At 49.5% G+C, this 461373-nt stretch carries 361 protein-coding genes, 7 tRNA genes and 2 pseudogenes (2 of these 370 running past the window's edge); 180 read left to right on the top strand and 190 right to left on the bottom strand.

Annotation, left to right across the window (positions count from 1 at the left end; translation table 11 throughout):
• Window positions 1-461, top strand: the 3' portion of a protein-coding gene (lgt, locus tag AC4BAN_RS03305) for a prolipoprotein diacylglyceryl transferase (protein WP_490562935.1). 400 nt of this gene lie to the left of the window's left edge; the window shows 461 of its 861 coding nt (coding positions 401-861); the start codon falls outside the window, past its left edge; it ends in the stop codon at window positions 459-461.
• A gap of 61 nt (window positions 462-522) precedes the next feature.
• Here lgt and AC4BAN_RS03300 read toward each other — a convergent pair whose 3' ends face one another.
• Window positions 523-1371, bottom strand: coding sequence for a hypothetical protein (locus AC4BAN_RS03300; RefSeq protein WP_490562934.1), 849 nt, complete (start codon window positions 1369-1371; stop codon window positions 523-525).
• A gap of 135 nt (window positions 1372-1506) precedes the next feature.
• Here AC4BAN_RS03300 and AC4BAN_RS03295 point away from each other — a divergent pair, with 135 nt between their 5' ends.
• The gene (locus AC4BAN_RS03295) at window positions 1507-1902 is read left to right on the top strand and encodes a VOC family protein (protein WP_490562933.1); all 396 of its coding nucleotides are present in this window, start codon (window positions 1507-1509) and stop codon (window positions 1900-1902) included.
• 98 nt (window positions 1903-2000) lie between these two features.
• Here AC4BAN_RS03295 and AC4BAN_RS03290 read toward each other — a convergent pair whose 3' ends face one another.
• Window positions 2001-2648 carry an alpha/beta hydrolase gene (locus AC4BAN_RS03290; protein ID WP_490562932.1) on the bottom strand — a complete coding sequence of 216 codons (648 nt, stop codon included), beginning with the start codon at window positions 2646-2648 and terminating at the stop codon, window positions 2001-2003.
• A 36-nt stretch (window positions 2649-2684) separates the two neighbouring features.
• Entirely contained in the window at window positions 2685-3167 is a 483-nt protein-coding gene (gene cdd / locus AC4BAN_RS03285; protein WP_490562931.1) for a cytidine deaminase, read from the bottom strand.
• 127 nt (window positions 3168-3294) lie between these two features.
• Here cdd and AC4BAN_RS03280 point away from each other — a divergent pair, with 127 nt between their 5' ends.
• Window positions 3295-4638: a saccharopine dehydrogenase family protein gene (locus AC4BAN_RS03280; protein ID WP_490562930.1), complete on the top strand. Its 1344-nt coding sequence runs from the start codon at window positions 3295-3297 to the stop codon at window positions 4636-4638.
• Between the two features lie 93 nt (window positions 4639-4731).
• On the opposite strand, the gene AC4BAN_RS03275 is transcribed toward AC4BAN_RS03280, so the two are convergent.
• The 5 genes from AC4BAN_RS03275 to aroQ form a co-directional block, all read right to left on the bottom strand.
• The gene (locus AC4BAN_RS03275; protein ID WP_490562929.1) at window positions 4732-5445 is read right to left on the bottom strand and encodes a tRNA1(Val) (adenine(37)-N6)-methyltransferase; all 714 of its coding nucleotides are present in this window, start codon (window positions 5443-5445) and stop codon (window positions 4732-4734) included.
• A gap of 8 nt (window positions 5446-5453) precedes the next feature.
• Entirely contained in the window at window positions 5454-5921 is a 468-nt protein-coding gene (rnhA, locus tag AC4BAN_RS03270; protein ID WP_490562928.1) for a ribonuclease HI, read from the bottom strand.
• 55 nt (window positions 5922-5976) lie between these two features.
• Window positions 5977-6537 carry a MarC family protein gene (locus AC4BAN_RS03265; RefSeq protein ID WP_490562927.1) on the bottom strand — a complete coding sequence of 187 codons (561 nt, stop codon included), beginning with the start codon at window positions 6535-6537 and terminating at the stop codon, window positions 5977-5979.
• A 76-nt stretch (window positions 6538-6613) separates the two neighbouring features.
• Window positions 6614-7675 carry an aminotransferase class V-fold PLP-dependent enzyme gene (locus AC4BAN_RS03260; RefSeq protein WP_490562926.1) on the bottom strand — a complete coding sequence of 354 codons (1062 nt, stop codon included), beginning with the start codon at window positions 7673-7675 and terminating at the stop codon, window positions 6614-6616.
• A gap of 91 nt (window positions 7676-7766) precedes the next feature.
• A complete protein-coding gene (gene aroQ / locus AC4BAN_RS03255; protein WP_490562925.1) occupies window positions 7767-8213 on the bottom strand; it encodes a type II 3-dehydroquinate dehydratase in 447 nt (148 codons plus the stop codon).
• A 163-nt stretch (window positions 8214-8376) separates the two neighbouring features.
• On the opposite strand from aroQ, the gene xerD reads away from it, so the two are divergent.
• Window positions 8377-9276: a site-specific tyrosine recombinase XerD gene (xerD, locus tag AC4BAN_RS03250; protein ID WP_490562924.1), complete on the top strand. Its 900-nt coding sequence runs from the start codon at window positions 8377-8379 to the stop codon at window positions 9274-9276.
• A 176-nt stretch (window positions 9277-9452) separates the two neighbouring features.
• Here the strand turns inward: xerD and AC4BAN_RS03245 are convergent, their stop codons facing one another.
• Together AC4BAN_RS03245 and AC4BAN_RS03240 are read right to left on the bottom strand one after the other, a co-directional pair.
• A complete protein-coding gene (locus AC4BAN_RS03245; protein ID WP_490562923.1) occupies window positions 9453-10595 on the bottom strand; it encodes a DEAD/DEAH box helicase in 1143 nt (380 codons plus the stop codon).
• A gap of 63 nt (window positions 10596-10658) precedes the next feature.
• Window positions 10659-10880 carry a cold-shock protein gene (locus tag AC4BAN_RS03240; protein WP_490562922.1) on the bottom strand — a complete coding sequence of 74 codons (222 nt, stop codon included), beginning with the start codon at window positions 10878-10880 and terminating at the stop codon, window positions 10659-10661.
• 223 nt (window positions 10881-11103) lie between these two features.
• Between AC4BAN_RS03240 and AC4BAN_RS03235 the strand changes: the two genes are divergently transcribed.
• The 3 genes from AC4BAN_RS03235 to lolA1 all read left to right on the top strand — a co-directional run bounded on the left by AC4BAN_RS03235 (window position 11104) and on the right by lolA1 (window position 15477).
• Complete coding sequence (locus AC4BAN_RS03235) at window positions 11104-12135, top strand: quinone-dependent dihydroorotate dehydrogenase (RefSeq protein WP_490562921.1); 1032 nt, start codon at window positions 11104-11106, stop codon at window positions 12133-12135.
• Window positions 12136-12211: 76 nt separating this feature from the next.
• Window positions 12212-14806, top strand: coding sequence for an FtsK/SpoIIIE family DNA translocase (locus tag AC4BAN_RS03230; RefSeq protein ID WP_490562920.1), 2595 nt, complete (start codon window positions 12212-12214; stop codon window positions 14804-14806).
• A 26-nt stretch (window positions 14807-14832) separates the two neighbouring features.
• On the top strand, window positions 14833-15477 hold the full coding sequence (gene lolA1, locus AC4BAN_RS03225) for an outer membrane lipoprotein periplasmic chaperone LolA1 (RefSeq protein ID WP_490562919.1): 645 nt from the start codon (window positions 14833-14835) through the stop codon (window positions 15475-15477).
• Between the two features lie 72 nt (window positions 15478-15549).
• Here lolA1 and AC4BAN_RS03220 read toward each other — a convergent pair whose 3' ends face one another.
• Complete coding sequence (locus tag AC4BAN_RS03220) at window positions 15550-16182, bottom strand: hypothetical protein (RefSeq protein ID WP_490562918.1); 633 nt, start codon at window positions 16180-16182, stop codon at window positions 15550-15552.
• Window positions 16183-16309: 127 nt separating this feature from the next.
• Here AC4BAN_RS03220 and pyrF point away from each other — a divergent pair, with 127 nt between their 5' ends.
• From pyrF to AC4BAN_RS03180, 8 genes and pseudogenes are all read left to right on the top strand, one after another.
• A complete protein-coding gene (pyrF, locus tag AC4BAN_RS03215) occupies window positions 16310-17131 on the top strand; it encodes an orotidine-5'-phosphate decarboxylase (protein ID WP_490562917.1) in 822 nt (273 codons plus the stop codon).
• 37 nt (window positions 17132-17168) lie between these two features.
• Window positions 17169-18098 (top strand): ketopantoate reductase family protein, encoded by a 930-nt coding sequence (locus AC4BAN_RS03210; RefSeq protein WP_490562916.1) that lies wholly within the window; start codon window positions 17169-17171, stop codon window positions 18096-18098.
• A 52-nt stretch (window positions 18099-18150) separates the two neighbouring features.
• Window positions 18151-18615 carry a YehS family protein gene (locus tag AC4BAN_RS03205; protein ID WP_490562915.1) on the top strand — a complete coding sequence of 155 codons (465 nt, stop codon included), beginning with the start codon at window positions 18151-18153 and terminating at the stop codon, window positions 18613-18615.
• Window positions 18616-18660: 45 nt separating this feature from the next.
• Window positions 18661-19949 (top strand): annotated as a pseudogene (locus tag AC4BAN_RS03200) (DUF2851 family protein).
• Entirely contained in the window at window positions 19946-21232 is a 1287-nt protein-coding gene (locus tag AC4BAN_RS03195; protein WP_490562914.1) for a hypothetical protein, read from the top strand. The pseudogene AC4BAN_RS03200 and the gene AC4BAN_RS03195 overlap by 4 nt, the downstream one beginning before the upstream one ends.
• Before the next feature lie 57 nt (window positions 21233-21289).
• A complete protein-coding gene (locus AC4BAN_RS03190) occupies window positions 21290-21925 on the top strand; it encodes a NeuD/PglB/VioB family sugar acetyltransferase (RefSeq protein WP_490562913.1) in 636 nt (211 codons plus the stop codon).
• Between the two features lie 199 nt (window positions 21926-22124).
• Window positions 22125-23093, top strand: coding sequence for an oxygen-dependent tRNA uridine(34) hydroxylase TrhO (gene trhO, locus AC4BAN_RS03185; RefSeq protein WP_490562912.1), 969 nt, complete (start codon window positions 22125-22127; stop codon window positions 23091-23093).
• A 167-nt stretch (window positions 23094-23260) separates the two neighbouring features.
• Entirely contained in the window at window positions 23261-24118 is an 858-nt protein-coding gene (locus tag AC4BAN_RS03180; RefSeq protein ID WP_490562911.1) for a nucleoside phosphorylase, read from the top strand.
• An 89-nt stretch (window positions 24119-24207) separates the two neighbouring features.
• Here the strand turns inward: AC4BAN_RS03180 and AC4BAN_RS03175 are convergent, their stop codons facing one another.
• Together AC4BAN_RS03175 and AC4BAN_RS03170 are read right to left on the bottom strand one after the other, a co-directional pair.
• Window positions 24208-24510 (bottom strand): hypothetical protein, encoded by a 303-nt coding sequence (locus tag AC4BAN_RS03175; protein ID WP_490562910.1) that lies wholly within the window; start codon window positions 24508-24510, stop codon window positions 24208-24210.
• A 111-nt stretch (window positions 24511-24621) separates the two neighbouring features.
• Window positions 24622-25632: an acyl-CoA reductase gene (locus AC4BAN_RS03170; RefSeq protein ID WP_490562909.1), complete on the bottom strand. Its 1011-nt coding sequence runs from the start codon at window positions 25630-25632 to the stop codon at window positions 24622-24624.
• A gap of 111 nt (window positions 25633-25743) precedes the next feature.
• Here AC4BAN_RS03170 and AC4BAN_RS03165 point away from each other — a divergent pair, with 111 nt between their 5' ends.
• Window positions 25744-26094, top strand: a complete 351-nt coding sequence (locus AC4BAN_RS03165) for a 4Fe-4S binding protein (protein ID WP_490562908.1) — start codon at window positions 25744-25746, stop codon at window positions 26092-26094.
• Window positions 26095-26372: 278 nt separating this feature from the next.
• Window positions 26373-29003 (top strand): valine--tRNA ligase, encoded by a 2631-nt coding sequence (locus tag AC4BAN_RS03160; protein ID WP_490562907.1) that lies wholly within the window; start codon window positions 26373-26375, stop codon window positions 29001-29003.
• A 96-nt stretch (window positions 29004-29099) separates the two neighbouring features.
• On the opposite strand, the gene AC4BAN_RS03155 is transcribed toward AC4BAN_RS03160, so the two are convergent.
• The 4 genes from AC4BAN_RS03155 to AC4BAN_RS03140 form a co-directional block, all read right to left on the bottom strand.
• A complete protein-coding gene (locus AC4BAN_RS03155) occupies window positions 29100-29720 on the bottom strand; it encodes a hypothetical protein (RefSeq protein WP_490562906.1) in 621 nt (206 codons plus the stop codon).
• A gap of 51 nt (window positions 29721-29771) precedes the next feature.
• Window positions 29772-30284: a hypothetical protein gene (locus AC4BAN_RS03150; RefSeq protein WP_490562905.1), complete on the bottom strand. Its 513-nt coding sequence runs from the start codon at window positions 30282-30284 to the stop codon at window positions 29772-29774.
• Between the two features lie 227 nt (window positions 30285-30511).
• Window positions 30512-31852 carry a dihydrolipoamide acetyltransferase family protein gene (locus AC4BAN_RS03145; RefSeq protein ID WP_490562904.1) on the bottom strand — a complete coding sequence of 447 codons (1341 nt, stop codon included), beginning with the start codon at window positions 31850-31852 and terminating at the stop codon, window positions 30512-30514.
• Window positions 31853-32004: 152 nt separating this feature from the next.
• The gene (locus AC4BAN_RS03140) at window positions 32005-33264 is read right to left on the bottom strand and encodes a competence/damage-inducible protein A (protein WP_490562903.1); all 1260 of its coding nucleotides are present in this window, start codon (window positions 33262-33264) and stop codon (window positions 32005-32007) included.
• A 66-nt stretch (window positions 33265-33330) separates the two neighbouring features.
• Between AC4BAN_RS03140 and AC4BAN_RS03135 the strand changes: the two genes are divergently transcribed.
• Together AC4BAN_RS03135 and AC4BAN_RS03130 are read left to right on the top strand one after the other, a co-directional pair.
• On the top strand, window positions 33331-34059 hold the full coding sequence (locus tag AC4BAN_RS03135; protein WP_490562902.1) for a DUF4197 domain-containing protein: 729 nt from the start codon (window positions 33331-33333) through the stop codon (window positions 34057-34059).
• Between the two features lie 163 nt (window positions 34060-34222).
• Window positions 34223-35503, top strand: a complete 1281-nt coding sequence (locus AC4BAN_RS03130) for an erythromycin esterase family protein (protein ID WP_490562901.1) — start codon at window positions 34223-34225, stop codon at window positions 35501-35503.
• Between the two features lie 43 nt (window positions 35504-35546).
• Here AC4BAN_RS03130 and AC4BAN_RS03125 read toward each other — a convergent pair whose 3' ends face one another.
• The 7 genes from AC4BAN_RS03125 to AC4BAN_RS03095 form a co-directional block, all read right to left on the bottom strand.
• The gene (locus AC4BAN_RS03125) at window positions 35547-36518 is read right to left on the bottom strand and encodes a calcium/sodium antiporter (protein WP_490562900.1); all 972 of its coding nucleotides are present in this window, start codon (window positions 36516-36518) and stop codon (window positions 35547-35549) included.
• Between the two features lie 80 nt (window positions 36519-36598).
• Complete coding sequence (locus AC4BAN_RS03120; RefSeq protein ID WP_490562899.1) at window positions 36599-37306, bottom strand: YebC/PmpR family DNA-binding transcriptional regulator; 708 nt, start codon at window positions 37304-37306, stop codon at window positions 36599-36601.
• Between the two features lie 88 nt (window positions 37307-37394).
• Complete coding sequence (locus AC4BAN_RS03115) at window positions 37395-38027, bottom strand: ABC transporter ATP-binding protein (protein ID WP_490562898.1); 633 nt, start codon at window positions 38025-38027, stop codon at window positions 37395-37397.
• Window positions 38017-38808: an acyl-ACP--UDP-N-acetylglucosamine O-acyltransferase gene (gene lpxA / locus AC4BAN_RS03110; RefSeq protein ID WP_490562897.1), complete on the bottom strand. Its 792-nt coding sequence runs from the start codon at window positions 38806-38808 to the stop codon at window positions 38017-38019. The genes AC4BAN_RS03115 and lpxA overlap by 11 nt, the downstream gene beginning before the upstream one ends.
• Window positions 38805-40199, bottom strand: coding sequence for a bifunctional UDP-3-O-[3-hydroxymyristoyl] N-acetylglucosamine deacetylase/3-hydroxyacyl-ACP dehydratase (locus AC4BAN_RS03105; protein ID WP_490562896.1), 1395 nt, complete (start codon window positions 40197-40199; stop codon window positions 38805-38807). The genes lpxA and AC4BAN_RS03105 overlap by 4 nt, the downstream gene beginning before the upstream one ends.
• Window positions 40200-40536: 337 nt before the next feature.
• Entirely contained in the window at window positions 40537-41559 is a 1023-nt protein-coding gene (lpxD, locus tag AC4BAN_RS03100) for a UDP-3-O-(3-hydroxymyristoyl)glucosamine N-acyltransferase (RefSeq protein WP_490562895.1), read from the bottom strand.
• Window positions 41560-42618: 1059 nt separating this feature from the next.
• On the bottom strand, window positions 42619-43848 hold the full coding sequence (locus AC4BAN_RS03095) for an HD domain-containing protein (RefSeq protein WP_490562894.1): 1230 nt from the start codon (window positions 43846-43848) through the stop codon (window positions 42619-42621).
• A gap of 450 nt (window positions 43849-44298) precedes the next feature.
• Here AC4BAN_RS03095 and porX point away from each other — a divergent pair, with 450 nt between their 5' ends.
• The 36 genes from porX (at window position 44299) to AC4BAN_RS02915 (ending at window position 83677) form a co-directional block, all read left to right on the top strand.
• Window positions 44299-45861 (top strand): T9SS response regulator signal transducer PorX, encoded by a 1563-nt coding sequence (gene porX, locus AC4BAN_RS03090; RefSeq protein WP_490562893.1) that lies wholly within the window; start codon window positions 44299-44301, stop codon window positions 45859-45861.
• A complete protein-coding gene (gene tsaE, locus AC4BAN_RS03085) occupies window positions 45854-46297 on the top strand; it encodes a tRNA (adenosine(37)-N6)-threonylcarbamoyltransferase complex ATPase subunit type 1 TsaE (protein WP_490562892.1) in 444 nt (147 codons plus the stop codon). Before porX ends, tsaE begins: the two co-directional genes overlap by 8 nt.
• Before the next feature lies 1 nt (window position 46298).
• Window positions 46299-47525, top strand: a complete 1227-nt coding sequence (locus AC4BAN_RS03080) for an alanine dehydrogenase (RefSeq protein WP_490562891.1) — start codon at window positions 46299-46301, stop codon at window positions 47523-47525.
• A gap of 588 nt (window positions 47526-48113) precedes the next feature.
• Window positions 48114-48905: a polysaccharide biosynthesis/export family protein gene (locus AC4BAN_RS03075; RefSeq protein WP_490562890.1), complete on the top strand. Its 792-nt coding sequence runs from the start codon at window positions 48114-48116 to the stop codon at window positions 48903-48905.
• 26 nt (window positions 48906-48931) lie between these two features.
• The gene (locus AC4BAN_RS03070) at window positions 48932-51265 is read left to right on the top strand and encodes a GumC family protein (protein WP_490562889.1); all 2334 of its coding nucleotides are present in this window, start codon (window positions 48932-48934) and stop codon (window positions 51263-51265) included.
• A gap of 182 nt (window positions 51266-51447) precedes the next feature.
• Entirely contained in the window at window positions 51448-52752 is a 1305-nt protein-coding gene (tviB, locus tag AC4BAN_RS03065; protein WP_490562888.1) for a Vi polysaccharide biosynthesis UDP-N-acetylglucosamine C-6 dehydrogenase TviB, read from the top strand.
• Between the two features lie 82 nt (window positions 52753-52834).
• Window positions 52835-53839, top strand: coding sequence for an SDR family oxidoreductase (locus tag AC4BAN_RS03060; RefSeq protein ID WP_490562887.1), 1005 nt, complete (start codon window positions 52835-52837; stop codon window positions 53837-53839).
• 24 nt (window positions 53840-53863) lie between these two features.
• Entirely contained in the window at window positions 53864-54748 is an 885-nt protein-coding gene (rfbA, locus tag AC4BAN_RS03055; protein ID WP_490562886.1) for a glucose-1-phosphate thymidylyltransferase RfbA, read from the top strand.
• A gap of 77 nt (window positions 54749-54825) precedes the next feature.
• Window positions 54826-55191, top strand: coding sequence for an EamA family transporter (locus AC4BAN_RS03050; RefSeq protein ID WP_490562885.1), 366 nt, complete (start codon window positions 54826-54828; stop codon window positions 55189-55191).
• 65 nt (window positions 55192-55256) lie between these two features.
• Entirely contained in the window at window positions 55257-56420 is a 1164-nt protein-coding gene (locus AC4BAN_RS03045) for an ATP-grasp domain-containing protein (RefSeq protein ID WP_490562884.1), read from the top strand.
• 28 nt (window positions 56421-56448) lie between these two features.
• Window positions 56449-57081 carry an LbetaH domain-containing protein gene (locus AC4BAN_RS03040; RefSeq protein ID WP_490562883.1) on the top strand — a complete coding sequence of 211 codons (633 nt, stop codon included), beginning with the start codon at window positions 56449-56451 and terminating at the stop codon, window positions 57079-57081.
• Window positions 57081-57992: a glycosyltransferase family 2 protein gene (locus tag AC4BAN_RS03035; protein ID WP_490562882.1), complete on the top strand. Its 912-nt coding sequence runs from the start codon at window positions 57081-57083 to the stop codon at window positions 57990-57992. Before AC4BAN_RS03040 ends, AC4BAN_RS03035 begins: the two co-directional genes overlap by 1 nt.
• A complete protein-coding gene (gene rffA, locus AC4BAN_RS03030; protein ID WP_490562881.1) occupies window positions 57989-59098 on the top strand; it encodes a dTDP-4-amino-4,6-dideoxygalactose transaminase in 1110 nt (369 codons plus the stop codon). Before AC4BAN_RS03035 ends, rffA begins: the two co-directional genes overlap by 4 nt.
• Window positions 59095-60573, top strand: a complete 1479-nt coding sequence (locus AC4BAN_RS03025) for a hypothetical protein (RefSeq protein WP_490562880.1) — start codon at window positions 59095-59097, stop codon at window positions 60571-60573. The genes rffA and AC4BAN_RS03025 overlap by 4 nt, the downstream gene beginning before the upstream one ends.
• A 62-nt stretch (window positions 60574-60635) precedes the next feature.
• The gene (locus AC4BAN_RS03020) at window positions 60636-61655 is read left to right on the top strand and encodes an NAD-dependent 4,6-dehydratase LegB (RefSeq protein WP_490562879.1); all 1020 of its coding nucleotides are present in this window, start codon (window positions 60636-60638) and stop codon (window positions 61653-61655) included.
• Window positions 61656-61687: 32 nt separating this feature from the next.
• Entirely contained in the window at window positions 61688-62845 is a 1158-nt protein-coding gene (locus AC4BAN_RS03015; protein WP_490562878.1) for a LegC family aminotransferase, read from the top strand.
• Between the two features lie 2 nt (window positions 62846-62847).
• The gene (locus AC4BAN_RS03010; RefSeq protein WP_490562877.1) at window positions 62848-63477 is read left to right on the top strand and encodes an acetyltransferase; all 630 of its coding nucleotides are present in this window, start codon (window positions 62848-62850) and stop codon (window positions 63475-63477) included.
• On the top strand, window positions 63474-64499 hold the full coding sequence (gene neuB / locus AC4BAN_RS03005; protein WP_490562876.1) for an N-acetylneuraminate synthase: 1026 nt from the start codon (window positions 63474-63476) through the stop codon (window positions 64497-64499). Before AC4BAN_RS03010 ends, neuB begins: the two co-directional genes overlap by 4 nt.
• A complete protein-coding gene (gene neuC, locus AC4BAN_RS03000; protein WP_490562875.1) occupies window positions 64481-65605 on the top strand; it encodes a UDP-N-acetylglucosamine 2-epimerase in 1125 nt (374 codons plus the stop codon). The genes neuB and neuC overlap by 19 nt, the downstream gene beginning before the upstream one ends.
• A 4-nt stretch (window positions 65606-65609) precedes the next feature.
• Window positions 65610-66656 carry a nucleotidyltransferase family protein gene (locus AC4BAN_RS02995; RefSeq protein ID WP_490562874.1) on the top strand — a complete coding sequence of 349 codons (1047 nt, stop codon included), beginning with the start codon at window positions 65610-65612 and terminating at the stop codon, window positions 66654-66656.
• Window positions 66657-67373, top strand: a complete 717-nt coding sequence (locus tag AC4BAN_RS02990) for an acylneuraminate cytidylyltransferase family protein (protein ID WP_490562873.1) — start codon at window positions 66657-66659, stop codon at window positions 67371-67373.
• Complete coding sequence (locus tag AC4BAN_RS02985; protein WP_490562872.1) at window positions 67370-68287, top strand: Gfo/Idh/MocA family protein; 918 nt, start codon at window positions 67370-67372, stop codon at window positions 68285-68287. Before AC4BAN_RS02990 ends, AC4BAN_RS02985 begins: the two co-directional genes overlap by 4 nt.
• 3 nt (window positions 68288-68290) lie before the next feature.
• A complete protein-coding gene (locus AC4BAN_RS02980; RefSeq protein ID WP_490562871.1) occupies window positions 68291-69028 on the top strand; it encodes an SDR family oxidoreductase in 738 nt (245 codons plus the stop codon).
• Between the two features lie 90 nt (window positions 69029-69118).
• Entirely contained in the window at window positions 69119-70915 is a 1797-nt protein-coding gene (locus AC4BAN_RS02975) for an ABC transporter ATP-binding protein (protein WP_490562870.1), read from the top strand.
• Between the two features lie 90 nt (window positions 70916-71005).
• Window positions 71006-72451, top strand: coding sequence for a capsular polysaccharide export protein, LipB/KpsS family (locus AC4BAN_RS02970; RefSeq protein ID WP_490562869.1), 1446 nt, complete (start codon window positions 71006-71008; stop codon window positions 72449-72451).
• 80 nt (window positions 72452-72531) lie between these two features.
• Window positions 72532-73767 (top strand): glycosyltransferase, encoded by a 1236-nt coding sequence (locus AC4BAN_RS02965; protein WP_490562868.1) that lies wholly within the window; start codon window positions 72532-72534, stop codon window positions 73765-73767.
• A gap of 10 nt (window positions 73768-73777) precedes the next feature.
• The gene (locus AC4BAN_RS02960) at window positions 73778-74887 is read left to right on the top strand and encodes a glycosyltransferase (RefSeq protein WP_490562867.1); all 1110 of its coding nucleotides are present in this window, start codon (window positions 73778-73780) and stop codon (window positions 74885-74887) included.
• 59 nt (window positions 74888-74946) lie between these two features.
• Window positions 74947-76134, top strand: coding sequence for a glycosyltransferase (locus tag AC4BAN_RS02955; RefSeq protein WP_490562866.1), 1188 nt, complete (start codon window positions 74947-74949; stop codon window positions 76132-76134).
• A gap of 199 nt (window positions 76135-76333) precedes the next feature.
• Window positions 76334-77296 (top strand): GNAT family N-acetyltransferase, encoded by a 963-nt coding sequence (locus AC4BAN_RS02950; RefSeq protein WP_490562865.1) that lies wholly within the window; start codon window positions 76334-76336, stop codon window positions 77294-77296.
• A gap of 139 nt (window positions 77297-77435) precedes the next feature.
• A complete protein-coding gene (locus AC4BAN_RS02945) occupies window positions 77436-78500 on the top strand; it encodes a hypothetical protein (RefSeq protein ID WP_490562864.1) in 1065 nt (354 codons plus the stop codon).
• 1 nt (window position 78501) lies between these two features.
• Entirely contained in the window at window positions 78502-79488 is a 987-nt protein-coding gene (locus AC4BAN_RS02940) for a polysaccharide deacetylase family protein (RefSeq protein WP_490562863.1), read from the top strand.
• Window positions 79488-80642 carry a glycosyltransferase family 4 protein gene (locus AC4BAN_RS02935; RefSeq protein WP_490562862.1) on the top strand — a complete coding sequence of 385 codons (1155 nt, stop codon included), beginning with the start codon at window positions 79488-79490 and terminating at the stop codon, window positions 80640-80642. Before AC4BAN_RS02940 ends, AC4BAN_RS02935 begins: the two co-directional genes overlap by 1 nt.
• Before the next feature lie 169 nt (window positions 80643-80811).
• Entirely contained in the window at window positions 80812-81417 is a 606-nt protein-coding gene (locus tag AC4BAN_RS02930) for a sugar transferase (protein ID WP_490562861.1), read from the top strand.
• Between the two features lie 56 nt (window positions 81418-81473).
• Window positions 81474-81848, top strand: a complete 375-nt coding sequence (locus AC4BAN_RS02925; protein ID WP_490562860.1) for an endonuclease domain-containing protein — start codon at window positions 81474-81476, stop codon at window positions 81846-81848.
• Between the two features lie 68 nt (window positions 81849-81916).
• A complete protein-coding gene (locus AC4BAN_RS02920; protein WP_490562859.1) occupies window positions 81917-82531 on the top strand; it encodes an acetyltransferase in 615 nt (204 codons plus the stop codon).
• Window positions 82532-82534: 3 nt separating this feature from the next.
• Window positions 82535-83677, top strand: a complete 1143-nt coding sequence (locus AC4BAN_RS02915) for a DegT/DnrJ/EryC1/StrS family aminotransferase (protein WP_490562989.1) — start codon at window positions 82535-82537, stop codon at window positions 83675-83677.
• Window positions 83678-83962: 285 nt separating this feature from the next.
• Here AC4BAN_RS02915 and AC4BAN_RS02910 read toward each other — a convergent pair whose 3' ends face one another.
• Window positions 83963-84718: a DUF6089 family protein gene (locus AC4BAN_RS02910; protein WP_490562988.1), complete on the bottom strand. Its 756-nt coding sequence runs from the start codon at window positions 84716-84718 to the stop codon at window positions 83963-83965.
• Window positions 84719-85546: 828 nt separating this feature from the next.
• Between AC4BAN_RS02910 and AC4BAN_RS02905 the strand changes: the two genes are divergently transcribed.
• Window positions 85547-87475 (top strand): polysaccharide biosynthesis protein, encoded by a 1929-nt coding sequence (locus tag AC4BAN_RS02905; protein ID WP_490562858.1) that lies wholly within the window; start codon window positions 85547-85549, stop codon window positions 87473-87475.
• A gap of 160 nt (window positions 87476-87635) precedes the next feature.
• On the opposite strand, the gene AC4BAN_RS02900 is transcribed toward AC4BAN_RS02905, so the two are convergent.
• The 4 genes from AC4BAN_RS02900 to AC4BAN_RS02885 all read right to left on the bottom strand — a co-directional run bounded on the left by AC4BAN_RS02900 (window position 87636) and on the right by AC4BAN_RS02885 (window position 91678).
• A complete protein-coding gene (locus tag AC4BAN_RS02900; protein ID WP_490562857.1) occupies window positions 87636-88541 on the bottom strand; it encodes a flavin reductase family protein in 906 nt (301 codons plus the stop codon).
• A 292-nt stretch (window positions 88542-88833) separates the two neighbouring features.
• On the bottom strand, window positions 88834-90105 hold the full coding sequence (gene fahA, locus AC4BAN_RS02895; protein WP_490562856.1) for a fumarylacetoacetase: 1272 nt from the start codon (window positions 90103-90105) through the stop codon (window positions 88834-88836).
• A 196-nt stretch (window positions 90106-90301) separates the two neighbouring features.
• Window positions 90302-90568: a NifU family protein gene (locus AC4BAN_RS02890; protein ID WP_490562855.1), complete on the bottom strand. Its 267-nt coding sequence runs from the start codon at window positions 90566-90568 to the stop codon at window positions 90302-90304.
• A gap of 6 nt (window positions 90569-90574) precedes the next feature.
• Entirely contained in the window at window positions 90575-91678 is a 1104-nt protein-coding gene (locus AC4BAN_RS02885) for an Mrp/NBP35 family ATP-binding protein (RefSeq protein WP_490562854.1), read from the bottom strand.
• A 360-nt stretch (window positions 91679-92038) separates the two neighbouring features.
• On the opposite strand from AC4BAN_RS02885, the gene AC4BAN_RS02880 reads away from it, so the two are divergent.
• The 4 genes from AC4BAN_RS02880 to AC4BAN_RS02865 all read left to right on the top strand — a co-directional run bounded on the left by AC4BAN_RS02880 (window position 92039) and on the right by AC4BAN_RS02865 (window position 97338).
• Window positions 92039-92566 carry an O-acetyl-ADP-ribose deacetylase gene (locus tag AC4BAN_RS02880; RefSeq protein WP_490562853.1) on the top strand — a complete coding sequence of 176 codons (528 nt, stop codon included), beginning with the start codon at window positions 92039-92041 and terminating at the stop codon, window positions 92564-92566.
• Between the two features lie 101 nt (window positions 92567-92667).
• A complete protein-coding gene (gene dnaG, locus AC4BAN_RS02875; RefSeq protein WP_490562852.1) occupies window positions 92668-94584 on the top strand; it encodes a DNA primase in 1917 nt (638 codons plus the stop codon).
• Window positions 94585-95170: 586 nt separating this feature from the next.
• A complete protein-coding gene (locus AC4BAN_RS02870; protein ID WP_490562851.1) occupies window positions 95171-96418 on the top strand; it encodes a bifunctional 3,4-dihydroxy-2-butanone-4-phosphate synthase/GTP cyclohydrolase II in 1248 nt (415 codons plus the stop codon).
• Between the two features lie 215 nt (window positions 96419-96633).
• Entirely contained in the window at window positions 96634-97338 is a 705-nt protein-coding gene (locus AC4BAN_RS02865; RefSeq protein WP_490562850.1) for a hypothetical protein, read from the top strand.
• On the opposite strand, the gene AC4BAN_RS02860 is transcribed toward AC4BAN_RS02865, so the two are convergent.
• A complete protein-coding gene (locus AC4BAN_RS02860; RefSeq protein WP_490562849.1) occupies window positions 97319-98089 on the bottom strand; it encodes a DUF2705 family protein in 771 nt (256 codons plus the stop codon). The two genes, AC4BAN_RS02865 and AC4BAN_RS02860, sit on opposite strands and share 20 nt — an antisense overlap.
• Entirely contained in the window at window positions 98086-98985 is a 900-nt protein-coding gene (locus AC4BAN_RS02855; RefSeq protein ID WP_490562848.1) for an ABC transporter ATP-binding protein, read from the bottom strand. Before AC4BAN_RS02855 ends, AC4BAN_RS02860 begins: the two co-directional genes overlap by 4 nt.
• Window positions 98986-99168: 183 nt before the next feature.
• On the opposite strand from AC4BAN_RS02855, the gene AC4BAN_RS02850 reads away from it, so the two are divergent.
• Genes AC4BAN_RS02850 through AC4BAN_RS02840 form a run of 3 tightly spaced genes read left to right on the top strand, consistent with a single transcriptional unit; the run spans window position 99169 to window position 101252 of the window.
• Complete coding sequence (locus AC4BAN_RS02850; protein ID WP_490562847.1) at window positions 99169-99774, top strand: DUF3267 domain-containing protein; 606 nt, start codon at window positions 99169-99171, stop codon at window positions 99772-99774.
• A gap of 3 nt (window positions 99775-99777) precedes the next feature.
• Window positions 99778-100407: an HAD family hydrolase gene (locus AC4BAN_RS02845; protein WP_490562846.1), complete on the top strand. Its 630-nt coding sequence runs from the start codon at window positions 99778-99780 to the stop codon at window positions 100405-100407.
• A gap of 56 nt (window positions 100408-100463) precedes the next feature.
• Complete coding sequence (locus AC4BAN_RS02840) at window positions 100464-101252, top strand: PhzF family phenazine biosynthesis protein (protein WP_490562845.1); 789 nt, start codon at window positions 100464-100466, stop codon at window positions 101250-101252.
• 34 nt (window positions 101253-101286) lie between these two features.
• On the opposite strand, the gene AC4BAN_RS02835 is transcribed toward AC4BAN_RS02840, so the two are convergent.
• On the bottom strand, window positions 101287-101967 hold the full coding sequence (locus AC4BAN_RS02835; protein ID WP_490562844.1) for a TetR/AcrR family transcriptional regulator: 681 nt from the start codon (window positions 101965-101967) through the stop codon (window positions 101287-101289).
• 16 nt (window positions 101968-101983) lie between these two features.
• Complete coding sequence (locus AC4BAN_RS02830) at window positions 101984-102613, bottom strand: carbonic anhydrase family protein (RefSeq protein ID WP_490562843.1); 630 nt, start codon at window positions 102611-102613, stop codon at window positions 101984-101986.
• Between the two features lie 402 nt (window positions 102614-103015).
• Between AC4BAN_RS02830 and AC4BAN_RS02825 the strand changes: the two genes are divergently transcribed.
• Window positions 103016-103489 (top strand): Dps family protein, encoded by a 474-nt coding sequence (locus tag AC4BAN_RS02825; protein WP_490562842.1) that lies wholly within the window; start codon window positions 103016-103018, stop codon window positions 103487-103489.
• Between the two features lie 199 nt (window positions 103490-103688).
• On the opposite strand, the gene AC4BAN_RS02820 is transcribed toward AC4BAN_RS02825, so the two are convergent.
• The 3 genes from AC4BAN_RS02820 to AC4BAN_RS02810 form a co-directional block, all read right to left on the bottom strand.
• Window positions 103689-105446 carry a M14 family metallopeptidase gene (locus AC4BAN_RS02820; protein ID WP_490562841.1) on the bottom strand — a complete coding sequence of 586 codons (1758 nt, stop codon included), beginning with the start codon at window positions 105444-105446 and terminating at the stop codon, window positions 103689-103691.
• A gap of 155 nt (window positions 105447-105601) precedes the next feature.
• A complete protein-coding gene (locus tag AC4BAN_RS02815; RefSeq protein WP_490562840.1) occupies window positions 105602-106045 on the bottom strand; it encodes a DoxX family protein in 444 nt (147 codons plus the stop codon).
• Between the two features lie 40 nt (window positions 106046-106085).
• On the bottom strand, window positions 106086-106715 hold the full coding sequence (locus AC4BAN_RS02810; RefSeq protein ID WP_490562839.1) for a mechanosensitive ion channel protein MscS: 630 nt from the start codon (window positions 106713-106715) through the stop codon (window positions 106086-106088).
• A gap of 122 nt (window positions 106716-106837) precedes the next feature.
• On the opposite strand from AC4BAN_RS02810, the gene surE reads away from it, so the two are divergent.
• Window positions 106838-107614: a 5'/3'-nucleotidase SurE gene (surE, locus tag AC4BAN_RS02805; RefSeq protein WP_490562838.1), complete on the top strand. Its 777-nt coding sequence runs from the start codon at window positions 106838-106840 to the stop codon at window positions 107612-107614.
• Window positions 107615-107724: 110 nt separating this feature from the next.
• Here the strand turns inward: surE and AC4BAN_RS02800 are convergent, their stop codons facing one another.
• From AC4BAN_RS02800 to AC4BAN_RS02785, 4 genes are all read right to left on the bottom strand, one after another.
• Window positions 107725-109083, bottom strand: coding sequence for a RagB/SusD family nutrient uptake outer membrane protein (locus tag AC4BAN_RS02800; protein WP_490562837.1), 1359 nt, complete (start codon window positions 109081-109083; stop codon window positions 107725-107727).
• A gap of 18 nt (window positions 109084-109101) precedes the next feature.
• Window positions 109102-112140, bottom strand: a complete 3039-nt coding sequence (locus AC4BAN_RS02795) for a SusC/RagA family TonB-linked outer membrane protein (RefSeq protein ID WP_490562987.1) — start codon at window positions 112138-112140, stop codon at window positions 109102-109104.
• A gap of 379 nt (window positions 112141-112519) precedes the next feature.
• Window positions 112520-113110, bottom strand: a complete 591-nt coding sequence (locus AC4BAN_RS02790) for a histidine phosphatase family protein (protein WP_490562836.1) — start codon at window positions 113108-113110, stop codon at window positions 112520-112522.
• Between the two features lie 74 nt (window positions 113111-113184).
• On the bottom strand, window positions 113185-113769 hold the full coding sequence (locus AC4BAN_RS02785) for a GNAT family N-acetyltransferase (protein WP_490562835.1): 585 nt from the start codon (window positions 113767-113769) through the stop codon (window positions 113185-113187).
• 447 nt (window positions 113770-114216) lie between these two features.
• Between AC4BAN_RS02785 and AC4BAN_RS02780 the strand changes: the two genes are divergently transcribed.
• Both AC4BAN_RS02780 and AC4BAN_RS02775 read left to right on the top strand, forming a co-directional pair.
• The gene (locus AC4BAN_RS02780) at window positions 114217-115287 is read left to right on the top strand and encodes a glycosyltransferase (protein ID WP_490562834.1); all 1071 of its coding nucleotides are present in this window, start codon (window positions 114217-114219) and stop codon (window positions 115285-115287) included.
• A gap of 110 nt (window positions 115288-115397) precedes the next feature.
• The gene (locus tag AC4BAN_RS02775) at window positions 115398-115961 is read left to right on the top strand and encodes an NUDIX hydrolase (RefSeq protein ID WP_490562833.1); all 564 of its coding nucleotides are present in this window, start codon (window positions 115398-115400) and stop codon (window positions 115959-115961) included.
• Between the two features lie 418 nt (window positions 115962-116379).
• Here AC4BAN_RS02775 and hisC read toward each other — a convergent pair whose 3' ends face one another.
• Window positions 116380-118524, bottom strand: coding sequence for a histidinol-phosphate transaminase (hisC, locus tag AC4BAN_RS02770; RefSeq protein WP_490562832.1), 2145 nt, complete (start codon window positions 118522-118524; stop codon window positions 116380-116382).
• A 290-nt stretch (window positions 118525-118814) separates the two neighbouring features.
• Here hisC and AC4BAN_RS02765 point away from each other — a divergent pair, with 290 nt between their 5' ends.
• Together AC4BAN_RS02765 and AC4BAN_RS02760 are read left to right on the top strand one after the other, a co-directional pair.
• Window positions 118815-119528, top strand: a complete 714-nt coding sequence (locus AC4BAN_RS02765) for a pirin family protein (protein ID WP_490562831.1) — start codon at window positions 118815-118817, stop codon at window positions 119526-119528.
• Window positions 119529-119751: 223 nt separating this feature from the next.
• A complete protein-coding gene (locus AC4BAN_RS02760; protein ID WP_490562830.1) occupies window positions 119752-120936 on the top strand; it encodes a serine hydrolase domain-containing protein in 1185 nt (394 codons plus the stop codon).
• A gap of 139 nt (window positions 120937-121075) precedes the next feature.
• Here AC4BAN_RS02760 and AC4BAN_RS02755 read toward each other — a convergent pair whose 3' ends face one another.
• From AC4BAN_RS02755 to fabG, 6 genes are all read right to left on the bottom strand, one after another.
• Entirely contained in the window at window positions 121076-122530 is a 1455-nt protein-coding gene (locus AC4BAN_RS02755) for a hypothetical protein (protein WP_490562829.1), read from the bottom strand.
• Window positions 122531-122635: 105 nt separating this feature from the next.
• Complete coding sequence (locus tag AC4BAN_RS02750; protein ID WP_490562828.1) at window positions 122636-123271, bottom strand: GNAT family N-acetyltransferase; 636 nt, start codon at window positions 123269-123271, stop codon at window positions 122636-122638.
• 5 nt (window positions 123272-123276) lie between these two features.
• The gene (locus tag AC4BAN_RS02745) at window positions 123277-123939 is read right to left on the bottom strand and encodes a pseudouridine synthase (RefSeq protein ID WP_490562827.1); all 663 of its coding nucleotides are present in this window, start codon (window positions 123937-123939) and stop codon (window positions 123277-123279) included.
• Window positions 123940-123996: 57 nt separating this feature from the next.
• Window positions 123997-124593, bottom strand: a complete 597-nt coding sequence (locus AC4BAN_RS02740) for a GNAT family N-acetyltransferase (RefSeq protein ID WP_490562826.1) — start codon at window positions 124591-124593, stop codon at window positions 123997-123999.
• 9 nt (window positions 124594-124602) lie between these two features.
• Window positions 124603-126723, bottom strand: coding sequence for a vWA domain-containing protein (locus tag AC4BAN_RS02735; RefSeq protein WP_490562825.1), 2121 nt, complete (start codon window positions 126721-126723; stop codon window positions 124603-124605).
• 170 nt (window positions 126724-126893) lie between these two features.
• Complete coding sequence (fabG, locus tag AC4BAN_RS02730; RefSeq protein WP_490562824.1) at window positions 126894-127640, bottom strand: 3-oxoacyl-[acyl-carrier-protein] reductase; 747 nt, start codon at window positions 127638-127640, stop codon at window positions 126894-126896.
• 278 nt (window positions 127641-127918) lie between these two features.
• Between fabG and AC4BAN_RS02725 the strand changes: the two genes are divergently transcribed.
• Window positions 127919-129247 (top strand): peptidoglycan DD-metalloendopeptidase family protein, encoded by a 1329-nt coding sequence (locus tag AC4BAN_RS02725; RefSeq protein WP_490562823.1) that lies wholly within the window; start codon window positions 127919-127921, stop codon window positions 129245-129247.
• Window positions 129248-129369: 122 nt separating this feature from the next.
• Here the strand turns inward: AC4BAN_RS02725 and AC4BAN_RS02720 are convergent, their stop codons facing one another.
• Complete coding sequence (locus AC4BAN_RS02720; protein ID WP_490562822.1) at window positions 129370-129978, bottom strand: tetratricopeptide repeat protein; 609 nt, start codon at window positions 129976-129978, stop codon at window positions 129370-129372.
• Window positions 129979-130182: 204 nt separating this feature from the next.
• On the opposite strand from AC4BAN_RS02720, the gene lpdA reads away from it, so the two are divergent.
• The 9 genes from lpdA (at window position 130183) to AC4BAN_RS02675 (ending at window position 139714) form a co-directional block, all read left to right on the top strand.
• Window positions 130183-131577, top strand: a complete 1395-nt coding sequence (gene lpdA, locus AC4BAN_RS02715; RefSeq protein WP_490562821.1) for a dihydrolipoyl dehydrogenase — start codon at window positions 130183-130185, stop codon at window positions 131575-131577.
• A gap of 262 nt (window positions 131578-131839) precedes the next feature.
• A complete protein-coding gene (locus AC4BAN_RS02710; protein WP_490562820.1) occupies window positions 131840-132952 on the top strand; it encodes a fatty acid desaturase family protein in 1113 nt (370 codons plus the stop codon).
• Window positions 132953-133027: 75 nt separating this feature from the next.
• The gene (locus AC4BAN_RS02705; RefSeq protein ID WP_490562819.1) at window positions 133028-133627 is read left to right on the top strand and encodes a carboxymuconolactone decarboxylase family protein; all 600 of its coding nucleotides are present in this window, start codon (window positions 133028-133030) and stop codon (window positions 133625-133627) included.
• Window positions 133628-133641: 14 nt separating this feature from the next.
• Entirely contained in the window at window positions 133642-134505 is an 864-nt protein-coding gene (locus tag AC4BAN_RS02700; protein ID WP_490562818.1) for a hypothetical protein, read from the top strand.
• Between the two features lie 4 nt (window positions 134506-134509).
• Window positions 134510-134860 carry a response regulator gene (locus tag AC4BAN_RS02695; RefSeq protein WP_490562817.1) on the top strand — a complete coding sequence of 117 codons (351 nt, stop codon included), beginning with the start codon at window positions 134510-134512 and terminating at the stop codon, window positions 134858-134860.
• Window positions 134861-135176: 316 nt separating this feature from the next.
• Window positions 135177-136502, top strand: a complete 1326-nt coding sequence (locus AC4BAN_RS02690) for a DEAD/DEAH box helicase (protein WP_490562816.1) — start codon at window positions 135177-135179, stop codon at window positions 136500-136502.
• A 254-nt stretch (window positions 136503-136756) separates the two neighbouring features.
• A complete protein-coding gene (locus tag AC4BAN_RS02685) occupies window positions 136757-137278 on the top strand; it encodes a GNAT family N-acetyltransferase (protein ID WP_490562815.1) in 522 nt (173 codons plus the stop codon).
• A gap of 182 nt (window positions 137279-137460) precedes the next feature.
• A complete protein-coding gene (locus AC4BAN_RS02680; RefSeq protein WP_490562814.1) occupies window positions 137461-138687 on the top strand; it encodes a multidrug effflux MFS transporter in 1227 nt (408 codons plus the stop codon).
• Window positions 138688-138736: 49 nt separating this feature from the next.
• Window positions 138737-139714, top strand: coding sequence for a YpdA family putative bacillithiol disulfide reductase (locus AC4BAN_RS02675; RefSeq protein WP_490562813.1), 978 nt, complete (start codon window positions 138737-138739; stop codon window positions 139712-139714).
• Here AC4BAN_RS02675 and AC4BAN_RS02670 read toward each other — a convergent pair.
• A complete protein-coding gene (locus tag AC4BAN_RS02670; protein ID WP_490562812.1) occupies window positions 139711-140643 on the bottom strand; it encodes a DMT family transporter in 933 nt (310 codons plus the stop codon). The two genes, AC4BAN_RS02675 and AC4BAN_RS02670, sit on opposite strands and share 4 nt — an antisense overlap.
• Before the next feature lie 72 nt (window positions 140644-140715).
• Here AC4BAN_RS02670 and AC4BAN_RS02665 point away from each other — a divergent pair, with 72 nt between their 5' ends.
• From AC4BAN_RS02665 to AC4BAN_RS02650, 4 genes are all read left to right on the top strand, one after another.
• Window positions 140716-141873: an AI-2E family transporter gene (locus tag AC4BAN_RS02665; protein WP_490562811.1), complete on the top strand. Its 1158-nt coding sequence runs from the start codon at window positions 140716-140718 to the stop codon at window positions 141871-141873.
• A 117-nt stretch (window positions 141874-141990) separates the two neighbouring features.
• The gene (locus AC4BAN_RS02660) at window positions 141991-143259 is read left to right on the top strand and encodes a replication-associated recombination protein A (protein WP_490562810.1); all 1269 of its coding nucleotides are present in this window, start codon (window positions 141991-141993) and stop codon (window positions 143257-143259) included.
• Between the two features lie 265 nt (window positions 143260-143524).
• Window positions 143525-145285 carry a signal peptide peptidase SppA gene (gene sppA, locus AC4BAN_RS02655; protein WP_490562809.1) on the top strand — a complete coding sequence of 587 codons (1761 nt, stop codon included), beginning with the start codon at window positions 143525-143527 and terminating at the stop codon, window positions 145283-145285.
• Between the two features lie 371 nt (window positions 145286-145656).
• Entirely contained in the window at window positions 145657-146472 is an 816-nt protein-coding gene (locus tag AC4BAN_RS02650) for a purine-nucleoside phosphorylase (RefSeq protein WP_490562808.1), read from the top strand.
• Window positions 146473-146567: 95 nt separating this feature from the next.
• Here AC4BAN_RS02650 and AC4BAN_RS02645 read toward each other — a convergent pair whose 3' ends face one another.
• From AC4BAN_RS02645 to AC4BAN_RS02610, 8 genes are all read right to left on the bottom strand, one after another.
• A complete protein-coding gene (locus AC4BAN_RS02645) occupies window positions 146568-146996 on the bottom strand; it encodes a hypothetical protein (protein WP_490562807.1) in 429 nt (142 codons plus the stop codon).
• A gap of 32 nt (window positions 146997-147028) precedes the next feature.
• A complete protein-coding gene (locus AC4BAN_RS02640) occupies window positions 147029-147805 on the bottom strand; it encodes a hypothetical protein (protein ID WP_490562806.1) in 777 nt (258 codons plus the stop codon).
• 109 nt (window positions 147806-147914) lie between these two features.
• The gene (locus tag AC4BAN_RS02635) at window positions 147915-148724 is read right to left on the bottom strand and encodes a DUF4249 domain-containing protein (protein ID WP_490562805.1); all 810 of its coding nucleotides are present in this window, start codon (window positions 148722-148724) and stop codon (window positions 147915-147917) included.
• The gene (locus tag AC4BAN_RS02630) at window positions 148724-151006 is read right to left on the bottom strand and encodes a TonB-dependent receptor (RefSeq protein ID WP_490562804.1); all 2283 of its coding nucleotides are present in this window, start codon (window positions 151004-151006) and stop codon (window positions 148724-148726) included. The genes AC4BAN_RS02635 and AC4BAN_RS02630 overlap by 1 nt, the downstream gene beginning before the upstream one ends.
• A 438-nt stretch (window positions 151007-151444) precedes the next feature.
• The gene (locus tag AC4BAN_RS02625; protein WP_490562803.1) at window positions 151445-153316 is read right to left on the bottom strand and encodes a M61 family metallopeptidase; all 1872 of its coding nucleotides are present in this window, start codon (window positions 153314-153316) and stop codon (window positions 151445-151447) included.
• Window positions 153317-153573: 257 nt separating this feature from the next.
• On the bottom strand, window positions 153574-155970 hold the full coding sequence (locus AC4BAN_RS02620) for an ABC transporter permease (RefSeq protein ID WP_490562802.1): 2397 nt from the start codon (window positions 155968-155970) through the stop codon (window positions 153574-153576).
• On the bottom strand, window positions 155951-156652 hold the full coding sequence (locus tag AC4BAN_RS02615) for an ABC transporter ATP-binding protein (RefSeq protein ID WP_490562986.1): 702 nt from the start codon (window positions 156650-156652) through the stop codon (window positions 155951-155953). The genes AC4BAN_RS02620 and AC4BAN_RS02615 overlap by 20 nt, the downstream gene beginning before the upstream one ends.
• A gap of 77 nt (window positions 156653-156729) precedes the next feature.
• Complete coding sequence (locus tag AC4BAN_RS02610; RefSeq protein ID WP_490562801.1) at window positions 156730-157980, bottom strand: efflux RND transporter periplasmic adaptor subunit; 1251 nt, start codon at window positions 157978-157980, stop codon at window positions 156730-156732.
• 304 nt (window positions 157981-158284) lie between these two features.
• Here AC4BAN_RS02610 and AC4BAN_RS02605 point away from each other — a divergent pair, with 304 nt between their 5' ends.
• Both AC4BAN_RS02605 and AC4BAN_RS02600 read left to right on the top strand, forming a co-directional pair.
• The gene (locus AC4BAN_RS02605) at window positions 158285-159667 is read left to right on the top strand and encodes a sigma-54-dependent transcriptional regulator (RefSeq protein ID WP_490562800.1); all 1383 of its coding nucleotides are present in this window, start codon (window positions 158285-158287) and stop codon (window positions 159665-159667) included.
• Complete coding sequence (locus tag AC4BAN_RS02600) at window positions 159657-161033, top strand: sensor histidine kinase (protein ID WP_490562799.1); 1377 nt, start codon at window positions 159657-159659, stop codon at window positions 161031-161033. The genes AC4BAN_RS02605 and AC4BAN_RS02600 overlap by 11 nt, the downstream gene beginning before the upstream one ends.
• Before the next feature lie 44 nt (window positions 161034-161077).
• Here the strand turns inward: AC4BAN_RS02600 and trxA are convergent, their stop codons facing one another.
• A complete protein-coding gene (gene trxA / locus AC4BAN_RS02595; RefSeq protein ID WP_490562798.1) occupies window positions 161078-161422 on the bottom strand; it encodes a thioredoxin in 345 nt (114 codons plus the stop codon).
• 155 nt (window positions 161423-161577) lie between these two features.
• On the opposite strand from trxA, the gene AC4BAN_RS02590 reads away from it, so the two are divergent.
• Genes AC4BAN_RS02590 through AC4BAN_RS02575 form a run of 4 tightly spaced genes read left to right on the top strand, consistent with a single transcriptional unit; the run spans window position 161578 to window position 163788 of the window.
• The gene (locus tag AC4BAN_RS02590) at window positions 161578-161907 is read left to right on the top strand and encodes a hypothetical protein (RefSeq protein WP_490562797.1); all 330 of its coding nucleotides are present in this window, start codon (window positions 161578-161580) and stop codon (window positions 161905-161907) included.
• On the top strand, window positions 161907-162572 hold the full coding sequence (locus AC4BAN_RS02585) for a hypothetical protein (RefSeq protein ID WP_490562796.1): 666 nt from the start codon (window positions 161907-161909) through the stop codon (window positions 162570-162572). Before AC4BAN_RS02590 ends, AC4BAN_RS02585 begins: the two co-directional genes overlap by 1 nt.
• Complete coding sequence (locus tag AC4BAN_RS02580; protein ID WP_490562795.1) at window positions 162569-163342, top strand: sensor histidine kinase; 774 nt, start codon at window positions 162569-162571, stop codon at window positions 163340-163342. Before AC4BAN_RS02585 ends, AC4BAN_RS02580 begins: the two co-directional genes overlap by 4 nt.
• A gap of 26 nt (window positions 163343-163368) precedes the next feature.
• Window positions 163369-163788: a response regulator gene (locus AC4BAN_RS02575; RefSeq protein WP_490562794.1), complete on the top strand. Its 420-nt coding sequence runs from the start codon at window positions 163369-163371 to the stop codon at window positions 163786-163788.
• 73 nt (window positions 163789-163861) lie between these two features.
• Here the strand turns inward: AC4BAN_RS02575 and AC4BAN_RS02570 are convergent, their stop codons facing one another.
• The gene (locus tag AC4BAN_RS02570) at window positions 163862-165115 is read right to left on the bottom strand and encodes an MFS transporter (RefSeq protein WP_490562793.1); all 1254 of its coding nucleotides are present in this window, start codon (window positions 165113-165115) and stop codon (window positions 163862-163864) included.
• Window positions 165116-165243: 128 nt separating this feature from the next.
• On the opposite strand from AC4BAN_RS02570, the gene AC4BAN_RS02565 reads away from it, so the two are divergent.
• The 3 genes from AC4BAN_RS02565 (at window position 165244) to AC4BAN_RS02555 (ending at window position 167638) form a co-directional block, all read left to right on the top strand.
• Window positions 165244-165543 carry an HNH endonuclease gene (locus AC4BAN_RS02565; protein ID WP_490562792.1) on the top strand — a complete coding sequence of 100 codons (300 nt, stop codon included), beginning with the start codon at window positions 165244-165246 and terminating at the stop codon, window positions 165541-165543.
• 36 nt (window positions 165544-165579) lie between these two features.
• A complete protein-coding gene (locus tag AC4BAN_RS02560; protein WP_490562791.1) occupies window positions 165580-166647 on the top strand; it encodes a DUF6687 family protein in 1068 nt (355 codons plus the stop codon).
• Between the two features lie 136 nt (window positions 166648-166783).
• Window positions 166784-167638 (top strand): universal stress protein, encoded by an 855-nt coding sequence (locus AC4BAN_RS02555; protein WP_490562790.1) that lies wholly within the window; start codon window positions 166784-166786, stop codon window positions 167636-167638.
• Window positions 167639-167643: 5 nt separating this feature from the next.
• Here AC4BAN_RS02555 and AC4BAN_RS02550 read toward each other — a convergent pair whose 3' ends face one another.
• The 12 genes from AC4BAN_RS02550 to AC4BAN_RS02495 form a co-directional block, all read right to left on the bottom strand.
• A complete protein-coding gene (locus tag AC4BAN_RS02550) occupies window positions 167644-168066 on the bottom strand; it encodes a hypothetical protein (protein WP_490562789.1) in 423 nt (140 codons plus the stop codon).
• A gap of 38 nt (window positions 168067-168104) precedes the next feature.
• On the bottom strand, window positions 168105-168965 hold the full coding sequence (locus tag AC4BAN_RS02545; RefSeq protein WP_490562788.1) for a thermonuclease family protein: 861 nt from the start codon (window positions 168963-168965) through the stop codon (window positions 168105-168107).
• A gap of 108 nt (window positions 168966-169073) precedes the next feature.
• The gene (locus AC4BAN_RS02540) at window positions 169074-169298 is read right to left on the bottom strand and encodes a hypothetical protein (RefSeq protein ID WP_490562787.1); all 225 of its coding nucleotides are present in this window, start codon (window positions 169296-169298) and stop codon (window positions 169074-169076) included.
• Between the two features lie 128 nt (window positions 169299-169426).
• Entirely contained in the window at window positions 169427-172852 is a 3426-nt protein-coding gene (locus AC4BAN_RS02535) for an amidohydrolase family protein (protein WP_490562786.1), read from the bottom strand.
• Between the two features lie 317 nt (window positions 172853-173169).
• A complete protein-coding gene (locus tag AC4BAN_RS02530; protein ID WP_490562785.1) occupies window positions 173170-175182 on the bottom strand; it encodes a tetratricopeptide repeat-containing sensor histidine kinase in 2013 nt (670 codons plus the stop codon).
• A gap of 197 nt (window positions 175183-175379) precedes the next feature.
• The gene (locus tag AC4BAN_RS02525; protein ID WP_490562784.1) at window positions 175380-179027 is read right to left on the bottom strand and encodes an SbcC/MukB-like Walker B domain-containing protein; all 3648 of its coding nucleotides are present in this window, start codon (window positions 179025-179027) and stop codon (window positions 175380-175382) included.
• A gap of 64 nt (window positions 179028-179091) precedes the next feature.
• The gene (locus tag AC4BAN_RS02520; protein ID WP_490562783.1) at window positions 179092-179631 is read right to left on the bottom strand and encodes a hypothetical protein; all 540 of its coding nucleotides are present in this window, start codon (window positions 179629-179631) and stop codon (window positions 179092-179094) included.
• A gap of 147 nt (window positions 179632-179778) precedes the next feature.
• Entirely contained in the window at window positions 179779-181008 is a 1230-nt protein-coding gene (locus AC4BAN_RS02515) for an exonuclease SbcCD subunit D C-terminal domain-containing protein (protein WP_490562782.1), read from the bottom strand.
• Window positions 181009-181231: 223 nt separating this feature from the next.
• Window positions 181232-181609, bottom strand: coding sequence for a rhodanese-like domain-containing protein (locus AC4BAN_RS02510; RefSeq protein ID WP_490562781.1), 378 nt, complete (start codon window positions 181607-181609; stop codon window positions 181232-181234).
• A 51-nt stretch (window positions 181610-181660) separates the two neighbouring features.
• The gene (locus AC4BAN_RS02505; RefSeq protein WP_490562780.1) at window positions 181661-181966 is read right to left on the bottom strand and encodes an ArsR/SmtB family transcription factor; all 306 of its coding nucleotides are present in this window, start codon (window positions 181964-181966) and stop codon (window positions 181661-181663) included.
• A gap of 299 nt (window positions 181967-182265) precedes the next feature.
• Window positions 182266-183219 (bottom strand): YeiH family protein, encoded by a 954-nt coding sequence (locus tag AC4BAN_RS02500; protein ID WP_490562779.1) that lies wholly within the window; start codon window positions 183217-183219, stop codon window positions 182266-182268.
• A gap of 73 nt (window positions 183220-183292) precedes the next feature.
• Window positions 183293-184414 carry a BamA/TamA family outer membrane protein gene (locus AC4BAN_RS02495; protein ID WP_490562778.1) on the bottom strand — a complete coding sequence of 374 codons (1122 nt, stop codon included), beginning with the start codon at window positions 184412-184414 and terminating at the stop codon, window positions 183293-183295.
• A 305-nt stretch (window positions 184415-184719) separates the two neighbouring features.
• Between AC4BAN_RS02495 and AC4BAN_RS02490 the strand changes: the two genes are divergently transcribed.
• Both AC4BAN_RS02490 and AC4BAN_RS02485 read left to right on the top strand, forming a co-directional pair.
• On the top strand, window positions 184720-187743 hold the full coding sequence (locus AC4BAN_RS02490; protein ID WP_490562777.1) for an amidohydrolase family protein: 3024 nt from the start codon (window positions 184720-184722) through the stop codon (window positions 187741-187743).
• Between the two features lie 103 nt (window positions 187744-187846).
• The gene (locus tag AC4BAN_RS02485; RefSeq protein WP_490562776.1) at window positions 187847-189181 is read left to right on the top strand and encodes an amidohydrolase family protein; all 1335 of its coding nucleotides are present in this window, start codon (window positions 187847-187849) and stop codon (window positions 189179-189181) included.
• Between the two features lie 83 nt (window positions 189182-189264).
• Here the strand turns inward: AC4BAN_RS02485 and AC4BAN_RS02480 are convergent, their stop codons facing one another.
• On the bottom strand, window positions 189265-190296 hold the full coding sequence (locus AC4BAN_RS02480; RefSeq protein ID WP_490562775.1) for an alkaline phosphatase D family protein: 1032 nt from the start codon (window positions 190294-190296) through the stop codon (window positions 189265-189267).
• 454 nt (window positions 190297-190750) lie between these two features.
• Here AC4BAN_RS02480 and AC4BAN_RS02475 point away from each other — a divergent pair, with 454 nt between their 5' ends.
• Together AC4BAN_RS02475 and AC4BAN_RS02470 are read left to right on the top strand one after the other, a co-directional pair.
• Entirely contained in the window at window positions 190751-191641 is an 891-nt protein-coding gene (locus AC4BAN_RS02475) for a hypothetical protein (RefSeq protein ID WP_490562774.1), read from the top strand.
• A gap of 145 nt (window positions 191642-191786) precedes the next feature.
• Window positions 191787-192251, top strand: a complete 465-nt coding sequence (locus AC4BAN_RS02470) for an META domain-containing protein (RefSeq protein WP_490562773.1) — start codon at window positions 191787-191789, stop codon at window positions 192249-192251.
• A gap of 15 nt (window positions 192252-192266) precedes the next feature.
• Here the strand turns inward: AC4BAN_RS02470 and AC4BAN_RS02465 are convergent, their stop codons facing one another.
• On the bottom strand, window positions 192267-192677 hold the full coding sequence (locus tag AC4BAN_RS02465) for a hypothetical protein (protein ID WP_490562772.1): 411 nt from the start codon (window positions 192675-192677) through the stop codon (window positions 192267-192269).
• Window positions 192678-192906: 229 nt separating this feature from the next.
• Complete coding sequence (locus AC4BAN_RS02460) at window positions 192907-194544, bottom strand: M28 family metallopeptidase (RefSeq protein WP_490562771.1); 1638 nt, start codon at window positions 194542-194544, stop codon at window positions 192907-192909.
• 167 nt (window positions 194545-194711) lie between these two features.
• On the opposite strand from AC4BAN_RS02460, the gene AC4BAN_RS02455 reads away from it, so the two are divergent.
• Together AC4BAN_RS02455 and gnd are read left to right on the top strand one after the other, a co-directional pair.
• Window positions 194712-196259 carry a gluconokinase gene (locus AC4BAN_RS02455; protein WP_490562770.1) on the top strand — a complete coding sequence of 516 codons (1548 nt, stop codon included), beginning with the start codon at window positions 194712-194714 and terminating at the stop codon, window positions 196257-196259.
• Between the two features lie 74 nt (window positions 196260-196333).
• Entirely contained in the window at window positions 196334-197233 is a 900-nt protein-coding gene (gene gnd / locus AC4BAN_RS02450; RefSeq protein ID WP_490562769.1) for a phosphogluconate dehydrogenase (NAD(+)-dependent, decarboxylating), read from the top strand.
• Window positions 197234-197237: 4 nt separating this feature from the next.
• On the opposite strand, the gene AC4BAN_RS02445 is transcribed toward gnd, so the two are convergent.
• The 6 genes from AC4BAN_RS02445 to AC4BAN_RS02420 all read right to left on the bottom strand — a co-directional run bounded on the left by AC4BAN_RS02445 (window position 197238) and on the right by AC4BAN_RS02420 (window position 200518).
• Window positions 197238-197924 (bottom strand): hypothetical protein, encoded by a 687-nt coding sequence (locus AC4BAN_RS02445; protein WP_490562768.1) that lies wholly within the window; start codon window positions 197922-197924, stop codon window positions 197238-197240.
• A gap of 12 nt (window positions 197925-197936) precedes the next feature.
• A complete protein-coding gene (locus AC4BAN_RS02440; protein ID WP_490562767.1) occupies window positions 197937-198656 on the bottom strand; it encodes a hypothetical protein in 720 nt (239 codons plus the stop codon).
• A gap of 56 nt (window positions 198657-198712) precedes the next feature.
• On the bottom strand, window positions 198713-198991 hold the full coding sequence (locus AC4BAN_RS02435; RefSeq protein ID WP_490562766.1) for a GNAT family N-acetyltransferase: 279 nt from the start codon (window positions 198989-198991) through the stop codon (window positions 198713-198715).
• Window positions 198992-199159: 168 nt separating this feature from the next.
• Window positions 199160-199414, bottom strand: a complete 255-nt coding sequence (locus AC4BAN_RS02430; RefSeq protein WP_490562765.1) for a DUF3820 family protein — start codon at window positions 199412-199414, stop codon at window positions 199160-199162.
• A gap of 25 nt (window positions 199415-199439) precedes the next feature.
• Window positions 199440-199886: a GNAT family N-acetyltransferase gene (locus AC4BAN_RS02425; RefSeq protein ID WP_490562764.1), complete on the bottom strand. Its 447-nt coding sequence runs from the start codon at window positions 199884-199886 to the stop codon at window positions 199440-199442.
• Between the two features lie 146 nt (window positions 199887-200032).
• Entirely contained in the window at window positions 200033-200518 is a 486-nt protein-coding gene (locus AC4BAN_RS02420) for a DUF4168 domain-containing protein (protein WP_490562763.1), read from the bottom strand.
• 286 nt (window positions 200519-200804) lie between these two features.
• Between AC4BAN_RS02420 and bioA the strand changes: the two genes are divergently transcribed.
• The gene (gene bioA / locus AC4BAN_RS02415; protein ID WP_490562762.1) at window positions 200805-202055 is read left to right on the top strand and encodes an adenosylmethionine--8-amino-7-oxononanoate transaminase; all 1251 of its coding nucleotides are present in this window, start codon (window positions 200805-200807) and stop codon (window positions 202053-202055) included.
• A gap of 46 nt (window positions 202056-202101) precedes the next feature.
• Here bioA and AC4BAN_RS02410 read toward each other — a convergent pair whose 3' ends face one another.
• The 5 genes and pseudogenes from AC4BAN_RS02410 to AC4BAN_RS02390 all read right to left on the bottom strand — a co-directional run bounded on the left by AC4BAN_RS02410 (window position 202102) and on the right by AC4BAN_RS02390 (window position 209365).
• Window positions 202102-202494 (bottom strand): response regulator, encoded by a 393-nt coding sequence (locus tag AC4BAN_RS02410; RefSeq protein ID WP_490562761.1) that lies wholly within the window; start codon window positions 202492-202494, stop codon window positions 202102-202104.
• Between the two features lie 639 nt (window positions 202495-203133).
• Window positions 203134-203766, bottom strand: a pseudogene (locus tag AC4BAN_RS02405) (DUF8692 domain-containing protein).
• Window positions 203767-204165: 399 nt separating this feature from the next.
• Complete coding sequence (locus tag AC4BAN_RS02400; RefSeq protein WP_490562760.1) at window positions 204166-206361, bottom strand: M3 family metallopeptidase; 2196 nt, start codon at window positions 206359-206361, stop codon at window positions 204166-204168.
• Between the two features lie 497 nt (window positions 206362-206858).
• Complete coding sequence (locus AC4BAN_RS02395) at window positions 206859-208445, bottom strand: glycerol-3-phosphate dehydrogenase/oxidase (protein WP_490562759.1); 1587 nt, start codon at window positions 208443-208445, stop codon at window positions 206859-206861.
• Window positions 208446-208453: 8 nt separating this feature from the next.
• Window positions 208454-209365, bottom strand: a complete 912-nt coding sequence (locus AC4BAN_RS02390) for a YihY/virulence factor BrkB family protein (protein WP_490562758.1) — start codon at window positions 209363-209365, stop codon at window positions 208454-208456.
• 239 nt (window positions 209366-209604) lie between these two features.
• Here AC4BAN_RS02390 and AC4BAN_RS02385 point away from each other — a divergent pair, with 239 nt between their 5' ends.
• Window positions 209605-210063, top strand: coding sequence for a hypothetical protein (locus tag AC4BAN_RS02385; RefSeq protein WP_490562757.1), 459 nt, complete (start codon window positions 209605-209607; stop codon window positions 210061-210063).
• A gap of 2 nt (window positions 210064-210065) precedes the next feature.
• Here the strand turns inward: AC4BAN_RS02385 and AC4BAN_RS02380 are convergent, their stop codons facing one another.
• The 9 genes from AC4BAN_RS02380 to AC4BAN_RS02340 form a co-directional block, all read right to left on the bottom strand.
• Window positions 210066-211550, bottom strand: a complete 1485-nt coding sequence (locus tag AC4BAN_RS02380; protein ID WP_490562756.1) for a class I SAM-dependent DNA methyltransferase — start codon at window positions 211548-211550, stop codon at window positions 210066-210068.
• 31 nt (window positions 211551-211581) lie between these two features.
• A complete protein-coding gene (locus AC4BAN_RS02375) occupies window positions 211582-214830 on the bottom strand; it encodes a DEAD/DEAH box helicase (protein ID WP_490562755.1) in 3249 nt (1082 codons plus the stop codon).
• Between the two features lie 49 nt (window positions 214831-214879).
• Window positions 214880-216133: a restriction endonuclease subunit S gene (locus AC4BAN_RS02370; protein ID WP_490562754.1), complete on the bottom strand. Its 1254-nt coding sequence runs from the start codon at window positions 216131-216133 to the stop codon at window positions 214880-214882.
• Window position 216134: 1 nt separating this feature from the next.
• Window positions 216135-218948 (bottom strand): type I restriction endonuclease subunit R, encoded by a 2814-nt coding sequence (locus AC4BAN_RS02365; RefSeq protein WP_490562753.1) that lies wholly within the window; start codon window positions 218946-218948, stop codon window positions 216135-216137.
• A 265-nt stretch (window positions 218949-219213) separates the two neighbouring features.
• Window positions 219214-219297, bottom strand: a tRNA-Leu gene (locus AC4BAN_RS02360).
• Window positions 219298-219365: 68 nt separating this feature from the next.
• A complete protein-coding gene (gene hscB, locus AC4BAN_RS02355) occupies window positions 219366-219896 on the bottom strand; it encodes a Fe-S protein assembly co-chaperone HscB (RefSeq protein WP_490562752.1) in 531 nt (176 codons plus the stop codon).
• A gap of 193 nt (window positions 219897-220089) precedes the next feature.
• On the bottom strand, window positions 220090-220380 hold the full coding sequence (locus AC4BAN_RS02350; protein ID WP_490562751.1) for a putative quinol monooxygenase: 291 nt from the start codon (window positions 220378-220380) through the stop codon (window positions 220090-220092).
• A 44-nt stretch (window positions 220381-220424) separates the two neighbouring features.
• Window positions 220425-220778, bottom strand: coding sequence for a hypothetical protein (locus AC4BAN_RS02345; RefSeq protein WP_490562750.1), 354 nt, complete (start codon window positions 220776-220778; stop codon window positions 220425-220427).
• Window positions 220779-220837: 59 nt separating this feature from the next.
• On the bottom strand, window positions 220838-221614 hold the full coding sequence (locus AC4BAN_RS02340) for an SAM hydrolase/SAM-dependent halogenase family protein (RefSeq protein ID WP_490562749.1): 777 nt from the start codon (window positions 221612-221614) through the stop codon (window positions 220838-220840).
• Between the two features lie 98 nt (window positions 221615-221712).
• Between AC4BAN_RS02340 and AC4BAN_RS02335 the strand changes: the two genes are divergently transcribed.
• The 3 genes from AC4BAN_RS02335 to AC4BAN_RS02325 all read left to right on the top strand — a co-directional run bounded on the left by AC4BAN_RS02335 (window position 221713) and on the right by AC4BAN_RS02325 (window position 225417).
• Complete coding sequence (locus tag AC4BAN_RS02335; RefSeq protein ID WP_490562748.1) at window positions 221713-222750, top strand: PhoH family protein; 1038 nt, start codon at window positions 221713-221715, stop codon at window positions 222748-222750.
• Window positions 222751-222835: 85 nt separating this feature from the next.
• Complete coding sequence (locus AC4BAN_RS02330; RefSeq protein WP_490562747.1) at window positions 222836-223264, top strand: GNAT family N-acetyltransferase; 429 nt, start codon at window positions 222836-222838, stop codon at window positions 223262-223264.
• On the top strand, window positions 223264-225417 hold the full coding sequence (locus AC4BAN_RS02325; RefSeq protein ID WP_490562746.1) for a ComEC/Rec2 family competence protein: 2154 nt from the start codon (window positions 223264-223266) through the stop codon (window positions 225415-225417). The genes AC4BAN_RS02330 and AC4BAN_RS02325 overlap by 1 nt, the downstream gene beginning before the upstream one ends.
• A 72-nt stretch (window positions 225418-225489) precedes the next feature.
• Here the strand turns inward: AC4BAN_RS02325 and AC4BAN_RS02320 are convergent, their stop codons facing one another.
• Window positions 225490-225996 (bottom strand): hypothetical protein, encoded by a 507-nt coding sequence (locus tag AC4BAN_RS02320; protein WP_490562745.1) that lies wholly within the window; start codon window positions 225994-225996, stop codon window positions 225490-225492.
• Between the two features lie 459 nt (window positions 225997-226455).
• Between AC4BAN_RS02320 and thiL the strand changes: the two genes are divergently transcribed.
• A complete protein-coding gene (gene thiL, locus AC4BAN_RS02315; RefSeq protein ID WP_490562744.1) occupies window positions 226456-227481 on the top strand; it encodes a thiamine-phosphate kinase in 1026 nt (341 codons plus the stop codon).
• Between the two features lie 181 nt (window positions 227482-227662).
• Here thiL and AC4BAN_RS02310 read toward each other — a convergent pair whose 3' ends face one another.
• The gene (locus AC4BAN_RS02310) at window positions 227663-228031 is read right to left on the bottom strand and encodes a hypothetical protein (protein WP_490562743.1); all 369 of its coding nucleotides are present in this window, start codon (window positions 228029-228031) and stop codon (window positions 227663-227665) included.
• Window positions 228032-228201: 170 nt separating this feature from the next.
• A complete protein-coding gene (gene rlmD / locus AC4BAN_RS02305; protein ID WP_490562985.1) occupies window positions 228202-229554 on the bottom strand; it encodes a 23S rRNA (uracil(1939)-C(5))-methyltransferase RlmD in 1353 nt (450 codons plus the stop codon).
• Between the two features lie 467 nt (window positions 229555-230021).
• Between rlmD and AC4BAN_RS02300 the strand changes: the two genes are divergently transcribed.
• Window positions 230022-230834 carry an SDR family oxidoreductase gene (locus AC4BAN_RS02300; protein ID WP_490562742.1) on the top strand — a complete coding sequence of 271 codons (813 nt, stop codon included), beginning with the start codon at window positions 230022-230024 and terminating at the stop codon, window positions 230832-230834.
• An 85-nt stretch (window positions 230835-230919) separates the two neighbouring features.
• Here the strand turns inward: AC4BAN_RS02300 and AC4BAN_RS02295 are convergent, their stop codons facing one another.
• Both AC4BAN_RS02295 and AC4BAN_RS02290 read right to left on the bottom strand, forming a co-directional pair.
• Window positions 230920-232200, bottom strand: coding sequence for a hypothetical protein (locus tag AC4BAN_RS02295; protein WP_490562741.1), 1281 nt, complete (start codon window positions 232198-232200; stop codon window positions 230920-230922).
• Between the two features lie 185 nt (window positions 232201-232385).
• Window positions 232386-233012 (bottom strand): SH3 domain-containing protein, encoded by a 627-nt coding sequence (locus AC4BAN_RS02290; RefSeq protein WP_490562740.1) that lies wholly within the window; start codon window positions 233010-233012, stop codon window positions 232386-232388.
• A gap of 181 nt (window positions 233013-233193) precedes the next feature.
• On the opposite strand from AC4BAN_RS02290, the gene AC4BAN_RS02285 reads away from it, so the two are divergent.
• The 6 genes from AC4BAN_RS02285 (at window position 233194) to AC4BAN_RS02260 (ending at window position 236490) form a co-directional block, all read left to right on the top strand.
• Window positions 233194-233266 (top strand) — tRNA-Lys (locus AC4BAN_RS02285).
• Window positions 233267-233410: 144 nt separating this feature from the next.
• Window positions 233411-233483 (top strand) — tRNA-Lys (locus tag AC4BAN_RS02280).
• Window positions 233484-233801: 318 nt separating this feature from the next.
• Window positions 233802-235148 carry a dihydrolipoyl dehydrogenase family protein gene (locus AC4BAN_RS02275; protein ID WP_490562739.1) on the top strand — a complete coding sequence of 449 codons (1347 nt, stop codon included), beginning with the start codon at window positions 233802-233804 and terminating at the stop codon, window positions 235146-235148.
• 112 nt (window positions 235149-235260) lie between these two features.
• Window positions 235261-235644: an ArsR/SmtB family transcription factor gene (locus AC4BAN_RS02270; RefSeq protein WP_490562738.1), complete on the top strand. Its 384-nt coding sequence runs from the start codon at window positions 235261-235263 to the stop codon at window positions 235642-235644.
• Window positions 235641-236276: a mercuric transport protein MerTP gene (gene merTP / locus AC4BAN_RS02265; RefSeq protein ID WP_490562737.1), complete on the top strand. Its 636-nt coding sequence runs from the start codon at window positions 235641-235643 to the stop codon at window positions 236274-236276. The genes AC4BAN_RS02270 and merTP overlap by 4 nt, the downstream gene beginning before the upstream one ends.
• Window position 236277: 1 nt before the next feature.
• The gene (locus AC4BAN_RS02260; RefSeq protein WP_490562736.1) at window positions 236278-236490 is read left to right on the top strand and encodes a GDCCVxC domain-containing (seleno)protein; all 213 of its coding nucleotides are present in this window, start codon (window positions 236278-236280) and stop codon (window positions 236488-236490) included.
• A gap of 133 nt (window positions 236491-236623) precedes the next feature.
• On the opposite strand, the gene AC4BAN_RS02255 is transcribed toward AC4BAN_RS02260, so the two are convergent.
• Window positions 236624-237985 carry a hypothetical protein gene (locus tag AC4BAN_RS02255; RefSeq protein WP_490562735.1) on the bottom strand — a complete coding sequence of 454 codons (1362 nt, stop codon included), beginning with the start codon at window positions 237983-237985 and terminating at the stop codon, window positions 236624-236626.
• Window positions 237986-238063: 78 nt separating this feature from the next.
• Window positions 238064-238825, bottom strand: coding sequence for an ABC transporter ATP-binding protein (locus tag AC4BAN_RS02250; RefSeq protein WP_490562734.1), 762 nt, complete (start codon window positions 238823-238825; stop codon window positions 238064-238066).
• A 362-nt stretch (window positions 238826-239187) separates the two neighbouring features.
• Here AC4BAN_RS02250 and AC4BAN_RS02245 point away from each other — a divergent pair.
• A tRNA-Leu gene (locus AC4BAN_RS02245) sits at window positions 239188-239269 on the top strand.
• 106 nt (window positions 239270-239375) lie between these two features.
• Here the strand turns inward: AC4BAN_RS02245 and AC4BAN_RS02240 are convergent.
• From AC4BAN_RS02240 to AC4BAN_RS02220, 5 genes are all read right to left on the bottom strand, one after another.
• Window positions 239376-240947, bottom strand: a complete 1572-nt coding sequence (locus tag AC4BAN_RS02240) for an NFACT RNA binding domain-containing protein (protein WP_490562733.1) — start codon at window positions 240945-240947, stop codon at window positions 239376-239378.
• Between the two features lie 132 nt (window positions 240948-241079).
• Window positions 241080-241841 (bottom strand): MBL fold metallo-hydrolase, encoded by a 762-nt coding sequence (locus AC4BAN_RS02235; RefSeq protein ID WP_490562732.1) that lies wholly within the window; start codon window positions 241839-241841, stop codon window positions 241080-241082.
• On the bottom strand, window positions 241838-242113 hold the full coding sequence (locus tag AC4BAN_RS02230; RefSeq protein WP_490562731.1) for a hypothetical protein: 276 nt from the start codon (window positions 242111-242113) through the stop codon (window positions 241838-241840). Before AC4BAN_RS02230 ends, AC4BAN_RS02235 begins: the two co-directional genes overlap by 4 nt.
• Window positions 242114-242491, bottom strand: a complete 378-nt coding sequence (locus tag AC4BAN_RS02225) for a response regulator (RefSeq protein ID WP_490562730.1) — start codon at window positions 242489-242491, stop codon at window positions 242114-242116.
• Window positions 242492-242500: 9 nt separating this feature from the next.
• Window positions 242501-247732 (bottom strand): PAS domain S-box protein, encoded by a 5232-nt coding sequence (locus tag AC4BAN_RS02220; RefSeq protein WP_490562729.1) that lies wholly within the window; start codon window positions 247730-247732, stop codon window positions 242501-242503.
• A gap of 180 nt (window positions 247733-247912) precedes the next feature.
• Here AC4BAN_RS02220 and AC4BAN_RS02215 point away from each other — a divergent pair, with 180 nt between their 5' ends.
• Entirely contained in the window at window positions 247913-249001 is a 1089-nt protein-coding gene (locus AC4BAN_RS02215; protein WP_490562728.1) for a glycosyltransferase, read from the top strand.
• Window positions 248989-249921 (top strand): tRNA (adenosine(37)-N6)-dimethylallyltransferase MiaA, encoded by a 933-nt coding sequence (gene miaA, locus AC4BAN_RS02210; protein WP_490562727.1) that lies wholly within the window; start codon window positions 248989-248991, stop codon window positions 249919-249921. Before AC4BAN_RS02215 ends, miaA begins: the two co-directional genes overlap by 13 nt.
• 18 nt (window positions 249922-249939) lie before the next feature.
• On the opposite strand, the gene tamL is transcribed toward miaA, so the two are convergent.
• The 3 genes from tamL to pfkA all read right to left on the bottom strand — a co-directional run bounded on the left by tamL (window position 249940) and on the right by pfkA (window position 258549).
• Entirely contained in the window at window positions 249940-252318 is a 2379-nt protein-coding gene (gene tamL / locus AC4BAN_RS02205; RefSeq protein WP_490562726.1) for a translocation and assembly module lipoprotein TamL, read from the bottom strand.
• Between the two features lie 10 nt (window positions 252319-252328).
• Window positions 252329-257230 (bottom strand): translocation/assembly module TamB domain-containing protein, encoded by a 4902-nt coding sequence (locus AC4BAN_RS02200; protein ID WP_490562725.1) that lies wholly within the window; start codon window positions 257228-257230, stop codon window positions 252329-252331.
• A gap of 347 nt (window positions 257231-257577) precedes the next feature.
• Window positions 257578-258549 carry a 6-phosphofructokinase gene (gene pfkA, locus AC4BAN_RS02195; RefSeq protein ID WP_490562724.1) on the bottom strand — a complete coding sequence of 324 codons (972 nt, stop codon included), beginning with the start codon at window positions 258547-258549 and terminating at the stop codon, window positions 257578-257580.
• Window positions 258550-258949: 400 nt separating this feature from the next.
• On the opposite strand from pfkA, the gene AC4BAN_RS02190 reads away from it, so the two are divergent.
• Together AC4BAN_RS02190 and AC4BAN_RS02185 are read left to right on the top strand one after the other, a co-directional pair.
• Window positions 258950-259312 (top strand): tellurite resistance TerB family protein, encoded by a 363-nt coding sequence (locus AC4BAN_RS02190; protein WP_490562723.1) that lies wholly within the window; start codon window positions 258950-258952, stop codon window positions 259310-259312.
• A 3-nt stretch (window positions 259313-259315) separates the two neighbouring features.
• Window positions 259316-259645, top strand: coding sequence for a hypothetical protein (locus tag AC4BAN_RS02185; protein WP_490562722.1), 330 nt, complete (start codon window positions 259316-259318; stop codon window positions 259643-259645).
• A gap of 17 nt (window positions 259646-259662) precedes the next feature.
• Here AC4BAN_RS02185 and AC4BAN_RS02180 read toward each other — a convergent pair whose 3' ends face one another.
• From AC4BAN_RS02180 to AC4BAN_RS02170, 3 genes are all read right to left on the bottom strand, one after another.
• Window positions 259663-260295, bottom strand: coding sequence for a hypothetical protein (locus AC4BAN_RS02180; protein WP_490562721.1), 633 nt, complete (start codon window positions 260293-260295; stop codon window positions 259663-259665).
• Between the two features lie 47 nt (window positions 260296-260342).
• On the bottom strand, window positions 260343-262100 hold the full coding sequence (locus tag AC4BAN_RS02175; RefSeq protein WP_490562720.1) for an SLC13 family permease: 1758 nt from the start codon (window positions 262098-262100) through the stop codon (window positions 260343-260345).
• 219 nt (window positions 262101-262319) lie between these two features.
• Entirely contained in the window at window positions 262320-263510 is a 1191-nt protein-coding gene (locus AC4BAN_RS02170; RefSeq protein ID WP_490562984.1) for an aspartate aminotransferase family protein, read from the bottom strand.
• A 185-nt stretch (window positions 263511-263695) separates the two neighbouring features.
• Between AC4BAN_RS02170 and AC4BAN_RS02165 the strand changes: the two genes are divergently transcribed.
• Both AC4BAN_RS02165 and AC4BAN_RS02160 read left to right on the top strand, forming a co-directional pair.
• Window positions 263696-266053 carry a TonB-dependent receptor gene (locus AC4BAN_RS02165; RefSeq protein ID WP_490562719.1) on the top strand — a complete coding sequence of 786 codons (2358 nt, stop codon included), beginning with the start codon at window positions 263696-263698 and terminating at the stop codon, window positions 266051-266053.
• A gap of 24 nt (window positions 266054-266077) precedes the next feature.
• Complete coding sequence (locus tag AC4BAN_RS02160) at window positions 266078-266977, top strand: DUF4249 domain-containing protein (protein ID WP_490562718.1); 900 nt, start codon at window positions 266078-266080, stop codon at window positions 266975-266977.
• 57 nt (window positions 266978-267034) lie between these two features.
• Here AC4BAN_RS02160 and AC4BAN_RS02155 read toward each other — a convergent pair whose 3' ends face one another.
• Window positions 267035-267760: a Dph6-related ATP pyrophosphatase gene (locus AC4BAN_RS02155; RefSeq protein ID WP_490562717.1), complete on the bottom strand. Its 726-nt coding sequence runs from the start codon at window positions 267758-267760 to the stop codon at window positions 267035-267037.
• Window positions 267761-267992: 232 nt separating this feature from the next.
• Between AC4BAN_RS02155 and AC4BAN_RS02150 the strand changes: the two genes are divergently transcribed.
• Window positions 267993-268181 (top strand): hypothetical protein, encoded by a 189-nt coding sequence (locus tag AC4BAN_RS02150; RefSeq protein WP_490562716.1) that lies wholly within the window; start codon window positions 267993-267995, stop codon window positions 268179-268181.
• Between the two features lie 60 nt (window positions 268182-268241).
• Here the strand turns inward: AC4BAN_RS02150 and AC4BAN_RS02145 are convergent, their stop codons facing one another.
• Complete coding sequence (locus tag AC4BAN_RS02145) at window positions 268242-269246, bottom strand: MBL fold metallo-hydrolase (protein WP_490562715.1); 1005 nt, start codon at window positions 269244-269246, stop codon at window positions 268242-268244.
• 383 nt (window positions 269247-269629) lie between these two features.
• Here AC4BAN_RS02145 and AC4BAN_RS02140 point away from each other — a divergent pair, with 383 nt between their 5' ends.
• The 4 genes from AC4BAN_RS02140 to AC4BAN_RS02125 all read left to right on the top strand — a co-directional run bounded on the left by AC4BAN_RS02140 (window position 269630) and on the right by AC4BAN_RS02125 (window position 272939).
• Complete coding sequence (locus AC4BAN_RS02140; RefSeq protein ID WP_490562714.1) at window positions 269630-269860, top strand: hypothetical protein; 231 nt, start codon at window positions 269630-269632, stop codon at window positions 269858-269860.
• Between the two features lie 87 nt (window positions 269861-269947).
• Window positions 269948-270205, top strand: coding sequence for a hypothetical protein (locus AC4BAN_RS02135; protein WP_490562713.1), 258 nt, complete (start codon window positions 269948-269950; stop codon window positions 270203-270205).
• Window positions 270206-270282: 77 nt separating this feature from the next.
• Entirely contained in the window at window positions 270283-271002 is a 720-nt protein-coding gene (gene pepE, locus AC4BAN_RS02130; RefSeq protein WP_490562712.1) for a dipeptidase PepE, read from the top strand.
• A gap of 230 nt (window positions 271003-271232) precedes the next feature.
• On the top strand, window positions 271233-272939 hold the full coding sequence (locus AC4BAN_RS02125; RefSeq protein WP_490562711.1) for a DUF885 domain-containing protein: 1707 nt from the start codon (window positions 271233-271235) through the stop codon (window positions 272937-272939).
• A 75-nt stretch (window positions 272940-273014) separates the two neighbouring features.
• Here the strand turns inward: AC4BAN_RS02125 and AC4BAN_RS02120 are convergent, their stop codons facing one another.
• The 9 genes from AC4BAN_RS02120 to AC4BAN_RS02080 form a co-directional block, all read right to left on the bottom strand.
• The gene (locus tag AC4BAN_RS02120) at window positions 273015-273449 is read right to left on the bottom strand and encodes a hypothetical protein (protein WP_490562991.1); all 435 of its coding nucleotides are present in this window, start codon (window positions 273447-273449) and stop codon (window positions 273015-273017) included.
• A 7-nt stretch (window positions 273450-273456) separates the two neighbouring features.
• A complete protein-coding gene (locus AC4BAN_RS02115) occupies window positions 273457-273882 on the bottom strand; it encodes a hypothetical protein (RefSeq protein ID WP_490562710.1) in 426 nt (141 codons plus the stop codon).
• A gap of 43 nt (window positions 273883-273925) precedes the next feature.
• Window positions 273926-274465, bottom strand: coding sequence for an RNA polymerase sigma factor (locus AC4BAN_RS02110; protein ID WP_490562709.1), 540 nt, complete (start codon window positions 274463-274465; stop codon window positions 273926-273928).
• A gap of 88 nt (window positions 274466-274553) precedes the next feature.
• Window positions 274554-275510 (bottom strand): transketolase family protein, encoded by a 957-nt coding sequence (locus AC4BAN_RS02105; protein ID WP_490562708.1) that lies wholly within the window; start codon window positions 275508-275510, stop codon window positions 274554-274556.
• Between the two features lie 67 nt (window positions 275511-275577).
• A complete protein-coding gene (locus AC4BAN_RS02100) occupies window positions 275578-276966 on the bottom strand; it encodes a vWA domain-containing protein (protein WP_490562707.1) in 1389 nt (462 codons plus the stop codon).
• A gap of 35 nt (window positions 276967-277001) precedes the next feature.
• Complete coding sequence (locus AC4BAN_RS02095; RefSeq protein ID WP_490562706.1) at window positions 277002-277859, bottom strand: transketolase; 858 nt, start codon at window positions 277857-277859, stop codon at window positions 277002-277004.
• Between the two features lie 164 nt (window positions 277860-278023).
• Window positions 278024-278473, bottom strand: coding sequence for a thioredoxin-dependent thiol peroxidase (bcp, locus tag AC4BAN_RS02090; protein WP_490562705.1), 450 nt, complete (start codon window positions 278471-278473; stop codon window positions 278024-278026).
• 99 nt (window positions 278474-278572) lie between these two features.
• On the bottom strand, window positions 278573-280543 hold the full coding sequence (locus AC4BAN_RS02085) for a M23 family metallopeptidase (RefSeq protein ID WP_490562704.1): 1971 nt from the start codon (window positions 280541-280543) through the stop codon (window positions 278573-278575).
• Window positions 280503-281114: a fumarylacetoacetate hydrolase family protein gene (locus tag AC4BAN_RS02080; RefSeq protein WP_490562703.1), complete on the bottom strand. Its 612-nt coding sequence runs from the start codon at window positions 281112-281114 to the stop codon at window positions 280503-280505. The genes AC4BAN_RS02085 and AC4BAN_RS02080 overlap by 41 nt, the downstream gene beginning before the upstream one ends.
• A 364-nt stretch (window positions 281115-281478) precedes the next feature.
• Between AC4BAN_RS02080 and AC4BAN_RS02075 the strand changes: the two genes are divergently transcribed.
• Both AC4BAN_RS02075 and AC4BAN_RS02070 read left to right on the top strand, forming a co-directional pair.
• Entirely contained in the window at window positions 281479-282270 is a 792-nt protein-coding gene (locus AC4BAN_RS02075) for a M48 family metallopeptidase (protein ID WP_490562702.1), read from the top strand.
• 13 nt (window positions 282271-282283) lie between these two features.
• Window positions 282284-282880, top strand: coding sequence for a hypothetical protein (locus AC4BAN_RS02070; protein ID WP_490562701.1), 597 nt, complete (start codon window positions 282284-282286; stop codon window positions 282878-282880).
• A 61-nt stretch (window positions 282881-282941) separates the two neighbouring features.
• Here AC4BAN_RS02070 and AC4BAN_RS02065 read toward each other — a convergent pair whose 3' ends face one another.
• Both AC4BAN_RS02065 and AC4BAN_RS02060 read right to left on the bottom strand, forming a co-directional pair.
• On the bottom strand, window positions 282942-283748 hold the full coding sequence (locus AC4BAN_RS02065) for an exonuclease domain-containing protein (RefSeq protein WP_490562700.1): 807 nt from the start codon (window positions 283746-283748) through the stop codon (window positions 282942-282944).
• A gap of 19 nt (window positions 283749-283767) precedes the next feature.
• Window positions 283768-285147, bottom strand: a complete 1380-nt coding sequence (locus AC4BAN_RS02060) for a UDP-N-acetylmuramate--L-alanine ligase (RefSeq protein ID WP_490562699.1) — start codon at window positions 285145-285147, stop codon at window positions 283768-283770.
• A 156-nt stretch (window positions 285148-285303) separates the two neighbouring features.
• On the opposite strand from AC4BAN_RS02060, the gene dnaB reads away from it, so the two are divergent.
• Entirely contained in the window at window positions 285304-286881 is a 1578-nt protein-coding gene (gene dnaB, locus AC4BAN_RS02055) for a replicative DNA helicase (RefSeq protein WP_490562698.1), read from the top strand.
• Window positions 286882-287345: 464 nt separating this feature from the next.
• Here dnaB and AC4BAN_RS02050 read toward each other — a convergent pair whose 3' ends face one another.
• Window positions 287346-289082, bottom strand: coding sequence for a phospho-sugar mutase (locus AC4BAN_RS02050; RefSeq protein ID WP_490562697.1), 1737 nt, complete (start codon window positions 289080-289082; stop codon window positions 287346-287348).
• A 153-nt stretch (window positions 289083-289235) separates the two neighbouring features.
• A complete protein-coding gene (gene hppD / locus AC4BAN_RS02045) occupies window positions 289236-290330 on the bottom strand; it encodes a 4-hydroxyphenylpyruvate dioxygenase (protein ID WP_490562696.1) in 1095 nt (364 codons plus the stop codon).
• Between the two features lie 152 nt (window positions 290331-290482).
• Here hppD and AC4BAN_RS02040 point away from each other — a divergent pair, with 152 nt between their 5' ends.
• The 6 genes from AC4BAN_RS02040 (at window position 290483) to AC4BAN_RS02015 (ending at window position 295116) form a co-directional block, all read left to right on the top strand.
• Window positions 290483-290878, top strand: a complete 396-nt coding sequence (locus AC4BAN_RS02040; RefSeq protein WP_490562695.1) for a hypothetical protein — start codon at window positions 290483-290485, stop codon at window positions 290876-290878.
• Between the two features lie 362 nt (window positions 290879-291240).
• On the top strand, window positions 291241-292440 hold the full coding sequence (locus AC4BAN_RS02035) for an MFS transporter (RefSeq protein ID WP_490562694.1): 1200 nt from the start codon (window positions 291241-291243) through the stop codon (window positions 292438-292440).
• A 149-nt stretch (window positions 292441-292589) separates the two neighbouring features.
• Complete coding sequence (locus tag AC4BAN_RS02030; RefSeq protein WP_490562693.1) at window positions 292590-292799, top strand: alkylphosphonate utilization protein; 210 nt, start codon at window positions 292590-292592, stop codon at window positions 292797-292799.
• A gap of 142 nt (window positions 292800-292941) precedes the next feature.
• Complete coding sequence (locus AC4BAN_RS02025; RefSeq protein WP_490562692.1) at window positions 292942-293784, top strand: 1,4-dihydroxy-2-naphthoyl-CoA synthase; 843 nt, start codon at window positions 292942-292944, stop codon at window positions 293782-293784.
• Window positions 293785-293883: 99 nt separating this feature from the next.
• The gene (locus AC4BAN_RS02020) at window positions 293884-294252 is read left to right on the top strand and encodes a methylglyoxal synthase (RefSeq protein WP_490562691.1); all 369 of its coding nucleotides are present in this window, start codon (window positions 293884-293886) and stop codon (window positions 294250-294252) included.
• Between the two features lie 336 nt (window positions 294253-294588).
• Complete coding sequence (locus AC4BAN_RS02015) at window positions 294589-295116, top strand: hypothetical protein (RefSeq protein WP_490562690.1); 528 nt, start codon at window positions 294589-294591, stop codon at window positions 295114-295116.
• Window positions 295117-295196: 80 nt separating this feature from the next.
• Here AC4BAN_RS02015 and trpS read toward each other — a convergent pair whose 3' ends face one another.
• From trpS to AC4BAN_RS01980, 7 genes are all read right to left on the bottom strand, one after another.
• A complete protein-coding gene (gene trpS, locus AC4BAN_RS02010; RefSeq protein WP_490562689.1) occupies window positions 295197-296171 on the bottom strand; it encodes a tryptophan--tRNA ligase in 975 nt (324 codons plus the stop codon).
• An 83-nt stretch (window positions 296172-296254) separates the two neighbouring features.
• Window positions 296255-296734: a copper resistance protein NlpE N-terminal domain-containing protein gene (locus tag AC4BAN_RS02005; RefSeq protein ID WP_490562688.1), complete on the bottom strand. Its 480-nt coding sequence runs from the start codon at window positions 296732-296734 to the stop codon at window positions 296255-296257.
• Between the two features lie 266 nt (window positions 296735-297000).
• Window positions 297001-297927: an EamA family transporter gene (locus tag AC4BAN_RS02000; protein ID WP_490562687.1), complete on the bottom strand. Its 927-nt coding sequence runs from the start codon at window positions 297925-297927 to the stop codon at window positions 297001-297003.
• 275 nt (window positions 297928-298202) lie between these two features.
• Window positions 298203-299120, bottom strand: a complete 918-nt coding sequence (locus AC4BAN_RS01995) for a ribonuclease Z (protein ID WP_490562686.1) — start codon at window positions 299118-299120, stop codon at window positions 298203-298205.
• A gap of 15 nt (window positions 299121-299135) precedes the next feature.
• A complete protein-coding gene (locus tag AC4BAN_RS01990) occupies window positions 299136-299513 on the bottom strand; it encodes an STAS domain-containing protein (RefSeq protein WP_490562685.1) in 378 nt (125 codons plus the stop codon).
• 66 nt (window positions 299514-299579) lie between these two features.
• On the bottom strand, window positions 299580-300515 hold the full coding sequence (locus AC4BAN_RS01985; RefSeq protein WP_490562983.1) for a phosphoribosylaminoimidazolesuccinocarboxamide synthase: 936 nt from the start codon (window positions 300513-300515) through the stop codon (window positions 299580-299582).
• 193 nt (window positions 300516-300708) lie between these two features.
• On the bottom strand, window positions 300709-302172 hold the full coding sequence (locus AC4BAN_RS01980; protein WP_490562684.1) for an SDR family oxidoreductase: 1464 nt from the start codon (window positions 302170-302172) through the stop codon (window positions 300709-300711).
• A 400-nt stretch (window positions 302173-302572) separates the two neighbouring features.
• Here AC4BAN_RS01980 and AC4BAN_RS01975 point away from each other — a divergent pair, with 400 nt between their 5' ends.
• Window positions 302573-303292, top strand: a complete 720-nt coding sequence (locus AC4BAN_RS01975) for a hypothetical protein (RefSeq protein WP_490562683.1) — start codon at window positions 302573-302575, stop codon at window positions 303290-303292.
• A gap of 74 nt (window positions 303293-303366) precedes the next feature.
• Here the strand turns inward: AC4BAN_RS01975 and lysA are convergent, their stop codons facing one another.
• The 15 genes from lysA to AC4BAN_RS01900 all read right to left on the bottom strand — a co-directional run bounded on the left by lysA (window position 303367) and on the right by AC4BAN_RS01900 (window position 325004).
• A complete protein-coding gene (gene lysA, locus AC4BAN_RS01970) occupies window positions 303367-304509 on the bottom strand; it encodes a diaminopimelate decarboxylase (RefSeq protein WP_490562682.1) in 1143 nt (380 codons plus the stop codon).
• Window positions 304502-305833 (bottom strand): aspartate kinase, encoded by a 1332-nt coding sequence (locus tag AC4BAN_RS01965; RefSeq protein WP_490562681.1) that lies wholly within the window; start codon window positions 305831-305833, stop codon window positions 304502-304504. Before AC4BAN_RS01965 ends, lysA begins: the two co-directional genes overlap by 8 nt.
• A gap of 140 nt (window positions 305834-305973) precedes the next feature.
• Window positions 305974-308196 carry an Ig-like domain-containing protein gene (locus AC4BAN_RS01960; RefSeq protein WP_490562680.1) on the bottom strand — a complete coding sequence of 741 codons (2223 nt, stop codon included), beginning with the start codon at window positions 308194-308196 and terminating at the stop codon, window positions 305974-305976.
• A gap of 655 nt (window positions 308197-308851) precedes the next feature.
• A complete protein-coding gene (locus tag AC4BAN_RS01955; RefSeq protein WP_490562679.1) occupies window positions 308852-313174 on the bottom strand; it encodes a T9SS type A sorting domain-containing protein in 4323 nt (1440 codons plus the stop codon).
• 309 nt (window positions 313175-313483) lie between these two features.
• Window positions 313484-314701 carry a beta-ketoacyl synthase N-terminal-like domain-containing protein gene (locus tag AC4BAN_RS01950; RefSeq protein WP_490562678.1) on the bottom strand — a complete coding sequence of 406 codons (1218 nt, stop codon included), beginning with the start codon at window positions 314699-314701 and terminating at the stop codon, window positions 313484-313486.
• A 39-nt stretch (window positions 314702-314740) separates the two neighbouring features.
• The gene (bioD, locus tag AC4BAN_RS01945; RefSeq protein ID WP_490562677.1) at window positions 314741-315358 is read right to left on the bottom strand and encodes a dethiobiotin synthase; all 618 of its coding nucleotides are present in this window, start codon (window positions 315356-315358) and stop codon (window positions 314741-314743) included.
• A complete protein-coding gene (locus AC4BAN_RS01940; RefSeq protein WP_490562676.1) occupies window positions 315355-316488 on the bottom strand; it encodes an aminotransferase class I/II-fold pyridoxal phosphate-dependent enzyme in 1134 nt (377 codons plus the stop codon). The genes bioD and AC4BAN_RS01940 overlap by 4 nt, the downstream gene beginning before the upstream one ends.
• 9 nt (window positions 316489-316497) lie before the next feature.
• A complete protein-coding gene (gene bioB / locus AC4BAN_RS01935; protein WP_490562675.1) occupies window positions 316498-317499 on the bottom strand; it encodes a biotin synthase BioB in 1002 nt (333 codons plus the stop codon).
• Window positions 317500-317819: 320 nt separating this feature from the next.
• A complete protein-coding gene (locus AC4BAN_RS01930; RefSeq protein ID WP_490562674.1) occupies window positions 317820-318305 on the bottom strand; it encodes a GyrI-like domain-containing protein in 486 nt (161 codons plus the stop codon).
• A 158-nt stretch (window positions 318306-318463) separates the two neighbouring features.
• Window positions 318464-319780: a toxin-antitoxin system YwqK family antitoxin gene (locus tag AC4BAN_RS01925; protein WP_490562673.1), complete on the bottom strand. Its 1317-nt coding sequence runs from the start codon at window positions 319778-319780 to the stop codon at window positions 318464-318466.
• Window positions 319781-319956: 176 nt separating this feature from the next.
• Window positions 319957-321141, bottom strand: a complete 1185-nt coding sequence (locus tag AC4BAN_RS01920) for an acetyl-CoA C-acyltransferase (RefSeq protein WP_490562672.1) — start codon at window positions 321139-321141, stop codon at window positions 319957-319959.
• Window positions 321142-321449: 308 nt separating this feature from the next.
• A complete protein-coding gene (locus AC4BAN_RS01915) occupies window positions 321450-322034 on the bottom strand; it encodes a hypothetical protein (protein WP_490562671.1) in 585 nt (194 codons plus the stop codon).
• A gap of 449 nt (window positions 322035-322483) precedes the next feature.
• Window positions 322484-323029, bottom strand: a complete 546-nt coding sequence (locus AC4BAN_RS01910; RefSeq protein ID WP_490562982.1) for a heme NO-binding domain-containing protein — start codon at window positions 323027-323029, stop codon at window positions 322484-322486.
• A gap of 65 nt (window positions 323030-323094) precedes the next feature.
• Window positions 323095-324036 (bottom strand): aerotolerance protein, encoded by a 942-nt coding sequence (locus AC4BAN_RS01905; protein WP_490562670.1) that lies wholly within the window; start codon window positions 324034-324036, stop codon window positions 323095-323097.
• Window positions 324033-325004, bottom strand: coding sequence for a VWA domain-containing protein (locus AC4BAN_RS01900; protein WP_490562669.1), 972 nt, complete (start codon window positions 325002-325004; stop codon window positions 324033-324035). Before AC4BAN_RS01900 ends, AC4BAN_RS01905 begins: the two co-directional genes overlap by 4 nt.
• A gap of 299 nt (window positions 325005-325303) precedes the next feature.
• Here AC4BAN_RS01900 and AC4BAN_RS01895 point away from each other — a divergent pair.
• The 7 genes from AC4BAN_RS01895 to AC4BAN_RS01865 all read left to right on the top strand — a co-directional run bounded on the left by AC4BAN_RS01895 (window position 325304) and on the right by AC4BAN_RS01865 (window position 337164).
• A tRNA-Ser gene (locus AC4BAN_RS01895) sits at window positions 325304-325390 on the top strand.
• Window positions 325391-325499: 109 nt separating this feature from the next.
• Window positions 325500-325573, top strand: a tRNA-Pro gene (locus tag AC4BAN_RS01890).
• Window positions 325574-325640: 67 nt separating this feature from the next.
• Window positions 325641-325714 (top strand) — tRNA-Arg (locus tag AC4BAN_RS01885).
• Window positions 325715-326252: 538 nt separating this feature from the next.
• The gene (locus AC4BAN_RS01880) at window positions 326253-329087 is read left to right on the top strand and encodes an SNF2-related protein (protein ID WP_490562668.1); all 2835 of its coding nucleotides are present in this window, start codon (window positions 326253-326255) and stop codon (window positions 329085-329087) included.
• A gap of 1 nt (window position 329088) precedes the next feature.
• On the top strand, window positions 329089-332049 hold the full coding sequence (locus AC4BAN_RS01875; protein ID WP_490562667.1) for a site-specific DNA-methyltransferase: 2961 nt from the start codon (window positions 329089-329091) through the stop codon (window positions 332047-332049).
• Entirely contained in the window at window positions 332049-333917 is a 1869-nt protein-coding gene (locus AC4BAN_RS01870) for an RNA/DNA-binding domain-containing protein (RefSeq protein ID WP_490562666.1), read from the top strand. The genes AC4BAN_RS01875 and AC4BAN_RS01870 overlap by 1 nt, the downstream gene beginning before the upstream one ends.
• 10 nt (window positions 333918-333927) lie before the next feature.
• Window positions 333928-337164, top strand: coding sequence for a DEAD/DEAH box helicase family protein (locus AC4BAN_RS01865; RefSeq protein WP_490562665.1), 3237 nt, complete (start codon window positions 333928-333930; stop codon window positions 337162-337164).
• Between the two features lie 367 nt (window positions 337165-337531).
• On the opposite strand, the gene AC4BAN_RS01860 is transcribed toward AC4BAN_RS01865, so the two are convergent.
• The 7 genes from AC4BAN_RS01860 to AC4BAN_RS01830 all read right to left on the bottom strand — a co-directional run bounded on the left by AC4BAN_RS01860 (window position 337532) and on the right by AC4BAN_RS01830 (window position 345250).
• The gene (locus AC4BAN_RS01860; RefSeq protein ID WP_490562664.1) at window positions 337532-338983 is read right to left on the bottom strand and encodes a SusD/RagB family nutrient-binding outer membrane lipoprotein; all 1452 of its coding nucleotides are present in this window, start codon (window positions 338981-338983) and stop codon (window positions 337532-337534) included.
• 11 nt (window positions 338984-338994) lie between these two features.
• Window positions 338995-342213 carry a SusC/RagA family TonB-linked outer membrane protein gene (locus AC4BAN_RS01855; protein WP_490562663.1) on the bottom strand — a complete coding sequence of 1073 codons (3219 nt, stop codon included), beginning with the start codon at window positions 342211-342213 and terminating at the stop codon, window positions 338995-338997.
• A 334-nt stretch (window positions 342214-342547) separates the two neighbouring features.
• A complete protein-coding gene (locus tag AC4BAN_RS01850; RefSeq protein ID WP_490562662.1) occupies window positions 342548-342964 on the bottom strand; it encodes a c-type cytochrome in 417 nt (138 codons plus the stop codon).
• Window positions 342951-343646, bottom strand: coding sequence for an SCO family protein (locus tag AC4BAN_RS01845; protein WP_490562661.1), 696 nt, complete (start codon window positions 343644-343646; stop codon window positions 342951-342953). The genes AC4BAN_RS01850 and AC4BAN_RS01845 overlap by 14 nt, the downstream gene beginning before the upstream one ends.
• Complete coding sequence (locus tag AC4BAN_RS01840) at window positions 343603-344058, bottom strand: hypothetical protein (RefSeq protein ID WP_490562660.1); 456 nt, start codon at window positions 344056-344058, stop codon at window positions 343603-343605. Before AC4BAN_RS01840 ends, AC4BAN_RS01845 begins: the two co-directional genes overlap by 44 nt.
• 192 nt (window positions 344059-344250) lie before the next feature.
• Window positions 344251-344664, bottom strand: a complete 414-nt coding sequence (locus tag AC4BAN_RS01835; RefSeq protein WP_490562659.1) for an OsmC family protein — start codon at window positions 344662-344664, stop codon at window positions 344251-344253.
• Between the two features lie 160 nt (window positions 344665-344824).
• On the bottom strand, window positions 344825-345250 hold the full coding sequence (locus tag AC4BAN_RS01830) for a DUF2267 domain-containing protein (protein WP_490562658.1): 426 nt from the start codon (window positions 345248-345250) through the stop codon (window positions 344825-344827).
• Window positions 345251-345746: 496 nt separating this feature from the next.
• On the opposite strand from AC4BAN_RS01830, the gene gyrB reads away from it, so the two are divergent.
• Together gyrB and AC4BAN_RS01820 are read left to right on the top strand one after the other, a co-directional pair.
• Window positions 345747-347705: a DNA topoisomerase (ATP-hydrolyzing) subunit B gene (gene gyrB, locus AC4BAN_RS01825; protein WP_490562657.1), complete on the top strand. Its 1959-nt coding sequence runs from the start codon at window positions 345747-345749 to the stop codon at window positions 347703-347705.
• Window positions 347706-347855: 150 nt separating this feature from the next.
• Window positions 347856-348401, top strand: coding sequence for a lipocalin family protein (locus AC4BAN_RS01820; RefSeq protein ID WP_490562656.1), 546 nt, complete (start codon window positions 347856-347858; stop codon window positions 348399-348401).
• A 34-nt stretch (window positions 348402-348435) separates the two neighbouring features.
• Here the strand turns inward: AC4BAN_RS01820 and AC4BAN_RS01815 are convergent, their stop codons facing one another.
• On the bottom strand, window positions 348436-349377 hold the full coding sequence (locus AC4BAN_RS01815; protein ID WP_490562655.1) for a DUF5996 family protein: 942 nt from the start codon (window positions 349375-349377) through the stop codon (window positions 348436-348438).
• 281 nt (window positions 349378-349658) lie between these two features.
• On the opposite strand from AC4BAN_RS01815, the gene ppk1 reads away from it, so the two are divergent.
• Window positions 349659-351761, top strand: a complete 2103-nt coding sequence (gene ppk1 / locus AC4BAN_RS01810) for a polyphosphate kinase 1 (RefSeq protein ID WP_490562654.1) — start codon at window positions 349659-349661, stop codon at window positions 351759-351761.
• A 60-nt stretch (window positions 351762-351821) separates the two neighbouring features.
• Here the strand turns inward: ppk1 and AC4BAN_RS01805 are convergent, their stop codons facing one another.
• Entirely contained in the window at window positions 351822-352721 is a 900-nt protein-coding gene (locus AC4BAN_RS01805) for a Ppx/GppA phosphatase family protein (RefSeq protein WP_490562653.1), read from the bottom strand.
• Between the two features lie 246 nt (window positions 352722-352967).
• On the opposite strand from AC4BAN_RS01805, the gene AC4BAN_RS01800 reads away from it, so the two are divergent.
• On the top strand, window positions 352968-353792 hold the full coding sequence (locus tag AC4BAN_RS01800) for a murein L,D-transpeptidase catalytic domain family protein (protein WP_490562652.1): 825 nt from the start codon (window positions 352968-352970) through the stop codon (window positions 353790-353792).
• Here AC4BAN_RS01800 and AC4BAN_RS01795 read toward each other — a convergent pair.
• The 5 genes from AC4BAN_RS01795 to treZ all read right to left on the bottom strand — a co-directional run bounded on the left by AC4BAN_RS01795 (window position 353773) and on the right by treZ (window position 362921).
• The gene (locus AC4BAN_RS01795; RefSeq protein ID WP_490562651.1) at window positions 353773-354330 is read right to left on the bottom strand and encodes a thioredoxin family protein; all 558 of its coding nucleotides are present in this window, start codon (window positions 354328-354330) and stop codon (window positions 353773-353775) included. The two genes, AC4BAN_RS01800 and AC4BAN_RS01795, sit on opposite strands and share 20 nt — an antisense overlap.
• Window positions 354331-354438: 108 nt before the next feature.
• Window positions 354439-355953 (bottom strand): 4-alpha-glucanotransferase, encoded by a 1515-nt coding sequence (gene malQ / locus AC4BAN_RS01790; protein ID WP_490562650.1) that lies wholly within the window; start codon window positions 355951-355953, stop codon window positions 354439-354441.
• Complete coding sequence (treY, locus tag AC4BAN_RS01785) at window positions 355950-358652, bottom strand: malto-oligosyltrehalose synthase (RefSeq protein ID WP_490562649.1); 2703 nt, start codon at window positions 358650-358652, stop codon at window positions 355950-355952. The genes malQ and treY overlap by 4 nt, the downstream gene beginning before the upstream one ends.
• Complete coding sequence (locus AC4BAN_RS01780) at window positions 358649-361075, bottom strand: DUF3536 domain-containing protein (protein WP_490562648.1); 2427 nt, start codon at window positions 361073-361075, stop codon at window positions 358649-358651. Before AC4BAN_RS01780 ends, treY begins: the two co-directional genes overlap by 4 nt.
• A gap of 1 nt (window position 361076) precedes the next feature.
• Window positions 361077-362921, bottom strand: coding sequence for a malto-oligosyltrehalose trehalohydrolase (treZ, locus tag AC4BAN_RS01775; RefSeq protein ID WP_490562647.1), 1845 nt, complete (start codon window positions 362919-362921; stop codon window positions 361077-361079).
• 214 nt (window positions 362922-363135) lie between these two features.
• Here treZ and AC4BAN_RS01770 point away from each other — a divergent pair, with 214 nt between their 5' ends.
• From AC4BAN_RS01770 to glgB, 3 genes are read left to right on the top strand one after another with little or no spacing between them, the layout of a single operon-like run.
• Window positions 363136-365157 carry an alpha-1,4-glucan--maltose-1-phosphate maltosyltransferase gene (locus tag AC4BAN_RS01770; protein WP_490562646.1) on the top strand — a complete coding sequence of 674 codons (2022 nt, stop codon included), beginning with the start codon at window positions 363136-363138 and terminating at the stop codon, window positions 365155-365157.
• Window positions 365158-365180: 23 nt separating this feature from the next.
• Window positions 365181-368522 (top strand): maltose alpha-D-glucosyltransferase, encoded by a 3342-nt coding sequence (gene treS, locus AC4BAN_RS01765; protein WP_490562645.1) that lies wholly within the window; start codon window positions 365181-365183, stop codon window positions 368520-368522.
• A complete protein-coding gene (glgB, locus tag AC4BAN_RS01760; protein ID WP_490562644.1) occupies window positions 368515-370875 on the top strand; it encodes a 1,4-alpha-glucan branching protein GlgB in 2361 nt (786 codons plus the stop codon). Before treS ends, glgB begins: the two co-directional genes overlap by 8 nt.
• 105 nt (window positions 370876-370980) lie before the next feature.
• Here glgB and AC4BAN_RS01755 read toward each other — a convergent pair whose 3' ends face one another.
• Together AC4BAN_RS01755 and AC4BAN_RS01750 are read right to left on the bottom strand one after the other, a co-directional pair.
• Window positions 370981-371580, bottom strand: a complete 600-nt coding sequence (locus tag AC4BAN_RS01755; protein WP_490562643.1) for a DUF2179 domain-containing protein — start codon at window positions 371578-371580, stop codon at window positions 370981-370983.
• 48 nt (window positions 371581-371628) lie between these two features.
• Window positions 371629-372714, bottom strand: coding sequence for a mechanosensitive ion channel family protein (locus tag AC4BAN_RS01750; RefSeq protein ID WP_490562642.1), 1086 nt, complete (start codon window positions 372712-372714; stop codon window positions 371629-371631).
• A 267-nt stretch (window positions 372715-372981) separates the two neighbouring features.
• Between AC4BAN_RS01750 and AC4BAN_RS01745 the strand changes: the two genes are divergently transcribed.
• Window positions 372982-375201: a bifunctional alpha,alpha-trehalose-phosphate synthase (UDP-forming)/trehalose-phosphatase gene (locus AC4BAN_RS01745; protein ID WP_490562641.1), complete on the top strand. Its 2220-nt coding sequence runs from the start codon at window positions 372982-372984 to the stop codon at window positions 375199-375201.
• Window positions 375202-375269: 68 nt separating this feature from the next.
• Here the strand turns inward: AC4BAN_RS01745 and xseB are convergent, their stop codons facing one another.
• The 5 genes from xseB to AC4BAN_RS01720 form a co-directional block, all read right to left on the bottom strand.
• Window positions 375270-375539: an exodeoxyribonuclease VII small subunit gene (gene xseB / locus AC4BAN_RS01740; protein WP_490562640.1), complete on the bottom strand. Its 270-nt coding sequence runs from the start codon at window positions 375537-375539 to the stop codon at window positions 375270-375272.
• On the bottom strand, window positions 375532-377091 hold the full coding sequence (gene xseA / locus AC4BAN_RS01735) for an exodeoxyribonuclease VII large subunit (RefSeq protein ID WP_490562639.1): 1560 nt from the start codon (window positions 377089-377091) through the stop codon (window positions 375532-375534). The genes xseB and xseA overlap by 8 nt, the downstream gene beginning before the upstream one ends.
• Before the next feature lie 163 nt (window positions 377092-377254).
• A complete protein-coding gene (locus AC4BAN_RS01730; protein WP_490562638.1) occupies window positions 377255-378304 on the bottom strand; it encodes a CNNM domain-containing protein in 1050 nt (349 codons plus the stop codon).
• A gap of 62 nt (window positions 378305-378366) precedes the next feature.
• Window positions 378367-378762, bottom strand: a complete 396-nt coding sequence (locus AC4BAN_RS01725; RefSeq protein ID WP_490562637.1) for a hypothetical protein — start codon at window positions 378760-378762, stop codon at window positions 378367-378369.
• A gap of 73 nt (window positions 378763-378835) precedes the next feature.
• Entirely contained in the window at window positions 378836-380266 is a 1431-nt protein-coding gene (locus tag AC4BAN_RS01720; protein WP_490562636.1) for an aldehyde dehydrogenase, read from the bottom strand.
• Between the two features lie 243 nt (window positions 380267-380509).
• On the opposite strand from AC4BAN_RS01720, the gene AC4BAN_RS01715 reads away from it, so the two are divergent.
• From AC4BAN_RS01715 to AC4BAN_RS01700, 4 genes are all read left to right on the top strand, one after another.
• Complete coding sequence (locus AC4BAN_RS01715; RefSeq protein WP_490562635.1) at window positions 380510-381355, top strand: hydroxymethylglutaryl-CoA lyase; 846 nt, start codon at window positions 380510-380512, stop codon at window positions 381353-381355.
• Between the two features lie 77 nt (window positions 381356-381432).
• A complete protein-coding gene (locus AC4BAN_RS01710; RefSeq protein ID WP_490562634.1) occupies window positions 381433-382098 on the top strand; it encodes a (Fe-S)-binding protein in 666 nt (221 codons plus the stop codon).
• Window positions 382099-382880: 782 nt separating this feature from the next.
• The gene (locus AC4BAN_RS01705) at window positions 382881-383402 is read left to right on the top strand and encodes a hypothetical protein (RefSeq protein WP_490562633.1); all 522 of its coding nucleotides are present in this window, start codon (window positions 382881-382883) and stop codon (window positions 383400-383402) included.
• A 633-nt stretch (window positions 383403-384035) separates the two neighbouring features.
• The gene (locus AC4BAN_RS01700) at window positions 384036-384695 is read left to right on the top strand and encodes a response regulator (RefSeq protein WP_490562632.1); all 660 of its coding nucleotides are present in this window, start codon (window positions 384036-384038) and stop codon (window positions 384693-384695) included.
• Window positions 384696-384812: 117 nt separating this feature from the next.
• Here the strand turns inward: AC4BAN_RS01700 and AC4BAN_RS01695 are convergent, their stop codons facing one another.
• From AC4BAN_RS01695 to AC4BAN_RS01685, 3 genes are all read right to left on the bottom strand, one after another.
• Window positions 384813-386225, bottom strand: a complete 1413-nt coding sequence (locus AC4BAN_RS01695; RefSeq protein ID WP_490562631.1) for an MBL fold metallo-hydrolase — start codon at window positions 386223-386225, stop codon at window positions 384813-384815.
• Window positions 386226-386333: 108 nt separating this feature from the next.
• Complete coding sequence (locus AC4BAN_RS01690) at window positions 386334-387593, bottom strand: DUF819 family protein (RefSeq protein ID WP_490562630.1); 1260 nt, start codon at window positions 387591-387593, stop codon at window positions 386334-386336.
• Window positions 387594-387855: 262 nt separating this feature from the next.
• Window positions 387856-389940: a M13 family metallopeptidase gene (locus AC4BAN_RS01685; RefSeq protein WP_490562629.1), complete on the bottom strand. Its 2085-nt coding sequence runs from the start codon at window positions 389938-389940 to the stop codon at window positions 387856-387858.
• Window positions 389941-390153: 213 nt separating this feature from the next.
• On the opposite strand from AC4BAN_RS01685, the gene AC4BAN_RS01680 reads away from it, so the two are divergent.
• Complete coding sequence (locus AC4BAN_RS01680) at window positions 390154-393195, top strand: serine hydrolase domain-containing protein (protein WP_490562628.1); 3042 nt, start codon at window positions 390154-390156, stop codon at window positions 393193-393195.
• A 107-nt stretch (window positions 393196-393302) separates the two neighbouring features.
• On the opposite strand, the gene AC4BAN_RS01675 is transcribed toward AC4BAN_RS01680, so the two are convergent.
• The 3 genes from AC4BAN_RS01675 to AC4BAN_RS01665 form a co-directional block, all read right to left on the bottom strand.
• Entirely contained in the window at window positions 393303-395777 is a 2475-nt protein-coding gene (locus AC4BAN_RS01675; protein WP_490562627.1) for a penicillin-binding protein 1A, read from the bottom strand.
• A gap of 240 nt (window positions 395778-396017) precedes the next feature.
• A complete protein-coding gene (locus AC4BAN_RS01670; protein WP_490562626.1) occupies window positions 396018-397856 on the bottom strand; it encodes a DNA/RNA non-specific endonuclease in 1839 nt (612 codons plus the stop codon).
• Between the two features lie 215 nt (window positions 397857-398071).
• Window positions 398072-398839, bottom strand: coding sequence for a S1/P1 nuclease (locus AC4BAN_RS01665; RefSeq protein ID WP_490562625.1), 768 nt, complete (start codon window positions 398837-398839; stop codon window positions 398072-398074).
• 257 nt (window positions 398840-399096) lie between these two features.
• Here AC4BAN_RS01665 and AC4BAN_RS01660 point away from each other — a divergent pair, with 257 nt between their 5' ends.
• A complete protein-coding gene (locus AC4BAN_RS01660; protein ID WP_490562624.1) occupies window positions 399097-401220 on the top strand; it encodes a GAF domain-containing sensor histidine kinase in 2124 nt (707 codons plus the stop codon).
• Here AC4BAN_RS01660 and AC4BAN_RS01655 read toward each other — a convergent pair.
• From AC4BAN_RS01655 to AC4BAN_RS01640, 4 genes are all read right to left on the bottom strand, one after another.
• Window positions 401210-402538 carry a sensor histidine kinase gene (locus AC4BAN_RS01655; protein WP_490562623.1) on the bottom strand — a complete coding sequence of 443 codons (1329 nt, stop codon included), beginning with the start codon at window positions 402536-402538 and terminating at the stop codon, window positions 401210-401212. The two genes, AC4BAN_RS01660 and AC4BAN_RS01655, sit on opposite strands and share 11 nt — an antisense overlap.
• A gap of 1 nt (window position 402539) precedes the next feature.
• Window positions 402540-403214 carry a response regulator transcription factor gene (locus AC4BAN_RS01650; protein ID WP_490562622.1) on the bottom strand — a complete coding sequence of 225 codons (675 nt, stop codon included), beginning with the start codon at window positions 403212-403214 and terminating at the stop codon, window positions 402540-402542.
• A 15-nt stretch (window positions 403215-403229) separates the two neighbouring features.
• Window positions 403230-404201: a hypothetical protein gene (locus AC4BAN_RS01645; RefSeq protein ID WP_490562621.1), complete on the bottom strand. Its 972-nt coding sequence runs from the start codon at window positions 404199-404201 to the stop codon at window positions 403230-403232.
• A 69-nt stretch (window positions 404202-404270) separates the two neighbouring features.
• Window positions 404271-405230, bottom strand: a complete 960-nt coding sequence (locus AC4BAN_RS01640; RefSeq protein WP_490562620.1) for a hypothetical protein — start codon at window positions 405228-405230, stop codon at window positions 404271-404273.
• A 240-nt stretch (window positions 405231-405470) separates the two neighbouring features.
• On the opposite strand from AC4BAN_RS01640, the gene AC4BAN_RS01635 reads away from it, so the two are divergent.
• Window positions 405471-405833, top strand: coding sequence for a hypothetical protein (locus AC4BAN_RS01635; RefSeq protein ID WP_490562619.1), 363 nt, complete (start codon window positions 405471-405473; stop codon window positions 405831-405833).
• A gap of 138 nt (window positions 405834-405971) precedes the next feature.
• On the opposite strand, the gene AC4BAN_RS01630 is transcribed toward AC4BAN_RS01635, so the two are convergent.
• Window positions 405972-406760 (bottom strand): SDR family NAD(P)-dependent oxidoreductase, encoded by a 789-nt coding sequence (locus AC4BAN_RS01630; protein ID WP_490562618.1) that lies wholly within the window; start codon window positions 406758-406760, stop codon window positions 405972-405974.
• A 120-nt stretch (window positions 406761-406880) separates the two neighbouring features.
• Window positions 406881-407660 carry a phosphatase PAP2 family protein gene (locus AC4BAN_RS01625; protein WP_490562617.1) on the bottom strand — a complete coding sequence of 260 codons (780 nt, stop codon included), beginning with the start codon at window positions 407658-407660 and terminating at the stop codon, window positions 406881-406883.
• Window positions 407661-408034: 374 nt separating this feature from the next.
• Here AC4BAN_RS01625 and AC4BAN_RS01620 point away from each other — a divergent pair, with 374 nt between their 5' ends.
• The 10 genes from AC4BAN_RS01620 to AC4BAN_RS01575 all read left to right on the top strand — a co-directional run bounded on the left by AC4BAN_RS01620 (window position 408035) and on the right by AC4BAN_RS01575 (window position 424518).
• Window positions 408035-409690: an ArnT family glycosyltransferase gene (locus tag AC4BAN_RS01620; RefSeq protein ID WP_490562616.1), complete on the top strand. Its 1656-nt coding sequence runs from the start codon at window positions 408035-408037 to the stop codon at window positions 409688-409690.
• A 260-nt stretch (window positions 409691-409950) separates the two neighbouring features.
• Complete coding sequence (locus AC4BAN_RS01615; protein WP_490562615.1) at window positions 409951-410736, top strand: polysaccharide biosynthesis/export family protein; 786 nt, start codon at window positions 409951-409953, stop codon at window positions 410734-410736.
• Between the two features lie 10 nt (window positions 410737-410746).
• The gene (locus AC4BAN_RS01610; RefSeq protein WP_490562614.1) at window positions 410747-413167 is read left to right on the top strand and encodes a GumC family protein; all 2421 of its coding nucleotides are present in this window, start codon (window positions 410747-410749) and stop codon (window positions 413165-413167) included.
• 69 nt (window positions 413168-413236) lie between these two features.
• Entirely contained in the window at window positions 413237-414697 is a 1461-nt protein-coding gene (locus tag AC4BAN_RS01605) for a lipopolysaccharide biosynthesis protein (RefSeq protein WP_490562613.1), read from the top strand.
• Window positions 414698-414734: 37 nt separating this feature from the next.
• On the top strand, window positions 414735-415766 hold the full coding sequence (locus AC4BAN_RS01600) for a glycosyltransferase family 2 protein (RefSeq protein ID WP_490562612.1): 1032 nt from the start codon (window positions 414735-414737) through the stop codon (window positions 415764-415766).
• Between the two features lie 302 nt (window positions 415767-416068).
• Window positions 416069-416998 (top strand): glycosyltransferase family 2 protein, encoded by a 930-nt coding sequence (locus AC4BAN_RS01595; RefSeq protein ID WP_490562611.1) that lies wholly within the window; start codon window positions 416069-416071, stop codon window positions 416996-416998.
• Between the two features lie 13 nt (window positions 416999-417011).
• Window positions 417012-418163, top strand: coding sequence for a glycosyltransferase family 4 protein (locus AC4BAN_RS01590; protein WP_490562610.1), 1152 nt, complete (start codon window positions 417012-417014; stop codon window positions 418161-418163).
• A 236-nt stretch (window positions 418164-418399) separates the two neighbouring features.
• Window positions 418400-419629 carry an O-antigen ligase family protein gene (locus AC4BAN_RS01585; protein WP_490562609.1) on the top strand — a complete coding sequence of 410 codons (1230 nt, stop codon included), beginning with the start codon at window positions 418400-418402 and terminating at the stop codon, window positions 419627-419629.
• Between the two features lie 65 nt (window positions 419630-419694).
• Window positions 419695-420732 carry a glycosyltransferase gene (locus AC4BAN_RS01580; protein ID WP_490562608.1) on the top strand — a complete coding sequence of 346 codons (1038 nt, stop codon included), beginning with the start codon at window positions 419695-419697 and terminating at the stop codon, window positions 420730-420732.
• A gap of 1422 nt (window positions 420733-422154) precedes the next feature.
• Window positions 422155-424518, top strand: a complete 2364-nt coding sequence (locus AC4BAN_RS01575; protein WP_490562607.1) for a T9SS type A sorting domain-containing protein — start codon at window positions 422155-422157, stop codon at window positions 424516-424518.
• A 492-nt stretch (window positions 424519-425010) separates the two neighbouring features.
• On the opposite strand, the gene AC4BAN_RS01570 is transcribed toward AC4BAN_RS01575, so the two are convergent.
• Window positions 425011-425235 carry a hypothetical protein gene (locus AC4BAN_RS01570; protein ID WP_490562606.1) on the bottom strand — a complete coding sequence of 75 codons (225 nt, stop codon included), beginning with the start codon at window positions 425233-425235 and terminating at the stop codon, window positions 425011-425013.
• A gap of 301 nt (window positions 425236-425536) precedes the next feature.
• Here AC4BAN_RS01570 and AC4BAN_RS01565 point away from each other — a divergent pair, with 301 nt between their 5' ends.
• The 5 genes from AC4BAN_RS01565 (at window position 425537) to AC4BAN_RS01545 (ending at window position 438336) form a co-directional block, all read left to right on the top strand.
• Window positions 425537-433603 carry a malectin domain-containing carbohydrate-binding protein gene (locus AC4BAN_RS01565; RefSeq protein ID WP_490562605.1) on the top strand — a complete coding sequence of 2689 codons (8067 nt, stop codon included), beginning with the start codon at window positions 425537-425539 and terminating at the stop codon, window positions 433601-433603.
• A gap of 227 nt (window positions 433604-433830) precedes the next feature.
• The gene (locus AC4BAN_RS01560; RefSeq protein ID WP_490562604.1) at window positions 433831-434808 is read left to right on the top strand and encodes a hypothetical protein; all 978 of its coding nucleotides are present in this window, start codon (window positions 433831-433833) and stop codon (window positions 434806-434808) included.
• Window positions 434809-434946: 138 nt separating this feature from the next.
• Complete coding sequence (locus AC4BAN_RS01555; protein WP_490562603.1) at window positions 434947-436206, top strand: glycosyltransferase family 4 protein; 1260 nt, start codon at window positions 434947-434949, stop codon at window positions 436204-436206.
• Window positions 436207-436732: 526 nt separating this feature from the next.
• Complete coding sequence (locus tag AC4BAN_RS01550; RefSeq protein WP_490562602.1) at window positions 436733-437716, top strand: sugar transferase; 984 nt, start codon at window positions 436733-436735, stop codon at window positions 437714-437716.
• A gap of 134 nt (window positions 437717-437850) precedes the next feature.
• Window positions 437851-438336 carry a hypothetical protein gene (locus tag AC4BAN_RS01545; protein WP_490562601.1) on the top strand — a complete coding sequence of 162 codons (486 nt, stop codon included), beginning with the start codon at window positions 437851-437853 and terminating at the stop codon, window positions 438334-438336.
• A gap of 38 nt (window positions 438337-438374) precedes the next feature.
• Here the strand turns inward: AC4BAN_RS01545 and AC4BAN_RS01540 are convergent, their stop codons facing one another.
• From AC4BAN_RS01540 to AC4BAN_RS01530, 3 genes are read right to left on the bottom strand one after another with little or no spacing between them, the layout of a single operon-like run.
• Window positions 438375-441422: an efflux RND transporter permease subunit gene (locus AC4BAN_RS01540; RefSeq protein ID WP_490562600.1), complete on the bottom strand. Its 3048-nt coding sequence runs from the start codon at window positions 441420-441422 to the stop codon at window positions 438375-438377.
• Complete coding sequence (locus AC4BAN_RS01535; protein ID WP_490562599.1) at window positions 441419-442354, bottom strand: efflux RND transporter periplasmic adaptor subunit; 936 nt, start codon at window positions 442352-442354, stop codon at window positions 441419-441421. The genes AC4BAN_RS01540 and AC4BAN_RS01535 overlap by 4 nt, the downstream gene beginning before the upstream one ends.
• The gene (locus AC4BAN_RS01530; protein ID WP_490562598.1) at window positions 442351-443583 is read right to left on the bottom strand and encodes a TolC family protein; all 1233 of its coding nucleotides are present in this window, start codon (window positions 443581-443583) and stop codon (window positions 442351-442353) included. Before AC4BAN_RS01530 ends, AC4BAN_RS01535 begins: the two co-directional genes overlap by 4 nt.
• A gap of 538 nt (window positions 443584-444121) precedes the next feature.
• Between AC4BAN_RS01530 and AC4BAN_RS01525 the strand changes: the two genes are divergently transcribed.
• From AC4BAN_RS01525 to AC4BAN_RS01515, 3 genes are all read left to right on the top strand, one after another.
• Complete coding sequence (locus AC4BAN_RS01525) at window positions 444122-447274, top strand: transglycosylase domain-containing protein (RefSeq protein WP_490562597.1); 3153 nt, start codon at window positions 444122-444124, stop codon at window positions 447272-447274.
• Window positions 447275-447686: 412 nt separating this feature from the next.
• Entirely contained in the window at window positions 447687-448385 is a 699-nt protein-coding gene (locus tag AC4BAN_RS01520; protein ID WP_490562596.1) for a 3'-5' exonuclease, read from the top strand.
• Window positions 448382-450289 carry a DUF294 nucleotidyltransferase-like domain-containing protein gene (locus tag AC4BAN_RS01515; protein ID WP_490562595.1) on the top strand — a complete coding sequence of 636 codons (1908 nt, stop codon included), beginning with the start codon at window positions 448382-448384 and terminating at the stop codon, window positions 450287-450289. Before AC4BAN_RS01520 ends, AC4BAN_RS01515 begins: the two co-directional genes overlap by 4 nt.
• A gap of 249 nt (window positions 450290-450538) precedes the next feature.
• Here the strand turns inward: AC4BAN_RS01515 and AC4BAN_RS01510 are convergent, their stop codons facing one another.
• The 3 genes from AC4BAN_RS01510 to AC4BAN_RS01500 all read right to left on the bottom strand — a co-directional run bounded on the left by AC4BAN_RS01510 (window position 450539) and on the right by AC4BAN_RS01500 (window position 452977).
• Window positions 450539-452338, bottom strand: a complete 1800-nt coding sequence (locus AC4BAN_RS01510) for a hypothetical protein (RefSeq protein WP_490562594.1) — start codon at window positions 452336-452338, stop codon at window positions 450539-450541.
• A gap of 178 nt (window positions 452339-452516) precedes the next feature.
• Window positions 452517-452669: a hypothetical protein gene (locus tag AC4BAN_RS01505; protein ID WP_490562593.1), complete on the bottom strand. Its 153-nt coding sequence runs from the start codon at window positions 452667-452669 to the stop codon at window positions 452517-452519.
• Between the two features lie 125 nt (window positions 452670-452794).
• A complete protein-coding gene (locus tag AC4BAN_RS01500; protein ID WP_490562592.1) occupies window positions 452795-452977 on the bottom strand; it encodes a hypothetical protein in 183 nt (60 codons plus the stop codon).
• A gap of 313 nt (window positions 452978-453290) precedes the next feature.
• On the opposite strand from AC4BAN_RS01500, the gene AC4BAN_RS01495 reads away from it, so the two are divergent.
• Entirely contained in the window at window positions 453291-454031 is a 741-nt protein-coding gene (locus AC4BAN_RS01495; RefSeq protein ID WP_490562591.1) for an MbnP family protein, read from the top strand.
• Between the two features lie 43 nt (window positions 454032-454074).
• Here AC4BAN_RS01495 and AC4BAN_RS01490 read toward each other — a convergent pair whose 3' ends face one another.
• Window positions 454075-454986: an NmrA family NAD(P)-binding protein gene (locus AC4BAN_RS01490; RefSeq protein WP_490562590.1), complete on the bottom strand. Its 912-nt coding sequence runs from the start codon at window positions 454984-454986 to the stop codon at window positions 454075-454077.
• A gap of 560 nt (window positions 454987-455546) precedes the next feature.
• Here AC4BAN_RS01490 and AC4BAN_RS01485 point away from each other — a divergent pair.
• The 6 genes from AC4BAN_RS01485 to AC4BAN_RS01460 form a co-directional block, all read left to right on the top strand.
• Complete coding sequence (locus tag AC4BAN_RS01485; RefSeq protein WP_490562589.1) at window positions 455547-456146, top strand: TetR/AcrR family transcriptional regulator; 600 nt, start codon at window positions 455547-455549, stop codon at window positions 456144-456146.
• A gap of 15 nt (window positions 456147-456161) precedes the next feature.
• Window positions 456162-457448 carry a TolC family protein gene (locus AC4BAN_RS01480; protein ID WP_490562588.1) on the top strand — a complete coding sequence of 429 codons (1287 nt, stop codon included), beginning with the start codon at window positions 456162-456164 and terminating at the stop codon, window positions 457446-457448.
• A 16-nt stretch (window positions 457449-457464) separates the two neighbouring features.
• On the top strand, window positions 457465-458421 hold the full coding sequence (locus tag AC4BAN_RS01475; protein ID WP_490562587.1) for an HlyD family secretion protein: 957 nt from the start codon (window positions 457465-457467) through the stop codon (window positions 458419-458421).
• Window positions 458418-459344 (top strand): ABC transporter ATP-binding protein, encoded by a 927-nt coding sequence (locus AC4BAN_RS01470; RefSeq protein WP_490562586.1) that lies wholly within the window; start codon window positions 458418-458420, stop codon window positions 459342-459344. The genes AC4BAN_RS01475 and AC4BAN_RS01470 overlap by 4 nt, the downstream gene beginning before the upstream one ends.
• Complete coding sequence (locus tag AC4BAN_RS01465) at window positions 459344-460081, top strand: ABC transporter ATP-binding protein (protein WP_490562585.1); 738 nt, start codon at window positions 459344-459346, stop codon at window positions 460079-460081. Before AC4BAN_RS01470 ends, AC4BAN_RS01465 begins: the two co-directional genes overlap by 1 nt.
• Window positions 460082-460624: 543 nt before the next feature.
• A protein-coding gene (locus AC4BAN_RS01460; RefSeq protein WP_490562584.1) for an ABC transporter permease crosses the window boundary here: on the top strand, window positions 460625-461373 show its 5' portion. Its footprint extends 358 nt past the window's final position; the window shows 749 of its 1107 coding nt (coding positions 1-749); it begins with the start codon at window positions 460625-460627; the stop codon falls past the right edge of the window.

Here is a 461373-nt window from a genome sequence, read left to right as displayed (position 1 = left end):
CCCTGGGGGGCGCACTGATTCGCCTGGGCAACCTGATGAACTCCGAGATTATCGGGCGTGTAACCGATGTGCCCTGGGCTTTTGTGTTTGAGCGCCTGCGTGAGAATCCTCCGCTTCCAAGGCATCCCACGCAGTTGTATGAATCGTTGAGCGTGTTCTTCCTTTTTGTGCTGCTTTACTGGCTTTGGAACAAGTATAGAAGTGCGTTGCCCAAGGGTCTGCTATTCGGCATTTTCGTAACGGCGCTCTTTACCTTCCGTTTCCTGGTAGAATTCATGAAGGAGAACCAGGAGGCATTTGAGGATGAGTTAGCCTTAAACATGGGCCAGATCTTGAGCATTCCGCTTATTCTGATTGGCTTGTTCATCCTTTTTAAAGTATGGCAGCACCCAAAACCCGCTTTGCCCGGCGGCAGGCTAAAAGAACAGGACGTTCCCCGGCAGACAAAAAACAAAGTATAAAAAGAGAGGCCCTTTCCGTTAAGCAGGAATGGGCCTCTCTTTTTATACTGCTGTGTAGCGCTTACAACTGGTAACGGTACAGGTTGCCGCCTTCGCTGGTGAGCACCAGGGTGTCATTATCCTCAAAGGCAACGCCCTCTGTTTGCCCGGCGTCTTTGAGGTTTACCATGCGGTACTTCCCTTTGTAAAAGGCTTCCGGCGAAGTATAGTCGCTGAATAAATGCAGCCTGCCTTCGCTGAGCAATACCACCGTTTCACCGTCCGGGCTAATGTCTGCCCCCGTAATGAGTTCTTTTATGTTGTGGCTTCCCAGTAACCTGGCTTTGTACTGGCCGGCTTTATCGGGTAAGCGGTAAACTTTGGCCTTTTCCTTTTTTCCCCTGTCCTTAGAGATAAGGTACAGGTTGCCATCGAACCAGAAAAGGGCTTCGCTATCGAAATTACGGTCTTTTTTTGCGGGTGGGTAAGCCGTTTGGTCCTCGTAGGTAAAGCGGATCGCCTCCGCCTGCGAGGGGTCGTGCAGATTTACTTTGTAAATGGCCAATTCCCGGCGCCGGTTGTCATTGTTTCCGGTGTCCGCAATGTACACATTCCCGTCCTTGTCCATTGCCAGGTCTTCCCAATCCACGTTGGGCAGGCGCAGTTTAATGGTTTCAACCAGCTTGCCTTTTTCATCCAGTTGATACAGGTAAGGCCTGCCACCCGCATCGTTATGCGTCAGGTACTGGTGTTTGCCTTTTAAGGCGATGATGCCCGAACTCTCGCTGATCTCGTGGGGCAGGGAGGCGATTTTATGAAAGGCGGCCGAGTTATTGTCCTTAGCACCCTCAGGTTTACCGGACAGGGTATCCCGCAAAGTATAAACCATCAGGGAGATGGCAGCCACAAAAAAGGCCAGAACTTTTATCATAAGCTTCATAGTTAGTTTAATTTTGAAACAGCCGTAATCTATGATTAACGTGAAGTGGCGCCAGACGTTAACACAAGAAACTGATTAAGCCATTATTTGTCCCCTTTCAGAAAATACCTATCAAACAACTTGCCCATGCACATCACAAAAATTAAAGAGACCTGTCTGTATGTTTCGGACCTGGCCTGTACCCGGCAGTTTTACGAGGGCAAGCTGGGATTTGAGGTAATAGGGGAAGTGAAAGGGCGGCACGTGTTTTTCCGTGCGGGTGAGTCGGTGCTGCTGTGCTTTGTGGCAGAGGCATCGAAGCAGGGAGGTACCCTGCCGCCGCATTATGGCGCTGGGCATTTGCACCTGGCCTTCGAGGTTCCCAAAAGAAATTATGCAGCCTGGAAAACTAAGATCAGCCAGCTAGGTGTTGCAATTGAGCAGGAGTATGACTGGGGCAAAGGTTTCCTGTCCTTTTACTTCCGCGACCCGGACGGGCATTTGCTGGAGGTGGTCATGCCCGGGATGTGGGAGCGGGGGTAGGTCCGAAGCAACAGAAAGTCCGGACGTGAATTTATTTTACTGGAACGGAAAGGAACCGGATATAATAATTTACAGGCTAGGCGGCACAGTAGGATCAGCTACAAACGTTCATTGACCAACACCAGGGTCTGCTGCTCGATGGTGTGCTCCCCCTCAAAAGTATAAACCACAGGTTTCATGCCCATTTGGGGCATCAGATGCCTTTTGCGCTCCAAAACCTCTGGGGTGATAAACGCATCCCGGGTGCCGTATACTATGGCCACAGGCAGTGCGGCGAAGGCGGCTTGGCCTGTCGTGAAGTCAATGTCCTCCGGAAAGGCGGCGGCCCAAAGTATGAGCCTGTGAATGGCTGGGCGCGTCGCCGCTATCCAGCGGCTAACTGTTGCCCCTCCTTGCGAGAAACCCAGCACTGTTACCCGTACGTCTGTGGGAAGCTGTTTCAGTAGCTCTGCTAAGAGCAGGTTCAGGTAGGCGGCCTGGTCCTCTATTTCGGAAAGCCGGTCCTCTTTGGTCATCCAGGTAGCGCCCACACGGCCCGAAAAGCCATCCAGGTAAAACCTCGATTGTGCTTCCGGAGCAACAACAAGTGTGCGTTCGTTCTGTAAAATATCAAAATGCCGCAGGAAATACCGCGCCAGTTGGCCATAGCCGTGGCAAACGATCCAAAGGTCTTTTATACTTTCGGAGGGCGTGCCCAGCGTGTAAAAGCGGGCTTTGCGGGGTACGGTAAGGTGATGCTCGTTCATGTGTGCGGCTATGGTAACAAAAGCGCCTGAAGCCTGCTACAGATGATCGCTGTTAAACTGGAAGGGGAGCAGGTCTGCCACCGATCTAAAGCGGTAAAACTTGCCACCGGCAGCTTGCAGCAGCACCGGAATAGCCTCCTGTTGCCTATGCTCATACTCTGACATTACCTGGCGGCAGGCACCGCAGGGCATGGCAGGCAAAAAATCCGTATCCGTTCTTCTGCGGGCAGTAACGGCCAGCATTTTTATCTTTTTGTTTGGGTGGTGCGCGCTTAACGCAAACAAAGCTGTGCGCTCGGCGCAAAGCCCGGAGGGATAAGCCGCGTTTTCCTGGTTGCTGCCCTTAAACATGGAGCCGTCTTCTAAAACCAATGCGGCTCCAACTAAAAAATTAGAGTAGGGAGCGTAGGCGTCATTGGCCGCCTCCTGGGCCAGTTGCATGGCCTTGTCTTCCTGTTCGTTCAGTTCCGTAGGGTCCAGCACGTCGATGCTGATATGTATATTCAGTGTACTTGCCATTTCTTTACAGATTATTCTAAAAATTAGAAAAGGGCTATAAATTTAACCTAATATTCTGATAAAACCATAGGGATGATTTGTGTTGCCTTTCAGAATGCTTAAATTAAGGCGAAACCATACCACTCCTATGAAAAAAATCTTACTGCTTGGTGCGGGTCGCTCCGCCTCCTCGCTTATAAAATATCTTTTTGACCAGGCCACTGCTGAGGACTGGAGCATTACCATCGGCGATATTTCGGTTGCCCACCTGCAGCCGCTGGTGGCGCCCATCGCCTTTGCCAAAGTAATCACGTTTAATGTGCACGACAAGGCGCAGCGCGCCACAGAAGTTAGCAAAGCCGATCTGGTTATCTCATTGCTGCCCGCTTTGTTTCACATAGAAGTAGCCAAAGAGTGCCTGAAGCAGGAGAAGGACCTGATTACGGCCAGCTACGTGACGCCGGCATTTTTAGAGCTGCACCAGGAAGCCCAGGAGAAGAACCTCACCATCCTGATGGAATCCGGCCTCGACCCGGGCCTTGACCACATGTCAGCCATGGCCATCATCCGGCGCATTCAGGAGAAGGGTGGCAAACTGACATCCTTCAAGTCCTTTACTGGCGGGCTGGTTGCGCCCGAGTACGACAACAACCCCTGGCATTACAAGTTTACCTGGAACCCGCGCAACGTGGTGCTGGCGGGGCAGGGCACGGCCAGGTACATTAAGGATGGCGCGTACAAATACATACCATACCACCAACTCTTTAAGCGTACCGACTCGTTCAATGTGGATGGCTACGGCTATTTTGAAGGCTATGCCAACCGCGATTCCCTTAGCTACCGGGAGCCCTACGGCCTGTTGGATATCCCCACCATGCTGCGCGGCACGCTTCGCCGCCCAGGCTATTGCGAAGCCTGGAACGTGTTTGTGCAACTGGGCCTGACCGACGACAGCTATACTTTAGAGAAGTCGGAGACCTTAACCCACCGTAGCTTTTTGGAAGCCTTTCTGCCCCCGGCCATCTCTCCCGGACAAAGTATGGCGGCCCGCATCAGTGCGTACCTGGCCATTCCGGCGGATGGGGAGGTAATGCAGAAAATCAGGTGGCTTGGCCTGTTTGACGAAACCCCGATTCCGTTGGTAGGCGCCAGCCCGGCCCAGGTGCTCGAAAAGATACTGAAAGAGAAGTGGACCCTGGCACCCGCTGATAAAGACATGATCGTGATGCAACACCTGTTCGAGTATGAGCTGGATGGGGAAAAACGTCAGATCACGTCCTCGTTGGTGGTGCGGGGAGAGGATGAAGTGCAAACGGCCATGGCCAAAACAGTTGGTTTGCCAGTAGGTATACTGGCCAAACGCATGCTACAGGGCAAGGTCACGCATCGGGGTGTTGTCATTCCCATTTATCCGGAGCTGTACCAGCCAGTGCTGGAGGAACTGAAGGAATACGGGATTGATTTTGTTGAAAAGGAGGTGAAATTAGCGTGATAATTGGGGGCTGCCATGTGATATGCCCCATCCGTTACTCCAGATCCGCCGATATTAAGCAAGCGGAGTTGAAGCGGCATTTAGAAAGCAGCGTTACAGGTGCAGGTAGTACGCGCGCAGCAGGTCAGTAAAGGCTTGCGTGTAGGTTGCCCCATCCGATTCCCGAATACAGCAGGATGCCGATTGCGGCATGCTTGTCTGAAACGCGTAAGTTTGTATATGCCGGATGCATTTGCCACCCACCTTGGTAAAAACCTGGAGCGTATGATGCAGGTGGAGTTTATACTTGGAGGCCAACTGATGAAACAGCCCTGCCTCTGCCGGCGGCAACAGCAAATACAACCTGCCAACAGCAGTCAAATTATTTTGGGCGAAATGCAGTATCTCCTCAAAGAAAAGCTCCCCGGCGTGCCTGGCTGTGTTAATGGCCGCATCCGGTGATTTTAAAGAGGCTTGGAAGAAGGGCGGGTTAGCCAGGATCACATCAAAAGGCTGATGCTTTTGCGCTGCAAACTCCTGCAGGCTGCAAGCATGTAGCTGCATCCGGTTGGCCCAGGGGCTGCTCCTGAAGTTCTCCTGTGCCTGGGCCTGGGCAGCGGGGTTTACTTCTACTGCTTCCACCACAGCCTGACTTCGTTGCGCCACCATCAGCGAAAGCAGACCCGTACCCGTGCCGATGTCCAGAATCCGCTGCGCACCGGCTACCTGCACGTAGGCGCCAAACAAACAGGAGTCGGTGCATACCTTCATGGCGCACTTGTCCTGCTCTACCCGAAACTGCTTAAACTGGAAATAGGTATTGGCCATGGGTTGGCTTACTGCCCCGTGTTATACATGCCTGACTCGAACCCCTGGTCGATGTGCAGGTTGGGGGCCAGGGCACTGGCAACGGCAAGCTCGTCGCAGCGTTCGTTCTCCGGATGCCCTGCATGGCCTTTCACCCACACGAATTTCACGTTATGCTTGGCATAGATGCGCAGGAAGCGCGCCCACAGGTCAGCGTTTGCTTTGCCTTTAAAGCCCTTTTTCTGCCAGCCAAACACCCAGCGCTTCTCCACCGCATCCACCACATACTTCGAGTCGGAGTATATGGTAACCGGGATGCCGGGCTTCGAAATAGCTTCCAGCCCCGCAATAACAGCAAGCAATTCCATGCGGTTGTTGGTGGTTCGGCGAAATCCGGCGGTGAGTTCTTTCACATGCTGCTTCCAGCGAAGTATGGCCCCGTAGCCTCCCGGCCCGGGGTTCCCGCGTGAAGCACCATCCGTAAAAAGTTCGATCATATCGGTGTGAGGTGAAGGCGAGGACAGGCTCTAACACGAGTCCGCGCTCATCGGTTTAAAGGTTTGTCTTGAAAAGTTTGATGGCAATGGCTAGTAATATAATGCCAAATACCTTTCGCAATACATTGGCACCGGCCTTGCCCAGTTTCTGCTCAATCCAGGTGGAGGCCTTCAGTACCAGGTATACAAAGACCAGGTTCAGGATGATGCCGATCAACACGTTGGGCAGAGAATAGGCCGCCCGCAAGGACAGCAGCGTCGTCATGGTGCCGGCTCCCACAATAAGCGGGAAAGCGAGGGGCACAATAGACCCGCTTTTGGAATCAGGGTCGCTATGGAAAAAGTCCTTGCCCAGGATCATCTCCAACCCGATCAGGAAGATGATGATGGCACCGGCCATGGCAAAGGACTCATAATCTATTCCGAAAAGCGCAAGGATGGACTGCCCCAGAAAAAGGAAAGCGATCATGAGAACCCCGGAAACCACCGTGGCTTTTTCTGATTCTATCTTTCCTTCGCGTTTGCGCAGATCTATAATTATGGGAATGGAGCCAATAATATCGATAACGGCAAAAAGTGTAAGCGTAACAGAGGCTATCTCTTTTAAACTGAACATTAAAGTCGAATTAAAGAGTGTAAGGGTGAATTTTTGCCAAAGTTAGAGAAAATACGGCGATACGCCACAACTCCTCTCAGGCATAGTAGTGCAGGAAAAAGCGTTTAAGTTCTTCGTACTCCTCGTTTTGGATGGCCGGGAAGTTGGCGATACGGAAGGTGTTGCGCACCCAGGGGCCATACCCGTTCCCGATCCGGATGTTATGGTGGAGGGCGCGTTTCTTCACGTCCTCCACCAAACTCTCGGAGGCGCTGATAGCAACCACGGTTTTGGAGCGGACTTCCTCGTTTTCGACAAGCAGCTTAAAATCAGAGAACTGCTCAAAAAAAGTGTAGAGTTCCTGCACGCGTATGGCCAGGTCCTGCTCTATGGTTTTAATGAAAGGCCGGTCTTCCAGCACACGCTTTAGCAGGTAAATGTTGAGTACGTTGGGCGTGTGTGTGGTTTGGTAGTTGAGCATCTTCTCATACACCGGCACCAGGCTGTTGTAATGCCCGCGCTCGTTGAGCTGCTTCGCCCTGAAAACGGCACGGGGCGAGCAGGCCATAATACCCAGGCCGGCGGGCAGGCCAAAGCACTTCTGCACCGATGCGAACCAGATGTCGGCCTTGATCAGTTTCAGGTTAAGGCCGGCCATCGAAGAGGTGGCGTCTACGGCAATCAGCGTGTCGCGGAAGCGGTTGTGCAGGTTCAGGATGGTGGTGGGCGTTACCTGCGTGCCGTTGGAGGTTTCGTTCTGGGTAAAGCAGATCAACTCGGTGTCGTCACTTATCTGCAGGTCCTCCACGGGCATGGGGGTGTTCAGGTCAAAGCGGAAGCCCTCCGATTTTGGGCGGAGCTTCTGGGCATACTGAAACCATTTCTCCCCGAAGGAGCCGTTGTAAATATGGTAGCTCTTGTGCGTGGTTAAACTCTGGACCAGGATCTCCCAACATTCGGTGGCCGAAGATGTGAAGAAAATGTAATAGTCCTGGGGGATGTTGAGTTTGCGCTTGATGGAGCCCACCACCGCGCGCGACAGCTGCACGAACTGCTCGCCCCGGTGCGGTGTGCTCAGAATACCCTCGTCGTATGCGTCAATGAGGTATTTGCGCACATCAGGATAAACTTTAGACGGACCGGGGAAGAAGTTTAGCATAAAGTAAGTTAATAAAAATATAGAAGTTATACTATATTTATTCGTAAATGTTTGGCCCAGCAATAAACGGTGGGTTCTTTTTCTTTACTTTTTAAACATTGAAACCTATCTGTTTGGGTTTCAGGCGCTCAAAGTACTGCAAGGCCAGCCGGTAACTCTCCAGACCGAAGCCCACAATGCTGCCGGTACAGTAAGGGGCGATCATGCTTTTATGGCGGAAAGCCTCGCGTTTGTACACGTTGGATAGGTGCACCTCCACCACTGGCGCGTCGATGGCTTTGATCGCATCCGGGATAGCCACCGAAGTATGCGTGTAAGCGCCGGCATTCAGGACAATGCCTTTGTAGCTAAAGCCCAGCTCGTGCAGCTTATCGATAAGAACGCCCTCGGTGTTCGATTGAAAATACGTGAGTTCCAGCGCCGGGAAGGCCTCCTTCAGCTCCTCAAAGTAATCTTCGAAGGAGCGGTTGCCATACACTGCTTTTTCGCGTATGCCCAGCAGATTCAGGTTGGGGCCGTTTAAAATGAGTATTTTCATGTTAATGGGTATTGCCTGCGCTTACATTTTACAAGGTACAAAGGTAAGGATTAACTATCTTTGCTTATAAACTTAATTGAATTGTTAGCTGGTTAATTTGCGGCATTTGCTCCATGCCGGGTACTTTTTTAATCACTGCAGCTCTCACTCCAAATTCCGACCAATGAACTGGCCCATCTGCATCAAGCAATTTGAAGAATACCTGAAACTGGAGAAGTCGCTTTCAAAGCATTCTGTGGAGGCATACCACCGCGACATCTGCAAACTGACGGATTTTCTGAAGTTCAAAGGCCTGCAGGTAGAGCCAGAGCATGTTACGGCAGCCATGCTGCGCGAGTTTCTGGAGTGGGTGGCAGGGCTGGGCATGACGCCCCATTCCCAGGCGCGTACGCTGTCCGGCGTCAGGGCTTTTTATAAGTTCCTTATCATGGAGGATATGCTGCTGGTAGACCCTACCGACACGGTAGAGGCGCCTAAGTTGAGCCGTAAGCTGCCCGACACACTTGACTTTCATGAGATAGAGCAATTGCTGGCGGCCATCGACCTGTCTACCCCCGAGGGCACCCGCAACCGGGCCATGCTGGAAACGCTTTACAGCTCCGGGCTGCGCGTTTCAGAGTTGCTTGACCTGCGCATCAGCAACCTGTACGAGGACATGGGTTTCCTGAAAGTGGCGGGGAAAGGGGATAAGGAGCGGCTGGTGCCCATTGGGCGGGATGCGTTAAAGCACATTCAGCTGTACCGGGAGGGGGTGCGGTGCCACCTCAAGGTAAAGAAGGGGCACGAGGATGTTATTTTTCTGAATCGGCGCGGTGCCCGCATGTCACGTGTGATGGTGTTTACCATCGTGAAGGACGCTGCGGCAACAGCCGGCATCCAGAAAACCGTAAGCCCGCATACTTTCCGCCATTCCTTTGCCACACATTTGATAGAAGGCGGCGCCGATCTGCGCGCTGTGCAGGAAATGTTGGGCCACGAGTCGATCACCACCACCGAAATTTACACCCACCTGGACAGAGACTACCTGAAGCAGGTGATCAAGGACTATCATCCGAGGAGTTAGGTTAGCCTATAGCTTTTTACGGTGTATTAAAACTTGTGCAGGCCTGGATTTTGGTGTTCTTGCCGGCAAGATATGCACAGGGGCTGCGCGCTGTTAGGCCAGCATACAGGATACCAACTGGCGCGGTTATTTATAAGGTCTTTCATCTGCGCGCACTAGCGAAAATGCTGTTTACTTTAAGCCCCCTGCAGGTCAATTCCTTCAGTTGATTCTGTCTCCACCCGCTTACCCATTTTTTTCTGGATGATCTTGAAGTGGTGCTGGTCTTCGGGGGTGATCAGGGAGATGGCTTCGCCGGAGGCGCCGGCACGCCCGGTTCTGCCAATGCGGTGCACGTAGTCTTTTGGGGAGCGGGGCAGGTCGTAGTTGATCACGTAGGGCAGAAACTGGATGTCGATGCCCCGGGAGGCCAGGTCGGTGGCGACCAAAACAGGCAGTTTGCCATTCTTAAAACTGTTGAGTGCCTCTGTGCGGGCTCCCTGGCTTTTTTTGCTGTGCATGGAAGCCGCCTGAATGCCGTTTTTAACCAGCTTGCCCACCACATTATCGGCTGTGCGGGTAGAGGCTACAAACACGAGCACCTGTTGCATCTGCTCTTTCCTGATCAGGTACCGGAGAAAAGGGCCTTTCGTTTCCGGGCTTACGGTGAAGGCTTTCTGTGAGATCAATTCGGGTGTCATCCCCTCTTCGGCTTTTATTTCGATCCGTACCGGGTTGTGCAGCACGTTTTCCCGGATGGCATCCAGGTTGCCGAGAGTAGCAGAGAAAAGTATGTTCTGGCGTGTAGCCGGCAACAGGGCAAATATCTTGTTCATCTCCTCCTCAAAGCCCAGGTTCAGCATTTTGTCGGCCTCATCCAACACCAGCACTTCCACATCCGAAAGCTGCACCGCCTTGCCGGAGATCAGGTCCAGTAGCCGGCCAGGAGTCGCCACCAGCACGTCGGTGCCCTGCAGTTGCTTCATCTGGGGGTTGATGGAAACGCCGCCGTACACCGCCAACGTCTTTACTCTGCGGGGCAGCTGAACGCCAAAGTCCTTAAACACGTCGTTTACCTGCACGGCCAGCTCGCGGGTAGGCACCAGTACGAGCACCTTTACGCGCCTGTTCGCTGCGACGGGTTTCTGCTGTAACTGCTGCAGCAGGGGCAACACAAACCCTGCAGTTTTCCCGGAGCCGGTCTGCGCAATGCCCAGGATGTCCTTTCCTGCCAGGATAGCGGGTATCGCTTCCTGCTGCACCGGATAGGGTTGTGTATACTGCTGTGCCGCCACTGCCTGTAGCAGAGGCTCAGAAAGACCTAAAGAAGAAAAAGACATAAGCGAGATTGGGTTCAGTAGTGCCCGGAAGCAAAACAGTGGAATGAAGTATGAATCCCAAAATTAAGACTTATTCTCCTCTTCAGCCGAAGAATCTTTCGCTCTTTCCTCTGGCGGGGTATCGGTGATGTTGCCGAACTCATCCACATAAGCCGTCATCTCTGCCAGGGTGCCGCCGGTGGCATTCTCGTGGCGCTCTTGCTTGCGCTGCTCTTTTTCTTTTTTCTTCTTCTGTTTTACCTGCTGTCGCTGCTTCTTCATGAAGCTGTTCTGTGATCTTGCCATAAACTGTCTGCTAAGGTGTAATGCGCTTGCCCGACCTTCAGGTGGCGCCTGTAAGCAATACTTATTAAGCCATACTTATTTAACGTAAGTTTTCGAAGAATGTGGTTTTAAAGCAGTTGATGCCGCTTTCATGATTTGAGTGAAGATAAATCCGGCAGGCAGAAGGCACTTTATGTTTAGCTTTCTATCTTTGTAAGTAGCATAAACCAAACACCCAGCTACCGTGTATAAGAGCCTCCTTCGTCCCTTGCTGTTTCAGCTAGACCCCGAGAAAGTACATCACATGACTGCAGATGCCCTGAAAGCGGGCTATAAGCTCCCGTTCGTGAAAGGAATGAGCCGGCGCATGTTTCAGGTGCAGGACCCACGACTGGAACGGGAGCTGTTCGGCTTAAAATTCCCTAACCCCGTTGGCCTGGCTGCCGGCTTCGACAAAGATGCCCGACTGGTGGATGAGTACGGGCAAATGGGGTTTGGCTTTATCGAGGTGGGTACGCTTACCCCAAAGCCCCAGGCAGGCAACGAGAAGCCGCGCCTGTTCCGCCTGCCCCAGGATCAGGCCATCATCAACCGCATGGGGTTTAACAACCAGGGCGTGGATGCCGCCGTGAAGCGGCTGGAGAAGCGTAAAAGCAACATCATTGTGGGGGGCAACATCGGCAAGAACAAAGTTACCCCCAACGACGAAGCCACCGGCGACTACCTGTACAGCTTTAAGGCGCTGTTTGATGTAGTAGATTATTTTGTGGTGAACGTGAGCTCGCCCAACACCCCGGACTTGCGTGCTTTACAGGACAAAGAGCCCTTGCAGCGGCTGTTGCTAAACCTGCAGGAAGAGAACCAGAAGCATGCCGCTCCCAAGCCGCTGCTCCTTAAAATTGCCCCGGACCTCAACCTGAACCAACTGAACGACATCATCGAGATCGCTATGGAGGCCAGGCTAAGCGGCCTTATCGCTACCAACACCACCGTAAGCCGGGCCGGGCTACACACATCACCAGACAAGGTGGCCGCCATGGGAGCAGGCGGGTTGAGCGGCCAACCGCTGAAAGAGCATGCCACCCAGATCATCCGGCACCTGCGCACCTTTTTGCCCTCTGAAATTCGGCTGATAGGGGTGGGGGGGATCATGACGGCAGCCGATGCGATAGAAAAAATGCAGGCAGGCGCTGATCTGGTGCAGTTGTACACAGGTTTTATTTACCAAGGGCCGGCGCTGATCAGCAGCATCAACAAAAAACTGCTGGCTAAATAATTCTGAAATGCCTGTCTTTTTACAAAGCGCTTCTTCCAAAAAAATGTAAATTTGGAATCTTTAATTAGTCAAGGGTATGGCCAAGAACACTTACAGAAACGATACGCTGCATGTAGGGCGGAAGAACGAGGTGCGGGGTAAGAATGAGCCACGCAGAGCAAATGTGCCGAAGGGTGAGGGGCAAAAGGAGGCGAAAAAGAAATTCTCTTTCAAGCTGCCTGCCCTGCCAAAGCTCCGGATCGGCTTCCTGGGAGACAAACGCCTGAAACTGGCAGTAGGCTTTACCTTCCTGCTGCTTTCCTTTTGCATGACCATTGCCTTTGTATCGTACCTGTTCACGGGGAACGCCGACCAGAGCGTGGTGGCCTCGGTAAGCGGCACAGGCCTGAAGGAATCGGGGCAGGAGGCGGAAAACTGGCTGGGCCTGTTCGGTGCCTGGCTGGCGCACGTATTTATCTATGAGCTGGTGGGCATCGGCGCCTTTTTTATCATACCTGTGCTGTTTGTGGCCGGTCTGCGCATCGTTTTTCAGCGCGTTACCACCTCCATGACCTATATGCTGGGCCTTTGCAGCTTCAGCACCCTGTGGTTAAGCCTTGTGATGGGCTACATTGTGCTCACGCTGGGGGCCGTCGGGCCGCTGGGCTACCTGGGAGGCGGCATCGGGGTAGAGTCGGCTATCTGGATGAACAGCCTCATCGGGTGGGGAAGCTGGCTGGTGCTGGGCTTTTTAATGCTGGTGTTCCTGGTGGGCTTTTTTAACATCACAAGCCTGAACTGGGGCACTAAAGCAGCTGAAATTACGCCGGGTAACCTGGCTCCGGAAAAAAACCATGCTTCCTCTTTGGGCGATGTGCTGGGCGGTTCGGCCAGGGGCGTGAACCATAACGCCGACCCCACTGCCTCGCTGGAGTATGAAGAAGAAGAGGAAGACACGCCGTTTACGGACGAGGACGAAGAGATTAACCGTGCCCTGGAAATGGAGCTGAGTACCCTGGCGCCTTCAAAGGAAGCTGGCAACAAGCCTGCCTCGCCTACACTGGAACTTGATATTGAGGAAGAGGAGCTGGCGCCGGATGGCTTCGACAACACCGAAGAGCCGGAAATGGAGCTGCAGATCGAGGAAACACCGGAAGAGCTGGAGTCGCACAGCATTGCCGGCGAGAACTACGACCCCACCTTAGACCTGGCCCGTTACCAATACCCGCACATCGACTTGCTAACAGACTACGGCAGCAGCAAGATACAGGTGAGTAAGGAAGAACTGGAGGAAAACAAAGACAAGATTGTGGCCACACTGGGCCATTACAACATCGGGATTGCCAGTATCAAGGCCACCATCGGCCCCACCGTAACGCTTTACGAGATCGTGCCGGATGCCGGTGTGCGGATTTCCAAGATCAAGAACCTGGAAGATGATATTGCCCTGAGCTTAGCGGCCCTGGGTATCCGTATCATCGCCCCGATCCCGGGCAAGGGTACCATCGGTATTGAGGTGCCGAACACCAAGAAAGAGATGGTATCCATCAAATCCATCCTTTCGACTGACAAGTTTATGAAAAGCGACATGGACCTGCCAATCGCTTTCGGTAAAACCATCACCAACGAAGTGTTCATCACCGACCTGGCTAAAATGCCCCACTTGCTTATGGCGGGTGCCACGGGCCAGGGTAAGTCTGTGGGCCTGAACGCCATCCTGACCTCTTTGCTGTTCAAGCGTCATCCGTCGCAGCTCAAGTTCGTGCTCGTTGACCCCAAAAAGGTGGAACTGTCGCTGTTTAACAAGATAGAACGCCACTTTTTAGCTAAGCTGCCGGACAGCGAGGAAGCCATCATCACGGACACCAAGAAGGTGGTGAACACGCTCAACTCCCTTTGCATGGAGATGGACATGCGCTACGACCTGCTGAAAGATGCCGGTTGCCGCAACCTGAAAGAGTATAACCGCAAGTTTGTGGAGCGCAAGCTTAACCCGAACAAGGGCCACCGTTTTATGCCCTTTATCGTGTTGGTGATAGATGAGCTGGCCGATTTAATGATGACTGCCGGTAAAGAGGTAGAGACACCCATTGCGCGTCTGGCGCAGCTGGCGCGGGCCATTGGTATTCACCTGGTGGTGGCTACGCAGCGCCCTTCGGTGAACGTGATCACGGGTATTATCAAAGCCAACTTTCCGGCGCGTATCTCTTTTAAGGTAACCTCTAAAATAGACTCCCGCACCATTTTGGATGCCGGCGGAGCCGACCAGCTGATCGGGCAGGGAGACATGCTCTTCTCCATTGGTTCGGACATGGTGCGCATCCAGTGTGCCTTTGTGGATACGCCGGAAGTAGACCGCATCTGCGATTTTATCGGGAATCAGCAAGGCTACAGCGATGCCTATTTATTACCGGAGTTTGTGGGGGATGAAAGCGGCAACGAGAAGACAGACTTCGACCCGAGCTCCAAAGACCCGCTTTTTGAGGAGGCTGCCCGCATTATTGTGCAACACCAGCAAGGAAGCACCTCCTTGCTGCAGCGCCGCCTGAAGCTGGGCTACAACCGCGCAGGCCGCTTAATTGACCAGTTGGAGTCGGCGGGTGTGGTGGGCTCTTTTGAAGGAAGCAAGGCGCGGGAGGTTTTAATTCCGGATGAGTACAGTTTGGAACAGTTATTGAATACGATGGGGTAGACATACCCAACAAGTAAATTACAGATATGAAAAGATTATTCTCTTTGTTGCTTGCCCTGATGCTTTTTGTAAACCTGGCAAATGCGCAGCAAGATCCTAAGGCTGGTAAAATACTGAACGCCATGAGCCAGAAGTATAAAACCATGAAAGCCTTTAAAGCCAACTTCAGTCAGACACTCGAAAACCCGTCGGCCAAAGTAAAAGAAACCATGGAAGGCGATATTCTGGTTAGCGGCAACAAATACCGTTTGGGCGTAAGCGGCCAGGAGGTGGTAAGCGATGGCAAACTGATGTGGACCTTCCTGAAAGACGCCAACGAAGTGACCATTACCGAAACCGATGAAGAAGCCGAGAGCATGTCGCCGAGCAAGATTTTCGACATGTACAAGAAAGGTTACAAGTATGCTTACGCCGGAACCGAGACAATAGAAGGAGCCAAATACGATGTGATAGACCTGTCGCCTGAAGACCGCTCAAACCCGATCTTTAAAGTGCGCCTGTTTATCAACCAGAAAGACAAGACCTTGAAAAGCTGGCAGATGTTCCGCAACAACGGAAACCGCTATACTTATACCATCAAAAATTTCCAGGCTAACCCCACCCTGGCCTCCGATGCCTTCACGTTTAACAAGGCGAAGCACAAAGGGGTAAATGTGGTTGACCTGAGGTAACATCACCCTTTATGATGGGAAAAGGCTGCCCCGTTGGGGCAGCCTTTTTTGCTTTCAGGTGCGCAGCGCTGCTTAATAAACAGCATAATCCAGGCGGAGGTTTATGGTTTGCACATTGTCCTGCTGCACCTGCACCGGGTTTAAGCCGCCCTGCCCGTCCATGCTGTTCGCATACAATCTGCCATTCTCCAGGATAAACACAGAATAGGTGCCCGGGCCTGTTCTGGCCTGATAGAAGCCTTGCGCGTCGGTAGCCACAGTTAAAAGCGGGGCACCTTTTAGGGTGTAAAATGCACCCGAATGGCTTTCAGCCTCCTGCAGGGTGGTGTAAGGGTAGAGGATGATTTCCCGCTGCACCGGGTACTCTTTGCAGCTACTGTTCTGGTTAACGAGAGGCATGCAGTTGCCTTGTATTAAAGTAAGGGTTCCGCTGATGCCTTCTGTAATAGTTACCTTGCTCCTGTTCAGGTCGTACAACACCTCCCTATTGTTTACCCAGTTTTCGGGCTCAGTTTCGGCTTTTTTGTCGCATCCCATCAGCAGGAGTCCGGAGAGCAGGAAAGGCAGCAGGGCCAGTGGCAGCTTTGCAAAGGGTGTGCGGCTCCTGGTCAGGCAATTGACTTTCTGCAAGAAGGATATGGCAGTATTCGTGCGCTTTGAGCAGCAGGAAGGCGAGGTAAATCCGGGTTTTTGCGGTGCTATCATGAGGTGGGGCTTTCTTAGAAGACCTTCGGAAGAGCAGAAGGGTTGCAATAGTGGGCGCTAAATTGATGATTTAGTTTCGCCTATTCGTATAAGATGATACTTTTGTATAAACTATTCCTCCAGCGCCATGACCAGAGAACAGCTTTTCGAACAGATCCTGCTAAAGAGATCATACTTGTGCATTGGCCTGGACACCGATCCGAAGAAACTGCCGCAGCACCTCCTGGACACCGAAGACCCCGTGCTGGAGTTTAACCGCCAGATAATTGAGGCTACCGCCGATCTGTGCGTAGCCTATAAACCCAACATCGCTTTTTATGAGGCCCAGGGGCCCAGAGGCTGGGTGAGCCTGGAGAAAACGCTGCAATACATTCCGCAGGAGATCTTTACCATAGCAGATGCCAAGCGCGGCGACATTGGCAACACCTCTGAACTCTACGCCCGTGCCTTTTTCGAGGCCATGAATTTCGACGCCGTAACCGTGGCGCCCTACATGGGTGCGGATTCGGTGAAGCCGTTTCTGGTGCAGGGGGGCAAGTGGGTTATCTTGCTGGCCTTAACCTCTAACCCGGGCAGCCAGGATTTTCAGCTGCTGAAGCTGGCGGATGGCAGCGAGGAGTATTTGTTTGAGCAGGTATTGCGCGAGAGTTCCACGTGGGCCAGCACCGGACAAATGATGTACGTGGTGGGCGCCACACAGGCAGAAAGCATGCAGCGGGTAAGAAAACTGGTGCCCAACCACTTCCTGCTCGTGCCGGGCGTTGGTGCGCAGGGCGGAAGCCTGGAAGAGATATCCCGTTTAGGCATGAACCAGCAGTGCGGCCTCCTGGTCAACTCATCACGCGGTATCATCTATGCCTCCTCAGGGCTTGATTTTGCTGAAAAAGCCCGGGAAGCCGCCTTAGAAATTCAGCGAGAGATGGAGGTGTACCTGAAGCGCTATATGTAGACTTGAGCACGTAAAAGCAGAACCAAAACTACAGCGCATGATGAAAATAGCTATACTGGGAACCGGAGGAGTAGGCGGATATTTTGGGGGAAAGCTGGCTAAGGCTGGTTTTGATGTGACATTTCTGGCCAGGGGCGCTCATTTACAGGCCTTGCAGGAGCAGGGTCTGAAAGTAAAAAGCATACTGGGTGATTTTTTGGTTGAAAACGTGAAGGCCACAGATCGCCTGGAAGAAATAGGGAAAGTTGACCTGGTGCTGCTTGGCGTAAAGGCATGGCAGGTAAAGGAGATAGCCCCCCGCTTGCAACCGCTGTTACAGCCCGGCACCCTGATATTGCCGTTACAAAACGGCGTGCTGGCAACCGACGAACTGCTGGCGCATGTAGATCGGACCCATGTGCTGGGCGGCCTTTGCCGCATCATCAGCAAGCTGGAGGCACCCGGCATCATCAGCCACTTTGGGGTTACGCCCACCATCGTGTTCGGAGAACTTGATAACACCCCTTCTGCCCGTACCCAACAAATTAAAGCTATCTTTGACGCAGCGGGCATAGAGGCGCGCGTAGCGGAGGACATCCAGGCAGAACTCTGGAAAAAGTTTATCGCTATTTGCGTGGGCGGCCTGTTGGCTGTAACCAGAACAACCTACGGCGAGCTGCGCGAACTAAAGGAAACCCGGCAGCTGATGCTGGAGTTGTTGCAGGAGATCTTCCGGCTGTCCCAACTGGCAGGCATCAGCCTGGAGCAGGACTTTCTGGATAAAACAGTGTCCTTTATAGGTACTTTCCCTTACGAGGCTACCTCGTCGTTAACCCGCGATATATGGGCAGGTAAACCTTCGGAGCTGGATTACCAGAACGGCACCGTAGTGCGACTCAGTGAAAAGTATAAAGTGGATTCGCCTGTGAACAGGTTCGTGTACTACGCTCTTTTACCTTCGGAGCTAAAAGCCAGGAAACAGCATTAACTGCCCATCGTACGTACGGGCATACTTTATTTAGAACCTCATTTTAAAAAATATGACAAACAACGACATCCTGCGCCGCATCCGGTACACCTTCGATTTCAGTGATGCGAAAATGATTGAGCTTTTTGGCTTAGCAGACCAGCCGGTGACGCGGGCACAGGTAAGCGACTGGCTAAAGAAAGAGGACGACCCGGAGAGCAAGGAGATAGACGACGAGCACCTGGCTATATTCCTGAACGGCCTGATCATTGCTATGCGTGGCAAAAAGGAGGGTCCGCAGCCTGTGGCCGAGAAGGAGTTGAACAACAACATCGTCTTACGCAAGTTAAAGATCGCCTTGAACCTAAAGGATGAGGATATCCTGGAGATGCTGGACATGGTGGACTTGCGCATCAGTAAACACGAGCTGAGCGCTTTTTTCCGTAAGCCAAGCCAAAGCCAGTACCGCCCCTGCAAAGACCAGATCCTGCGTAATTTCCTGCATGGTATGCAGTTAAAGTACCACGATAACCTGTAAACCAGCAGATGCTAAAATTTTAGCAGCGCCCATAACCAACCTCTCGTGAAAGAAGATTTCCTGCATTACATCTGGCAGCATCAGTATTTCGACAAAACGGAACTGGCCACAACAGACGGAGAAGGGGTGCAGGTAATCCGGACAGGCTATTACAATACCGAAGCCGGACCAGACTTTAAAGAGGCACTGGTAAAGCTAGCGGAGCAAACATGGTCGGCAGCCTGGAAATCCATTTGAAAGCCTCGGACTGGCACCGGCACCAGCACCAGACAGACAGCAAGTATGATCAGGTGGTGCTGCATGTGGTATGGGAAGCGGATAAAGCCGTGTTTCGGCAGGACGGCACCCTGATTCCGGTTGTAGAGCTGAAAGGCCGCGTCGACCTGAAACTGCTGCATACCTACCAGCAGCTGCAACAATCGCGGGCCATGATTCCCTGTGCAGCCTTCTGGCCGCTGGTGCCGGACGTAACTAAGCTGAGCATGCTAGAGCGCGCCCTTATTGAGCGGATGGAGTTAAAAGGGGAGGACGTGTTACAAATATACGGCAGTTATGGAAATGACTGGGAACAAGCTGCTTACCATACTTTGTTGCGGAGCTTCGGGTTTAAAACTAACCAGCTGGCCTTTGAGCAGTTGGCAAACGCCCTGCCGCAGAAAGTGGTCAGGCAGCATGCCGCCTCGCAGTTTCAGTTGGAGGCGCTGTTGTTCGGCCAGGCAGGTTTTTTAAAGGAAACCCGTGATGCGTATGCAGAGAAACTACAAAAAGAGCATGCCTTCTTAAGCCACAAGTATAAACTCGAAGCGTTGGCCATGCAGCCGCATCAATGGAATTTTTTGCGGATGCGCCCCGGCAATTTCCCTACCATGCGCCTGGCGCAACTGGCGGCCGTGCTGCACCGGCAGTCGGCTGTATTCACCGCCCTGCTGGAAACAGAGGCGGTTAAAGTATATGAAGCGTGGTTCCGGGCACCCGTTTCTGCCTACTGGCAGCAACACTACATGTTTGGCAAACCCGCCAAAGGCACCCAGGCCGGCATGGGCAAAAGCAGTGCCCACAACCTGATCATCAACTCCTCCGTGCCGCTCCTGACGGCGTACGCCAGTTACAGCGGCAACAGGCAATACCTGGAGAAAGGGATCGCATTGCTCGAAGACCTGAAAGAGGTGAGCAACAAGTATACCCGCGCATACGAGGCGCTGGGCTGGAGAGCAACGTCAGCCGCCGATAACCAGGCGGCTTTGGGCCTGTTTAAGCTATATTGCGCACCGGTAAACTGTTTGCGCTGCGCAGTGGGGAATAAGATCATGAAGCAAAGCAAGCGACCAGTATGAGTTATGGCTTATACGTTCTGAACGTGCTGCTATTGCTTGTGCTCGTTCGGGCCCTCTGGAAGCAGTCCTGCTTAAACACTGTCAGACCTTTTGTTGCGTCGGCGCTGGCTTTTAAATTGGTTTGCGGCCTTTTGCTGGGCTTGCTTTACCACTATTACTACCAGGAAGGCGATACACTTACGTTTCAGAAAGCCTCTCTGAAGCTAAGCGACTATGCCCGGACGGATGCCCTGGGGTATGTGCGCCTTTTGTTGTTCAACGAGTTCAGCAGTGATAGTTTCCGGGCCTCTGTTCCGTTTTCGAGGCTACCAAATTTCTCCAACTCTTTCTTTTTCATCAAGCTGCTTAGCCTGCTAAACCTTCTTACCGGCAACAGCTATTACCTCAATTCCCTTTACCTGTCCCTGTTCAGTTTCTGGGGTACGGCCACGCTTGCTACCACGCTGGCGAAACTGGAGCCAAAATATAAAATGGCTGCCCTTATAGCTTTTCTATACTTCCCTTCGGTGGTATTCTGGAGTTCCGGTGTTTTAAAAGATGCCCTGATCTTTGGCAGTATGGCGTGGGTGGTAGCGATGGGGCTGGAACTGGCTGCCGGTAAAAAGCTGGGAAAAATAAACTGGCTCCTCATGCCCTTGCTGCTCTTCCTGTTCATTCGGCTAAAGTTCTTCCTGGCTTTGCTCTTGCTGCCGCTGCTGTTCATTCACCTCCTGATCCAGGTAGTGGCTCGGAACACAGCCTACCTGAACACCACAAAAACCCAGCTCCTCACCATGCTGCTGCTGGTAGGTGTGTTTGGTGCCCTGGGGGCCTGGCTGGTTTCGGTTCATAATGACGGATTCTTTTACCGGAATATGGTTTATACCTACCAGGAAATGCTAAAACTTTCGGTTGGGCAGCCGCATCTGCGTTTCGCACACCTGGAGCCCGCTATTGGCAGCGTTTTACGAAATGCCCCGGCAGCATGGCTGGGCAGTGTTTTCAGGCCTTTTATCTGGGAGGCCGCCACCCCTTTGCACATACTCATGGCGCTGGAAAACCTGGTATTGGCCATACTTTTCCTGCTCACGCTCGTGTCGCTTAGCCTCGGCAAAAAGCGCTTGCCAACACCCCGGCAGCTATTGTTCATCCTGGTCATACTTGCCTTCGGGGTGATCTTTGGCCTGACTACGCCTAACTTTGGCACCCTGAGCAGGTACCGCGTCGCTTTTCTGCCTTTCCTGGTATACCTTCTGCTGCAGAACAAGTATATGCAGCGGATCTTTGAAAAACTTAGCGCCTGAACCCTACTTTTAATCTCCCGTGCTTCTTTGTACCTTTGCGCCTTACTAAAGAGACCTATGCAAAACCCTGTCATAATATTGGGCGCCCAGAAACTGGGTACTGCCGCACTGGATATTTTTAACAGCAACAACGTAGTGGTGTACTGCTTCCTGGACGATGACCAAAAGCTTCAACAGCAGGAAGTGAATAACATTGCCGTCATGAGCAGCACCGAGGACAGCGAGTTTTTGAAACTGGCGGGCAAGAAGTGCGATGTGTTTGTGGCCGTTGAGGACTTAGCTGCCCGCAAAGGTTTGGTTAAAATGCTGAAGGAAGAGCAGAAAGTGGTGCCGGTCAATGCCATTCACCGTTTTAGTGCTGTTTCGGAGTTCGCATGGATGGGCCACGGCAACATGGTTGCTGCCGGCGCTGTTATTAACAACAACGCCAAACTCGGCAGCTACAACCTGGTGCATTCCAACGCGGTAATCGATGCCTTTGCCGAGTTGGCCGACTACGTGCAGGTAGGCGCCGGCGCGGTGATCAACTCCGAGGTAGTGATTGAGGACGGAGTCTTTATCGGCACCGGCGCTGTTATAGTTTCCGGGGTCAAAATCGGCAAGAACGCCCGTGTTGGCGCCGGTGCTGTGGTAGTGGCAGATGTGCCCGCCAAAGCAACCGTGTTCGGCAACCCGGCTGCAGCAGTAAAGTAAATTTTTGTACCCGGAAAAGTTGTGTAAAATGCACCAAAGCTATTTTCAGGTAAACGAGCAACTGGTCCTTTTGGCGTACTATTGTTAAATGTGTGGATGTGGAGATAAAATGTGCAGGCTATCCTTTTTTATCACTTAATCCTGTAAAATATTGTCTACTAATTAATTTGATTAAACACTAAGCTGAAACTTAGCCGTTATGAACAAACCCTATAACATATTACTGTACTACTGCTACGCGCAGATTGAAAACGCAGAGGATTACCGCGACACGCATCACCTGCTCTGCCTGGAGTTTAACCTGTTGGGCCGCATCATCGTGTCAGATGAGGGGCTGAACGGAACCGTGTCTGGCCTGAAGGCGGACTGCGAGAAGTACATGGCTGCCCTGAAAGCGGACCCCCGCTTTGCCAAAACCGACTTTAAGGTAGAGGATTCGGAAGCACATGCCTTTACCAAGCTGCATGTGCGCTATAAACCTGAAATTGTGCACGCCGGCTTGCAGCACATCGACCCAAACGAGCGCACCGGCATACACCTGACGCCCCTCGAGTTTAAGGCCTTAAAAGACCAGGAGGATGTGGTGGTGCTGGATGTGCGTTCAGATTATGAGCACCGTGTAGGGCGGTTTAAAAACGCCGTAACCCTCGACATCGAGAATTTCAGGGACTTTCCGGGAAAAGTGGATGAGCTGAAGGAAAAGTACAAGGACAAGAAAGTGCTGACTTACTGCACCGGGGGCATTAAATGCGAAAAGGCAAGCGCCTTTTTACTGGAGCAGGGCTTTGAGAACGTGTACCAGTTGCACGGGGGCATTATAAAATATGGCCTGGAAGCCGGAGGTGAGGATTTTGAGGGAAAGTGCTACGTGTTTGATAATCGCATTGCTGTGGATGTAAACCAGGTAAACCCTACAGTCGTTTCTGAATGCCATGTATGCGGCACCAAGAACGACAGAATGGTGAACTGCGCCAACCCGGAGTGCAACCTGCACGTGGCCATCTGCGAGAGTTGTGGTCATGCCCTGGAGGGTGCCTGCTCCGCTGCCTGTAAAGCACACCCGGAGAAACGGCCTTACGATGGCACCGGGTATTATCAAAAAGAAACAAATGGCTACAACCCCTTAAAAGGATTCAACCGCAAAAAGAAAACGGACGTACATATATAAGTATTCTCTAAAGCAAGAGGGGAGCATGACCGAATAGGCTATGCTCCCCTTTTTTGTTCTAAAAAGAATATATTAGCAATTCTAGATACAAGTTACGCCTGAAACTTATAACTTATAGGTCGATAACTTTAAAACTGTGCCTGACCCAGGCAAAATTTACTTTATACATGGCTGTAATCCCCGAATCAGAACTGATTATTAACGCAGACGGAAGCGTTTACCACCTGAACCTGTTACCAGAACACATCTCTGATACCATCATCACGGTTGGCGACCCGGACCGGGTTGCGAAGGTGAGCAAGTATTTTGATACGATAGAAGTGCAGATTGCAAAGCGCGAGTTTGTAACGCACACGGGTTACTACAAAGGCAAGCGCCTGACTGTGATCTCCACCGGCATGGGCACCGATAACATCGATATCCTGATGAATGAGCTGGACGCGCTGGTAAACATCGACTTTGTGACTCGGGAGCCGAATGAGGAGAAGATCAAGCTGAAGATTGTGCGTATCGGCACCTCCGGGTCGTTACAGGAAACGGTGCCTCTGGGCAGCCACCTGGCCTCGCACCATGCCGTTGGCCTCGACTCGCTGATGGAGTTCTACCCGCTGGAGCAGAGTGAGAACGAGTTAAGCATAACCGCAGCGCTGCAAGCGGAGCTTGGCCTCAGCTTCAGGCCCTATTGCGTGAACGGCTCGCAGGAGCTGATCGATAAAATAGCCTTCGACATGATTCCGGGCAACACGCTAACCTGCCCTGGCTTTTATGCGCCGCAAGGCCGGGTGCTTCGGGCCGGTCTTAAAAACCAGAACCTGCTCAAAACCTACCACGAGTTCAGGGTGTGCGACTTTATGCTCACGAATTTTGAGATGGAAACAGCCGGCTACTACAGTATGGGGCGCTTACTGGGCCATGACATGCTTTCGCTTAACGCCATTGTGGCCAACCGCATTACCCAAAAGTTCACCGATAATGCGGAAGAAGTGATTAACGATCTGATCGTAAAAGTATTGGACCGGATCTAACCTGCTCCCTGGTACAATTGCTAAAAAGCGGCAGCCTTTACGCAAGGGCTGCCGTTTTTTTATTAACTCATTTTTTGGTCCAAACGCTGTTAAAAGAACTCTATCCCCATTATAGAGTTGATGGGCACGGAGCAGCCGGCTTTCAGGGTCAGGTATTTTTCATCTACGGCCCATACAGTGGTATCAACCCGCTGTAGCATGCCATCTGCGGTCTGAAAAGTGATTTCGACTTTACCATGATAGCCATTCCCGAGCGTGGCGGCCCGTTTTAAGTCCCACATCCGCTTCTTTTTGGAATCGGGGTCTGTTATTACATCCTCCTTGCCAAAGCGGAAAGCTGGAATCTGTTCCTTTTCCACGAGCGGAATAAGTTGATTGGTGAGCATGTTCATGAGCGCGGCATTGTTAGCGTGGATTGCCTGGTTAACATAGAAATTGCCTGGTTAACATAGAAATACAACAATCCAGTTGCCACAAATATTACAGCCGAAGCAAATATATTTTTAGAGTTTCTGCAGGAACTCCAGCGTGTCTACGCCATCGGCATAATCCCAGGGCAACGGGCGCTGGGCCTCCCCGAACGAGATGCTTCCTTCCAGCCAGCCGTGGGCCGAAACCACACACTGTGTCTTGTCCTTAACAGCCTCCAGCTTGTGCCGCAGGTCGGGGAGCGAGGTGAATTTTTCGTAAAACAGCACGGAGATAGGAGACACCAGCTGCTCGCTTTCCTGCACCAGCATAAAGCCGTTATCGAAGTGCGGCACACGGTTTACCAGCAAAATGGATTTATTGTAATCGTAGTTGTTCTGGTATTTGTGGTGGTCCAGTATCTTCTCGCGGCTGGCGTTCGCTTCAAAGAATTTATCGAACGTATAACCTTCTGGCACAAACACCTTCGACACGTTGCGGCAACCCAGGCCAAAGTAGCGGAAAATATCCTCCCCCAGGGCCTGTAAATCATCTTGCTCCTCATGACCGGTTAAGATGCCGATGCTGCTGCGGTTCTTGCGTATAATGTGTGGCCGGTTGGCAAAATAATACTCAAAGTAGCGCGCCGTGTTATCGGAACCTGTGGCAATAATGGCGTCAGCTGTTTTAAGCAGGGGCACAAAGGCAATGCGGTTTGCAAAAGCCGGCTCAATGGCAATGAGCATATCAGCAAGCTTTTTCAGGAGCACCTCGTCGTCAGAACTCAGCTTGGCCATGAGGTTATGCCCGCTGATCAGTACCGCTAAAAAATCATGAAAACCCACCATCGGGATGTTGCCCGCCATCACGACCCCAACATTTTTAGGTGTAACCTGTTGGAGGTGATATGGGTAAAGCCACTCACGCAGGTATTGCTCATTTAAGAGGGTGCCAACGCCCTGAATGGCACAAGATACGTTCTCCTCGTTAAACCAAGGGTTACGCGAAGCCGCCAGGCGCGCCCAGGCGGCATGGTCTTCCGGGCTAAGGCGCTGCACCTGTTTTCCGAGTTCAATAAAAGCTTCTATCCTGTTCTCTAAGTTCATGGCGGTGCGTGTAACGTAAAAATTATTTGATAAGGATACTTATTGTTCCTAATTTTGTTTGTTAAACGATGTGGAATACAAAAGTATAAAAAATATACAGGAGATACGACTATGGCGATAATGATAACCGATGAGTGTATAAACTGCGGAGCCTGCGAACCAGAGTGCCCAAACACTGCCATTTACGAAGGTGGCATGGATTGGACCTGGGGAGGTGGCACCGACCTGAAAGAGGTGGAGATCGACGGCGGCGAGGTAATTCCGGGTGATGCTGCGCAAACGCCTATTTCAGATGAGTTTTACTACATCGTTTCTGATAAGTGTACCGAGTGCATGGGCTTCCATGAGGAGCCGCAGTGCGCTGCCGTTTGCCCCGTGGATTGCTGCGTGGACGACCCGGACTACCGCGAAACAGAGGAAGAACTGCTGGCAAAGAAAGACTGGTTGCACCAGGCAAGCTAAGCCTAAGCAAAGTCAATAAAAAAGCCTGTTCCGGAGCGGAACAGGCTTTTTTATTCTCAGAAACAGGGTCTTCAGCCTTATCTGGTTCTATAGAATTCTTTTGAATATTGTAACGCACGAAGCTGCTAAGAGCGTTTAATTTCGTGCAGGAAAATAGAATTCCATCTGATCCGACCCATCTGTTAATCCTGAAAATCCTGATCCTGACGACCAAAAATTAACGCAAAATCACTAATTTTACTTTTTAGCACCTTTTTGCCGAAAATAACGCCTAGAACATGTCGATTTCAACAAAATATAGTCCAAGGGAAGTAGAGAAGAAGTGGTATGAAAGCTGGATGCAGCACGGTTTCTTCCACTCCGAGCCTAATTCGAAAAAAGAACCCTATACCATCGTTATCCCGCCACCAAACGTGACGGGGGTGCTCCACATGGGGCACATGCTCAACAACACCATTCAGGATGTGCTGATTCGGCGCGCGCGCATGCAGGGCAAAGAGGCCTGCTGGGTGCCGGGCACCGACCACGCCTCCATTGCCACAGAGGCCAAGGTGGTGGCTTTGCTGAAAGAGCGCGGAGTAAACAAGAAAGACCTGACGCGTGAGGAGTTCCTGACCTATGCCTGGGAGTGGAAAGAGAAGTATGGCGGCATTATCCTGGAGCAGCTGAAAAAGCTGGGCGCCTCCTGCGACTGGGAGCGCACCCGCTTCACGATGGAAGAAGACATGAGCGCAGCCGTGATCGACGTGTTTGTGGACCTGTACCGCAAAGGTAAAATATACCGTGGCGTGCGCATGGTAAACTGGGATCCGCTGGGCGGGACCGCCCTGTCGGATGAAGAGGTGATGCCGAAGGAAACGATGGCCAAAATGTACCACCTGCAGTATGAGGTGGTTGCGGAAGGCGCGGAACCAAGCTATATTACCGTGGCCACATCCCGCCCGGAAACCATTATGGCCGATGTGGCTGTAGCCGTGAACCCGAACGATACGCGCTACACCCACCTGCACGGTAAAACCGTGCGCATTCCGCTGCTGGGCAAAGAGATCCCTGTTATTCTGGATGAGTACGTAACGATTGATTTTGGTACCGGAGCGCTTAAAGTAACCCCGGCCCACGACCTGAACGACTACGAGCTGGGGCAAAAGCACAAGCTGCCCACCATTGATATTCTGAACAATGACGGTACCTTAAACGAGCAGGCGCAGCTTTATGTGGGCCAGGATCGTTTTGCCGCACGCCGTAACATTGTAAAGGACTTGCAGGAAGCCGGCTTGCTGGTGAAGATAGAGGAGTATGCCAGCGTATTGCAGACCTCAGAGCGGACTGGTGCCGTTATCGAGCCTCGGCTGTCGATGCAGTGGTTCTGCAAGATGGATGACCTGGCCAAGCCTGCTTTAGAGGCCGTGATGAACGATGACATTCGCCTGCACCCGCCCAAATTCAAGAACATGTACCGCTCCTGGATGGAGAATATCCGCGACTGGTGTATTTCACGGCAGCTGTGGTGGGGCCAGCGTATTCCTGCTTTTTACCTGCCCGATGGCTCCTTTGTAGTGGCCGCCACCCCGGAAGAGGCACTGGCCCAGGCGCAGCAGCAAAGCGGAAACGAGCACCTGCAGGTATCGGACCTGCGCCAGGATGAGGACGTGCTGGATACGTGGTTCTCTTCGTGGCTGTGGCCCATATCGGTGTTCGATGGCTTTAAAGACCCGGATAACAAGGATATTCTGTACTATTACCCGACCAACGACCTGGTAACGGCTCCGGAGATTCTTTTCTTCTGGGTGGCCCGCATGATCATGGCCGGCTTTGAGTTCCGGAACGAGTTACCGTTCAAAAATGTATACCTGACCGGCATCGTGCGCGATGCCCAGGGCCGCAAAATGTCAAAGTCGCTGGGCAACTCCCCCGACCCGCTGGATTTGATCGAGCAGCACGGTGCCGATGGGGTGCGGGCAGGTATGCTGTTCAGTTCGCCTGCCGGCAACGACCTGCTGTACGATGAGAAACTGGTGGAGCAGGGGCGTAATTTCAGCAACAAGATATGGAATGCCTTCCGGCTGATCAAGGGCTGGGAAGTAGACGAAAGTCTGCCGTTTCCGAACGATACAGCCGTAAAATGGTTTGACTCGCGCTTTAACGAGGCCTTTTTGCAGATCGAGGACCATTTTAGCAAGTTCCGCATCTCAGATGCCCTGCTCACGGTTTACAAGCTCGTATGGGATGACTTTTGCTCCAATTACCTGGAGATGATCAAGCCAGCCTATCAGCACCCGATCGATAAGCAAACTGTAGCCACCACGGTTGAATTCCTGGAGAAGATACTCAAGGTGTTGCATCCTTTCATGCCTTTTATCACCGAAGAGATCTGGCATGAGTTAAAAGAGCGCAAAGCCAAAGAATACCTGATTGTGGCGGAATGGCCAAAGAAGGAAAAGGTTGATAAAAAGATCATCGAGCAAATGGATGCGGTGCTGCAGATCGTGGGCGCTATTCGCAACGTGCGTAACGCAAAGAACATCGCCATTTCCAAGCAGCTCGACCTGTATATCAAAATCATCAACCATTCGCAGTACGATGCTTACACAGGAATCCTACGCAAACTGGGCAACCTGAACGAGCTGCAGTACACAGCCGAGAACATCGATGGGGCCATCAGCTTTATCGTGTCCGGCGACGAGTTCTTTATTCCGATGGAAGGCAATATTGATGTGGCGGCAGAGCGGGAACGCCTGATAAAAGAACTGGAGTACACAAAAGGGTTTTTGCTGGGGGTAGATAAGAAACTCAGCAACGAACGCTTTGTAAGCGGTGCCCCTGAATCCGTTATTACCAACGAGCGCAAGAAAAAGTCTGATGCCGAGGCGAAGATCAACGCCATCGAGCAAAGCCTGGCTTCTCTGTAGGCACAGCGTTACGTAAAGTCAGAAAGGCCGCTCCCGGATAGGGAGCGGCCTTTCTGACTTTAAAGTCGTAAGCAAAGGCGCTTTTGAAGGAAAAGCCTATTTCAGATCTCCGGGGTGATGGCTGCTGAAGTCCGTCAGCAGCCTTTTTACTTTCGCTTCATATGTTGGCAACAGGTCGTTCAGGCCGTTTTTTGAGGCGGAATAGCTTATTTCTACGTGTTTTTCGCCCAGTTTATAGGCTAGCAGGCCCTGTTGCACCTCGGTGAGGTAAAAAAGCTTTTCTGGGGCTGAGGCGGTGGCAACCTGGTAGGCCCGGAAAGTGAAATCGTTGGTGATGCGGTGTTGGGAGGGTGGCCTGTCTTCGAGGTAACGCTGCGTAATAACGGAATCCAGGTGAACCACGCTCTCGATCTGCGTGATGCTGTTGATGGCGCCCTGCTCGAAACGCCACTGCTGCACCCGGTGAGGCCCCTGCTGGCTGCTGCTGTACTTTGCCTGGCTCAGGTCGAGGTTAGCCACCAGGCCAAACAACTGCAGGTCGTCGGTTATGGTTTGTACGGTAGCCGTTTGGGTGCTGTTATCGCTGATAAAGTAGCCGGTGCCTGGCCGGTTCAGCTTCTCCAGGTCTTTCCGGAGGTCCTGCTGCAGGTCCAGATGCCCCGCGGCGGCAAGTATAAAAGAGAGTAAAAAGGCAGGCAGGGTGTTCAGTAGTACCATTAGGTCGTGTGTTTAAATTCATACTGCCCTCCTCAAATCCTGTGCTAGGTTTTAAAGCGTCGAATTATCGATTACTTTCCAGGTGATGTTCCCGTTTTTCACCTCATACTTCAGGAGCAGGTAGCCCCCGTTGTGGCCATCTTCGTAATAGGCCATGGCATAGCGGTCGTTCAGTATCCGGCTTTCCCTGATCACCATGTTGCCACCTAAAACACCCTCGGCGGGTATTAGCTTGCCTTGCTTGCGGTTCAGGTCGTTCATCAGGTCGGTTTCCGGGTTCCTCAGTCCATTTTGTTTCAGCCTTTGCACATCGCTTTCACTGAGCGAGCCCAGTTCGTCCACAAATGCGGCTCCCCCCGGCGGTGTCATGGCCATGGTATCGGCAGGCAGGAGCATCCCCTGAGCAGGGTCTGAATCCTGCTCCTTATTCATTTCGCGGTCAATCTCCGCTACTTTGTTATCGGCAATGATCAGCCTGCTTTCGGCCTCGTTTTTTTTCCAGTAAAAGTATAGCGCCAGAAACAGCAAGGTGGCAATCAGGATCCAGGGTAAAATACTTCTCATAGTTTTAGATTTATACTTTATACTTTCAATAGTAAGAAAAAGATATTCGCAGAATTACACAAGCTTTCGGCAGAGCGGCTGCCAGGAACTAGTGAGCCAGTAGGGTAAGTTTACCAGCACCGTCGCGAGTAGCTAAACATAAAAGAAAGCCTGCCGCAGATGCTGCAACAGGCTTTCTTTTATGTTGAACTTATGATGATAATCTTTGAGGAGATCCGTGCTGCGTATTAGATCGTCTGGTTCACGTCGAAGTTCTCCAGGTAATCGGCCACACGGCGCACGAACATGCCACCCAGCGAGCCGTCTACCACGCGGTGGTCGTAGGAGTGCGACAGGTACATGAAGTGACGCACCCCGATCAGGTCGCCTTCCGGGGTTTCGATAACGGCAGGCTTCTTTTTGATCGCGCCTACAGCCATAATGGCCACCTGCGGCTGCATGATGATGGGCGTGCCCATCACGTTGCCAAACGAACCCACGTTCGAAACCGTGTAGGTACCGCCGGCTAAATCGTCCGGAGTCAGTTTGTTTGTGCGTCCGCGGTTGGCCAGGTCGTTCACCTTCTTGGTCAGTCCGTTCAGGTTCAGCTGGTCCGCATTCTTGATATTGGGCACAATCAGGTTGCCGCTTGGCAAGGCTACCGCCATGCCTATGTTTATGTCCTTGTGGCGGATGATAGTGCCACCGTCTACTGACACGTTGATCATCGGGTAATCTTTGATCGCCTTGGCAATGGCGTCGATGAAGATAGGGGTGAAGGTCAGGTTCTCGCCCTCGCGCTTCTTGTACTCATTCTTCCACTTGTTTCTCCAGTTCACCAGGTTGGTGACATCGGCCTCTACAAAAGAAGTTACGTGTGGGGAGATGCGCTTGCTGTCCACCATGCGGTCAGCGATCATTTTACGCATGCGGTCCATCTCGATCAGCTCCACGTTGCCGCCATAAGATGAAGCGGGTTTTACCTGCGGGGCGGCAGGTTGCGGTGCCGCCGAAGTTGGGGCGGCTGCCTGCGCTGGTGCCTGCGGAGCAGGCGCGTTGTTTGTGGCAGGGGCCTCCTGGCGACTTTCCAGGTAGGCCATGATGTCTTTCTTGGAAACGCGCCCTTCGCTACCGGTGCCGGGCACGTACTCCAGTTCCTGCATCGTAATGCCTTCTTCGCGGGCAATGTTCATCACCAGCGGGGAGTAGAAGCGGCCAGTGGCAGGCTGGTCTAGTTTTGCGGCGGCAGCACTGCCGGCAGCCGTAGTGGGTGCCGCTTGCTGTGTTGCCTCCTGTGGAGCGGCGGCAGGGGTTGTGGCAGCGGCTGGTGCCGCGCTGGTATCTTCCCCGTTCGTAGAAATGATGGCGATAGGGGCACCCACGGCCACCACGTCACCTTCGTTTACCAGGATCTCCTTCAGTACGCCACCCTGGATAGCAGGCACTTCCGTGTCCACTTTGTCGGTAGCTACTTCCAGCACCGACTCATCCTGCTCAATGGTGTCACCCACGCTCTTGAGCCATTTAAGAACGGTACCTTCCATGATACTCTCACCCATTTTGGGCATAATCATTTCTACAAGTGCCATACGTATTGTTATTCGTTTTTAAAGACGTAAGATTTTTTAGACAGCGGATACAAGACAGCTGAAAACAGCAGATCAAGGCATTGCCACCTTGTCTTTTAGCCGGATATTTACTTCTTGTGCCCTGAATTGCAGACAAAGTTAATGATTTTAGCCTATTCCTCAACCGGTAACTTCAAACTTTGGCGCACCAGGTTTAACACGGCCATGGTGGTATACTCAATGTTGAGCAGCCTGTCTTTGTTAAAGTGAAGCAATTTGGTCGTTGTCCTGTTCTGGTCGGCGTAAGCAATCCAGATCGTGCCCACCGGTTTGTCGGGCGTGCCGCCATCGGGTCCGGCAATGCCACTGGTTGCCACGCCAATGTCGGTTCCGAATTTTTGGCGCACATGCTCTGCCATTTCTTTTACTGTTGCCTCACTTACGGCGCCATGCTGCTGCAGGGTTTCAGGCTTTACGTTCAGCTCCTTAATTTTTACCGCGTTGTGGTACGCAATAACGCTGCCCTGGTAATAGGCAGAGCTTCCAGGCACGCTTGTAATTGTCTGGGCCAGGTGTCCTCCCGTGCAGCTTTCGGCCGTGGCAATGGTGAGCCCCCGGGCTTTCAGCAACTGCCCGATGGCCTCCTCCAGCTTCACTTCGCCCAGGGCAAAAATATAATCCGGAATCAGTTGTACAAGTTTATTTACCTCCTCCTGCAGCTGTCGCTCCAGCTGTGCTGCCTCCATACTTTGGCCCGTCAGGCGCAGGCGCACGCCGCCCAAATGGGGCAGATACGCCAATTTTATATGAGCGGGCAAGCTACTTTCCCATTCATCCAACTTGTCGGCAAGCATGGATTCGGGTATGCCCACTGTCTGGACCACTTTGTGGATGATTTCCGGGGTTTTGAAATGAGCCTTTAACTGCAGCAATACGGTGTCGGTCATCATCCGTTTCATCTCGAACGGTACGCCGGGCATTGATACGAATACTTTCCCATCCTGCTCAAACCACATGCCGGGCGCAGTACCCAGCACGTTGCGGATCGGGGTGCAGGCTGCGGGTAAAAAGGCCTGCTGTCGGTTCAGCTCCGTTACGCCATTACCCCTGCGTTTAAAGATCTCGGTCACGTCTGCCAGCGAGGGGGCGTGCAGGGCCAGGGTGGTGTGAAAGTAATCCGTCAGTACGGTTTTGGTCAGGTCGTCTTTGGTGGGGCCCAGGCCACCTGTCATTAAAATAATGTCTGCCCTTTTTTGGGCATCGTCTAGGGCAGCCACAATGTGTTCGGCATCATCCGAGATGGAGGTGATCTGCTTCACCCGGATACCGATCTTAGCCAGCTCCGTGCCCATCCAGGCCGAATTCGTGTCCACGATCTGGCCGTACAGGATCTCATCCCCGATGGTGATTATTTCAGCAATAACAGCTTTCATATATATTTTGGTCTGATTTATGCGTAGGTGTGTAAAACCGATTCAAGTTAAACATGTTCTAACGATATGAAAAGACTACTGTACACTTCTTTCATTGCCGTAGCCCTCGGCGCCTCCGCTTGCACTGCCACCGATATACAACGCACCGTAGATGGCGTGCTGGCGGGCACCGGAACACCCGTCACCCGCGAGGAAGTGGGAATGGGGTTGAAACAAGCCCTGGAGGTCGGCATAAAGTCAGGGGCCAGCCAGGCATCCCAGACAGACGGCTTCTATAAGAACTCCCTGATCCGCATTCCTTTTCCGAAGGATGTGCAACGGGTGGAGAACACCCTCCGGCAGATTGGCCTGGGCAACGAGGTCGATAAGTTTGTGCTGACCCTGAACCGCGGTGCCGAGGATGCGGCCAAAAGCGCGGTGCCTATTTTTGTGAGCGCGATCAAGCAAATGACCATTGCCGACGCCTGGGCCATACTGAAAGGCGACAAGGATGCGGCCACCCAATACCTGATGCGCACCACCTCGCAGCAGTTGTATCAGGCCTTCAACCCGGTTATGGTAAAATCGCTGGAGAAAACGAATGCCACCAAATATTACACCGACATCGTGAACCAGTATAACAAGATTCCGCTTACCCAGAAAGTAAACCCCGACCTGGACGATTATGCGACACAAAAAGCCATTGACGGACTTTTTATGCTGGTAGCCCAGGAGGAGGCCAATATCCGCGAAAATCCGTTTGCCCGCACAACCGAACTCCTGCGGCGTGTGTTCACGAAAGAAAACCAGTCGTAGGCTAAAAACCCAATTATTCTACAAAGCGCCTGCTTTACCCGACTGGTAAAGCAGGCGCTTTTTTATGGAACATAAACAGTTGAATAAAAGTACAATACAGCAAATATCCGTTCAGGCCTGAGCGCTGCATCAGGCAGGCACCAGCGTAACCAGCACAACCACTATGGAAAACAAACCTTTAAAGTATAGCCCGCTCAGGAAGGAGAAGGATCTGGATGTATTGATCGAGGAGATTGGCGATGCACGGGTAGTGATGCTCGGCGAAGCATCCCATGGCACATCAGAATATTATACCTGGCGCACGGCCATATCCAGGCGACTGATACAGGAGAAGGGGTTTAAGTTTATTGCCGTGGAAGGCGATTGGCCTGAGTGTTACGCCGTGAACCGTTTTATTAAAGGCTACCAGAACTCTGGCAGTAAGATAGCCGATGTTTTACAAGTGTTCAGGCGATGGCCCACCTGGATGTGGGCCAACTGGGAAGTGGCTGCGCTGGTTGAATGGATGCGCGACTACAACCACATGCAACAGGTTGATGACAAGGCCGGTTTTTATGGGTTGGATGTGTACAGTCTGTGGGAATCGCTGGAGCAGATTCTGAAGTTCCTGGAAAACAACGACGGGCAGGCAGTGGAGGCGGCAAAATCAGCCATTAACTGCTTTGAGCCCTTTAACCGCGACCCGCAGATCTACGCGCAGGCCACGGCCTTTGTGCCTACCGATTGCGAGAACGAAGTAGTGGAGATGCTGCAGCGCATACAGCAGCACCGCAGCTTTACCGATGACCCGGAGCATGATTTTAACACCAGGCAAAACGCCCTGGTAGCCGTTAACGCCGAGAAATACTACCGTGCCATGGTGCGCGGGGGCGGGGGCTCCTGGAACGTGCGCGACAGCCACATGATGGAGACACTGGACAGGTTGCTGGAACTGCACGGACCAGAGAGCAGGGCCATTGTATGGGAGCACAATACACACATCGGCGATGCCAGTTATACCGACATGGCCAAAGACGGCATGTTTAACATTGGGCAGCTGGCCCGTGAGAAGTACGGCCGCGAGCAGGTCAGGCTGGTTGGGTTTGGCGCTTACCAGGGCAGCGTAATAGCCGGAAAGGCATGGGGAGCGCCCATGCAGAAAATGGATGTACCATCGGCCGTGCATGGCAGCTGGGAAAGAATGCTGCATGAGCTCAGCAGCGATGATAAGATCATCTTTTCAAAAGACTTGCGGCAGATACCGGAACTCAATAAGATGATCGGGCACCGGGCTATCGGTGTGGTGTATGACCCAAAGTATGAGATGCACGGTAATTACGTGCCTACCCTGATCCCGGAGCGTTACGATGCATTTATTTATTTCGATGAAACAGAGGCCGTACACCCACTGCACATGAAAACCCGTGGAGCCAGGGAACCGGAGCTGTATCCCTGGAATTACTGATTTTTTAGCTTAACTATTGTTGTAAAGGCTGGTTGAGCGATGTTTACCCCCTTACCAGCAGGTAGCCAATGTAGGCAATATATACCAGCAGGAAAAAAGTGCCATTGTAGCGGTCTATCGTATTCTTCTTGCCAACCGGCATCGCCAGTATGAGCAGCGTACTGGCCAGGATCATCATCACAATGTCAGAATTGCTCACCACATCAAACGGAAGCGGGCGGATAACGGCGCTTACTCCCAATATCCAAAGCAGGTTGAAGATGTTGGAGCCCACCACATTGCCCACGGCAATATCTATGTTGCGGCGATAGGCGGCTGTGGCGGAGGTGACGAGCTCTGGCAGCGACGTTCCGATAGCAACCACGGTTAAGCCAATAAACGTTTCGCTGAAGCCCAGCGCTTTGGCCATGAACACGGCCCCGTCTACTACCCACTTGCCACCCACAAAAAGGCCGGCGGCACCCAACACAATGTAAAGCAGGGCTTTTGAGATTGGCATGAAGGCTTCGGAAGCCTCCTCCTCCTGGCTGCCAATCTCATCTTTGTTTGTTTTGGCGATGTTGTAGATGTAGGCCATGAACAGCACAAAGAAGAAAAGCAGGATAAAACCATCGGCACGGCTGATATAAAGATCCGTTTTATTGCCGAAAAGCGTGGCATTGGCCAGAAAGCCCACCAGCAGCGTGGCGATTAGCGAGAAAGGGATCTCAGACAGGATGGTGTTCCGCTTGATGGGCAGGGGGCAGATAAGCGCCGTTATGCCGAGTATAAGCAGCAGGTTGGCCACGTTACTGCCAAACACGTTGCCAATGGCCAGCTCAGACTGGCCGTTCACGCTGGAGAGGATATTGATGATCAGCTCAGGCAGCGACGTGCCAAAGGATACGATGGTAAGGCCCACCACCATATCAGAGAGGCCAAATCGTTTTGCAATTGCCGTGGAGCCTGTCACCAGTATGTCGGCCCCTTTGATCAGGAAAATAAAGCCTATTACAAACAGTATGTATAAAAGCATGTCGGGTGTGGGGTAGTGCGAAAAAAGAAGGCTGCCCAATAGTTTACTGAGCAGCCATACTTACGGGTATACTTGAAATGCTAAGCCATGTTATGGTACACAGCCTGTATGTCATCATCTTCTTCCAGCCGCTCAATTAGGTTCATCACTTCCTCCTCCTGCTCCTCGGTCAGTTCGGTGCGGGTAGTCGGGATGCGCTGTACTTCTGAGCTGATCACGTTCAGGCCCTTTTCTTCCAAACCTTTCTGCATCATACCAAAATCTGTGAACCCGGTTTCGATGATGATTTCCTCTTCGTGCTCGTAAATATCCTGGGCTCCAAAGTCAATCAGTTCCAGTTCCAGCTCTTCCAGGTCTACGCCTTCGGCTGGGATCTTAAAGATGCCTTTACGGTCGAACATAAAGTCCAGGGAACCGGTTTTGCCTAACGATCCGCCCCCTTTGGAGAAGTGCATGCGCACGTTGGCCACGGTTCGGTTCAGGTTATCTGTGGCGCACTCGGCAATCACGGCAATGCCGTGCGGGGCATACCCCTCGTACACTACCTCCTCGTAATCTCGTTCCTCTTTGGATGATGCTCTTTTTATGGCCGCCTCGATGCGGTCTTTTGGCATGTTTACGCCTTTGGCGTTTTGTATGGCCGCACGTAAACGCGAGTTTGTATCAGGGCTGGGGCCGCTTTCTTTCACGGCCATCACTATTTCTTTGCCCAGGCGGGTAAAAGCCTTCGACATTTTATCCCAGCGTTTAAACTTTCGTGCTTTCCTAAATTCAAATGCGCGTCCCATAGTCTGATTTATGTGTTACACAAAGTTAGGCAGAGTAGGCGTAAAATGGTAGTTTTTAGCAGGTGAATTGTTAACGGGCACCCAGCCACTATTTTTTGGGCAAAGTATGGAAATCTGAAATGCGGAGGTGCTGCTCGCAGAAGTCGTACTCATGCGCAATATTGGAGCCCACGATCACCAGGCGACCAGCCTTGTTTTGGTTGATGTGCTCCTGGTACCAGGCCACACCCTCCTGGTCCAGGTTGGTGGTTGGCTCGTCGAGGAGCAGGAGCGGGGTATCGGAGTAAATGGCCAGACCCAGCTTGAGGCGCTGTTTCATGCCCGACGAGAAATCCTTTACGTACTTGTCACGTGACTTCTGTAGGCCCATCCTATCCACTAATGCCGAGGCAGACAGCTGCTGGCGCAGGGCTTTGAAATGCGTATGGAAACCGAGCATCTCCAGAAGCGTGAACTCCTCTACCAGTTCCAGGTAAGGGGCTGTGAGGGAAAGCTGGCGGTAAACTTCTTCGTGGTCGACTGGCTTGCCTGCCTTGGTGTACGTGAGCGTGCCTTCGCTGTGGAGGTTATGGCCGGCCAGAATGGTCAGGAGCGTAGATTTGCCCGAGCCGTTATGTCCCAAAATAGCATAAGAGGTGCCTGACGCAAATGTGTACGTCAGGTTCCGGAAGATCCACTCGTAATTATAGCGTTTACCTAAATTGCTTAGGTTAATTTGCATCCTTCGAGAAGTAGCTTCTGATCACGCCGCGGCCGGAGTTGCGCAGGAAATTCACTACTTCGTCGCGTTCTTTGCTTGGGGGCAGCTCCATCTCTATCTTTTCAAGGGCCTGGGTATTGTTCAGGCCGCTCATGAACAGGATACGGTAAATCTGCTGGATCTCGGTTATCTGCTCGCTGGAGTACCCACGACGGCGCAAACCGATGGAGTTGATGCCGGCATAAGCAAGCGGCTCACGGCCTGCTTTTACAAAAGGGGGCACATCTTTCAGGATCAGCGACCCGCCTGAGACCATGGTATGCACGCCAACCTTTGCGAACTGGTGCACCAGGCTGGCGGCGCTGATGATGGCAAAATCGCCTACTTCTACGTGGCCGGCCATTTGCACGGAGTTGCCGATGATACAGTTATCACCCACCACACAATCGTGCGCCACGTGCGCATAGGCCATGATCAGGCAGTTGCTGCCGATCACTGTCTTCATCTTATCAATGGTGCCGCGGCTAATGGTTACGCACTCCCGCACAACGGTATTGTCCCCGATATGGGCAGTGGTTACTTCACCCGCAAATTTCAGGTCCTGGGGTACTGATGAGACAACGGCTCCCGGGAATATCTTGCAGTTCCTGCCAATGCGGGCCCCTTCCATGATCACGGCGTTCGGGCCGATCCAGGTGCCTTCCCCGATCTCCACGTTTTTATGAATACTGGCGAAAGGCTCTACAACAACGTTCTGTGCTATTTTAGCTTCTGGGTGGATGTATGCTAATGGCTGGTTCATGCTTCTTTTTTTACAATACTTGCCGACATTTCTGCTTCCATTACCAGTTGGCCGGCCACAAAAGCCTGACCGCTCATTTTAGCAATGCCACGTTTAATAGGGGCCAGCAACTCACACTTAAATATAATGGTATCTCCAGGGATCACCTTGCGCTTAAAGCGGCACTTGTCAACCCCCAGGAAATATGTCCAGTAATCTTCCGGATTCTCAACGGTGTTCAGCACCAGTATGCCGCCTGTCTGCGCCATGGCTTCGATCTGGATCACGCCTGGTAGCACGGGGTTGCCCGGGAAGTGGCCCTGAAAGAAGGGCTCGTTTATCGTTATGTTCTTAACGCCCGTTACCGTGGTTTCGTCTAAATGAATGATCTTATCGATCAGCAGGAAAGGGTAACGGTGGGGCAAGGTAGCCGCGATCTGGTTGATATCCATCAGCGGCTTCTTCTTCGGATCATAGGTAGGCACGCTTTTAATGGCCGCCTCCTGTATCAGGCGCTTCACCTTGCGGGCGAAGGCAATGTTGGCGGCATGGCCAGGGCGAGCCGCCAGTATCTGTCCTTTTAATGGCCTTCCGATCAAAGCCAGGTCACCCATCAGGTCAAGTAGCTTGTGGCGCGCCGGCTCGTTTTTAAACCTGAGTTCTGTGTTGTTCAGGATTCCCTCTGCCTGCACTTCTACTTTCGGCTTCTGCAGCAGGTCCGAGAGGTGGTTTAATTCCTCGTCCTGCACCACGCGGTCCACAATCACGATCGCATTGTCCAGGTCGCCACCCTTTATCAGGTTTTGCTTGTAAAGCGCCTCCAGTTCATGCAGAAACACGAATGTGCGGCATGGCGCGATCTCCTCTACAAACTGGTCGATGTTGGTGATGGAGGCATGCTGACTGCCCAGGATCGGGGAGTTATAATCCACCATGGCAGTCAGGCGGTAATCGTCCAGCGGGAGGCCGGCAATCTCCACGCCCCGGCTCTCGTCTTTGTAGCTGAGGCCCTTTGATATCTCAAAATAGTTGCGCAGTGCGTTTTGCTCCTCCAGGCCTACAGCCAGTAGCGGCTTTACAAACTCGATCGATGAGCCGTCCATGATCGGAGGTTCTGGTCCGTCCAGCTCGATCAGCACATTGTCTATCTGCAGGCCAACCAGGGCGGCCAGCGTATGCTCCACTGTGTTGATGCGGGCCCCGTTCTGCTCCAGGGTCGTGCCCCTGGATAAATCCACTACGTTCTCTACATCAGCGTTTACAATAGGCTGACCGGGTAAATCAATGCGCTGAAACTTGTACCCATGGTTGATAGGGGCAGGCTTAAACGTCATGTTAGATACGACACCTGTGTGTAATCCAATGCCGGATACCGTAACCGGAGCCTTAATAGTATGCTGTTTATCGTTCATGCACGTAGTGATAGTCGTGTATTAGTATATGTTATGCTTAACAGCTTCATCTATAGAAGCTGGCAGGTAATTTTCTTTAGCAAGAGTAACAGCCTTTTCAGAAGCACAGCCTGTTTTCAGCTTTCCGGATACCTGCTGGTTTACTTCACGCGCTTATACTTTCCTGCAAAATGCTATGATTCTTGCAGGCAGCACTAAAAAGGCGGATGCTGTTTGTAACAACAGCTGCGTTAAGCATCAGCAAATAAGGCTGTAAACTTTAAAGTGCAAACTTAAGACATTCTAAACGGCCTTGCCAAATTAATTTTTCGGGAAGCAGCAAAGGGCGAAAGTCCGCTTAACCCCGCTCTTTCAGCAATTCCAGTTCGCGCTGCAAATCGGGTAGCTTCCGGAAAACGGTGAGGGCGCGCAGGTTTTGTTTATAGTCGAATGCCGGGGAGCCCTGAATAATGGTGCCCTCTTTTTTAACAGACTTCGAGACACCGGACTGAGCGCCGACGGTGGTGTTATCTGCAATGGAAATATGTCCTACAATGCCCACCTGCCCAGCTATCACGCAATTGTTGCCGATCTTTGCCGAACCGGATATGCCCGACTGAGAAGCCACCACCGTGTGCTGCCCGATCTCCACATTGTGGGCGATCTGGACCAGGTTGTCAATCTTGCTGCCCTTTCGGATTAATGTAGCCCCCATGGTGGCGCAGTCGATGGTGGTGTTGGCACCGATGGAAATATCATCTTCCAGCACCACATTGCCGATCTGCGGCACCGCTTTGTACGTGCCATCTGCCTGTGGTGCCCAGCCAAAGCCATCGCTGCCCAATACCGCGCCGCTATGCAAGGTGCAATTGCTGCCTATCACGGTGTTTGTGTATAGCTTAACGCCTGCAAAAATGGTGGTGTTGTCGCCAATGGTCACGTTATCACCGATATAAACCTGCGGAAAAATGCGCACATTCTCCCCGATCTTGCAGTTTGCGCCAATGTAAGAAAATGCCCCCCGGTAATGGTTATCGCCAATCTGGCTGCCCTGCCCGATAAAGCAAGGGTCTTCGACTCCGGTTTTAGAGGCGATAAGTGCGGTTTGGTAAAATTGCAGCAGCGTGGAAAAACTGGTATAGGGGTCCTCGACACGAATTAAGGTGGCAGAAACCGGCTTTTTGAGTTCCAGGTTATGGGCTACTATAACGGCACTGGCTGCGGAAGTATAAAGAAAAGTTTCGTATTTCAGGTTGGATAAGAAAGCGAGTGCTCCTGGTTGGGCTTCCTCTATTTTGGCTAGTGTGCTGACCTTGACTGTGTTGTCTCCTTCTACCTTGCCCTGCAGCAGGTCAGCTATCTGTTGAACAGTAAATTCCATTTTGTAAAATTATAGCAAAAACTGAAAAGTGCTAGTGCTTTGCGGTTGCAAACTTAACAAAAAAGAAATTCAGCTCCATTGGGGGAGATTTTTGGGAGGAAGGAAATTAGGTGCTAGTGTTTGTGCTGTAGTGGTTTGAGGGAGGGAAAGTGGCTCTTTGCTATACTTAGTAGTTGAGCTATACTTAGTAGCTGCCTTTTATCCTCAGTCTTACTTGCCTCTTGTTTCATTTCCTGCTTTGGTGCCCTCATGGCCGGGAGGCCTCGTCCTTGAGCATCGCGCTGTGTATCTGAAGCTGCCATCGGCTGCGCCTGCTGGCTGCCCTGCGGGCACCGCAACAGCTACAAGGCGCTCAACTCAAGGACTGGGATTAGTTCGATAGCAACTGCCTTTTTTGTGATAATATGGGACAAGCATGACTCCTTTGCTTTTTCAGATCAGTCCCTGCTCTTTCAGATTTGCAATCCGAAAGAGTGACCAAACCAGCGATCTGCTCTTTTGGATTTGCAATCTGAAAGTTTGCTACTACGAGGATCTGTAATCCGATCTTTCACCTGGCCAGTAGTTGAACTGGGGCTAAAAGTTAGAATTCGGATCGGAAGTCCAGGCAATAAGTGCTCGGGTTTTGCAAAACCCGAAGAATAACCAAGCCAGTGATTTGCGTTAAGTGCTCCCGGATTACAAACTCCGAAGAGCAACTTGCGCAGCGGTCAGTTTATACTTGTGTCTTGATCGTAGCTTTAGGCAATGAGCAGAGCGGGTTAATTTGATGTCGCTGAATTCATTCTAATCCTATAAATCCTCATTTCATCATCTAAATCCTGATTCAGACAAATTAAGGTTTTAAAAAGCCCCCTCTCCTGGAAAGGGGAGGGTTGGGGAGGGGTGGATTTTCTGCTCGGGAGTTAGCTGGCTAATGGATTTACCTCACCCCAGCCCTCTCCTTAAAAGGAGAGGGAGTTTTCGTACAATTGCGTACTTTATAAGGAGAGGGGGTTTTCGTGCAATTCCGTTCTATTAAAGGAAAGGTTGATGCTTACTGAAATGCTTTATCTGGGTTTAATGCGCGGCTTCTTTCGGGTAGCACACATAATACTTTTCTACTTTATTGCTCAACGCCCTGATGTTAGGTAGATCTGACGCTTCCGCGACATCTATGACGTAACCCGATTTGGTGAGCATGTCAATGGTCTGTCCCTCGGCGTCGTAGGCGTTGTTGCCTATTTTACCAGAGATCATCAGGTATTTCAGGTCCTCTTCAGAAACGTGGAATTTTTCCTGTACCAGTTCCTGGATGCCCAAAAGCAGTTCGGTATCGATGGGTTTGCTGGAGATTACCACCTTAAAGAGCCTGCGATTCAGGATGCTGTTGGCTAACAGCGACAGGATCTGGTCTGTGTGTGAGGCCCAGAGCTTGATGCCGCCCCATATGTCGTGGTCGTCGAGGCTTACGAAGCGCTCCAGGATGCTGCTGTCCTGCTGGAAATCCTGCATGGTGTGGTCAGAGGCCAGGAAGTATTTCAGGCAGGGGCTGGCCGGTACGTCAATACCCTGCTGCAGGAGCTGGCGCGCCCGCTGCACTACCCGCAGCACCATGTTCTCGGCGCTGATCACGGTTTTGTGCAGGTATACCTGCCAGTACATCAGCCGGCGGCTCACCAAAAAGTTTTCAATACTATAGATCGCCTTCTCCTCTACCACCAGCTTATCGTTGGCCACATCCAGCATTTTAATGATGCGGTCCGCGCCGATCTTGCCCTCGTACACACCGGTGTAAAAGCTGTCGCGGTTCAGGTAATCGAGGCGGTCTACGTCGAGTTGGCTTGAAACGAGCTGGTGGAAAAACTTACGGGCGTACTTTCCGGTAAATATATCTATAGCCAGGCTCAATCTGCCGTCGAAATGTTCGTTAAGCAGGTGCATGATGTGCAGCGAGAGGTGCTCGTGGTGCACATTTTTAAAAATAGCTGTTTCGAGGGCATGCGAAAAAGGACCGTGCCCGATGTCGTGCAGCAGGATGGCAATAAGGGAGGCTTCGAATTCTTTATCAGAAATTTCGTTATTTTTACTTTTTAGCGTGTTCAAAGCCGTATTCATCAGGTGCATGGCGCCAAGTGCATGATGGAAGCGCGTATGCAAAGCCCCCGGGTATACCATCTCTGTCAGGCCCAGTTGTTTAATGCGGCGCAGGCGCTGGAAATAGGGATGATCGATGATATCGAAAATAAGCTCGGTAGGAACGGTGATGAAGCCGTAAACAGGGTCGTTGAAGATCTTTTTCTTGTTCACTAGAACCGGAATTTAGGGTTTGATGGTAGAACTGATACTTTGTTATTCCCTTGTACGTGCAAGTGGGTTACCTGGCGCGAGCGTTTTAGCTCCTAAAGAGTTCGGGATCTGCGACTTGTGACTTGCTATAAATTGGACCTGTGGTCCAGTCGAGTCGGAGACTCGACACCACTTTTAGACACAAGTCTGCAGACTTGCGCCAGTAAGGTAAATTGTTTTTCGTCCCCCTTTGAAGGGGGTAGGGGGATGACAATCGTATCAAGAGACATTATATGTTTATAATATGTTTATAATAAAGGGTTATTATACTCTTATACTGAATCTAAGAAAATTGATCAGCAAGTGTAATCATCCCCCTACCCCCTTCAAAGGGGGACTTGATCTGTAGTGTAAGTAGCCATAATAATACCTTAAAACTAGCAACTAAAATTACCAAGGAGACATAAAACTATGCAAAGATATAATATTTTGTGGGCAGATGATGAGATCGATCTTCTGAAGCCACACATACTTTTTTTAGAGGACCGCGGCTACGACATCACGCCTGTGAACAGCGGCACCGATGCTATTGAGGAGTTTAAGGAAAAAACCTTTGACCTCGTTTTCCTGGATGAGAACATGCCCGGCATTAGTGGCCTGCAAACGCTGAACGAGCTGAAAACCATTCGTCCTTCGGTGCCCGTGATCATGATCACCAAGAGCGAGGAGGAGCATATCATGGAGGAGGCCATCGGCTCAAAGATATCAGACTACCTGATCAAGCCCCTGAACCCGAACCAGATCCTGCTTTCCGTTAAAAAAACGCTGGAGAACAAGCGCCTGGTATCCGAGAAGACCAACATGAGCTACCAGCGCGATTTCAGGCAGCTGGGCATGGCTTTTGGGGAGCGTCTGAGTCAGCAGGAGTGGGCGGACATCTATAAAAAGCTGGTTTTCTGGGAATTGGAGATAGATGAGACCGAGAACAAAAGTATGGCCGACGTGATCAACATGCAGAAGGACGAGGCCAACTCTAACTTTGCCAAGTTCGTGATGGACAATTACGAAGACTGGATAAATAAGGAAAGCGATGATGCCCCGCTCATGTCGCATCAGCTGTTTAAGGAGCGCGTGTTCCCGATCATGAAGGAAACCGAGCGGCCCGTATTCTTTTTGCTGATCGATAACCTGCGCTATGACCAATGGAAGGTGCTGGAGCCGCTGATATCGGAATACTTCACCGTAGATTCGGAAGAAATGTTCTATTCCATACTTCCTACCACCACGGCTTATGCCCGTAACGCCATTTTCTCGGGCATGCTGCCCACCGAAATTGCCAAAAAGTACCCGAACATGTGGGTGTACGATGATGAGGACGAAGGCAAGAACCTGCACGAGGCCGACTTCCTGGATATCCAGTTTCAGCAGAACAAGGTAACCGACAAGCACAGCTACCACAAAATCACCAACGTGCAGGCGGGGCGCGACCTGCTGAACAAGTTCAGTAACCTGGATAACAACAAGCTGAACGTGATCGTGTATAACTTCGTGGACATGCTCTCGCATGCCCGCACCGACAGCAACATGGTGCGCGAACTGGCCCCCGACGAATCGGCTTACCGCTCCATTACCAAGTCTTGGTTCCTGCACTCGCCGCTTTACGATACGCTGAAAGCGATCGCGGATAAAAAAGGGAAGCTGATCATTACCACCGACCACGGTACCATCCGGGTAAAAAGGCCGTTTAAGATCATTGGCGACAGGAACACGAACACCAACCTACGCTATAAGCACGGTAAAAACCTGGGTTACACCGATAAAGATGTGTTTACGGTACGCAAGCCCGAGCGATTTTTCTTGCCAAAGGCCAATGTTTCCACTACGTTTGTATTCGCGATAGAGGATTACTTTTTTGCCTATCCGAACAACTATAATTACTACGTGAACTACTACAAAGATACTTTCCAGCACGGAGGGCTGTCGTTGGAGGAGATGATCATACCATTTATCACGCTTACATCTAAAAATGCTTAGCACAGGAATAGAAAGAGCACAAATTACGATGTCGTCGTTGGCTGAACTGCCGGCGGCGGCTTCTGTGCTTTTAGAGGCGGCCCGCGAACCGGTCATACTTTTTGAAGGGCCCATGGGCGCAGGCAAAACAACCCTGATCAAAGAAGTATGCCGCCAGCTTGGGGTGGCAGACAATGTGAGCAGCCCTACTTTCGCGCTGGTAAACGAATACGAGGGGGCAGACAGGAAACTAATTTACCATTTTGATTTTTATAGGATAAATACCGAGCGCGAGGCCGTGGACATTGGGGCGCTGGAATATTTCGAGTCGGGCAAGCTGTGCCTGATAGAGTGGCCCTCCATGATCCCGAATTTGCTGCCTGAGCACTATTTGCTTGTTACCCTGCAGCCCGACGCCCAAGGCGAAGCGCGCACCATGACCATAAAAGAGGTTTAGAATGGCCGAAAGAATTACGATTGATCTAGGGAAACTGGCTACCAGTCCCGCGCTTTACCCCAAAGAGTCGATGATGGCCGTGGAGGAACGCCGCCGTAGTCTTTTTATCGGGATTCCCAAAGAGTCGTCGTTCCAGGAGAACCGCATTGGCCTGACGCCGGATGCCGTAAAACAGCTCACCGACCACGGGCACCGCATCCGCATCGAGGCCGGGGCCGGTAGTCCGTCCAAGTATTCCGACAACGAGTATTCAGAAGCAGGCGCCAAGATCGTGTATTCACCGGAGGAAGTATACGAGGCCGACATCATCCTGAAAATCGCACCTCCTACCTACGACGAAGTAGAATACCTGCGGCCGGGCCAGACACTTATTTCCGCGCTCCACTTCGCCAACCTGACAGCAGATTATATCAATGCCCTGGTCCGCAAAAAGATCAACGCCTTGTCGTTTGAGCTGCTGCGCGACAAATCGGAGGCTAAGCCTGTGGTAAGGGCCATGAGCGAAATTGCAGGCAGCACCGTAATGCTGATCGCGGCAGAGTACCTAAGCAGCAGCAGCGATGGCAAAGGGGTAATATTAGGTGGGATTACAGGTGTGCCGCCCAGCAAGGTGGTTATCCTTGGGGCAGGCACTGTGGCGGAGTATGCTGCCCGGGCCGCCCTGGGCCTGGGTGCCGAGGTGAAGGTGTTCGACAATCACATCTACAAGCTCCGCAGGCTAAAACATAACATCGGCTCCCAGATCTTTACCTCCACCCTCGACAAGGCCGTGCTTTACCCGGAGATCAAGCAGGCCGACGTGGTGATCGGCGCACTGGTTTCCGACGAAGGGCAGATGCCCTGTATGGTGGAGGAGGGCGTGGTGGCCCAGATGAACCCCGGCTCCATCATCATCGACGTATGCATAGACCAGGGGGGCTGCTTTGAGACCTCCGAGACCACCTCGCACTCACGCCCTATCTACCGCAAGTACGACATCATCCATTACTGCGTGCCCAACATCGCCTCCCGCGTGCCCCGCACCGCTACCCAGGCCCTGAGCAACATCTTCATGCCGATCTTCAACGAGTTCTCGAAGTATGGCGGCGTGAATGAGGTGCTGTTCATGAACGAGCATTACCGCAGCGGGGTGTACATCTACAAAGGCAGCCTGACCAATTCGCAAATAGCCCGGAAGTTTGGCATGCGCTACAAGGAGCTGGGGCTGATGATTGCGGTGCGGAACTGATTTCTGACCTTACAGGGTCTTTATGACCTATGAGTGTCTTGAATTCTTGTAATTGCCTTTTGCTATCTATACTAGAATTCTTTCATCCTCAGTCTTACTTGCTGTTTTGTATCATTTCTGACTTTGGTGCGCTCTAGCCCGCGAGGGCTCGTCCTCGGGCATCGCGCTGTACCGTCTTCCTTTGCTCGCTTGCGCTTTGCAATGCTGCTATCGCAGCACCGGAACCCGCTAAGGCGCTCAACCAAAGGACTGGGATTAGGTTTGATAGCCACAGACTTTGCTATGGACCAGCAAGTCCCCCTTTGAAGGGGGCAGGGGGATGATTACACCTGCGAGCAAGTCCAGTTTCTGTGACTTTTAAGTCTTGGTTCCCGAACTTGTATCGGGGGACGGAGTTGTTGGGCTCGCTGCAATTTTCAGCATCTTTCCTACCTCATAACCATCACCTAACCATCACCTAACCACCTATTTTTGCCTCCCACAGTGATTTTATTGTATCCGAACCTATTGTTCAAACATTTTTTAGTAATTTTGAAAAATGTATGCAGCAGGCTGTAGCCGGCGCAGCATTTTATCACCTTGATTAACATGAAACTAAAAGCTCAATACCTGCTGGGTATTATACTTCTGCTCTCCTCCTGTGCATCTCTTAAACCAAGGGACATAGTCTACTTTAGCAATCTTCCGCAAGAGCAGTTGCTTACCGAGCAGGTTGCCGACATAGGTGAGCCAGTGATCAAAACCGGGGACTTACTGACGATAACAGTGATGAGCCTGGATCAAAAGTCGAACATGCTCTTTAACCAGGGGGTGATCATGGTAGGCGAGGGGAGTAGTATGCAGAGGCAGAGTTCTGGTGACACAAATGAAGGGTACCTGGTAGATAAAGAAGGTTTTATTGAATTTCCGGTGCTGGGCAAAATAAAACTTGCTGGTCTCACCAAGGAGCAGGCCATGCAGCAGATAAAAGCAGAGTTGAATACATATGTTGAGAATCCCATCGTGAAAGTGCGGCAGGCAAACTTTCGGTTCACAGTGCTGGGAGAAGTGAGTAGTCCTTCCATTGTTACCGTGCCTACTGATAAAGAAAGCGTTACGATACTGGAAGCAATGGGGATGGTGGGCGATATGACCATTTATGGTAAAAGGGAAAATGTGCTGGTGATACGCCATGTAGATGGAGTGAGAACGATGGCACGACTTAACCTGAATAACAGGGAGGTGTTCAGCTCGCCCTATTTTTATCTAAAGCAAAACGATGTGGTTTATGTGGAGCCGGATAAGGCGAAGATAGCCGGAACAAGCTTAATCCGTAGGAATTGGGGGTTTGTAGTTGGGTTAGTCTCCACAGCCTTTTTTGTGTATTCTCTTTTTAAATAATATTTAACTCTCAGGAGAAAGTGTACATGACAGAGTTAGATTTTCAAGGCTCCGAGTCGGAATCAATTGATATAAAAGGCATCCTGCTAAAATATCAACGGTACTGGTACCTGTTTGTGTTGGGTGTTATGTTAAGCATGGCTGGTGCATACCTGTATTTGCGCTATGCAACACCACTTTATTTTGTGAGCAGTACCTTGCTGGTGAAGGATGACCAACAGGGTGCGAATGTGCTTTTCAGCGATCTGGCTTTGCTGCAGAACAGCAAGAGCATGGAGAATGAGATAATCGTGCTCAAGTCCAGCACTCTCATGCAGCGGGTGTTAAACGAACTATCGCTTAATACGAGGTATTTTGTTGACGGTCGGGTGAAGACCATCGAGCTGTACGGTGAAAACAGACCAGTGAAGGTAATTGTCAGTAGCCTGGATTCTGCAGCGCTAGGAAAGACGATAGTCCTACATATAAAGGATGCCAATACTTTTGAGCTTGAAGAGGAAACTGCTACTGAAGTATACCAGTTTGGCACGCAAATTAAAAAACCATACGGCAGTTTTACGGTGGTAACGGTGCCCGGTGTAAACGCAACGGGCAAAACAATCAGCGTTTTATTTCAGGATATCAGGAAAAGAGCTGATTACTACAACCAAAAGCTCACAATAGCTCCCTATAATAAAAGCGCCAGTGTGCTGGTGTTGAGTTTGGTAGATCCAGTGCCTAAAAAAGCGAAGGACATCATAAACAAACTGATAGAGGTTTATATAGAAGAAGGCGTAGAAGATAAAAAGAGGCTGGCAACCAGTACTATCCAATTTATCGATGAAAGGTTGAAATTCTTGACGGAAGAATTAACAGCCGTGGAGAAGGATGTAGAACAGTACAAAAAAGAAAATGAGCTGGTAGATGTTAGCACAGCTGCGGGCCTGGCTTTATCTAATACAGAAGCCTACCGTAAGCAGCTGGCCGATTTGGCCATTCAAATAGATGTATTAGAGTCAATTGAGGGCTATCTTAATAAAGAGCCCAGACAGTATGACCTGATACCTACCAGCCTTAGTATCAGCGACCCAACCTTAGGGGGGCTTATTGCAAACTTCAACCAATTGCAGCTAGAGCGGCAGCGCTTGCTACAAACAGCGAAGCCAGAGAGTCCGCTGGTGAAAAACATTGACGAGCAGTTGGCGAACCTGCAGAATAACATATTGGAGAACTTGCGCAATGTGCGCAAAGGCCTCGCTATTTCCCGCAGTAATTTGCAGGCAAGCGCTTCTCAGTTTAGATCAAAAGTACAGCAGGCACCTACCCTGGAACGCGAAATGCAGGTGATTGGCAGGCAGCAAGGCATCAAGTCAGAGCTTTATCTGTATCTGCTACAAAAGAGAGAAGAAGCCGCCATTTCGTTGGCCGCCACAGTATCCAACTCCCGTATGATCGATCCGGCTACCATAGCAGATGGCCCTGTTGAACCAAAACCTCAGATGATTTACCTGATTGCTTTACTTGTGGGCCTGGCTGTGCCATTCGCTGGCATTACAGTAGCCGACCTGTTAAACGACAAAGTGCAGCTTGTAAAAGATGTGGAGAAAAAAACAGCCGCTCCAATATTGGGCGAACTGAACCATAGCGACACATTTGAAGCAGTTATTGTTAAGAAGGACAGTAGATCTCCTGTAGCAGAACAGTTCCGCCTGATCAGGTCTAACCTGCAATTCGCTACCATAGGTAAAGAGAATAAAGTCATATTGATAACATCAAGTATGACCGGAGAAGGAAAAACCTTCTTTAGCATCAACTTAGCAGCCAGCCTGATGCTCACCGGTAAAAAGGTGGTTATCATTGGGTTCGATCTCCGGAAGCCAAAACTCACGCAAGGCCTAAGTCTTCCGAACGAAGTGGGTATCACGAATTACCTGATCTCTGACATGGTAGGTATCGAAGATATACTACAGAAAGTACCGGAACTTCCGAATTTATACGTGATCGGTGTCGGCCCAATCCCTCCGAATCCGGGTGAATTAATGATGCTTCCTAAAATTGGGGTTTTGATTGAGCAATTAAAAGAAGTGTTCGATCATGTGGTGATTGATACTGCCCCGGTAGGCCAGGTAGCTGATGCTTTTGCTTTAGCACCTTATATTGATTCCAGCATTTACCTGGTGCGCTACAATTATACCAGTAAATCGCAGCTGGCTATCATTGATGACATATACCGTAGCAAGAAGCTGAAGCACCCGATGATCGTGCTAAACGATGCTAAGAAAGAAAATAGCTACGGCTACGGCTACGGCTACGGGTACGGCTACGGAGATGATGAAAAGCAAGGTTGGCGGAAGAGCCTAAAAAAGCGTGTGAACGCATAAAGTATATTAAACATTGCCCTGCGTCAAGTTTACAACTTGGAGTAAAAATGAGGCCAGTTTTTAACTGGCGAAAAGGATGATACAGATAAACGCCAGTTACAAACTGGTACTATAATAAGCTCCAAGTTGTAAACTTGAAGCATAAATTACGAAACAGTTTAATTCCAAAAAGTAAATACCACATGTCATTAACAGCCGAAATAAAAGACGCAAAGATTGCCGTAATCGGACTAGGCTACGTCGGCCTTCCCCTTGCCGTTGAATTTGCTAAAAAGTATAAAACCTTCGGCTTCGACATCAACGCAAAGCGAGTCAGCGAGTTAAACGAAGGGCAGGACTTTACTCTGGAAGTGGACGAGCAGAGTTTGAAGGCAGTGCTGACAAACGACTGTACCACTTCGACTGGACTGTTCTGTACCAATGAGCTTCAAAAAATACAGGAGTGTAATTTTTTTATTATAACGGTTCCAACCCCTGTAGATAAGTATAACCGACCTGACTTAACCCCACTTTATAAAGCTAGTGAAACAGTGGGCAAGGTGCTAAAAGCAGGAGATATCGTAGTTTATGAATCTACTGTATATCCTGGGGTAACAGAGGAAGAGTGTGTGCCTGTTCTTGAAAAAATATCTGGATTAAAATTTAACAAAGATTTCTTTGCAGGCTACTCACCGGAGCGTATCAACCCAGGTGATAAGGAGCATACGGTAGCAAAAATTCTTAAAATTACCTCGGGATCTACCCCAGAAGCAGCTGAGAAAGTAGATCAGCTATATAATTCTGTGATAACTGCTGGTACACATAAAGCCACAAGTATAAAAGTAGCGGAGGCAGCCAAAGTAATCGAAAATGCACAGCGGGATATCAATATTGCCTTTGTAAATGAACTGGCTAAAATATTCAATCGACTGGGTATTGATACAGATGAAGTATTACAAGCGGCTGGGACCAAATGGAACTTCCTGAATTTTAAGCCCGGGCTGGTTGGAGGACATTGTATTGGAGTAGACCCGTACTACTTGGCCCAAAAAGCACAGGAAGTAGGTTACCATCCGGAAATTATACTTGCAGGACGCCGGTTGAATGACGGAATGGGTGAGTATGTAGCACATGAGGTAGTGAAACTGATGGTAAAGAAAGAGATTCCTGTAAAAGGATCAAAAATTCTGGTTCTGGGGATAACCTTCAAAGAGAACTGTCCTGATGTACGGAACACTAAAGTAGTAGATATCCTCTACACCCTTAAAGACTACAGTACCGACATCACTATATATGATCCATGGGCAAAGCCAGCAGAAGTCAAACATGAGTATGGCTGGAGCTCTGTAACAGAACTGGATTCTGAAAATACATTTGACGCCATCATCCTGGCCGTATCTCATAATGAGTTTAAAAAACTTAACCTAAAAAGTCTCTGCAAATCAAATGCAGTAATCTACGACGTAAAAGGAGTGCTCCCTAAAATACTCTCCGACGCACGTCTTTAGAAGTAAAAGAAAAAGCTCCCCTCCTTGGTTAAGGAGGGGTAGGGGTGGTTTGACCCTTCACCACAAAAACACTAAATTAACTATGTACAACACCCCCTATCATACCGAAGACCTCAGCCAGTTTAGCTTCCTCATTACCGGAGGTGCAGGTTTTATTGGCTCAAACATTGTAGAATACATGCTCAAGTATGGTGCAAAGAAGGTAAGAGTACTAGATAACTTTTCCACTGGCTCTCATGCAAATATCGAAGAATTCAAGATGAATTCTGCTTTTGAATTGCTGGAAGGCGACATACGCGATTTGGAAACCTGTAGAAAAGCATTAGAGGGAATTGACTTTGTTTCTCACCAAGCTGCACTAGGTTCGGTGCCGCGCTCTATAAATGACCCTGTTACCAGCAATGATGTAAACATCAGTGGCTTTTTAAATATGCTAGTCGCAGCCCGAGATGCAGGTGTAAAACGCATGGTTTATGCTGCCAGTTCCAGTACCTACGGCGATCATCCTGGCTTACCTAAAGTAGAAGATCAGATAGGAAATCCTTTGTCTCCTTATGCAGTAACAAAGTATGTGAATGAGCTTTATGCAAGCGTTTTTTCAAAGACTTACGATTTTCATACTGTTGGTCTGAGATACTTTAATGTGTTTGGCCCGAAGCAAAATCCTAAAGGGCCTTATGCTGCTGTCATTCCGCTATTTATTGAGGCTGCTATTAAAGGAGAGGTTCCTTTTATCAATGGAGATGGTGAAACAAGTCGTGATTTTACTTTTGTAGAGAATGCGGTACAGGCGAATATCAGATCTTTATTAGCAATTGGAATTGATAAGCATGAGGTGTTAAATATTGCTTTTGGAGAAAGAACCAAGCTCAACCAATTGTGGGGAAAAATAATAGAAATTGCGGGGATAGATCTGGCTCCTGAATATAAGGAGGAGCGAAAAGGTGATGTACGGCATAGCTTAGCTGATATTAGTAAAGCAAGCAAATTGATAGGGTATAACCCTCAATATTCTGTTTTGGATGGCCTCGCACTGGCATTTAGATGGTATAAGGATAATTCCATGGCAATATATTTGGGTAAGTAGTTTTTTAAGCGAAAAGCGTCCATAATGAAGGGAATCATACTTGCCGGCGGTTCCGGCACCAGGCTTCACCCGCTGACGCTGGCGGTGAGCAAGCAGCTCATGCCGGTCTACGACAAGCCGATGATCTACTACCCGCTCTCCACGCTGATGCTGGCCGGCATACGCGAGATCCTCATCATCTCCACGCCCCACGACTTGCCCATGTTCGAGCGTTTGCTTGGCGACGGGAGCCAGATCGGCTGCGCGCTCAGCTACAAGATGCAGGAGGTGCCCAACGGGCTGGCGCAGGCCTTCGTGATCGGGGAGGAGTTCATCGGGGATGACAAGGTGGCCCTGATCCTTGGCGACAACATCTTCTACGGTTCGGGGATGGGAAACTTGCTGCGGGCCAACAACGAACCTGATGGTGGTGTTGTATTTGCCTACCACGTGCAAGACCCGGAGCGTTATGGTGTGGTGGAATTCGACGGGGATAGGAGAGTAGTGTCGATTGAGGAAAAGCCTAAATATCCCAGATCCAGTTATGCCGTACCAGGGCTCTACTTGTACGACAATGAGGTGGTGGAGATCGCTAAGGCCCTGGAGCCAAGCCCGAGAGGGGAATACGAGATCACGGACGTGAACCGCGAGTACTTCAGAAGGGGCAAGCTGAAAGTAGGCATCCTGGACCGTGGCACGGCCTGGCTCGACACGGGCACCATCCAGTCGCTGATGCAGGCGGCCACGTTTGTGCAGGTGATAGAGGAGCGGCAGGGGCTCAAGATCGGCTGCATTGAAGAGGTGGCTTACCGCATGGGCTATATCACAGCCGAGCAATTGCAGCGCATAGCAGAGCCTCTCAGAAAGAGCGGCTACGGCGATTACCTTATTGGACTGCTTAAGGAAACGAAAGCTAAAGTAAATTCATAGGTTCAGCTGTTATAAAACCAGATATAGCTGCAACCATAGTTGTCTTTCGACTTCTAAATAATAGAAAACACATTTTCATGAACCCTTACATTTACATTTTTGGTACTATTGTTTTCACCGTGTATGGCCAGATAATTCTTAAATGGCGACTAAACCGATTAGGCAGTTTACCTGAGACAGTAGTAAATAAACTGCTGTTTTTATCAAAAGCTCTATTTGATCCTTTTATTTTTTCAGGTTTTGCTTCAGCTTTTGTCGCCTCATTGTTTTGGATGGCAGCGATGACAAAATTTGAGATTACAAAAGCATATCCATTTATGAGTTTAGCACCTGCTCTTGTATTAGTTATAGGTGTAGTTTTTCTAAATGAGCATTTTACAGTTGGTAAAGTTGTTGGATTAGCTTTTATAATTTTAGGTACCATAATAACTGTCAAAGGTTAAACATAGGGTGCTGTAAAACCTTTAAGAAGTTTCTCTCATCATCACTCAAACTTGAACATGTTTTTATGAAACAACCATATAGAAGTCTATTGAGAGGTAAAAAATTGGCTGTCATAGGAGGAAGCTACCTGCAGTTACCTCTTATTCTAAAAGCAAAAGAACTGGATGTCTCAACCTACTGTTTTTCGTGGTTAGAAGGTGCAGTTTGTAAAAACTATTGCGACTTCTTTTTTCCAATTTCAATCTTAGAGAAAGAAGCGATTCTAAAAGAATGTATGAAAGCTGGTATAGATGGTATTATAACAATAGCGTCAGATGCTGCTGTACCTACAGTAAACTACGTTGCATCTGAAATGGGGTTAATTGGTAATCCTAGTGCTAACAGTGAACAATATGTGAACAAGTATAGAATGCGGTTAGTTTTATCAAAGGCAAACATTAGAATGCCAAAATACAAGGAAATAACCAGCAGCGCTTCGCTGTGTCATAAAGAGATAGTAAAAGATGCAGATTTTAAATTTCCGTTGATTGTTAAGCCAGTAGATAGATCTGGAAGCAGGGGAGTCTTCAAAATTGACACTTCATCTCAACTAGATCCTATGATATTGCGAGCTGCTAATGAATCTTTTAGTAAAAAAGTTATTGTAGAGGAATACATAGAAGGAAGAGAGTTCAGTGTAGAAGCAATTAGCTGGAAGGGTAAACATAAAATCCTTGCAATAACTGAGAAAGAAACCACAGGAGCACCTTTTTTTGTAGAGCTAGCTCATCACCAGCCGGCGTTTTTATCGGAGTTAGAGGTTGCTGCAATTAGTGATTTTACCCAAGACTCTTTATCTGCGCTTGAGTTTTTTAATGGTGCGTCACATACCGAAGTAAAGATTACAAATGAAGGAGATGTGTTTCTTATTGAAATTGGAGCAAGAATGGGTGGAGACTTCATAGGATCTGACTTAGTGCAACTATCTACTGGGTATGACTTCTTAGGAGGGGTAATAGAAATTGCATTGGGTCATTTTACAGAGCCTAAGATTGAGGCTCAGAGCTTCTCTGGTGTATATTTCCTATCAGAAGAAACCAAGAAAATAAATCATATTATTGAAGAATCTCACCTGTATAAGTGGGTTGTTAAGTCAGAACGAACAGATAAAAATTTGAGATCAATTACTAACAGTGCCGACAGGTCTGGTTATTTTATTTATCAGTCAGACTACAAAATTGAGTTGTAGAAAACAAATAAAGACATCTTACTTTACGATGAGAGTAGCAATCTATGGGGCAGGTGAGCTTGGCTTACAGTTATTGAATTTTTTTTTACGAGAAAGTATTGATATTGCTGGATTTTTTGATGACACGAAGAAGAAAGGTGAGCTTGTTAGTGAGGATTATGAGATAATTGGAGGGATTGATGACTTACAGCAGTTGTACTTACAAGAGGCATTTCAGTCTATAGCTTTAGCTATTGGATATAAGCATTTAGAGGAAAAGTATAAGTTGCTAAAGCAAATAAAGCACGTAAGAATTCCTACTTTTACATATATACATCCTTCAGCTATTGTTGACCCAACTGCTAAAATTGAACAGGGAGTTACTGTTTTTCCTGGATGCATTCTTGATAAAAACACAATTTTATGTTCAGGTACATTGTTAAACAATGGCTGTATTATTTCTCATGATAGTGTGGTTGGGAACTGTTCTTTTTTAGCACCTGGTGTTGTAGTGTCAGGTTTCACAAAAATAGGTGCACGGTGCTTTTTAGGTAGCGGAACGGTTGCCGTTGATAACATTTCCCTTGCAGATGATTCTATGTTCGGAGCAGGTTCTTTGATTACAAAGAGCGTGCTAGAAAGAGGTAGGTATGTAGGAGCGCCAATAAGAAAAATTAAGTAATGCTTTCTTTATCAGTTATAATTCCAGTTTATAGAGCAGTTGCTACCCTAGAGCAGTTAGTTATTTCTATTAGCGATATACAATCCATTAGAGTAAATGAAATAATCTTTGTATATGATTGTGGTAAAAGAGAGTCATGGGAAGAGATAGAGAGGCTCGTTGAAAAATACGCAAATGTAAAAGGTATTCGCCTTTCAAGAAATTTTGGACAACATAATGCAACTATTTGTGGGTTTGAATACGCTACAGGAGAATACATCGTAACTATGGATGAGGATTTACAGCACGATCCAGTTTCAATCGACAAACTCTTGGATGAACAAGTAAAAACAGGGGCAGATGTAGTTTATGGAATTTATGATGAAAGGAAACATTCAAATTTTAGAAACATTACAAGCGGAATTTTAAATAAAATGCTTGAATTAGGTATTCCTGACCTACATCGAAACTACAGTTCATTCAGACTTTTAAAATCAGGTTTGGCAAAAGAGACTTTAGGTATGAGGAACTCTTACACATTTTTAGATGGATATTTAACCTGGATAACGACTAATGTAACTTCAGTGAAAATACCTCATTCTGAAAGCCAAGCTGGCGTAAGCTCATATACCCTGATAAAGCTCATAGAACACTCAGTTAATATATTTGTTACCTTTTCTAATTTACCAATAAGGGTACTAACTTTCAGTTCGATAGCTTTTTTTCTATTTAGCTTTATGTATGGTATTTACATCATTACAAATACCATGCTTTTCGACAATTATGCAGCTGGTTTCCCTACTCTGGCTGCTTTACTCGGCTTTGGTTTTGGATTTGTGCTACTCGGACTCGGAATTGTGGGAGAATATATTCAGAAAATAAACTTAAAAACAACGAATCGTCCAAATTATTCTATAGCTAAAGTTATATGAAAATACCTTTCAATAAACCTTTTCTTACAGGTAAGGAAACAACATACATAGAGGACGCAGTAAAAACGGGCAAAATATCTGGGAATGGGAAATATACGCAGCTTTGCCACCAATTCTTTCAGGAACGCTATGGTTTTCACAAATGTCTGTTAACTACCTCTTGTACTGATGCACTAGAAATGGCTGCTATCCTTTTAGATATAGAGCCAGGTGATGAAGTGATATTGCCTTCTTACACTTTTGTAAGTACAGCAAATGCTTTTGTGCTGCGGGGTGCTAAGTTAGTTTTTGCAGATTCCAGAGCAGATCACCCGGGCATCGATGAGAGTTCTATAGAAGCTCTGATAACTGAAAAGACAAAAGCTATTGTCGTTGTACATTATGCTGGTGTTGCCTGTGACATGGATGTGGTGATGGATGTTGCTGAAAGGCACGGAGTTTTTGTAGTAGAAGATGCTGCGCAGGCCATAGATTCCTATTACAAAGGAAAGGCACTTGGTGGTATAGGTCATTTGGCAGCATTTTCCTTCCATGAAACCAAAAATATTATCAGTGGTGAGGGGGGGATGTTAGTAATAAATGATGAACGCTTCGCTAATCGCGCCGAGATCATCTGGGAAAAGGGCACTAACAGATCTGCCTTTTTCAGAGGAGAAGTGGATAAGTATGGGTGGGTAGATGTAGGATCCTCTTTCTTGCCATCGGAGGTGATTTCAGCTTTTCTATATGCACAGTTAGAAAGCCTTGATGAGATACAAGCTAAGCGAAAAATGCTCTGGGATGCATATTTTAATTTATTAGGTGATAAAGATCTTGGTGCTTATAGACTTCCTTATATACCTGATTATGCGACGAATAATGCGCATATGTTTTATTTAGTTGCTGATAATGCAGATGCACGCGATGTCTTCATTTCAAGTTTAAAAACTGCTGGCATACACTCTGTTTTTCATTATCTATCTTTGCACAGTAGCCCATTCTATGGAAGTAAGCATGATGGCAGAATATTACCAAATACTGATCGATTCACGGACTCTTTGATAAGAATGCCACTTTACCATGATCTTAGCGTAGATGAAGTTGGGCTTATTGTTGGAACGATATGAAAAGAAAATATTTAGCTTTTCTCCTTTTATTTTTAGTAATATCGGGCTTTTCTATTTTTCAGGTTTACCCTATGTGGGATGATTGGACAATCAACAGAATGCCCTATGAAGTAATTAAGAGCCAATTTATTGGAAATGGGTTACATCCCTTTGGTATAAGTCATCTCCACCTATTTGTCAATTATCTTACGCCAAATATTTTAGGAGTTAGGCTATTAAACTGGTTGCTATTTTTAGTAACAGGTTACTTATTCTATAGAATACTGAAGAATTACGACCTTCCTCAAGAATTACCTTTCTTAGCTTTTAGTTTATTTATTCTTAGTCCCTTATATTCAATAAAGACTTTTCAAATAGTCCTACCATATAATCTGTGTTTATTGCTGTTCTGTATAGCATGTAATTTATACTTAACTAATAAAAAGTTGTTGGCAGCAGTTTTCTTTTTCATTTCTTTCATAACAAATTCATTATTATTTTTCTTTTATCCTGTATTCATCTTATTAAAAAAGTTCCGGTTTAAAAAAGAGGACCTTGTATTTTTCGCCTTACCCGTTGTGTTTTTTTTCTTGAAGAGCCTTATCTCTAAACCTACTGGTTTGTATGAAACTGTTGGTTACAATAAAATAAATATTGTAGGCTTACTTATTGATGGACCAGTTAATGTATTACGAACCTTGGCATTATTCCCAAAGGTCTTAATTACCTATTGGTTGCAAAATGACTTTTGGAATTTTATTCTACTCATACCGATTTTAATTGTTTCTATTTTTTTTGTTAAATCTCTTTCACTAAAAAGCTTGAGCACTGATGTTGCAAATGGGAGTTCTAAGAATCTAAAATATTTATTCATAGCATCATTTATTCTTATATTAAGCGCAATTTATCCTTATGCGGTTGTAAATAAACTGCCAACAGGTTTGTTTTATGAGTCTCGGCATCAACTTCTATTAGGAATTGGTGTTTCTTTGTTCCTCTCTGCTGTTTATATAGTATCACGTAAGAAAAGAATCCTTCTTTCCAACGTTTTTCTAACCTGTGTAGTGGCTGCTTTTGTGTGGACAAACCTCTTATTCCAAAAGGATTTGTTGATTAATAGTCAAAACCAAATTGCTCTTTTTAAGGAACTTGCGAAGCATAAGGATAATAGAAGTAAACTTGTTTTCTTAAAGCAAAAGCAAGTTTATTCAAATGGTTTAAATAGTTGGTCTTTTTATGAGTATGGTGGATATCTGATGCATAAAAATTTATTGAGAAATAAAATTTTAGTAACACCACATACATCAGAGTTAATTGAAAAGCACGGATTCAAGCATTTGTTAAGAAGAAACTATAACATAGATCAATTTGACTCTTTAAATTATGAGATTGATACCATAACCTATGTAATAGAAAGACCACCAATTTACAAAGTACAGCTTTTGAACAAAGATTATTTAGATGAGAATAATCTATTAGTCAGTTTTTGCAAGTAAAATTTGAAAAAAGCTAATAGCCAAGTTAAAATGGATATTGGAGGATGCTTCCTCTAACATCCATGAAGTACAAAATTAATATAATGGAAATTAGAAATAAAAAAGTTTTAGTAACAGGAGCAGATGGTTTTATTGGGAGCCATTTGGTAGAACGGCTATTAGAAGAAGGATGTCAGGTAAGAGCTTTTACATATTATAATTCTTTTAATAGCTGGGGCTGGTTAGATAACTTCCCAAAAGAAAAACTTTCACAAATAGAAATTTTTTCTGGTGATATCCGGGATCCGAATGGCGTGCGTACTGCCATGAAAGGCATAGATGTGGTGTTTCACTTGGCGGCACTGATTGCTATTCCTTTCAGCTACCATTCTCCAGATAGCTACATTGATACCAATGTAAAGGGTACTTTAAATATTGTTCAGGCAGCTAAGGACTTAGGGGTAGAGAGGGTATTAGTAACATCTACTTCAGAAGTGTATGGTACAGCACAATATATTCCGATAGATGAGAAGCACCCACGTCAGCCACAATCACCTTATTCAGCTTCAAAGATCGGTGCAGACTGCATAGCAGATTCCTTTTACAGGAGTTTCAACTTGCCACTCACTATAGTGCGTCCATTTAATACGTATGGTCCTCGCCAGTCTGCCAGAGCTGTCATTCCTACTATTATCTCACAGTTACTGCAGGGTAAAACCGAAATCAAATTAGGAGATCTTACTCCCACGCGCGATTTGCTTTTTGTAAAGGACACAGCCAATGGGTTTGTTGAAATTGCTAAATCTGATAGCCTTATAGGAGAAGACTGTAACATAGCCACAGAGTCTGAAATTACAGTTGGAGATCTGGCACAAAGCCTGATCAACCAAATTAATCCTAAAGCTAAAATTATTCATGATGATGTTCGTTTAAGGCCGGTGAAGAGCGAGGTATTCCGTTTATATGGCGCTAACAGTAAAATCAAAAGCCATACAAATTGGGTGATGAATTATACCTTAGAGCAGGGGCTTGCGGAAACAATTGAGTGGTTCCGAAACAAAGAGAACTTGCGAGAATACAAGGCGGATATATACAATATCTAGAATTAAGATTAATCTATTTTAAGCACTTATTTATGGGGCAGACTACTAAGTACAGCCACATCATAGACCACATAAAATCTCTCTTCCCAAATCAGGATTTTATTCCCTTACATGAGCCCCGGTTCAGTGGTAATGAAAAGAAGTATGTAGCAGATGCCATAGACTCAACTTTTGTATCATCAGTAGGCGCCTATGTGAACCGCTTCGAAGAGATGATGCAGGATATTACAGGAGCTAAATATGCTATTGCTACTGTAAATGGCACTGCAGCATTGCATATGGCACTCATTGTTGCTGGCGTAAAGCAGGGGGATGAGGTGCTATCACAGGATCTTACTTTCATTGCTACTGCCAATGCCATCAGTTACATAGGTGCAAAGCCTGTTTTCCTGGATGTTGATAGGGAAACGCTTGGTTTAAGTGCTGAGAAACTGGTAGCATTTTTACAGGAGTTTGGTCAAAAAACAGATAGTGCGACTTTTAACAGCAAAACCGGTAACCGGATTGCTGCTTGTGTGCCGATGCATAGCTTTGGCTTACCTTGTGAAATAGATCGCATTGCTGCCATTTGCCAGGAGTGGAATATACCACTGGTTGAAGATGCAGCGGAATCTTTAGGAAGCTATTATAAAGGGAAGCATACAGGCAATTTTGGGTTGTTAGGAACTTTCAGCTTTAATGGTAATAAGACAGTAACCTGTGGGGGAGGCGGTGCAATCGTGACAAATGATGAGCGTATTGCAAAGCTAGCGAAGCACCTTACCACACAGGCTAAAACACCTCATGCCTGGGAGTTTAACCACGATTATATAGGGTACAACTACCGAATGCCGAACCTCAATGCTGCCTTAGCATGCGCACAATTGGAGCAATTAAGTGCATTTGTGGAAAATAAGCGTGAATTGGCTGAAAATTACAAAAACTTCTTTAAGGGAGTAGAAGGTATCGAATTTGTAACTGAAGGTAAGGACGCGAAAGCAAATTACTGGCTGAATGCACTTCTGCTAAAAGACAAAGCAGAACGTGATATTTTTTTAGCTGAAGTAAATAATAACGGGGTGATGACCCGTCCAGTATGGACTTTAATGCATAAGCTGCCAATGTTCCAGGACTGCTTAAGGACTGACTTAAAAGTAAGCCAGTGGGTAGAGGAGAGACTCGTTAATATACCAAGTAGCGTCAGAATATAAAGATGAATCAGTTTGCTCTATTCGGATATTCAGGTCATGCCTTTGTTATAGCAGATGCCATCAAAATGATGGGAGATGACATGATAGGATATTACGATAGAGCAGAAGCCAAAGTAAATCCATTTAATTTGGAGTACTTAGGAGACGAAAAAGATGAGATCTCATTAGCAAAAATTAAAGATTTTGGAGCAAGTTTTTTTGTATGTATTGGTGATAATTCCATAAGAAAGAAGTTGATTATGCAACTCACTGAAAAAGAATTTACCACAACTTCTGTTATTCATCCCACTTCCATTACATCTATTTTAGCTACAATAGGAGCTGGAAGTTTTGTGGCCGCTGGAGCAATTATAAATCCCTTGGCTAAGGTAGGAGTTGGTGCAATCATTAATACAGGTGCAATTGTTGAACATGAATGTCGCATAGGTGACTATGTACACATTGCCCCGGGTGCTGTGCTTGCAGGAAATGTGAAGGTAGGTGAAGGAAGTTTTGTCGGGGCAAATGCTGTTATAAAGCAGGGGGTAAGAATTGGTAAAAATACTATAGTGGGTGCAGGGGCAGTTGTTTTAAAGGATGTGCCTGATAACTTGGTATGGGCAGGAAATCCTGCCATAGATTTAAGAAAATGAACAAAACTATCATTATAGCTGAAGCAGGGGTTAATCATAACGGAGACATTACTTTAGCAAAGCAGCTTATAGATGTTGCAGCTGATGCTGGTGTTGATTATGTGAAATTTCAGACTTTTAAAGCTGACAAGCTTGTCAGCAAATCAGCTAAGCAGGCAGAGTACCAAAAAAATAATCTGGGGAATAATGGTGAAGACTCTCAGTATACCATGCTGAAGAAGCTGGAGCTTTCAGAGGACATGCATAAGGTACTGTTGGATTATGCTAATCAAAAAGGAGTCAAATTTTTATCTACTGGTTTTGATGAAGAAAGCGTTGATTTCCTAGAAAGCCTAGGTATAGAACTTTTCAAGATTCCTTCTGGAGAATTAACAAATTACCCATACCTCAAACACATTGCTCCTAAAGGAAAACCTATTGTAATCTCAACCGGGATGGCATCCTTAGGTGAGATTGAAGATGCATTGAATGTATTGAGGGAAGGAGGAGCAAAATTAAAAGATATTACTGTTCTGCACTGTAATACGGATTACCCTACAAAGTATGAGGATGTAAATTTAGGTGCTATGCTAACTATACAGCAGGCATTTAAAATAGACATTGGATACTCGGACCATACTCTAGGTATAGAGGTGCCGATAGCTGCTGTTGCACTTGGGGCGAAAGTCATTGAAAAACATTTCACACTTGATCGGAACATGCCGGGACCGGATCATAAAGCTTCTCTGGAACCGGCTGAGCTAATTGCTATGGTCTCTGCTATCAGGAATATTGAAAATGCGCTGAGTGGTGATGGACGGAAAGAACCTACTAAGTCCGAATTGATTAATAAAAGTGTTGCCCGTAAAAGTATCCATTTGAAAGATGCAATTTCTTATGGAGAGCCGATTGAAGCATCAAAATTTGAAATGAAAAGACCTGGAGATGGTATTTCTCCGATGGATTTGCCCAAAATAGTTGGACGTAAATTGAATTCTGACCTGGAGGCCGGAGTTAAGTTAGAATGGAAACATCTTCAGTAATGCGTATAGGAATTCTCACTAGTTCTCGCGCTGACTATGGCATATACAAGCCACTATTGAAGGCTCTGCAGGAAGATCCTGAATTTGAATTAAGTATCATTGCATTTGGTACTCATTTGTCTCCTTTTCACGGATATACTGTAGATAATATTGCTGCAGATGGGTATAATGTTGATTATAAAGTAAATTCTTTACTCATTAACGATGACAAGAATGCTGTGTCTACAGCATGTGCTTTGACTTCCTTAAAATTTGCTGATTTTTGGGAACAGCATTCAAATGATTTCGACCTAGTATTCTGTCTGGGTGATAGATTTGAAATGTTCGGCGCAGTTGCAGCAGGTATACCTTATCAGGTAAACTTTGCTCACTTGCATGGTGGTGAAACCACACTAGGCGCGATAGACAATGTCTATAGGCACGCAATTACTCTCGCGTCTACACTTCACTTTGTTTCTCGGGATGAATTTGCAAATAGAGTTTCTGAAATTAAGGGGAATAGTGATAACATATATGTGACAGGGGCCTTAAGCTTAGATAACCTGAAGGATATTCAGTTCCTTACTAAAGAAGAATTTAGGCAGAAGTGGCATATTAACCTGAATATTCCTACGGTTTTAGTAACTGTTCATCCAGAGACTGTAACCCCAGAATTGAACATTCAGCACCTTCGTGAAACGTTAGAAGCTTTACATTTTATAGCAAATGATTATCAGGTGGTAATAACGATGCCAAACGCAGATACAAGTGGAAACGTTTTCCGGGAAGGGTTTATAGCTCTTAAGTCCGAACTAAGAAATAAGCTTCATTTAATAGAGAATTTTGGCACGCAGAGTTATTTTACCTGCATGCTTTATTCGAAGCTATTATTGGGAAATACTTCAAGTGGTATCATTGAGGCAGCTTCATTTAATAAATATGTCTTGAATCTAGGAGATAGGCAGAAGGGGCGGGCAGCAGGAGATAATGTAATTCATGTGCCATTTGTCGCAAGTAAGATTAAAGAGGCATGGAATCAAGTAAAGCTCCGAGGAGATTATAAAGGAGTAAATCCTTATTTCAAAAATGGTGCTGCTCAAAATATAATTAATGTCATAAAGAAGTAAAACTGTGATAAACTTTAGGAAACATCTTATTCGAAGCAATTCGCCAATTAAAGCTGCTTTAGCGCGACTGGACGAACTGGCTGCTGATGCGATACTGTTTGTCGTTGATAGTGATGAAAGATTATTGGGGTCCTTAACAGATGGGGATATTCGAAGAGGATTTCTAAAGGAGCTCGCATTGGATGATGTTGTAGATAAGTTTTTACAGCCAAATCCCAAGTTTTTGCAAAAAGGGGCATATACCATGGATGAGGTTATAAGCTACCGGGCTAAAAATTTTAAAGTTATACCAGTTCTCTGCAAAGAAGGTAAAATTGTTAATATCATAAACTTCAGATTTTTAAAGTCATATCTTCCTATAGATGCTGTCCTAATGGCAGGAGGTAGGGGAGAGCGGCTACGTCCACTTACTGACAATATCCCAAAACCATTGCTCAAAATTGGTGATAAGCCAATCATTGAGCACAACGTCGATCGCTTGATCAGTTTTGGTATTGACGATTTATGGATATCTGTCAGATATTTAGGAGAACAATTGGAAGCTTACTTTGAAGATGGTAATTCGAAGAATGTAAATATTAAGTATGTCTGGGAAAATGAACCATTAGGAACCTTAGGAGCCGTAGGTAAAGTACATGATTTTCAGCATGATTATATTTTGGTTTCTAACTCTGATCTGCTTACTAACCTTGACTACGAAGATTTCTTCTTAGACTTCCAGAAGAATGACGCAGCTCTGTCGGTTGTTACCATTCCTTACACTGTAAATGTACCTTATGCTGTGCTGGAGACTGAGAATAATAGTATTAAGAGTTTTAAAGAAAAGCCTACCTATACTTATTATTCGAACGGTGGTATCTATCTTCTAAAGAAAGAAGTGCTACAGTATATCCCAAGCAATAGTTTTTATAATACCACTGACTTGATGGAGCTTTTGATCTCTGAAGGATTTAAAGTAACATCTTATCCGTTAAGAGGCTACTGGTTAGATATAGGCCAGCATGAGGACTTTAAGAAAGCGCAGGAAGATGTACATTATATTAAATTCTAGATGAAAATATTAGTTACAATTTGTGCTAGAGGGGGATCTAAGGGAATACCTGGCAAAAATATAAAAGAGTTAAATGGATTACCTCTTATTGTGTATACAATAAATGTTGCAAAAGAATTTGCTGAAAAATACGCTGCAGATATATCCCTCAGTACTGATAGTGAGTCTATTAAAGCACAAGCTGCAGAATATGGGTTAAAGACTTCTTATATTAGACCAGAAAAATTAGCTTCTGATACAGCGGGTAAGATAGATGCCATTCATGATCTCTTAAATTACGAAGAAAATAATAGAGACAAAGAGTATGATTTCATTATAGATCTTGATGTGACATCACCAATGAGAACACTTCAAGATTTGGAAGAAGCTTTATTTAAAATACAATCTCATCCTGATGCGTTAAATTTATTTTCAGTTAGTCCTGCAAATCGAAATCCATATTTCAATATGGTAGAAGAACAAGGAAATGGATATGTGCAAGTAGTTAAAAATTCAGTAGAAATTAAATCTCGGCAGTCTGCACCTCCAGTTTATGACATGAATGCTTCATTTTATATATTCAGGAAAAAGTTTTTTGAGAAGGGCTGTAGGATCAGTACTACTGACCGTTCTCTTGCTTATGTAATGAAGCATATGTGCTTCGACCTGGACCACCCTATTGATTTCACAATCATGGAGATAATGATGAGGGAAGGATTACTGGATTTTGAACTATGAAAGTCTTAATTATAGGTCTGGGGTCGATTGCTCAGAAGCATGTAAGTGCATTGCGTCAAATAAAGCCAGATGTAGAACTAATTGCACTACGCACTGGAGAAATGAAGCCGAGTTTGCAAGGTATATCAAATATTTATCATTTAAACGAAATGAGTGATGATGTTGCATTTGCCATCATTTCAAACCCAACGAGTAAGCATTTAGAAACTATAAAAGAACTTACTACTCTCAAAATTCCTTTGTTTATTGAAAAACCTCCATTAGCTACTTTAGAAGGAGCTAGCGAGGTTATTGAGTACTTAGAGAAAGAAAAGATCATTACTTATACTGCCTTCAATTTTAGGTTCCATCCTGTTTTGCAATGGATAAAGGAAAATATTAAGCATAAAAGAGTACTCGAAGTACAAGCATACTGTGGATCATATTTGCCAGCTTGGAGACCTAATGTAGATTATAGAAACGTGTACAGCTCTAAGAAAGAACTTGGGGGGGGAGTACATTTAGATTTAATTCATGAGTTAGATTACATTATCTGGCTTTTCGGTATGCCATTATCTATTTATGGTCACTCATCAAAGGTGTCTGATCTTGAGATTGATTCTCCAGACGTAGCCCATTATTGGCTTCAGTATGCATCAATGAATGCCAGTATTATTTTGAACTATTATAGGAAGGACTCTAAAAGAAGCCTGGAGGTAGTGCTTAATGATGTAACCTGGTCTGTAGATTTAATTAATTATAGGATAACTGACTCGCTTGGGAAAGTCTTGTTCGAAGCAGTTCCTGATGTGCTTAAGACATATGTTTCTCAGATGAGATATTTTATTTCTTGTTTACAGACAGGGAAAAAACCTATGAATGACTTGTCAGAGTCTATTGAGACGTTAAGGTTATGTTTAGCTGTAGAGAATTAACAGATGTTGTTGAAAGATAAAGTTATACTTGTTACTGGTGGTAGTGGTTTACTTGGTAAAGAATTTATCAAAGTTTTTAGGGAAAAAGGAGCCATTGCCTTGAATCTAGATGTTAGTGTTAGTACTGATTTTGCTCAAGAAAAGGTTTTCTGCGATGTCACAAATGATACCAGTATTTATGAAGCTATTGACTCTGTTCTGGAGAAGTATCACAAAATAGATGGGTTAGTAAATAATGCTTATCCACGAACAAAAGACTGGGGTGCACCATTTGAGGAAATAACTACAGAATCTTGGAGACAAAATATTGATTTGCAGTTGAATAGCTATTTTGTGATTACTCAGGCAGTTCTTAAACAAATGAAACAAAATAAGGCAGGGAGTATTGTAAACATTGCCTCTATTTATGGTATTGTAGGAAATGATTTTACCATTTATGAAGGAACTGCCATTAATCCTCCCGCGGCATACTCTGCCATTAAAGGTGGTTTAGTTAACTTCACCAGGTATCTTGCTTCTTTGTACGGTCAGCATGGAATAAGAGTTAACTGTGTGTCTCCAGGAGGAATATTATATCAGCAGCCTGAACCGTTTATAAGTGCATATGAAAAGAAGGTCCCAATGAGGCGAATGGGTAATCCAGATGATATTGCACCGGCAGTTTCTTTTCTTCTGTCTGATGAGGCTAAATACATAACAGGTCATAATTTAGTTGTAGATGGTGGCTGGACTGCTATATAGTTTAGATGAGTTATTTTTCTAGAGATGCAAAACATCATAAATGAGACCTCAACTAAAATAGCTATTTTTGCAGAGTGATAAAATTGTGAAGTGAATAAAATAAAAAAAATATTACGGAATAGTTTCCAAAATTTCTGGTACTTCTATTCATACTTAAAAGCTAGAATTTTTCTTGCTTTTACACTGAGTTTGTTGGTTGGCGTATTAGATGGCTTAGGATTAGCTATGTTCTTACCTTTACTGCAAATGGTAGGTAACAATGATGTTGTAGCTACGGATCAAATGGGGAATATGGCTTTCTTAGTTGAAGGTCTTCAATATATAGGACTTAAACTTGACCTTACAAGCATTCTATTAGTAATATTAGTTTTTTTCGCCCTCAAAGGGGGAATGAAGTTTTTAGAGGGGTATAATAGAGTGATTTTAGAACAAAAGTTTATTCGACAAATCCGCTTTTCAAATATAAATCTGTTATCAAATTACCGATTTGAATCTTTTGTTACTAGTGATTCTGGTAGAATTCAAAATACTTTTAGTGGCGAAGTTGAAAAGCTATTACAAGCATATAGATATTATTTTACATCCACACAATATGGAGTATTAGTAATTGTATATATCATTCTTGCTTTTTTTGCAAATCCACAATTTGCTGTATTAGTTGCAGTAGGTGGAGGTCTTACTAACTATGCATTGAAGCGGGCTTATAAGCTAACGAAAAGTTTATCTAAAGAATTGACTTTGGAAATGCATGAATTTCAAGGGCTTCTGATACAGAAAGTAGCGAATTTTAAATATCTTAAAGCTTCTGGTTTGATCTATGAATTTGGTAATAAATTAAAGAATTCAATATTATCTATTGAAAAGCATCAAAGAAGACTTGGAGTTCTTTCTATTTTTTTAATTGCTGTTAGAGAGCCAACAATAATACTCGTGGTGGTCACCGTGATCATTATCCACACTAAAATTTTCAATCAAGATTTGGGTCTTGTAATATTAAGTTTGCTGTTTCTGTACAGGTCTCTTTCTTATCTAATGTTCATGCAGAATTTTTGGAATAACTTTTTGTCTGTTTCAGGTTCCTTAGAGAATATGACTGATTTTACAAAAGAATTATCTGAAAATCAACAACATTATGGGAGCATTAAAATAGACCATTTTGAAGATTCATTATTGTTGAAAGGCTTAAATTTTTCATTTGGAACAAAACCAATTTTAGAGAATATAAACATAGAAATTAAAAGGAATGAAACATTAGCATTGGTTGGAGAAAGTGGTTCGGGTAAAACTACGTTAATGAATATCATTTGTGGATTACTACCTGCAAAAGAGGGAGGCTATTACATTGACAGAATAGAATCTAAGCAAATTGATTTTAAGTCATTTCAGAGGAAAATTGGTTACATTACACAAGAGGCAGTTATCTTCAATGATACTCTATTTAACAATGTAACTTTTTGGGGTGCTCATTCAGAGGAGAATTTAGCTCGTTATAAAGTAGCTATTGAAATGGCTGCGTTAACTGACTTTATAAAAACTTTACCTGACCATGAAAATACACTTCTTGGGAATAACGGTATAATGATAAGCGGAGGACAGAAACAAAGAATATCAATTGCAAGGGAGCTATATAAAGAAGCTGAAATATTATGCATGGATGAAGCAAGCTCTGCTCTAGATTCGGAGACTGAATGGGCCATACAAGAAAACATAGAAAAGCTTCGGGGTAAAATAACAATTATAATAATTGCACACCGTCTATCTACCGTTAAAAACGCAGATAAGATAGTTTATCTTAAGGATGGTAAAGTTGAAAATGTTGGAACATTCAATGACTTAAAATTAAAGTCAGTTGACTTTAAGAGAATGGCTGAACTGCAAGAGTTTTAATTTTATAGTTCAACAGCATATTTAATTTCCTGAACTTCCTTGTAAAAGGTATGTACCAGGGACAATGTAATAAGGAAGTAATTTAATTTCATGGATACTAAGGATAAAGTGTTAATCTTTTCTCCTTTTAATTTTTCACCAAAGTTTCTAGGGCCAAACCTTGAACTTTTGCAAAAAGAAATTGATAAAGGAAATACTGTTTACTTCTTGAGCAACAACAAGACATTTAAAACATGTGGGTTCAATCCCTATGGTTTAAAATATATGTGTGAGATATGTGTGCTCAGGCAAAGTAATATAAATAATCTTATAAGAGGGGAGTTTGAAAATTTAATACTTAAGGATGTAATCAATGAGTCAGATCGAAAGTTTGCTGAAAGAGTGCTTAATGATGTATCCTTTATAACAAACGATCTTGTAGTAGAGAACTTTGAGCTCGGACAGTCAGTTTATTCTTCTTTTATTTCAAAAACAAGGAAAAGGAATTTTGAGAATGTAGAAGATCAAGCTATACTCAAACAGTTAGCTTTCCAGTCGTTAATTATTTATAATGCTTTAAGAAGGTTTATTAAAGATAACAGTGTTAATAAACTTTTACTTTTTAATGGACGATGGGATTACTATAGGGCTGCATTTGCCGCAGCACATATAGAAAATATAAAAATTTCTGTATTTGAAAGTTTGCGAACTGGTGGCTATTATGAAGAATATGGAGATTCATTACCTCATAATATTGAGCTAAGGGAGCAACAAATAAATCAACATTGGGAGTCAGAAAAAGATAATGGGAAAAAGGAAAAAATAGCTTTTGATTTCTACTCAAGGAAAAGGCATGGAGAGGCTATTGTAGATAGATCTTATACGACTCTTCAGAAGAAAGGAAAGTTACCTAACTACTTTGATAAAGATAAAAAGCTTGTCGTACTTTATAACAGTTCTGATGATGAATTTGCAGCTATAGGCAAAGCATTTAGTAACCCTATTTTCAATGATCAGACAGAAGGAATTCTTTATATAGCTGATTTAGTTTCAAAGAGAAAGGATTACCAATTGGCTATTCGCATGCACCCTAATCTAAAGGGACTTAATAGAGACTTTTTAGATCCTATTTATGAACTTGAAAATAAATTTAATAATGTATTTATAGTACGACCTGAAGAGGATATAGATACGTATGCTCTGATGGATGCTGCATCGAAAGTCGTGACTTTTGGTAGTACTATAGGATTGGAGGCTTCATACTGGGGAAAACCGGTTATACTTGTAGGAAAAGGCTACTACTACTATTCAGATGTTGCACATGTGCCAAATTCTAAGGACTCTGTTTCAGATTTGTTGTTCAAATCACTTAAACCTAAAAATAAAGTAAACGCGGAAAAACATGCTTACTATTATATAACGGGAGGAATTGAATCTAAATACTATTCTTCGGATGTAAGAGGGAATCATACATTTAGAGGTGATGCCATAGATAGTTTTACTCTTCCTTTCAAAGTCTATTATAAAACTCTAAAGTTACTAAAAATCAAAAATTGATTACATAATAAATGCTATTGCTTTCTAACTATTAGTATAGTAGGTCTTTTAACTATGTATTACTAGTAAACTACAAAAAGTTGAAAAATAAAACGGCTTTATTTATAGTACCTAGAGCAAGTACTGCATGGCGTGGTAATGAAGCTGGTTGGATTACGACATCAGGGTGGGCATCAGCTGGAAAACAGTTATGGGGAGATGCACAAGTTGTAACGACGGATGGCGTTTTTACTCCAGAAGACTCTATGCTTTTCCCTAGAGGTACAAAGGTTTCAACCCGCCCTATTCAAAAGCTCAAATTAGTACGTAAAATCATTCCAGAGTTCGTTATTACTGCTTATAAGGATTGGAAATTAAGCAAAAGTAAACCAGTCACCTGGCCTATAGAAAGCTCCGATATATTTAATAAAGATATTCAACTTGTGTGGGAGAGGCACGACCTGTTTCCTGGCCCTGGTAGGAGATTTGCAGATAAATTAAGTGTGCCATTGGTAATTTCAGTTGAGGCTGCAGCTGTTTGGGAGGCGCGGAAGTGGGGAGTTAAGCGCCCTCTATGGGGAAACTTGCTCGAGAAATATGTAGAAGCAGCTTCATTAAAAAAAGCGGACTTAGTATCTTGTGTTTCAGAGGAGGTAAGAGATAAAGTAATACAGATGGGGGTAAGCGCTAATAAAGTGATAGTCTCACATAATAGGGTTGATTCCTCTGTATTCAACCCTGGTATAGAAGGAAGTAAAATTAAAAGAAAATACCAGCTAGAGGGTAAGAAAGTAATTGGTTGGACTGGTAGTTTTAGGAGCTTTCATGGTTTAGATACTGTTGTGTTGGCATTTAAAAAAGTAAGTGAGAAACACGATGATGCAGTCCTGATGCTGGTAGGTGATGGATTAGAGTTTGATAAAACGCAAAAGCTAGCAGAAGACTTAGGCATCCTAGGAAAAGTAATTTTTACTGGTAAAAGGCCATTTACAGAAATACCACAATATTTAGCAAATTTTCATATAGCTTTAGTTAGTGCTAATTCTTCTGAAGGGTTTCATTACTCTCCATTAAAGTTAAGAGAATACCTTGCAGTTGGTAAAGCTGTTATTGCTCCTGAGGCTGGTAATCTGCCAGTTATTTTTATAGATGAAAATGATCTGCTTTTTTATGAAGCAGGTAACGCTAATAATTTAGCTGAAAAAATGAATATGCTATTAGACAATGAGGAGCTTCATCAAAAATTAGTTTGCAATGCAATAAGTTTCTTTGAAAAAGAAGGAACATGGTTGCATGAAATGAAAATCGTTTGTGATAAGCTGAGTATCCCTTATTAAATTTTGCACATTGAAAGTCATACAACTGGTACAAAAGCCTCAACTCAGAGGCGCAGAAATGTTTGCGTCCCAACTTTCTAATCATTTGCAGAAATCAGGTGTTGATGTACATCTGATTTCTGTATTTAAAGGTGCTGCAGATTTACCCTTCAGCGGTAAAACCAGTCACTTAAAGAGACCTCTGAACAAACGCTTGTGGGATTTTAGAGCCTGGAAAGATTTCGCAGATTTGATAAAGAGCGAAAAACCGGATTTAATCCAGGTGAATGCTGGTGACACTTTAAAGTTTGCCATATTAAGCAAGCTGTTTTATAGATGGGAAATCCCTGTTGTATTTAGGAATGCTAACAAGATGGGTGATTTCATAAATACAAAACCAAAGTATTTGCTAAATCGGTTTTTTGTAAATCAAGTGAAGGCTGTTGTTTCAGTGAGTCAACTTTGTGAAGAGGACTTTATCCATACATTCAGTTTCCCGGCCTCAAGGATTAAAACAATTTCTATTGGTGTGGAGGAGCAGGAAATATCCTCCGAGCCACCAGCTGATCTGCAATCAATCTATAAAAAGTACAGAGTTCTGGTAAATATCGGAAGCCTGGTGCCTGAGAAGAATCATGAGGCACTTCTTAATATCTTTGATGCTGTAGCCCAGAATGATCCATCCGTATTCTTGATTATTATTGGCGACGGTCGGATGCGGGCAGAATTGGAGAACAAAGCTGCCGGTCTCTATTGTAAGGATCGTGTTTTATTTGCCGGCTATCGTAATGATGTGCTGCAGGTATTAAAACATGCTACCGCTTTTCTGATGCCAAGCTTAATTGAAGGATTACCAGGTGTGATATTAGAGGCAATGTATTGTCAGACGCCGGTGGTTGCTAATAATGTAGGGGGGATAAGTGAAGTGGTTAATGATACAACAGGGTGGTTAATTGAGAAGGGAGATAAAACTGGTTTCATTCATGCAGTTAATGAAGTGTTGGTTGGTGGGCAGAAAGTAGATCAGAAAGTAGCAAATGCTCATCATTTAGTTATCGGTGAATATATGAATTCACAAATTGCAGCTAGATTCAAGGAAGCATATGAGCAAGTTATTTATGGTAAATATTTTCATAGTTAATAACCCACCTCTAACCCCTCCGAGGAGGGGAGTCTCAAGGTTAATGAAAAAAATAATTCGTGTTAGAGCATAAAATTAAGGTCCTGCACCTGATCAAATCCTTAGGGAGAGGTGGCGCTGAAATGCTGTTGCCGGAAACCTTAAAAGTTCATGATCGGGAGCAATTTGACTTCCATTTTGCTTATTTCCTACCTTGGAAAGACCAGATGGTGCCTGCCATTGAAGCGCTGGGAGCTAAGGCTGTTTGCTTCAAGGCAAATAACAACCTGCAGATGTTTCAGCGAGTAGGGGAGATCAGTCGCTATGTGGAGGAACATAAAATAGATGTGATCCATAGCCACCTTCCCTGGGCCGGGGTAATTGCAAGGCTGGTAGGAAAGAAGATGGGTGTACCTATCGTCTATACCGAACACAATAAATGGGAGCGTTATAATAAGATCACGTACTGGCTGAACAAGCTCAGCTTTGGCTGGCAGGATGCTGCTGTAGCAGTGTCGGATGATGTGCAGCAGTCTATTCGAAAAAATGCCGGCGCTAATTTCAGTGAACTTGAGTTGTCTGTTGTAAAAGGGGCCATGATTGACGGGAAACGACAGAAGCCTTACTTGCTCAACATTCTCAATGGGGTGAATACGGCACATTTTGTGCGGGATGAGCAGGCGGGTCTACAAATACGGCAGGAACTAGGTATACCGGCTAACGCCCCTGTCATTGGTACGGTGTCTGTATTCCGCTTTCAGAAGCGCCTGGATGTATGGATGGAGATTGCTGCAGAGATTTTGAAAAAAATACCAGAAGCGCATTTCATTATTGTTGGAGATGGACCGCTTAAAGAAGAACTGCTGGCAAAAAGAAAGTCACTGGGCATAGAGGAGCGCTTGCACATGCCAGGCCTCAAAACAGATGTAAAGCCCTACTTCAGCGCCATGGACATTTACATGATGTCCTCGATCTTTGAAGGACTGCCAATCGCTTTACTGGAAGCCATGAGTTGTGGGTGCGCTGTGATCAGTACAAAAGCCGGCGGTGTAGAGGAGGTAGTGGAAGATGGTAAGTCTGGTTTGCTCTGTGAAGTAGATAATTATATGAAACTGACTGATTTGGGCGCGGAGTTGTTCAATGACCCCGAGCGTCTAAAAAAGATAGCCGCAGGTGCCAGAACCAGGGTTGTGCAGGATTTCAGTATAAATAAGATGGCAAGCCAACTGGAACAGTTATATTTGTTCTTGAACGAGGAAAGAGGGTAAGCCGGGCCCAACCACCCCTAACCCCTCCTTGTCTAAGGCGGGGAATCTTCTCTTACTGTAGTACTGTACTAGTTTTGAATGTTTGCCTATCGTTTACACTTGTATTAACTTAACTATTATCGAGAAAATAGCTCAGAGTAATTAAAACTCCCCGCCTTAGACAAGGAGGGGTTAGGGGTGGTTGGAATACATAAATACTATGCAAATAAGAAAAGGAACTGAAGCGGATATACCAGCTATTGTTGATTTACTGAAGTCATCTTTAGGAGAAGGGTTGATAGAGAAGTCGGAGCATTTGTGGAAGTGGAAGCATGTGGAGAATCCACACGGAGCTTCTCCTGTATTAGTTGCAGAAGATGAAGGTAAGGTGGTAGGGGTGAGGGCTTTTTTACAATGGCAGTGGCATTATAATGGAAAATTGATAAAGGCTGTTCGTGCGGTAGATACAGCTACTCATCCGGACTTTCAAGGTAAAGGCATTTTTAAAAGACTAACCTTGCAAGGGATTGAAGATGCAAAAGTAGCGGGAACAAGTATTGTGTATAATACTCCCAATCAAAGCAGCATGCCAGGATATTTGAAAATGGGATGGGTTGAGCAAGGCAGGATGCCCCTAAAGCTTAAACTTAATCCATTTGCATACAAAAGTACCGTTAAACATACTACACCTGATCAGGATTGGACTAAACTCCTGAGTTTCATGCCCCTTGTAGTTAATCCCGTATCAAAATCAAAAAGTTTACATACGATATTAACGCCAGCTTATATTTCCTGGCGTTATCAGAATAACCCTTTATTTGATTACTATTACCTGTCTGATTATAGATCCTACATTTTATTTTATAGACTTAAAGTACATTCTTTTGGTACAGAGTTACGAGTAGTAGATCTGTTTGTAAATGAGAATGCCTTTAACGAATTGTCGCGAAAGCAATTAAGGCAATCATTTAAAGAGGCATCAAAATCATCGTTCCTTGTGTCAACTTCCGGCAGCCATTTCAATTTAGCTTCCAATTTTTATCCTGAAATGGGTCTTATCCCGGTTGTGGATAAAGGGCCAATTGTTACGCTTCGAAACCTTTTGTTGCCAGAGGATGATTTTGAGACATTAGTAAAGCAACAGAACTGGGGCTATTCATTAGGGGATATGGAATTATTTTAAGCAAATGCTAGGTGCACTCATTTTACTGGTAGTATTATACCTGGTCAACCAGCCTATCCTGAGGCTCTTTAAAAAAACACATCCTTATTTGTCTATTAGTTTGATGAATAAGTTGTACTTCTTTCATGTGCTGTTCTGGTTGATATACTACCTGTATGCTACCTTTAATGCATCCGATTCAAAAGCCTATTATGAACGTACTTCCGGTGGTTATGATTCATGGTTGGGAATTTACCAGACAGGGACAAAATTCATTGATTTTGTTGCCTACCCCTTTACTCATTCCTTAGGCTTTTCATATGAAGCCTCCATGTTTTTGTTTGCCTGGTTCGGCTACGTGGGCTTCTTATACTTTTACCTGTTCTTCAAAGAGAACATCAAAATAAAATTAAAGCTATGGAATATTGAGATCATCACACTCATAATATTCCTGCCTAACATGCATTTCTGGACGGCATCTCTTGGTAAAGGCTCACTAATTTTTCTGGGTATTGGGATGTTTACTTATGCCATGCGCATACCTCAGAAAAGGATTTTAACTTTATTAGCAGGGGCCTTGATCGTGTTCAATATCAGGCCACACATGTTTCTGTTTTTAGGTCTTGGAGCTGTATTAGGTTATTTTACTGGGAAAGAAAAAGTACCCATGTATCAGAAGATACTTGTGTATGTAGCTTTTATTGGAGCAATTGCTCTTTTCTATGATCAGATACTAGCGGTTGCAAATATTAATGAGCAGGAGGTATTCAGCAGCTTTGATGAGTTTGCAACAGATCGTGCTGCAAGTTTAAGTGAGTCCGGTTCAGGAGTAGACATGAACAGTTACCCACTACCTTTAAAACTTTTTACTTTCTGGTACAGACCACTTTTTATCGATGCTCCAGGTGCATTAGGTCTTTACATTTCGTTGGAAAACTTATTTTATCTCTTTCTTACTTTTAAGCTGTGGGATAAGGATTTCTTTAAGTTCCTGAAAACTTCTACTTCATTAGTGAAGATGAGCCTGGTTATCTTTTTAACTTCCTCAATAGCCCTATCTTTTGTGATGTCTAACCTGGGAATTGCCACCAGGCAGAAAAGTATGGTCATGTACTTCCTCTTCTTTGTGATCATTTCTTTCCTGGATTTTAAAAAGCGGAAGCTACTCTTTAAGCGCCAGAAATTAATAGAGCAACAGCAAACACTAAGTATGCAGCAACAATAGCATGAAAAACATACCTGTATTTACCATTTCCCTGGACTTTGAACTATATTGGGGTATTTTTGATAAAGTCCCGCTGCATGAGAGGCGGACTTATTTTCAAAATACACGTCATGTGATTCCGGAAATGCTCAGCGTGTTTGCGAAGCAGGGTGTTCATGTAACCTGGGCTACAGTTGGAATGCTTTTTACTGAAAACTGGGAGGAATGGGAGCAGTATATACCGAACAAACAACCTGGATATTCTAATATTAATTTATCTGCTTATAAGCTGAAGGAAAGGTTCTCGGGTATAGTAGCCAATGATCCTTTCTTTTTTGCCCCGGAGTTGATAGAGCAGATTAAAAACACTCCCTACCAGGAGTTAGGAACACATACCTTCAGCCATTATTATTGCCAGGAAACCGGACAAACGATAGAGCAGTTCAGGAATGATCTGCAAGCTGCTAAAAAAATAGCGGCAAAACATGGTGCTGTTTTACGTTCACTGGTATTCCCCCGGAATCAATATAATGAATCGTATCTGAAAGTTTGTTTTGAAGAAGGTATAACAACGGTACGATCTAACCCGAAAGACTGGTTTTGGGAACAGACTGTGGTAGATAAGCTATCAAAAAAAATATTCCGTACCGGCGATGGTTATGTGCCATTGGGTAAAAGAACATCATATAAATTGTCTTCATTAGAAATGAAAGATGGGATGCCGCTTTCTTTGCCGGCGAGTCGCTTGCTAAGACCAGTGCACGCGGATAACAAATTCTTAAATGAACTGCGGTTAAGCAGAGTGTTAAAGGAAATGTCCGTTGCTGCCAAGAAGAGGGAATGTTATCACCTGTGGTGGCATCCGCACAATTTTGGAGATAATCCAGTTCAAAGTATGGCAGACCTGTCCGTTATACTCGATCATTTTAAGATACTGGAAAAAAAGCATGGTATGGTGAGTATGAGTATGGGAGAAGTTTACGAACACTTGAAGAATAGCGAGGCATAATGGCAGTTCTTTTCCGTATCACAACCGTTCCTATTTCCCTGCAAAAATTAATAACAGGCCAGTTGCCTTTTATGAAACAGAATGGTTTTGAGCCACTTATGATTTCTGCCGAAGGAGAATTGGTAGAACAGGTAGTGGTTGAGCAGGAGTGCGCCCACGTTCCTTTAGCCATGACACGCAAGATCACGCCGCTGGCTGATCTTAAAGCTTTATGGGATTTCTACAAACTTTGTAAAAAGTATCGACCAGCCATTATCCATTCGCATACTCCAAAAGCAGGTATTATTGGTATGCTAGGGGGAAAATTGGCCGGTGCCCCGGTTCGGTTACATACTGTGGCCGGTCTGCCCTTAATGGAAGCGACAGGTTCGAGAAGAAGCGTTTTAAATGCAGTTGAAAAGCTAACGTATGCCTGTGCAACTAAAGTATATCCCAATTCTACGGTGCTCAAAGAATTTATTCTGGAGAGCAGGTTCTGTAAACCGGATAAAGTGAAAGTGATCGGAAACGGTAGTAGTAACGGTATCAATACGAGTTATTTCAGCATAGATGCAGTCGATCCGGAAGCTGTGCAACAGCTAAAACACGAGCTTGGTATAAATGAAAAGGATTTCCTGTTTATTTTCATTGGCAGGATAGTTAAAGATAAAGGGATACAGGAGTTAGTAAGTGCTTTTACTGCTTTGCAAAAGCAGAACGCTTTTATAAAGCTACTGTTTGTAGGCCCTCTGGAACAGGACCTGGATCCCCTGCAGGATAGTACCTTACAGGAAATTGAGCATAATCCAGAAATACTATCCGTTGGCTACCAGAACGAGGTACGTCCTTACCTGGCAATTAGTAATGCTCTGGCCTTTCCGTCTTACCGGGAAGGTTTCCCGAATGTACCCATGCAAGCAGGTTGCTTCGATCTTCCGAGTATTGTGACGGATATCAATGGCTGTAATGAGATTGTGGTAGATGGCGAGAATGGTTTGATAATTCCTCCTAAGTCTGTGGATGCTTTACAGGAGGCTATGGAACGGTTGCTTGTAGATAAGGACTTGTATGCGCATTTAAAAGCAAATGCCCGACGGATGATTGTGGAGCGGTATGAGCAGACGCATTTTTGGGGACTGCTTTTAGAGGAGTATCGGGAGGCGTTGAAAATGTAAGAGTTCCCTCGCCCCTTGGGAGAGAGGGCTGGGGAGAGGAGAATTTTCCTAAAGTTGGCACCACAAAACCCTCCTCCCGACCTCCTCCCAAAGGGAGGAGGAGAAAAAATGCTCATTTCTTCTCGAACATATCCGTAAATTTGCTCTCGCAATAAAATAAACCAACGCGTTGTACAGGATTTTCTTCAAACGATTTATTGATTTTACCCTCAGTTTGATTGGACTCATACTGCTCTTTCCGGTATTCCTGTGCTGCACGGCTTTACTTGCTATTGCTAACCAAGGAAAGCCCTTCTTCTTTCAACAGCGTCCGGGAAAAGATGGACGAGTTTTCCGGATCATCAAGTTCAAGACGATGAATGATAGGAGGGATGCCAGTGGACATTTGTTACCTGATGCGGACCGTTTGACTACTGTTGGCAGCTTTGTAAGGAAGACCTCTTTGGATGAAATACCACAATTACTAAATGTCATAAAAGGAGATATGAGCCTGATCGGTCCGAGGCCATTGTTGGTAGAATATTTACCTTTGTACTCTCCGCTGCAGGCGAAGCGGCATGAGGTTAGACCAGGCATTACGGGTTGGGCGCAGGTGAATGGCCGTAATGCTATTTCCTGGGAGCAGAAGTTCAGTTATGATGTGTGGTACGTGGAGCATTTGAGCTTCAGGCTTGATGCGAAGATACTCTGGATGACTGTAGCCAAAGTGTTTAAGAGCGAGGGGATCTCGCAGGAGGGTAACGTGACGATGCCGAAGTTTACAGGGACGAAGTAAGAAAGTCCCCCTTTGAAGGGGGTAGGGGGATGATTACACCTGCGAAGGAAAATCTTATGGAGCAGAATAACCATTACAATAAGCGGCTAAAATCTTTCGCCAAAACCCTGAGATCAGAGTCTACAAAGGCTGAAGTCAGGCTTTGGTGTGAGTTGCTAAGCAAAGGTAAAACAGGATACACATTTCTTCGGCAACGACCAATTGATAATTATATTGCTGATTTCATGTGTCGGGAACTGAAGCTGATAATAGAAGTTGACGGTTATTCTCATAAATTTAAATCACAAGAAGACGAAGAAAGAGATAAAGTGTTAGCAGATCTGGGGTTTACTTCACTTAGGTTTTCCGATGAAGAAGTTATGAAGGGTTTACCCAATGTGCAGCGAGTAGTTGAAGCTTTTATTGCTGGCTCACTTAACTCGCAAGTGTAATCATCCCCCTACCCCCTTCCAAGGGGGACAAAAGTAAAATAAAACTACAGTATAGAAATCAAATAGACATGATCATTTACGGCGCAAGTGGACATGGAAAAGTAATTGCTGAGATTCTGGAGCGGAGTGCTGTGGAGAATATTATTTTTGTGGATGATAAGCCAATAACGAGTACTTTTCTGGATTATCCACTTTTTCATACCTCAAAGCTTCCGGAGCTGGATGAACAGCAGATGATCATAGCTGTCGGTAATAACCGAACCCGACGCACCTTGGTGAACGCACTCGATCATAAAATGGGCTTGGCCGTTCATCCTTCCGCCCAAATCAGCAAGCGCTGTAAAATGGGTGAAGGAACAGTGGTAATGGCTGGGGTAACCGTGAATTCAGACAGCACGATAGGCAAGCATGTTATTCTGAACACAAACTGCTCCATTGACCACGATTGCATACTAGCGAATTATGTGCATATCTCACCAAATGTTGCGCTTGCCGGTAATGTAAAGGTGGATGAGGGAGCTCATGTTGGTATTGGCAGTAGCGTGATACAGGGCATTCGTATTGGGAAATTTGCCACGATAGGTGCAGGGGCTGTTGTTATTGCAGATGTACCGGATTATGCCGTTGTGGTTGGGGTGCCTGGCAAAATTATAAAGTATACTAATCCATCAGATTCAGTTTAGATGATGCAAGATAAAATATGGCTTTCTTCCCCACACATGGGCGAGAACGAGTTCAAGTATGTAAAAGAGGCTTTCGACACCAACTGGATTGCGCCGCTTGGTCCGCATGTAGATGGTTTTGAGCGTGATATAGCAGGCTATTTGGGAGGCAACGTGCATGTTGCGGCACTAAGTTCAGGTACAGCAGCCTTGCACCTGGCATTGATTATGCTGGGCGTTCAGGCTGGGGATGAGGTGATTTGCCAGACCATGACTTTTTCGGCAACTGCTAACCCCATTGCCTACCAGGGAGCTACACCGATATTTGTAGACAGTGAACCCCGTACCTGGAATATGTCGCCTGCGTTTTTAGAGAAGGCTATCAAAGACAGGATCAGTAAAGGCAAAAAGCCAAAAGCGATTATCGTAGTACATCTGTATGGCATGCCAGCTGAGATGGATGAGATCATGGCAATAGCAGATAAGTATGCCATACCTGTGGTAGAAGATGCCGCGGAAGCTTTGGGTTCCTCTTACAAAGGACAGCCTTTGGGTACCTTCGGGGCTATGAGCATACTGTCGTTTAACGGAAACAAGATCATTACCACGTCTGGGGGCGGAGCTTTGGTGTCGGCTAAAGAGGACTGGATCAAGCAAGCCCGTTTCCTGGCAACACAGGCACGCGATGCAGCGCCACATTACCAGCACTCACAAATTGGCTATAACTACCGCATGAGCAATATTTGTGCGGGCATCGGCCGTGGACAAATGGAAGTGTTACCGAGCCGAGTAGAGCAGCGCAGAGCTAACTATGCATTTTATAAGCAGGCTTTCGCAGATTTTAAGGAGATTCAATTCTGCGAAGAGCCGAATGCTGATTTCTATAGTAACCGTTGGTTGAGTACAATATTGGTGCACGAAGATGAGAATAACGGCATCAGTCGTGAAGACATCAGGCTGGCTCTAGAGAAGCAAAATATCGAGTCGCGCCCTTTATGGAAACCCATGCACTTACAGCCCGTGTTTGCAGGCAGCCCTTTTTATGGGGATGGCACTAGTGAGCAGCTCTTCGAGAAAGGACTTTGCCTGCCTTCCGGCTCTAATCTTACGGAGCAGGATCTTGAAAGAGTAGTGAAAGGGATTGAGGCTGTATTGGCGGTAGATTAGGTGTGTTTTTCTCATCCTCCTTTTGGGAGGAGGTCGGGAGGAGGGTTTTTGCGGAGGCTATTAAAGGAAGGAAATTTCCAGGCATTTGCCGCCAGTTTGAGCGGAGCGGTAACTGGTGATTAGAAATAGGGCCAGTTTGTAAAGGCGGAAATATGGTTATGGAACACGCCTTTACAAACGGGCCTCATGATAAGCAATAAGTTGCGCTACGCTAAACTTGCGGCATGTTATTTTGGAATACTTACCCCTCACCCCAGCCCTCTCCCCATTGGGGCGAGGGAGCTTTTACTCATAAACAGGGCATTCTATTTTTCCTCTTCTGCCTTTTCCTCTTCTGAAACTTGGGCCTCCGTTGCCCTCTTTCCTGGCAAAACTATAGCTTAGCCCAAGTGAAGCAACATAGTAGGAGTCATTTTTGCTCGGATCCCCTGATTTGCTAAAGCCATCCAAATAATCAGTTGAGGTAATGCGATGCATAAGTTCGGCATGGGCAGAAATTCTTTCGGAGAGATGGTGCCGTAGCCCTAATCCGACCAAAACAACCGGAATGCGTGTTGGAAGCGTTTGGGGAATGTCTTCTTCAAGTCCCAAGGTATAAGGGTGAGTAGGGCCGTATTCATTTTGAGAAAAGTCTCTTTGGATATCTAAAAAAGAGTATCCTACTCCTCCCATTATATAGGGGAATAAATTAGGGCTACGGTCTTTGCTGCCCCTTCCAAGAATATCCCATACTAAAAGGCCTGATATTTCAGTAACAGGTGAGTTAAAATTAAATCCGCGTGAAAAAATAGGGTTAGGGTACTTCTTGTCATCGCCTTCTAACTTGCCTTTAGCAAAATTAGCGCGGAGGGAAAGAAAGTCGTTAAACCTGAAGCTGCCAAAGGCTCCAAAGCCCAGTTTAGCGGTTTTGCGAGAGCCAAATTTATAAGTGGTCAGGTCGCCGTGGTATACGAACGAACTAACCTGCGCGCCAATTTCGAATCGGGGAGGGAGGTCTTGCGCCGCTGCTACCAAGGTGAGCCCCAGGCAAAGGCAGATCATACATATTACCTTTTTATATAGTAATCTCATTTTATTGTGTTCAGTTTTTAAATATTTATTGTCGCTATGAATACTACCTATTCATTTGCTTTATCAAATGTTGGACCAGCTATACCTGATCAGTGGTTCTTCATTAGGTTAAGAAGTAAACTCTCTTTACATTAATCAATCTGTTTTGATATAAAGCAGAAGTTCTTTTCTATAAGTAATTTAGTGCAAAAAACTCCATCCAATAAAGGGGTTATTTATTATTTACGTATTTATAACGAAAAAAAATACGTGTCATTATACTGTCAGAAATCATCCCTATACTTAAAGAAAAGGCAAAGAGTTTGTTACACAAATGATATCAACTAAATAATATATTCAGTCCTTAAAAACTCATAGCTGGAGGCATGATAATCGACTCGTGCATGGTGTTCAACCTGATGCAGTAGCTTTTTAAATAAACATTCACATGACTAACTAAAAGAGGGGCTAAAAGTGCTGCTAACAGATTTTATTTTTCATAATAACTACATAGTTGAAAGGAGTGATTATAGAGATATATACTTACCAGCCGTTAAAACGGTTTAAAAAGCTGTTTTAAAGAAAATCGCGGTAAGTATTAGTTGTAAAGCTATATGTAACAGAATTATATTTATAATATTTGCAGATTTAATAAAAAGGCAATAACAATATTAGTATTTTTGCAGTTCTGCCGTATAGCCTACTTTACATTACATTAGAAACTTGGTTTTACGGTTTGGCATGAAGAGATTGAGCACGCGTAATTAAATACTATTTGGTTGCTGCCGTTTCTCACTTGCCTTAACCCAGACTTACTATATGAAAGTATTTTTACTGAATAAATCTTTGCCTAAATGGATCATACTGCTGATCGATCAGGTAATTACCAGTTGGTCTTTTGCGTTTGCTTTCTTTCTGATAAAGCAATTTGAATTCGCCACCATACTTCGTGGGCATTTCTTTGTTTACCTGGGCATATACTGCCTGGTGTCGCTTGTGTCTTTTTATTACATGCGCCTTCATACGGGCCTCATCCGGTATTCAAGCACCCAGGATATTTACCGTATTTTTACAGCTGTACTGATCTGTAGCCTTATTTATGGGGCTATTATGGGGCTCGGGGTTGTTCCGGCATTCAATATCAATTCGGTTAATGTATACCTGGTCCTTTTAATCAACTTCTTTATTTCGTCAGGCTTACTAATTATTCTCCGACTGGGGGCGAAGGGCCTATTCTATTTTATCAAGCGCAGCACAACCGGAAAAAAGGAAACATTCCTGATTTATGGCTCTGACAGCAATGCGATCCTGGTGAAAGATGCATTGGAAACCAGTGGCATGGGGAAGTTTATAGTCGCTGGTTTTATTGACGATAACCCGAATAAAGTTCACAAGCACATTCACCAGAAGAAAGTGTTTCATGTGGATGAACTGGAGAAACTGGAGCAAAAGTTAAAGGTGGACAAGCTGGTGGTGATGAGCGAAGACCTCAAAACTGTTTCCAGAAAGAAGACCATAGAGAAATGCGTGGAACTAGGCATTAAAGTCCTGACCGTACCTCCTACCTCTAAGTGGATGTCCGGATACCTGCAAATGAACCAGATGCAGGACCTTAAAATTGAGGACCTGCTGCAGCGTCCGCCTATTGTCATCGAAAATGAGAATCTATCGGCTGACCTGGCTGGCAAACGCGTGCTGGTGACAGGCGGAGCCGGATCGATTGGATCTGAAATAGTGCGACAGGTGCTAAGCTATGGCCCGGAAATGGTTATTATTTGTGACCAGGCAGAGACGCCTTTACATGATCTGCAGTTAGAGATAGAGGAAACATATCCGGATGCCAACCTGCAGATATGCATGGGCGATATATCTAATTTTAACAGGATGTACTCCCTGTTCAATGATTATAACCCGCAGGTAGTGTACCATGCCGCAGCCTACAAGCATGTGCCCATGATTGAGAATAATCCATCGGAGGCGATCATGACGAATATATTGGGCACAAAAAACCTGGCAGACCTGTCCCTTACGTATGATGTGGAGAAGTTTGTAATGGTGTCAACGGATAAGGCTGTAAACCCGACCAACATTATGGGAGCCTCTAAGCGGATAGCGGAGATCTATATCCAATCTTTGAACAGCATCCGATCCGGAGAACTCGATAATTTTGACGCAAAGGGCGAGCTTCCGCAGACAAAATTTATTACTACCCGCTTCGGAAATGTTTTGGGCTCTAACGGGTCAGTTATCCCGCGCTTTAGGTCGCAAATAGAAAAGGGAGGTCCGATAACGGTTACCCACCCGGATATTACCCGTTACTTTATGACCATACCAGAAGCAGTGCAGCTGGTACTGGAGGCTGGTACGATGGGCAACGGTGGAGAGATCTTTATCTTTGACATGGGCGAACCGGTTAAAATCGTAGATCTTGCTAAAAAGATGGTGCGACTAGCCGGCATGATTCCGGATGTTGACATTAAGATTATATTCACCGGCTTAAGGCCAGGAGAGAAGCTTTTTGAAGAACTGCTAAGCATAGAAGAAAAGACCATCCCAACCCATCATCATAAAATAAAGATATCCAAGGTTCGGAAGTATACTTACGATAAGGTCGTGAACGACATCAAAGAGCTGCTAACCCTGAATAAGGAAAGCACTGACTTTGCCGTTGTTCGTAAAATGAAGGTGATGGTGCCTGAATTCAGAAGTAAAAACTCGAAGTACGAGGAACTGGATGTAGCGAACTGATAGGTTAACCTCACCCCGGCCCTCTACTTTCAAGGAGAGGGACATAAATCCCTACTTACTCTCGGCCACTACTAAACAAAAGAAAAGGCGTTCCAGACCTTACAGTGTTTAAAAAACCTGTGAGTGTCTAACACAACAAATTGGATCAGGCAATTACCGGTTACACTTTCTCTCTAAGCAACAACACCTTCCAGGCTTCCAGTACCTGGTTATCTTCCAGAAGCTTTTTTCCTAGCAGTTCCAGTTCCTGGCGTAGTTTAGCAGGTGCATCTTTATACTTGTTTAAAGTATAGGCTACCAGCGGATCAGCTTTAAATGATGCTGCTTCGGCCGCCGAGGGGATAAGCTCGGTGTTACCTAGCCTGGCCAGGTTATTCCCTGTCAGGATTTGGCTGTTGCGGATGAAGGCAGGTAACTGATCTACCCCAATGCCTTTGTTCCGGACCGGTTTCGGGAGTTCGAAAATACAGTCGCCGTTGGCGCGCAGGTAATAGTCGCCACCCATCCGGGCAACCGCATCAAGTTTATATGGGCTGATCTTGCCCTGTTCGTCCAGTATACTTTCGCTCACGTGCATCATCAGCACTTCACAGATCACCAGGTTGCCTGCCCCGCCTTCCGGCCCCAAACTGATCACTTCGTTCACCTTACACTCAAAGGCTACAGGAGCTTCTAACACGCGCGGTGGCCTCACCAGCACCGATGCTTCCGGTGTGAGCCCCGACTTTACAAACTCGTTTATTCCCTGATCATACTCGGTGCTGGCCAGCGACATTTGTTCCACAATGTCATAGTTCGCAATGTTGATGACTACCTCCTTGGTTGCCTGCACATTCTCTAAGGTATGCTTGCTGGTATTGTCACGCACGCGGCGAGCAGGCGAAAATACCAGAATGGGTGGTTTGGCACTGAACACATTAAAAAAGCTGAAAGGACTCAGGTTCACGTTTCCGGCCAGATCGGTGGTGCTGGCGAAGGCGATTGGCCTTGGGGCAATGGCTCCTAAGAGCAGCGCATGCACTTCTGCGGTTTTAATGTCTTGGGGATCTATGGTTTTGAAAGGCATGGCTTTTCTGATATAAGGTTGGTACTGCTTACGCATTGTTTGGCGCTAGCGTCTACGCTTGTAACTTACAAAGGCTTGGGCCTTTGGTCCAATTAAATTATAAATTCAACTTCAGATTAAATACATAACGCAAGTTGCGATATATAAATACTTTGAAGGTGTAAACCCACCCCTGCCCCTCCGAAGAGGGGAATTACATGCACGAGAAAAATTCCCCTCCTCGGAGGGGTTAGGGGTGGGTTAATGGCAATCCGCGTTAATTAAACCAGGATGTTATCCTTACGCTATATAATTATAAAGCCGGCAATATTTTGCCTCTAACTTCCCCAAAACCTATACGGATTCCATTACGCTCACCGTAACCGCGCATGATCACCGTATCATGATCATGAACGAACTTGCGTTCTGTGCCATCTGACAGTGTGATAGGGTTAGCGCCTCTCCAGGTGAGTTCGAGCATAGAGCCGTAGGAGTCCTTGGCAGAGCCGCTGATGGTGCCGGAGGCATACATGTCGCCTACCTGCAAATTACAGCCATTGCTGCTCTGGTGCGCCAACTGCTGGGTCATGTTCCAGTACATGTGCTTGTAATTGGAGCGGCAAATGCTGGTTTCGGCGGCGTTTTCTGGCTGCAGCAGAACCTCCAGGTTAATATCGTAGTTGTGGTGGCCATGGAAATCCAGGTAGGGCAGTGGCTTGGGGTCCTGCACAGGACCCTTCACCTTAAAGGGTTCAAGGGCATCGAGCGTAACCACCCACGGTGAAACGGAAGAGCCAAAGCTTTTGGCCAAAAACGGACCGAGGGGCACGTACTCCCAGGTCTGCATGTCTCTGGCCGACCAATCGTTGAACAGTACCAGACCAAAGATATAGTCAGCAGCCTCGTCTGGGGTGATGCTGTGGCCCAGGGCTGTTTCCTTGCCGGTGATAAACGCAACTTCCAGTTCAAAGTCCAGCAATTTAGTGGGCCCGAAAGTGGGGGCTTCTGCATCGGGCGCCTTCGTCTGGCCTTTCGGGCGGTGCAGGTCTGTGCCCGATACCACAATGGAAGAGGCGCGGCCATGGTAGCCTATCGGAATATGTTTCCAGTTCGGGAGCAGTGCATTTTTGGGGTCGCGGAACATGGTGCCCACATTTGTGGCGTGCTCTATGCTGCTATAAAAATCCGTGTAGTTCGGTACCTGCACCGGCATCAGCATCTGGGCTTCATCCTGCCGAACAAGGCACTCCCGTATCAATTTGCTGTCTCCACTGATCTCTTCGTTGTCGTTTCGCAGCAGGTCGGAAACCCGGTTGCGTACGGCACGCCAGATCGGTTTGCCATAGGCGATGAAATCGTTGAGGTGAGGACGGTGGAACACATTGGGGTCCAGGTTGATAAGTTCGAAGAAGTTATACTGCCCCACCACGCACAAATCCAGGATGTATTCACCGATGGCAACCCCAACGCGGGGATCTCTGTCATCCGTTTTGAAAATACCAAAAGGGAGGTTTTGGATCGGGAAATCGCTGTTAGGCGCAATCTCTATCCAAGAGTGAAGGGAGGGGTCGTTTGCTTTGATCATAGTGCTTGCCGGAAGTTTATAGAAACAAATATAGTTGTTTTGCTGTGGAAGGGAAAGGACAGTGGAAAAACAAGCCTTTTTGTAACTAACGGAAAAAGCGGAGTGGCTGTTTGAGAGAATATTCCCGGCAGATACAAACAAAAACGGGTGCAGCTATTTCCATAACCACACCCGCTTATTTTAAAGTATTAATGCGCTATTCGATTGGGGTAACATTCACCGCTTCCACAGATTTTATTTCAGGCACCTCGCGCAGCACCGATTGCTCCACACCGGCCTTCAGGGTCATGGTAGACATGGGGCAAGTGCCGCAGGCACCCAGCAGCTCCAATTTAAGCACCATGTCGTCGGTAACCTCCAGCACCTTCACATTCCCGCCATCAGCCTCCAGATAGGGGCGTATCTGGTCGAGGGCGCTCTCGATGCGGAGCATGAAATTCTGATCTACGTTTACAACTGCCATCTCAACTTAGCTTTTAATTTCTACGGGTTTTGTTTTGCCGATCGTGGCATTGCGCACAGATACCTGCTGCGCCACAGCCTGGGCCAACTCCTTAAAAACACCGGAGGCCGGGGAATCGTTCTGCATGATGACGGGAGTTCCCGCATCGCCGCTCTCACGGATGCTCTGCACAATAGGAACCTGGCCTAAAAGCGGCACCTCGTATTTAGCTGCCAGCGCTTTTCCGCCTCCCTCTCCAAAGATAAAGTATTTATTCTCAGGAAGCTCAGCGGGAGTAAAGTAAGCCATATTTTCCACCACACCCAAAACAGGCACGTTTATCTGTGGCTGACGGAACATCTGTAAGCCTCTTACTGCATCGGCCATGGCCACCTTTTGTGGGGTTGTTACGATAACGGCACCGGTTACGGGCAGGGCCTGCACCATGGTTAAATGGATATCGGATGTTCCCGGGGGCAGATCAAGCAGCAGGTAATCCAGTTCACCCCACTCCACATCAGATATAAACTGACGCAGGGCAGAACTGGCCATCGGTCCGCGCCATACCACGGCTCCATCGGCAGGGGTCAGAAAACCGATCGACATCATCTTGATGCCATACTTTTCTACGGGCACAATGTAGTTTTTGCCATTATCGCCCTGTATCATGCGCGGGCGCTCCTCTTCCACGCCGAACATGGTCGGGATAGAAGGGCCTGAAATATCCGCGTCGATCAGGCCTACTCTGGCACCAGCCTGCGCCAGGCCAATTGCCAGGTTGGTTGTAACCGTAGATTTGCCCACGCCACCTTTACCCGATGCAATCGCGATGATGTTCTTCACGCCTCTTAAAACCTCCGAAGTGTCGCCACGGCCCGAGGTAACCCGCGAGGTCATGTTCACGGTAACGTTCGCTTCCTTGTCTACCATCGTATGAATGGCGGTTACGCAGGCATTGCGGATCAGGTCTTTGAGAGGGCAGGCAGGCGTGGTAAGTATCACCGTGAAACTCACGTCCTTGCCATTCACCGCTACATCCTCGATCATGTTCAGGGTCACCAGGTCTTTGCCCAGATCAGGTTCCTCTACATAACTGAGGGCTTTCAGTACATCTTCTTTTGTGATAGCCATAATATAAGCTGCTTTTCAAATCGCTCTGCAAAGATACGAACAAATTTCGCCAATCGCATGCAATGGCTTTCGTCAAGAACAGCTTGGGGGATGGATTAGTTTTCACTAGATTTATGCTACGGAAAGTAAACAGGAAATTACCCGCAATAACCTATTTTAAGTAGGCCGGTGCCTCCGAAGTTACAATTACCCATGCAGTAATTCCCCTCCTCGGAGGGGCTAGGGGTGGGTTTAGAGCCTTTGGCATACCGGAACAACTAACTTACGTTATTAAAGTGACCTAGCAGGCTGGAAGCGCATATTTTAAAAGTACAGGGTATACATTTGATCTTTAAGAAGAAAACAGACAAAAAATAACCTATGGAGAAAGCAAAACTAACCGTAAGAAAAGGAGACATCACAAAGCAAACCGTAGATGCCCTAGTCAATGCAGCCAACAGTAGCCTGTTAGGAGGGGGTGGCGTTGACGGCGCTATTCACAGGGCCGGCGGACCAGCAATTCTGGAAGCGTGCAGGCAGATTCGAGCCCGGCAGGGTGGTTGCCCGACCGGCGAGGCTGTGATTACCACGGGCGGCAAACTGCCAGCAAAGTACGTGATCCATACGGTGGGGCCCGTGTGGAATGGTGGAGGAAAAGGCGAACCGGAGCTGCTAGCCAACTGCTATAAAAACAGCCTGCGTTTGGCAGATGAGAACCATTTGCAAAGTATCGCTTTCCCGAATATCAGTACTGGCGTGTATGGGTATCCGAAGGAGAAAGCAGCAAAGGTGGCGGTACAGGCCGTGCAGGATTATTTGCAACAGCATGATTCCGGTATAAAAAGTATTGTGTTTGTTTGCTTTGATGAGGAGAACTGTGCGTTGTATGAGCGGCTTTTGAATGCGTAACGACGTAAGCCCTCGCAACTAAATTATTCCCGCAATCCCACTTCCGCGCGTTCAAAATTGCCTGTAAGTCTTATCTTTGTCATCCGCTTATACTTTTACGCATGTCCCTGATCCCAAAAGAAACCGTTGACCAGATCATCGCCCAGGCCGATATTACAGAGGTGGTGGGTGATTTTGTGTCGTTGAAGAAAAAAGGGCAGAACATGTGGGCCTGTTGCCCCTTCCACCACGAAAAGTCACCTTCTTTCTCGGTTTCCCCGGCAAAGGGGATATACAAGTGCTTTGGTTGTGGCAAGGCGGGCAACTCGGTGCAGTTTATCATGGATGTGGAGGGCACTTCTTTCCCGGAGGCGCTCAAGTACCTGGCCAAGAAGTATGGCATTGAGGTACCCGAGGATAACCCCAACCCCGAATATGCCCGCGAGCAAAGTGAGCGAGACAGCCTTTACATTGTCTCTGACTTTGCCAACAAGCACTTTCAACAGAATTTACAGGCACAGGAGCTCGGCAGCATCGGGCAATCCTACTTAAAACAACGGGGCCTTTCGGGCAATACCATCCGCAAGTTTGAACTGGGCTATACCCTGGATGAATGGCAGGATTTAACCGAAGCCGCTGCTAAGGCCGGTTATAAACAGAAATACCTGGAAGCTACGGGCCTGACTGTCGTTCGGGAGGATGGCAAGTCCTATGACCGTTTCCGGGGCCGCGTCATGTTCCCGATCCACAACATATCGGGCAGGGTGGTAGGTTTCGGGGCCCGGACCCTTAAACCAAACGACAAAAAGAGCCCCAAGTACCTCAACTCGCCGGAGTCGGATATTTACCACAAAAGCAATGTGCTCTACGGCCTGTTCCAGGCCAAGCAGGCTTTGCGCATGCAGGACATGTGCTACCTGGTAGAGGGTTACCTGGATGTGCTTTCGCTGCACCAGGGAGGTATTGAAAACGTGGTGGCCTCCTCAGGCACCTCACTCACCGAAGGCCAGATCAAGCTGATCGCAAGGTATACCCAAAATATCACAGTGCTTTACGATGGCGACGCAGCAGGCATTAAAGCGTCGTTGCGCGGCATCGACCTGATCCTGGAGAATGGCCTGAACGTGGATGTGGTTACTTTTCCGGAAGGGGAGGACCCGGACTCTTATATCCAGAAAGTAGGTGATACGGCGTTTAAGGCCTATTTAAAAGACCATGCCCAGGACTTTATCTCTTTCAAAACCAGCCTGTACGCAACCGAAACAAAAGGAAATCCGGTAAAAAAGGCAGAGGCAATAAAAGAGATAGTTGCTTCCATCTCCAAAATTCCAGACTCCATCAAGCGCACGGTTTTCTTCCGAAGCTGCAGCCTGATCTTCGATATTGATGAGCAGGTGCTTATCTCGGAGTACAACAAAATACACCTGCAGGAGCGCCAGCAGCAATATAAGTCCGGGAACCCGGCGGATGAGGGCAGTATGGCACCGGCACCAGCCGAACCGGAAAAGCCTGTATCAGACGTAGACTTGCTCAGGCGCTATGAGCGTGAGATTGTGCGAATGCTGCTGAACTATCCTGATAGAATGCTGGAGGATGGCCTGACAACCTGCCAGTACATGTTGGAGCAGCTGGAAGATGTGGCGTTCCGGACACCGCTCTACGCCCAACTCATGGAGTTGATCAAAGAAAAACTATGCACCGGTGTCGTGCCCTCTGCCGAGGACTTTATCAATTATCCCGATCAGGAGATCCGTACCGAAGCGACCAACCTGCTCTCAGACCCGCATGAGCTGAGCCATAACTGGGAAACCCACCACATTTTTGTGCCCACCGAAGTAGATTTGCTCCCTTATGGCGCAGAGCGGGCCGTGCTGCGGCTTAAATGGCGGAATGTAGAGCTTTTGCTAAAAGCTGAAATGGAGAAGCTGCGCCTCGTAACCGACCCAAAAGAGCAGGACCTGCAGCTAAACAACATCCTCCTTTTAAAGTCCCTGCACAGCCAGTTAGGTGATATGTTGGGGATAGTAGTGAACAGGTAAGTTTTCCGCCTGGATTCAATTGGGTAATGCCTTTGCGGTGTGAGGCAGTTCTGCTACTGCTGTGGCTAAGGTAGCAATATTTTGCCTTAGGCATTAGCATAAACCCACCCCTAACCCCTCCCAAGAGGGGAATTATACCTGTTCCATAAGCAAAGGCTGCAGCTATCGAACTGATTCCAGTCTTGGCGTTGAGCGCCTCGAGAGTTTCCGGTGACGAGCGTGAGCTAGGCAGCACGAGGCACGAGGGCAGGAAAGGAAAGCAGCGCGATGCGGCAAGACGAGGCCTCCCGGCCAGGAGGGCACCAAAGCTGGAAATGAAAAAGGACAAACGTAAAACTGCGGATCAGCAGCAACTAGAAAGTATAGCAGGGTCTTCAATAATTATATTAAAACCGCTCCTTAAGTCGAGAGACAGTCTGGCAAGTGAAACAGGAACCGCATGTATAAATAAATCAACTAATCTCCTTCCAAATGTGTTATCCAAATAAAAACGGGATTGCGGTTTAAACTTTTTACTTTTGTACCGCTTTACTAAAAGATAACAGCCTGCTGGGCACATATGCCTGGCAGACACAAACCAAATAGTATGGAAATCAATAAGAGTGGTACTCTCAGGCCATTAGATACAATAGCATCTGCGGTGGAAGACATTCGGCAGGGCAAGGTGGTGATCGTGGTGGACGACGATGACCGCGAGAATGAAGGTGACTTTGTCTGCGCTGCTGAAATGATCACACCCGAGATCGTGAACTTTATGGCCACACACGGCCGCGGACTTATTTGTGCCCCACTAACCGAAGAACGTTGCGATGAGCTCGGGCTTGAACTGATGGTAGGCCGCAACACAGCTTTGCATGCTACGCCTTTTACGGTTTCCGTAGACCTGATCGGCCATGGCTGCACCACAGGCATCTCGGCTTCAGACAGGGCTAAAACGATCAAGGCACTCGTTGATCCGGAAACTGATCCGCATTCACTAGGCAAGCCAGGGCACATTTTCCCGTTAAAGGCCAAAAAAGAAGGCGTGCTCCGTCGTGCCGGTCATACAGAAGCGGTTGTGGACCTGGCCCGTTTGGCTGGTCTGGCGCCTGCGGGCGTGTTGGTGGAGATCATGAACGAAGACGGAAGTATGGCACGGCTGCCTGACCTTGTAAAAGTGGCGGAGCGTTTCGACCTGAAGCTTATTTCTATAAAGGACCTGATCGCGTACCGCCTGAAGAAGGAAAGCCTGATTGAGCGGGAGATTGCGGTGCAGCTGCCCACTGACTTCGGAACCTTTGACCTGTATGCTTTTACGCAGCGAAGCAACGATGCCAAGCACCTTGCCCTGGTGAAAGGCACCTGGGAAGAAGGCGAGCCCGTGTTGGTGCGGGTACACTCTTCCTGCGTGACAGGCGATATATTCGGATCCTGTCGCTGCGATTGCGGGCCGCAACTGCATGAGGCCATGCGCATCATCGAGCAGGAAGGCAAAGGCGTTATCGTGTACATGAACCAGGAAGGCCGCGGTATTGGCCTGGTGAACAAATTGAAAGCCTACAAACTGCAGGAACAAGGGCTGGATACCGTAGAAGCCAACCTGGAACTGGGCTTTGGGATGGATGAGCGTGACTATGGCGTTGGCGCGCAAATACTGCGTGACCTGGGTGTGACCAAGATGCGGCTGATCTCCAACAATCCCAAGAAGAGAACCGGGCTGATAGGCTACGGCCTGGAAGTAGTGGAGCAGGTGCCTATTGAGATAAAGCCAAACGAGCATAACCAGAAATACCTGACTACCAAACGAGATAAGTTGGGGCATACGATACTAAAGAGTGCCACCATGGATAAATAGTAATTTTTGTAAAATTAATTAAATTAAAAAAGCCCATTGTAGTGCTCCTTACGCGCTATAATGGGCTTTTTTAGTGTCCGTACGTTTTGTGTTAGCCAAAAGAGTAACTTTTTATTGCAAAATACAATACTAATGATACAGGATATCGATTCGTTGGGATGATTCGGAAGAATAGTGACAGCGGCCTATTACAGAACAGATTTATAAGTACACTTATGAAGAAGAAGTTTATCACAAGAGAAATTTTAATGCTTCTGTTCGTGTACCAGGTGCTTTTTGCTTTACCGGTACTGGCGCAGAACAGAACAGCAGTGGATGTGCAGGAATGGCCCAAAGGCAAAGTGGTGCTCACATCCGGGGATACAATTTATGGTGCCATTACCTATTTCCGGACACAGGAAATAATTAACATACAGTTGCAGGATGGTTCTATCATCTCATTGACACCTGTAAACGTGACATATTTTGTGGTGCAGGAAATGCCCAGCGGCCGCGCGCATACCTTCCGTACCCTGCGTTGGGATATGGGCCGCGAGTACACTGACTTTAAGAAACCAACCTTTTTTGAGGTGCTGAACAGAGGTATGTTCACGTTGGTGATGCGGGAAACATATGTTATGCGCGATCTGGATAACAGCCAAGGACTTGCTGATACTTACTTATACGACCAGGCTTTTTACAGCGCGGACAACGAATGGAGAGAGCAGGTAAAGGAGCTCTATTATGTGCTTTTACCGAATGGGGATGTTATTTCCTTGCGCAACGTCAGAAAAGACCTCCACACATTGTTCGGCAAAAGATCGAAGGAAGTGAGATCGTATGTGAAGCAGAACAAACTGGAGTATGACCGCCCACACGAACTGGTGGCGATTGTGAACTACTTTAATGGTTTAGCGGCGGCTACAAGTCGCGCACTTTAAGGGTGAGATAGGATAACAGCCACAACAATACAATGTACCCTATGGCCAGCAGCGCGGCCCATAGCGGAGGTAGGAGCTCGGTTGGCGTGGTGATCTGATCCAGCAGGTGCTGGCCCGGCATGGGGGTCAGGCTTTTTAATACCTTTACCGGCATGTACTTGTCCACCTCATCCGGCATCCTGAAGTGGATCAGGGGCTCAATGATCTGCGCATAAATGATAAAGGCAACAATGGCCAAGCCGCTTTTCCGGATCAGGAAAGCGAAGAACATGGCCAGCGACATGTACCCCACCGCCTGCACAAAGTAGTAGGATAGATAATCTATCTTCCCAAAAACAGCGCTTCCGGACAAATTCGTGCTATGTAGCAAGCCAAAGTATAAGCCAACCACCAGCAACAGCAGCGTGCCCAAGGCAGCAAGGGCCAGGATAACGTAGAACTTGGCCAGCACCAGTTCTGCGCGCGAAAGGCCGTCAATAACCTGCTGCCGAAATGTTCTGAAGGTAAACTCATCGGTAACCAGCACAATAACCAGGATGCCGAACAGCAGATTGAAGAAGCTGGCCAGGTAAGTAAGGGTTTGCCAGAAACCGGGCAGTTTGTATATATCCTCGCCCACCGCGCTGCCATTTATGGTAACATTGCTGCTGGTATACAGCACAAGCAGCAGGAGCACCACAAAAATGGCAAGGATGACCCACACGGTGCGGTAGGGCAGTATCTTGTGCAGTTCTATGCGGAGTAGTTTCATGTTGCCTCGTTTTTGATGATCTCCAGGAATTGGGCCTCCAGCGTTTTGCGGCGCACTACCAACTGCGAAAGTATGATCCCGGCCTCAAACATGGCCTTGTTCACATCCGTGCTGCCGTATCCCTCCTGTAAGGTAAGCAGAATGGCATTGCGCTCTGGCTGCACAGAAGCTATGAAAGGTAATTGCTGCAGCACACGCAAGGCTTCGGGTACGTTGGGTACGCTTATCAGTAGTTGGTCTTTGGCAGACAGGATCGTATCCACTCTGCCCTCGGCGCGCAGCTGGCCACGCTGCAGCACGGCAACATGGGTGCATACTTTCTCCACTTCATCCAGCAAATGGCTGGCAAGTATAATTGTTTTGCCTTCAGCGGCAATTTTAAGGATGAGTTCCCGCACCTCAGCTATCCCTTCCGGATCCAGGCCGTTGGTGGGCTCATCCAACACAAGCACCTCGGGGTTGTTGAGCAAGGCACCTGCTATGGCCAGCCTTTGTTTCATGCCCAGCGAGAAGCCTTTAAACGTGGTGTGCCTGCGATGGTCTAGTCCCACCTGGTGTAAAACGTGGCCGATGCTCTTGCTATCGGCCCCTTTTATGCCGGCCACGATCTCCAGGTTTTTTCGGGCAGAAAGGTAGGGGAAAAAATTAGGTGTTTCCAATAAAGCGCCGATGCGGCGCTTCGTAGCCTGACTGATGGCATGACCGAACCAGGCAAAGCTGCCCGACGAGGGCGTGACCACATCCAGCACCATGCCCAGGGTCGTGGTTTTTCCGCTGCCATTCGGGCCGAGCAAGCCATAAATGCTGCCTTGCGTTACCGTTACAGACAAACGGTCAACGGCCTGGATGGCGCCGTAATGCTTCGATAAGTTTTTGATCGTCAGGATTTCCGTCACAGCGGTTTTTTGTAAGAGCACATCTTTCTCAAGTATAGCAAATATAAGGTTTTGTGCTTTAAATCCTAGAAGCCGGCATGTAAGCAATGGGAATGAAAGTGGGGTGGTTTAAAGTAATGGCCCAGGAAGGGGATAGGGCGTTACTTTTTTTGTTGGGGCTTAATGGGTAATTTGCAGGAGCGAATGGATGAAAAAGATTTACACCTGCTGCCTGGGCAATACCATCGGATAGAACGCACGCTCAGTGCCGCGCAGGCAAACGTGTATGCTTTTTCGTTCATGCTCCCGATCCTGTTGGTATACGTGCCGCTCTATATTTTACTTTGGCCGGAGCAGTTCACCCTGTTTTACCTGAAGGGTGTACTGGCTACCTACAAAGCGTGGCTGTTGGTGCTGCCTGCCGTGCTGCTGGTGGTGTTTATCCTGGGGGCTGTGGCACATGAAATGCTGCATGGCTTTACCTGGGCGTTCTTTTGTAAAAAGGGGTTGGGCTCCATTTCGTACGGGGTGTACTGGAAACTGCTAACGCCATACTGCCATTGCAAGGAGGTGCTGCCGCTTTGGGCTTACCTGTTAGGTGGACTGATGCCCGGCTTTGTGATGGGCTTGTTGCCTGCAATAGCCGGCTTGGTTTGGGGAAATGTGCTGCTCTTCCTCTTCGGTCTTTTTTTCTCGTTGGCCGCCAGCGGCGATCTGCTGGTGGCCTGGATGCTGCGTCACCAGCGAACAAATGACCTGGTGCAGGACCATCCGGATAAAATAGGTTGTTATGTGCTTGTGAAAAATTGAAGGATGAAAGACAGATTTGACAGTATTGTATTTGATTTGGACGGCACCCTATGGGACTCAACCGCCACCATTGCCGCTGCCTGGCAAGCCGCTATCGATGCGCTGGATTTTGTGGAACGACGGGTAACGGCAGAAGAGGTGCGGGCATTGGCTGGCATGCCTTACGATGCCATTTACGATAAGCTGTTCCCGGAGTTGAAAGGGAAAGAGCGGGAGCAGCTCCAGGGGCTTTGTGCTCAGTATGAGTTGGAGATGCTACGTGCGCGGGGTGGCACCCTGTATCCTGACTTAGCGCCCACGCTGGCGTATTTGCAGCAGAAGTATACCTTGGCCATCGTGAGTAATTGCCAGAGCGGCTACATCGAGGCTTTTCTGGAGTACCACCAGCTACAACGCTACTTCACGGACCACATGTGCTATGGAACCCGGCATTTGCCCAAAGCGGATAATATAAGGGAGGTAGTTGAAAGGAACAGCCTGCTGCAACCCGTGTACATCGGCGACACACCCAGCGATTTTGAGGCTAGCCGCAAAGCACAGGTCCCTTTCATACTTGCGGCCTACGGCTTTGGCGAGGTAGCAGAAGCCGAAACTAAAATAACCTGCCTGGCACATTTACAGGAACTGCTTTGATCCAAACACTCGGATTCGGTGCAACAGCATAAGCCTTAAAAATGATATAAGAATGTATGAAGAAGATAAAACTATACCAGGTAGACGCATTTGCAGCACAAGTATTTGGTGGAAACCCTGCCGCCGTTTGCGTGCTGGACGAGTGGCTGGCAGACGGCCTGATGCAGCAGATTGCTGCTGAGAATAACCTGGCTGAGACTGCTTTTGTAGTGCGATCAGGTGCAGACTATGCACTGCGCTGGTTTACGCCTGCTGTGGAAGTGGACCTGTGCGGGCATGCCACGCTTGCTGCTGCCCATGTGCTTTTCAATCACTATGCGCATCCCACCGCAAAGATCAACTTCCACTCTCCCAGGAGCGGCCTGCTTACTGTGGCGAAAGCAGCTGACGAGCTGACACTGGATTTCCCGAGGGATGAGGTGAATAAAGTTGAAACACCCCAGGACCTGGTAACCGCCTTCGGAAAAACTCCACTTGAAACTTACAAAGGGAAAACGGACTACCTGCTGCTCTACGCCACGCAGCAGGAGATAGAGGAATTCAACCCGGACATCAACCTGATCGATTCTATAGAGGCCCGCGGCGTGATCGTATCAGCAAAAGGCAATGCGGTAGATTTTGTTTCCAGGTTCTTTGCGCCGCAGGTAGGTATTGCTGAAGATCCTGTAACGGGTTCGGCGCATACCACCCTAACCCCGGTTTGGGCAGAAAAGCTGGGTAAAAATGTGCTGACAGCTAAGCAACTCTCCAAGCGCGGAGGCGACCTGAAATGTGAACTGGCCGGGGATAGGGTAAGGATCACTGGAAGAGCCGTGACTTACCTAACGGGAGAAATTACAGTCTAAAAGTTAGGAGCCATTTATGACAGGCTCCTAACTTTTATTTACTGATGGCCTTAAACACCAGATCAGAAAGGAATTCTTCCAGGTGGTTCTGCTGCCCATTGGTGATGTTTGTAAGCGACGGCAGGTGCCTGGAGAAGAAAACCTGGTAATGGGCGCTTTCCGCTACTGTGGATACCAGTGAATCGGGGTATTTATAATCCGGGTTTATCTCCTGAATAATGCTGGAAATGCGTTTGCACAGGCGTTTGTAACTAAAAAAGAAACCTTCCTTGTTATCAGCATCCACTTCCTTGGTCAGGTAGGCCTTGGCAGACTCGGCCACCACAATGCGCTGTAGCACCACTTCGCTGATATGGGCAAAATTCATGTCGTTCTCCACCTTGCCCGATAAAATATTAATGGCTATTCGCAAGCGATCCTCAGCGGAGCCGATGTTACTGATAGCGAAAACCAGGCGGTACTCCAGCCAGTTCCAGTACCACGAGATCAGGTAAACGAGTAGCATGTGCTTGCTCTCGAAATACCGGTATATGGTAGCCTCTGTGGTGCCAATTTTTTCAGCGAGCTTCTTAAAGGTAAAAGACTCCAGCCCCAGTTCATCGATTAAAAAAATACTGTGCTCAATGATCTGCTGCCCTTTTTGGGAGCTTTCGGGGTCTTTTAAGTATACTTTCTCGTCAACGGTGATCTTAATGTTTGCCAGCAAATTCCTCATCTAAGGTTGGGTTCATTTAATTGGGATGCTCGTAAAACTCCACCGCACCTGTTTTAACGTCGTACATGCCTCCTACTATACTAATTTCTCCTTTCTTAACCATTTCATTCAGTATAGCGCTTTTCTCCTGAATCTCGTCTACCACCCTGTGAACGTTCTTCTGAGCCACCCGTTCCACAAATTCACGGTTGGCCGAGCTTCTGTCGCCGGAGTAATTTACGGCTTCTACGGCAGGGTTGATCTTTTTAACAAGTCCGGTCAGGTTACCCAGTTCCACATGGTCGCAGGCCCCTTTCACGGCGCCGCAGTTGGAGTGCCCCAGCACCACTACCAGCTTTGAACCGGCTACCTTACAGGCAAACTCCATACTTCCGAGTATATCCTCGTTGATGATGTTACCGGCAATGCGGGCGCTGAAAATATCGCCCAGGCCCTGGTCAAAGATAAGCTCCGCAGAGGTTCTGGAGTCGATGCAGCTCAGTATGATGGCGAAGGGATGCTGCCCTTCGGATGTTTCGTTTACCTGCTGCAGCAGGTTTCGGTTAGCTTTCAGGTTATTTACAAACCGCTTATTTCCTTCTACTAAAATTTCCTTCGCTCTATGGGGCGTAAGGTCTGCTTGGCTTTCTTTTGTATGTGTTCTCATAATTTTTCTCTTAAATACCTTTCAATAAACAAAATGGAGCGGCGCTCATGTATGCATACAAAGATAGTAATTATATCATAAAACAATAGTAATACTATTATTCTTTGTAGTAAAACCTAAAAAATACTTTGTTTCTTACTTTTAGGTTGATAGGCAATAGCAGGGGCTGCTTAAACACGGCTTGTTTAATGATTATAAACAAATACTTCAAGTACGGGTTTAAAGCGGCAGACGCAGCGTTGGAAACAACTTATACAAATGCGCCTATTAACCACATGCAATTTACATAACCCTAAGCGAGGGCCAGAGGTACAAATAGACGGAGTAGTTGGCGAAGTTTAAGCAGACTGGCTGCACCACACTTATCTGCAAACATTTTGTTTCACTTAAAAAAATAGCATAATGACAAAAAACTTGATAGGCATTGATATTGAAAAGGCGGCTGAGCTCGCCGATAAATTAAACTTGCTGCTTTCCAACTATCAGTTATTCTACATCAACGCCAGAGGCTTTCACTGGAACATAGCCGGTGAGAAATTCTTTGAGCTGCATGTAAAGTTTGAGGAATTATATAACGATGCTTTCTTGAAGATAGATGAGATAGCCGAACGCATACTTACCCTAGGACAAAAACCATTTCATACCTACACCACTTACCTGGAGCATGCCACGATTAAGGAGGTGTCGGATGTTTCTGAGGGAAGAAAAGCCGTTGAGGAAGTTCTAAAGGGTTTCAGCGTGCTGATTGCCGCAGAACGGGAGTTGCTGGAGCTGTCGGCAGAGGCAAACGACGAGGGTACTAACGCCCTGATGAGTGATTACATACGAGAGCAGGAGAAGCTGGTATGGATGTACTCTGCTTACCTGAACAAGTAAAAACTAATTAACCCACGTTGCGATTGACCCGCCCCTAACCCCTCGGAGGAGGGGAATTACATGCACGCGTAAAACTCCCCTCCTCCGAGGGGTTAGGGGTGGGTGTAGACTTTCAAAGTACACTCTAAATCGCAACTTGAGTTAGTAAGCTGCCACTTTAAAGTATGAAAGGCCACCCGTGCAGGTGGCCTTTCATACTTTAAAGTGGCAGCTTTGTTTTTTGCATCAGCCGGCCCACCGGGTACATGTTATGGGTAAACTCGTAGTGCGGTGAGTTGCGGTACACGAAATCGAGCTGTGCCCGGGCGCTTTTCGCAAATTCCGGGTCCTGCTTCCTGCGCTCCTCCAGCCGCTTGCGCAGCGCGGGGTCTTTCTTGAGGTAGTCCGCTGCCAGGTCCTCGAACACGTAGCTCGAGAAATATTCCTTCTGCATAAGTATGGAGTCGAAGAAGTTCCAGGCGAAGTAAGAGTCCACGGCCTGCGGCTCCAGGGTTTCCACTAAAAAGCGGTTGGCAGGTTGGTCCAGGTATACTACATAGTCTCCTTTCAGAAACTGGCGGGGCATCGTGCGCGTCTCCACCTGCACATCGGTATGCAGGTAATGGCCTTCGTAAGGCCGCGGTGCCGTTTTATATTCGGTTATATAATAGGTTTCTACTTGTAGCGTCGTGTCCTTTTGCAGCTGTTGCATTTCTACCTTGTCTGTTTTCAGGCGCTCTATTACCTCGCCCCAGGCAAAGGGAATAATGTAGGCCACCGGTTTTTTAACCGTTGTTACAGGGGTAAACTCGTTGTAGTAGTTGATTTTGGTGCTGTAAGGCGCCTTGCGGTCATAGTAGAGGCGCTCCAGGCCGCTTACCTCGCTGGGTTTATACTTGGCGGCATAACCCAGAAACGGGATCTGTGTCACTTTGGTCGTGTCCAGTTTCCAGTCCAGGTGAAAGTTCTGCTGCTGCAGGGTTTCCTGCTTCGCCTGCGCACGCAGTTTCCCGATCTCGGCTGCATCGCGGTGCACCGTCCCGATCATGTGCTCCATTAACTTATAGGTAGCTTTCACGCGCTGGTCGAAGGGCTTTAGCATGTGTGTTTCCGGCACAAAGCCAATGGTGTTGTAGAGCGCGGTATAGCCTGTTGCATAGCGCGGCGATTCCATAAAACCAATGATCCCCTTCTCCGGCGTTTCATCCACGGTGTTCATGTAGGGCACCATCGGGAATTTATCCTGCTTCATGCCCTCGTAGAGTGTTGGCAACATTTTCTGCTGCAGATAGCCTGCCAGGGTAGGGTTTAGCTTGTTGTGTTGGGTGGGTATTAGCGTCATCACGTGCTGGTAATCGGCCCCGTTGGAAGTATGGTTGTCCATGAAAACGTCCGGGTCCCAGTCGCGGAAAATGGTATGGAAGGCCTTTGCGTTGCGCGAGTCCGTTTTAATAAAGTCGCGGTTCAGGTCCAGGTTGCGGGCGTTCCCTCTGAAGCCGTAACTCTCGGGCCCGTTCTGGTTGGTGCGGGTGTGGCTGTTGCGGTTCAGGGCGCCCCCGATGTTATAGACCGGCACAATGATCAGCACGGTGTTGTCCAGCTGGCTGCGTTTCTTTTTGTCCTGCAGGTAATCGCGCACCAGCATCATGGTGGCGTCTATGCCCTCTGGCTCACCGGGGTGAATGCCGTTCTGGATAAAGAGGACGCGCTTGTTTTTCTTTCGGATAGAAGCCGGGTTAAAATCCTTATCCGTCGATACCACCACCAGGTGCAAGGGCCTGCCGGAATCTGTGAAGCCATACGGCAGCATCTGTACTTCGTCGTACGCTTTGTCGAGGGTGTTATACCAGTCTATGATCTGGTCGTAGGTGGCGGTGGTGTTGCCGTTGCCTTTTTCGAACGGAGTTTTTAGGTCAGGCTTTTGTTGATCGGGAGCACCGGAGCAGAGCAGCGCCGCCAGTAACAGGGTAGTAAACATACAGAAGGTGGCTAGTTCTTGTTATAAGTGTAATGTTAGCCATTTCCGGTCAAAAATAAAAAAACCCACCTGGGTGAGCATTACAGCTGGTAGCAGATAATTTAAGAGTTAATCAGAATAAAGAAGAAACCCTGAGCGCAGGCTATACTTTTAACTTACCTGTAAATGCCCCGTTCTCTTTTGTCAGGAAAGATGATTTTATCCAGGCTATGCTTGCCCGGGCCGATCAGCATCAGCGACAGGAACAAGATGGCAGCCTCCAGGGCGTGGGAGTATCCGCCAAAGCCATCCCCGCCAAGCACATGCTTTAGAGTAGCCACCACCATGGTAAGCAGCAGCAACACACAGGCAGGCCTGAACAGAAAGCCCAGTACCAGGCAGGCACCGCCAACCGCTTCGGCAAAACCGGCCATAAATCCCCAGAAGGCAGGCGCAAAGTTTACGTTGAAGAGGCCCATGCTTTGCCCAATAGCCTGCCAGGTTTCAGGACCACCAGCCAGTTTGGGCCAGCCGTGCAGGATGAACATGATGCCGATGCCGATGCGCAGCAGCAGCAATCCTATATTTCTGAATTTGTAGCGGGAACGGAAAATAGCCATAGCAGCAATAATACAAATTCACTGCTAATATTGCAACTGTCTAATATATTAGAATGCTCTTCACTAGCGTATTGGCTGGCAGGGTGCTTGGGGTGAAGGTGGCCAAACGCTGGCGCGGGAGCTGCGACTGGTCCATCACAAACGTGATTCCGCCTTCTTTGGAAACGGCTACCAGGCCTCCGTCGGCGAGCAGTACCGTAGAAATGGGGTAAAGGCTTTGCACCTCCCCATATTTGGAGCCAACGCCCACACCCTTCGGTGTTTTGTAATCAGTGCTTTTTACGTTAATGCGCCATACCAGGCAAACGGAGTCGCAGGCTTGTTCTACCAAAATGCCCTTTTCCTGCTTGTTCGGGTGCAGCACGTAAGCAGTGGCCTGGGTTCCTTCCTGTTGCAGGGTAGTGTCGGCAATGGTGAACCCGGCAGGCACCATCTCCCGCATTTGATGGATCGGCATGCCAATCATTACGTTGCCCACTCGCCCTTTAGCAATAACGAAGGAGGAGGGGTCGGGCAAGTTGGAAGCAGGCGCATCGGTATTGGTTGTTCCTGAAAAGGTGGTGTCTGAAGTTTCGCCTATGGCTGCCGTTTCTGTTTCTGTATCGTGCTGCGAGAGGCAGGCAGCCATGCCCACACCCAGCAGTATTGCATAAATTATATTTCTGATCATTCGAGCCGCGGCATTTGTACTTTATTTTAATGTTAAACCTTGAAGAGGAACTTCTGGTTGTCGTATATTAGCAGGAAACAGACATTCGTTTCTTTTATTATACATTAACTAAAAATAATAAAATGGCTAAACCATTGATCTTAGTCTCAAACGACGACGGCATTACCGCGCCCGGCATTAGAACCCTGGTAGAGGTGGCCAAAAAGATAGGGGAAGTTGTGGTGGTGGCTCCGGACGGGCCACAGTCGGGTATGGGACATGCCATTACCATAGGCAACACGTTGCGCTTGGATAAGTCCATTGCTTTTGATGATCTGGGAATAGAGGCCTACGAGTGCTCGGGCACTCCGGCCGACTGCGTGAAGCTGGCCAAACACCATGTACTGAAAGACCGCACCCCCGACCTGGTGGTGAGTGGCATCAACCACGGTTCCAATTCCAGTATCAGCGTGCTTTATTCAGGCACGATGTCGGCAGCCATTGAGGCGGCGATAGAGGGGCTTCCCTCTATCGGTTTCTCTTTGTGTGATTACGGGCATGAGGCGGATTTCTCGCACACCCGCGAATTTGTGGAGCTCATTATACGGCAGGCCCTGGAGAACCGCATACCGGAGAACACATCATTGAATGTGAATTTCCCGAAAAAAAGCGCCGAACGAATCAAAGGCATTAAAGTTTGTCGCCAAGCGCATGCCAAGTGGCAAGAGGAGTTTGATGAGCGCCTGGACCCACGCAACCGCAAGTACTACTGGATGACCGGCAGCTTTGTAAACTTTGACAAAGGCGAGGACACCGATGAGTGGGCCCTTGTGAACAACTACATTTCTGTGGTGCCCTGCCAGTATGATATGACGGCGCACCACGCCATTGCCATGCTGAATGAGAGCTGGGTGTTTTAAAAGGTGGTTTAAGTCATAAACAAAACCCCAAACCATGTGCGTGGTTTGGGGTTTTGTTCAAACTAAGTAATACTGTTTCTTAGGCTTTTGTAATTAGTACAGGTTAAAACCTAATAGCCAGGGTTTTGTATCAAACTTGGGTTAACTTCAATCTGCTGCAGCGGAATAGGCCACAGGTTGCGGAAATTTTGTCCGGTAGCTTCGCAGAAGCCTAACAGGTCGCAAGTTAGGTTGTAACGTTTTAGGTCAATAAAACGAAGACCTTCCCCAATAAATTCTAACCTGCGCTGCTCCAGTATTTCCTGCAGTGCCTGTGCGTTCGTTAAAAGTGTAATAGGAGGTAAACCGGCTCTGGTTCTGATCCTGTTAATATCGCTGATAACCTGTGGGTCGGCTGGGGCAATTGCAACCCCTTGTCTTGCACGGGCTTCGGCACGTATAAGGTACATTTCAGCTAGCCGGAGTACAGGTACGTTATCAGCGTTGTTTACCACGTCTTCATACTTAATAAGCCTCCTGCGGTTATTTTGTAACACCGTGGTGGCTGCAAAGCGCTGGTCGCCTTTCTGTGCTGAAGCCTGAAGGGCATTATAGGCTCCGGCTCTCAGGTTAAATTTTTGTCCGCCTGTTAAGGGGTTAGATGATGCACCCAAACCACTCTGATCGTTCAAAGTGAAATCTACCTCAAAAATGATCTCAGGACCAGTCTCGTTTGTGAAAATGGCTTTAAATTCATCTGCCAGAGCAAATTGATCACTCGTAATCACCTGATTAGCCTTGGCCTCGGCCAGGGCATTATTGCCACGCTGTAAGTAAACACGAGCCAGTAGGGCAGTAGCGGCTAGGCTGGTAGCACGTGTTTTACGGCTGTTTCCCCCATCAAGAGCAGCCTCTGCCGCCTGTAAATCACTTATAACAGCGTCGTATACTTGCGCCTCAGTTGCTCTGGGCATCGACTGGATTTCACTGGTAACAGTTGTTGGCGTTAGAGGAAGTGGTACGCCTCCAAAAACTTTAACCAGGTCGAAATAAGCCAAACCACGCAGAAAGAACATTTCGCCTTTAATCTGTTGGCGTTGCTCATCCGATATATTGGTCAGCCTGTCGGCCTCGCGCAGCACAATATTGGCTCGGTTTATAACTGTGTAAATGGTTGCCCATGTATTGGCAATCTGTAGATTAGATGCGTTTATACTTCGCGCAGAAACTTCCCTATCTGTGGTGAACGTTCCCCGGTGCTCCAGGTTATCGGTATAAACGCCCTGGTATAGCAGGTAGCGCAGGCCATAGTAGTTCGTAGACTGCAGGGCACTGTAAGTACCAAGCGCAGCTCTATTAAGAGTGGTGAAATCAGTGATGGCGCCGTCTGCCTCAATGGCTGTGGTTGGCGAAACATCCAGCACATTGTCGCATCCTGAAAGGGCTGACAAACTTAATGCTGTTAGTAGAATGAATGTATATTTTTTCATGTTCTTGTCTTTTAGCTATTAAAATCCAACATTAACACCAAACGTAATGGTACGGGCTTGCGGGAAGGTATAGAAATCAACTCCCAATGTAGTGTTAGACGTGCCTGCGAAATTAACCTCAGGGTCAAAGCCCGGATAATCGGTGAAAGTGATCAGGTTCTGAGCCTGAGCATAAACACGCAATGACCTTAACTTGAATTTCTCTATAACAGTGGTAGGTACATTGTAACCTAGTATTACGTTTTTAAAGCGTAGGTACGATCCATCGTAAACAAACCTGGATGAATTACTGCGGTTGTTATTGTTATCGTCAAACACAGTAGCCCTAGGTGTATCCGTAATGTCACCGGGTTTTTGCCAGCGATTGAGTACATCTGTCAGCATGTTGTCGTCCAGGAAGTCGTTGCCAAGGTGCTTTTGATATTGATGGCTCGGGGCGACAATATCATTGCCTTGTGAAAACTGAAGGAACACATTCAGGTCAAATCCTTTGTAACGGAACTCATTAGTTAATCCACCTACATAATTAGGTTGTGCATTACCGATAATGGTCAGGTCATCATCTGTAATAACCCCGTCGTTGTTAATGTCACGGAAGTTAATGTCTCCGGCCTGAGCACCCTGCGCTTGTCGCGAAGCGGGCACATCATCAATAGTGCTATATACGCCGTCGGAAATAAAGCCATAGAAGGTTCCGATCGGCTGGCCTTCGCGCAGTACCAGAGAGTTGCCTCCGAAACCATAGAAAATATCCTGATCCTGATAGAGCGCTGTCACTTTGTTTCGGTTAAAAGAGATATTAAAGTCGGATGTCCAACGAAACCCATCTCCTTGCGAATCAATATTGACAGTTCTGAGTGCTACTTCAAATCCTTTATTCTCTGTAGAACCTACGTTAGCCTGGAAACTGGAGAAGCCGTTTTGGGTTGGAACTGGTCTGGAAAACAGCAGGTCATCAGTGTTTTTGATGTAGTAATCTAGCGCAAGGTTAATCCTGTTATTGAGTAATCCGATATCAGTTCCTATATTAAATTGCTTTGTCTCTTCCCACTTCAGGTCGGGGTTGGGCAGTTGTGTCAGAGCTATGCCAGGTAAATCGAGGTAGTTAGAGCCGGTATAAAGACCCTGAAAAGCAAAATTGCCTATTTCCTGGTTACCGGTAATGCCATAAGAGGCGCGCAGTTTTAACTCGCTGATCGCATCTACACCCGACATGAAATCCTCGCCTATTATTCTCCAACCTGCTGATACAGAAGGGAAGTATCCGAACCTGTTGTTCTCTCCGAAGCGGGTAGAGCCATCAGCCCTAAAGTTAACGCCAAGCAGGTATTTATCATTGAAATTGTAGTTAACCCGTCCGAAATAGGATAGCAGTACAGACTCCGATACCGAGTTGGAACCTGCGTTGACAATGGCAGCACTTGCTACGTAGCGGAAGCGCTCTCCCGGAAAGCCTTCACCTGTTACAAAAGCCTGGTTAAACACGTTTCTCTCGGTACTGGTACCAAGTATGGCGGATAGCTCATGCACGTCGTTAAACACTTTATTGTATGAGGCAGTTGCCTCCAAAAGGCGTTTTGTGATAGTGGAGGTTGCGTTGGTAGCAGAGCCACCAACAGCAGTAGCGGTAGAGCCCGGGAAGTTGGTAGGTGTAAACCGGCGCTCGTTTACGTTCAGTGCATCATAGCCACCCCTTACCTGCACATCTAAACCTGGAATAATGGTATATTTAGCGAAAATGTTGCCAATAGCCCGCAGGTTCACCGTTTCGTTGTCATTTTCTGTGCCTTCCGCTACAGGGTTGGTGTAGAAATAGTTGGGCCTGGTGTAAGTTCCATCCTCGTAGTAAACCGGCCATACCGGCGATGCGGCCAGGGCATTTGCGAACGGCCCGATTAAGGTGTTATCGCTAATGATACGGCCATTTTCGGAACGGCTTAACTGGATGCTGGTACCGATGCTCATCCTGTCAGAAACCTGGTGGTCCAGGTTCAGGCGGGTTGAATAGCGCTTGTATTCACTGCCTATCACTATTCCTTCCTGATCAAAATAATTACCAGACAAATAATAACGGGTTTTCGCATCACCACCGTTTAAAGAAAGCTCATAATTTTGAATTGGTGCTGTTCGGGTAACTTTATCTATCCAGTTAGTATTAGTAGGCTCAAAGTCCAGGCCACCATAATAAAAGTCCACGAAGTCGTCAAAGGTAGCTCCAGGCTCAAGTAAACCATCGTTCACGTAAGCCTCCACCATAATTTCCTTATACTGCTCCGCATTTAGGAAATTTGGTTCTTTCCACATCTTCTGAAATCCAGAGTAGGCGTTAAAGTTAATTTGTGTCTTTTTAGCCGATCCTCGTTTTGTCGTGATGATAACAACTCCGTTTGCCGCTCTAGAACCATATATTGCTGCTGCTGAGGCATCTTTCAGAATGTCGATTGACTCGATATCGTTTGGGTTAAGGTCAGATACGGCATTGACGCTTTGACCTCCAAAGCCTAATTGGGAGAAGTCGCCGGTAGTAAGCGGAACGCCGTCCACTACATATAGTGGTTGGTTGCTGGCAGAGATAGAGGTAGCCCCACGCACGCGCACGCTTATACCACCACCAGGCGTTCCTGAGTTCTGGGATATCTGAACACCAGCCGCACGACCCTGTAGGGCCTGGTCAACCCCTACCACCGGAATGTTCTTAAGTTCTTCGGAAGTTACTTTAGAGGTTGCCCCTGTTACTTCCCTCCGTTCCTGGGTTCCGTAACCTACTACTACCACCTCTTTTAAAAGCTCCTGGTCGGCAACAAGGCCCACGTTTATAGTGGATCGTCCACTTACAGGCAACTCCTGCGTTGTCATGCCGATAAAACGAAAGACAAGGCTCGCATTTGGTTTTACGTTAAGCAAATACTCTCCTTTTAAACCTGTAGAGACCCCATTAGAAGTTCCTTTTTCTATAACCGTGACACCAGGTAAGGGTTGACCTGTCTCAGCCGAAGTTACTACGCCTGTAACAGTTTGAGTTTGTGCCCACGCGCTACTTATAAACGCAAATAGCATAACAAAACTCATTAGTAAAGTCTTCTTCATAAAATAGTAGTTTAGTAGTTAAAATGAATCAGGTACTTAAATGCAAAAATACTTAAATAAGAATAATGAAATGAAATAAAGAAATATAGAAATATTTCGCCTTATAGCTATAAGATTTGGGTAATTTGTTTTGCGCTTACTTAAAACAAGCTCTGCATTAGTATTGGAAACCGTAGTAAGTTGAATTTGTTTTGAGGATTATGATCACAAAACAGTTTAATAAAAATAATAAAAAGCTTACTAAATAATTAAGTTGTTTTAACATTGTCTTTACTACTTTATGTACTTAAAGGTTTTGCAAGTTTAAATATATAGAGTATTCAAAATAGCGTAGCTATTATGCTAGATTTCACTTTTGCAGAACCGTTACAGCTAAAAACTTATGCCCTTCGTGATGCTTGGTTTTCCAGCCCATCTTTTTCAGCTCACGCAGTATAAAGTTGTTGAGCAGACCATGGGCTACCAATACTGTGGTGGAACATTTTAAGGCATCTTCGGCCAATAGCCTGGCACATGCGCGTGCTCTTTGGCGGGCCTCTTTAAAGGTTTCTATACCTGAGCTGTTCAAGCCCAAAAACCACAGCACACGGGCACTCAGTAGCCAGAGCTTGATCGGGAGCCGAAGCAGGGGCAAGGAGAAAATCCTGCGTTCAAACTCCCGGAAGGCTGCATCTGCCTGCAGTTTTACGGATTCCCCGAAAATGGCCTTGGCAGTTAACCGTGACCGAGGGAGGGTGCTGCAAAATACCTTCTCTATAGACTGGTAGGGGATGGCTTCATGCTCCAGCACAAACTCCTCAATGGCGGCTGCATCATACTCCTGTATGTACTGGCGGGCAGCAGCATCATTAAACCAGCCCGTGTCTTTTACCTCTGGCCGCGCATGCCGGATCAGGAAGATCTGTTTTGGTAGCGGTGTATCAGGTTTGCTATCTTTCACGTTGGTGCGGTTTAAGTTTGTTGCTTATACGCAGCGCACGCCAAGGTTTGATGCATTAAATATTTAAGAGCGAGTTAAATGAAATCTGCGAAGTATGAACGCTTTACCTGTTCCCATTCCGGGCGAAGTATGCTGTAGTAAATGGTGTCGCGGCGGCGGCCATCGTGCATTTGGGTGTGGCTGCGGAGGATGCCTTCTTCTGTTGCCCCTATCTTGAGCATCGCTTTCCGGGAGCGCAGGTTTAACACGTCCGTCTTCAGCTCCACGCGCTCCATCCCCAGTTCATCAAAGGCGTAGCGCAACAGCAGGTACTTGCAGTGGCGGTTCAGACCGCTTCCCCGAAACGCCCGGCTTAACCAGGTCCAGCCAATCTCCAGGCGTTTATCGGCCAGCGATATGTTGCCGTAGCTGGTGCTGCCTGCCAGCTGGCCACTTGCATTATCGATGATTACAAAAGTGTACCGCAATGCGGATTGAAATCCATCTTCCACGGTGCGCTGCCAGCTGCTCAGCTCTTCAGGGTTGCTGATGCGGCTTGGCATAAAGCGCCAAATGTCTTCCTCCTTGGCGATTATGGCCACGTCGATCAGGTCACATGGCCGGTATCTGCGCAGGAGCACACGGTTATCTTCAAGCAAAATTTCGTGGTTGAAATTCATATTTTAGTTATTCAAGATGTTAAACCGTTGGCTAAAGCAGCTAATTAGTACCCGTTGTTTAAAGGCTGTCTTTGCACCCTGTAAAATATCTGGAGCAAGAAAGTAATCAGTCCTGCGAACTCAAAAAGGCAACTGGCTTTAAAATTATGGAAAAAGTATAGAAACTGACCAACGGAAAGTTCTATGAACCCGTAATAGAGTTCACCGGAAAAGAATAGCCCTGCACCCTGCCAAATAATTTATTGCCGAGCAAAGCAAATTCTAAAACGCCGGTTGCTTATCAAGCGTGTCATAAATGCTTGTTAAACCCAAAAACGTCCGGGTCAGATATAACCACACCAACAAACCTGCTCAAAAGCAAATAGATAGGATCTGAAAAAACTAAAAATAACAGAAATATTTTACGGGAGATAACATATGGAAGCACATCATCCTTCAAAAATCTTAATGACAGCCGACACTGTTGGCGGGGTTTGGAATTACTCGATGGAATTGATTCGGGCGTTAGCCCCATTTAAAACCGAAGTGGCTTTAGCTACCATGGGTGCCCCTTTAACAGCCGAACAACAACGGCAGGCAGATGAAATAGATAATCTGACTGTTTATGAAAGCAAGTACAAGCTGGAGTGGATGGAAAACGCCTGGGAGGATGTGGCAGCGGCAGGTGAGTGGCTGTTGCAACTGAAAGATGAAGTGCAGCCGGACATTGTGCATCTGAACAGCATGGTGCACGGAGCCATTGATTTTGGCGTTCCTACAATTGTGGTGGTGCATTCCTGTGTGATGTCGTGGTGGAAAGCGGTGAAAGAGGAGGATGCCCCCAAAGCGTGGGACCGCTATAGAGATTTGGTTACCAAAGGCCTGCAGGCAGCAGACATGGTAATAGCCCCGACACAGGCTATGATGCACCAGGCCGAGGCCCTGTACGGACCCTTCGAAAACAGCACTGTCATTTACAACGGCAGAGGTCAATACGGCTTCCAGTTTGGCAAAAAGGAGCCTTTTGTGTTCAGCATGGGCCGGGTTTGGGACGAAGCCAAGAATATTTCGATGCTGGCCCACATTGCGTCAGACCTCAACTGGCCCGTTTACATTGCCGGCGATGACAAACACCCGGATACAGGCGAAACCATAGATCTGGAAAACGTGCATTTTCTGGGTAAACTGACAGAACAGGAAGTCTCAGACTGGTTGTCGAGGGCCTCAATATATGCCTTGCCGGCAAAGTATGAGCCCTTTGGCCTAACAGTACTGGAAGCGGCTATGTCGGGTTGTGCGCTGGTGGTTGGTAAGATGGAAAGCCAGGTAGAGATTTGGGGCAACGCTGCCAGGTATATCGATCCAAACAATGCGGATGAGCTCCGCGATAGCATCAATAACCTGATCGAGGATGAGTTTGGGAGGAACATTATGGCCTGCCGCGCCGTGAAACGCTCTCATGGTTACACTTCCGACCCCATGGGACAGGATTATGACCATGTGTACCGAAAACTGATGAAACAAACCGTTACTGTATAACTCCCTCTATCTGAGTTAGGGATACCTAAAACAATTTAAACCTTAAAATGCCCTGTTTGCAAGTATAGCGAACGGGGCATTTTTTACGCTGATTAATTTTAACTTGCGCTATGTCTATTAAAAATACTACGCACCAATACTGGAAAGTGCTGAAATCTGAAATGGTGTTCGATGAGAAGTGGTACAAGCTCCGCAGGGATGAAGTAGAATTACCGAATGGCATGGTGCTGGATGATTACTATGTAAGTGTGCGCCCTGATGTGGTGTTAACCTTTCCGGTAACAGAAGACAACGAGGTTATTTTTGTGCGCCAATACAAGCACGCGGCCCGCGGAATATTTACGGAGTTGCCTGGCGGAGTGATTGATGCCCATGAGCGTGATCCGGAAGAAGCAGCCAGGCGCGAGCTGCTGGAAGAAACCGGCTACACCTCTGATGCAATGGAGTTTTTGCTGGAGATGACCGACAACCCCACCAAAGACACCAACAAGATCTATTTTTACCTGGCCCGGAATGCCTATAAAATAGCCGACCAGGACTTAGACGATACCGAATGCATCGAAGTGCTGAAAGTGCCGCTGCATAAAATAGAAAGTATGATCCTGAACCAGGAAATCCATGTATCGGGGTCCGTAGCGCTTTGTCTGCTTGCCCTGCGCAAGTTGGGTGTGTAAATGTAAGCTGCGGTTATTACTTGTGTGCTGCTTTTCTTGTAGCGGTAAACCCTCCTCCTAACCTGCTCCCAGCGGGCGGAGGAACCAAAGAAACGCTTCTCCAAACCTGAACCCACGGCGCTAACCGGTTTAGGAAAAAATAATCCTGAAGACACCCTGCCCTGACATCAAGTGGAGCCAAGCCTGCATTAAAAATACCCCTCCTGTTTTTAGGAGGGGTTAGGGGAGGTAAAAATCTCTCACATGGATGCAGGCCTACTATTCGGTGAGATGGGTGAATCAGAAACCTTGGATATCATCAACAATCTAATTTTTTTCGCACAAGGGTTTTATTGCCGGCCTATACTCCTGAAGCTGCCTTTCCTATCGTTAAATTTTAGGATACATCTATACTTCTGCGGATACAAAGCCAACGGTATTAAACCCAGAGCGTACTGGCAACCACTGGGGTGTTTTTCCAGCACAGCGTATAACCGGCACCGTTTTCCTGCAAGGTAAAGTTTTCGTGCAATTCCAGCGTATGCGCTAGAGATTCAGGGGCGAACTGGGTAGGGGCCGGGGTAAAACCGTTCCGGAGCAAGCGCTGTTGCCAGGCCTCGTTTCGTTCGTGGCGCTCCACACGGTTCATTCCCTCACACGAGATCACGTTGATGATCTCTCTGCCAAAGAACTCCTGTTCTATTACCTGACGCTCAGGTAAGGCAGCGGGCAGCAGTGTGTCGAGCACATCAAAAACAGTAAAGTAGTGGCGCAGCGATTCCCGCAGGCGCGGCAGCAAGTGAAGACGATTGTGCTCGGAGTCTGGCTCGGTAAGGGTAAGCAGGGCTGGAGAAAGCGCTTTGATCTGCTGCAGGATCCTGTCTCGGTAGTCTGTTTCTGAGATCAACTGATCGGGCAGGTGGTGCAGCGTGAATGCGGAGTTTACGATCAGCGTTTCGGAGGAGGAAAGGGGCAACTCCTGCAAACTGGTCTCCTCTAACTTTTGCGCGATGCCGGTATAGGTAAAAGCAAGCCCTAACTGATCGGCGTGCCGTTGCAGTTCCTCGCCGGTCATGCGCAGGCGGATAGCCGGTTCATCTCCTACGGCAGGAATATCGATGCCCGTGATACTGAGCTTTATTTTCTCGCCGGGGCGGCTGGCCAGTTGGTCCATTAGGTGCAGCCACTGCAGCCCGCTGCCAATCCCTAAGTCGATGATATGGATTTCAGTGGCATGTGCCACCGCATCCAGGATCGCAACGTTGGCTAAGTGATGGCCAAAGGTAACCAGTGGCGTGGATCTCATCAGTACATTAAAGGCCGAGATCATATCAGAGGCACCATAAGCGCTGCTGTAAAGGTTGCCGGCATGCGCATTGCCTTCCGGACCGAGCAGCATCGAAAAAGCCCGCGCAAAGGCCAGTGCAATGCGCTCGGGAGCACTTCCCGAACTGCTTGCCACACCCGACAGCGCGGCCACAGCCTCTTGTGCTGCCGCCTTGTCTGAGCCAACCAGGGCATAGCCTGCCTTTAATATAGCTGCCAAGGCCGCTTCTGGCCAGATGTTTTCCGGGGAAAGTATACTATGTAGCTGGTCCTGCAGGTAGTCCTGGTGAGCCTTAGGGCCAACGGTTATCCGAAAAGTATACTTGCTGTTGGCACTGCGCACCAACACGCCCTGCAGCTCCAGTTGCTCTACCACCGGATGGATTGGGACACCAGCATCGGCATACAAGAAGTTGCCCTGTGAGGGCCACCACTGTACACCCACTTCATTTAAAAGCTGCTGTAAGTGTACTTTGCCTGCAGCTGTCTGTGCCAGGGTTAAGGCCAGGTGCTCCTTATCGCCCAGGGCGGCCAAAGCAGCAACCTGAGCTAAGTGATTTACATTGTAGGGCTGCTTCACCTGCATCACTTTGGCAAGCAGGTTTTGGTGGGCCAGCATATACCCCACCCGCAGCGATGCCAAGCCATAGGCTTTGGAAAAAGTACGCAGCAACACCAGGTTTTCGAGCGTACTCAAAAACGGTAAGCCCGAGCCAAAATCCGGCGCATCCACAAACTCCATATAGGCCTCGTCCAACACCAGCACCACATGGGGCGGCACCGCTTGCAACAGCTCCTCTACCTGAGCCGAGGTTAGATAGGCGCCGGTGGGGTTATTCGGGTTCGACAAAAAAAGCAAGTGGGTAGTGGTATCCACCTGGGCCATCAGCGCTTTTACATCAAAAGTATAAGTACTGTTTAAGGGTGCCTTTTTATAAGTAACTCCCAGGGCTTCGGCTTCATACTGATATAAAGGGTAGGTTGGGTCGCAGGATAGGACAGAGGCTTCCGGGTAAGGCTTGCACAAGGCCCGGATCAGGAGCGAAATCAGTTCGGCAGAGCCGCTGCCCACCATAATTTCGTCTGGGTGCAAAGCCAGTTGCTGGGCCAAAGCCAAACGCAGGGGGGCAGCATGGGGATCAGGATAAGAAGGGAGGCCGGTAAGTGCGCCCTGTATCGCTTTAGAAACATAATCCGAAATTCCGAAAAGATTTTCATTTGACGAGGCTCTGAAAAAAGCCGGTTCCATAGTTTTCATCGCAGGGAAGTATAAGTAAGCGGCGCTCCAATCAGCATCTGCACGTTCAAATATATATATTAATTTAGGTATTTACCCTTTAAAAAACAGTTTGCAGGGTAAAAAATGGTTTTTTTGGGTATAAAACATTAAAAGGCTGGAACGAAACAATTCGTGTTTTATGTTTGTACAATAAATGTATGTACATTATGTTTGAATTCTATTTTTTGACTTTTGATCGATCATTTGAAATGCAGTCGGATGTAAGATAGTGTAATACAGCTGAAAGAGAACTGATTAACCCAAGATAAATGAGCAAGCATATAATTCATAAAGCAGACACACGCGGCCATGCGAACCATGGCTGGCTGAACTCCTACCACTCCTTCAGTTTTGCCAGCTACCATAACCCCGAACGAATGGGTTTTGGCTTGCTGCGGGTCCTGAACGATGATACCGTAGCACCAGGCATGGGATTCGGGGCGCATCCGCACGACAACATGGAGATCGTTTCCATCCCGTTTTCGGGTGAACTGGCACATAAAGACAGCACAGGCAACGAAAAGATGATTCGCACGAACGAGGTGCAGATCATGTCGGCAGGCACAGGCTTAACGCACTCGGAGTATAACCACTCTAAAACGGCGCCGGTGAAGTTTCTGCAGATCTGGGTGTTCCCAAAAGAGCGCGACATCAAACCGCGCTACGAGCAAAAGGCATTCGACCCGAAGGAAAGGCAGAACAAACTGCAGACAGTGGTGTCGCCGGATAAAGATAACGGGGCCATTTGGATCAACCAGGATGCCTGGTTTACGCTAGGCAGTCTAAAGCCGGGTTTTGCAGAAGCCTATAAGCTGCATACGCCGCAAAACGGGGTGTATGCCTTTGTGCTGGAGGGCGAAGTAGAGATAGACGGCGAAAAGCTGAGCCGACGCGATGGCATGGGCATATCAGGAACAGATAGCATTCAGATCAAAGCCGACTCGGCTGCAGAATTGCTGCTGATGGAAGTGCCGATGAAATAAGCACCCAGGCTCGTATAGGTTTAAAGGCGATGCTCTCTTAGAAGTGCATCGCCTTTTTGAATTCCTCCGCCCACTGGGGGAGGTCAGCCTTTTTTAGTTACTCCTCCCGCTGGGAGGAGGTTAGGAGGAGGGGTTTACTGCCACCGAAACAGAAGCACGCAAAAGCAAACAGTTTGAGCTGCTATTTTTTTCGTAGATTGGATGATCATCCAATTTTAAGAAAATGATAAAGAACTCGGTTTTAGCATTAACGCTTGCCATAGGCCTGGTTGCCTGCCAGCAGCAACCACAGCAAGCCACCAGCGCGGCACAAACACAGGCATCCGAAAGTAAATACTACTATCCGGAAGCAGGGGATAGTTGGAAACATAAATCACCGGAGGAGGCAGGCATGGACCCGGCGCTGTTGCAGCAGGCCGTAGAATGGGCCAGAGCACAGGAAACAACGCAGATAGAAAAAGACTTCTCTACCCAGAAAGAGATCTTTGGCGAGCCACTCGGGCCATTACCGGCCACCCGTGCAAACACCAACGGCATCATCATCAAAAACGGCTACATAGTGGCGGAGTGGGGCGATACCAAAGCCGTTGACCCGACCTACAGCGTGGCCAAAAGCTTTCTCTCCACCATACTTGGCCTCACCATCGAAAAAGGGATGATCAAGGATATACACGACCCAGTGGCAAAGTATGTGAATGACGGGGGCTATGCCTCCGCGCATAACAGCAAGATAACCTGGGAAGACCATGCACGGCAAACCTCAGAGTGGCAAGGCCAGATGTGGGGCAAGCCGGATGATTTTATCGGGAAGGAGGCCTTTGGCCGTGGCGAGCGCAAGCCACGGGAGCTACAGCAGCCGGGCACATTCTACGAGTACAACGACACCCGCATTAACCGCTTTGCGCTGTCTTTGCTGCGTGTTTGGGAAAAGCCGCTGCCCGAAGTGCTGGAAGATGAGATCATGGACCCGATCAATGCCTCGGACACCTGGCGCTGGGTGCCTTATCGCAACTCCGTTGCTGACATTAACGGAAAACAAATGCCCTCTGTAAGCGGCGGCACGCGCTGGGGTGGCGGCCTTTGGATAAGCGCCCGCGACGAGGCTCGATTCGGCTACCTGTTCCTGCGCAATGGCCACTGGGGCGATAAGCAGCTGATTTCAGAAGCATGGGTAAAAGCAGCAACGGCACAACGCGGACCTGTTGGTCCGGATTACGGATATCTGTGGTGGCTGAACACCGAAGGCAAAGCCTGGCCCGATGCCCCTACCACCAGCTACGCCGCCTTGGGTGCCGGTCAGAATACGATTTGGGTAGACCCGGAGCATGACCTGGTGATCGTTTGGCGCTGGCACGATGGCCAGCAGAACGAGCTGTTCAAGCGGGTGCTGGCTGCCGTAAAAGAGTAATTAGAAAGTAAGTAAGGATTGCTCCGGCATTTACTAACCTCCCAGTGTCTTTCAGACCTCTGAGTGTCTAATTAACCACGGAGCAACAGCCGACCCAAACTGAAAAGCGGGAGGTCTATCTTGGAGGAAGTGAGAGGTGCTATTTAAAACGCATCCGGCCATACTTGTAGTAGCCGGGTCCGATGCCGAGTATGATGAAATTACCCTCCGAAACTTTGAAGGCAGAGGTTGGGCGTATGTAGAAATTATCCTGTGGTTTGGCAGAAATGTTTTGAAGCGGGGTGATGTGCTTGTCTCCTGCAGGCATGATGCTGATCAGTAAAGGCACATGCTTTACTACTTCCGGGTTGTGAACAACATCACTGTCGTCAGTGTCAATGCTGGCGTAATCGAAATGCAGGTAAATAAGCTGCAGGGTGTCTGCCAGCGAGGTGGCAAAATAAGACTGCAACTGCGCATCTTTGTTTTGAGTAACTTGCAATTTATTGGCGCTGTTGATGTAGGCCTGCGAGCCATCGTCGCGCAGTCGCACAATGATGACATCGTTATTATACTGTAGCTTCAGGTTATTCTGTGTCTCGTTGTATTTTACCTCCCCGATTAGGGTTACGCCGGCATCGCCCATGGGCACCGCTCTATCCAGTACCAGGTGGCGCAAACGCTGAATATTGTCAAAATCTGGTTTGTAGCGCTTGTAGTTCTGAATGAAGTCCTGCTGAAACAGCGTGTAGTTGACAACTGGGTTGTTGAGGTGCTTTTGGTGAAAGCGGTAGTAAAAGGTGCCGACAGGTTCAGGGTGCTGGCTGACTACATAAGAACTGGGAACCATGTAGCCTGTTACGATCGCTTCACCTTTATCAGTGCAGGTCAGCTTCGCTTCCAGAGGCCGGTAGTCCTCGTCGCCCAGCATAACTTCTGCCAGCTCACCGTTTCTGGCCTCGAGGCGATACAGGAAATAGGACGAAGTAGCAGGTGCTGCCGGCAAGGCCTTTGTCAGGAGGTAGGTGGTGCCATCCGGTAGCACCAGTACCTCCTGCATGTCGCCGCTGGAGGTAAGTGTCTGACTCCAGCGGGGCTCGAACTTATTGGTAAGCAGAGCAGATGTGATGGTTTGTTTGTTGTCACCGGACAAGACCACGATCATCGCTGCCTCATTTTCGGCTGTGGAAATCAATATCTGTTTCCCGAACTCGCCCCTGGCCAGCACCACTATTGTTGGATCATAGTTGCCGTTGTGATGAATCTTCTGAGCGTAGACCACAACCTTCCTGTTCTCCATTCCGCTTGAGATCAAATAGAGCGCACCCCGGATCATTTTTATACTATGGAAATTGGCGCTTTGCCCGTCGGGCGTTCGGGCATGAATGGCCGTAGTCCAGATGCGATTGTAGCTGGCATTGTAATGTTCCAGGGTGATCTGGTTTTCAGACACAGTGGTTGCAAAAAAGCCGTCCTTATCCACCCCTACCACTTGCATGTTCTGTAATTTACCGGGGTCGCGATTGATAGCACTTCCCCAGGTAAACTGTAGTTTTTGGGCACTTAAAGCGTTGGTAATAAGCAGTAATAATATCGTCAGTTTCTTCCAGCTCATCGTCTCCTTCTTCTCTAATTATACGAAGGCGGTTCTGAAACCGATCAGAGGATGCAGGAAACAAGAGCCTGCGCCCTTGCTTTTGTTGTGAAGGGTGCCTTTTACTTACTTAATCTCCGATTTATCGTCCCGGTGATGGGTATCCTGCCGGTTTACCATGCCCTGCGAGGCCATGGCCACCGCTTGCGTCCATTCCGTTTGCAGCAGACTGTATACTTCCAAATCATGGAACAGGCCGGAGCTGCCCAGTTCCCCATCGCGTTCGAGGCCCTCTTTTTTAAAACCGAGCTTCAGGGGGATCTTTTGGCTCTTGGTATTGCCCGTCGCCACTTTTAACTGCACCCGGTTCATGCCCAGCTCCACAAAGGCGAAACGGAGCAGCGCTCTCGTGCCCCTCACCACCAGCCCTTTGCCTTGGTAAGCTTCGGCAAGCCAATACCCGACCTCCAGTTTTTTATTCAGGAAATCAATTCCCTTAAAACCAATAATGCCCGCATGCTGCTCCTGGTACAGGATCACGAATACCTTATCTGCTACATGCCCTTCGGTTGTCACAGCCTTTATGAAGTACGCTGTGTTGTCCACTGCAAGGGTTTTATCGATAAAAGGCAGCCATTCCCTCAAAAAAGCCCTGTTCCGGTCAATCAACTTGAAAATTGGCTTTGCATCGCTCAGGGTTATTTCCCGGAGGCGTAGGTCTGGCGCTACCGGAATCTCAAAAGGAGTAGGGGCAGACTTCATGGCGCTTAGTTTATCTGTTTCCTGAAGCCGCCGGTTAAGCCTTTTTTCCCGGGGCTTCGCGGCTTGCTTTTAGGGGTGGCTTTGGCGGCTTCCGCTTTTTTGGCCATCCCTTTCAGGGTGCTCACTTCCTCCTGCGTCAGCTCGCGGTATTCGCCGGGTTGCAGGCCGGCCAACGTTAACGGCCCAATCGCTGGCCGGATCAGGCGCAGGGTGGGGTATCCTACGGCGGCAGTCATACGGCGCACCTGCCGGTTCATTCCCTGCGAGATCTTTAGCTCTACCCAGGAGGTGGGAATGTTTTTCCGGAACCGGATGGGCGTTGATCGTTCCCATACTTGCGGGTCCAGCTCCAGCACCCGCACTTTGGCAGGGGTGGTTTTCCCGCCTTTTACCTGTACCCCAAGGCGCAATTTGGTCAGGGCTTCGTCCGTTGGCACGCCCTCGAGCTGCGCCCAGTAAGTTTTCTCCACTTTAAAGCGCGGATCAGAAAGGCGGTGCTGTAGCTGCTTGTCATCTGTTAAAAGCACCAGGCCCTCGCTGTCGTAGTCCAGGCGCCCCACCGGGTATATGCCCGGAACGGGTACGTAGTCCTTCAGCGTTTTGCGTCCGGCCTCGTCAGTGAATTGGGTAAGTACCTCAAAAGGTTTATTCAGGATATAGTATTTCAATGGAAGCGGTTCTTAAGAAGTATAACAGCGGCAAAAATACGCATAAAAACAGCAGGATTAGCCATTAGCCGCAGGAGGTTGGGTTGGTGAGGTGCCTTGGCGCTGCTCAAACTCCGGTTGTAACAAAGCCAGCAGCACGGAGTCTTCGTTTACGCCATCTACAATGTAATGGCCTCTGCTCACGCCCTCTATCTGGAAGCCGTAGTGCAGGAGTAATTTTTTGGAGGGTATGTTGTAGTCCGCGATCAGGGCTTCTATCCGGAAGAGGTTCATGTGGCGGAACCCATGCGCTAGCACGGCACCCAGGGCTTCTTTCATCAAACCTTTCCGCTTGTGCTCTTCCTGGTAAAGCTTGTAGCCGATCTCAGCCCGGCGATGTTTCGGTATCCAGGTATGGTAATCGCAATCGCCAAGAACCATACCCGATTGCTTGTCCAGTAAATGAAACCGCTTGAAGGAGATAGAATACGTGCTGTAGCCTTTCCGGTGGTTTTCCTTTTCGAGCTTAAGCTCCTCCTCGGTCTTAAAACCAAAGTAGGCGGCTATCTCAGCATCAGTGGAGGTGGTGAGGAGATGGCCGTAAATATCTGGGGTAAGTTCCCGTAAATAAAGCCTTTCGGTTTCTAGCATGATCGGAAGCGGAACGGTGTGCATACTTCAAAATTAATAACTGCCATTGTACTTGCGGGTAAACCACTCTATGCAAACGAAGCCCAGGAGCAGAAAGAACAGCCATTTCATGTCCACTACCTCTTTCAGTTCTTCCGAACTATAGATCCTGGCCTTGTAATTGGCTTTTAAAAGGTCGTTTTCCAGCTGCTGAAGCTGCGCCGGGTAGTACATTTTGGAGCCCGAGTTGTTGGCCAACTGGAAAAGCAGGTTATGGTCTGCCACGGCGTTCAGGGCCTCCAACTGCAGCTCCTCCACTATAAACTCGCCTTTGTCCTGTTGCAGCTGCCCGTTTATACGCGCCGAAGCGGCATAGGTGTAGTGGCCGCCCGGCAGGGTGCCCACATTTACCCCCGCCTGGTTCTCCCCATTAACAAAGTTCACGCTTCTGGCCTCTCCGTTCTCGTTTTTGATGTTCAGGGTGATGTTCTGCCCATAAATAGGTTCCAGCGCCTGGTTGTAGGCCTCTGCGTTGAAGCGGACCTCATCGGCACTGGTGTATTCCGTTTGCACCGGGTATACGTTCAGGCGTTTTTTATTGCGGGGTGCACTCAGCAGTTGTATCAGGTTGGTGATCAGCTTGTCATACACTTCGGGCTGGGGATTGTTTGCGTGCTCTGCCAGCCGCCACTGCCAGCTGCCGGAAGCGAGCAAGGTGGCGTTGCGGCGGTCGCCGGAGGTCTGCACGGCCAGCATCGGCTTGTTGGTTTTAACGCGGCCCACCTGCTGGAACAGCACCACCTCTGTATTCGGACTCACCCGCACCTCCCCAAACGGCACGCGGGCCGGTGGGTATGCCTCTAGCCGCTCAGAGGCTGCCTCGGGTAAAGTAAATGTACTGAAACTGGTATTAACGACTGGCGTTACATCATCTGTCTGGCCACTGCTGGCAATGTTCAGGCCCACTTGCAGGCGGTTATAGTCATTAAAGTCGCTTTGCGGACCAAGTATAAACAGGGCGGGTAATTTTTTCTGGCGCACCAGGTTCATCACGGCCTCACTGCCGGCCACTCGACCAGGCAGCTGGTGCAGCACCGCCACGTCGTAATCCTGTTGTTTCAGTTGGGTAAGGCCGGGTATGTAAAGCTCGGTTTCGTAGTTCTCATTCGACTCGATGGCCGCCCGCAACGATTTGATGTCGGGGTGCGGGGCGGCGGCGGCAACCAAGATTTTTATCTTGCCTTTTACCACATCTATGTAGGCATGCTTGGTATTGTTGAGCAGGGTGAACTCGCCGGTAAGGGGCTGCACCTCCACTTCGTAGTGCCGCTTTCCAAGTCCGGAGGCCAGCACCTGGAAAGGAACCTGCTGGATGGGGCGGTTTGCCTGCAGGTTTACCGTTTTACTGGCGATGGCTTTCCCGTTCTCTTTGAGCGTGACAGTAGCCTGCTTTCCACCGAAGCCTTCCTGCTGCAGTTCCACATCCAGGGGGAACCGGTTTCCGCTGTAGTTTACCTTGTTGTAGCGCAGAGAAGCCACCAACACGTCTTTTTTGGGGATGGTGTCGCCGAGGGCAACGGCATATACAGGGGAGCCATAGGCAGCGTAAGCGGGGGAGATGCCCTGGTTGATGATGCCATCAGATACCAGCACGATGCCCGCCAGGTTCTGTTCGGCATACGCATCCTGCACGTCGGCCAGCAGCTGGTTCAGGTTGGTGGTTTCAGAAGTATAGCGCACCGAGGTGATGTCCTGGTTCTTTTCACCGGCTTGCAGGGTTCTCACCTCCGTTTTAAAGCCTTCGTCCTGCAGGTGCTGCAGCATGCGTTGCAATCCTGCGGTTGTCTGTCGCAACTGTGCCGAATCAGAGAACAAAGAAACGGATTGGGAGTTGTCGAGCGCAAAAACTATGGTGGGCTGCAGGGTGGTGTTGGCCACATAGCGCACCAAGGGGCCCAGCAGCAAAAAGCAGATCAAGCTGACCACCACAAACCGTAGCCCGGCCAGGGCATAGTTTATACTTTTAGGCCACGGACTTCGCTTGCTGTACAGCAGCCAGGCATACAGCAGGCCAACGGCAAGGCAGGCAAGTATAAGCCAGGGCGAGTAGGTGGTTACAAGGCGGAAGGAAGACAAAAGCAGTAAAAGCGTTAGTGGGTTAATGGTTTCAAACAAGCTGATCCCTTTAAAATCTGACCCATTTTCAAACGCAGGGCCGCACAGGAGAAACTAAAGGTAAAACATAAAGACCAATGCTACTAACGTAAACGCCCTGGCATTGGTCTTTATTTGGAGCTTTTGGAGAATAAATTTAGCTGTAAGCCGTAAGCCTAGTGCTAGGTAGCTTATGTCAGCATGCCGCCATCTACCTGCAGCGTTTGCCCGGTGATGTAGGATGATTCGTCAGAGGCCAGGAACACGGCCGCCTTCGCCACATCCTCAGGAGAGCCGCCGCGCTTCAACGGAATTGCCTTGCGCCACTCGTCCACCACTTTCTGATCGAGTTCGCCGGTCATTTCGGTTTCGATAAAGCCCGGTGCGATAGCATTGCAACGGATGTTGCGCGAGCCCAGTTCCAGGGCCACAGATTTGGTGAAGCCGATGATACCTGCTTTAGAAGCCGCATAGTTTGCCTGGCCCGCGTTGCCTTTTATGCCCACCACCGAGGTGATGTTGATCACGGAACCATACCTGGCGCGCATCATGTGCTTGGTTGCCGCCTTGGTCACGTTAAAAACAGATTTCAGGTTGGTGTTGATCACGGCATCCCACTGTTCCTCGTTCATGCGCATCAGCAGGCCGTCGCGGGTAATGCCGGCATTGTTCACCACAATATCGATCTTGCCGAAATCCTTTACCACATCCTCCACCAGCTGCTCGGCCTGGGCGGTGTTGGCGGCATCTGAGCGGTAGCCTTTCGCCTGGCCGCCGTTAGCAGCCAGGTCCTGCTCCAGCTGCTGGCCTTTTTCCACACTTGAGAGGTAGGTAAACGCTACCTGGGCACCCGCCTCCACAAACTTCTCTGCGATGGCGCGGCCTATTCCTTTGGATGCTCCGGTTACCAGAGCTACTTTTCCTTCTAATGCTTTCATAAAGCCAAAGTTATAAAAAGATATGTTTATTGCGAAAACCCTTTATAACTGATGGCTTCGGGGCGTTAAAATTACTGAAGCTAAGGTTATTGCCTGAAGTATAGTAAAGGAATAATGAAGCGGCTTAAACGGCGGGCTAACGTTGAAATGCTATATTATGTTTTGATTAATGCATTGCAACATATTTATAATCTGATTATTGTATGTAAAATGGTTTTTATTTCTACTGGTTAAAGCATATTTTCGTGACGATTTTTCAACCAAAGGTATTTTAAGTAATGTTCAAACGCAGTAAAGGACTTACCATCCTGATCGCCTTGTCGCTGCTCATTTTTATTACTGCAGCCCAGACGCTCACACTCAACACCGACAGATTCTCAGACCTCCGAAACGAAGTAAAACCCAAACCGGAACCCCCTGAGCCGGAAGTAAAAGCCCCAGCCCCGATCGTATACGGCATCCCCACGGATACCTTAACAATAGTAGAAGGCAAGGTGGCGCGCGGAGAGAACCTGTCTGAGATGCTGGCCGCGTATAACATTACGCCCACCCAGGTGCACCAGCTGGCCAAGCTGGCCAAAAAAGTATACAACGTGCGCCGTATTGCCGCCAACCGCCACTATACCATACTACACGCCCAAAACGCAACCAAAACAGCGCGCTATTTTATATATGAGCCCAACCCGATAGAGTATGTGATCTATGATTTACGCGATAGCCTGGCCGTTACCCTGGTGAAACGCGAGGTGGAGGTGCTGGAGCGCACCCTGGCCGGAACGATAGAAAGCTCCCTGTTTGAGTCGATTGTGGCTGCAGGAGGCTCGCCGCAGCTGGTGAACAAATTCGCCGATATTTACGCCTGGCGCCTGAACCTGAACCGCATTCAGCCCGGAGACCATTTTAAGCTTATTTATGATGAAGAAGTGGTGAACGGGGAAACGATAAGCTACGGGGAACTGAAGTCGGCTGTTTTTGAGCACGAGGGCAAAGAGACCTATGCCATCGCCTTTGACCAGGGCAACGGCACAGACTATTACGACGAGAAAGGGGAAAGCCTAAGAACCGCCTTCCTGAAAGAGCCCCTGGAGTATTCGCGTGTCAGCTCCCGGTTTACCAAACGCCGTTTCCACCCGGTGCAGAAGCGCTACAAGGCCCACCTGGGCACCGACTTTGCCGCCCCGCGCGGCACGCCCATTCGCACCGTTGGCGATGGTGTGGTGCTGGATGCGCGGTATACAAGCGGAAACGGATACTTTGTGAAGATCAAGCACAACAAGACCTACACCACCCAATACCTGCATATGTCTAAGTTTGCACGGAACATCCGAAAAGGCGCGCGCGTGAAAAAAGGACAGACCATTGGGTATGTGGGCAGTACCGGCCTGGCCACGGGCCCCCACCTGTGCTACCGGTTCTGGAAAAACGGGAAACAGGTAGATGCCCTGCGCGTAAAGCTGCCAACTGCTGACCCGGTGTACAAAAAGAACAAAAGTGAATTCACCGCCTTAAAAGAAGCCACCATCAAACGCATGCAGGCCATCGACATGGATGGAGCTAAACCGGCGCTGCTGGCTACCGGGAAAACCACCAAACCGACGGATGCATAAACCGGATATTATTCTATAAAACAGGAAAGGCGCCGCGCAGGCGCCTTTCCTGTTTTATAGGGCTTGTGCTTGGTGGTGGTTTGCCCTCACCCCATGGCGAGGGAGCTTTACGGACCCGGTGGCTACTTGCAATATTTCTGGAGGTAAGGCGCTGCGTCTTTCAAACCCAGGGATTTTGCTTTGGTCCAGTCTGCGCAGGCACCTGTTTTGTCGCCGAGGTTATACTTGGGAGCGCCACGGTTGTAGTAAGCCTCCGCATACTGAGGGTTCAGGGCAATGGCTTGTGTATAATCTGCAATGGCACCGCTGTAGTCTTTTAGTCCGAAGCGCACCAGGCCGCGGCTAAAGTAGGCTTTGCCATCCTTTGGGGAGAGCTCGATGCCTTTGTCATAATCGAGCAAGGCGCTGCGGTAATCTTTCAGGTTATACTTGGCCAAACCCCGGCTCAGGTAAGCTTTGGCGTACCTGGGCTCCAGGGCAATGGCTTTGGTGAAGTCTTCGATGGCAGTGCGGTAGTCCTGCTGCCTGTCAAAGGCCACGCCCCGGTTGGTGAGCGTCACCACATGGTTAGGGTCGTGCTTCAGTACTTCTGTATAGGCTTTGATGGCCTCGGCGTACTGGCCGGCTTTAAAACTCTTGTTCCCGGCCAGAAAGTAATCTTTAACAGATTGTTGCGCCATAGCTGTGTAAGACACTAAAAAGAGCAGGAGCAGGGGTAAACTTTTTTTCATGTACTATATAGGCTGTTAACTATAAAGCGTAAAGTACAGCACAGAAGCCGCATTTTGAAAGACTTTTCTGTGTTTTTACCCTTTTTTCGTCCAATCGCACTGCTTGCGTCTTCAGATTGTGCTAGTGGCAGGCCAGATGATTTGGGGTTTTGTGATGTTGGGATTATCCGTTAATTTTGTCCATCAACTTTAAGAAAAGAGACTATGGCATCAAAATATGATTTAGTAGTGCTTGGTAGTGGCCCAGGCGGTTATGTGGCAGCCATCCGGGCTTCGCAGCTGGGTATGAAGGTAGGTGTGATCGAGCGCGAGTCGCTGGGGGGCATCTGCCTGAACTGGGGATGTATCCCGACCAAAGCACTGTTAAAGAGCGCGAACGTATTCGAGTACATCAACCACGCAGCAGATTACGGCATCAACATTGGCGAGTCGTCCGTGGATTTTGATGCGGTGATAAAGCGTAGCCGTGGCGTGGCCGACGGTATGAGCAAAGGCATTCAGTTTTTGTTCCGCAAGAACAAGATCGATGCGATTATGGGAACCGGTAAATTGCTGGGCAAAGGAAAAATTGAGGTAACGGACAAAGATGGTAAGAAAGAAACCGTAGAGGCGACCAACATTATTGTGGCAACAGGCGCACGTTCGCGCGAGCTGCCTAACCTGCCCATCGACGGCAAGAAAATCATCGGTTACCGCCAGGCCATGGCACTGGAGAAAATGCCGGCGTCTATGGTAGTGGTTGGCTCTGGCGCCATTGGCGTGGAGTTCGCTTATTTCTACAACGCCATGGGTACCAAAGTAACTGTGGTGGAGTACCTGCCGAATGTGGTGCCGGTAGAGGACGAGGAAGTATCGAAGCAGCTGGAGAAATCATTTAAGAAAGCTGGTATCCATATCATGACCAATTCCTCTGTGGAGTCGGTGGACACAAGCGGAAGTATACTTAAAGTAAAAGTAAAAACAGCCAAAGGCGAAGAGACACTGGAAGCGGAGGTAGTGCTTTCGGCAGTTGGCATTCAGACGAACCTGGAGAACATCGGCCTGGAGGAACTGGGCATTAAGGTAGAAAAAGGCCGCTTGGTGGTGGACGACTTCTACAAAACGAATGTGGAGGGGATTTACGCGATCGGTGATATCGTACCGGGCCCTGCCCTGGCGCACGTAGCCTCTGCCGAGGGAATTATTTGCGTAGAGAAAATAGCCGGGCACAATCCGGAGCCACTGAACTACGGTAACATACCGGGCTGTACATATTGCTCTCCCGAAATCGCCTCTGTTGGCTTAACCGAGAAAGCCGCGCGCGAGCAAGGTCTGGACATTAAGGTAGGCAAGTTCCCGTTCTCAGCTTCGGGTAAGGCAAGTGCCGCCGGTGCCAAGGATGGCTTTATAAAAGTAATCTTCGATGCCAAGTATGGCGAGTTCCTGGGGGCGCACATGATCGGGGCCAACGTAACCGAGATGATCGCAGAAGTGGTGGTAGCCCGTAAACTGGAAACGACCGGCCATGAGATCATCAAGTCGGTGCACCCGCACCCTACCATGAGCGAGGCCATTATGGAAGCCGCAGCTGCTGCTTACGGCGAAGTAATTCATTTGTAAGCAGAAACGCTTCGGGTACACCGGGTTTTCCGAATACATGCAAAAGCCGAAAGGAGCGCACGCACCCTTTCGGCTTTTGTGCTTAAAAGCAGCAAGGATCGTGGGCAAAAGATTAGAGTATAAATTAGTACGGCATACCGTATTTATACTTAAATTGAAGAATTTACCTGCGAAATCCATCTTTTCGGGATAAAACGTATGTTTTAAAGCTGCTTTTCTTTTTAATTTAACGGGCAATAAAATTGCACAGCGCGCACCCTATATGAAGTTACAAAGTAAAGTGAAGTTCGTTTCAAAAGACAAAAATCTCTTTTTCGCAACCACACGCAAGCGTGTCGACGCTTATTTTACAGAGAACAACCTCTCTAAAACGGCTAATTCAGAAATGGTGCTGAAAAGTGTGGTGCTGATCGGTTGTTATGTGGTACCATTTATATTTTTGCTGGCATTTCAGCCGGCTTACCCGCTCAGCCTGCTGCTCTGGTTTGTGATGGGGCTGGGGGTAGCCGGCATCGGCATGAGCGTGATGCACGATGCCAACCACGGCGCTTATGCCAAAAGCAAACGGCTGAACTTCCTGATGGGCCACACCCTGAACCTTGTGGGCGGCTCAGCTTTTAACTGGAAACTGCAACACAACATCCTGCACCATACTTATACCAATGTGGTAGAGCTGGACGAGGACATACAAGACCGGCTGGTGCTGCGCTTCTCGCCCCACACCAGGGTCAAGTTCTTCCATAAGCTGCAGTGGGTGTATGCCTTCGCTTTTTATGGGCTGCTCACGCTATACTGGGTCATCGCCAAAGATTTTGTGCAGTATTTCCTTTTTATCAGAAATGGCGTAAATGCCAACTCCGACGCCGAGAACAAAAGAATGCTGCTGAAGGTGATCGTGATGAAGGTACTTTACTTCCTGGTGATCCTGGCGATGCCTGTGCTAGTGTTTAACATTCCGTTCGGGCAGGTACTGCTGGGCTTCCTGCTGATGCACTTTGTGGCTGGCATCATCCTAACGGTTGTGTTCCAGTTGGCACATACTGTAGAAGGAACCAGCCACCCCAGGCCCGATGAAAATGGCACCATCGAAAACGACTGGGCGGTGCACCAGATGCATACCACCGTTAACTTCTCGCGCAATAACAAGTTTATTAACTGGTATGTGGGCGGACTCAACTACCAGATCGAGCATCACCTGTTTCCGCGCGTGTGCCACGTGCATTACCCGGCCATCTCGCATATCGTAAAAGCAACCGCCGAAGAATACGGCATTCCCTATATGGAAAACAAAACATTCTGGCAGGCTGTTAATTCTCATATAGCCACACTGCGCCGCTTTGGCAGACTGCCCGATATGAACGAGGCCATAGCCTAGGGAACCGAAATATAACACTCTTTGTAACACAGGGCGATCATCATTTTTGCTTAACTTTGGTTGATATTCCATACCATGAACAACACGATACAGAATTCTCCTCCCGCGACGCAGCCTAGCCGTTATCGCCTGGTGGAATACAAAGAGGCAGCCGATGACGTGAAAGCGATCTATGATGATGCCATGCGCTCGTTGCAGTTGCCTTTTGTGTTAAACTGGTTTAAATGCCAGGGCAGCAATGCCACCCTGTTACGCGGCAACTGGACTAAGCTAAAGTCCACCCTGATAGAAGGAGAGGTGCCCAATGTGCTGAAGCAGCTCATCATTTACAACGTGTCCAGCCTGCGCGGTTGCGATTACTGCGCCAAGGCCCATGGTATTTTTGCCGACAGCATGAGCAGCATGATCAGTCCGAATGCCGATTACAAGGCCACAGAGCTCGACTCGCCTTTGTTGCCGACTAGCTATAAAACGGCTATCCGCCTGGTAACAAAGGCTGCGCTCCATACACAGCAGCTAACAGATGAGGATTTTGCGGAGCTGGAGCAGGAGGGTTTTTCTGAGGCTGAGATACAGGAACTTATGGCGCAGGCCGATCTGGTAAACATGCTGAACACCATTGCTACCATTTCGGGGATAAAACTGGACAACGAGCTGGCGGAGACGGAGTTCTAGCTGCGGGTAGGGCAATGGCAGTTGAGCACCAGATTTTAAGGGTAACCTATGAGGCTTTTTCCAAGTTCTCGAACAGCCTGATCCAAAGCCGCTCGCTGGATGCCGTGGTCAAGTGCTTTCGGATTAACCTGAAGTACCTATTTAACTACCATGTATTCAGGGCAAGCTATCACAGAGGCGACCTTTACCTGCATTTGGAGATAACCGCACACGGCGCCACGATTACTGAGGAAAAAAGTCCGGGGTATCTGCCTTTCGAGAAGACCTTACTGGAATCCGGGGTGCCCAGGTGCTGGACAGATGTCAACGAGCTGGACCTGCCAGCCAACTATAGTCTTCCTGCCGAAGAGGGCGTTGCCTTGTGGGGCTGGGTGATATGCAACGATGACCAGCGGCAGATTGTGGCATCGGTGCTGGCCGGAAAAAACAAACCTTTTGCCGCGAAGGATATTACCTTTCTGAAACTGGTAGCAGAGAACCTGGAGGCCAAATTATTTGAGCTCTGCCTGCTGAAAGAGCTGGATGAGAATAACCGTCGCCTGCAACAGGCAGTGGAGACAATCAATGAAAAAAACGCCGTTATCTCTACTATCATGGCGCAACAGCAGGATATTATCCTGGAGAGAACCAAAGAGATAAGCGCCAAAAACGAGAAGTTGCTGCAGGTTTCTGTATTAAACGCCCACAGCGTACGCGAACCCCTCAGCCGCATTCTGGGCTTGGTTAACCTGCTGGATATCAAGCCCTGGACACTGGAGGAGATCAAAGCCAGTATCATGCCCCGGGTAAAGCAGTCATCCCAAGACCTGGACACGGCCTTGCAGCAAGTAATAGAGATGTCGACGGCAGATCTGATCAAATTAAAAGCGAAGGAATAAATAGATGAAAAAAGTTCTGTTAGTAGATGATATGGAGATACTTAACTTCATCATGGTTACGTCTATCGCCAATGTGAAGCCAGATTATGTGGTGCATGATTTCACGGAACCCCTCAAAGCCTTCGAGGCGCTCAGAGATATCGACCCCGATCTGATCTTTTTGGATATCAACATGCCCGTGTTGGACGGATGGGGATTCCTGGAGAAGATGCAGGAGGAGAACCTGAACCACAAGGTATATATCCTCACCTCCTCTACAAGTGAGCTGGACCGGGAGCGTGCCCGGCAGTTCGACAACGTGGTGCAGTTTGTGGTAAAACCCGTAGAGGAAGAACTGCTTGTAGAGCTGCTGTAGCCTGCGCCCGGACGTAACAAGTACCAGGCATCCCACTACACTCAGCGGCCCTGTCGCGCTGCTTTCCTTTTAAAACACCACCTGGGTTTGCCAGTTGTAGGAAATGACCATACTTAATCCTACCTTTGCACCTTATTACGCCAACTAATCTTTAAAAAGAACCTTTGTTCAGGTTAATAGGTTAAGGAGGGGTAAGATGAGCAAGAAGCACGCACTGTGCTGCACTTTGAGTTGAAGGCGCTTGTTCATCAAAGCTTAAGCTGAGTCCGCGACAAATTAGATGCAGGGCCAGCACTTCATACTGTAAGATCCATTAATGACATTCGAGAATTTAAATCTGATAGAGCCAATCCTAAAAGCTCTTAAAACTGAAGGATACACTACCCCCACTCCAATTCAGGCACAAGCCATCCCGTACATACTGCAGCAGCGCGACATCCTGGGATGCGCGCAAACAGGCACCGGAAAAACGGCCGCTTTCTCTATTCCCATTCTGCAACTCTTGCACGAGCAGCAGCCACAGGGCGGACAAAGAAAGATCAAAGCGCTTGTGCTTACCCCCACCCGAGAGCTCGCCATCCAGATAGGAGACAGCCTGAAGGCCTACGGCAAGAACACAGGATTGAAGCATACCGTTATTTTTGGCGGCGTGCCCCAGCGCGCGCAGACCGATGCGCTTAGAGCGGGAATAGACATTCTGGTGGCAACGCCAGGACGCCTGCTCGACCTGATGGCACAAAAGTACGTGCATTTGCAGCACCTGCAGATGTTTGTGCTCGACGAGGCAGATCGTATGCTGGACATGGGGTTTGTGCATGATGTGAAAAAGGTGCTCAAAGTGATACCTGAAAAAAGGCAGTCGCTGTTTTTCTCGGCTACCATGGCCACCGAGATCATGAAACTGGCGGATACCATTCTGGTAAACCCTGCCAAAGTGGAGGTTACCCCGGTTTCGTCAACGGCTAACACCATTAAGCAGGCCGTGTATTACGTGAAAAAATCAGACAAGAAGAACCTGCTCCTCCACTTGCTGAAAGGCGGTGAGATAGACAGAGCGCTTGTATTTACCCGCACCAAGCATGGCGCCGACCGTGTGGCCAAGGACATGACCAAAGCAGGCGTACAGGCAGAGGCTATTCACGGCAACAAGTCGCAGAATGCCCGCGTGCGCGCCCTGGATAATTTCAAGAAAAGCCAGACACGTGTGTTGGTCGCTACCGATATCGCAGCACGCGGCATTGATGTGGACGACCTGAGCCATGTGATCAACTACGAACTGCCCAACGAGCCGGAAACCTACGTACACCGCATTGGCCGTACAGGACGTGCCGGGGCAAGCGGCGTGGCGCTCTCTTTCTGCGATGCCGAGGAAACAGCGTACCTGGTAAGCATCCAAAAACTGATCTCTAAGTCGGTACCGGTTATTGATAACCACCCGTACCCCATGACAGCCAAGGACTTTGCAGAGGCAGCCAGCACCGTGAAGCAACAAAAGCGTGGCGGCGGTGGCCGAAGAAACGGCGCTTCGGGTGGCAGCAGGCCAGCTGGGGGGCCCCGCAACGGAGGTGGCAACAGCAGCCAGACTAGTGCCGGTGGCGTCAACAGGCGCTGGAGTAGCAACAAACCAAAAGCGAACGCATAAGCTTCAACAAGTATAAAGTATAAAATCCTGCCGGTGCATAACCGGCAGGATTTTTTTATGGCTGTATCAGGATTCAAAGACCTCACAGCGTCTTTCAGACCTGTGAGCGTCTTGTTTGCTACAAGGCAAAAGCCACTGGCCCAGACGCTCACAGGTTTTTTAAACACTGTGAGGACTTTGTGGCAGGTAATTCTGTTAGCGATCAGTTTTTACATTTTGTAAATTTGCCGGATTGCAACCTCAGCCCGCAGCACATGCCCAACATAGAAGTTACCCCCTGCACCACCAAGGACCTTTACACCTTACAGGACATTGCCATAAACTCTTACGGCGACCATTACCTGTACCTTTGGCATGATGGCGGCATGTGGTACATGGAGCGATGCTTCAGTGATGCGGCACTACAAAAAGAACTGGCGGACCCCAACGCCGCCTTTTTTCTGGTGTACCTCGATAAGCAGCTCATCGGTTTCCTGAAGTTTAACACAGATAAAGCCTGGGAGGAATACACCGCCCACGAAGCCATGGAGCTGGAACGGATCTATTTGCTGAAGAACGCGGCAGGTAAAGGAGTGGGCAAGGCGCTTATCGATTTCACCAAACAGTACGCGCGTAGCAGAAACAAGCAGGTGATCTGGCTAAAGGCCATGGATAGCAGCAAGTCAGTTGATTTTTATGAGCGGCACGGCTTTGAGAAATGCGGAACGTTTACCCTCGACTTTGAGACCATGAAAGCGGAATACCGTGGCATGCACGTGATGAAGCTCGCTTTATAACGCACAAAGAAACAAATAACCGTTAATTGATGTTGGTACATTGTTATCTTTGTGCCCTTTATCACCCTTCCAGCCGTAAGCAAGGTTTTCCTATTCCGGCATTCCCTGCTTATACTTTAGCCATAAACAAGCGTCGTGCCTCTGGCTCCGTACGTTACGCGTGGACAAACTTAAAAATTAGAATGAGCAAAAAGCAACAGAACATCATCATACTTATACTTGGCGTGCTGGCGGCACTGGGTCCTTTTGCCATCGATATGTACCTGCCCGGTTTCCCGGCCATTGCCAAAGACCTCCGTACCGATATCTCGCATGTCGCCCTTTCTCTTACCAGTTATTTTATCGGCATCTCGGTTGGCCAGTTGATCTATGGGCCCCTGGTGGACAGGTTTGGTCGTAAAAAGCCCCTCCTTATCGGTCTGAGCATATTTGTGGTCGCTTCCATTGGCTGCGCGATGGCGCCTACAGTGGAATGGCTGATTGGGCTAAGGCTTTTACTGGCCCTGGGTGGCTGTGTGGGCATGGTGGCCAGCAGGGCCGTAGTGCGCGATGTTTTTCCGGTAAGCGACATCCCCAGGGTGTTCTCCATGTTAATGCTGGTGATGGGCGTGGCTCCTATCATTGCACCCACCATTGGGGGCTTTGTAACGGCTACATTCGGGTGGCGGTATATTTTTGTGGTGCTGTCGGGCATCGGCCTGGCCGTTTTACTGATCGTCGGTTTCCTGCTTCCTGAAAGCCGGGGAGCCGACAAGTCGATCTCCCTGAAGCCCAAAAGGGTGCTGGCCGATTTTATAAGTGTGTTGAAGAACCCTGTTTTCCTGACCTATGCGTTTGCCGCCAGCACAGCCCAGGCAGGGCTGTTTGCATATATTACAGGGTCGCCTTTTGTGTTTATGGAGATCTTCGGCTTATCCGAAACACAGTATGGCTGGGCTTTCGGTCTGAACGCCTTTGGTTTTATAGCCGGAAGCCAGGCAAACAACCTGGCCATGAAACGGAGAACATCGGCCCAGATTACGCTGACTGCGGGTGTGGTGCAGTTTGTGGCCGGGGCCATGCTTCTGGTCGGCAACTATTTTGGATTTATCGGGGTGACGGGCTCCTTAATGTTGATTTTTTGTTACCTCTTCTGCCTGGGCTTCGTAACGCCTAACGCGGTGGCCCTGGCCCTGGCGCCCTTTGCCCGGAATGCGGGGAGCGCCTCTGCCCTGATGGGAAGCGCCCAGATGGCCATCGGGGCAGTTGCCTCGGCTCTGATCAGTACGTTTCACAACGGCACAGCCGTGCCCATGACCCTGGTCATGGCAGGCGCTACCGTAATCAGCTTGGGGCTGTTGTTGGGTTTCAGGAGGTACTCCCGTAAAAACCAGCTGGTAAAGGCACCTGCAAAGGAAACCGTAACCTAGGTAATCGTAGCGCGTGCCGGCTGGTAATACATGTTTAAAAGAGGAAGCTTTGGAAGATACTGTAGATGTATTGATTGTGGGAGGAGGCCCTATTGGGCTGGCTTGCGGCATAGAGGCCAAAAAAGCGGGGTTAAGCCATGTAATTGTGGAGAAAGGCTGCGTCGTGAACTCCCTTTTCAACTATCCCCTGCACATGACCTTTTTCTCTACCTCCGACAGGCTGGAGATCGGTGGCTACCCTTTCCCTTCCATTCAGCCCAAGCCAAACCGCATGGAGGCGCTGGAGTATTACCGCCGCGTGTCGGATGTAAGCGAGCTGAATGTGCACCTGTTTGAGGAAGTCAGGAACATTGAGTCTTTAGAAGGCGTGTACGCCGTAAACACGAGCAAAAAGCAATTCCGGGCCAGGTATGTGATCATTGCCACCGGCTTTTACGACATCCCAAACCTGCTTGGTATTCCGGGGGAGGAGCTGCCCAAAGTAAGGCACTATTACTACGACCCGCATTATTACTACAAGCAGAAACTGGTGGTGATAGGGGCCAACAATTCAGCTGCCGACGTGGCCCTGGAATGCTGGCGCAGAGGAGCAGACGTAACCATGGTGGTGCGCCAGCCAGCCTTGCAAAGTATAAAGTACTGGGTAAAGCCAGACCTCGAGAATCGCATAGCGGAGGGAGCCATTAAAGCTTACTTCAGCTCCAGCGTTACGGCCGTGCGCGACAAAGAAGTGGACATCCTGACACCTGAGGGAGAACTGACGCTCGCCAATGATTTCGTGCTGGCCATGACGGGTTACAAACCAAACTTCAGCTTTTTGGAGAACGTGGGTATCCGGCTCTCTGCCGATGAGCAAAGGCACCCTACCTACAATCCAGCCACCATGGAAACCAACATGCCGCGCATGTACCTGGCTGGCGTAGTCTGCGGCGGCATGGACACCCGGGTTTGGTTTATCGAAAACTCACGGGAGCATGCCGTTAAGATCGTGCAGGACATTCAGCAAAAAGAGCATTTGACGGCCTAAGCCTGCTTCTGCTCCTGCTCTTGTGGCACGCTTTGTTCCTGCGGGGCATTTTGCCTGGTGCGGCTTACCAGGTACACGCCTGCGAAGATCAGCAGCGCGAAAAGCGCTTTCTGCAGCGTAAACACATCTTTACCCACTCCCACAGCAATCAGGATGGCCATTACGGGCTGTAAGTAAATGTAAGCTCCAACCAGCGAGGGGTTGGCATATCGCAAAGCCCAGGTGTTAAGCAGGTAGGCAATAATGGTGACGGCAAACACCATGAACAGAATGGCCAGCCAGATGGAAAGCGGAAAGGCGCTGTAATCGGGTGTCATCACCTGCCTGAAGCCAAAGGGTATCACCAGCACGGCACCCACTGTAAAAATGCGGCTCACGATGGTAATGGCCTTGTAGCGCTGCATAAGCGGCTTTACCAACACCAGGTACATGGCAAAGGAAGTGGCATTGAGGATAATGAGCAGGTCGCCCCACAGATTGCCGGTAGTATGCCCGCTTCCGGAAGTATAGATCAGCAGAAATGCCCCCAGGCAAGCCAGCGCGATGCCAGATACCTTGCGCTTGCTGATGCGCTCTTTGAGCAGGATGGCCGAAAAAACCAGCACCACCACCGGCACGATCACCATCAGCAGCGCCGCATTGATAGGGGCTGTCAGGTTCAGGCCGGCAAAAAAACACAGCTGGTTCACCGCGATGCCGGTTACCCCGCAAAGTATGACGCGCAGGTTATCGGCCCGCCCCACGATCTTCTCTTTGGTGACCATCCGCGACAAAATGCCAAAGAAAATGGCCGCCGAAACCACCCGTATCAAAATTAACCCAAAAGGGCCCACATATACCGGCATAACTGCCTTGGCAATGCTGTAATTACTGCCGTAGATCAGGGCCACCAGGAACAAGGCGCCATGCACCTGCATTTGCTTACTCATGCTGCAAAGTTAAGTGCTTATTCTTTTAAGCCCGTATAAGGATGAAAAACAAATAATCAGCAGCACAGAAGTATGAATTTTCTTTATAAAATGCCCATCACAGTACGGAGAGCCATAGAAGTAATGGGCTTGTTCTTTCTGGGGTGGCTGGTGGTTGTGGGGAACGGCATCCTGGCTCCCTTGCTCATGGCCTTTTTCATCAGCATCATGCTCTTGCCTCTTTTCCGGTTTTTCAGGAAGTATAAAGTACCCGAGATGCTGGCTATTTCCATCAGCCTGCTGGCTGTTATTGTGGTGGTGGCGCTGGTGGTCTGGTTTTTCTCCATCCAGATCAGCAACCTGATCTCCGACTTCCCCACCATCAAGCAGAATGTGATGAATCACCTCAGCGCCCTCAGCGCCTGGGTAGGCCAGCACTCGCCTTATTCCACTGCCGAGCAAATGGAATTTTTGCGCACCCGGAGCAGCGGTTTGCTCAACTACGCCGGCAACCTGCTCAGCGGCGCGGCGCTCTCCATTACCTCCATCTTTATTTTTGTGGGCCTGCTGCCGATCTATGTCTTTTTGATGCTCTTTTACCGGAACCTGCTGCTCCGCTTTGTGTTTCTGTGGTTTCCGGATAGCATGGATAGCAGGGTAGGGGAAGTGCTGCACGAAATGCAGGTCATTATCAAGAGCTACCTGTTTGGTCTCTTGATCCAGGTAAGTTACATGACGGTGCTGTTAGGAGGCATCCTGCTGATAATCGGCATCAAGCACGCGCTACTGATCGGGGTCATCTTCGCGTTTCTGAACCTGATCCCTTATGTGGGGGCGCTTATTGGCAACCTGATCGGCGTTTTGCTCACACTGGCCTCCTCCGCAGAACTGTGGCCCATATTCGCGGTTTTAGGTACCATTGCCGTGGTGCAGTTCCTGGACAATAACATCCTGATGCCCCGCATTGTCGGCTCTAAAGTAAAGATCAATGCGCTGGCTACCATTGTGGGGGTGCTGATAGGCGGGGAGATTGCCGGTATTGCGGGCATGTTCCTGTCGCTGCCCATCATCGCCGTACTCAAGATCATTTTCGACAGGAGTTTACCCTTTAAACAGTGGGGTGTGCTTTTCGGGGATGAGAGGCCGGAGCTTAACCCGATGAAAGTGCCGGCGCTCCGAAACAAAAGCGAAATGGTGCAGCAAGAACTGGCCTGGGAAAACGATGTGGAACCGACCGAGGAAAAGGGGTAACAAACCACGCGCAGACTCCGGGCAGCTTGCCGTTAAAGCCCCAGGCGCATCGATGCCAACCGTTTCCATCAAATTTGTAACTTTGCCTGACATATCACCGCCTAAGTTTATTCGCCCATGATTCACCCGAACATTCCGCTGGCTGAGCGTATGCGGCCGCATAACCTCGATCAGTACTACGGACAGAAACACCTGGTTGGCACCGGGGGTATTCTGCGCCGTTACATTGAGGGCGGCGTTATTCCCAGCATGATCTTATGGGGGCCGCCGGGGGTAGGTAAAACCACCCTTGCCAACATCATCGCGAACCAGATGAAAGTGCCCTTTGTGGCGCTGAGCGCCATTAACTCAGGCGTGAAAGACATCCGCGAGGTAATCGACCAGGCCAAGAAGCGGCAGGGAACGGTACTTTTTATTGATGAGATTCACCGCTTTAACAAATCGCAGCAGGATGCTCTTTTAGGCGCCGTGGAAAAGGGCGTGGTAACGTTGGTGGGCGCCACCACCGAGAATCCCTCCTTCGAGGTTATCTCGGCTTTGCTGTCGCGCTGCCAGGTATACATCCTGAAGCACCTGACGAAAGAGGAGCTGATTGAGCTGGTGGACAAGGCCCTGGTGCAGGATGAATGGCTGCAGCACCGCAAGGTGCGTGTGCAGGAGTATGAAGCACTCCTGACAATTTCGGGAGGCGATGCGCGCAAGCTGCTCAACCTGTTGGAGATAGTGGCCGAAGGCGAGAACGGAGAGGAAGTAGTAGTTACCAACGAGCTGGTTCAGCAGGTAGCGCAGCAAAACATCGTGATGTACGATAAGTCCGGGGAGATGCACTATGACCTGGTTTCAGCGTTCATCAAATCGATCAGGGGTTCAGACCCGAATGCGGCCGTGTATTGGCTGGCCCGCATGATAGAGGGAGGCGAGGACCCGAAGTTTATCGCGCGGCGCCTGTTGATCGCATCTTCCGAGGATATTGGGCTGGCAAATGCCAACGCACTTTTAATGGCCACCTCCTGCTTTCAGGCCGTGCAGATGATCGGGTATCCGGAGGCGGAGATCATACTTTCGCAATGCACCGTTTACCTGGCCACGTCCCCCAAAAGCAACGCCACGTACAAAGCCATCAAGCAGGCGCGGCAGCTGGTGCAGCAAACCGGTAACCTGCCCGTTCCGCTGCACATCCGCAACGCCCCCACCAAGCTGATGAAAGAAGTCGGATATGGCAATAATTACAAGTATGCCCACGATTATGAGGGTAATTTCGTGACACAGGAGTTCATGCCACCGGAGCTAACCAACAAAGCCCTGTACCAGCCCGGTAAAAACGCACGTGAGAGTGACCTGCTGAAGCAATTGCAGGCGCAATGGGGAAAGAAATACAGGTATTAAAATAAGTTGAATTTAAGAAATTGCACCGTAAGCAGCTGCCAGGGGGGGAGGAAAGTGATATTGTACAGCGTAAGTTACTAACCAGTCTTCCCTTTTTCAGCTTATGGACCATTTCTAATGCTTTAACCTTAAAGGTTTGTCTATAAAAAGGGCTGTTCTGTCGAGAAGGTAAACGGCATTTGAACTATATGCACTAAATTTGTTTAATCTAAGAAGAAGCCACCTGGTGTTGCTTCAAATAAAACGTTCTTACACAAAAATCTGTATGTTAAGTTTCCTAAAATATGTGCTGGCTACCATCGTAGGCCTGCTCTTATTCTTCTTCATCAGTATGCTTATCCTGTTTGGCATAGCTGCCAGTGCATCATCCAAAGACGAGGTGAAAATAGCGGAAGGCTCCGTGCTGGAGCTCAAACTCGATAAGCCGATCCTGGAAAGAGACCCCAAGAATCCGCTTGCTGAGTTAGGCTTCTCTTTTGGCTCCCTATCCACCTCCGATGGCCTGGACCAGATCAAGGCTGCCATCCGTAGGGCAAAAACGGACGACAACATCGAAGGCATTTTCCTGAACATGACTTTTGTAGATGCCGGCATGGGCAAACTGGAAGAGATCAGAAACGAGTTGATTGACTTTAAGAAGTCCGGGAAATTTGTGGTTTCGTATGCCGATGTGTCTACTGAAAAAGCCTATTACCTGGCTTCTGTGGCCGATAAAATTTACCTTAACCCGATGGGCACCATTGAGTTCAATGGCATGAGCTCAGAGATGTTCTTCTTCAAGCGCCTGCTGGACAAGCTTAACATCGAGGCCCAAATATTTAAAGTTGGAACCTACAAGAGCGCCGTAGAGCCTTTCTTTCTCGAGAAAGCCAGCGACGCCAACCGCGAGCAGCTAAACTCGTTTTTAAATTCCATTAACAATTACCAGCTGCAGCACATTGCCAAAAGCAGGGGCATGAGCGTGGCTGAGCTCAAGGACGTGCAGGATAACCTGTTGGTGCGTGACCCTGAAGATGCCAAAAAGTATAAACTGATCACAGATATCGGTTACTTTGATGAGGCCATCGGCTTTATGAAAGCGAAGGTTGGCGTGGAGGAAGACGAGAAGATCGAACTGGTGCAGCTCTCCAAGTATAAGAAAGTAAAGGATAAAGAGATCAGCTCATCTAAAAACAGGATTGCTGTGATCTATGCTGAAGGCGATATTGTGGACGGCGATGGTGACGAAGACAACATTGGAAGCAGAAAATACGCCAATGCCATTCGCGATGCACGCATGGATGAAAACGTGAAGGCAGTTGTGCTTCGCATCAGCTCCCCGGGTGGCAGTGCCCTGGCTTCGGACGTGATCTGGCGCGAGGTGCAGTTAACCAAAAAAGTTAAGCCAATTATTGCTTCTATGTCGGATGTGGCCGCTTCGGGTGGCTACTACATTGCCATGGGTTGCGATACCATTGTGGCGCACCCCAACACGATTACAGGAAGTATCGGGGTGTTTGGCGTGATCCCGAACATACAGGGTTTCCTCAACGAAAAGATGGGCATCACCGTGGATCATGTGAGCACAGGGAAGTTCTCGGATGTGCCAACGGTTACCCGCCCTATGACGGCGCAGGAAAAAGAGATCGTGCAGAACCAGATCAACCAGATTTACGAGACCTTCACCAGCAAGGCCGCAAAAGGCCGCAACATGACCCAGGACAAGCTGAAGGAGTATGCCTCCGGGCGTGTCTGGTCCGGGTTGGAGGCCAAGCAGCGCGGCCTGGTAGATGCGTACGGCGGATTGGAAAAAGCCATTGCAATCGCGGCAGCGAAAGCCGGCATCGAAGATGACTTCCGGATTAAAGAATTGCCGGCCCGTAAATCATTTCTGGAGGATATCTTCGGCGGCATCGGCTCGCAGGTTAAAATGCAGTCGATGAAAGCCGAGTTGGGTGAGATGTACCCCTACTACCAGATGTACAAGAAAGTAGAGTCGCTGAAAGGTGTGCAGGCACGCATGCCTTACGACCTGCAGGTGCAGTAGCCTAAGGTTGAGTTAACTAGATTCAAGTTGCGATTTATTGTAGGCTTTGAAGGTGTAAACCCACCCCTAGCCCCTCCGAGGAGGGGAATCACATGCACGAGTAAAATTCCCCTCCTCGGAGGGGCGAGGGGTGGGTGAATCGCAAATGGGTTATATCATTATGGGTAACTGAATTTCAGAGCCCTGTATAAACCGTCGCGGCAGCGCATTGCCGCGACGGTTTTTGTTTTATGGCACCACTATTTTTTGCAAATTTGCCTGTAGCAACCAGAGAGGGTAGGCGCGTATGGTGCAGGGTGGGTTGGTAGCAAGGCACCAAAAGCAGATCGCGGGCATCCTTTATGCAGTTACTTAAAAGGAAAGAACAAACCATGATGCAGACATTACAGGAAACCACAGGGTACATACAGCAGCGCACAGATAATTACGTGCCTGCGTTCGGAATCATACTTGGCACCGGTTTGGGCGCCCTGGTAAACGAGTTGGAGGTGGAATACAGCATCTCCTACGACGAGATACCCAATTTCCCGGTTTCTACCGTAGAGAGCCATTCGGGCAAGCTGATATTTGGCAGGCTGGCAGGCCGTGCAGTGGTGGTGATGCAGGGCCGCTTTCATTACTACGAGGGCTACAGCATGGAGCAGGTGGTTTTTCCGGTACGCGTGATGAAGCTGCTGGGCGTGCAGAAGTTGTTCGTGTCGAACGCAGCGGGCGGGCTGAACCCGGCATTTAACACCAGCGACCTGATGGTGATCACGGACCACATCAACCTGCAGCCGAACAACCCCCTGATCGGGAAGAACCTGGATGAGCTGGGGCCGCGCTTTCCGGATATGAGCGCGGTGTACAGCGAGGAACTGGTGCGCCAGGCCATGGTGATTGCCGAAGATGCCGCTTTCGAACTGCGGGAGGGAGTGTATGTGAGTGTGCCCGGCCCTATGCTGGAAACCCCGGCGGAGTACAGGTATTTAACCGTGATCGGGGCAGATGCCGTGGGAATGTCTACCGTGCCCGAGGTAATAGCCGCACGGCACATGGGCATGCCGGTGTTTGCTGTCTCTGTTATCACAGACATGTGTACCCCGGACAGGATTAATAAAGTGGTGCTGGCTGATATTCTGGAAGCCGCCGCCATTGCAGAGCCCCGCATGACAAAGCTGATAAAAGAGCTGGTGCGGATACAGTAGCCTATACTCTTAACCCTCATTATAAAAAGCCATGCGGTAAAAGGGAGCTTATAAATGCCTTTTACCGTCTGGTGGCTTTTACGAAGCGAACTGGATTACCTGCCTGGGTTAGGCTCCCAGAACCTGTACACGATTCCCCAACTTCCGCGAAACAACGCGGAACTGGTGAAGTCGGAGATCACGGCTACCTCTGCCTGAAAGCCCATTTTTTTTTGCTCGAAGGGAAAAGCCGCGAATCCCAGTGGTACCACCAGTCCGCTAAAACTATTGTAGCGGTAGCCGGCTCCGAAGTCCACGTAATAATCTTCTTTCCGAACAACTTTAAAAGGCAGTACCACCTCGGCTGTGATATCATCTACAAAAATATTGGTGGCCACCCGCACCTCAGGTGCGAAGCGCCCAACCTCAAAGCCCACCCCCGCCAGCGAAACGCTGCTCTGATGGTAAGAGGCAAAAAGCTGGCAGTGCCCGGCAAAGGATAAAAGCAAGAAACAGAGCAGGGAAAGAAACGTTTTTATTTTCATGTGTAGAATTGAAACGATGCAAGGGCTTGAAATTACATTATGCTGTAAAAGCCGTAGAAGGCCAAAAGCAAGATCAGCTTATTGAGTATGTGCTGGGCAGTGCTCCATTTAAAGCCCAAATGCAGCCTGGTGTAACCCAGAAACAGACCTTCTACCCACTGCAACAGCACAAGCACAGGCAAAACAAGTAACGGGAGGTTAATGTACGGATAATTGACCAGGAACTGCAAAGCGAAAAATAAGGTGGTAACATAGAACAGACTGCTAAAGTCGCTTTTCCAGGGTTGGCGAATGCAGGCGTGCAACCGCGGAGACAGCAGAAGAGCAACTGCGGCGACACACAGAAATAAGGCGGCTCCGGCATAAAAAAGAGGCTTTAGATGCGCCTCCTGCATAAACAAAGGTGCAAAGCCTGCCATGAAAACAGCCAGTGCAATAAGTAAAGCGCGCCTGGAGTACACCAATGGTAACCGGAATATAAGTTCATCCTTTAGCGGACCGTAAATAACTACTAGCAAGAGCAAAATATAAAAGGATTGATTGCCTAAAATAGCGTGCAATTTGCCAAGGGGCAAAAAGACATCGAGCGACACATATACATACCCGATGGCTGCCAATAGCAAGCCTTTTACAAAAGCTTCAGCCACCATCAGGTGTGCAAGCACCAGCAGCTTTCTTTCTGTTGGCACCGAGGGCTCCTTTAAATGCACCGGCTTTCTCAGGAATACCAGCAAGTGCCACACTGTTTTCAGGATAGGGGGAGGAGAGGGCCTGGAGTGCGCCTCAATAAATAACATTTGATTTTTCATAAGTAACGGCTACAACCCTGCGGGTTGAAGAATGGATTCATGCGTTGCTTACTAGATAACCCTATATTTAGTTATATAAATTAATCAGATATTTCATTAAAACTTACAATTACTGAATCACAACCGTTTTCCTATCCAAGGCTAAATTTGTAAATATGCCAAAACCACCTTGTACAGATGACTTGATTCTGGAAGGTTGCGAGAAAGGGTTGCCGTTCGCGTTTTTAGCATCCTCTACAGAGGTAATAAAGTCATAATACTGCTTTTCGATGTGGAAGAGGGAAACCAGCAGGGTATCATCGCGGTTATAATCGTAAGCTGAGCCAAATGAAGTGCGCTTGCCATTGGTAAGCTTATCGGTGGCCACAAAAGCTCGCTCGGGGTCGGTGTGTAAGCTGTCTTTGTGCGTCATGTAACGGTAGTAGTCCTGGGTGTCAGCATTATCCTGAAAGGAGGTTAAAAGATAAGCCTTTCCTTTTTCATTGAATTTCCACTCCACTTCCTCTATCGGTACAACGGGAAGTATGGTGGTAAAGCCGGTTACCTTTCGCCCTTTGCTGTCGGTTACCTCCAAGCCGAAGATATCACCTGGTTTACCCGCCATCACCTCTTTAGAGGCGTGTGTCTGAAACAGGTTCGTGGTTTTAGAGAGCATGGGCTTGTAGCTCAGCTTAATGCGACGGCCGTTGTGCGTGATGTACACCTCAGCGTCTGGCACAAGGGTAGGCTGGGGTGTGCTAAAATATCCGGCGCTTTCCGTAACCGTCATCCTGAAAGGCTTACCTGGCTGCAGGTAACACTCCACCACCAGTTGGGGCGCATGCTCAGGTAAGGCAACCTCAATGTCCTTTTCAAGGTCGCAGGCAGTAAACAGAACGGCTACCAGGCAGAGAAGCGATAATCTATCTTTAAAGCGCATCAGAATTTAAAATTGTAGGTAACAGATGGGATGGTGGGGAAAAGGGAAACCTGCTTGGCCTGGAAACTTAGCGTCTGCCCACTTTCCTTGTCTTTTAACTGATCGAAGTATACAAAGTATGGGTTTCGGCGGTTATAGGCATTGTACACGCTAAAGGTCAGGTCAGCGGCTCCGTGCTTGGGGCGCAGTTTAAACACCAGGCCCAGGTCCAGGCGGTGGTACGGGGCCAGCCGAAAGCTATTCCGATCTGTAAAAATGGGCACTACCGATGGCTCTTCGCCTTCTACACCCTGGTAGGCAAACCGGGCAACCGGCAACGAGAAGGAGTTACCCGTGCCGTAAGTAAAGGCCCCGGTAACATGGAGGCGCTTGCTAAGCTGGTGCAGCAACACCACGCTGATGTCGTGGCGGCGGTCGTAGCGGGTAGGGAAGCGGCGGCCCTCGTTTATCTCGTCAAACTGGCGGTACGTCCACGACAGGGTATAGCCGATCCAGCCGGTGGTCCTGCCTTTGATCTTCTCCAGGTAAAGCTCGTTGCCGTAGCTGTTTCCTTTGCCAAACAGGAATTCATCCTCGAGGCTGTCGTTCACAAACAGGTTGGCGCCATCCCTGAAATCGATCTGGCGGTGCATCCACTTGTAGTACACCTCGTTGGTTAAAAGGTACTTGCCTTTGCCCACTAACTGGCTGACCCCGGTAGCCACCTGCTGTGAGCGCTGCGGCTTCACCAGCTTGCTGGAGGGGTACCAGATATCAGTAGGCAGCGATGCCCCCGAATTAGAAACCAAGTGCACGTACTGCATCATACTGGCATAGCTGGCTTTTAGCGCGGTGTTCTCGCTCAGGTTATACTTGGCAGCCAGGCGGGGTTCCAGGGCCAGGTAAGTTTTACCCGTATTCCGAAAACCAGAAAGCCGCAGGCCATAATTAAGCGATAGCTGCGGATTCACCAGGAAGTCATCGGAAACGTAGGTCCCGAACTCTGTGGCCGCATACGTGTTGCCCGACCCGAATGTAAGGCTGTTGTCATCGGAGTCGAAGTTGAGGCGGCCTACCGTAAAGTGATGCCGTGTCGCCATCGCCCCAAACTTAAGCGTGTGCCCGCCCTCCAGAAAAAGGTCAAAGTCAGATTTCAGCGTCAGGTCTTTTACATCGGAGGTAAGCCTGAAGGTGAAGATGTCGATCTCGTTTTTGATGCTGTACTGGTAGCTGCTGCTGCTCAGGGTGGTGTTGGCGTAAAGCTTGGGGCTGAACTTGTGCCTCCAGCTCAAGGCTCCCATCGTGTTTCCCCAGTCAAAGCCGAAGCGGAAGTCGGTGTCTTTAAACACAAAGAAGTCGCGGCCGTAATAGCCGCTCAGGCTAAGCTCATCCTTGTCCCCGAGTTTATAGTTCAGCTTGCCGTTCAGGTCATAAAAGTAGTAGTCGGGAATTTTATTATAATCTTCTTTTCCTTCGTTCAGGCGGTTTAGCTGCCGCGTAAAAATATCTACATAGGTGCGGCGGCCCGAAACTGTAAATTTCAGTTTATCTTTTACAAGCGGCCCATCAAGGGTCAGACGGGAGGAAATAAGCCCCAGCCCCCCGGTTGCGTGAATCCCCTTGTTGTTGCCCTCCTGCATCTTTACATCCACTACCGAAGACAGCCTGCCGCCGAACTGAGCCGGAAAACCGCCTTTGTAAAGCTCCACACTTTTAACGGCATCGGAGTTAAACACAGAGAAGAAGCCAAAGAGGTGCGACGGGTTATAAATGACCGCATCATCGAGCAGTACCAGGTTCTGGTCGGGGCCGCCTCCGCGCACATAAAGGCCGGAGGCACCTTCGCCACCCGACTGTACCCCCGGCTTCAGCTGCAGTGTTTTGATCAGGTCTACCTCGCCAAAAAGGGCTGGCAGCAGCTTTGCCTCCCGGGCAGTTAGCTTTTCTACGCTCATGCGCGTGTCGTTGAGTTTCTGGCGCAGCGTGGCGGCCTCCACCTCCACCACCTGCAGCTCATTGGCGGCGGGCTGCAGCGCAATCGGGATCACCAGTGGGACGTCAGCCACTTGGATGTTGCTCTGGAACAGCTCGTAGCCCACATAACTTGCTTGCAAAGTATAAACGCCCACCGGAACCGTTAACACGTAATATCCACGCTCATCCGTAACGGTGCCGATTTTAAGGGAAGGGATGGCTACTGTAGCACCCACCAAAGCCTCCTGGCTTTCGCCGCCTTTAACATACCCGCTAACCCTGTAAGTTTGTGCCGCAGCGGAATTTGCCAACAAAAGGAATAGCAACAAAAAAGGGAGTAGGTAGGTTGGGAGACGCATTAATACAGGTTAATTTCTTTTGAAAAGTGAAGGTATGGAAACCCTGGTGTATAATAAAACATATTAGTCAATGATTCAGACCTTAACACGTCGGGGCTCTATTTGTTCAGGCAGGCTTCCCTACATAAGCGTTGCCTGATGTAGAACTCGCATTTACGCCGCAGAAGTTCAGTTGCGCCTTGTTTTTATTGAACAGAAGTTAAATACAAGTATAAATCCAGCAGTCTCGGCTTCTTAACATCTTTTGTATAGGTCAGTTCTTCGCGGAGTATAACTAATTAGCCGCTAGGTTAGTGTGTTGCCTGCACCAGAGCAGAAAAACCATGGCAAAAGGCTAGCCCTCCCTGCTTCCTGAGCAGGCCTTTCAAACTGTTAAATTATAGCTTTAGCTATACTAGTGGCCGTGTATCAGTATTTGCTGTTGAGCCAGGCAGCGCGAAGCTGTAATTGCTCCGGTGTGGCCGCTGGGTCGGGCACCAACAAATGCACGGTCTGGTGCAGGATGGGGGTCACCTGCCCCTGTAGTTTTTTTAGCTTCACCTTCCCCCTGCCATTTTTCCGCCCAACCGTGATGGTGATCTTTTCACCGGGCTGCATCTGCTGCAGCGTGTCGGCAATCAGGGCGCGTATATTCATTGGCGTAATTGGGATGTTGTTTAGTTTCAGCAGCTGATCGCCTTCCTCGAACCCCATTTGTTTGCCAAAAGCATCCAAAGCCGCCGTTTCCGCCACTGTTATCTTGCCGTTCTCCTGGTCAAATCCGGGCGTGAATCCTCCGTAGGAGTTTATGGTTTCGGTTGCTTCGGGCAGGTAGCTGATGCCGACCTGTTGCAGCGTTTCTTCCAGGGGCAATGGTTCTGGGCCCTCCACATACCGGGTGAAAAACGTTCTGATCTCCGGATAGGTCAGGGTGGCTATCTTATCAAACAACTCCTCGTCCTTAAAGGCGTTTTCTTTGCCATATGTTTTAGAGAGGTCCTGCATTAGGTCGCGTAAGCCATAGGCGCCCTCGCTGTGCTGGCGCAATTTTATATCGAGTACCATCCCGATCAGCGCGCCTTTCTGGTAAACATTGCCATACTCTTTCTCATACTGATCCAGCACCTGGGTACTCATTTCTGTAAAAGGAAGCGTGTCGTTGTAAAAAGAGCGCGACGTGGCAATGTACTCACGCAGCTTGTTTAAGTAAGCTTCCAGATCCAGCAAACCCTCGTAGACCTGCACATGCGAGGCAAAGTATTCCGTTACGCCTTCGTAGAGCCACAGGTGCTTCGACATTTTGGGGGTAATGTAGTCGAAATTCCCGATCTCCTCAGCGTGTATGCTAAGTGGGGTTACGATGTGGAAGAATTCATGGGCTGCCACATCGCGAACGGTGGAGCTGAATTGCTGTTCGGGCATCTCGGGTAAATAGTATACCGACGAGTAGGAGTGTTCCAGTGCCCCGAAGGAGCCGGATTTGCCCACCTTCTCGGGTACATAGATCAGGAACGCATACTTCTCTACGGGCAGGGTGCCGCCCAGGTAGCTGCGCTGCGCCTCCAGAATGCCTTTTACGTTCGCCGCGATCGGCCCGGATTTTACATTGCCGGAAGGGGAGTAAACCGAAACCAATACCTCTGTGTTTCCAAGTTGCAGCACCGTGGTGTCGGGGCGGTTGTACATCAGGGGGGAGTCGGCGAGGTCGACGTAATTTTGAACCAGGTACTTATCTGAGGTAGCCGTGGCAGAAACCGCTTTGAGGGGGGTGGAGCCGTAAAAACCCTCCGGCTTGGTGATGTTCAGCTCATAAGGCACTTGTTTCATGCCGTCGAAATAGCCGATAAAGCCAAAGGTGTTCAGCAGGAAATTTTGGTTTTCCTCAATGTTGGTTCCGCCAGGCTCAAACACTACATCCTCTCGCTTAGCAGCATCAAAAGTGTCATCTACCCAGTAGGTGATGTGGTCAAGCTGTGTGGCCTTGCTGATCTTCCAGCGGTTCGTATCCAGGCGGGTAACCTGCAGCAGCCTGCCTTGTTTGTCAAAAGCCTTAAAATCGCTTACATATTTGCCGAAGTCGGATATGGAGTAGGTGCCTGGCACTATTTTGGGCATGTTATACACGATCTCCTCCTGCGTTATGTGCGGCGGCAGGAGCGTTACCTGCAACTTATCCTCCTTTACCTGAGCCAGGTTTAAGGTGAAAGTATACTTTTGCGCGGCCATGCCCTGCCCGTTGGCATTAACGGTGGCATGCAGGCAAATGAGCAGGCCCAGAAGAAGTAACAGTTGCTTTGGCATAGTGTAAATCGTTGCGAAGGTTTTCGGAAGCGTCGCTTGGCCGGCTTCTTTTCAATGTGTACTCTAAATTTAACCTTCTGTGTCAAATTTAACCTGCCTATTCGACAAAAACCCCTTTTTTATAGATTAAGCTCCTTAAAAGTTGCTGTATGCCGCTGGTAAATTGCCGGAGCCAGGTGCAGGGTTGCCCCAGGGGTTGCAGCTCCCCACAATTCTCCACTGAGGCAATTCACCTAACACAAACAAAATTTTACAAACTACTGACTTCTGAGCGCCTTTACAGGGTCCAGAAGGGCGGATTTCAGTGCCTGGAAACTTACGGTGGTCAGGGCGATCAGCATGGCGATGATGCCGGCAAGGCCAAAGATCCACCAGCTCAGGGTAATGCGGTAAGCAAACCCCTGTAGCCAGGTGCTCATGCCATACCAGGCGATACCGCTGGCCAGCAGTATGGCCACCAGCACCAGCAACGCGAAATCCTTGGAGAGTAACAGCACGATACTGCCCGTGGATGACCCTAAAACTTTGCGGATACCGATCTCTTTGGTGCGTTGCTCGGCTGTGAACGAGGCCAGGCCGAACAGACCCAGGCAGGCAATAAAAATGGTGAGGCCGGCAAAATACCCAAAAACGGTCAGCATTTTCTCCTCCGCCCGGTACTGGGCATCAAAGTGTTCATCCATAAAAAAGTAGTCCATGGGGTGCCTGGGGTCATAGGCCTGCCATTTGTTCTCGATAAAGCTTACGGTGCCGGCAATGTCGTGGGGCTTTATGCGGGCCAGCAGGTAACCGTCGGAGGCAGGGGTTAGTACCATAGCGAGCGGCTCTACCTCCGTGTGCAACGAGGTAACGTGAAAATTCCGGGTTACCCCGATCACTTTTGCATCAATGTCAAACACCTGGAAGCGCTTGCCAATAGGATCCGTCCAGCCCATTAACTTCACAGCAGCCTCATTCACCACAATACCCCCTTTCTCGTCTGTTTTAAACTCGCGGGCGTAATTACGGCCCTGGTTCATCCGAATGCCCATGGTAGGTATAAAATCGTAGTCAACGAACATCACGTTCATGGTCCTCTCCACTAACTGGCCGTCAGCCTCCACCCGGGTCAGGAGTTTCGACATTCGCTCAGCCGGAATATCGTTGGTGTTCGAGACCATTTCGATGTTGGGGTTGCGCAGCAACTCCTGCCGGATGCCGGACAAACCTTGCACCAGCGTGGAGTCTCCTCGGGGGATGTCTATGGCCATGATCTGGTTTTTGTTGAACCCAAGGTCACGGTTCTTCAGAAAGTGCATCTGCCTGAACACCACGATGGTGCCTATGATCATGACAAGCGATATGGTAAACTGCAACACCACCAGCACGCGCCTGAGGTTGGCGCTGCCGCTGCGGGGCATTTTGTCTGATTTCAGTACCTCGACGGGCTTAAAGTTAGACAGAAAGAAAGCCGGGTAGCTACCCGCCACCACGCCCACGAAGAGCACAATGGCCGCGATGATGGCCAAAAACTCCCATTGTAAAAAGAAAGCAGAGGTAAAGCGCTTGTCGGTGAGGGCGTTAAAGCTGGGCATGAGTATCTGTACCAGCGCCAGGGCCAGCAACACCGCAATGAGGGTAATAAACAGCGACTCGCCCAGGAACTGGCGGACAAGCTGGCTGCGGTAGGCACCTACCACTTTGCGCAAGCCTACTTCTTTGGCGCGCTTCACAGAACGGGCCGTGGCCAGGTTCATGTAATTGATGCACGCGATGAGCAACAGAAACAGGGCGACAGCGGCAAAGATATACACATAGGAGATATTACCTGCCGGACTCAGGTCGGCTGCATACCTGGTGTCGAAGTGTATGGTTTTAAGGGGCTGCACCACAAAGCGCATGGTGCCCGTCAGCTCATTCTCTTTTATCCACGGGTTCACGTGCCGTTCCGCAAACGCATCCATTTTATCCTGAAAAGGCTTGAATTCCTCCGGGCCGCGCAGCAGCACGTAAGTATAGCGGTTCAGGGCGAACCATTGGTTAGTGCGCAACTCATCGTTCAGGCGGGCGTCCAGCGTGCTTCTCGAAATAAAGGCATTGGCTATTATATGGGAGTGGCCTTGGTCGCGAAACACGCCTGTCACCTGGTAAGGCTCGTTGCTGAACGTCAGCACTTCCCCCATGGCCTGGGTGGGGGAGTCAAAGTATTTGGCCGCCATCTGCTCGCTCAACACCACCGTATGGGGTGCACTCAGCACAGAGGCCGGGTTACCTGCCAGCATTTCGTAGTTAAACACCTTAAAAAAGGCACTGTCGGCAAACAGCAGGTTGTCTTCGTTAAAACGCTTGTCTTTGTACCATACCGTTTGTTTGCCTGCCCGTGCCAGTTGCGTAATGTGCTCCACGTCCGGAAAATCATTTACCAGGGCGGGTGCCAGCGACGCAGGTGAGAGCGAGAATTTTTCCTCTCCCTGCTCCGACTTTATCTCACCCACCAGGCGAACAATGCGGTCAGCCTTATCAAAATGCTCCTCGTAACTTAGCTCATCCTTCACATACAAAAAGATAAGGATGCAGGAGGCTACCCCGATAGCCAGGCCGGCAATGTTAATGGCCGAGTAGATCTTGTGCCTGAATAAATTGCGGAGCGCTATCTTAAAGTAGTTCTGTAGCATGACGTTTCGCGTTAATATTTTCCGTCACGATCTGCCCGTCAAATAAGTTAACAATGCGGTGGGCGTACTCGGCATCGGAAGGGGAGTGCGTGACCATGACCACCGTGGTACCGGCATCGTTCAGCTCCGAAAGCAGCGACATAACTTCGCGGCCATGTACTGAGTCGAGGTTACCCGTCGGCTCATCGGCCAGGATGAGCGCCGGGTTCGAAACAGTGGCGCGGGCTATGGCTACCCGTTGCTGCTGGCCCCCCGAAAGCTGCTGGGGGAAATGGCTCCGCCGGTGGGCAATGCCCATGCGCTCCATCGCCTCCTGTGTGCGCCGGCTGGTGTCAGCTTTGGAAACGCCCAGGTAGGCAAGCGGCAGGGCGATGTTCTCCTCCACCGTCAGTTCATCGATCAGGTTAAAGCTCTGGAACACAAAGCCCAGGTTCTCTTTCCGCAAGGTGGCGCGCTGGCGCTCGGTGGCACGGCTGATATCCTGCCCCAGGAACTTAAAAGTGCCATCGCTTGGGGAGTCTAGCATGCCCAGAATATTTAGCAAGGTTGACTTGCCGCAGCCCGAGGGACCCATAATGGCCACGAACTCGCCTCTTTTTATGTTCAGGTCAACGCCTGCCAGGGCGGTGGTCTCTACGGTGTCTGTAACGTATTTTTTCTGTAGGTTCCTTGTTTCAATTATAAGTTCTTCCATGTTCTATGTCGTTTTAATATCTGATTAATCTATACTTCAGTTGCGCGTGTGCTAATGAAGAACGGTTATTTAAGCTCCAGCCTGTCTATGTCGCCGTAATTGTCATACGAGGACAGCACCACGCGCTCGCCGGGCTGCAGGCCATCCAGCACCTCGTAACTGTTCGGGTTCTGGCGGCCCAGTTTAATGCTGCGTTTTTCAGCGAACTGCCCCGACGGATCGACCACAAATATCCAGTTGCCGCCCGTGCTTTGGTAGAAGCCTCCCCGCGGAACCAGGACAGCATCGCCCCCGTTGTTCAGGTTTAGCTTTATCTGGAGGGTTTGTCCGCGGCGAATACCTTCCGGGGCACCATCCTTAAATTCCATATTTACCTGAAACGTATTGTTCTGCACCTCCGGAATCACTTTGGCTATGGTAACCGCATGCGTTTTGCCATTAAACTCGAAAGAGCCGTTCTGGCCGGGGTAAACCTTTGAGATGTAATGCTCATCAATTCTCGAACTGACCTTGTACCCGTTGGTGTCGTCTATCTGGCCGATGTTCTCACCCGGCGATTTAGACTCCCCAACCTCTGCTTTCAGCGTAGATAGCTGCCCCGTGAAAGGCGCTACCACGTACAGGTTGTTCAGCGTGTTGCGGGCCATGTCGATGTTTGCCCCCATGCGCCGAATAGACTCATCCAGTTGCTTTAGCCTATCGTTCATCAGTTGGGCATCTTGCTTTACAGAGCGGTCTGCCAGGGTTTTGCGTTTTTTAAGGTAAGTATACTCATCCTGCGAGGCCTCAAACTCCTCCTGCGATATAACTTTCTCGGCGATCAGCATTTTGTTACGCTCATACTTGCGCCGGGCAAGCGCCAGGTTATAGTCGATCTCGGCCAGCTCATTCTCCTTCCGGATCAGGTCCTGCTTCATGGTGATCTCTGAATTCTGGCGCTCGTTCATCAGGTCGTAAAGTTGGGTCTCGCGGGTCATGAAGTCGATCTGAAGCGTGGTGTTGGAAAGTTTCAGGATGGTGTCACCCTTCTGTACCATGCGGCCATCGTCGGTATAGATCTTATCTACCCGGCCGCCTTCCGTAATATCCAGAAAAAAAGTGTTAAGAGGCTCCACAGAGCCATCTACGGCAATAAATTCCTGAAATACCCCTTGTTCTACCTGCCCAATCGTAACGCGTTCGCTGTCTACATTTAATTTGGAGGCGTGCCCGGCAAACAGGAGGTTATAGAGAACTAAAATCAGTAAAATAGCTCCCCCCACGATCAGGACGATCTTTTGAGGTGTGAATTTTTTCTTTTCAATAACGCGATCCATGGATTCTTTTAAGTGGATGGGTATAGCTTATTCATAGTTGAATATAGGATTTTCAATAAGTGTGCCACTGTTTATAACACAATGATAATCAAACAATTAACTGTTTTGTAATGAATGATTTATGGATTTGTTGTTCGTTTGCGGACACACAGGTGTCTGCAAACGAACAGTGCTGGAAAGGTTCAGCCAAATATTTAATTAAAGATGGAGGGCGTAGGCTTATACTTAGCAGGGGTTGTAGCATTTGATCTTAAAAAACGTACTTTTACTAAGGAATTGCAGTAAAACGAGCACCTGAAAAGCGATGAGCAAAACACCTTGCAACATATTGATAGTGGATGATGAGGAGGATATACTGTTGGCAGGAAGGCTGTTGCTGAAGCAGCATTTTGTTAGAGTTGTAACCGCCTCAGACCCTTACCGCATTCCGGCCTTGCTGCAGGAAACCGATTTCGACCTGGTGCTGCTGGATATGAATTACAGTACAGGCGCCACCTCCAGCAAAGAAGGGTTTCACTGGCTAAAGCAGATCTCCAGGCTTTCCCCCAAAACGATGGTGATCCTCATGACGGCCTATGGCGATATTGAGTTAGCCGTGCGGGCACTGAAAGAAGGCGCGACAGACTTTGTGCTAAAGCCCTGGCAAAACGAGAAACTGGTTGCCATTTTAAAAACCGCCTGCCAGCGGGAGCACGGCGAGAAAGAACGAACTGCTGAACTGGCCGAACGCAACCACACGGCCTTCCACTTCGATGATTTCATCGGCGTTTCGCCGGTCATGCAACGCGTTTACCAGACCATTGGGAAAGTGTCGGCCACAGATGCCAATGTGCTCATACTTGGCGAGAACGGAACGGGCAAGGAAGTGGCCGCGCGGGCCTTACACCGCAGGTCCAAAAGAGCCCACGGGGCTTTTGAAAAGGTAGACCTCGGTGCCGTGAGCGAGACGCTTTTTGAGAGTGAGCTGTTCGGCCATGCAAAAGGAGCCTTCACCGATGCCAAAGAAGACCGGGCCGGACGCCTGGAGGCCGCCAGTGGGGGTACGCTTTTTCTGGACGAGATCGGCAACCTTTCGCTGGCGTTGCAGGCCAAGTTGTTAAATGTGCTGCAAAGCAGGCAGGTAATCCGGTTAGGTACAAACAAGCCGCGCCCTATTGATGTACGCCTCATAAGCGCCACCAACATGCCCCTTTACGAGATGGTGAAAGAAGGGAGCTTTCGGCAAGACCTGCTTTACCGCATCAATACCGTAGAGATCCACCTTCCGCCGCTGCGCGAACGCCGCGAGGATATCAAGCTGTTGGTTGACCATTTTTTGGGAATTTACTGCTTGAAGTATAACCGCCCTGAGTTGGGGATAAGCGCGGGCACCATACGCCGTTTAAGCGAGTACCACTGGCCCGGCAACATCAGGGAACTGGACCACGCCATTGAACGAGCTGTTATACTTTGCGACGGGGATGAGCTGCATCCGGATGATTTCTACCTGGCCCCAGGCGAGCCTGGCTCCCCAAACACCGCCGCGCTCCACAACCTTAACGCGCATGATTATACGCTGGAGGCACTGGAGAAAATGATGGTGCAAAAGGCACTGGTGAAGCATGCCGGCAACATTACCCATGCCGCCAAGGAACTGGGCATCACCCGCACGGCCCTCTACCGAAGAATAGAGAAGCATGGTCTTTAAGAGTTTCAGGCTGAACCTGCTGCTGCGCCTTATGCTGCTCATTGTAGTCATTGTGTTGCAGTTGTTTATCCTGTACCGGACAGACTGGTACGTAACGGCCTTTTGCCTGCTATTACTGGCCTGTTTCCAGCTCTATGACCTGTTATATTTTGTAGAGCGCACCAACCGCGACATCAGCAGCTTTTTGCAGGCAATACGCCACTCTGATTTTACGCAGCGCTTTGCCACCCCAAGCAAGAGTTCTTCCTACCATGCGCTCTACCAGAGCTTTAACGATGTGTCAGACGCATTTACAAGGGTAAAAGCTGAACAGGAAGCACATTACCATTACCTGCAGGCCATTGTGGAACAAGTCGGGGTAGGCATTCTCACATTTTATGAGAACGGCGAGGTGCGACTGGTAAACCAGAACACGAAAGATCTGCTTCGGGTGCCCCATTTCCGGAACATACAGGCACTGGAGCGCCTGAGTCAGGAACTGGTAAAAGCCCTGCGCACGCTCCGCCACAACGAAAAAACGCTGGTTACCGTGGTGCTGGGGCAGGAGCAGCTCCAGGTGAATTTGCATGCCACCGAATTACTTTCCCAGGGGCAGCGCATCAAGATCGTAACGCTGCAGAACATACAGGCAGAGATGGAGGAGCAGGAGCTGCAAACCTGGCAAAAGGTGATCCGGGTTCTTACGCATGAGATCATGAATTCCATCACGCCGGTTATCTCCTTGACCTCTACGGTGGCCGGCTTGCTGGACAAAGAGGTGATAGAAAGGCTCCGGCAAGGGAAGGAGGTTGAATCCGAAACGCTGGAGGACATGCAGGCGGGGCTGCAAACCATTGAGCGCCGAAGCGCCGGCATGCTCGGGTTTGTGAAAGATTACCGCCGGCTAATGCGTCTGCCGGCCTCTGAGTTGCTGCCCGTAAAGGTTGGTGATTTGATGCACAACGTGCGTACTTTACTAAAGCCGCAGTTAGAAGCACAGAAAGTTGGGTTTAAAATGTATTTGCCAGACAATGATATTTTGATCCTGGCCGATGAAGAACAGATGGAGCAAGTATTGATCAACCTGATAAAGAATGGAATGGAGGCCTGCCAGCATTCAGAAGCGCCCTGTGTGGAGGTAGTAGCCTATCTGCCGGAGCAGGAAACAGACAAGCTGCAGATAGATATAACGGACAACGGCCCAGGTATTCCGGAAGATGTGTTGGACAAAATCTACATCCCTTTCTATACCACCAAAAAACAAGGTTCAGGCATAGGCCTCAGCCTTTCAAAACAAATCATGCGGCAGCATGGCGGGAGCATTCGGGTGCACACACAGCCCGGCGAAACCACTTTCACCCTGAGGTTAAAAACGGCGAGGGGATAGGAGGTGTAAGGGAGGGCACGTTTTAAAGGACTGCCACCTTTTGCTTACAGGTATTGCTGGATAACCTTAGTCAGCTGCTGTACCGGCATGGCCCCGGACTGGCGCCATACTTGCTGCCCTTTCTGAAAGAGAATGAACGTGGGCACGCCCTGCACCCGAAACTGCGATGCAGCGGCCTGGTTGCTGTCGATATTTATCTTCACCACCTTCAGCTTGCCGTTATACTGGCTGGCTACTTGCTGAATGATTGGGTTCATGGTTTTGCAAGGGCCGCACCAGTCTGCATAAAAATCGACAAGTACAGGCATGCCCGGACTATTGATGATTTCCTGAAATGATTTTTTAGCCATAGGAGTATATGTAGAATGAACATTAGTCTTGTACGGCATTTTTTAAATTTTGTCGTGTAGACTTTTGGTGAGCCGGAATGTAATTTTAAAGGAATTATGCCGAGGTGAAGGAGCACGACTTATAAAATTCTTTTTTATATAAATATAAGTTTCTATATATTTAGCAGTAGGAACTTTATAACCTGATAAAGAAGATGGCAGAGTTTGATGGAACTGAAGGTGAAGTTATCAAGCTGAACCGAGCAGCCGCCTGGACGGAGGCCTATCGCACCCACGCATCTGAAAGTACGGAGGGCACCGTCATCCAAGCACATTTTTTTGGAAGTGATATCCTGCAGCAGATCCTGGAACAGGAGGGTTGTGTGGGCATAAGAATCTATTATGCGCTTGATGAGGAGGGGCAAAAGCAACTTGTGCTGGTTGGCGCCGATGCAGCAGGAAATGACATGGAAGAAGGAATGGTTGTGGATGGGTCTAAAATATGCCCGCCAGACTGTTCGGGTAAGGGAAAGTTTAAGGGATAGTGGAATTTTTTCTCCGACAGGTTTATCCCTGGCTCATCAACACTTCTTCCCTCAGCTCTGGTATTCCGCTAATAACCGGGCTGTTGCTGATCTCTAAAAAGAGGAGCCTGGTTTTCAGGTTGGTTTTTTCGCTGGTCCTGCTCATCGTTTCTGTCGAGATCATCAGCCAGCTTACAGTAGAGATCCTCAAAACGCAGAACAATATCTGGATTGGTCACCTCTACATTCCTTTGGAATTTGTGTTGCTGGCCGCCCTCTTTTATTTCAGTTTCAGGAAAGCGCTGATCAGAAAAGGGATTTTGGTAACAGTCGTGCTGTTTGCTTTATTCAGTGCCTGGGATGCTCATACCGGCGAGGGCATTACACAAATGAACTCGCTTCCACGCATGGTAGAGAACGCGCTCCTGATAAGCTTAGCGGTGCTGTACTTTTATAAAAAGGCGAATGATAACACATACACCTACCTCGATCAGGACCCGGTTTTTATACTTAGCGCCGGAATGATCATTTTTAAGGCCGGCACCTCCATGGCATATGCCATGTTTAATGCGGCACTGGCCGAGTCTTACGATGCCGCGCGGTTCTGCATCACGATCATCCTAATTTTGAACATATTTTTTCAGATAGTCCTGGCATTTGTGCTCAAGAGGGCACCGAACCGATGAAAACCCTCCAACCTTTATTGATCGTTACCCCAGTGCTGCTTGCTTTGGCCATCGGAATCGTTTCGTTTGTGTTTCTGTACCAGCGGCGCATGCTGCAGCACCAGGAAAACCTGCGACAACTACAGGAAGCAAAGCAAAGGCAGTTATTAGAGGCAACTTTGCAGGCACAGGAGGAGGAGCGCAAACGGGTGGCCCGTGACCTGCATGACGATGTTGGCGCCATGCTGGCTTTGGTGAAGCTAAATGTACACCAGTTGAATACCGCTTCAGAAGATAAGCGCCTGGGCGTTAAAAAAATGCTGGATGAGGTGATCGGGACGGTGCGGCGTATCTCACACGACCTGATGCCGGTGGTGCTGAGCAAAATGGGTTTACCCATGGCCCTTGAAACTATGAAGCGCGCTATTCCTCCTGATGCAGGTATACGGTTTGAATTTGTATGTAACGACCATAACAGGCGCACCAACGCAAAGGTGGAGCTTTCATTATACCGTGTCGTGCAAGAGTTGTTAAGCAATACCCTGAAGCATGCGGATGCCTCCGAAATAGCTGTGAACTTAGACTTTGAAGCGGATACCCTGCATATAACCTATCAGGATAATGGAAAAGGGTTTGATTCTTTTTCGATGGTGCAAAAGCCGTTAAGCAGCAGCCAGGGTCTGGGTTTGATAAGTTTGCAAGCCCGGGTTGCCTTGTTAAATGGCAGTTTTCACCTGGAGTCATCACCGAATAACGGGATAAAAGCATTTATTTCTGTCCCGATTTCATAAATTAGCATGTTATACTTTTAAAGGTCATGGAATTTCAGCCACTTACGATTGCTATTGCAGATGATCACACCCTTTTTAGAAAGGGTGTACTGGAGATACTGAAGGCCTACCCGGAAATAACCGTATTGGCAGACGCCGGCAATGGGGCTGAGCTGATCGAGAAAATTGAGAAGAACCTCCCGGATGTAGTGCTACTTGACCTCGAAATGCCAGAGATAGATGGCATAGCCACGGCCCGTTACCTTTTAAGTAAGTACCCCGAGGTAAAGATACTGATCGTGTCCATGTACGGCGAGGAAGCATTGGTTGAAAAGCTTGTGCAGGAAGGTGTACACGGTTACCTGCTGAAGAGCGCCGAACCAGACGAACTGCGCGAAGCGGTGCAAGCCCTAAAGCAGGGCATTAGCTTTTTCTCACATTCCTTAAAAGGCAACCCGCACCTCTAAGCGCCAAAAAAGGGTTTATGCTTACCCATAAGGGAGTACCTTTAATATACTTTAAGCTGCACGCCGGCCGGCTTTACCCCACCTGTTTTAGATGCTGCACCACCCAAATGGCCAGCAGGGTGATGGTACAGGCAACAAAACCAACCCAGTTAAAATGAAGCAGTCTGCCCGAGCTGGTCTCGGTTACGATATAGCCCGCTGCAAACGAGGCCAGGCCCGCGCTTAGCTGCTGCACCGAAGAGTTGATACTCATAAAACTGCCACGCAGCCTAGGCTCTACGCTGGAGGTGATCAGCGACATGGCCGGCACAAACCTGGCCCCGAAAAAGATAAAGAAAAGCGTTGTAACGATTAGCGCCGCATAGTGCTGCACAGGCGGCAGGTTAGTGATAGCCAGAATCGGGGCAATAGAAAAGAAAGCGGCAATAGCGAATACGCGCTGCTTTCCATACTTGTCTGCCAGTTTGCCGGCCCACTGCGAGGTGAACACCGTCGCCATGCCTCCAAACAAATAGATGTAACTCAGCTCAGCCTCTTTAAACCCTACGTTGGCCACCATGTAGGGGCTGATAAAGGGAACCACAAAAAAACCGGCCATGGTCAGTGTCACGGTTAGGGCCATGGCCCACTGCAGGTTAGGCAACTTTATGATTTTCTGAAGGGTCAGGAAAGGGTTTTCCTTCACCGCATTGCTTAAGTGGCCGCGCATGGCAGGCAAAAAGAAATAGCCGACAATCAGTATTATAAAACTCAACCCAGCCAGTAAAAAGAAGGGGGCATGCCAGCTGGACTCGGAGGCAAGGTATAAGCCCACCGGAATACCGGCAATGGAAGCAACCGAGAAGGCTGCCATAACTTTGCCCGTGGCCGCACCCCGCCTGTGTTCCGGTATGGCATCGCCGATGATGGCTAAGACCAGCGCCCCTAACACACCGCCAAAGGCTCCTGCCACCAGGCGCGCGGTAAGTAGCAACTCAAAAGTGGGGGAGAGGGCGCAAGCCAGCGTGCCGATGGAAAAACCTAAGTATAAAGCCAGCAAAGCCTGCTTCCGATCGAAACGGTCTATAAACAGCGCACCAAAAAAGCCTGCCGCGGCAGCACTGAAAGTGTAGGCCGAAACCAACAGCCCGAATTCTTTCGGCGAGATGCTGAAAACCCGCATCAGCTGCGGCCCCAGAGGCATCATGATAACGAAATCCATCATGTGCGTAAACTGAATGGCTGCCAGTAAAAAAATTAACAAGCCCTCCCGGATCACCTGCTTGGGCACGATCTGGTCGGCTTGTTCTGCTATTAAGTCTATGGTTCGATCCTCGGGTGTACTCATTTAGTTTGCCTCAAAAACGCCGACAAAAGTACGCATATCCGCAGGAGATTCAAGCGCTAATTTACTGGAACATCCTAAACCACAGGGCCCCTTTATTTGTTACAGGAAAAGGACAAAAACAGGGATTGTTGGGCAAAGCTAAAAAACAGACTGACCAGGAGTGTGCCTTGTGTGGCCGTGAAGTGCTGCACCTGACCAGGCATCACCTCACCCCACGCGAGGAGGGCGGGCGTTACGGTGCCACAGCCGCCCTGTGCCAGCCCTGCCACAGCACTATTCACTTGAAAATTGGAAACCGCGAGCTGGCTACAAAGTATAACTCGGTTCCTGCCTTAAAGCAGGCTGAAGCCTTACAAAAGTACCTGCATTGGGTAAAGGACAAGCAGGTGGAACGGATTTCGAACAGGAGGGGGAAGCGCAGGCGATGATTTTTAACCGGCCCGATTTCTCCGTAACTTTACGGCATGCAAGAACGATCCTACATACCTTTTTCGGAGCTGAAACAGCAAAAGGCGATTGTGGTGGACAGTACCCATGCCAATGGGTTTATGCTGTCGCATTGGAAAGGGACCCCAACCCCAGCCGCTGTGCGCGACGATACCAGTGCCGCCATTGTGCTGCATGCCCTGCGTTTAAACATGCCCGCTCTTGATCTGCCTTACGTTACGGCCAACCATTTTGATGTGGATGGCTTTATCGGGGTGTGGGCCTTGCTGCATCCTGAGCTGGCACTCGAAAATGAAGAACTGTTGCGGCAAATGGCAATAATCGGCGATTTCAGGGAGCTGGACCTGAATCATCCCTTGGCCGGGGAGGCCCTTAAACTGGTGTGCTGGATAAATGCCAAAGAGCAGGAATTGTTCTACAAGCCTTTCGAGGCAGATGAAATGGAGGAAAAGGAAGTGGCGCAGTGCACACCTAAGTTCAGGTACTTTCTCAGGGAATTCGGCCGTGTGTTACAGGACCCCGATTGGGAGACTGGTGCCTGGGAAGAGGAGGCAGCCACAGTACTGCTGGGTTACCGCGACATTTATAAACCCGATACAAGGCTAGAACCTTACCCAAACATCGGCCTCGTTATGATCGACACGCCGCACCCGCTCCATTATTATGCTTTGTTCAGCCGTACCCAGGGCTTCGACATGGTGCTGGCCTGTTACGATCAAAACCGCTATGAGCTGGAATACAAGTATACCACCTGGGTAGATATCGCCTCCCGGCCTACGCTTCCACGCGTTAGCATGGCCCCGCTTGCCGAGGCGCTCAATGCGTTAGAAAGTTCCGGATATCGCTGGACCTTTAATTCTTACACCAATACCGGTCCCCTGCTCCGCCTGGAGGGTGATACCCTGACACGCGCTGAAAGATACGCTAACCCTGCCGAGCGGAAGATATATCCTTCCTCTATCACGCCACAGAAGCTGAAGCAGGTAGTGGTCGCGTTTTACGAGCGGGCCTATGCGGGTGTGCAGCCAAAGTATGACTGGAGCTGGAAAGAGGTAAAGGAATTCAATAAACAGCTGCAAGGGTAATTACCCGCCGCGCCCAATTGTTGCTTCTGTTTCTTTTTAAGTCCGCAGCATGCCATTTATTTTTGATTATCACGTATACTATGCATTGTAAAAATGTGATGCGGAATCACCTTGCTCGCTATAAGCCGTACCAGACATGAAAAAGATACTGTGCCCCACCGATTTTTCAAAAACAGCCACCAAGGCTTTAGAGTATGCTACGCACATAGCACAGCGTGCCGGCGCACAACTTACCCTGCTTCATGTAGTACATCTGCCAATTGTAGACACCTCCGAAACGGCGCTGGTGGCCAGCGAACTACTGGGCGAGCAGATGCGTGATGCCGGAGAAAAGCTAAAGGCGCTCTGTATGCACCTCGAGGAAAAGTATAGCGCCAACCGAAGCGGGGAATTTTCCTGTGATTATGTGCTGAAAGAGGCCCTTTTAACAGACGTGACCGAGCACCTGACCAGGCACGAAGGCTATGACCTGATCGTGATGGGCACTACGGGTTGCAACAATACCATGGAGGAGATTTTGATAGGCAGTAACACGGAGGCGGTAATTGAGGGCGTGAGGTGCCCTGTCTTGTCAATTCCGGAAGATGCCCCCTGGCCCGAGATCACCAAAATTGTGTACGCCACAGAGTACACGGACCACGACAAAGACGCTTTAAGCACGATCGTGAATTTCGGAAGCTTGTTTGGAGCCAGTATCGACGTTGTGCACGTGGTGAAAGAAACCAGTGACGAAACCCTAGCAAAGGGCAAACAGTTCTGGCTGGAGCTGCAACAGGAGTTTCCGGGTGTGCCTCTGTCTTTTCAGGAGGTAGCTAACAAGCACCGCGACCAGGGGCTGATCGCGTATTTCCAGAAAGAAAGCGGCAGTATTTTGGCCCTACTTCGGAAAGAGAAGGGCTTTTTACAGGACCTTTTCTCACAAAGCCTGACAGAAAAGATGACGTATCAGGCCAAGGTGCCGCTCCTCGTCCTGCATGAGCATCATAAATAGCAGGCCTAGTGCTTGACAGGCATTCGAACCATATCCTCGTCGAAAATATGATCCAGCTCCTTACTGCAAACCGGGCAGTTGTAGCGGCCATACTCTTCTATGGCCCGGGTCAGGGTCAGGTTCCTGAACGAACCCTTTCCTTTGGCTTCTACTAAAAGAGGGCAGTCGTGTTGCAGGTGAAAAATATCCGACGTGGCATTCTCCACTATCCAAACACGTTTTTTAGCCAGATCTTCCGGGATAATAAAGAACTCCGGAGCTGGTCTTTTTTCACTAACCTGTTGGATGTTTGGGCTATCTGCAATTTTCGTTTGAACAGTTTCCGGCTCTTTCGATTGGTTTTGGCAGGAAAATGTGCCCAAGAGTAACAGCACCGGAAACAGGGTTTTGCAAAAAGCGGACAAGGGTTGTTTTAGGAGAATATTCATGCAAAGTCTTGTAGGAGCACCAAAAGTATAAAAAATAATTATTTCGCGCTACATGTTTTATCTTTCCTGCGGCCATATTCACGGATAGCGGCAGCCTCTGTAACAGTAAGCACCTCCGCTTTGCAGCGCTTAAGAACCGAGCAGGACCTGTCGGCATGGTAAACGGCTGAGCCAGTACTATTGCATAAGTAAACCATACGTTTGGCAGCGCCTGCCGGTAGTGCTGCCGGGGCGGCCACCGCAGATGCAGCCTGGCTTCCTGTACCCTTGCCCTTGCGGTAATCCCAGGGCGCAACCGGGTTTGGGTCTTGCCACAAGCCCCTTTTAAACCGACGGGCATCAGCTTCTGCGTTTGCCAGGTTCTTGTCGTTTGAATAGGCCTTGTAATGCCAGGCATACCCGTTTTTTACAAGTTCCTCGTTCAGGCTGCGGCCATCCGGAAGGATGATGGTACCTACTGTGCGGCCATAGCGATCCTTGTTGTGCACGAGCAGGCGCACCTGCTTTCCAAACACCAGATCGGAAGTGAATTGCTTTGCTTTCTGCCCATAATCCTGTTTTTTTTCAGGCGTGTCCACGCCGTATAAACGGACGGTTAGCTCCTCGCCATTCACAAGTAACACGATCGTGTCACCGTCTTTCACACCTACTACCTTATCGCCGGTTGTGGCGGCGGGCTGTTTTGTGGGCGGCGTTTCTGTCACGATCATGTCGGACGCTGCTGCCGCGTCGGTGCCCGGTGCAAGGCTATCTGGTTCCTGGCGATGTTCTCCGGCGCGTTCCAGCACGGCCTCCTGTCGTTCCCGGAACTGCTCTTGCGCGTCTTGCCGGTCGTGGCGGCAGGAAAAGGTGGTGAGCAGGACAAGCACTTGGGCCAGGTGAAGGGCTAACTTTCGCATAGTAGGCATGTGTTTAAGGCAAAGATACAACTGTAGCCGGCAAAGTTTAAGCCCGGCAAGTCGATTTGCTTTTTTGGCTGGCAAGATTTAAGCCGGTATGGCAACGGACTACCGCTTGTCGTTTACTTGTTCTTTTTCCTGTAAAGTATCTTCCAACCCATCCCCAAAATCCGTAGTAGTGGGTTCTTCCGGAGCAACCGTAGGTGCCCTGGGGTTATCAGCTGACACGGGGGTCTTGCCTCCCTCGGTTTGATCCTGCGTACTGTTGTTACAGGCTACCGCTCCCGCACAGAGCATGAAGCCAAGGATGAGGTGGCATGAGCGCTTTTTCATACGATCTTTTTTAGTTTCATTATAGATACGCGTTTTCAGTAGGGTTATGTTGGCTTTTACCCGCTATCAAAAAACAAAACCCTCCGACTTCTGCAGCCGGAGGGTTTTGATCTTGAAATAGAAATAAACTATTGCTGTATTCCGGGTACGCCTGCAGGCGAGGCGCTGTGCCAGTCGAATGCCGGGGCTTTGCGCTTGGTGGGCGCCAACTCGTCCAGCGTGGCGGCATCATATAAACGCCCGTTGCGCATCACGTACTTAATGGTATTGGTGTTTCGAATGTTCTCCAGCGGGTTCTGGTCCAGGATTACAAGGTCAGCCAATTTGCCTCCTTCTATCGAGCCTATGTCTCCGTCAAGGCCCAGGCCCTTGGCGCCCAGGATGGTGGCCACCTTCAGGGCATCCAGGTTGCTCATGCCACCTGATTGGATCGACCATACTTCCCAATGGTATCCGAGCCCCTGTAACTGGCCATGCGAACCCACACCTGCCAGGCCGCCAGCCTTTACAAGGTTGTTCACAAACTCTGCGTGGCGCTCAAAAATGTGCTCATCCTTGGTAAACCAGCCTGGTCTGCGTCTTGCTTTGGCATCCAACTCAGCTTTCGGGGTAAAGTAGTTTAGTTTTTTGTCACCAACCACATCTTCTGTAGCATAGTAGTAGTTCTCAGCCCAAGGGCCGCCATACGAAACCAACAGCGTAGGCGTGTACGCCATCTGCGATTTAGAAACGAAGTCAACCACATCCTTGTACAGCGGGTAGATCGGGAAGGAGTGCTCATGCCCCGGGTAGCCGTCAATGGCCTGCGTCATGTTCAGCTTAAAGTCAAGGCCGCCCTCGGTTGTCGGCAACAGTCCCTGCTCTTTGGCTGCCATAATGATCCACTGGCGGTGCTGGCGATTGCCGACCAGGTACATTTTTATTGTTTTGGTATGGTAGTACTCGGAGTACTGCCTCAGCACTTGTTTGGTGTGTTCCAGGCTTTTGAGGTTGTAAGCCCAGTAACCAACACCCGGGCCGGTAGAGTACACGCGCGGACCAATCATCTTGCCGGCATCCACCATGTCGCTGTAGGTGAGCACATCGGTGGTGCCTGTTTGCGGGTCGCGGGTTGTGGTTACGCCGTAGGCAAGGTTAGCGGCATAGATCCATACCTGGTTGGTATGCACGCCCCATCGAGGCCACATGTGTGCATGGGTATCCACAAAGCCCGGTGTTATCGTCTTACCCTTCACATCGATCACGTTCGTACCCTTGGGGGCATTAAGCGTACCTGATGGGCCAACGGCCTGGATACGGTTGTTCACGATCAGTATATCCCCGTGCTCGATCACTTCATCCCCCTTCATGGTGATGATGCGGGCATCCTGCAGCAGGGTAGTGCCCTGCGGGATGTCGCGCGGCACCTGGATGGCTATCCTGGTTTCGACGGGTTTGTAACCTTCGTCTTTCTTCTCGTCTTTATCCTGCTCATCCTTTTTAGGCTCGGTTTTGTCGCCCTCGGTTTTGGCTGTCTCTTTTTCAGCTTCCTGCTTGCGCTCTATCTCTTCCTGCCGGGCCTTTGCCTCGTCCAGGTTATAGGCAAAGAATCCGTTTCCGATAGACCAGTATACTTTCTTGCCATCGGCAGACCAGCTTGGGAACTGCCCGCCGATCTCGGTTAGTTTCCAACTCGGGAAAGCGGCCTTGTCGGCATCCGCCACCGAGATGGTGGGTGTTTCGCCTCCCGTTACCGGAATCGTAACCACGTAAATCTCGTTGTTGATAAGGGCAAGTGCTCTGTCTCCTACCGGTGCTTTTATTACCGTTGATGCCGTGGATGGCTTTTGCTGTGGCTCACGCTCCTCCAGGTGCAGGTTGTGGCTCATCTCCTCCTCGATCATATCTTCCACAGAACCGTAGGTGGTGATGCCCTTTACCTTCAGGAAAGACTTCTTGTCGGTGCCGTCCCAACGGATGGAGATCAAGCCGTCGGAGTTGCTGTAAAGGTAAATGCGGTCATCTCCTTTCACGAAATGCGGGTTAGCGCCCACATCAGCCTTTGTCACGTAATGCGTCTCGCCGCCTTTGGCAGACACCCAGTTTATACTTTGCCGGGAGTCGAAGGCGCCAGGGCCCTCTGCCTCCCGGTAGCCCTGGGCAGAGCCTTTTACGAACACGATCCTGCTGCCGTCCGGTGACCACGCCGGGTCCTGGAAAACAGCTTTCTCTACCGTTACTTTGGCAGGCTTGCCTTTGCCACTGGCGTTTACCTTATAAATGGCGCCGCCGGTTTTTTCATCCCAGGTTACAAAAGCCAGCTGCTTGCCATCAGGCGACCAGGCAGGTTGTGCCTCGGTATATTCCGCTTCGGTCAGGCGCTTGGGCGTGCCGCTTGGGTAATCCATCACATACAGGCGATCCAGTGCCGTAAAAGCGATCTGATTGCCTTTAGGCGAAACGGCCACATCCCGGATCTGGGTAACGGTCATCATTTTATCATCCGAGATCGGGAATTTAAAATCCAGTTTAGGACCTATCGCAAGTTCGGTGTCTACCTGGAAAGCGATCTCTTTGGCATCGCCGCCCGCTACCGGAATGCTGTAGATCTTGCCTCCATAGGAAGCAACCAGGTTTTTGCTGTCAGGCGTGAACGACATGGCAGGTAGTACACCCAGCGGTGCGATCGATTCCTGCTCGTCGCGCTGCACCGGGTAGGCCAGCCATTTCTCTTCGCCTGTTTTCAGGTTCTGGGCTACCAGGCCCGTGTTGTCGTTGTGGCGCGTGCCATATACCAGCCAGTTGCCATCAGGCGAAAGGGTAGGGGTAAAGGCGGAGCCGTAGCGTGATGTTTTGACATCTATATCGCCGGTCTCCCTGTCAAAAGTAGCCAATTGGTACTGCGGCAGCTGTGCATTGTAGTTCCAGGCACCGGTGCGCTGCGAAAACCAGATATAACGGCTGCTTTTGCCAAATGCCGGCTCAACGGTTTTTAGGTTGTCAGGCTTACTGATCAGCTCTGCGCCTGCGCCTCCGTCCTTGTGGTACAGGTGGAGTTTTAAATTGCGCCTGCCCTGCGCTGCCACCAGGTATTCCCCGTCCGGCGTCCATTCAGCCGACTGAAAATTCTCGTTCTTGCTCTTGCTGATCTGTTTGGTCTTTTTGGTGGCCAGGTTCATGGTCCAGATGTTGTCTGCCCCGTCCTGGTCAGAGAGAAACACGATGGACTTGCCGTCCGGGCTGAACTTAGCCTGTGTATCGAACTGCATGCCTGACGTAAGCTGCGTAGCCTTTCCGCCACTTAGCGGGAGCAGGTACAGGTCACCGAGCATGTCGAACACGAGCTGGCTTCCATCCGGGCTCACATCCAGAGCCAACCAGGACCCTTCGGTGGTGTTGATCTTGATTTTGCGGGCGCCTTCCAGCGGAAGATCCTTTTTGTCTTTTTTAGCCGTGTCCTTTTCAGTTTTTGGTGCATCCTGCGCCATGGCAGGGTGCAGCATTAAACCAAGTGAACAAAGCACAAAAAGAGACTTCTTCCAGCTTCTTTTGGGGTTGTACGAGGTTTGGTACATATGCAGCGTTAGGTTAGGTTTTAGCAAGCGAATATAATGTATTCCTGCTTTTTTTAACACACCAAATAGATAAATAGCGGAATTGTAGGGGTTAGGGGTCGAATTCCCTGGATAAAGAGGCCATTAGGTTTGAAAGTTCCGGCCAGCCTGCAGCAGCAACGCTTGCTCCGAGGGCAAGGCGAGGGCATAAATTAACCAGCGCTACAACCAGAATTTTCTGCAGGGCATGCTTGAAAGTTAAAAGCTATCGATCCATGCAAAAAGCCTTTTACAGCGGTTCAATGCAGCTAAACGCCAGGAGATGAAAGGGTGCTTTATTAGGCTAATTCAAGCGCAGGCGCTTGCTCGGTTTTCGTGGCGTTAAGCATGGGCTGCTCACCTGCCGGCAGCCTGAAGCTAAACGAACTACCTGTGCCCAGTTCGCTCTCTGCCCATATCTGGCCGTTGTTGTGCTCAATAAAATATTTACAAAGTTGCAGCCCCAGGCCGCTTCCTTTCTCGTTTGCAGTTCCGGGGGTACTGCTCGTGTTATCGGAAAAAAGGGCGCTTAATTTTTCCGGCAAGATACCGATACCCGTATCGACTATTCTAACCACCACCTTAGCCGCCACAATATCTGCCGTAACGTTTACCTCGTCGCCCTTTTTACAGAATTTTATGGCATTCGACACCAGGTTTCTAACCACCAGGTCCGTCATGTCCCTGTCAGCGAACACCACCAACTCCGGGTCGAGCGTACTGTTTAACCCAATTCCCTTATGATCTGCCTGCGGCTGAAGCAGTTTAAAGTTCTGCTGTACTAGCTGGGCGATTTTAACCTGTTCCGGTTCCACCTTAAGGCCATTCATTTGAGCCTTCGCCCATAAGAGCAGGTTATCGAGTAACCAAAGCGAGTTTTGCTGCGATGTTTCGAGGCTCGCCATAAAGTGCTGCATTTTTTCGGGAGGTACCGCCCCGCGCGAGAACACCTGTAGCAAACCTTTCAGCGATACCAGCGGGCCACGCAGGTCGTGTGCGATTATGGAGAAGAGCCTGTCTTTTACGCTATTGAGTTTTTCGAGCTCCGTTTTCTGTTCCTGCAGCAAGGCAGCTTGTTCTTTCAGCTTGGTCTGCTTCAGGGTAAGCGCTGCACTGTGCTCCAGCACATCGGTGTTTTTCTGGAGCAGAAGGCCGTTGATCCGGTGCAGGCGTAACCTTCCGACAAAGAAAACACCGGACAGAATGGCGGTTAAGAGCAGGAGCGCGATGGTAAAGTATTGAATGGCGTTGGTTCGTTGCAGCTCTTGTTCCTGCAGGGTTCTTTCAGCCTTTAGTAATTTGTTTTCCTGCTCGGCGTTTTCCTTTTCGTACTTCAACTGCAGCTTCGCGATTTTAGTGTCTGTCTCGGTTGTGCTCACACTGTCTTTGTACTGACTAAATATGGTTAGGTAAGCATGCGCCTTGCGGTAATCGCCTAATTGCAGGTAAATGTTGTTAAGTAACTCAGCGGCAATTTTTATTTCGTCTTTAGAGTTTATCTTTTTGACAACCGCCATGTTATCAAGGGCAAATGGCAGCGCCAGCTGAGGGAAGTCGCCGGTCAGGTAAGCCTGTGCCAACCCATAAAGGGAATAGGCTTTATCAAATGAGCTGTCCTGGGGGGGCAGCATTTCAAGCGCTCTTTTATGGTACGACACGGCCTGATCCCATTTGCCAAGTTCAGAAAGCAGGTAACCGGCATTGTTCAGGCTTAATACCACACTCTCAGAATCACCCGTTTTTTTCTTTAGATTTAATCCTTTCAGAATGTAATTAAGCGCCTTCTGAAGCTCGTTCTGCTTTTGGAAAATACTTCCCAGGTTATTGTATGTCTTGGCAATCGAGATCGTGTCGTGCTGGGCCAGCGCATAGTCCAGGGACTTCTGATAGAACTCCAGGGCTTTGTCAAAATTTCCCTGAATGTTGTACATAGAACCGATGTTGTTGTAGCTGGCCGAAAGGCCACTGGAGTCTTTGATCTCTTCTCGGATGTGCAGCGATCTATAATAAAAGTCGGTGGCATTTTTATAGTCTCCGGAACGATCGTAAACTACGCCTACACAGTTATAAGCGTTGGCGAGACCGAGAGGGTAATACATTTTATTAGCTAGCTGAACCGCCTTGTTAGCATAGTCGAGCGAGGCGCTCAGGGATGTGTTGCTTTGCAGCTTGCTGAGCTCACAAAGCAGGTCTACACGCTTAATGGCGTCAGAAGTGGTCTCAAGCTGAGATTTTAGGCGCTCGAATTTATCAGTTTGTGTGTAAGCTTTTAAAGAGATCAGTAAAAAGCTTAGTAGAATAAGGTGTCTCATTTGCACTACATTACGCTCAAATATAGTGCAATTAGAATAGATAACATAAGCTTGCTATATATAATTTTTCTGAGTGCCTATTCTGGTTCATAGACCCTGTTTTTAAATGAAAATTGTTGGTATGGTTTAGTCAATTAGCTTAATTATACAATTTTGATAGAGCGATTTATTTGATTCCGATAGGTTTTTTCATCTGATTATACCACTTCTATCAGGCTTATTCCGCCAGCCATTCGGTGCACTTTCACTTGCGTGCCGATCCGTTCTTTCAGCGCCTCCACATGCGATATGATGCCGATCATTTTCCCGCTTGACTGCAGGTTTTCGAGGGTAGTGATGGCGGCATCCAGCGTTTCGGCATCCAACGTGCCAAAGCCCTCATCTATGAACAGGGAGTTGATCTGCGTGCGGCGTCCTGCCAGGTCGGAGAGGCCCAGCGCCAGTGCCAGACTAACCAGAAAGCTCTCGCCGCCGGAGAGGGTGTTCATCGGGCGCACCGCCTCAGCTTGGTAAGTGTCCACAATCAGCAGGTCCAGGTCCTCGGTGGCACTCTTTAGGATACGGTAGCGGTCGTTCAGCTTTTGCAGGTGCCGGTTGGCCAGCTCCACCAGCCTGGCCAGCGTAAGCCCCTGCGCAAACTTGCTGAACTTGTTGCCGTCTGCCGAACCGATCAGGTCAGCAAGCTGTGACCAGCGGAGGAAAACCATCTGCTGCGTAGCGAGTGCCTGGGCAAGCGTCTGGTTTTTCTCCCGTTGCCGGGCATCCTGCTCCAGTAGCTGCTGCTGGCGGGCCCGCTGCGCGATAACCTCCCGCTGCTGCCTGGCTTTTTCCTCCTGCTGCTGCTGCAGTGTTTCCATGCTTTCGCTGGTCAGGTGTTGGGCTTTGGCCAGGCTTAGATCTTGGGAAACATCACTTAGCGATTTGCGCAGCTCGGTCAGGTGTTTCTCGGTCTGTGCTTTCAGGTTCGCCAAACGCTCCGCCTCGTCGCGCTCCAGCAGCATCAGGCTCAGGGTTTCTATGGTTTCGATCCCCTTTTGGCGTAAAACACGCAGCAGGCCTTCGCAAAGCTGTTCCAGTAACGAGCGGTGGTGCTGGTGCGTTTGCTTGCATTCCCTTTCGCGGGCAAGGGTTTCCTGCAGTTCCTGTTGCTTCTTTTGAAGCTGGGTACGGGCCTCCTCTGCCAGCGTCGTGCGGGTTTTTACCTCCTGTTGGGCTAGCGCACGTTCCTGTTCCGGTTTCTTATTGCCAAACAATGCCTGCCTTTCCGCCTTTAAACTGTTTATCTGTTCATGCTCCTGCTTTAAAGCCAGTTGGCGCTGCTGCAGGTCAATTTCCTTTTCCTGTACCCGCACCTTTAGGTGCTTTACCTGCTCCCGTAAGGCCGAATATTGCTCGCGCATGTCTTCCAGCGCTTGCTGCTGCTGTGTAAACGCCAGCGCATGCTGCTCCAGCACCCGCAACAGTTCTTGTCGCGTTTCTGGTTTATAGGTTAGGGCGTAGCTGGCGAAAAAGGATACCGCGATTTCGGTGTGTGCCTGCAGCTGTTCCTGCTCATCGGCTAGCAGAAGCTGTAGTTTGTGCAGCTGTGCCGTGCTGATTTTTTCGGACTGCTGCAGTTGGGTAAACCCTGCCTGCGCCTGTAGTTGTTCTTCCCGTAACCGCTGAAGTGCCTGGTTTATACTTTCCAGCTCCTTGTTAAGCGCGCGTGCCAGTGCTAATTTCTGCTGCAGTGTGCGTGCTGTATCCTCCTGAAGTATACGCAAGGCATTTAACTGCTCCGTGTCTGTAATAGCGACAACATCGGGAAGTCCTGCCGAGAGTTGCTCAAAAGCTACCTGACTACGGCTCAGCTCTGCCTCTGCCTCGGCTAGTGTGGTGGCGCCATGTTGCTGCTGTTGTACCAGCGCCCGTTGTGATACCAGCAGCTCATTGATGGTCTGCTCCAGTTCTTTTACAAGCATCAGTTGTTTATCTCGTTTCTGTAGCTCCTCAGGCAAGTCAAAGTGATAGCCGTCCTTTGCGAAAGGGTGCGCACATGATCCGCAAAGCGGGCATTCCTCGCCCTCCTGCAGCTGATGCCTTGCGTCTTCGTAAAAATGGATCTGCTCCTGCAGCCGTACCAGTTTCTGGAGGGTTTCCAGGTGATCCTGGGCTTGTTTATACTTTGCCTCAGCTGCTTGAAGGGCTAACATCACTTCCTGCGCCTGCTGGCTGAATTGCTCTTGCTGCTGTTTTAAAAACTGTTGTTTGCGCTGTTGCGCCTGGAATTGTTGTGCCAGTTCCTGTAACCGCACATACCTGGCCACGAGTGCTGGCTGAGCTTGCATCTGCAGCTCCAGCTCCTCCATCGATTTACCTCCAAGCAGGGTTTTGCGCTGCGCCTGCCTGTCTTCTGTTTGCTTCAGCAACTGTGCCTGCTTGGCTACCTGCTGTGCCTGCTGCTGTTGCAGTGCAGCTGCCAGTTTGTCGTCCTGCTGCTGTTGCCGCAGGTGTTCCTGTTGTTCCTGTCGATGGCGGCTGATGCGCTGCTCCGTTTCTTGCAGATCGCGGAGGGTCATTCTAAACTCAGGCAAATGTTCTTTCAGGTCCTGGTACCGGGCCGCTTGCTCCAGCCACTTTTTTATGCCCATTGCCGTCTGGGTCAGTTTCTCCAGTTCTTCCTGTTTGCTGTCAAGCTGTGATTGCTCAAGTTTGAGCTGCTCCTCCAAGGAGACACTAGCTGTTTTGTGTTGGGTATAAGCCTCCTGGATGCTCTCCAGTTGATGATCGAGCTTAATGACCTGGGTTAACTGAGGTGTTAGCCTATGAAGCGCCTCGTCTGCCTGCTGCTTCGCCTTTGAGGCCTCAAGGGAAATTTTTCCGGCTAACTCTATTTCTGTTTCCAATGCAGGCGCCCGTTTTTGCAAGGTCTGGAGCTGCTCCTGCACTTCGGATACTTTACCGCGTGCGCTACGGATCTCGGCCAGCTCGCCGACAAACTGGTTTGCCTTTTCGTGCTGCTGCAACTTGATGAGGTCGGGCTTCAGAGATTCAAGCTTTTGCTCCTCGTCCTGTAGTGCTGTATGGTGCTGCTGCTGCTTTGTTTGGAGCTGCGTCACTGTTTGCAGCCACTGTATTTTTTTCCGCAGGTGCCTGCCGTCGCTCTCCAGCATGGCTTCCTGATCAATCAGTTCTTTTATACCGGCAAGATACGCCTGGCGCTGTTCTTCAGGCAGTAGTTGGGTATTCGCTAGTTTTTGCTCCAGTTCCTCTTTTTTCAGGCGCTCTGTTTTCGCCTTCTCAAAGGCAAACCTCGATATGTCGGAGTAGATGCCGGTGTCGGTTATTTTCTCGAGCAGGCTGCTGCGCTCGTTGTGGTCGGCTTTCAGGAAGCGGGCAAAGTCGCCTTGCGAGAGCATGACGGAGCGCAGGAACTGGCCGTAGTCCAGGCCGCACAGCTCAGCCACCTTAGCCGGCACCTCGCTTGGTTTCAGGTCTAAAAGGGCGTCTGCTGCATGATCATAAAGCTCCATGTGCACCGGCTGCATGTTGCCATCCGCCTTGCCACGGCTGCGGCGCAGGTGCCACTTTGAGCGGTAGCGTTTATCGTTTGCCAGAAACTCCACTTCCGCATAGCTTTCCGCTGTGTGCCGGGTCATCAGCTCCAGGGGCTTGTGGTTGTTGTGGCGGTGCACCAGACCGTACAAGGCCACCGTAATTGCGTCCAGGATCGTGGTTTTGCCTGCACCGGTCGCGCCTGTAATGGCAAAAAGGCCCGCCTCCGCCAGTGGGCTTTGGTCAAAGCGGATCTCATGCTCCCCTTTCAGGGAATTCAGGTTTTGGAAACGGACGGAGAGGATCTTCATGGGTAAAGGTACTGAGGGTTTTACTGCTCTTGTTGTGGCTTATGCGACGCGAATAGCGGGCGTCTCAGGCGGCTGTTGAAAGTTGTGTGGCGTGAACCGAGGCTAGCAGATCAAGCTTTTCAGACGCACGGTTTATGCGGGGCTGAAGCAGCCAAATACCAATTGGCCATGAAAGGAACATAAAGCCTTCACCCAAATAATCTCCCAGCATAGCTTTACGGCCTAGCTCAGCACTTTTTAGCGCCCTTGACGGAAAGGCGAATACCTGGCTATAGGCAAATACAACATAGCCGATAAACAAAACTTCTATTCCACCCGGAGCATCCGGCAGCACATTGCCTAACAAAGTGAAGACCAACAGTACCGCAAACACAAAGAAGCTATTTACTACAAAAAAGCTGGTGTCCTGCTGTAATTTTTTGGGTAGTTTATTATTAAGCTCATACCCTACGCCAATCGGCCACAAAAGCATCAACCATATGCCGGTAATTTGCAGTAAGCCCGTAGTATTCGGGTAAGCTTCGAGTTCAATATACCTGAAGGTTTGCGTAAGTGCCAGGATCAAAAAGACGTGCCAGTGTTTAAGTTGTAGTATTCTTGCCATACTCTGTTTGTTTATGGATTTGTTTTCGGGTTGCTAGATGGTTTTTTTAGCGATTGCGGACTTACACTTAACTGGAGATGGTTCCTGACTACAACCCTTAAATCAATCAGTCATCAAACGGTAGAACTGCCAGGTGCTCCGATTTGATTAGCTTTCTCCGGCCTGTCCCATCAGCTCCATCAGCTCTGAAAAAGTAGAGAGCAGTTCTGTATGATCGCTATCCGGAAAGGTGCTTTCGCAGCGTTTCAGAAAAACATCCTGCTCCCGGAGCGCGTGCAGCTCTACCTCCTCCTGCACCTGCTGCTCCAGTGTCTGGCTGGTTTTGAGGATGATCGGTGGCCGGTGAATGAGCAGTTGCAGCTCCCCCGCTTTTGCCTTTAACACCTCTTCCAGCTGCTGGTGCAAATCAGGTTGGGGGGCGTCAAGCTCCAGTTGCATCTCGGCCCAGGCGGGCAGGGTATAAGCGCTGTTGTCGAAGACGGCAAGCTGTTGTTTTACCTGCTCCAGCGATCCGCGGAAGCGTACCAGTTTACGGCGGCAGGGGATTTCCAGCTCTTGCAAACCAGTCATTTTTCCGTCGGCAAAATCAAGTATAAATACCAACTTGGTGTCTGAAACCTCACTAAAGCTAAGCGGAATAGGCGAGCCTGAGTAACGGATATGGTGGCGTTGGTTAACCTGCTGCGGGCGGTGCAGGTGCCCGAGTGCCACGTAATCGAAGTCAGCCGGAAACTGATCGGCCCCGATCTGGCCCAGGTTGCCCACATGTATTTCCTTCTCACTCTCGGAGGCAGCGCCGCCGGCAGCGAATAAATGCCCCATGGCCACCACGGGCACACCCTGCGTTTTGTACTGCTGCAGGTGCGGCACAAAGGCCTGGTAATGGGCGGCAATCCCTTGTTTAATACGCTGCTCCCGTTCCTCAAACGATTCGCCGGCCACGGAAAGGCGCACATCTTTGTCGCGCAAAAAAGGGACGGCACAAACCACCAGCTGCAGCTTGCCTTCTTCGCAGTGCAGTTCCAGCAGCTCGTCCAGCGGGTTGGGCGAGGCGCCGCCTACAACCCGGATATTGAAGTACTCCAGCAGCTCTTTGGGCGCATTGAGCGTGGAAATGGCGTCGTGGTTGCCTCCGGTAATAATAATGTGGCGGCAGCAGGAAGCGCAGGCGCGGCGCAGAAAATCATAGTACAGTTTAAGGGCCGTGTTAGAAGGCGCCCCGTTGTCGAACACATCACCGGACATAAGCAATACCTCCACCTTTTCCTGCTCGATGGTCTGTAACAACCAGTCCAGGAAATGCTGGTGCTCTTCTGTTCGTTCGAGGTTTAGGAGGCGCTGGCCCAAATGCCAGTCAGAGGTGTGTAGTACGCGCATGCTTCTTCTTCTTCTCCAATTCCGCTTCAAGATACATCACAATATAGGCATATTGCAAGTGCTAAGGTGTAGAATTGCGACAGGTGCCAGGTGTTTTAAATCCTGGAAGGCTAAAGGAACAAAAGGGCTCCGAAAAACAGCCGTGTTTTTTCGGAGCCCCTTTTATTTATAGTCCGGTTTTACTTGTGGACCAATGGCCGACACAAAAACAGGGAAGGTGAATTTATTCGACAGGTAGCCCGGCCTCTTTTAGGGCAGGGAAGGCGCCAATGTTGTAGATGTGCTTAAACCCAGCCTCTTGCATAAGTGCTGCCGCTTTCCCGCTCCGGTTGCCGGAGGCGCAATACAGGTAATATACTTTATGCTTATCCAGGTTTGGGAGCTGCTTTGCAAACTCACCACCCCTGAAATCGCTGTTGGCGGCGCCCTCCAGATGCCCGGTGGCATACTCCTCGGGCGTGCGCACATCCAGGAGCACGGCATTCTTTTTAAGTGGCTGCTGCTTAAACTCCGTAGGGCTAAGCTGCTGCACAGCCACTGGGCCTTGTTGCGGACCTGCACAACCCAGGGCCAGGGCGATTAGTAGAGCGGGGAAAATCATTTTCATACTTTTATAGAGAAAGGACTAAAGATACATGTTTCTGGTAACAAGTTAAAATGCCCTGCAGCCATTAATGCAATCGATAATGTTGGTGATGGTCGTATCCGTCAGGAAATAGTACATTTTCTTGCCCTCCCGCTTGGTTTCTACCACGCCTTTGTCGCGCATGTTGGTGAGGTGGTGCGAGAGCAGCGACTGCTCAATCTGGAGCACAGCCTGTAATTCGCTTACCGTCAGCCGATCACGCTGTTCCAGTAAGTCGATGATGCCGATGCGCACCGGGTGCGCCACGCACTTTAATACATAAGCCGCCCTATCCAACTTCTTCCGATCAACCCGCATTTTTAAGGTACTCATGCTATCTGAAATATTATATGAGACTTATACATGAACAACCCTTCATGTACCTTATTTAATACAATCCTTTTTGGTGTCGGGTTCCTTTTGCACGCCGATAACTCTTTTATAAAAAACGCGAGCGATAAAGGCATTTGAAGTTAACTGACTGGAGGATAAGGTTACTACATTTTAGGACGTGTATTTACCGGATCTCAAGGTGCTACTGGTGTATTGGTCCCGTTAGGCTCAGGCTGATTAGCTGCTTTTGCCTATACTATAAATGATATCAACGTACCAAAAAACAGCGGTCAAAAAACTTATCCCCAGAAATAGATCAGGGTCAGGGAGCTGCCTGCAACCAGTATCCAGAGTAGTAGGCCCTGGTAAAAAGGTTTGGCACTGATGCTGCGGATAGTTTCCATGTTCAGGTTAGCGCCGATGAAGAAGAGGGAGAGTAGCAGTGCTTTTTTGGCCGCAAAAAGTATAGTCGGGGCTACAGTGGCGGCGGCAGGTACAAAGGTGATCAGGACAGAGGCCAGTATAAAAAGCAGAATGAATGCCGGAAACCTGACTTTTGCATCCCCTGCTTTAAAAAGGAAGGCGGAAAGGAGCACCATGGGCACGATCCAGAGGGCGCGGGTGAGTTTTAAGGTGGTGGCCAGTTGCAGGGCCTCATCACCATACCTGCTGGCAGCGCCCACCACGGAGCTGGTGTCGTGGATGGCAATGGCAGCCCATAGGCCAAACTGGTGCTGCGACAGGTGCAGGGCCTTGCCTACAACCGGGAAAATAAAAAGGGCCAGCGCATTCAGTATAAAAACAATACCCAGAGCAACCGATATCTCCCGCGCCGAGGCCTTGATGGCAGGTGCCATAGCGGCAATGGCGCTTCCGCCGCAAATGGCAGTGCCTGCCGAGATAAGATGGGTCAGTTTGGGTGCAATGTTTAATTGCCTGCCGATGGCAAAACCCAGCCCCATGGTGAGCAACAGGGATACAAACGTGTAGAGTAACCCGTCAAGCCCGGTTTCGGCCACCTGGAAAAGATTAATGCCAAAGCCAAGCCCCACCACAGCGCCTTGCAGCACATACTTGGAGGCTTTGGCAGAAAAGGCGGGAAAAGGGTTGCCGACAAAGAGCCCTACCAATAAGCCAGCCAGCAAGGCCAGCGGGGAGGTGAGGAGCGGGGTGAAAAGAATCAGGAGGACAAGTAGTATGAAGATCAGCTGCTGCAGCAAAGCGGGAGGCTGATAATTTCCGGGGTATTTCATTATGCGCGGTAAATGTTCCCCAAAGGTAAAGGCCTTTTCCGGGATTGCCGCACAAACTGCTCCTGTGTTTGCCCTAAAATGCCTCCCCGATCACGATGTAGAAATTAGTGCCCTCCCGCCCGTAGCCAATGTCGGCCCGAATATTCAGCTTCTGCTCCTGGTTCAGGGCATAGCGCAGTCCGCCGCCCACCGAATACTTTAAGGTAGAGAAGTCCACATCCGCGGGTTTGTCAAACACATCGCCCACGCCTGCGAAGGTAGTCATACCAAAGCGCCTGTACAGCGGAAAGCGGTACTCGGCCTGTGTGCCGGCAAAGTTTTTGTCCAGGAAGCGGTTGCGGGCATAGCCGCGCAGTATCTTGTCGCCGCCGGCCGGTGAAAGCCGGAAAAGCGGGGTAGTGCCTGTGTTGATACTGATAAAGGTGTTGGAACCCAGCACATGGTTGGGCTTTGCACTGATGTACTTGCTGAAGTTGAAGTTAAAGTTGCTGTAGTCGAAGTCGCCACCGAAGGGGCGGCCGAACCTGTAGGCCGATGTTTCCAGCAACATGCCGCTGCTGGCAAAAGACACGTTATCGCGGCTGTCGTACAGAAAAACAAGCCCGGCGCCGCTGTTCAGTCCGCCTTTGTAGCCGGGTACCTGCCCCGATAGCAGCAGGCTGGTGCCGGTTTCCTCACCGGTGTTCAAGGCAAGGTTATAATAGTTGGTGATCTGGAAATCAAACCCGCCAAAAGTATGGGCGCCGGCTTTTTTCAGGGCCCCCAGTTTCGCGTTTACCAAAGCGTAGGCGTACTTCTCCACGTTCTGCTCCGGGGTGCTGTTGCCTATCCCATAAAACCGATCGGTGTACACCCTATGGCGCAACTCTCCGCGCAACAGGTATTTCTCCTCGCGGGTGAACACGGCCCACTCCAGTTGCTGGTCCATCTGCTTGTTCAAAGTATAGTCGGCCAGCAGGCGCATCGTGGACAGGCGGGTGTAGGTGGAGTCGTGGTGGCTGCGGAGCTGCAAGTACCCGATGGCCGCGGCGCCAAACCCCAGTCGCGTGTCGGGGGTGTAGTACAGTACCGGTATGGGGATAATGCCTCTTTTTACCTCCTTGGTGGCGTCTTGCCCGGTTTCCTGGGCCTTTAGCTGCTGCGCAGCACCAAAGAGTGCCCCAAACAGCAGAAGCAGCAGTACGATCTTTTTCATCTTTCAGAGCCCATAATAGGTGGGTGTGTATGCGGTTGATTAGCTATGAGTTAAAGCGGTAATAGGGATGAAATATACTATAAATTTAATTTCTCAACTAGAATTTTTCAGCCCTGTTGCAAAATTCTAAAATCCAAAAAGGAACTTAAATTGATGTATAAACACTCTTTATAATGGTACATTACCACTAATGTCTGTCAGCCAATAAATTAAGCCAGCAGCAGAGCTCTGTTTTGCTATATAGTTTTTTATATTTGGACCGACTTTCTGATCAATCTTATTTTTTAACCACCTTAACTCAACGGATGAAAAAAATCTTAACCATTGCTGCTTGCCTTGCCTTTGGCGCAGGACATGTAATGGCGCAGGAGACCTTTCCGCGCAACGGGGTATATGATGAGCGCTCCGGCCTGGTAGCCCTCACCAATGCCACGATTCACACCGATTATAAGACAACGCTCAGCAATGCCACCCTCCTGATCCGGAACGGAAAGGTAGAGGCCGTGGGCACAGGTGTAAAAGTGCCTGCGGGCGCTGTGGTACTCGATGCCAGGGGCAAGCACATTTACCCCGGCCTGGTAGATATGTACACCAGCTACGGACTGCCCGAGGTAAAGAGCCAGCGGGTGGGCTACGGCTCGCCGCCGCACCCGGATACCGACAAGCAGGGCGCATACAGCTGGAACCAGGCGATACGCCCGGAGACGAATGCTGTGGAAATATTTAAAGTAGATAAGAAACAGGCCGAAGAGCTGCGCAAGCTCGGGTTCGGCACGGTGCTGGCCGTGCACCGCGATGGCATAGCCCGCGGTACCGCTGCCCTGGTTACGCTCGCTGAAAAGCGGGAGAACGAAGTGGTGGTGCTGGATAAAGCTGCCGGTGCCCTGTCGTTTGACCGGGGCTCCTCCCCACAGGACTACCCTAATTCCCTGATGGGTGCCATCGCCTTGCTGCGCCAGACTTACCTGGACGCGCAGTGGAATGCGCAGAACCCGGCCAGGGAGCAGAACATTTCGCTGTCGGCCTTTACCGCAGCCAATAAGTACCCGCAGATCATGGAAGTGGATGGAAAGCTGGGGGTGCTTCGGGCAGACAAGGTAGGCGATGAGTTCGGAAAGCAGTATATCGTGAAAGGTGCCGGTGACGAGTACCAGATGATCCGCGAAATAAAAGCGACCAACGCCCCGATCATCCTTTCACTGAATTTTCCGGATGCCTACAATGTAGAAGACCCTTTTGATGCGCGACGCGTGTCTTTGGAGGATATGAAACACTGGGAGATGGCCCCGGCTAACGCCGCCATGCTGCAGAAAGCCGGTATACCCATCGCCTTCACGGCATCGGACCTGAAAGATAAAAAAGACTTTATGCCCAACCTGCGCAAGGCCATTCAGTACGGCCTGCCCGAGGAGGAGGCTTTAAAAGCACTGACGGCCACACCAGCCAAATTACTGCACGCCGAGAGTAAAGTGGGCAGCCTGAACAAAGGCATGCTGGCTAACTTTATAATTACCACCGGAAAGCTTTTCGCCGAGGATAACATCATCCTGGAGAACTGGGTGCAGGGCAGCCAATACAAGATTTCTGAAATGCCATCTGACTTCCGGGGCGTTTATACTTTAAAAATGGGGCAGCAGCCCGAGCGTAAGCTCCTGATTGCCGGTACTCCGGACAAGCAGGAGCTGAAAGTGATCGCACAGGATACTGTGAAAGGGAAGATCTCCTTTAACGGAAACCTGGTAACGCTCTCTTTTGCCAAAGACAAGAAGAGCAAAGAGAACATACGCCTGAGCGGTTGGTTACAGGACAAGAACCTGCAAGGCCAGGGCCAGTTACCCGATGCCTCCACCGTAAAATGGACAGCCACCTTCTCGGAGGCCATGAGCCAGAAAGCCAAGAGCGACAGCACCAAAGTTGCCAAAGTGCCCCAGCTCGGTAACATGATCTATCCGTTCCGTGCATTCGGACAGGCAACGCTGCCCCAGCAGGAGGTGGTACTGATCAAGAACGCCACTGTGTGGACAAACGAGCAAGACGGGAAACTGGAAAACACGGATGTACTGCTGAAGAACGGCAAGATCGCCCGGGTGGGCAAGAACTTAACCGAAAACGGCGCGCGCGTGATTGACGGAACAGGCAAGCACGTTACGCCGGGAATCATTGACGAACACTCGCACATAGCCCTGGACGATGTGAACGAAGGCACGCAGTCTGTTACGGCAGAGGTGCGCATGGCCGACGTGGTCAACTCCGACGACATCAACATTTACCGCCAGCTGGCAGGTGGCGTGACCACCTCGCAGTTGCTGCACGGCTCGGCCAACCCCATTGGCGGCCAGTCGGCCATTGTGAAGCTGCGCTGGGGCAAAAGCCCACAGGAGATGATGGTGGAGAACGCCGACGGGTACATTAAGTTTGCCCTGGGCGAGAATGTGAAGCACTCTAACCGCAGCCGCGAGCACAGCGTGCGTTTCCCGCAGTCCCGGATGGGCGTGGAGCAGGTATACGTGGATGCGTTTACCCGTGCCAAGGAATATGAGCAGGCCTGGAGGGACTATAACGGCCTCTCAAAGAGAGCACAGGCCAAAGCCGCCGCACCGCGCCGCGACCTGGAACTGGATGCCCTGGTGGAGATTCTGAACGACAAGCGCTTTATCACCTGCCATTCGTATGTGCAGTCGGAGATAAACATGCTGATGAAAGTGGCCGATGAGATGGGCTTTAAGATAAACACGTTCACGCACATTCTGGAAGGCTATAAAGTGGCCGACAAAATGCAGGAACGCGGCATTGGCGGCTCAACCTTCGCTGACTGGTGGGCTTATAAAATGGAGGTGAAGGACGCTATACCGCAGAACGCAGGAATCATGAACCAGCTGGGTGTGGTTACGGCCATTAACTCGGATGATGCCGAGATGGCGCGCCGCCTGAACCAGGAAGCTGCCAAGAGCGTGAAGTACACTGGCATGAGCGAAGAGGATGCCCTGAAAATGGTAACCCTGAACCCGGCCAAGCTGCTGCACCTTGATGACAGGATGGGAAGTATAAAAGCCGGCAAAGATGCGGATGTGGTGCTCTGGAACGATAACCCACTCTCTATCTACGCCAAGCCGCTAAAAACCTTTGTGGATGGCATTGCTTACTACGACCTGGACCGCGACGAGCAGTTACGCGTGGAAATGGAGCAGGAGCGCCTGCGCCTGGTCCAAGCCATGCTGAACGCAAAAACCGGCGGAGCCAAAACACAGGCACCCGTATCCAGGAAAGTACGCGTGGTGCATTGCGAAGACGTGGAGCAAAACCTGGAAGAGCAGTACATCGCCTATTAGTTTTCTAGCAGAGCAGAGAGAAAATCGCTTAAAGCTGCTTGTCGTGCTTCTCAGTCTGAAGCAACAGATGTAGCCGTCAGCAATCAACCATTAAAATATGAAGATGCATAAAAGATATATTTCAGCCTTGGCCGCCCTGTTCTTTGCCGTACCGGTGATGGCACAGGTGCCTGCCCCGGCGGCCAAGCAGAGCAAGCCGCTGCTGCTGAAAGGCGCCACCCTGCACGTTGGCAACGGCACGGTAGTACAGAACGCAGCCGTAGGTTTTGACAAAGGTAAAATCACGTACGCGGGTCCGCAAAGCGGGGCCAACATGAATGGCTACGAGGTAGTGGACGTGACAGGGCAGCACATTTACCCGGGCCTGATCCAACCGAATTCCACCCTGGGCCTGAACGAGATAGAAAGCGTGCGCGCCACCCTGGACCAACGCGAGGTAGGTGACATCAACCCGCATGTACGCTCTGTGATCGCCTACAACACCGATTCCGACATTATCCCGACCATTCGCACCAACGGGGTGCTGCTGAGCCAGGTGACGCCCGTGGGAGGCACTGTCTCGGGAACATCGTCGGTGGTGCAGCTGGATGCCTGGAACTGGGAAGATGCCGTGGTAAAAGTAGACGAGGGGATCCATCTGAACTGGCCGGCTATGCTGATCTCTACGGGCAATAACGCCAATGATGCGCGCCTGGCCCGGATGAAAGCCCAGCGCGAGGAGGCCCTGACCGAGCTGAACAGCTTGTTCCGTGATGCCGCGGTGTACAAAGCCGGAAAGCAGGATACGGAGAACCTGAAGCTGGCCGCCACCGCCGGATTATTCGATGGGACTAAGAAGCTTTACATCCACGCCGATTACGGCAAGGAAATAATCGAAGCCATTAACTTCGCCAAGGCATCCGGTGTGAAAAACATGGTGATCGTGGGTGGCCGTGATGCGGTTGCTGTGGCGGATTTTCTGAAGGCCAACAACGTGCCGGTGATCTATTCCGGGGTGCATGCCCTGCCTTCGCGCGCCGAAGAGGATGTGGACATGCCCTACAAAACACCTTACCTGTTGCAGAAAGCCGGCGTTCTGTTCGCACTGGACTACGACCTAAGCATCCACGGTATCCGTAACCTGCCGTTTATCGCGGGCACCGCCGCTGCCTATGGCCTGGACAAGGAGCAGGCACTGTCTGCGGTTACCCTGAACACGGCTAAAATTCTGGGCATCGAGCAGCAGGCAGGTTCTGTGGAGGTAGGAAAAGATGCGACGCTGGTGGTATCGTCTGGTGACCTGCTGGACATGCGCACCAACAACGTAACGCTTGCCTATATTCAGGGCCGGAAGATAGACCTGAACAACAAGCAGAAGTACTTGTATGAGAAATTCGAGAACAAGTATAAGCGGGAGCAAAAGACAACCACCACCCTGACGGCCCCTGCTGGCAACTAGCCAACAGGATAACCATACTTTATAAGAAGGGCCGCCAGTTTTTGGTGGCCCTTCTCGTTTTTATACTTCCCGGCAGCAGGTGATTAGTGCCGGGTTACCGGAAAGACCAGCTTTTTCTGAAGAAGGGTACTGTTGGCTGTTCCCCTGATCTCCAGGGTGATGTCGGTTTGGTCGGGGTGCCAGTCTATGTCGAGCAGGCCGAAGTTCAGCGCCCCGATTTGCTCTCCTTCCCGATAAGGGTTGCCCCCTTTTCGGGGCTTCCGGAAATGAGTCATGCCACTGGAGGTGATCTCGTAGAGCGGACTGCCGTATCCTTTGAACCGGTACACCGAAAGCTCACCTAAATGCCTGTCGCCGGATAAGATCAGCGGGGCGGCAGGCCGCGTTTTCTCGAGCAGCTGCAGGAGCCGCTTGCGGGCAGCCGGGAAAGCGGACCAGTTGGTGTATACGTTGCCGGTAGGCAACACTTGCAAACTGCTGGCTATCAGGTGTACCTGGGCGTCGCTGTGGGTGAGTTCCTTCTCCAGCCACTTCCATTGCGCCTCTCCCAGTAGATCACCCATGGGGTTGGGCAAATACAGGCCAAACACACTGTGCAGTTTATCCTGGAAATACCGCACGTCCAGCAGCAGTATCTTCACTTTTCTGTTGCCGCTGCCAAGCACGAAACTCCTGTAAATGCCTTCCTGCTCCCTGACAGGGGCTTGCGGGGGCACCCCCATGAAGTCCAGGAAAAGCTGTTGGCTCTGGGCCTTCTTTTCAAAGTCGCCGCCGGCATTGTCGTAGGCGTAATCATGGTCGTCCCAGATGCCGGTGATGGGTGTGGTGGCCCGCAGCAGCTGGTACCCTTCCTGCTGTTGCTGTACCTGGTAATCCAAAGCCATTTCGGTCATGCTGGTCGTGTTGGCGTAAATGTTGTCGCCGAGCCATAGCCACAGGTCGGGGTGGGTGGCCACGATGCTGGGCCAGAGGGGTTGCGGGGCGCGTTGGTTATTGCAGGAGCCAAAGGCAATGCGCAGGTGCCCCCTGCCGGTTGGGTTGGCAGGCTGGCAAACAGCAGCCTGGCAGAGGCTTAGAAACAGGAACAGCGGAACAAGTGCAGGAGGCATTCTCATAAAAAGAAGTTTGTGGATGCAGCTTTCACGTGTACGGGAATTCCGGGCAGGGGGAACCAAGGACGGTTTAAAAAGAAAACCCTGCCACGAGGGCAGGGGAATCAATCAGGAAAATAAAACAAACAACAAACTAAACTTATATCCTTTTGTGCCGTGCGCAGGCGGCAGTATTATCAGCATCGAGGTAAGTACTTCTACCTGATGAAAGTATAAAAATAGTTTGGCAATGTCTACTGAAATAGATGAACCCTGCAAACAACTCGACCAACGGGTGCTGCTGCCGGGGAACTGTACAAAAATTTGTACAGCAGTTTTAAATAGGGGACTTGGATCATGGGACTTTCGGGCAAGAGGGAAAGGGCAGGGCCGTTAAAAAAATCGCACGAAACAAACGTTGGCCGTGCAGGTGCGTTTATAGGAACAGCAAATGTTAAACGTTAAAACAAGTTATACTATGGAAAGAAACAGGAATGACTACGACCGAGAATTTCGAAATAAACTACATAACCGCGACTACGACAGGTATGAGCAGCAAGAAGACCGAAGCCGAGGCGATGGCCGGAGAGAGCAGTTTGAGAACTACCGCGACCGTTACAACAGCCAGGGAAATTATTACGGCATGCCGCAGCAAAACGCTACCTACCGAAATGTAGAAAGCAGCAATTCTAACCCATCAGGCTTTAACCGAGCAGAAAACGGGCCCATGCAGGAGGGCAGAAACAGCGATTACCGCACCAGCAACAGCGACCAGTACCGTTTCGGTGACCGGAACGCCTACCAGGGCGACAGCGGGAACCAGGGTTACGAAAGTACGCGCGGCACCGGCTGGCGCAGCGAAAGCGACGCAGGCCGAAGCCGCGGGAATTACTCCGGCTACGGTTTCGGGAACTCAGATCGCTATGAGCGACAGGAGAACAGCTACCACACCGACGGAAAAGGCAGGCGCTACAGCGACTTCAGCCGCGACGAGCACGAGAGAACCACAGACCGGAACCAAAGCTATAACCCTGTCTCAGAGGATAGCTACTACGACCGGGGCGAGTTCAGGCAAAGCCGCCAGGACAATGATTACGGCAGAAGCCAGGATGACTCCGGCAAATACTTTAGCGGAAACTTCGACGACAGCGACTTCAGGTACAGCGGTGAGATAAAAGATGTGGACCGCAACCGGGAGGATAATTACGCCACGGGCCTGTATGCCTCGAACCGCGCTTATGTAAGTGACCACCGCAACAGCGATGAGGACAGGGACAGCCGCCGCGAGAGGCGCCATGGCCGCTCCGGCCCGGATTATTCCTCCAACTCACGCATCAGCAGCTATGGCTATGATAATTTCGGCATCTAAGTAAAAACACTCCTGAAAGGTCCGCAGTATATTGCTGCGGACCTTTTTTTATAAATAACGTTTACCATACACTCAATCTGCCCCTGTCACGCTAAGCGCCTTTAACGCCAGGCATGCCGGGAGTTTACTTTAAAGATATACCAACATGAAATCTATCCGATACCTGATTCTCATACTGTGCATGGCTCCTTTTCTGGGCTCCTGTACCTTGAAAACATCCGACATCATCTCTCAGGACGACACGATTCTGGATGCGTACTGGATGTTGCTTTCAGTGGAAGGGCAGGAGATTCCGAAGGCGCAGGATAGTCGCACCGCTTACATTCGCTTTCAGGAAAAGGACAACGACGTGATCGGATTTACCGGGTGCAACAAGTTTTCGGGCAAGTATAAAGTTGGGGAAAACATGCTCGGCCTCTCCGAACTGCGCGCAACGCGAATGGCTTGCGCCAGCATGGAGACGGAAAACAAGCTGATGGATGTGCTGGGCCGCGTGGACGGATACCGGCTTTCAAAGAACATCCTCACCCTTTACCAGGGAGACAAAGCGGTAGCCACCTTCATGACCGGCAACCCGGACACGCTCGACAACGATCCCGCCAGGTATTAAATACTGTAGGCGGAGTTAGTTGAGTGAAGTTTTCAATAAAAGCTCATTAAACTTCTCCAGCAAGGCGATGTACTTGCGCTGCAGCGCAACCAGCTCCGCCTCACACTCCCGCATGCTGGTAGGCTTGAGTGTGCCTGCAGGCTCCCCATCGAAAGGTAAGAGCAGGTTCGTATGGATCGGCGCCTGTGGCAAGGCGGGTTCCTTTTTTACAGATTTACCCAAGTGAGGAAACTCAATGGAAAAGTCGTGGTGAATGACCTCGCCCAGCCTCAGAATGAAACTGTAAGGTATGCTGCTCTCTTTAAACTTATTGTAAAGGGTCTTTCTGCTCACGCCCATCTTCTCAGCCACTGCCCCAATGGCAACGCCGCTTGCTTTAATCGCTTCCCTGATAATTTCGCCCCTGTGTGCGTTGCTCTTGATCACTATTCCTGCCTCTTTGTAAAATAAAACGAGTTGCTTTGTTTACAAAAATAGGTAATAAACAGGCAGAAAGTGTGGATGTGGACAAATTTTACACATGCGAACACAGGAGTTTTCAGTGGTACTTTTGAAAGTCTTAACTATCAGTTATTTACAGTTGCCCACCAATCACGCCGTCAACAGGGCGCGTACTTTATCCACAACCCAAAACCTGATTTTTGCCCAACCAGCCTTACCTCCGGAACCTTGACCCGAAGAAGTCGCCGCTGTTCCAGGCGGGGCGCTGCTGGTTTTGCGCTACCTGGTAACCGATCAGGAAATTAAGCTGCACATACTTTTTACCGGCCTCAAAATCGAACACGCCATTGCTGTCGTCCTGCGGTTTGTGGTAATACATGGCCCGCCATACTTTAACCTGCTCATCCAGGTTGTTTTTGCCATCGGCGGTTCTGTTGCCATACTTTATATGCAGGGCCGGTATCCCCTGGGTCACGAAGCTGTACTGGTCGCTGCGCACAAAGCGGTTTTGCTCAGGTTCCGGGTCCTCTTCCACGGTCAGGCCCAGGTAGGAGGCGGCACTTGCCACGGGTTCCGCCAGGCTGGAGTGGGCGGCCCCCAACGGAACGACTGACAGGAGCGGGGCGATGATGGTGGGCATGTCGGTGTTGATGTCGGCCACTAGCTGCCCGGCCGGCACAGTGGGGTACCTGGCAAAGTAAGCGGAACCCAGCAGGCCCATCTCTTCGGCGGTAACCATCACCAGCAGCACCGAGCGCTTCGGGTGCTTTTTAAGCCTGCTGTATACCCTGGCTATTTCCAGGAGGCTAGCCACGCCGGAAGCGTTGTCGTGGGCCCCATTGTAAATGGAGTCCCCTTCAACGGGTGTGCCGATGCCCACATGATCGAGGTGGGCGCTGTGCACCACATACTCCTTCTTGAGCCTCGCATCAGAGCCTTCTATCTTGCCCACCACGTTCTGGCTTTCGATATCCTGGTACAACGACTGGTACGATGCCTGCACCCGGGCAGGAAGCGGAGCAGAGGCCGGAATGCCGTTCTTCAGGGAGGCGGCAGTTTCTTCGGGGTTTAGGCCTGCTGGCTTGAGCCAGTTGGCGAGGGTGGTGTGGTTCACCATGGCCAATAGCTTCACATCCTCTTTATAGGTTCGGGCCACGGCCACGTCGCCGTTCTCCTGCATCACAAAGTTAACGCCTCCCTGCAGGTTGGGTACAGTAGCTTTCGGGTTCGTACTGCCCACGATCACCCCAACGGCCCCATGGTCGGCTGCCGTAGTGAGCAGCGTTTGAAAGTCGGTGCTGTAAGCGGCCACTGTGCTGGGAAACCCGGTGGGGGCACCGCGCAAAATCACCACGATCTTGCCTTTGGCGTCCAGTCCGGCGTAGTCGTCATAGCCCAGTTCCGGGGCGCTGATGCCGTAGCCGGCAAATACAAGCGGCGCCTCCACACTGGTCTGCTCTGCTTTTGGGTTTGGGTAGATGACAAAGTCCTTCCCGGGGGTTAAGGGGTAGCTTCCTGTACTGTCTGTGGTCAGCAGGGTGGCATCGGGTTTGGTAACTGCCTTGCGGATGCGCACGGTTTGCAGGTAGGAGCCATGCTCCCCGGCGGGCTTTACGCCCATTTGCCTGTACTGGTCCACCACGTAAGCCACGGCAAACTGATAACCCTCGGTACCGGGTTTGCGGCCCAGTAAACGGTCGTCGGCTAAATATTGTATATGTGTTTTCAGGGCTTCAGCCTCCACTTTTTGCAGGGCCCTGGCTACTTTTTTAGCCACTTTCAGGTCCTGTGCGGGGGCAGCGTGCATAATGGCCAGCAGGCTAAGCGCCAGTAAGAGGTGGAGTGGTTTCATCGGTTCGGTTAAAAATTCAGACCTAAATATAGGGATAAGTCCGGAAAGTATTCCGGTTGCAGCCCCAAAAGCAGCGCGTGCCCAATCGGGATGTGCGCCTGCGCCGGGCAGGCTTTTATAACTCTCACTTGCCTGTCTCTCGTAGGTATTGCGTAACGGACGGTTTTATGGCAGAACAGGCATTCATTGGAATAGACATTGGCACCACCAGCACCAAAGCCGTGGCGTTCGGCATGGACGGCAAGGCCCTGTTTCAGTTTGCCGTGGAGTACCCCCTGGTCAGTAGCCGCCCTGGCTTTGCCGAGCAGGACCCGGCGCTTGTTTTTCAGGCAGTGCTCACCTCCCTTAAAAGCGTGATCGAGCTGTTGCATACGGGTGCCTACCAGCTGGAGGGCGTGTGTTTCAGCAGCGCCATGCACAGCCTGATCGCCATGGACGTGGATGGCAGGCCACTCACCCCCTGTATAATTTGGGCCGATGCGCGCAGTACCCAACAGGCTGAAGCCCTGAAGCACAGTGAAACAGGCCATGACATTTACCTGCACACCGGCACCCCGCTGCACCCGATGTCGCTGTTGCCCAAAATTTGCTGGCTGCGCAAAGAGGAACCCGTGGTCTTTAACAACGCAGCAAAGTTCATCGGCATTAAAGAGTATGTTTTTTACCGCTTGTTCGGCGAGTACAAGATCGATTTCTCTATTGCGTCGGCTACGGGGCTTTTCAATATTTTTACGCAAAGCTGGCATACTGCCGCCCTGCAGACTGCTGGTATTACGGTGCATCAACTCCCTGAGCCTGTACCCCCGGCTTATACTTTTAAAGGTATGGAGCCATCCTTCGCCCGCACGCTGGGCGTTGCTGCTAGCATACCCTTTGTGCTGGGAGCCAGCGACGGCTGCCTGGCCAACCTGGGGGCGAATGCTGTCAATCCGGGTGATGCGGTGGTGACCATTGGCACCAGTGGCGCCATACGGGTAACGGCAGACAAGCCTGTGACCGACCTGGGAGAGCGGATATTCAGCTACATATTAAGCCCCGGTAAGTATGTGCTGGGCGGTGCGGTAAACAACGGGGGAATTGTGCTGCAGTGGTTCCGGGATAATTTTTACGGGATGGAGGCAGAGGTGGCCCGGCAGAACGAGGAGGATATTTTCAGCCTGCTCAACACCGAGGCAGCCGCCATTCCGCCGGGGGCCGAGGGGCTGTTGTTTATGCCCTACCTGCTAGGCGAACGCTCCCCGATCTGGGATGCCGCTGCCAAAGCCTGCTTCTTCGGAATCCATTACAGGCATACCCGCGGGCATTTTTTAAGGGCCCTGATGGAGGGCGTCATCTTTGGCGTATACAGTGTCGGGCAGGCACTGGAGCAAACCATGGGCCCGGTTAAAACGATCTATGCAAATGGCGGCTTCACACATTCCGACCTGTGGGTGCAAATGCTGGCCGATGTGTTTGGCGTAGAAGTGCACCTAAACGACACAGCCGAGGCCTCGGCGTTGGGAGCCGCCATACTGGGCATGCACGCGCTGGGCCTGATCACAGAACTGGAGGATGCCGGGAAGCTGATCACGGTGCAAAAGACGTTCACACCCAACCAGGCCGCGCATGCCGTGTACATGCGGCAGTATAGTTTGTTCGATGCCTTGTACCCCAAACTGAAAGACGTCTTTAGGCAACTGCAGCAGCACGGCGGCGCAGGAAAACCAGAAGCATGAGAACACAGTACGCAACAATACAGCACACGCTGAGGGCGCGAGTGCCACGGGTAAACAAACTAAACTTTTAAGACATGCAAATAGGACTGATCGGACTTGGGAAAATGGGCTATAACCTGGCACTCAACCTCAGGGACCACAACCACGAAGTGGTGGCGCACGACATCGCCAAAGAAACGATTGATGCCATAGCCAGAGAGGGCGTTACCCCGGCTTATGCGATTCCCGACGTGGCCGATAAACTGTCGGGCAGGAAGGTGGTGTGGGTGATGGTGCCTGCCGGGAATCCTGTGGATACCGTGCTCGAGCAGCTGGTGCCGTATCTGAACCAGGGCGATATCATCATAGACGGCGGTAACTCCAACTTTAAGGATTCTGTTAAAAGGGCCGAAACGCTAAAGGCTTCCGGTATTTACCTGCTTGACTGCGGCACCAGCGGCGGCCTGACCGGGGCGCGCCACGGCGCCTGCACCATGATCGGGGGCGATGCCGATGCATTTGCCTATTGTGAGGAGATCTTCCGGGATGTGTCGGTGGAGAAGGGTTACCTGCATGTGGGGAAACCGGGCAGCGGCCATTTTGTGAAAATGGTGCACAACGGGGTGGAGTATGGCATGATGCAGGCCATCGCGGAGGGCTTTGAGGTATTGCACAAGAGCGACTTCGAGATGGACTACAAAGAGGTGGCCCGTGTTTGGAACCATGGCTCTGTGGTGCGCAGCTGGCTGATGGAACTTGTGGAGAATGCCTTTGGCAAAGACCCGGAGCTTGCCGGTATCAAAGGCATCATGCACTCGTCGGGCGAGGGGAAGTGGACCGTGGAGACGGCGCTGGACATGGAGGTGGCCACACCCGTCATTGCCCTCTCGCTGCTTATGCGCTACCGCTCCGCTGAAACCGATACCTTTTCGGGCAAAGTGGTGGCTGCGTTGCGCAACGAGTTCGGGGGGCACAAAGTAGAAAAAGCGGACTAAAGAGCTAAAGCGTATAGGCCAGAAATAAACCTGCATGCAGGGTATGCATGGGTTGCTTGTATGTGTCAGTGCCCCCTTTTGTGTTCCGCACGCTGAAAGTCGGGCTGGTAGCCAGAAGCCCTGCCTCAGCGCCAAAACCAAGATGCCGGAGCCCAAACTGTTCCAGTTTTACCTGAAAGCCGCTGCTGATGCCGTAGGCCAAGGCTGTGCGGGTATCAACAGCGCGGAGGATGGGGCCATAAGGCGTTTCGATGTGCAGGTAAGCCGACCGGTTCATGGCCGCACCCAACGATCCTTTCACATACAGAAAGCCATCCCGGGCAGGCAACTGGTACTGCACATCCGCCAGCATGAAAAACGATTGCCAGGGCTTGCTTTCCTTGCTGAGCACCAGCTCATCGTTTGGCAGCACGAACTTATCCATGTCAAATCGGTTCCGGCGCCAGGTTACCGATGCCCCCGCCAGCAAATCCTGCCGCAGGCTGCGCAGGTAAGTCACCTGAAACATGTTTCCCCCGGTGGCAAAGGGCGGGTAGTCCTTTGCAAAATCACTGCTGTTGAACTCCCCCGTCGGGCTTACGCCACCATAGGCAAAGCTAAACCTGGACACAGGGGCGTACGATGTGGAGTCCTGCGCGAAAGCCGTCGTTCCAAGCAAAAGAAGCAGCAAGCCAAATATACTTTTTTTCATCTTTCCGGAGGCTTAGAAGGTGGCGGTGTAAGTGGTGGTTTGCCCGGATTTAAGCGTAAGCGCTTGGTCGGAGGAGGTGGCCACGCCATTTTTCACCTTATCCGTTCGGATGATGATTTGCCGGTTGGCTGCCACGTCCACGATTGTTTCGGAAGGTGACCAGGGGGTCCAACTATACCCGATACCGCAGCTCTGTGCATTATCCTGCCCGCCTGAAAACAGGAAGTAAGTGGAAAACTGATCGTTTGCAGTAAGCGCTTGCTGGTTTTTCAGTTGCACCTTCACAAAAGCCTTGAGGGGCAGGGTGTAGTTCAGCTGCAGGGTGGTGTCACGGGTCAGGCCGTAATAGCGGGCCATGTAATTGCTTTGGCTGCAAAGCAGGTATTTATCCAGGTTCAGGGCTGGCTCCACCGCAATATAGGCCAAATTATATTGGTCCTCCAGTTCATCGTCGCGCAGCAAGAAGCGCAGCTCGTAGTTGCCATCCGCATCTGTGGTGGCCACGGCTTTGTGGCGCACCGATCCGGTAATGCCATAGGTGCCGTCGGCTTTCCAATTCACCTCCAGCCGCACGCCGGCCAGGGGCGTGGTTCCATCGTCGGTAGTCAGCCTGCCCGTAATTACCGTGCAGGAACCCGGGCAATACTTGCTGATAAAGTCGTCGGTATCGACATGACAACCGCCCAGAAACAACAGGATCAGGCAGCAGGGGAGAAAGAGCAGTGGTTTCATGAAGGGTTTTACATTTTCCTCCCTAAATATAGGGGAAAAACATTTTCAACCTCAAATTATTCCATCAGGTCCTGGTACTCGGCATGCGTTTGAATGTATTGGGCCACTACAGGGCAGGAGGCTTTTACTTTCAGGTTCTTGCGGCGGGCATAGTCTAGCCCATGCGCTATCATTTCTTGCGCCATGCCGTTTCCTCTTTCGCTTTTTGGCACAAAGGTATGGGTAAAGTTAATCACCTTGTCCGAGGGCATGGCATAGGCAAGTTCCCCGTTGTCGCCTTCTAATTCCACAGTAAATTGCTGGTACTCTTTCTCGTGTTTTACAGTTACGCTCATGTTTTGCTTCCTTGGTTAAAAGTATAGCATACGCACGAAAGCTGCCAGGGGTGTGCTTTTAGCAGGAACCAAATGCGTAAAAAGGACCAGAGAGGTGTATACGCCTGCCCATTTAGGGTGCCGGAGTGAAATTCGCCCAACGGCTTCCAGAATCGGAACCACCCAGTGCTAGTACCGTTTAAATCCGGGTGCGGACTTTTTCTTGAGTGGCTGCAACAGGTGCTCCAGGCCGTTTAGCTTGATCTCGTAGATGGTGGCCAGTTGCATCCCCAGCTTTCCCGGCGGAAACCCCTCGCGGTGAAACCACTCCAGGTAAAACACAGGCAGGTTGCAAAGTACGGTACCCTTATACTTGCCAAAAGGCATTTTCAGCTGCACCAGGTCTAACAGGATACTGGAATTCGGTTGCATCGGTTCGCTCATCAGGCAAGGTGTAAAAGGGGTATGCTTAGGGTTTGATCATGTGAATATGGTCGATGCCGTCTTCGTCGTATATGTCGCCGGTTTGCTCAAAGCCAAAGGACTCGTAAAATTTTTTGGCGTAGAGCTGTGCCCCGATCTGGATGGGGCCTGACCCGAAAGACCTGTAGCATTCCTCGATGGCCATTTCCACCAGGGTCTTTCCGAGTCCTGTGCCCCTGGTAGCCGGACTGGTGATTATTCGGCCCACCGACATTTGCGCGTAAGATACCCCTGGCGGAACAAGGCGGGCATAGGCGGCCAAATGTTCATCCTGGTAGAGGAGTAAATGCAGGCACGCCTGGTCTCTGTCGTCCAGGTCCAGGAACACACAGTTCTGCTCCACTACAAACACCTCGCTCCGTAGCCGGAGCAGGGCATACATTTCCTGCGGCGTGAGGGCGTTAAATTCTTTGCAAACTTTTACAAGCGACATCTGATCGGCTAAAGGACGGCCTAAAGGTAAGCACGCCGCGTTAGAAATGGTAATGTTCCGGAAACGGAGTTTACAGGAGGCGGCCGTAATGCAAAAACCCGGCGGCTACCGGGTTTTTGCATCAGTTGGTTTTGAGGCCGAGCCGCTTATTTTTTGGACAGCAACACCTTGATCCTGGTTTCAATGGCAGGGTCTTTCTGAAATGCCGTAGAAATGGCCTTGTACTTCTCAACTGTCAGGTCGGCGTCGGTGATGGCGGCCTCCACCTTCTTCTTGGTCTCGGGCTGCACCTTTACCAGGCTGTTGGCCGCTGCGCCAAATGCATCGATCTCCTGCTTGTTCTCGGCTACCTCCTCCAGTTTGTCCTGGCGGTGGGCCTTGGCCAGTTCATTAAATCTGTCAACGGTCAGGTTGGCCTCTTCAATGGCGGATACCATGGCCTGGCGGCCTTCCTTCTGTATTTCAAGCACGGCGCTGTTTACCTCGATAAACTTTTCGAGTTCAGCATCCGAAAATTTCTGTGTGCCTTGTTGCTCTTGCGCTGGCGGTGTGGCCGTGCCCTGGGCAAAGGCTGCCTGGCCGAACATCAAACTTGCCACCAGCGCGGCTGCTGCAATAGTCCCTTTCTTCATGGTTATTTAGGATTGGGTTAAAAGATTCATTTAGGACCCATGGCGTAAGCTCTGCATAGCATGCAAAGCTATCCATAGTCGTTTATAAGTTAGTTAATTTACTGCCCGAATCAAAAAAATGTTATACTGTAAGCCTTTGTTATGCTTGGGGTGAAGTTAGGTAAAGGTTTTTTACAATACCTGAAGGCGCTTTTCGCTGGGCGAATCAGGGTATGCTGCCTGTGCTTTTTGAAAGGCATTGCGTACATTTGTGCAAGATTTAGCCTGCAACTGAAGCCCCGCGCCTATGAAACTCTGGTTCCCTTATTCCCAAATGGCCCAAAATAAAACCCGTTATCCGGTACAGAAAGCCGAGGGCGTACACCTGTACCTGCAGGATGGCAGTAAACTGGTTGACGGGGTTTCCTCGTGGTGGGCCACGATACACGGGTATAACCATCCGGCCATAAACGAGGCCTTGGCCAGGCAAGCGGCTCATTTCTCGCACATCATGCTGGGCGGCCTCGACCATCAGCCGGCGCACCAGCTGGCGGCTAAACTGGTACAGATCACGCCCGAAGGCCTGAACCATGTCTTCTTCTCTGACAGCGGCTCTGTGGGAGTGGAGGTAGCGCTTAAAATGGCTATACAGTATTGGGTAAACCAGGGCAACAAGCAAAAAACAAAATTCCTCTCCCTCAAAAATGCCTACCACGGCGATACGTTCAAGGCTATGGAAGTCGGGGACGACTCAGACTTCCAGGTTCCCTTCGGGCATGTGCTGCACAAAGGCCTTTTCCTGGATACGCCGGCAGGGGGCTTTGGGGCCTCAACAGCAGCAATAGAGCAGGATGTGCTGCGCCTGGAGCAGTTGCTGCAGCTGAACCACGAACAGCTGGCGGCTTTTATCGTGGAGCCCCTGATGCAGTGCGCCGGAGGCTTTAGGATGTACGCGCCGGCCTACCTGCAAGCGGCCCGGGCCCTGTGCGACAAGTATGGCGTGCTGTTTATTTTTGATGAAGTGGCCACCGGCTTTGGTAGAACCGGTAAGTTGTTTGCCGCAGACCATGCCGGGGTTACTCCGGATATTATGGTCCTGGGAAAGGCCCTGACGGCAGGCTACCTGGGGCATGCCGCCACCCTGACCACGACGGCCATCTTCAACGCGTTCCTGGGCGCCGGCTACGACAAAGCGTTCATGCACGGCCCTACTTTCATGGGCAACCCCCTGGCCTGCGCGGTTGCGTTAAAAAGTATAGAACTCATCGAGCAGGAGGATTACCTGCGTAAAATCGGGCAGATAGCAACCACCCTTCAAGCGCAGTTACTGCCCCTGAAGCATGAGGCAATCCGTGAAACCCGGGTGCTGGGGGCCATGGGGGTAATAGAGGTAACCGACAGTAAATACCTGAACGGCTTTGTTGACTTTGCCGTGAAAGAGGGCGTGTGGCTGCGCCCCTTCGGTAACTTTTTATATACCATGCCTCCCTATGTTATAACAGCCCAGGAACTGGAGCGCATCACGCAGGTTATGGCGCACTGGTTTAACAGGCTGTAGGTGTATGCTGCCATTTCCCCGCCAAAAAATGTAAGCTCCTGTTCCTTCAGGCTACGGTCTGAAGGTCCTGGCGAATGTTAAAAAGGTGCTCTTCGGTAAGCGGTTTGCTGATAAACCCCTTTACAACGGCATATTCCTTTGCCATTTGCTTTTCGGAGGGGTCGATAGAGGAGGAGAGAATATAAATGGAACAGCCCCGTGCGATGACAGTTTCGTGCGGTTGCAGGGCCTGCAAAAATTGCCATCCGTCCATGGTGGGCATGTTCAGGTCCAGGAAAATGACGTTCGGTACATTCCCGTCCAGATCACTTGTCAGGAAATCCAGGCTCTCCTCGGCAGAAGAGAAGGTAAGGGTGTTATCCGTAAACCCTTCCAGTTTCAGGATCATTTCTGTCAGGCAGGAGCTTATCGGGTCATCATCTATGATAAATGTCTTCATTGGCCTTGCTTGATAAATGGATGGGGTGTTTAAGACTTTTACAAATCAAGCATTAATCCTGCTGCCATAAAAGGAAAATAAGTTGCGAAAGGTAACGCGGATAATGTTGTGGTAAGCGGTATAAAGAAGGGGAATTTTATCTTAATCGCTTGATATATAGATTTTAATATATATTTATATCAGCTAAAAGGTAACATTTACCGGGAATTATTTTTCCTGTCATTTTTCAAGCTTAGTTGAGTGTTTAAACGCACCTGGATCGCTAACCAAATGGATGCGACCCGAATAGGCATAACCCTTAGAAAAGGTAAAGGCTGCAGAGCATATTTTTAGATTGTTAGGCTTTAAAATTAGTAGGCGATTTTTATTTTCTGAACCTTAATACCCAAAAACTGCTTGGGGTTAACAACACCGTTTTGGTTACGTTGGCTGCCTGTGCCGCTGAGCTGAGCGAAAAGATATTAGCATACGGGAAGCAGGTATTTACCAGGGAGGATCTTGCTCTAATAATCATCCATTAAAAAGCCGAAAAGTACGTAACCGAAGCATATGACCTTTAGGGTATCTGGCATGGCGTGTCGTCGGCAAGGCAGTTATACCGATCCATAGCTACAGATGTGGAATCCTGGAACATCTTACTTACTGTTTTTTTAGCGATATTTTAGTGGCAGTCGTGTTTTCCCTGATGTAATTAAACTGCGCGTAGAGCAGGAGCAGGATACCCGTCATTTCCAGTGTTTCCTCTAGTGTGGTAATTAAGGAATAGGTTAAGGTTTCAGCGCCGTAGGCATCCACATAGTAACCGCCAATCAGCTCAATCCCTAGCACGCCGCTGACATAAACAACGGCAGCCAGTGCGAACTGTGCCTTTTACTTATTGGTCAGGGAAAAGAAAAACTTCAGAAAATACAGGCCGAATGCCGCCAGCAGGATCATGCCGGGTATCACCCACGAAAAGTAAAAGATGCCCTTCAGGTCGAACAGGTTACGCAGCGGTTTGATAAGCAGGCCGTGCAGCTCCGCCGCTTCATCAACAGACAGGTAAATGAAAATAAAGGAAAGTATGGCCCAATGCCGGGCAAACTTGTTGCCGACCTGCCGCTTGTGCAGTGCAATGTACCAGAATAAGCCCCCGGCCAGCAGAATCGTGAGCGCTGCAAAGTAAGTAGGAATGTTGCCTTCAGTATCCAGGTTAAAATTGGGTACAAACCCATAGGCCGAATCGTAGCCCGCTATAAAACGGATGAAAGAGCCTGCCAGGCTTAACAGCACAAGCGTATAGGTGGCAATAGCCAATCCCTTTAGCAGAACGGCCGCATCCAGTTTTATCTTGAGCTTGGCAGGTGTGCGGTTATCCAGAATTGAATTAGCGGAAAGTATGGGAGGGGTAGTGGGGGGAGTATCAAGTAATGTTTCGGAGTATAAAGTAGCCAAATTTGAAACGGGTTAAGTAAGACAAAATTACAATATTTTATTATTTAACTTAATTAGCAGACTTTTGGTTTTAAAATAATAATTAACAGGATAATATAAAGCCTTTAAGGGAAGGCAACAGAGCAGTTATAAAATAGACAAAGTACCTTATTAATCTGCTTAAACTTCTTTTAAAAGGCATATAAGTCAAAAAGCCCCAGCCTTCTAAAAGGTGGGGCTTTTTGGCATTCAAAAGAATTACTTTTTTGACTGCGGCTCAGGCACCGGGAAACCACGGTCACGCATCAACGCATCAATTCTGGCATCGCGCCCACGGAATTTTCGGTATGCCTCTGCGGGGTCCATGGAGTTGCGGGGAGCGAACAAATACTTTACCAGGCGGGCGGCTACTTCTTTATCATAGAACCCACCCGGCGCTTCTTCAAAAGCCTCTGCTGCGTCGGCTGTTAACACATCGGCCCACATGTAGCCGTAATAGGCCGTGGCGTAACCCTCGCCCGAGAAAACGTGCCCAAACTGGGGCGAGCGGTGGCGCATTACAAGCTCGTTGGGCATGTTCAGCTTCTCGAGGGTAACGCGTTCAAACTTGTCCGGGTCAATGCCCTCCGGGTCTGCCAGGTGGAACTTCATGTCCATGAGGGCAGAGGCCAGGTATTCGGTGGTGGCAAAACCCTGGTTAAAGGTAGCGGCGTTCTTAATTTTGGCTACCAGCTCAGGCGGCATCACCTTGCCTGTTTTATGGTGCTTCAGAAACTGGTTGATCACTTTGTCTGTGGATAACCAACGCTCCAGAAGCTGGGAATGAAACTCGGTGTAGTCTCTTACGCCCCCGTTCAGGGTGGGGTATTTCACATTCGACGAAAGGAAGTGCAGCGCATGGCCAAACTCATGGAAGAACGTGGTAGCGTCATCCCAGGAAACCAGCACCGGCTCGCCGGGGGCGGGCTTGATGAAATTGGAGTTGTTGGATGCCAGCACCGTCTGCTTGCCGTTAAAAGTGGTGTGGCTGCGGTAAGGCGAGGCCCACGCTCCGGAGCGCTTTCCCTGGCGTGCGAAGGGGTCCAGGTACCACAGGCCGATGTGCTCGCCTGAGGTCTTATCCGTTACTTCCCATACTTTCACATCTTCCTGGTAAACGGGTACAGCCCCTTCCGGCACCGGTGTAAACTTAAAGTTGAACAGTTCGCCGGCGGTAAAGAAAAGTGCCTGGGTCAGGTTGTTCAGCTCCAGGTACTGCTTCACCTCATCGGAGTCGAGGTCATACTTTTGCTTGCGCACTTTCTCGGCATAGTAGCGGTAATCCCAGGGCTTGATGGTGATCTTTTTGCCGTTGGCATTTGCCAGGGCCTGCATGTCGGCCACTTCCTCTTTTACCCGGGCAATGGCAGCCGGCCAAACGGCGTTCATCAGGTCCATGGCGTTTTCAGGGGTTTTGGCCATGCGGTTCTGTAAGCGCCAGTCGGCATAGTTATCGTAGCCCATCAGTTTCACGCGCTCGTTGCGCAGCTTCAGTATCCGGGCAATGTTGGCGTTGTTGTCGGTGGCATCGCCGTTATCGCCGCGGGAGTAGTAGGTGTTCCATACTTTCTCACGCAGGGCGCGCTCATCCGAGTAGGTCAGAAACTGATCCATGGACGAGCGGGTGTTGGTCACGGCATACTTGCCTTCCTGGCCGTGGTCTGCGGCAGCTTTGGCGGCGGCCTTCACAAACGACTCCGGCAAGCCGCTCAACTGCTCCTTGGTCAGGTAGGTAACATATTTTTCCTCGTCTGCCAGAATGTTGTTTGAGAACTCCGTGTAAAGCGACGAAAGCTCTTTGTTGATGGCTGCATAGCGTGCCTTGGCTGCGGCATCCAGGTCAGCGCCTTCCATGGCAAAGCCTTCGTACACTAACTGCACCACACGCTGCTGATCGGCGGGGAGCGGGTTTTTCTGCGCGTTCTCATACACTGTTTTAATGCGGCGGAACAGCTGCTCGTTCTGCGAGATCTTAGAGTTGAACTCAGAAATTTTCGGTGCCAGATCGGCTTGAATGGTTCTGAATTCGGGGGTAGACAGGTTGCTGCCCCAGATGCTGTAATAGGTAAATGCGCGGTTGAGTTCCTCTCCGGCCTTTTCCATGGCCGCAATGGTATTCTCGAAGGTGGCCGGGGCCGGGTTGTTGGCAATGGCCTCTATCTCGGCTAATTGTAAGGCCATGCCTCTTTCAATGGCAGGCTTCAGGTCGGCCAGCTGCATCTTATCGAAGGCGGGAATGCCGCCATAAGGCCCCGTCCACTTGGCGAGCAGGGGGTTGCTTTCAGTGGTCTTCTGCGTAACAGCAGCCTGTGTCTGCTGCGAATTCTCTTGTGTTTGCACAGTGGTGCAACTAGCCAATGCCAGTAGAGCAAGCAAGCCGGTTTTCTTGCCTGCCGTTATCATTTGATTTCCCATAGGTCGTTTAAAAGTAAATGAAGGTAGTCCTGTTCAGGACTATGATTGCTGACGAATTAAGTGACAAGATACAAAAAACCGGCCAAACATCCCTGCCTGCCTGTGCTGGCAGCAATAACTTGCGGATCCGGGATTCGGTTTGGTGCTGAAGTTTACTAAAAAAGAAAGGTGCAAGCGCGTGCTTGCACCTGGAGTGCTATGGGTTGTAAATGGTGGCTATTTTTAGCTTTTATTCTTTTTCTCCTGCTTTTCAGCTCTTTTTTCTTTAACGGTTTTGGCCGGCTTCTTTTTTACTTCTTTCTTAGAGTCTTGTGACTTTCCCATTTTCTTAAAATTAAAGGTCGAGGAGCAATATACAGAATTTTACCAGCTACGCTGCAAATTTTGTAGCGAATTGTGCAGCCTGGTGGGCAAAGTAAAAGCCACATGTTCTTAAACATGCTGTTATCAGCTGTTTTATAGGTAATTACAGTTGTACAGGCTGCTGGCCGGGTTACCTAAAAAGCGTCTTTTTGGGGAGGGGCTGGCAGGTAGGGGGCCGCCAGCTGGCCGAATTGTTCCACCTGTTCCTGTTGCCATACTTTATCGCGCTTTAACTCGCAGGCCAGAATGCGGGCCACTTCGGGAGCAGCCTGCACCGCGGCACGCGCATCCAGAAACAGTAGCCGCAGGCGCCTGGCCAGCACATCCTCTACAGTGCGGGCCATTTCCTGGCGCACAGCCCATACTACCTCGGCCTTGGTACACTCGAAACCTGGGTGCAGCTTTTGGGCCAGTTCGGGGCGCTGTTGCATAAGTTGCCGGATGCCCGCTGCATCGGTGCCATAGAGGGCCAGGTGACCCTGGGGCGCTGCAGCCGGACTATTGCCGTGAATGGGCTGATGGGCCGTGCGACAGGGTTTGTGGGCCAAATGGTGCGCTTTAGCAGCGATGTTAACCGTGTCTTCTGCCATTTTCCGGAAGATAGTCCACTTGCCACCTGTAACCGAGATAAGCCCTGCCCGCGAGACCATGACCTTGTAGTTGCGTGAGATGTCTTTCGTGGCCTGGTTGTTGCCGTCAGAGGCTGCCAGCGGCCTGAGGCCAGCGAATACGGATAATACATCATTCTGGGCGGGTTTGCGCGACAGGTATTGGCCTGCCGTATCCAGTATAAACGTAATTTCCTGTTGCAGTGCCCGGGGCTCCAGCGTGGTGTGCTCCCGCAGAGTATCGGTGGTGCCCAAAAGCAAGTGTTTCTGCCAAGGCATGGCAAACAGCACCCGGCCATCCGCTGTCCTGGGAATGAGTAAGGCATGTGTTCCGGGTAAGAAAGCGCGATCCAGCACCAGGTGTACGCCCTGGCTTGGCCGAACTATGCGGCTGGCTCCAGGCTGCTCCATCTGAAGTATGGCATCCACAAATACACCTGTGGCGTTTATCACGGCTGTAGCCTTGATGTGATGGGTTCGGCCGTTCTCCAGGTCTAGTGCGGTTACCCCGCTTACTTTCCCGGAACTATCTTTCAATAAGCCGGTTACCTGCATGTAATTCAGTACGCAGGCCCCATTTGCGACAGCGGTTTGGGCGAGGTTAAGGGCCAGCCGGGCATCATCGAACTGACTGTCGTAGTACAGCACGCCGCCTTTCAGGCCGGTAGTTTGCAGCGTAGGTAGTTCGCGAAGCGTTTCAGATCGGGTAAGGAGGCGCGAAGGACCCAGACTCCATTTACCAGCAAGCAGGTCGTAGCATTTTAGGCCGGCCAGGTAGTATATTTTCTGCCACCAGCTATACACCGGAATGATAAAAGCTTGTTTTTTTACCACGTGCGCTGCGTTCTGTAGTAGCAGGCCGCGTTCTTTCAGGGCCTCCAGCACCAACCGGATCTTGCCCTGTGCCAGGTACCGCACACCTCCATGTATCAGTTTGGTGCTGCGGCTGGAGGTACCCTTGGCGAAATCGGACTGTTCCAGCAGAAGTGTTTTGTAGCCCCTGCTGGCAGCATCTGCCGCTATGCCCAGCCCAGTGGCGCCACCCCCGATCACCAGTACATTCCAGCCTGTTTGTTGGTTGTCTAACTGCCTGATCTGGGATGCTCTGTCCATGGCCTGAATTAAGTTAGCTCACTTTCTTTTCTGTATTTTTCCGCAATAGCAGACGGCGCTATTTTCCGGCCATGGTTGTTGGCGTAGGCCTTGGTAAACTCGGCCCCCAACATTAAGATAATGGAGGAGTAGAACACCCACAAGAGTAAAATGACCAGGGAGCCCGCCGCGGCATAAAAACCCGCAATTCTGATATTGCCCAACACTAAATTTATCAGTTGCTTGCCAAATAAAAACAGGATCGTTGTAATACCGCCGCCTGTAAGCGCATCCTTCCATTCAATTTTAGCATCGGGCAAAACCTTATGGATCGAGGTGAAAAAGGAAAATACCACGATCAGGAAGAAAATGGTGTTTACTATCCGGACAGCCGGCGTGAGGTATTCTTCCAGCACATTCCGGAGCGGCTCATGGTAGATCGAAATAATCAGGTTCAGCATCAGACTGACGACCAGTAGCACTCCCAGGCCGAGCACAATGGAGATGGCCCCTAACTTATGCTTGAATACACGCCAGAAGCTTACGCCCTTTCTTACCCTCACGCACCAAACGGAGTTTAAAGCCTTTTGAATGGTGAAAAACATGATGGAGGCACTTTGCAGCACGATCACAAAGCCAATCAAGACATTCCAGAAGTTTAAGGGCATTGCGGTGATGTTTTCGAGTACGGTGTTCACCTGTTCTCCTACCTTGGCGCTGATTAGTTCTTCTACATGGCCAATAATCTCCACGCGCACAGCCTGTTGCGGAAAAAAAAGCGTGGCCACCAGCGTGATGACGATCAGAATGGCCGGCATGGAGAAAATGGTGAAAAAGGCGATGGCCGCACTATAGATAATTGGCTCACCCTGTAGGAAATTGGTCTTGGCATCTGTGAGTATTTTCCAGCTCTTTTTAGAAAACCTCCTGATCTGTTGCATGTATGGGTAGCCTCTGGGTTTGTTGGGTTGATTTTCTGTACTAACGCGCGCCTGTCCGGTAAGTTGGGCTTAGGGGAGTCCGTTGCTAACAAGATGGACCGGGTTAGCCAGACAAGACAGCAACAATGAACCGATATTTCTGGTTATAACGTGATAGTATTCCGAAATTTGAAGGCGCGCAGTTTAGGCAGCGCTGCTCCTACACCCTGTTTAGAACAGCATAACTTTATACCATTCCGATGCAAACTCAAAACAACCGCAACAAGCAATCCATCCTGCAACTATACGATACCATACTTCCTGCCCTGGCGGAGCAAATCCATCAAAACATACAACCGGTGGTCAGCCTTTTCATGGATTTCAAGCTGGAGCGGCTTATCGACACCTGGACCAAAGACCCCTATGGCGACCAAAGCGAGCCCATTAGCCTGGAGAACGGCAACATACAGCAAGTCGGCCTGAAACTGCAGCTGGAGGGTTTTCAGCAAGCAGGAGTAGAGGCGTTTGACATGACCAAAGACCTGCTCTTTAAGCTAGAGCCAAACAGCTATACCCTCGGCCCCGATAAAAATACCAGCTGGCTAGAGAAGGACTACATGCAGAAATGGGAAACGGCAGAGTATAAAATGATCGCAACACGGTGGAGCGACGAACTGATTGATGCGATAACGCAGCGCTTGGAGAGTTTGGGGGAGTAGCATCACTTCGCCAAAGCTACTAATATCGTTCTAAAGCTCTCTAAACCAGCCTCCAGGTTCTCGATTATATCCTCGGCTAACACATCCGGATCTGGTAAGTTATCGAGGTCTGCCAGCGATTTGTCTTTTAGCCAGGTGATATCTAAACTGGTTTTGTCGCGGGCAATTATTTCTTCATAAGTAAACTTCCGCCAGCGGCCTTCAGGGTTATTTTCAGCGTTATAGGTTTCAGTGCGCTTGTGGCGGTTTTCCGGGTTGTAGAGCATGATGAAATCGCGTAGATCTTCCAGCTTCAGCGGGTTCTTTTTTAGGGTATGGTGAATGTTGGTGCGGTAATCATATACCCAAATCTCTTTGGTCCAGGGGTCTTTGCTGCTTGGCTTGTTGTCCAGGAAAACAACGTTGGCTTTTACGCCTTGTGCATAGAAAATACCGGTAGGCAAACGCAAAATGGTATGCACGTCGGCAGTTTCGAGCAGCTTTTTACGCACCGTTTCGCCGGCTCCGCCTTCAAACAGCACGTTATCTGGTAACACCAGGGCAGCCTGACCGGTAGTTTTGAGCATGGTTTTGATGTGCTGCACAAAGTTGAGCTGCTTGTTACTGGTAGTGGCCCAGAAATCCTGGCGGTTATAGGAAAGGTCTTCTTTCTCTTGTTCGCCTTCGGCATTGGTAAAGGTCTGGCTGCTTTTCTTGCCAAACGGTGGGTTAGCCAGCACATAATCGTAGCGCACGCCGGTGTCTGCAATTAGCGCATCGGCAGGGGAGATGAAGTTGTCTGAATCTATATCGCCGATGTTGTGCAGGAACAGGTTCATGAGTGCCAGGCGACGGGTGCTGGCCACGATCTCGTTACCGAAGAAGGTGTTATACTTCAGGAACTGACCTTGCTCTCGGTCCAGTTTGTTATTTTCTACCAGGTAATCGTAGGCTGCCAAAAAGAAACCTCCTGTACCGCAGGCAGGGTCGGCAATGGTTTTCATCGGTTGCGGGTTTACGCACTCCACCATGGCTTTTATAAGTGGGCGTGGCGTGAAGTACTGACCGGCACCACTCTTGGTGTCTTCGGCGTTTTTCTCCAGCAGGCCTTCGTAAATATCGCCTTTGTCTTTTACACCCATCATCAGCCAGTTCTCGGCCCCGATCATGGCAATGATTTTGGAGAGTTTGGCAGGGTCCTGAATCTTGTTTTGGCTCTTGGTAAAGATCTGGCCCAATATGCCTTTCTCTTTGCCTAGCTCCCGGAGTAATACGGTGTAATGCGCTTCCAGTTCGGCACCTTTCAGGTCGGCCAGGCTTTCCCAGTTATATTGCGCAGGTATGGCTAACGTGCGGTTGTAAGGTGGCTTGGTGTATTCGTCTGCCATCTTTAAAAATAGCAGGTAGGTAAGTTGTTCTAAATAGTCTCCGTAGCCCACGCCATCGTCGCGGAGGGTGGTGCAGAAAGACCATACTTTACTAACTATTGCGGAGTTTTGAGTAGACACGTTTGATAAGTTATTGTTTATGATTATTATATTAGCTCCCAATTATTTCAAATGGCACCATGCTTGTTTCTTGAAGAAAAAGTTCAGTGGCTGCTAGAAGTTTTAGTTGATCACTTGTAATTGTATTTTGGGATACGCCTGGTTGTACAGCGAATATTTTTAACTCGACAGATGACAATCTCGATTTTCGTTCCAGTTGGCCAAGTAATGACAGATTGCCTTTTTGGAATCTAGTAGTCGAACGGCCATATTTACTTACACGATCCTTTTCTCTGAGTTTTAAGTGCTCAAATAATTTAGGAACCCGTAAATTCCACTGCACACTTTTCTGAGCTTGGCCACATACTTCATATAAATCTTTTACTCTACCTCCTGCTGAATTAGCTCCAGAAAATTTGCAATGATAAAGTTCAATATATAAAATATCATCTCTCAATTTAAATGTTACAATGTCAGCGGCTTCATAACTATTATCATCATCAAAGATTACATCATAATCGTTTTGAAGGAGGGTATTGATTGTGTAAAACTGAACTGTGTTGGGATTTCTATTCAAGCCTTGTGATTCACTAGTAATATCTATTGTACTCCAATCCCAACTAATGATTCTAGAAGGATCAAAAGGTTGGATATTATCAGAAAGCTTACCGTATAAATTATCTTTGATGAAAGAGCGATCATGAAATCTAATAGTTAAAGGCTCGTCTTGTAGCCATTCTAGTAAATCACATTCTTGAGTTCCAATAAATACTTTAGCAATACCCCTTGTATAATTATAAATGCATGAATTGCCATTAAATGTGATTTCAATTATAATCTCTTCTGTTTCACTGAATAATCTAATTCTAATTGGAGAAGTTTCATCAAAAGTGAGAAGCTGTATTCCTATTAAGTAGATAGGCGTTTGGTTACTGTTGTTTAAAGAAAAATGTATTAGCCTCTCAGGTTTAGAAATAATGGAATCAGACCAATCAACCATTATAGGAACAGCGTTTGGTCTTGTATAATTTTCTTGGTACCTAACGACTTTTCTTAGAATTTGATCTAATGTAATGCTGTTGTCAAGGATTTTATCACCTATACTATGACACCAATCAATCCATTCAGGCACATCTATGGCAATTTTAAAAGACCAAAACCGCCCTTTTGATGAAGTGCCAATAGTTACATAATTACCATTCCTAAATCCTAAGCCAAAAATATTTGACTTTACTTTATTCTCTTGCTGGCTATCCGTTAATACTTGTAGTATGTTACTTCCAGCTAACATTGAGAAGCTAACAGCTCGTCCCACTACATGATTTAAACCTAAATTAGTTAATGTTAAATGATTAATGTCATGAAGTACTCTATAAACTTTTTCACCTTTAACTCGATCAGCGGTCAAACCTGCAACAGCTTTTGCAAGCTTCTCATGAAAAGTGCTACTAACACTGCTGTTTATAAATAATAAGTTTCTCCTTTGATCCCAATGTAAGATATATAAGTTCCACTCCGTATTGACTAAGTCTCGTACTTTCCCCCATTCAACGGCGTTGCGAGAACGAACAACACAAATTGCCACTTTTTCAATTTGATTAATCAATGGCGCTTCTATTAATGCTACTTCACCAAATATGCTAGCTAATTTATTAGGTGACCAATTTGAACAATCAGTATGGTATACCACTGTGCTCATTTTGGGGGTAATATTTTGTAGTGATATTAATCTTGGAGTTTGATCAAAACCACTCATGAACTCAGATAACCTAAGTCTTGCACCAGTAGCACCCGCACTTACTTCTTGTAGTAAATGATTCCAATCAGCACCTTCAGCATATAAATCTTGGAGGTCTTGACGCACATTTATATCGGCTATGTTTGCTATGATTGTTGCATCACCCAAGTCTCTGCGGAACCTAGTAAATCTACCAACGAACTGCAGTGTAACTGCAAGAGATTTGTGTATATTGTGTAATGCTGCTATTTTAAGTTCAGGCATGTCGAAGCCTTCACCAAACATATTTGCACAAATTACAATACGCGATTCACGTTTTTTTAACTTTATTAAGTTACTATTTGATAATGAACTACTTTGATTAGAGTGAATGACTATTGGATTAAATTCGCTCCCAACCTCCGCATAAATACCTAATAGGTCATCTGCATCTTTTATTCGTTGCACACGCACCATCATTAAATGGTCTAGACCGGCATTAATATCTGTTCTAAGTATTGCTACTGCTTTATTTGCGATAGCTTGATCAGCTAATTCTAAGTCATCTTCAATGACTGGATCAAATTTGATTGGTCTAAAGTACTCTTCAGCTTGAGCTTTTTTTAACGGATAGTTAAAAATAATTTTTCCGTCCAATTGTTTCCCGTCGTTTCGAAACGGGGTAGCAGTAAATTGAAGAATAGATTTATCCCCAAAAACTTTCGCGATTTCAGTCCAAGTTCGCGCTGGTAAATGGTGTGCTTCGTCAAAGAAAATATGTGTTGTAAGCTCGGAAATTTGTTGCAGAACTGCTTCACTACAACCTTCTAAAACTTGAATATTTGTTACAATCACATTTGCAGGTGCAATTAAATTGTTAACATCTTCGACATTCTGTAATTGTCTTGTTAGGGTAGTAACAATTGGAAATTTTGCTGTTAAACCGATAAGTCCAATTTCTCTAAGTAAACCTAGAGTTAAAAATTTTTCTGCAATTTGACTTCTTAGCGCAACATTCGGAACAACAACTACAAGTTTTTTAAATTGCTGATGTACTAAAAGAGATAGCATTGTTTCTGTCTTGCCTGTACCAGTAGGCATCACAATTGTTGCTGGATCATTACTTACTTTCCAATGAGCGAGTGTGGCATATAAAGCTCCAACTTGTGGAGGTCTTAAACCTTTCTCTGAAAGTGAACCATTACTATCTACTTTCTCTTCTTTTATTAAAAAATTATTTTTCCACGACTCAAGAACTGACATAACTTGAGCACTTGAAGATGTAATGGTTTGATGATTTTGCCATCTAGATCTATACTGCCTTGTTTCCTCTAATGAATTTGGTATGTAACCTTCAGATGTTATTAATACCTCATCAATAACACTGGGAACACTTCTTTTTTTATTAGTAATTAAGACTTTTCTTCCATTAGAACGACTAATTACTACACCTCTAACAGCAGAATCTTGTTGTATATTTTCAACTACCACCTTCTCATCCGGAACTTCAATTTGTTGGATATGAACTTTGTTGAAAACTGAATCAATGGAGAACTTTCGTGGAAGGAAAACAGGCTGTAACATTTAGCTGAGAAGTTTATTAGATTCTAGTTTTAATTGATAAGGATTTAAGTTAAGCAATCAGTAATTCCTCCGATTTTACCAGCTTACCCTCAAATGCTTGCTTGAGTATACTTTGCCGAAGCGTTTCGGCTTGTAGCAGGCTTTGGGTAATGGTTTCTTCTACTTTATCGCAAACACTCAGGCGGCTTTCTATTTCCTGAACAATATGGTGTTGTTCTTTAAGGCTTGGAAGATGAATAGGGATATTATTAACAATCTTTAAATTTAGATTAGCCATAGTTGTTCCGCCTGCATTTTCTTCTAAATACTTCTTAACTGTATCGTTACTTAAATAGAAGTATAAGAATTCTGGATCAACTAAATCTGCGCTAGGTCGAACGTACAAACTACCTGTACCACAAAACCAACCATCTTCCTTAGCAGTTACTAATCCACATCTACCCATTTCGCCTCTTCTACCCATAATTACATCTCCTTTTTGAAGTATGTAGTTTGGCAAGCTATCTCGTTTTTCAACAGAAATGCTATAGGAACTATTTGCTTGTATAGTACCGGCTACAATATGCATGGGATTTATTAGGGGGATACCTCCTTCAATGTAATCCTCTTTATGAAGCTGAGTACCAAATGGACCGATTTGTACTTTATCTGATACAGCTGATAAAGTAGTTGCTTGATACTTTTCTTTGTCGACTTCAAAAGCCCATTTTAAAACGGCTTGGCGGTATACTTTTAGTTGCTGGCGGGCTGTTTCTAATTGCTCTTTGCCTTTGTCTAACTCGCTGAACAGTTCCTCTATTTTGGCAACGATTTCCTGCTGCTTGGATAGGGGAGGAAGTGGGAAATTTAATGGAGCAACATTCTTGTTATTAATTTGAGGCACATTTGAGCCATCATATATTTTACTTAGATCAAGTTTTATAAACCAGTAGAAAACAAATTGGTCTACAACTTTATCATTGGGTATTATACCCATTAAGTTTAAATCAAAAGCAGAATCCTGAGTTAGAATTCTTTTCTTATTAGTTAAGATAGCGCCTCCTCTTTTAGGAAATATTACAGTTCCTTTAGGATACAATTTTACTTTTAAATTTTTAATCTCTTCCTCAGTTAGCTTTAAGTTTGAAAACCTCATACCAACTTCATTACCTGGCAAGTTCATATCACTTACTTTGTAGTATTGGTAATTGCCAAGGTTTGGAACTTGATCAAGCCCTTTTGGAGTGTTTCCACTAACTATTTTAAATAGCTCTCCCAACTTCTTCACTTCCCAATGAACTGGAAGTATACTTTTATCAATCATCTTACGCTGCCAACTCCTCGTTTAACTCATTCATAATTTCATCGGTCTTTTCCTGGAAAAGCTGCCACATTTTGCCCAGTCCGCCAAATCCGTTAAAGGGGCTCAGGTCAAAATCTTCCCTGTTTATCCGGAAACTGGTGGCAATATACTCCTTTATCATCCGGAGCCATTGCATTTGCTCTTCGCTGAACTTCAGGTTACCGGCTTGCTTCTTAAATACCCAGTCCTGGAAGTTGCGGTCCACGGTTTTGTCGTAAGCCGTCAGGGTATCGTCGAGGCCACTTACACGGCGCACCAGGGCAATCATGGCCATCAGTTCGTTTTTGGGCTGTCCGTTCACTTTTTCCAGTCGCTCGTAAGCGCGCCAGATGTTAAGCGGAGCCATAGTTGGCTTCGTGGCTTTTAGGATTTCCACCAAATCCTTCATCATACTATAGGTAAGCTCCCGGCGCTGGTATGGCTGCCCGTAAAAAAGCTGCAAGGCGGTAATCTCGGTTTTGTGCGCCTCTATCCACTCCCTGAAATCCTGCACCAGCACCTCGGCATCGGCCTTGTTGTCTTTTACCCAACCCAGGTTTACCAGTTCGTCGGGGCTGATGTGGTCAATTATCTGGTCGTACTTTTTGCGGATGTCAATCACAAATTCACGCACCTCGGGGTCGTTAAACACGGCCACGGCCTGGTCTATTATTTCCTGGTGCTGCGCTTTTACCTGCGCTTCTATGGCAGCGGGGGCAGCACCGGGGTTTTCGGCTTTTACCTTTTGCGTCAGGTTTTCGAGGGTGTCCGGGTCGTGGGCGTGCAGTAGCTGCTTTACCACATGGTTTATAGTATGGCCATTGGTTTTCTCGGCAAAGGCCATTTTCTCCTTCTCGTTTATCTGCTTATCCAGCCGTATCAGGCGGTTGGCCAGCGTCGTCAGCATGTCCTCGTCGGTGTTGCCCATGGCTATGCCTTCCAGCACGTTCTTCAGCGAGAGTCCCGGTTTTTTCTCCAGCGGTCTGCTGTCTGTTTTCTGGCTTTTCTCTACGCCAATGGCATCTATGATCACAAAATGGTCTTTTGTGAACTTGGCGGTTGGCGTGCCGGTGGTTTTGAGTTCTTCGAGGCTACAGGTTCTGGTACCGCGGCCCTTCATTTGCTCGTAATAGCTGCGGCTTTTCACGTCGCGCATAAACAGCAGCACTTCCAGGGGGCGTATGTCGGTGCCGGTGGCAATCATATCCACGGTAACCGCCACCCGTGGGTAGTAACTGTTCCGGAACTGTTGCAGCACGCTTTTCGGGTCTTCGTCGCTTTTATAGGTTATCTTTTTGCAGAACTTGTTTTCCTCGGCAAACTCCTCACGCACGATGTTTATAATATCGTCGGCGTGGCTATCAGACTTGGCAAAGATCAGCATTTTAGGTACTTCAAATTCGGACAGGTCGCGACCTGTCCCTACATAGCGGTCCGGGAACATGGTTGGTAAATTGTTTCGCACCGCTCTGATGATCAGCCTGATCTGGTTCACGTTTACCACCTTGTCGTCGAGCTGCTTGTTGGTATAAGTTACCTCTTCGTCCAGGGTGTTCCAGAACTGCTTTCGGGTTAGCTTTTCGCGGGTGCCCACATACTCGCCAAGGCCAATGGTAGCGCCTTGTTGGGTTACTTTGGTCACGATCTCGAACACGTTGTAAGGCACCAGTACGCCATCTTCCACAGCCTTTTGGTAGCCATAGTCGCATACCAGGTTCTGGTTAAAATAACCGAAGGTGCGGTTGTCGGGCGTGGCCGTCAGCCCGATCTGGAAGGCATCGAAATAATCGAGCACCTGTTTCCAGAGGTTGTAAATGCTGCGGTGGCATTCGTCTATCACCACAAAGTCGAAGAACTCCATGGGTATCTTCTCGTTATACACCACCGGCAACGGTTCTTTAAAAACGGACAGGTCGCGACCTGTCCCTACGAGTTTTTCGTTGGGGTTTTCTTCTTCGTCTTTCTCGTCGAGGGGCGTGCCCTTTAAAATAGCGTATAGCCGCTGAATGGTGCTGATGTATACTTCGCTGTCGGTGGGCACAAAGGAGCTGCTCAGGCGGGTTACGCCATACAGTTCAGGGAACAGCCTGTTATCGTCCTGAGGTTCGTAGCGTTTAAATTCCTGCTCAGCCTGTTCGCCCAGGTTTTTGGTGTCTACCAGAAACAGTACACGTTTGGCCTTGGCAAATTTTAGCAGGCGGTAAATAAAGGTAATGGCCGTAAACGTCTTGCCCGAACCCGTGGCCATTTGTATCAGCGCTTTTGGGCGGTTCTCTTTAAAAGAAACATCCAGGTTGGTAATGGCCTGTACCTGGCAGTCGCGCATGCCGTTTACAGGCAGCTCCGGCAAATCCAGAAAGCGGGCGCGTAAGGTTTTTTCCTCCTTCCCCCACTTCTGAAATGTCTCTGGCCTATGGAACGTAAAAACAGGGCGGGAGCGGGGCTTGGGGTCGCGGTAATCGGTGAAGCGCGTAACCTCGCCGGTGCTTTCATACACAAAAGGCAAAGGCCCGTTATTGATATGCTTCAGTTTGGCCGTAGCATAGTCAGTAGATTGGTCCTCGTGCACCGTCAGCTTCAGGCCTTCTTCCTCGCGCTTGGCCTCAATAATACCCACCGGCTTTTTATCCACGAACAATACATAATCCGCAGGTCCGACATCGGTCTGCCACTCCCGAATGGCCACGCCCAGTCCGGCACTCAGGTTAAAAGCTTTCTTATCCTGAATTACCCAGCCAGCAGCTGCAAGCAGCTCGTCGATGTGGTCGCGGGCAATTTGTTCGGGCGTTTGGTTCATAGTTGGAGAAGTAGGTTTATTTTAGGGCTTAGAAAGTGCACTTGCTATCTCTTCGGAATTGTATGTTGAATAGGATATTGAAAGTGAAAATATAGGCATTGTGTTATTTTAAAAATAACATGGTGCAATATAAATAATATTATACTAAAGAAGGGGGAAATTTATTGGTGGGGAATGGATCAACAAAAAAGCCTTAAAAAGATAGGCTTCCGTTTACCGGAAACCCACTTTTTAAGGCTTCTAAGTTGGAGTGTGTTACTCCGAGTACCTTGGGCCGGAGTCGAACCGGCACGAGTGTAACCTCACAGGTGTTTGAGACCAGCGCGTCTACCAATTCCGCCACCAAGGCAAGTGTCGCATTCCGGGTGCAGGTATCGTACCCTGGGCCGGAGTCGAACTTTAATTCCTGAACTACTATCAGGAACGGGTTGCAAACTTAGATAATGTTTCCTGAATACGCAACAAATATTTTTTCTTCAGATAGTATGTTTTTACCTGCTGCAGCGCCTCCTCCTTGGTAACGCCATGAAGCGCAGGGTATCGCTGCAGAACCGGCAGAATGTCGTTTTCCAGTTGCGCCATGGTGCCGCTGCTTTTCTCCCCGATCTCGTGCAGTTTAGCAGCGTCAAAATCAAACTCCAGCTCCATCAGCTCCTCGTTCAGGTCCATCATCTCCATCAGGAAATCAGAGGGCAGCTCATTTTTCCCCTCTTCCAGCACGCCATGTTCCTTTAAAATGTACTGCATGCGCAGGTCCGGGTCGGAGAGGGTGCGGTAAGCGTTGGTGTTCTGGGTGGAGAGTTGCAGTATCTCATCCTGCTTCTCCTGCGGTTCGTTGGCATGAAAATCCGGGTGGTACGCGCGGCTAAGTTGGTAGTACTTTGCTTTCAGGGCCTTTTCGTCCAGCAGGAAACCCTCTGGTATCGTATAAAACTCGAAGTAGTTCATCTGTCAACTGTCTTTAAACTTTTAGCGTTCCCGCCAAATATGGCAGGTATGCTTAGCAAAGGTACAGCAAATGGGGGAGTATTGTTTTACAAAGGGAGCAACTAAGCGCCGGCTACCAGTAAGCGAAGCATGCAACAGGTTCCAGTCTTTAACAGAAGCATACCCATTTAAGCCAGGGCAGGCTTAAATGGGGTTATACCGGTACCTGCACATGCGACCACGCTTGCGGCTTGTCGGCAAACAGGGCTTTGGTGGCTTTCCATACTTCCCCGAACAGTGGCGAATCGCGGTAGTTGTTGAGGTGTTCTTCAGAATCCCAGAGGCTGTAGGTGCTGTAAATATGCGGGTGGTTCAGGTCCTGTAGCAGCTCCACATGGTTGCACCCCTCAAAGGCCCTGATCTTATCTTTTGAGTTTTTGAAGATGTCCAGAAAATCAGTGGTTTTCTCCGGCTGAAAGGTCATCCTGACAATGCGAATGAGCATAAATGAGGTAAGTATAAGTGTTGTGAATGAGTAAGCAAGCGGCTCTAGTGGCTGGCCTGTTTGTGCCTGTAATAATAAACGAATGCCGCAATTAAGTAAGCTATAGCACTTCCTCCAAAAAGATACTGCACATAGTGCCTGCCTTCCTGGTGCAGTACCACAGCCACAATAGTAAGCGCAACGGCCTCTATAAAGTAACAGGCTAGTTTAACTGTGCTGTGCGTAAGGCCTAATTTCCTTTCGAAAACTACAAGTGCAAGTATGGTTAAGGAAAGCAGTATCAGTATAACACCCGAGACAAGGTGCTGTTGCATTGCTTTATCGATGCCTTTTAGCAGCAGAACAAAAACGGTTAGCAGATGAACAACAAGCGTCAGTTTTGCTTGCCTGGCTTTCATGGTTCCTGAAGTATGATTTCCACTCATTTTAAACGCAGCTGTGCAGTCAGAAAAATACTTCAGGCCCCCGGGTAAAACCGGACATCCACCTGCGAGTCGTAGCCAAGGCCGAGCAGTTCGGCGGCATGCCCCTTGTTAATGCCAATGCAAAGCTGCTCCTGGCTATTGTAGGTGCAGCAGCAGTCGCCATCGTCTACCTGGCTGAAGTTCGGGTAAATGCGGCCAACGGTCTCGCGCCCAAAGTGCACGGTAAAGGTGCGGCCATGGGCAATGGTGTCGATGCTGTCGCGGGTGATGTTAGTGATCAGGTTGCCAAAGCGGTCTACGTGTATCACGTGGCCTGTAACGGCGTGGTCGTTGAGGCGCAGCTGGCGGTTGAGCAGGTGGCGGAACTGGTAGGTGCGCTCGCCCAATACCTCAATATCACCTCCTTTGGCCAGGTAAGCGGCAACCGGGGCCAGCAGTTGCTTGGCCGGAAAAGGCAGGTGCGGCGTGCTGTTCTGCAGTTCGATCACCAGCTCGGGCTGCCCTTCTGTCAGGAGCGACAGCAGGCCATTGTCGGGCAATAAAAAATAATGCCCTTTATACTTTGCCGCATGGTATTTGCCATGCTTATTTCCGTGGGTGTTTACGGCCACCAGGTGCACCGATCCCTCGGGGAACTCATGGTACACCGCGCCCAAAACATACACGGCCTGTGCAATGTTATAGGGGTCAATGCCATGCGAAATATCCACGATGGATGCCTCGGGGTTATTTACAAGGATTTTTGCCTTTACCGCAGCCACATAGTGGTCGGTATATCCAAAGTCAGATAGAAACGTAATTACAGCCATACTGCGAACTATAATTTAAGTAGATTTGTCATCATAATAGATCTAATTTAAGGAAATAAAAATTATATAACCAACTTACTATATACGGAGATAAGCATTTGGTAGAGAAAGTAATAACCTTAGAAAATATTTCTCTGATTGATTTCCTGGGAACAGAGAACCAAAACATAAAGCAATTGGCGGCCGCTTTTCCAAGCAGCAAGATCATTTCCAGGGGCAACGAGATAAAGATCCAGGGCCAGACGCCCGAGATCACCAAGATTCACGAGATCCTTTCATCACTTATAGACCATTACCACAAGTTCGGGAAGATTACGTATAACAGCGTGAATAGATACCTTTCAGCCGACGCTTTTACGGATGAGGAGGTGATTGTTACCTCTTCGGATATCATTGTGTATGGCAGTAAGGGCGGCATTATCAAGGCCAAAACCCCGAACCAGCAGAAACTGGTGGATGCCGTGGAGAAGAACGACCTGGTGTTTGCCCTCGGGCCTGCCGGTACCGGTAAAACCTACGTTTCGGTGGCTATGGCGGTGCGTGCGCTCAAGAACAAGGAGGTGAAAAAGATCATCATCTCCAGGCCCGTGGTAGAGGCCGGCGAAAGCCTGGGTTTCCTGCCCGGCGACATGAAGGAGAAGGTTGACCCATACCTGCGCCCGATCTATGACGCCCTGGAGGACATGATACCCGTTGAAAAGCTGAAGTATTACCAGGATAACAAGATCATTGAGATTGCCCCGCTGGCGTACATGCGCGGCCGAACGCTGAACAATGCTTTCGTGCTGTTGGATGAGGCCCAGAACACCACCCCGGCGCAGATGAAGATGTTCCTGACCCGTATGGGGCCCAACGCCAAAGTGATGGTGAACGGCGACTGGTCGCAGGTGGATTTGCCGCGCAACCAGCGCTCCGGCCTGATGGAGGTGCTCAACATTCTGAGAGGCGTGAAGGGAATCGGCTTTGTGGAAATGTCGGCAGATGACGTGGTGCGCCATAGGCTGGTGCGCGATATCGTGAACGCCTACACCAAACTGGAGGAAGAGCGCCGTGCTGCCCGCGAGGACGGAAAAGCATCTGAAGACGGAGGCCCGGTACGATTTAACGGCAACAGAAGGCCTGTAAAGGCAGATTAAAGATAATTAAAATATCCAAGACCTTACGGAGGCGCAGTAATTTATTGCGCCTCCGTATGCTTTATAAAGATGTATACTTTACAGCATGATTGAGCTGAAACGAATTGACAACGAACAGGACCGGAAAGCGGCCTTTAGTATAAGGGAGCAGGTGTTTGTGCACGAGCAGAAAGTGCCGCGCGAGGCCGAATACGACCAGTATGAGCAGGAGGCAAGCCATTACCTGGCCACCTGCGACGGTGTTGCCTGCGGCGCGGCGCGCTGGCGGGTAACCCAGGAGGGAGTTAAGCTCGAACGTTTTGCTGTGTTGCAGCCCTATCGCAATAAAAGCGTGGGTGCCCAGGTGCTGCGGGCCGTTTTAGAGGATGTTGAACAGGCGCACAGCGGCAAAAAAGTATACCTGAACGCCCAGTTGCCGGCAGTTAATTTCTACAAGCGCCACGGGTTCGAGACGGAGGGAGAGGTATTCAGCGAGTGTGCCATCGATCATTATAAAATGGTGTACAAAGGCTAATGCTGCGGTGGGCGCCATATCCGTTTGTGCGCGTCACGCTGAGTTTTATAGCGGGCATTCTGCTGTATATCACCACAGGCAAGGATTTCGGCTTTAGCGCTGCGCTCTTTGCCTTTTTCGTTGCCGCCTTTCTGGCAGCAGCCCTTGTGGCAGGCAAGTATAAATCGGCTTTCGCCACCAACATGGCCGGCATCATCGGGCTGCTGGCCTTCTTTACAGCCGGACTTTTTACTGCCCACTACCACACCGCATCGAACCAGCCGGAACACTTGCTGCATTTGCAGGGGGCACCTGCCTACTATACAGGCGTGGTAACCGACTATGTGGTGCAGAAGCCCGGTTACCAAAGCACGGTGCTCAGCGTGGAGCAGGTACTGCTGAACGGCTCCTGGCAGGCGGCCATCGGCAAGGTGCAGCTCTCCGTACCCCACGATTCTGACATGGCCTATGAACTTGCGTATGGCGATGTGCTGCTGCTGAAAGGGGCGCCCCAGCGGGTGGCACCCCCGGCTAACCCCAATCAGTTCGATTACCGGGACTACCTGGCCAACAAGAACATCTATCACCGCCACTACCTGCAGGCTTTCCAGTATAGTAAAATCGGTAGTGCGCCTCCGCTGGGGGTGCAGTTCTACAGCATCCAACTGCGCCGCAAGCTCGACGCGCTGCTGCAGCAAAACCTGGACGCGAAACGCGAGTATGGCATTGCCTCGGCGCTGCTGTTGGGCGTGAAGGACGAGCTAAACAACAGCATCCGGAAGACCTATGCGAACACCGGCACCATGCATGTGCTGGCGGTATCGGGCTTGCACGTCGGCTTGATCTTTTCGGTGCTCATGCTGCTGCTGGTGCGGTTCAACCGCACCCCCAGCCAGCGCTTTGTGGGGGCCATGGCTACGCTGCTCATACTTTGGCTCTATGCTTTTATTACGGGCTTGTCGCCTTCGGTGCTGCGGGCCGTGCTCATGTTTAGCCTGGTTACGGTGGGGCTGGCCCTGAAACGGCGCACGAATATCTACAACACGGTTTCCATCGCTGCGCTGGTGCTGCTATTTGTTAATCCTTATAACCTGCTGGAGGTTGGTTTCCAATTGTCTTTTCTGGCCGTTCTGGGCATTGTATACCTGCAGCCGCGGCTATACGCCTTGCTCGAGTTCAATTACTGGCTCCCGGACAAAGTATGGGCCCTGTTCACGGTGGCCATTGCCGCCCAGCTGGCCACTTTTCCGCTCGGTCTTTTTTACTTTCACCAGTTCCCGGTATACTTCTGGCTGGCAAATGTGGTGGTGGTTCCGATGGCCACGCTGGTGCTGTATGCGGGTATGGTGGCGCTGGCCTTTAGCTGGGTGCCTTTACTCGGCTGGCTGTTGTTCAAAATTCATTTTGGCATTATCTGGCTGATGAATGAGTTTAACGTGTGGGTGCAGCAACTGCCGGGAGCGCTCATTAACGGCATCGATGTAACGCTGCTCCAGACTGTGCTGTTATACTTGTTGCTGCTGGCTTTGCTCCTGTTCCTGGCCCGGAAAAAATTGCGCTACTTTGGCGTGGCTGCAGCCCTGGTTGCCCTGCTCTCAGCGCTGGAGATAATGGAAGTAAGCGAGCAGAAAAAGCAGGCGTTGCTAACCGTGTATAACCTGCGTGGCAGCACTGGTATTTCGTTGGTGGCGGGCCAGCAGGCAACACTGCTGGCCGACTCGGCTTTGCTGCAGAACGAAGAAAATTACACGTTTAACGTGCAGCCGCATCTTTGGGCGAAAGGGGTGCAACAGCCAGGGTTTTTATCATTAGAGCAAGCTGGTTCGCCTGCCATTCCTGCTGTGCTGCTACCGGATGGCAACCAACTGCTGGTATGGCACCGACAACGCTGGCTTATACTTTCCGGCCCGCCGGGTCTGCAACCCAAAACACAGCTACAGGTAGATTATATCCTGCTTCGGAACAATGTGCGCATCAGGCCGGAACAGCTTGAGAAATATACTTTTCAACGCGTTATTTTTGATGCCTCGAGCAGTGTGTGGTACAGAGAAAAGCTTAAAAAGCAATTGGATAAACTGCCAATACCTTACTACGACGTAGCCGAACAAGGGGCGTTTGTGTTGGGGGCTGAAGGGAACGAGGGATTCACTAGTGCCACTCCTGGGCTAATGTAATGGCCTTTTGATAGAAGCGACTTTAAAGAACAGCGGTTAACTGTTTTCAGAACCTATGCAAAAAATATGGCCTTAACGTTGGGTGCCGGTATTCGTTAACATCCCTTTTTGAAGCAGGTACTCATATATCAGGGAGGTGGCAGCCTCTACTAATGGAAAATCTGACATACGCTCCTGGCAGCGCTTCATGTCGAAATGGCACAAGGTGCCAAAGGGGTTTCCATCAGCATCCTTGATCAAGACGCCGCAGTAAGAGATGACGGGTGTGATGACCACACCCTTTACCCGGTCATCCTGGGTGGCGTCCTGTATCTCAAGAGCTTTTTGTTTTTGTACCAACGAGCAATAAGTCGCTTCCATAGGAGCATCTTCCCCTTTCTCCAGACTAGGGTCATACCTGTCGTACAGCGCTATGTTGCGCAAAATAGCGCCATCGAACCGGTAAACACCTGTGTAGCGATGCGGTGTTCTGTTATTGAGGTAGTGCAGCGCACCCGGAACACCCGAGGCTGCCAGTGACTCCTTAAACTCTTGAAGTTCTTTTGCCGGCAGGTCTGATGTAGTAGAAGAGTCTTTCATAAATTAACGTTGATTACATACGATCCTTACGCTGGCACAGATTCTTTTTGTGAACTTAACAGGATATTTTTCGATATGTTCCGGCAATGGGGAATTTTTTTTTAGTCGTTCCTATCAGCATTTACAAGCGAATTGGAGCAGTAAATTTCCGGGCACGGACTTCGCGCTAACTCAGGAAATTTGTTTTTCTTAATTGCACACGCAAGTTAAGAGATTTGCCGGAAATAGTTGCTCCAGATGCAAGGGCTAAGTTTACAAGTTTCGATTTTAGAAATATGAAATGTAATGCTTAACAATAGATTAGAGTTGCTTAAAAGTCAGGTAGCAAAGTTAGGGTTTTGTGAACATGAACCTGCCATGCTTCCGATCATTCATGAAACCAGGCCCTGATGAGGAATTACAGACACGTTAAAACCTCCCGTCAATTCCTTACCTTTGTATTTCCAAAACAAGAAAAAGATGACAGACTATACCTCATTAAGCGAAGTAGGCGAGTTTGGCCTGATCAGACTGATAAAAGAAAAGGTTGAGCTACGGCAGGACTCCACGATCAAAGGCATCGGCGACGATGCGGCCATCATCGAGCCCCAGGAAAAGCAGTTGGTAGTCTCCAGCGACATGCTGCTGGAAGGAGTGCATTTCGACCTGACTTTCTGCCCTCTGAAGCATTTAGGGTATAAGGCCGTGGCTGTAAATGTATCGGATATTGCTGCCATGAATGCCATACCCACACAAATTACCGTAAATATTGCCCTGGGCGCACGGTATACGGTGGAGGCTGTGGAAGAACTTTACGAGGGCATCCGCATGGCCTGCGAAAACTATAAAGTAGACCTGGTTGGGGGAGACACGACCTCTTCTAACTCGGGCCTGATCATTAGCGTAACTGCCATAGGCGAGATAGTGAAAGGGGAGGCTGTGCTTCGCAGTGGCGCCCAGGTGAATGACCTGGTATGCGTAACCGGCGATTTAGGGGCGGCCTATATGGGCCTGCAGGTGCTGGAGCGCGAGAAACAGGCATTCCTGGCAAACCCGGACATGCAGCCGGAACTGGAAGGAAAGCAATACATCGTGGGCCGCCAGCTAAGGCCCGAGGCCCGCATGGATGTGATCTATGACCTGAAAGAGCGCGGCATAAAACCCACCTCCATGATCGATATTTCGGATGGCCTGGCCTCTGAGCTCTTCCATATCTGCAGCCAGTCACAGGTGGGTGCCACTGTGTACAAGGACAACCTGCCTGCCGATGGCCAGATGCTGGAAACCGCCATGGAGTTCAACATCGATCCGCTGACGTGCATCATGAACGGCGGCGAAGATTACGAGCTCCTCTTCACGGTGCCACTCGCTGACCATGAAAAACTGAAGAACCACCCCGACATCAGCATCATCGGGAAAATTACGGAAGCCAGCGAAGGGGTGAACATTGCCACGAAGCACGGCAATTCCTACCCCCTGAAAGCGCAGGGTTGGAGTCATTTTTAAGCCGGATTAACTTTGTGTCTGGCACGGATTTTAGCCTTATGCACGCGCCCTAAACCCAAAAGCGGGCTTTACCAACTTATAGGTAAAGCCCGCTTTTGGGTTTAGGGCGTAAAGTACTGCCACAAGCAACTGCCGTTAGCCTGGCTATACTTTGTGGCAGGCAGCATGTGCCAGGTAAGGGCTAATCCTCGGGGAAGGGAATAAAGATGAAGTTCTGAAAGTCACCGTCCGCTACAAACAGGCAGCAGAATTCATCCGGGTCACGGTAAGCGCCCTTAAACTCGTCCACTTTCTCGGGCATCACCAGTTGGCGCTGAACAAAGTCCTCGAGGTACGAGGCATTGATGTGCCACTCCAGGGCAGCTTCCTCTTTGGCCAGAAACACGGAGCCAATCGGCAGCTGCGTGCGGCTGAACACAAAGATCGGGTAATCGGATATTTTGCGCTTGCGCACCTGGTAAGATGCTTCCTTTAGCGTTTCGGCTACCACCACAAAGTCTTTGGAGATAGTGCCGAGGTATTTACCGTTTAATTCCGGATCGTTTTCCATATATGTTTTTGGCGTATCAGGTAGTTCGTATCAGGTATCACGATATATGCGCATGTATATCAGAGGTAAAACTGTGTGAAGTAAGATTCTGAGCTATTTAAGCTTCCTGTGTCACACAATATTTCATCTTAATATCCAGTAACGTGATACAAAATACGAGCTACTAATATCTATTTAGCGGTTAATAATACAATATTCTCTACATGGTGTGTCTGCGGAAACATATCCACGGGTTGTACGCGGGTCACGTCATACTTTGCCGAAAGCAACTCCAGGTCGCGGGCCTGTGTGGCGGGGTTACAGCTAACGTATACGATGCGGTTCGGGTGCACCTGCAACAGTTTTTCCACCACATCTACGTGCATGCCTGCTCTTGGCGGATCCGTGATCACGACATCGGGCCTGCCATGGCGCGCTACCAGCTCATCCGAAAGGATGTCTTTCATATCGCCGGCGTAAAACGTGGTGTTGGTGATGTTATTGATCTGAGAGTTGATCATGGCATCTTCGATGGCACTGGGCACATACTCAATGCCGATTACCTCGCGGCACTGCCTGGCCACAAAGTTGGCGATGGTGCCGGCCCCTGTATACAGGTCGTACACCAGTTCGCCTCCGGTTAAACCTGCCAGCTCGCGGGTTAATTTGTAAAGCGCATAAGCCTGATCGGCATTGGTCTGGTAAAAAGACTTCGGACCAACGCGGAAACGGATGCCTTCCATTTCCTCATGAATGTAGGGCAATCCTTTGTAGCAGATCACCTCCAGGTCATGGAAAGTTTCGTTTCCTTTCGGGTTCACGACATACTGAAGCGAGGTTATCTCAGGGAATTTGTCGGCCAGGTGCTCCAGCAATGGCTGCAAGGCTTCCTGGTCCTCGTAGAATACTTGCACGATCACCATCAGCTCTCCGGTATTGGCCGTGCGGATGATGAGGTTGCGCAGGAAGCCTTCCTGTTTTACCAGATCGAAAAAGGACAGGCCATTGTTTATGGCATAGGCGCGCACAGCCAGGCGGATCGCGTTAGAAGGGTCCGGCTGCAAGTAGCAGTGTTTGATATCGAGGATCTTATCGAAGCGGCCGGGGATGTGAAAGCCCAGCGCATTCCGGTCGAATTCCTCCCCCGACTGGATCTGCTCTTTCGTCAACCAGCCGTTGTTCGAGAAAGTATACTCCAGCTTGTTGCGGTAATAGCGCGTTTTAGCAGAACCCAGTATCGGGTCGAATGCCGGAAGCGGGATTTTGCCGATGCGCTCCAGGTTGTCCTGTACCTGCTTTTGTTTGTAGTGCAGTTGCGTATCGTAGCCGATGTGCTGCCACTTGCAGCCGCCGCACACGCCAAAATGCTCACAGAAAGGCGCCACACGCAACTCCGAAAGCGCATGAAAGGCAATAGCCTGGGCTTCCATAAAACTTTTTTTCTTGCGGGTAATGCGCAGGTCAACCACGTCGCCGGGTGCTACACCGGGCACAAATATCACCATGTTCTCGTAGCGCGCCAGGCACTTGCCCTCGGCTACCATCTCCTCGATGCGTATGTTTTCGAGTACCTCGAATTTATTTCTTTGCTTCTTTCTCACGATGGTGCAAAATTAGAAAAAAATGAGGACAAACGAGAACAGGGATTAAAATTGCAAGCAGCCTCTGCTTGCATTAACCTACGTGTCAAAAAGCTCCCTCGCCCTGTGGGAGAGGGCTGGGGAGAGGGCATCTTTTTACTTGGAAAGCTCTTGCAATTACCGTCCTCCTAACCTCCTGCCAGCGGGAGGAGGGACTTGAAAAAGATAGAGTCTCGCAGCAAAGGCTGGAGGAATTTAAAAGTAGCTGAATTATCCTGCTATAATTGCGAAGGATTTAAAACAATAAGTACAAAAAGGCGGCGGAGCCACAACATGCGCTTCTATCCAAAACTCTGCCTGGCGCGGACAATTCCTTGCAATCAACAATAATCAATATCTTTGCAGAAGCATTTCAAGCAGAGCGAAATTACATGAAAAACAAGGTTGTTCTAATCACAGGCGGCACATCCGGTATTGGCAAGGCACTGGCCTTCGCGTTTGGCAGGGCAGGAGCGCGGGTGGCTTTCTCGGGCCGCAAGCAGCAGGGGCTCAACGAAACCAGCGCGGAACTGGCACAGGAAAGCATCGATCACCTGGCGATTCAGGCGGATGTGAGCAAGGAGGCTGACTGCGAGCGCATGGTGCAGGATACCCTGGCCAGGTTTGGGCAGTTGGATATTCTGATAAACAATGCCGGAATTTCGATGCGTGCCTTGTTTGAGGACCTGGACCTGGATGTGCTGCGGCAAGTGATGGACATCAACTTTTGGGGTACCGTGTACAGCACCAAGTATGCGCTGCCGTATATAAAAGCCACTAAAGGCTCGGTAGTGGGCATTTCTTCTATTGCAGGTTATAGGGGGCTGCCCGCCCGCACGGGTTACTCTGCCTCCAAGTTTGCCATGCACGGTTTCCTGGAAACGCTGCGCACCGAACTGCTTTACTCTGGCGTGCATGTATTGCTGGCCTGCCCCGGGTTTACGGCCTCCAACATACGTAACACTGCCTTAGCTGCCGATGGGCAGCAGCAAGGCGAAACCCCGCGCACGGAAGAGAAGATGATGAGCGCCGAAGAAGTAGCCTCCAGAATTCTGCAGGCCACCATCAAGCGCAAACGCGACCTGGTGATGACCACGCAGGGAAAACTGGCCGTGTGGGTGAACAAGCTCTTCCCGAGCCTGGCCGACAAGCTGGTTTATAACGTGATGGCAAAAGAAAAAGACTCGCCTTTACAGCAGAACTAACTTTACGCGCCTCAGGCGCAGGGAGGCTGGTGCCGTCAGCTTTATACGAGTGCCTTGTTAACTGAAGCGCAGCTTCCGCTACCGGTTAGAAATAGTAAACAGTGCCTCCGCCGCCGCCGTTGAACCTTGGGTTTACGACGTTGTTGAACAGGGAGCCGAACCTGTAGCGGACGCCAAAGTTAAAGAAGAAATCATAGTTGGAGTTGAGCTGCCGGCGACGCGTGAGCAGGTCCTGGTCGGTTACATTGCCCTTGATGATGTTCAGCTGATCGTGCTGTATGGCGTAATAGCCTCCAAGGTTAAACGAAAACCCCTTGAACAGGCGGATGTCCGCGAAGCCGGAGAAGGAGAGCCTCTTTTTTGACAGATCGTGGAAGTAATGGCTGTAGGAGGTGGATCCGCTGATCTGCCCCCATTTCTGGTTATAGCTCAGGTCCAGGGACAGGCTCTGCTGAAACCGTAGCTCGGAAGTTTCGGAATAGATCGTTTCCTCGATGTAGTTAAAGTAGCGCGGGCCTGCTTTGTACATTAAACCCAGGTAGCGGTTATTTGACTCCGAGTAAGGGAAGAAATTGTATTCGATGGCCGGCATCACAGCCAGGTCCAGGTCATAGTTGCTGTAATCCGATTTCGTCCCGTTGATAAATCCGCCGGCCGATAAATGCTTGCTGAGCGAGAAAACAGTGGTGTTTCTGAAACCATAGCGCTCGTTGGTGTACCTGAATTCCTCGTCGCCTTCGCCATAGCGGTTATTGTCCTGGTTGGCGCTCAAAGAGAAATTCGTTTTGAGTTTATCTGTTACACGGTTTGCGCTGATCTCGCTGCTGAGGCTGTTGCTGGAGTAGTTCTTGTCGCCGCTGAAGTAGCCTCGCAGGCTCAGGTTAAAAACCCAGAAGTTCCAGGGGTCCTCTGCCGGATTGGTGGCTATCTCCGTTTCCTGGCTCTCCGTGTTTTTGAATGTCACCAACAGGTCGTTGGCCTTATCTGTTTTAAGGATGTAGGGTAAGAGGCCCAGTTTAATGATCTCAGTGCCTTCTTTTCTGTCTTCAGCGTCGGTGGCGGTGGCCTGGCGCACGTAAGATCTTACCTCTTTCATGCCTTCAAACTTATCCCTTCCTTCAAACTGCAACTTGTATTCGCGCCCGCCACTGCCCGTAGCTTGAGAAGTGATCAGGATATAGACATTGGCCTGGTAGCGGTCGTTCACATAGTCCACAAACGTGATCTCGCGCTTGATGTAGTCTTGGTCGCAAAAGGTTTGACAATCAATAAAAACCCTAAGGTTCTCCGATTTGGCCGCAGGTGTTTGCGCGTGTAGCGAAAGTGCACAGCAAAAGAGAAGGATAAAACAACAGATTGTTTTCATATAACCAGGAGGTGTTTTTTGAGTTGTGAGTAAATCCCTAAAAAATCTCCTAAATATATAAAATTGACATCTGAAAATATACTGGTTCTAAAATATATTTTTGAGTGTGGGTTTTATTTGTTGATAGTTAGGGAGGTAAGTGCTTGTTTAGTTGCTTGTTAGGGTAACAGGGTGGGGTGCTCGTATTAAGGCAGTTCCAGTAAGTTGTTTTTACGCACATAGGCTATGTTGCCTTTCCAACGGATCTCGTACCAGATATCCTGTTCGCCTGTGATGGGTACTTTATGGCCTTCGGAGGCCGTGGCAATCCATTTGGCGCCAGCTGAGGGAGCTGACATAATAGCGACTGCGTTGCGGCGCACGATTCCGGCATCGCCTAAATCGAGGAAATTAATATAGTAAAGTATAAACAGTAAAAAGGCCGTAAAACCAAAGCGGAAGGTTTTTGTGAAAACGTGCCCTTTGCGCCAGCTAAAAAACATAACAGTGGCGATAACCACCGCGCTCAGCAGCATGAGCTCCAGAATGCGCATATAATGCTTGCTGAGCTGTGTTTTAAAAAACTGCAGGTCGTTGTACTCATACCCCTGCAAGCGATGGGCCTGGGCCAGTTCCTCCATCTTTTTAAGCGTAGAGCGGCTGGGGTCTTTGGTATAGAACAGGTGCAGGTAATACATGGCGCCTGTATAATTGTGGAGCCCTTCCTGAATGTAGGCCATCTTGAGCAACATTTGAGGGGAGTAAAGCTGTTGCTTTTGCAATATTGACTCGTAAAGCCCAAACGCCTCGGAATAATGCTGCTGCTGGAACAAAGAATCCGCTGTTGCTAGCGCTGTTTTATCTGCCTGACAGTAAGCTGGTTTTGCTAAAATGACCAAATTAAGCACTAAAAAAGCGGATATTTTAAACCAAAGATTTTGCATTTAAACAGATGGTTGTTACTTTTGCATCGCAATTCAGGGAAACGTTCTTGAGAATGCAAGTTAATAAAAAGATTCTGTAGCTCAGCTGGTAGAGCAATACACTTTTAATGTATGGGTCCTGGGTTCGAATCCCAGCGGGATCACAATAGAAAGGAAAAGCCATTTTATTTTAGAAAGACTTTTCCTTTCTGCTTTTATAACGAGCAGGCAAATGCTGAAATTTTAGTTTGGAACTTTAAAATAAAGCGTCTAATTTTGCCAACCCAATTAAGGGATAAAATAGTACCGATTCTGTAGCTCAGCTGGTAGAGCAATACACTTTTAATGTATGGGTCCTGGGTTCGAATCCCAGCGGGATCACAAAAGCAAAGGAGCCTGTCATCGTGCGATGACAGGCTCCTTTGCTTTTGTGATCCTTTTAATTCTCGCACATCCTTTCTCCTTTTTAGTGTTGCTCTGGCAGTCCCTTGTATGCGTACAGAGCAAAGGCCAGGTTTGGAGCACCTTTAAAGTTGTTCTATAAATATTTGGACTAACTACTCTCCTGTAGCCAGTGAGCGCACTTATCACTTGTCACAGGAAAATCAGGACTACCATTTTGGAAAAAGCTTTTAAAGAAAAGGAGAACAAAAGTGAAGCAAGTACTGTATTTAAGCAAATACTTAAACAAAGCAAGTTATGCTTCAATACGACGTATTTGTGATTGGCACTGGCATGGCTGGAGCCGCCATTGCTAAAAAGTGTGCTAAGGCAGGATTGAAAACAGCCATCACTGATTTTAGGCCTTATGGAGGCACATGTGCCCTGAGAGGATGCGATCCCAAAAAAGTACTTATAAATGCGGCCTCACTACGCGAGCAGGTGCGTACGCACCTTGGCAAGGGACTGGAAGGTGACGTGAATATCAATTGGGAGCAGCTAATAGCTTTTAAGGAGACTTTCACTTCTCCTGTGCCGGCAGACATGGAAAAAAGTTTTAATGAGGCTGGAATCACGACGTATCATGCACCTGCATCCTTTCTGGACCAAGGTGTTTTACAAGTTGGCAATGATATTATAACTGCTGAGAAAATAGTGATTGTTACTGGAGCACGCCCCAGGAAACTTAAGTCCATAGGGAACGAACATGTAATTACGAGCGATAAGTTTTTAAATCTTACGGTATTGCCAGCGCACATTACATTCCTGGGCGGGGGCTATATTTCGTTTGAGTTTGCGCACCTTGCGGCAAGAGCAGGATGCCGTGTCACCATCATAGAACATGGCTCACATCCACTTAAGAACTTTGAGAAAGAGATTGTGGAGCATGTAGTCAGCGTGTCAAATTATGCAGGGATTGACATAAGGTTAAACTGTACTGCAGAGCGCATTGAGAAAGTTGCGGATGGGTACGCTGTTAACATACAAGGGGAGAAATGTAAAGAAACAGTAAATACCGGCCTGGTTGTAAGCGCGATTGGCCGGGTTCCTGAAACCAAAAAGCTGAATTTAGAACTTGGCCACGTAGCGTGCGGCAACAGAGGCATAAAAGTAAATGAGTTCCTGCAAAGCGTTTCGAACCCTCGTGTTTACGCAGCAGGAGATGTGGCAGATACAGCTGGATTGCCTTTAACACCTGTAGCTGTTTATGAGGGGCATTACCTCGCTACCAACATCATAAAAGGCAACACCAAAAGGATCAATTACCCCGAGGTTCCCACAGTGGTCTACACCATACCAGCCATGGCCTCTGTCGGGTTAACAGAACAACAGGCCAAAGCGCAGGAATTTGATTTTGAAATTAACTACCACGATGCACGCAATTGGTTTAACGGCCGCAGGCACCGGGCAAAAGCCTACGCTTCTAAAGTGTTGGTGAACAGGAGCGATGGCCGTATACTTGGTGCGCACTTAGTTGGGCCATACGCAGAAGAAACTATCAATATATTTGCGCTAGCCATGAAAGCAAACCTAAAAGCCATAGATCTTAAAAGTTTCCCCTTTAGTTACCCAACTATGTCTTCTGACCTAAGTTATATGGTATAAGCGGTCTTTAATAGGCAGCGAAAAATCATAAGTCATTTCTTTTTTTAAGATTTTGCTTAAATAGTGAAATGACATAATTTTGCAGTATTATCAGTTAAAAAAACCGGAACCGATGAGGCCAGAGAAGATGAAAGCATGTATCAGGGTTTATGCGAATGAGCACCAGATAAAGGCTTGTAAACAGAGAATAGATGATTTAAGGTATCCTTTGCGTGCGCTTGCACATACCTTAAGCCTGGCAGGAAACGAGGTCCGGTTTAAAATTCTTTTCCTGCTGCACGAAGAAGGGGAACTGTGTCCTTGCGACATAAGCGATATACTGACGATGACCGTTCCCGCCATCTCGCAGCATTTGCGTAAGTTGAAGAAGGGCAATCTAGTGACTACAAAAAAGGTTGCACAAACAATTTTCTATTCGCTAACACCTGAAGGGGAGAAACAGCTTTTGCCTTATTTTGAGTTAATCGCTGACAGACAACGGGATAAGGCTCTATGAAAAAGCGAGCTATTGAACTAAAAGAACAGAGCGAACCTGCTCAAAGGGCCTGGATTGGCGCCGGTTTGCTCTCGGCCGTGGCTGCTTCCTTGTGCTGCATTACTCCTGTGCTTGCATTGCTGGCAGGCACCAGCGGAATTGCTGCTTCATTTGCATGGCTTGAGCCCCTACGACCTTACCTGGTAGGGTTAACTATTCTGGTATTGGGCCTTGTCTGGTATAAAAAACTTAAGCCGGTTAAACTAACCGGATGTGCTTGTGACTTAACTCCAAAAACTAAATTTATGCAAACTAAACTATTCTTAGCTGTGGTAACAGTATTTGCTGCCGCTATGCTGACTTTCCCTTCCTACGCGCATGTTTTCTACCCTCAAACGCAGGGGCAGCAGGCAACAGCAGACACAGCCAATGTCAAGACAGTAGAAATCAAAATCAAGGGGATGACCTGTAGTGGGTGTGAAGGGCACGTGAACAGTGAAGTAAGCAAACTGGCCGGTATCTTAAAGATCGAAACCTCCTATGACAAGGGAAACACAGTGGTGAAGTTTGATAAGTCTAAGACTGGAATAAAACAAATAACGCAGGCTATAAATGCTACAGGGTATAAAGTAACGGAAATAAAGAAAAACTAATATGAGCCCAACAATGCTTGAGAGCACCATTACCTGTCCTGTTTGCGAATACCAGCAAACGGAACAAATGCCTACCGATGCTTGTCAGTACTTCTATGCGTGTGTAAAGTGCCAAGCTGTGCTAAAACCGAAACAAGGGGACTGTTGTGTGTTCTGCAGTTATGGAACTGCCCCTTGTCCGCCTATTCAGGAAGCGAACAATTGCTGCAGATAAATGCTCTGCACATTTTATAAAGTACCTGATAAGGAAAACAGTAGTGAAACCTGATATGTGCAAATACCCTAAGCAGGTTTTTGATGCCTAGTCCTGAATAGGCCTAAAACGACTAGCGCCCCGCAACTGTAAGCTAAGCCTCTACTTTATACAAAGTCTCAAAGAGTTTATACTTGTACCGAGGATACTCCCGCATTACGGTTGTTAGGGCAAACAGCACCCCGCCGATCAGCACCGGGTAGATCAGGTAGAGCACAGGGTGCAGCAATGGCAGGAAAAGCATCCCGAAAAGACCCATCCCCAGAAAATTGTACAGGTAACTTACCTTCGCGTCGAAGCTGAACAGGCCGCCTTTCACCGCCTTCGGGCTTACGAGAGAGGCAATCAGGCTAAAAGGGACCAGGAGAAGCACAGCACCGGCGTACATGATAAAGATGAACATGGCATTGGGGTGATTGAAAAAGGCCACGTACAGAAAGGTAAGTATGGCATCCAGCAGCAGGGGCACCCGCAGGGGCAGCAAACTGGCTTTCAAAAAATCTTTATAATTGCCGCTGGTGCGTTCTATGGTAAGCCATAGGTTTTTGTAGAAGCCCCACACATTGTTAAAAACATAGGCAAAGATGATGACAGGTCCTACAAAAAGCCAGAGCGTCACGTTTTTGTCAAAGATGTGCTCCCCTTGCTTGACAAACGAAAGCGCATCAGCTGCCAGAAAGAACCCTTTAAACACCAGGCCAAATATGATCATTTGGCGGGCCAGTTTGTGGTTCTTAAACAGCCTCCAACCCAGGCTGCGGCGGGCCTCCTGGCTAGCACTTGCTTCTTTTCGGCGGGGTTCGGCAGCGGATTGCTCTAAAAAGAAATTCGCACCAGTCAGGAAGCCGAGGCTGGCCAGGTGTACGACCAGGTAAAGCCATTCGTGAGAGGCTGTGAACATGGGCACACGCACTTGCAAGGCCACAAAGCCACCGGCCAGCACAGCAGCGGTTATAAAATGCCTGTGCAGCCAACGCACTTTACGCTCTACAAAAATCTGAAGCGCCCGCAGGGTTACATGAGCGGTAAAGATCAGCACAGTGCTTTGCAGAAAATGCAGCAGGGTGTACTCCGGCGACATCAGAAAGAGCAACACCAGGAAGTTAAACAGGAAAAAGTAAAAAGGTGAGACAAGCTCTACCACAAACTCCGCCCAGAACTTTTGTTGCGCGCTTACGGGATAGATACGAGGAATGAGCACAGACTTAGGAATGTAAGCCGGAAAGAAACCCCGAAGTATGATGATGGCCAGTAAAAGGAGGTTAGCATACTGTAACACCTGCTGTACACCGGGGGTAATGCCGCCTTCCTGTGCCTTTGTTAGCAAAAAGGAGAAAAGCCAGCTATAGAAAGCAGAGCCCACTATGCCCAGGCCAAGCAACAGCATGCGCTGCGTCTTTTTCTGACGGAACAAACCGGCAACGCGTGCTCTACAAGAAAATAAGATCAAATCCATCAGTTTCGGTTAGGTGTTGGTGTTTGGCTAGAATGTTGGCCGTGGTAAGCCATTACAAGGTTTCGCGCTAAAATCTCACTAGGTCAGCATCCAGTCGATGTTGGTCTCACTGCTGGACTGGTGCGGGGTGAGCAGCTGAAACAAAGCCTGGTCGATCAGGTTATCGCCATTCATGGTGAACTCACGCAACGAGCCGTTGTACAGAAGCTGGCCATCATGCAGCACACCAATGTGCGTTGCCACTTTCTCTACATAGTTCAGGTCATGCGAAGAAATCAGCACCACCCGGTTGGGCGTGCTGTAATTGCGGATAAGGCGCACCAGCAACTGGGCTGCTATGGGGTCCAGGCCAGTGAAGGGCTCATCTAAAATAAGCAGCTCTGGTTTATGCAGGATAGCAGCCGCAATGCCTATTTTCTTTTTCATACCTGTAGAATACCCCGCAATGTTCTTATGAAGCGACTCCTGATCGGTAAAGAAATAGTTGGTAAGGCTGGTTATGCGTTCGTACGCTTCAGTAGGGGCTAATTTGTACAGCTTGGCTGTGAAATTCAGGTATTCCAGGCCGGTAAATTCTTCGATCAGGGGGTTATCCTCGCAGAGCGCGCCCAGGTTTTTTTTAATGGCCTGGGCCTCCTGGCTGTAGTCCAGGCCAAAAAGTGAGATACGTCCGGAGTCGGGTTTGATCAGATCCAGCAGGCAATTCAGGAATGTGCTTTTCCCGACCCCGTTTTTGCCCAGCAGGCAATAGCACTCTCCCTTTTTAATTGACAAATGCAGGTTCTGAAAAACCTGCTTCTTTCCGAACGCCTTCGACAGCTCACTGATCTCTACACTCATAAAAAATATATAACGCTTATTCTTACATAGTTACAACAACCATCCTGGTATAAAGTTAAGTGCACGCTTGATAAGTGCTAAATTATTGATCGATAGCGCTGGTTTCGTAAAAACTGCAATAATTACGCCATGCTCACGAAGTGTGCCAGCCTTTTGAACAAGTTTTACTTATAAGATGGTTTCTCGCTTTCCAGAATATAATTTTATTTTATTTCTTACTAACGGAAGTAGGGTAATTAATGGCAAGTAAATCAGTTACTTAGTGTTGGCGTGTAGGCATGCTGCTTAAAGGAGGCAAGGGAGTGGGCGTAGCGTGTTGCAAATATCAAAGTAGCTCTTTACTTTTGCACACACTCTTACCAGCGCACGTGGTGAAATTGGTAGACACGCCACCTTGAGGGGGTGGTGCCTTCGGGTGTGGGAGTTCGAATCTCCCCGTGCGCACATTTTCTTCTTCCGGAGAAACCTAAAGTATAAACGCCTCCGGCAACTTGGCCGGGTAGGCATCCTCCACTAGCCAACGCCACGTCAGGCCAGTTACAATTTTAGATTACCTGTTTTTTTCAAAGGGGTTTTCGGGTTTTACCAGCATCACTTTCTCTCGTTCCACCACCACCGATCCGGGCGCAGCGCCTTTCGGCTTCCTTACCCATTTTTTAGGTGTGTACAGCACCGGGCAGAGCGAGTCGTTTTTACGTTTGCTATAGTAGGCTGCCAGCTGTGCCGCTTTTTCGAGCACCGTATTCGGCATGGTTTTACCGGCCTGGTGCTTGATCACCACATGCGACCCTGAAACATCTTTGGCATGCAGCCACAGGTCTTCTTTGTAGGTATGGCGCTGGGTGAGCACGTCGTTGTTCTTAGCGCTTTTGCCTACCAGTATCTTATAGCCCTCGGTCTCAAACACGCGGAACGGGATCTCCTGCTGTGCCTGCTGCTTGGTGCCAAGCAAGTGCGCAAAATCGCGCAGAAAGCTTTTGAGCTGCTTAAAATCCGTGGCTTCGCCTAAGGCCTGTAAGGCATCTTCGAGCACGATCACCTCCTCCAGCTTGCGCGCTGCTTTCTCTTCCAGTTGCTGCACCTCCAGGTGCTGGTTTTTGGCTTTGCGGTACAGGCGCTCCGCAAATTTCTGTGGTGTCTCGGTCTGCTTTAGTTGGTAGGTGCGGGTTTGGTCAGTGTAAAAATCATAGAGGTCGATGGCTGCCGTACGGGGCGGTATGTTGGTCAGGTTAGCCATGATCACATCGGCTGTCTGTGCATACGACTTGTCGTGCAGCAGTGTCTTGTGGCGGGTCTCGGTTTGCGCCAGCACGGTTTGGGTGGCGTGCAGCCTGCGCTCCAGCTGTAGTTTGGCCTGGCTATGCTGCCGCTCATAACCGGTTTCAGAAAGGTAATAGCGGGTATAGGCATTCAAGGCAGCTATTGGGTCCTGGAAGGTGTGCTCCAAGTCACCGACAGGTAAAAGGGATAGGCGCAGTTTGCCAGCCATGCGCGTGATGTAATATTGCTGCGGCGCTTCTAAGATGTCCAGCAGCTGCTGCACCAGTTCCCATTTTGCGCTCAGGGGCAACTGGCTGTACTGCCGCTGCTCCAGGTATAGGGCCGGCAAGTCGCCAAAGGTGGGGTAAACTTTTCGCAGGTTACCATCGGCTGCCGCAAAGGCTTCGTAGTGCTGGGGCAGTGGCCGGTCCATTTGCAAGGGGTGCAGGTCGGCGTCAGTAGCAAATTTGCTCTGGAACAGCACCGGCGAATGGCCCTTCTGATAAAGGATGACGTTGGCCCTGTTGCCAAACAGTTTAAAGAGCAGCTGCATGTTTCCGCTGAGCTTCAGGTAAAAGCTTCGCTCATTCAGGTGCTGTACCACTTGCTGCACTTTTTTCCCGAGCATGGCACCCATCAAGTCCACACTGTTGGCGCGGGCGCGGTTAAACGTTTCCGGGAAGGAGAGCGAAGTGAAATGAGGGCTCAGGAGCGCTTTTATATAGAATTCCTGCCTGTCGTTTGCAAAGCCAAGTATAAGCTCATCCTTGTTCTGGCTGAAAGCCGTCCGAACTTCCATGCCTACCAGCCTGGCTTGCAGTACTTGCGTGATCTGCCTTAAAAAATAGTAGTTCTGGTGCATGTATAAATTATAAGTAAGGAGGCTGTAAAAAGAACAAAAACCCGCTCACACCAAAAGGTTGTGCAATAAGGGCAAGCATAGCTTAAAAGGAATTTATCTGCATAGCGTTCAACAAACCACCTGCAACGGAAACTATACTTCTATCTGCAAACCGTCATAAGCTAGCCGGATAAAATCAGGAAGCTCCAGCTCCACCTCGCGGTGCGAGCCTAGTAAATGGCTGATATGGGTGAGATAGGCCTGTTCCGGTTGCAGGTCTTCTAGTAAGGCGATGGCTTCCTGCAAAGAGAAATGCGAGATGTGCGTTTCTTTACGGAGTGCGTTCAACACGACAACTTTGGAGCCCCTGATCTTTTCTTTTTCAGTTTCAGAGATGTAATTCGCATCGGTAATGTATGTAAAGTCGCCTACCCGAAAGCCCAGGATCGGAAGTTTGTAATGCTTGACGCGGATAGGAATAAAGGGCACGCCCTCTACCTCGAAGGGGGCCTCGCCGATGGGGTGCAGCTGCACCTGCGGAATGCCGGGATACTTGAAGTCGGCGAAAATGTAGGCAAATTCTTTTTTAAGCTGCTCCAACACGCGTTCCTCGGCATACAGTGGGATGTCTTTGCGCTGGGAAAAATTGTAGGCCCTGATGTCGTCCAAACCGGCGGTGTGGTCTTTGTGCTCGTGGGTAAAAACCAGGGCATCCAGTTTGCGAATGCGTTCGCGAAGCACCTGTTGCCGGAAATCGGGCCCGGAATCGATGATAATGCTTTTGCCGCCTACCTGCAGGTGCACTGACACGCGCAGGCGGTTATCGCGGTAATCCACGGAGCGGCACACCTCGCAGTTGCACCCGATAACTGGTACGCCCTGCGAGGTGCCCGTGCCTAAAAAAGTTACTTTCAATTGGCTTGTTCCTGGTTTCGGATTTCCTGGTAAAGCTGCCGGTTCTTTTCGGTCAGCAGGGCCTCATCCACTGAAATGGTGCGCAGGATATCGTATAGGCAATTAATCTTGCCTTCCAGGCTGAAGTATTTGTTTACCACAGCCACCTTCATGTCCTTCAGCACGCAGTAGCCGGCCTTAAAATTGCCTTTCTCGTAACGCAGCACAAAATCTGACTCTGCAAAAATATCCTCCAGCTTGGTTAAGAAAGGCCGGGTATACTTTAATTGCATTTACTGTGCTGTGTACTTCTTAACGGTTAAAACCAAGGCATCGAAGTCAAGCGGCTTAGGCAGGTAGTCGTTGATGCCTACTTCTTTAAAATCTTCCATGGTGTAGTTGTTGGCATTGCCCGTCACCGCGATTATTGGAATATTGGCGATGTCTTTGTTCTCGTTCGCACGTATTTCACGGGTACAGTCCATGCCGCTTTTCACAGGTATGTTCAGGTCCATTAATATTGCATCGATCTTGTTGTTTTCAACCTGCTTGATCACTTCGCCGCCATTTTTGGCGGTCAGAATCTTGTAGTTCTGAAGTTCCAGTATCTTTTTGGTCAGGTTCAAAATCACAGAGCTGTCCTCTGCGATCAGGATAGTTTTATCTGCCATAGGTGTATACTAAATGATGATTTCCTTATATGCTTTACGATAGTTATCATACTGCGCCAATAGTTTAACAAAGGTATCATTCACAGATTCAAACTGATCGTGTTTGATATCATGCTCCAACTGCTTGGCTACTTCGGCCAATGGATTTATGCCAAGGGTGAAGCCGGTGCCCTTAAGCTGATGCAATGTACTCAAAATACTTTTGTAATGTTGTGCTTGCAGCTCTTTTTTGGCCCCCTCCAGCAGTTCTGCGGCTTCTTGCTCAAACTCTGTGTACAGTTGCCGGGTAAAATCTGCCCCCCCAATGCTGCGCAATTGCTCTACTACACTTACATCAATTATCTCGGGAAAAGCCGTGGGCCCAGGTGCTGGTTCCTCCTCTATAACAGGGTGAAGAGCAAATCCTTTTTGCTCCTCCCACTTTGTGATCATGGTATACAGATCGGAGCTTTTAACAGGTTTTGATATGTAATCATCCAGGCCCTGGGTTATGAACTTATCAGCATCATCTTTCATGGAATAGGCCGTCATGGCGATGATGGGAGGGCAGGTGTCGGCAAGCTTCTCTTTAATGTGCATGGTGGCCGTAATACCATCCATCTCGGGCATCTGGATATCCATAAACACGATGTCGTACTTCTTTGATATGGCATGCTGGATCGCCTCAAAGCCATTGGATGCAATGTCAGTCTGGCAACCAAGGCGCTCCAGCTGTTTCCAGGCCACTTTTTGGTTTATCTGGTTGTCGTCCACCAATAGTACCCGGGGGTTGCTGTTCAGCATCTTATACTCGTTACTCTGTAGCTGCTGATGTTTCAGGCGTTCTTTTACTTCTACCTCGTTTGCCTGACGCACTTTGATTTCAAACCAGAAGATACTGCCATCGTTCGGAATCGATTCTACCCCAATATCACCACCCAGCAGCTGGGTAAGCTGCCTCGAAATGGCAAGCCCCAGACCCGTGCCGCCAAATGTCTTGGTCGATGAGTTGTCCAGCTGTGTAAAGTCGGTGAAAAGTAAGGCCTGGTTCTCATCCGAAATACCGATGCCGGAATCCTTTACGCGCACCTGCAACTTGTATGCATCCTTTTGCATGAATTTGGCGTCCACGTGGATACTCACCTCGCCGGAGTTTGTAAACTTAATGGCATTGGATGTCAGGTTCGACAGTACCTGTAACAGCCTGGTCTCGTCCGTAATAATGTAGCGGGGTGTTTCCGGGGAGATGGAATACGTGAACAGCAGATCCTTTTGCTGAGCGCGGTTGGCAAACAAACTGTGGATCTTACCCAGTGTTTCGTGCAGGTCCACGCCACTTTCATGAATAACCAGCTTGCCGGCCTGTATTTTGGATAGGTCAAGAATGTCATTCAGAATAGCCAGGAGGGCATCCGAAGATTTACGGAGCGTATCTATATACTCGCCCTGCTCCGGGTCCGTGTTGATCTGGTTCAGCAAATCGATCATGCCGATGATGCCGTTCATGGGGGTGCGCAATTCGTGGCTCATATTAGCCAGAAACTGGGTCTTCACTTTCAGCAGGTTCTCAGCCTCTTCTTTGGCGGTTAGTAGCTGGTATTGTGTGAGTTTTAACTCTGAGATATCGCGGGCCACCCCTTCCAGGCCCACCGGATTACCCTCTGTGTCATAGGACAGGCGGGAGTCTATCATGAGGTTCTTAACTGTGCCATCCTTGCAGATCATGTTCAGCTCATATTCCCGGATGCTTTCCTGCTGCATAACCAGGTTAGTAACCTTGGCCCTCTCGTTCTTATCCTGGTAGAGGATCTCGGTCTTTTTCCCGATCAGCTCATTTTCGCGATAGCCCAGCAGGTTATAAACAGAGGGGCTGACGAGTTCGAAAGTGCCATCCAGCGATACCCTGTAGTACACATCCTGGAAAGACTCAAACACATGCCTGAATTTCTCCTCGTTCTCTGCCAGGGCCAGCTGCGACTTTTTCTTGTCTGTAATATCCAGGGCTATGCCAGATATCTCGTCAAAACTGCCATCCTCCAGGTAAATTGGGCTCAGGTATACTTCCCGCCAGCTCTCCGGGTTTTTTAGGTGCACCTCAAAATGCTGTGGGTAGCCTTCAAACGCCATCCTGTATTTATCACTCCAGTATTCATAGGAGTTCTCATGCAGCTCCAGCATGCTCTCCTCATCCAGGCGGGTTAGGGGCAGCAGCTTCTGGTTATTACGCAGCTCAAAAGTGCTGGCAAAATTCTGGTTAAAGGAGGTTAGCTCAAATTTGCGGTTTAAAGACCACATGTGATGCGTTCCGCTCTCAAATATGGCATTTAACCGGGCGTTCTGGGTGTTTATTTGTTCCTCGTTGCGCTTCCGCTCAATAGCCAGTGCCACCTGGTTTGATATAAAGTGAAGGATTTCAATATCTGTGTGCACATAAGCTTCCGGGTTATGGTAGTCCTGTAGCGTGATTACACCAATGATCCGGTCGCCGATGGCCAGGGGCGAGCAAACGATCACCTCCGGAATTGCCCCGTGAATCTTGAACTTTTCTTCTTTGGCCAGCTGCACCAGTTCTTGCTTCTGCATGTAAAGCGGCTTGCCTGAATCGATGATATACTCCGAAAGCCCTGTGGTGAAAGGGCGCTGCGACTGGGTTTTAGTGGCTTTGTCAATATACTGATCCACCAGGTAAACGAAGTTGAGGGAGGTTCTCTCCTCATCGCAGAGTGCGATATAGATGTTGCGTGTTTCAATGATCTTGCTTAGCTCGCGGTGTATAGCCGAGTAAAGCGAGTTTAAGTCTTTGCTGCTTATGGCCAGGTTGGCGATGCTGTAGTATACTTTCTGAAGCCGCTCAGCTTTGATTCGGTCGGTGATGTCGTGCAGAATGCCCCGGGTAGCCACCGGGCGCCCGTCCTGCCAGCTGCAGGTAATACTCCCGATCAAATGCACGGGTTTACCGGCCTTGGTCAGAAACACGGTTTCTATCTTGTTCACATTTTCCCCTTTGTACAGGTTCCGGAGCTGGTAAATGAGCTTAGCCTTGTAATAGGGGTGTACAATGTCGTTCAGGGAGAGGGACTCAATATCCTCATCGGTGTATCCCAGCCGCTCTTTCCAGGCCCTGTTCACAAAGATAAACTTGTTGTCTGCCGAGATATTCTGGATCAGGTCATGGGCATTGTCAAACAGGTCCTGCAAGCGGATCTTATTATCCTTCAGAGCCTCCATGGCAATGCGCTTGTCCGTCATATCTTTGCCCACGCTTGTCAGGCCGGTTACCTCCCCTTCAGGCGAATACTCAAACATGCAGTTCCAGCGGATCGTTTTCAGTTGTCCGGTCTTCGTGATCAGGTCCCGTTCGTAATAGGAGTTCAGGTGCTTGGTTTCCAGGGAGCGCCGGAAATCCATTATACGCTGTTCCTTGTCCTGTGCCGGCACAAGCGTCTCATAAAAGTTCTTACCGATGAGTTCCTCGCGGCTGTACTCTGTGTAGGTCAGGAAATAATCGTTCGCGTACGCAATGTTGCCCTGTGTGTCGAGGCTGTAGTAGATCAGGTTTACCTTCTGCAGGAAATTCCTGAATTGTTGCATCGATTCCTGCACCACTTCCTCGCGGCGCTTAGCCAGCTGCGCCTGTTTACGCTGCGTAATATCGCGCTTAAATACCTGAATATAGGCCTGCCCATCAATAATCAAGCGGTTTACATTTAGCTCAGCATCGAAAAGGGTGCCATCTTTCCGCTGGTTTTGCCACTCAAACGTAACGGATTTTCCAGTAGCGAGTACCTCTGACATAAGGCGCTGGGCCTTTTCGGCAGAGTTAGAGCCGTCTGGCTGCAGTTCCGGTGAATAATCTGTTGGCGAACGGCCGATCAGGTCTTCGCGCGAACAACGGAAGAATTCCAGTGCCTTTTCGTTGCACTCCACCACAACGCCATCTTTAAACATCAGAATAGCATCGTAAGAGGCCTCGAACAGAAGCCTGTACTTATCCTCGGTTAACGATAGCTGCTGCAGCAGTTGATGCCGTGCAATGTAGTTGCCAATCGCGCTGCCGATAAAATCGAGCAAGGCTAGAAAGGATTGGGACATGCGCGGCTCATCGCCTGGCCAGACCAGGATAAAGGCCAGCAACTCCTTCTCGGTAAGTATAGGTACCAGGGAAAGGCTGCGTTGCGTGCTGGTTTTAAGAAACTTACGGGTATCGGTCAATGCCTTGCGCCTTTCGTTGGTCAGTAGGCGCTGCACCAGCCTCTTGCTGATGGGCAGCTCAGCCGGCAAGGCATGCGTACCGGTGTCGCCGGCGGAATAGGAGAGGCTTAAGGTGCTCTCGGCAGCATTATAATAGTAGACGCAGCCCCCCGTAACATCACTCTTGTCCAGGAGTTCATCCAGGGTGTTGCTCAAAACCTCATGCTGGCTGTCAGAACTGGAAAGGTTGGTGATCAACTGATTGACGAATTCAAGCTGATGGTTCCGAAAACGTACTTCCTGCTCAGCGCCGATCACCTCGAAGAGATTCTTAACATACCCAAAAACCACCTTCTCGTTCCGAAACATGCCTGCCTGCAGCGAGATCTCGACGGGCAGCAACTCCATGTTCTCCTCCCGGATCCACCACTCGAAACGCTGTGGGTTATCCTGAAGGACCTGGTTCAGTTGGGTCTTCAGCGATACGCGCTCAAACAGGTTCAGACCGAAGTTGCGGTAAATGGAATGGCCGACAAGGCTCTCCTTGCTTCTGTTTGCCAGTTTAATGGCACTCTCGTTCAGGTCTATGAACTGGCCCTCGCAGTCAAGTATAAACAAGGGCTCGCGGCTACTCTCAAATACATTGTGGTAACTGTCTCCATCAAAAGGAATCAGGGTGCAGGGTTGCCCCACGCCAGAAAGCTCCACACATACAAAACATGTACCCGCGTATTGCACCAGCCGGCAACTAAAGTGGTTTGTTTGGCAGGCGGTGCCTTCCCGATCAGCAAAGGTGCCTTCTGTCTTGTTGTTTTGCTGCAGTTCTGCCATCAGCTCCTCAAACGTACCGGGTTTAAGCCGGAGAAGCTCAGCTAAAGCATTGGCGGAATAATACACAGCTCCATCTACCTGAAACAGGTCAGCCTCAGCGTTTGTCGCCAGCACCTGTCCGGTTGGCAGGGCAACGACAAGCCCATGGGTGGGCTCTACAAGTTGTGCCAACACCTGAAGTAGCGCATTTGCGTGCACTACTGTCTGTTCCTGTGGCTGCTGGTTGAGTGTGTTTGGCATGAGCGTTTACTACTTGCGTACCTTAGGATAATTTGATCCAGACCTATCCTAAAATACTAATTTTACAAATTGAGTGAGTAAATTAGCAAAAATTTGCGTCATAGCGCCTATCTCTGTTGTTTATAAACAACAACTATTTACAGTTGGTGCGCTTTGCGATACTATTCCAGGCCTGCTTCCATGAAAAAGCTTTTTTTCGCTGTCACCACCGACCTCAACCACGACCAGCGCATGCAGCGTATCTGCGGCACCCTGGCCCGGCAAGGGTATGAGGTTGAGTTAGTTGGCAGGGAGAAGAAGGGCGCCGTCCCTTTGCAGGAGCAGCCCTACAGGCAGCATCGTTTTAAATGTTGGTTCAATAAAGGCAAGCTGTTTTACCTGGAATATATGCTGCGTTTGTACTGGTACCTGAACCAGCGCAACTACCACGCCCTTTGCGCCATAGATCTGGACACGGCGCTGCCCGTTTACTTTCAGGCCAGGCGAAAGCGTGTGCCCTTTGTGTACGATGCGCATGAGTATTTCCCGGAGGTAGTGGAGCTGGTGGATAGAAAGCTGGTGAAGGCAGCCTGGACCGCCATTGAGCGTTTTATTATATGCCGGACAAGCTATGCCTACACCGTCACACAGTCTATCGCTGACATTTTTTTCAGCAAGTACCAAACCCGCTTCGAGGTTATCCGCAACATGCCGGTGCTACACCAGCATGCGGCTGTCCTGCAGGAGCCGCGCACCATACTTTATCAGGGCGCGGTGAATGCCGGCAGGGGGCTGGAGCAGCTGCTGGAGGCGATGGTGGGCCTGGAGGCCCGGCTGATCGTGTGTGGCGACGGGGACGTGCTGCCGCAGCTGAAAGATTTGGCAAAAAAGCTACAGGTGGCGCATAAGGTGGAGTTTATGGGCCGGCTGTTGCCCCAGCAGTTGCGCGCCATTACCCGGCGTTGCCAGGTAGGCACCATGCTGCTCGAAAACAAAGGGCTGAGCTACTACTATTCTCTTGCTAACAAATTTTTTGATTACGTGCAGGCAGAAGTGCCCCAGCTGGTGATCGACTTCCCTGAGTACCGGGCGCTTAACCAAAAGTATGAGGTGGGCCTGTTAACCAGCCTGGATGTAGCAGAGATCAGGCAAAAGTTAACCCGTTTGTTAACTGACACGTGCTTATACAGGCAGCTACAGGATAATTGCGCCAAGGCGCGGCTGGACTTAAACTGGCAGCAGGAGGAGCAAAAGCTCATCCGGTTTTACGAGAACATATGGCAAGTATAAACAAACCAAAGTACCTGCTGGTGGTGGTGGGGCCTACTGCTGTAGGCAAAACAGACCTGTGTGTGCGGCTGGCAAAGCAATACGGAACGGTTATACTATCGGCAGATTCCCGCCAGTTTTACAAAGAGATGAGCATTGGTACGGCCAAGCCTAGCCCAGCCGAACAGCAAGGTGTTCCGCATTACTTCGTGGACTCGCACCACATTCGGGAGGAGTATAATGCCGGGGCTTACGAAACAGATGTGCTGCGCCTGGTAGCGGGGCTTTTTGAGAAACATGAAGTGGTGATCCTGACCGGAGGCTCGGGTTTGTATGTGCGCGCCGTGCTGGAAGGGATGGACGAGATGCCCGATGCTCACCCAGGTATTCGGGAGGCCTTAACCCGGCAACTGGCGGAAGTGGGCCTGGATCCCTTGCTCGCCAAACTACAGCACCTGGACCCGCTATACTTTTCGCAGGTAGACAAGGCTAATCCGCAGCGGGTGATCCGTGCCCTGGAAGTATGCCTGGCCAGCCGAATGCCATATTCTTCCTTTCGGAAAAAGGCGCAGACAAAGCGGCCATTCGAAATTATCAAGGTGGGCTTGAACCGTGACCGGGAGGAGCTCTACCAGCGCATCGACCAGCGCATGGACCATATGCTTGCCCAGGGCTTGCTCGAGGAGGTAAAAGCCCTGTATCCTTTTAAAGCGCACAATGCCTTGCAAACGGTGGGCTATAAGGAACTGTTCGATTATCTGGATGGCAAGTATGGCTGGGATGAAGCCGTACGGTTACTAAAACGCAACAGCCGCCGCTATGCCAAGCGCCAGCTTACCTGGTTTAAGAAACAGCCGGAAGAATATGCCTGGTTTCACCCACAGCAATGGCAGGAGCTGGTTAGTTACATAGACACCCGCATGCGTGATAAACGTGATTAATTTGGAACAAAATGGAGATTAGAAAGGATAACCGATTGCAATGTTCAGCACCATGCCATAGTCTCCGCTGAAGCTGCCGTTAAACTTATCCAGCACAAAGCGATTTCCTTTAGGCAGGTAGGGTACCTGTACCGGAATTCCTAGGTCCAGGCGTATCACAAAGAAGTCGACATCAATCCGTAGGCCAAACCCGGTTCCTATGGCCAACTCACTCAGAATGTCTGCCGCCTCAAATTTTGCACCCGGTCGCACCGGCTCGCCTTTGTCGTTCAGCGTTTCACGTAGCGACCAGATGTTACCCGCATCCACAAAAACAGCCCCTTTAAAGAAACCGGCAATTGGAAAGCGATACTCCACATTGCTTTCCAGCCGTATATCGCCGGTCTGATCGAAATAAGAGAAGGTGGCCAGGCTATCAGGTATCACATACGTGCCCGGACCGACGCTGCGCGCACGGAAAGCCCGGATGCTGTTCGGCCCCCCGATGGAGAACTGCTTGACATAGGGCAGGGTGGTGGAGTTGCCGTAAGAATAGCCCACTCCGGTAACCAAACGGGTAACCAGTTGGCTTTCGTCGCTCAGCTTAAAGTAATGCCTGAAGTCGTTATCCAACAGGATGTACTGCGCGAAGGCCTGGCCGATCAGGGTGCGCGGTTCATCGGCAGTGGGCTTCTCGGCACCAGACAGAGACGACAGGCCGCTAATTAGGTTGCCCGATAAATCGAGTGTAACCCTATCGAAGAATTTATTTGTGCGCTCCTCAAACATCTGTGTACTGAAGGTAGCCTGGTAAATAGAGCCAACTATAAACTGGTTCTCAAAGCTGCGGCGCAAGTATGGATTTGCCTGCAACAGGCTATCGAATACCTCGGTGCTGTTCAACTGTACATACTGCAAATTGATGGGGGTCACATCAAAAGTTAAGGTTTGCTTTGGGCGCCAGTTGTAGCCATAAGAAGCATTGTATGAGTTGAGCTGGAAAAAGTTTACCCTATTCAGGAAATTAAAGCCCAGTCCGATACGGGTTTGGGGTACAAATTCAGTACGTAAATTCCGGAGCTTCACCGGCGATAGAATCCGGGGGAGCGTTAAGGTGGTCTGAACCCCAAACTCAAATGAGGAGAGGTTACTGTTCTTAACTCCTGTTTCAGAACTGGCTGTGTTGCCCGAGCCCCTGCCGCCTACCTGCGACTCCAGGTTACCTGTAAACTCTACAGTAAGCAGTTCGGAGCCTCTAAAGGCATTACGATTCCGAAAGGACACGTTAAGCCCTGGACCAGCAAAACCGTTGGATTTGGTTACCATTTTCACCTCTGCCCGTAACGATTTTCTTAAAGCTGGTGTCAGGTAGATGAAGGCGTCGAGCTGGTTGTTTTTTAGGGTATCCACCTGGTAATCGATGTTTACAAACTTGTAAGCAGAAAGGCCCGAGAGGCGCTTGGTGGTCAGCAGATGCTCTTCGCGGGTGTACAGGCTATCCTGCTCCAGAAAAACCCCTCGCAATAGATGCCGTGCTTTCACGTAGTTTTCGTTCGGAATGTAGTGGTAGCCCCTCACATCAACAGTATCGATAGTGGATAGACTATCCCCCAATGAAAATTCGGCATTAATATAGATATCATCTAAAGTATAGGCCTGCAGTGCTTTTGAGGCGGCGGCTTTTTTTACGCGCATCAGCACATCTGCCTGCCGGTTGCCTACAGTGGTATCCACGCTAAAAATGAGCAATTCCGGACTGAAGAAGTAATACCCCTTGTTTTTCAATATCCCATCAATCCGCACCCGCTCCTGCGTCATGGTAGTCAGGTCGTAGGGGTTGCCTGGCTGGAGCAGCGATGCTTGCCTGGTTTGCTCAATAGCCTGGTGCACAGGCAGTGAATCCTCCAGGATGTAGGCGATTTTGTTAAATCGGTAAGGCTCCCCTACCTTGGCCGTCCAATGTACGGTGGCTTTCTTTTTATTGATTTCAGTAGTGCTGTTTACCGTGTTGTTAAAGTAACCCCGGTTGTGCAGGCGGTTACTCATGATCTGGCTAACACTACCTGTGTCTAGAGTAGAAATAAGCACGGGAGGCTCTCCCAGCTTGGTCATAATAAAATGGCTGAAGCCTTTCTCTTTTTCTGTATAAAAGGCATTGTAAATAGCCAGTTTGGGGCGAAGGCCGAGAATGGATGCATTCGGTTCCGGGCGGACCGTGCCACTCAATTCAGTTTCCAGCTCCGCACTGCGCTTGCTGCTGTCTTTCTCACCTTTCACCGATACATCGTACCCGGCAAAAAGTGCATCGCCTTCGGGTATGGTCTTGGTTACGCTACAGCTGGTTACCAGCAGGAGGAGCAAAGAAATGAAAACCCGGTGGATACTGGTAATTTTTTTAAAGAGTATATCTACACGCATAAAGTACATTCTAGTTGGCAGATCTAAGTTTTTCGGCTGCTTCCTGTCGGCGCTCTGCCTCCTTGGCGCGTCGGTTCTCCAGGTTACGGAACAGATCGGAGAAGCTGTTATACTCCCGCGTATAGATCAGCGATACACCCGTTGCCCGTACATCGCCCCCTTCAACAATGCCCTCATACTGGTTTCGCTGAAAGCCCCGTACACGAAGCCTTCCATCCTCGGTTATGGAATACTCTACTGAAATATCGCCGCCGAAGCCGCTCATGGTCTGGTTAGACTGGTTGCCTCCCTCCAGGCCAATATCCGTGCCTACCCGCACGGTAAGCCTGTCGTTGAGGAATTGCTGGCGCAGTGCCACGTTCAGGTCCGTACGGCCCTGAGCTGAGCCGGAGGAGTAGTCCTCGTAGGAATTTACCCCCAGTTCCAGACCCAAACCACCTGCGTAGCGGTTGGTGAGTTGGTTCAGTTGGTCCGTCATTACCTGGCCTAAGCTGTTCCGGGCGGTGGCCGCGAAGCCTCCTCCGGAGCTGGAGAGGGGATCGGGGGCCAGGAAGCGGTTTAGTACCAATAGGGCAAACACCTGCTTGTTCAGCTCCGACTCATCCTGACGCAAGTTGCCCAGGCTACTCACCACCTCCGGGGGTACTCTGCCCTGTCTATCTTCGGGCAGTTGTATGTCAAAGCTGATTTCGGGGGTAAGTATATCCCCTTCAACGAACACCATTACCTGGAAGGGCACCTGGTTTCGCAGCACGGGGTTTAAGGTTCCGCCGGCCTGTGAGGCCACCAGCTCCTGGGGAGCTGCCTCCACATTGTAAATAGCTGTAATGTCCATGGTGGCCTGCAACGGGTCGCCTGTCCAGTTGATGTAGCTGCCCTGGGCAATGTCCAGTTCCCTGGAAGCCAGGTCGTAAAAATCCATGCTATACTTGCCGTCGGCAACTGTGTAACGCCCCGACATGTTTATCTCCCCGCTCGGTCGAACGCCTATGAACAAGGGATCTGCTGTACCGCGCACGGTTAACTGGTCGCCGGTGATGGGGTCGATGATGATGGTGATCGGAACCTGGTCTGTTACGGTCAGGCGAGCTTCTATGTCGGCTCCCACAAAGCCGGCAACTGTGGTGGTGTCCTCGTTTGGTCTATCCACAATAGCTGTCAGGGAGGGGTTCAGGTTTACGAACTCCACAATGCCGTCGCGCTCTGCCGCCCCGGCCTGGTCAGCAGGGATCACGGCGGTAAAATTGGAGCCGTCCAACACTTTGGCATCTACCTGAACCACGGGCTGTGCCAGGTCGCCGGTAATGGAGGCGTTTGCATCCACGTACACCGTGCCATAGAAAAGGTCATTGTTTTGTGCCGTAGAGTTGAGGGCCAGAAAGCGGTCTGTGTTCACTTTCAGGTCGAAGCGGTAGTCAGTGTAATCCTGGGTTAGAATGTTGCCGTTCACCACCAACTCATTGTTCAGCGAATCGGTTACGGTAAAGTTAGGGAAGCTGATGCCTGCCTCGTTAAACACCAGGCGCTCATCCTGCAAAGTGAACAACGAACCCAGCATGGTGATGTTGAACTGTGCCTGATCGAAGTTCAGCTCGCCCAGAATGTCCGGGTTTGCCAGGGTGCCGGCAATACGCAGGTTGCCCCTGGCTTTGCCATCCAGGTCCTCTACCATGCCCGCAGTAAAACCTTGAAGCGACGCCATGTTCAGGCTGGCAATGTTGGCGTTTAGGTTCAGCAGGGTAGCGTTGGCCTGAGGCTCCAGGAAGCCGGTGATGTTCACCTGGTTGCTGTTGCCACTCAGCTTCGCGTTGATGTTATAGCGTTCGCCGCTGGCACTTTGCGCCTCCAGAGCCAGGTCGCCGACAGGCACGCCCTGGTAGGTAAAGTCGGCAACCGTCAGGTCGGAGGTAAAGGTGAGGGTGCCCGAAAGTATGTTTTGCAGGGTAGCCTGCCCGTTCAGGGTGCCGTCCAGCAGCAAGCTGTCAGCTGGCTGAAAGGCACTCATCAGGTAGCCGATGTCGAAGTTATCGATGTTTACTTGCAAAGGGGCACCCGGTTCCACCGGCCCTGTGCTGATCAGCGAAAGGGAGCTGTTGCCCCGCTCCAGGCGAATGTTGTTGGCATACAGCAGGTTGGTGTCGAACTGCAGGGAGTTGTCGCCGGGCACGTTCCAGGTATCCCCCTTGATGATCACCTCATCCGGGTTAAATGTAAAGCGGTAACCGCGGCCCAGGCTGTTGAAAATGCCTCCGAGCATAAACTGTGTGTCAGTTGAGTCGGCGCCGGCTACTGTCACGCGCACCTGCAGGTTGTCATCGCGGGCGGCTCCCTCCAGGGTAACGTGCTGCATGTTCAGCGAAGGCGAAAGAATTTTCTGCAGGTTAATTTCGTAGGCCAGCTGCTCCTGGTTGCCGCGCACCTGCAGGTCTATGTTCTGCAGGGTGTAATCGGTGTACACCACCTTGCTGATGTTACCATCGAGGGTAAGCTGTTGGGTGTTGCCGTTATAGACAGCCGAGATCGGGGTGCCGGTCTGCAACTGCTCGAGGCCTGGCACGAAGGAGGTGATCAAGGCCGGGTTTTTCAGATCTATGGTTGCCGTAAAGTCCTTCAGGCTGGTTTCAGCCGGAAAAGGCGGATCGGGCTGCAGGTCGAAGTAGTTTGAAAAGTGTTTCTGCATGGCCGTTGGCAGCGTGGCCAGGGAGTTGCCAAAGCGCATCTGCGCATCCAACACATCGGAGGCAATGTTTAATACCGCCTTCTCCCCGGTTTGCTCCAGGGTCAGTAACAGCGAGTCGACGGGGAAGGTCTTGTCGTTGTGCTGCACCACCAGCTGATCGGCTGCCAGCCGGCCACTTAGGGTACTGGCGTCGGCACCCGTAAAGCGGCCCTGTAGGTTTCCTTTCACAGCCAGCGGCTCGGGGTACAGGTTGAGGGCCTGCAGGTTAGCCTTGGCCAGATCGAGGTTAAAGTTATAGGCAGGCTGCTTGGCGTCACGCAGGTTAAAGTCGCCGGTCATGTCAAAAGCCAGGTTCTGATCCTGGGCAGTGGCCTTCACCGTGTAAAGATTTTGGTTGATGTCGGCGTTTACATCGATGTTATTATAGGTGTAGTCGTTGTAGTCGAAGCGTTGGATGCTGGCCTGCACCTGGGCGTGCATGGTTTCGGGGCTAAGCCCTCTTCCGGTGGCTTTGGCGGTTAAGGCTACCTTGCCCAGCCCCAGGCTATCGTCGGTGAAGAGCTGGCCCAGGTCAAAGCCCCCTGACTTTACCGTGGCGGTAAACTGCTCGTTCGGACCCATGTCCACTACCGCGTTTACGTTTCCGAAGGAGCTGCGCAAGTCGGCGTTGGCATCGAAAGCGGTGAGGGTGCCTTTATACTTTCCTTCCAGGCTAAGCTGGGCCGGTAACCTAAAATCGGGAGGGATGGTACCAGCAGGAACGAGGGCCTGGATGTCTGTTCTGGTTGTCGTGAACCGGTCAATGTCCAGGTCCAGGTACAGGTTGTCCGGGTCCATGGCGTTGCGCACCACGCCGCTTACATCTACATAGGTGTCTTTTAATCCGGAAAGTTTTAGCTTGTCGATTCGGAGGTTATCCATGGGCCCTTCGGCCTTGGCCTCTATTTGTATGGTGGAATTGGCGATACTTTTAAAGGACGGGTCCTGTGCCAGGTCGGGGGCAAAGTATAACACGTCCTGCAGGCCCACAAAGCTGTCCTGGATGTTCAGGTCCAGGGCGAGGCGCTCCGGGTTCTCGGCAACGGCATCCAGCGAGGGGTAGGTAGCTTCCAGGTCGTTCTGTAAATGGGAGTTAGGGGTACGGATGTCCAGGTTAGTGAGACTGGCACTGGTGGAGTCGAGTCGCAGCTGCCCCTGGAAGTTCTCTAGGGTAAAGCCGCTTTTCTCTTTCAGTTGCAGTTGGTTGATGTCGGCATGGGTGCGGTTCAGGCTATACAGGATGTCTTTGGCATCTATCAGGATATTTTGGAAAAACAGGTGGTCATAGTCCATGCCGCGGGAGTGCTGTGGCGCATTGGAGTTATCGAACTTCACGTCCAGGTCACTTATGTCCAGCTCACCCAAGGCCAGCACCCAGTTCATGGGCGCGCCACTGGCTTCTTCCACCGATTTGTCCAGTTCTTCTGCTGTCCGGACAGGGTTTACAGCCAGCGAGTCGGCGGGGGTATACTTCTCCTGCACGTACAGCACCTCGGTGTTATGCAGCATAAAGCTTTTTAAATCTATGCGGGCCTCCTTCAGGTTTATGTTGTCTGCCACCATCTCCGACTCGCCCAGGGCCAGTTCGATGCGCTGGTTAGACGGGTAGCTCAGGTAGTTGAGCCTGATGTTTTCCAGCGCTACGCGGTTCAGGCCGAAATCAAGCTCCAGCGGTTCCGATTCACTTGGGGGCGGCAGCTTGGACTGTTTGTAGTCTACCCACGTATTTTTCAGTTCTATCTCGTCTACCAGGTATTGTTGCGCGTCCAGGTCCAGCTTGTCCATGGTGGTGACCATGGAGCCAACGCGGCCTTTGATGTAGTTGCCGGCGGCCTCATCGTTGAACACCAGGTAAATGTTGTTGAGGTTGGCCGTGCCCAGGTCAATCTGCATGGCAGCAGTGGAGTCCGCGGCAGGGGCAGCCGTGGTGTCGGTCGCGAAGGCCTCGGTAATAAAATCGAAGTTGGAGGTGCTGTCCTCCCGGATGTGCAGTTTTACAACAGCGTTATCGAGATCCACTTTCGAGATGTTCAGCTTACCGGACAGCAGGCTGAACAGGGCCATGTCTACCCCCAGCCGCTCTGAGTACCAGAGCGTATCCTGCTGCTGGTCCTCGACGTACACATTTTTCAGCACGAAGGTATTGCGCCAGTCAGTAGTGAAGCCGCCAATCCGGACCTCGGTGTTGAGCATGCCCGACAGGTAGCCAGCCCCTTTCTGAGCCAGAAAATTCTGTACACCTGCAAACTGCAGCGCGACTACAATAAGGATAACAATTCCTATTACAATAGCCAGTAGCCAGAGTATACTTTTTAAAATGATTTTCCCGATATGTTTTGCTGTTGCGATGGGTAATTTACATTAGTAGATTAACTGTGCTAAGCTTTTACGGAATATCAGGAAGATAGATAAAAGAAGGGCCTTTTTAAAAGTATATCTTGTTGTAAACGAATGGATTAAGGAGGAGGGAGAAGTTTAAATAGGGCAATTGCTATGCTTAAGGCCGTTATTTAGGATATATTTTGCCTGCCCCTGTGCTGCTATACCGAAAGGATGTTCACCATTTTAAGAAAGTGGGGGTTGATCACTTTTTGTTTGGTGATGGTATCTATAAATGGCGTGTACACCAACTGGGCGTTCACGATACCGGCCATTTCGCTTTTTCGCCCTGCCAGCAGGCCATCCACGCAGGCAATGCCTAGCCGACTGGCCAATAGTCGGTCGGCGGCGGTAGGGGAGCCCCCACGCTGCACATGGCCCAGAATGGTCACGCGGGCATCCATATAGGGTAGCGCCTTCTGCACCTCAGCGGCTACCACCGTAGAATTGCCCGCTTCATCGCCTTCGGCAATGATCACGATAAAAGAGGTTTTGGAACGGTCCCAGCCTGTGCGCAGGGTATCTACCACTGTCTGAATGCTGGTGTGCGCCTCTGGGATCATTACGATTTCGGCCCCGCCTCCAATTGCACAGGGTATGGCAATATAGCCGGAGTCGCGGCCCATCACCTCAATAAAGAAAACCCGGTCGTGGCTGTCTGCCGTGTCCCGTATCTTATCAATGGCATCTAAAGCCGTGTTCACGGCGGTGTCGTAACCTATGGTATAATCAGTGCCATACAGGTCGTTGTCTATGGTGCCGGGGGCCCCTACCGTCGGAATGCCATACTCTTCGCAGAAAATGTTCGCCCCGGTAAACGTGCCATCGCCCCCAATGGCCACCAGGCCTTCAATGCCGAACTTCTTAAGCTGCTCGTATGCTTCGCGGCGGCCCTCCGGGGTCATAAATTCCTTGCTTCTGGCGGAGCGGAGCATGGTACCGCCTTTCTGAATGGTGTTGCTGACAGAGTTAGACTCTAAACGGATAATTTCTCCTTTAATCATGCCCCTGTACCCGCGCATGATCCCATAAACCTCCACCCCTTCGTGCACGGCAGCCCTAACGACGGCTCTGATACAAGCGTTCATTCCCGGTGAGTCGCCTCCAGAAGTAAAAACTCCGATTCTCTTCATTCTGTTAAAATATTTTACTAGCTTAATGCTCTGATAATGTTTTTCTTAGCAAGAGGAATGCTTTGGTGGCTACATCAGAACAAGGCTTTGATAGTATAAATTAGTCGATTACTCGACCTGTTATTTGCACAAATTTAAAAAAAGCCACAAAAGCATGTCTCTAAAAATTAAGAAAACCGTATGCAATAGCGGTAGATGCAATACTAGCATTTTGTAAACTGTATTGCACCATTTAATTTACTATTTCTGCAACCACGCAAGCGCATTCGCTTCGGATTGAAATGTGCTTGATTTGATTTTCAAAAAAATAAATTTTAATAAAAAGAGGCAACGTATGTTTGGTTTTTTTGAGAGTGAAGAAACAAAAAAGTTAAAGAGCCACATTTCGAACCTCGGAGCTTTGGCAAAAATAGATGGCCATGTCGATCCTGCGGAAATGAACTTTATCATTTCAATTGGCACCAAGCATGGTATGAAGCCCTCGGATGTGCGCAACCTGGTCACAGGGTCAGAGAAGTCGGAGTTACAGCTGCCCACCAACGACTCAGATCGGTTCGATCAGATCTACGACCTGGTGGAGATGATGCTCGCTGATGGTATTGTAGACGAAAACGAGATGGAGTTTTGCATCAACATGGCCACGCGCTTAGGTTTTAAGAAGGCCATAGTGGGAGTTCTGGTCCGCAAGATCTCCATTGGGGTGAAGGATGGGTTCTCGCGCGAGCATATCAAACTCGATGCCCAGTCGTTTCTGAACTATTAAGGAATGAACAAATTAAATTCCTATTTTAAATACCTTGTTGTTTACAGCTGCATCGTGCTGGCCTTGGGATCCCATTTTTTGGTGCGCGATAAGATGGCCATGCGATTAGTGCATGAGAGCCAGCTGCCGCTTGATTTCCTGCTGCGTTTTGGTATGTTCTGGTTTGTAAGTTTTGTGCTTGCCTTACTCTTCTTTGTAATTCACGTGCAGCTCAATAAATATTATCTTACCGACACAGAGCTTTTTCAAGCAGATAAGATTAGTAAAATGGCGCTTACCATTGGGGTGGGCGGGGCCGTGATTGGATCCCTTCTGTATTTCAGCGTTGACTAAACGTTGAAGGATGCGGGCTAATTAGCCGGATTGAAAGACTGGAATTTGTTATCCCCGAGTACATAGGTGGTGATGTTGTTCTCAAACCCAACTGAAATGGCATCGTGGGATAGCTCAAGGAGCTCATTTGTTTCCGGGTCTGTCACTTTCTTACCTGCCTCGGTTACAAGCAGGTAATAGAGACTTTTAAAATGGCCCCGGTCGTTAAAAAGTATATCGCGTTGCAGTTCATGTGCCTCCCAGGTGCCGTTTTCGTTGCTCAGCAGGGCTACAATAATCACGTTTCTGTTTTGCTGCAGCTGCAAGGCATAGTCTTGAGTGGTATCGCTGTTGAAATTTCCGCGCACCATATACGGACCCTGACCCGAGTTATCTGCTCGCGCCGCAGCCCCAGTTGTTAAAACGGGCTTCTCCCAACCGGGATAACGTTTAGTTAACACTTGCAACACAGGCTGTGGTAGCGGAAAAGTAGGATTAATCTCGTTCTCATCTGTTTTAACAGCATCCTTGTCTGTGCTTGCAATCGAGTCCAACGCCTCGGCCTGCGGGCCTACATCAATCTGCCCCTGCTTTACTTCCTCGTTTTTTGGGGAACAGGATGCAGTAAAAAGCAGTACGAGCACCCCCATTATATAAATGTTGTTTATCATGGTATACACAGTAAGTTTATATGCTTACTGCGAAACAAGGCAAGCTGTTACAGAGGCCAGAACAAAGGCACGCATAACATGATGACCAGAATCAGCAGAACAGTTAGGGGAGAGCCGATCTTAATAAAATCCATGAAGTGGTATTTGCCCGGGCTGTAAACCAGGATACAGGCAGGCTCAAAAGGCGTGATCAGCGAAACAGAGGCGGCCAGCATGATGGCAATGGCATAAGCCCTGGGATCTGCATGCAGTTCGGCTGCGGTGCGCAAAGCGACAGGCACCACCACCAGGGCCGCCGCCGCATTTGACATGGGCTGTGTAAGCAGCACGGTTAAAATAACAAATCCCCCCAACACCGCCAGCTTTCCGTAGGCCCCCATCATTTCTACAATTCCCAGCGCCAGAAACTCCGCCGCCCCCGAGTTTTCCATAGCGGTTCCAAAGGCCGTCATGCCCCCGATCAGCACCAGCAACCGCCAGTCGATGGCACCATAGGCCTTGTCGGTGCTGATGCATCGGAAAAGAATGCTCAGGACGGCAGCCAGCAGGAAAGCAATGGACAGTGGGAGTATGTTGAGTGTGCCTAAAACGATGGCTGCCACAAAACACGTGATCACGATAATGCCCTTGCGCTTTTTAAACAGCACGGGCTGAAACTCGTCGAGCAGGGCCACATGGTTAGATTGCCTCAGCTGTTCCAGGCGCTGGGCAGAGCCTTGCACCAGCAACAGGTCGCCGAGCTGCAGCATGATGCTCCCGATCTTGCTCCGAAGCGTTTCCCCGTGCCGGGATACGGCCAGCACTACCAGCCCGTATCGGCGCAAAAACTCGACCTCTTTTATGGTTTGCCCGATCAAATTGGAGTTCCGGATAACAAGCAGCTCCGCCAGACGGATATTTTCAGAAACCAGGTCTTTTGAAAGGATGGCGTCGGCCATGATTTGAATTCCTTTGGTCTCTTTTACCTTGATCAGGTTGTCCAGGTCTCCTTCTACCAGCAGGATGTCGTTTGAACGGATGCGGGTGCGGAAGTCCGGCAAGAAGTTGTCCTTGCCCCGGATGATATTGAGCATCCTGAAATTGAGCGAAGTGAGATCCGAGGCAAAAACCAGCTGGCCGATCAAAGGGGAGTCAGGTTGGATCACGATCTCTGTCAGGTATTTCTGCAGTTTGTACTCCTCCGCCAATTGTTGGTCGTTGTGGTCGGGTAACAGCCGCTGGCCCACGGTCATCATATACAAAATACCCACTATAAATATGATCACCCCAATACCCGATATCTCAAAAAGACCAATGGGGGCCAGGCCGGATTTAGCGATGTAGCCGCTTACCGCTACGTTAGTGGATGTGCCGATCAAAGTGCAGGTCCCACCAAGTATGGAGGCAAAGGCCAGGGGCATCAATATTTTGGAGGTGCTTTGGTTAATGCGTTTCGATAAGCCTACCAGGGGCGTCACAAACATGGCGGTCACGGTGGTGTTGTTCATAAAAGCCGACACAATTCCAGTGGACATCATGACGGTGAACAGCATCAGGCCTTTGCTCTTGTTTGCGAGCCTGACAAGCCGGATAACCACGAAATCAAGGATGCCTGTTTCCTGCAGGGCGGCGCCAAGTATGAAAATGGAGGCGATGATGATGATAAAATCGCTGCTGAAACCGGCAAAAGCCTCCGTAGCAGAAATAATGCGCGTGCTGGCCAATATGATCAGCATGATAAGCGTCACGATCTCAATAGAGAGCGCCTCGGTGGCAAACAGAACCACCGCAACCACAAGCAAGGTTAGCACCAGGGCTATTTCCATAAAGGCTTTTGAGAATATGGCTATACTTTAAGCACAAATTGCAACCTGCATCCTGAAGCGGATGGCACATCCATGGCATCGGGAGCTAAAGCCATTTCCTGTGTAGCGTCCGAGTGCTACAAAATTCAGGAAATAGGCTGGCTTGTTCAGTATAGTTTCGGCATTTACGTACCGTAACCGAAAAAGTGGCTACCTGCTACAGATATTTTAATTAATTCTCTATTTGCCAGCCACTTCCGCCACTGCTTGTAGGATAATGGCGCAGGCTTCCTGAATCTGCTCTTCTGTAATGGTAAGCGGGGGAGCAATACGCATGGAGTTATCGCAGAAAAGGAACCAGTCGGTGAGTACGCCCTTCAGAATGGCCCGGTCAATCACCGCCTTCAAAATTTCAAACGACTCGAACTCGGCGGCCATCATCAAACCGCAGTTCCGGATGCCTTTGATGCGCGGGTGCACCAATAGCTTTTTGAACAGGTCGGCTTTTGGTTGCACCCCTTTTAGTAGTTCCTCGTCCTGAATAACCTGGAGCGTAGCCAGGGAGGCAGCGCAGGAAACGGGGTGGCCGCCGAAGGTAGTCAGGTGGCCAAGGATAGGGTCATTTTTAAATACCGCCATCATCTCCTGCGGCGCTATAAAGGCGCCTATGGGCATACCACCGCCCATGCCCTTGGCGCAAAGCAGGATGTCGGGCTCGATGCCGAACTGCTCAAAGGCCCAGAAAGTACCCGTTCTGCCAAAGCCGCACTGAATCTCATCAAGTATAAGCATAGCGCCTACCTCTGTGCAGCGTGTGCGCAGGTGCTGCAGATAATCGTTTTGGGCCACTCTTACACCGGCTTCACCCTGCACCGTTTCTACGATCACCGCGGCTGTGCGGGTGGTGATCGACTGCAGGTCGGGCAGGGAGTTGAAGTGAATTTGCCGCACATCGGGTAACAGGGGGCGGTAGGCGTTCTTAAAGCTCTCGCTGCCGTTCACGGATAAAGCACCCTGCGTGGAGCCGTGGTAGGCGTTGCGGCAGGAGATGAGTTCGGTGCGGCCCGTGTAGCGCTTGGCCAGTTTCAGGGCACCTTCTACAGCCTCGGTTCCGGAGTTAAGAAAGTATACATTGTTGAGCCTGGCAGGTAATGTGCGGCATATAGCCTCTGCCAGCCGTGCCTGCGGCGCCTGCACAAACTCGCCGTACACCATCAGGTGCAGGTACTTATCCAGCTGCTCCTGTATGGCCCCGATCACTTTGGGGTGCCGGTGGCCCACGTTGCTAACCCCGATGCCTGAGATCAGGTCGAGGTAGCGCTGCCCCTCCGTGCCGTACATATAAACCCCCTCAGCTTTCTCCACCTCAATCATCAGCGGGAAATCAGATGTCTGCGCCTGGTGCTTCAGAAACAATTGCCTCATCGAAATCATAGGGCAAAGGTAGCTAATTCTGCAAGATTTTACGGTGGCCGGCACTGCCTGCCCCTGATTTCAAGTTTGAAGATATTTCGATATAATAAATTAGCTATATACTAGTTATAATGTTTTGTCAGTGTATATTTATACTTTGGATTGTAAAAATTAATATATTCTTGATACACGAATAGCTTTCTATGAAACAAATTTTATTGCTGATTGTGCTGTTTTGCAGCACAAGTGTCTTATTTGCCCAGCAGAAGTATACCATCAGCGGGTATGTGCGGGAGAAAGGAAGCGGTGAATCGTTGATCGGGGTGAGCGTTTACCAGCCGGGCACAACCATCAGCACCAACACCAATACCTACGGTTTTTACTCCCTCACGCTACCGGCCTCCGATTCCATTACCCTGGCCTTTGGGTACCTGGGCTTTAAGCCGGAATTCAGGAAATTTGCGCTGCGCCAGCATGTAGAGCTGAACATAGACCTAAAGTCAGAAGCTACCCTGAAAGAAGTGGAAGTGGTGGCAAACCGCGTAGAAAAGGTGAGCCAGGCCGTGGAGATGAGCAAAATCGAAGTGCCTGTGTCGCAGATCAAGAATATACCGATGCTGCTCGGCGAGAAGGATGTGATGAAAGTGCTGCAGCTGATGCCGGGTGTGCAAAAGGGCAGCGAGGGAAACAGCGGCATTTACGTGCGCGGCGGCGGACCCGACCAGAACCTGATCATCCTGGATGATGCCACGGTGTACAATGCCTCGCACCTGTTCGGGTTCTTCTCGCTTTTTAACGGCGATGCGCTAAAAAGTGTGGAACTGACCAAAGGCGGCTTCCCGGCGCGCTACGGGGGGCGCTTGTCCTCGGTGATTGACCTGAACATGAAGGAGGGAAATAAGGAGGAAGTGCATGGCGAGGGCGGCATTGGCCTGATCTCTTCCAGGCTGATGCTGGAGGGGCCGCTAAGCAAAGGGAAGTCCTCGTTCCTGATCAGTGGCCGGCGCACGTATGCCGATATCCTGGCCCGGCCTTTTATGAACGTGGATGGCAAAGCCGGGTATTATTTCTACGACCTGAACACAAAGGTAAACTATGACTTTGGCCGAACCAACAAACTGTACCTGAGCGGTTACTTTGGCCGCGACAAGTTCTACTACCGCAATAAATACGACGGCACGGAATCGAATGGCGGCATTTACTGGGGCAATGCCACCGGAACCCTGCGCTGGAACCACCTTTTTAATGAGCAGGTGTTTGCCAACACGTCGCTGATTTTTAGCAGGTACCGGTTCAACATTGAACTGGAAGAAAAGGGCAAAGAGAAGGATGACAGGTACAAGCTGAATTACTTTTCCGGCATCAATGATATGGCTTTAAAGTATGACGTGGATTACCTGCCTAACCCGCAGCATGCTATTCGGTCTGGCTTCCAGAGTACGTTCCATCGGTTTAACCCGAGCGCGCTGGTGGTGAAAGGAAATGGGGAGGAAGGCATAGACCGGAACGTGAAGGCAGAGGATGGCCTGGAGTCGGCGGTGTATGTAGAGGACACGTACAAGCCCACGCCTGCCCTCAAAATAAATGCGGGCCTGCGCTTAAGCCACTTTGCCGCCGGCGAAAAAAGTTACTTCATGCCTGAGCCACGCCTCTCGGTTGCCTACAACCTGAAGGACGATCTGTCCGTGAAAGCCTCCTATGCCCGCATGAACCAGTACGTGCACCTGATCAGCAACACTGGCATAGGCCTGCCCACTGACCTTTGGGTGCCTACCACCGACCGGCTTGCCCCCCAGAAGTCGCAGCAGGTGGCCTTGGGTGTGGCCAAAGATTTCCTGACCAAAGACCTGGCCCTGACTGTGGAGGGCTATTACAAGAAATCGGATAATATTATCGGCTATAAAGAAGGCGCCAGCTTCCTGATCATCGATGACCCGGAATCGGCGGAAGAGGTGAACTGGGAAGATAACATTACCGCAGGCCAGGGCTGGTCGTATGGCGTGGAGGTGCTCTTGCAGAAGAAAGTAGGCCGTTTCTCTGGCTGGGCGGGCTATACCTTGTCCTGGACGCAGCTGCAGTTCGACTCGCTCAACTTTGGCAGAAAATTCTATGCCCGCTACGACCGCCGCCACGATATTTCGTTAGTGGGCATCTATAAGCTCAGCGACAGGATCACGCTCTCGGGCACCTGGGTATACGGCACCGGCAATGCCCTTACGATGCCGGTGGGCTCCTACACGGGCAAAACGAGCCAGCCGGCAGGCTACCAGAACGAATACAGCTACTACTATAACTACGGCTACCGGACCACCGACTACGGAGACCGCAACAGCTTCCGGATGGCCGCCTATCACCGCATGGATGCCGGTATTCAGTTCCATAAACAGAAAAAATGGGGGGAGCGCACCTGGGAGATCAGCTTCTACAACATGTACAACCGCCGAAACCCGTTCTTTTACTACATAGGCGAGGACTATAACAACGGAGAGCCGGAATCTAAATTAAAGCAAGTAACCCTTTTCCCGATCATCCCATCGGTAAGCTACGGGTTTAAGTTCTAAATGATGCCGATCAAAAAGACAAACATGAAGCGAATACTTATAATAGCACTGCTTTGGTTAAGCCTGGCAGTATCTTTTTCTGCGTGCGAGCAGGACGTGAAAAACATGGGACCTCTGGACGTCTCCTCAAAACTGGTGGTTATGTCCTTTATCTCACCCCAGGACACCCTGCTTCTGGTGCAGCTACAAAAGACGCAACCCGCTCTTGGGAAGGTGCTGACTGAGGAGCAGCTTAAAGTAACCGATGCCACAGTTACCATCACGGATGGCAGCGCCACGTTTCCCCTTACCTATAACGCTGCCCAAAACCGGTATGAGGCCAATGTAAAGACAAGGCCAATTGTGGCGGGTAAAACATACCAGCTGCAGGTTAGTGCACCCGGTGGTTTCGAGGCAAAAGCTAGGTGTACCGTACCGCAGGTAAACGGGATAGCCATCACAGAAGTGAAGTCCTCCTTCACAGCAGAAAACCAACCCTACTATTCGGGCACCATACACAAGTACCACATCACGTACAAGTGGCAGGATGCCCCGGGCGTTAAAAACTACTACCGCAGCCTGGGCTATATGGAGGAAGGTTATCTGGAGCCCGATGGGAGGGAGCGAATAACAAGAACGGTGCTTTATGGTAACTCCGAGATACGTCATTTGCAGCTGGATGACAAAGCACCCGGTGGTATACTCAGTGCCGATGAGATGAACTATTACAGATACCCGGATAACCCCTTTCCGAAGCCCCGGCGCATTCACGCCCTTCTGGTCGTATCAGACCGGCACTATTATTTGTATCACCAGGCGCTTTTCAAGCAGTCAGAAACCCATGGCAACCCCTTTGCTGAGCCAACCATTATGTATACCAACATAGAAGGGGGAGTGGGCGTTTTTGCCGCTTACAACCAGGTGGTGGCTTATAAGGAGATGTAGTAAGTTAAAGCGAAAGTAAACAGGCAGGGTCCGAATCCATTGGCTCGGGCCCTGTCTTTAGGCGGGAAGCAAATCGCAGAACCAGAAGCTTGCATCGAAAACGGGCTTCTCTTCTTTTTTAAAGCATTCCGCATCCGCATTGGTGGCAGCGCCATAGGATTTGAGCACTTTTTCGCCCAAAGTATACTCGACCGGTTTGCGGAACAGCGGTCCGTCGAACACGAAAGTATGAAATTCCCCGTTCTCCCCAGCCGGATCGACTCCAGCTGGCAAGTCGTTCATAAAGGCCTGATCCAGCACCCGGCCTACGAAAGACTCGTCCAGCAGACGCGCATTGGCACTGACCACAACGGCTTTAAAACCCAGCTCAATGAACTCCCGCACCAGTGCAGGTGTTGATTGCCCCCATAAAGGAAACACGGCCTGCATGCCCACCTGCGCCAGCTGTTTTTCGCGGTACTCACGCAGGTCCTCCAGGTTAATGTCTCCGAAAATGGCGTGCGTGATTCCCTGCTGCTGTAGCTGGCGGGTAGTGCCTTCCATCAGTTCATTATAGGCGCCCATGCTGGCGTTTTCTGGTAGCCTGAGCTGTTGCAGAGGGAGGCCTATGCTTTCGGCTTGCCGCTGCAGTAGCTCCTGCCGCACGCCGTGCATGGTTACGCGGTTGGTGGCGCTGCTCAGGGTAGTGAACAGGCGATCTACGGTGTGCGTTTGTTGCTGCAGCACCCGGTGCAGACACAGGGCCGAATCTTTGCCCCCGCTCCAATTAAAAACGCTTTTCATAGTCGGTCATACTTGGTATGGAGGCAAAAGTATAAACTAAAACTATACTTATTGCAGCTTTATGTACGGCTAGTCTGTGGTAAAAATAGCAGGTTTAAATAAATGGCCATAGCTAGTTTAGGATCTTGTTTATTGGCTGTTTTCTTAACCTATTTTTGGCTGGCATCCGTAAAAAGGAATAGCTGTTTCGGCAGTTTTTATTTAATGTTGAACATAAAGAAAGGAGTATACTATGCCACAAGGAGATAAGTCGGCGTATACCGACAAGCAGAAACGCAAAGCGGAACACATTGAGGAAGGATACGAAAAGCGTGGCGTAAGCCACAAAGAAGCCGAAAAGAGAGCTTGGGCCACTGTGAACAAACAGGATGGTGGCGGAAAGAAAAGCGGCTCCGGCAGAGCAGATCACAAGAGTGATTAAGGAAAGCTCAATTAGCCAATAAAGAGGCCAGTTGCACGCATGCAGCTGGCCTCTTTTGTATCAGGGATAATTGTTGGTGTGCGCCTCGGGGTTATCATGCTCCGGGTCAACGTTTGCTGGAAAGCCACTCATGACCCGGTTATGGGAGTAGGCGCGTTTTTTCAAGATTTTCTGTGCGGCTTGTTCGTGTTGCTCGGTCGTATTGCGACGCTTGTTCAGCGTGAACCACACCAATCCGGCGACTGCTACAGCACCGGCCACAGCCAGTATCTTGGGCGCAGAAGCATTTACGGCCGGGGGCAGCGAGATAATGCCCTGTTCATCAGTAACAGCGGGCACATGTACGTAGCGGCCCTGCTCGGGTACAGCCCTGATCCAGAACTCCTTCACCAGGTCCTCGAGTTGCCACTGCAATTCCTGCCCTTTCATTGGCAAGCCGTGTCCGGTGGCGGCCACTTCCGGGCTTAAGTTACAAAGCGTATCCACGGATCGGTGTGCGGCGCTCCAATCGGGGGTATAGTAGGCGGGTGGGCCATGCACCTCCCGTTTCTCCGTTATCACGGCAACAGCCGACTCCGCGTCGCGGGTTACAAAAGCGTCGCCGGCAAGCAGCACTTTGTCCTCTGGCCTGAAAAAAGACACATGCCCCGGGCTATGGCCTGGTGTGTACAGCCAGTGCCACCCTTCCAGGCCAGGCACAGTGCCATCCGGGGGCAAGAGCTCCAGCCTGTTTTTAATGTTGATCGGCTTTTTGGGGTACACAAAAGCCATGTATGCCATGGCGCCGCCTCCTACGCTTGCATCCGGTGGGGGATAACTGGATTTGCCCGTCAGGTACGGGAATTCCATGGGGTGCGCGTAGATGGGCACATCCCAGCTGTCTGCCAGTTCTTTTACCGATCCGGTGTGGTCAAAATGACCATGTGTCAGTAAAATCGCTTTGGGCCTGCTGCCTTCCCCAAAAATACTGTCAGCTATACTTCTGATCAGGGAGGCAAAGCCTTTCACTCCTGTGTCAACCAAAACCCACGACCCATCCGGATTCGCTACGAAATACAGATTCACGAAAACTGTTTTAAGTCCCCATACCCGGGGGGCAACCGTAAAAGTTTGTTTACAGTTGCCGAACCGATTCTTTGTTGATGCCGCCATAAGAAGTCTTTTTTAAAGATAATGATTCTTTGTCAGTTATCAGAGTACGAAGTTGCAGGAAAAGAAGCCGTCGAAAAATTTCTTAAAACCGTTAGGTTGAAGAGCTTTAACTGCTTAAACTAATTAAAAGGAGGTAGGTGTAAATAATTCTGAAACAACGGGTACTAAGGCATACTTTTTGAAGAAGCCTACATGGCGTATTTATACAAGCCGATTCATTTCCTGTTTAGAAGGAATTTTTTATCTTTCTCGAAAGTTTATGTCATATGGTTAATTTATTCGTACCACCGAGCTACATGGCTGTTTACGCAAAGTGCGTAGACGCGTCTTTGCCTGCCTTCGACCCGGAGGAGTGGGTAGAGGAAGGGAAGGTCTACTCTGTGAAGCATTTCACGGAGCCCCTTAACCAAGGCGAGGGATTTGCAATCACGATCATGGATGAGGACGGTGTGGAAATACATCCTTCGTCTTCGCACTGGAGTTTTGCCTCCAACAGGTTCGAGATGTATACCCTGCATCTGAACTAGACCAAAATCAAGAAACTTACGTTAAACTATAAAGGCTGCCTTCGGTAGCCTTTTTTAATGCAGTTGTTGGTTTGTGTAGTTTCAGTGATGATAAACGCCAAAGAATTTAATGAACTTTCTCCTTGCCTGCAGGCTGATATTGTACTCAACCAGGGCCATTATGTGCATCATCGGATAAAGAGTTGGTGTAAGATAGACCTGTACTGGTTTCATGAGTTTTATGTGGAGATATGGTTCCTCTACGACCTGAAAAGTATCGGCCTGGTGCGTGCCTTAACCAGCTACAAACAACTGGAGCCTTACCTGGAGACAATCCGGCTGCAGTTGAAAACGATTAAAAAATAAGCCCTTTTTTTAGGCCGGACAGACATAATTTATTGCCTGTTTCCGCTTTCCCTCATTCAAAATTTTTACTTTTGAGCATGAGCAGAAATCTACTTTTAATCAGCACCTCCACCACATACGGAACCGGCTACCTGGCGCACGCCGAAACCGAGGTTAGAGCACTTCTGGCCGGCAAGTCAAGTATCTTGTTTATTCCATACGCCCGGCCCGGTGGCATCTCGCATCAGGAGTATACGGCAAAAGTACAGGAGGCTTTCTCTGCCTGGGGTATCAGCGTGACAGGTATTCATGCCTGCGATGACGCTGTAAAAGCCGTACAGGAGGCGGAGGCTATCTTTATCGGGGGCGGAAATACGTTTGTACTTCTGCGCCACCTGTTTCAAAACAACCTGATTAAACCAATACAAGAGCGCGTTGAGGATGGCATGCCCTATATCGGTACCAGCGCAGGCACCAATGTGGCAGGCAACACCATTGGCACGACCAACGATATGCCCATCGTGCATGTGAAAAGCTTTGAGGCCCTACAGCTAGTTCCTTTCAACATCAACCCCCACTACCTCGACCCGATCTCGGATTCTACCCACATGGGGGAAACCCGCGAGACCCGTATCCTAGAATTTCATTGCTATAACCGCCAGCCTGTTGTGGGTTTGCGTGAGGGAAGCATGCTGCAGGTGAAAGGAGACCGGATCAGTTTACTGGGTGATTTGCCTGTGCGTATTTTCCTGCAAGGCCAAAAGCCCATGGAGTTTAAAACCGGTGATGATATCGGTTTCTTACTTGAGGCTTACTAAGCTGAAAAAACCTTCTTTTGCTGCCAGAAGAGACATGTCCCTGTGGCTATGCAAGCCTGTTTCCTTCTTTTTTCGAAATTGACCGTTTAACGCAATAGATTCAGCACTATCATAACTAACCTGAGAATATGAGAATACGCCAGTTAACATGCTGCCTCACTTTTGCATTGGCCACGATGGGAGCAACTAGTTGTACCCGCACTTCTGAACCTGAGCAAACTACAGAAATCGTGCAGACAGAACAAAATATCAGCCAGCTATTTGATAATTACTTTGAGGAGCGCCTGAAGTTATTTCCGCTGGAGGCCACCGCGATTGCCGATAACCGCTACAACGATCAGTTACCAAACGACCTGAGCCAGGCACACAGGGAGCAGGTAAGGCAACTGTATCAGAAGTACCTGGATCAAATAAACCAGGTAGATAAAAGCAGGTTGACCGACCAGGAGCAGGTTAGTTACGATATCTTTAAGTATGAGATGCAGATGGCGCTGGAAGGCCTGAAGCAACCCTCCGACATGTTGCCGCTTAATCAGTTCTGGGGTTTGCCGATCACCATGGCGCAACTAGGCTCCGGCTCCGGTAATCAGCCCTTTAAAACCCCGGAGGATTACAGCGATTTTCTGGGGCGCATAAAAGGATTTACCGTTTGGGGCGATACCGCGATAGCCAAAATGCGAAAGGGCATGGCGATGGGCGTAGTGTTGCCAAGGACGCTTACCCTGAAAGTAATGCCGCAGCTGCAGGCCATGGTCGTGTCGGACCCCAAAAAAACCATATTCTGGGCCCCGGTACAGAACCTTCCGGCCAGTTTTACAGCAGCCCAGAAAGACAGCATCCGCATGGCCTATAGCCAGGCCATCCAGCAGGAGGTGATCCCCACGTATAAAAAGCTGCACGATTTCATGCAGAACGAGTACCTGCCAAAAAGTCGTGCCACCACGGGCATCAGCGGCATAAAGGGCGGCGATGCCTATTACCGTTACCTGGTGCGTTACTGGACCACAACTGACATGACGCCGGATCAGATCTTTGAAACCGGACAGCAGGAAGTAGCCCGGATCCGGGGTGAGATGGAGAAGGTAAAGGACCAGGTTGGTTTTAAAGGCGACCTGAAGGCCTTCTTCCAGTATGTGAACGACAACCCGAAATTTACACCGTTCAAAACGCCTGAGCAGGTGCTTGCAGCTTACCAAGGTATAGAGAAACGGATGCAGCCACAGCTAAGCAAACTGTTCGGTATTACCCCCAAGGCAAAGTTCGAAGTGCGGCAGACAGAAGCTTTCAGGGCTGCCTCGGCCAGTGCCGAGTACAACCCGGCCGCCCCGGATGGCTCCCGCCCCGGCATTTTCTACGTGCCCATTCTGGATGCCACCAAGTATAACGCCGTGGGCATGGAGTCGCTGTTCCTGCACGAGGCGATCCCGGGCCACCATTACCAGATTTCCATTCAGCAGGAGCAGGAGGGGCTGCCCAGGTTCAGGCAGTATGCCTGGTATGGCGCTTTTGGCGAAGGCTGGGCGCTCTACTCGGAGAGCCTGGGCAAAGAGCTAGGGCTGTACACAGACCCTTACCAATACTTTGGCCGCTTAAGCGATGAAATGCACCGCGCCATCCGGTTGGTGGTGGATGTGGGCATGCACACCAAAGGCTGGACGCGCGAGCAGGCCATTCAGTATTCACTGGATAATGAGCTGACAAGCGAGGAGGCTGCCGTGGCTGAGATTGAACGCTACATGGCCATACCCGGGCAGGCGCTTAGCTACAAGATCGGGGAACTGAAGATCAGGCAACTGCGGCAGCGTGCTGAGCAGGAGCTGGGAGATAAGTTCAGCATCAGCGCTTTCCACGACCAGATTTTAAAGGGTGGTGTAATGCCACTGGCCGTGCTCGAAAAGAAAATGGATGCCTGGATTGCGGCCCAGAAAAAAGGATGAACCAAATACCCGGCACATGAAAAGAGGCACTCCGATAAAGGTAGTGCCTCTTCTTTTCACTATTAGCCAAATAGATTATTTTGTTGCTCTTCTGTTGTCCAGCCTTCTGAGCAAGAGTTTTGTAAAATCGCGTTCTGCCCGATATAGTTGGATAAGCTGCTTGGCAGAGATCATTTTCTGGTACCTGCTTGCGTACTCCTTTTCGAGGACCAGCTCCTTTTCTTTGGTATCGAACATCTCCTCTATCCGCGCCTTGGCCTCCTGCTCCGTCAGTTCATCCAGGTTTCTGCGGTAGCCGCCACGGTAATTCCGCATCAGTTCGCGGCGCCTGTTCTCATACTCGTTGTAAACAGGCCAGAATTTCTGAGCTTGTTCGGGCGTAAGTTCAATTTTATCGGTGATGTAGGCGATTTTGGCCGCCTCCACGTTTTCGTGGCGTTCCTGGGCAACTACGGCGGAACTGCTCAGGGCAAGCACGCCGAAAATCAAAAGTATAAGAAATCGTTTCATGGGTGAATTAGTAGTCTATGTCTTTGATGTGGTAGTACTCAAGTTCTTCTTCGGCGGTGGTTGGGCTGATGTTGAGAAACTCGGCTGTGAATTCCTTATCGGACACCACACTGAATTCCGTAAAATCAGTGCTTTCCAGGTCCTCGCTGTTGTTCAGGTAATCAACAATTTCCTGTTCCGCCAACGATCCCAGTGCATACTGCTGCTTTTGTACCGGTTGTTGTATATTAAAGAAGTAAACCCCCGCAATTAGTAAGAATAAAAGCACCGGGGCAAAGGCCAACCGAAACGGACGAGCCAGCCAGAACTGGGTTGGTTTGTCGGCGGCGGCTGTTTTCGCCATAACTCTTGTCGGCAACTGGTCAAAGTAATTTTCAGGCACCTGAAACACGTTGTGTCTGTCGTGGTCTTCCAGCTTAAATTCGTTCTTCATTTTATCCATCACTATTCGTTAGATGCAGATGAGCGGGTATAGTTTAATCCTGCTTCACAAATTCCTCTATTTTTTTTGCTGCCAGGTGATAGGATGCCTTCAGAGCCCCCACTGAGGTGCCCAGTATCTCAGATATCTCCTCATACTTCATGTCATCGTAATAGCGCATGTTAAACACCAGGCGCTGTTTGTCGGGCAGCCGGAGCAGGGCCTTCTGTAGTTTCAGCTGTATCTCATCGCCCGAGATGTCGGGGGAGGAGTTTACTTTTTCGATCAGCTCGGCGGCCACGTCGTGTATCGGCAAGAAGAACCTTTTCTTCTTGTTGGTTAAAAAGGTAAGGCACTCGTTGGTGGCGATGCGGTAGATCCAGGTGTAGAGTTGGGCATCTTTGCGGAAATTCTCCAGGTTTTTCCACACTTTCACAAAAACTTCCTGCGTCAGGTCATCGGCATCTTCATGGTCTATCACCATCTTACGGATGTGCCAATATATCTTTTGCTGGTACTTCCGGACAAGCTGGTTAAAGGCCAGGTTTCGGCTCTCGGGCAGGGCGAATTTCTCTAAAAGCTCTTTGTCTTCCAATGGCGGTAACCTGTAAACGGGGTAAGATCAAAAAAATAAGCTGTGCTGATTACCAGCACAGCTTATGTCACTATCTGTTTACTGATATTTAATGCTTTCGCTTTATTACACGTTCTGCAGCGGCTACAATGTCATGCTCCGTCAGGCCGTATTTCTCCATCAGTTCCTCGGGCGTGCCAGACTCACCGAAGGTATCGTCGGTGGCCACGTACTCCTGTGGGGCCGGGTAATGCTTCACCAGAACCTGGGCGATGCTGTCGCCAAGCCCACCGTAGCGATTGTGCTCTTCAGCAGAAACCACACATCCCGTCTTCCGCACCGAAGCTAAGACTGCCGCCTCGTCTAAAGGTTTAATAGTGTGGATATTTATAATCTCAGCCGAGATGCCTTTGTCTGCCAACAGGTGGCCGGCCAGTATCGCTTTCCAAACCAGGTGGCCCGTGGCAATAATGGTCACATCGGTTCCTTCGTTCAGCATCACGGCTTTGCCTATCTCAAATTTCTGGTCGGCGGGGGTAAAGTTCGGTATAACCGGGCGGCCAAAACGCAGGTACACCGGGCCTTCGTAATCGGCAATGGCCAGGGTGGCGGCTTTCGTCTGGTTGTAATCACATGGGTTGATCACCGTCATGTGCGGCAGCATCTTCATCATGCCGATGTCTTCCAGAATCTGGTGTGTGGCCCCGTCCTCGCCCAGTGTAAGGCCGGCGTGGGAAGCGCATATTTTTACGTTCTTACCAGAGTAGGCTATCGACTGGCGAATCTGGTCGTACACACGGCCCGTGGAGAAGTTGGCAAACGTTCCTGTAAAAGGAATTTTCCCCCCGATGGTCATGCCGGCGGCAAGGCCCATCATGTTGGCTTCTGCTATGCCCACCTGGAAGAAACGCTCCGGGAAATCCTTCTTGAAAGCGTCCATTTTAAGCGAACCGGTCAGGTCGGCGCAAAGGGCTACCACCTCCGGATTGCTTTTGCCTAGCTCATGCAGCCCGGCACCAAAACCTGAACGTGTGTCTTTTTTCTCTGAATATGTGTACTCTTTCATCTGTGTGTTTTGTTTCTATAAGGTCTTTTATTAACGAGTGAGGTGTTTGTTGTCCTCCCGATTTTACTTATCTGTTAAAAATCCGCACCGCCGTAGTGGCTCCGGAACGGATGGTGAAATCCTGCACATCGGTAAACTTACTGGCCTGCGCCGATTTCATGCGGTACACCAGCCGGTACTTGCCCGGCTGTAAGGCCAGGGTGGTTTTGCTGTAGTCTTCGGGCAGGTTATAGATCCATTGTTGCCTGCCCCCTTCGTCGAGCTCGTAAATGCTGCCATAGCCCTGCATTTGCGAGGGGATGGTCAGCTGCCCCGGTGGCGGGATGGTGATCGTTTTGGTCTGGCCCTGCTTTATTTCTACCCCTTTCAGCACAATGCGCGGCAGTGTCAGGATCTCCAGGTCGTACCTGCCGGTAATGTACTTATGCCTGTTGCCGAAAGGCTGCACATTTAAAGTTTGCGGCGAACCCTGTTCGCGCACAAGGGCCACCAGCTGCCCGTAGGGCGAGGGTCCGTCCTGGCGCAGGTGCAGTTCTCCCTGTGGCGTTTTTACCCGGATCACGTTATGCTTCCCTGGTTTTATCTTCAGGTTAGGCTCTATCACAACCGGGGTGGTGTTTACCACCAGGTCATACGGAATCAGCGCGTCCACGTCCAGCATGTCTGCTTTACCCTGCCCGTTCTTATAGTGCACGTAGTTGTACTCGGTGCCCCCGGTCAGGGAGTTCAAAAAGGTCATGTTCACGTTCGTCTCTACGGGCCTTCCCTGTTCATCCAGCAGCTCTACGCTAACGGTGGTCTCGCTCAGGGTCTGCGTCACGATCTCGGTCAGCACGTTCTCAAAGGTCTTTACGTCGGCGGCGTTAAAGTACTGCCCTATGCAGCTCAGCTGCTGCTCATACTCGGGTGCTATGCCAATGCCGATAATAAAGGGCCGCAGGAAGATGCGTTTCTTTTGCAAGGCCAGCGACACAGCACAGGGGTCTCCGTTACAGGACTCCAACCCATCCGTGATCAGAATGATCACGTTCCTGGATTTGGAGTCCGGAAAGTCGCCGGCAGCCTGCAGCAACGAGTAGGTAATGGGCGTGTTGCCCCGCGGCTCAATCTGCCCCAGCTTTTTCTTAATGGCCCCACTGTTGTTATCGGCAGCAAAGGAAACTTCCAGCTTGGTGTCTTTGCAGTCGTTGCGCTCGCGCGCTGACTGATGCCCGTACACCCGTAGTGCCACTTCCACATTGTCGTAGCGTTCCAGGGAGTCTACCAGGTGAGCCAGCAGGTTCTTGGCCACGCTCATCCTGTCGCTGTTCTCCCATTTGGCCAGCATGCTGCCCGAGGCATCGAGCAGGAACAGGATACGGGTTTTAGGCAACTGTTTTTTTTGTTGCCCCATAGCTGTTCCGGCTGCTGCCAACAGCAGCAAAACAAGAAGAACTGACCGGAGTCTTTGTGCCATGCAGCGGGTGCTATGCCTGATAACCTGTGTATCTTCTAATAATCGGCGGCCTCCTTCACGGCCAGTTGTTGCAAGGCTACCTGCAGCTGCTCATCGTTCGGAGCCACGCCGTGCCATTTGTGCGAGCCCATCATAAAGTCCACGCCATAGCCCATCTCGGTGTTCATCAGGATCATGATCGGTTTGCCGTGGCCCGTTGCTTTTTTGGCGGTGTCCAGGGTGTTCAGCAACAGCCCGAAATCATTGCCTTCGGTTTCCAGCACATGCCAGCCGAACGCTTCGAACTTGGCGCGCAGGTCGCCCAGGCCCATGATCTCGTTGGTGGAGCCGTCAATCTGCTGGCCGTTCCTGTCTATGGTGGCAATCAGGTTATCTACTTTGTGGTGGGCGGCATACATGGTGGCTTCCCAAACCTGGCCTTCCTCCACTTCGCCATCGCCCATCAGCACATACACCAGGCTGTTATCCTGGTTTAGCTTTTTGGTTTGCGCGGCGCCAATGGCTGCCGACAAGCCCTGGCCCAGCGAGCCGGAGGCAATGCGGATGCCCTCCAGCCCTTCTTCTGTGGCCGGATGCCCCTGTAACCTGGAGTTAAGCTTGCGGAATGTGGCTAGTTCAGCCACCTCAAAGAAGCCGGCACGCGCCAGAGTGCTGTACCAAACTGGTGAGATGTGCCCGTTTGAAAGAAAGAACAGGTCCTCGCCCTTGCCGTCCATACTGAAGTCGGTGCTGTAGTTCATCACGCGGAAGTACAGCGACACAAAATAATCGGTGCAGCCCAGCGAGCCGCCCGGGTGGCCGGAGTTGACGGCATGCACCATGCGAACAATGTCTCTGCGTACCTGTGCGGCAATTTCTTTCAGCTCGTCGATGCTTTTGTTGTGTGGATTCACTTTTGTAAATTATGGATTGTAAGATATAATGACTTTAAAGGCTGTTCAGTCCTCAAGATGTAAAATAGCCCTGTAATTTCCTATCAGGATGCGGCTTGGAGCAACCCGATAGCCCTCAAATATACGAAAAACGCAGCTGCCTATCCGGACAGCTGCATTTTTCGTTATTTCAATACCTGTTCAGCGTGCTCTTTGGTTTTTACTTTGGTGATGATGTCCTGTAGCAAACCGTTTTCGTCGATCACAAAAGTATAGCGCATGGTGCCCATATACTTCCGGCCATACATCGATTTCTCTTGCCACACGCCGTACTGCTCCACTATTTTCTTGTCTGTGTCGGCTAGCAGCGTAAAAGGCAGCTCATACTTGCCGATGAATTTCTGGTGCGATTGCTCACTGTCGGTGCTTACCCCGATTACTTCGTAACCTTCTTTTTTAAGGTTGCTATAATTGTCGCGGAGGTTGCAAGCCTGGGCCGTGCAGCCGCTGGTGTCGTCTTTTGGGTAGAAGTACAGAATCACTTTCTTGCCCCGGAAGTCGCTCAACTTAACCGCATTCCCGTTTTGATCTTTTCCTTCAAATTCCGGAGCCTGGTCGCCGATGTTCAGTTCCATATATTTTTGATCTCGTGACTACTTGATGAAAGACAAAGAACTTGTTGCCTGGTACTAAATCCAGGCCTTTCTCCTTTGTCAAACAATGCTGTGTTGCTATTAAATGTTGGTCGTATAAGTGGCTTCGTTGCCAGCGTTGTCCTTCACCTTCAAAACCACTTCACCGGACAAAGGTACACTTTTATCCAATTTTTCAGAGTATATCATGGCTGCTTTATGCTCATACTTCATCAGCAGCCACTCGCCGTTCAGGTAGGCGTTAAATGAGTTGATGCCCGACAAATCGTCGCCGATCCGGAAGCGGATCTGATCTTTGCTTTTGCTCAGTAGCTTGATGGAGGGTGGCTTGCTGTCTTCCATCACCTTAAACTTACCCATGTTGCGGGTAGTGAAAGTAATGCTGTTGCCTTCCCATTTGCCCCCTTCAAAGCCACGCCCGCGGCCTGTACCTAAAAAGTATACCGCAGCCTTCGACTTGTCTTTTACCCGTGTGGAAGGCGTTATAGTTACTTTCAGGGCTTTGTGCAATGGCGTAAAGTAGTCGCCGATGGTGTATACGTCACCCTCCAGTGCTGTTTTCAGGTAAAGTGTGTCGTAGAGCGACTCTTTGTCGAAAAGCACCTGCATGTTTTTGTTAGAGAATGCAAAATCCCTGGCTGGCGGTATCATCAGCTCCATGCCAAAGTTGCTGGAAGCCCCGCAGAAATGCATGGAGTCCGGTATGCCGGCCCGCAAATCGTAAAGGCTGACAGAGGTTGAGTTTTGCACATAGCTCGGTACCAGTGTAAGGGCCTTGTTGCCTACATACAGCGTGATATTCTGGGGGGTGCTGCTGGAATCGGCGGCGCTTATTTTCAGAACGTTTCCGATGATCTCGTGCTCCAGGCTTGGCTTTATCGTTGATTTTGAAAGCGTGTGGGTAAATGCTGGTTTTTGGCCTTTTACTACAAAGTTAAGCGTGGAGGCATTGTTGTAGGAGTCGCGGGCCACCAGTATTACCTGGTAAACAGAATCAGGGTATACTTTTAAACGGCCCTGTTGGCCCCCACTTGCTTTGTAAAGCGGCAGGTCGTTGCCGTAATCCACGAAGGCCTTTTGAAACGACCGGCCCTGACGTTTGTAAATGTTATAGTTAATATGCTGCGATACCTGGCGCGAGAGTTCGAAGGGCACCTGGTCGATGTAATGGCTGTACATTTGTTTGCCGTTCACGAACAGCGTTATTTCCTGAGTGCCGTTTTTATTGGCGGCCCCGTCAAGCCTGTCAATCGTTTGTACCTCCAGCCCGATCAGGCCATTTGCAAAAACGGTATCCGCTAAAGCAATAGCGTTGCCTTTTTGGGTGGTGCGGTACTCGGCGCGGTCAAACGCGTTCTTTGCCCGTGCGTTAATGTTTAGGGGTGTCACGCCCAGGGTGTATATTTCAGGGGGCGTGGTGTCCAGCACCTCGCCAAACTTATACTGCAGCGGGTTGTAGAGGTGGTCTTGCTCATCTCTGATCTCAAAGTGGAGGTGGGGGCCGCCCGAGCCCCCTGTGTTACCCGAGTAGCCGATCACCTCGCCGCGTTTCACCGGAAACCTGCCGGCCTCCGGGAAAAGCTCCAGCTCAAAGGTCTTTTTCTCATACTGCCGTTGGCGCACAAAGTCCGCCAACGGTTTCTCATACTCCCGCAGGTGCGCATACGTGGTAACCAGTCCGTTTGGGTGCGTTACAAAGATAATGTTGCCATATCCGTAAGTTGATTGCTTTACCCTGGAAATATACCCATCCGCGGCTGCATGCACCGGCAGCCCTTCCCGCTGGTCTGTTTTAATATCCACGCCCCCATGAAAGTGGTTAGAGCGTATCTCTCCCATGGAACCTGACAAGTAGTTGCGCTCCCCGGGTTTGATCGGGAACAGGAAGTAACCCTGGGGCACCGTCACTTTTTTAGGTGCCGCACCCGTTGCGGAGGCAGGCTCCGGACCCAACTGCGCGAAGGCCTGGAAAGCGGTGCATATCGTCAGGGCGGCAAGCACCACCTGTTTTTTACTTAACTTCGAAATCCAATAATTTTTTATCTTCAACATACCCTTCTAATCTATCTCCTATCTTAACGGGGCCAACACCCGCAGGCGTTCCCGTAAAAATAATATCTCCTTTTTTTAGTGTGATAAAGCGCGACATATACGCGATGATGTCCTCAAACGAATGCAGCATCATCTTTGAATTGCCCTGCTGTTTTGTCTCGCCGTTTACCTCCAGCTTAAAATTGATGTTCTGCAGGTTTGGGAACTGGTCGAGGGGCAGAAACTCAGAAACGGGGGCAGAGCCATTGAATCCTTTGGCCAGGGTCCAGGGCAAGCCTTTCTCCTTGGCTTTGGTCTGGAGGTCCCGGGCTGTGAAGTCGATGCCCAAACCGAGGGCGTCGTAATACCTGGGGGCAAATTTCTTTTCGATGTTTTTTCCTTCCCGGCTGATGCGCAAAATAAGTTCTGCCTCGTAGTGCACATCATTTGTATAATCCGGGTAATAGAACGGCTCGTTGTGGCGCAGCACAGCGGTGTCAGGCTTAAAGAAAATGACGGGCGCATCGGGCACCTCGTTTTCTAATTCGGCAATGTGCTCAGCATAGTTTCTTCCTATAGCTAAAATCTTCATGTAAGGGTGCGTTAGGTTTTCCGTAACTCAAAAATAGGGCTTTAAAGATTGCGACGCAGCGAAAGGCCACAAAATAATTAAAGGGTGTGCATGGCGGCCCCGTTTCAGGTGTCGTACTCCTGTTTATGATAACCCTTAACCGTATTTATTATTGTGTGCGCAACTTCTGAACATTTTGTAGACCGGAAGACGTATAACTGAAAAATTTGTTTTGCACTTTGTTTAGCATCCGTCCTGAGATCATTAAAAATAGAAGGAGGGTAAATATAGTGATAAGTAAATTTTCAAATGTGTTACACGTGGTTTCTGGTAAATTGGTTCAAAATTTGAAATGCTTTTTACAGGACCAATAAAACTTAAAAAGATGTACAAGAGAATAATTACTTTTTCGCTGGCAGTCACGCTCCTCGTAGGGTGTACTACAGTGCCCATTACAGGGCGCCGACAGCTGAACCTGGTTTCCGATGCGGAAATGCAGGCCATGAGTTACGATGCCTATGACCAGTTCCTGAAGGAGCACAAACTCTCCCGGAACGCCCAGTCAACTGCCATGGTGAAACGCGCCGGACAGCGCATCCAGAACGCCGTGGAGCAGTATATGGCTGTCAACGGACTACAGAATGAATTAGATGGTTTCAGGTGGGAGTTTAACCTGATACAGGATGACCAGGTGAATGCCTTTGCGATGGCTGGCGGTAAAACCGTAGTGTACGAGGGTATTTTGCCGGTTGCTCAAAACGAAACAGGCCTTGCCGTTGTGATGGGGCATGAGATTGCCCACGCGATTGCTAAGCATGGTAACGAGCGCATGAGCCAGGCACTGGCACAGCAGTTCGGTGGCCAGACGCTTTCTGCCCTGGCGGGTACTCAACCCGGCACAGCCACGAACCTGTTGATGGCCGCTTATGGCGTAGGATCGCAGTTGGGAATGTTGAAGTATGGCCGTAACCAGGAGTCGGAGGCCGATCGCTTAGGGCTTATTTTTATGGCCATGGCCGGTTACGACCCCAGAGAGGCGATTCCTTTCTGGCAGCGTATGGAGGCTAAAGGAGGCGCTGCCCCACCTGAGTTCCTTTCAACGCACCCAAGTGCAGGTACGCGTCAGGCTGACCTAAAGAAGCACCTGCCGGAGGCACTTAAATATTATAAGAAATAACCAGATCCCCTGTATGCACCTTCACACCCTTACCCGCTATTGGCGCGTTGTTTTTTACCTGTGTTTTTTGATAGCGCTACTGGCGGCATCTGCCTGTACCAGGCGAGAGGCTTTTCCGGAAGAGAGTGACGAGCCGACGGAAACAATTGAAGGGCAGGCGGCACCCAGAAAGTATGATGGCGTGTTGCTGGCCCAGGTAGTGGAAGACAGTGTGCACTATATTGTGGAGAAGGAAGCTTTGCTGCAGCCTTTTATCCGCGAGTTCGGTGATGGCACGGTGGTAGACAAAGTGATGATCCGGAAGGTGCAGGAAGTGAAGGAAGACACCGCTGCTTATTACCTGGTAGGCCTGGGCATACGAAACGGCTCTTTCCGCTCGATGGCACTGGAACTGGACATCGCCTCCGATAACAGCTTATACCTGAGTAGTCTTGGGTCCAAGCACATGTGCCTGGCCTCCATTGGCTGCAGTTTCTGTTACTTTACCTACTCCGGTAACAAAATAACGGGCTGTGAGTGCGCATCCAAATCGGCAGAAAATACGTGTGTGCACAAAGTCGCGCCAAGCAATGGCTTGCTTCGGAACACCCGTGTAGGATCGGCCAGGTAAAATTTCAGAAATCATTTAAATAGAGCGGGGCTGTCAGATGTGGCAGCCCCGCTCTTTTTATTTAGGATAGCTGTACGTTGCGCAGTCGTATGCGTGTCAGTACCTTTTTGGTGTGCAGTGGAAAGTCGCCTTTCATCATCCAGTCGTAATAGCTGGGTTCTTTCTGCAGTACATCCGCAACGGATACATTTTTATACTTCCCAAAGTTAAATACTTCCTGCCCTGTGTTGTTGTACACGATGCGGCCAGAAAGGTCAGCTGTTTTCTGTACCGTGAACTTGTGGAGTTGCTCCATGTCGTTCTGCACCGGAAACTCTTCCACTCCCTCCGAAACCTCGTAGGGGGTTTGTTGGTAGCGGTCCAGTTGTGCCATCAGAATATGGTAGGTGGCTACGGTGTCGGCTTCGGCACTGTGTGCGTTCTCCAACGATTGGTTACAATAGTACTTGTAGGCCGCCGACAGGGTGCGCTTTTCCATCTGGTGGAAAATGCGGCAAACGTCCACCACATTACGGTTCTCAATGTCAAAGTCGATGTCGCAGCGCAGGAACTCCTCTGCCAGCAAGGGTATGTCGAAGCGCAGCAGGTTGTACCCCCCCAGGTCGCAGCCCTTCAGGAACTGTTCCAGGTCGCGGGCCACTTGCTTAAAAGGGGGACAATCCTTCACATCCTCGTCATAAATCCTATGGATCAGGCTCGACTCCAGGGGAATGGGAATGGTTGGGTTGATCTTGCGCGTCTTCAGGATCTCCTCTCCGTCCGGCATGATTTTCAGGACACTGATCTCCACGATCCTGTCTTTGGAGATGTCAGTACCGGTGGTCTCCAGGTCGAAGAACACCATGGGGCGCTTTAAGTTTAGCTTCATAGCCAAAAAGTATAAATGGTTAAAGAACCGCTTTTTTTAGCGCCTCCAGGTCAATGTTGTTGTAAGTGCCTGAGCTCATGAGCAGCAGGTTGGCATTTTGCCAGTCGCGGCTCGTTAAATGGTTTTGCAGGGCCTCGGAATCGGTAAAAACCTTAACTGCAGGATTTCGGAAGGCTTGTTTCAGTTCCTCCTCCGTCAGCATTTCCATGCGCTTGTGGGCGACTGTTTGCGGGCTGAAGTAAACGATGGCTTCATCGGCCTTGTCTAGGGCGCCGGCGTACTGGGGCAGGAAATCCTTGTTCAGGCTACTGAAGGTATGCAGCTCTACCACGGCTACCAGCTCGCGCTGCGGGAACTGTTCCTTAACGGCTTCGGTGGTAGCCTTTACCTTGGAGGGGGCATGTGCAAAATCCCGGAAAAGTACGGAATGACCCGACTCACCGATTTTCTCCAGGCGCTTGGCGGCCCCTTTGAAAGTTGTGAGCGCCGCATAAAAATCATGTGCCTTAACGCCTATCTTCTTGCACACCTCCTTGGCTGCGCTGATGTTGCGCAGGTTATGCTCGCCGAACAGCTGTATGGCAATGTCGCCATCCTTCTTGGTGTGCAGTATGGTTTTGCCGTTCTTAATGCTGTGCTCGTGCACCCCGTAACCGATGTAGGCTATATCAGCCGGGTTACGCGGAACAGCCACCAGCTGCACCTGCTCATCGTCTTTGTTGTAGATTAGGGAACCTGCCTTTGGCGTCATCTCGGCAAAAATGCGGAACTGCTCGCGGTATATGTCCGGGTTGGGGAATACGTTGATATGATCCCAGCTGATGCCGCTGATTACCCCGATGTGGTGGTTGTACAAGTGGAACTTAGGGATGCGTTTGATCGGGTCGGAAAGGTACTCGTCTCCTTCGATAATGATGATCGGGGCGTTGTCCGTGAGCTTTACCATGCGGTCAAAGCCCTCGAGCTGAGCGCCCACGGCATAATCGAATTTACGGCCCAGGTGCTGCAGCACGTGCATGATGATGGAGGTGATGGAGGTTTTGCCGTGGCTGCCTCCAATCACGATGCGCTGCTTGTCTTTGCTCTGCTCGTAGATGAACTCCGGGAAAGAGTAGATCGGGAGCTGCAGTTCCTGCGCGCGTTTCAGCTCGGGGTTGTCGGCGCGCGCGTGCATGCCTAGTATAACCGCATCAGGCTTTGCATCCAGCTTTTCCGGGTGCCACCCTTCCTGGGCAGGGAGTATGCCGGCAGCGGCCAGGCGACTTTTGGCCGGTTCATAGATCTCATCGTCCGAGCCCGTCACTTTCAGGCCTTTGTCGTGCAGGGCCAGTGCCAGGTTGTGCATGATGCTCCCTCCAACGGCAATCAGATGTATGTGCTGTATTTCCTTCTTCTCCATAATGCAGGCAATATGATGTCAAGCTGGCAAAGTTAGAAGTCCTTGCCTAAATAAAAATAGCTATACACTAATATGTGGATACTTTGTGGATATCTTGTGGATTATTAACACACTTGTAAAGATTACATCTACGGCTTATCTGTTAAATTTGTGCTTATGGAGGAGATGAAAATGAATGTGCGGCCTGCGGGCAACCGCAACGGGTGGCAGAAAAAAGCGCCTGTTGTATCGGAGCTGGGCAAAAAACCGCCGCAGGCACTGGATTTGGAGGAGGCCGTGCTAGGCGCTCTGATGCTGGAGAAGGATGCCCTGACCACAGTGATTGATATTCTGCGTCCGCAGAGCTTTTACAAAGAGGCGCACCAACGAATTTTTAAAGCCATCCTGGGACTATTCGATAAATCGGAGCCCATTGATATTTTAACGGTTACGCATGAGCTGCGGGAGCAGGGGGAGCTGGAGCTGGCAGGCGGCGCCTACTATGTTACGCAATTGACTACCCGCGTAAACTCGGCCGCCAACATAGAGTACCATGCCCGTATCATAACGGAGAACTCGATCAAGCGCGACCTGATCTCCATCTCTTCCGAGGTGCTGTCCAGCGCTTTTGAAGATACTACTGACGTTTTTGAGTTACTCGACAGGACAGAGGCGAAGCTATACGAAGTATCGGAATCCAACATCCGGAAAAACTTTGATGACATGCGCTCGCTCATGCACCAGGCCATAAAGGAACTGGAGGAGAAGCGCAAGCAGGCCGATGGCCTGACCGGTGTGCCTAGCGGCCTGATCGCCCTTGACCGGGTGACATCGGGCTGGCAGAAGTCAGATCTGGTTATCCTGGCGGCACGTCCGGCCATGGGTAAGACCGCCTTTGTGCTTTCGTGCATGCGCAACGCAGCCGTGGACTTTAACAAGGGCGTTGCAATCTTCTCACTTGAGATGTCGTCGTTGCAGCTGGTGAATCGTTTGATCTCTTCGGAGGCTGAACTGGATTCAGAAAAGATCAAGAAAGGGAGCCTGGAGGACTACGAGTGGGCACAGCTCAACCATAAAATAGCGAAGCTCACAGAGGCGCCTATCTTTATAGATGATACCCCCGGCCTCTCCATCCGGGAACTGCGTACCAAGTGCCGCCGCCTGAAAGCGCAGTACGATATTCAGATGATCATTATTGACTACCTGCAGCTGATGAGCGGAAACGCGGAAGGCAAAGGTGGCGGTAACCGCGAGCAGGAGATTGCCTCCATCTCGCGTGCCATGAAAATGCTTGCAAAAGAACTGAACGTGCCCGTTATCGCCCTGTCGCAGTTAAGCCGTGCCGTGGAAACCCGCGGGGGCGACAAACGGCCGCAACTCTCTGACCTTCGTGAATCCGGTTCCATTGAGCAGGATGCGGACATGGTACTTTTCCTGTATCGCCCGGAATACTACGGTATCACCGAGGATGAGATGGGCAACCCAACCGCAGGTGTGGGTGAGGTGATCATTGCCAAGCACCGTAACGGATCTTTAGAAAACGTGCAATTGAAATTTATCGGTAAATACACTAAATTCACGAACCTAGACGGGGATTACGGTGGGGACAGCATGGGAGGCTTCAATGCCTTGCCGAACAGCACCTTCGATGCGGACGCACCGGGCTCTATCCGGTTGGGTAGCCGCATGAATGATGGCAACAGTAACAGCGGTGGTTTCCCGACCTCCAATTTCGATGAGGAACCTCCGTTTTAGAGCCAGCACAATAAGTGCACGGTGCATGCTGTTCTAATACAAATGACTTTAAAATTTCTTTTCAGCTTTAGCCAAAGCTAGATTAGCCGCTGTGTTTTGTAACCAGCGGCTTTTCTGTTTTAGGTTTAGGTTGCAAAACCGGGTTATTTGTGAAAGGATTGTCTTGCTGTATGGTTTAACGCAACATTTCGGGCGGTTTATCTGGAACGTGTTAACCTCACCCCAGCCCTCTCCTTAAAAGGAGAGGGGGCTTTTTTAGCGATGAACCAGGGTGTTTGAGAATCAGAATTATTAGCAGGGGAAATGCAAGTATGAAAATTCAGGTATAAGTTGTTTCCTTGACTAATTACGCACACACCTGCTGGTGTATATTTATGCAACGACGAAATAACCGAGCCAAAAGCACAGCCCTAACGCCCTCTCCTAAAAAATGGAGAGGGCTGGGGTGAGGTTACAATTGCCGTTTACCCCTTCAGTTTCAGGTCAATCAGTATTTGCTCAATTTTCTGCTCCAGTTGCTGCTCCACGCTGTCATAATCGGCTGCGGATTGTAGCGGTTCGTTCACACTGATGTAAAACTTGATCTTGGGCTCGGTGCCGGAGGGGCGCGCTGATATTTTGCTGCCGTCATCGGTGAGGTACTGCAACACATTGGAGCTTTCCAGGTGGAGGGTTTGCTGCTCGCCGGTGTTTACCAGTTTGCGGGTGCTCATCTTGTAATCGTTAATCTCCGCTACCTTAGAGCCCGCAATAGACTGCGGTGGATTGCTGCGCATGTCGGCCATCATCTGCTGGATCTCTTCGGCGCCGCGCTGTCCTTTTTTAGTGAACGACACCAGCTCCTCTTTATAAAAACCATACTTGGTGTACATCTCCACCATCATCTCAAACAGGCTCTGGTCATTATCACGGGCTACAGCGGCCATCTCAGCAATCAGGGCACAAGCCGAGATGCCGTCTTTGTCGCGCACGAAATCACCGATCATGTAGCCGTAGCTTTCCTCGCCGCCGCCAATGTATACTTCCTTGCCCTCCAGTTCACGAATCTTCTCCGCTATGTATTTAAAGCCGGTCAGGGTTTCGTAGTGTTTCACGCCGTAGCTTTCGGCAATGTCTTTGATCAGGTCGGTGGTTACAATGGTTTTGACGATGAACTCGTTGCCCGTCAGCTTTCCGGCTTTCTGCCAGGCCTGCAGCAGGTAATTGATGAGCAGGGCGCCGGTTTGGTTACCGTTCAGTAGCACGAATTCGCCTTTCAGGTTTTTAACGGCGATGCCCACACGGTCAGAGTCCGGGTCGGTGGCCATTACCAGTTCGGCGTCTAGCGCTTTGGCCTTGTTCAGGGCCAGCGTCATGGCTTCTTTCTCCTCGGGGTTCGGGTAAACCACGGTCGGGAAGTTGCCGTTTGGCTCGGCCTGCTCCTGCACCACATGCACATTGGTAAAACCGAAGCGCTTGAGTACTTCCGGCACCAGCGTAATACCGGTGCCATGGATGGAGGAGTAAACGATCTTGATGTCGTGCTGGCGCTGGATGGCCTCCTTTGAGACAGAAAGCCCCAGTACCCGCTGTATGTAGGCCTCGTCTACTTCCTTGCCGATCATTTCGATATTTTCCGGTTTTGCCCCGAACTTCACCTCATCAATAGACGTGATCTTGTTCACCTCGGCGATGATGTTCTTGTCGTGCGGAGCGGTTACCTGGGCACCATCGTTCCAGTATACTTTGTAGCCGTTATACTCTTTGGGGTTATGCGAAGCCGTTACCACCACGCCGCTCTGGCAACCCAGGTGCCGGATGGCAAACGAAAGCTCCGGGGTGGGGCGCAGTTCCTCGAACAGGTATACTTTAATGTCGTTGGCCGAGAATATCTCTGCGGAGATTCGGGCAAACACATCGGAGTTGTTACGGCAGTCGTGAGCAATGGCAACTTTTACCTGCTCACCAGGGAAGTTTTGCTTCAGGTAATTGCACAGGCCCTGTGTGGCCATGCCCAGCGTGTAGCGGTTCATGCGGTTGCTGCCGGCGCCCATAATGCCGCGCAAGCCGCCGGTGCCAAACTCCAGGTCTTTGTAAAAAGCATCGGAAAGGGTCTCGTGCTCGTCGCGCTCCAGCATGCCGCTGATTTCTTTTTTAGTGGCTTCGTCGTAGTTGCCGGCCAGCCAGCTGTCTATTTTTTGGCGTATGGTAGTGTCGATCATTGTCGTTGTTAAGTGATGTTATAAATGAAATCGCATAAAAAATCACACCAGCTGTTTCTGTACCTGTAGCACATCCGAAAGAACTGGTGTGATTTTGTGTATCGAAAGCATTTGCCCCGGAATATTTACCGGAATCTATACTTTATTTCCGTGTTAGAGGTTTCCGCGCAGGTCCTGCTCGCGTTCGATGGCCTCAAACAAGGCTTTAAAGTTGCCTTTTCCGAACGATTTGGCTCCTTTACGCTGGATGATCTCATAGAACACGGTTGGCCGGTCTTCCACAGGTTTCGTGAAGATCTGAAGCAAGTACCCTTCGTCGTCGCGGTCCACGAGGATGTTCATTTTTTTAAGCTCGCCCATGTCCTCGTCAATATGGCCGATGCGCTTCACCAGGTCTTCGTAATATGTTTCGGGTACATACAGGAACTCCACCCCGCGTTTGCGCAACTCGCTTACCGTGTGCAGGATATCATTGGTGGCGATGGCGATGTGCTGCACCCCGGCTCCTTTGTAAAACTCCAGGTACTCGTCTATCTGTGATTTCTTTTTTCCGGCGGCAGGCTCGTTAATCGGGAACTTGATGTAGCCGTTCCCGTTCGAAACTACCTTCGACATCAGGGCCGTGTACTCTGTGCTGATGTCCTTGTCATCGAAGGTGAGCAGCAGCTTAAAGCCCATCACTTTCTCGTAGAACTCCACCCAGTCGTTCATCTTGCCTAGCTCCACATTGCCCACGCAGTGGTCTACATACTTCAGGCCCACTGGCTCTACCTGCAGGATGCTTTCTTTGGCAACAAACCCCGGTAAAAAGGGTCCTGTGTAATTCGAGCGCTCTACAAAAGTATGGATCGTGTCGCCGTACGTATGAATGGAGGCTACTTTTACTTCGCCGTGCTCGTCTTGTAGGGTCTGGGGCTCCAGGGCAGGCTTGGCGCCCCGCTCCACGGTTTCGCGGAAAGACTTATGGGCATCGTCCACCCACAGGGCCAGCACTTTTACGCCATCGCCGTGCCGCTGCACATGCTGCGATATGTCGGACTCTGGGTTAAGGGAGGTGGTAAAAACAAAGCGAACTTTTTCCTGCTGCACCACATAGGAGGCGCGGTCGCGGATGCCGGTTTCGGGGCCAGCGTAGGCTACTAACTTAAAGCCAAAAGCCGTCTGGTAAAAGTGTGCTGCCTGCTTGGCGTTGCCCACATAAAACTCAATATAATCGGTGCCATTTAAAGGCAGAATATCGGTAGCCATAATTTCTAAGAGTAGGTTAAATCATGATTTATGTAAAAATACAGCTTTTAAAGTTTTATCAAAACCCCTTAGGGCCATACAAATTATCATTACGATTACTTGCAATTGCTAAGGCATGTTTTCAACTTTGTAAAAATATACACAGAGACGCCATGAACGCAAACGCACTGAACAGCTCTATTGTTAGTATCCTGGAGAAGAAGCAGGCACTGAATGCTTTGGATTACAATGATGAGCGTTACGATGATATGGAAGAAGAACTCCACGACCTGGAAGACAACTTTAACGAGGAATACGGAGATTACATGGAGGATGTGTTGGAGGATGTGCACGGCAAGATCAAGTCTGATGCCGATGTGCTGCTGCCCTCTGCTTACCTGGCAAGCGCCCTGACCAACCTGGAGTTAAGCAATGAGGAGCAAGAGGGTGTTTGGGTCGAGTCGGATTCTTTTCCGGGTGTTGAGATGCGCCTGGTTCTGGTGGCTAACCCCCCACGCGTTTTATTGGTACTCGCTGACCAGGAGCGTGTGCTCTGGACGGCTGAATAATTAAACAGATAGTATGTAACTGGCGCCTGCCTTTGGTAAAGCGCCTACTTACCGCGCCTGCTTTTGTAAACCTTACAGAAGCAGGCGCGGGTTTTTTATTGTGCTAAGTATGGCGGCCATTTATAAATAGCTGTTTACTTGTAGCGAGAAGCTCTCGCGACAAACCAAAACGTATAAGCTAAAGTATGGAAACGGGTTAAGCTGATCTCATTTCAAAATCCTTTTCAAGAATTTAGCCAAAGCGGCACAAAAAACGTGTAGCCAATTATAAAGCATGTAGTATACTGCTTTATTAAGCAACAACCTTCCCTGTGTAAAAGTACAGCGGTAACCTTTCCATCTTTAAAACTGTCGTCTGCTCATTGAAACACATCACGCGCACCATCTGGGTTTTATCACTGGTAAGTTTGTTCACCGACACAGCAAGCGAGATGCTGTACCCCATTCTTCCCATCTATCTAAAAAGTATTGGCTTTTCTGTGGTGCTAATCGGGATACTGGAGGGAGTGGCGGAGGCTACGGCAGGACTGAGCAAAGGCTATTTTGGCAAGTTATCCGACAACGTGGGTCGCCGTGTGCCTTTTGTGCAACTGGGCTATTCACTGAGCGCAATCTCCAAGCCGATGATGGCGATCTTCCTGTTCCCCTTCTGGATATTTCTGGCCCGTACCCTCGATCGCTTTGGTAAGGGAATCCGTACCGGCGCGCGCGATGCCCTGCTCTCTGACGAGGCAACTGCTGAAACGAAAGGCAAGGTGTTCGGTTTTCACCGATCGATGGATACCCTGGGTGCGGTATTGGGGCCTGTGCTGGCTTTGGTATACCTTTATTTTTACCCGGAGGACTACAGAACCCTGTTCTTTGTTGCTTTCGTGCCGGGGCTGCTGGCGGTGTTAACCTCCTTTGTGCTGCGCGAAAAGCAGCTACCCGTTGCCAAGGTTTCAAATGTACCTACCCCCTTTTTCGCCTTTGTTCATTATTGGAGAAAAAGCCCTTTGGTATACCGCAAGGTGGTGATCGGGCTGCTTGTTTTTACATTGTTCAACAGCTCAGATATATTCCTGCTTTTAAAGGCGAAGCAGGCCGGGCTAGATGATACGATGGTGATCGGCGTGTATATTTTCTACAACCTGATCTATGCGTTATTTGCTTTTCCGGTGGGTATCGTGGCCGATAACATCGGGCTCAAAACCATTTACCTGGTGGGGCTTGCCTTGTTTGCAGTGGTGTATTTTGGGATGTCCTATAATGTGAATCTGTATGTATTCTATGGCTTGTTTTTTATCTATGGTGTGTATGCGGCGGCCACAGAGGGGATCTCGAAGGCCTGGATCAGCAACATCACCTCTAAAAAAGACACTGCTACAGCCATAGGCACCTATGCGGGTTTCCAAAGCATCTGCACGATGCTGTCCAGCACGCTAACCGGTTTCATATGGTTCAGGTTCGGGGCGAGCACAGCCTTCCTGCTCACTGCCGTTATGACGGTGGTGGTCATTTTATACTTCCTTGCCATGCCAGTACCAAAGCTGAATAAGCCACTCGCACCTGTAAATGAGTAGTTCAGCACAGTGGATAGGACAGTAAAGTGGTTGCAGCAGGGGAGGGGGGCGCCCCATAAATACGAGAGTTTCCCCTTGCTTATCTGAATCAAAACTCGACATTTGTTAGCTGCAAACGCATGCTGACTAAAATATACACCTGATAATTAATGGATGTAGTAGATAGCAACGGGAACCTACTGGCTGACGGCGATTCGGTGCATGTAGTCAAAGACCTGAAAGTAAAAGGCATGCCCACCACCCTGAAACGCGGGAACGTGATCAAAAACATACGTTTAACCGGCAGTCCCGAAGAAGTAGAGTGTCGCATCGGAAAAAGTCAGGTGGTCCTTAAAACCATGTACCTGAAAAAGGCTTAGCACAAACGCTGATACGCCTCTGGCGGCTTTATCGCATACAGTTAAATTGTGTATGCTTTCCGGGTGCCTGCTATAGTGTGGCGTAAAAGTATGGCAGAAAAGGAGTGGAGCCATTATATTTGCAGTCCAAAACAATAGAAATATGAGCAAGGCAAACTGGGTTACCGTTAAAGAATACGAAGACATCACCTATAAGAAATCGGATGGCGTGGCACGCATTGCCTTTAACAGGCCTAATGTGCGCAATGCATTCCGCCCTAAAACCGTAAGCGAGCTGTTTGAGGCTTTCCTGGATGCCCGCGAAGATACCTCGATCGGTGTGGTGCTGTTGGCTGCGGAAGGCCCTTCCAGCAAAGACGGCGTATACTCATTTTGCAGCGGAGGCGACCAGAACGCCCGTGGCCACCAGGGTTATGTGGATGAAGCCGGGATGCCGCGCCTGAACATACTGGAGGTGCAGCGTCTTATCCGTTTTATGCCCAAGGTAGTAATAGCCGTAGTGCCGGGTTGGGCTGTTGGGGGCGGGCACAGCCTGCACGTGGTCTGCGACCTGACGCTGGCCAGCAAGGAACACGCTATTTTTAAGCAGACTGACGCCGATGTTACCAGCTTTGACGGTGGCTACGGATCTGCTTACCTGGCCAAGATGGTAGGCCAGAAGCGCGCCCGCGAAATCTTCTTTCTGGGAAGAAATTACTCGGCCCAGGATGCCTATGAAATGGGCATGGTAAACGCTGTGATTCCGCACGAGGAACTGGAGGATACGGCCTATGCCTGGGCACAGGAAATACTGGAAAAATCGCCGACCTCAATTAAAATGCTGAAGTTTGCCTTTAACGCCACCGACGATGGCATGGTGGGGCAGCAGATTTTCGCAGGCGAGGCCACCCGCTTAACATACATGACCGAGGAGGCCAAAGAAGGCAGAAATGCCTTTCTAGAGAAGCGTAAGCCGAATTTCAAAGACATCAAATGGATTCCTTAACTGGGAGTCAGTAGGTTATTAAATTGTTAGCCGTGTGAAGGTAATCCAGGTTTTATGCTACCTTTAGTCTTGTTCAGGAAGCAAGTTTAATGTATATCCATGAAAAAAACCATTGCATTGATCGCGCATAACAGCCGGAAAAATGACCTGCTTAACTGGTGTAAGGTAAACTACGACAGGTTAAAGCATCACCAGCTTATTGGCACTTCCAACACCTCCCGTTTAATAAACGAAATGCTGGAGTTGGGTGTAAAACCTTTCGGGCATGGGCCAAGCGGAGGCGATATACTGCTGGCGGCCAAAATACTGCAGGGAGAAGTGGACAAGGTGATCTTTTTTATTGACGCCGAAACCCCGCACGGACATGAGCACGATATCCAGACCCTGATCCGGACGGCTGTTCTGAATAATATTCCGATTGCATTGAATAGGGCTTCAGCCGATCTGATAGTACAGGAGCAGGATTAATACAAACCACTGTCATTAAATATGAAGGTGCAACTGCAAAAGCTGATACTTTTGCAGTTGCACTTTTTTTCGTGACTTATAAAATATAAATAGTTATATTTTAGATCGTGCTGTATAGCAGTTTCCACTTGGCTTGCCTCAAACAAACTGCCCCTTCACTGCTGTTCCTGGTCTTTTCACTACGCTGTGCAGGCTATTTAAACCTTAAGCCACTAAGCAACCGTAAACTGTAATGTACTATTGGTTATAATTTTAAATAATAAACAAACAACGACTATGAAGACTAAAAATAATAAATTGATCAAATTACTTGGTACCGGTTTGTGTGTTACCCTAATGACAGGTATGGTTGCCTGTGGAGGCGATGGATATGAAACCGCCGAAGAAAATGAAGTGATTGAAACAACCGCCGATACGGATGCCGGCGTAATGGATAACTGGGACAATGAGCGTTTCGGTACTACCTTCGCCTCGAACAGAAGCTATGGTGACTGGGATGAAAATGATGATAACCTGCTAGACGAAAACGAGTTTACCAGGGGTTCTTTCATGACCTGGGACACTAATGACGATAATTTTATCGATGAGAACGAGTGGAACACCGCTAATCGTGACTTTGGGATGGAAGGTCAGAATTGGGCGGATTGGGATTTGAACAAGGACAGCAGACTAGACGAGAACGAGTTTAGAACCGGTTATGCTAAGGGCAACTATTACCGCGATTGGGACAAAGATGGCGATAGCATGCTAAATGAAAGAGAATATTCTGATGGTATTTTTGGCCTGTGGGATAACAATGATGACGGAATGCTGGATAACAACGAATATAACGACCGTTATAACCGTTATTACGGCAATATGTAACAACCGTGTAGCGTAATACAAGAAGAGCGACCTGCAGTTTATGCAGGTCGCTCTTTTTTTATACTTTAGCTTTAAACAAATTAAAATCCTACCTTTTTCCGCACGCGCTGTAACACCGGCGTTGCAATGGCTTTCGCTTTCTCAGCGCCTTCCAGAAGTTTCTTGTCTATCTCGGGCAGGTTCTCCATGTAATAATTAAAAAGCTCCCGCTCCTTTGCGTATTTTCGAATGATTACCTCAAAGAGTGCCTGTTTGGCATGGCCGTAACCATAGCCACCTGCCAGGTAGTTCCGGCGCATGGTCTGCACCTCCTCAGGACTGGCCAGCAAACTGAAAAGCTGATACACGGTATCGCTGTCTGGGTCTTTGGGCTCTTCCAGGGCGGTACTGTCGGTTACAATGCTCATGATCGTTTTCCGGAGCGACTTGTCAGCCTCAAAGATATCTATGATGTTTCCGTACGATTTGCTCATCTTTTCGCCGTTAATCCCTGGCACCGTCATCACAGCTTCATCAACCCGGGCCTCTGGCAGTACAAAGGTCTCGCCGAAAGTGTGGTTAAAGGAGCTGGCAATGTCGCGGGTAATTTCCAGGTGCTGCATCTGGTCTTTTCCTACCGGCACTATATTGGCGTCATACATTAAAATATCAGCCGCCATCAGCACAGGGTAAGTAAACAGGCCCGCATTCACATCAGAAAGGCCACGGCGGGCAGACTTATCCTTAAACGAATGTGCATTTGCCAGCATCGGGAACGGCGTGTAGCAGCTCAGGTACCAGGTGAGCTCAGTGACCATCGGTACATCTGACTGACGGTAGAAAATATGCTTATCCGTATCGAAACCAAAAGCAAGCCAGGCCGCAGCTACGGCATACGTATTGCTACGCAGCAAGGCAGCATCTCGCACACTGGTAAGCGAATGTAGGTCGGCTATAAAAAACAGGGACTCCTGATCAGACTTTTTTGATAGTTCTACAGCTGGAATGATCGCCCCAAGCAGGTTGCCCAGGTGGGGTCTGCCAGTTGCTTGTATTCCGGTAAGGTAACGTGCCATGTATTCTTAGGTATTAAGTTATCAGGTGCAAGTTAACCTAAAAAGCGTTTTATTAAAATGGCACTGGCAAATCGGCTCCGGGTTTAGCGTTGCAGCTGCAAAGTATAGTTGGCTTTGCTCTTTATCGTGGCCTGTGTGCGGTCCAGCATTTTAATCGCTTTGCTGTTCACCTGCTCAAAGTAAAGCGGGTCATACTTTCCGTCCGGTATCAGTTGAATGATAGCCGCTTCCGGATTCTGTTTGTTACCCCGCGCAGGGAACCAGATGCCTTTTATGTGGAAAACCTCGCTGCCTGATGAGCCTTTACCCAGATAAGTCTGCTCCAGCAGGAATGTTCTGCTGCCAGCTTTGTTGCCTTTCAGCGATAGTTTCATGCGAATTCCGTTGCAATCGGCGCAGGGAATGGTGCCCACATAAGTACCTTCGGCAACAGAAACGATTTTTGCTGCCGGTGTATGGGTGGTGATGAGGGCCTTTACTTGTCGGGAAGTGGTTATTTCTGATCTGAACTGAAAACTCATCGTTACAGTAGCTAGAAGAACGATTGCAATTATTTGTTTCATGTGACAGAGGCAGTTAAATAAAAAAAGAGATTATATTCTTTAAAACAGGAAACAGCTGAGATTTATTGTGAGCTACAAAACAATATCGGAAGCAGGGCTGCCAACCTGTTATGGCCGTGAAGAATGAAACGAAGAGGGCTATAAAAAACCAATGGTTAGGATAACAGCATGAATGCTGCACCTAACCATTTCAACCAACCAATCTTTAAAATCTATAAACAACACAGGCCGTGTAAGTGAAAATATAAGCCTGAAGTAGAATGTCGTTACTGCGCTACCTCAATCTGGGGTCTGGTGGCGGGTTTATGAAGTATCTGATGAATTGTTTTCCAATTGGCAATTACAATTGCCAGCAAGATAAGGGTTACCCCCAGCCATTGTATGGATACTACTTCCTCCTGCAGCACAAACCGCGACATGAGCACTGCAACCGGCAGTTCTGCCGCGCTCAGGATAGCACTTAGGCCAAGCCCTGTTTTAGGGATGCCGTACGCATAAAAAACAGGCGGCAACACCGTCCCGAAGATAGACAACAGCAGGCCCCATTTAAATAAGCCGTTTAGTAAAGCCCCGTTTACCAGGAACACAGGGGGAAATATGGTAAAAATCAGGATACAGGCCCCTGTTAGCAGGAGAGCACTTTTGGTGATGGGGTGCATGTTATTGCCGGCCTTGCCATTAACCGCCAGGAATACCGTGTAACTCATGGCAGCCAAAATTCCGTATCCAACGCCAGTCCAGTCAAAATCAGGCAGCTGATCAGAGAAAACCCGGCCAGCCAGGCAGGTGCCCAATAGCACCAGGGCAACCATACTTACCTGCGAGCCCTTGGGTAGCGTGCGTTTTGTGATCGCCTCTAACAGGAGGCTCATCCACGTGAATTGCATTAGCAGGAGAATAGCAATGGATGCAGGAACCGTTTGAACGCATTTGTAATAAAAAATACTGACCAGTCCGGTGCTGGTGCCCATGGCAGCCAACTGAAGCTTTTCCCTGAACGTGGTGCTTTTGCCAGCGCTACCCATTACCTGGCGCAGTAATACGATGGCCCAAAGTATGATCAAACCGAAAAAAACCTGTGTGCCGGTTACATCCCCCAGCGTGAAGCCTTCTCTATAGGCTAACTTGACAAAAGTGGAAAGTATGCCGAAACTGCAAGCACCAAAAAAAACCAATAATATCCCTCTGAACATAACCGCCCACTTAAAAACTAAAATGTAAACTAAAAGAAAATAAGGCGCTATGTGCCTCAACTCTAAGGAAGGGACTGCTAAAGGTCGTGGAGGACGTACCCGGTAATAAATATTTGTGTATGTGCTAAGTGTGCTGCCATTGGGGCTGCAAAGATAAGCGTGTACAGTTATGATAAAAAGATTTGTGCTGTTTTTTATCAGGCTTTTGTGAGAGCATACCATACTGATGCCCCTAAAATGAGGAGGAGCCACCAGCGAATGCCCACAATGCACTTTTACTCAGACAGGCTGAATATACTGCCCTCTGTCGCCAGATTTGTATTGGGAAATACCTCTTTGGCTTCATCAAGCAGGGGCGTAAGGTCTTTGTAACGCACTGAGAAATGACCGATCAATAATTGGCCTACCTGAGCATCGGCGGCAAGTGCTGCTGCCTGCTTGGTGGTGCTATGGAAAGTGTAATTCGCCCTGTCGCGAAGTTCATCGGCAAAGGTAGCCTCATGGTAAAGCAGGTCAACCTTGTGCAGGTAGGGGAGCAGGTCGGGCTTATAGCGGCTGTCGGCACAGTAGGCGTAGCTGCGGCTGCGCTTAGGCTCAAGCGTAACGTGCTGGCTTTGCAGCAGTAAATTACCCTGCTCATCCAGGATGTCCTCGCCCCATTTGAGGCGCACCAGTTGTGGAGGGGTCAGGTAATCAGGGAGAAGCTCCTTGATCAGCGGGCGCGGCTTTTGCTTTTCGCGGAACACGAAGCCACAGCAGGGAACCCGGTGTTCCATGGGTATGGTGTGTACCGTTAGCTGCTTGTCTTCAAATATCTTTTTATAAGAGGAAGTATCCAGTTCGTTAAAAACAAGCTTGTAGCACAGGTTAGTGCCGGAGTATTTGAGTTGTAAGCTGATGATCTCGGAAAGCCCGGGAGGGCCAAAGAGGTGCAAAGGGGCCTGGCGACCCTGTAAATGCATGGTGGAGAGCAATCCTGCCAGCCCGAAGTAATGATCGCCGTGCAGGTGGCTGATGTAGATATTAGAAATGCGCTGATGCTTTATCCTGTAAAGCATCAGCTGCATTTGGGTTCCTTCGCCACAGTCAATCAGATGGTACTGATTATTTACTGTTAATACCTGGGCGGTGTGATGTCTGTTTGCCGATGGAGTGGCCGACGAACTGCCAAGTATCCTGAGTTCGAAATCCACAATAGGCGGCTATACCTACTCGGCTTTATTAGTCAGATCCTGCTCTATCTCATGTAGAAAAACACGGTCGATAGCCTCTTCCACGGAAGGGAGGATGTTTAAAACTGACTCTAGCTTAGAGATCGTGATGAGCTTCATGACATGGTCCTGAAGGCCGGTCATAATCAAAAGGCCGTTGGAGGAGTTACAAAGACGATTTGCGATTAGGATAGAGCTCAAACCGGAAGAGTCTGTGTACTTTACATTGTTCAGGTCAAGAATCAGGTTGGTAATTCCCTCAGCGTTCAACTTCACGAATTCAGACTTCAGGTCGGGAGCGATAGAAGTATCTAACTTCTTCTCATCTATCGTAATAATAGTGTAGTTTTCTTTCTTATCAATCGTGTACTTCATAGATCTACCTATAAGGATTTAAAAGCAAATGTACCAAATCTACATTATATATTGTAATGTTTGGTGCTAAAAAATGTTTTCTGTTACCTGCTTCTCAATTCGTTTGAGAGCATCTTTATAGTTTACTTTTTGAAAGCGTGTGCCTGTGAATACCTCAAATAGCTCAATGTAACGTGAAGATATCCTGTTTACTACATCATCTGTCATATCAGGTATCTGCTGTCCCTCTTTGCCCTGGAACCCATTTTCAATGAGCCACTGCCTTACAAACTCTTTCGAGAGCTGGCGTTGCGGCTCGTTGGCCTCCTGCCGCTCATTATACCCTTCGCTGTAGAAGTATCGGGAAGAGTCCGGGGTGTGTATCTCGTCAATCAGGTATACTTCCCCCTTGTACTTTCCGAACTCATACTTGGTGTCGACCAGGATCAGGCCCTGCTTTTTTGCCAGTTCGGTGCCTCGGGCAAAGAGGCTTCGCGTATAATGCTCTAATATAAGGTAATCTTGTTCGGATACAAATCCGTTCGCCAAAATTTCTTCTTTTGAAATGTCTTCGTCGTGTCCGGCATCGGCTTTTGTAGTTGGCGTAATGATGGGCTGTGGTAGTTTATCGTTCTCTTTCAGGCCCTCGGGCAGCGTAACACCACATACCGTACGACGGCCAGCCTTGTATTCGCGCCAGGCGTGCCCGGCCAGGTAACCGCGTATCACCATCTCTACTTTAAAAGGCTCGCAAAAATGGCCGATGGTTACGTTGGGGTCTGGGGTGGCAATTACCCAATTGGGTACAATATCGGAAGTGGCTTTTAAATTAAGGCTTGCGATCTGGTTCAGCACCTGCCCTTTATATGGAATAGCGCGGGGCAACACCACATCAAAAGCTGAAATACGGTCCGTGGCCACGATGGCTAATCTATCTTTAAAGTAGTAAACATCACGTACTTTACCTCTGTAAAAGCCGGTTTGTCCAGCAAAGGAAAAGTTGGTTTCTTCTATAGCCTCCATTCGGTCTGTTGCGTTATCTACGGACAAAGTTAATTATATTTTAGAAGGCAATAAAAAAAATGGCACTAAAGCATTTTGCTAAATTAGCGAGCTTAAAATATAGTTCAGAAAATATATAGGAGTATACTTAGCAGCAGTGGCTTTGGTTTTATACTTAGGAAGCTATAACTTGTATTTTGCTCTGAATATTCAATTAAGTATGCAGTGCTTTTTCTTCCGGACGATAGCTGATTATATTTTGGATCATCCCCCCGAAAATAATGAAATGGAAAGGTAACACGGCATACCAATAAAGCCGACCCAGAATTCCGTCTGGCCGGTAGGCTGCCAGTTGCTCCAGGTAGTTTCCGTCTGCTTCCTCGCTTATCCTAAACTGCAGCCATGCCTCGCCCGGTAATTTCATCTCGGCATAAAGCAACAGACGCTTGTTCTGTTTGTCGGCCACCAATACCCGCCAAAAGTCAATGGGGTCGCCTGCCTTCACATCGTTCGGACTTCTGCGACCGCGCCTTAGGCCTACGCCTCCCACCATCTTATCCATCAGCCCCCGAATTTTCCAGAGGAAGTCTGTTTTGTACCAACCGCGCTCGCCGCCTATGCTCCAAATGTTTTCCATCACTTCGTCCACAGGCCTGTCAAACTTTCGGCGTTGTTTGTCGGTGAGTACCCCGTGCTGGGGTATCTGCACAAAGTCCATGTAGTTCAGGTGCATGTTGCCGCTCACCAGCGCATCTTTCCAGCTGGAGAGTACCATGTTCTGTTCTATTTTATCAAAAGCAAGCGCGATAGCTTGCTCGTAGCGCAGACACTGATGCGGGATGATCTCTTTAATACTGAAATCTTTTACAACAGCATCGTTGCGCAGGCTGTCGACCAGGGTTTGAGCAAGATTATAGCTGGTGCTTGTTACAAAGTATAGCCAATAAGAAGATAGGCGCGGGGTGAGCACAGGCACCGAGATGATGAAGCGCTGCAGCCTGCGCACATGCGCCAGCTTCTGGATCATCTGTTTGTACGTGAGCACATCCGGGCCGCCGATCTCAAAGCGTTTCTGAAAGCAGGAAACATTGTTGAGGACCTCCGTCAGGTAATAAATTACATCCCGTATGGCAATTGGCTGGCATTTGGAGTCCAGCCACCGGGGGGTGATCATGACGGGGAGTTTTTCCACCAAGTCGCGGATGATCTCAAAGGAGGCGCTCCCTGAGCCAATGATGATGGCAGCGCGGAGCACCGTAACACTTGCCTTCGCCTGAACAAGTATGTTTTCCACGTTTAACCGCGACGCCAGGTGTTTTGAAAGGGATCTGTCGTTAGAAATGCCGCTCAGAAAGATCACTTGAAATGCAGCGGTAGTGTTAAGGTAAGCCACAAAGTTTTCGGCTGCTTGGGCCTCCAGGCTGTAGAAGTCCTTCCCGGTGCCACCCATCGAATGCACCAGGTAATAGGCTACATCAATATCGTGAGGTAACGCTGAAAGTGACGCCTGGCTTAAAAGATCACCTTTTACCACCTGTACTTTATCGCGCAAGGAATCGGGCACATCGAAGCGGCGCGGATCACGCACCATACAAACCACCTCATGCAGCTGCTCAATAAGCAGGGGCAGCAGGCGTTTCCCTATGTATCCGTTCGCACCAGTCAGCAGTATTTTCATGTTTCGTTCTTTACAAGATTCAAGTTGTATTCATGCATCACTATAAATTGCAACAGCCAAGGGGGAGGCTTGTTTCTTTAAAGAGAGCCGAACCTAGGAGACTGTTGCTTGTCCGTTTTTGAGAACATAGTTTTAATTGCACTTCTTGCGGTCCCTTTTGTTGCAGCCTGGTATGCTGGGTATTGTTTAATTACGCTTATTATACATACAGAAAAATAATATTTTGACATGAAGGGAAGCTGGTTTTAGACATTTTTATGAAAATAATATAACTATATAGCAAAAATAGATAATATGATGTTGTGGTGAGCCTTTTGTTGTAAAATGATGCCTTAAATTATAGCTATAAGCAGAAAGGGTTCGTACAATAATTATGTGATTTCAATAAAATTGTACGATAATGATAAAACGATATATACCCTTGCTCTTGAGCGTACTTGTTTTAGCGGGCCTCCCCTCTTGCAGACAAGACGACGGCTCCCCGATTCGCAACGTGCGCTTCGATCCTAATTTGTTAAGCCAGGCACGAGATGGCTCCTCATGTGCCTCTTACAGCTATTTTTACGAAGGGCAGCAAAAGGACCTGGGTGCTGTTTTTACAAGGCAGGTTATCATTGGTTTTGCTAATGGAACCTCACAGGCCGCTCAAAAAGAAGCAATGGGTAAGTATGGTTTTGTAAAAGGAATTAGCGGGAATCCGGTTTCAGCAAGCCTTTATACAGTTAGTTTAATGGATGGACTGAACTGTAACCAGACCGAGCAGGCGCTTCACATACTTAGTCGGGACAGAATGGTAACATATGCTGCACCTTTCTTCGTGCAGCAGTCAAGTTTGTTGGGTATAAGTAATGAAGCAATTGTAACCCTAAGCGATCAGAACACGGTCACACTAAACAGGTTGTTAATGGCTTACGGGGCTAAACAGGTACGTAACTTAAGCGAAAAGGTGTACCTGGTAAGCGTTGATAAAAATGCTAAGGGCAACGCCCTGGAACTGGCGAACTACTTGCATGGGCAGCCTGGCATTTTGCACGCAGAGCCGGATTTCGTTGTTTCGGCTAATCAACAACCGGCAGCCGTTATCTCAGGCCGCCGCGCTTTACGTGAAGAAATACAGTAGAACATAGTTTTTACCACTATAAACAGAAGCCCTCACACTCGACTTCAGGCGTGGGGGCTTCTGCTTGTAAAAGGCTATAGGTAAAGGGCTTTCGCTTTGTTGCGGAGGTTGTACTGCGAGGCCATTACCTCACCGTAGGCGCCTGCCGTATGTATGGCTATCAGGTCGCCCCGATCCGTTTCTGGCAGGCTTACCGCTTTGCCAAAGCAATCCGATGACTCACAGATCGGCCCCACCACATCATAGCGTACCTCTGGTTTTGCGCTGGTCAGGTTCTCAATTTTATGGTACGACTGGTAAAGGGCCGGGCGGATCAGCTCCGTCATGCCGGCATCCAGTATGGCAAAGTTCGTGGAAATGCCTTTCTTGATGTAGAGTACCTTGGACACCAGCGTGCCACACTGTGCCACCAAGGCCCGGCCAAGCTCAAAATGCACCTGTTGCCCCGGCCGCAGGTCCAGAAATTGGTTAAACAAGCTGAAATAAGCCGCAAAGTCAGGAATGGGCTGCTGCTCCGGATTGTAGTAGTCCACTCCCAGGCCGCCACCCACATTCACATGCTCCAGCAAAACGTTGCGCGCCACAAACCACTCTTGAAACTCATTTACCCGCGTGCACAGATTTTTAAAAACTGTCAGGTCCGTTATCTGGGAACCTATATGAAAGTGGATGCCGATCAACTGAATGTTTGTAAACAGTTGCAACTGCTGCAGCACATGCTCCAACTCCCAGGCGTTAATCCCGAACTTATTCTCCTCCAGGCCGGTGGTTATGTATTTGTGCGTTTTGGCGTTTACGTTTGGGTTAATGCGTAGCGCAATGCGGGCAGTCTTTCCCTTCAGTCCGGCCAACTCGTTCAGTACTTCCAGCTCGTGGCTCGATTCGCAGTTGAAGCAGAAGATGTCCTGGTCCAGGGCATAGTTTATTTCTTCATCTGACTTGCCCACGCCGGCAAACACAACCTGCTGGGGTGCAAAACCATTTTCAATGGCTGCTTTCACTTCGTTCCCGCTCACACAGTCGGCACCATATCCATGCTGGCGCATAGCGTTTAAGATAGGCTCGTTGGCATTGGCTTTAAGGGCATAGTGCACATGAAAATTATATTTGTCTGCTTCCTGCTTTGCCGTTTGCAGCGTCTGGCCAAGTAGCTCCATGTCATACACATAAAGCGGAGTCCCATGCTGCCGCAGCTCTTGTAGGTGTTGCTTAAGCATGTGGGTCGTTTCTCTCAAAGATTCCATCGTTCAACCTGGTTAGCGCCTCTACTTTATCTTCGGTATCTATTAAAAGGCTGATGTTGTTTTTACTGCCGCCATACGAGATCATGCGCAGCGGAATAGACTTGAGCGCCTCGAAGATCTTTAAACCGGATCCGCTGCGCTCAGCTATAAAGTCGCCTACCACACAAATAATGGACTGCTCCCGGTCTACTTCTACCTGCCCGAACTCCTTCAGTTCCTGCACGATCTCCTGCAGGAATTTAGCATTGTCGATCGTAAGCGATACCGCTACCTCCGAGGTGGTGATCATGTCGATGGGCGTTTTGTATCTTCCGAACACCTCAAACACACTCCGCAAAAAACCATAGGCCAGCAACATGCGCCCCGACTTGATCTTGATGGCAGTGATGCCATCTTTAGCGGCCACGGCCTTTATGTGCTCGCCGGTGCTCTTAGAGGTGATGATAGTGCCTTTGGCCTCCGGCTGCATCGTGTTCAGCAGGCGGACAGGTATATTTTTCTCCTTGGCCGGGTATACACTGCTTGGGTGCAGGATCTTGGCTCCGAAATAGGCCAGCTCAGCTGCCTCATCAAACGAAAGCTCGGCAATCGGGTAGGTGTCCTTTACAATGCGCGGGTCGTTGTTGTGCATGCCGTCGATGTCGGTCCAGATCTGTATCTCTTCTGCATTAGCGGCAGCGCCAATCAGGGAGGCCGAGTAGTCGGAGCCGCCGCGCTTCAGGTTATCGATCTCGCCAAAAGCATTCCTACAGATGTAGCCCTGCGTGACAAACAGTTTCTTACCCGGATGTTTTTCCAGTTCCGATTGCAGGTTTTTGGCGATAAAGGCAGTATCCGGCTCCTCGTTCTCATCTATCTTCATAAAACTGAGTGCCGGTAGTAGCACCGAAGGAATGTCCTGCTCCTGCAGGTAAAGCTGGAAAAGCGCCGTAGAGAGCAACTCGCCCTGTGCCAGCACCGCTCTCTCTTCGTGCACCGTGAAGAGGTCGAGTGTAAAAGAACGCAGGTAATTGAAGTGATTGTGCAGCAGATCTTCGGCCTGCTTTAGCTTGGCGCTGGAAGTATAGAACTCCTTTGCAACCTGTTTATATGTCTCGTGCAGCGCATCAATGAGCACGTTTGCTTCTTTGTTCCTGTTCTGGTGCAGCTGTTCAGCGATCTGCACTAACGCATTGGTGGTACCCGACATGGCCGAGAGCACTACAATCTTTGGCTCATCGTTGCGGATGAGCGAGGCCACGGCCTTCATTCTATCGGCAGAGCCCACGGAGGTGCCGCCGAATTTTAAGATTTTCATCTACGCGTCTTAAAAATAAAAATTTGAATACAAAAATAAGGCAGGAAGTTCAGAATATAAGTACACAGCCCCAAATAATATAAAACAGCAGAGGCTGCCCGGTAAGGCAGCCTCTGCTGTTTTATGCTCTGAAGCAGCGTCTAGCGGCTTTTCATGACTTTCAGCGTCGTGTTGATGTCAGGGCCGGAGAGGTGGAGGAAGTAGAGCCCGGAGCTGAGCGTGTGGAGCGGGAGCGCCAGCTCGTTGGCGCCGGCCTCCAGGCTCTGGCTCGTGCTGTACACCGCCTGGCCACGCAGGTTGACCACCTCCAGCAGCACCGGCTGGGCCGCCGGCAGGCTCAGGGCCAGGCGCAGCTCCTGGGCGAAGGGGTTGGGGAAGGCCTGGGCCGCCCCGCCCGCTGGCAGCGGGCCCATAACTACGGCAATGACCTTGCTGTAGCTGCTCTGGCCGCTGAAGTCTACCTGGCGCAGGCGGTAGTACGCCGCCCCCGTGCCCGGGCGCAGGTCGGCGTAGTGGTAGCGGCTGGCCTGGGCGGTGGTGCCCTTGCCCCTGACGGTGGCGATCAGCTCGAAGCTCTCCCCGTTGGCGCTGCGCTCCACCTCGAAGCGGTCGTTGTCCAGCTCCTGGGCCGTGGCCCACTCCAGCAACACCTTGCCCCCGGCAGCGCTGCCCGTGAAGGAGATGAGCTGCACGGGGAGAGGTTTTGTGCTGCCGATAAAGGCTGTTACACCCTGTCTGGCACTTTCGCAGCCGTTGGAGTTAAGTATAGACACGTAGTAAACGGTGCTCCTGGTGATGTAGGGTGTAGTAAAGCTGCTGCTTGTTTCTCCAGCAATAGGTGATCCGCCAGAATTGGTAGTATACCATTTATAGCTGACAGCGTTTGCTGCAGAAGCACTTAGGGGTACTGTTCCAGCATCAGCTCTGCTGCCGTCCGTTGTTGATGGTGCTGCAGGAATAGGAATAACGGTGGCTGTTACGGGAGTTCTGGATGTGCTCTCGCAGGTCGTGGAGGCGTTGTAAGTGGCAACGTAGTAGTTCGTGTTGGCAGCCACAGAAGGGGAATAGGTAGTTCCGGTATAAAGAAGATTGCCGGCTGATGAGGCGTCATACCAGCGTAAGGTTGTGCCGTCAGTTCCAGGTATGGCGCTCATGCTCACTGTGCCGGGGCCGCAGGTGGTGCCATTCGCTGGGGATGTTGGCTGGCCTGGTAAGGGATTAACCGTGGCGGTCACGGGTGTTCTACCACTTTCGCAAGTACCTGAAACAATAGCCACATAATAAGTGGTGGTGGTGCTCAGAGGGGTAGGGGTAGTGTAAGAAGCATTATTACCCAAGGATGTTCCACCTGTAGACACATCATACCAGCGGTAGTTACCCGCACTAGCACCTGAAGCTGTAAAAGTAAATGTCCTTGGTCCGCAGGTCGCGCCACTGTTGATTGTGGGTGTTGCCGGTGCTGCAGGTATAGGGTTAATAGTAGCTGTGACATTTGTTTTGGGGCTCTTGCAGCCGGCAGCGCTGACGGCCTCCACAGCGTAGGTGGAGGTGCTGCTCAGCGAAGCGGTGAGGGTGGCGCTCGTCGCCCCACTGATGAGGGTTCCGGTAGCGTCGTACCACTGGTAGCTGCCACCGGCCGGCGTACCTGAGGCGGTGAAGGTGAAAGTGCCGGGCCCGCAGCTCGTCGTTGGGTTGACAGTGGCTGTTGGGGCAGCGGGAATAGGGTTAATCGTGGCCGTTACTTGTCTTCTGGGCCCCTCGCACCCAGCGGCGTTAACAGCGGCCACAAAATAGTTGGTGGTGGTACTGATGCTCGAGGTGGTGTAGGTGGCCGTAGTGGCAAGTGAACTCCCACCCGTGGCTGTCGCGTACCAGTTATAGGTGGCAGGAGAGCCTGAGGCGTTTAGCGTCACAGTTCCGATGCCACATCTGGAGCCACCAATTACACTTGGGGCTGTAGGGGTTGGGTTAACTAAAATTTGTGCTGTGTAATACCATCCCTGTGCACCCCCATTATTAGTGTAAAGAGCGCGATAAAAACCACTATTATTTGGAGTGAGACTGGCTGTTAATGTATAAATTGGCTGAGTAGCCCCAGGTATAATCGTATATGTACCAGTAGCTCCTGTTGGACTATATTCCCACCATCTAAAGATGTGTCCATTGGGAGCAGAACCATTAGAATCAATAAAGTAACTTTTCCCATCACACACATTTGACTGAGCCTGCGCAGCACCAGCTGCTGTAAAAAACAATCCGGCTAAAAATAAATTTAAAAGCACAAGTTTAGGATATTTCAACAGTTTAAAACCTGGAGCTTTTTCTTCATTATTACTAGCAGTGATAAGTATAACTTTTTTCATCCGTTGGCAGCAAATTGTAATTGGGTGTATTCTGGTAACAAGTAGTGGATCAACAATTATTCTTTTTTTCTGCCTTTAAGCAAAAATAGTACCCATATATTAGGCTATGTTAGTGCTTAAACATAGATGCGTTATATGCAAAAGATGCCGCAGATGAATATTTATGAGTTATAATTTATGTTTTTATTGTTCAATATTATAATGCATCACCTTGACTAGGGATTCTATAAATGGGATAGATTTTTAAGCTTTATGGAAAATTGGTTTTACAAATAATAGGCAACTACTGAAATGCGTTGAAAATCTTAAATATAATATTTCTTATATTATACTTTGCAAGGGGAGTTTCGGATGTATATATTGAACAGTTCGTAATTTTGCCATGGTTAATCGCTATTTAAAGCCTTACCTTGGGCTCTATAAAAACTCAAATCTTTAACTGTATAGCCTCCGGATTTCAATTGAAACGTTTATATTTCCATTAGTTTTTGATTAGAATAATGGCAACCACCAAAATATTAGATTTTCCGTAAAAACTTACCTATCATTTTAATACTAGAGCTGTCATTTTTTAATTTCTTGAATTACCTCCTTTTAAAACAGCAGAGGCTGCCCGGTAAGGCAGCCTCTGCTGTTTTATGCTCTGAAGCAGCGTCTAGCGGCTTTTCATGACTTTCAGCGTCGTGTTGATGTCAGGGCCGGAGAGGTGGAGGAAGTAGAGCCCGGAGCTGAGCGTGTGGAGCGGGAGCGCCAGCTCGTTGGCGCCGGCCTCCAGGCTCTGGCTCGTGCTGTACACCGCCTGGCCACGCAGGTTGACCACCTCCAGCAGCACCGGCTGGGCCGCCGGCAGGCTCAGGGCCAGGCGCAGCTCCTGGGCGAAGGGGTTGGGGAAGGCCTGGGCCGCCCCGCCCGCTGGCAGCGGGCCCATAACTACGGCAATGACCTTGCTGTAGCTGCTCCGGCCGCTGAAGTCTACCTGGCGCAGGCGGTAGTACGCCGCCCCCGTGCCCGGGCGCAGGTCGGTGTAGTGGTAGCGGCTGGCCTGGGCGGTGGTGCCCTTGCCCCTGACGGTGGCGATCAGCTCGAAGCTCTCCCCGTTGGCGCTGCGCTCCACCTCGAAGCGGTCGTTGTCCAGCTCCTGGGCCGTGGCCCACTCCAGCAGAACCTTGCCCCCGGCTGCGCTGCCCGTGAAGGAGATGAGCTGTACGGGAAGGGGAGAGGGAGCCGTTGGCGCGCTGCCCCTGTCATACATCCGGATCTGCAAGGGTGTACTGGATGCAACTGACTTAGCATCTGTGGTGCTGGTGGTAAAGTTGTAGGTTCCTGCTTTAAGCAGCGATGTGTTCGTAACTGTAAGGTAAACTTTTATGCCAATTACCGAAAGTGCCGTTCCTGGAGGCAGAATACCACTGGTCTGCAGATAACTGGCAATACCGCCATCCACATCTGATATTACCGCTAGCGTATCTTTTAAAGCATACTCATCAATAAATTTAGTGGTTTTCACAATGGCCGTGGGCACACAGTTCTTTATAATTGTAACGGAGCTGGATGTAGCTGCCGCGCCACAAGTTGCCCCTACCGTCCAGGTGAAAACATAGGTGCCAGAGGTAAGGCCTGTTACGGTTGTATTTGCCGAGCCAGGAGTGGTTATTACGCCGCCAGTTCCGCTTGTTTTAGACCATGTTCCGGTGCCAGGCGCCGGGTTGCTGCCCTGAAGTGTTACGGTAGTTCCGCAAACGGTTTGTTTTGGACCTGCCGAGACAACTGCTGCAGAACCGTTGCTTACCGTGACAGTTGGTTCAGAAATTAGGGTTGCTGTGCAAGTTCCTAGAGTAACCTTGATCTGGTATGTTTTGGTGCCAACTGTATTAATGTTACCAGTTGACAAAGTGCGCGTGCCGCTGTTGCCAACAACACTAACTAATACAACAAGAGGGTTACTTTTTTCGACCAGACTATAGAGATGGGTTGCATCTTCAGTACTGAAGCTAAAGTCTACAGAGGCGCCAGGGCAAACTGTAGAAGTCGAAGGAGTGACAGCCTGATTTACGACAGGTCCGGTTCGGGTAATGGTTACTTTATTGGCATTTACGTTTTCAGCTTTGCAGCCGCCATCTACCCTTGTAATAATAACGCCGAATTCAGTTGTTTGACTTATAGGTATGGCCGGGAAACTGATGTCACCGGTAACAGTTGGTTCAATAGCATCGCCAACTTTATTTTTACTAACATTGTAAATAAGCTGATAAGAATACCCAGCAGTTGCGTTAGTGACAGTGATTACGCTGGAAGTGCCGGGACAACTACTGGTTGGATTTGTGGCACTCAGTGCAAAATTATTAGGCACAGGTCCGTAAACCCCTACAGTTAAGTTGCCACCTATTTTGTATTTGCAACTTGCCCCAACTTTAACGGTTTGTACAAAAAGCACTTTCCCGTCGTCTGCGCTTGCCAAAGCGAATGTTTCCAGGTTCAACGCACCTCCAGTACCAAGCACTGAGTAACTGAACAAGCTTGCCTGAGCATCCGTTTGGCTGCTTGTTCTGATGTAGACATTGTAAATAGTGCCAGCTTCTGAGTTATTAAGTTTAACGGTGGCTTTATCAGCTGGACAATACTTTGCCTGTGAGAGGCTGGTGGTGATAGACTGATCGGCAGGTTTACACTGTACCTCAACCTCGGCTGAGGGAGCGCTTTCACAGGATAAGCCAGTAGAATTTTTTGCGCGAACCGTTAATTTCGCGCCTGCATAAAGCTCAAAGGGAGAAATGTTTGAAATGGTCCAGACATCGCCTGTCTGCGCAATTACAGGAGCAAGGTTCCCATTGTTGTCACGGTATGGTTCACCGTTTATGTGTAGAGTTACAGAAGATCCAGCAGGTGCTCTACCAGAAACACTGGTATTACCTTCCACAATGGCTGGAGTGGTGTTAATAGAAAGTATAGTTGGTGCGTAAGCCGTGCTAATTGTTACAGGGGCTGAAGCGGTACTTATAAGTTTATTAGGTGCTTTTGCTGTTGCCGTTATATTTTCTCCTCCAAGTATGGTGGTAAAGCCTGTAGCCGTCCAAAACCCAGAAGCATTAACATACGCATGAGGACCAGCCGGATTCGTAATTAATGTGCCATTTCTATAAATCCTGATTTCTGTGCCTGCGGCCTCAGTGGATGTTCCTGAGATAGAGGTGGTGTTACCGCAATAAGTTCCTGTTATTACTGGTGCTTGACTCGTGGCCTCACCAACTATGGCTCCATTAGATCTGGCAGACATACCGCATCCTGTAGGAACTGCTGCTCGGGCATAAAACACGTCTCCTTTTATCAGAATCAGGCCTGATATATCATACGTTTTTGTAGTTCCGGAAGTGGTTGAAGGTGGATTAATGCTTACTCCATTTTGTGTTAAGGTAATTGTAGAACCAGATACAGGAAAGGTTACCACTAATGATTTTGAAACTGTTGTTAAGTTAGATGTTATTGTTGGAGCTGCAGAAGTTGTAGAATTTGACGTGCATATTTCAGCTGACCTGGCAGAGGTGCAATTTCCTGAAGCTGAATTGGCCGGTGTTAATGTAGCATAGTATATACCGGGATCAAATTTTATATTACTCTTCTCAAAACCAACACTGCCATACATGGGCGCCGTAAAAACTCCAGTAGAAGCATATAGTACGGGAGTAGAGGTAGAAGTTGCTCTGTAATACAGGTTTAAAACAAACTGTCCTGCTGCAGTTATGTCAACTATAATATCTTTTGTGTTTGAAGTGAAGCTTATTAACCCAGGAGAAGCCAAAGGACAGTCAACGTAGGGGGCAGCCGTAGCCAGCACGGTAACTGACGTTGAGCTGTTAGAAACGGTTTTTCCAATTGGCTTTACGGTTGCTGTGATTACATCACCAGCGTTTAAAGTAATCCCTGATGTTGAGAATGTCCAGGCACCGTATTGATCCGCCGTTGTTGTTCCGATACTGACCCCATTCCTATAGATAGTTATTACTGACCCTGAAGCCTCAGTCGATGAACCAGAAATAGTAGTACTACTCGTATATATAGGATTGTTAACAGTGGGGGCAGTGGCCTTCACCAAGGGAAACCCTCCCGTCTGAATGCCAGTTGGAGTAGTAGGAGTGTAACTCCCGATGATATCCTTTAAAGCCCCGGTTAAATTGCCGCTATACTTCGTGTCATCCACGCCGCCAATATCCGAAGCAACACCAAAAAGGCCGCTCTTGGCGCTGGTTACAGTTACGCCCGTCATTCGAATGGGAGTACTGGCCGTAAGCCCACTGCCAAAAGCAGCAATTGGCACGTAAAAATCATAAAAATAATCAGGGTCTCCTCCTCCTGTAGATACGGCCAAAGATTTCTGTGAGTACTGGTCTACGGAGCCATTAAATATCTGTGGACCAGCAGCATCTACCGTAGTTGGGGTGGCATTTACATTGGCGCTGTGGTTATAAATGCGTACATCGAAATTTGTGGTTAGAACAACCTCGTATTCAAACCCTGGGTTTTTACCTGTACTATTTAGCGTATTGTTTGTGTCGATCAATATACTATACCCTTTCGAAGCAGTGGACTGCCCGGCTAGGCGTACTCTGAAAAGCAGATTGGTGCCATCAAAATAACTGGCTAAAGGAGAGGAGCCTGCTCCTTTAGGAGCATAATCCGTATGACCATACTTTGCCCCCGTAGAAAGGTCGGAGAGCGGCTCATCCATAAAAACCGGGAAGGGTTTATAGTCTATCTCGCTGTAGGCTGCCCCTTCATCGTTACCATTTGTAAACCCAGTCTTGTCTTTAGAAACATAACCGTCACCGTTAGGATCCAATACCTTGTTTCCGCCGTTGATTGCAGGTTTGTAGATAAGTCCGGGAGTAATTACGGAGGGTTGAGCTTGGGTTCTCGTAACGCTGCCTAACATAGATATGGCCAGCGTTCCTAATGCAAGTAAGTAAAATATAATTTTTCTCATCCTTTGGCAACGGGTTATACTTAAGCTTCTTTAAGTAGCAGGTGGTGTAAATTTTATTCAATTATTCCGTGCCCGAAGTGCAAAAAACTGTCCTTTATATGGGTATTTTGGAATGTAGATTTGGTTGCCTTTGGATACAAGCAGGATAGAAATCCACGCCTTAAAACATTACATTTTATTATTGATAATAGAACACATGAAAAAATGTACATTTATAAGTTTAGTTTCGTATTGGGAAGCATAATTCCAAAATATGGAAAGGTGTTGAGAAAGGGATTAGAATGAGCAGTAGGAGGGAATAAAAAGTATTTAGAACTTTTTTAAGATAATACTCGTAGCGTTGCCTCCGAAACCAGCGGCATTCACAAGTACTCTTGTAAGTGTGCTATCAGCCTTAGTAGCGGTTAATAAGGAAGCATACGGGATAGGGGTAATGCTTTGGGACTGAAGGACCATGGATGCCAGTTCTATGCTCAAGGCCCCGGAGGCCCCAAGCGTGTGGCCGATCAGCCATTTGTTAGTGGTAAGGGCAGGTACGCCGTTTCCGAAAACAGCCTGGATGGCAGCTAACTCTGCCTTGTCTCCGGCGCGTGTGCCGGGTGTGTGTGTAACGATCAGGTCCACCTGACGATCATGCTCCTGTAACTGCTCCAAAGCCTGTCGCATCGACTTTTGAAAGGCAAAGCCTTCTGCTGAAATGCCTGTTTTACTCCCGATCTTTTCAAAGCCCATTCCTACTGCTTCAACTATCAGATCGCCGTGCTGTAAAAGGGACTCATCTACTTGCTCGAGGGCAAAAACTGCGGCTCCTTCACCCAGCACAAAGCTGCTTTGTTTGCCTGGTGCATAAGGCTGGCACGGGTAAGGGTGCCCTGTCAATTTAGAGTATATGCCAACCGCTTTCATCTGGGTAATGGTAAAAGGTGTGAGCGGTGCCTCGGTGCCCCCGGCCAGAAAGCGCCTGGCCATTCCAGCTTTTAACCAGGCCACCCCATTGGCAACAGCCATTAGTGCTGTGCTGCAGGTCATGGAATGGCTGATCTGGCCTCCTCCTGCATTTACCGCATGCGCCACCCAGCTGGAAAGGTTGCCTAAGGTAGTGGTAGGAGAGGAACTGGCCGAAATACTGCCATCCGGACTGGCCTGAAAACTGCTGAAGTACTGCTCGAACAAACCGGCAGCCCCGCGCGACGAGCCAATGTTTACAGCCAAGTCGTCCTGAGGTTGCGCATCGTCTCCCTCTTCAAGCCACCCTGCCGCCGCAGCTGCCTGCCTGGCGGCGTAAATGGCCAGCAAAACAGACCGATCGAGTTGGGGGTAGCTGGGGTTGGAAAGGACTAACTTCTGCAGCGCCTCTTCCGCTGACGAGCAGAGGGGGGCAATAGGTGTAGGTTGCCCGTTGTGAACGATGGAAGTGAAAGCTGGCTGCCCTGCATGGTAGGCCTGCAAAACCGAAGCAACATCCTGACCAAGTGGTGAAATGCTGCCTGCGCCTTTTATAACAATATGCTTTCGGTTCTCTGCCAACGCTTCTTTTATCTGTAGTCGATTAAAACAGCTACCGGCTTACCCCAGGAACTTTACAAACTGCCCGGCATAGGCCGCCACTGTTTCTTTACAGAAATCGGCTTCCTGACGAATGGAGGGCAAGCGGCGAAGGCCGGTATACTTGATGATAAAGTCTTCGGAACTCTGATTTTCCTCGCCGTTAAAAATGATTCCTGCCACAGGTATTTTACGGTAACGGAGCACTTCGGCGGTTAGCAAGGTATGATTTATACTTCCGAGGTAGTTTCTGGACACCAGTACCACTTCTAAACCCAACTGCTGCACCAGGTCCAGCATCAGGTAGCGCTTATTCAACGGGACCATCAGTCCGCCGGCCCCTTCCACTATCAGGGCGTTGTCAGTGTGTGGCAGGGTTAAGCCGTGCACATCAATTTCCACGCCTTCGGCGGCTGCGGCGCGATGCGGTGAGGCTGCCAGTTTAAGGCGGTAAGCTTCCGGGTGAAATACGGAAACAGGGTTAGATACCAGACTCATAACAGTGTCGGTGTCTGTGAAATCCAGGCCACCTGCCTGCACAGGTTTCCAGTAATCAGCATGTAGCGCTTCGGTAAGAATGGCGGCGGCAACTGTTTTGCCTACATCCGTACCAATGCCTGTAACAAAATAACGTTTCATGTTCCTTTGGCTATAGCCTGCACGAGGCTCTCAATTTCTTCGATCGTATTAAATGCGTGCACTATGATGCGTAAGCGCTCCCGGCCTTCCGGAACCGTAGGGCTAAGTATGGCGCGTGCGTCAAACCCTTGCTGCTGTAAGTCAATAGCAAGCAGTTTAAGTTGCTGTAAGTCGCTGCGCTCCAGAAAAACTGAAAGTATAACACTCTCTTCCGGGGCACAGCGAATACCCTTTGTTTTATTCAGTTGCTCAAACAGGTGCCGGGCCAATATTTTTACCTGCTCCCGTTCTTTTTTCATCTCCGGCAACAATGCGTAAGCGCTTTTCAGCGTTACAAGTGCGTGTGTCGGGAGGCCGGTTGTGTAGATAAACGCGCGGCTAAAGTTGATCAGGTAATCGCGCAGCACCCTCGACCCTACTACAGCGGCCCCGTGGCTGCCCATGGCTTTCCCGTAGGTGATAACCTGTGCAAAAACCTTATCCTCCAAGCCAAGCGCAACAGTAAGGCCCTCGCCATTTGGTCCGTAAAGACCAACAGCATGTGCTTCGTCTACGATCAAGGCCAGGCCTTGCGCATGGCAAAGCTGCGCCAGTTCTACCAAAGGGGCCTTGTCGCCATCCATGGAGTAAACAGACTCTACTACCACGTACACCGTTCCGGTTGCCAACTGAAGCTTTCGTTTCAGGTCAGCCAGGTTGTTATGCCGGAAGCTGATCTTTTTTGCAAAGCTCAGCCGCAAGCCATCTTTCATGGATGCATGGCTGGCTTCGTCGTAAAAAACGGTGTCGCCACGCTGGGGAAGGGCTGAAAGCAGCCCCACGTTCGCCGCATACCCGGAGTTGAACAGCAGTGCTGCCTCCCCGTGGTGGTAGCGGGCTATTGTTTGCTCCAGTTCGTCAAACAAAGTATGATTGCCAGCCAATAACCTGGAGCCGGTTGCCCCCAATGGCAGGTGCCTGTAGTTTTCCTCTTCCTGGCGAATGAGTGCCCGCAGTTTTTCTGAGCGCGCCAGGCCGAGGTAATCGTTAGAGCAAAAGTCTACGAGGCCGGCCGTGGTGGTAAGCTTGCGCAAGTTTCCCTGCGCGGCACGTTCTTCCAGCTTTTGCTGTAACTTTTTATGTAGGTCCATACGCGGTTATTATACCGCCTGTGGCTGTGCTTCTGCTTTAAAGGATTTTCGAGGAGACAGGCCTAAAAGTGCGAACATCGCCTTGTCCTGATCAAAATCAGGGTTAGGGGTCGTTAACAACTTCTCGCCTGTGAAAATGGAGTTAGCACCCGCCAGAAAGCACAATGCCTGTTCCGTTATATCCATCTGCTCGCGGCCCGCCGACAAGCGCACCATGGTTTTTGGCATCAGGATACGGGCCGTGGCGATCATGCGTACCATTTCCCAAACAGAAACGCGTGGCTGGTTTTCCAGTGGCGTTCCTTTAACAGGTACCAGGGCGTTTACCGGCACAGACTCCGGATGCTGCACCAGGGTAGAAAGCGTATGCAGCATGCCAATACGGTCTTCATCTGTTTCGCCGAGGCCAATGATGCCCCCGGAGCAAACCGAGATTCCTGCTTTACGCACGTTGTCGATGGTATCCAGGCGATCTCCGTAGGTGCGGGTTGTGATGATGTTGGAATAGTTTTCCTCCGAGGTGTCCAGGTTGTGGTTGTAGGCGTACAGGCCGGCTTCTTTCAGCTTTTCGGCCTGGTATTCGTTCACCATCCCCAGGGTGCAGCAAACCTCCAGGCCCATTTCGTTCACGCCCTTCACCATGTCGAGCACCTTATCGAAGTCGCGGTTGTCGCGCACCTCACGCCAGGCGGCACCCATGCAGAAACGGGTAGAGCCGCCATCCTTGGCGCGCTGGGCGGCATTAATCACCTGCTGCTGGTCCAGGAGTTTGTGCACATCTACGCCTGTATGGAAACGCGCTGCCTGCGGACAGTATGAACAATCCTCGGGGCAGCCACCGGTTTTTACAGAAAGGAGCGTACAAACCTGCACCTCGCCGGTAGCCTGGTACTGCTGGTGCACCTGGGCTGCCTTCACGATCAGTTCCAGTACAGGTTGGTTGTAGATCTCCTTTATTTCCTCCAGACTCCAGTTGGTGCGGATGTCTGTGTTTTGTCCGTTTTGCGTCATGGTACTCGTATTTAGATTACGAAGGTAATTTGAAGATTTAGGAATTAAAAATCAATATTATGGGCAGTTTCCGTGTATAATTAGTTAACTAATTCAGTTACTGTACTATTCCTGTGGATAAAATGGTTTGTGAATTTGTGAATAATTTTTCGCGGTTTCTCATTTGGCAAGGCTGGTGGAGGGGGAAAGAGATATTTCCTGCCTGAAGTCCGGAGAATTTACACCCTTTGCCTTCATCAAGGCAAAAAATGATAAAGATGGGAATGGTTTTTAAATGAAGGAAGGAAAGGTGTAGAAGACCGGTAAAAATGGCAACAGGTCTATTGTTTAGGTTTGATAGGGATCCATACCTCTTCCTCTGCTTCGGGGGAGGAGGGGTCATACTTTGCGCACATCACCTCAAAGTGTGGGCGGTTATCCAGTGTATAAGGAGCGGCAGGCAGCCACACATCAAAAATATAAGCTAAAGTTTTAGGGAAAGTGTCGGGTTTGCCCTTATGCACAAACACGGCGTAAAGCCCGCCGGGTAAAATGTACGCCTCCATGTGATCGGGTACTAGTGCACTGGCTGTTACCTCTACAGCGGCCAACTTGTCAAAATAAGTATCGGGTGTAAACTGAAGCAGGGAATTTAATTCGCCAAAATCCTGCACTGAATAAAAGCTGCTACCTATACGATCGGTGATCTCTTTAACGCGTGGCTTAAAGCCACTCCAAAGCTCAAAAGTCCTGTTTTCGGCCAAAAAAGTATGAATTTTCTGGCCAATTAGTTTCCTTTCAGGAACACAAAGTATGTTTGGTTGCAAAGTATGGCGGATTTGAATTGATGATTTGTGTTTAGAAAAAATATGGCATGCATTTGTGTAACCCAATGGAAAATGGTGTAGAAACAACCACTTTTAAAGTTTCCAGTAGTTACTGGCTGTTATTTCTTTTTGCTTTTTTAATAAACCCCAATACAGCTCTATTTTTCTTCCAGAACCTCACCGTTGCGGTAAACGCGGGTTTTGATCAGCTTCCCTTCTTTGTCATAATACTTCCAGGTGCCGGTTTCACGGTTGTTCCTGAATTGGCCCAGTACCTCTACTTTTCCATCCTCAAAGTAACCCTTATAAGGCCCGAAGCGGCGTCCGTCTTTGTGATTGGTTTCAGATTTTAGTTTGCCTGATGAATAATAGGCATAGCTCAGGCCGATGATCTTACTGTTTTCATACTTGTATTTTTCTTTCACCTGGCCATTATCATAGTATACCAGCTTTTCACCGACCTGTATACCCGCGTTATAGTTTTCGGAAACCTGAACCGGCTTACCAGGAGCATCAAAGTATGTTTTCCAGTTTCCTTGCTTTTTGGACGCCTTCATTTGCTCCTCTGCTTTAATGTTGCCGGAAGGGTAATAGCTGGTGGTTTTAGTGTCATCGCCGTTATTGCTGCCAATAATATCTTCTTTCAGCTTGCCATCTTCGTAAAAATATTGTGCAGAACCGTTTATCGCCCCGTTCTTATAGTTGATCACGCTACGGGGCTTGCCGCTTTCGTAAAATGCTTTAGCCTGACCGTGCATTTTACCACCTGAAAAGCTGCCTTCGGTGCTGAGCTGCCCGTTGCGGTAATAACTTCTGAAACTGCCGTTTTTCTTGCCCGCCTCGTTCATGGTCTCTGTCTGCAGCTGTCCGTTATCAAAGTATGTTTTGTATGGCCCCACCACCATGCCGTTGCTGTAGGTTGCATCAGACTCCAGCTTGCCATTCGGGAAGTATGTTTTAGCCGGGCCGTCCTGCTGGCTGTTCTTGTAGGCTATCTCGGAGCGCAGCTGGCCCTCCTTGTAATACTCCCGCACCGTTCCCTCTGGAAAGCCCTTCACAAACGCCGCTTCCTTTTTAATGGTACCATCAGGGTTGTAGGTCTTGAAAATGCCGGATTGCTGGTCGTTCTCATAGTTGCCCTCCTGTAGCAGCTTGCCGTTTTGCTGAAATGCTTTAAAGGGCCCTTGCATCACACCGTTTACATAATTGACCTGTAACTTTACCTGGCTATTAGGGTAATACTCCGTATAAATGCTATCCTTTTTGCCCGCCACAAATTTTACAACTGCCTCCTGCGCGCCATCCAGGTAATAGCGGTTATAGTAACCCACAATGGCCGAATCGGGCAACTGAATATGATAGACCTCTTTTACAGCGCTTTGGTCCTGGGGGTGATAGGTAACGACTTTCTGCTGCGCGCTTGCCACCTGCTGAAAGAGGCAAAAGACTATAAGCAGGAACAGGTATTTTGGCATAGGTATAATCGATTAAGCGTTGGTCTGGGGCTGTTCTTAAAAACGTTCAGGCTGATTCCAGCGTTTTCTTTAACAGTTCGGCAAGCGTTTACATTCAAAAAGGATAGCCACCGCACAAAAAAGGAGCCTTACGTTTAACGTAAGGCTCCCTGCAAATTGTATGCCTTTGCGGCAAATTACATTTTTTCTATCACGATGGAGGAGGCGCCGCCGCCCCCGTTGCAAATACCGGTTACCCCGATCTTGCCTCCTTTTTTATCCAGCACATTGCAAAGCGTTACCAGGATACGGGCACCGGAAGCGCCCAGCGGGTGACCAAGCGAGACAGCGCCACCGTACACATTCACGTTGTTGCCTTCCAGGCCAAGCTTTTGGTTATTGGCAATCGAAACGACAGAGAATGCCTCGTTGATCTCATAGAAATCTACATCAGCAGCATCCACGCCGGCATTTTTAAGCGCTTTCGGAATAGCCAAAGATGGGGTAGTGGTAAACCAGATCGGGTCCTGCTCCGCATCGGCAAAACCAAGTATTTTGGCGATTGGCTTCACACCCAGTTCCTCGGCTTTCTCTTTGCTCATCAGTACAAGTGCTGCAGCCCCGTCGTTTAGCGTAGAAGCATTGGCAGCCGTTACGGTACCAGCCTTGTCGAACACAGGTCGCAGGCCAGGGATCTTATCAAAATTCACTTTTTTGTATTCTTCGTCCTCTGAAACGATGATCGGGTCTTTGCCGCGCTGCGGGATCTCTACCGGAACAATTTCATCCTTCAACAGACCTTTTTCGGCAGCCTCGGCTACTTTTTTATAGGAGCCAATGGCGTATTCGTCCTGCATCTCACGGGTGATGTGCATTTCTTTCGCCGTGTTTTCAGCGGCATTGCCCATGTGGAAGTCGTTGTATACATCCCAAAGGCCATCGCGCAGCAAGCCGTCAATCATTTGCCCATGGCCCAGCTTAGCTCCAAATCGGGCTTTATCCAGGTAATAAGGCACATTAGACATACTTTCCATGCCGCCTGCCACTATTACATCTTTATGGCCCAGCATGATGGCCTGCGCTGCAAACATAACTGCTTTAGAGCCGGAAGCGCATACTTTGTTCACGGTGGTGCACTCTACCTCGTAGCCCAGGCCGGCGAACACAGCAGCTTGCCGGGCAGGTGCCTGGCCAACACCCGCCGAGATCACGTTACCCATGATCACTTCCTGTACTTCTGACTTATCGATGCCTGCTTTCTCCAGTGCTCTTTTAATGGCGGCAGCGCCCAATTGTGTGGCGCTAAGGCTTGCCAGGGTACCTCCAAAGCTTCCGATAGGCGTACGGACAGCCGAAACTATATATACTTCTTTGACTTGCATAGTAAGAGTTAGGTTAAGTTTTGTCGTGTGAAATTACCTTTTTTCGGCCTCAAAACCAAACGTTCGTTAGCTAATTATAGGCGCCGGAACAGAAGCTGCCATTCTTCAGGACGAGGTGGAAAAGCGAACAGATTTTCTATTTGTTGCGCAAGTTTTTTATAGAGTAAGAGGTAAAAGGTGCCGTTGACGGTAAAGGACGGTTTATGACATAGCCCTTGCTACCACGGGAATTTATTGAGCGAAAAAAAGGAGCAGTTCTGAGCTGCTCCTTTTTTGGATATGAATCCGAATAATAAATCAATGCTTGTTTACTTAATCGCGCCGCAGGCAACAGGCAAGGTGGCCATATACTCCCCATCGACAGTCATCCCGTGCAATACGATTACATTGTTCTGTAGAGGCAACAGGTCAGCTGTCACATCAAATGTCATGGTATAATCAATAGTGCCATCCGGTGCGGTTGGGAAAGGCGCTAGAGGTTGTAACACCGAGCCATAGAAGGGTGCTCCTTCCCCAATGTCGATCAGGCCATCTCCATTAGTGTCAGCTGACATGGGTGGGCATTTGGCGTTTTTGTTGCTTTTCACAAACCCGTGGATGTGTTGTGGGTGCAACATGCCCGCCTCCAGGCCACTGGCCATAACGTGTACCGTAACCTTGTCGCCCATTAAGGTTAAAGTTGCCGTGCCGTTCACTCCAGAACCATTCAAGGCCATAAGGTCTACGTTATAGGTCTTGTTTAAATTAAAAGATTTTGCGCGGTGTGCATCCTGCGAATTTTGTGCCTGTAACATATTGGCATCCGGTGATACCTCATCGGACTGACACGAAGAGAATGCGAAAAGAGAGCATATTGCTACAGCTGTTGTAGCTTTTGTCAATAAGTTTTTCATAGTTATATAGTTTGGTTTGTTATATATACTATCTAAAACCGTTAAAAAAACCACATTAATGATTTTAAGCGGTAAACGAACATATATTATTAGAGAGTGGTGCCAATAAAGAAGGGAAGAACCGATCCAGGGTTTTGTGACAACCTGCAAATAAGTGGTTTAATACAAAGATAGAGGGCTTGTTGAAAACAGATATAAACGGTATATTAATAAATTAAAAAAACATTTTACAGGATACACAGTATGTAGACCTTTAAACGTTTGATCTTTAGATTTCTCCAATTGCAGAAGGGTAGTGCAGGTAGTGTGCTGGCCGGAAGGCAATAATAGTTTGAATAAAAAGATCGGGCCTTTCCAGCTATGAAAGTTTAGAGCCGCGCGAGATTATTTGCGTGGCTTTTTCATGTATAGCCAGCCACTCTGCTGTTTGGCTGGCAGAAGTGCTTTGTCTACATGCCAATGTGATGCACTTCAATCTGTATGCGCTCTCCATCACTATATTCTGACATGCGGATCTCCAACTGGTCGTCCTCTCCATAATGCAAGGCTATTCCTTTAATTATGCCGATTGCCAGATATGCCATTTTTCGCTTAGAGAAATAATCGATCACCAATTTGTCTTTGCCTATGCGCGTCACATGCAAAATGGGCGGGGTGGCCGTTGGAGTGCTGGTCCTCACAGCACGGTGCATGGTATGCTCGGTATGCGCAATCAGGTCGAGTGTTCGCCAGGAGGTATCGATATAAGCTTGGTAAACCCTGACAAGGTTAGGGACCAGGTACTTGCCTAGTTCCTCCAACAGGTAGTCGCGTGATACACCCCACCTGGCAGAAGCGGTTTCAAGCAATAGGGCGAGATCCTGATCAGGATAAACCCCATCGGTGCTGAAATTTGGTTGTGATATGGACGCATGTTGTACAAGTTCCCCCCATGCCTCAGCACCATGATTCTCCTGAACGTAGTTTTTTAATTGCTGAAAGATAAACCCGTGCATTCCGTAACTTGTAAGTATAAATTTATGCAATGTCCGCATTTTAGAACCCGATTCAAAACATTGCCTTACCAATCTGGTTTTGCTTTGTCTGGCTTCCGGGTCGTCTTTTTGGGCAACTGCTGAATATACTGCAGTTCCGCGTTCCGCATGGCTTCGAGCAACAGCTTTGCCCTGTCTGGGCTAATGTTCGCTTGCTGCAGCCTGTTGCGTCGTGTCTGTGCCTTTTCATCGGCACTTGTGGCGCTTTCATAGCCACCTGTTCTTTGCCGCTGTTGTGGGTCAAACACTCCTTCGGGATTGGTGCCTTCCACGTCTCCGTTCGCAGTACCTGTGGCCTGTTCTTTTTCCTTTTCTAAAGGGGGCTGCTGCGTTTTGTTTGCTGAAGTACCGCCTAATTCCTGCTGTATACCCGCCGGGTCTGCCTGCTGCTTTTCTATGTCTGCTTCTTGATCTCCATCGGCATCCGGCTTTTTAACTGGTTCCGGTTCTTTTTGCGCAGCAGGCGGGGGAGGATTCTTGTCGTACGGCGCTTCCGAAGGCGCTTGATTACGGGGGCTATCTGCTTTTTCGGGATGTAGTTCCAGGTACTTTTTAAGGAGCTCGTAATTATAGCGTGCCTGGTCGTTCTCCGGGTCTGCCACAAGCGCTTGCTTGTAGAGCGAGAGGGCTTCTTTATATTTTTGCTGCTTTGTAGCTATGTTGCCTAGCTGCAGGTGCGCAATGGCGCGCAAGCGGTAGGTGGGGTTATCAGCCAGCAGGCGGTACTCCTGTTGCGCTTTTGTTAGCAAGTCAGCGCGGTAGTAGGTGTGGGCCAGGTTAAGGCGCAACTGATCATCCGCTACTTCCAGCTCAAACAGCAAGTACTCATAGGCGGCTATCGCATCCACATATTCCTGCTTGTTATAGGCCATCGCAGCCTGAGCAGCATACTGGTTGATGGAGGAAATGGTACGGAAACCTCCTGTTAGCAGACTTAGCAGGAAAATGAATAGGAAAGTCGCTTTCATATCCGGATAATCTTAACGGTGATCAGCACATCCAGAAGCACCAGGAGCAAGGCCAGCGCCAGGGGGTAGATATATTTATTTGCCGCTACATCCACTGTCCTGCTCTCCCTTAATTCGCCTTCTATAGTATTAATGGCACTGATTAGCTTGCTTGTTTCGCTAACCCTGTCATTTACCTCGAAATACTGCCCTCCTGTAAGGTCGGCAAGCTGAATAAGTGGCGCAGCATTTAAAGTGGTTACAATTACTTTGCCCTTTTTATCGCGCTTAAAGCCGCTGCCGTCCGGTATACTCCCCCCGTTCGCGGTACCCACGCCGAGGGTATATACGCGAATATTCTGCTCATTCAGCTGCTCAGCCAGCCGTTCTATATTATCTCCAAAGTCTTCCCCATCGCTGATCAACACCAGTACTTTGGCTTTTTGTTGATTGGTGGCGACTGGGGTTTTCTCGCTAAACTTTTGAAGGGTTAGTTGTAAGACAGGCGCGTAATCGGTTCCGGAATAGGGCAGGAGGTTGGTATGGAGTGTTTGGGTATAAAGTTGGAGCGCATTCTGGTCATAAGTAAGCGGACTTTGGATGAAGGCTTCATCAGAGAACACCAGTAGCCCGATGCGATCAGAATTGAAACGCGTGATCAGCCGCCCGATTTCATACTTGGCTTTTTCTAAGCGCGAGGGCTGTACATCGGTGGCATCCATGGATTTGGAGAGGTCAACGGCTATATACAGGTCTTTGCCTATTGTTTTGATCTCCTTCTTCATGGCACCGAAAGAAGGGCCCAGTATGGCAATAATAATAAGGGCCACGTAGAGGTGACGCAACAGAAACTTAAACCAGACAATATAGGGCCGCTGGTTGAAAAACAACGCTACCTTTCTTATCCGCAACAGATAACCCAGGTACAGCACAAAAAATAATGCACCGAAAAGGGCTTCTAGGAAGGTTATGGACTGGTACCAGGTCATGAAAAGGTAAAAGCTAAACACAAATATACAAAAGCTGCAGCTTAAAATGTTGCTGTTGGTAAACCATTGTGCACGGAAAGGAGTCGCTAATAGAGCGTTGAGCTTTGGAAACAGTAGGTGTGTGGTAGCGGCTGTAATTTTAATTAAAATTTGTTTGCCGGGTCAAGCCGAATATTATCAAATACTTAGATGCGTCTAGCGGGTTTAAGAGCTTTATTTAACTGTAAATTTTAGGGCTTGCTATTGCGCTGTTAAAGGTAATGTTGTATGTTTGCATCCTCTTTAATAGGAAGAGCACCGGAGAGGTGGGTGAGTGGCTGAAACCAGCAGTTTGCTAAACTGCCGTACTCGTAAGGGTACCGGGGGTTCGAATCCCCCCCTCTCCGCAAGCGAAAAATAATTTTAAAAAGCTTTGACTATTTAAAATCTTCGCTTACTTTTGCATCGCAATCAACGCTAACAACAAGAAATTGAAGGAAGCTTGAAAGCATAGTTCGGGGTGTAGCGTAGCCCGGTATCGCGCCACATTTGGGATGTGGAGGTCGTAGGTTCGAATCCTGCCACCCCGACTAAAAAAATTTCGGAAGAGATTCCGAAATTTTTTGTTTACAGGAAGTATGACTCCCTTTAAGCAATGGTCTCGTAGCTCAGCTGGATAGAGCAACTGCCTTCTAAGCAGTAGGTCTTTGGTTCGAATCCAAACGGGATCACTTGATTATCAAGCACTTATAAGGTAAAACTTGTAAGTGCTTTTTTTATGTGCACACAATTTGCACACAACTTTTCTGCAGACTGTTACTGGCTAGGCAAACAGTCACACAACATCGTGCTCGATCTTTATCTTTTCTTCAAGATGATGGCCACCGTGATGGCTTGGGGTTTTTACATAACGGGTGGCGATTGACAGATCACCGGTTGAATCTGACAGGATTCCCCCGCCAGAGAATTAGGTTCCGTTTGCCGGGAGTTTAGATAATCCCGCTAAAAGTTATCTGCTAAACCTAAATTTAAGGTATTCATAAAAATAAATAAGCTTACCTTACTTGCCTTACCTCTAAAAATCTTCTGGAAGAAGAATTAACTCTACCGAATGTTATGGGTAGTGAATTTAACCAAATATGTCCAAATATCAGTTTTAGACTATACCCTTTCTCATATTAATAATTAATTTTATATTAACTCTATATCTGCCATCTTTGATTTTATAGGGCCTTATTCCTCATTTCATAAAACTATATGAAACAATAGATGATTACTCCATACCAAGCCAAATACTACGCTTACGAGTTGCTAAAACGAGCTAGTTCGGATTCATCTGAAAAATTTGGTGTTACTTTATTGGATGCGCAGGTAGAGCTAAACCCGCACCAGGTAGAAGCTGCCTTGTTTGCCTTTAAATCACCTTACTCCAAAGGCGCTATACTGGCAGATGAAGTTGGCTTGGGGAAAACCATTGAAGCAGGCATATTGCTGAGCCAGCAATGGGCTGAAAACAAAAAGCGTATCCTGATCATTTGTCCGTCTTCGCTGCGCAAACAGTGGGTGAACGAACTGGCGGATAAGTTCTACCTGAAGTCGGAGGTGATGGAGCGTAAGAACTTTACGGCCAGGTACAAGTCTGGGGAGAAGAATCCGTTTGATGATGGTAAATCTATTAAAATCTGCTCCTACCAGTTTGCCAGCAAAATGGCGGAAATGATTCAGCTCACGTCCTGGGATTTAGTTGTGTTGGATGAAGCCCATTACCTGCGGAACGTCCATAAGAACCCAGAAAGCATTGCTGCCCGAATCAAAAACGCTATTAAAGATTATAAAAAAATACTGCTTACAGCAACCCCGCTGCAAAACCGACTGGATGAATTGTTTGGTCTGGTAAGCATTATAGACCAAAATGTATTTGGGGATATAAAAAGCTTTCGGAAGCATTATGTAAACGGCGAGGGCAACTTGCTGGAACTAAAAGACAAGCTGAAGCCTATTGTGCATCGCACCTTGCGGCAGGATGTGCGGGAGTTTGTGCCTTACCGTGAGCGCATACCTATTACCCAGCAGTTTGTGCCTACTCCCGAAGAGACGCAACTGTACAACAATGTGCTAGAGTACCTACGGAGCGAAACTATTTACGCTTTGCCACGGGCCCAACGGCACCTGATGGAATCGGTGATGTTTAAGCTGCTCGGCTCGTCGTCGTTTGCGATTGGCAAAACCCTAGAAGCGCTTATCAAACGCCTGCACTATATGCTGGCTACTTCCAAAGTGGTGGAAGACGAGATAATGGCGTGGTTTGAGGAGGAGTACGAGAACTTTGACGACGAACAGGAAGATGCTGAAACAGACCCCGACGAAACCACAACCGAGATAACTGCACAGGATAAGGAGAACATCGAGAAGGAGATTGCCAAACTCACCGAGTTTCTGGCCTTAGCCAACAGCATTGAGCACAACGAAAAAGGCGAAAAATTAATTGTTGCCTTAGAGACAGGCTTTGCTAAACTGCAGGAGCTGGGCGCACACCAAAAGGCACTCATTTTTACCGAATCCACCCGCACACAACGATACTTGTTTGAGCGCTTATCGAAAGAAAAGTACGCAGGCAAAGTACTATTGTTTAACGGCAACAACAACGACGAGCAGTCTACCGCCATTTACCAAAGGTGGATTGCCGATAAGAACAATTACGGTAAACTGACGCACTCGCGCAGCGTGGACATACGCAATGCGCTGGTAGACGCCTTTAAAAGCGACGATTACCAGATTATGATTGCCACCGAGGCTGCCGCCGAAGGTATAAACCTGCAGTTTTGTAGCATGGTGGTGAACTACGACCTGCCCTGGAATCCGCAGCGCATTGAGCAGCGCATCGGCAGGTGCCACCGCTACGGTCAGCTGCACGATGTGGTGGTGGTAAACTTCCTAAACAGTGAAAACGAGGTGGAGAACCGTGTGTTTGAACTGCTCAACCAAAAGTATACCTTGTTCCAGGGGGTATTCGGCTCATCGGATCATGTGCTGGGAAGTATAGAGAATGGCGTTGACTTTGAGAAGCGCATGCTAGAAGCGTACAAGAAATGTCGCACCAAAGCAGAAATAGCCGCATACTTCAAAGCGCTGGAAGAAGAATTTAAAGACGCCATAGACCAACGCATAAAAGAGGTGCAGAGCGTGCTCTTCGAGAACTTTGAAGGCAGCGTCATTAACAAACTCCGCATTACCTACTCCGAAACCAAAACCTTTCTGGAGAAATTCGAGAAATGGCTCTGGGAAATTACCCAGTACTATCTGGCGAGCATGGCGGCGTTTGAGCCGCAGGATTATACTTTTGTGCTTCACGACAGCGGCGAACGGTATACCCTGAACAAAAAGCGTGGCGATGCCAAACACTACCGTGTGCAGAGCGCCGTAGCCCAGAAGCTGTTAGCCCGAGCAAAAGCCGAACAAACCGACAAGGCGCACCTGACGTTCGACCTGTCATCTACACAAATTCGATATAGCGAACTGGAGCGGCTGCGCGGCACCAAAGGCTTGCTCAAAATCAGCAATCTGGCGGTGCTCTCCGACATAGAGCAGCACGACACCCTGATTCTGACAGGTATAAGCTCCGACAAAAAACCGCTCACAGAACAAAATTTGCGCGATTTGCTGCAAGTGAGTGTGCAAACCGGTACCTTTGCTGGCTTTGACGACGCCGAACTGGAAAAGCAGCACCAGCATAATAAAACGAAGAAACTTCACTACCTCGAAAAGACCGACGCGGCGTTTATGCAGCGCGAGTTCTCCAAGTTTGAGCGCTGGGCTGACGATAAAATACACGGGCTGGAGCTGGACCTGAAAGAGGAACGCCAGAAATTACGTGACCTGGAGCGCGAGCAGCACAAAGAAAACATACTGGCAGACGAGCTGATTGCCTTGCAGGAGAAAATATCTAAGATAAAGCGTAAGTACAACCGCTTGCGACAGGAGATATACGACCGCGAAGACGAGATAAACGAACAGCGCGACAGCATGATTACCGAGGCAAAGGGCAAACTAACCCGAACCGTGCAGGAGGAAGAACTATTCACCGTATCATTCGAAATCATTTAAGATGAATAATTATACCCAGTTAAAAGACGTACTTAACGATATATTTGAGCTGAATAAGGCAGACCTGGATTTTGGTATCTACCGCATTATGAACCAGAAGCGCAGGCAGGTGAATGAGTTTATTGACAAGCAGCTACCCGAAGATATAAAAAAAGCGCTGAGCGAAACGCAAACCACGGACAAAACACAGCTTGAGAGCGAACTTAAGATCCTGAAGAAGAACTTGGACGATGCGGGCATTGTGGCGGAAGAAAGTCCGAAGTATAACCAGCTGAAAGAAAAACTGAAAGCTGCCGAAAATTCCGATGTGCTGGAGCAGGAGGTGTTCTCGCATTTGGCTAACTTCTTCAGGCGCTATTACAAAGACGGCGACTTTATTTCGATGCGCAGGTATAAGAAAGACGTGTATGCTATACCTTACGAGGGAGAGGAGGTAAAACTGCACTGGGCAAACCACGACCAGTATTACATTAAATCGTCGGAGAACTTTAAGAACTACAGCTTTACCACACCCGATGGCCGCAAAGTAACCTTTCAGCTAAAGGAGGTGAGCACGGAGCAGAACAATAATAAAACCCAAAACGATGCCGAGCGCCGCTTTGCTATTTACAAAGAGCAGCCCGTAGAGGAAACCGATGGTGAGCTGTTCATCAACTTTATTTACGAGCCTTTCCTGAAGGCTACGAAGCAAGATGTCTTGCTTAGCGAGGCAATGGAATTGCTTACCGAGACGGTGCCTGGCAGCTATAATAGTGTGTTTACGCTTAGCCCCACCGAGAAAAACAGCAAGCGTACCCTGCTGCAAAAACACCTGAACGACTACGTAGCCAAAAACAGCTTCGACTATTTCATTCACAAAGACTTGGGCGGCTTTCTGTCGCGTGAGCTGGACTTTTATATCAAAAACGAGGTGCTATACCTCGACGACATCAATACCAAGCAAACCGACTTTTTTGTAGCCCAGCTTAGCAAGGTAAAAGCCATCAAAGTGGTGGCGCAAAAGGTAATCGACTTTTTGGCGCAGATAGAGAACTTCCAGAAAAAACTCTGGCTCAAAAAGAAGTTTGTGGTGCGCACCGACTACTGCATTACGCTGGACAGAATACCAAACGGCTATTACTCCGAAATTGCTCAGAACCAAGCCCAGCTCGCGGAATGGAAACGCCTGTTTGATGTAGAGATACAGAACGAAGCGCAACTAACCTTTGAGCCCTTTCTGGTGCTAGATACCAAGTTTTTTGACGAAAATTTTAAAGACAGCTTGCTGGCGGAGTTCGACAACTTGGACGAGCAAACCAATGGACTGCTGATCAATTCGGAGAATTTTCAGGCGTTGAATTTCTTTAATGAAAAGCTAAGGGAAACTGTAGATGTGATTTATGTAGACCCGCCTTATAATGCAAAATCCAGTGAAATAATTTATAAAAACACTTTCAAAAATTCATCATTTTTAAGTTTCATACATAATAGAGTTTACCAATCAAAACTCATTATGAAGAGTAATGGGATTTTTAATCTTGCAATTGATGATTATGAAGTAGCAAACGTCAAAAAAGCACTTGATGATATTTTAGGTTTAGAAAATTTCATTGCTAATATTACAGTGGTTCACAATCCAAGAGGCAGAAATGACGATAAATTCTTTGGCACGGCCCACGAGTACATGTTAGTTTATTCACCAAATAAGGAACAGGCTAATATAAATAACTTTATAGCTACTGATAATGATGTATTACAGTATAGTAAGACTGATGAAATATCAAAATATGCGCTTACTGGCTATATGCGTACAGGTAACAACTCAAACAGATTTGAGCGACCTAATCTTTTTTATTCAATTTATGTAAATCCAAAAAACTTAAAGCTGTCTCTTATTAAAGATGATGATTTTTCTATTGAAGTTTTACCTATAAATGGTGACAGAGAAGAGAAGACTTGGCGATGGGGTAAAGAAACCTTTTTAGAAAAAAAGGATACTGAAATTTTAGTAACATTCTCTAATGGGCAATATAAACTTCAAAAAAAACGAAGATTTGAAGGAGTAGGTAAAAAGCCAAAAACAATTTGGCACGACCCACGCTATGATGCTTCGACAAATGGTATAATGCTAATGAAAGGGCTTTTCAATTCTGTTAGCCTTTTCAGCTATCCGAAATCTATTTATACAGTTTTAGATGCCTTGTCTGTTTCATCTCAAAAAAACAGCACTATACTTGATTATTTCGCAGGATCAGGCACCACAGGTCACGCCACTATCAAACTAAACCGCGAAGACGGCGGCAACCGTAAGTATATTTTGGTAGAGATGGGTACCTATTTCAACACCGTGACCAAGCCCCGCATTCAGAAAGTAATCTATTCTGATAACTGGCGAAACGGAAAACCACAGGACAAAGGCGGCATATCGCAGCTAGTAAAATATCAGGTACTGGAAAGTTACGAGGACACGCTCAACAACCTATACCTGAAGCCCACCACCGAGCTCGATTTCGGCGACAAAGCCAAAGAAGAATACCTGCTACAATACATGCTGGAAGTGGAAAGCCGTGAGCACTTGTTTAACCTGGGTATGTTCCGCAACCCGTTCAGTTACCAGCTAAAAGTTACTCAAAACAACGAACTCAAGCCTACGTCTGTCGACCTGGTAGAAACCTTTAACTACCTCATTGGCTTGTACGTGCGCAAAGTGCAGCGCGTGAAAGACATAAAAGTGGTAGAAGGCACCACCCGTACAGGTATAAACACGCTCGTGATTTGGCGCGACCTCGACACCACCACCCACGAGGAAGTAGTAAAACTGATTGGCAGGTTCTACGACAGCCAGCGCACCCGCGAGTTTGGTCAAATCTACATCAACGGCGACCACCACTTGGAGAACTTACGCTCCGAAGGCGATCAGTTCAAAATCAAATTGATTGAGGAAACTTTCTTCAAGAAGATGTTTAACGAGGTAGAACTCTAATGGACAAGCAACTACACTTATTCGACATTTTCAGACAGCCCGATTACATCATTTTCTCGGAAGTCTTTCCTGATGCAGAGTCAGATGAAATTGAGTACAAGTCAGCGGCGGGAGGCTTTCCGAACGACTTCTGGAAAACTTACTCGGCTTTTGCCAATACCATTGGTGGCGTGATTGTGCTAGGTGTAAAAGAGAAAAAAGGCAAATTCGTGTTCGATGGGTTAACCGTAGAACAGGTAGAGAAATACAAACGCGAGTTTTGGAACAATGCCAACAACCCAAGTACTGTCTCGGTAAGCTTACTGCGCAACACTGATGTAAAGGCATTTTCGCTGGAAGACAAACACGTACTGGCCTTTCACATACCCGTAGCTGACCGTCAGCAAAAGCCTGTACACCTGACCAGCAACCCTTTTAAGAACACCTACAAGCGCAACCACGAAGGCGATTACGTATGTCGCGACGAGGAAGTGAGAAGAATGCTGGCAGACGCAGACTTATCGTTTAGCCCTGACAGCAGAATACTGGAAGGCTATACCTTCGACGACATCGATGTTGCCTCGCTACGGCAATATCGGCAACTGTTGTCCTCAGTAAAACCCTCGCACCCCTGGCTTACGCTGGAGGATATACCTTTTTTAGAGCAGCTAGGCGGCTACCGAAAAGATAGAAAAAGCAGAAAAGAAGGCTTTACCATGGCAGGCATGCTTATGTTTGGCAAATACCGAAGCATAACAGATGAAGAGTGCTGCCCCAAGTTTTTCCCTGACTACCGTGAGGTCCTTGCCGAAAATGAAGATATGCGTTGGTCAGACCGCATATACCCCGATGGGACCTGGGAGTGCAACCTGTTTCAGTTTTACAAATTGGTATACCCCAAACTGTCTTCCCGTTTGCCTAAGCCCTTTCAACTGGTACAAGGCCAGCGGCTCGATGAAACACCCGCCCACACTTCCCTGCGCGAAGCTTTTGTTAATGCCTTGATTCATACCGATTATACCGCCCCTGGTAGTATTATCATTGAGTCGCGCCCTGAGTCGTTTACCTTCACCAACCCAGGCACGCTGTTGGTTACCTTGCACCAGTTTTACAAAGGCGGCATAAGCGAGTGCCGCAACCGCAGTTTGCAAAGCATGTTCCTGATGATAGGCAGCGCAGAGAAAGCAGGCAGCGGGGTGAGTAAAATAATATCGGGTTGGAAAAGCTCCCATTGGCGCAGCCCCTATGTAAATATCGAAACTTCACCAGACCGTGTTGTACTCCAAATGCCCATGTTCAGCATTATTCCAGAAGACACCCTGCAAAAGCTGAAAGAACACTTTGGTGATTCTGTGGAGTCATTGCGCAAGGAAGAACTTACCGCACTTGCTATCTGTGAAATAGAAGGAGATATCAGCAATGCCAAACTCCAATACCACGTCGATTTGCACCGTACAGACATTACCAAATTGTTGCAGGACCTCTGCAAAAAAGAATACCTGGTGGCTGAAAGCAAAAACAGATGGACGAATTACCGTTTAAATACTGACTACAGCCATGTGGACACTTCTGATGTGGACACCTCCTCAAATGAGGACACTTCCGATGTGGATACCTCCGATGTGGACACCTCTTCAAATGTGGACACCTCCGATGTGGACACTTCCCTGCAAGATGTGAAGCGCAAAGAAAAAACGCCACTTCAGAATCAGATAATGGAAGTATGCCAGCATGATTATATATCGGTGGAGGATATAGCCGAGAAGGTCGGACGTTCAGAGAAATATCTGAAAAACAGAATTATCCCTGAAATGATTAAAGATGGCTATCTAGTAAAACTGCATCCGCAGCGCAACCACCCACATCAGAAATACATTTCCAAAAGATAAAAAGCGACACATGGCGAATTTTCACGACAAGATCGTACTCAACAAGTACTTGCTATCGCTTTTCGGCATAGATGCCATCGGCACCAAGATCCTTTCAAAAGAAGGCGTAGAGATATTTAAGGAGCTGAAATATTCAGCTGTAGAAGGCTATACCGAAGAAGGCAATACCAAGTTTCTAGAGCAGCTGAAGGCGCACCTATACCTGACCGAACAGGTAACCGAAACCATGCTGCAGCAATACGATGAGAACATTGTGCGCTATACCCATGAAATTTCAGAAGGCCGCGATGAACTGATTGTTTGGAAGTATTTTCAGTACCTGTCGCTGTTGTTCACAGAGGTATACTTGGATAAGTTTTTTGGTAATAAAACCCAGCTGCAACACGACTTAAACGTGTTTGTAAAGCTATTTAATGCCAAGCAACTTGAAACATCCGCTATTAAAAAGCTAAAAAAAGGAGAGAAGGCCTACCAAGTAAGCCCGTTTAAAGAGCATGGCTTAAACAAAATTGCCTTCTGGAACGCCACTGGCAGCGGCAAAACACTGCTGATGCATATAAACATAAAGCAGTACCTGCACTATGCCAAAAAGCACAGCAAAGGGCATGAAAGCAAGATATTGCTGATTACTCCCAACGAACCACTCTCCAGGCAGCATTTAGAAGATTTTCAACTATCTGGTATTCCAGCTAACCTTTTCACAAAAAACCAGTCTGGGATGTTCTCTGGCAGAGAGGTCGAAATAATAGAGGTTTCGAAGCTGTCTGAAGAAAGTAGAGATAAAACGGTGGCGGTAGATAGTTTTGAAACCCACAACCTGGTGCTGATAGACGAAGGCCACGGAGGTATGAGCGGCGACCAATGGAAACGCTTTCGCGACCAGTTGAGCACCACGGGCTTTGCATTTGAGTACTCCGCCACCTTTGGACAAGCCATTAGTGCAGCAGCAAAGGGTAAGAAAGAAGAGCTTACACAGGAATATGCCAAAAGCATACTGTTCGACTACTCCTACAAATACTTTTATGAAGACGGTTACGGTAAAGACTACCGCATCCTGAACCTGAAAGAAGATAACATAGATTTTAAAAACAAGTACCTAACGGCAAACCTGCTTTCCTTTTACCAGCAGCTACTTATTTTCAAAAATAAGCCCGACCTAGCCGCGCAGTTCAGGCTGTTTAAGCCCCTGTGGGTATTTGTGGGCAGCAGCGTAAATGCGGTGAGAACCGAAAATAAAAAAGAAACATCCGATGTGCTGGATATAGTACATTTCCTAACCGACTTTCTGAAGAACAGAGAAGCGTATATTAAAAATATTGAGCTTATCCTTTCAAATAAGGCTGGTTTACTGGATGGCAAAGGCTACAGTATTTTTGAGGGGAGTTTTGCCTACCTAAATGAGCTTGAGCTGACGCCTGAACATATTTTTGAAGGTATCAATAAAGAAGTATTTCATAATCATAATATAGGCGCAAATCTTTATCTGGATAATCTGAAAGGAGCAACTGGGGAGTTGGGTTTAAGAGTGGGCGACACCGACAAATACTTTGGCGTGATTAACGTGGGCGACGAAAAGAAACTCCACGACCTAGCCTTGAAAAATGGCATACTCGGCACTGAAAAGGATTTCTCGGAATCGCTTTTTTCTCAAATCAACGAAGAGAAGCCGAAACAGGAAATCAATCTGTTGATTGGGTCTAAGAAATTTACAGAAGGCTGGTCGTCGTGGCGGGTAAGTTCAATGGGTTTAATGAACATAGGTAAGTCCGAAGGCTCGCAGATTATTCAATTGTTCGGAAGAGGGGTGCGTTTGCAGGGCTATCAGTTTAGTCTGAAGCGGTCTTTAGGTTTAGATGATTACCAGCGCCCCGAAAACTTGAGAGCAATTCGTAAGCTGCTCCGTCCGCTGGAAACGCTGCAGATATTTGGGGTGAAGGCCAATTACATGGAGCGCTTCAAAGAATTACTCGAAGAAGAGGGCCTTCCAACAAACACAGGTGATTGGGTAACCATTACTATACCTACGCAGCAAAAAGTTGACATAGCAGCCAGCGACCTGAAACTGATTCAGGTAAAAGAGTCTGAAAACTTCAAGAAGAAAGAGTTTATTAAACTCGAATTAAATACTACTGTATTTAACCACAAACAAGTGGAAATAGACTGGTATCCTAAGATAGACTCACTGGAAAGTGCAAGAGCCAGCAAAGCTGAAACAACCAAGCAGGTTTGCTATCTGCAACCACAGCACTTCGCGCTGATTGACTGGACCAAGGTATACTTTGAGATACAGACCTTCAAAGCAAGCAAAGGCTATGCTAATCTAAGGGTTGAGTTAATTTCCTTACAAGAAATCATCCAAAGCAATGCCTGGTACAGGGTATACATCCCACAGGATAAAATGGAGTTTAGCTCGTTTAAAAACGTGCAGGTATGGCAGGAACTGGTAACAGTGCTGCTCAAAAAATATATCGAGCAGTTTTATCTGTACTTCAAAAACAGGTTCAATGCCGAGCACATCGAAACACGTATGCTATTGCCTACAGACGACAATCTGATTGTGCAGTATGATATTCGGTTGAACCAAAACGAAGAAGTAGAAGACCTAGAGAAGAAGTTCACCAGGCTGAAAACCGAAGTGACAGACAGCACCTTTAAAACGCTTCAGATCGCCAGTCAGGTAGAGGCATTTGACCATTTGCTACACTTGTACAAACCGCTGATCTACTTAGGTAAAGGCTACGAGAACAAATTACAGGTTTATCCCGTGGCTCTAAACGATGCGGAGCACCTGTTTATGAAAGATTTTGAAAAGCAGATAGTCGGTATAAAAGCGGAAAAAGAGTTGGACGAGGTGTTTTTGCTGCGGAACCAAAGTAAAAAAGGGATTGGGTTCTTTGCGGAAGGCAACAACTTTTATCCCGACTTCATACTTTGGATTAAAAAAGGCAGCACTCAGTACCTCACTTTTATAGACCCCAAAGGTATACGGAATTCAAAAGGTATAAACGACCCTAAAATTCAGTTTTATAAGTACCTATCGGAGAAGGTACAGCCACAGGTTAATGGTGAAAATCTGGTGTTGAACTCATTCATTATTTCGAATACGAAATGGCTGGAAGTAAATTGGAAAGACAGCCTGTCCATTAGCGACTTCAACAAAAACCATGTGTTCTTTCAGGAAGACCAGAATGCTGAATATATTTCTAGATTAATTGGTCAGGTAACATTAGATGCGATCATGGCATAGGAAAAGAAAAGCGTCAGAATAGAATTAGTTATTCTGACACTTTGCTTTTACTTGTTATATTATTGAGTCTAATTGATATTTTCTACAGGCTGCTTTATATGTATCGGTTAAAATAAATAACTTATTATCATTTTGCTGTGCGTTATACCTGTTTGCGGCTAAAAGTAACGGATCCAATCGGCAAACTGCGTTTTTCATGTTCTCTGTACGTTTTTAGCTCCACTCCAAAATCAGCAGGAAGAATACTCTATGCCTGTGCGAACATTACAACGGACTAGTCCGGCTAGGTCAGCCCCGGCAAGATGCTATGATAAAACCGCTGTAACTCAAAGAATCCACAGTTCCCTGAGGGGCGCAATGGCTGGTATCAGTCTACATCCCAAAATACCCTGGTTGTTGGCAGGTCTCCACCAATGGCCGTAGATGCAGCGTTATAATTATTGGTGTTCAGGTTTTGTTCCTGCACGGGGTATGGAAAGCGAACCGGAATGTTTGCCAGAATTGCAGGGCTGGCAGGTTGTAGCTGTGGGTAGTCCAGTCTCCTCCATTCTGTCCAGGCTTCGTGCCCTCTGTTGTAAAGGGCCAGCCATTTCTGCGTGCCGATGGCCTGTTTTTGTCTTTCCGTGATCATTCCGTTGGTTGAAGCAAGTACAGCGAGATCTGCCACTATTTCAGGCTCAGAAAAGTAAGTAGTAATCTCTGATTCGGACACGCCCCAGTACTCCATAGATGCTCTGATGCCGTTTCTGTAATGATCTGCAGCTGAACCTGCTATATAGCCTCTGGCCACGGCCTCCGCTAAAAAGAACTCCACTTCAGAATAGTCCATTAACATACCCTCAAAGGTAGGGCTGGTAATTGCCTCATCCGGTTTTGAAAACCGACTGTAGCTATTACTTCTGCCATATATTCCCCCAATAAATGTATTGTCTATAGTCGTAAAATAGGCATCCCGTCGTGGATCATTCAGTTCCTGCATCACATCCACAATGGTGTTTGCAGCAACAAAATCACGCCTTCCGCTCTGAACCAGGTCTACCCAAATCGGATTGGTATTTGGTGGTGTATCCAGGTATTGTAAGGTAGCATTATCGGCATTTGAGGTAAACACATTCGGGGCTGCTTCTGCAACTACCTGAGCGGCTTTTGCACTGTTAACGTCTGCTATGGTCATGCCAAGTTTCAGCTTTAACGAATTGCCGAACTTTATCCATTCCATTATGTCACCACTGTAAATAAGGTCTGCTGACCCAAAGCCGGGGGCAGCCGGGTCTAACGAGGCGATGGCTGCATCCATCCGGCTTAACAAAGAGTTGTAGATCGCAGCATCATCGTCATACACCGGCACCACATTCTCTATATTGAGAGCCTCAGTGTAGGGGATGTCACCATATGTGTTTACAAGCACGGCCCAGGCGTATATTTGCATGATCTCAACCATTGCAAGCTGGTTGGCTCGTTCTGCATCAGAAAGGTCAGGGTTTTGGTTGATAAGTTTTGCAGCTTCGCTGAGATCCCTTAGAACATCCCTGTACAAAATATTCCAGAAGTTTTGAGGGATATTCCTGGTACTCAGGTCATACCTGCTCTCGTCGGTGTAGGTGGTTTGGGTCCAGTACTGGGCCAGTAATCTGAAAATATTCAGGTTAACGTTACTGCTGGTTATAATGTCGGTCAAATTCTTCTGAGCATTCGAGAAAAGAGTTTCTGCAGGAATATTCTCACTGGCTCTTTTGGGGTCGATGTTCAATTCCTCAAACTCATCTGTACAAGCAAAAACTGATACTACAAGTATACATATTGCAACTAGCTTTTTCATATCTCCAATAATTAAAATCGTGCTTTTAAATTGAGACCAATGTTTCTGGTAGTTGGGTAACTACCCACCTGATAGCCTCCTGTTAAGTTGCCGGAACTAAGCCCGTCCTCCGGGTCAGCATCAGGGAGGTTCTTGTGTATGATCCACAGGTTCCGGCCATAAGCTGATAACTCGATCCCTTTTATAAATCCTATGCTGGAAAGGACAGAAGTGGGCAGAACATACCCCAGGGTTATTTCGCGTAACTTTACATAGCCGGCGTCATAAACAAATCCGGCGGCGGGGTTGTAAGCATAACCAAAAAGTCCGTAATTAGCGGCACTTACTCTGATATCGTTCGGACTTCCATCGTCTTTGACCCCATCCAAAATTATTCCGCCTCCTTCGTCAAGTGGGTTTCTGACTGGGTTGCCCAAGTCGTTTGTGAAGGTAGTTGCTGTGCTAACCCCGGTTGCAAGGCCGTAATATTGATCAAGAGAGAATACATCACCACCTTTTTTTACATCTATCAGGAAGCCAAACGTTATGTTTTTATAGCGTAAGTTGTTCGAAAGACCTGCTATCCAATCCGGGTTCACATTGCCGATAACCTCGTTTGAAGTGGGGGAAATCAGGTAGTATCCATCCTCATCCACCACGCGCTTCCCATTCAGGTACACGAAGTTTGAGCCTCTGATGGTGCCGTAAGGTTCTCCTACAGCCGCGTTAATGGAAACGCCTCCCTGGAATGTGCCTAGCTGGAAGTTGTCAAACTCTCCTAAATCCAACACTTTGTTCCTGTTTCGCGTCCAGTTTAAGCTAACTTGCCAGGATAAGTCGGTTGTCTTGATTGGAGTACCATAAAGGGAGAGTTCTATACCTTTGTTCTCGATCTCCCCGAGGTTGGTGATCTTGTTGTTATAACCGGTTGCCCTAGATACAGAGGCAGGTACGATTTGGTCGACAGACTTTGAATTATAGTAGGTAACATCAAAGCCGGTACGGCCGTCCATAAACGACATCTCAACGCCCGCTTCATAACTCTTGGTGCGCTCAGGCGTCAGGTTAGGGTTATTTTTATCTCCTGGCACTGAGAACAAGGGAATGGTGCCAAACGGAGTAGGTTTAGAGTAAATGTCGAATACGTAATAAGCCGGGGCCAGATTACCCACCTCCGCATAATTTAGCCGCAATTTACCGTTTGTTAACCATTGGCGTGGCTCTATTAGCTCTGTAAAAACAAAACTAGTAGACACGGAGCCATACCCGAAGGTGTTGTTGTCGGAGGGTAGCGTGGAGGCTTGGTCTACCCTATAGGCCAAATCAAGAAAAATGAAATCTTGATAACCTAGGGTGGTGCTGGCAAAGTAGCCATTTACCTGTAGCTCAATATCCTCTTCCAGAGGAGGCTCTAATGGATTCAAAGAATTGCTCAGAGCATAAAACCGAGGCACTACCAGGCCTCCGTTAGTCTTGGCAAATATAGAAGCTGTTTCTGTTTTACGGATGTTGGTACCTATCGTAGCTCTCAGGTTCAGGGCATCAGTCAGGTCACGATTGATGTTTGCCATCAAATCGTAGTTACGCTCACTAAAATCCCGGTTAAAACGCTGGTATTCGGCTGGCGAAAGCGATCCGACTGCATACCTTTCTTCCTGAATTTCCCTGTACGAATCGAGCGAGATTCTTCCCATGATGTCAATCCAGTCTGTTAATTTGTAGTTTAACCGGATATTGCCGAAATAACGGTTCCGCTCATCATTCTGAAAGTTCTCGAATCGGGTCCAGTAGGGGTTATCCCAATAAATAGGGACAAGGGCATCCGGGTCAGCCCAGTTCCATGTAATATTTCTGCCTGTTCTATTATAAGCCTCTTCCAACTGTCTGATGTCAACGTTTGTCTGCCACCACTGTCTAAAGTTTGTGGCAACGTTTTTATCATCGTAACCGGTGCCGTACCTGCCTAAACCCTCTACCACGGTGTAATTGATGGAGGCTGATGCATTTAGTTTGTCAGTGACGTTGTAGGAAGCTCCAAAGTTTAAAAAATTCTTTAGGATCTCACTGTTAGGCAATATGCCTTTATCTGAATTTCTGGTATAGCCAAGTTTAAAGTATCCCTTGTCTATACTACCATCCAGCGAAATGCTGTTGGCGGTTCCAACTGAATGCTTGAAGAAGTCGGTAGGGTCATTTTCGGCAGCCACCCATGGGGTTTTCTGCTGATAAAATGGGGAAGAGGGATCGAACGCGTACCAATGGTAGACCAGTAAGTTGGGGTCGTAGCGGGCACCGTAGGAGGCATCTTCACTAGTCGGTACAACCAGGTCTTCCATGCCGTCTCCATCAATGTCTCTGAACAGAAAAAAGCCGGATGGGTCTTCGTAGTAGGAGCCATAACCTGCACCGTACTCTTTTTGGTAATCGGTAAAGGTGCTTTTGTCAATAAAGCCTACGTTCACGCTGGTGTTCACGGTGACACCAATCCCCTCTACTGCCCGGCCTTTTTTGGTTGTGATAATCACAGCGCCGTTTGCTGCCCGGGTGCCATAAAGTGCTGTGGCAGCAGCCCCCTTCAGTACGTTAATCGACTCTATGTCATCTGGGTTAATGTCGGCTGCAGCATTGCCGTAGTCGTAGCCTCCACGACCCGTTACCTGATTGGCGGTGTTGGTGTTGGCATTATCAATTGGAACACCATCTACCACAAACAGCGCCTGGTTGTTGCCGAAAAGCGATTTGTTGCCCCTGATAACCACATTTGTTGAGCCTCCCAGGTTGTTGTTGCGCTGAACAGTAACCCCTGAAACCCGACCAGAAAGTGCATTTACAAAGTTTGCTTCCCGGGTGTTGGTAAGTTGTTCACCCTCCACCTTTTGAGCAGCGTAGGGTAGTTCATTTTTTGTTCTTTCAATACCCAGCGCAGTTACTACTACCTCGCTAAGGGCTTGCGTGGCAACCGGAAGCGCTACATCAATTGTGGCGGCATTTCCTATAGCGCGTTCTATTGTCTGGTAACCTAAAAAGCGAAATACAAGTGTGTTGGAACCCTCTGGAACGCTAAGGGTATAGTTGCCATTCTCATTTGTGGCGGTACCTACCGTTGTGCCTTTCGCCAAAACAGAAACTCCTGGCAAAGGTTGGTTTGATACTGCATCTGTTACTTTTCCGGAAACAGTCTTGACCTGTGCATAAGCGCTTATAGTAAAAGCCAGCACCAGGAAAAGACTTCGAAATAAAAGTCCTCTCATTGTTTTAATAGGTTATAGTAATATGGGATGTGTCTGTATGTAAATGTCTAAAGCAACGCAGCCTATAGCTACCGTTCAGCAATGCACATAAGAGCCCGGCAATGGTGCTGCCGTATGAGGAGTGGAGAGGTTGTTTATATACAACAAACCATGTAGTATATACTTGGTATTAAGTTATTTAGTTATAGGTAGGGGTGCTCTGGTATTTTACTTGAAAGGCTATGGCCATCTACAAGCTCTTAAGAATCCCGTGTTTTGACCTGTCTATGATGTTTTATAATCACTTTTTAATACACTGCGGCATTGTTAAGGATTGTACGACAGAACCAGCGGTCTATTTTGGTCTCGAAGGGCAGCTCTGCAGCAGGGCTTCTACTTCGGGCATGGTAAAACGCTCGTTGTTATTGCCAAAGTTCGTCTGAATATAGTTGAGTAAGTTGGTGAGCTTGTCCTCGCGCAGGGCCTCTGATCCAGGCATGTTTTTATCGTAGCTCACGCCATTCACTGTGATGCTCCCTTCCAGGCCATGCCGTACCAGGCAAGGCAGTTCGTTCCGATGGTTCTGTAAGTAGTCTGAGCCGGCAATAGGAGGGATAAGCCCACGCAGGCCGCTTCCGTCCTCCATGTGGCAACTTTGGCAATTAGCCTCGTAAATGCGCTTGCCCTCGTTACTTTTTTCAGTGAAGCACTGGGTCAGGGTGATGAGGGCTAGCACGCAAAAAAACACAGTATTACGTTTATTTCTCGACATGCTTCGCTTCTTTTAACAGCACCGGAATGTCTTGCAGCAGCCGATCTACCTGCGCTGGGGCGGTGCCATCGTAAATGCCCCGTACATGGCGGTTTTCATCTACCAGCACAAAAGCCCCGCTATGGATAAAGCCACCGGCCTCCTGGCTGTCTTCCATGGCCGACACCAGGTAATGCGGCGCTATGGCATAAACGCTGTCTTTCTCGCCGGTTACAAAGTGCCAGCTTTTTGTTTGCACATCCAGGCGCTCGGCAAAGTCCTTCAGCACTGGCACCTTGTCGTGTACCGGGTCAATGGTATGCGATAGCAGGGCCACGTTCGGATTGTTCTTGTAAAGGTCATACACCCGCAGCAGCTGGGTCTTCATTTTCGGACATATAGTTGTGCAGGACGTGAAAAAGAAGTCCGCCACATAGATCTTGCCTTTAAACGTCTGGTTGGTAACCTGCTGACTATCCTGGTCTACAAAGGAAAAGTCTGGTATTTGCGGGTAAAGTGTGTCTGCTGCTATCTTTCCCTTCACCTGCCGTTCCACCACTTCCCGCTCGCCCAAAATAGGCAATGTCTTTGTTTCAGGCTCGTTAGAACTACAGCCTGCCAACGATAAAGCGAGAATGGCCGTCAGAAAATTAAGTACACTACTTTTGATCTTCAACAAGCCACTTTTTCTTAGTTGTATCATACATTTTTGTAGCAGCATGGATCGCTGAATCCATGGAGGTGTTTACGCTTTCAATTTTTACTAACTCCTTCTGGAGATACCCTACTGCCTGCTCCTCAGAAAGATTTACAGGCGTCTTGTATTGTTGCATCCAGCTTGTCATGGCTTCATCAGCCTTGTTTAAATAATGAATTTGCGCCCTGAGTTGTAAAGCGACAGCAGAAGTGTCATTGTAATGGTTTTCGAGCGTGTCGCGGTAAGCGCGCATTTGCCGGCGGAGGTGATAAAGGGTGTCCATCTTTGCCATTGCTTCGTCGTGAGCTTCCAATACCTGGCTTTGGAGCGTGAACTGTTGTGCTGCAGTATCGTGGCTGCGTTTACAACCAGGAAATATTAAGAAGCAAATTGTTACAAGAAAGAGGGTCTTTGTCATGTCAGCACCTTAGGTGGTATTAAATGGCAGCCCACCGAAGTCAATTTTAAAGTTATGTCCTTGAGCCATCACCCTCAACCTGGTGCAAAGGTAGGATACAGATGTGGCATGTGCAAAGGGGGCCTGCCTCTGCCCAGGCTGGTAGGGTTTGCCAGTTACCAGCCTGGGGAAGCAGTAACAAGCTAGCCGGTTTTACGCGTTAAGCTTGGCTGAAACAGTAATCTCAGCATTGAGGAGCTTTGATACCGGGCAGTTTTTCTTAGCATCCTGCACCAGCTCATCAAATCTTGACTGCTCTATGCCTTTTGCCTGCACGGTTACTTCCAGGTGCGAACCGGTGATAGCGCCATTTTCTAATGTAATGGTGCCTTGCGTCTCAATAGTCTCAGGCTCAAACCCCGCCTCTGTTAAGTTACCACTTAACTTCATACTGAAACAACCCGCATGCGCGGCCGCAATAAGCTCCTCAGGGTTAGTGCCTGTGCCCTCGGCAAAGCGTGAGTTAAAAGAATACTGCTTTTTGTCTAGTGTTCCGCTTTGTGTGCTAAGGTGGCCTTTGCCTTCTTTAATGGTTCCATTCCAAACGGCGGTCGCTTTTCTTTTCATGATGAGATTTTATATTGGTTGTGTAAGAGTTAAATTCAGGAAACGGTAAATTGTTTAAAGTAGCCTGTATTTTTTCCGGACAGACATCATTTAAGCGTTTCAGGAGCTGCCAAGAAAAGGTCTGACCCATGCCAGACCTTTTTTATATATAAAATGATGCTTAAACAGGTACAGTGATCTCTGAATGTAGCGCATGGGTTATCTGCCGGTACTGGCCTTCTGAAATATGGTCCTGCAGAAATGTCATCACATCCTGAAAAGCATAGTAGGCGTGGTCTAAGGTTGGGAAATCTGCATCTTCGGCCAACGCGTCTTTGCTGCGAATAAACTCCAGCCACTCATCCTCGTGCCGAATGCGCACGGGCTCGTGCACAGTGAATCCGTCGTAGTAAATGCCTTTCCAGATGATGGGGAGTTGTGCTCCGAAGTGAATAGCCTCGGCCGTCGGAATCCGGTCGCGGATGGCGTGCAGCACCGCCCTGAAAATCCTGCCGGTTTTCTGCTCATCCTCAATCCCGAGGTAGGTGCTGAGTTCGTTCAGCCAGGTTCTTCCTTCCTTCAGATAGTTTTCAAAGTTCATAGCCATAGTATAACCTCCTTCTTTTAAATGTGACATTACACATAAAGTAACGAGAGCAAAACAACAGGGTTATTAAAGGGGTGACGTGTTTGCGGCAGAGAGCGACGTGGCGGCCAAAGATTGCTGTGCGAAGGAACTGGTAATGGCCGGACCAGGCTGGATTTACTGAATTTACCTCCCAGGCTACGTAATGGTGAAGATAGGCTATGGACAAGAGCGTTAGAGGGTGCTTTGAAACTTGTGCGCATCCCGAATGGGAGGTATCGAAATTTCAAAGCACAAGCCTATTTACTGAAGTTAATTTATTGTGTTTATCGGGGTTCTGGGGCGCCCGTTTGGCACTATTGGCCGCTGTAAATTGTTAAAATTGAGCGATAAACATCCCCATCTTGGGGCATGCATCGGGGCAGGCAGGAATATGCCTGTTTTGTGCCCCCTAAAAGTATAGCATAAACCAAATTAAATTGGTAATTTTACCTATTCAATCTACCCAATTACACACATGAGTGAAGTAGAAGATAAGCAATTAGCGAACGATTATTCAGCAAATAGCATCCAGGTACTGGAAGGACTCGAAGCAGTTCGAAAGCGCCCCGCTATGTACATTGGCGATATCGGCATTAAAGGGCTGCACCACCTGGTTTGGGAAGTAGTAGATAACTCCATTGATGAAGCTCTGGCCGGCCATTGTGACGAGATCAATGTACAGATCAATAAAGACAATTCGGTAACAGTGTCGGATAACGGCCGCGGCATACCAACAGACTTTCACCACAAGGAGGGGCGCTCGGCCCTCGAGGTTGTTATGACGGTGCTGCATGCCGGTGGTAAGTTTGACAAGGATACCTATAAGGTTTCCGGTGGTCTGCATGGGGTGGGTGTATCCTGCGTAAACGCGCTGTCCACGGACCTGCACGTTACCGTGCACCGCAACGGGAAAATATTTGAGCAGCACTACAACATTGGCGTGCCGGCCTACCCGGTGCGCGAGATCGGAACCACGGACAAGACCGGGACGATGGTGCAGTTCAAGCCAGACGATTCCATCTTCACTAGCTCCGAGTATAAGTATGATACCATTGCCAGTCGTTTACGCGAACTATCGTTCCTAAACAAGGGCATACGGATAAACCTGAGCGACCTACGCGAGATAGACGAGCAGGGAGTGCCTTTGAACGACTCTTTCCTGTCTGAAGGCGGTTTGAAGGAGTTTGTGGCTTACCTGGATGAAACCAGGGAAAACCTGATCCCGGAGCCTATTCATGTGGAGAGTGAGAAAAACGGGGTCCCGGTAGAGATCGCCCTGCAGTACAACACCTCCTATACCGAGAATATTTTCTCGTATGTGAACAACATCAACACCATAGAGGGCGGTACCCACGTGGCAGGTTTCCGCCGCGCCCTAACCCGCACACTTAAGGCCTACGCCGATAAGTCTGGCATGCTGGACAAGGTAAAGGTGGATATTGCCGGTGATGACTTTAGGGAGGGGTTAACTGCGGTTATATCGGTAAAGGTGCAGGAGCCGCAATTTGAAGGACAGACCAAAACCAAGCTGGGGAACTCAGAAGTTTCAGGTGCCGTGGATACGGCAGTTGGCGAAATGCTAAACCAGTACCTGGAAGAGAATCCGAAAGAGGCTCGTATTATCGTTCAGAAAGTGATTCTGGCTGCACAGGCCCGTTTTGCGGCCCGTAAGGCCAGGGAAATGGTGCAGCGTAAGAGCGTGCTTTCCAGCACCAGCCTGCCCGGTAAACTGGCCGACTGTTCTGACAGCAACCCCGAGAACTGCGAGATTTACCTGGTAGAGGGCGACTCAGCAGGTGGTTCTGCCAAGCAGGGGCGTAACCGTAAGTTTCAGGCAATTCTGCCTTTGCGCGGTAAGATCCTGAACGTGGAGAAGGCGCAGGAACACCGCATCTACGAGAATGAGGAGATCAAGAACATGATCACAGCACTGGGGGTTAGCTTTGGTACGCCAGAGGATGATAAGGCCCTGAACATGCTGAAGTTGCGTTACCATAAGGTGATCATCATGACGGATGCTGACGTGGACGGATCACACATCCGAACCCTGATCCTGACTTTCTTCTTCCGCTACATGCGCGACCTGATCGAAAACGGGTATGTATTCATTGCCCTGCCACCTTTATACCTTGTTAAAAAAGGTAAGGAAGAGCGTTATTGCTGGAGCGAGCAAGACCGTGCCGATGCCATCAGAGATTTAGGGAAAGGCAAGGAAGACAGCGTAAACGTGCAGCGTTATAAGGGACTTGGAGAGATGAACCCGGAGCAGCTGTGGAGCACCACCATGGACCCGGACACCCGAAGCCTGAAACGTGTGGATATTGAGTCGGCGGCCGAGGCAGATCATCTGTTCTCGATGCTGATGGGAGATGAAGTTGGCCCGCGACGCGACTTTATCGAACGCAATGCCAAGTACGCACGCGTAGACGTGTAAAAAAAAGGTTTGTACTTTAAAAAAAGAGCCGGCTGCAAAGCCGGCTCTTTTTGTTTTAGCAAAGTTCAGCACCGCAGGTATCCGACACCGGCCTAACAACCTCAACCCTTTGCTGTTTTCAGGTGTAAGAGATACAAACAGGAGAGATCTATGCAAAAAAAGACTAAACTTATACTTGGTACAGGGGCAGTGCTTTTGGGAGTGGCGCTGCTAAATTCCTGCAGCTCAACGCATGCCCCACTCGAAACAGTACCGAACGTTGACCTGTCCAAGTATACAGGTCGTTGGTATGAGATTGCCTCGCTGCCGCAACGGTTTGAGAAAGGGTGCCATTGCGTGTATGCGGAGTATAAACTAAATGAGGATGGGTATGTGGAAGTGTATAACAGCTGCCGCAAAGGAGGCCCCAACGGCGATCAGGAATCTGTGAAAGGAAAGGCTTTTCCGGTTGCAGGAAGCAACAACAGCAAGTTAAAAGTGCAGTTTTTCTGGCCCTTCAAAGGCGACTACTGGATCATTGAGCTGGACCCGGAATACCAGCATGTCCTTGTCGGGTCACCTGACCGCGAGAGCCTTTGGGTTCTGTCTCGCACGCCGGTTTTGGACCCTTCCATTTTTAACCTGATGGTGCAGCAAGCCAAAAGCAAAGGGTTCCCTGTTGAAAAACTGGAATTAATGGACCAGAGCTGTCATTAGCCAGCCTTCTGTTGGTTAAAGTATCACTTGCTTCTTACAGGTCATTTAGCGGAATAGCCTTTAACTCCTCTATGGGCCAATCTGCTAAGCTGGCACCGGCCTTATAAGCAGTTTCCATAAAATTCAGCAATTCCTGGTGAGGGTTGTGGAGGGTAATAAGCTCCTCGTAATTGAGCAGGGCCATGGGGCTGCCATTAGAATCCACCCATTTAGCCTGTTTCGGCTCCAGCGGCTCCAGATCAATACCCGCGGGAGAGGGGTAAGTATAGGAATAAATGGCCGGGAAGCGGACCTGTTCATCGCCGGGCCAAAAGCCGAAACTGATCACCTCATGCGAGTAAGCGTCTTTCTCCACCACGCTGGCTTCCTCGCGGAGTGGTATGCTTTTGCCTGAAAATCGTGTAACAGTCAGGTCCATGTGGTGCCAGTAGATGTGCACGGGGCATGTTTTGCCATAAAACCTGCCGCTAAACTCTTTCATCACCTGGTCTATGCAAACCAGCACGCGCCAATACCTGTTCACCTGCTCCGGCTTGTACGTAGCATGCGCTGTGTCTTTTGCAAAGGGTGTCGTGCTTTTTAAATCGTAGGGCTTGGCAAGTATCTGCACCTCGATTCCCAGATTTTCCAGAGCAGCCATCACCGAAGTATAAAATTCACTCACCCTCAAACCGTCATGCAGGTCAAAACTTTCCATTTTCCCGGTGCTGGTTTCAATGTTTAATCGGTGGGCTATAAAATCGAAGTCAACCTGAAAGGTGAAATTCTCATAGGGAATCGGACCCGAGCCTATGCCACGCGGGGTAACGAGCAGCGTCACGTTCCACCAGTGGTTGCGCCGGGGCATTAACTTTAGCTTTATCTTTCCGATAACCTGCATATACAGGTGCAGGGTTTCCTTGGTGGGTTCCCATTCCTCCAATGGCAGCGGCAGGAACTCGGGGTTAAATGATGGGTTGTTGTTTTCTGTCACCATACTCTGTGGGTTTTGTTATATGGTACGGAGTTATTAATTTTTTGTGTTTGGATGCCCACCTTAACGGTTTGTTTTCCCGGATAAAGGCGCAGTTATTAAAAAAGGTGCTTTTTAAAATCTAGGTGTATGTATAAAATGGTAAATTTAATGTTCCGTTAGCCAGTAAGGTAAAAAAGCTCAGCCACAGAAAGGAATAGCTATACTTTATACTTATATTTTGGTTTAATGTAACGCCGTTGGCCTTTACCGGGTAATTACAAGGTCTAAAAAAAACTGATAGCATGCTTGTCAATAAGGTCTCTGACCAGATAAAAAGAAGTAAATACATAAGCCGCGACCTGAGCTGGTTGCGCTTCAATTACCGCGTGCTGGACCAGGCGCGCGACACCAACAAAAGCTTTCTGGACAGGCTCAAGTTCCTGACCATCACTTCCTCTAACCTCGATGAGTTCTTCATGATCCGGGTGGGTAGCTTGTACAATTACCTCGATTACGGCAAGGAGCGCCTGGACTACTCGGGCCTGCGCGAGCTGCCCTTCCGTAAAAAGCTGCTCGATTATGCGCACCGCTATGTAAACGACCAGTACCTGACGTACAGCAGTGAATTGCAGCCTTTGTTCGAGAAGAACGGCTTCGATATCCTGAAAGTGGAGGACCTGACCGAGATCGAACAAAAGAAAGTAGACAGCTATTTCAAGAACACGATTTACCCCTTGCTAACCCCGATGGTGTACGACAACTACCACGGCTTTCCGCTGCTGATGAACCAGCTGCTTACTTTTGGCGTGGTAACGCGGGTAACGGATGAGATCAAAGCGCAGGACCGGGTTACGTTCGTGCAGATACCCCAGAACCTGGCGCGCTTCTACGAAATTAACCGCAAGGAAAAGATCATCTTCGTGCCTATTGAGGAAATAATCCGCTGGAAGATCAAGAAGCTTTTCCGCAACGTGGAGATCGTGTCTGCCAACCTCTTCCGCATTACCCGCAACGGCGATTTTACCCTGGAGGAATCAGATGACCTGGAGGCGGACTTTGTACAGGAGATCAAGGCCAAGCTTAAAACGCGTAAAAAAGGGCGGGTAGTGCGCCTGGAGATTGAGCGCAACCCGTCGCAGTTTATGCTCCGCATTCTGAAAGAGCGCTGGACCATCGACAATGCCAATATCTTCACGGTCAACAGCTTGATGGATTTGCGAGGCCTGTCTCAGATCATTAAGCACCGGCAGTTTAAGGACAGGGGCTTTAAGCAGCCGTCCTCGGTGTTGCCCCTTAGCCTGCCCAGCGATGGGGTAGATATGTTTGAGTACCTGAAGGAGCATGACGTGCTGCTGCACCACCCTTATAACAGCATGGAGCCGGTAGTGAGTCTGCTGGAACGGGCAGCCGAGGACCCTTCGGTGCTGGGGATCAAGCAAACCATTTACCGGCTGGCCGATCAGTCGCGCGTGACGGCGGCGCTGTTAAAGGCTGCGGAGAACGGCAAGCACGTTTCGGTGCTTTTTGAGGTGAAGGCCCGCTTCGATGAGGAGCGCAACATCAAGGAAGGCGAGCGCCTGGAGAAAGCCGGTTGTTTTGTGATCTACGGTATCAGCAAGTATAAAACGCATACCAAAATGATGATGATCATCCGCAAGGAAGGGGAGAAGGTGACGCGCTACGTGCACATTGGCAGCGGCAACTACAACGAGCAAACCGCGCGCCTTTACACGGACATCAGCCTGCTGACTACTAACGAGGTGTATGCCCACGACGTGTCGGAGTTCTTTAACGTGATTACAGGCCACTCCAGGCCCAACGACTACAAGTACCTGCTTACCTCGCCCAAGGGTTTGCGCCACCAACTGATCGAGTTGATCCGGCACGAGGCCCGCAACGCTAAAAAAGGGCTTAAAAGCGGGATCGTGATCAAGATAAACTCACTGGAGGATAGGGAGATCATCGATGAGATGTACAAAGCCTCCAAAGCGGGCGTACCCATCAAACTGATTGTGCGGGGCATCTGCTGCCTGCGGCCGGGCCGTGAGGATTTAAGTGAGAATATATCCGTTAAAAGTATAGTGGGGGAGTACTTGGAGCACACGCGGCTGTATTACTTCCATAACAACGGCGATCCTAAACTGTACAGCGGCAGCGCCGATTGCATGGTGCGCAGCTTTGACCGCAGGATTGAGGCCCTGTTCCTGATCGTGAACGAGGAGCTGAAAAAGGAAGCGGTGAACATGCTGTATTACAACCTGCTCGATAACCAGAATTCATACATTATGCGCGAGGATGGCACCTATGTAAAGAAGCGCACGGCGGTAAACGAGGAGGTAGTGGATGTGCACAAGCTCTTTTATAATAAGAATTACACCGAGCTGGAGCATGTGGAACTGGTCTAGTAACTTCTAAGCAAATTCCTGGCAGCAGCCGGCGTATAATTATTACACGCCGGCTGCCGGCTAATTTACTTCCCCTATAATAGCGCGTCCCGGGTGGAAACGCTCATAAAGGTCGTGCAGCATGCCGTCTTTTAAGCCTACCGAGGGCACCACCATACTTTCCAGCCTGGCCCACTTCATGGCAGACAGGTAGATCTCGGAGGCTGGCAGGATCACGTCGGCACGGTCGGGGTTCAGGAGCAGCTTCACGATGCGCTCCTGCATACTCATGGCCGTAATGCGGGCAGCCACTTCCTCAATCTGTTTCCTGAAAATGGGCTTGCCCCCAGACTTGCCCGATAGCTCATAGATCTTGTTGATGTTGCCACCGGTTCCTATGGCACGGGAGAGGTGGAACTTGCGGGCATTGGTTTCGATCCAGGCGCGCATGCTGTCCCAAAGCTCCGTGGAGTCGCGGTGGTGCATGTGGCGGATAGAGCCCTGCTCAAAAGAATGGGAGGCCATCTTCTCGCGGTTTACATAAATGTTGAACTCCGTGCTGCCGCCGCCCACGTCTATGTGCAGGTAGTTGCGCTCATCCAGGTAGTTAAAGATCACTTTGTTGATCAGGTCAGCCTCTCTCTCGCCATCGATCACATTTATCTCCATCCCAATCTCGGCCTTCACCCGCGCAATAATGGCAGCAGCGTTATCGGATGCGCGCATGGCAGAGGTGGCGCAAATCTGGTAATGGTCCACATCGTGCACATCCAGCAAGAGCTCGAAGGCTTTCAGGAGTTTTATAAATTTCTCGATTTTGGCTTCGCTGATTGTGCCCGATTTAAACACATCCTCACCAAAACGAATGGGGTAGCGCACATACTCCACTTTTTTAAAAATGACGTTTCCATTCTGGTGCAGTACGCTCGAAATCTGGCACCTGACCGCATTCGAACCGATATCTATAGCAGCTAACTTCAATTATCCGGGGTTTGTAAAAAAGAACATCGATGTAAATATAAAAAATTTAAGTAAAGAAAAATGAAGGCGCTACGTGATGTCATCCTTGCAAGGAATAAAATAACGTCTACATCGGCAGGAAGAGGGCCATATTTGGCGCAAAACGACACGGATAAAGGTAATACACGTATACCTTAACTTACAGCAGCTGACGCTGCGCAGGAACAGATTAATAAATCAATTTCCAAGATGATGAGAAAACCAAGAATGAGATATATACGCAGGAGACTGGCCAAGGGCATTCTTCCCTTGTTTGCCCCCCTGGCCCTGATTCCCTTTGCAACCCCCGTCGGTAAAACCACTTCGGCCCCGCTCAACGACCTGAAAAGGACAAAAGCGGCTATTTCCAATTACAAAGTGATGAAATTCAACCAGGTTGCCTACAACTTATACAGTGTGATGGGGCTGCAGGAAACCGGCCTTAAATTCGATGTGTTCGACAAAGCCCTCACCGGTTACTATAACATGAAGCGCAAAGACGAAGTGTCGGATAAAGCGGTGCTCACCATCGTGGACTTTACCAAATCATCCAATCAAAAGCGCTTGTGGGTAGTTGACCTGGATAAAAAGGAACTGCTCTTCAATACCTACGTGTCGCATGGGCGCAACTCCGGAGAAGAGTATGCCGAGCACTTTTCCAATAAGAATGAGTCGTTTATGAGTAGCATTGGCTTTTATGTAACCGAAGGTACTTATTACGGAAAACACGGGCTCTCGCTTAAGCTTAACGGCCTGGATGAGGGTTTTAACACCAACGCCCTGGACCGCTGCATTGTGATGCATGGGGCAGAATACGCCACCGAAGAGTTTATCGCGCAGGCCGGCCGCTTAGGGCGCAGTCTGGGGTGCCCAGCCATACCCATGGAAGAGCATGAGGATATCATTAAGGCAGTGGAAGGTGGGACAGCCCTGTACGTGCATGCCGCGTTCGATGCCTATACCTCCCAGTACCTGGACCATGCGGCAGCCATGGCTGAGCTGATCAGCGAAAACCAGAAACCTGTTCCGCCCGCTATGGCGTCTGCCACTTAATACTGCAGCCTACGCTTGGCTGCTGAGTGGCCTGGGCAGGCTTGTTATCCAGCAAAAGGTCGAGGGCTTTCCTTAAGTCTTGGCCTGTCACGGGCTTGTCGTTGCGGGGCCTGGCATCATCAAACCGGCCGTGGTAGGCCAGGCGCATGTTGCGGTCGTACACATAGAACTCCGGGGTGCATGCCGCCAGGTAGTTACGCGCCACCTGCTGGGTCTGGTCGTACAAGTACGGGAATGGAAAATGCAGTTGTGTTGCCAGCTTCTTCATCTCCTCTGGGCCGTCCTGTGGATAGGCCACGGCATCGTTGGCACTGATCGCCGCAAAGCTCACCCCCTTTGGTAAATATAATTCGGCAACCTGCAGTATACCTTGCAGCAGATGCTGTACATAAGGGCAGTGGTTACAGATAAACATGATCACGGTTGCTTTTGGCGAGGCAATGTCCTGCAGCGAAACAAGTCTGCCGCTAAGGGTGTCCAGCAAAGCAAAGTCGTGGGCTTTGGTGCCCAGGGCAATGGGAGTGGTTGTTTGTGCCATCTTATTATTATTATATGGTAATAAGTTTAGTGAAGGCTTCTCCTAAAATAGTTGTTTTAGTTGAAATAACAAACTTTCAGTACCTGGTGCCCGGGCACTAGCTTAGCCCTAACAGCGACCGTAAAGCGCGGTCAATTCTTTCAGGTGCCTTACCTGTTGTTCCGTAAACTGCTGCGGCTTCAGGCGCCATTCCCAGTTGCCGCTGCCGGTAGAGGGTTTGTTCATGATGGCCTCGGCCCCCAGGCGGAGCACGTCCTGCACCGGCAGCACAGCCAGTTGGGCCACAGAGCCCTGCACCAGGTGCATCATCACATCGGCCACGTTCTGCTTGTTCAGTTTATGGTTGCTGTACTCGCTCAAGCGCGCTTTGTCTTCCGCGCTGGCCATTTGCTCGTACCACCCCCTCACTGTGTTGTTATCATGGGTACCCGTATACACCACCCTGTTTCGGGCATGATTATGCGGTGCGTAGGGGTTGGATGAGATGTCCTCGCCAAAGGCGAAGAGCAGTACCAGCATGCCCGGCAGGTCAAACACTTCCATCAAATCCCTTACGGCCTCGTCTATCTCACCCAGGTCTTCCGCCACGATCGGCATGGGCTTAAATTTATCCCGGATGATGCCCAGAAGCTCGTGACCGGGTGTTTTCACCCATTTTCCGTTGATGGCGGTTTCCTCATCGGCAGGCACCTCCCAATATGCGGAGAAAGCCCGGAAATGATCCAGCCGCACCAAACCAAACAGGTCCAGGTTGTGTGCGATGCGGCGTACCCACCAGTCAAAGTCATGTTTTTTAAGCGTCTTCCAGTCAAACACGGGCGTACCCCAAAGCTGGCCGGTCTCGCTGAAATAATCTGGCGGCACTCCGGAAACAACGGTCGGACTACCAGCCTTGTCTAGTTTAAAGTAGGAAGGGTGCGTCCAGATGTCAGCGCTGTCGTGGCTCACATAAAAAGGCATATCCCCAAAAAACGTGATTCCCTTTTGTGCGCAGTAGGCCTTCAGTTTGTTCCACTGCCGGTAAAAAAGGAATTGAGTATACTTCTCGAATAGTACCTGGTCTCCCAGCTTCAGCTCCAGCTCCTCCACGTCAGCTTGTTTGCGATGCTTTATCTCCTGTGGCCAGTCAGTCCAGCTTACGTGTCCGAAATGATTCTTAAAAGCGGCGAAACGGGCATAGTCCTCCAACCAGCGGTGCTCTTTCTTCTGAAACTGTGTGAACTCCTTCCAGATCTGGTCGGGGAGTTCGGCGGTAAACAGTTCAAAAGAGCACTGAAGCATATCCGTTTTAAAGGCTGTAACCAACTCATAGTCTACCCTGCCCTCCGGAAAAGCATGTTCGGTTTTCAAGTCTTTCTCGCGCAGCAAACCCTCCTGGCGCAAAAGCTCCGGACTGATAAGCAGCGGGTTGCCGGCAAAGGCAGAGTGGCTGCTGTAAGGGGAGTTTCCCATGCCCTGCTCCGTTGGGTTCAGGGGGAGTATCTGCCAGTAACGCTGCCCGGCCTCCACCAACAGGTCGGCAAAGTGATAGGCTTCGGGGCCCAGGTCACCGATGCCAAAGCGGGAGGGAAGCGAGGTGATATGGAGCAGCAAACCGCTGCTGCGTTTAGGTATGATCATCATGCGGAAGCAGTTAAGAAAACAACAGGAAACGTTTTAAAAAGGTCGGACATCAGAAGCCGGCCTTTGGAAGAAACATCCTCCCGGCCGTAGACGTGGCTCCATTGTACCGGGGCTCCGGCTGGGAGTTCCAAAGCCGTATCAGCCCATATTTCGCCCAATGGCAGTTGGCTCTCCGATATCAGGCTTGTTAATAGCAAAGGCACCACCACCAGGGCCCATTGGTTCTGGTGATGCCGTGCGAAAGCCAATGCATTATCTTTGAACTGACCTGTAATCTTTAACGGGATATAGTCGCCGGAACTGAAGAGCTGCGGCATGTTGCTGCGGGTTCTCAGGGCTTTGTGCAGCAGGTACAGTTTTACCTGGCCTGATTCCGGGGTTGCCAACATCTCTTTCTGCAGGGCGTAGATGTTCTGGTTCTCCTGTTGCCTGATGCGCAACAGCAAATGCTGCCGCAGCCTGTAATCCACGGGGCGGCGGTTGTCGGGGTCTACCAGGCTCAGGTCCCAGAGTTCGTTCCCCTGGTAAATATCCGGTATGCCCGGGCAGGTTACTTTCAGCAGGGTCTGGCACAGGGCGTATAGCCAGCCGTAATGGGCAATTTTCCGAAAGAACGGTAGGAAAGATGCCTGGAAGCCCTCATCGTGCAGCAACAGCTTTTTTGCCAGCTCCTGCACCTCCGCCTCATATTGCTCGTTGGGCTCAGACCAGTCTGTGTTTGTTTTGGACTCGCGCAAGGCTTTCTGCAGGTATTCCTGTACCCGTTCTACAAGTGAGTGCGTTGCCTTTCCATCCAGGGGCAAGACCCCAAGCATCGTCTGAAAAACAAAGTACAGGTCATTTTCGGTAGGTTCCGAAGTATGGCTTTTGCTGATCTCGATCCATTCTCGAACATGCTTTTCCCATTCTTCCGGCAGCTCGCTTAACACGTTCAGGCGGATGCGTGCGCCCTCGCCCCGTTTGGTGTCGTGGGTGGCGGTGGCGTTGAGTGAGTGGGGGTATACACGTTGCCGGTGTACCATGCGCGCGTGGAATTCACCGGCGCCGATGTGAAAGATATCCGGACTGTTGCCCACTTCATTCAGCGATATCAGGCGGTTGTAATTATAAAACGTGGTATCCTCCACGCCTTTTGCAGCCAAAGGCCCTGTGAACTGCTGGCTGCGCATCACAAAGTATAGCTTGTGGTGTTGGGTGGTCTCATCGTCCTGGGGTGTAAGCGTGAACAGGGTGTGCAAATGATCCAGCTCCGCTTTCAGGTCAGGCGCCTGCTGGTGGGCTTCGGTAAAAGCGGTGTTCACTACCTGCATCTCACTCGCTGCCAAAGGAAAGCGGTTGCCGTAGATGCAGTACACCGGGAAAGACGCCAGTAGCACGGCCAGGGCCTTTTGCCACACATCCTTTGGCTCCAGGGGCACCAGGTGCCGCGCCTGCAGAATACGCAGCAGGTTTTGCAGTTCGCCCTGCATGTGGTTAGTCAGGATAAACATCTTTTTGTTGTATACCAGCTGCTCGTAATTGGCTGGGGCGGAAGGCACCAGGTTCCGGTAGACTTCGGTGAGCTTACGACGGCCCGGGGCAGACGTATACAGGTTGCTGACCCAGGCCAGAAAATCGTACCCGCTGCTGCCCTGTATCGGCCACCGCTCGGGCAGCTGTTCCTCTCCTTCCAGAATTTTCTCTACCACGATATACTGTTCTTCCCCAACCATCCGGCGCAGGCGTTTCAGGTAAGTGGAAGGGTCAAAAAGGCCGTCTACATGGTCGATGCGCAGGCCCTGAAACACACCCTGTTCACAAAGCTGTCGGATAAACTGGTGGTACTGTTCAAACACCTCCGGTTGTTCCATGCGCAGGCATATCAGGTCGTTAACCGTAAAGAAGCGGCGGTAGTTGATACGCTTCTTGGACTCCTGCCAGTGGCATAAGCGGAAATTCTGCAGCTGCAGCAACTGCCTCAGGCGGGCAGTATCCCCGTTAATGCGGTCCACTTCCTGCTGCAGGGCTTGCTGCAGCGGGGCTGTGGTGAAAAGGTCCTTTTTGAAGTTGTTCCAGGAGGCCGGGTTTATACTTTCCTCAGTGCCAAACAATACTATTTCTTTTAGGCAACGTTGCACCTCAACCGTTATTTCGGGTGCGCCGGAGAGCTGCAGCACCTGTTGCAGCAGAGGTTTATAGGTGGCGATACTGGCAGGATACGCGTTTTCGTAAAAGTTAATGGCCAAGCCGTCTTTGCTGAAGCTTACTGTCAGTTGCTTTTGCTCCAACACCCGGTCTAAGGACTCTCCCAAGAACGGCGCCATTACCTGGCCGGCAAAATCTGGGTGCTGAAAGTCGATGTCGAAAAAAGTGTAGAAATAGGATTGGGGGCCTTTCTCCAGCACATCCATCAGCCACACGTTAGCCGGGTGATAGGCCATGTGGTTGGGCACGATATCCTGCAGCCAGCCCATGCCCCTGCTTTTAAGTTCCTCCGCCAGCTGCGTCAACTCTAGCTTGTTGCCAACCTCGGGGTTTACATCGTAGGGCGCTGTTACATCGTAGCCGTGCGCACTGCCGGGCCGTGCACAGAAAATAGGGGAGGCGTAGATGGTGCTGATGCCCAGTTCCTGCAAATATGGAATAAGCTGGTGAACCTGCTGGAGGGTGAATTTTGAAAATATCTGAAACCGGTACGTGGCCGATGGAAGGTAGGTCATGCTTTTAAATTAAGGTTGTTGAAAAGGATTTCAAACTGGGTACACCAGGACGTAGCCGTCTGGTCTCCCTGCAGGCTACGCTTTTTAAGCTCCAGATACCCGTTCTGATGCATTCTGAAAGCGATGTTCTGTGCTTGCCAGTAATCCGCTTCCAGCTTTGAGCCTTTCAGAACCTGGAGAAGCGCGATCAGCAGGTTCATGGTTTCAGGGTTATCGGGTTGCAGCTGTACGTGCTGCATCAGTTCTTCTACGCGCTTCGAAACGGCAAACTCCAGCATTTTATAATGTAGTTTCACTTTCATGCGCTTTGCCTCGTCCAGCAGGCGGCTTATCTCCTCCGGGTCGGGTACTTCTGTTTCAAACTCGCGTAGCAGCCGGGTATTGATGATGTATTCTACGGTAGTTTGCAAAGGGCGTGGGAGCTTCATGCCAATCGATTTCATCGCCGACATGAGCGGGTAGTTATTATCGTAGAGTTGCTGAAAATCATTTTCCACGCCTGCCATGGTCTGTGCCAGCACCTGGTCGAGTATCTTCTTCTGGTCATCTTTAAACAAGTGCCAGAAAGAATAGCTGTGCGACTGAAAGTGCTTGTCCATGAGCATGATCACCTCGCTTACATTGCCTCGTTCAAATGCCGTTCTAAGCTCTAGCCCAAGTTTATTATACTCCTCCAGGCTCATAAACTCCCGCACCCCGCCAAACACCTGATGATCGCCTAGGTGCAGCACGCTGTAGGTAACCAGTATTTCTTCCCAGGTGATGTTCGATTTGATGCGGGCCCTGCCAAGAGAAAGCTTTTGCTTGCCTGCCTCCAGCACCTCATGTTGCTCCGATGTGGCTTTAAAGCTATATAACTCCAGTTCCGTTGCGTGCTCTGCAAAAAGCGATGAAACCGCATAATGGGCGCCTACCCGAAGCAAGTCGATCATGGTGGGTTTTACAATGTTCATGTAAGCGTCCGCTGCGGTACCCTGGTCGCTTAAGTTGCTTTTCGCCTGTGCCAGGTAAGTCAGCAACTCCGGTTCCAGGTCCAGTCCGCTTACCGCATGGGCCAGCTGAATTGCCCGGGCAGCATAGTATATGTCCTGCACGGTTTCGATGCCGGTCACCTCATCAAAGAACCAGCCGCAGCTGGTAAACAGGAGCAGGGTATGGTACTGCATTTCCATCAGTTTCAGAAAACGCACCTGCTCCTCCCTATTCAGCTCACGCGAGGTATGGCGCTTGATAAAATCCGTCACGTGCTGCTCCGAACGGTCCATGATCACCTGTATATAATCATTCCGCACTGCCCATGGGGCGCTGATACCCAGCTTTGCCATTTCCTGCTCGTACAAGGGTGCAAGTTTATCCCGGAGCATATCAAACGCTTCGCGGATGGGCTTTCGCCACTCCTGGTTCCAGCTGGGGTGCCCCCCGGTGTTGCAGCCGCAGTTGCTGCGCCAACGCTCTACCCCATGCACGCAGCTCCACGAGGTGTTCTCCAGGATCTCCGCCTCATACGTTGGCGGAAATTTCTCGAGGTACTCCCCGTAGATGGTGATCTGGGCCAGCGTTTCTTCCTCGATGTGGTGGAGCGCATAGGAAAGCGCCATTTCGCCGAAGCGGTGATGGTGCCCATAGGTCTCGCCGTCGGTGGCGATGTGCATGAGTTGCGGTTCTCTGCTGCTTTTGTCGAAGGAACTCACCAGGCGCTGGGCAAGGGTTTCGCCGCTGTTCAGTAGCCGCTCGAAGGCAATGCCCTGCGACACCGGGGCATCATAGAAAAATAAGTCAATGCTGGCACCGGAGGGGAGCGGACACCGGTAGGGCCGGCGCGGGTCGATGGTTCCTCCCTCCGCCTTCAGCCATTCTTTATCACCCATTTTCCGGTAGCGCCGGGCCTGGTACGGCGACAGCACCGTGAATTTGATGCCGTGTGCGGCAAGTACCTCCAGCGTGGCTGTGTCTGCCGCTGTTTCGGCCAGCCACATGCCTTCCGGGTCGCGACCAAAGCGCTTCTTAAAATCATGGATGCCCCAGATCACCTGCGTGTGCTTGTCGCGCTCATTCGCCAACGGCATGATGATATGGTTGTACACCTGGGCAAGAGCCGAGCCGTGGCCTGAGAAGTGCTTCATACTTTGCTGGTCGGCATCCAGTATGGCCTGATACGTGTCAGGGGCTTTGCGCTGCATCCACTCCAGTAGGGTAGGGCCAAAGTTGAAGCTCATGCTGCCATAGTTGTTCATGATGTCAACGATGTTGCCCTGCCCGTTTAGAATGCGTGAGGCAGAGTTGCGGGCATAGCACTCATCCGTGATCCGTTCATTCCAGTCGTGGTAGGGGGCCGCCGATTCCTGCAGCTCCACTTCGTTTAGCCAGGGGTTCTCGCGCGGGGGTTGGTAAAAGTGGCCGTGTATGCAGATAAAGTGGTTCATATTATTTTGATTGTTGAAGGATGATGACGGAGGCGGCAGGCAGTTCCATTTCCTGTCCGGCCTTTATTTCTGAGGGGGTGCCGCCACCGGAGCCACCCCATTCAGGTGCCTCGGAGTGAAGGACCAGTTGCCAGTTGCTCACTTCGGGGTGGCGCATCAGGTGCGCCCGTGTAGGCTGCTTGCTGAGATTAAAGAGTGCATAGAGGTAAGGTTGCGCTGTGGTATGCAGCACATGGAACACCAGGTTTTCCGTAGCCATTCTTGCGATCACTTTTTCTTTATCGGGCTTCGCCATTGCCACCGCGCTTTTGCGAAGTTGAATCAGCCGTTTGTAGTACTCCCGCAGCCTAAGTTGCCGCTCATCGGAGGTGTACCTCCGCTGCAACTTAGACTGTTGAAAGGTGGCCTCGCTTTGTGGGTCAGGCGCTTCGCCCTGCCAGGCAAAGGAAGCGAACTCTTGCCGGCGACCTTGGCGCACCGCTTCTATCAGGTCTTTATCGCTGTGGCTCACAAAGTATAGAAACGGGTTCTGCTCTCCGTATTCCTCCCCCATAAACAGCATGGGCTGGTAAGGCGAGAGTATAACCAGGGCAGCCACAACTTTCTGCATCTCAAAACTGACCAGCTGCGACAGGCGCTCGCCCAGCATGCGGTTGCCCACCTGGTCGTGGTTCTGAGCGCATACCACAAACTGACTGGCCGGGTTATGGGCGGCAGAACTACCGAAGGTGCGCTGCCGGTGTTCGGAGTACAGGCCGTCGTACAAAAAAGCCTGCGTCATTACTTTGGGCAACTGCTCGGGCTTCCCGAAACCGGCATAATACCCTTTCTGCTCCCCGGTAACCAGGGCGTGCACCACATGATGGAAATCGTCGCTCCACTGGGCTTCCAGTCCATAACCTCCTGCATCCACGGGGTTAATCAGGCGCACATCGTTCAGGTCACTTTCGGCAATGAGCAGAAAGGGGCGCCCTTCCCGTTCCTCCAGCTCTTTGGTATGCTCCTGGAGCTCCTGCAGGAAATGTTTCGCACTTGTGTCCACAATGGCGTGCACGGCATCCAGGCGCAGCGCGTCTATATGGTAATCCCGGAACCACATCAGCGCGTTCTGAAAAAAGAAATTGCGCACCGCGTCGGCATGGGCATCGTCAAAGTTCAGGGCCATGCCCCAGGGTGTTTTATACTTATCCGTGAAATAGGGCCCGAAATCAGAAAGGTAGTTCCCCTCGGGCCCCAGGTGGTTGTATACCACGTCCAGCACCACGGCCAGCCCCTGGGCATGGCAGGCATCTACCAGTTTCTTGAGTTCCTCAGGGCCACCGTAGGAGTTTTGCACGGCAAAGGGATACACGCCGTCGTAGCCCCAATTGCGGCTGCCGGGGAACTGGGCGACAGGCATGAGCTCGATGGCGGTGATGCCCAGGTTTTTAAGCTCTGCCAGTTTTTCGGTCAGCCCCTCAAAAGTGCCAGCTTTAGTAAAGGTGCCCACGTGCAGCTCGTATAGGATGTACTGTTCCAGCGGCAGGCCTTTCCATTTGCTGTCGGTCCAGGCAAAGCTGGTGTGGTCCACCACTGCGGAAGGCTGGTGCACACCGTCGGGTTGCGACTGCGAAGCGGGATCGGGGCGCTGTTTCTCCCCATCCAACAAAATGGTATACCGACAACCGGGGGCGGCCTCCTGCGAGAGAGCGGTCCAGTACCCAAAGGCTTCGCGCTGCAGGGGCAGGGGCGTAGTGTTCGGAGCATGAAACTGTACGGCAACCTGCTGCGCCTCCGGTGCCCATACGGTGAAAACAGTGCCTTCTCCGGGAATGTATTTTGCTCCTATCTCTCTGGTGATCGACATAATATAACGAGGTTTATGGAACACGTATTAACTACGTAAAAGGGCATTAAGTTGTAGGTTTTTAGTAAATACGAGGGTCACCGGTGTGTGAAGAATCTGTTACCGACACCGCGCATACAGGCGCTTCACGTATGTTATTGCCAGTTCCGGAATGTTGGCCGAAACAAATTTTTCCGAGCACAGTACCTTAAGTAACCAAAGCAAAAACTACTACATGGAAGGAATAGAAGGAAACAAACGCGTTATTATCGAGAATGTAAAACCACAGATTAATTGCGGAAAATTCCCTTCCAAGCGTGTAGTGGGAGAGGAGCTGACAGTAACAGCCGATGTGTTCGGCGATGGCCACGATGAGGTGAAAGCCGCCCTGGTTTACCGGCACGAGCGAAAAAAGAAATGGGAGGAAACACCCATGGTTTTTCAGGGCAACGATAAATGGGAGGCCAGCTTTGCCCCGGAGGCCATGGGCAGGTACGAGTACACGGTGCAGGGCTGGGTAGATCATTTCTATACCTGGCAGAAAGGGCTGAAGAAGAAATTTGAAGCCAACCAGGATGTTACCGTGGAGCTGCAGATAGGGGCGCAGCAACTGGAGAGCGCCGCTGCCACCGCCAAGGCAGGGCAGCAGAAGCGCCTGCGCAAATGGGCCGAGCAGCTGCAGCACGCCACCTCGGCTGCCGATGCCGTCGCGCTGGCCACCAGCCCAGATGTAAGCGACCTGATGCACGCCTGCTGCGAACGCCAGCGGGTAACCACCTACGATAAAATATTACCGCTGCATGTGGAGCGCCAAAAGGCCCTTTTCAGCACCTGGTACGAGTTTTTTCCAAGGTCTGCCGCACAGGAGGCTGGGCGCCACGGCACGTTTAAAGACTGCGCACGGCTGCTGCCCCGCATTGCCGAAATGGGCTTCGACACCATCTATTTACCGCCAATACACCCCATCGGCCATGCCTTCAGGAAGGGGAAGAACAATTCCGTGACCTCTCAGCCAGGGGAGCCCGGCTCCCCCTGGGCCATCGGCAGCGAACTGGGAGGGCACGACGCCATTCTGCCCGAGTTAGGTACGCTGGAGGAGTTCAGGGAATTTGTGCGCCAGGCGCAGGAACACGGGATAGAGATCGCCCTGGATTTCGCGATACAGTGCTCCCCCGACCATCCTTATGTAAAGGAACACCCGGCCTGGTTTAAATGGCGCCCCGACGGCACGGTGCAATATGCCGAGAACCCGCCTAAGAAATACCAGGACGTACTGCCTGTGAACTTTGAGACCGAGGACTGGCAAAACCTCTGGAAAGAGCTACGCAGGGTGCTGCTGCACTGGATTGCGCAGGGCGTCTTTATCTTCAGGGTGGATAACCCGCACACGAAGGCCTTCGCTTTCTGGGAGTGGGTGATTGCCGACATACAGCGGAGTTACCCGCAGGTTATTTTCCTCTCCGAAGCCTTTACCCGCCCCCGCGTGATGGAAAGGCTGGCGAAAGTCGGGTTCACGCAAACCTATACCTATTATACCTGGCGTAACACTGCCGCCGAACTGCGCCAGTACATGGAGGAGCTTACCCAATCGGAGCTGCGCGAGTACTACCGGCCTAACTTCTGGCCAAACACTCCCGATATTAACCCGGTGGCCTTACAGGAGGGAGGCGAGGCGGCCCACATTACCCGGGTAGTGATGGCGGCTACTCTTTCGTCGAATTACGGCCTCTACGGCCCCGTGTATGAGTTTGGGATTGCCGACCCGGTGCCGGGCAAGGAAGAGTACCTGGATTCGGAGAAGTATGAGGTGAAGCACTGGGACTGGGGCAAGCTGACCAAGATCCGGGAAGTGATCACGCTCATCAACAAGATCAGGAAAGTTAACCCTGCGTTGCAGACTACCTGGAACATCGCCTTCGGCGAAACAGATAACCCCTCGCTGCTGTGCTACACCAAATGGAGCAGCGATTATAAAAACAAGATGCTGATGGTGGTGAACATAGACCCGCACAGCACGCAGGCCGGTTGGGTAAAAGTGCCCATTTGGAAATTGAAGATCGGTGCTGGCGAACATTACATGGTGCACGACCTGCTGACAGAGCGCAAGTACACCTGGCACGACGAGTGGAACTATGTAGAGTTGCGCCCACACGAAATGCCAGTGCATGTTTTCCGCATCGAATCTGCCAGTCCCGGCATGGGGCACGATAATTTAGACGATAACTGGCTCCCGACAGACCACCATACCCAAGAATAAGCAAAACCCTTTTGAAAAGAACTATGGCAGACGAAAAATTCGTACTAGACGATAACATCCATTGGTATAAAGATGCCATCATTTATGAGCTCCACATCAAGGCTTTTAAAGATGGAAACGGCGACGGCATCGGCGATTTTAAAGGGTTGATGCAGAAACTCGATTACCTCGAAGACCTGGGCGTGACGGCCATCTGGCTGCTGCCTTTTTATCCCTCTCCCCTCCGCGACGACGGCTACGACATTGCCGATTATTTCAGCATCAACCCGAATTACGGCAACATGCAGGACTTCAAAGGGTTTGTACGGGAGGCGCACAAGCGGGGCCTGAAGGTGATCACCGAGCTCGTAATCAACCACACCTCCGATCAGCACCCCTGGTTTCAGCGGGCGCGTAAGGCCAAAAAAGGCTCCAAGTACCGCGACTGGTATGTATGGTCTGATGACCCGACCAAGTACAAGGACGTGCGCATTATTTTTACCGACACCGAGCAAAGTAACTGGAGCTGGGACCCCGTGGCCGAGCAGTATTACTGGCACCGCTTTTTCTCGCACCAGCCCGACCTGAACTACGATAACCCGGCTGTGCAGAAAGAAGTGTTTAAAACGCTGGATTACTGGTTCGACCTGGGTGTGGATGGCTTCCGGCTGGATGCGGTGCCTTACCTCTTTGAGCGCGAGGGAACCAATGGAGAGAACCTGCCAGAAACGCATGACTTTCTTAAATCGCTGCGCACGCACGTAGATCAGAAGTATACCGGGAAGCTGCTGCTGGCCGAGGCCAACATGTGGCCCGAAGATTCTGCCGCCTACTTCGGGAACGGTGACGAGTGCCACATGAACTACCATTTCCCCATTATGCCGCGCCTGTTCATGTCGCTGAAGATGGAGGACCGCTACCCGATCATCGATATTTTCAACCAGACGCCGGCCATACCGGAGAGCTGCCAGTGGGCCATGTTCCTGCGCAACCACGATGAGCTGACCCTGGAGATGGTGACCGATGAGGAGCGAGACTACATGTACAAAGTATACACCAAAGACCCACAGGCCCGCATCAACCTGGGCATACGGCACCGCCTGGCCCCACTGTTGGGCAACGACCGCGATAAGATCGAGCTGATGAACATCCTGCTCTTTTCGTTGCGCGGCACCCCGGTGGTATACTATGGCGACGAGATAGGCATGGGCGACAACTACTACCTCGGCGACAGGGATGGGGTGCGCACGCCGATGCAGTGGAATGATAACCGCAACGCCGGCTTCTCCGATGCCAACCCACAGAAACTCTACTTGCCTGTGATCATCGATCCGGAGTATAAGTATGAATCGGTGAACGTAGACACGCAGAACCACAACGCCAACTCCCTGCTCTGGTGGATGCGCCGTACTATAAACATGCGCAAGCGCTACAAAGCCTTTGGGCGCGGAAGTATAAAATTCCTTTCACCGAGCAACTCCAAAGTGCTTGCTTTTGTGCGGGAGTATGAAGAGGAAACCATCCTGGTGATTGCCAACCTGTCGCGCTTCCCCGAGGCCGTAGAGCTCGACCTGCAGGAATACAAAGGTTATATTCCGGTAGAGGTCTTCAGCAAGAACAAGTTTCCGGGGGTAAAGGATGAGCCCTATCTTTTTACAGTGGGCGGCCATGGGTATTACTGGATGGAGCTAAAGCCGCAGGAGGTTTCGAAAGACTCTGACGGACAGCGCGCCAAACCCACCTTCAAGATCAGCTCTTTGAAGAACGCCCTGGATTCCGCCACCCTCAAACAACTGGAGAGCCGCGTGCTGCCACAGTACATCAGCCAACGCCGCTGGTTTGGAGGTAAGGCACGCACTGTGCAGCGCATGCAGGTGGTTAACAATATACCCGTGGCGGTTGGCAAGCAGGCAGGCGCTTCGTGGCTCTTTGTGGAGGTAAACTATAACGAGGGCTTGCCGGAGCTTTACCAGTTGCCTGTAGCTTTTGCTACCGGTGAGGAGCAGGAGAACCTGCTTAGCCAGCACCCGAACAGCGTGGTGGCCCGCGTAACCCAGGATAACCAGGAGGGCATCTTGTACGATGCGCTGTACAACGAGGAGTTCCGACAGGTGTTGTTGCAACTTATGGCTAAGCGCAAAAAGATAAAGAGCCACGACAGCACGGAGCTCGTTGGGTATAGCGATCGATTGGTTGCTACGGAACTGCGTAACGCAGAAGGTCCTATGACCTCTAAAATATTAAGCGCAGAGCAGAGCAACACCTCCATCGTTTTTGATAACTCCCTCTTCCTGAAAGTATACCGAAAGCTGGACAGGGCGGTGAACCCGGACGTGGAGGTGGTGCAGATGCTGACCGAGCAGGTTGGCTTTGCGCATGTGCCCCGTTTCCTGGGTGCCATCGAGCAGCAGGAGTCGGGTAAGCTGCCGATGGTGCTTGTGATGCTGCAGGAACTGGTGCCGAACCAGGGCGATGCCTGGAGTTACATCGGCGACTCTCTGAAGCGCATGTACGAACGCATTTTGGCGCAGCACGAACGCATCAAGGTGAAGCCCTTGGTGGGTACGCTGGCGCGGCCGATGGCCTTCGCCGACGTGCCCGATGAGATACAGCTGCAGCTGGGCGGGGCACATGTGGAAAGGGTGGACCTGCTGGGCTTGCGCACCGCAGAAATGCACCTGGCACTGGGTGGTATAACCGATCATCGCGACTTCGCGCCCGAGGAGTTCTCGTTGCATTACCAACGCTCTCTTTTCTCCTCGCTTACCTCGCTGGTGCGCAGCAACTTCGACAGCCTGTACAAGCACTTGCCCAACCTGCCGGACAATGTGCGCAGCGAGGCCGAGGAGGTGCTGAACATGCGCACCGAGATACTGGAACGCCTGAAACTGATCTTTTCCCGCAAGATAGACACGCTCAAGATCAGGACACACGGCGATTACCACCTGGGGCAGGTGCTGTTTACCGGAAAGGATTTCTACATTATTGATTTCGAGGGAGAACCGGCCCGTTCATTCAGTGAACGTCGCCTGAAGCGCTCAGCCCTGCGCGATGTGGCTGGCATGATCCGCTCGTTCCACTATGCCGCCTACAGTGCTTATTTTCAACAGGAAGGCTTACGTAAAGAGGATGCCGATTACCTGGAGGGGTGGGCAGAGCAGTGGTATCATTATGCCAGTAATTTTTACATGCACACATACCTGGCTAAAACCATGGGCACTGGCGTAGTACCAGAGAAAGAAGAAGATTTCGAGATCCTGATTCAGACCTTTTTACTGGAGAAAGCGATCTACGAACTCGGGTATGAATTAAACAACCGTCCGGATTGGGTGCTTATCCCGATCAGAGGCATTAAATACATCATGAGGAAGTATAAGAATGGCTAAGAAGAAAGAAAGCACATCCCCCGCGACAACCGATAAGAAAACAGGCGAATCTGACAATGCAGATAAGGGTACTGTAAAAAACACCAAGAAAGCGGCTAAGGCAGACGCCCTGGCTAAACCTGCTGCAAAGCGCAGCGGCAAGAAAGCGGGAGTCCCGGCAGCCGAAATGGGTGCTCCGGAAACAAAACCAGTCTCCAAAGCAGCTGCGGCAAAGGCGAAAAAGCTACCGGGAACATCTGCAGAAAAAGCGGGTATGGCAACAGCTGCAAAATCTAAAACCAAAACCAGCGGAAAAACCAAAAAGCAGGAGGACACTGGTTTGGTGGTGCCCATTGCGCATGCCGATAATGTGCAGGAGTTGATCAAGCTGCAGCCTGGTGGCAGCAGGAAAACGAAAGTGGTAAATGAGGAGGAGGAACAGGAGCCTGTCTATCATTCGGATATGGCCGTGCAATATGGCAACCGTTTCACTGATTTCGATACTTACCTGTTTAAAGAGGGCAAGCATTTTAACCTTCATGAAAAACTCGGTTCACATGCCATGGTGCAGAACGGCAGGCCGGGTACATACTTTGGCGTGTGGGCGCCCAATGCCGAGCAGGTATCGGTGATGGGTGTTTTTAACAACTGGAGCCGCGACAGCCACCAGTTGCATCCCCGCCAGGATGGCTCGGGTATTTGGGAAGGTTTTATCCCGGATGTGCAGCCGGGCACCATGTACAAATACCACATCAAATCGCTGTACCACCTCTACCATGTTGAAAAAAGCGATCCGTTTGCCTTTACCCGGGAAGTGCCCCCACAAACGGCCTCTGTGGTAAGCGACCTGCACTATGCCTGGCAGGACCAGGACTGGATAGATCAGCGCAAAGATAAAGCAGGCAAGCCGCAGCCCATCAGCGTGTACGAACTCCATGTAGGTTCGTGGCGCAGAAAGCCCGAGGACAACAACAGGCCCCTGACCTACCGGGAAATGGCCGAAGAACTACCAGCCTATGTAAAGGACCTGGGTTATACCCATGTGGAGCTCATGCCGGTCATGTTTCATCCTTTCAACGGGTCGTGGGGATACCAGATTACCGGCTATTTCGCACCCATCAGCTCTTACGGCTCGCCGCAGGATCTGATGTTCCTGATCGATGCGCTGCACCAGCAGGGCATTGGCGTGATCATGGACTGGGTGCCCTCGCACTTTCCTTCGGATGAACACGGGCTGGCTTATTTTGACGGCACACATTTATTTGAGCACGCGGATCCGCGCAAAGGTTTCCATCCGGACTGGAACAGTTATATATTTAACTATGGCCGCAACGAGGTGCGCTCCTTCCTGATCAGTAACGCGCTGTTTTGGCTGGATAAATACCACATCGATGGACTGCGCGTAGATGCCGTGGCCTCTATGCTCTACTTGGATTACAGTAGGAAAGAGGGTGAGTGGATACCGAATGAACATGGCGGACGCGAGAACCTGGAGGCAATCACTTTCCTGAAAGACTTTAACGAGGCCGTGCATTACCACTTCCCTGAGGTGCTCACCATTGCAGAGGAATCCACGGCCTGGCCAGCCGTAACAGGGCGGGTAGAAGATGGCGGACTGGGCTTTAACCTGAAATGGATGATGGGCTGGATGCACGACACCCTGGACTATTTCTCGAAAGACCCGGTTTACCGGCGCCATCACCAGGGCGAGATCACCTTCAGTATTATCTACGCCTTCTCAGAGCGGTTCATGCTGCCCCTGTCGCATGACGAGGTAGTGCACGGCAAAGGCTCTTTGCTGCGTAAGATGCCCGGCGATGAGTGGCAGCAGTTTGCCAATTTGCGCGCGCTGTATGCCTATATGTATGCCCACCCGGGTGCGAAGCTCATGTTCATGGGGTGTGAGTTCGGCCAGACAACCGAGTGGAACCACGACAGCAGCCTGGACTGGCATTTGCTGCAGTACGGCTACCACCAGGGGGTTCAGCAGGCACTGCGTGAACTCAATGGCATCTACAAGAATGAGCCCGCCATGTATGCCCATGATTACGACCACCAGGGTTTTGAGTGGATAGATTACAACGATGCCCACAACAGCATCATCAGCTTTTTGCGCAAAGGCGATACGCCACGCCAGGAGGTTCTGGTGGTGTGTAACTTTACGCCTGTGGTGCAGGAGCATTACCGGTTGGGAGTGCCGCACGCAGGGGAGTGGGTTCAGTTCTTCAATTCCGATGAGAGCCGTTTCGGAGGCAGCGGAGTGCAGAACCCGGAACCTTTGCATACGACTGCCGAACCCTTTCATGGCCGCGAAAACTCCCTGACGCTGAAGATACCGCCCATGGCGGTTGTGTACCTGAAACTAAAGGGTTAGAGAGTTTAGTTTAGACCATTGCATAAAAGCCGTAGTAAGTTGTTTACTGCGGCTTTTTGATGTCACTGCTGTTCTGTGGGGAATTATTCATACGTTGCCTTCAGCTCATTTGCCTTTCCGGAGCGGGAATAGCTTCCTGAAATCCATGAACCTGCTTGATTCGTCTTTGGCCATCTCAAAGTCAGATACGGAGCGTACATCCTCCACGGAGTAAAAGGCCTGGGGGTTATAGTCCCGGATAATGTCCAGCGCTTTCTCCAGTTTCTTGCGTTTCACGATCAGGAACAGCAGGTTTACTTTGCCCCGGGTGCCGCGCGCGTCGATGCAGGTTAAGCGGTACCCATGGGCTTGCAGTCGTTCAATCAGTTTGTCGGCAGGTTCTACCGTTATTACACGCACCACCATTTGTCCCATGGCCAGTTTCTGCTCAACCCGAAGCCCTAAAAAGTTTCCGGTGGCAAAACCGAAGGCCCAGGCCAGGTACGAGGCAACGTTGCTCAGGTTTTCCATCACCTGCGTAATAGCGATCAGCCAGATCAGCACCTCAATAAAGCCCAATATGGGGGCAATGGTTTTGTTACCTTTCGAAATGAATACAATGCGAAGCGTACCCAGCGTAACGTCGCAAATTCGGGCAATAAAAATCAGTAGCGGAATTACCACCCATTCAACCAGGGTAGGGTCAATTCCTTCAAAATAGGCCATGTAGTAAGCGTAAGATCAAATGAAAATTCAGGTGATTTTTGATAGGGATTAGGCCTTCCCAAACAGATCCGCATTTTCCGGGTTAACCGTTGCCCTCTGTTTGGGCAGGGCCCCCGGATGATTTTGTTGGATAAACTGCACGAGCTTTTCCCGTACCAGGCACTTAAGGTCCCAGGCGAGGCCTGAGCTGGCAGCGCTCATGAGTGCACGCAGCTCCAGGGTTTTTTCCTTAGAATCGGTTACCTGCAATCCAGACACGCGCTTGTCCCAGAGGTCGGTACCTGCCAGAATTTTCTCAAACTCCTTCCGTACGGCGTCCACGGGTATACTGTAATCTGTATACAGGTAAACCGTGGCCAGGATGTTGGAACCGGTGCGGGTCCAGTTCTGGAAGGGCTTTTCAATAAAGTAGTTCAGCGGTAGAATCAGGCGGCGGTCATCCCAAAGCTTGAGCACCACATACGTTAGCGTGATCTCCTCCACGCGGCCAAACTCGCCCTCCACCACCAACACATCATCGAGCCGGATAGGCTGCGTGAAAGCCAGCTGAAGGCCGGCCAGCAGGTTAGCGATCGATTTTTGTGCGGCCAAACCGATCACAATACCCGCCACGCCCGCTGAGGTCAACAATCCGGTTCCCAGCTTGCGTACCGCATCAAAACTTAACAGAATCAACGACACGCTTACAAAAATGATCAGCACAATGGTGATCCGCCTGATAAACTGCAGCTGGGTGTACAGTTTGCGCTCCCGGAAGTTATCGGCTTTGCCAATCTGGTACTTGTTGTGAACCATATCGCGGCCCACATTGGTCAGCTTAACCAGTATCCAGGCAAACGACACAATGTCGAGCACTTCTACAATGCGTTTTAATATGTAAATGGTTTCGGGGGAGTAGGGCAGCGCGGCCAGGATTACCGAAACAAACAACAGGGGGATAAAAAGCGTGAAGGGCTGGTTGAGGTGCTTGGTAAGCGAGCGCACCAGCAGGGGGTTGTCGTGCTTGTTGTAAAAGTGCAGCAGGCTAAACAAAACAAATTTCGCCAGCAGGCCCGCCACAATGGCGACTCCCAGCAGGGCAATGCCTAGCGCCACATCATCCAGCCGGTAAAAAAAATCAGTGATCGTCTTCATACTTGCTACGCTTTTTCCGGGTGTTCTTCTGCAAACATGGTACTTCAGAAAGGGCCTGTGGGTTATACTTTGTGGTTTTCTGGGGCAGGGTCTGCTAATTATTGTTACATGGCTATATATCTAAAACGGGATTGGAACACTTTGCGTAAGAGAAAGAAGGTGTTTTTCTCTTATCTTAAGAATATAATTTGAATTACAGTGCCTGTACTCTATGTGAATGCTCCCCGACTTTACCAAGTATGGCTATGCTGTAAAAAACTTTTCTAAATGGCAAAACTGATCATTGTATCAAACAGATTACCTGTAAAACTCCAGGAGAAGGAGGGTGCCTTGCAATTTAAGGCAAGTGAGGGGGGGCTGGCAACGGGCCTTGGCTCCATTTACAAGGAAGGGGACAACCTCTGGATCGGCTGGCCGGGCATGGTGGTGTTGGAAGAGGATAAACAGCAGAACGTAGTGACGGAGCTAAGCAAGGAAAACATGCTGCCTGTGTTCCTGACCGAGACGGAGATCAAAGAGTTTTACGAAGGTTTCAGTAACGAGACCCTGTGGCCGACCTTCCATTACTTTAGCCAATACGCTATTTACGATCAAAAACTTTGGGAAACCTATGTAGAGGTGAACCAGAAATTTTGTGAGGCCGTGGTGAATCAGGCAGAACCCGATGACACCATTTGGGTGCACGATTACCAGCTATTGCTGTTGCCAAGCATGCTGCGCGAGAAACTGCCTGACTGCACCATCGGGTTTTTCCAGCATATTCCCTTCCCTTCGTACGAGGTTTTTCGCCTGTTGCCGTGGCGAAAGGAACTCCTGCAGGGCATGCTGGGCTCTGACCTGGTCGGTTTTCATACCTATGATGACATGCGCCACTTCCTGAGTTCGGTGAACCGCATCGTAGGGTACGGCAGCATGCACGGCTGGATCAACCTGAGTTCACGCTCGCTGCTGGTGGATTCTTTTCCGATGGGAATTGATTATGAGAAATACTCCAGCATTGCCGAAACAGAAGAAGTGGGCAGGCGTGCCGATGTGTACCGGAAAAACCTGGAAGCCGAGAAAGTGATCCTCTCCATAGACCGCCTGGACTACTCTAAAGGAATACCCACACGGCTGGAGGCATTCGAGAAGTTCCTGGAAAAATACCCGGAGTTCCACAACAAAGTGACCCTGGTGATGCTGGTGGTGCCCAGCCGCGACGAAGTGGAGAAGTACAAAGAACTGAAGGAGGAAGTAGATGAGATGGTAGGCCGCATCAATGGCAAGTACAGCGACATCAACTGGAACCCGATACAGTATTTTTACCGCTCTTATCCGCTTGAAACGCTCTCGGCCCTGTACGTAATGGCGGATGTTGCCCTGGTTACACCCATGCGCGATGGCATGAACCTGGTTTGCAAGGAGTTTGTAGCCAGCAAGCGCGACCAGAAAGGCGTGCTGATCCTGAGTGAGATGGCGGGGGCCTCGAAGGAACTCTCCGATGCCATTCTGATCAACCCCAATGACATTAACCAGATGGTGGAAGCCCTGCACGAGGCCCTGACCATGCCGGTTGAAGTGCAGAAAGCGCACATGAGCAGCATGCAGGAAAGTATAAAGCGCTATAACATCCATCATTGGGTAAGCATGTTCATGGACAGGCTCTCTTATGTCAAGATCAAGCAGCTCTCGATGGCCACCAGTTACCTCGACCAGGCTACTTTCCAGGAACTGACGCATTCTTATGAGTCGGCCAGTTCACGGCTCTTCTTCCTGGAGTATGACGGCGCTTTGGTAGACTATACCAACAAGCCCCTGATGGCCAGGCCGAGCGAGGACCTGATCGAACTGTTGCAGCGCCTGAGCAGTAACCCGAAAAACAAAGTGGTGGTAATGAGCAGCCGCGAGAAGGACAACATGGAAGACTGGCTCGGCCACCTGAACATTGACATCATTGCCGAGCATGGCGTCTGGATCAAGCAAAAAGGCACCGGCTGGCAAACTGTGCTCAGCCTGATGGACGACTGGAAAAACGACATCCGCCTGATTCTGGAACTTTACGTAGACCGCACTCCCGGCTCTTTCATAGAAGAGAAAGACTATTCGCTGGTGTGGCATTACCGCAAAGTGGAAACCGGCCTTGGCGAGTTGCGTGCCCGGGAGTTAGTGAGCCACCTGAATTTTCTGGCCACGAACAGCAACCTGCAGGTAATAGACGGACAAATGGCCGTGGAGGTAAAGGCGCAGGAGATAAACAAAGGCAAGGCCACCAGTTACTGGCTTAGCAAATACCCCCACAAGTTTGTGCTGGCTATTGGCGACGACTGGGGAGACGAGGATATTTTTAAAGCGATGCCGCGCACGGCGTATACTGTTAAAATAGGCACCGGGCAGTCGGTGGCCAAGTACCACTTGGATACCTGCCAGGAAGCCAGGTGGATGCTGTCGAAACTGATACAGCTCTCCAACTCTGAGCAGAGCCCGGGTGGGGCGCTGATGCTCGGCTGATACGTTTTTTACAAACGCACAGGCCTGCCCGATTGTAACGGGCAGGCCTGTGCGTTTGTGGGGTGCTTTTAAAAAAGGGAGTTGCCTTTCGGAGTTGCTCTTTTCTCGGTGGGGGATGCGGTTGAGTCATCCGCACAGTTCTCCTCGTTAAACACCTGGTCGATGGCTTTCTCCGCCTTTTTGAGTTTCTCTTTGCATAATTTGATCAGCAAAGAGGAGCGTTGCACTTTCTGGGTCAGCTCATCCACATCCACCGAATCGTTCTCTATGGCGCGCAATATCTCCTCCAGCTCCTGTGTAGCCTCCCGATAGGTCATTTCGTTCAGGTCCTTATTCATCTTTGTCAATGTTTACGATCATACTATGGAGTGTGCCATCCTTCATCCTGGTTTCCAGCACATCCCCGTCTTTTACATCTTTGGTGCTCTTGATAATTTTGCCATTCAGCAAAGTAAGCGTATAGCCCCGCAAAAGCAGCTTTTCAGGGTTGTTTGCCTCCATGCTTATCTCCAGAAGGCGTATGCGGTGGTATTCAGTTTGCAGTTTCTTCTGTGTGCCATACTCTAGTTTGCCACTTTGCCTGGTAAAGCATACGGCGCTACGCTGCAGCTTATCTTTGGTCTCAGTCTCCAGGCAGTGCACCAGGCTGTTCAGTTCATGCTCCTTTAAATGCAGGTAGCGCTGGCTTTTGCCCTCCACACAAACCGAAAGTTCCTGCAGGTGCTTCTCCTGCTGGTAGAGCAGGTCTTTGGTGTTGGCGTGTATGTCTTTATCCAGGCAGCTGATCAGGTGGTGCTGCGCCTCCAGGTATGACTTTGGCTTCAGGAGCAGGCCGCGCGACATCCTTTCCAGTTTGTCCTTTCCGTTCTGCAAAAGTTGTCTGGTGGTGTTCACGTAGCGCAGGTTCAGCCTCTCCAATCTGTCGGAGGTGAGCTTCAGTTGCTGAGCCGAGAACATGCGGATGCTGTCGAATAAACCTTCGGCCAGCTGTTCGGCATCCCGAAACTGGTCAATAAGGAAACCGGCGACGGCAGTGGGCGTTTTCAGGCGCGTGTGGGCAACCAGGTCGGCTATACTTTCATCCCGCTCATGGCCGATGCCTGTAAGCACGGGCAAAGGGGAATGACCGATGGCAGCCGCTATCCTGTAATCATCAAAGCAGCTTAAATCCGTTTGCGAACCGCCGCCGCGAATGATCACGATGGCATCAAACTGATGCTGCATTCTGGCAATGCCGGCCATGGCCAGGGCCACAGAAGCGGGGGCCTCGTTGCCCTGCACCACCGCCGGGAAAAGTGTGGTTTCAAAGGTATAGCCGTAGCTGTTATGGTGCAGTTGGTGGATAAAATCCTGGTAGCCTGCGGCTGTTGCCGAGGAGATAACGGCCAGGCGTTGGGGAACAAGCGGAAATTCCAGCATTTTATTGGCCTCCAGCAACCCCTCCTTTTCCAGGCGCTTCAGGGTTTCCAGCCTTTGCCGGGCCAAATCGCCGAGCGTGTAGCTGGGGTCAATATTAAAGACATCCAAGCTAAGCCCATACAGCTCATGAAAACGCACCGACGCCTGTAACAGCACCTTCAGGCCGGCTTTTAACGGCTGCCCTGTTTTCTCCTCGAAGTAACGGCCCAGCATCTGGAAGCGCGTTCCCCAAATGGTGGCCCGCGCTTGTGCCAGCATCTGCCGCGCGTCGTCGCCTTTGTCTACCAGTGTCAGGTAGCAATGGCCTTTGCGTTTGTCCACGTTCACTTGCGCCACCTCGGCCACTACCCAATAACTCTCCGGAAAGGCAACCTCCAGCTCTTCCCGTATCTGCTGGTGCAGTTGGTAAAGCGACAAGGGAGCCTGTAGTTCCTCGGGGGTGATGGGTGTACGGAATAAAAACTGGGACATGGGGAAACAGTGTATTCTTTTGCAAGTATGGCCCTCGCGCGTACCTGCAACCCGAAGGTAGTATATTTTCAATTATTTGGCTAACGGCCACCCCTCTTTCTAACGAGAAAAGCTGGTGGGTTTTTATGACCCTTAGGCAAGCACACGGTAAATGCTTCGGGGCTTACTCAGGTTTAAAACCCATCCGCCTGGCGCGCTTCTCCCAGTTAGTCCGTGCCCAGTCCTGAAGGTCGGCCACCTGGTCCAGCTCATCAATAATCTCCATCCCGAGCAGGGTTTCAATGATATCTTCCATTGTAATCAATCCTGCCGTGCCGCCATACTCATCTACCACCAGGGCAATCTGGTCCTGCTTTTCGAGGAGCCGTGTAAAAAGGGAGGGGATGGGCATGTGTTCGGGCACAACCTGCATCCTTCTGGCAATGGCTTGCAGCGGCAACCTGCCCTCATTGTTGATGAGCTTATACATCACCTCATCCTTCAGCACGTACCCGGCAATATCATCCAGGTTATCGGTGAAGATGGGGATACGGGAAAAGCGCAGATCAGGGAAACTCTTGAAAAATTCGGCAATGGTGGTGCTAGCGCGGGCACTTACAATTACGGTGCGGGGCGTCATAATGTGCCGCACCAGAATCTTGTTAAACCGGAGTATGTTCTGGATGATCTGAGATTCCCCTTTTTTAAAGATGCCTTCCTTGATGCCGATTTCAGCCATCGCCGTGAAATCGGCCCGGCTCAGCACGCTGCGGCCTTTATCGGTTTTCAAGTGCCGGGTGATAAACTGCGAGAGTATGATAAAGGGATACAGCGGCGAATAGATCAGGACTTTTAGGGTGCGCACCGTAAAAGGAGTAAGCTGTTTCCAGTAGTTCGCGCCCAGGGTTTTCGGAATGATCTCGGTAAAAACGAGTATCACCACCGTTAAAACAACCGACACAATGGTTAAGGATGCTTCTCCCCAGATTAGCTGTGCCTGCGCACCCACCCCGGCAGCACCAATGGTATGGGCAAATGTATTCAGGGTAAGGATAGCGGCCAGGGGCGTGTCGATGTTTTCTTTAAAAGATTGCAGGTTTTTGCCCAGAGCCGGATGCTCTTTGCTGATAATGGTGGCATGGGCAGGTGTGATACTGAGTAGCGCGGCCTCCAGCAAAGAGCAAAGAAAAGAGAAGAAAAGCGCAATTAACAGGTATAAGATCAGTAGACCCATTTAGGTTATAATTGGTTAGAAGCGAAGGCTGTAAGGCATTTGGGCAGGCACTGGCTTAAACTTTAATGCACCACACGCAATACAGGTTCCGCAAGCTCCTGGTGCGTTTCCAGGTCTGCGGTGAAATAACCAACCATGCTCGGGCCGTAACCCAGATCGATCTCGATGAACTTGTTCTGCTCCGGCAACATGGCCACTACCTCTTGTTTCATTTCCTGGTAGCGCTGCAACATGATCTCCATTATTTTTTCAAGCTCACTTACTTCCCCTTCATTTTGCTGACCATGGCCGGACATGGGGTCCAGTTTCTCCATGTCGTCTGAGGCTGCTACTTTGTTTTGCAGGTTGAGCAGCTTCACTTCCAGTAATCTGATCTCTTTTTCCAGTTCGAGGTATTCCTTCACTTTAGCTTCCAGGGGCACCAGCGAATCATTGAGGTATGCAACGAGATTTTCCATAGGGCTTGATTATTTATAAGCCTGTATACGGAGCTGACCTGCTTTTATTTGCATGTTATGGCTATCAGCTGCATTACAGCCATTTTATTAAGTTTTGTAGAACGCGCAGCTTGCCTTTATACGGCGGATAACGGAGCGTTGGGTCAAACCACGTCCCGCGCTTCAGCACGCTTTTCTGGTGCGAAAACAGGGTAAAGCTTTTTTTGCCGTGGTAACTGCCCATGCCGCTGTTGCCTACGCCGCCAAAGGGCAGGTTTGGGTTTACCAGGTGCGAAAGCGTGTCGTTCACGCATCCCCCGCCAAAATGGGTGCAGGTCAGGATGGCCTTTTTCTTTTTGTCTGATGAGGAGAAAAAGTAAAGCGCCAGGGGTTTGTCCTGCTTGTTCACAATCCGGATAACCTCTTTCAGGCTCCGGAAGGGAAGAATCGGCAAAATAGGGCCAAATATCTCTTCCTGCATCACCGGTTGGTCCCAACTCACCTGATCGAGCAGGGTAGGGGCAATGTAGTTAGTGGCCTCGTAGGTGTCGCCGCCCATGCGAATGTTGCCCTGCTCCAGGTATTTTTTCAGCCTTTCAAAATGGGTTTTATTGATGATGCGGGCATAATCAGGGCTTTCAATCGGGTTTTCGCCATAAAACTCCCGGATGCAATGCGTCATAATCTGGATAAACTCATCCTTCACATGCTCATGCACCAGCACATAGTCCGGGGCCACACAGGTTTGCCCTGCGTTCACAAACTTGCCCCAGGTAATTCGCCGCGCAGCCATTTCCAGGTCTGCGTCATCTGCCACAATGGCCGGGCTTTTGCCCCCCAGCTCCAGGGTAACGGGCGTCAGGTTTTCGGCGGCTGCTTGCATCACCATCCGGCCAACGCGGGTACTGCCGGTAAAAAAAATGTAATCCAGGTGCTGCTGCAACAGGTACGCAGCTGCCTCCGCCCCTCCCTCCACAACCGCCAAGTACTCCTCGTTAAAAGTCTCGCGTATCATGGCAGCAATAACAGCCGAGGTGTGCGGCGTGTGTTCGGATGGTTTCAGGATGACGCAGTTGCCGGCTGCCATCGCGCCAATGAGTGGGGTAAATAGTAAATGAAAGGGGTAGTTCCAGGGAGCCAGGATCAAAGCAACCCCATAGGGTTCAGAAAGAATGTAGCTACTAGAGGGAAAACTCAGGAGTGTATCCTTTACAGCCTGGGGTTTGGCCCACTTCTTTAAATTTGAAAGAGCATGTTTCAGCTCCAGCTCAACAAACCCGATCTCGGTGGCAAAAGACTCAAAAGAGGGTTTCCGGAAATCGGCTTGAAGTGCTCCTGTTATCCTCTGCTCGTGCTCCCGGATAAGCACCTGCAGCTTTTCTAATTGCTGTTCTCGGAAACGGATGGGTATGGTGCCGCGCTTCCTGAAATAGGTCCGCTGCTGTTTAACAAGTTGTTGTATAGCTTCTTTGGAAGCAGTGGTAGGCACTGCGCCATGCCCGGCATCATGTATGGGGGTAGACATGGGTATAGAACTTTGTGTTAGCGCCACAGCTGCACATGCCGTAAAGCAAGTTATATTTTGGTATACGCAGGAAGAGCGATAAAATTTTATATTATAATCTCATTTTATTATTATTTATGGTTTTATTTTGATAATGGTTACAAGGTAGACCAAACACTTCCTTCATATTAAACCTGGGTATTCACTAATTTGTATATTTGGGGGTGCAGCGGTCAGGCATTTACCATTTGAACATGTAGAACTATGAAAATAATTGAGTGCCCACGGGATGCCATGCAAGGCATCAAAGCGTTCATACCCACAGAAGTTAAAATATCATACCTCAACGCCTTGCTTCGGGTAGGTTTCGATACCCTTGATTTCGGTAGTTTTGTATCCCCAAAGGCTATTCCGCAGATGAGTGATACGGCTGAGGTGCTTGCAAACCTGAAACTAGAGCAAACATCCTCTAAGTTACTGGCCATCATCGCCAACGTGCGGGGTGCCGAAGAGGCGGCCAAACACCAGCCGATCAATTACCTGGGATTCCCTTTGTCGGTTTCGGAAACGTTTCAGCAAAGGAATACAAATAAAAGTATTGCCGAGGCAATGGAGCAACTTAGCCAGATACAGAACATTTGCCACAAAAGTGGGAAAACGCTGGTAACCTATATTTCCATGGGTTTTGGAAACCCCTACAACGACCCCTGGAGCCCTGAAACGGTGATTCGTTTTGTGGAGGAGCTCAAGCGTCTGGATGTAAAGATTATCTCCTTATCCGACACCATCGGCGTATCGAACCCCGGTAATATTAAAATGCTGTTCGAGCACCTGATACCAACTTTCAGGAACATAGAGTTTGGCGCACACCTGCACACCACCCCCGCCACCTGGCAGGAAAAAATAGAAGCCGCCTACCAGGCTGGCTGCCGACGCTTTGATGGCGCCATGCGTGGCTTTGGAGGCTGCCCGATGGCGAAAGATGAGTTAGTTGGAAACATGGCCACCGAAAATTTAGTCCGCTACTTCGAAAATATTGGTTTAAATTTGAATCTAAATAAACCAGCATTCGATGCCGCATTTGCAGCATCCGGCGCTGTTTTTTCTTAATTATGGCAAGAAAAACTGTAGTAGATATATTTATACCCTGCTTTGTGGATCAACTGTACCCAGAAACAGGAATGAACATGGTTAAAGTTCTGGAAAAGGTAGGCTGCGAAGTACACTATAACCAAAACCAGACCTGCTGTGGCCAACCCGCTTTTAATGCGGGCTTTTTCGACGAAGCCCGCGAGATAGCCACGAAGTTCCTCGACGATTTTTCCAGCGAAACCTCGCATTACATCGTCGCGCCCTCCGCCTCCTGCGTAGGCATGGTCCGCAATGCTTATCAGGATATTTTTGTGAAGTCATCAAACCTGGTGAAGTACCGCACCATGCAAAAGAAGGTGTATGAGCTAACCGAGTTTCTGACCGATGTAATGGGGATCACCAGTATTCCGGGTGCTAGGCTGGAGGGCCGCTTTACTTACCACGACTCCTGTAGCGGGTTGCGTGAGTGCGGCATAAAAGCCGGGCCACGCGCTTTGTTGGAAGGGGTAGCGGGACTGGAGCTGGTAGAGATGGAGGACAACGAAACCTGCTGTGGCTTTGGCGGTACCTTTGCCGTGAAGTTCGAAGCCATATCGACAGCAATGGCTGAGCAAAAGGTTGAAAATGCCCTTGCCACAGGGGCAGATTATATTATCTCCACCGATAGCAGCTGCCTCATGCACCTGGAAGCTTATATCCAAAAGCAAAACAAGCCGATCAAAACGATGCATATTGCCGATGTGCTGGCAAACGGCTGGTAAAATAGGTTCTGACTACATGCTTAGCGTATATTTATGCTATACTTCGAGTTCGAAACTATACGTATTTATACTTAAAAACGAATATATTATCCATGAAAACATGGATAATATACTTAAAAAATTAAATTATACTAACACTTTGTAGGGATCCCCGTATTTATAGTAGAAGCGGTTCAGTAGAGAATCAGTTTTTGAAACTTTAGGTTGGTTGAGCCGATAAAATTGCATTACTGGTTTAGTTTTAGAACAAACCAAATGTTCCTGCTTCATAAAATGGTAGAGCCGTTCTTTTCGGGTGCTGAGGATGGTTTTACCATTTTTTATGTCCTCCCTTTTTACTTGCTCACTCCAAGTGTGCGATTGCCGCTAGGGATTATTTTATAAAGGCAGCTGTTTTTATGCAAGTGCAGCAGCCCCATCACCTCAGTTGCGATTTGTACCCTTGCATAGCAGGTTTAAGCCAAACTTGTATCGTGCGGCTCTCCTTTTCCGATTTTTCTTATATCTGCAAAACTGGGGTATCTTTCGAATAGGAAACTACAATGATTCAACAAATATTGATTCGTGCTCTAATAAAGTTATTAACATGATGAAATAATTAAAAAATGTAATCATATTTATCTTTCTAACGTTTAAGAGAGTATATCCCATCATTCGGTTAACAAATACTTACCCATAGTTTTAGAGGGTATGACAGAGCATGCTAAAAATAAACTTTGAGTAACGGGAAAATTGGAAGCTGAAGGCACAGTATTATTTTCAGTAATTATAAAATACCAGCCATGAAAAGAAACTATCAGCAAGGAGAAGAAAAATTTCGTGTTTTTGAACACGAAAGGGAGGCGGAGCACCAGCGGCGATCAAGAGAGTACCGCGACTTATACAATCCTTTTAAAAATAATTGGAACATCGCATTGAAAAGTGCCAGCAACCCAAAATACGATATATCGCAAGAGAGAAATAGTAAAGTATATGATAGATTCCAGGAAAAGGATGACTCAAGCGATTCTATTTTAAAGTCGCGTACTTTAGGTGAGCTTAACAATGAGCCTCGTTTTTCTCCTTATGAGTCAGAAGGAACTCCCGGCAATGGCTGGAACGATCGGCTTAAGTTCGATAGTACTAGGAATTCAGTACAAAAAGTGGGTGATAAGCAGCAAGAAAAAATGGCAGCGAATGATATGCCCCGAACTACACAGGAAAAAAGGGGTACTGTATCGAATGCACAGCACTCTGCTTTGCTACAGGAAACGGAACCTAACACCTATGGCTACTTTACAACTGGGTACGGACCGAGGGATTGATAACCGTTTATAAAAACATACTAGCACAAGGGACACGGAAAGGGCCAGGACATTAATCCTGGCCCTTTCCGTGTCCCTTGTGTGGCTGAAGTGCAGTATACATGCGATACCTGTTTTTACCCTATATAGGTGTGTACAAGGGGTTTTAAGTACAAGGCTTAACGTGAAATTACCTGCCAAATCGACAGTAATTTATAGCATTTATTATTTATAAAATTTTATTTAATAAAAAATCGTGCAATTTAAATTAGCACTATGTTGCGACAATATCAATTAAAACTGATGGTTATAGTGCAATTGTTGCTTTGAGAATGCTAATGGAAAAATAAAAGGCACTCTTTGTCAATAACCAGCGTTATATGAATAAACCGAAACAATTATACCTGCGAGATGTAGTATAAAATGTATAATAAATACGGAATAATTTCTGCGTTAAATACGTAATTTAAGTACTGTATCAGTTATTAATAAGCATTTAAATTGTACAAATTGTTTAAAAGGTTAATCTTTAAAATTAAAATGAGGATTAATATTAAACAGCTGGTTTGAAATAAAATTAGTGGTTGTTTATTGTCATCCGCAATCGCTGCTGTCCTGCTTCCACTACCAACCCAGAGCTGTAAAACAAATTGTATGATAAAGATTATACTTACAGATGATCATAAGTTAATTCGCGACGGAATAAAAGCCCTTCTGAAAGATGCTGATGGCCTTGAGATCGTCGGAGAAGCTTCTGATGGAGAGCAACTGATCTTGCTGCTACCCACTGTTACAGCTGACGTTGTGGTACTGGACTTAAATATGCCGGGGCAAAATGGATTGGAAGTTATCCGGCAACTGAAGTCAAGCCATCCGGATTTAAAAGTACTTGTGTTGACGATGATCAGCTCTGAGCAGCACGTGCATCAGGCTATTGAAGCTGGAGCGCTGGGGTACCTTTTGAAAAACGCTGGAAAAGACGAACTGATTTCTGCCATAAACCTTGTAGCGCAAGGCACGCCTTATATTTGCTCAGACATTACATTTGAGCTGTTACGTAAAAACGGTGCCAAAATTGATGGTTTTGGGCACAACGGGCAAAGCTCCGGCAAACAACTGAAAGAGTTGACCAAAAGAGAGTTAGAAATTTTGCAGTTAATAGCTGATGGGCACACCAATGCTGCTATTGCTGAACAACTTTTTACGAGTAAACGAACCATTGAGACACATCGGCAGAACCTGCTGGAGAAAACGAAGTCTAAAAACACAGCCACGCTGGTGCGCTATGCTATTCTAAACGGCTTAGTCTCCTAAAGAACAACCCACCCCATAGTTTTACGGAGCATGACAACTCATACTTTGTAAACATCGCCTTGCAAAAGTTTAACAAACAGGCCGGAAGCAAATAATGCTTCCGGCCTGTTTGTTAATTCAGACAGTAGTAGAAGGGCAAACGAAACTGGTGCGTGGCAGGTTGGTCTCTGAGATGGCTTTGTAACCCCCTTGTACGTCTACCAGCTTGTCAAATCCGCGTGCTTTCAGTATGGATGCAGCGATCATGGAGCGGTAGCCGCCGGCACAATGAATATACAGGGTCTCCTCTTTTGGCATTTCGGGCAGAAGTTGGTTCAGCGAATCGAGGGGTTTGTTTGCGGCAGTCACCAGGTGTTCCGCCTGGAACTCCGATGGTTTGCGTACATCAATGATGTTAATGTGACTATCTTGCTCAAAGCGAGTAGCCAGCTCCTGCGCTGCAATCGATACGATACGATCCGTCTCTTTCCCTGCATCTTTCCAGGCATCTATTCCACCCGCCAGGTAACCCAAGGTATGGTCATAGCCCACACGGGCCAGGCGGGTTACCACTTCTTCCTCGCGCCCCTTATCTGCAATAAACAGGATTGGTTGCTGGATATCCTGAATCAGGGCGCCGGCCCATGGAGCGAATCCACCGTCGATGCCGATGAAGATAGAATTCGGAATGAACCCCTTGGCAAAATCCTGTGGCTTACGCGTATCCAGCACCAAAGCACCTGTTGTGTTGGCCGCTGCCTCAAAAGCCTGTGGTGAGAGCGGTTTCAAGCCTTGGTTCAGCACCGTATCCAGGCTGTTGTAGCCCTCCTTGTTCAGCTGCACATTAAAAGGGAAATAACCCGGAGGAGGCTGCAGGCCTTCCGTGACCTCGTGGACGAACTCTTCTTTTGTCATGTCAGCACGCAGGGCATAATTCGTCTGTTTCTGGTTGCCCAGCGTATCCCAGGTTTCCTTGCTCATGTTTTTGCCGCAGGCGGACCCGGCGCCATGCGCCGGGTAAACGATCACCTCATCAGCCAAAGGCATAAGTTTGTTGCGAAGGGAATCGTACAGGTGGCCGGCGAGTTGCTCCTGTGTCAACGCAGATTTAGCTGCGAGGTCCGGGCGGCCCACATCCCCAATGAACAAGGTATCACCTGTAAAAACAGCGAAATCTTTTCCGTTTTCATCTTTAAGCAGGTAGGAGGTAGACTCCATGGTATGCCCGGGCGTGTGCAGTACTTTTATCGTCACGTCGCCTACCACAAGCTCCTCGCCATCCTGGGCAATGTAAGCGTCGAAAGAAGTGTTGGCATTGGGGCCAAAAACGATCTGAGCGCCTGTCTTTTTTGCCAGGTCCAGGTGACCGGAAACGAAATCAGCGTGGAAATGTGTTTCCAGCACGTATTTTATGGCAGCGCCGTCTTTTTCTGCCTTCTCCAGGTAAGGCTTTATTTCGCGCAGCGGATCGATGATCACTGCCTGGCCATTGCTCTCGATGTAATAGGCGCCCTGTGCCAGGCAACCTGTATAGATCTGTTCTACTGTCATGTTCTGTTGTAATAGAATGCTTTGCAAAAGTACCGGTTTCACCTGATACCCTGCAGCAAAAAGTGATCAGGAATTATACCAGGACCAACTTTACCGTCAACTTTACCCTTATGGGGCCACCAGTTGCATCATGAGTCCGGAGAGGTAGGCCGCGTACGTGCCCAGGGCGTATCCTAAAATAGCCAGCAACACCCCCACAGGAGCCAGGGCCGGATGGAAGGCCGCTGCCACGATCGGAGCAGAGGCAGCCCCGCCTACGTTTGCCTGACTACCCACCGCCAGAAAGAAGAACGGGGCCTTTACCAACTTGCCGATGAGCAAAAGCAGCAGCATGTGCACCATGATCCAGATGATGCCGACCAAAAACAAACCGGGCTGGCTTACAATGGCCGTAATGTCCATTTGCATACCAATGGTAGCTACCAAAATGTAGAGGAACAAGCTGCCGATGCGGCTGGCACCTACGCCCTCCAGGTCACGTGCCCTGGTAAACGACAAACAAACCCCCAGGGTGGTGGCAATTACCACGATCCAGAAAAAGCCGGAGGTAAGGCTGAATTTATCCAGGTAAGGGGCGTGCAGCTCTAGCCAGGGGGCAATAAAATCAGCGAAAAAGTGGGCGATGCCCGTAATCCCCAGACCGACACCCGCTATCATGGCTGTGTCTGATAAACTTGGGATGCGCATGATGCTGAGCCGGTGCTTCTCTATTTTATCTTTGAGTTCATTTACGGCGGTGCTATCGGCTTTAAAGAACTTATCCAGCCGATCGCTGATGCCGGCCCCATAAAGCAACACAGCCATCCAGATATTGGCCACGATCACATCCACGGCTATCACCGCAGAAAAAAGGTTTGGGTCGGGCTTAAAAACCTCAAACATGGCCAATTGGTTGGCGCCGCCACCGATCCAGCTGCCGGCAATGGTAGAGAGCCCGCGCCACACGGCGTTTGGCCCTGTACCGCCCACCAGCGCAGGTGCGAAGGAAGATACGATCAGGATGGCAAGCGGGCCGCCAAACATGATGCCTACTGTGCCCGTCAGAAACATCAGCCCTGCCTTGTGCCGCAGTTTCCAGATCTCCTTCAGGTCGAGGCTTATGGTGAACAGCACTAAACTAGCGGGAAGCAAATAACGGGAGGCCACATGGTATAAACCCGACTGTTCCCCGGAGATGATGTTAAAGGAGTTTAACAAGCTGGGTATCAGGTAGCACAGCAGCACAGAAGGCACCACGGAGTAGAATTTCCTGAAAACAGGACGGTTACTGGCGGATGTTTTGAAAACAAAGGCCAGAATAATGACCAGGATACCTAAAACGACTGCATCGTTAGTGATAAGGGGCTCGTGTACAGCAACTTGCTCCATAAAAGGGGCTTGGTTAGAGTGAAAAGGATAGGTTTTACCCTGTCAGAAGCGGAGCTGTTTGCTTGGTTTTGCTAACCCCGGATTTCTACAGCAGCACGAACTACGCGAAAATTTATAGTAAAATCAACATATATCCGACACAAATGGGGTGAATCAGGAGAGGGAACGGCTGCGCTGACAACCCAAGAAAAGAGGGACCCGGTGTTTCCACCAGGTCCCTCTTTTGTATCAACGCACTAACCATTTTAGTGCCAGCATAGGCTTACCAGAGTCGGATTCTGTCTTCTGGTTTCTTGTAAAGCTTATCACCTGGCTTCACATTGAAGGCTTCGTACCAGGCGTCCATGTTCACAGGGGCACCAATGGTGCGGTAAGTTCCCGGTGAGTGCGGATCCGTCAGGATCAACTGCGCGGCTGTTTCCGGCAGAATGTTGGTGCGCCATACCTGAGCCCAGGCCAGGAAGAAACGCTGATCTGGCGTAAAGCCGTCGATCTTCTCGTCTGACTGTCCTTGCTTGGTCATTTTAAAGGCTTCGTAGGCCGCGCTCAGGCCGCCCAGGTCACCGATGTTCTCACCAAGTGTTAGCTTTCCGTTTACGTGGATCGTATCCAGCACGGTGTAGGCATCGTACTGTGCGGCGAGGGCAGCAGCTTTCTCCTTGAATTTAGCCTGGTCTTCTACTGTCCACCAGTTACGAAGCGTGCCGTCCTTGTCGTACTGGCTACCCGAATCATCAAAACCGTGCGAGATCTCGTGGCCGATCACAGCGCCAATACCACCGTAGTTCACCGCATCATCCGCTTCCGGGTCGAAGAAGGGGAACTGCAGGATACCCGCCGGGAACACGATCTCGTTCATTACCGGGCTATAATATGCATTCACGGTTGGTGGCGTCATGCCCCATTTGGTTCTGTCTACTGGCTTGCCAAGCTGGTCAACCATATCGTTGTATGCCCATTGGCCAGAGTTGCGAACATTCTGGAAGAAGGTCTTCCGGTTAATAGCCAGGCCGTCGTAGTTTTTCCAGTTATCCGGATACCCCACTTTGGGTCTGAAGGCGTGAAGCTTAGCAAGTGCCTTTTCTTTGGTCACATCGCTCATCCAATCCAGGTTGTTGATGCGGATCTCGTAAGCCTTGATCAGGTTGGCGATCATGTCGTTCATCCTGGCTTTTGCCTCCGGCTTAAAGTGCTTCTGCACGTACAGCTGCCCCAGCAATTCGCCAATAGTACCATCGGTCAACGACGACATGCGCTGCCAGCGCGGCGTCTGCACTTTCTGGCCCGTGAGCACCTGCGTGAAGGCGAAGTTGGCATCCACGAAATCAGAGCTCAGGTATGGCGCGGCAGACTTCAGCACGTTCCATTGCAGGTAGGTGTTCCAGGCAGCGGAAGGTTCGCTGGTTAGCAGTCCGTTCAGCTCCGTGAAGAACTTGGGGTTATTTACCAGTATGGTGTCTTCGCCGGTTACTTTCATTTTGGCCATCAGCGATTTCCAGTCCATGTTTGGCGTGGTTTTACTGAGGTCGGCTACGGAGAATTTGTTGTAAGTTTTATAAGGGTCACGCATTTCCACGCGTGCCATTTGCGCAGCGGCCAGCTTCTTCTCCAGGTTAAAGATGGTTTCTGCGTTCTTTTTCGCATCAGCCTCTTTAGTGCCTGTCAGGGTGAACAGTTTGGTGATGTACTTTTTGTATGCATCCTGTATCTTCTGACTCCGGGCATCATCCTTCAGGTAGTAGTCACGGTCAGGCAGGGTAGTGCCACCCTGGCTCAGCTGCGGGATCATGGTGTTTGGGTCTTTGCGGTCTTGGCCCACATAGAAGCCGAACATCGGCGATGCAGCACCGGAAGTGCGCAGGTAAGCTACCTCATTCAGCAGCCCTTTTACATCCTTTACTTTCCGGACTCTTTTCAGGTCGGCCTTGATAGGGCTGTAGCCTAGCTTGTCAATCGCTGCGCTGTCCATGCCAGCGGCATAGAAGTCCCCCACACGTTGTTCAATAGAGCCTTTGGCAGCGTCTTTCTTGCTGGCAGCCTCATTCAGGATTGTTTTTACGGCGTTAATGTTGAAATCGCGAAGCTCGTTAAAGCTGCCCCAACGGGTTTCCTTGGCAGGCACCGGGTTGTTTTGCAGCCATACCCCATTGGCATAAGTATAGAAATCGTTTCCAGGGTTAACGCTCAGGTCCATGTTAGCCTTATCAATGAAAGGCTTGGTTTTAGATGCTTCGTTTTTGTATTGGGCAGATGCCTCAGCGGCAAACAGGGAAGCAGTGCCAAACAGCAGGATCGTTAAACGGTTTTTCCAGTTTGAGACGCTTTTTGTGGCTTGTGGTTCAGTCATAGGTGGTTTGGTGTAAGCTAAAATTTGTAAGGTTAGAATAGTTGTTTAATTTATTAGTGCAATAATGTGGCCATAAATGTACAGATTTTTTTAAATGAAAAGCCTGTTACAGGCTATGTTAAACTTAAATTTCTGGAGAGGGCAGGCAGACATCCTGTTTTTTACATTTTCCCGGATAAATGATAACTTGCAAAAAAGCACCTGCACCTGACCATGCCTACTTTCCATAGAACCTGTTACTTGCCTGCGTTCATCTTCATTTTCCTGCTGCTGTTGGGCTCTCCGCTGGCACAGGCACAGCGAAAGCCAGCCGCCCCTAAACAAAAGCCCTATGCTGCTGCGGTGCATAAGGTGGAGGCGCCCGCCATTAAACCCGCCTTTCTGGATAACCTCCACACGGCATGGGTCGACTCCGTTTTCTCTACCCTCTCGCCGGAGGAGCGCATCGCGCAGCTGATCATGATCCCGGTGTACTCCAACAAAGATCAGGCGCACATCGACTCGATCAGCAACATCATTAAAACCTATAAGGTAGGTGGCCTGATCTTTTTCCAGGGAGGTCCTGTTAGGCAAGCGAAGATGACCAACCGCTATCAGCAGGAAAGCAAGGTGCCGCTGCTGGTGAGCATAGATGCGGAGTGGGGGCTTGCCATGCGCCTCGACAGCACCGTGAAGTTCCCGTACCAGATGGCGCTGGGAGGCATAGAGAACGAGCGGCTGATCTACGAGATGGGCCGTGAGATTGCCCGGCAGGCAAAGCGACTGGGCGTACACGTGAACTTTGCCCCGGTGGTGGACATCAACAACAACGCCAATAACCCGGTCATTGGCTTCCGCTCCTTTGGGGAGAACAAGTATAACGTAACCCGTAAGGCCCTGGCTTATATGCACGGCATGCAGGATGAGCACGTACTGGCCAACGCCAAGCACTTTCCGGGTCACGGCGATACCGATGTTGACTCGCATGTGGGCCTGCCCGTGATCAACTTCTCCAAAGTACGCCTGGATTCAGTTGAGCTGTACCCTTTCCGGGAGTTGATGCAAAGCGGCCTTAGCAGTTTGATGGTGGCCCACATGAACATACCAGTGCTCGACAATACCCCCAACCTGGCCTCAACCTTGTCGGGGCCCATTGTAAACGGACTGCTTAAGAAAGAGCTGAACTACGAGGGACTGGTGTTTACCGATGCCCTGAACATGCAAGGTGTGGCAAAGTTTTACCCGCCGGGCATCGTGGACGTGAAGGCACTGCTGGCCGGAAACGATGTGCTGCTAAACACGATGGATGTGGGAACCACGATTGCCGAGGTGCAGAAAGCGATTGCCAACAAAGAAATTACGCAGGCAGAAGTAGATGCGCGTTGCCGCAAAGTGCTGGCAGCGAAGCAATGGGTGGGGCTGGCTAAATGGCAACCCATCGAAACGGAACACCTGATCGCAGACCTCAACAACCCACAGGCCCAGTACCTGAACCGCGAACTGGTGGAAGCCTCGCTGACGCTGCTGCGCAACAAGCAAGACATTGTGCCGGTCAAGTCGCTGGATACCCTAAAGGTGGCTGCCCTGGCCATCGGCACTGACAAGGAAACCGATTTCCAGCGTGGCCTTGCCCGCTATACCAAAGTAGATACCTTCTTCCTGACGCCGAATACCTCCCTTTCCGAGCTACTGGAGCTTAAGCAGAAGCTGCAGGCCTATAACTTGGTGATTGCCGGTGTGCACAGGCTTAACCTGAAAGCGGGCAGCAGCAACTTTGGCGTCACTGCCGAGATGAATTTGTTCCTTAAAGACCTGATCCGCTCCAAGCCAACCATTGTGAGCGTGTTTGGGAATGTGTACAGCCTGGCCGAGTTCGAGGACCTGAAGAATGCCGATGCCGTGCTGGCCGCTTACCAGGAAACCGCCCTGACACAGGATGTGGCCTCGCAGATGATTTTTGGTGGCGTTGGCGCGAAGGGCAAGTTGCCGGTTACCGTGAGCAATGCCTTTCAGATAAATGACGGTTTGGCAACAAGTGGCGGATTGCGCTTTGCCTATACTTCGCCGGAAGCAGTTGGCTTAAGAACGCAGGACCTGGCAGGGATCGACTCGCTGGTGGCGCAGGCCATTTCCGAAAAAGCCACGCCCGGCGCACAGGTTTTGGTGGCGAAAGATGGCAAGGTGATCTACCAGAAAGCCTTCGGCTATCACACCTATGATAAACATACTCCGGTGCAGAACAACGACCTCTACGATTTGGCCTCTGTTACCAAGGTCAGCGCTACGCTGGCTGCTTTTATGAAGCTGGAGAGTGAGGGGCGTTTTGATGTGGACAAGCATCTGGGTGACTACCTACCTATGCTACAGGGCACGGATAAGGCTGATTTAAAGTATAGGGATATCCTGACACACCAGGCAGGGCTGCAGGCCTGGATCCCTTTCTGGAAAGCGACGGTGAAAAAGAACGGCAAGTTTAAATGGCGTACTTTTAAAAATGAACCCTCAAAAAGGTTCCCGATCAAGGTAGCCGATAACCTGTACATTCACCGGAAGTATGCCTGCAAGATATACAAAAGCATTGCCCTGTCGCCACTCAACCAGAAACCGGGCTACGTGTACAGCGACCTCTCCTTTATACTTGCGCCGCTGGTGGTGCAGCACATTACCGGCGAAGACTTTGCAACCTATCTGAAGGAGAATATTTACGAGCCGATTGGCGCTACGTCGCTTACTTTTAACCCCTATAAGCAATACCCGCTCTCCCGCATTGTGCCGACTGAGTACGAGCCGCATTTTCGTGAGCAACTGCTGCACGGCACGGTACACGACGAGGGGGCGGCCATGCTGGGCGGCGTCAGCGGGCATGCCGGCCTTTTCGGCAACGCAAACGATCTGGCCAAGCTGATGCAACTTTATTTAAATGACGGCACCTATGCCGGCAAAACCTACATCGGGGGCAACACGGTAAGCGCGTTCAGCAAGTGCCAGTTCTGCCCCGAGGGCAACCATCGCGCCCTGGGCTTCGACAGGCCTGCCAAGCCGGGGGCACAGGATAGCAATGCGGCCCCGAGCGCCCCGGCAGAAAGCTTTGGCCACTCAGGCTTCACGGGTACCTACACCTGGGTAGACCCGGTGAACAACCTGGTGTATGTTTTCCTGTCTAACCGGGTGAACCCGACCCGTGAGAACCCAAAGCTGAGTCGGTTGAATACCCGCACCAATGTGCTGGAGGTGGTATACCAGGCCCTTGAAAAGTCGAAAATTGTGCAGCAGTAAAGCGGTCAAGGTGCCTTGCAAACCCCTCATCCCAGCCTTCTCCCCGTTTGAGGTGAGGGAGCTTTCCCTTGGGGAGCAGGCCAGTGGAGGGATTTTATGCAGCAGGGTTAGTCTTTGTTCTTGCGGCGTTTCTGCGCTTTTCTTTCCTGGCGTCGTTTTTTCCAGTTCTCTTTCCAGTCTTCGTAGCTGCGGCCCACTTTCTCGGTCACGTTGTTGAATACCCTTTCCAGGAAGTTCTCCTGCGGTGGCTCCGCCCTGTAGGAGGGGCAATTCAGGCTGGCTTGAAGCCGGGCGGGTAAAGGATCGAAGCGGGCATAGTAATAACCTTTATAAGCCGGGTCGATGGCTACTCTTCGGTTAAAGTCGCCCCAGATCGGGAGGGCTGTGTGTGCCCCCTGGCCCAGCGCCAGCGTTCTAAAACGTACCTCCGGACTCTCACCGCCTACCCACACGCCGGTCACCAATTTTGGTGTGATACCGATGAACCAGCCATCGGCATGGTCCTGGGTGGTGCCGGTTTTGCCGGCGATGTCCATCTGCAGGTCGAATTGCGAGCGCAGCTTAACGGCGCTTCCTTCTTCCACCACGCCCTGCATGAGGTGCAGCATAATGGCGGCTGTTTCTTCTGAAACGGCTTTTCGGGCATTCGCACCCGCCTGATGCTCCCGCAATACCTTGTCGTTTCGGTCTGTGATCTTTATGATGTAAACAGGCGCTACCCGGTACCCTTGATTGGCAAACGTCGCATAGGCGGCCACCATCTCCTGCAAGGAAAGGTTTGCAGTGCCTAAGGCCAGCGAAGGCACCTCCGGTAAATTCGATCTGATGCCGAGCCGGTGCGCCATGTCCACGGTGTTGGTTACCCCTGTTTTCATGATCAGCTGGGCGGATACGGTGTTGACCGAGTGTGCCAGTGCCCCGCGCATAGTGTACTCACCGCCATACTGCTCATCGGCGTTGCGCGGCGACCAATTGTCATACTCCGGGTAAGTGGCACGCTCATTCGCGAAATAATCGCAGGGCCTCAGGCCTTTTTCCAGGGCGGCGGCATACAGGATGGGCTTAAAGGTAGAACCCACCTGGCGTTTCGCCTTTACATGGTCATACTTGAAAACATGGTGATCGATGCCGCCAACCCAGGCACGGACATACCCCGAACGAGGCTCCACGGCAAATAGGCCTGTGTTCAGAAATCGCTGGTAATAGGCCACCGAGTCGAGCGGGCTCATGGTTCTATTGTTATTCCCGCTCAGGCCGTACAACTGCATGGGCACCGGTTTCCGGAACACAGCGTTAATCTCTGTTTCCGAAACGCCAGCCTCCTGCATTTTCTTATAGCGGTCGGAGCGGTGCATGGCCACCTGAATCACCTCGGAGTTCTTGCCCCAGGGGGTGCGCCCGCGCCAATGGGCATCGAATTGCTTTTGCAGCAGGGCCATGCGTTTGCGCACCGCAGCCTCGGCATGGCGCTGCATGCCGGCATCAAGGGTGGTGTATATTTTCAGCCCGTCGGTGTACAGGTTATAAGGTTCCCCATTCTTCTTTTCCTGGCCAGCGGCCCACTGTACCAGTTCCTGCCGGAGGTGTTCCCTGAAGTAGGGCGCCAGGCCATCGTTATGGGTGGTGTAGTTATACTTTAGCTGAAGAGGTAGTTTTTTTAAAGAGTCGGCCTGGGCGGCCGTCAGGTAATTATACTTTGCCATTTGCCCCAGTACCACGTTGCGCCTTGTAGTGGAGCGCGCCAGATCAAGACGAGGATTGTAGGTGGTGGTGGCTTTTAGCATCCCAATCAGCACGGCGGCCTCTTCTGGTTTAAGTGATTGCGCCGAGGTACTGAAAAAACGCTGTGCAGCGCGTTCTATCCCATACAGGTTTCCGCCCATTGGCACGGTGTTCAGGTAAAGCTCCAGCAACTCGTCCTTCGCGTAAACCGCCTCCAGCTTCTGGGCGATGATCATTTCCCGGAGTTTTATAGCCGGCATATCCCAGAGCCAGTAGTTTTTACGCGGGAACAGGTTTTTGGCCAGCTGCTGGCTTAGTGTGCTGCCTCCACCGGCGCTTCCGTTTTGCAGCAACAGCGATTTAACAAGCACACGGACCATGCTGCGGGCATCCACCCCGCTGTGGTCGTAGAAGCGCGCATCTTCGGTTGCCACGAGCGCATGAATAGCGGATGGGGAGATATGCTCAAACTTAACGTTGGTACGGTCCTGGATGTAATAGCGCCCAAGCAGCGTGCCATCGGTAGTGTATACTTCGGAGGCGGTGTTGTTCTGGATACTTTTCAGCTCGCGCCGGGAGGGGATGTGGCCCCAAAAGCCCATGTAAACCGACAGGTAGAAAAGCACGAAGGCCAGCAGCCCCGCCAGCGCCAGCTTGTAAAAACTGCGCAGCAAGAACCTGGATTTGAAGCGGGCATGGTTCTGTCGCCAGGCTGCCCGTTTCTGCCGCCAATAGGCGCGGGTGAATTTAGGCTTCAGGCTCTGGTAAAAGGCAGAGAACTCTGCGTGAAAAAACCGGACGAGCGGTACAAAAATCCGGGTGATAAAAAATTTGATGATCTTTTTCAGCGTACGCCTCATGTTCTGTCTGATGCCTGTGTAATGGAGTAGCTTTGCAAGCCACGCTGCTTACAAACGAAATTGTATGAGATTTGGTGCAGCGGAAGCGAAATTACAAAAAATGAGCCAGAGCCATACTTTTTATACTTTTGCAGTTGCATTCAGGGTAGGCAACTCCGGCATGGCATTGCCCAGAAAAAAGGCACGCTCCCGTAAGAGCGTGCCTGGTGCTTTATCCCAAACCGGGTTTAAATTAAATGACTATAAGGCGTCAACTGAGGCCTCAATCACATTTTCTACATTATCGGCCACCAGGTTGAGCAGGTCTAAGCCGGTTTTAGCCTCAATGGCATCCACAGAGGTTCTGTAAACCCTCCAGTCAGAGGATACCGAGTTGTCGTTCGGCATGTCGATGGCAATTACCCTTGTAGCCGTGGTTACGCGGGCGGCATCGTTGTCGCCGTCCGGCAAGATTACCACCACTTTCCAGGTGTTGGAGGGGACGGTGATTTTTCCTCCTGCCAGCGTAGTGGCGTAACCGTTAGCGCCTGTACCGCCTACGCCGTAACCACCTGAGATGATGTATACTTCGTTGCCGCCCGAAAGCAAAGACCGACAGTAACTTTCCAGACTCGCCCAGCCGATGCGGTTGTTGTTGGGCGCCTGCGGCACCATGTTGGTCATCAGGAAGGTGTTGGAGTTGTCGTCCACGGAGAGGGTGCGGTCCGCGGAGGGGCACATGTGCCCCCGGTCGAAGCCGCTCAGGGAATAATCCGTGGCACCTACCTGGTACCATCCGGCAGGGAGGGTAACATCGGCACGAAAATCGTCCTGGCGCGGCGTGCTGCCAAGCCAGGCCTCATCCAGGTGCCAGCTTACCCAGTTGGCGGTGCCCCTGTCGCGGCTGTAGGAGATCACGTACTCCTCTTTGCGGAGCAGGTAATTGTTGGGCTGGTTTACGTCGGTAACGGCATTTGAGGGGTTACCCAGCGACAGGTGCACGGCGCCCAGGCTCGTATCAGCGGGAGGAGGCGTGCCTCCGCCGCCCGAGTCAATCGCCGTTCCGCTGATCACAAAATCATCGATGTTAATCCGATTGCCGGTGCCACTTAGCTTTACTACCCTGAAACGAACAGGCACTGCGTAGTTCACGCTGAAAGTTACGGTAGCCAGGGCAGTAGAAGCGGATGTAACCGTGTTGCCTACTTTGGCCCAACTTCCCCCGCCGTTTGTGGAGGCCTGCAGCTCCCAGGTACTCGCGGCATCGGTGCCGTACACGGCATGGCCGATGGAAAGCCCCTGTGCTTCCTGCACGTCAAACTGCATCTCCAGGGTGCCCAGGTCGCGGATACGGGCCGACTTCATGCCTGTTTTCCTATCTGAGTCGAGGGTGCCGAGCAGTGCTTCGTTCAGGTACCAGTTGCCCGAGGTCAGGGTAACAGCACCTGCAGCGTAACTCCCCTTCGAGCCGCCTTCATAATCTTCTGAAATAGCCCCGGATGTGGCCGGGTCTGGAGCCGGGTTCGATTCGATGCGAACATCATCAATATTGAGGCGGTTGCTGCTGCCGTCTGTTTTGCGCACCTCAAAGCGCACAGGCCCCTGCACATCCAGTGTGAAGCTAACGGTGCTTAGGTTGGATTTGCTGGCTGTGGTGGGAACTCCCACCGGTGTCCATGAGGCGCCGCCGTTGGTAGAGTAGTACACTTCAAACGAAGTGCTTTTATCCCGCCCATACTTGCCATAACTCAGCGCAATTGATTTGGCGCCGTCGGGCAGGTCGAACTCCATGCTCAGCTTGCCGCTGTAACGGATGCGGGCAGACTGTGCCCCGGTTTTGCTGTCGGAGGAGGTGTTGCCTACCAGGGCGTCGTCAAAGTTCCAGGAACCGTTGGTGAAGGGAATGGAGCCCGTGGCGTAGCTGGTTTTGGAGGCACTCTCGAAACCCTCGTCGAAGAAGGTGGCGGCGGTGGCGTATTTCGCCTTGTTAACCGCAAAAGAGGCATTGGGTGCAACACTGTCCGGATTGGTGTCGCAGGCAGTAAAACTGAGGAGGGCCGAGAAGATAAATAGCCATCTAAACAAGTAACTGTGTTTCATTCTATTAATTGTTTAAGGTGAGATAAAGCAAACGAATTAACAGAAACTATTTCAATTTCTATATATCGATAATGATATAATAACACTGGCTGTTGTATTTGTGACTTTTCAGTAGATTGAATGGGATAATGGCCTGCGGCCAAGGCCATAAAAAAGCGCCACCCGGATAATTATCCGAGTGGCGCTTTGTAAGCAGGTATGAAGACCGGCGACTTTTAGCCGTAGATCTCGTTTAGTAAGCCGGCCAGACGGATGCCCGCCTGCAACAGGCGCTGCTCCACCAGGTCGTAGTTCTCGTAGGCATACCGATAGCTCAGTTTCTTATCCTCGGGCAGGGTATACATCTGCTTGCGGTAACTCATGGATTCATTGGCCCAGTCTCTAACAGAGGATGCCTGCCACTGCTTGATCTGCTCTTTGCGCGGCTCACCTAAAAACCGGACAATCTCCGTAAAACTCAGGTTCTTGCTATCGATCATGTCGCTGTCCCATACGCGGTGCAGGTTAGAGGGCTGGTAAAACCACTGCACCTTTACCGCGTTTCCGCCTTGGTCGTCGTAGCCGCCAACATGCATGGGCTGGTGAATGTCGCCAACCAGGTGCACCAGGTATTTAACATACTCTTGCTCCTGCTCTTTGCTCAGGTTCCCCGTCTTTAGCACACGTGTAGCCTCTTCTATCTGGGCAATGATATCACCTTTCGGATTTTTTTGGGTCTGCTCGTAAGTCATGCCGTCCGGAATTGTAACCCAGTGCCAGTCATGGGTATGGTCGTAGGCATGGTCACTTCTAATGTCATCCATCCAGACAGATACCTCCGCCAGCGTATTCTCGTCCAGCAGTTTTAATACCTTTTTTTTGGCTTTTTTACTAAGGTGTTGTTCAGCCACAAGGCCGACGGCTCGGTGCCCGTTCTGGCCCCATGCAAAAGCCTGTCCGGTGATCAACAGGCAAAGAAGGAAAACGCTTCCTATTTTTTTCATATACATGATAAGGGTATTTTGACTTCAAAGATACAAAACAACAAAAATTATACTTGTTTTCGTTGCCAAATCATCAAAAGATAAATTTTCAATGTAAATTGATGCAAATATTTGTCTTGATGGATTTAAGGTAAATATGGTTGTGGTTGGCTACAGGATAGAACGGCGTCAAGGCTTGTTGGCAGGTAATAAATGACAGCTGTTTCTTCCTGATTGATTTGGCAGGCACTTCAAAAATAACATCCCACTAGAGTAAGATGACAGAAAGCGAAGATCAGAAAAAGCAAAGTGCGGTTTTAAAAATGTTTGAGGGGGACGGGGAAATGGCCGCGCTGATGCGGGCCTATAACTGGGATGCACACCCCCTGGGCAACCCTCACTTCTGGCCTATAAGTCTGCAGGCAAATATCCGGTTAATGCTTCATTCTGCCTTCCCCATGTTCATCTGGTGGTCTGATGAGTTCTATATGTTTCACAACGATGCGTATCTTCCAGCCCTGGGGAAAAAACATCCGGAAGCCTTAGGCGCCAGTGCACGCAAGATGTGGGCCGAAATCTGGTGGCAGCTGGGCGTGGTGGCAGAAGGCATCTTACAGGAGGCCAATCATTTTTATGCCGAAGAGTTGCTTGTGCTGCTCGATCGGGAGGGCTTTATAGAAGAAACCTACTGGACTTTCTCTTACAGCCCGGTGTTTAACGATGCTGGAGATGCAGAGGGTGTTTTTTGCGCCTGCACCGAGGTTACCAGTACCGTGCTGGGGAAAAGGAGGCTGGCAACGCTGATGGATACGGGGACTGCCATTAGCCAGGGGCAGACATTAGAAAGCTCCTGCCAGGTAGCTATCGATATTTTTAGCAATAATAGGAACGATGTGCCTTTCAGCCTGGTCTACCTGCTTGTAAACGATGGGACCACTGCCCGGCTCGCATCGTCAACGGGGCAGCTTTCTGCTCACCTTACACCAGAATGTGTTGATTTAGCAGTAGAAAATGAAAGCCAGGTATGGCCTCTGGCTAAAGCAATGCAAACAAACAAGGAAGTAAGGGTTACAGACTTGAATGAAACTTATTTATTGAAAGCGGATCCGGATGTGGAACTGGTGGTGCAGGAAGCCGTTGTGCTTCCCATTCTAAGCCCTGGGGAGAGTGACGTGATCGGATTTTTAATATGCGGCATCAGTCCACGGCTACCTTACGACATTGATTACCTTAATTTTCATAAGCTTATTGCCGGGCAATTCTCTACCTTGATCACCACTGTGAAAGCCCGTGAGAATTTTATGCGGCAGCAAGCCATGCTCAAAGAGGTTTTTGAGCAAGCTCCCGTAGCCATTACCATCATGAAGGGGCCAGACTATGTGGTTGAACTGGCAAACCCGGCGATGTGTGCCCTGTGGGGCAGAAAGCAAGCTGAGGTTTTGGACAGGCCGGTGCTGGAGGCTTTGCCCGAGGTGAAAGAACAGGGCATAGGAGAGCTACTGGACAATGTATATACAACCGGTATACCGTATAAGAACGATGAGCTTGCCGTGGTGTTTGATCACAACGGCATCATGGAAACTGTGTATGTAAGTTTTGTCTACCAGCCCTTGTACAATGCTGAAAGCCAGATAGAGGGTATTATTTGCATCGCTGTAAATATTAACCAACAGGTGGAGGCAAGGCATAAAATAGAGCAAATCAACCAAGAGCTGATGGCCACCAACGCCGACCTCGATAACTTTGTTTATGCGGCATCACACGACCTGAAAGCGCCTATTTCTAACATCGAAGGCCTGATGGAAGCACTGGTAGATTACCTGCCCGGTGCTACTTTAGCTACCAAAGAGGTGCAACAGGTGATTCAGTACATCAGCGATTCTATAAACAGGTTTAAGCGCGCCGTGAACGACCTGACACAGGTAGCCAGGGTGCAGCGCGAAGGTGGGGGGGAAATCGAACTGGTTTCGCTGGCCGGTGTAGTGGACGAGGTGCTGCTCGACTTTCGCACCACCATTGCCGAAGTAGGAGCAGAGGTTGTTGTAAACACAGAAAACAACAGTTCAGTTGAGTTCTCCACTAAAAATGTAAGGAGTGTGGTATACAACCTGGTTAGCAACGCATTAAAATACCATGCCCCTGATCGTAAACCGGAGGTTAGGATAGCCACCAGTGAAACGAAAGCATACATTGTTTTAACGGTTACGGACAACGGGTTGGGACTTAGTCCGGCGGATAAAGAAAAAATATTCTCTATGTTCAAGCGCTTGCACGACCACGTGGAGGGGTCGGGCGTGGGGCTATACATTGTAAAGAAAATTGTGGAGAACGCCGGCGGTAAAATTGAGGTGGAAAGTGAAAAAGGAATAGGTACAACCTTTAAGATCTATTTTAAGCGTTAACAGGCACCTCTTCCGGGAACCGGAATGTAAAAGTGGTTCCAGTATCGGGTACAGACGAAACCGAAAGCTTGATCTTGTGGAACTTTGCCACCGTTTGCACAATCGGTAAGCCCAGTCCGTGACTTTCCCGATCGGGGATGTGCAGGCGCTTGAAGCGGTCAAAGATATGCGGCAGCTGCGCCGGCGCGATGCCAATGCCCGTGTCGGTAACACTTAGCAGATAGCCTTTTTTGGTAGCGTGCGCTTGTATGGATACTGACCCGCCAGGTCTGTTATACTTGATGGCGTTGTTTACTACATTAAATAGCATGGTAAACAGCAGTGCGTAGTCGGCTTTCACTGTCAGGTCGTCGTCCACCTGTACTTCCAGTGTCAGTTGCCGGGCTTCTATGCGTTCCTGAATCTCCTCGGCCACATCCAAAACCAAGGCTTCTATATTTACTTCTTCATTTTTAAGGTACTGCTCATTCTCAATTCGGGAGATGAGTAACAGCGCCTGTATGATGTTTTTAAGCCGGTGCAAGGTTTTTTGGCTCTCCACCATTTTTACCAACATGCCTTCGGGCAGCTCAGGGTCGTTGAGCAGGTTCTCCATGCGGGTTTGCAGAATAGTTACCGGAGTAAGCAGTTCATGCGATACGTTGCCGATAAACTCCTTCTCGCTCCGGAACGCATGCTGTATCTGCCCCATCATACTATTAATCGTATCGTTGAGGTACACAAAGTCGTTGGTGGAAGTGGGTAGCGTGGCGGGCTTAAAAGTGTCGGGGTGGCCAATGCGCTGCACCCGACGGATAATTAACCGGAGCGGACGCAGCAGGATCTTCACAAAAGCCAGATCGATGAAAACGGTGATGAGCACAATGGCGCCCAAAAAATAAAAGGCGTAGCGCTGCAGCGTGTCGCTGGTCTCGCGGATGGTGTCGAGGCTGCGGCCGATCTCGAGCAGGTAGGTGCCGCCCTGCACCTCAAAAGCCAGGCTGAGCACCCTGTATTCCACTACCTGCCCCTCTACGTTGCGGAAGCTGTTCTCTATCCGGTTGTTGATCCGGGAGCTGTCGATGGGCTCCAGGGAAATGAACTCCTCTTTAAGCAGGTTGTAGCTGCCGTACACCTCATCCTCATCGGCCCGCACGAACGAGGTAATCTCCTGCTGCTCAATGATATCGAAGATACGCTCCTTCTTTTCGAGCAGACGTTGGTCTGTGGTGTGAAGGGCAACCCGCTGGATAAGCGGGGGCAGCACCAACACCAGCACAAAGAAGATAACGACCTTAGAGGCCGCGCTGAAAAGCGTGAGCTTTGCCTGTAGCCGCATGTTATACCGTTAACCTGTAGCCTACCCCGCGTACGGTCTCCAGCCAGTCTTTGGGAATATAGTCGCCTAGCTTTTTGCGCAGGTTTTTTATGTGCACGTCAATGTAATTAGAGTCGTAATCGTCTTCGAGCAGGTTACCCCAGATGTGCTCGGTGAGTTGCAGCCGGGTAAGGATGCGATTTTTATGCAGCAGCAGGTAGTGCAACAGGTCGAACTCCTTTTTGGTGAGCGAGAGTTCGGTATCCTTGAAGCGCACGCGCCGGGCTGCGCTGTCCAGTTCAAGGCCATGGAGCGTAAACACCGACGACTTTACCTGGAACTTGCGTCTGAGGATGGCTTGCATGCGCATTTGCAGCTCCAACAGCGAGAACGGTTTGGGCAGGTAGTCGTCCGCACCCAGGGCCAGTCCCTCAATGCGGTCTTCTACAGCTCCGCGGGCGGTCAGGATGATGACAGCGGCATCCAGTTCCTGGTCTTTTACCTCCCTGAGCAGGTCCAGGCCTTTGTAATCCGGCAGCCCCAGGTCCAGCAGGATAAAGTCATAGCGGTTCACGGCTATTTTCTCGGAGGCATCCTGGCCGGTATAGGCTGTGTCGCAGCGGTAATGCTCTTTTGTCAGGAAATGGACCAGCTCCTTAGCCAGGCTTTTTTCATCTTCAACAATGAGTACATGCATGGGGAAAGGCGTATGTTAAAAAGTATAACTGACGTTTAACGAATAAAAGGACTGGGCTTTGGAGGCATCACCCTCAATTTTATTTACCGGGATAGAATACCTGTAAGCAGGCTCCAGTTCAAAGTTACCCAAATATATGACCACCGGAAGCTTTAGCTCATAGTTCAGCAGGTTAAACCTGCTTACAGCCGTAGTAGTAGTGGTTGTGGAGGAGGTCCCTTTATCATCTTTGGGTTTGTTGTTGCCGCCGCCGCCGGGGTTGAGCGGATCGAACACGCCACCAATGGGTGTGCCTGTTAGGGGGCCTCCGCTTGTGGAGCCGCCGCTGGTAGGCAGGGCTGCTTTCTTGTTTTCGGTGGTGGTGTAGGTTTCGTTAAACCGTTGCGTGCCTGCTGTAACCGTTACCTTGGGATCGAGGCCGATAACATGCCTGCCGTTCCAGAGGGGGTTTAGCGGGATAAACCTGGAGTTCTCCAGCACGGTGAACAGATCGTGCCCATCACCAAAGATGTAGCTTGTCGTTAAGCCCGTATACAGAATGCGCCAGTCAATGGCCGCTTTCACAGAAAGGGCATTGGAGGTTGCGGCTTTCACGAGCGGGGTATTCTGCCCGAAGATAAAGCGGGAATAGCTGACATTCGTTTCAACCAGGTCACGGATCTTTACGCTGTAGCCCACCGACAGGTCTGTTTCATCTAGGTAGCTTTCGGTGTTAAAAAGCTGATAGGATGTAACAGCGCCCCAAAGACCGGTGCGGTGCACGTAGGTAAGAGAGGCAGCGACATAGGGGTAGCGAGTAGCGGTGTTGCGCCCGAAAAAGGAGGAGTTGTTCGCCACTTCAGCCCCGATAGTCCACCAGCCTTTTTTCACCAGTATGGAGTCCGGCGCTTCGCCTGTTTGCACAGGGGCAGCGTTTGCAGTTGCAGGCAGGGTGGCAGCAAGCAGTAGCCCGACCATTACCAGCCAGTGAGAAGTACGTTTTTTCATAAGTAAAAAAGTTCGGCAGCCCGCGCAGGAAGCGCAGGCTGCTGAACAGTAAGGTGAGATGATGGGTAATTAGTTACCAACTTTGATCTTAGAGCCTACTTTCACGGCACCGCCTACCTGCACCGGGCGGGTAGATACGTTTGTTTTCACGGCACCGGCTGCATTTGCTTTCACAGGCTTAACCGCTCCATTGGCAGCACCTGATACGGTGGTGGCCGTTTCGGAGCCGGTCGTTTTCACTTTGCCCGCGGCACGGGCGGCACCTGCTGCGCGTGAAGCACCTCCCCGGCGCACTTTGCTCTGCACATTAGCGGCAGCCTCAGTCTTTGCCTCAGCCTCAGTCTCAGCCTTAGCTTGCTTCTCATTGCGTTTCGCGTTGGCTACCTCTTTAACCTCCTGGCCTTTTTCCGCTCCTTTTTCCTTGTTGCCCTGCGCCACGTTTACCACAGCTGCGCCTTGGGTTTCAGCCTTCACGGTCTGGCCCTTCAAGGCGGTCTCTGTGCGCTGGCCTGCCTGTAGTGTGGCCTGTATAGTGCTTTCGGCCGCATCCGAGCCTTTTGCTTTAACCGCTGTGGCATTGCTCTTGGCAACCTCGGCCACTGCCTGTCCATGATTCTCAGCTTCCTTACCTTTTAGGGTGACGGTTGCCTCGCCTTGCTGGGCCACCTCGGCTACTGCCTTTCCGTGGTTTTCTTTCGGTGTGTCCTGCTTTTCCTGCTCAGGCTGAGGGGCTGGCTTTTCTTCTTCCGGCTTTTCGGGAGTGGTGGCAGCTTTCCTGTCCTTCTTTTCTGCTTTCAGGGCTGCCTTTTGCTGGGCTCTGGCTTCTTTGGTATCCGCTTTTTGCGCATTGGTTAGCTTGGCTTCAGCAGCCAGTGTGGCAGCAGACTCAGAGGAAGCCTTTGTTGCCTTGCCGTCCTGCTCTGCCTTTACCACTGTGCTGGTTTTGGCATTTACAGCTGTCGTATTGTTCTGGGCAAATGCCGTGGCTACTGTGAAGAAAGCGGCGGCTAAGAATGTTATTTTTTTCATCGTTGTATGTTTTTTAAATAGTTTATGGATCAAAACTATCAGGTCAAGATGAAGCGAAAATGAAGAAACGGTTTTTTTTGAAATTTTTTTTATTTTTTTTCAGACAGCTACATGCCACGCTGCCCGTTTTGGAGGAAGGTTTCGTATGCAGAAAGTAATTCAGGCCGGCTCAGTTCCTTTCAGAAGGAAGCATCTTTACCAGAAAATCGTTAAAGTAATATACACTATCACCACAAAGCTATGAACAAACACGATAATTATAACAAGCCGCGCCGTATGCGTTACGGCGACCTGGATGAGGAACAGGGTCGCAGGCCCTCTCAAATTAACGATAACAGAGAAGACGAAAGGGGCGGGGAAGGAAATGCCTACAATGACTTCATGAACCACAACTATGGCCAAAGAGCAAGTCAGGACGGGCCGCCAAGGGCGGGATATAAACACCAGGGTGCTGCTGGTTACAGCCGCACCCCCTACCACAAGGGCGACCAGGACCAGGACCGGGAGCGCAGCGCAGCGCAGGTCGACAAAAGAAGTATAAACCGGCGTTTCGGAACAGACTCTGATCGCGGCGGCTATACCAACCGCGACCCAAACTATTAATTGGCTCTTTTTTTTTTGACCGTTGCTGGAATGCAGCCAACAGCTTAACATGGCAGCATTTGCCTATATACCACAAAGCCAGCCTCCTGAACTGTTTCAGGGAGCTGGCTTATGAATTCCTGCTATGTACTACCTTTGCTACATGGAGCGGTGGTTGCTGGCCATTTGCTTCATGCCCTCGAAATTCTGGGCAGCGTAGGCATCAATTTTCGCAGGTTCCAGGAAGTTGATCTTGATCTGCTCCTCCCGTTGCTGACCACCCAGAATCACGTTTATTTCCTTGTTCAGCAGCCCTTCCACCGCTACCCTCGCTACTTTTTCTGGCGAGTCCATTTCTCCAGTCTTGGCGGTTGTCATCATGTCAGTGTCTGTGGCTGAAGGGTAAACTGTTATCACATGAATCGGAAAGGCATGCAGCTCTCTGCGCATTGCGTCTGAGAACTGCCGCACAGCGGCTTTGGTAGCGGCATATACGCTATAGAACGGCATAGCGATGTACCCAAAACCTGAGGAGATATTCATGATGGCGCCATCTTTACTTTTTTCCAGGAGCGGCAAAGCCTTTTTTGTAAGCAAGATCAATCCTGTCAGGTTGATGTTTATCTGGCTGATGATATCCTCATCACTTTGTTCTGAGAGTAAGCCAGCGCTCACTACTCCGGCGTTGTTAATTAGGATATCGAGTTCACCCCATTTCTCGGTTACCTCGGCAACAGCTTTGTCAAGGTCGTAGGCCTTTGCCACATCACCCTGTAGAAGTAGGAAGTTCACTGAGGTGAATTCTGTTTTGAGGGCTTCCAGGGGTTCATTTCTTCTGCCCATCACAGCCATATCCTTCACACCCCGGTTTATCAGTTCCTGGATAAGCGCTTTGCCTATACCCGCGCTACCTCCTGTAATCAGTATTTTTTTATTCTCTAAATCCATAAGTTTTGAGTTAATTGTTGTTTACGGAAACGAGGCAGGGGTGAGATTGTTCGGATAGGAGTTAGAAATTGACTTACAACTTGTTTGGCCTATTTAAATATGCATGCGCTAGAGAAAGCCCTAGGCGGTTACCTTGGTGGTGCGCATGAGCAGAAACTCGTAAACGGAAACGCCCACAATCAGCCAAAGGCTACCTAACAGGAAGCCTGCTGCCACGTCGCTCAGAAAATGTACACCGAGGTAAATGCGACTGAGTCCGATGAGGAGTATGTAAAGTACGCCTAGGCTAATCCACCACTTAGCCCCTGCAATGTGTTCGCTTTCCAGGTACACAAACACGCAAAGCATGCCTACCAGGGCCACTGCAGCTGTGGCATGGCCGCTGGGAAAGGAGAAGGTGCTTAACAGGTAATACCCTACATCCAGGGGGCGCTCCCGATGGAAGTATGCCTTGGTAATGTAAACGGAAACGCCACTGCCCATTACCGACACAAACAGTGCGACACAATAGTGCCAACGCCTTTTCAGCATCAAAAAGCCCATGGCCAGCACAAACATGACTGCCACGCCGCTTGTAGCACCAAGCTGGGTGAAGTAGTAGGTAGCATTGCTGACCAGGTCAGTCCTCAGCTCAAAAAAGAACAGGGTTACGGCGCTGTCGATGGCTTTCATACCCGGGGAGTTCACCAGGTTTTCGGAAATCTCGGAGAGCAGGGAAAAATTAACAAACAACACCAGCAAGAGGGAGGTGAAGGGCAGTCCGAAAAAGTTTTCCATACCCAGCCGCTCTTGTAAGTAGCGGATCAGTTTCGGGTGCTTTTCCGCCAGCCTTTGCATGAAATGAAGTTCAAAGAAATCATCGATCTTACAGGAAAGCAATGTGAGCGGTTTTTGAAACATGTGGTATGGGTTTGTTATATGATTGACGGACATTAAACATCCGTTTACCACTATATGCATACTTCTACAGCTCCTGTACGGTTACGGTGTCGTAATGTATGCAGTAACCCATACTTCCTGAACTGGCAACTGCTGCACAGGAGGCAATCGAAAAGTGGCAGGAGTGATTCTTTTTTGACCCGATTGGAGCCTTGTAAAGTGGATTGTGCCAGGTAAAGTTGAATTTGTGGAAATAATAAGCGTTTTTACGTTTGAGTTGCAGGTTGTCAGGCTTTGAAGATGGAAAGAGGTACAGGTAAGCTTGGACAGCCGCTGTTTGCCTGCCTGGCAAGTGCAGGTGCGATACCTAATGCGATACCTAAAATTGGGCTGATATGAAAATGGTGACACAAAATCAATGGCTTTCGGGGGGTAGAACGCAGTTGACTTTACTGTTGCTTATACTGCTGTGCACCTACTTTACAAACCTGGGTGCCGGAGAGCCTGGCCTGATGGAAGCCCGGAATTTTATCTCTGCCCGGGAGATCGCTAAAAGCGGGCACTGGGTCATTCCTACCTTAAACGGTGACTTAAGGCTGGCCAAGCCTCCGCTTCCTACCTGGATTACGGCGCTGGCTGGGCTGGCTGCCGGCGACATAGAGAATGTGGCGGCTTTGCGTGTGCCAGCGGCTGTGATGTCTTCCCTATTAGTTGTATTTCTGTTTCTGCTGGCCCGGCAGTTCACCCGTGATACGATAGTGCCTTTTCTGGCTGCCGCCATTCTGGCGAGTTCGTTTGCGGTGTTTAACATAGGGCGGCAGGGCACCTGGGATATTTACTGCCACAGTTTTATGGTAGGTGCCCTGTGGCTGTTTGTGAAAGGATGGAAAGACAGCAGGCAGGCCAACACTGCATTTGCCCTGTGCGGGCTGCTGCTGGGTTTTTCCTTTTTAAGTAAAGGCCCGGTTTCTTTTTTCGTTTTGTTGCTGCCCTTTGTGTCCAGTTGTGCGTGCTGTTTCAAGATGACAGCATTACGCAAAAAACGCAAGGGAATGCTGCTGGCCCTTGTTGTTTGCCTGCTTATAAGTATACCGTGGCCGCTTTATGTTTCCCTTGTCGCCACGGATGGCCTGGCACTTAATGTTTCGAACGAAACAACGGCCTGGGTAAGCAGGCACGTAAAACCGTTCTGGTATTACTGGGGCTTTGTCGGGCAGGCAGGTGTATGGACTGTGTTCACCTTTTCAGTACTGGTTTTTTCTGGGGCCCGGAAACTGGCAAACCAATACGTCAACTATAAATTTCTTATGCTATGGGTGGCCTTTACCATCTTGCTGCTATCGGTTGTGCCAGAAAAAAAAGAGCGCTACCTGTTGCCGGTTCTGATGCCGCTGGCACTGCTAACGGCCTGCTACCTGCGGGGCCTGCTGGCGCTAATGAAGCAGCAAAACCTGGATATTGTAAATCGACGAATAATTGGATTTAGCACTGCTATTTTTGTGCTGGCAGCCTTTGCGTTCCCAATAGCTACGTATTTTCTGGCGTATCTTCCCGGTCTGATCCCGCTTTTCATGCAACTGGTTTTGACTGCTGGCAGCGTTATACTTGGCTTAGTCATATTAAAAGCTGTGGCAAGCCGCCTGCCTTTTTCCTACTTCCTGTCGGTCATTCTTTTAAACTCCTGGATTTTGGTTTTGGGTACACCGTTGTATGAGCAGGTGAGGCATCCGAAGGACAAGGAAGAGTCATTAACAGAGGTGCGGGAACTGAAAGCCCTTCAGGATCTGGATTTTTATGCCATGGATGGATTAGCCACCGAACATATCTGGGAGGTTGGCAGGCAGGTAGATACCCTGCACCTGGTGCATAACAAACTGCAGGTGCCTAAAGAACTTCCCGCCGCTATTTTCTCAACTTACGCCCTGAGCCCGGAGAACCTGCCGGACACAACCACACAGCTAGATGAGCTGGAAACCTTTCACGTAGACATCCAACATCCGGAGGAAGTATATTATTTGTACATTCTGGCAAAGGCCACAGCGCGCAGGTAAGGTGTTCTGCCTCGCATTTCCTTACCCGCAATTTCCGTTTGTTTAAGTATACTTTGGCAACTGCTTTTAGGGCTCTGATGCTTAGAAATGGCCTTTTGAGGAGGTTGATTCTATTATTGTGATTTACCTTTTAAAAACAATAACAAATTTATACACCTTTCCCATGAGATTGCGTAATGTAGGATATATTGATTTTAAAGTATAATCTATCAGGTAAGCACCTGGTATGGAGCGAAACCCTACGAATCACCCTACTGCGTATGAGATGGAAGTTTATTTACCTGTTATTTACCTGTTTGCTATTCTCTTGTAACCATCGGAACCTGGCCTACTTCAGCGACCTGCAGAATCAGAAAATATACACTGAAAAGATCTCCAATAAGACCGAAGCCCGCATTCAACCAGATGACCTGTTAAGTATTACTGTGGGAAGCCTGAACCCGGAGGCCAGCACCACCTTCAACAAAGGGGTTATCACGCCGGTAGGGCGCACCATTGACTTTAGCGTGAGTGGCAACGCTGGCGTAGAAAGGTTTAACGAGGGCTATCTGGTAGATAAAAACGGCTTCATCCTTTTCCCTGTGCTCGGCAAGTATAAAGTGGGGGGATTAACCAAGCAGGAGGCAAGCGATAAATTAACAGCGGAGCTTAAGGAGTACCTTAAAGAGCCTACTGTGATTATCCGCTTTTTGAATTTTAAAGTGAGCGTGATCGGGGAGGTGAACCGACCTGCCACCTTTACCATCCCCACCGAGAAGATAACCATACTAGAAGCCCTGGGCATGGCCGGCGATATGACGGCCTTCGGTAAAAGAGAGAATGTGCTCGTAATACGGGAAGCCGGGGATGTACGGACCATGGCACGGGTGAACCTGAACAACAAGGAGGTGCTCAGTTCGCCGTATTTTTATCTGCAGCAGAGCGATGTGGTATATGTAGAGCCGGATGAGAAAAAGGAGATACAGGCCAGCACGAATACACGCAACATTTCCCTGTTTCTGGCAGCCACCTCCGTCGTGACGCTCATCATCACAAGATTACTTTAAGGATAGACGAATGGGAGAACTAAATAAAACCAAGCAGGAGTCTGACAAACTGAACGTAAAAGGGTTGCTTACCCGGTATAGAAAGCATTGGTACTTGTTTTTAGGCGCCATGCTGCTATGCCTGGGCTCTGCCTACCTTTACGTGCGCTACACAACCCCCGTGTACATGATCAGCAGTACGTTGCTGTTGAAAGATGACATGGATAAGTCTGGCATGCCGAAAGGGGATATGTTCAATGAGCTCGATATTTTCCAGACGGGTAAAAACGTGGATAATGAGATAGAAGTGTTAATGTCGAAAAGCCTGATGTACCGGGTAGTGGATGCCCTGTCGTTGCAAACAGCCTATTACCTGGATGGTAGGGTAAAATCGAGGGAACTGTATGGCAGCATGTTGCCGGTGAAGGTGATCGTAAGCGAACTAAAACCAGAGGCCTATACCCGAAATCTAATTATTGAGGTGAAAGACAATAACACTTTTGAACTGCAGGAGGTCAGCAACCCGACCGGTAGATCCTTATCCACTTTATCTAACATCACTTCATCAGACGATGAAAGCGCGGATGTGGTCACCTCACGACATAAATTCGGGACAGAGATACAAAAGCCTTACGGCACCTTTACAGTGGTGGCCAATTCGGGAAGCATGAGTAGCAGCCATCCCATCCGGGTGCAATTCCTGGACCCCTACAAGGTTGGCTTACTCTACAACAGCACGCTAGTGGCTTATCCGGTTAACAAAAACGCCAGTGTAATCGCTATTTCATTAACAGACCCGGTTCCGGAAAGAGGGCAGGATGTGATCCGGAAACTGATAGAGGTTTACAACAAGGAGGCTGTGGAGGATAAAAAGATCGTGGCCTCTAATACCATGCAGTTTATTGATGAGCGCCTGAAATACCTGATGGTAGAGCTAACCGACGTGGAGAAGGATGTGGAGAGCTACAAAAAGCGAAATGAGATTACCGACGTAGGCGCCCAGGCGCAGCTCTACATCCAAAAGGCTAGTGAGTATAACAAGCAGCTGTCAGAATGGGAGATACAGATAGACGTGCTGCAATCCATTGAACAATACCTTTCCAAATTGGAAAACCGCTATGAGCTGGTGCCCAGCACCCTGAATATTCAGGACCAGACCTTGCTGGGCCTGATCGATAAGTTTAACGAGTTACAACTGGAGCGGAAACGTATGCTGCAGACAACCCAGCCCAATCACCCCACAATCCTGAACATAAACGAGCAATTGAATAACCTCCGGATGAACATTTTGGAGAACCTGCGCAATATTAAGAGTAGCCTTGTCATCACCAAAAACAACCTGAAGTCCAGTTACTCGCAGTTTGAGTCCCAGATACAAAAGGTGCCCTCTATCGAGAGAGATCTGTTGGAGATAAACCGGCAACAAGGGGTGAAGCAGGAGTTGTACCTGTTCCTGCTGCAGAAAAGAGAGGAGGCCGCTATGTCGTTGGCTGCTACTATCTCAAACATGCGCATCATAGACGAGGGTTTTGTAGCCAACACTCCCGTGCGACCAAAAACGCAGTTAATTTACCTGATGGCCTTCGTATTGGGCCTGGGCTTTCCGATTGCCTGGATATATGGCAAAGGCTATTTGAATGACAAGGTGCTGGAGCGTGAAGATGTTGAGAACATGACGGCAACACCCATTTTGGGTGAGATAACCCACAACAAGGGTAAAAGTGTGGTGGTGGTGAGCGAGAATAACCGGACACCAACCGCGGAGCTGTTTAGGCTGGTGCGGGCCAACCTCCAGTTTGCTACCGGCGGCAGAGAGAACAAGGTGATCCTGGTTACATCGAGCATGAGTGGGGAGGGCAAGACCTTTTTCAGCCTGAACCTGGGTGCCAGCCTGGTATTAACGGGCAAGCGGGTGGTGGTGTTAGGTTTTGACCTTCGCAAACAGGGCTTGATGAACAGCATCGGCATAACCGAAGAACAGGGAATTTCAAATTACCTGATCTCGGAGGTATCCTCTGTAGATGAGATCATACTTCCTTCGGGCATAATGCCTAACCTCTATGTTATTGGGGTAGGCTCTATGCCTCCTAACCCCTCCGAGTTAATGCTTTTGCCGTCGGTGGGTAAAATGATCGGGGAGTTAAAGGAACGATTCGACCACGTTATTCTGGATACGGCACCTGTGGGACAAGTGGCCGACACGTTTGCCCTGGCTCCTTACATCGATTCCAGTATTTTCCTGATCCGCTACAACTATACTTATAAAGAGCAGCTGAACATTATTGATGATATTTACCAGAACCGTAAATTCAGAAACCCGATGATTGTGATGAACGATGCCAAACCGGAGGTCGGTTTTGGTTACGGCTATGGATATGGGTCGGGTTACGGGTATAGCACCGACGGGAAGATGAGCTGGCGTAAGAAGCTGCGGAGGAATGTAGGCGTATGACCCTGCTCAAGTATAACTTAGTACGAAAGTATAACTTAGTACGAATTGGCTTGATGATGTGAAACGAAAATGGAACCCCGTAAATTAAAAGGAAAAATTATCAGCGGAATTGTATGGAGTTCCCTGCAGCTGCTCATCAGCAGGATCTTCTCTTTTGTGATCAAGTTGCTGCTGGCCAAATTGCTTTTCCCGGAGCAGTTCGGTTTGGTGGGCATGGCCACGGTGTTCACCAGTTTTGTGCAGGTGTTCAACGATTTGGGTATTGGGGCCGCCCTGGTGCAGCGGAAAGAGGAAAACCTTCGGGAAATACATTTTCAGACTGCCTTCTGGACGGGAATAGCCTGGTCGGTAGCCATTTACCTGCTCATCGTTTTTGCGGTGGCGCCGCTGGCCGCTGCTTTCTATAAAGAGCCCTTGCTGGCAACCATCATCCCGGTTCTGAGTATCGGGGTGCTTTGCAGTCCGGTTAACCTGGTGCACAAAGCACAGCTTACCAGGCAAATGAGCTTTAAAAAACTGGCTTATATCAACAATGCCTCCTCCATTTTGGCTGGCGTAATGGCAGTAGCACTGGCTTTTGCGGGTGCGGGTATTTGGGCCCTGGTCTTTAACACAACCGCCGCTTTCCTTTTTGCCATGCCGCTATACTTTAAGGCTACCCGCTGGTTGCCAAAGTTTCAGTGGGAAATGGCCGCTTTTAAAGATGTTTTCGGTTTTGGGGTGTACACCACCGGCACACAGTTCTTTAACGTGCTGATGTTAAACATCGATTACCTGCTCATCGGTAAACTGCTCAGCGCATCGGCTCTGGGTACCTATACCCTGGCATTTGTGCTGACGGATACTTTCCGGAACCAACTGACCACCATGATGAACAAGGTGATGTATCCTGTTTACGGGCAGCAGCAGGATGACCCCGGCGTGCTGAAGCGGTTTTACTTTAAAGTGGTGAAGTACAACAGCATTTGCGTGTACCCCATGATGGTGTTCCTGATAGTGTTGGGCGAGCCCTTTGTGTTGGGTTTCTTCGGAGATAAGTGGGTGGATGCCGTTGTACCCCTGAAAATTCTGGCCCTTTCCGTTATGATCCATCTGCTGGTGAACAGTCATTCCATGTTGATCCGGGGGTTAGGAAAAGCGAAGGTGGAGATGCGCATGCAACTGATCAAGTCTGTCCTGTACGTGCCCACCATTGCCCTTGGTATTTACTGGTACGGCATAGTTGGCGCAGCCTGGGCCTACGTGATCAATAAAGTGCTGGAAGTGGCCATTGCCCAATACTTCCTTAAAAAATTTCTGGGCATAACACTGGCCGAACTGTTTGTGGTGATCAGTCCGCCGCTGCTGGCCAGCATAGTAGGTTGCCTGGTGAGTTTCCTGCTCTACGCCTCTGGCATACATTACATGCTGTGCGCCATAGCGCTGGCTCTTAGTTATGGCCTTATTATCTGGTTTATGATGAAGTCTGAGTTATTGAACCAGGTAAAGGACCTCAAACATCTGACAAAAAGAAAAGTAATGGCACCCTGAATGACAGGTGTGTTTATTTGATGAAGAGAAGTATAAAATGACGCTTGTTACTGTTATCATACCCTGTCACAACTGTGATGCATTCATTCGGAAAGCGGTTGAAAGTGTGCACGCGCAGGTTTACCCCCATATCGAACTGATTTTGGTTGATAACAACTCCACAGATGCCACGCCAGCCACGCTCCGCCAACTTGAAAAAGAATACCCAGGTAAGATCAGCGTATACACAGAAAAGAAAAAAGGGGCATGTGCCGCGCGTAATTGTGGCTTGCGTCACGCCAAAGGGGAATGGATTCAGTTTTTAGATGCCGATGATGAGCTACTGCCCAACAAAATTGCGGGTCAGCTGGAACAGGTTAGCCAGCATAACCCGGATCTGGTGGTTGGGGATTACCGCAAGATCCGGATTATTAAGGGGCGTGGCTCGCAAAAAAAGCTGGTGGAGGATATAAGGGCAGAAGATGATGTGTGGCTGGGGTTAATCAACTCCAGGCTTGGCTGTACCAGCACAAACCTTTGGAGGAGAGAAGCCTTGCAGCAGGTGAAAGGCTGGAATGAAGAACTAAGTTCATCACAGGAGTACGATCTGCTCTTCAGGCTAATGCAGCAGAAGATTAGCATAGTTATGCACCACCAGGTGCTCACGCAGATTAATGGTCAAACAGAGTCCATTTCAAGAACGAAGAATACCTGTAAGTTACTCAGGCTTTATATTAACAGGTATACTTTAAGGTGGGATATTCTCCTGTACCTGCGTGAAAAGGGCATGCTATCAAGCAAGTACACGAGAGCGCTTGCGCTGTACCTGTACTTCCATTTGTTATTGATCGGGGAGATAGACAGGGCCTATTTTCAGGCAGAGGTTAAAAAACAGGAGTTTGGGGAGCTCAGCCTCCGGGACAAATTGACATTACTCGTTGCTTTGCTCCGTAACAGCAGCCATCGGAAGTACGCCAGGGCTAATTACTTACTGAAGCTGTTGGAATGGCAATTCCACTTTATTAAAAATTTGAGAATGCTATTCTATATAGAAAAGACAAAATACATAAAATTGTTCTTTTTTTTATAACTATAAGGCCATTATTTAGTATAATGTATATAGCATATTTAGCTATTTAAACGCTGTGTTAATAGCTGGACTTATAATTAGTTTTTAATGCAGGTTGCATACAACAGGAGATGTTTACAAATTACTTTTAGTGCTATTGAATTGGTTATAAAGTTTTTATAAAATAAAATGATCGTATACTAAATAATGATCAATAGAAACAGTACATACGAAAATTAGTAGGGGTGTATCTGGTGGCCTCTTATGTTTCAGCATTTTTGCTTTATGATGTATAAAACTTACAAATTGTTTCGTATTCAGAAGTGCTGGATAACGAAATCACTGTCAATACAGCTATGATGACAAACCCCTTTATTTCTATTATTATTCCAACCTATCATGATTGGGACCGGTTGAAAATATGTGTAGAGGCGCTAGGTCAGCAAACATATCCTAAGGAATCTTTTGAGGTCATAATCATCAACAACGATCCTACTGATCCGGCACCTGCAAATTATAAACTTCCTGCCGGGTTTAGGATTGAGCAGGAAGAAAAGCCCGGATCTTATGCCGCCAGAAATAAAGGGATTGGATTAGCAAAAGGAGATATCTACGGTTTTACAGATTCTGATTGCATTCCGGGCCCGAACTGGATTGAGAGCGCAGTTCATTTTTTTCAGACCAACAAAGTTGATCGTGTTGCCGGAAAAATAGACCTCATTTTTCGAAATGAGAAACAGAAAACGTGGATCGAACTCTATGAAAGTGTTTATGAGTTTGATCAGCAGCGTGCAGTAAAAGTGCATCAGGCCTCAGTTACGGCCAACCTTTTTGTTAGAAAAGAGCTTTTTGACAGGGTCGGGTTATTTGATCTGAGCAAGCTGTCCGGTGAGGACTTTGGGTGGAACAGGCGCGCCAACGCGTTTGGCTACAGCATCATTTACGCCGATAACGTGGTGATCAAGCACCCGGCCAGAAGGACGTTCAGCGAGTTTAATACTAAAAAGCGCCGAGAGTTTGGAGGCAAAAAGAGCTATAAGATCACGGGTTTTAAAAGTGTTGCAAAACATGTGTTCTATCTCCCTTTTCTTTTTTATCTCATCGTCATTCAAAAAAGCCTCCGTTTGCTAACCACTGATAAGGGACTCTCAGGAGTGGATGTGATCAAGGTGCTAACCATGAATATATACCTATACCTCATCTGGTCGTCTGAATATTTCAGGCTCCTGTTTAAAGGTACACAGGTCAGGTAAATAACTTATAATTATGCGGATTTTAAAAGTTGTCAATAGTTACGACAATGGGGGCGTTTTTAGCTGTGAAATGCAGTTTATCAGGAGAATGGTAAAAAATGGCGACACAGTTGACCTTGTTATCTTGGGAGAGGGCGAAAAGAACAGTGCTTACAGAGCAGTGGCCGGCACGGCATATTCACTGCCCTTCCTGGACACATCTTACGGAGCTGGTTTTCCGAAAATTATCTTCAACATTCTGAAAACGCATTACCTCGGTCTTAAATACGCCAGCTTATTCAAAGATCAAATACAGGACAGTTTAAGGTATGATGCGGTAATCTACCAGAAACCTACTTTTGTACACTTAGCCGGCCAAATTGCCAAACTGGTGCAGGCCAAGTGCATATGGCATTTGTCTAATGCTATCAGCAGGTCCTATGCTAGAAAATATTACAATTTTTTTTGTAAGAGGTATGCCATAACTCAGGTTGCAAACAGTCTTTACACTAAAAATACTTTAGGTAAGCAATGTGCTTATATCGTTTACCCAGGCTTTGATAAAGATGCCTTAGGTATAGCGGGCACAAGTTTAAGGGCCAGGTTAGGTATTCCTGCCAATGCTCCCGTGTTTGGCGTAGCCGCCAGAATGCATCCGGATAAGGCTCAGGATTTGGTCGTTCAAGCTTTTACTGCATCCGGTGTGCCCGGAGCGGGGGGGCACCTGCTTATAGCAGGCGGACCGCTTAAGACTGCCTTTGCTGACCATGTAAAAAAGCTAGCAGGTGAAGGGCTTGATAAGAACATCCATTTTTTAGGTGATATTAATGCCATGCCTGATTTTTATGCAAGTGTAGATGTGGTGGTAAACGGAAGACGTAATGTGGAGCCTTTTGGTATAAGTGTAGCAGAAGCGATGGGCACTGGAAAGCCGGTTATTGCCTACAAGTTGGGAGGGCCCGCCGAAATGATTGAGCATGGGGCCACCGGATGGTTATTGGAAAAACCGGAAATAGAGACTTACACGACATATTTTGACACGGCTTTAGCTTGCAGGTCCCAATGGCAGCAGATGGGCAATAAGGCTAGGGAAAGATCGATCCGTTTCTCAGTTGAGGAAAACGTAAGTGAGCTGCTCCGCATTGTCAGCCTAGTTACAGATAAAAGCTGTCAGGTTCACCTGTAAATGAATAATAAAGATGTAAAGATGCGGCACTTTAAAAATTGCATTAGCTACTAAACGACAAAGAAACAGTGGAGGAAACATATCGGGCAACCCTAGCTCACACCTACAGCGCCACGGATACCATAGATAAAGATAGAATACTTAAAAACAAAGATATACAAACTGACAGCATTTTGGTTTAAGTCAATAGCTCATGCGCATATATACAATACACGCTTCTAAACTTACCTCTCGGCATGGTGCTTAAGTACAATCGTTTCCACGGTTTTTATATACTTTTACTTTTGGTAGGGTATTTCTTTGTTAGCTTTTTGCCGGGCATAGTTGGCACTGAAAGCAGGGTATTTACAGTTCCTTTCCGAGGCTTAATTATTTTTCTATCGCTTTTTATCATCGGCAGAGGCGTGCTGTACAAAGGCCACGATACCTTTCCGGGATGGGAGTGGCGGTTTTTTATTCTTTTCTGGGCAGTTTACCTGTTGCGAATCATAATCGACCTGTATTTTACAGGGGTAAAGTCTGCTGTGTTTCCTTCCGCTACTGATTATCTGCTGAACGCGGTGGGTATATGTCTCATCCCTGCAATCGCAATCCGATACGCTGATAGAGTAGATTACTCGTGGGTATTAAGATGGTTCTTTTGGATGCTCTTGACAGCACTTGTGCTATCAATTGTTTTTAATGTGGCCATCGCAGCAGAAGATGCCGAGTATGCCGGGAGGTACAGGGGAAGCGCTGGTGTTAACACCATCTCATATGGTCATTATGGCGTAACTTTCGCCTTGATCTCAATCTTTCTATTTGGGAAGACTGACGTTACACTACAAAAAGGGTTCTATATGGCATCCTTTTTCTTTGGCTTGTTTATTATGTCAATTGCAGGGAGTAGAAGTCCGTTAGTGGCGTTGTTACTCTGCCTGTTATTTTATCAAATTAATAATAAAGGAGCCATTCGTGGTGTGCTTACCCTTACTGCCCTTGCAATTCCGCTACTACTCTTTAGTGATCAGATCATTGAGCTGCTGTCCAGGTTTGGAGGAAGTTTTTTAGAAAGGGTGATGAACACCGTGGACAAAGGGAATACCTCTGGCCGTGATGTCATCTATCAACAGGCCCTGGAGGAATTTGCCCACTCCCCCTGGATAGGTAATTCATTTTTAGTTCAGCACGGCCCTGCAATGGGATTTTATCCGCATAACATGCTGATAGAGTCTTTAATAGCCACGGGTTTATTTGGCGCTTTGATCTTGGGGGCCTGGGTTGTAAAATGTTTGAGAACTTCCTACCAAATGATTGTAGCTGTAAACCCCCATGCCTGGGTTGGTATCCTATTCCTTCAATACCTGGTTCTAGGTATGTTCTCGCTTGCACTCTTTAATAACGCTTCGTTTTGGTACTACTCCGTCCTTGTGCTTAATGTAGCTTTTAAGCCTGCAATTAAATCTGAAATAAAACTGGCAGCATGACACAGAACGCTCTACACATCAATAGTTATTTCCTGACAAACAAAATACACTATAATTTCTATAGGGTGCTGCGAAAGCGCCGGGATGATAAGTTTTTAGTTCCGGTGTATAAAAAATTTAAAAAAGTTAACGCCTTTCCGGAAGTAGAAATTGATTATGTGTATGACTGGCTAGACAAAACGGTTTTCTTTACGAAACTTTTTAAAATATCTTACTTGATACATAAAAAAAGGCTTTACAGGGGGTATGATTACATTCATGCCCATACGTTGATCAGCGATGGATTACCGGCTTATGTCTGGAGCCGACTATTGAATAAAAGCCTTGTAGTGACGGTAAGAAGTGCTGACCTGAATTTTTTTGTAGCCGGAAGTTTCTTGTTTCGGCTTCTTGCTAAAATTATACTAAATAAGGCAAGTGTGGTTTTTCTGGTGTCACCTCCACACCAGCAACAACTGGCAAAATATTTTCCAAACCTTGGGAGTGGTAAAATCTGTTTGCTTCCTAATGGTCTCGATAGTTTCTGGCTGCAAAATTTAAATAAGCGGAAGCCTAAAACCCAGCTTTCCGAAGCAGTGAATATGCTATATGTAGGCGAAATTATCAAACGAAAGCAACTCGAAATGCTTATCCAATTCATTCATACTTTTCAGGATAGGAAGTACACTTTAAATATTGTTGGCAAAAATACAATGGAGCTCGACTTTAAAACCATCTCGTTATCCATTCCTAACGGGAACAAAATAAACTATCTGGGCGAAGTCAGGGATAAAGCAAAGTTGCTTCAAATATATAGGGAGAACGATGTGTTTGTGCTTCTTTCCTATGGCGAAACTTTTGGGGTGGTGTACCTGGAAGCGCTTTCGCAGGGGCTACCCATACTATACACCCGAGGTGACGGTATAGACGGCTATTTTGAAGATGGGCAAGTAGGGTTTGCTTGTGACCATACTTCGATGGAGGACTTAAAAACCAATTTGGATCTGGTTGTGGAGAAGTATGCCGAAATAAGCCCCAAGACATCCGAAAGTATTATGAAATTTGAATGGGATATCCTTGCAGAGCAGTACCAGAATAACATAACCCGATTTCTAGGCGCTTAAAGCAAGAAAAGGTTGCTAAAACACCTAAACACAAATCTGTTCCATTCTTTAGGTCAAGCTATCTATAATTATCTCTTTGGCACAATTTACTAAAGCACCTATAGATACTTTGTAGCACTTAACAGCAGAAAAGCTGTTTTTCTATAATCCTGCTACGCCCAAACGTAAACATGCCTAAAGAGAGAATCGATCAGATTCCTGCTACGTATCAAAACAGGCACATAAGTTAGTATCCCCTTCTTACACCTATTGCAAGCCTCTATTTTTCTACAATGTGTGGATTTTGCGTAACACCCTGTGGAATTTTTCTACATAATTAGGATTTCGATAAAACTAAAGGTCTATATTGGTATCGGGTAATATGTTGTTATACAGTTAGTTGTGCCTGATGTTAATTTTTGGTACGGTTATGTCTTAAGCCTTGTGGAAATAAAGAAAGTCAGTTACCCTCTCTATGATTTACCCTGGTAAGGTGGCTTCCTAATTATCAGTTGTTATGGTTTTCCTTTTTAACCTCATAGGCAGGCAACCTTTTTTCCATACCAAGAACTCGGTGTTTTAATTATACAATGTTACAACATTGGCATAAGCGAGTCGAGTTTATTGAACTATTAAGCGTTGAGGTCTTTTCTTTAATAAAATGTATAATTGTATTCTGTAGTATTATTTTTGTGTTTAGGCATTTCTTATAAAGGGTATTTTGTTGTGAATTGCTTCTGGGTTAAGAAGGAGATGAAATTTTTTTAATCTCTATTTTTGCCTGGCTTTTTGTAGCCGCTTTTGTCGAGTGTTATTATTATACACTGCGCAGTTTGTTTCACAATTATTATAAGCTGTTCATCCATAAAGTTTTGTGAGCATAACTTTAGTCGCATCGGAACAAGCCAGCAAATATCTAATCTATCTTAACCATGCTCTTGGGCTAAAGTAAATTTACATTCTATAAGATGCCAAAATCCTGCGACGTATAAAATAATAATAAGTTGTGGTGATTTTTAAAGAATTTAGTGACTGACTATTGCACCTTAAATTATTTGTATAATTTTGGATTAAGTAAAACAAACAAACTATCCTTAAATGTAACGTTTATGAGAAAATCACTTTTAGCCGAGGATTTCTTTTCTAATTCGAATCTTGACATCGTCCAACTAACAGGTGGCAGTTGGAGTTGTAAACAGGTTCTACCTATGCCTAACCTTGGCTGGTCTTGTTTTATGCAGGCCTATCGAAGCCAATTCGCTGAAATTTTAAATTAAATTCTGGCGGTCAATTTTAAGGTTTTGGCATACTGCCTTCCTTTTTTTGTACGGGTAGATCTGCACTCCTAAAGCAGAAGACCTTAGCGCCCCTTATCAGATACGAAGCTGGCAGGCCGTGCTATATACCCGACACTTTTTAAAAGCATTAAATTTTTTAGAAAAGATGAAAAAGCATCTAACCCTTGTTGTACTAACCCTCATCATGGCTGTCCAGGCGTTCGGACAGGTTACCCCTTCTTTCGATATTTACTCTTATGCGAGCCGTTTTGGCCCAAAGTCATCTAGCTACCATACCGCCAACGGATTTAAATTTGCTGAGCTTCTTACGCACGGTTCTATTTACAGCAGTGATCAGAATAAATGGGATTCTTCTAAGATTACCTACTTTTTAGAGAAAAATTTCTCTAGCTCAACTTCTACGGGTTCAATTATTATTGACTGGGAAACCGGGAATTTTAAAGCATTAAGAGACTACCCAACATCTGACAGCCGTTTCAAAAACGCAGAATACCAGTTTATTTCCCTTGTTAACTACATCAAAAAGATCAGGCCGAATGTAAAGGTTGCTATATATGGTATGCCTTACCGTACCTGGGGCGACTGGCAGGTTAATAATTACAACAGCCCGGTTGGGAAATACGACAACATACTTTCAAAAACTGACTTTTTAACACCTTCTGTCTATTCTATCTTTGCTGACGAGGAAGTAGGTCACACGCGCAACCTGCAGTACCTGAAAGATAATTTGAAGGAGGCCCTTATTACAGGTAAACGGCTTAACAAACCAGTAATCCCTTTCATGTGGCACAAGATACATGACTATAACAAAACCTATGGAAGGGAGATTATTCAGAAAAATGTGTTTGTTGCTTATCTGAACTATATAGCTAACTATTCTTACAACAATTACAAAGCAAGAGGTGTAATTTGGTGGGATGAAGCAGGTGAAAGCGATCGCCTGGGAGACTTGAGTGGAATTGATAACCACCTGGTAGGTAAGCTAACGGGTTCTAACAATGCAGAAAGATACGATAACCTCATGCTGGACTTTTCAAAGGCCATGGTTCAGACACTGCAGTCAGGCTCTTATACTTCTACCCCTGAGCCAACCCCGGCTCCGGCTCCAAGCACCGGAGCACAGCAGGTAGTAAGCTATACCTTATTTGACGCTTCCACAAAAAAAGACATACAGACGATTGCGAGCGGCGCCACCTTGAACCTGGCTACCTTGCCAACAAAAAACCTTAATATTCGCGCAAACACCAACACAACCGTTGGTAGTGTTAAGTTTTACCTGAGCGGAGCACAGAGCAAGAGCGCCACCGAGTCGCAGGCACCTTACGACCTGATGGGCGACGATGGATCCTGGACGCCAGCCCTGGGGGATTATACACTGAAAGCAACTCCTTATACCTCTAGCGGCGGCGGCGGTACAGCCGGAACCTCCCTGAGCGTGAGCTTTAAAGTGATAAACCAGACTAGCCTTTCAACTCAGGCTTCCAGCAGCTTTACGCTTGTGAATGCCGATACGAAGAAAGATATCCTATCGCTGGCGAACGGTGCCACTATCGATTTGTCAGCTTTACCTACAAAGAACCTGAATATTCGCTACAATCCCAGCAATAGCATCGGCAGCGTGAAAATGTACCTGAGCGGAGCGCAGAGCAAGAGCGCCACCGAGTCGCAGGCCCCTTACGACCTAATGGGCGACAATGGGGTATGGAATCCGGTTGCCGGTGATTTCACCATCAAAGGCACTCCTTATTCTTCAAGTGGCGGTAGCGGTACAGCCGGAACAACTGAAAGCGTGAGCTTTAAAGTAGTTACGCAGGGTTCTTTTAGTACATCTACAATCAGCAGTTCTGCGAATCAGGTGATTAGCTTTACCTTAGTGAATGCGGACACTGACAAGGATATTGCCACCCTGGAGTCAGGCGCCACCCTAAATCTTGCTGCTTTGCCAACCAAGAACCTCAACATCCGTGCTAACACAGGCACGGGAGCAAAAAGTGTAAAGTTCTATTTGAGTGGTACTCAGAGCAAGATCGCCACAGAATCTGCAGCGCCTTATGCCTTGTTCAGCGATAACAGCGGAGACTATAACGCCTGGACCCCGGCACTTGGCGATTTTAAACTGCAAGGTAACCCTTATTCTGCAAGTAGTGCCGGAGGGTCATTAGGTATACCCCTTACTATTACCTTTAAGGTGATAAACCAAAGTGGCCTGACAGCTATCAGTACAAGTGCAGCAACAAGCATTTCCGTAAATTCAGTGAATGGCTTTGTTGCTTACCCTAACCCAGCAACATCTTTCATCAACGTGGAGTATGCTGAGGCTGTTTCGGGTACTGCCACCATCAAGATGTATGATTTGAATGGCAAGGAAGTACTTTCTCAAAATGCGGAAACATCAGCAGCTGGATTAAAGACTGTGCTGGATGTAAACAGCCTTCGGGAAGGGATTTACACCCTTGTTGTAGAAACAGCCGGTGATCGTAAAACACAGCGCATTGTTATAGATAGATAAATTGCAGGGATTGTTTTTGGTCGAGTACCACTTGACCTAAAAAGCCTGAGAAACAGAGAGGGCAGCTCCAAAAGCTGCCCTCTCTGTTTCTCAGGCTCTTTGAGTTTAAAGAGGGTTACTGTTAAAAACATCATCTCCACCAGATAAACCTCCTTTACATCATTGTCCCTCTTTTGTTGGTGATAGGAAAGAGCTAGCCTTTTAACTAGGCTTAATTTCTTTATTTAAAAAATGGGTGAACAGTCGTTTTATTCATGTGAAGGATAGGCGCTATCGGTTTTTATATCGTAAATAAGCTAATACACTATAGTAATAAAATAGTAGTTAATATTACTTGTTATAACTAGGTATTCAAAAATTAATTAAATACATACAAATAATAAGCTTGTTCCTTCTCTGCCCTGTTTTAGTCATGAGGCTGCACCTGTTTAACTGTACAGATTGAAATCTTTACAGCTAATGCAAAAGGTGTAAGTATGGCTCTGAAAACCATTAAATGTCCTGATTTTCTCGCTCATTTTTCAAACAGCAAAGCATTATGAAAAAAATATATACCCTTTTAAGTTTTATTGGCTTATTAAGAATTAGTTCAATTATATCCAGTGTATTAATAGCTACTTTGGCAGCAGTGCCTCTTATGACTGTTGCAGTGCCAACCGCCATAAGTAATAAAGCCGTTAAGACACTTACTGTTTCGCCGGAAGCTAGTACAGCCATGGTTGCTTGTCCAGGATTAAGCCCTTTAAACTGTGATCAGCTGCAGGTAAGTCTGCCCTTCAGGTTAAGCTTTAGTGGCAGTGTTGGGGGTACTGTGGCTGACAAGAATGGGGCGGGTACTGGTTTTACTATGGTAAACCCCTACTCCGGATCGCGCCTTGCTGCTGATGGCACACCAACAGATGCGGCTATAACTGCACACGAATCCTCAAAGTTACTGCTGGGTAACGGCGTGTTACAGTTAACAACTAATAAGGGCTTCGCTTATCGAACAGATAATAATCAAATAAACTCCTTGGGGGTGAAGGTAGTAACGCGCGGCCTGCTGCAAGTCGATGTCGTGGTGATCAATCCTTTTAATGGTACACAGTTCCAGCAGGGTGGTATCTGGCTTGGCCTCGACGACAAGACATACATCAAATTAGTGGTAGTTGGGGCACAGGTTGAGTTGAGAAAGGAACTGAACGATGCTTCGTACAGTTCAGATCAGCGGATTACGGGACCTATTGCCGGGCTTAATACCGCATTGGTGAAGTTACGGTTGGTGCTTGATCCTGCAACAAACACCGTAGAGGGTTTTTACTCCACGGATGGTGGCAGCACATACTTGAATGTAGGCCAGAAGTACACCACTGCTTCGCTGAGTGTAGCAGGTATGGGACTGACGGGCGGTACGGCCTACACCGGTATGTTTGCCACGCACCGCAATGCCAGTACACCGGTTACCTATACTTTCGACGACTTTTCTGTTACCGGGCCTACTGCAACCGGGGACAAGGCACCCGTGTTTTCTGCGTCAGGCTATACTTTTTCTGTGCTTGACAACCTTGCTACAGGTGCCACTGTCGGTTCGGTAATGGCCACCGATCCGGAGGGCGGCGCAGTAAAGTATGCCATTATTGGAGGTAATACAAACGGAGCTTTTGCTATCAATGCAGCTTCGGGGGGGCTTACTCTGGCCAAAAAACTGAATCACCACACGCAGGCGGCTTATAGCTTAACCGTTTCTGCAACCGACCCGGGTGGTACAGTGGGAACTGCAAATGCGAACATCTCTGTAGGGTTGGGAGGGAGTGCCGGAAATTTCAGCACGGTTGCCTGGAGTACTGCGGCGGCATACCCGCTATCGGCAAATGAGTTGCAGGGGGAGGCATTAAATGGGAAACTGTACACCTTTGGCGGCTATTTTGTTAACCCCACCACCGGCGTATGGACCCCTAGAAACCAAGCTTTTGTGTACGATCCAGAACTTAACAAATGGACAAGCTTGGCCGCCATGCCTCCTATGAATGGAACCAATTATGGCGGCGTGACACACGCTGGGTTTGCTACCGACGGCACAGACGTGTATTTTGCCGGGGGCTACACCTCTAATTCATCCGGAACAGGACAGACTTTTGGAACCAAAGAAGCATGGAAGTATATAGTGGCAGAAAACCGGTATGTCCGCTTGCCCGATCTGCCGGTAATAATATCCTCGGGCCAACTGGAGTACATGAATGGTAAGTTGCACCACATTGGAGGGCATAATCAATCCAGAACAACTGATTTAGGAAGCCATTATGTACTGGATCTGGACAACCTAGGAGGAGGGTGGAAAACGCTGGCACCACTGCCTAACCCTACCAACCATGCGGCCACTATAGCTTACGAAGGGAAAATCTTTTATGTGGGCGGGCAGCACAACTTTGATGAGAACTCTGTACCACAAAAAGACCTCTATATCTTCAATCCAGCCACGAACAGCTGGACAAAGGGTGCTGATCTGCCTGTGCCGGCTGGCGCTACCGGAAGAGCGCACATTTCTTCTTCAATATTTGTGATGGGCAACCGTATCTTTGTTTTAGGAGGTGACATTATGCACGGAACCAACACCGATTTGGTGTCTGCCTATTCGCCCAATTCAAACTCCTGGGAAGCCCTCACTCCTTTACCCATAAAAATACGTGGGGGTGTAGCGGCTTCTTTAGGTGGGTTACTTTATTACACGGCCGGTTCTAACGCAGCAGGCACAACTTACAAAGGTAGCCCCAGTGGTGTTACTTCTTCACAGCAATCTGTTGGTTCCCTAACACTGATCAACGCTGACACAGAGCAGGATATACAGTTGCTTACCGATGGTGCTACTTTAAATTTAAGCACTCTTCCTACAAAAAATTTGAATATCCGCGCTAACACCAATCCTGCCACAGTAGGCAGTGTGGTGATGGAGTTAACCGGTGCACAAACAAAGTCGGTAACCGAAAGTATAGCCCCCTATGCACTGTTCGGCGACGATAACAAAGGGAATTACTATAGCTGGACCCCCGCTGTCGGCAATTATGCGTTAAAAGCTACACCTTATTCAGGCTCTAAAGGCACAGGTACGCCCGGCACAGCGCTTGTTGTAAACTTCTCCGTCACAAACCAGTCCACCCCCACACCTCAGGCAAGTAGCGAGATGATCAACTCTGGAGGCGGTCAGTATTCCGACAGCCAGTCGCGCACCTGGTCGGCTGACGCGAACTTCTCGGGAGGGGTGGCCGGCAGCAAGACCTTTGACGTGGCCGGCACCACGGACGATGCCCTCTACCTCAACTACCGCTACGCCTCCGGCGGTGCGCCCTTCAGCTACAGCGTGCCAGTGGGCGAGGCGGGCACCTACTCCGTCCGGCTGCACTTCGTGGAGCCCTACTTCGGGGCGCCCGGCGGCGGCGGCGGCGGGGCGGGCAAGCGCGTCTTCAGCGTGGATGCGGAGGGCCAGCGGGTGCTGAGCAATTACGACATCTTCGCCCAGGACGGGGCGGGCAAGGCCATCGTCAAGACCTTCGCGGGGATCTCCGTCACCGACGGCGTGCTCGACCTGCTCTTCTCCTCTACCAAGGACAATGCCATCGTCTCGGCCATCGAGGTAATTGCAGGTTCTACCATTACCCCGGTTTCCAAAACATTGCTGTTCACGCCTACTTCCTCCACAGTAGATCTGCCCATTGGGCAACAGAAGGAGTTAAAGGTAAACCTCAATAACTCAGATGAGGACCCGGTAACTGTAAAGCTGACAGCCACGGAGGGAACCGGTACAACAGCGCCAGGCTGGTTGCTTTTTGACGGAAAGACGATGTCGGCTTCCAATAACCTGAGTTATAGCCTGGGCTCAACCGGTAACGAGGTGCGTTTTACAGTGAACGCGTCTAATATGACAGCCGGTACATATACCGCTACGGTAGAGGCAAACGCTACCGGTTACAGTACAGCGCAACTGACGGTAACACTTGAGGTGGCCAGCTACCAGGAAAGCCTGCGCCCATACGTAACTGCTGTGCGCCCCGCGAATGGGGAAATAAGCGTTTCGCTGAGTAAATCTGTTTCAGTCGATGTGGCCTTCCCGAGCGGCAAGTCATTGGATGGGAACACCGTAAATACGGGTACTGTAAAACTGTACAAGGTAAACGGTACCCAGAAAACAGAAGTAGCCGGAACAGTGGTCAATTCAACTGCTGCCGGCGACGCCATTACCTTATCGGCAGCACTGGCTTTAAACACAAAGTATGAGTTTGCTATCAGCGACCTGGTGAAAGATGGGAATGGTTATGCCATGATGCCGTTTACGTCCAGCTTTACCACCATCAGCTCAACCAATGATGTTCCTACCGATCTGACGGGCGTAGCGTTTACAGAACAGATACTCGTGGACAGGGCTTTTGGTACCGATGGGTTCACCACACTGGTGATCGGGCCTGATAACCGGCTGTACGCAACCACCTCGGGCGGTAAGATAGAGCGCTGGGATATTAATGTTGACGGAACCCTTACCGGACACATAACCATATCTCCTTTTGGAGCTAACAGGCGTCTATTGATCGGGCTGCGTTTCGACCCATCTGCCTCTGCGGGAAATCTGGTGGCCTGGATCAGCCATTCTTCTCCTGAGTTTACCAATGCCACAGATTGGAGCGGGATAGTTTCGCGCATCAACCTGAACAGTCCCGCCTCCCCGCAATTAGTGGATTATGTGATAAACCTGCCGCGCTCTTATAAAGACCATGCCACGAACAGCATTGATTTCGGGCCCGACGGCGCGCTATACTTTATGCAGGGCAGCAACACCGCCATGGGAGACCCGGATGCGGCCTGGGGTTACAGGCCGGAGCACCTGCTGAATGCAGCGGTACTGCGACTGGATATTACAAAGGCACAGCAGCAAGCACTTCCGATAGACGCTAAAACAGAGGATGGGGGCAATTATAACCCAAAGGCCACCAACGCGCCACTCACGATTTACGCTACAGGGATCCGGAATGCCTATGACCTGGTGTGGCACACAAACGGTCAACTTTACGTGCCTGCCAACGGTTCGGCTGCGGGTGGGAACACACCATTCTTGAAGTCGGGAAGCATATGGTCTAACGGGCAGGTGTATACCGGCCCGGATGTGCCGGCCATGCTGGATGTGCGGTCTACTCAAAGCGACTACCTTTTCAGGATCAGCAAAGGAGGCTACTACGGGCACCCCAACGTGTTACGCAACGAGTATATCTTAAACGGTGGCAATCCGACTTCCGGTGTGGACCCGGGCGAGATTACCTGGGTGGTGAATGGAAAAACATATGGCTATCCTGTCGGTACACCGAAAGAGCCGAACCATAAGGGATGGGCTTACGATTTTGGCTTGAACAAGTCCCCAAATGGTGTTATTGAGTACAAAAGCAGTGCTTTTGGCGGGAAGTTGAAAGGAAAGCTCCTGGTTTGCCGCTTTAGCGGAGGAGACGATATCATGGTGCTGGAGCCGGGAGGAAGTAATTTTGATATTATCAGGGCCACAGAGGGCAGTGATGTTCCGGGCTTACGGCGCCCTTTTGCTAACCCATTAGATATAGTAGAGGATACGCGCAACGGGAACTTGTATATTTCAGAGTACTTTGACGGCAGCGGATCCGGACAACCACGCATCACCTTATTAAAAACAGGTCAGGCCGATTTGCCTGTTCAGAAAACTAGCAGCCTGATCAATGCCGGCGGCGGGCAGTATACGGATACACAGTCACGCATCTGGTCAGCCGATGCGGGCTTTACAGGTGGCATAACTGCTACCAAGTCGTTTGACGTGACTGGTACCGCCGATGATGCGCTTTACCTAAACTATCGTTACGCCTCAGCCAGCGCTCCATTTAGCTACAGCATACCCGTAAGCGAAGCAGGTACCTATACAGTCAGGCTGCACTTTGTAGAACCTTACTTTAAAAGATCGGGCGCACGGGTGTTTAATGTGGATGTGGAGGGCAAGCAAGTGCTGAGTAACTTCGATGTGTATGCCCAGGTAGGCTTTGGAAGCGCCTTGATCAAGACGATTTCGGATGTGACCATTAACGATGGTGCCCTAGATATTTCGTTTGCCTCAATGAAAGACAATGCCATTATTTCCGCTATTGAGTTGCTAAAAGTTGTCAGCACGCCTTCCGCAAACCTGATCAACTCTGGAGGCGGTCAGTATTCCGACAGCCAGTCGCGCACCTGGTCGGCTGACGCGAACTTCTCGGGAGGGGTGGCCGGCAGCAAGACCTTTGACGTGGCCGGCACCACGGACGATGCCCTCTACCTCAACTACCGCTACGCCTCCGGCGGTGCGCCCTTCAGCTACAGCGTGCCGGTGGGCGAGGCGGGCACCTACACCGTCCGGCTGCACTTCGTGGAGCCCTACTTCGGGGCGCCCGGCGGCGGCGCGGGCGGGGCGGGCAAGCGCGTCTTCAGCGTGGATGCGGAGGGCCAGCGGGTGCTGAGCAATTACGACATCTTCGCCCAGGACGGGGCGGGCAAGGCCATCGTCAAGACCTTCGCGGGGATCTCCGTCACCGACGGCGTGCTCGACCTGCTCTTCTCCTCTACCAAGGACAATGCCATCGTCTCGGCCATCGAGATTTCAAAAGGCACCGCTCCTAATCCGGGAGAGGATACCACGCCACCTGTGGTGAGTGTGCAGTTAACCGGTACACTGCAGTCGGCGGGGGTATATGCGAACGAGGTAACCATCAGTGTGAATGCTTCAGACGAGGGTGGCTCAGGTCTTGCTTCCGTCCAGTATAGCCTGAACGGGGCGGCGTTCACAACTTATTCTACACCGCTCAGGCTCACGCAAAATGGCAATTATACCATACAGGCAAAGGCTACGGACAAAAGTAATAACCAAACCACCACGGCTATTACCAGTTTCAAGATCGTTACCTCTACTCAAAGTAACACCTATATGGTGCTTGAGAACAGTGATGGTTTCCCAGCAAATGACAGGCTTTCCTTCTCGTTGATACAGACGCCGTGGCGCAGGACAAACGATGACGGAACCTTTACGCCTTACAATGAGAACCACAATAAAGTTAACTTGAAAATAGTAAACAGAGGCCAAAATTCTTTATTGATCAGCAGCCTGGTTTTATCGAACACGGCAGGTTGGAAGATAGATCAGTTAAATGGCCAGCCCTACAGTGGCGCTGCATTACCTTTAAGTATAAGCCCGGGTAGTTCGGCACTAGCTACTATCGAGTTTATTGCAAAAGACCAGGCTACCAGGGTCAAGGTACTCAACGATACACTATTTATCCGATCTAACGACGACAGAGCGCCTTATAAAAAGGTAGTGCTGCATGGCTTGTGGCAGAAACAGGGCGAGGGGAATTATGAACCCTATGCAAAGGAAATCATCAGCGCCTTTGGCTTCAAGACGAACGTAGGGTTTAATCACGACGATGGGGTAATTGATGGGGAGAGCGTTGTGCCTAACTCGGATGAGATAGAAACCCCATTCTTTGTGCGTGCTGATGCGAGTAAGCCGGTAACTGTAGTACAAATGGCCGCCTACCATGGCTGTTGCTCCGCCACGGAAACCATTCAGCGCTACGACAAGGTGTCTAAAACGAACGTCACCCTGTTTTCGCATAATCCGCTGGATGGGCAATCGTTACTCCCAAGGAAAAGCGGTTCCTCCACGTTACTGGCGCAGGCAACTTTTTCCCCTACAGCCAACACCGCCAACCCAAGTGCAGCGTTTGGTTTAAAAGTTAATAAGCAATACACAGAGCGTTCCAGGAATGCGGGAGGTAAAATCGGCCTTAGGATCTGGAAGGCGCGCGATAACAACGGCAATGTGATACCGGACACTTACATCATTGGCCAGGATTACATTGGAGCAGAGTTCACCAACTACGATTACCAGGATAACATTTACTACATAAGTAACGTGAGGCCTGAAACGGGTTCTGTTAATTATCCTGTGCTTACGGCAACGCCTTCGGCGGCTAACCTGGGCGCTGTGGTGATAGGTTCCAGCAAAACAGCCACAGTAAAGCTGTCGAATGCAGGCAGCTCCGGCGACCCAATGGTGGAGATCAAAAGTGCGTACATTGTGGGGCCAAACGCAGACGAATTTAGCGTTTCAGGCGTCGGGGCCACCACCTTGCCAACCCAAAACTTTATTAACGCCACGGTTAGGTTCCAGCCCAAGAGCCAGGGAATTAAGAATGCGGCCCTGATGGTGTCCTTTAACCGTTCTGATTCGCCGCTTCGTATTCCGCTCTATGGAATCGCCGATAATTCGTCGTCGATTATAGCGGCTGTGAAAAGGATAAAAGGTGGTTCTGATGCCGCAGTAACCATTGGTGGTGTTACCTGGGAGGCTGACGGAGCCTACCGGCAGGGGTCCGTCAGGTTGGATAAGCAGGTTGTAGCCGGCCCTATCTCCAGCACCGACGACGATATTTTGTACCAAACTTACCTATCCGCTGCAACGGATCTGGCTGAGACACGCTATGCCATCCCATTGCCAAATGGCAGTTACTGGATCAGGATGCACTTTGTAGAGAATTATTTCCCGGCCACAGGCGCCAGGGTGTTTCATACTACAATCGAAAATCAATTGATGCTGCCTAATTTGGATATTCACAGCGAAGTTGGGTATCGATCGGCTTTAGTGAAGGACTTTCTGGTGGACGTGGCTGATGGAAATTTAAGCATAAAATATAACCCCACCGTTAACCGTTTAGCCCTGGCAGGCCTCGAGATTTACAAAGCCTCCCTGAGCGCCTCCGGTGTCAGTACGGTAAGTATAGCCGAAAATGATTTGTTAACCGGCCACGAAAGAAGTGTATTAGTACACCCGAACCCTTCTAAGGCGGGGGAGAGGCTTTTTGTGGAGGTGCTGAACTTTGACGAAGAAGAAGCGGTGAACTTGGCCGTTTATGATATGGCAGGCCGTTTCATCACATCCTTTGATACTGTAACCAATGCACAAGGCAGCTACCGTAAGGAAGTGGAGATGAGCAAACCCTTAAGCCGGGGTATCTATCTGATCCGGGTAACCGCTGCATCCGGCAATATTTCCACCAAGTTAGTTGTAAACTGATAAAATAGGGGGTAGTGGCCTGCAGAAATAGCGTTTCGTCGTTATCTGCAGGCCACTTTATTGCCAACAAGTTGTGTGATCAAATCCTGCACCCTGCAATCGAGTCCTGTAAAACTAACCCTACATCAGTAACAAAAAGCATTGTTTTGTACGATACGCATAATGTTTATAAACATTAGAAAGCCATGGCCGTACATAATTCTGAAAATTCGTTAGGTTTTTGATTCATGGGTGTGTTAAAAATTACATCACTTTTTTTTCTCATAATACTTCTTCATACGGCCTTTTGCTGTACGCAGCGTAAGGCTCCCCCGGTGCTTTCAGGTAATAAGCAGCCATTTGAAATGTATGTATTTCCTGACAGGTATGGGGCAGAAACTATGCAGCATTTGAGGCAAAATGGCTTCAAAGTTGCTCAGATTCTTACAAATGGTGGCATTTCCGATCCAAACGATAATTCCATCATTTCTCCTGCTGCAATCAACAGGTTTTTAAAGCGGGTTTTTCCTGATTCTTTAAGTACAGACATCCTGGTTGTAGATTGGGAAACGAGTACATTTAAAGACTTGCGTACTTATCCTGCCTCTGATCGCCGCTTTAAGTTTGCAGAGAACCAGTTCCTTAACTTGATCAGTACAATTAAGAAATCACGGCCAAACCTACAGGTGGGTATTTACGGTGTTCCTTTCCAGGGGTGGAGAAGCTGGCAAAGAGAAAATTACAATGCTCCCGGCAAATTAGATAGTTTAATAGCACAGGTCGATTTTATCAGTCCCTCACTTTATTTACCTTATGCAGATGAAGAGGTGGGGCGCCCCAGGGTAAGGGAATACCTGCGGGATAACCTGGATATGGCACTGGGTCTTGGGATGAAGTATAATAAACCGGTTATGCCTTTCTTCTGGCACCGCATACACCCTGCAAACGATACGTACGGACATGCCATTATGACGCAGGATGCCTTTGCGGAGTACATCAATTTCATTGCAACCCATACGTTGAATAATTACGGTTCTAGTGGGGTTTTGCTATGGGATGATGGGCGTAAAAATGTGCGCTTGAGTCATTTAGAGGGCGTTGATGGCTGGCTAAATGGAAAGGTGGAAGATGCCACAACCTATGATGCCATGATCGTAGAGATGACTGATTCAGCACTGAGTAAGGTGCAGTTGAAAAGAGATACGTTTCGATCAGAACACAAGTAAATGGCTGTAAGTGTTTCCTGGCCTGCCTGTTCGCTTTTACAGCAAATTGTAGGTCAACAGTCTACGCCACTTTTTAAATAGGCAACCTGCAGCTGCAAAATTTCATTAATCAATAGCTATAAAAAACATATTTGCTTTATGAAGATACTTTACTTTTATCAGTTATTCTCAACTCCTAAAGGGGCCTGGGGCACCCGCGTGTATGAGTTCACGCGAAATTGGGTGGAACAGGGCCACGAGGTAACGGTTGTTTCCAGTATTTACAGTAAATCAGATTTAAAAGCTACCCAGCTTGTAGAGGATCAATATTTTGAAGGTATCCATGTAAAGGTTCTGAATATCTCCCTCGATAACAAACAACCCTTTTACAAGCGTGTTTGGTCGTTCTTACAGTACGCTGTTCTGTCATCTTATTATGCCTTGACCTTGCCGGCTGATGTAGTGATTGCTTCCTCCGGACCACTAACGGTAGGTATTCCCGGGCTGCTGGCCCGCTATGTAAGGGGGCGGAAACTTGTTTTCGAGGTGAGGGATCTCTGGCCATCGGGCGCAGTTGAATTAGGCATCCTTAGAAACCCACTCTTGAAAAAGCTCAGTTTCTGGTTCGAGAAGCTGTGTTACAAAGCATCGTCCTACATTGTTACCTTGTCTCCGGGCATGACCCAGGATATTCAAAAACGGTATGTGCTGTCTAACATCGATAATGTTACCAATGCGGCTAACATTAAACTGTTCAGTACGCCGGCTCCATTTCCAAAAAGTGGTTTTAAGGAGACCAGTTACGCTATTTATACAGGTAACATTGGCATGGCAAATAACTCTTACTGGTTATTCGATGCTGCCAAGGAACTCTTGAAACTTGGCCGAAGTGATATAAAGATCGTGCTGATAGGAGAGGGGCAACAGAGGGAAGAACTCGAGGCTAAGGCCAGAAGAGAAGGGGTAGAGAACTTCATGCTTTTAGGGTTAATGCCAAAGGAACAACTCATCGGATACCTGCAGCACGCCTTTGTGTCTTTAGTTGCCTTTAAAGGAGCGCCAGTGCTGGATACCTGCTCTCCGAATAAGTTTTTTGAGTCGTTGGCGGCAGGGGTTCCCCTAATACAGAGTACACAAGGGTGGATGAAGGAGTTCGTGCAGCACCATCAGGTTGGCTATACCGTTGATCCAGATAATGCGGTAGCGCTTGCAAACAAACTGATTTGGATGAAAGATAATCCTGAAAGTTTGTTGCACATGCGCTTAAACGCATCAGCAGTAGCCAAAAAATACTTTGACAAGGACTTCTTAGCTAACAAAATGCTCAATATACTGGAAAAGGTGCATGCCTCGCCTTTCAGTAGTGCAAGAGTCTTCATGCCTATGGCACAGGGCAACCTGGCGGAACAGTCAAGCTAACACAGGACTTCTGCAAGCATCTCTAAAACGTAAATAAAAAAAGAGAAGCACATGTTACATGTATTTCTCTTTTTTTTAACGAATCATTGCCGGCGTTCCTTGTACGCGGCCTAATCAAAAAACGACTATACTCTTCTTCATAATGGCAAATGCCCTACCCAATTGAAATACAGCCTTGCCTTTTACATCTTAATATCCGTTGCTTTGATACGCATATTTTCTGTGATTAAACCCAGAATCATTTCAAAAAAGTTTAGGGTATAAACGTAACTATTCTAATGCTTGCACTGCTATATATAATTATTGTATTTATTTAAAGGTTATTCACTTATTCAATGCAGGCTTTAACTAAATAAATTTTAGCGTTTATCAAACATGATTAAAATAATATTTAAATAAAATTAAAAAAGATTACACACAATTGAAACTTAGACGTATACATTTAATATATTGGATAATGCTAATATCTGCAGCTCTATATAAAATATAATATATATATAATATCATAGTTTAAATTGTTTGTATAATGGATATATTTTTACCCGCAAGAAGCATCCACAAAAGTCTTCTCTTTAGGCAACCCGCACCTAAGGACTACAGTGTTAAGCGTAAGAAATGCCTCATTGTTCACCCTGGAGATATAGCGTCTGACTTTATAAAGGAACCAGGGCTGTCTAATTATTACACCATCGACTTTTGGGATGGGAAAAGAAACACGAGTTTTTCTTCTACAGCCTACGACATTGTTCTATTAGACCCGAGTTCTAACATTACGTTAGATAACGCCCAGCTAAAACACATCAACAACCTGCGGGTAAACCAGGTGAGTGTATACAACTTGGCCTCATTTCACGAGAACTACACTAAGCGCATCCCTCTGGTACATTTTAATACCTGGCTCATAAACAGTGATATGTTCTTTGTGAGCTCACGCAAAGCCTTCATAACTCAGAAAAGAGTAATTGACATAATGGTAAGTCTGCTGCTTGCACCCCTGGCGTTATTACTGGTTTTGTTAGCCATCGTGTTGATCAAAAGTACATCTGCCGGACCTGCCTTCTTTATTCAGAACCGGGTCGGGATGAGGGGCCGGACGTTTAAGATCTTTAAACTCCGAACGATGGTTCATCAGCAGGAAAACCTGGGCCACACCGTGGTAAATGATGCCAGGATTACCGCTGTGGGACGCATACTACGCAAAACCAAGATTGATGAACTCCCGCAACTCTTTAACATCTTGTGCGGGCATATGAGCCTGATTGGCCCCAGGCCAGAGCGGGAAGAGATAGTGGCAACACTAGTTGAAAGTGCACCATATTACAACCTGCGCCACTCCATAAAACCAGGTGTTACAGGTTGGGCACAGGTAAATTTTCCAACAGCCACCCCTGAGCATAACTTACAAAAGCTGGAATACGACCTGTTTTATGTGAAAAATGCGTCTTTGGCTTTAGATTTTAAAATTATTCTGGAAACAATTCGGGTAGTATTTACTATGAATAGCCTGTAAGATTAACCAGAACACACTTCCCTAAATGAACTATTAAGTAAATTTAATATCCATGCATTCCTGTCACTGACAGGAGTGCATGGCTCAAGTTTTTTGGACCTTAAAATTTCACCTTAACCTAAAAACGAAAAAGTATGAAACGCACTCTCCCTATCATTTTTTTATTGCTGGTCTTATTGGCTTCTTGTAAGGATAAAGATCCTGAACCGGTTGAAACGCAAGCCAGGTATGTTGTGGAAGTTAAAATGCAAAGCAAAGAATCCGACGGAAAAATAGTTATTAACCCACAGAATGCCATCGTGTACATCTGGGGTGCCGAGAACCGAAGTTTTGATGTAAGCCAGTCCGGAACCGACATTTATCTGGGCTATGCTTACGATGCGAAGTCAGGCAATAACAGAACAGCCGAATATGGATCTGTAGGACCTAGAATGGACGAAAAGATTGAGCCCGGCCGCTACTTTATATATGTGCTGCTACCTAAATCTTCAGGCCAGAACAGTCTTGCCAATTCGTATACTTACTTTGATGTAAAAGCAGGCGAAACGCTCTCTATGAAAAAGATATTCAGCTATAACATCAAGGCAGGAGAAAACGAGCCGTGGGATAAGAACAAATAAAAGGAGCTATCTTAAAGGAAGTAATGGGTAAAGACAGTTCATGACCCCGATCTGTCTTTGCCCATTTCTTGTTTGAAGAGCAGGAGCAGGAAACTGGGATAAACGATCAGGAGCAAGGGCAAGCCCAGCACAAAGCCCCCGATCACAGCAATGGCGAGTGGCTGGTGCAACTGCGCACCCGTACCGATGCCAAAGGCAATAGGCATTAAAGCGATGATGGCACCCAGGGCCGTCATCAGTTTGGGACGCAGGCGCGTGGAAATGGCATAGGTTACAGCCTCATCCGGGGCGTGGTTCGGGAGGGATTCCCGGAACTGCAGGAAGGTGAAAATGGCATTTTCGGCAATGATGCCGATGATCATGATGATGCCGGTATAACTGCCTACGTTGAGCGCGGTCTGCGTAAAAAGCAGGGCCAGCAGACTACCGGTAATACCCAATATGGCAATGCCTAAAATAAGCAGGGCCACGCGCATATCCCGGAACAGGAAAAGTATAACCGCAAACACCAGCAAGACGGCCGTGGAAAGTATCAGCAGCAGTTCGTTAAACGATTGTTGTTGCTCCTTGTAGGCCCCTCCGTAACTGATGTGGTAGCCCTGCGGCAAATTAACCGAGCTTTTGATTTGCCGCTGTATATCATGCATTACACTGCCCAGGTCGCGCCCCTCCAGGCGCGCCGTAACAGGTATCATCGTCTGCAAGTTCTCCCGCTCTACCTCAGCCTGACCCGAGGTTACCTTTACTTCGGCCAGCGTGCCAATTTGCCTGAGTTGCCCGGATGGTAAAAATACCCGTGTACTCCTGAGTTGCTCAATAGAGTTTGCTGCAGCCCGGGGGTACATCATCCGGATGTTGGTCTGCTGCTCTTTCTCGTAAATGGCCCCGACCACGCTTCCTTCCATTTGTACCTGTAGTTGGTTCTGCAAGTCAGCCGGGGTGAGGTTAAACTGCGCCAGCCGCTGGCTGTTGGGCAAAACCTCCACCGACGGACCCGCAATGGTGATGCCGTTGAATACGTCGGCTGCGCCTGGAACATGTGCAGTAATGGCGGCCACTTGCCGGGCCAGTTGCTGCAGCCGCTGCTGGTTGTCGCCATAAATTTTGATCTCAATAGGCTGGGTGGAGCTCATCAGGTCGCCGAGCATATCGCCGATCACCTGTCCGAAGTCCACCTGAAGCGCAGGCTGAGTAGTTTCCACGTAATGTCGGATCTCATCAATCACGTCATCGGAGGTACGGCTGCGTTCTTTTTTGAGTTGGATGAGGTAGTCGCCACTGTTAGGCTCTGTGATAAAAAAGCCCATTTGCGTGCCTGTAAGGCGGGAATAACTGGCCACTTCCGGAATCTGCGTGATCTTGCTTTCTACCGCCTGCAGCATCCGGTCCGTTTCCTGCAACGAGGTTCCGGGCGGCGAAGTATAGTCAAGCACAATCGAGCCTTCGTCCATTTCCGGCAGAAATCCGGTTTCTAGATAAGGAAACGCCAGAAAACTACCCACCAACAACAAAACCACAAACACCACACTCAGCACTGGCCGATGAATAAAGAAGGTGATCCAGCGGCGTGAGCGGCTTGCCTCTGCCGGGGCAGCAGGTTTAATAGTATGCTTCCCGCGTGAAAGCAACAGGTAAATAACAGGCAAACCCAACCAGGTAATGAAAAAGGAGCAGGCCAGTGTGATGATCATGGTGTTGGCCAGGATCTTAAAGTAGGCGCCGGCCACACCGCTCAACAGCACAAACGGGAAAAAGATGACGATAGTGCTCACCGAAGAACCCACCATGGCCGGAAAAAGATAGCCAATAGACTTGGAAAGGAGTTTTCTAGTGGGGGTTTCCGGATGCTCCTCGTGGGTGCGGTGGATCTGCTCCACCACCACAATAGCATCGTCTATGATCAGGCCAATAGATGCCGCGATGGCCCCCAGCGTCATAATGTTCAGGGTATAGCCCAGCACATACAGCACCACCAGCGAGAGCGCCAGCGTGATCGGGATGGTTATCAGGATAACGGCACTGGACTTAAAGGAGCGCAGGAAAATAACGGCTACCACAATGGCCAAAAGCAGACCGATGAGCAAACTGTCGCTGACGCTCCGAATGGAGTCTGCCACAAAATCACCTTGCACATAGTATGGCTTCAGCGTAACACCCCGGGGCAGGATGGTGGCATTCAGTTGCGCCACCTTGTCCTTCACTGCAGCCGAAACATCCATCAGGTTGGCGGTTGGCTGTTTAAGCACGGCTACAAGCACTGCACTTTTGCCATTTGCGTTTACCCGTACATACTCCACCTGTTCGGCAATGCGTACCCTGGCCAAATCCCTAAGCCGCACCAACCGCACACTGTCGTTGCTCACCACGAAGTTCTCCAGTTCTTCCCGGTTCCGGATTGTTGCGTCGGTTACTGACAAGTATAGCCGGTTGTAATCGGATAGGTAGCCATTGCTCTGGATAAAGTTGGAGCTGCTGAGCGCATTTGCTATCATAGCGGGGGTAATGCGTAGTGTCTGCATGGCTTCGGGCTCCAGTTCCACGCGGTATTCTTTGGTCTTGCCCCCTGTTACACGCACATCTGCCACACCGCCAGCCTGCGACAGGAAGGGCTTAATCGTGTACAGGGCCAGGTGATTCAGTTCGATCGGGTTCATGCCGGGGCCATCGAGCACATAGCCTTGCACCAGAAGTATGCTGGGATTCATTTTCTCTACATTAATCGAGATGCCTGCCGGAAGCTCATTCTGCACTTGGTTTATAGCCGATTCCACCTGCTGCTTGCTCAGGTCGATGTCAGCATTCCAGTCCATGAAAGCCGAGATCTCGCAACTTCCCCGGCTGGTAACGCTACGGATCAGTTTTAGCCCCGGCACCCGTTTTATTGCGTTCTCCAGCGGCTTGGTCACCGTTACCATCATGGTGCTGACTGGCTGCAGCCCTGTATCGGCGATCACCTTTATTTTAGGGAACGTTACTTCCGGGAAAAGTGAGGTTTGCAGCTGTGTGTACGAATACATGCCAGCTAGCAGGATAATGGCCAGCACCACCGCCACGGGGCTTTTAAAGCTTACAAAGAAGTTCTTCATTCAGGCTGTCTGTTTTGAACTGTAACATAGGCCGTATCTGGCAGGCCATAGTTGCCGGATATAAGGATGCGGTCAGTAGGAGCAAAAGAAGGAGTGATGATCTCTACCTGGCGTTCGGTGATGATGCCTGTAGTAACAGGCACTTTCACAGCGGTGGTGTCATTGATCAGTTTCATGACCCAGTATTTGTCCAGAGTTTCGTTGGTGAGCATGGCTTCCTTGCGGAGCACCTGTGTATGTGATTTTTCGTGTTTAATGAGCTGCACGATCGCCTGCAGATTCTCCGGAAGGATGTCGTTCGTTTGAGGCGTGATTACAAACTGCTGGGTTTGTGCCGCAGCGTTCATGCTGGAGAGTTTGGCCGTAACAGTGCCCCGAAGCCGGGTGGAATCAGGTAACAGGATGCGCACCTCTTTGCCAATAGCAGTGTACTGGTTCAATTCAAAAGGAACGTTCACCAGAAAAACATAGCTGCTCAGCTCCGAAATAACGGCCAGTTGTTCGCCGTCATTCACATAGTCGCCGGCCTGGTGGTTCAGCTCTAGCACTACACCCGAGGCAGGCGCTTTCACCGTGATCATGCCATTAAAACTCAGGTTGGGATTTTTGGTCATAAGGTCGCCCAGCACCTGTGCCTCCTTGGTTTGCAGAGAGAAGAGTGGCGTGCCGGCTTTCACCTGCGCGCCAGGCTTTACATATACTTTTTTAATGTAGCCATCCGTGGCGGCTTTCAGCACGTTCTTTTGCTGATACGAAGAGATGGCGTTCAGTTCCACGGTCTCTTGCAGCGGTTCGCTGGATATTGCGGTAACCGTAACGGGTGTCTTTACGATTATTTCCTCCTCCTCTGCCAACGGCTTGTCCGTAGGGGAAATGCAACCTGCCAGCAGCAGGAAGATCAGAAGGAGGCAGGAAAATGGCGGTTGTCTCATTTTAGGTTGTTGTATTCGTTCACGATCTGGAAGCGGTTGATCTCAGCCTGCACCAGGTTATTTTGCATTTCGGCATAATTAGCGATAACCAGTATATAGTCGGTGAAGCGCACCAGCCCTGCGGCAAGTTCCAGGCGGTACATTTTCAGCAGCTGCTGCTGGCTGTCCAGTTGCTCCTGTATGTCCTGAAGCAGCCGGTCGGTGGTCGTGAGCTGCTCATTTAACTGTCTGCGGAGCATGCGGTACTGGTTCAGGTAAAAGTCGCGGTATTTTTCCCGGCTCTGCTCTGCCAGGGCTATTTTCTGGTACTCAAGCCGCCGCTGGCCCCCATCATAAAGGGGAACCGAGAAACTCAGGCCTGCGCTTGCGCCCAGGTGCTGCGGTATACCCTGGGGTGTAGTGGCCATCATGCCGCCATCGGCAAAGGCAGACAGTTTATAGCGGTAGTTCAGGTCTGCCTGCCGCCTGTTTAAGGCAATTTGCAGGCTATCTACTTTAAACTTCAGTAAAGTGGGGGTAGCCATCAAAAGGTCCTCTACTTCAATTTCGGGTGCTTGTAGTTCCACCAAACCGGTATCCACCACGCCGCATAAAATGCGCAGGCCGTTCAAGTCGAACCGGTACTGTATGCTGGCCTGTCGGTAGGCAATAGCCTGTGCCTTTAGGTTGATGCTCAGGTTCAGGAAATCGGTTTGCAGGTATACTCCTTGTTGCACCAGCTTGCGTAAGGCGGGCTCCTCCGCCTTTAAAATGCCCAGCACCTGCTGGCTGAACTGCATCTGCCTGTAATCGGCGTAGGTGGTGATGTACTGGGCCGTGATCAGGCGCTTAAGGTCCTGGGCCTCCAGCCTTCTCTGCGCGGCCAGCGACTGGTTGAGCAGCCGTATGTTCTCCAGCTGCACGTTGCGGGCCTTTCGGCTAAAAAGGTCCTGCGACACGCGCACCACCCCTGAATAGTCACCCCCGTTCGTAACCGCTTCATCGTAACCAAAGTGTTTGGTAACAGGTGCTTCCATGGCAGTGGCAGTTACGTTTACCTGTGGCCCGAAGCTGGCGTATACTTTCAGGCTATCGATGAGGTTGGACTGCTGCTGGTACCGGAAGTCCTGTAGCAGCGGACTGTTGTTCAGGCCTTTTTCCAGGTAATAGGAGAGGTTATGTGTTTGGGCAGATGTCAGGTTAATGCAGGCGAGCAGCAGGAGTATAATGATGAAGTTCGCTTTTGGCATATAGAGACGTATAAAACGGAGTTTATTCGTTTACTATAGCTGTAAACGCAGATGATGCCCAGATGGGTTATCTTTTAATTAGTACTCTATTACCTGCTACCGAAAACATTAACTAAAAGCAATCAAGCGAGGAAAAAATATTTACTCTGAAACCAGAAATACAAAACAAACGGCACCTTAATATATGGATGATGGGATACTTTAAAAGTTGAACATTTCAAGCTCTGAGCCCGGCCTCTGTTTTCTCTTTTTCTAACGCTGATCTAAGCAAAATAACTGCTTGATTTATCCTGATTATGCCTGATTTGCTCGAAGAAAGGGTGGGTTTAAAATTTTACCACAAGCCTGTTTTGAGGCGTAAATTACAGATTATAAATAAGTTGTAGTGAATAGTAGTATAAGTATACTGAATAACGTATATAAAAATATGGAGTATGGGTGTTAACATTAAGTTTTTTACATGTTTTAGGCACCTATTCACTTAAGTATTCGTAAAAAATACTGATCTACATTTACAAACCCTTAAAATAATACAACGATGGTAGTCGATAATTACCGTCCCGCCCCGCAGGATGAAATCGGGCAGAACGCAAAGAGAAAGCGGAAGTCGGTCATCAAATGGACACTGCTTGCTTTGCTTTTCCTTGGTATTGGTATCGTAGTGGCCGCCTTGTTATACGAGATACAAACTTCGAGATTACAGGCCCGGGAAATTTCACGTTTTGCTGCCACCTTAACCTATCACGTGGAGCCAGGTCCCAGCAATGCCCTGGTGTACCCACAGAGCGGTCCATTTGATAAGCGATTGGGCTATGCCCAGCTGCCGGAGATGTTGGACCGGGTACAGGCACGGGGCATGCAAATAACTTACCAGTCACGTTTCTCGCCTGCTCTGATCAACTACGCTTCCTACGGCCTTTTTACGCCCTATCCCGAAAAAATACAGACAGGGCTCGCTATTTCCGACAGCCGGGGAGAACCCTTGTACCAATACAGCTACCCTCGCCGTGTTTACCCGTCTTTTGAAGCTGTGCCACCCCTGCTTATAAAATCTCTGCTCTTTATCGAGAACCGCGAGCTACTGGACACCGCCAAACCCTACATGAATCCAGCTGTTGACTGGGCCCGTTTTACAAAGGCGTCCATGCACCGGGCCGGCGAAATGATGGGCCTGGATTACCAGACTATTGGGGGCAGCACACTGGCTACCCAGATCGAGAAATTCCGCCATTCGCCGGGCGGTATAACACTGGGTGCCCGCGAGAAGATACAGCAGATGGTTTCGGCAAGCGTGCGCGCTTACCAGGCCGGACCAGAAACCCTGCCTTCCCGAAAAGACCTGGCCCTTTCTTATGTAAACCTGGTGCCTCTGTCGGGTGCGCCGGGCTATGGCGAGGTGCATGGCATTGGTGATGGTCTGTATGTGTGGTTCGACTCCGACCCGGAAGCGGTAAACCAATTACTTAACTTACCCGATGAGCAGGCCAAAGGTGATACCCTGCTGGCTAAAGGACAGGCGCTGCGCCAGGTACTTTCCCTGATGATCGCCCAACGCAGGCCGTCTTTCTACCTGGGTAACAACGGACACAAGGAGTTAAACCGGCTAACCGGCGGTTACCTCCGACTGCTGGCCCAGAACAACTACATCAGCCCGGCGCTGCGCGATGCGGGTCTGGCCCGGCCAGTTGAATTCCGCAACTTCAGTATTAACCCGGCTGTTGCCCCAAAAGACAAGAACAAAGGCGCCCTAATTGCCCGAACCCACTTATCGAGCTTACTGGGCAAAACACTGTATGACCTGGATCGGATGGACCTGTCTGCCACCGCTACCCTTCAAGGCGACCTGCAGCAACAGGTTACAACTTACCTCAATAGCCTGCGCAACCCTGATTCTGCCAGCGCAGCCGGCGTGATCGGCGAGCGCATGCTTTCCCCGAGCCGCACCAAGGCGGTGCTGTATAGCTTTACCTTATTTGAGCGTACACCCAACGGAAACGAGGTGCGGGTGCAAACCGATAATACCGACCAGCCTTTTGACATAAATGAGGGCAGTAAACTGGAGTTGGGCTCCACGGCTAAAATGCGCGTTCTGATCACCTACCTCGAAATTGTCTCGGAGGTGCACCAGCGCTATGCAGGCCAGTCAGCTGCAGATCTTAAAAAGGCCCTTTCTGGACCGCACGATAATCTGAGCCAGTGGGTACTACAGTATCTGGCAACGGCAAAGGACAAAAGCCTGAAGGCCACCCTGGAGGCTTCATTGGAGCGCCGGTACTCGGCCAGCCCGTATGAGGCTTTTTTTACCGGGGGCGGCAGGCATTACTTTCATAATTTCCGGAACGAGGACAATGGCAGAAGGCCTACGGTTCGGGAGGCGTTTCAGAAATCCATCAACCTGCCTTTTGTGCGTATCATGCGCGATGTGGTGCGCTACACCACCTACCAGCAGGTAGCCGATATGCCCAGACTGCTGGCCAACGATGGAGAGCCAAGACGCCGGGAATACCTGGAACGGTTTGCTGACCGAGAGGGCAAAGTATATCTCCGTAAGTTCTGGCGTAAATACAAAGATCTTTCAGAAGCAGAAAGGTTGGAAAAGTTGCTTGCAGGACTCTACCAGGACGAAGTGCGTCTGGCGGTGGTGCACCGTTTTCTGTACCCGCACACCGACCTAAAGGATTTTGATGCCTTCCTGCGCCATCGGCTACCCAAAGCACGCATCACCCCGGATCGGGTGCAGGAACTGTACGAACGTTACGGACCGGAGGCCTACTCGTTGTCTGACCAGGGCTACATTGCGCGCACCCATCCTCTGGAGCTATGGCTTTTACAATACGAGCTGGCACAGCCCGATGCGAAATGGGCAGAGGTGGTGGAGGCCAGCCAGGCACAGCGCCAGGATGTGTATACCTGGCTGTTCAGAACGCGCCATAAAAATGCGCGCGACTCCCGGATCCGGACAATGCTGGAGCTGGATGCCTACCAGGACATCCAGAAGAGGTGGGAGCGGCTGGGCTATCCGTTCGGCCAACTGGTTCCTTCCTTAGCTACCGCCCTGGGCTCTTCCGGCGACCGCCCCGAAGCGCTTGCCGAACTGATGGGTATTGTGATGAACGATGGCGTGCGCCTGCGCACGGTACGCATCGATGCCCTGCATTTTGCCAAGCTCACTCCCTACGAAACTTCCCTGAACTGGAAACCGCTGCAAACGAGCCAGGTAATGGCCCCAGAAATAGCCGCAGTAGTGCGGCAGGCCCTCACAGAAGTAGTGGATGTGGGAACCGCCCGCCGCCTTCAGGGTGGGTTCACCAAACCTGATGGCACTGCCTGGCTGATGGGCGGTAAGACGGGTACCGGCGATAACCGAAGCTATACCTTGAGCGCGCAGGGCTACAGGGTGGCATCCCGAACTATTAACCGGACCGCTACTTTTGTCTTCTTCCTGGGCGAGAACCACTTTGGAACCCTGACGGCCTTTGTGCCCGGCCGTGAAGCAGCTGATTTCGGGTTTACCTCCTCGCTACCGGTGCAGGTGCTCCGCGGTATGGCACCCATCCTGGAGCCTTACCTGGATATGAAAGACAGCCCGCTACATCCGACCCCTCCCCCCACGATGCCTGCACAAGAAGAGCCACACGTAGTGCTCACAGCCAGTCCTCCGCTTAGCAACTCTGAAGCTGTTGTGCATTGATACCCCCGCGTTTTTGAAAGGCTTTGGAAAACCCTCCACCCCGCCTCCTCCCGGAGGGAGGTGGAGTAAAAAAAATCCCTCGCCCTGTGGGAGAGGGCTGGGGAGAGGGATAAGTATTCAAAATTAAACATGACGCAAGTTTAGCGTTAGCGCAACTTGTGGCTTATGATGAGGCCAGTTAGTAAAGGCGTGTTCCATAACCATACTTCCGCCAGTTTCAAACTGGCCCATTTTCCAACCACCAGTTTTAGCAAAGCAGTAATTGGCGGTATATACCTCCTAAAAACAGTTGATTGTTTTAATTTACAAGATTAGTGGGAGAGGGATAAGTATTCACAGCCAGTAATTCAACGCTGGATATAAGCATTATTAAAATAACTATCTTTACCGGCTAACAGGTTAATAAACAGCAGTGCAAGCGTATTACCTTTTCATCGATACAGAAACTTCAGGAATACCTGCTGACTGGGATGCGCCTTATGCTGATGCGGCCAGCTGGCCCTATTCGGTTCAGATTGCCTGGTTTGTGTACACGCGCGAAGGAGTGGAAGTAAAGTCGGAGAACCATTATATTTACGAACCTGAAATAGAAATATCGGATAGATCTTTTCGGATACATGGTATCACGCATCAGTTTTTGAAGGAGAACGGAAAAGACAGGAAAACCGTTCTGACGCAGCTGAGCAACGATCTAGCCCAGTATCAGCCCCTGGTGGTTGGTCACTTTATGCAGCTTGATTTCCATATGCTGGGCGTCAGTTATGACAGGGCCAAGCTGCCAAACCCCTTGCTAAAGCTGCCCACTTTCTGCACGATGAACGTTTCCGCAAATTTTATACTTCCGGCTTCAAACAAATTCCTGCGGTTGGGGGAATTATACCAGCGCTTGTTCCGGGTGCCCATGCCCATGCAGCATGATGCCGCTGCCGATGCCAAAGCCACGGCGGCCTGCTTTTTTAAGCTGCGCGAGCAAGGTGATATCACCGATGAAATGTTGGAGAATGAAGCTCCTGAAAAATCCGATAAAAAATTTTTCAGAAACCCGGGCCAGTTCCTGTACCTGTTGCTTGCCCTTGTTGTTGTACTAGCGCTACTGATCTACTTTTTATGAACAAGAAACTAGAGGTACTTAAAAAGGCAGACCCTTTCCACCTATTACCAGAGGACGTGCTTATCGGTATTACAGATCTGCTGCAGGAGGTAACCTACGCCCAGACCACCGTTATTTATCACCAGGAAATCACCAAAATGAAAGGGGTGGATATTATTGTAGCAGGGGAGTACGAGGCCTTTTTTTACGACAGTGAGCAAAATAAGCGCGTTATCGATCTGCATGGGCCGGGGTATTGCTATGGCGGGCTTTCTGTGCTCCTTAACCGGAAAAGATCCCTGCGCTCTGTGATCGCTGCCAAAGGCACAGTGGTGTATTTTCTGCCCCGCCGCGATTTCAAGCAGCTCTGCCAGGCATACCCCGCGTTCTTTCATTTCTTCACCGCAGAGTTTGGCCGCCGTATGCTGAACGATGAATATGCCCATTTTGTAAAGCGCCCCGTTTCCTTCGAGCAGAATTTTATCACCTCCGATCAGCTTTACTCCAACAAAGTGGAAACGCTGGAGTTTAGGGAGCTTGTTACCTGTGGCCCCGAAACGCCCGTTTACAAGGCTGCCGCCATGATGGCGGAGAACAAAGTAAGCTGTTTGTATGTGCACGATGGGCAAGGGAGTATTGTCGGCTACATCACAGATATCACCATCCGCGACAATGTAGTGGCCAGGCAGGTAAGCGCGCTTGAGCCGGTACAGGCTGTTATGGATAACCCCATCGTGTCGATCTCTACCCAGGCTTTTATTTATGAGGCCATCCTGCTGATGTTCAGCACCAAAACCCGCTACCTGCTGCTGGAAGAAGAAGGGTCTTTCAAAGGTTTCATTAGCCGCAACAAGCTGTTAAGTGAGCAGGCCCAGTCGCCGTTCATGTTTATCCAGTCGGTTAAGCTGGCCCGATCGGTGGGGGAACTGAAGCAGAAATGGCGGAAGGTGCCCGAAATCGTTTACCAGCTTTTGGAAAGGGGAGTAAAGCCCGAGATCGTAAACCAGGTAATCACCACGGTATCCGACACCATTGCTTCTAAAGTAATAGAAAGTGTGGTGGAGGAGATGGGCACACCACCGGCCCGCTTTGTGTTTGTGGTGCTGGGCAGCGAGGGTCGGAAAGAACAAACCCTGAACACCGACCAGGACAACGCCATTATTTACGAAGACAAGGCCAACGAGCAGCGCGAGCTGGTCAGGGAGTACTTCCTGACCTTTGCCGGGCATGTTTCGGAGCGGCTGGATGCCATTGGGTTTAGTTTCTGTAAAGGCGATTTTATGGCCATGAACCCCAAATGGACCCATTCGCTGTCTCATTGGAAGCGCAATTACCACAGCTGGATGCAGGAGCCTGACTTTGAAACAGTGATGAAGTTCGCCACCTTTTTCGATTGCCGCCATATTTATGGCGAAGCCACGCTGATGGATGATTTAAGGGGTTTTCTGGACCAGGAACTGCAAAGGCCGCTCGATCGGTTTCTGTACCACATGGCCAAGAATGCCTTGCAGTACGAGCCGCCGCTTACCTTCTTCAAAAACATTAAAACCTTTACAAAGGGAAGCCAGCAGGTATTCGACGTGAAAAAGACCATGACGCCCATCGTGGACCTGGTGCGTGTGTATGCCCTGAAAAACAGAATCTTTAAAACGAATACGGGAGAGCGGCTTCTGGCCTTAAAAGCAACGGAGGATTTCAAAGAAAAGGATACGCAGGAGTTGCTGCACGCCTACTATTACCTCATGAGCCTGCGGCTTCAGAAACAGGCCGTGCAGATCATTCAGGATAAATCCGCACCCGATAATTTTATCGACATCGGGGGGCTTACCAAAATCGAGCAGGTTACCTTGAAGGAGATCTTTAAAACCATCACTAACTTCCAGACCAGGATAAAGCTGAATTTTACGAAAGAGCTGTTCAGTTAAGGCTTTCACCGGAGCGCATGGCCCCGAGGTTGTGCCACTTCCATAAAAAAGCCCTCCTGTGTTTAAAGAAGGGCTTTCCAGCAAGATCATGGGTTTATAAATTTACGCATGTTGCGGTATTGGAAATGCTTTGATGGTATAAACCCACCCCCAGCCCCTCCGAGGAGGGGAATTACATGCCCGAGTAAAACTCCCCTCCTCGGAGGGGTTAGGGGTGGGTTAAGCGCAACCTGGGTTAATTAACGCAAACTATCTCATTCCAAAAAGGTCAATAGCGCGTACAAATCCGACTTCAACAAAAGTGCCGGTGTTGTAGGCGCTGTCTATTTTGGCCGGGCCGGAATTGTAGTGGATGTCTCCGCCGTAGATGTACTCCGGGAACACGTTAAGGTAAAGGTTAAAGGTGTGGTCTTTTTGCCACTGGAAAGCGAATCCTTTCATCAGGGGCGTTTTGCCTTCCAGAAGCGTGTTGGAAGTAGGGTCCAGGTACATGCCAATTCCTTCGGCATTGAAGCGCTCACCGATCAGGCCAAGCGAAATATGGCTTCTGCGGTAATCAGAATCAGGATTTGTGGTGATCCGGATGCCGTACTCCAGCCTGCTGAAGTTGTTGTTAAATTCCCCGTCGCCATACTCTTCTGCATCCAGGCTGTAAGTATAAACCTGCCTGGAACCGGTGCGGTAATCCACGTATCCTTTCAACCATTTGTGGCCACCGTAAGCCCGTAATCCTCCTACCAGCAGCGAGGCGCTGTAGGCGTCAAATATCGGGCTAAAACCTGCCTGGGGCGTCAGGTAACCGTAGGCGCCATAGTTCTCGGCTTCCAATCCTATCTTACCTGTTACGTTCAGGTTTACAGTAACCACATTTTTGCTGATAACGCTTTTGTCCTCAACGGTTTGCCCGTTGGTCATGGTGGAGTACTCGCTGCGGAACAGCATCGGGAAATAAGAGCCGGAGTAGCCCACCTCTATTCCCACATAAAGTACCGGTTTGTACAGGTCTGCTTTAGCGGGCGCCTGGTAGCTGTAATCGGGGTTGTAGTTGCCCATGCCATCGTAAATGATGCCGCCTAAAAAGTATAGCACAGAGGCGCTGGCCGCAACAGAGGCTGCCTCCTGCACCTGGCGCTCCTCATTCTTCTTCTCTTTCCACTGGTCATACTTTTGCTGGCGCTCGCGGGCTTCCTGCTCTTCGGCCGCTTTCTGGGCAGCTGCCTGCTGGGCGGCGGCTTCGCGGGCCAAACGCTGGCTTTCGGCATACTCTTCCTGCTTTTGGTGTTCGCTCTGGGCGCTCTCGGCAGCGGTGGCTTTGCTGGTTTGGCTGCTGTTCAGCTTAGTAGGACCATCCGAGGCCGAAGTGGTTGAGCCCGAGCCGGATGTATTGCCGGCGGTACCGGATGTTTTGGTGGCAGCCGTTGTGGCAGCGGCTTTTTGTTGCTGCAGTTCTTCTGCCTTCTTTTTATCAGCGGCCAGTTTGTCGGCGGAGGCTTTCTTTTCGGCAGCCAACTTATCTGCAGCCGCTTGCTTTTCGGCGGCGGCGCGTTCATCGGCTTTTTTCTTTTCGGCGGCAAGCTTTTCTTCCTCTTTCAACTTTTTCTCCTTCTCCAGCTTCAGGTTTTCCTGAGTTATGTTCTTGATGCTGGAATATTTGTAAGTTATACCGGAAAGGTAAGTATAGGAATCGCCGTCCTTTTTACGGCAGCTTTTCTGCGCATCGCCTCCTAAAAGAATGTGCGCCCAATCTGAGTCTGGTGTAAAGCGGGCACCGGGCTTTAAGATAACCACCTTGTTTACATGAAGCTTAAAGTTACGGGGCTCATGGCAGGTTGAATTGAGCGTAACATCCACTACCAGGTGATACTCTTCGTTGGTGTTGTTCTGGATGTAGAACCAAAATTCTTCGTTGCCGAAGCCGTAATGCCGCTGGGCGCTGATCGTGAACCGGGCATCGGCCTGGTTCAGGTGAATGTCTTTCCTTTGTGCAAAGGTTGGTAGGCATAAGAGGAGTAATCCGCTTAGCAACAGGAGTTTGAACTTGAATTGCATGGGGTGTAGATGTGTTAAATAGAGAAAGCTTTAGAATGTACGAACCTGTTCTGTTCGCAAGGTGCAGCATGTTGCGCACCTTACGACATACAAAATTGTTCGTAATTCTGAACGCTGGCAATACCCACAACCAAGTATTTATTAAGCGCTATATAGTAGCGTGCCTTCTGTTTTTCAATTAGTGCTCCTGTTCTGTTTTGCGCAGCAGGCCCTGTCCGTGCAGTGTTTGCAGCAAACTGTCTGTCTGTTGCAGGCGATGCGTCTGTTGCCCCTTAGGTAGAGGCTTAAACTGGTGCAGCAGCTCCAGGGCCGTGGCAGGGCGCTCGTGCAACTGCAGGGCGCAACACGTCCTGCGCCTGCTAAGAGTACGTTTTTGGCCAGGCCATAGCCTGAAGATGTAGTCTCATGCTTTTTTGATTAACCTTCCTTATACAGAGCATAGAAGCGTGCTGTATCTTATTCGCGGAGCGGTAGCGAAGTTAGTTTCCAGTTGCTCACGCTGCTGCACATGGGCTTCTCCATATCCAGCAGTTCGCACAGTTCAGTTAAAAAGAGCTGGTAATTAGCGCGTTCCGAAGCGCCGGAGGCTTTCCAGCGGGCGATAAAAGCAGTAATGTCAGGTGTGGCGTAAATCTGCATGGAGTTAGGGCGGTGTCTGTTTGCTTTCAGGTTGAAAAATGCTGCTGCAGTTTAGGAAAAAAAGAGGAGAAAATATAGCGTTAGTGCTATGAATACAGAAACAGTTTAGAAACCTCTTTTAAGATAACCTGGGAATAGGGGTAAATCATTGTTAAAAATTTCCTTGAACCAAATTGATTATAACAAGTATAACTTAATAAAATCATAATTTATTTATATTATCAAATTCAATTCATTTAATCCTGGCTGTTTATACTTCGCCGGTGCCTCTAAATGAATGACAGTGATTTGCTTACCTTTTTACAATCATGTTATGAGAAAGCTTTACCTGAACGTGTTGGTTTTAACATACGCGCTATGCGGCCTGAGCGCCTGCAAAGAAGAATCGAGCCCGCTGCCACCGGGCACAGTAGCTGTGGAGGTGCAGCACATGGTGGGGGAGGATGCCCTGCAACTGAACAACGGGAAATACCTGAATACGGCAGGCAACGAGTATAGTGTGAGCAAATTCAAGTATTATATCAGCAATGTGAAACTGATCAGTCAGTATGGCCAGTTTGCGTACCTGGAGCCCGAGAGCTACCACCTGATCTCGCACGGCGGCAACATGGCGTTCGAGCTGAAGGATGTGCCGGTGGGCCTCTACAACAGGCTGGAGGTATCTATTGGCGTGGATAAATTACGAAACCAGTCTACGCAGCAGCTCGGCGACCTGAGCCCGGCCAACGACATGGTGTGGGGCAACAGCCCGGGGTATAAATTTCTGACGCTGGTGGGTACATTTAAGGGCAGCTCAAAAAGCGGTAACCTGGCCTTCAATGTGGGCGGAGACGCCAACTATAAAACCATGACCCTGGACCTGCCAACCCCCGTAGACCTGCGTGATAAAAAAGCTTTTAAAATTAAGCTGCAAGGCGATGTGAACGAGTTATTCCAAAGCCCCAACCTGATCAATTTTGAAGTGATGAGTTCAGGGGAGCAGGCGGCGGCAGGCCCCAAAATGATTGCCGATAATTACAGCAAAGGTTTTTTGAAAGCCGTGCAGGTAGAGTAAACCACCTACACTTCACTAGCATCCTCACTCCCCTGAAAGCACATCACGCAGGGCGCGAGGCCAATACTTCCCGCACCGAGGTCCAGCGAATGTCGGGGTAACGGTTGTTATCGAGCGGCTCCAGTTTGGCTTGACCGCTGAACATGTTGCGCAGGTACTGCATGCCTTGCCACGGCGGAAACACTTCATTTGGCTGTGGCAGCAGCTTGCGGGTTACCTTGATCATGGTATCGAGCGTGCCCAGGCCACCTACTCTGAACAGACTGAAGTCGTTGCCGGTTGCCTCGCTGGCCGCTTGCTTCAATCCGTTGGCGCTCAGCACCTCGCCGGCAATGCGCAGGTAGCGCGGCGTGGAAGGGTCCAGGGCGGCAGCGGCGGTGTAAGTGGCAGTATCCTGCATGGTGGTGAAGTCGAGAGGCTGGTCGGCATCGCCCCAGTAAATAACCCTTTTCAAGGGGAAAAGTATAACCGGTGCCTGCCCGGTGAGCAGGTCGGCAAACATGCCGTTGAGGATAGAAGTGGCGGCAATAGGTGTTTTTTCAATCCGGTAATGAAACTCCTTGCGGAAGTCGAGGTTGCGGTTGGTGCCGTAGGAGAGCCTGGTAAAGTCGATAGAAAAATCGGAGGGGATAAAGCGGGGCACACCGGCCGCTACCGCCGCATCGAGCAGCCTGGTTTGTATATCGAGCAGCACATGCCCCAGCCCTGAATGGGCCGAAACAACGCAGGCGCCTCCCGCACAGGCGCTGGTCAGATCCTGGGGGTTGTTAAAATCTATTTCCACAACGGAAACGCCTAAGTTGCGAAGGGCGTTTACTTTTTCGGAGGCGCTTTCTGTACGCACCAGCGCCCTTACATTTGCCCCTTTATCCCGGAGCGCCTGCGCGATAAGTCCACCAAGTTCGCCGGTAGCCCCGGCCAGCACCACAACTCCCTTTTCCGAATCTGTATCCATTTTATTCCGATGTTTTTAAACCGATAATACAACACGCATTATGGTAATTGCTTTAACCCAAAAACCGCTTTTTTGTTTGCGACTGGGGTGGTTGATTTGTTTCAGCAGTGTTTTACCTGATAAGAGATAGGCGTTTTGCCTCTACTCAATTTTTGTTCCTCCGCCCGCTGGGAGGAGGTTAGGAGGAGGGCTTTGCAATGGCTGCCGAGGTAAAACGGTTCATACATCCCGCCAGTTTGAGCGAAGCGGTAACTGGTGGTTGGGCATAGGGCCAGTTTGGAATACCTACCCCTCACCCCAGCCCTCTCCCCAAATGGGGCGAGGGAGCTTTTTTACTCCTTCTCCCTGTGGGAGGAGGTCGGGAGGAGGGTTTTTGCGTGGGCTATAGAAGTAAAAAAATGCCCTCACCCCGGCCCTCTCCCAATGGGAGAGGGAGTTTAGGTTTGGTCCAACATGCGGCGGGTGGAGCGCTTGACAGGTATCTATGTTTTATTTTTGTTTTTGATAATGCACTTTTTACTTTTGCATTAACCATTTGGTTAAATTAGATGGTTAACACCATGGAGCTATCAACTGAAAAGCGAATTTTAGAAGCAGCCAAACAGATTTTCCTGACAAAAGGCATGGCAGGCGCGCGCATGCAGGACATTGCCGACGAAGTAGGGATTAATAAAGCCATGCTGCACTATTATTTCCGGAGCAAGGAGAAGCTTTTTGAGGAGATTTTCCGGCAGGTTTCGGGGCAGCTTTTGCCACGCATAAACGAGATCATCGCCTCCGATCTGCCTTTGTTCGATAAGATCCATTTCTTTTGCGAAGAGTACATAGACCGGATGCTGGAAAACCCCTTTATCCCGCTTTTTTTGGTAAACGAGGCCAACGTGCAGCAGGGTGAGTTTCTGGAGAAACACTGGGGCCGGCAAAAGCCTGATCTTGGTAAACTGGCCGAGCAGGTAAACTATGAAGCATTGCGGGGCAACATCAAACCCATTCACCCCATGCAGCTTTTTCTGAACATGCTGTCGATGTGCATTTTTCCTTTTCTCTCCAAACCGATCCTGCAGTATGTGGCAGGTATGGACGATGCCGTTTTCAGGCATATGATGGAAGCGCGAAAAAGGGAGGTGCCGCAGTTTGTGATCAACTCTATCCGTAACTAAATTATTTTTAGCCGCATGTTAACGAATTGGTTAAACAAAGAATTAAAACTGCTTTTGCTGGCGCTGCTGAGCACAACCTGGGCGCAGGCGCAGCAGTCGCCGAACCTTACGCTGGCGCAGGCACAGGAGCTGGCGCAACAGCATTACCCCATTACCCGGCAGCGCGACCTGGTGCGGCTGACGGAGCAATACACCCTCGAGAACCTGAACAAAGGCTACCTGCCGCAGCTGGCCCTCAACGGGCAGGCCACCTACCAATCGGACGTGACGAACCTCAATATTCCGATTCCGGGGGTGGAGGGGCCGCAGCTGAGCAAGGACCAGTATAAAATAACCGCCGACGTGAGCCAGGTGCTTTACGACGGCGGACTGATCCGGCAGCAGAAAAAGGTGCAGCAGCTGAACACCGTGGTGGAAACTCAGAAAGTGGAGGTGGAGCTCTATAAACTGCGCGAGCGCATCAACCAATTATACCTGGGCGTGCTGCTGCTGGATGAGCAGTTGGTGCAGGTACAGCTGGTCACCCAGGACCTGCACACGGGCATCAGAAAAGTGGAGGCGCAGGTGAAGAACGGGGTCAGTTTCCGCTCTAATTTATACCTGCTGCAAGCCGAGCTGCTCAAGAATAACCAGCGCCAGATAGAGCTGCAAGCATCCCGGCATGGCCTTTTGCAGACGCTGGGCCTTTTCCTGGACCAGCCCCTTAATGATGACGCGGTGCTGGCCGTGCCTGCAGAAACCGAAACACCCGCGTCTCCCGGCCTGAAAAGGCCTGAGCTGCAGCTATTTTCGGCGCAACAGGACTTGCTGGCGCAGCAAAACAAGCTGCTGCTGGCGCGCAGTCTGCCCAAAACCAGCCTTTTCGGACAGACAGGCTATGGCAGGCCCGGACTCAACTTTCTGCAGAATCAGTTTGACTGGTGGTATCTGGGCGGCGTGCGACTGAACTGGGCGATCAGCAACTTTTATACTTATAAAAGCGACCGGCAGCTGAACCACGTGAACCAGGAGATGACGGAGGTGCAGCGGCAGGCCTTTCTGCTGAACACCAAAGCCCAGCTCACGCAGGAGCAGGCCGAGGTAGCGAAGCTGCAGCAATTAGTAAGCACCGACCAGGAGATTGTGGCGCTGCGCCAAAAAGTGAAGGCCTCCGCCAATGCCCAACTCGAAAACGGGGTGATCACGGCCAACGATTACCTGCGCGAGGTATACGCCGAAGACCAGGCCCGGCAGGCGCTTCTCCTGCACAAACTACAACTGCTACAGGCGCAACTTAACTACACTACCACGCTGGGCTACTAAACATAAAAATTCAACCATGAGAAAAACAATTTTATACTTACCCTTGCTGTTCGGTTTTATACTTGGCTCCTGCGGCAACCACGAACCTGATTTCGATGCCACCGGCACGTTTGAGGCAGACGAGGTGATCGTATCCTCGGAGCTGGCTGGTCGCATTGATTCTTTTGCCGTGGAGGAAGGGCAGCAGCTGCCTGCCGGCAAAGTGGTGGGCGTGATTGATGCGGAGAATCTGGCATTGCAGAAGGAGCAGGTGGAAGCCAGCATTAATGCCCTGCAAGAAAAAACAACGGATGTGCAGCCGCAGGTACGGTTGCTGCAGGACCAGCTGAAAGTGCAGCAGTCGCAGCTGGCCACGCTGCAGCGGGAAAAGCAGCGCACGCAGAACCTGATCGCCGCCGATGCCGCCACCACCAAACAACTCGATGATATCAATGCGCAGCTTGATGTGTTGCAGGGCCAGATGCAGGTAACAAAGCAGCAGATACAGGTGCAGCGCACAGCCATTTCCACGCAAAACCGCGGCGTGCTCAGCGAGCGCAAACCGCTGCAAAAGCAGGTGGCGCAGCTGAAGAACCAGCTCGGCAAAGCCCACATCACCAACCCCGTTTCCGGCACCGTGCTCACCAAGTATGCCGAGCAGGGCGAAGTAACGGCGGCTGGCAAAGCGCTCTATAAAATCGCCGACCTCTCCACCATCACCCTGCGCGCCTACATCACCGGCGACCAGCTGCCCCAGGTAAAGCTGGGCGAGCAGGTAACGGTGCTCGTGGACCAGGGAGAGGATTATAAACGGCTTCCGGGCACCATCACCTGGGTATCCGACAAAGCAGAATTCACCCCTAAAACCATCCAGACGAAAGACGAACGCGCTAACCTGGTGTATGCCATGAAAGTGAAGGTGAAAAACGATGGCTACCTGAAGATTGGCATGTATGGCGAGGTGGTGTTTGGGGATAAGCAGGAGGAAAAATGAAAGCAGCCGTTGTAGTCCGGGACCTGGTGAAAACCTACGGCGCCAAAAAGCAGCAGGTAGAGGCGCTGAAGGGCGTTTCCTTTGACGTGGCGCCGGGGGAGCTGTTTGGCATTATTGGTCCGGACGGCGCGGGCAAAACCACCCTCTTCCGCATCCTGACCACCGTGCTGCTGGCCGACACCGGAGAGGCCGAGGTGGATGGCTTTGACGTGGTGCGCGACTTTAAGCAGATACGGCAGCGGATAGGGTACATGCCGGGCCGTTTCTCGCTGTACCAGGACCTGACAGTGGCCGAGAACCTGGAATTCTTCGCCACTATTTTCAACACCACCATCGAGGAGAATTATGAGCTGGTGAAGGATATTTACGTGCAGATTGAGCCGTTTAAAGACCGCCGCGCAGGCAAGCTTTCCGGGGGCATGAAACAGAAACTGGCGCTGTGCTGCGCCCTGATTCACCGGCCAGCGGTGCTTTTTCTTGATGAGCCCACCACGGGCGTGGATGCCGTGAGCCGGAAGGAGTTTTGGGAAATGCTGCAAAAGCTGAAAAGCCAGGGCATCACCATCCTCGTCTCCACACCCTACATGGACGAGGCCAGCCTTTGTGACCGGGTGGCGCTGATGCAGCAGGGGCGGCTGATGAAGATCGACACGCCGGCAGGGGTGATCCGTGCTTTCGGGAAGCCGCTGCTGGCTGTAAAGGCCCCGGACATGTTCCGCCTGCTGAAGCAACTGCAAGCCTACCCCGGTATGCAGGATAGCTACCCGTTCGGGGAGTACCACCACGCGGTGCTAAAGCCGGAGACAACGGCGCAGGACCTGGGTTTATACTTGCAAAAACAAGGGTATGAGAAGCTGGAACTGCTACCCATCCAACCTAACATAGAAGACTGCTTTATGGACCTGATGAAAACCGCCTCGTGATGGAAAAGGCAATTACTGCCACCGGCCTTACCAAGCGCTTCGGAGATTTCACCGCCGTGGACGCTATTACGTTTGAGGTGGAGAAAGGAGAGATCTTCGGGTTTCTGGGAGCCAACGGAGCGGGCAAAACCACCGCTATGCGCATGCTTTGTGGCCTGTCGTTCCCGACTTCCGGAGAGGCCACGGTGGCAGGCTATGACGTGTACCGGCAAACAGAGCAGATCAAGCGGAGCATCGGTTACATGAGCCAGAAATTCTCTTTATACGAAGACCTGACCGTACGGGAGAACATCCGGTTCTATGCGGGCATTTACGGGAAAAGCAGCGTCTTTATAAAAGAGAAAACGCAGCTGCTGCTAGAGCAGTTGCACCTGGAGGAGGAGGGAAACAAGCTGGTGAAATCGCTGCCCCTGGGCTGGAAGCAGAAGCTTGCCTTTTCGGTGGCTATTTTCCACGAGCCCGAGGTGGTTTTCCTCGATGAACCCACTGGCGGCGTGGACCCCGTCACGCGCCGCGAGTTCTGGAACATGATCTACGAGGCCGCCGAAGCAGGCATCACCGTTTTTGTAACCACCCACTACATGGACGAGGCCGAATACTGCAACCGCGTCTCGATTATGGTAGACGGCCGCATCGACGCCCTGGACACCCCCCAAAACCTGAAGCAGCAGTTCGCCGCCCAAAGTATGGACGAGGTGTTCCTGAAGCTGGCCAGAAAAGCGACGCGGGGCGAATAGCCGCGCGGCAAGTATAAAAAGTATAGCAAGTATAAAAAGTATAACCGGCGTGGGTCTCCGACCCGTGACAATAAATGGAAGCGAGTCTCCAGACTTGCGTGAGGAGGCAGATGAAGTATAAACACTCCAATGCTTCAAGTCTGTGACTTGGAGCTTTCCATGCCGCCAGTTTGTAACTGGCATTAGCTTCACCGAAGCTGCTGGTTTAGATGCGCCAGTTGCAAACTGGCCTCATTTCCACCACAAGTTGCAAACTTGCGGTATGGGATGTATAAATATAATAGAATAGCAAGTATGGCCGGGGCTTTTGCTGCGTAGCCGTTGTGCCTTGCAGGCGCGCGAAGTCAGAGACTGCGCCTTCGCCAAAAGGCACGGGTCGGAAACCCGCGCCAGTGGGAAAAATGAAAAGTGGGAACAATGAAAAGATAAGTATAAAGTATGAATAGCCAAATTCCCCGCCTTAGAAAAGGAGGGGTTAGAGGTGGTTGGACCCCAAAAAGCACCTGCAACCACCAACACATATTACTATAAAAGAACTCCACCATGAAACAGTTCTTATCCTTTGTTCGGAAAGAATTCTACCACATCTTCCGTGACCCGCGCACCATGTTTATCCTGCTGGTGATGCCCATCGTGCAGATCATCATCTTTGGCTTTGCCTTAACAAACGAGGTGAAAAACGCCCGCATCGCCGTGCTCGACCAATCGAAGGACGCGGCTACGGCTACGCTGGTGGCAGAGCTAGAGGCAAGCCGCTACTTTGAGCTGGAAAAGAACCTGCATTCGTACCAGGAGGTGGAGCGGGAGTTCCGGAGAGGGAACATCAAACTGGCTGTGATCCTGCCGCCGCACTTTTCCGAAGACCTGCTGCACCTCAACAAGGCGCACGTGCAGCTCATTGCCGACGCATCGGACCCCAACGTGGCGAGTACACTCACCAACTACGCCACCGCCGTTATCTTCGACTACCAAAACCGCCTCACCCAGGGGCGCAAGCTGCCTTATACCATCCAAACCGAGTATCGCATGCTCTACAACCCGCAGCTGAAAGGGGCTTACAGCTTTGTGCCAGGCGTAATGGCCATGGTGCTGATGCTGGTCTGCACCATGATGACGGCCATCACCATTGTGCGCGAAAAGGAAACAGGCACCATGGAAGTGCTGCTGGTGTCGCCGGTGCAGCCCCTGAAAATCGTCATGGCCAAGGCGGTGCCATACTTAATGCTGTCGATGATCAACATCGCCAGCATTTTGCTGCTGAGCGTGTTTGTGCTGGGCGTGCCCATCAACGG

This window comes from Pontibacter sp. GD13 (assembly GCF_058216355.1).
Note: the sequence above shows the minus strand (reverse complement) of the source record. Positions and strands in the feature narration are given on the sequence as shown.

Bases quoted from the DNA above. Each gene is read 5' to 3' on its own strand.
- AC4BAN_RS03300 (WP_490562934.1), bottom strand. From the start codon at position 1,371: ATGATAAAAGTTCTGGCCTTTTTTGTGGCTGCCATCTCCCTGATGGTT.
- AC4BAN_RS03295 (WP_490562933.1), top strand. From the start codon at position 1,507: ATGCACATCACAAAAATTAAAGAGACCTGTCTGTATGTTTCGGACCTG.
- AC4BAN_RS03290 (WP_490562932.1), bottom strand. From the start codon at position 2,648: ATGAACGAGCATCACCTTACCGTACCCCGCAAAGCCCGCTTTTACACG.
- cdd (WP_490562931.1), bottom strand. From the start codon at position 3,167: ATGGCAAGTACACTGAATATACATATCAGCATCGACGTGCTGGACCCT.
- AC4BAN_RS03280 (WP_490562930.1), top strand. From the start codon at position 3,295: ATGAAAAAAATCTTACTGCTTGGTGCGGGTCGCTCCGCCTCCTCGCTT.
- AC4BAN_RS03275 (WP_490562929.1), bottom strand. From the start codon at position 5,445: ATGGCCAATACCTATTTCCAGTTTAAGCAGTTTCGGGTAGAGCAGGAC.
- rnhA (WP_490562928.1), bottom strand. From the start codon at position 5,921: ATGATCGAACTTTTTACGGATGGTGCTTCACGCGGGAACCCCGGGCCG.
- AC4BAN_RS03265 (WP_490562927.1), bottom strand. From the start codon at position 6,537: ATGTTCAGTTTAAAAGAGATAGCCTCTGTTACGCTTACACTTTTTGCC.
- AC4BAN_RS03260 (WP_490562926.1), bottom strand. From the start codon at position 7,675: ATGCTAAACTTCTTCCCCGGTCCGTCTAAAGTTTATCCTGATGTGCGC.
- aroQ (WP_490562925.1), bottom strand. From the start codon at position 8,213: ATGAAAATACTCATTTTAAACGGCCCCAACCTGAATCTGCTGGGCATA.
- xerD (WP_490562924.1), top strand. From the start codon at position 8,377: ATGAACTGGCCCATCTGCATCAAGCAATTTGAAGAATACCTGAAACTG.
- AC4BAN_RS03245 (WP_490562923.1), bottom strand. From the start codon at position 10,595: ATGTCTTTTTCTTCTTTAGGTCTTTCTGAGCCTCTGCTACAGGCAGTG.
- AC4BAN_RS03240 (WP_490562922.1), bottom strand. From the start codon at position 10,880: ATGGCAAGATCACAGAACAGCTTCATGAAGAAGCAGCGACAGCAGGTA.
- AC4BAN_RS03230 (WP_490562920.1), top strand. From the start codon at position 12,212: ATGGCCAAGAACACTTACAGAAACGATACGCTGCATGTAGGGCGGAAG.
- lolA1 (WP_490562919.1), top strand. From the start codon at position 14,833: ATGAAAAGATTATTCTCTTTGTTGCTTGCCCTGATGCTTTTTGTAAAC.
- AC4BAN_RS03220 (WP_490562918.1), bottom strand. From the start codon at position 16,182: ATGATAGCACCGCAAAAACCCGGATTTACCTCGCCTTCCTGCTGCTCA.
- pyrF (WP_490562917.1), top strand. From the start codon at position 16,310: ATGACCAGAGAACAGCTTTTCGAACAGATCCTGCTAAAGAGATCATAC.
- AC4BAN_RS03210 (WP_490562916.1), top strand. From the start codon at position 17,169: ATGATGAAAATAGCTATACTGGGAACCGGAGGAGTAGGCGGATATTTT.
- AC4BAN_RS03205 (WP_490562915.1), top strand. From the start codon at position 18,151: ATGACAAACAACGACATCCTGCGCCGCATCCGGTACACCTTCGATTTC.
- AC4BAN_RS03195 (WP_490562914.1), top strand. From the start codon at position 19,946: ATGAGTTATGGCTTATACGTTCTGAACGTGCTGCTATTGCTTGTGCTC.
- AC4BAN_RS03190 (WP_490562913.1), top strand. From the start codon at position 21,290: ATGCAAAACCCTGTCATAATATTGGGCGCCCAGAAACTGGGTACTGCC.
- trhO (WP_490562912.1), top strand. From the start codon at position 22,125: ATGAACAAACCCTATAACATATTACTGTACTACTGCTACGCGCAGATT.
- AC4BAN_RS03180 (WP_490562911.1), top strand. From the start codon at position 23,261: ATGGCTGTAATCCCCGAATCAGAACTGATTATTAACGCAGACGGAAGC.
- AC4BAN_RS03175 (WP_490562910.1), bottom strand. From the start codon at position 24,510: ATGAACATGCTCACCAATCAACTTATTCCGCTCGTGGAAAAGGAACAG.
- AC4BAN_RS03170 (WP_490562909.1), bottom strand. From the start codon at position 25,632: ATGAACTTAGAGAACAGGATAGAAGCTTTTATTGAACTCGGAAAACAG.
- AC4BAN_RS03165 (WP_490562908.1), top strand. From the start codon at position 25,744: ATGGCGATAATGATAACCGATGAGTGTATAAACTGCGGAGCCTGCGAA.
- AC4BAN_RS03160 (WP_490562907.1), top strand. From the start codon at position 26,373: ATGTCGATTTCAACAAAATATAGTCCAAGGGAAGTAGAGAAGAAGTGG.
- AC4BAN_RS03155 (WP_490562906.1), bottom strand. From the start codon at position 29,720: ATGGTACTACTGAACACCCTGCCTGCCTTTTTACTCTCTTTTATACTT.
- AC4BAN_RS03150 (WP_490562905.1), bottom strand. From the start codon at position 30,284: ATGAGAAGTATTTTACCCTGGATCCTGATTGCCACCTTGCTGTTTCTG.
- AC4BAN_RS03145 (WP_490562904.1), bottom strand. From the start codon at position 31,852: ATGGCACTTGTAGAAATGATTATGCCCAAAATGGGTGAGAGTATCATG.
- AC4BAN_RS03140 (WP_490562903.1), bottom strand. From the start codon at position 33,264: ATGAAAGCTGTTATTGCTGAAATAATCACCATCGGGGATGAGATCCTG.
- AC4BAN_RS03135 (WP_490562902.1), top strand. From the start codon at position 33,331: ATGAAAAGACTACTGTACACTTCTTTCATTGCCGTAGCCCTCGGCGCC.
- AC4BAN_RS03130 (WP_490562901.1), top strand. From the start codon at position 34,223: ATGGAAAACAAACCTTTAAAGTATAGCCCGCTCAGGAAGGAGAAGGAT.
- AC4BAN_RS03125 (WP_490562900.1), bottom strand. From the start codon at position 36,518: ATGCTTTTATACATACTGTTTGTAATAGGCTTTATTTTCCTGATCAAA.
- AC4BAN_RS03120 (WP_490562899.1), bottom strand. From the start codon at position 37,306: ATGGGACGCGCATTTGAATTTAGGAAAGCACGAAAGTTTAAACGCTGG.
- AC4BAN_RS03115 (WP_490562898.1), bottom strand. From the start codon at position 38,027: ATGCAAATTAACCTAAGCAATTTAGGTAAACGCTATAATTACGAGTGG.
- lpxA (WP_490562897.1), bottom strand. From the start codon at position 38,808: ATGAACCAGCCATTAGCATACATCCACCCAGAAGCTAAAATAGCACAG.
- AC4BAN_RS03105 (WP_490562896.1), bottom strand. From the start codon at position 40,199: ATGAACGATAAACAGCATACTATTAAGGCTCCGGTTACGGTATCCGGC.
- lpxD (WP_490562895.1), bottom strand. From the start codon at position 41,559: ATGGAATTTACTGTTCAACAGATAGCTGACCTGCTGCAGGGCAAGGTA.
- porX (WP_490562893.1), top strand. From the start codon at position 44,299: ATGCAAAGATATAATATTTTGTGGGCAGATGATGAGATCGATCTTCTG.
- tsaE (WP_490562892.1), top strand. From the start codon at position 45,854: ATGCTTAGCACAGGAATAGAAAGAGCACAAATTACGATGTCGTCGTTG.
- AC4BAN_RS03080 (WP_490562891.1), top strand. From the start codon at position 46,299: ATGGCCGAAAGAATTACGATTGATCTAGGGAAACTGGCTACCAGTCCC.
- AC4BAN_RS03075 (WP_490562890.1), top strand. From the start codon at position 48,114: ATGAAACTAAAAGCTCAATACCTGCTGGGTATTATACTTCTGCTCTCC.
- AC4BAN_RS03070 (WP_490562889.1), top strand. From the start codon at position 48,932: ATGACAGAGTTAGATTTTCAAGGCTCCGAGTCGGAATCAATTGATATA.
- tviB (WP_490562888.1), top strand. From the start codon at position 51,448: ATGTCATTAACAGCCGAAATAAAAGACGCAAAGATTGCCGTAATCGGA.
- AC4BAN_RS03060 (WP_490562887.1), top strand. From the start codon at position 52,835: ATGTACAACACCCCCTATCATACCGAAGACCTCAGCCAGTTTAGCTTC.
- rfbA (WP_490562886.1), top strand. From the start codon at position 53,864: ATGAAGGGAATCATACTTGCCGGCGGTTCCGGCACCAGGCTTCACCCG.
- AC4BAN_RS03050 (WP_490562885.1), top strand. From the start codon at position 54,826: ATGAACCCTTACATTTACATTTTTGGTACTATTGTTTTCACCGTGTAT.
- AC4BAN_RS03045 (WP_490562884.1), top strand. From the start codon at position 55,257: ATGAAACAACCATATAGAAGTCTATTGAGAGGTAAAAAATTGGCTGTC.
- AC4BAN_RS03040 (WP_490562883.1), top strand. From the start codon at position 56,449: ATGAGAGTAGCAATCTATGGGGCAGGTGAGCTTGGCTTACAGTTATTG.
- AC4BAN_RS03035 (WP_490562882.1), top strand. From the start codon at position 57,081: ATGCTTTCTTTATCAGTTATAATTCCAGTTTATAGAGCAGTTGCTACC.
- rffA (WP_490562881.1), top strand. From the start codon at position 57,989: ATGAAAATACCTTTCAATAAACCTTTTCTTACAGGTAAGGAAACAACA.
- AC4BAN_RS03025 (WP_490562880.1), top strand. From the start codon at position 59,095: ATGAAAAGAAAATATTTAGCTTTTCTCCTTTTATTTTTAGTAATATCG.
- AC4BAN_RS03020 (WP_490562879.1), top strand. From the start codon at position 60,636: ATGAAGTACAAAATTAATATAATGGAAATTAGAAATAAAAAAGTTTTA.
- AC4BAN_RS03015 (WP_490562878.1), top strand. From the start codon at position 61,688: ATGGGGCAGACTACTAAGTACAGCCACATCATAGACCACATAAAATCT.
- AC4BAN_RS03010 (WP_490562877.1), top strand. From the start codon at position 62,848: ATGAATCAGTTTGCTCTATTCGGATATTCAGGTCATGCCTTTGTTATA.
- neuB (WP_490562876.1), top strand. From the start codon at position 63,474: ATGAACAAAACTATCATTATAGCTGAAGCAGGGGTTAATCATAACGGA.
- neuC (WP_490562875.1), top strand. From the start codon at position 64,481: ATGGAAACATCTTCAGTAATGCGTATAGGAATTCTCACTAGTTCTCGC.
- AC4BAN_RS02990 (WP_490562873.1), top strand. From the start codon at position 66,657: ATGAAAATATTAGTTACAATTTGTGCTAGAGGGGGATCTAAGGGAATA.
- AC4BAN_RS02985 (WP_490562872.1), top strand. From the start codon at position 67,370: ATGAAAGTCTTAATTATAGGTCTGGGGTCGATTGCTCAGAAGCATGTA.
- AC4BAN_RS02980 (WP_490562871.1), top strand. From the start codon at position 68,291: ATGTTGTTGAAAGATAAAGTTATACTTGTTACTGGTGGTAGTGGTTTA.
- AC4BAN_RS02970 (WP_490562869.1), top strand. From the start codon at position 71,006: ATGGATACTAAGGATAAAGTGTTAATCTTTTCTCCTTTTAATTTTTCA.
- AC4BAN_RS02950 (WP_490562865.1), top strand. From the start codon at position 76,334: ATGCAAATAAGAAAAGGAACTGAAGCGGATATACCAGCTATTGTTGAT.
- AC4BAN_RS02940 (WP_490562863.1), top strand. From the start codon at position 78,502: ATGAAAAACATACCTGTATTTACCATTTCCCTGGACTTTGAACTATAT.
- AC4BAN_RS02935 (WP_490562862.1), top strand. From the start codon at position 79,488: ATGGCAGTTCTTTTCCGTATCACAACCGTTCCTATTTCCCTGCAAAAA.
- AC4BAN_RS02925 (WP_490562860.1), top strand. From the start codon at position 81,474: ATGGAGCAGAATAACCATTACAATAAGCGGCTAAAATCTTTCGCCAAA.
- AC4BAN_RS02920 (WP_490562859.1), top strand. From the start codon at position 81,917: ATGATCATTTACGGCGCAAGTGGACATGGAAAAGTAATTGCTGAGATT.
- AC4BAN_RS02915 (WP_490562989.1), top strand. From the start codon at position 82,535: ATGCAAGATAAAATATGGCTTTCTTCCCCACACATGGGCGAGAACGAG.
- AC4BAN_RS02910 (WP_490562988.1), bottom strand. From the start codon at position 84,718: ATGATCTGCCTTTGCCTGGGGCTCACCTTGGTAGCAGCGGCGCAAGAC.
- AC4BAN_RS02905 (WP_490562858.1), top strand. From the start codon at position 85,547: ATGAAAGTATTTTTACTGAATAAATCTTTGCCTAAATGGATCATACTG.
- AC4BAN_RS02900 (WP_490562857.1), bottom strand. From the start codon at position 88,541: ATGCCTTTCAAAACCATAGATCCCCAAGACATTAAAACCGCAGAAGTG.
- fahA (WP_490562856.1), bottom strand. From the start codon at position 90,105: ATGATCAAAGCAAACGACCCCTCCCTTCACTCTTGGATAGAGATTGCG.
- AC4BAN_RS02890 (WP_490562855.1), bottom strand. From the start codon at position 90,568: ATGGCAGTTGTAAACGTAGATCAGAATTTCATGCTCCGCATCGAGAGC.
- AC4BAN_RS02885 (WP_490562854.1), bottom strand. From the start codon at position 91,678: ATGGCTATCACAAAAGAAGATGTACTGAAAGCCCTCAGTTATGTAGAG.
- AC4BAN_RS02880 (WP_490562853.1), top strand. From the start codon at position 92,039: ATGGAGAAAGCAAAACTAACCGTAAGAAAAGGAGACATCACAAAGCAA.
- dnaG (WP_490562852.1), top strand. From the start codon at position 92,668: ATGTCCCTGATCCCAAAAGAAACCGTTGACCAGATCATCGCCCAGGCC.
- AC4BAN_RS02870 (WP_490562851.1), top strand. From the start codon at position 95,171: ATGGAAATCAATAAGAGTGGTACTCTCAGGCCATTAGATACAATAGCA.
- AC4BAN_RS02865 (WP_490562850.1), top strand. From the start codon at position 96,634: ATGAAGAAGAAGTTTATCACAAGAGAAATTTTAATGCTTCTGTTCGTG.
- AC4BAN_RS02860 (WP_490562849.1), bottom strand. From the start codon at position 98,089: ATGAAACTACTCCGCATAGAACTGCACAAGATACTGCCCTACCGCACC.
- AC4BAN_RS02850 (WP_490562847.1), top strand. From the start codon at position 99,169: ATGGATGAAAAAGATTTACACCTGCTGCCTGGGCAATACCATCGGATA.
- AC4BAN_RS02845 (WP_490562846.1), top strand. From the start codon at position 99,778: ATGAAAGACAGATTTGACAGTATTGTATTTGATTTGGACGGCACCCTA.
- AC4BAN_RS02840 (WP_490562845.1), top strand. From the start codon at position 100,464: ATGAAGAAGATAAAACTATACCAGGTAGACGCATTTGCAGCACAAGTA.
- AC4BAN_RS02835 (WP_490562844.1), bottom strand. From the start codon at position 101,967: ATGAGGAATTTGCTGGCAAACATTAAGATCACCGTTGACGAGAAAGTA.
- AC4BAN_RS02830 (WP_490562843.1), bottom strand. From the start codon at position 102,613: ATGAGAACACATACAAAAGAAAGCCAAGCAGACCTTACGCCCCATAGA.
- AC4BAN_RS02825 (WP_490562842.1), top strand. From the start codon at position 103,016: ATGACAAAAAACTTGATAGGCATTGATATTGAAAAGGCGGCTGAGCTC.
- AC4BAN_RS02820 (WP_490562841.1), bottom strand. From the start codon at position 105,446: ATGTTTACTACCCTGTTACTGGCGGCGCTGCTCTGCTCCGGTGCTCCC.
- AC4BAN_RS02815 (WP_490562840.1), bottom strand. From the start codon at position 106,045: ATGGCTATTTTCCGTTCCCGCTACAAATTCAGAAATATAGGATTGCTG.
- AC4BAN_RS02810 (WP_490562839.1), bottom strand. From the start codon at position 106,715: ATGATCAGAAATATAATTTATGCAATACTGCTGGGTGTGGGCATGGCT.
- surE (WP_490562838.1), top strand. From the start codon at position 106,838: ATGGCTAAACCATTGATCTTAGTCTCAAACGACGACGGCATTACCGCG.
- AC4BAN_RS02800 (WP_490562837.1), bottom strand. From the start codon at position 109,083: ATGAAAAAATATACATTCATTCTACTAACAGCATTAAGTTTGTCAGCC.
- AC4BAN_RS02795 (WP_490562987.1), bottom strand. From the start codon at position 112,140: ATGCTATTTGCGTTTATAAGTAGCGCGTGGGCACAAACTCAAACTGTT.
- AC4BAN_RS02785 (WP_490562835.1), bottom strand. From the start codon at position 113,769: ATGAATTTCAACCACGAAATTTTGCTTGAAGATAACCGTGTGCTCCTG.
- AC4BAN_RS02780 (WP_490562834.1), top strand. From the start codon at position 114,217: ATGACAGCCGACACTGTTGGCGGGGTTTGGAATTACTCGATGGAATTG.
- AC4BAN_RS02775 (WP_490562833.1), top strand. From the start codon at position 115,398: ATGTCTATTAAAAATACTACGCACCAATACTGGAAAGTGCTGAAATCT.
- hisC (WP_490562832.1), bottom strand. From the start codon at position 118,524: ATGAAAACTATGGAACCGGCTTTTTTCAGAGCCTCGTCAAATGAAAAT.
- AC4BAN_RS02765 (WP_490562831.1), top strand. From the start codon at position 118,815: ATGAGCAAGCATATAATTCATAAAGCAGACACACGCGGCCATGCGAAC.
- AC4BAN_RS02760 (WP_490562830.1), top strand. From the start codon at position 119,752: ATGATAAAGAACTCGGTTTTAGCATTAACGCTTGCCATAGGCCTGGTT.
- AC4BAN_RS02755 (WP_490562829.1), bottom strand. From the start codon at position 122,530: ATGAGCTGGAAGAAACTGACGATATTATTACTGCTTATTACCAACGCT.
- AC4BAN_RS02750 (WP_490562828.1), bottom strand. From the start codon at position 123,271: ATGAAGTCTGCCCCTACTCCTTTTGAGATTCCGGTAGCGCCAGACCTA.
- AC4BAN_RS02740 (WP_490562826.1), bottom strand. From the start codon at position 124,593: ATGCACACCGTTCCGCTTCCGATCATGCTAGAAACCGAAAGGCTTTAT.
- fabG (WP_490562824.1), bottom strand. From the start codon at position 127,640: ATGAAAGCATTAGAAGGAAAAGTAGCTCTGGTAACCGGAGCATCCAAA.
- AC4BAN_RS02725 (WP_490562823.1), top strand. From the start codon at position 127,919: ATGTTCAAACGCAGTAAAGGACTTACCATCCTGATCGCCTTGTCGCTG.
- AC4BAN_RS02720 (WP_490562822.1), bottom strand. From the start codon at position 129,978: ATGAAAAAAAGTTTACCCCTGCTCCTGCTCTTTTTAGTGTCTTACACA.
- lpdA (WP_490562821.1), top strand. From the start codon at position 130,183: ATGGCATCAAAATATGATTTAGTAGTGCTTGGTAGTGGCCCAGGCGGT.
- AC4BAN_RS02710 (WP_490562820.1), top strand. From the start codon at position 131,840: ATGAAGTTACAAAGTAAAGTGAAGTTCGTTTCAAAAGACAAAAATCTC.
- AC4BAN_RS02705 (WP_490562819.1), top strand. From the start codon at position 133,028: ATGAACAACACGATACAGAATTCTCCTCCCGCGACGCAGCCTAGCCGT.
- AC4BAN_RS02700 (WP_490562818.1), top strand. From the start codon at position 133,642: ATGGCAGTTGAGCACCAGATTTTAAGGGTAACCTATGAGGCTTTTTCC.
- AC4BAN_RS02695 (WP_490562817.1), top strand. From the start codon at position 134,510: ATGAAAAAAGTTCTGTTAGTAGATGATATGGAGATACTTAACTTCATC.
- AC4BAN_RS02690 (WP_490562816.1), top strand. From the start codon at position 135,177: ATGACATTCGAGAATTTAAATCTGATAGAGCCAATCCTAAAAGCTCTT.
- AC4BAN_RS02685 (WP_490562815.1), top strand. From the start codon at position 136,757: ATGCCCAACATAGAAGTTACCCCCTGCACCACCAAGGACCTTTACACC.
- AC4BAN_RS02680 (WP_490562814.1), top strand. From the start codon at position 137,461: ATGAGCAAAAAGCAACAGAACATCATCATACTTATACTTGGCGTGCTG.
- AC4BAN_RS02670 (WP_490562812.1), bottom strand. From the start codon at position 140,643: ATGAGTAAGCAAATGCAGGTGCATGGCGCCTTGTTCCTGGTGGCCCTG.
- AC4BAN_RS02665 (WP_490562811.1), top strand. From the start codon at position 140,716: ATGAATTTTCTTTATAAAATGCCCATCACAGTACGGAGAGCCATAGAA.
- AC4BAN_RS02660 (WP_490562810.1), top strand. From the start codon at position 141,991: ATGATTCACCCGAACATTCCGCTGGCTGAGCGTATGCGGCCGCATAAC.
- sppA (WP_490562809.1), top strand. From the start codon at position 143,525: ATGTTAAGTTTCCTAAAATATGTGCTGGCTACCATCGTAGGCCTGCTC.
- AC4BAN_RS02650 (WP_490562808.1), top strand. From the start codon at position 145,657: ATGATGCAGACATTACAGGAAACCACAGGGTACATACAGCAGCGCACA.
- AC4BAN_RS02645 (WP_490562807.1), bottom strand. From the start codon at position 146,996: ATGAAAATAAAAACGTTTCTTTCCCTGCTCTGTTTCTTGCTTTTATCC.
- AC4BAN_RS02640 (WP_490562806.1), bottom strand. From the start codon at position 147,805: ATGAAAAATCAAATGTTATTTATTGAGGCGCACTCCAGGCCCTCTCCT.
- AC4BAN_RS02635 (WP_490562805.1), bottom strand. From the start codon at position 148,724: ATGCGCTTTAAAGATAGATTATCGCTTCTCTGCCTGGTAGCCGTTCTG.
- AC4BAN_RS02625 (WP_490562803.1), bottom strand. From the start codon at position 153,316: ATGCCAAAGCAACTGTTACTTCTTCTGGGCCTGCTCATTTGCCTGCAT.
- AC4BAN_RS02620 (WP_490562802.1), bottom strand. From the start codon at position 155,970: ATGCTACAGAACTACTTTAAGATAGCGCTCCGCAATTTATTCAGGCAC.
- AC4BAN_RS02610 (WP_490562801.1), bottom strand. From the start codon at position 157,980: ATGGATCGCGTTATTGAAAAGAAAAAATTCACACCTCAAAAGATCGTC.
- AC4BAN_RS02605 (WP_490562800.1), top strand. From the start codon at position 158,285: ATGAGCAAAACACCTTGCAACATATTGATAGTGGATGATGAGGAGGAT.
- AC4BAN_RS02600 (WP_490562799.1), top strand. From the start codon at position 159,657: ATGGTCTTTAAGAGTTTCAGGCTGAACCTGCTGCTGCGCCTTATGCTG.
- trxA (WP_490562798.1), bottom strand. From the start codon at position 161,422: ATGCCGTACAAGACTAATGTTCATTCTACATATACTCCTATGGCTAAA.
- AC4BAN_RS02590 (WP_490562797.1), top strand. From the start codon at position 161,578: ATGGCAGAGTTTGATGGAACTGAAGGTGAAGTTATCAAGCTGAACCGA.
- AC4BAN_RS02580 (WP_490562795.1), top strand. From the start codon at position 162,569: ATGAAAACCCTCCAACCTTTATTGATCGTTACCCCAGTGCTGCTTGCT.
- AC4BAN_RS02575 (WP_490562794.1), top strand. From the start codon at position 163,369: ATGGAATTTCAGCCACTTACGATTGCTATTGCAGATGATCACACCCTT.
- AC4BAN_RS02570 (WP_490562793.1), bottom strand. From the start codon at position 165,115: ATGAGTACACCCGAGGATCGAACCATAGACTTAATAGCAGAACAAGCC.
- AC4BAN_RS02560 (WP_490562791.1), top strand. From the start codon at position 165,580: ATGCAAGAACGATCCTACATACCTTTTTCGGAGCTGAAACAGCAAAAG.
- AC4BAN_RS02555 (WP_490562790.1), top strand. From the start codon at position 166,784: ATGAAAAAGATACTGTGCCCCACCGATTTTTCAAAAACAGCCACCAAG.
- AC4BAN_RS02550 (WP_490562789.1), bottom strand. From the start codon at position 168,066: ATGAATATTCTCCTAAAACAACCCTTGTCCGCTTTTTGCAAAACCCTG.
- AC4BAN_RS02545 (WP_490562788.1), bottom strand. From the start codon at position 168,965: ATGCGAAAGTTAGCCCTTCACCTGGCCCAAGTGCTTGTCCTGCTCACC.
- AC4BAN_RS02540 (WP_490562787.1), bottom strand. From the start codon at position 169,298: ATGAAAAAGCGCTCATGCCACCTCATCCTTGGCTTCATGCTCTGTGCG.
- AC4BAN_RS02535 (WP_490562786.1), bottom strand. From the start codon at position 172,852: ATGTACCAAACCTCGTACAACCCCAAAAGAAGCTGGAAGAAGTCTCTT.
- AC4BAN_RS02530 (WP_490562785.1), bottom strand. From the start codon at position 175,182: ATGAGACACCTTATTCTACTAAGCTTTTTACTGATCTCTTTAAAAGCT.
- AC4BAN_RS02525 (WP_490562784.1), bottom strand. From the start codon at position 179,027: ATGAAGATCCTCTCCGTCCGTTTCCAAAACCTGAATTCCCTGAAAGGG.
- AC4BAN_RS02520 (WP_490562783.1), bottom strand. From the start codon at position 179,631: ATGGCAAGAATACTACAACTTAAACACTGGCACGTCTTTTTGATCCTG.
- AC4BAN_RS02515 (WP_490562782.1), bottom strand. From the start codon at position 181,008: ATGCGCGTACTACACACCTCTGACTGGCATTTGGGCCAGCGCCTCCTA.
- AC4BAN_RS02510 (WP_490562781.1), bottom strand. From the start codon at position 181,609: ATGATTTTCCCCGCTCTACTAATCGCCCTGGCCCTGGGTTGTGCAGGT.
- AC4BAN_RS02505 (WP_490562780.1), bottom strand. From the start codon at position 181,966: ATGAGTACCTTAAAAATGCGGGTTGATCGGAAGAAGTTGGATAGGGCG.
- AC4BAN_RS02500 (WP_490562779.1), bottom strand. From the start codon at position 183,219: ATGAAATACCCCGGAAATTATCAGCCTCCCGCTTTGCTGCAGCAGCTG.
- AC4BAN_RS02495 (WP_490562778.1), bottom strand. From the start codon at position 184,414: ATGAAAAAGATCGTACTGCTGCTTCTGCTGTTTGGGGCACTCTTTGGT.
- AC4BAN_RS02490 (WP_490562777.1), top strand. From the start codon at position 184,720: ATGAAAAAAATCTTAACCATTGCTGCTTGCCTTGCCTTTGGCGCAGGA.
- AC4BAN_RS02485 (WP_490562776.1), top strand. From the start codon at position 187,847: ATGCATAAAAGATATATTTCAGCCTTGGCCGCCCTGTTCTTTGCCGTA.
- AC4BAN_RS02480 (WP_490562775.1), bottom strand. From the start codon at position 190,296: ATGAGAATGCCTCCTGCACTTGTTCCGCTGTTCCTGTTTCTAAGCCTC.
- AC4BAN_RS02475 (WP_490562774.1), top strand. From the start codon at position 190,751: ATGGAAAGAAACAGGAATGACTACGACCGAGAATTTCGAAATAAACTA.
- AC4BAN_RS02470 (WP_490562773.1), top strand. From the start codon at position 191,787: ATGAAATCTATCCGATACCTGATTCTCATACTGTGCATGGCTCCTTTT.
- AC4BAN_RS02460 (WP_490562771.1), bottom strand. From the start codon at position 194,544: ATGAAACCACTCCACCTCTTACTGGCGCTTAGCCTGCTGGCCATTATG.
- AC4BAN_RS02455 (WP_490562770.1), top strand. From the start codon at position 194,712: ATGGCAGAACAGGCATTCATTGGAATAGACATTGGCACCACCAGCACC.
- gnd (WP_490562769.1), top strand. From the start codon at position 196,334: ATGCAAATAGGACTGATCGGACTTGGGAAAATGGGCTATAACCTGGCA.
- AC4BAN_RS02445 (WP_490562768.1), bottom strand. From the start codon at position 197,924: ATGAAAAAAAGTATATTTGGCTTGCTGCTTCTTTTGCTTGGAACGACG.
- AC4BAN_RS02440 (WP_490562767.1), bottom strand. From the start codon at position 198,656: ATGAAACCACTGCTCTTTCTCCCCTGCTGCCTGATCCTGTTGTTTCTG.
- AC4BAN_RS02435 (WP_490562766.1), bottom strand. From the start codon at position 198,991: ATGAGCGTAACTGTAAAACACGAGAAAGAGTACCAGCAATTTACTGTG.
- AC4BAN_RS02430 (WP_490562765.1), bottom strand. From the start codon at position 199,414: ATGAGCGAACCGATGCAACCGAATTCCAGTATCCTGTTAGACCTGGTG.
- AC4BAN_RS02425 (WP_490562764.1), bottom strand. From the start codon at position 199,886: ATGTCGCTTGTAAAAGTTTGCAAAGAATTTAACGCCCTCACGCCGCAG.
- AC4BAN_RS02420 (WP_490562763.1), bottom strand. From the start codon at position 200,518: ATGAAGAAAGGGACTATTGCAGCAGCCGCGCTGGTGGCAAGTTTGATG.
- bioA (WP_490562762.1), top strand. From the start codon at position 200,805: ATGAAACTCTGGTTCCCTTATTCCCAAATGGCCCAAAATAAAACCCGT.
- AC4BAN_RS02410 (WP_490562761.1), bottom strand. From the start codon at position 202,494: ATGAAGACATTTATCATAGATGATGACCCGATAAGCTCCTGCCTGACA.
- AC4BAN_RS02400 (WP_490562760.1), bottom strand. From the start codon at position 206,361: ATGGGAAATCAAATGATAACGGCAGGCAAGAAAACCGGCTTGCTTGCT.
- AC4BAN_RS02395 (WP_490562759.1), bottom strand. From the start codon at position 208,445: ATGGACAGAGCATCCCAGATCAGGCAGTTAGACAACCAACAAACAGGC.
- AC4BAN_RS02390 (WP_490562758.1), bottom strand. From the start codon at position 209,365: ATGCAACAGATCAGGAGGTTTTCTAAAAAGAGCTGGAAAATACTCACA.
- AC4BAN_RS02385 (WP_490562757.1), top strand. From the start codon at position 209,605: ATGCAAACTCAAAACAACCGCAACAAGCAATCCATCCTGCAACTATAC.
- AC4BAN_RS02375 (WP_490562755.1), bottom strand. From the start codon at position 214,830: ATGTTACAGCCTGTTTTCCTTCCACGAAAGTTCTCCATTGATTCAGTT.
- AC4BAN_RS02370 (WP_490562754.1), bottom strand. From the start codon at position 216,133: ATGATTGATAAAAGTATACTTCCAGTTCATTGGGAAGTGAAGAAGTTG.
- AC4BAN_RS02365 (WP_490562753.1), bottom strand. From the start codon at position 218,948: ATGAACCAAACGCCCGAACAAATTGCCCGCGACCACATCGACGAGCTG.
- hscB (WP_490562752.1), bottom strand. From the start codon at position 219,896: ATGAACTACTTCGAGTTTTATACGATACCAGAGGGTTTCCTGCTGGAC.
- AC4BAN_RS02350 (WP_490562751.1), bottom strand. From the start codon at position 220,380: ATGCTCATTCGCATTGTCAGGATGACCTTTCAGCCGGAGAAAACCACT.
- AC4BAN_RS02345 (WP_490562750.1), bottom strand. From the start codon at position 220,778: ATGAAAGCCAGGCAAGCAAAACTGACGCTTGTTGTTCATCTGCTAACC.
- AC4BAN_RS02340 (WP_490562749.1), bottom strand. From the start codon at position 221,614: ATGGCTGTAATTACGTTTCTATCTGACTTTGGATATACCGACCACTAT.
- AC4BAN_RS02330 (WP_490562747.1), top strand. From the start codon at position 222,836: ATGATTGAGCTGAAACGAATTGACAACGAACAGGACCGGAAAGCGGCC.
- AC4BAN_RS02325 (WP_490562746.1), top strand. From the start codon at position 223,264: ATGCTGCGGTGGGCGCCATATCCGTTTGTGCGCGTCACGCTGAGTTTT.
- AC4BAN_RS02320 (WP_490562745.1), bottom strand. From the start codon at position 225,996: ATGAAAGACTCTTCTACTACATCAGACCTGCCGGCAAAAGAACTTCAA.
- thiL (WP_490562744.1), top strand. From the start codon at position 226,456: ATGACAGACTATACCTCATTAAGCGAAGTAGGCGAGTTTGGCCTGATC.
- AC4BAN_RS02310 (WP_490562743.1), bottom strand. From the start codon at position 228,031: ATGGAAAACGATCCGGAATTAAACGGTAAATACCTCGGCACTATCTCC.
- rlmD (WP_490562985.1), bottom strand. From the start codon at position 229,554: ATGGTAGCCGAGGGCAAGTGCCTGGCGCGCTACGAGAACATGGTGATA.
- AC4BAN_RS02300 (WP_490562742.1), top strand. From the start codon at position 230,022: ATGAAAAACAAGGTTGTTCTAATCACAGGCGGCACATCCGGTATTGGC.
- AC4BAN_RS02295 (WP_490562741.1), bottom strand. From the start codon at position 232,200: ATGAAAACAATCTGTTGTTTTATCCTTCTCTTTTGCTGTGCACTTTCG.
- AC4BAN_RS02275 (WP_490562739.1), top strand. From the start codon at position 233,802: ATGCTTCAATACGACGTATTTGTGATTGGCACTGGCATGGCTGGAGCC.
- AC4BAN_RS02270 (WP_490562738.1), top strand. From the start codon at position 235,261: ATGAGGCCAGAGAAGATGAAAGCATGTATCAGGGTTTATGCGAATGAG.
- merTP (WP_490562737.1), top strand. From the start codon at position 235,641: ATGAAAAAGCGAGCTATTGAACTAAAAGAACAGAGCGAACCTGCTCAA.
- AC4BAN_RS02260 (WP_490562736.1), top strand. From the start codon at position 236,278: ATGAGCCCAACAATGCTTGAGAGCACCATTACCTGTCCTGTTTGCGAA.
- AC4BAN_RS02255 (WP_490562735.1), bottom strand. From the start codon at position 237,985: ATGGATTTGATCTTATTTTCTTGTAGAGCACGCGTTGCCGGTTTGTTC.
- AC4BAN_RS02250 (WP_490562734.1), bottom strand. From the start codon at position 238,825: ATGAGTGTAGAGATCAGTGAGCTGTCGAAGGCGTTCGGAAAGAAGCAG.
- AC4BAN_RS02240 (WP_490562733.1), bottom strand. From the start codon at position 240,947: ATGCACCAGAACTACTATTTTTTAAGGCAGATCACGCAAGTACTGCAA.
- AC4BAN_RS02230 (WP_490562731.1), bottom strand. From the start codon at position 242,113: ATGCAATTAAAGTATACCCGGCCTTTCTTAACCAAGCTGGAGGATATT.
- AC4BAN_RS02225 (WP_490562730.1), bottom strand. From the start codon at position 242,491: ATGGCAGATAAAACTATCCTGATCGCAGAGGACAGCTCTGTGATTTTG.
- AC4BAN_RS02220 (WP_490562729.1), bottom strand. From the start codon at position 247,732: ATGCCAAACACACTCAACCAGCAGCCACAGGAACAGACAGTAGTGCAC.
- AC4BAN_RS02215 (WP_490562728.1), top strand. From the start codon at position 247,913: ATGAAAAAGCTTTTTTTCGCTGTCACCACCGACCTCAACCACGACCAG.
- miaA (WP_490562727.1), top strand. From the start codon at position 248,989: ATGGCAAGTATAAACAAACCAAAGTACCTGCTGGTGGTGGTGGGGCCT.
- tamL (WP_490562726.1), bottom strand. From the start codon at position 252,318: ATGCGTGTAGATATACTCTTTAAAAAAATTACCAGTATCCACCGGGTT.
- AC4BAN_RS02200 (WP_490562725.1), bottom strand. From the start codon at position 257,230: ATGCTCAACACCGAGGTCCGGATTGGCGGCTTCACTACTGACTGGCGC.
- pfkA (WP_490562724.1), bottom strand. From the start codon at position 258,549: ATGAAGAGAATCGGAGTTTTTACTTCTGGAGGCGACTCACCGGGAATG.
- AC4BAN_RS02185 (WP_490562722.1), top strand. From the start codon at position 259,316: ATGAACAAATTAAATTCCTATTTTAAATACCTTGTTGTTTACAGCTGC.
- AC4BAN_RS02180 (WP_490562721.1), bottom strand. From the start codon at position 260,295: ATGATAAACAACATTTATATAATGGGGGTGCTCGTACTGCTTTTTACT.
- AC4BAN_RS02175 (WP_490562720.1), bottom strand. From the start codon at position 262,100: ATGGAAATAGCCCTGGTGCTAACCTTGCTTGTGGTTGCGGTGGTTCTG.
- AC4BAN_RS02165 (WP_490562719.1), top strand. From the start codon at position 263,696: ATGAAACAAATTTTATTGCTGATTGTGCTGTTTTGCAGCACAAGTGTC.
- AC4BAN_RS02160 (WP_490562718.1), top strand. From the start codon at position 266,078: ATGAAGCGAATACTTATAATAGCACTGCTTTGGTTAAGCCTGGCAGTA.
- AC4BAN_RS02155 (WP_490562717.1), bottom strand. From the start codon at position 267,760: ATGAAAAGCGTTTTTAATTGGAGCGGGGGCAAAGATTCGGCCCTGTGT.
- AC4BAN_RS02150 (WP_490562716.1), top strand. From the start codon at position 267,993: ATGCCACAAGGAGATAAGTCGGCGTATACCGACAAGCAGAAACGCAAA.
- AC4BAN_RS02140 (WP_490562714.1), top strand. From the start codon at position 269,630: ATGGCTGTTTACGCAAAGTGCGTAGACGCGTCTTTGCCTGCCTTCGAC.
- AC4BAN_RS02135 (WP_490562713.1), top strand. From the start codon at position 269,948: ATGATAAACGCCAAAGAATTTAATGAACTTTCTCCTTGCCTGCAGGCT.
- pepE (WP_490562712.1), top strand. From the start codon at position 270,283: ATGAGCAGAAATCTACTTTTAATCAGCACCTCCACCACATACGGAACC.
- AC4BAN_RS02120 (WP_490562991.1), bottom strand. From the start codon at position 273,449: ATGAAACGATTTCTTATACTTTTGATTTTCGGCGTGCTTGCCCTGAGC.
- AC4BAN_RS02115 (WP_490562710.1), bottom strand. From the start codon at position 273,882: ATGAAGAACGAATTTAAGCTGGAAGACCACGACAGACACAACGTGTTT.
- AC4BAN_RS02105 (WP_490562708.1), bottom strand. From the start codon at position 275,510: ATGAAAGAGTACACATATTCAGAGAAAAAAGACACACGTTCAGGTTTT.
- AC4BAN_RS02100 (WP_490562707.1), bottom strand. From the start codon at position 276,966: ATGGCACAAAGACTCCGGTCAGTTCTTCTTGTTTTGCTGCTGTTGGCA.
- bcp (WP_490562705.1), bottom strand. From the start codon at position 278,473: ATGGAACTGAACATCGGCGACCAGGCTCCGGAATTTGAAGGAAAAGAT.
- AC4BAN_RS02085 (WP_490562704.1), bottom strand. From the start codon at position 280,543: ATGTTGAAGATAAAAAATTATTGGATTTCGAAGTTAAGTAAAAAACAG.
- AC4BAN_RS02080 (WP_490562703.1), bottom strand. From the start codon at position 281,114: ATGAAGATTTTAGCTATAGGAAGAAACTATGCTGAGCACATTGCCGAA.
- AC4BAN_RS02075 (WP_490562702.1), top strand. From the start codon at position 281,479: ATGTACAAGAGAATAATTACTTTTTCGCTGGCAGTCACGCTCCTCGTA.
- AC4BAN_RS02070 (WP_490562701.1), top strand. From the start codon at position 282,284: ATGCACCTTCACACCCTTACCCGCTATTGGCGCGTTGTTTTTTACCTG.
- AC4BAN_RS02065 (WP_490562700.1), bottom strand. From the start codon at position 283,748: ATGAAGCTAAACTTAAAGCGCCCCATGGTGTTCTTCGACCTGGAGACC.
- AC4BAN_RS02060 (WP_490562699.1), bottom strand. From the start codon at position 285,147: ATGGAGAAGAAGGAAATACAGCACATACATCTGATTGCCGTTGGAGGG.
- dnaB (WP_490562698.1), top strand. From the start codon at position 285,304: ATGGAGGAGATGAAAATGAATGTGCGGCCTGCGGGCAACCGCAACGGG.
- AC4BAN_RS02050 (WP_490562697.1), bottom strand. From the start codon at position 289,082: ATGATCGACACTACCATACGCCAAAAAATAGACAGCTGGCTGGCCGGC.
- hppD (WP_490562696.1), bottom strand. From the start codon at position 290,330: ATGGCTACCGATATTCTGCCTTTAAATGGCACCGATTATATTGAGTTT.
- AC4BAN_RS02040 (WP_490562695.1), top strand. From the start codon at position 290,483: ATGAACGCAAACGCACTGAACAGCTCTATTGTTAGTATCCTGGAGAAG.
- AC4BAN_RS02030 (WP_490562693.1), top strand. From the start codon at position 292,590: ATGGATGTAGTAGATAGCAACGGGAACCTACTGGCTGACGGCGATTCG.
- AC4BAN_RS02025 (WP_490562692.1), top strand. From the start codon at position 292,942: ATGAGCAAGGCAAACTGGGTTACCGTTAAAGAATACGAAGACATCACC.
- AC4BAN_RS02020 (WP_490562691.1), top strand. From the start codon at position 293,884: ATGAAAAAAACCATTGCATTGATCGCGCATAACAGCCGGAAAAATGAC.
- AC4BAN_RS02015 (WP_490562690.1), top strand. From the start codon at position 294,589: ATGACAGGTATGGTTGCCTGTGGAGGCGATGGATATGAAACCGCCGAA.
- trpS (WP_490562689.1), bottom strand. From the start codon at position 296,171: ATGGCACGTTACCTTACCGGAATACAAGCAACTGGCAGACCCCACCTG.
- AC4BAN_RS02005 (WP_490562688.1), bottom strand. From the start codon at position 296,734: ATGAAACAAATAATTGCAATCGTTCTTCTAGCTACTGTAACGATGAGT.
- AC4BAN_RS02000 (WP_490562687.1), bottom strand. From the start codon at position 297,927: ATGTTCAGAGGGATATTATTGGTTTTTTTTGGTGCTTGCAGTTTCGGC.
- AC4BAN_RS01990 (WP_490562685.1), bottom strand. From the start codon at position 299,513: ATGAAGTACACGATTGATAAGAAAGAAAACTACACTATTATTACGATA.
- AC4BAN_RS01985 (WP_490562983.1), bottom strand. From the start codon at position 300,515: ATGGAGGCTATAGAAGAAACCAACTTTTCCTTTGCTGGACAAACCGGC.
- AC4BAN_RS01980 (WP_490562684.1), bottom strand. From the start codon at position 302,172: ATGAAAATACTGCTGACTGGTGCGAACGGATACATAGGGAAACGCCTG.
- AC4BAN_RS01975 (WP_490562683.1), top strand. From the start codon at position 302,573: ATGATAAAACGATATATACCCTTGCTCTTGAGCGTACTTGTTTTAGCG.
- lysA (WP_490562682.1), bottom strand. From the start codon at position 304,509: ATGCTTAAGCAACACCTACAAGAGCTGCGGCAGCATGGGACTCCGCTT.
- AC4BAN_RS01965 (WP_490562681.1), bottom strand. From the start codon at position 305,833: ATGAAAATCTTAAAATTCGGCGGCACCTCCGTGGGCTCTGCCGATAGA.
- AC4BAN_RS01960 (WP_490562680.1), bottom strand. From the start codon at position 308,196: ATGAAAAAAGTTATACTTATCACTGCTAGTAATAATGAAGAAAAAGCT.
- AC4BAN_RS01955 (WP_490562679.1), bottom strand. From the start codon at position 313,174: ATGAGAAAAATTATATTTTACTTACTTGCATTAGGAACGCTGGCCATA.
- bioD (WP_490562677.1), bottom strand. From the start codon at position 315,358: ATGAAACGTTATTTTGTTACAGGCATTGGTACGGATGTAGGCAAAACA.
- AC4BAN_RS01940 (WP_490562676.1), bottom strand. From the start codon at position 316,488: ATGGACCTACATAAAAAGTTACAGCAAAAGCTGGAAGAACGTGCCGCG.
- bioB (WP_490562675.1), bottom strand. From the start codon at position 317,499: ATGACGCAAAACGGACAAAACACAGACATCCGCACCAACTGGAGTCTG.
- AC4BAN_RS01925 (WP_490562673.1), bottom strand. From the start codon at position 319,780: ATGCCAAAATACCTGTTCCTGCTTATAGTCTTTTGCCTCTTTCAGCAG.
- AC4BAN_RS01920 (WP_490562672.1), bottom strand. From the start codon at position 321,141: ATGCAAGTCAAAGAAGTATATATAGTTTCGGCTGTCCGTACGCCTATC.
- AC4BAN_RS01915 (WP_490562671.1), bottom strand. From the start codon at position 322,034: ATGAAAAACTTATTGACAAAAGCTACAACAGCTGTAGCAATATGCTCT.
- AC4BAN_RS01910 (WP_490562982.1), bottom strand. From the start codon at position 323,029: ATGCACGGGTTTATCTTTCAGCAATTAAAAAACTACGTTCAGGAGAAT.
- AC4BAN_RS01905 (WP_490562670.1), bottom strand. From the start codon at position 324,036: ATGAAAGCGACTTTCCTATTCATTTTCCTGCTAAGTCTGCTAACAGGA.
- AC4BAN_RS01900 (WP_490562669.1), bottom strand. From the start codon at position 325,004: ATGACCTGGTACCAGTCCATAACCTTCCTAGAAGCCCTTTTCGGTGCA.
- AC4BAN_RS01880 (WP_490562668.1), top strand. From the start codon at position 326,253: ATGATTACTCCATACCAAGCCAAATACTACGCTTACGAGTTGCTAAAA.
- AC4BAN_RS01875 (WP_490562667.1), top strand. From the start codon at position 329,089: ATGAATAATTATACCCAGTTAAAAGACGTACTTAACGATATATTTGAG.
- AC4BAN_RS01870 (WP_490562666.1), top strand. From the start codon at position 332,049: ATGGACAAGCAACTACACTTATTCGACATTTTCAGACAGCCCGATTAC.
- AC4BAN_RS01865 (WP_490562665.1), top strand. From the start codon at position 333,928: ATGGCGAATTTTCACGACAAGATCGTACTCAACAAGTACTTGCTATCG.
- AC4BAN_RS01860 (WP_490562664.1), bottom strand. From the start codon at position 338,983: ATGAAAAAGCTAGTTGCAATATGTATACTTGTAGTATCAGTTTTTGCT.
- AC4BAN_RS01855 (WP_490562663.1), bottom strand. From the start codon at position 342,213: ATGAGAGGACTTTTATTTCGAAGTCTTTTCCTGGTGCTGGCTTTTACT.
- AC4BAN_RS01850 (WP_490562662.1), bottom strand. From the start codon at position 342,964: ATGTCGAGAAATAAACGTAATACTGTGTTTTTTTGCGTGCTAGCCCTC.
- AC4BAN_RS01845 (WP_490562661.1), bottom strand. From the start codon at position 343,646: ATGATACAACTAAGAAAAAGTGGCTTGTTGAAGATCAAAAGTAGTGTA.
- AC4BAN_RS01840 (WP_490562660.1), bottom strand. From the start codon at position 344,058: ATGACAAAGACCCTCTTTCTTGTAACAATTTGCTTCTTAATATTTCCT.
- AC4BAN_RS01835 (WP_490562659.1), bottom strand. From the start codon at position 344,664: ATGAAAAGAAAAGCGACCGCCGTTTGGAATGGAACCATTAAAGAAGGC.
- AC4BAN_RS01830 (WP_490562658.1), bottom strand. From the start codon at position 345,250: ATGGCTATGAACTTTGAAAACTATCTGAAGGAAGGAAGAACCTGGCTG.
- gyrB (WP_490562657.1), top strand. From the start codon at position 345,747: ATGAGTGAAGTAGAAGATAAGCAATTAGCGAACGATTATTCAGCAAAT.
- AC4BAN_RS01820 (WP_490562656.1), top strand. From the start codon at position 347,856: ATGCAAAAAAAGACTAAACTTATACTTGGTACAGGGGCAGTGCTTTTG.
- AC4BAN_RS01815 (WP_490562655.1), bottom strand. From the start codon at position 349,377: ATGGTGACAGAAAACAACAACCCATCATTTAACCCCGAGTTCCTGCCG.
- ppk1 (WP_490562654.1), top strand. From the start codon at position 349,659: ATGCTTGTCAATAAGGTCTCTGACCAGATAAAAAGAAGTAAATACATA.
- AC4BAN_RS01800 (WP_490562652.1), top strand. From the start codon at position 352,968: ATGAGATATATACGCAGGAGACTGGCCAAGGGCATTCTTCCCTTGTTT.
- AC4BAN_RS01795 (WP_490562651.1), bottom strand. From the start codon at position 354,330: ATGGCACAAACAACCACTCCCATTGCCCTGGGCACCAAAGCCCACGAC.
- malQ (WP_490562650.1), bottom strand. From the start codon at position 355,953: ATGATGATCATACCTAAACGCAGCAGCGGTTTGCTGCTCCATATCACC.
- treY (WP_490562649.1), bottom strand. From the start codon at position 358,652: ATGACCTACCTTCCATCGGCCACGTACCGGTTTCAGATATTTTCAAAA.
- AC4BAN_RS01780 (WP_490562648.1), bottom strand. From the start codon at position 361,075: ATGAACCACTTTATCTGCATACACGGCCACTTTTACCAACCCCCGCGC.
- treZ (WP_490562647.1), bottom strand. From the start codon at position 362,921: ATGTCGATCACCAGAGAGATAGGAGCAAAATACATTCCCGGAGAAGGC.
- AC4BAN_RS01770 (WP_490562646.1), top strand. From the start codon at position 363,136: ATGGAAGGAATAGAAGGAAACAAACGCGTTATTATCGAGAATGTAAAA.
- treS (WP_490562645.1), top strand. From the start codon at position 365,181: ATGGCAGACGAAAAATTCGTACTAGACGATAACATCCATTGGTATAAA.
- glgB (WP_490562644.1), top strand. From the start codon at position 368,515: ATGGCTAAGAAGAAAGAAAGCACATCCCCCGCGACAACCGATAAGAAA.
- AC4BAN_RS01755 (WP_490562643.1), bottom strand. From the start codon at position 371,580: ATGGCCTATTTTGAAGGAATTGACCCTACCCTGGTTGAATGGGTGGTA.
- AC4BAN_RS01750 (WP_490562642.1), bottom strand. From the start codon at position 372,714: ATGAAGACGATCACTGATTTTTTTTACCGGCTGGATGATGTGGCGCTA.
- AC4BAN_RS01745 (WP_490562641.1), top strand. From the start codon at position 372,982: ATGGCAAAACTGATCATTGTATCAAACAGATTACCTGTAAAACTCCAG.
- xseB (WP_490562640.1), bottom strand. From the start codon at position 375,539: ATGAATAAGGACCTGAACGAAATGACCTATCGGGAGGCTACACAGGAG.
- xseA (WP_490562639.1), bottom strand. From the start codon at position 377,091: ATGTCCCAGTTTTTATTCCGTACACCCATCACCCCCGAGGAACTACAG.
- AC4BAN_RS01730 (WP_490562638.1), bottom strand. From the start codon at position 378,304: ATGGGTCTACTGATCTTATACCTGTTAATTGCGCTTTTCTTCTCTTTT.
- AC4BAN_RS01725 (WP_490562637.1), bottom strand. From the start codon at position 378,762: ATGGAAAATCTCGTTGCATACCTCAATGATTCGCTGGTGCCCCTGGAA.
- AC4BAN_RS01720 (WP_490562636.1), bottom strand. From the start codon at position 380,266: ATGTCTACCCCCATACATGATGCCGGGCATGGCGCAGTGCCTACCACT.
- AC4BAN_RS01715 (WP_490562635.1), top strand. From the start codon at position 380,510: ATGAAAATAATTGAGTGCCCACGGGATGCCATGCAAGGCATCAAAGCG.
- AC4BAN_RS01710 (WP_490562634.1), top strand. From the start codon at position 381,433: ATGGTTAAAGTTCTGGAAAAGGTAGGCTGCGAAGTACACTATAACCAA.
- AC4BAN_RS01705 (WP_490562633.1), top strand. From the start codon at position 382,881: ATGAAAAGAAACTATCAGCAAGGAGAAGAAAAATTTCGTGTTTTTGAA.
- AC4BAN_RS01700 (WP_490562632.1), top strand. From the start codon at position 384,036: ATGATAAAGATTATACTTACAGATGATCATAAGTTAATTCGCGACGGA.
- AC4BAN_RS01695 (WP_490562631.1), bottom strand. From the start codon at position 386,225: ATGACAGTAGAACAGATCTATACAGGTTGCCTGGCACAGGGCGCCTAT.
- AC4BAN_RS01690 (WP_490562630.1), bottom strand. From the start codon at position 387,593: ATGGAGCAAGTTGCTGTACACGAGCCCCTTATCACTAACGATGCAGTC.
- AC4BAN_RS01685 (WP_490562629.1), bottom strand. From the start codon at position 389,940: ATGACTGAACCACAAGCCACAAAAAGCGTCTCAAACTGGAAAAACCGT.
- AC4BAN_RS01680 (WP_490562628.1), top strand. From the start codon at position 390,154: ATGCCTACTTTCCATAGAACCTGTTACTTGCCTGCGTTCATCTTCATT.
- AC4BAN_RS01675 (WP_490562627.1), bottom strand. From the start codon at position 395,777: ATGAGGCGTACGCTGAAAAAGATCATCAAATTTTTTATCACCCGGATT.
- AC4BAN_RS01670 (WP_490562626.1), bottom strand. From the start codon at position 397,856: ATGAAACACAGTTACTTGTTTAGATGGCTATTTATCTTCTCGGCCCTC.
- AC4BAN_RS01665 (WP_490562625.1), bottom strand. From the start codon at position 398,839: ATGAAAAAAATAGGAAGCGTTTTCCTTCTTTGCCTGTTGATCACCGGA.
- AC4BAN_RS01660 (WP_490562624.1), top strand. From the start codon at position 399,097: ATGACAGAAAGCGAAGATCAGAAAAAGCAAAGTGCGGTTTTAAAAATG.
- AC4BAN_RS01655 (WP_490562623.1), bottom strand. From the start codon at position 402,538: ATGCGGCTACAGGCAAAGCTCACGCTTTTCAGCGCGGCCTCTAAGGTC.
- AC4BAN_RS01650 (WP_490562622.1), bottom strand. From the start codon at position 403,214: ATGCATGTACTCATTGTTGAAGATGAAAAAAGCCTGGCTAAGGAGCTG.
- AC4BAN_RS01645 (WP_490562621.1), bottom strand. From the start codon at position 404,201: ATGAAAAAACGTACTTCTCACTGGCTGGTAATGGTCGGGCTACTGCTT.
- AC4BAN_RS01640 (WP_490562620.1), bottom strand. From the start codon at position 405,230: ATGAAAAAAATAACATTCTTAGCCGCCGCTTTCTTCACAGTAGCCACG.
- AC4BAN_RS01635 (WP_490562619.1), top strand. From the start codon at position 405,471: ATGAACAAACACGATAATTATAACAAGCCGCGCCGTATGCGTTACGGC.
- AC4BAN_RS01630 (WP_490562618.1), bottom strand. From the start codon at position 406,760: ATGGATTTAGAGAATAAAAAAATACTGATTACAGGAGGTAGCGCGGGT.
- AC4BAN_RS01625 (WP_490562617.1), bottom strand. From the start codon at position 407,660: ATGTTTCAAAAACCGCTCACATTGCTTTCCTGTAAGATCGATGATTTC.
- AC4BAN_RS01620 (WP_490562616.1), top strand. From the start codon at position 408,035: ATGAAAATGGTGACACAAAATCAATGGCTTTCGGGGGGTAGAACGCAG.
- AC4BAN_RS01615 (WP_490562615.1), top strand. From the start codon at position 409,951: ATGAGATGGAAGTTTATTTACCTGTTATTTACCTGTTTGCTATTCTCT.
- AC4BAN_RS01610 (WP_490562614.1), top strand. From the start codon at position 410,747: ATGGGAGAACTAAATAAAACCAAGCAGGAGTCTGACAAACTGAACGTA.
- AC4BAN_RS01605 (WP_490562613.1), top strand. From the start codon at position 413,237: ATGGAACCCCGTAAATTAAAAGGAAAAATTATCAGCGGAATTGTATGG.
- AC4BAN_RS01600 (WP_490562612.1), top strand. From the start codon at position 414,735: ATGACGCTTGTTACTGTTATCATACCCTGTCACAACTGTGATGCATTC.
- AC4BAN_RS01590 (WP_490562610.1), top strand. From the start codon at position 417,012: ATGCGGATTTTAAAAGTTGTCAATAGTTACGACAATGGGGGCGTTTTT.
- AC4BAN_RS01585 (WP_490562609.1), top strand. From the start codon at position 418,400: ATGGTGCTTAAGTACAATCGTTTCCACGGTTTTTATATACTTTTACTT.
- AC4BAN_RS01575 (WP_490562607.1), top strand. From the start codon at position 422,155: ATGAAAAAGCATCTAACCCTTGTTGTACTAACCCTCATCATGGCTGTC.
- AC4BAN_RS01570 (WP_490562606.1), bottom strand. From the start codon at position 425,235: ATGGCTGTACTAGCTTCCGGCGAAACAGTAAGTGTCTTAACGGCTTTA.
- AC4BAN_RS01560 (WP_490562604.1), top strand. From the start codon at position 433,831: ATGGGTGTGTTAAAAATTACATCACTTTTTTTTCTCATAATACTTCTT.
- AC4BAN_RS01555 (WP_490562603.1), top strand. From the start codon at position 434,947: ATGAAGATACTTTACTTTTATCAGTTATTCTCAACTCCTAAAGGGGCC.
- AC4BAN_RS01550 (WP_490562602.1), top strand. From the start codon at position 436,733: ATGGATATATTTTTACCCGCAAGAAGCATCCACAAAAGTCTTCTCTTT.
- AC4BAN_RS01545 (WP_490562601.1), top strand. From the start codon at position 437,851: ATGAAACGCACTCTCCCTATCATTTTTTTATTGCTGGTCTTATTGGCT.
- AC4BAN_RS01540 (WP_490562600.1), bottom strand. From the start codon at position 441,422: ATGAAGAACTTCTTTGTAAGCTTTAAAAGCCCCGTGGCGGTGGTGCTG.
- AC4BAN_RS01535 (WP_490562599.1), bottom strand. From the start codon at position 442,354: ATGAGACAACCGCCATTTTCCTGCCTCCTTCTGATCTTCCTGCTGCTG.
- AC4BAN_RS01530 (WP_490562598.1), bottom strand. From the start codon at position 443,583: ATGCCAAAAGCGAACTTCATCATTATACTCCTGCTGCTCGCCTGCATT.
- AC4BAN_RS01525 (WP_490562597.1), top strand. From the start codon at position 444,122: ATGGTAGTCGATAATTACCGTCCCGCCCCGCAGGATGAAATCGGGCAG.
- AC4BAN_RS01515 (WP_490562595.1), top strand. From the start codon at position 448,382: ATGAACAAGAAACTAGAGGTACTTAAAAAGGCAGACCCTTTCCACCTA.
- AC4BAN_RS01510 (WP_490562594.1), bottom strand. From the start codon at position 452,338: ATGCAATTCAAGTTCAAACTCCTGTTGCTAAGCGGATTACTCCTCTTA.
- AC4BAN_RS01500 (WP_490562592.1), bottom strand. From the start codon at position 452,977: ATGCAGATTTACGCCACACCTGACATTACTGCTTTTATCGCCCGCTGG.
- AC4BAN_RS01495 (WP_490562591.1), top strand. From the start codon at position 453,291: ATGAGAAAGCTTTACCTGAACGTGTTGGTTTTAACATACGCGCTATGC.
- AC4BAN_RS01490 (WP_490562590.1), bottom strand. From the start codon at position 454,986: ATGGATACAGATTCGGAAAAGGGAGTTGTGGTGCTGGCCGGGGCTACC.
- AC4BAN_RS01485 (WP_490562589.1), top strand. From the start codon at position 455,547: ATGGAGCTATCAACTGAAAAGCGAATTTTAGAAGCAGCCAAACAGATT.
- AC4BAN_RS01480 (WP_490562588.1), top strand. From the start codon at position 456,162: ATGTTAACGAATTGGTTAAACAAAGAATTAAAACTGCTTTTGCTGGCG.
- AC4BAN_RS01475 (WP_490562587.1), top strand. From the start codon at position 457,465: ATGAGAAAAACAATTTTATACTTACCCTTGCTGTTCGGTTTTATACTT.
- AC4BAN_RS01470 (WP_490562586.1), top strand. From the start codon at position 458,418: ATGAAAGCAGCCGTTGTAGTCCGGGACCTGGTGAAAACCTACGGCGCC.
- AC4BAN_RS01465 (WP_490562585.1), top strand. From the start codon at position 459,344: ATGGAAAAGGCAATTACTGCCACCGGCCTTACCAAGCGCTTCGGAGAT.